General features: G+C 65.7%; 428 protein-coding genes, 3 tRNA genes, 1 other RNA gene, 8 pseudogenes, 1 riboswitch and 1 other annotated feature (2 of these 442 only partly in view). Of the genes and pseudogenes, 239 read left to right on the forward strand and 201 right to left on the reverse strand.

Annotation, left to right across the window (positions count from 1 at the left end):
- The 3 genes in view from IGS74_RS06770 to IGS74_RS06780 are tightly spaced (at most 10 nt apart) and all read left to right on the forward strand, a layout consistent with a single transcriptional unit that may run on beyond the window.
- A protein-coding gene (locus IGS74_RS06770) for a pitrilysin family protein (RefSeq protein WP_192391485.1) crosses the window boundary here: on the forward strand, positions 1-669 show its end. Its footprint begins 786 nt before the window's first position; 669 of the gene's 1,455 nt are visible here — the last part of the coding sequence; its start codon lies beyond the left edge, outside the window; the stop codon is at positions 667-669.
- Positions 670-674: 5 nt separating this feature from the next.
- Positions 675-2,012 carry a pitrilysin family protein gene (locus IGS74_RS06775; RefSeq protein ID WP_039188749.1) on the forward strand — a complete coding sequence of 446 codons (1,338 nt, stop codon included), beginning with the start codon at positions 675-677 and terminating at the stop codon, positions 2,010-2,012.
- Positions 2,013-2,022: 10 nt separating this feature from the next.
- On the forward strand, positions 2,023-2,913 hold the full coding sequence (locus tag IGS74_RS06780; protein WP_039188751.1) for a patatin-like phospholipase family protein: 891 nt from the start codon (positions 2,023-2,025) through the stop codon (positions 2,911-2,913).
- Here IGS74_RS06780 and IGS74_RS06785 read toward each other — a convergent pair.
- Positions 2,895-3,938, reverse strand: a complete 1,044-nt coding sequence (locus tag IGS74_RS06785; protein ID WP_192390359.1) for a DNA topoisomerase IB — start codon at positions 3,936-3,938, stop codon at positions 2,895-2,897. The genes IGS74_RS06780 and IGS74_RS06785 overlap by 19 nt on opposite strands.
- Before the next feature lie 129 nt (positions 3,939-4,067).
- Between IGS74_RS06785 and IGS74_RS06790 the strand changes: the two genes are divergently transcribed.
- The 8 genes from IGS74_RS06790 (at position 4,068) to IGS74_RS06825 (ending at position 11,083) form a co-directional block, all read left to right on the forward strand.
- Positions 4,068-4,277 carry a DUF2945 domain-containing protein gene (locus tag IGS74_RS06790; protein WP_039188753.1) on the forward strand — a complete coding sequence of 70 codons (210 nt, stop codon included), beginning with the start codon at positions 4,068-4,070 and terminating at the stop codon, positions 4,275-4,277.
- 71 nt (positions 4,278-4,348) lie between these two features.
- Positions 4,349-5,686: a TldD/PmbA family protein gene (locus tag IGS74_RS06795; protein WP_192390360.1), complete on the forward strand. Its 1,338-nt coding sequence runs from the start codon at positions 4,349-4,351 to the stop codon at positions 5,684-5,686.
- A 2-nt stretch (positions 5,687-5,688) separates the two neighbouring features.
- Positions 5,689-6,474, forward strand: a complete 786-nt coding sequence (locus IGS74_RS06800) for a 3'(2'),5'-bisphosphate nucleotidase CysQ (RefSeq protein WP_039188756.1) — start codon at positions 5,689-5,691, stop codon at positions 6,472-6,474.
- A 55-nt stretch (positions 6,475-6,529) separates the two neighbouring features.
- Entirely contained in the window at positions 6,530-6,769 is a 240-nt protein-coding gene (locus tag IGS74_RS06805; protein WP_039188757.1) for a DUF4170 domain-containing protein, read from the forward strand.
- Positions 6,770-6,800: 31 nt separating this feature from the next.
- The gene (locus IGS74_RS06810; RefSeq protein WP_246723014.1) at positions 6,801-7,592 is read left to right on the forward strand and encodes a lysophospholipid acyltransferase family protein; all 792 of its coding nucleotides are present in this window, start codon (positions 6,801-6,803) and stop codon (positions 7,590-7,592) included.
- A complete protein-coding gene (waaA, locus tag IGS74_RS06815; RefSeq protein ID WP_192390362.1) occupies positions 7,585-8,919 on the forward strand; it encodes a lipid IV(A) 3-deoxy-D-manno-octulosonic acid transferase in 1,335 nt (444 codons plus the stop codon). Before IGS74_RS06810 ends, waaA begins: the two co-directional genes overlap by 8 nt.
- Positions 8,916-9,944: a tetraacyldisaccharide 4'-kinase gene (lpxK, locus tag IGS74_RS06820; protein WP_348641888.1), complete on the forward strand. Its 1,029-nt coding sequence runs from the start codon at positions 8,916-8,918 to the stop codon at positions 9,942-9,944. The genes waaA and lpxK overlap by 4 nt, the downstream gene beginning before the upstream one ends.
- Positions 9,945-10,015: 71 nt before the next feature.
- The gene (locus IGS74_RS06825) at positions 10,016-11,083 is read left to right on the forward strand and encodes an NAD(P)-dependent alcohol dehydrogenase (RefSeq protein WP_192390363.1); all 1,068 of its coding nucleotides are present in this window, start codon (positions 10,016-10,018) and stop codon (positions 11,081-11,083) included.
- Here the strand turns inward: IGS74_RS06825 and IGS74_RS06830 are convergent.
- On the reverse strand, positions 11,029-11,214 hold the full coding sequence (locus tag IGS74_RS06830) for a hypothetical protein (protein WP_192390364.1): 186 nt from the start codon (positions 11,212-11,214) through the stop codon (positions 11,029-11,031). The genes IGS74_RS06825 and IGS74_RS06830 overlap by 55 nt on opposite strands.
- 16 nt (positions 11,215-11,230) lie before the next feature.
- Positions 11,231-11,671 carry an Lrp/AsnC family transcriptional regulator gene (locus tag IGS74_RS06835; RefSeq protein WP_192390365.1) on the reverse strand — a complete coding sequence of 147 codons (441 nt, stop codon included), beginning with the start codon at positions 11,669-11,671 and terminating at the stop codon, positions 11,231-11,233.
- A gap of 126 nt (positions 11,672-11,797) precedes the next feature.
- Here IGS74_RS06835 and IGS74_RS06840 point away from each other — a divergent pair, with 126 nt between their 5' ends.
- Positions 11,798-12,919: a saccharopine dehydrogenase NADP-binding domain-containing protein gene (locus tag IGS74_RS06840; RefSeq protein ID WP_192390366.1), complete on the forward strand. Its 1,122-nt coding sequence runs from the start codon at positions 11,798-11,800 to the stop codon at positions 12,917-12,919.
- 7 nt (positions 12,920-12,926) lie between these two features.
- Here the strand turns inward: IGS74_RS06840 and IGS74_RS06845 are convergent, their stop codons facing one another.
- The 13 genes from IGS74_RS06845 to IGS74_RS06905 all read right to left on the reverse strand — a co-directional run bounded on the left by IGS74_RS06845 (position 12,927) and on the right by IGS74_RS06905 (position 35,679).
- Positions 12,927-14,402 (reverse strand): CHAD domain-containing protein, encoded by a 1,476-nt coding sequence (locus IGS74_RS06845; RefSeq protein WP_192390367.1) that lies wholly within the window; start codon positions 14,400-14,402, stop codon positions 12,927-12,929.
- A gap of 9 nt (positions 14,403-14,411) precedes the next feature.
- On the reverse strand, positions 14,412-14,642 hold the full coding sequence (locus tag IGS74_RS06850) for a DUF2093 domain-containing protein (RefSeq protein WP_192390368.1): 231 nt from the start codon (positions 14,640-14,642) through the stop codon (positions 14,412-14,414).
- A 65-nt stretch (positions 14,643-14,707) separates the two neighbouring features.
- Complete coding sequence (gene mutL / locus IGS74_RS06855) at positions 14,708-16,531, reverse strand: DNA mismatch repair endonuclease MutL (protein WP_192391490.1); 1,824 nt, start codon at positions 16,529-16,531, stop codon at positions 14,708-14,710.
- A gap of 44 nt (positions 16,532-16,575) precedes the next feature.
- Positions 16,576-18,621 carry a glycogen debranching protein GlgX gene (gene glgX, locus IGS74_RS06860; protein WP_246723016.1) on the reverse strand — a complete coding sequence of 682 codons (2,046 nt, stop codon included), beginning with the start codon at positions 18,619-18,621 and terminating at the stop codon, positions 16,576-16,578.
- On the reverse strand, positions 18,618-19,190 hold the full coding sequence (locus IGS74_RS06865; protein WP_192390370.1) for a DUF2585 domain-containing protein: 573 nt from the start codon (positions 19,188-19,190) through the stop codon (positions 18,618-18,620). Before IGS74_RS06865 ends, glgX (IGS74_RS06860) begins: the two co-directional genes overlap by 4 nt.
- 11 nt (positions 19,191-19,201) lie before the next feature.
- Entirely contained in the window at positions 19,202-20,833 is a 1,632-nt protein-coding gene (locus IGS74_RS06870) for an alpha-D-glucose phosphate-specific phosphoglucomutase (RefSeq protein ID WP_192390371.1), read from the reverse strand.
- Entirely contained in the window at positions 20,830-22,275 is a 1,446-nt protein-coding gene (glgA, locus tag IGS74_RS06875; RefSeq protein WP_192391493.1) for a glycogen synthase GlgA, read from the reverse strand. The genes IGS74_RS06870 and glgA overlap by 4 nt, the downstream gene beginning before the upstream one ends.
- A gap of 1 nt (position 22,276) precedes the next feature.
- A complete protein-coding gene (glgC, locus tag IGS74_RS06880) occupies positions 22,277-23,548 on the reverse strand; it encodes a glucose-1-phosphate adenylyltransferase (protein ID WP_192390372.1) in 1,272 nt (423 codons plus the stop codon).
- Positions 23,549-23,676: 128 nt separating this feature from the next.
- Positions 23,677-26,145, reverse strand: coding sequence for a glycogen/starch/alpha-glucan phosphorylase (locus IGS74_RS06885; protein WP_192391496.1), 2,469 nt, complete (start codon positions 26,143-26,145; stop codon positions 23,677-23,679).
- Between the two features lie 49 nt (positions 26,146-26,194).
- Positions 26,195-27,838, reverse strand: a complete 1,644-nt coding sequence (gene pgi / locus IGS74_RS06890) for a glucose-6-phosphate isomerase (protein ID WP_039190703.1) — start codon at positions 27,836-27,838, stop codon at positions 26,195-26,197.
- Between the two features lie 151 nt (positions 27,839-27,989).
- The gene (locus IGS74_RS06895; protein ID WP_060603764.1) at positions 27,990-28,226 is read right to left on the reverse strand and encodes a hypothetical protein; all 237 of its coding nucleotides are present in this window, start codon (positions 28,224-28,226) and stop codon (positions 27,990-27,992) included.
- Positions 28,227-28,366: 140 nt separating this feature from the next.
- Positions 28,367-33,730, reverse strand: a complete 5,364-nt coding sequence (locus tag IGS74_RS06900) for a translocation/assembly module TamB domain-containing protein (protein WP_192390373.1) — start codon at positions 33,728-33,730, stop codon at positions 28,367-28,369.
- A complete protein-coding gene (locus IGS74_RS06905) occupies positions 33,730-35,679 on the reverse strand; it encodes an autotransporter assembly complex family protein (protein WP_246723018.1) in 1,950 nt (649 codons plus the stop codon). Before IGS74_RS06905 ends, IGS74_RS06900 begins: the two co-directional genes overlap by 1 nt.
- 306 nt (positions 35,680-35,985) lie before the next feature.
- Between IGS74_RS06905 and IGS74_RS06910 the strand changes: the two genes are divergently transcribed.
- Positions 35,986-37,221, forward strand: coding sequence for a putative DNA modification/repair radical SAM protein (locus IGS74_RS06910; RefSeq protein WP_192390374.1), 1,236 nt, complete (start codon positions 35,986-35,988; stop codon positions 37,219-37,221).
- A 1-nt stretch (position 37,222) separates the two neighbouring features.
- Complete coding sequence (locus tag IGS74_RS06915) at positions 37,223-38,695, forward strand: UdgX family uracil-DNA binding protein (protein WP_192390375.1); 1,473 nt, start codon at positions 37,223-37,225, stop codon at positions 38,693-38,695.
- Positions 38,696-38,740: 45 nt separating this feature from the next.
- Here IGS74_RS06915 and IGS74_RS06920 read toward each other — a convergent pair whose 3' ends face one another.
- Genes IGS74_RS06920 through IGS74_RS06930 form a run of 3 tightly spaced genes read right to left on the reverse strand, consistent with a single transcriptional unit; the run spans position 38,741 to position 41,302 of the window.
- Entirely contained in the window at positions 38,741-38,845 is a 105-nt protein-coding gene (locus IGS74_RS06920; RefSeq protein WP_192390376.1) for a DUF2474 family protein, read from the reverse strand.
- Positions 38,846-38,851: 6 nt separating this feature from the next.
- On the reverse strand, positions 38,852-39,865 hold the full coding sequence (cydB, locus tag IGS74_RS06925) for a cytochrome d ubiquinol oxidase subunit II (RefSeq protein WP_192390377.1): 1,014 nt from the start codon (positions 39,863-39,865) through the stop codon (positions 38,852-38,854).
- A gap of 12 nt (positions 39,866-39,877) precedes the next feature.
- The gene (locus tag IGS74_RS06930; protein ID WP_192390378.1) at positions 39,878-41,302 is read right to left on the reverse strand and encodes a cytochrome ubiquinol oxidase subunit I; all 1,425 of its coding nucleotides are present in this window, start codon (positions 41,300-41,302) and stop codon (positions 39,878-39,880) included.
- A gap of 236 nt (positions 41,303-41,538) precedes the next feature.
- Here IGS74_RS06930 and IGS74_RS06935 point away from each other — a divergent pair, with 236 nt between their 5' ends.
- From IGS74_RS06935 to IGS74_RS06955, 5 genes are all read left to right on the forward strand, one after another.
- Positions 41,539-43,050: an ATP-binding protein gene (locus IGS74_RS06935; protein ID WP_192390379.1), complete on the forward strand. Its 1,512-nt coding sequence runs from the start codon at positions 41,539-41,541 to the stop codon at positions 43,048-43,050.
- Between the two features lie 79 nt (positions 43,051-43,129).
- On the forward strand, positions 43,130-44,380 hold the full coding sequence (locus tag IGS74_RS06940; RefSeq protein WP_192390380.1) for a glycosyltransferase: 1,251 nt from the start codon (positions 43,130-43,132) through the stop codon (positions 44,378-44,380).
- Between the two features lie 20 nt (positions 44,381-44,400).
- Entirely contained in the window at positions 44,401-45,537 is a 1,137-nt protein-coding gene (gene crtY / locus IGS74_RS06945) for a lycopene beta-cyclase CrtY (RefSeq protein ID WP_246723028.1), read from the forward strand.
- Positions 45,534-47,030: a phytoene desaturase gene (locus IGS74_RS06950; RefSeq protein ID WP_192390382.1), complete on the forward strand. Its 1,497-nt coding sequence runs from the start codon at positions 45,534-45,536 to the stop codon at positions 47,028-47,030. The genes crtY and IGS74_RS06950 overlap by 4 nt, the downstream gene beginning before the upstream one ends.
- Positions 47,027-47,962 carry a phytoene/squalene synthase family protein gene (locus IGS74_RS06955; protein WP_192390383.1) on the forward strand — a complete coding sequence of 312 codons (936 nt, stop codon included), beginning with the start codon at positions 47,027-47,029 and terminating at the stop codon, positions 47,960-47,962. Before IGS74_RS06950 ends, IGS74_RS06955 begins: the two co-directional genes overlap by 4 nt.
- Here IGS74_RS06955 and IGS74_RS06960 read toward each other — a convergent pair.
- Together IGS74_RS06960 and IGS74_RS06965 are read right to left on the reverse strand one after the other, a co-directional pair.
- A complete protein-coding gene (locus IGS74_RS06960) occupies positions 47,877-48,401 on the reverse strand; it encodes a sterol desaturase family protein (protein WP_039188796.1) in 525 nt (174 codons plus the stop codon). The two genes, IGS74_RS06955 and IGS74_RS06960, sit on opposite strands and share 86 nt — an antisense overlap.
- Positions 48,398-49,324, reverse strand: coding sequence for a polyprenyl synthetase family protein (locus IGS74_RS06965; protein ID WP_192390384.1), 927 nt, complete (start codon positions 49,322-49,324; stop codon positions 48,398-48,400). Before IGS74_RS06965 ends, IGS74_RS06960 begins: the two co-directional genes overlap by 4 nt.
- A gap of 134 nt (positions 49,325-49,458) precedes the next feature.
- Between IGS74_RS06965 and fni the strand changes: the two genes are divergently transcribed.
- The 18 genes from fni (at position 49,459) to IGS74_RS07050 (ending at position 73,491) form a co-directional block, all read left to right on the forward strand.
- On the forward strand, positions 49,459-50,499 hold the full coding sequence (gene fni / locus IGS74_RS06970; RefSeq protein ID WP_192390385.1) for a type 2 isopentenyl-diphosphate Delta-isomerase: 1,041 nt from the start codon (positions 49,459-49,461) through the stop codon (positions 50,497-50,499).
- A gap of 73 nt (positions 50,500-50,572) precedes the next feature.
- A complete protein-coding gene (locus IGS74_RS06975; protein ID WP_246723030.1) occupies positions 50,573-51,592 on the forward strand; it encodes a class 1 fructose-bisphosphatase in 1,020 nt (339 codons plus the stop codon).
- Between the two features lie 48 nt (positions 51,593-51,640).
- Positions 51,641-53,650 carry a transketolase gene (gene tkt, locus IGS74_RS06980; protein ID WP_192390387.1) on the forward strand — a complete coding sequence of 670 codons (2,010 nt, stop codon included), beginning with the start codon at positions 51,641-51,643 and terminating at the stop codon, positions 53,648-53,650.
- A gap of 147 nt (positions 53,651-53,797) precedes the next feature.
- Entirely contained in the window at positions 53,798-54,826 is a 1,029-nt protein-coding gene (locus IGS74_RS06985) for a TerC family protein (RefSeq protein ID WP_246723032.1), read from the forward strand.
- Between the two features lie 207 nt (positions 54,827-55,033).
- Complete coding sequence (locus tag IGS74_RS06990; protein WP_039188803.1) at positions 55,034-56,134, forward strand: ABC transporter substrate-binding protein; 1,101 nt, start codon at positions 55,034-55,036, stop codon at positions 56,132-56,134.
- Between the two features lie 69 nt (positions 56,135-56,203).
- Positions 56,204-57,109 (forward strand): ABC transporter permease subunit, encoded by a 906-nt coding sequence (locus IGS74_RS06995; RefSeq protein ID WP_192391509.1) that lies wholly within the window; start codon positions 56,204-56,206, stop codon positions 57,107-57,109.
- Positions 57,106-57,927, forward strand: coding sequence for an ABC transporter permease (locus tag IGS74_RS07000; RefSeq protein WP_192390388.1), 822 nt, complete (start codon positions 57,106-57,108; stop codon positions 57,925-57,927). Before IGS74_RS06995 ends, IGS74_RS07000 begins: the two co-directional genes overlap by 4 nt.
- Before the next feature lie 3 nt (positions 57,928-57,930).
- Entirely contained in the window at positions 57,931-58,977 is a 1,047-nt protein-coding gene (locus IGS74_RS07005) for an ABC transporter ATP-binding protein (RefSeq protein ID WP_192390389.1), read from the forward strand.
- A 66-nt stretch (positions 58,978-59,043) separates the two neighbouring features.
- The gene (locus IGS74_RS07010) at positions 59,044-60,468 is read left to right on the forward strand and encodes an alkaline phosphatase D family protein (RefSeq protein ID WP_192390390.1); all 1,425 of its coding nucleotides are present in this window, start codon (positions 59,044-59,046) and stop codon (positions 60,466-60,468) included.
- Positions 60,469-60,654: 186 nt separating this feature from the next.
- On the forward strand, positions 60,655-61,671 hold the full coding sequence (locus IGS74_RS07015) for a sulfate ABC transporter substrate-binding protein (protein WP_192390391.1): 1,017 nt from the start codon (positions 60,655-60,657) through the stop codon (positions 61,669-61,671).
- A gap of 157 nt (positions 61,672-61,828) precedes the next feature.
- A complete protein-coding gene (gene cysT / locus IGS74_RS07020) occupies positions 61,829-62,704 on the forward strand; it encodes a sulfate ABC transporter permease subunit CysT (protein WP_192390392.1) in 876 nt (291 codons plus the stop codon).
- A complete protein-coding gene (gene cysW / locus IGS74_RS07025; RefSeq protein WP_039188815.1) occupies positions 62,694-63,560 on the forward strand; it encodes a sulfate ABC transporter permease subunit CysW in 867 nt (288 codons plus the stop codon). The genes cysT and cysW overlap by 11 nt, the downstream gene beginning before the upstream one ends.
- 12 nt (positions 63,561-63,572) lie before the next feature.
- Positions 63,573-64,604: a sulfate ABC transporter ATP-binding protein gene (locus IGS74_RS07030; RefSeq protein WP_192390393.1), complete on the forward strand. Its 1,032-nt coding sequence runs from the start codon at positions 63,573-63,575 to the stop codon at positions 64,602-64,604.
- Positions 64,605-64,732: 128 nt separating this feature from the next.
- A complete protein-coding gene (locus IGS74_RS20410) occupies positions 64,733-66,082 on the forward strand; it encodes an ABC transporter transmembrane domain-containing protein (RefSeq protein ID WP_281413055.1) in 1,350 nt (449 codons plus the stop codon).
- Complete coding sequence (locus IGS74_RS20415; RefSeq protein ID WP_281413056.1) at positions 66,028-66,873, forward strand: ATP-binding cassette domain-containing protein; 846 nt, start codon at positions 66,028-66,030, stop codon at positions 66,871-66,873. Before IGS74_RS20410 ends, IGS74_RS20415 begins: the two co-directional genes overlap by 55 nt.
- Before the next feature lie 4 nt (positions 66,874-66,877).
- Complete coding sequence (locus IGS74_RS07040) at positions 66,878-68,284, forward strand: HlyD family type I secretion periplasmic adaptor subunit (protein WP_192390394.1); 1,407 nt, start codon at positions 66,878-66,880, stop codon at positions 68,282-68,284.
- Between the two features lie 251 nt (positions 68,285-68,535).
- Positions 68,536-69,117, forward strand: a complete 582-nt coding sequence (locus IGS74_RS07045; protein WP_192390395.1) for a toxin-activating lysine-acyltransferase — start codon at positions 68,536-68,538, stop codon at positions 69,115-69,117.
- Positions 69,118-69,219: 102 nt separating this feature from the next.
- The gene (locus IGS74_RS07050) at positions 69,220-73,491 is read left to right on the forward strand and encodes a hypothetical protein (protein WP_192390396.1); all 4,272 of its coding nucleotides are present in this window, start codon (positions 69,220-69,222) and stop codon (positions 73,489-73,491) included.
- Positions 73,492-73,530: 39 nt separating this feature from the next.
- Here IGS74_RS07050 and IGS74_RS07055 read toward each other — a convergent pair whose 3' ends face one another.
- Both IGS74_RS07055 and IGS74_RS07060 read right to left on the reverse strand, forming a co-directional pair.
- Positions 73,531-73,875 (reverse strand): RidA family protein, encoded by a 345-nt coding sequence (locus tag IGS74_RS07055; protein ID WP_060603674.1) that lies wholly within the window; start codon positions 73,873-73,875, stop codon positions 73,531-73,533.
- A gap of 3 nt (positions 73,876-73,878) precedes the next feature.
- Positions 73,879-74,517: an alpha/beta hydrolase gene (locus tag IGS74_RS07060; RefSeq protein ID WP_192390397.1), complete on the reverse strand. Its 639-nt coding sequence runs from the start codon at positions 74,515-74,517 to the stop codon at positions 73,879-73,881.
- Positions 74,518-74,727: 210 nt separating this feature from the next.
- Here IGS74_RS07060 and glgX (IGS74_RS07065) point away from each other — a divergent pair, with 210 nt between their 5' ends.
- The 7 genes from glgX (IGS74_RS07065) to IGS74_RS07095 all read left to right on the forward strand — a co-directional run bounded on the left by glgX (IGS74_RS07065) (position 74,728) and on the right by IGS74_RS07095 (position 80,763).
- Complete coding sequence (glgX, locus tag IGS74_RS07065; protein ID WP_246723125.1) at positions 74,728-76,992, forward strand: glycogen debranching protein GlgX; 2,265 nt, start codon at positions 74,728-74,730, stop codon at positions 76,990-76,992.
- 112 nt (positions 76,993-77,104) lie between these two features.
- Positions 77,105-77,266 (forward strand): hypothetical protein, encoded by a 162-nt coding sequence (locus IGS74_RS07070; protein ID WP_192390399.1) that lies wholly within the window; start codon positions 77,105-77,107, stop codon positions 77,264-77,266.
- 143 nt (positions 77,267-77,409) lie between these two features.
- Positions 77,410-77,709 carry an alkylphosphonate utilization protein gene (locus IGS74_RS07075; RefSeq protein WP_039190735.1) on the forward strand — a complete coding sequence of 100 codons (300 nt, stop codon included), beginning with the start codon at positions 77,410-77,412 and terminating at the stop codon, positions 77,707-77,709.
- Between the two features lie 3 nt (positions 77,710-77,712).
- The gene (locus IGS74_RS07080; RefSeq protein WP_192390400.1) at positions 77,713-78,333 is read left to right on the forward strand and encodes a LysE family translocator; all 621 of its coding nucleotides are present in this window, start codon (positions 77,713-77,715) and stop codon (positions 78,331-78,333) included.
- A gap of 40 nt (positions 78,334-78,373) precedes the next feature.
- Positions 78,374-78,793 carry a hypothetical protein gene (locus IGS74_RS07085; RefSeq protein WP_192390401.1) on the forward strand — a complete coding sequence of 140 codons (420 nt, stop codon included), beginning with the start codon at positions 78,374-78,376 and terminating at the stop codon, positions 78,791-78,793.
- A 62-nt stretch (positions 78,794-78,855) separates the two neighbouring features.
- Entirely contained in the window at positions 78,856-79,341 is a 486-nt protein-coding gene (locus tag IGS74_RS07090) for a copper chaperone PCu(A)C (RefSeq protein WP_039188824.1), read from the forward strand.
- Between the two features lie 24 nt (positions 79,342-79,365).
- Positions 79,366-80,763, forward strand: a complete 1,398-nt coding sequence (locus IGS74_RS07095; RefSeq protein ID WP_192390402.1) for a PepSY domain-containing protein — start codon at positions 79,366-79,368, stop codon at positions 80,761-80,763.
- On the opposite strand, the gene glsA is transcribed toward IGS74_RS07095, so the two are convergent.
- The gene (gene glsA / locus IGS74_RS07100; RefSeq protein WP_246723041.1) at positions 80,717-81,694 is read right to left on the reverse strand and encodes a glutaminase A; all 978 of its coding nucleotides are present in this window, start codon (positions 81,692-81,694) and stop codon (positions 80,717-80,719) included. The genes IGS74_RS07095 and glsA overlap by 47 nt on opposite strands.
- Positions 81,695-81,790: 96 nt before the next feature.
- Between glsA and IGS74_RS07105 the strand changes: the two genes are divergently transcribed.
- Complete coding sequence (locus IGS74_RS07105; protein WP_192390404.1) at positions 81,791-82,366, forward strand: TIGR00730 family Rossman fold protein; 576 nt, start codon at positions 81,791-81,793, stop codon at positions 82,364-82,366.
- 44 nt (positions 82,367-82,410) lie between these two features.
- Positions 82,411-83,400, forward strand: coding sequence for an aldo/keto reductase (locus IGS74_RS07110; protein WP_192390405.1), 990 nt, complete (start codon positions 82,411-82,413; stop codon positions 83,398-83,400).
- 22 nt (positions 83,401-83,422) lie between these two features.
- Here IGS74_RS07110 and IGS74_RS07115 read toward each other — a convergent pair whose 3' ends face one another.
- From IGS74_RS07115 to IGS74_RS07135, 5 genes are all read right to left on the reverse strand, one after another.
- Entirely contained in the window at positions 83,423-84,940 is a 1,518-nt protein-coding gene (locus IGS74_RS07115; protein ID WP_039188828.1) for a tripartite tricarboxylate transporter permease, read from the reverse strand.
- Between the two features lie 20 nt (positions 84,941-84,960).
- Entirely contained in the window at positions 84,961-85,449 is a 489-nt protein-coding gene (locus IGS74_RS07120) for a tripartite tricarboxylate transporter TctB family protein (protein ID WP_039188830.1), read from the reverse strand.
- Positions 85,450-86,400 carry a tripartite tricarboxylate transporter substrate binding protein gene (locus IGS74_RS07125; protein ID WP_192390406.1) on the reverse strand — a complete coding sequence of 317 codons (951 nt, stop codon included), beginning with the start codon at positions 86,398-86,400 and terminating at the stop codon, positions 85,450-85,452.
- Between the two features lie 125 nt (positions 86,401-86,525).
- Complete coding sequence (locus tag IGS74_RS07130) at positions 86,526-88,958, reverse strand: extracellular solute-binding protein (protein WP_192390407.1); 2,433 nt, start codon at positions 88,956-88,958, stop codon at positions 86,526-86,528.
- Positions 88,948-89,622, reverse strand: coding sequence for a response regulator transcription factor (locus tag IGS74_RS07135; protein ID WP_192390408.1), 675 nt, complete (start codon positions 89,620-89,622; stop codon positions 88,948-88,950). Before IGS74_RS07135 ends, IGS74_RS07130 begins: the two co-directional genes overlap by 11 nt.
- A 199-nt stretch (positions 89,623-89,821) precedes the next feature.
- Here IGS74_RS07135 and IGS74_RS07140 point away from each other — a divergent pair, with 199 nt between their 5' ends.
- Genes IGS74_RS07140 through IGS74_RS07155 form a run of 4 tightly spaced genes read left to right on the forward strand, consistent with a single transcriptional unit; the run spans position 89,822 to position 93,395 of the window.
- A complete protein-coding gene (locus IGS74_RS07140; protein WP_246723048.1) occupies positions 89,822-90,784 on the forward strand; it encodes a zinc ABC transporter substrate-binding protein in 963 nt (320 codons plus the stop codon).
- A 19-nt stretch (positions 90,785-90,803) separates the two neighbouring features.
- A complete protein-coding gene (locus IGS74_RS07145; RefSeq protein WP_246723049.1) occupies positions 90,804-91,553 on the forward strand; it encodes a metal ABC transporter ATP-binding protein in 750 nt (249 codons plus the stop codon).
- Positions 91,554-91,557: 4 nt separating this feature from the next.
- A complete protein-coding gene (locus IGS74_RS07150; RefSeq protein ID WP_192390411.1) occupies positions 91,558-92,478 on the forward strand; it encodes a metal ABC transporter permease in 921 nt (306 codons plus the stop codon).
- Positions 92,475-93,395 (forward strand): metal ABC transporter permease, encoded by a 921-nt coding sequence (locus tag IGS74_RS07155; RefSeq protein ID WP_192390412.1) that lies wholly within the window; start codon positions 92,475-92,477, stop codon positions 93,393-93,395. Before IGS74_RS07150 ends, IGS74_RS07155 begins: the two co-directional genes overlap by 4 nt.
- 3 nt (positions 93,396-93,398) lie before the next feature.
- Here IGS74_RS07155 and IGS74_RS07160 read toward each other — a convergent pair whose 3' ends face one another.
- On the reverse strand, positions 93,399-98,501 hold the full coding sequence (locus tag IGS74_RS07160) for an Ig-like domain-containing protein (RefSeq protein WP_192390413.1): 5,103 nt from the start codon (positions 98,499-98,501) through the stop codon (positions 93,399-93,401).
- Between the two features lie 146 nt (positions 98,502-98,647).
- Between IGS74_RS07160 and metH the strand changes: the two genes are divergently transcribed.
- From metH to IGS74_RS07190, 6 genes are all read left to right on the forward strand, one after another.
- A complete protein-coding gene (gene metH / locus IGS74_RS07165; RefSeq protein ID WP_192390414.1) occupies positions 98,648-102,409 on the forward strand; it encodes a methionine synthase in 3,762 nt (1,253 codons plus the stop codon).
- Between the two features lie 66 nt (positions 102,410-102,475).
- A complete protein-coding gene (locus IGS74_RS07170) occupies positions 102,476-103,387 on the forward strand; it encodes a sugar kinase (RefSeq protein ID WP_192390415.1) in 912 nt (303 codons plus the stop codon).
- Positions 103,388-103,495: 108 nt separating this feature from the next.
- On the forward strand, positions 103,496-104,776 hold the full coding sequence (locus IGS74_RS07175; protein WP_192390416.1) for an L-fuconate dehydratase: 1,281 nt from the start codon (positions 103,496-103,498) through the stop codon (positions 104,774-104,776).
- A 68-nt stretch (positions 104,777-104,844) separates the two neighbouring features.
- The gene (locus IGS74_RS07180) at positions 104,845-106,263 is read left to right on the forward strand and encodes an FAD-binding oxidoreductase (protein WP_192390417.1); all 1,419 of its coding nucleotides are present in this window, start codon (positions 104,845-104,847) and stop codon (positions 106,261-106,263) included.
- A 26-nt stretch (positions 106,264-106,289) separates the two neighbouring features.
- On the forward strand, positions 106,290-107,315 hold the full coding sequence (locus tag IGS74_RS07185) for an Ldh family oxidoreductase (RefSeq protein ID WP_192391512.1): 1,026 nt from the start codon (positions 106,290-106,292) through the stop codon (positions 107,313-107,315).
- Positions 107,316-107,336: 21 nt separating this feature from the next.
- Positions 107,337-108,005 carry an HAD-IA family hydrolase gene (locus tag IGS74_RS07190; RefSeq protein WP_192390418.1) on the forward strand — a complete coding sequence of 223 codons (669 nt, stop codon included), beginning with the start codon at positions 107,337-107,339 and terminating at the stop codon, positions 108,003-108,005.
- A 4-nt stretch (positions 108,006-108,009) separates the two neighbouring features.
- Here IGS74_RS07190 and rpe read toward each other — a convergent pair whose 3' ends face one another.
- The 7 genes from rpe to IGS74_RS07225 are packed head-to-tail and all read right to left on the reverse strand — an operon-like array spanning position 108,010 to position 114,591.
- Positions 108,010-108,687, reverse strand: a complete 678-nt coding sequence (gene rpe, locus IGS74_RS07195) for a ribulose-phosphate 3-epimerase (RefSeq protein WP_192390419.1) — start codon at positions 108,685-108,687, stop codon at positions 108,010-108,012.
- Entirely contained in the window at positions 108,684-109,616 is a 933-nt protein-coding gene (gene cbbX / locus IGS74_RS07200; RefSeq protein ID WP_192390420.1) for a CbbX protein, read from the reverse strand. The genes rpe and cbbX overlap by 4 nt, the downstream gene beginning before the upstream one ends.
- Complete coding sequence (locus IGS74_RS07205) at positions 109,613-110,032, reverse strand: ribulose bisphosphate carboxylase small subunit (protein ID WP_192390421.1); 420 nt, start codon at positions 110,030-110,032, stop codon at positions 109,613-109,615. Before IGS74_RS07205 ends, cbbX begins: the two co-directional genes overlap by 4 nt.
- A gap of 42 nt (positions 110,033-110,074) precedes the next feature.
- The gene (locus tag IGS74_RS07210; RefSeq protein ID WP_192390422.1) at positions 110,075-111,535 is read right to left on the reverse strand and encodes a form I ribulose bisphosphate carboxylase large subunit; all 1,461 of its coding nucleotides are present in this window, start codon (positions 111,533-111,535) and stop codon (positions 110,075-110,077) included.
- A 37-nt stretch (positions 111,536-111,572) separates the two neighbouring features.
- Positions 111,573-112,652, reverse strand: coding sequence for a class II fructose-bisphosphate aldolase (fba, locus tag IGS74_RS07215; RefSeq protein ID WP_192390423.1), 1,080 nt, complete (start codon positions 112,650-112,652; stop codon positions 111,573-111,575).
- Between the two features lie 23 nt (positions 112,653-112,675).
- Positions 112,676-113,551: a phosphoribulokinase gene (locus tag IGS74_RS07220; RefSeq protein ID WP_039188845.1), complete on the reverse strand. Its 876-nt coding sequence runs from the start codon at positions 113,549-113,551 to the stop codon at positions 112,676-112,678.
- 14 nt (positions 113,552-113,565) lie between these two features.
- Complete coding sequence (locus IGS74_RS07225) at positions 113,566-114,591, reverse strand: class 1 fructose-bisphosphatase (RefSeq protein WP_192391517.1); 1,026 nt, start codon at positions 114,589-114,591, stop codon at positions 113,566-113,568.
- 113 nt (positions 114,592-114,704) lie between these two features.
- Between IGS74_RS07225 and IGS74_RS07230 the strand changes: the two genes are divergently transcribed.
- The 3 genes from IGS74_RS07230 (at position 114,705) to IGS74_RS07240 (ending at position 117,855) form a co-directional block, all read left to right on the forward strand.
- Positions 114,705-115,643, forward strand: a complete 939-nt coding sequence (locus IGS74_RS07230) for a LysR family transcriptional regulator (RefSeq protein WP_039190751.1) — start codon at positions 114,705-114,707, stop codon at positions 115,641-115,643.
- Positions 115,644-115,810: 167 nt separating this feature from the next.
- Positions 115,811-117,115 (forward strand): Ppx/GppA phosphatase family protein, encoded by a 1,305-nt coding sequence (locus IGS74_RS07235; RefSeq protein ID WP_192391520.1) that lies wholly within the window; start codon positions 115,811-115,813, stop codon positions 117,113-117,115.
- Entirely contained in the window at positions 117,112-117,855 is a 744-nt protein-coding gene (locus IGS74_RS07240) for an RlmE family RNA methyltransferase (RefSeq protein ID WP_192390424.1), read from the forward strand. Before IGS74_RS07235 ends, IGS74_RS07240 begins: the two co-directional genes overlap by 4 nt.
- On the opposite strand, the gene IGS74_RS07245 is transcribed toward IGS74_RS07240, so the two are convergent.
- Positions 117,841-119,217: an MFS transporter gene (locus IGS74_RS07245; protein ID WP_192390425.1), complete on the reverse strand. Its 1,377-nt coding sequence runs from the start codon at positions 119,215-119,217 to the stop codon at positions 117,841-117,843. The genes IGS74_RS07240 and IGS74_RS07245 overlap by 15 nt on opposite strands.
- 161 nt (positions 119,218-119,378) lie before the next feature.
- Between IGS74_RS07245 and IGS74_RS07250 the strand changes: the two genes are divergently transcribed.
- From IGS74_RS07250 to guaB, 3 genes are all read left to right on the forward strand, one after another.
- Complete coding sequence (locus IGS74_RS07250; RefSeq protein WP_192390426.1) at positions 119,379-120,431, forward strand: MBL fold metallo-hydrolase; 1,053 nt, start codon at positions 119,379-119,381, stop codon at positions 120,429-120,431.
- Positions 120,432-120,499: 68 nt separating this feature from the next.
- Complete coding sequence (locus tag IGS74_RS07255; protein WP_192390427.1) at positions 120,500-121,480, forward strand: bile acid:sodium symporter family protein; 981 nt, start codon at positions 120,500-120,502, stop codon at positions 121,478-121,480.
- Between the two features lie 151 nt (positions 121,481-121,631).
- On the forward strand, positions 121,632-123,134 hold the full coding sequence (gene guaB / locus IGS74_RS07260) for an IMP dehydrogenase (RefSeq protein WP_192390428.1): 1,503 nt from the start codon (positions 121,632-121,634) through the stop codon (positions 123,132-123,134).
- A gap of 10 nt (positions 123,135-123,144) precedes the next feature.
- Here guaB and prpB read toward each other — a convergent pair whose 3' ends face one another.
- Genes prpB through IGS74_RS07280 form a run of 4 tightly spaced genes read right to left on the reverse strand, consistent with a single transcriptional unit; the run spans position 123,145 to position 127,047 of the window.
- Positions 123,145-124,059 carry a methylisocitrate lyase gene (gene prpB / locus IGS74_RS07265; protein ID WP_192390429.1) on the reverse strand — a complete coding sequence of 305 codons (915 nt, stop codon included), beginning with the start codon at positions 124,057-124,059 and terminating at the stop codon, positions 123,145-123,147.
- A 34-nt stretch (positions 124,060-124,093) separates the two neighbouring features.
- Positions 124,094-125,605, reverse strand: a complete 1,512-nt coding sequence (locus IGS74_RS07270; RefSeq protein ID WP_192390430.1) for a tripartite tricarboxylate transporter permease — start codon at positions 125,603-125,605, stop codon at positions 124,094-124,096.
- Between the two features lies 1 nt (position 125,606).
- Complete coding sequence (locus IGS74_RS07275) at positions 125,607-126,053, reverse strand: tripartite tricarboxylate transporter TctB family protein (protein WP_192390431.1); 447 nt, start codon at positions 126,051-126,053, stop codon at positions 125,607-125,609.
- Between the two features lie 10 nt (positions 126,054-126,063).
- The gene (locus IGS74_RS07280; RefSeq protein ID WP_192390432.1) at positions 126,064-127,047 is read right to left on the reverse strand and encodes a tripartite tricarboxylate transporter substrate binding protein; all 984 of its coding nucleotides are present in this window, start codon (positions 127,045-127,047) and stop codon (positions 126,064-126,066) included.
- Between the two features lie 125 nt (positions 127,048-127,172).
- Here IGS74_RS07280 and IGS74_RS07285 point away from each other — a divergent pair, with 125 nt between their 5' ends.
- Complete coding sequence (locus IGS74_RS07285) at positions 127,173-127,823, forward strand: GntR family transcriptional regulator (RefSeq protein WP_192390433.1); 651 nt, start codon at positions 127,173-127,175, stop codon at positions 127,821-127,823.
- 21 nt (positions 127,824-127,844) lie between these two features.
- On the opposite strand, the gene IGS74_RS07290 is transcribed toward IGS74_RS07285, so the two are convergent.
- Complete coding sequence (locus IGS74_RS07290; protein ID WP_192391522.1) at positions 127,845-128,384, reverse strand: N-acetyltransferase; 540 nt, start codon at positions 128,382-128,384, stop codon at positions 127,845-127,847.
- A gap of 105 nt (positions 128,385-128,489) precedes the next feature.
- Positions 128,490-129,623, reverse strand: a complete 1,134-nt coding sequence (odc2, locus tag IGS74_RS07295; RefSeq protein WP_192390434.1) for an ornithine/lysine decarboxylase — start codon at positions 129,621-129,623, stop codon at positions 128,490-128,492.
- Between the two features lie 542 nt (positions 129,624-130,165).
- Between odc2 and IGS74_RS07300 the strand changes: the two genes are divergently transcribed.
- The 4 genes from IGS74_RS07300 to IGS74_RS07315 all read left to right on the forward strand — a co-directional run bounded on the left by IGS74_RS07300 (position 130,166) and on the right by IGS74_RS07315 (position 133,406).
- Positions 130,166-131,086, forward strand: coding sequence for a LysR family transcriptional regulator (locus IGS74_RS07300; protein ID WP_246723050.1), 921 nt, complete (start codon positions 130,166-130,168; stop codon positions 131,084-131,086).
- Between the two features lie 39 nt (positions 131,087-131,125).
- On the forward strand, positions 131,126-131,641 hold the full coding sequence (locus IGS74_RS07305; protein WP_192390435.1) for a L,D-transpeptidase: 516 nt from the start codon (positions 131,126-131,128) through the stop codon (positions 131,639-131,641).
- A 77-nt stretch (positions 131,642-131,718) separates the two neighbouring features.
- Positions 131,719-132,384 carry a DUF1007 family protein gene (locus tag IGS74_RS07310; protein ID WP_192390436.1) on the forward strand — a complete coding sequence of 222 codons (666 nt, stop codon included), beginning with the start codon at positions 131,719-131,721 and terminating at the stop codon, positions 132,382-132,384.
- A complete protein-coding gene (locus IGS74_RS07315; RefSeq protein WP_192390437.1) occupies positions 132,372-133,406 on the forward strand; it encodes a nickel/cobalt transporter in 1,035 nt (344 codons plus the stop codon). Before IGS74_RS07310 ends, IGS74_RS07315 begins: the two co-directional genes overlap by 13 nt.
- Here IGS74_RS07315 and IGS74_RS07320 read toward each other — a convergent pair.
- Complete coding sequence (locus IGS74_RS07320) at positions 133,380-134,156, reverse strand: gamma-glutamyl-gamma-aminobutyrate hydrolase family protein (RefSeq protein ID WP_192390438.1); 777 nt, start codon at positions 134,154-134,156, stop codon at positions 133,380-133,382. The genes IGS74_RS07315 and IGS74_RS07320 overlap by 27 nt on opposite strands.
- Before the next feature lie 91 nt (positions 134,157-134,247).
- Here IGS74_RS07320 and IGS74_RS07325 point away from each other — a divergent pair, with 91 nt between their 5' ends.
- The 6 genes from IGS74_RS07325 to IGS74_RS07350 all read left to right on the forward strand — a co-directional run bounded on the left by IGS74_RS07325 (position 134,248) and on the right by IGS74_RS07350 (position 138,864).
- Entirely contained in the window at positions 134,248-134,781 is a 534-nt protein-coding gene (locus tag IGS74_RS07325; RefSeq protein ID WP_192390439.1) for a regulatory protein RecX, read from the forward strand.
- 78 nt (positions 134,782-134,859) lie between these two features.
- Positions 134,860-135,423, forward strand: coding sequence for a type 1 glutamine amidotransferase domain-containing protein (locus tag IGS74_RS07330; RefSeq protein WP_192390440.1), 564 nt, complete (start codon positions 134,860-134,862; stop codon positions 135,421-135,423).
- Between the two features lie 149 nt (positions 135,424-135,572).
- Positions 135,573-135,797 (forward strand): aa3-type cytochrome c oxidase subunit IV, encoded by a 225-nt coding sequence (locus tag IGS74_RS07335; RefSeq protein ID WP_039188860.1) that lies wholly within the window; start codon positions 135,573-135,575, stop codon positions 135,795-135,797.
- Between the two features lie 84 nt (positions 135,798-135,881).
- On the forward strand, positions 135,882-137,036 hold the full coding sequence (locus IGS74_RS07340; protein ID WP_192390441.1) for a Re/Si-specific NAD(P)(+) transhydrogenase subunit alpha: 1,155 nt from the start codon (positions 135,882-135,884) through the stop codon (positions 137,034-137,036).
- A gap of 1 nt (position 137,037) precedes the next feature.
- Positions 137,038-137,457 (forward strand): proton-translocating transhydrogenase family protein, encoded by a 420-nt coding sequence (locus IGS74_RS07345; protein WP_039188862.1) that lies wholly within the window; start codon positions 137,038-137,040, stop codon positions 137,455-137,457.
- Positions 137,458-137,463: 6 nt separating this feature from the next.
- On the forward strand, positions 137,464-138,864 hold the full coding sequence (locus tag IGS74_RS07350; protein WP_039188863.1) for an NAD(P)(+) transhydrogenase (Re/Si-specific) subunit beta: 1,401 nt from the start codon (positions 137,464-137,466) through the stop codon (positions 138,862-138,864).
- Between the two features lie 51 nt (positions 138,865-138,915).
- Here IGS74_RS07350 and IGS74_RS20250 read toward each other — a convergent pair.
- The 5 genes and pseudogenes from IGS74_RS20250 to IGS74_RS07375 form a co-directional block, all read right to left on the reverse strand.
- Positions 138,916-140,165 (reverse strand): annotated as a pseudogene (locus IGS74_RS20250) (AGE family epimerase/isomerase).
- A gap of 83 nt (positions 140,166-140,248) precedes the next feature.
- Positions 140,249-141,097, reverse strand: coding sequence for a tetratricopeptide repeat protein (locus tag IGS74_RS07360; RefSeq protein WP_039188865.1), 849 nt, complete (start codon positions 141,095-141,097; stop codon positions 140,249-140,251).
- Positions 141,098-141,313: 216 nt separating this feature from the next.
- Positions 141,314-141,544, reverse strand: a complete 231-nt coding sequence (gene rpsU / locus IGS74_RS07365) for a 30S ribosomal protein S21 (protein WP_039188866.1) — start codon at positions 141,542-141,544, stop codon at positions 141,314-141,316.
- Between the two features lie 138 nt (positions 141,545-141,682).
- A complete protein-coding gene (locus IGS74_RS07370; RefSeq protein WP_192390442.1) occupies positions 141,683-142,195 on the reverse strand; it encodes a DUF2380 domain-containing protein in 513 nt (170 codons plus the stop codon).
- Positions 142,196-142,278: 83 nt separating this feature from the next.
- Positions 142,279-144,252, reverse strand: a complete 1,974-nt coding sequence (locus IGS74_RS07375) for an FUSC family protein (protein ID WP_192390443.1) — start codon at positions 144,250-144,252, stop codon at positions 142,279-142,281.
- 62 nt (positions 144,253-144,314) lie between these two features.
- Between IGS74_RS07375 and IGS74_RS07380 the strand changes: the two genes are divergently transcribed.
- From IGS74_RS07380 to IGS74_RS07395, 4 genes are all read left to right on the forward strand, one after another.
- A complete protein-coding gene (locus tag IGS74_RS07380; protein ID WP_039188869.1) occupies positions 144,315-144,776 on the forward strand; it encodes an Lrp/AsnC ligand binding domain-containing protein in 462 nt (153 codons plus the stop codon).
- Positions 144,777-144,916: 140 nt separating this feature from the next.
- Entirely contained in the window at positions 144,917-145,828 is a 912-nt protein-coding gene (locus IGS74_RS07385) for a class I fructose-bisphosphate aldolase (RefSeq protein WP_039188870.1), read from the forward strand.
- Between the two features lie 90 nt (positions 145,829-145,918).
- On the forward strand, positions 145,919-146,326 hold the full coding sequence (locus IGS74_RS07390; protein ID WP_192390444.1) for a Fur family transcriptional regulator: 408 nt from the start codon (positions 145,919-145,921) through the stop codon (positions 146,324-146,326).
- Positions 146,327-146,455: 129 nt separating this feature from the next.
- Positions 146,456-146,734: a hypothetical protein gene (locus IGS74_RS07395; RefSeq protein WP_039188872.1), complete on the forward strand. Its 279-nt coding sequence runs from the start codon at positions 146,456-146,458 to the stop codon at positions 146,732-146,734.
- A gap of 56 nt (positions 146,735-146,790) precedes the next feature.
- Here IGS74_RS07395 and IGS74_RS07400 read toward each other — a convergent pair whose 3' ends face one another.
- From IGS74_RS07400 to IGS74_RS07415, 4 genes are all read right to left on the reverse strand, one after another.
- Positions 146,791-147,153 carry a response regulator gene (locus IGS74_RS07400; RefSeq protein ID WP_192391528.1) on the reverse strand — a complete coding sequence of 121 codons (363 nt, stop codon included), beginning with the start codon at positions 147,151-147,153 and terminating at the stop codon, positions 146,791-146,793.
- A gap of 26 nt (positions 147,154-147,179) precedes the next feature.
- On the reverse strand, positions 147,180-148,310 hold the full coding sequence (locus tag IGS74_RS07405; protein ID WP_246723052.1) for an HWE histidine kinase domain-containing protein: 1,131 nt from the start codon (positions 148,308-148,310) through the stop codon (positions 147,180-147,182).
- Between the two features lie 136 nt (positions 148,311-148,446).
- Entirely contained in the window at positions 148,447-148,872 is a 426-nt protein-coding gene (locus IGS74_RS07410) for a helix-turn-helix domain-containing protein (protein WP_039188873.1), read from the reverse strand.
- A 100-nt stretch (positions 148,873-148,972) separates the two neighbouring features.
- On the reverse strand, positions 148,973-149,413 hold the full coding sequence (locus tag IGS74_RS07415) for a cytochrome c family protein (RefSeq protein WP_192390445.1): 441 nt from the start codon (positions 149,411-149,413) through the stop codon (positions 148,973-148,975).
- Between the two features lie 197 nt (positions 149,414-149,610).
- Here IGS74_RS07415 and IGS74_RS07420 point away from each other — a divergent pair, with 197 nt between their 5' ends.
- Positions 149,611-150,372, forward strand: coding sequence for an outer membrane beta-barrel protein (locus IGS74_RS07420; protein WP_192390446.1), 762 nt, complete (start codon positions 149,611-149,613; stop codon positions 150,370-150,372).
- 62 nt (positions 150,373-150,434) lie between these two features.
- Here the strand turns inward: IGS74_RS07420 and IGS74_RS07425 are convergent, their stop codons facing one another.
- Positions 150,435-151,388 (reverse strand): carbohydrate kinase, encoded by a 954-nt coding sequence (locus IGS74_RS07425; RefSeq protein ID WP_192390447.1) that lies wholly within the window; start codon positions 151,386-151,388, stop codon positions 150,435-150,437.
- Positions 151,389-151,516: 128 nt separating this feature from the next.
- On the opposite strand from IGS74_RS07425, the gene IGS74_RS07430 reads away from it, so the two are divergent.
- The 5 genes from IGS74_RS07430 (at position 151,517) to pqqE (ending at position 155,849) form a co-directional block, all read left to right on the forward strand.
- A complete protein-coding gene (locus IGS74_RS07430; protein WP_192390448.1) occupies positions 151,517-152,527 on the forward strand; it encodes an asparaginase in 1,011 nt (336 codons plus the stop codon).
- A gap of 244 nt (positions 152,528-152,771) precedes the next feature.
- Positions 152,772-153,686: a pyrroloquinoline quinone biosynthesis protein PqqB gene (pqqB, locus tag IGS74_RS07440; protein ID WP_192391533.1), complete on the forward strand. Its 915-nt coding sequence runs from the start codon at positions 152,772-152,774 to the stop codon at positions 153,684-153,686.
- Positions 153,683-154,441 (forward strand): pyrroloquinoline-quinone synthase PqqC, encoded by a 759-nt coding sequence (gene pqqC, locus IGS74_RS07445; protein WP_192390449.1) that lies wholly within the window; start codon positions 153,683-153,685, stop codon positions 154,439-154,441. The genes pqqB and pqqC overlap by 4 nt, the downstream gene beginning before the upstream one ends.
- Positions 154,438-154,716 carry a pyrroloquinoline quinone biosynthesis peptide chaperone PqqD gene (pqqD, locus tag IGS74_RS07450; protein ID WP_039188879.1) on the forward strand — a complete coding sequence of 93 codons (279 nt, stop codon included), beginning with the start codon at positions 154,438-154,440 and terminating at the stop codon, positions 154,714-154,716. Before pqqC ends, pqqD begins: the two co-directional genes overlap by 4 nt.
- 5 nt (positions 154,717-154,721) lie before the next feature.
- On the forward strand, positions 154,722-155,849 hold the full coding sequence (gene pqqE, locus IGS74_RS07455; protein WP_246723126.1) for a pyrroloquinoline quinone biosynthesis protein PqqE: 1,128 nt from the start codon (positions 154,722-154,724) through the stop codon (positions 155,847-155,849).
- Here the strand turns inward: pqqE and IGS74_RS07460 are convergent.
- Positions 155,844-156,935, reverse strand: coding sequence for a magnesium transporter CorA family protein (locus IGS74_RS07460; protein WP_192390451.1), 1,092 nt, complete (start codon positions 156,933-156,935; stop codon positions 155,844-155,846). The two genes, pqqE and IGS74_RS07460, sit on opposite strands and share 6 nt — an antisense overlap.
- Positions 156,936-156,947: 12 nt before the next feature.
- Entirely contained in the window at positions 156,948-157,298 is a 351-nt protein-coding gene (locus IGS74_RS07465; RefSeq protein ID WP_192390452.1) for a DUF2267 domain-containing protein, read from the reverse strand.
- Between the two features lie 95 nt (positions 157,299-157,393).
- Here IGS74_RS07465 and IGS74_RS07470 point away from each other — a divergent pair, with 95 nt between their 5' ends.
- Positions 157,394-158,920, forward strand: coding sequence for a helicase HerA-like domain-containing protein (locus IGS74_RS07470; RefSeq protein ID WP_192390453.1), 1,527 nt, complete (start codon positions 157,394-157,396; stop codon positions 158,918-158,920).
- Between the two features lie 15 nt (positions 158,921-158,935).
- Here IGS74_RS07470 and IGS74_RS07475 read toward each other — a convergent pair whose 3' ends face one another.
- Positions 158,936-159,643 (reverse strand): L,D-transpeptidase, encoded by a 708-nt coding sequence (locus IGS74_RS07475; RefSeq protein WP_192390454.1) that lies wholly within the window; start codon positions 159,641-159,643, stop codon positions 158,936-158,938.
- Positions 159,644-159,797: 154 nt separating this feature from the next.
- Here IGS74_RS07475 and IGS74_RS07480 point away from each other — a divergent pair, with 154 nt between their 5' ends.
- Positions 159,798-160,700, forward strand: coding sequence for a branched-chain amino acid aminotransferase (locus IGS74_RS07480; protein WP_192390455.1), 903 nt, complete (start codon positions 159,798-159,800; stop codon positions 160,698-160,700).
- Positions 160,701-160,782: 82 nt separating this feature from the next.
- Positions 160,783-161,385: a superoxide dismutase gene (locus IGS74_RS07485; protein ID WP_039188884.1), complete on the forward strand. Its 603-nt coding sequence runs from the start codon at positions 160,783-160,785 to the stop codon at positions 161,383-161,385.
- 75 nt (positions 161,386-161,460) lie between these two features.
- On the opposite strand, the gene IGS74_RS07490 is transcribed toward IGS74_RS07485, so the two are convergent.
- Both IGS74_RS07490 and msrB read right to left on the reverse strand, forming a co-directional pair.
- On the reverse strand, positions 161,461-163,557 hold the full coding sequence (locus IGS74_RS07490) for a S9 family peptidase (protein WP_192390456.1): 2,097 nt from the start codon (positions 163,555-163,557) through the stop codon (positions 161,461-161,463).
- Positions 163,558-163,624: 67 nt separating this feature from the next.
- The gene (msrB, locus tag IGS74_RS07495) at positions 163,625-164,047 is read right to left on the reverse strand and encodes a peptide-methionine (R)-S-oxide reductase MsrB (protein ID WP_039188886.1); all 423 of its coding nucleotides are present in this window, start codon (positions 164,045-164,047) and stop codon (positions 163,625-163,627) included.
- A gap of 252 nt (positions 164,048-164,299) precedes the next feature.
- Here msrB and IGS74_RS07500 point away from each other — a divergent pair, with 252 nt between their 5' ends.
- Genes IGS74_RS07500 through mnhG form a run of 7 tightly spaced genes read left to right on the forward strand, consistent with a single transcriptional unit; the run spans position 164,300 to position 170,395 of the window.
- Positions 164,300-166,678, forward strand: a complete 2,379-nt coding sequence (locus tag IGS74_RS07500) for a putative monovalent cation/H+ antiporter subunit A (protein WP_192390457.1) — start codon at positions 164,300-164,302, stop codon at positions 166,676-166,678.
- Positions 166,675-167,091 carry a Na(+)/H(+) antiporter subunit B gene (locus IGS74_RS07505; protein ID WP_039188888.1) on the forward strand — a complete coding sequence of 139 codons (417 nt, stop codon included), beginning with the start codon at positions 166,675-166,677 and terminating at the stop codon, positions 167,089-167,091. The genes IGS74_RS07500 and IGS74_RS07505 overlap by 4 nt, the downstream gene beginning before the upstream one ends.
- Entirely contained in the window at positions 167,091-167,468 is a 378-nt protein-coding gene (locus tag IGS74_RS07510) for a Na+/H+ antiporter subunit C (RefSeq protein ID WP_039188889.1), read from the forward strand. The genes IGS74_RS07505 and IGS74_RS07510 overlap by 1 nt, the downstream gene beginning before the upstream one ends.
- Positions 167,469-167,491: 23 nt before the next feature.
- A complete protein-coding gene (locus IGS74_RS07515; protein WP_246723127.1) occupies positions 167,492-169,174 on the forward strand; it encodes a proton-conducting transporter membrane subunit in 1,683 nt (560 codons plus the stop codon).
- Positions 169,171-169,644, forward strand: coding sequence for a Na+/H+ antiporter subunit E (locus IGS74_RS07520; protein ID WP_192390459.1), 474 nt, complete (start codon positions 169,171-169,173; stop codon positions 169,642-169,644). Before IGS74_RS07515 ends, IGS74_RS07520 begins: the two co-directional genes overlap by 4 nt.
- Positions 169,641-170,030, forward strand: coding sequence for a cation:proton antiporter (locus IGS74_RS07525; protein ID WP_192390460.1), 390 nt, complete (start codon positions 169,641-169,643; stop codon positions 170,028-170,030). Before IGS74_RS07520 ends, IGS74_RS07525 begins: the two co-directional genes overlap by 4 nt.
- On the forward strand, positions 170,027-170,395 hold the full coding sequence (gene mnhG / locus IGS74_RS07530) for a monovalent cation/H(+) antiporter subunit G (RefSeq protein WP_192390461.1): 369 nt from the start codon (positions 170,027-170,029) through the stop codon (positions 170,393-170,395). Before IGS74_RS07525 ends, mnhG begins: the two co-directional genes overlap by 4 nt.
- Here mnhG and cysQ read toward each other — a convergent pair.
- The gene (cysQ, locus tag IGS74_RS07535) at positions 170,387-171,190 is read right to left on the reverse strand and encodes a 3'(2'),5'-bisphosphate nucleotidase CysQ (RefSeq protein ID WP_246723058.1); all 804 of its coding nucleotides are present in this window, start codon (positions 171,188-171,190) and stop codon (positions 170,387-170,389) included. The two genes, mnhG and cysQ, sit on opposite strands and share 9 nt — an antisense overlap.
- 57 nt (positions 171,191-171,247) lie before the next feature.
- Here cysQ and IGS74_RS07540 point away from each other — a divergent pair, with 57 nt between their 5' ends.
- Positions 171,248-171,634, forward strand: coding sequence for a DUF423 domain-containing protein (locus tag IGS74_RS07540; protein WP_192390462.1), 387 nt, complete (start codon positions 171,248-171,250; stop codon positions 171,632-171,634).
- On the opposite strand, the gene IGS74_RS20460 is transcribed toward IGS74_RS07540, so the two are convergent.
- The 4 genes and pseudogenes from IGS74_RS20460 to IGS74_RS07550 all read right to left on the reverse strand — a co-directional run bounded on the left by IGS74_RS20460 (position 171,606) and on the right by IGS74_RS07550 (position 173,623).
- Complete coding sequence (locus IGS74_RS20460) at positions 171,606-172,043, reverse strand: hypothetical protein (protein ID WP_348641895.1); 438 nt, start codon at positions 172,041-172,043, stop codon at positions 171,606-171,608. The two genes, IGS74_RS07540 and IGS74_RS20460, sit on opposite strands and share 29 nt — an antisense overlap.
- A gap of 96 nt (positions 172,044-172,139) precedes the next feature.
- Positions 172,140-172,487 (reverse strand): annotated as a pseudogene (locus IGS74_RS20465) (hypothetical protein); the annotation flags it as partial.
- Positions 172,457-172,774 (reverse strand): annotated as a pseudogene (locus IGS74_RS20470) (Fic/DOC family N-terminal domain-containing protein); the annotation flags it as partial. The pseudogenes IGS74_RS20465 and IGS74_RS20470, both read right to left, overlap by 31 nt.
- A 48-nt stretch (positions 172,775-172,822) precedes the next feature.
- Positions 172,823-173,623 carry an ion channel gene (locus IGS74_RS07550; protein WP_246723060.1) on the reverse strand — a complete coding sequence of 267 codons (801 nt, stop codon included), beginning with the start codon at positions 173,621-173,623 and terminating at the stop codon, positions 172,823-172,825.
- A gap of 206 nt (positions 173,624-173,829) precedes the next feature.
- Between IGS74_RS07550 and IGS74_RS07555 the strand changes: the two genes are divergently transcribed.
- Entirely contained in the window at positions 173,830-175,188 is a 1,359-nt protein-coding gene (locus IGS74_RS07555; RefSeq protein WP_192390464.1) for an NAD(P)-dependent oxidoreductase, read from the forward strand.
- Between the two features lie 13 nt (positions 175,189-175,201).
- Entirely contained in the window at positions 175,202-176,545 is a 1,344-nt protein-coding gene (preA, locus tag IGS74_RS07560) for an NAD-dependent dihydropyrimidine dehydrogenase subunit PreA (protein ID WP_192390465.1), read from the forward strand.
- Between the two features lie 8 nt (positions 176,546-176,553).
- Here the strand turns inward: preA and IGS74_RS07565 are convergent, their stop codons facing one another.
- Positions 176,554-177,189: a TetR family transcriptional regulator C-terminal domain-containing protein gene (locus IGS74_RS07565; RefSeq protein WP_246723128.1), complete on the reverse strand. Its 636-nt coding sequence runs from the start codon at positions 177,187-177,189 to the stop codon at positions 176,554-176,556.
- 173 nt (positions 177,190-177,362) lie between these two features.
- Between IGS74_RS07565 and IGS74_RS07570 the strand changes: the two genes are divergently transcribed.
- The 8 genes from IGS74_RS07570 (at position 177,363) to IGS74_RS07605 (ending at position 185,183) form a co-directional block, all read left to right on the forward strand.
- On the forward strand, positions 177,363-178,631 hold the full coding sequence (locus IGS74_RS07570; RefSeq protein ID WP_192390467.1) for a Zn-dependent hydrolase: 1,269 nt from the start codon (positions 177,363-177,365) through the stop codon (positions 178,629-178,631).
- Positions 178,628-180,076, forward strand: a complete 1,449-nt coding sequence (gene hydA, locus IGS74_RS07575; RefSeq protein WP_192390468.1) for a dihydropyrimidinase — start codon at positions 178,628-178,630, stop codon at positions 180,074-180,076. Before IGS74_RS07570 ends, hydA begins: the two co-directional genes overlap by 4 nt.
- Positions 180,077-180,106: 30 nt before the next feature.
- The gene (locus tag IGS74_RS07580) at positions 180,107-180,886 is read left to right on the forward strand and encodes an ABC transporter ATP-binding protein (RefSeq protein WP_192390469.1); all 780 of its coding nucleotides are present in this window, start codon (positions 180,107-180,109) and stop codon (positions 180,884-180,886) included.
- Positions 180,879-181,766 (forward strand): ABC transporter permease, encoded by an 888-nt coding sequence (locus IGS74_RS07585; protein ID WP_192390470.1) that lies wholly within the window; start codon positions 180,879-180,881, stop codon positions 181,764-181,766. Before IGS74_RS07580 ends, IGS74_RS07585 begins: the two co-directional genes overlap by 8 nt.
- A complete protein-coding gene (locus IGS74_RS07590; RefSeq protein ID WP_192390471.1) occupies positions 181,763-182,614 on the forward strand; it encodes an ABC transporter permease in 852 nt (283 codons plus the stop codon). The genes IGS74_RS07585 and IGS74_RS07590 overlap by 4 nt, the downstream gene beginning before the upstream one ends.
- 48 nt (positions 182,615-182,662) lie before the next feature.
- On the forward strand, positions 182,663-183,661 hold the full coding sequence (locus IGS74_RS07595) for an ABC transporter substrate-binding protein (RefSeq protein ID WP_192390472.1): 999 nt from the start codon (positions 182,663-182,665) through the stop codon (positions 183,659-183,661).
- Between the two features lie 192 nt (positions 183,662-183,853).
- Positions 183,854-184,288, forward strand: a complete 435-nt coding sequence (locus IGS74_RS07600) for a hypothetical protein (protein ID WP_192390473.1) — start codon at positions 183,854-183,856, stop codon at positions 184,286-184,288.
- Between the two features lie 226 nt (positions 184,289-184,514).
- Positions 184,515-185,183: a response regulator transcription factor gene (locus IGS74_RS07605; RefSeq protein ID WP_039188912.1), complete on the forward strand. Its 669-nt coding sequence runs from the start codon at positions 184,515-184,517 to the stop codon at positions 185,181-185,183.
- A 17-nt stretch (positions 185,184-185,200) separates the two neighbouring features.
- Here IGS74_RS07605 and IGS74_RS07610 read toward each other — a convergent pair whose 3' ends face one another.
- The 7 genes from IGS74_RS07610 to IGS74_RS07640 all read right to left on the reverse strand — a co-directional run bounded on the left by IGS74_RS07610 (position 185,201) and on the right by IGS74_RS07640 (position 195,419).
- Positions 185,201-185,515: a polyhydroxyalkanoic acid system family protein gene (locus IGS74_RS07610; protein ID WP_039188914.1), complete on the reverse strand. Its 315-nt coding sequence runs from the start codon at positions 185,513-185,515 to the stop codon at positions 185,201-185,203.
- Between the two features lie 122 nt (positions 185,516-185,637).
- Entirely contained in the window at positions 185,638-187,017 is a 1,380-nt protein-coding gene (locus IGS74_RS07615) for a DEAD/DEAH box helicase (protein ID WP_246723062.1), read from the reverse strand.
- Positions 187,018-187,233: 216 nt separating this feature from the next.
- On the reverse strand, positions 187,234-189,042 hold the full coding sequence (locus IGS74_RS07620; protein WP_192390474.1) for an ATP-binding cassette domain-containing protein: 1,809 nt from the start codon (positions 189,040-189,042) through the stop codon (positions 187,234-187,236).
- A 48-nt stretch (positions 189,043-189,090) separates the two neighbouring features.
- Entirely contained in the window at positions 189,091-192,216 is a 3,126-nt protein-coding gene (locus tag IGS74_RS07625) for an efflux RND transporter permease subunit (RefSeq protein ID WP_192390475.1), read from the reverse strand.
- Positions 192,213-193,487 (reverse strand): efflux RND transporter periplasmic adaptor subunit, encoded by a 1,275-nt coding sequence (locus IGS74_RS07630; protein WP_192390476.1) that lies wholly within the window; start codon positions 193,485-193,487, stop codon positions 192,213-192,215. The genes IGS74_RS07625 and IGS74_RS07630 overlap by 4 nt, the downstream gene beginning before the upstream one ends.
- A 145-nt stretch (positions 193,488-193,632) precedes the next feature.
- On the reverse strand, positions 193,633-195,156 hold the full coding sequence (locus tag IGS74_RS07635; RefSeq protein ID WP_192390477.1) for a PRC-barrel domain-containing protein: 1,524 nt from the start codon (positions 195,154-195,156) through the stop codon (positions 193,633-193,635).
- 98 nt (positions 195,157-195,254) lie between these two features.
- On the reverse strand, positions 195,255-195,419 hold the full coding sequence (locus tag IGS74_RS07640; protein WP_039190789.1) for a DUF1328 family protein: 165 nt from the start codon (positions 195,417-195,419) through the stop codon (positions 195,255-195,257).
- Between the two features lie 106 nt (positions 195,420-195,525).
- Here IGS74_RS07640 and IGS74_RS07645 point away from each other — a divergent pair, with 106 nt between their 5' ends.
- Positions 195,526-196,437, forward strand: coding sequence for a diacylglycerol kinase family protein (locus IGS74_RS07645; protein WP_192390478.1), 912 nt, complete (start codon positions 195,526-195,528; stop codon positions 196,435-196,437).
- A gap of 60 nt (positions 196,438-196,497) precedes the next feature.
- Here IGS74_RS07645 and IGS74_RS07650 read toward each other — a convergent pair whose 3' ends face one another.
- The 6 genes from IGS74_RS07650 to IGS74_RS07675 all read right to left on the reverse strand — a co-directional run bounded on the left by IGS74_RS07650 (position 196,498) and on the right by IGS74_RS07675 (position 198,931).
- Complete coding sequence (locus tag IGS74_RS07650; protein WP_192390479.1) at positions 196,498-196,866, reverse strand: hypothetical protein; 369 nt, start codon at positions 196,864-196,866, stop codon at positions 196,498-196,500.
- A gap of 19 nt (positions 196,867-196,885) precedes the next feature.
- Complete coding sequence (locus IGS74_RS07655) at positions 196,886-197,143, reverse strand: hypothetical protein (protein WP_192390480.1); 258 nt, start codon at positions 197,141-197,143, stop codon at positions 196,886-196,888.
- Between the two features lie 159 nt (positions 197,144-197,302).
- A complete protein-coding gene (locus IGS74_RS07660) occupies positions 197,303-197,743 on the reverse strand; it encodes a hypothetical protein (protein WP_039188930.1) in 441 nt (146 codons plus the stop codon).
- A gap of 3 nt (positions 197,744-197,746) precedes the next feature.
- Complete coding sequence (locus IGS74_RS07665; RefSeq protein WP_039188933.1) at positions 197,747-198,076, reverse strand: DUF883 family protein; 330 nt, start codon at positions 198,074-198,076, stop codon at positions 197,747-197,749.
- An 87-nt stretch (positions 198,077-198,163) separates the two neighbouring features.
- Entirely contained in the window at positions 198,164-198,715 is a 552-nt protein-coding gene (locus tag IGS74_RS07670) for a sigma-70 family RNA polymerase sigma factor (protein WP_039188935.1), read from the reverse strand.
- 6 nt (positions 198,716-198,721) lie between these two features.
- The gene (locus tag IGS74_RS07675; RefSeq protein ID WP_039188938.1) at positions 198,722-198,931 is read right to left on the reverse strand and encodes a NepR family anti-sigma factor; all 210 of its coding nucleotides are present in this window, start codon (positions 198,929-198,931) and stop codon (positions 198,722-198,724) included.
- A gap of 279 nt (positions 198,932-199,210) precedes the next feature.
- Here IGS74_RS07675 and IGS74_RS07680 point away from each other — a divergent pair, with 279 nt between their 5' ends.
- The 3 genes from IGS74_RS07680 to IGS74_RS07690 all read left to right on the forward strand — a co-directional run bounded on the left by IGS74_RS07680 (position 199,211) and on the right by IGS74_RS07690 (position 201,422).
- The gene (locus tag IGS74_RS07680; RefSeq protein WP_039188940.1) at positions 199,211-200,005 is read left to right on the forward strand and encodes a response regulator; all 795 of its coding nucleotides are present in this window, start codon (positions 199,211-199,213) and stop codon (positions 200,003-200,005) included.
- A gap of 74 nt (positions 200,006-200,079) precedes the next feature.
- Positions 200,080-201,057 (forward strand): PAS domain-containing sensor histidine kinase, encoded by a 978-nt coding sequence (locus IGS74_RS07685; RefSeq protein ID WP_192390481.1) that lies wholly within the window; start codon positions 200,080-200,082, stop codon positions 201,055-201,057.
- Between the two features lie 80 nt (positions 201,058-201,137).
- Positions 201,138-201,422, forward strand: a complete 285-nt coding sequence (locus IGS74_RS07690) for a glycine zipper domain-containing protein (protein ID WP_039190791.1) — start codon at positions 201,138-201,140, stop codon at positions 201,420-201,422.
- 25 nt (positions 201,423-201,447) lie between these two features.
- On the opposite strand, the gene IGS74_RS07695 is transcribed toward IGS74_RS07690, so the two are convergent.
- Positions 201,448-202,215, reverse strand: coding sequence for a DUF2470 domain-containing protein (locus IGS74_RS07695; protein WP_192390482.1), 768 nt, complete (start codon positions 202,213-202,215; stop codon positions 201,448-201,450).
- Positions 202,216-202,389: 174 nt separating this feature from the next.
- On the opposite strand from IGS74_RS07695, the gene IGS74_RS07700 reads away from it, so the two are divergent.
- Positions 202,390-203,529: an Mrp/NBP35 family ATP-binding protein gene (locus tag IGS74_RS07700; RefSeq protein WP_192391543.1), complete on the forward strand. Its 1,140-nt coding sequence runs from the start codon at positions 202,390-202,392 to the stop codon at positions 203,527-203,529.
- A 9-nt stretch (positions 203,530-203,538) separates the two neighbouring features.
- Here IGS74_RS07700 and IGS74_RS07705 read toward each other — a convergent pair whose 3' ends face one another.
- From IGS74_RS07705 to IGS74_RS07745, 9 genes and pseudogenes are all read right to left on the reverse strand, one after another.
- Positions 203,539-204,291: a hypothetical protein gene (locus tag IGS74_RS07705; protein ID WP_246723064.1), complete on the reverse strand. Its 753-nt coding sequence runs from the start codon at positions 204,289-204,291 to the stop codon at positions 203,539-203,541.
- An 87-nt stretch (positions 204,292-204,378) separates the two neighbouring features.
- On the reverse strand, positions 204,379-205,320 hold the full coding sequence (locus IGS74_RS07710) for a glyoxylate/hydroxypyruvate reductase A (protein ID WP_192390483.1): 942 nt from the start codon (positions 205,318-205,320) through the stop codon (positions 204,379-204,381).
- A gap of 23 nt (positions 205,321-205,343) precedes the next feature.
- Entirely contained in the window at positions 205,344-205,997 is a 654-nt protein-coding gene (locus IGS74_RS07715) for an NUDIX domain-containing protein (protein ID WP_192390484.1), read from the reverse strand.
- Positions 205,994-207,622 (reverse strand): ABC transporter ATP-binding protein, encoded by a 1,629-nt coding sequence (locus tag IGS74_RS07720; RefSeq protein ID WP_192390485.1) that lies wholly within the window; start codon positions 207,620-207,622, stop codon positions 205,994-205,996. Before IGS74_RS07720 ends, IGS74_RS07715 begins: the two co-directional genes overlap by 4 nt.
- A gap of 14 nt (positions 207,623-207,636) precedes the next feature.
- A complete protein-coding gene (locus IGS74_RS07725; RefSeq protein WP_192390486.1) occupies positions 207,637-208,824 on the reverse strand; it encodes an ABC transporter permease in 1,188 nt (395 codons plus the stop codon).
- Entirely contained in the window at positions 208,821-209,903 is a 1,083-nt protein-coding gene (locus IGS74_RS07730; RefSeq protein WP_192390487.1) for a microcin C ABC transporter permease YejB, read from the reverse strand. The genes IGS74_RS07725 and IGS74_RS07730 overlap by 4 nt, the downstream gene beginning before the upstream one ends.
- Before the next feature lie 63 nt (positions 209,904-209,966).
- Positions 209,967-211,844, reverse strand: coding sequence for an extracellular solute-binding protein (locus IGS74_RS07735; protein ID WP_192390488.1), 1,878 nt, complete (start codon positions 211,842-211,844; stop codon positions 209,967-209,969).
- Entirely contained in the window at positions 211,841-213,733 is a 1,893-nt protein-coding gene (locus tag IGS74_RS07740; protein WP_192390489.1) for an extracellular solute-binding protein, read from the reverse strand. Before IGS74_RS07740 ends, IGS74_RS07735 begins: the two co-directional genes overlap by 4 nt.
- Positions 213,734-214,147: 414 nt before the next feature.
- A pseudogene (locus IGS74_RS07745) lies at positions 214,148-214,873 on the reverse strand (c-type cytochrome); the annotation flags it as partial.
- Between the two features lie 269 nt (positions 214,874-215,142).
- On the opposite strand from IGS74_RS07745, the pseudogene IGS74_RS20255 reads away from it, so the two are divergent.
- Both IGS74_RS20255 and IGS74_RS20260 read left to right on the forward strand, forming a co-directional pair.
- Positions 215,143-215,850, forward strand: a pseudogene (locus IGS74_RS20255) (3-deoxy-manno-octulosonate cytidylyltransferase); the annotation flags it as partial.
- Between the two features lie 12 nt (positions 215,851-215,862).
- Positions 215,863-216,747: a prephenate dehydratase gene (locus IGS74_RS20260; RefSeq protein ID WP_246723129.1), complete on the forward strand. Its 885-nt coding sequence runs from the start codon at positions 215,863-215,865 to the stop codon at positions 216,745-216,747.
- Here IGS74_RS20260 and nudC read toward each other — a convergent pair whose 3' ends face one another.
- Both nudC and IGS74_RS07760 read right to left on the reverse strand, forming a co-directional pair.
- Positions 216,748-217,668, reverse strand: coding sequence for an NAD(+) diphosphatase (nudC, locus tag IGS74_RS07755; RefSeq protein WP_246723070.1), 921 nt, complete (start codon positions 217,666-217,668; stop codon positions 216,748-216,750). It abuts the gene before it with no gap.
- Positions 217,665-218,084, reverse strand: coding sequence for an HIT family protein (locus tag IGS74_RS07760; RefSeq protein WP_039188957.1), 420 nt, complete (start codon positions 218,082-218,084; stop codon positions 217,665-217,667). Before IGS74_RS07760 ends, nudC begins: the two co-directional genes overlap by 4 nt.
- A 75-nt stretch (positions 218,085-218,159) precedes the next feature.
- Here IGS74_RS07760 and ffs point away from each other — a divergent pair.
- From ffs to recR, 4 genes are all read left to right on the forward strand, one after another.
- Positions 218,160-218,257: signal recognition particle sRNA small type (gene ffs / locus IGS74_RS07765), an RNA gene on the forward strand.
- 113 nt (positions 218,258-218,370) lie between these two features.
- On the forward strand, positions 218,371-220,365 hold the full coding sequence (locus IGS74_RS07770) for a DNA polymerase III subunit gamma/tau (RefSeq protein ID WP_192391551.1): 1,995 nt from the start codon (positions 218,371-218,373) through the stop codon (positions 220,363-220,365).
- Between the two features lie 4 nt (positions 220,366-220,369).
- On the forward strand, positions 220,370-220,693 hold the full coding sequence (locus IGS74_RS07775; RefSeq protein WP_192390492.1) for a YbaB/EbfC family nucleoid-associated protein: 324 nt from the start codon (positions 220,370-220,372) through the stop codon (positions 220,691-220,693).
- Positions 220,694-220,715: 22 nt separating this feature from the next.
- A complete protein-coding gene (gene recR / locus IGS74_RS07780) occupies positions 220,716-221,321 on the forward strand; it encodes a recombination mediator RecR (RefSeq protein WP_192390493.1) in 606 nt (201 codons plus the stop codon).
- A 28-nt stretch (positions 221,322-221,349) separates the two neighbouring features.
- Here recR and IGS74_RS07785 read toward each other — a convergent pair whose 3' ends face one another.
- The gene (locus IGS74_RS07785; RefSeq protein ID WP_192390494.1) at positions 221,350-222,360 is read right to left on the reverse strand and encodes a transglycosylase SLT domain-containing protein; all 1,011 of its coding nucleotides are present in this window, start codon (positions 222,358-222,360) and stop codon (positions 221,350-221,352) included.
- Positions 222,361-222,577: 217 nt separating this feature from the next.
- Between IGS74_RS07785 and dapE the strand changes: the two genes are divergently transcribed.
- Together dapE and IGS74_RS07795 are read left to right on the forward strand one after the other, a co-directional pair.
- Positions 222,578-223,777, forward strand: coding sequence for a succinyl-diaminopimelate desuccinylase (gene dapE / locus IGS74_RS07790; RefSeq protein WP_192390495.1), 1,200 nt, complete (start codon positions 222,578-222,580; stop codon positions 223,775-223,777).
- Positions 223,778-223,799: 22 nt separating this feature from the next.
- Entirely contained in the window at positions 223,800-224,369 is a 570-nt protein-coding gene (locus IGS74_RS07795; RefSeq protein ID WP_246723071.1) for a hypothetical protein, read from the forward strand.
- On the opposite strand, the gene truA is transcribed toward IGS74_RS07795, so the two are convergent.
- From truA to def, 3 genes are read right to left on the reverse strand one after another with little or no spacing between them, the layout of a single operon-like run.
- Entirely contained in the window at positions 224,370-225,113 is a 744-nt protein-coding gene (gene truA, locus IGS74_RS07800; RefSeq protein ID WP_192390521.1) for a tRNA pseudouridine(38-40) synthase TruA, read from the reverse strand.
- Positions 225,113-226,057: a methionyl-tRNA formyltransferase gene (gene fmt, locus IGS74_RS07805; protein WP_192390524.1), complete on the reverse strand. Its 945-nt coding sequence runs from the start codon at positions 226,055-226,057 to the stop codon at positions 225,113-225,115. The genes truA and fmt overlap by 1 nt, the downstream gene beginning before the upstream one ends.
- Positions 226,058-226,061: 4 nt before the next feature.
- The gene (def, locus tag IGS74_RS07810; RefSeq protein WP_192390527.1) at positions 226,062-226,577 is read right to left on the reverse strand and encodes a peptide deformylase; all 516 of its coding nucleotides are present in this window, start codon (positions 226,575-226,577) and stop codon (positions 226,062-226,064) included.
- A 174-nt stretch (positions 226,578-226,751) separates the two neighbouring features.
- Here def and IGS74_RS07815 point away from each other — a divergent pair, with 174 nt between their 5' ends.
- A complete protein-coding gene (locus IGS74_RS07815) occupies positions 226,752-228,257 on the forward strand; it encodes a serine protease (protein ID WP_192390534.1) in 1,506 nt (501 codons plus the stop codon).
- A gap of 248 nt (positions 228,258-228,505) precedes the next feature.
- Here the strand turns inward: IGS74_RS07815 and IGS74_RS07820 are convergent, their stop codons facing one another.
- The 4 genes from IGS74_RS07820 to dapD form a co-directional block, all read right to left on the reverse strand.
- Entirely contained in the window at positions 228,506-229,990 is a 1,485-nt protein-coding gene (locus IGS74_RS07820) for a SulP family inorganic anion transporter (protein ID WP_192390543.1), read from the reverse strand.
- Positions 229,991-230,068: 78 nt separating this feature from the next.
- Positions 230,069-230,124 (reverse strand) — a sequence feature (sul1 is cis-regulatory element that is thought to sense ions involved in sulfur or methionine metabolism; They are found in Alphaproteobacteria).
- Between the two features lie 62 nt (positions 230,125-230,186).
- Positions 230,187-231,098, reverse strand: coding sequence for a cation transporter (locus tag IGS74_RS07825; RefSeq protein ID WP_206688228.1), 912 nt, complete (start codon positions 231,096-231,098; stop codon positions 230,187-230,189).
- A 5-nt stretch (positions 231,099-231,103) separates the two neighbouring features.
- Positions 231,104-232,333, reverse strand: a complete 1,230-nt coding sequence (locus IGS74_RS07830; protein ID WP_039188984.1) for a lytic murein transglycosylase — start codon at positions 232,331-232,333, stop codon at positions 231,104-231,106.
- 18 nt (positions 232,334-232,351) lie between these two features.
- The gene (gene dapD / locus IGS74_RS07835) at positions 232,352-233,197 is read right to left on the reverse strand and encodes a 2,3,4,5-tetrahydropyridine-2,6-dicarboxylate N-succinyltransferase (RefSeq protein WP_192390551.1); all 846 of its coding nucleotides are present in this window, start codon (positions 233,195-233,197) and stop codon (positions 232,352-232,354) included.
- Positions 233,198-233,293: 96 nt separating this feature from the next.
- Here dapD and IGS74_RS07840 point away from each other — a divergent pair, with 96 nt between their 5' ends.
- Positions 233,294-234,151, forward strand: coding sequence for an LOG family protein (locus IGS74_RS07840; RefSeq protein WP_192390558.1), 858 nt, complete (start codon positions 233,294-233,296; stop codon positions 234,149-234,151).
- Positions 234,152-234,260: 109 nt separating this feature from the next.
- A complete protein-coding gene (locus IGS74_RS07845) occupies positions 234,261-234,542 on the forward strand; it encodes a hypothetical protein (RefSeq protein ID WP_039188995.1) in 282 nt (93 codons plus the stop codon).
- On the opposite strand, the gene IGS74_RS07850 is transcribed toward IGS74_RS07845, so the two are convergent.
- The 4 genes from IGS74_RS07850 to IGS74_RS07865 form a co-directional block, all read right to left on the reverse strand.
- The gene (locus IGS74_RS07850) at positions 234,525-235,265 is read right to left on the reverse strand and encodes a pyrimidine 5'-nucleotidase (protein ID WP_192390563.1); all 741 of its coding nucleotides are present in this window, start codon (positions 235,263-235,265) and stop codon (positions 234,525-234,527) included. The two genes, IGS74_RS07845 and IGS74_RS07850, sit on opposite strands and share 18 nt — an antisense overlap.
- A gap of 65 nt (positions 235,266-235,330) precedes the next feature.
- On the reverse strand, positions 235,331-236,635 hold the full coding sequence (locus IGS74_RS07855; protein ID WP_039189002.1) for an MFS transporter: 1,305 nt from the start codon (positions 236,633-236,635) through the stop codon (positions 235,331-235,333).
- Between the two features lie 79 nt (positions 236,636-236,714).
- A complete protein-coding gene (gene argB / locus IGS74_RS07860) occupies positions 236,715-237,602 on the reverse strand; it encodes an acetylglutamate kinase (RefSeq protein WP_192391560.1) in 888 nt (295 codons plus the stop codon).
- A gap of 76 nt (positions 237,603-237,678) precedes the next feature.
- Positions 237,679-238,947 carry a glycerate kinase gene (locus IGS74_RS07865; protein WP_192390565.1) on the reverse strand — a complete coding sequence of 423 codons (1,269 nt, stop codon included), beginning with the start codon at positions 238,945-238,947 and terminating at the stop codon, positions 237,679-237,681.
- Between the two features lie 170 nt (positions 238,948-239,117).
- On the opposite strand from IGS74_RS07865, the gene ltnD reads away from it, so the two are divergent.
- Genes ltnD through otnC form a run of 5 tightly spaced genes read left to right on the forward strand, consistent with a single transcriptional unit; the run spans position 239,118 to position 243,492 of the window.
- Positions 239,118-240,026, forward strand: coding sequence for an L-threonate dehydrogenase (ltnD, locus tag IGS74_RS07870; protein WP_192390573.1), 909 nt, complete (start codon positions 239,118-239,120; stop codon positions 240,024-240,026).
- Complete coding sequence (gene otnK, locus IGS74_RS07875; protein ID WP_192390576.1) at positions 240,026-241,309, forward strand: 3-oxo-tetronate kinase; 1,284 nt, start codon at positions 240,026-240,028, stop codon at positions 241,307-241,309. The genes ltnD and otnK overlap by 1 nt, the downstream gene beginning before the upstream one ends.
- 2 nt (positions 241,310-241,311) lie before the next feature.
- Positions 241,312-242,091 carry a 2-oxo-tetronate isomerase gene (gene otnI, locus IGS74_RS07880; protein ID WP_192390578.1) on the forward strand — a complete coding sequence of 260 codons (780 nt, stop codon included), beginning with the start codon at positions 241,312-241,314 and terminating at the stop codon, positions 242,089-242,091.
- A 1-nt stretch (position 242,092) separates the two neighbouring features.
- The gene (locus IGS74_RS07885) at positions 242,093-242,875 is read left to right on the forward strand and encodes a DeoR/GlpR family DNA-binding transcription regulator (protein WP_192390579.1); all 783 of its coding nucleotides are present in this window, start codon (positions 242,093-242,095) and stop codon (positions 242,873-242,875) included.
- The gene (gene otnC / locus IGS74_RS07890; protein WP_192390581.1) at positions 242,872-243,492 is read left to right on the forward strand and encodes a 3-oxo-tetronate 4-phosphate decarboxylase; all 621 of its coding nucleotides are present in this window, start codon (positions 242,872-242,874) and stop codon (positions 243,490-243,492) included. Before IGS74_RS07885 ends, otnC begins: the two co-directional genes overlap by 4 nt.
- 45 nt (positions 243,493-243,537) lie before the next feature.
- Here the strand turns inward: otnC and IGS74_RS07895 are convergent, their stop codons facing one another.
- The 4 genes from IGS74_RS07895 to IGS74_RS07910 all read right to left on the reverse strand — a co-directional run bounded on the left by IGS74_RS07895 (position 243,538) and on the right by IGS74_RS07910 (position 248,596).
- On the reverse strand, positions 243,538-244,332 hold the full coding sequence (locus tag IGS74_RS07895) for an ABC transporter ATP-binding protein (protein ID WP_039189022.1): 795 nt from the start codon (positions 244,330-244,332) through the stop codon (positions 243,538-243,540).
- The gene (locus tag IGS74_RS07900; protein ID WP_039189025.1) at positions 244,329-245,210 is read right to left on the reverse strand and encodes an ABC transporter permease; all 882 of its coding nucleotides are present in this window, start codon (positions 245,208-245,210) and stop codon (positions 244,329-244,331) included. Before IGS74_RS07900 ends, IGS74_RS07895 begins: the two co-directional genes overlap by 4 nt.
- Positions 245,207-246,175, reverse strand: a complete 969-nt coding sequence (locus IGS74_RS07905; RefSeq protein WP_192390583.1) for an ABC transporter substrate-binding protein — start codon at positions 246,173-246,175, stop codon at positions 245,207-245,209. The genes IGS74_RS07900 and IGS74_RS07905 overlap by 4 nt, the downstream gene beginning before the upstream one ends.
- Before the next feature lie 102 nt (positions 246,176-246,277).
- A complete protein-coding gene (locus IGS74_RS07910) occupies positions 246,278-248,596 on the reverse strand; it encodes a mechanosensitive ion channel domain-containing protein (protein WP_192390591.1) in 2,319 nt (772 codons plus the stop codon).
- A gap of 371 nt (positions 248,597-248,967) precedes the next feature.
- Here IGS74_RS07910 and galU point away from each other — a divergent pair, with 371 nt between their 5' ends.
- On the forward strand, positions 248,968-249,873 hold the full coding sequence (gene galU / locus IGS74_RS07915; protein ID WP_039189032.1) for a UTP--glucose-1-phosphate uridylyltransferase GalU: 906 nt from the start codon (positions 248,968-248,970) through the stop codon (positions 249,871-249,873).
- A gap of 7 nt (positions 249,874-249,880) precedes the next feature.
- Here galU and IGS74_RS07920 read toward each other — a convergent pair whose 3' ends face one another.
- From IGS74_RS07920 to IGS74_RS07935, 4 genes are all read right to left on the reverse strand, one after another.
- Positions 249,881-250,324, reverse strand: a complete 444-nt coding sequence (locus IGS74_RS07920; RefSeq protein ID WP_246723078.1) for an NfeD family protein — start codon at positions 250,322-250,324, stop codon at positions 249,881-249,883.
- A gap of 2 nt (positions 250,325-250,326) precedes the next feature.
- Entirely contained in the window at positions 250,327-251,268 is a 942-nt protein-coding gene (locus IGS74_RS07925) for an SPFH domain-containing protein (RefSeq protein WP_192390596.1), read from the reverse strand.
- Positions 251,269-251,293: 25 nt separating this feature from the next.
- Positions 251,294-251,662 carry a hypothetical protein gene (locus tag IGS74_RS07930; RefSeq protein ID WP_156122213.1) on the reverse strand — a complete coding sequence of 123 codons (369 nt, stop codon included), beginning with the start codon at positions 251,660-251,662 and terminating at the stop codon, positions 251,294-251,296.
- 119 nt (positions 251,663-251,781) lie between these two features.
- On the reverse strand, positions 251,782-253,227 hold the full coding sequence (locus IGS74_RS07935; RefSeq protein ID WP_039189042.1) for a homospermidine synthase: 1,446 nt from the start codon (positions 253,225-253,227) through the stop codon (positions 251,782-251,784).
- Between the two features lie 124 nt (positions 253,228-253,351).
- On the opposite strand from IGS74_RS07935, the gene IGS74_RS07940 reads away from it, so the two are divergent.
- Entirely contained in the window at positions 253,352-254,326 is a 975-nt protein-coding gene (locus IGS74_RS07940) for a small ribosomal subunit Rsm22 family protein (RefSeq protein WP_192390604.1), read from the forward strand.
- On the opposite strand, the gene IGS74_RS07945 is transcribed toward IGS74_RS07940, so the two are convergent.
- Complete coding sequence (locus IGS74_RS07945; protein ID WP_192390610.1) at positions 254,327-256,153, reverse strand: M3 family oligoendopeptidase; 1,827 nt, start codon at positions 256,151-256,153, stop codon at positions 254,327-254,329.
- Between the two features lie 198 nt (positions 256,154-256,351).
- On the opposite strand from IGS74_RS07945, the gene IGS74_RS20030 reads away from it, so the two are divergent.
- The 4 genes from IGS74_RS20030 (at position 256,352) to IGS74_RS07965 (ending at position 263,100) form a co-directional block, all read left to right on the forward strand.
- A complete protein-coding gene (locus tag IGS74_RS20030) occupies positions 256,352-258,241 on the forward strand; it encodes a DUF882 domain-containing protein (RefSeq protein ID WP_246723079.1) in 1,890 nt (629 codons plus the stop codon).
- A 392-nt stretch (positions 258,242-258,633) separates the two neighbouring features.
- Positions 258,634-259,062 (forward strand): MucR family transcriptional regulator, encoded by a 429-nt coding sequence (locus IGS74_RS07955; protein WP_039189050.1) that lies wholly within the window; start codon positions 258,634-258,636, stop codon positions 259,060-259,062.
- Positions 259,063-259,204: 142 nt separating this feature from the next.
- Positions 259,205-261,769 carry a bifunctional lysylphosphatidylglycerol flippase/synthetase MprF gene (gene mprF / locus IGS74_RS07960; protein ID WP_192390617.1) on the forward strand — a complete coding sequence of 855 codons (2,565 nt, stop codon included), beginning with the start codon at positions 259,205-259,207 and terminating at the stop codon, positions 261,767-261,769.
- Positions 261,766-263,100, forward strand: a complete 1,335-nt coding sequence (locus IGS74_RS07965; protein WP_192390622.1) for a virulence factor family protein — start codon at positions 261,766-261,768, stop codon at positions 263,098-263,100. Before mprF ends, IGS74_RS07965 begins: the two co-directional genes overlap by 4 nt.
- Positions 263,101-263,170: 70 nt before the next feature.
- Here IGS74_RS07965 and IGS74_RS07970 read toward each other — a convergent pair whose 3' ends face one another.
- Together IGS74_RS07970 and IGS74_RS07975 are read right to left on the reverse strand one after the other, a co-directional pair.
- Positions 263,171-263,956: an outer membrane protein gene (locus IGS74_RS07970; RefSeq protein WP_246723080.1), complete on the reverse strand. Its 786-nt coding sequence runs from the start codon at positions 263,954-263,956 to the stop codon at positions 263,171-263,173.
- Between the two features lie 147 nt (positions 263,957-264,103).
- Positions 264,104-264,178: transfer RNA gene (locus IGS74_RS07975), tRNA-Glu, on the reverse strand.
- 114 nt (positions 264,179-264,292) lie between these two features.
- On the opposite strand from IGS74_RS07975, the gene IGS74_RS07980 reads away from it, so the two are divergent.
- The gene (locus tag IGS74_RS07980; RefSeq protein WP_192390630.1) at positions 264,293-265,093 is read left to right on the forward strand and encodes an RNA methyltransferase; all 801 of its coding nucleotides are present in this window, start codon (positions 264,293-264,295) and stop codon (positions 265,091-265,093) included.
- Here IGS74_RS07980 and IGS74_RS07985 read toward each other — a convergent pair.
- Both IGS74_RS07985 and IGS74_RS07990 read right to left on the reverse strand, forming a co-directional pair.
- Positions 265,071-265,877, reverse strand: coding sequence for a hypothetical protein (locus tag IGS74_RS07985; RefSeq protein WP_192390638.1), 807 nt, complete (start codon positions 265,875-265,877; stop codon positions 265,071-265,073). The two genes, IGS74_RS07980 and IGS74_RS07985, sit on opposite strands and share 23 nt — an antisense overlap.
- Before the next feature lie 22 nt (positions 265,878-265,899).
- Entirely contained in the window at positions 265,900-266,478 is a 579-nt protein-coding gene (locus tag IGS74_RS07990) for a DUF1134 domain-containing protein (protein ID WP_245282940.1), read from the reverse strand.
- A 203-nt stretch (positions 266,479-266,681) separates the two neighbouring features.
- Between IGS74_RS07990 and IGS74_RS07995 the strand changes: the two genes are divergently transcribed.
- The gene (locus IGS74_RS07995; RefSeq protein ID WP_192390643.1) at positions 266,682-267,338 is read left to right on the forward strand and encodes a histidine phosphotransferase family protein; all 657 of its coding nucleotides are present in this window, start codon (positions 266,682-266,684) and stop codon (positions 267,336-267,338) included.
- A 98-nt stretch (positions 267,339-267,436) separates the two neighbouring features.
- Here IGS74_RS07995 and ctrA read toward each other — a convergent pair whose 3' ends face one another.
- Positions 267,437-268,132, reverse strand: a complete 696-nt coding sequence (gene ctrA, locus IGS74_RS08000) for a cell cycle two-component system response regulator CtrA (protein ID WP_039189067.1) — start codon at positions 268,130-268,132, stop codon at positions 267,437-267,439.
- A 294-nt stretch (positions 268,133-268,426) separates the two neighbouring features.
- Between ctrA and IGS74_RS08005 the strand changes: the two genes are divergently transcribed.
- A complete protein-coding gene (locus IGS74_RS08005; protein WP_039189071.1) occupies positions 268,427-268,786 on the forward strand; it encodes a flagellar export protein FliJ in 360 nt (119 codons plus the stop codon).
- 33 nt (positions 268,787-268,819) lie between these two features.
- Positions 268,820-269,527: a ribonuclease activity regulator RraA gene (locus tag IGS74_RS08010; RefSeq protein ID WP_192390650.1), complete on the forward strand. Its 708-nt coding sequence runs from the start codon at positions 268,820-268,822 to the stop codon at positions 269,525-269,527.
- 3 nt (positions 269,528-269,530) lie between these two features.
- On the opposite strand, the gene lhgO is transcribed toward IGS74_RS08010, so the two are convergent.
- The 3 genes from lhgO to IGS74_RS08025 all read right to left on the reverse strand — a co-directional run bounded on the left by lhgO (position 269,531) and on the right by IGS74_RS08025 (position 271,460).
- Positions 269,531-270,730, reverse strand: a complete 1,200-nt coding sequence (gene lhgO, locus IGS74_RS08015) for an L-2-hydroxyglutarate oxidase (protein ID WP_192390655.1) — start codon at positions 270,728-270,730, stop codon at positions 269,531-269,533.
- A 34-nt stretch (positions 270,731-270,764) separates the two neighbouring features.
- Positions 270,765-271,016, reverse strand: a complete 252-nt coding sequence (locus IGS74_RS08020) for a DUF2312 domain-containing protein (protein WP_143190195.1) — start codon at positions 271,014-271,016, stop codon at positions 270,765-270,767.
- Positions 271,017-271,157: 141 nt separating this feature from the next.
- Positions 271,158-271,460: a DUF1244 domain-containing protein gene (locus tag IGS74_RS08025; protein WP_192390661.1), complete on the reverse strand. Its 303-nt coding sequence runs from the start codon at positions 271,458-271,460 to the stop codon at positions 271,158-271,160.
- Between the two features lie 165 nt (positions 271,461-271,625).
- Here IGS74_RS08025 and IGS74_RS08030 point away from each other — a divergent pair, with 165 nt between their 5' ends.
- A complete protein-coding gene (locus IGS74_RS08030; RefSeq protein WP_245282985.1) occupies positions 271,626-272,048 on the forward strand; it encodes a DUF1036 domain-containing protein in 423 nt (140 codons plus the stop codon).
- A complete protein-coding gene (gene pyk, locus IGS74_RS08035; protein WP_192390667.1) occupies positions 272,045-273,481 on the forward strand; it encodes a pyruvate kinase in 1,437 nt (478 codons plus the stop codon). The genes IGS74_RS08030 and pyk overlap by 4 nt, the downstream gene beginning before the upstream one ends.
- A 7-nt stretch (positions 273,482-273,488) precedes the next feature.
- Here the strand turns inward: pyk and IGS74_RS08040 are convergent, their stop codons facing one another.
- From IGS74_RS08040 to IGS74_RS08060, 5 genes are all read right to left on the reverse strand, one after another.
- Positions 273,489-274,136 (reverse strand): tetratricopeptide repeat protein, encoded by a 648-nt coding sequence (locus tag IGS74_RS08040; RefSeq protein ID WP_192390671.1) that lies wholly within the window; start codon positions 274,134-274,136, stop codon positions 273,489-273,491.
- Between the two features lie 101 nt (positions 274,137-274,237).
- Positions 274,238-274,363, reverse strand: coding sequence for a type B 50S ribosomal protein L36 (gene ykgO, locus IGS74_RS08045; RefSeq protein WP_039189096.1), 126 nt, complete (start codon positions 274,361-274,363; stop codon positions 274,238-274,240).
- Positions 274,364-274,490: 127 nt separating this feature from the next.
- Positions 274,491-275,576, reverse strand: coding sequence for a 5-(carboxyamino)imidazole ribonucleotide synthase (locus IGS74_RS08050; protein ID WP_281413057.1), 1,086 nt, complete (start codon positions 275,574-275,576; stop codon positions 274,491-274,493).
- Positions 275,573-276,070: a 5-(carboxyamino)imidazole ribonucleotide mutase gene (gene purE / locus IGS74_RS08055; RefSeq protein ID WP_192390675.1), complete on the reverse strand. Its 498-nt coding sequence runs from the start codon at positions 276,068-276,070 to the stop codon at positions 275,573-275,575. Before purE ends, IGS74_RS08050 begins: the two co-directional genes overlap by 4 nt.
- Positions 276,067-276,270, reverse strand: coding sequence for a YdcH family protein (locus tag IGS74_RS08060; RefSeq protein WP_039189103.1), 204 nt, complete (start codon positions 276,268-276,270; stop codon positions 276,067-276,069). The genes purE and IGS74_RS08060 overlap by 4 nt, the downstream gene beginning before the upstream one ends.
- Before the next feature lie 210 nt (positions 276,271-276,480).
- On the opposite strand from IGS74_RS08060, the gene IGS74_RS08065 reads away from it, so the two are divergent.
- The 7 genes from IGS74_RS08065 (at position 276,481) to IGS74_RS08095 (ending at position 282,109) form a co-directional block, all read left to right on the forward strand.
- Entirely contained in the window at positions 276,481-276,657 is a 177-nt protein-coding gene (locus tag IGS74_RS08065) for a DUF465 domain-containing protein (RefSeq protein WP_039189106.1), read from the forward strand.
- Positions 276,658-276,732: 75 nt separating this feature from the next.
- Positions 276,733-277,386: a thiamine phosphate synthase gene (locus IGS74_RS08070; RefSeq protein ID WP_192390686.1), complete on the forward strand. Its 654-nt coding sequence runs from the start codon at positions 276,733-276,735 to the stop codon at positions 277,384-277,386.
- A complete protein-coding gene (locus IGS74_RS08075; RefSeq protein WP_192390696.1) occupies positions 277,383-278,330 on the forward strand; it encodes a tetratricopeptide repeat protein in 948 nt (315 codons plus the stop codon). The genes IGS74_RS08070 and IGS74_RS08075 overlap by 4 nt, the downstream gene beginning before the upstream one ends.
- A 92-nt stretch (positions 278,331-278,422) precedes the next feature.
- A complete protein-coding gene (gene efp / locus IGS74_RS08080) occupies positions 278,423-278,986 on the forward strand; it encodes an elongation factor P (protein WP_039189112.1) in 564 nt (187 codons plus the stop codon).
- An 87-nt stretch (positions 278,987-279,073) separates the two neighbouring features.
- Entirely contained in the window at positions 279,074-279,898 is an 825-nt protein-coding gene (locus IGS74_RS08085; protein ID WP_192390704.1) for an inositol monophosphatase family protein, read from the forward strand.
- Between the two features lie 125 nt (positions 279,899-280,023).
- On the forward strand, positions 280,024-281,076 hold the full coding sequence (locus IGS74_RS08090; RefSeq protein ID WP_192390710.1) for a flagellar motor protein MotA: 1,053 nt from the start codon (positions 280,024-280,026) through the stop codon (positions 281,074-281,076).
- Positions 281,077-281,080: 4 nt separating this feature from the next.
- Entirely contained in the window at positions 281,081-282,109 is a 1,029-nt protein-coding gene (locus IGS74_RS08095; RefSeq protein WP_192390715.1) for a peptidoglycan -binding protein, read from the forward strand.
- Positions 282,110-282,128: 19 nt separating this feature from the next.
- Here IGS74_RS08095 and IGS74_RS08100 read toward each other — a convergent pair whose 3' ends face one another.
- The 3 genes from IGS74_RS08100 to IGS74_RS08110 form a co-directional block, all read right to left on the reverse strand.
- The gene (locus tag IGS74_RS08100; protein WP_206688229.1) at positions 282,129-286,403 is read right to left on the reverse strand and encodes a hypothetical protein; all 4,275 of its coding nucleotides are present in this window, start codon (positions 286,401-286,403) and stop codon (positions 282,129-282,131) included.
- Positions 286,369-286,662 carry a hypothetical protein gene (locus IGS74_RS08105; protein WP_192390726.1) on the reverse strand — a complete coding sequence of 98 codons (294 nt, stop codon included), beginning with the start codon at positions 286,660-286,662 and terminating at the stop codon, positions 286,369-286,371. Before IGS74_RS08105 ends, IGS74_RS08100 begins: the two co-directional genes overlap by 35 nt.
- Positions 286,663-286,737: 75 nt before the next feature.
- Positions 286,738-287,373 (reverse strand): GcrA family cell cycle regulator, encoded by a 636-nt coding sequence (locus IGS74_RS08110; protein ID WP_192390731.1) that lies wholly within the window; start codon positions 287,371-287,373, stop codon positions 286,738-286,740.
- A gap of 392 nt (positions 287,374-287,765) precedes the next feature.
- On the opposite strand from IGS74_RS08110, the gene IGS74_RS08115 reads away from it, so the two are divergent.
- From IGS74_RS08115 to IGS74_RS08125, 3 genes are read left to right on the forward strand one after another with little or no spacing between them, the layout of a single operon-like run.
- Positions 287,766-288,977 carry an aspartate aminotransferase family protein gene (locus tag IGS74_RS08115; protein WP_192390736.1) on the forward strand — a complete coding sequence of 404 codons (1,212 nt, stop codon included), beginning with the start codon at positions 287,766-287,768 and terminating at the stop codon, positions 288,975-288,977.
- Entirely contained in the window at positions 288,974-289,906 is a 933-nt protein-coding gene (gene argF / locus IGS74_RS08120; protein WP_192390742.1) for an ornithine carbamoyltransferase, read from the forward strand. Before IGS74_RS08115 ends, argF begins: the two co-directional genes overlap by 4 nt.
- Positions 289,899-290,897, forward strand: coding sequence for an Hsp33 family molecular chaperone (locus IGS74_RS08125; RefSeq protein ID WP_246723081.1), 999 nt, complete (start codon positions 289,899-289,901; stop codon positions 290,895-290,897). The genes argF and IGS74_RS08125 overlap by 8 nt, the downstream gene beginning before the upstream one ends.
- Positions 290,898-290,915: 18 nt before the next feature.
- Here the strand turns inward: IGS74_RS08125 and apaG are convergent, their stop codons facing one another.
- Entirely contained in the window at positions 290,916-291,308 is a 393-nt protein-coding gene (gene apaG / locus IGS74_RS08130; RefSeq protein ID WP_192390755.1) for a Co2+/Mg2+ efflux protein ApaG, read from the reverse strand.
- Positions 291,309-291,326: 18 nt separating this feature from the next.
- Entirely contained in the window at positions 291,327-292,517 is a 1,191-nt protein-coding gene (locus IGS74_RS08135; protein ID WP_192391572.1) for an O-succinylhomoserine sulfhydrylase, read from the reverse strand.
- A gap of 47 nt (positions 292,518-292,564) precedes the next feature.
- Positions 292,565-292,642: riboswitch (SAM riboswitch) on the reverse strand.
- An 89-nt stretch (positions 292,643-292,731) separates the two neighbouring features.
- On the opposite strand from IGS74_RS08135, the gene IGS74_RS08140 reads away from it, so the two are divergent.
- Together IGS74_RS08140 and IGS74_RS08145 are read left to right on the forward strand one after the other, a co-directional pair.
- Positions 292,732-293,814: a 2'-deoxycytidine 5'-triphosphate deaminase gene (locus tag IGS74_RS08140; protein ID WP_192390762.1), complete on the forward strand. Its 1,083-nt coding sequence runs from the start codon at positions 292,732-292,734 to the stop codon at positions 293,812-293,814.
- Positions 293,815-293,880: 66 nt separating this feature from the next.
- Positions 293,881-293,955 (forward strand) — tRNA-Gly (locus IGS74_RS08145).
- Positions 293,956-293,973: 18 nt separating this feature from the next.
- Here the strand turns inward: IGS74_RS08145 and IGS74_RS08150 are convergent.
- The 4 genes from IGS74_RS08150 to IGS74_RS08160 are packed head-to-tail and all read right to left on the reverse strand — an operon-like array spanning position 293,974 to position 296,670.
- On the reverse strand, positions 293,974-294,834 hold the full coding sequence (locus IGS74_RS08150) for an ABC transporter permease (RefSeq protein ID WP_039189137.1): 861 nt from the start codon (positions 294,832-294,834) through the stop codon (positions 293,974-293,976).
- Positions 294,831-295,181, reverse strand: coding sequence for a hypothetical protein (locus tag IGS74_RS20265; protein ID WP_246723082.1), 351 nt, complete (start codon positions 295,179-295,181; stop codon positions 294,831-294,833). The genes IGS74_RS08150 and IGS74_RS20265 overlap by 4 nt, the downstream gene beginning before the upstream one ends.
- A complete protein-coding gene (locus tag IGS74_RS20270) occupies positions 295,145-295,651 on the reverse strand; it encodes an ATP-binding cassette domain-containing protein (RefSeq protein ID WP_246723083.1) in 507 nt (168 codons plus the stop codon). Before IGS74_RS20270 ends, IGS74_RS20265 begins: the two co-directional genes overlap by 37 nt.
- A complete protein-coding gene (locus IGS74_RS08160; RefSeq protein WP_052194698.1) occupies positions 295,648-296,670 on the reverse strand; it encodes an ABC transporter substrate-binding protein in 1,023 nt (340 codons plus the stop codon). Before IGS74_RS08160 ends, IGS74_RS20270 begins: the two co-directional genes overlap by 4 nt.
- Before the next feature lie 153 nt (positions 296,671-296,823).
- Between IGS74_RS08160 and IGS74_RS08165 the strand changes: the two genes are divergently transcribed.
- The 9 genes from IGS74_RS08165 (at position 296,824) to IGS74_RS08205 (ending at position 303,887) form a co-directional block, all read left to right on the forward strand.
- A complete protein-coding gene (locus tag IGS74_RS08165; RefSeq protein ID WP_192390763.1) occupies positions 296,824-297,558 on the forward strand; it encodes an SDR family NAD(P)-dependent oxidoreductase in 735 nt (244 codons plus the stop codon).
- A 135-nt stretch (positions 297,559-297,693) separates the two neighbouring features.
- Positions 297,694-298,413: a tetratricopeptide repeat protein gene (locus IGS74_RS08170; RefSeq protein ID WP_192390767.1), complete on the forward strand. Its 720-nt coding sequence runs from the start codon at positions 297,694-297,696 to the stop codon at positions 298,411-298,413.
- Positions 298,414-298,433: 20 nt separating this feature from the next.
- The gene (gene der / locus IGS74_RS08175) at positions 298,434-299,840 is read left to right on the forward strand and encodes a ribosome biogenesis GTPase Der (RefSeq protein ID WP_192390772.1); all 1,407 of its coding nucleotides are present in this window, start codon (positions 298,434-298,436) and stop codon (positions 299,838-299,840) included.
- Between the two features lie 74 nt (positions 299,841-299,914).
- Positions 299,915-301,006, forward strand: coding sequence for a cell wall hydrolase (locus tag IGS74_RS08180; RefSeq protein ID WP_246723084.1), 1,092 nt, complete (start codon positions 299,915-299,917; stop codon positions 301,004-301,006).
- 15 nt (positions 301,007-301,021) lie between these two features.
- Complete coding sequence (locus IGS74_RS08185) at positions 301,022-301,393, forward strand: AtpZ/AtpI family protein (protein ID WP_192390785.1); 372 nt, start codon at positions 301,022-301,024, stop codon at positions 301,391-301,393.
- Positions 301,394-301,564: 171 nt separating this feature from the next.
- A complete protein-coding gene (locus tag IGS74_RS08190; RefSeq protein ID WP_039189148.1) occupies positions 301,565-302,314 on the forward strand; it encodes a F0F1 ATP synthase subunit A in 750 nt (249 codons plus the stop codon).
- A 161-nt stretch (positions 302,315-302,475) separates the two neighbouring features.
- Positions 302,476-302,700 carry a F0F1 ATP synthase subunit C gene (locus IGS74_RS08195; RefSeq protein ID WP_039189151.1) on the forward strand — a complete coding sequence of 75 codons (225 nt, stop codon included), beginning with the start codon at positions 302,476-302,478 and terminating at the stop codon, positions 302,698-302,700.
- 79 nt (positions 302,701-302,779) lie between these two features.
- The gene (locus tag IGS74_RS08200) at positions 302,780-303,391 is read left to right on the forward strand and encodes a F0F1 ATP synthase subunit B (protein WP_039189155.1); all 612 of its coding nucleotides are present in this window, start codon (positions 302,780-302,782) and stop codon (positions 303,389-303,391) included.
- A gap of 13 nt (positions 303,392-303,404) precedes the next feature.
- A complete protein-coding gene (locus IGS74_RS08205; protein ID WP_039189158.1) occupies positions 303,405-303,887 on the forward strand; it encodes an ATP F0F1 synthase subunit B in 483 nt (160 codons plus the stop codon).
- A gap of 90 nt (positions 303,888-303,977) precedes the next feature.
- On the opposite strand, the gene IGS74_RS08210 is transcribed toward IGS74_RS08205, so the two are convergent.
- Both IGS74_RS08210 and IGS74_RS08215 read right to left on the reverse strand, forming a co-directional pair.
- Positions 303,978-304,643, reverse strand: a complete 666-nt coding sequence (locus IGS74_RS08210; RefSeq protein WP_192390791.1) for a ribonuclease HII — start codon at positions 304,641-304,643, stop codon at positions 303,978-303,980.
- Between the two features lie 68 nt (positions 304,644-304,711).
- Positions 304,712-305,866: a PA0069 family radical SAM protein gene (locus IGS74_RS08215; RefSeq protein WP_192390792.1), complete on the reverse strand. Its 1,155-nt coding sequence runs from the start codon at positions 305,864-305,866 to the stop codon at positions 304,712-304,714.
- Positions 305,867-306,012: 146 nt separating this feature from the next.
- On the opposite strand from IGS74_RS08215, the gene IGS74_RS08220 reads away from it, so the two are divergent.
- A complete protein-coding gene (locus tag IGS74_RS08220; RefSeq protein WP_192390795.1) occupies positions 306,013-306,546 on the forward strand; it encodes a hypothetical protein in 534 nt (177 codons plus the stop codon).
- Between the two features lie 9 nt (positions 306,547-306,555).
- Here the strand turns inward: IGS74_RS08220 and moaB are convergent, their stop codons facing one another.
- The 4 genes from moaB to IGS74_RS08240 all read right to left on the reverse strand — a co-directional run bounded on the left by moaB (position 306,556) and on the right by IGS74_RS08240 (position 310,883).
- On the reverse strand, positions 306,556-307,104 hold the full coding sequence (gene moaB, locus IGS74_RS08225; RefSeq protein ID WP_192390798.1) for a molybdenum cofactor biosynthesis protein B: 549 nt from the start codon (positions 307,102-307,104) through the stop codon (positions 306,556-306,558).
- Complete coding sequence (locus IGS74_RS08230; RefSeq protein ID WP_192390801.1) at positions 307,101-308,000, reverse strand: 4-(cytidine 5'-diphospho)-2-C-methyl-D-erythritol kinase; 900 nt, start codon at positions 307,998-308,000, stop codon at positions 307,101-307,103. Before IGS74_RS08230 ends, moaB begins: the two co-directional genes overlap by 4 nt.
- A gap of 4 nt (positions 308,001-308,004) precedes the next feature.
- Positions 308,005-309,858 carry a tetratricopeptide repeat protein gene (locus IGS74_RS08235; RefSeq protein ID WP_246723085.1) on the reverse strand — a complete coding sequence of 618 codons (1,854 nt, stop codon included), beginning with the start codon at positions 309,856-309,858 and terminating at the stop codon, positions 308,005-308,007.
- Positions 309,859-309,947: 89 nt separating this feature from the next.
- The gene (locus tag IGS74_RS08240; protein WP_192391579.1) at positions 309,948-310,883 is read right to left on the reverse strand and encodes a polyprenyl synthetase family protein; all 936 of its coding nucleotides are present in this window, start codon (positions 310,881-310,883) and stop codon (positions 309,948-309,950) included.
- 229 nt (positions 310,884-311,112) lie between these two features.
- On the opposite strand from IGS74_RS08240, the gene IGS74_RS08245 reads away from it, so the two are divergent.
- The 16 genes from IGS74_RS08245 (at position 311,113) to IGS74_RS08320 (ending at position 328,324) form a co-directional block, all read left to right on the forward strand.
- Positions 311,113-311,331, forward strand: coding sequence for a DUF2007 domain-containing protein (locus IGS74_RS08245; protein ID WP_039190853.1), 219 nt, complete (start codon positions 311,113-311,115; stop codon positions 311,329-311,331).
- Positions 311,332-311,338: 7 nt separating this feature from the next.
- Positions 311,339-312,094 (forward strand): methyltransferase, encoded by a 756-nt coding sequence (locus tag IGS74_RS08250; RefSeq protein WP_192390806.1) that lies wholly within the window; start codon positions 311,339-311,341, stop codon positions 312,092-312,094.
- Positions 312,095-312,166: 72 nt separating this feature from the next.
- Positions 312,167-313,018: a S49 family peptidase gene (locus IGS74_RS08255; RefSeq protein WP_192390809.1), complete on the forward strand. Its 852-nt coding sequence runs from the start codon at positions 312,167-312,169 to the stop codon at positions 313,016-313,018.
- 87 nt (positions 313,019-313,105) lie between these two features.
- The gene (locus tag IGS74_RS08260) at positions 313,106-313,288 is read left to right on the forward strand and encodes a hypothetical protein (protein WP_039190855.1); all 183 of its coding nucleotides are present in this window, start codon (positions 313,106-313,108) and stop codon (positions 313,286-313,288) included.
- 79 nt (positions 313,289-313,367) lie between these two features.
- The gene (locus IGS74_RS08265) at positions 313,368-314,309 is read left to right on the forward strand and encodes a glycine--tRNA ligase subunit alpha (RefSeq protein WP_192390840.1); all 942 of its coding nucleotides are present in this window, start codon (positions 313,368-313,370) and stop codon (positions 314,307-314,309) included.
- Positions 314,310-314,384: 75 nt separating this feature from the next.
- Positions 314,385-315,272: a neutral zinc metallopeptidase gene (locus tag IGS74_RS08270; RefSeq protein ID WP_192390843.1), complete on the forward strand. Its 888-nt coding sequence runs from the start codon at positions 314,385-314,387 to the stop codon at positions 315,270-315,272.
- Positions 315,273-315,338: 66 nt separating this feature from the next.
- Positions 315,339-317,468 carry a glycine--tRNA ligase subunit beta gene (gene glyS, locus IGS74_RS08275; RefSeq protein ID WP_192390849.1) on the forward strand — a complete coding sequence of 710 codons (2,130 nt, stop codon included), beginning with the start codon at positions 315,339-315,341 and terminating at the stop codon, positions 317,466-317,468.
- Positions 317,469-317,672: 204 nt separating this feature from the next.
- Complete coding sequence (locus IGS74_RS20475) at positions 317,673-319,115, forward strand: glycoside hydrolase family 25 protein (protein WP_348641889.1); 1,443 nt, start codon at positions 317,673-317,675, stop codon at positions 319,113-319,115.
- A gap of 69 nt (positions 319,116-319,184) precedes the next feature.
- On the forward strand, positions 319,185-320,144 hold the full coding sequence (locus IGS74_RS08285) for an L-threonylcarbamoyladenylate synthase (RefSeq protein ID WP_192390858.1): 960 nt from the start codon (positions 319,185-319,187) through the stop codon (positions 320,142-320,144).
- Between the two features lie 39 nt (positions 320,145-320,183).
- On the forward strand, positions 320,184-321,590 hold the full coding sequence (locus tag IGS74_RS08290) for an FAD-binding oxidoreductase (protein ID WP_192391584.1): 1,407 nt from the start codon (positions 320,184-320,186) through the stop codon (positions 321,588-321,590).
- A gap of 95 nt (positions 321,591-321,685) precedes the next feature.
- On the forward strand, positions 321,686-322,627 hold the full coding sequence (locus tag IGS74_RS08295) for a metallophosphoesterase (protein ID WP_246723086.1): 942 nt from the start codon (positions 321,686-321,688) through the stop codon (positions 322,625-322,627).
- 55 nt (positions 322,628-322,682) lie between these two features.
- Positions 322,683-323,651, forward strand: coding sequence for an ABC transporter substrate-binding protein (locus IGS74_RS08300; protein WP_192390865.1), 969 nt, complete (start codon positions 322,683-322,685; stop codon positions 323,649-323,651).
- 7 nt (positions 323,652-323,658) lie between these two features.
- Entirely contained in the window at positions 323,659-325,350 is a 1,692-nt protein-coding gene (locus tag IGS74_RS08305; protein ID WP_192390871.1) for an iron ABC transporter permease, read from the forward strand.
- The gene (locus tag IGS74_RS08310; RefSeq protein ID WP_192390875.1) at positions 325,338-326,366 is read left to right on the forward strand and encodes an ABC transporter ATP-binding protein; all 1,029 of its coding nucleotides are present in this window, start codon (positions 325,338-325,340) and stop codon (positions 326,364-326,366) included. Before IGS74_RS08305 ends, IGS74_RS08310 begins: the two co-directional genes overlap by 13 nt.
- A gap of 237 nt (positions 326,367-326,603) precedes the next feature.
- Entirely contained in the window at positions 326,604-327,179 is a 576-nt protein-coding gene (locus IGS74_RS08315) for a DUF6101 family protein (RefSeq protein WP_192390879.1), read from the forward strand.
- Positions 327,180-327,247: 68 nt separating this feature from the next.
- Positions 327,248-328,324, forward strand: a complete 1,077-nt coding sequence (locus IGS74_RS08320; RefSeq protein ID WP_039189217.1) for an NAD(P)-dependent alcohol dehydrogenase — start codon at positions 327,248-327,250, stop codon at positions 328,322-328,324.
- Between the two features lie 3 nt (positions 328,325-328,327).
- Here IGS74_RS08320 and ubiA read toward each other — a convergent pair whose 3' ends face one another.
- On the reverse strand, positions 328,328-329,302 hold the full coding sequence (gene ubiA / locus IGS74_RS08325) for a 4-hydroxybenzoate octaprenyltransferase (protein WP_246723087.1): 975 nt from the start codon (positions 329,300-329,302) through the stop codon (positions 328,328-328,330).
- 171 nt (positions 329,303-329,473) lie between these two features.
- Here ubiA and purD point away from each other — a divergent pair, with 171 nt between their 5' ends.
- From purD to IGS74_RS08345, 4 genes are all read left to right on the forward strand, one after another.
- Complete coding sequence (purD, locus tag IGS74_RS08330; protein WP_192391596.1) at positions 329,474-330,721, forward strand: phosphoribosylamine--glycine ligase; 1,248 nt, start codon at positions 329,474-329,476, stop codon at positions 330,719-330,721.
- A gap of 109 nt (positions 330,722-330,830) precedes the next feature.
- Positions 330,831-333,092, forward strand: coding sequence for an acyl-CoA dehydrogenase (locus IGS74_RS08335; protein ID WP_192390883.1), 2,262 nt, complete (start codon positions 330,831-330,833; stop codon positions 333,090-333,092).
- Positions 333,089-334,372, forward strand: coding sequence for an acetyl-CoA C-acetyltransferase (locus tag IGS74_RS08340; protein ID WP_039189226.1), 1,284 nt, complete (start codon positions 333,089-333,091; stop codon positions 334,370-334,372). The genes IGS74_RS08335 and IGS74_RS08340 overlap by 4 nt, the downstream gene beginning before the upstream one ends.
- A 20-nt stretch (positions 334,373-334,392) precedes the next feature.
- A complete protein-coding gene (locus IGS74_RS08345) occupies positions 334,393-336,486 on the forward strand; it encodes a 3-hydroxyacyl-CoA dehydrogenase NAD-binding domain-containing protein (protein WP_192391599.1) in 2,094 nt (697 codons plus the stop codon).
- 29 nt (positions 336,487-336,515) lie between these two features.
- On the opposite strand, the gene IGS74_RS08350 is transcribed toward IGS74_RS08345, so the two are convergent.
- On the reverse strand, positions 336,516-337,391 hold the full coding sequence (locus IGS74_RS08350) for a LysR family transcriptional regulator (protein ID WP_192390888.1): 876 nt from the start codon (positions 337,389-337,391) through the stop codon (positions 336,516-336,518).
- Positions 337,392-337,487: 96 nt separating this feature from the next.
- Between IGS74_RS08350 and IGS74_RS08355 the strand changes: the two genes are divergently transcribed.
- From IGS74_RS08355 to IGS74_RS08400, 10 genes are all read left to right on the forward strand, one after another.
- Positions 337,488-338,504 (forward strand): hydroxyacid dehydrogenase, encoded by a 1,017-nt coding sequence (locus IGS74_RS08355; protein ID WP_192390891.1) that lies wholly within the window; start codon positions 337,488-337,490, stop codon positions 338,502-338,504.
- A 60-nt stretch (positions 338,505-338,564) separates the two neighbouring features.
- Positions 338,565-339,566, forward strand: a complete 1,002-nt coding sequence (locus IGS74_RS08360) for an ABC transporter substrate-binding protein (protein ID WP_192390897.1) — start codon at positions 338,565-338,567, stop codon at positions 339,564-339,566.
- A gap of 32 nt (positions 339,567-339,598) precedes the next feature.
- Positions 339,599-340,426, forward strand: coding sequence for an ABC transporter ATP-binding protein (locus IGS74_RS08365; protein WP_246723088.1), 828 nt, complete (start codon positions 339,599-339,601; stop codon positions 340,424-340,426).
- Positions 340,423-341,316 (forward strand): ABC transporter permease, encoded by an 894-nt coding sequence (locus IGS74_RS08370; protein WP_039189243.1) that lies wholly within the window; start codon positions 340,423-340,425, stop codon positions 341,314-341,316. Before IGS74_RS08365 ends, IGS74_RS08370 begins: the two co-directional genes overlap by 4 nt.
- Positions 341,317-341,360: 44 nt before the next feature.
- The gene (locus IGS74_RS08375) at positions 341,361-342,242 is read left to right on the forward strand and encodes a hypothetical protein (protein WP_192390904.1); all 882 of its coding nucleotides are present in this window, start codon (positions 341,361-341,363) and stop codon (positions 342,240-342,242) included.
- Positions 342,242-342,742, forward strand: coding sequence for a PPC domain-containing DNA-binding protein (locus IGS74_RS08380; protein ID WP_039189250.1), 501 nt, complete (start codon positions 342,242-342,244; stop codon positions 342,740-342,742). Before IGS74_RS08375 ends, IGS74_RS08380 begins: the two co-directional genes overlap by 1 nt.
- Positions 342,739-343,716 carry a D-glycerate dehydrogenase gene (locus tag IGS74_RS08385; protein WP_192390909.1) on the forward strand — a complete coding sequence of 326 codons (978 nt, stop codon included), beginning with the start codon at positions 342,739-342,741 and terminating at the stop codon, positions 343,714-343,716. Before IGS74_RS08380 ends, IGS74_RS08385 begins: the two co-directional genes overlap by 4 nt.
- A 19-nt stretch (positions 343,717-343,735) precedes the next feature.
- Positions 343,736-344,443, forward strand: coding sequence for an RraA family protein (locus IGS74_RS08390; protein ID WP_246723089.1), 708 nt, complete (start codon positions 343,736-343,738; stop codon positions 344,441-344,443).
- A 68-nt stretch (positions 344,444-344,511) separates the two neighbouring features.
- The gene (locus IGS74_RS08395; RefSeq protein WP_192390914.1) at positions 344,512-346,272 is read left to right on the forward strand and encodes an acyl-CoA dehydrogenase; all 1,761 of its coding nucleotides are present in this window, start codon (positions 344,512-344,514) and stop codon (positions 346,270-346,272) included.
- A 12-nt stretch (positions 346,273-346,284) separates the two neighbouring features.
- Positions 346,285-347,043 (forward strand): crotonase/enoyl-CoA hydratase family protein, encoded by a 759-nt coding sequence (locus IGS74_RS08400; protein WP_192390918.1) that lies wholly within the window; start codon positions 346,285-346,287, stop codon positions 347,041-347,043.
- On the opposite strand, the gene IGS74_RS08405 is transcribed toward IGS74_RS08400, so the two are convergent.
- The 7 genes from IGS74_RS08405 to aroC all read right to left on the reverse strand — a co-directional run bounded on the left by IGS74_RS08405 (position 347,015) and on the right by aroC (position 353,970).
- Complete coding sequence (locus IGS74_RS08405) at positions 347,015-347,611, reverse strand: DedA family protein (protein ID WP_192390924.1); 597 nt, start codon at positions 347,609-347,611, stop codon at positions 347,015-347,017. The two genes, IGS74_RS08400 and IGS74_RS08405, sit on opposite strands and share 29 nt — an antisense overlap.
- 15 nt (positions 347,612-347,626) lie before the next feature.
- Positions 347,627-348,856: a class I SAM-dependent RNA methyltransferase gene (locus IGS74_RS08410; RefSeq protein WP_192390930.1), complete on the reverse strand. Its 1,230-nt coding sequence runs from the start codon at positions 348,854-348,856 to the stop codon at positions 347,627-347,629.
- Complete coding sequence (locus IGS74_RS08415) at positions 348,853-349,605, reverse strand: TlyA family RNA methyltransferase (RefSeq protein WP_192391609.1); 753 nt, start codon at positions 349,603-349,605, stop codon at positions 348,853-348,855. The genes IGS74_RS08410 and IGS74_RS08415 overlap by 4 nt, the downstream gene beginning before the upstream one ends.
- Positions 349,593-351,500 (reverse strand): 1-deoxy-D-xylulose-5-phosphate synthase, encoded by a 1,908-nt coding sequence (gene dxs, locus IGS74_RS08420; RefSeq protein WP_192391606.1) that lies wholly within the window; start codon positions 351,498-351,500, stop codon positions 349,593-349,595. Before dxs ends, IGS74_RS08415 begins: the two co-directional genes overlap by 13 nt.
- Positions 351,501-351,685: 185 nt before the next feature.
- Complete coding sequence (locus IGS74_RS08425) at positions 351,686-351,946, reverse strand: exodeoxyribonuclease VII small subunit (RefSeq protein WP_039189271.1); 261 nt, start codon at positions 351,944-351,946, stop codon at positions 351,686-351,688.
- 9 nt (positions 351,947-351,955) lie between these two features.
- Positions 351,956-352,882: a histone deacetylase family protein gene (locus IGS74_RS08430; protein ID WP_192390936.1), complete on the reverse strand. Its 927-nt coding sequence runs from the start codon at positions 352,880-352,882 to the stop codon at positions 351,956-351,958.
- Positions 352,879-353,970 (reverse strand): chorismate synthase, encoded by a 1,092-nt coding sequence (gene aroC, locus IGS74_RS08435; protein ID WP_192390948.1) that lies wholly within the window; start codon positions 353,968-353,970, stop codon positions 352,879-352,881. Before aroC ends, IGS74_RS08430 begins: the two co-directional genes overlap by 4 nt.
- A gap of 163 nt (positions 353,971-354,133) precedes the next feature.
- Between aroC and IGS74_RS08440 the strand changes: the two genes are divergently transcribed.
- The gene (locus IGS74_RS08440) at positions 354,134-354,352 is read left to right on the forward strand and encodes a DUF1344 domain-containing protein (RefSeq protein ID WP_039189278.1); all 219 of its coding nucleotides are present in this window, start codon (positions 354,134-354,136) and stop codon (positions 354,350-354,352) included.
- A 10-nt stretch (positions 354,353-354,362) separates the two neighbouring features.
- Here the strand turns inward: IGS74_RS08440 and IGS74_RS08445 are convergent, their stop codons facing one another.
- The 4 genes from IGS74_RS08445 to IGS74_RS08460 all read right to left on the reverse strand — a co-directional run bounded on the left by IGS74_RS08445 (position 354,363) and on the right by IGS74_RS08460 (position 357,450).
- Complete coding sequence (locus tag IGS74_RS08445; RefSeq protein ID WP_192390954.1) at positions 354,363-354,962, reverse strand: histidine phosphatase family protein; 600 nt, start codon at positions 354,960-354,962, stop codon at positions 354,363-354,365.
- 9 nt (positions 354,963-354,971) lie between these two features.
- A complete protein-coding gene (gene fabI / locus IGS74_RS08450) occupies positions 354,972-355,790 on the reverse strand; it encodes an enoyl-ACP reductase FabI (protein WP_039189285.1) in 819 nt (272 codons plus the stop codon).
- A gap of 126 nt (positions 355,791-355,916) precedes the next feature.
- On the reverse strand, positions 355,917-356,858 hold the full coding sequence (locus IGS74_RS08455; protein ID WP_192390959.1) for a DnaJ C-terminal domain-containing protein: 942 nt from the start codon (positions 356,856-356,858) through the stop codon (positions 355,917-355,919).
- Between the two features lie 118 nt (positions 356,859-356,976).
- Complete coding sequence (locus IGS74_RS08460) at positions 356,977-357,450, reverse strand: RT0821/Lpp0805 family surface protein (protein ID WP_192390964.1); 474 nt, start codon at positions 357,448-357,450, stop codon at positions 356,977-356,979.
- Positions 357,451-357,490: 40 nt separating this feature from the next.
- Between IGS74_RS08460 and pdxH the strand changes: the two genes are divergently transcribed.
- Complete coding sequence (gene pdxH / locus IGS74_RS08465) at positions 357,491-358,111, forward strand: pyridoxamine 5'-phosphate oxidase (RefSeq protein ID WP_192390969.1); 621 nt, start codon at positions 357,491-357,493, stop codon at positions 358,109-358,111.
- Between the two features lie 5 nt (positions 358,112-358,116).
- On the opposite strand, the gene tldD is transcribed toward pdxH, so the two are convergent.
- Positions 358,117-359,535 (reverse strand): metalloprotease TldD, encoded by a 1,419-nt coding sequence (tldD, locus tag IGS74_RS08470; RefSeq protein WP_192390975.1) that lies wholly within the window; start codon positions 359,533-359,535, stop codon positions 358,117-358,119.
- 78 nt (positions 359,536-359,613) lie between these two features.
- Positions 359,614-360,204 (reverse strand): invasion associated locus B family protein, encoded by a 591-nt coding sequence (locus IGS74_RS08475; RefSeq protein WP_039189297.1) that lies wholly within the window; start codon positions 360,202-360,204, stop codon positions 359,614-359,616.
- A gap of 347 nt (positions 360,205-360,551) precedes the next feature.
- Between IGS74_RS08475 and coxB the strand changes: the two genes are divergently transcribed.
- The 11 genes from coxB (at position 360,552) to rnhA (ending at position 369,664) form a co-directional block, all read left to right on the forward strand.
- Entirely contained in the window at positions 360,552-361,466 is a 915-nt protein-coding gene (gene coxB, locus IGS74_RS08480) for a cytochrome c oxidase subunit II (protein ID WP_039189300.1), read from the forward strand.
- 32 nt (positions 361,467-361,498) lie between these two features.
- On the forward strand, positions 361,499-363,100 hold the full coding sequence (gene ctaD, locus IGS74_RS08485) for a cytochrome c oxidase subunit I (protein ID WP_039189304.1): 1,602 nt from the start codon (positions 361,499-361,501) through the stop codon (positions 363,098-363,100).
- 124 nt (positions 363,101-363,224) lie between these two features.
- Positions 363,225-364,145, forward strand: coding sequence for a heme o synthase (locus IGS74_RS08490; protein WP_192391611.1), 921 nt, complete (start codon positions 363,225-363,227; stop codon positions 364,143-364,145).
- Positions 364,146-364,147: 2 nt separating this feature from the next.
- Positions 364,148-364,288, forward strand: coding sequence for a protoheme IX farnesyltransferase (locus IGS74_RS08495; RefSeq protein ID WP_156122217.1), 141 nt, complete (start codon positions 364,148-364,150; stop codon positions 364,286-364,288).
- Positions 364,285-364,893, forward strand: a complete 609-nt coding sequence (locus IGS74_RS08500) for a cytochrome c oxidase assembly protein (protein ID WP_192390986.1) — start codon at positions 364,285-364,287, stop codon at positions 364,891-364,893. The genes IGS74_RS08495 and IGS74_RS08500 overlap by 4 nt, the downstream gene beginning before the upstream one ends.
- 108 nt (positions 364,894-365,001) lie before the next feature.
- Positions 365,002-365,880, forward strand: coding sequence for a cytochrome c oxidase subunit 3 (locus tag IGS74_RS08505; RefSeq protein ID WP_039190866.1), 879 nt, complete (start codon positions 365,002-365,004; stop codon positions 365,878-365,880).
- Between the two features lie 68 nt (positions 365,881-365,948).
- Positions 365,949-366,338: a DUF983 domain-containing protein gene (locus IGS74_RS08510; protein ID WP_192390991.1), complete on the forward strand. Its 390-nt coding sequence runs from the start codon at positions 365,949-365,951 to the stop codon at positions 366,336-366,338.
- Positions 366,328-367,128, forward strand: coding sequence for an SURF1 family protein (locus tag IGS74_RS08515; protein WP_192390998.1), 801 nt, complete (start codon positions 366,328-366,330; stop codon positions 367,126-367,128). Before IGS74_RS08510 ends, IGS74_RS08515 begins: the two co-directional genes overlap by 11 nt.
- A gap of 68 nt (positions 367,129-367,196) precedes the next feature.
- Entirely contained in the window at positions 367,197-368,222 is a 1,026-nt protein-coding gene (gene ispH, locus IGS74_RS08520) for a 4-hydroxy-3-methylbut-2-enyl diphosphate reductase (protein WP_039189315.1), read from the forward strand.
- Complete coding sequence (locus tag IGS74_RS08525; RefSeq protein WP_192391002.1) at positions 368,223-369,203, forward strand: homoserine kinase; 981 nt, start codon at positions 368,223-368,225, stop codon at positions 369,201-369,203.
- A complete protein-coding gene (gene rnhA / locus IGS74_RS08530; RefSeq protein WP_039189321.1) occupies positions 369,200-369,664 on the forward strand; it encodes a ribonuclease HI in 465 nt (154 codons plus the stop codon). The genes IGS74_RS08525 and rnhA overlap by 4 nt, the downstream gene beginning before the upstream one ends.
- Before the next feature lie 4 nt (positions 369,665-369,668).
- On the opposite strand, the gene IGS74_RS08535 is transcribed toward rnhA, so the two are convergent.
- Complete coding sequence (locus IGS74_RS08535; RefSeq protein ID WP_192391007.1) at positions 369,669-370,154, reverse strand: peroxiredoxin; 486 nt, start codon at positions 370,152-370,154, stop codon at positions 369,669-369,671.
- An 80-nt stretch (positions 370,155-370,234) separates the two neighbouring features.
- Positions 370,235-371,053: a protein-disulfide reductase DsbD domain-containing protein gene (locus IGS74_RS08540; RefSeq protein ID WP_192391012.1), complete on the reverse strand. Its 819-nt coding sequence runs from the start codon at positions 371,051-371,053 to the stop codon at positions 370,235-370,237.
- 24 nt (positions 371,054-371,077) lie between these two features.
- Between IGS74_RS08540 and IGS74_RS08545 the strand changes: the two genes are divergently transcribed.
- Positions 371,078-371,686 carry a YqgE/AlgH family protein gene (locus IGS74_RS08545; RefSeq protein WP_192391614.1) on the forward strand — a complete coding sequence of 203 codons (609 nt, stop codon included), beginning with the start codon at positions 371,078-371,080 and terminating at the stop codon, positions 371,684-371,686.
- A 31-nt stretch (positions 371,687-371,717) separates the two neighbouring features.
- Here the strand turns inward: IGS74_RS08545 and IGS74_RS08550 are convergent, their stop codons facing one another.
- From IGS74_RS08550 to thrC, 4 genes are all read right to left on the reverse strand, one after another.
- A complete protein-coding gene (locus IGS74_RS08550; protein WP_348641890.1) occupies positions 371,718-374,633 on the reverse strand; it encodes a sensor domain-containing phosphodiesterase in 2,916 nt (971 codons plus the stop codon).
- Positions 374,634-374,718: 85 nt separating this feature from the next.
- On the reverse strand, positions 374,719-375,336 hold the full coding sequence (locus IGS74_RS08555) for a GNAT family protein (protein ID WP_192391015.1): 618 nt from the start codon (positions 375,334-375,336) through the stop codon (positions 374,719-374,721).
- Between the two features lie 67 nt (positions 375,337-375,403).
- Positions 375,404-376,717, reverse strand: a complete 1,314-nt coding sequence (locus IGS74_RS08560) for a pitrilysin family protein (protein ID WP_039189331.1) — start codon at positions 376,715-376,717, stop codon at positions 375,404-375,406.
- Positions 376,714-378,123, reverse strand: coding sequence for a threonine synthase (gene thrC, locus IGS74_RS08565; RefSeq protein ID WP_192391019.1), 1,410 nt, complete (start codon positions 378,121-378,123; stop codon positions 376,714-376,716). Before thrC ends, IGS74_RS08560 begins: the two co-directional genes overlap by 4 nt.
- Positions 378,124-378,322: 199 nt before the next feature.
- Between thrC and IGS74_RS08570 the strand changes: the two genes are divergently transcribed.
- The gene (locus tag IGS74_RS08570; protein ID WP_192391024.1) at positions 378,323-378,811 is read left to right on the forward strand and encodes a hypothetical protein; all 489 of its coding nucleotides are present in this window, start codon (positions 378,323-378,325) and stop codon (positions 378,809-378,811) included.
- Between the two features lie 18 nt (positions 378,812-378,829).
- On the opposite strand, the gene IGS74_RS08575 is transcribed toward IGS74_RS08570, so the two are convergent.
- Complete coding sequence (locus IGS74_RS08575) at positions 378,830-379,510, reverse strand: HAD-IA family hydrolase (RefSeq protein ID WP_039189339.1); 681 nt, start codon at positions 379,508-379,510, stop codon at positions 378,830-378,832.
- 147 nt (positions 379,511-379,657) lie between these two features.
- Between IGS74_RS08575 and IGS74_RS08580 the strand changes: the two genes are divergently transcribed.
- Together IGS74_RS08580 and IGS74_RS08585 are read left to right on the forward strand one after the other, a co-directional pair.
- Positions 379,658-380,785 carry a site-specific DNA-methyltransferase gene (locus tag IGS74_RS08580; RefSeq protein ID WP_281413058.1) on the forward strand — a complete coding sequence of 376 codons (1,128 nt, stop codon included), beginning with the start codon at positions 379,658-379,660 and terminating at the stop codon, positions 380,783-380,785.
- Between the two features lie 99 nt (positions 380,786-380,884).
- The gene (locus tag IGS74_RS08585; protein WP_192391029.1) at positions 380,885-381,184 is read left to right on the forward strand and encodes a hypothetical protein; all 300 of its coding nucleotides are present in this window, start codon (positions 380,885-380,887) and stop codon (positions 381,182-381,184) included.
- A gap of 27 nt (positions 381,185-381,211) precedes the next feature.
- Here IGS74_RS08585 and IGS74_RS08590 read toward each other — a convergent pair whose 3' ends face one another.
- A complete protein-coding gene (locus IGS74_RS08590; protein WP_246723090.1) occupies positions 381,212-382,291 on the reverse strand; it encodes an A/G-specific adenine glycosylase in 1,080 nt (359 codons plus the stop codon).
- Between the two features lie 152 nt (positions 382,292-382,443).
- Between IGS74_RS08590 and IGS74_RS08595 the strand changes: the two genes are divergently transcribed.
- The 6 genes from IGS74_RS08595 to IGS74_RS08620 all read left to right on the forward strand — a co-directional run bounded on the left by IGS74_RS08595 (position 382,444) and on the right by IGS74_RS08620 (position 389,274).
- Entirely contained in the window at positions 382,444-383,190 is a 747-nt protein-coding gene (locus IGS74_RS08595) for a glycosyltransferase family 25 protein (RefSeq protein ID WP_192391033.1), read from the forward strand.
- 2 nt (positions 383,191-383,192) lie between these two features.
- Positions 383,193-384,422: an O-antigen ligase family protein gene (locus tag IGS74_RS08600; RefSeq protein WP_206688231.1), complete on the forward strand. Its 1,230-nt coding sequence runs from the start codon at positions 383,193-383,195 to the stop codon at positions 384,420-384,422.
- A gap of 1 nt (position 384,423) precedes the next feature.
- Positions 384,424-384,939, forward strand: coding sequence for a DciA family protein (locus IGS74_RS08605; protein WP_192391043.1), 516 nt, complete (start codon positions 384,424-384,426; stop codon positions 384,937-384,939).
- A gap of 99 nt (positions 384,940-385,038) precedes the next feature.
- Positions 385,039-385,716: a DsbA family protein gene (locus tag IGS74_RS08610; RefSeq protein ID WP_192391050.1), complete on the forward strand. Its 678-nt coding sequence runs from the start codon at positions 385,039-385,041 to the stop codon at positions 385,714-385,716.
- Between the two features lie 30 nt (positions 385,717-385,746).
- Positions 385,747-388,434, forward strand: a complete 2,688-nt coding sequence (gene ppdK / locus IGS74_RS08615) for a pyruvate, phosphate dikinase (RefSeq protein WP_192391055.1) — start codon at positions 385,747-385,749, stop codon at positions 388,432-388,434.
- A gap of 6 nt (positions 388,435-388,440) precedes the next feature.
- Positions 388,441-389,274, forward strand: coding sequence for a DUF1499 domain-containing protein (locus IGS74_RS08620; RefSeq protein ID WP_192391056.1), 834 nt, complete (start codon positions 388,441-388,443; stop codon positions 389,272-389,274).
- Here IGS74_RS08620 and IGS74_RS08625 read toward each other — a convergent pair.
- Positions 389,204-390,181 carry an MBL fold metallo-hydrolase gene (locus IGS74_RS08625; protein ID WP_192391060.1) on the reverse strand — a complete coding sequence of 326 codons (978 nt, stop codon included), beginning with the start codon at positions 390,179-390,181 and terminating at the stop codon, positions 389,204-389,206. The two genes, IGS74_RS08620 and IGS74_RS08625, sit on opposite strands and share 71 nt — an antisense overlap.
- Before the next feature lie 66 nt (positions 390,182-390,247).
- Here IGS74_RS08625 and IGS74_RS08630 point away from each other — a divergent pair, with 66 nt between their 5' ends.
- Both IGS74_RS08630 and IGS74_RS08635 read left to right on the forward strand, forming a co-directional pair.
- Positions 390,248-391,129 carry a rhodanese-related sulfurtransferase gene (locus IGS74_RS08630; protein ID WP_192391061.1) on the forward strand — a complete coding sequence of 294 codons (882 nt, stop codon included), beginning with the start codon at positions 390,248-390,250 and terminating at the stop codon, positions 391,127-391,129.
- Between the two features lie 62 nt (positions 391,130-391,191).
- On the forward strand, positions 391,192-392,520 hold the full coding sequence (locus IGS74_RS08635; protein WP_192391065.1) for an MFS transporter: 1,329 nt from the start codon (positions 391,192-391,194) through the stop codon (positions 392,518-392,520).
- A gap of 16 nt (positions 392,521-392,536) precedes the next feature.
- Here the strand turns inward: IGS74_RS08635 and ribB are convergent, their stop codons facing one another.
- Together ribB and IGS74_RS08645 are read right to left on the reverse strand one after the other, a co-directional pair.
- On the reverse strand, positions 392,537-393,658 hold the full coding sequence (ribB, locus tag IGS74_RS08640) for a 3,4-dihydroxy-2-butanone-4-phosphate synthase (protein ID WP_039189366.1): 1,122 nt from the start codon (positions 393,656-393,658) through the stop codon (positions 392,537-392,539).
- A gap of 32 nt (positions 393,659-393,690) precedes the next feature.
- Positions 393,691-394,326, reverse strand: coding sequence for a TerC family protein (locus tag IGS74_RS08645; protein WP_052194585.1), 636 nt, complete (start codon positions 394,324-394,326; stop codon positions 393,691-393,693).
- A 133-nt stretch (positions 394,327-394,459) separates the two neighbouring features.
- Here IGS74_RS08645 and fdhD point away from each other — a divergent pair, with 133 nt between their 5' ends.
- On the forward strand, positions 394,460-395,260 hold the full coding sequence (gene fdhD / locus IGS74_RS08650; protein ID WP_192391066.1) for a formate dehydrogenase accessory sulfurtransferase FdhD: 801 nt from the start codon (positions 394,460-394,462) through the stop codon (positions 395,258-395,260).
- 574 nt (positions 395,261-395,834) lie between these two features.
- On the opposite strand, the gene IGS74_RS08655 is transcribed toward fdhD, so the two are convergent.
- The 3 genes from IGS74_RS08655 to IGS74_RS08665 all read right to left on the reverse strand — a co-directional run bounded on the left by IGS74_RS08655 (position 395,835) and on the right by IGS74_RS08665 (position 400,642).
- On the reverse strand, positions 395,835-397,001 hold the full coding sequence (locus tag IGS74_RS08655; protein WP_192391067.1) for an osmoprotectant NAGGN system M42 family peptidase: 1,167 nt from the start codon (positions 396,999-397,001) through the stop codon (positions 395,835-395,837).
- Positions 397,002-397,070: 69 nt separating this feature from the next.
- Entirely contained in the window at positions 397,071-398,804 is a 1,734-nt protein-coding gene (gene ngg, locus IGS74_RS08660) for an N-acetylglutaminylglutamine synthetase (RefSeq protein ID WP_246723132.1), read from the reverse strand.
- 62 nt (positions 398,805-398,866) lie between these two features.
- On the reverse strand, positions 398,867-400,642 hold the full coding sequence (locus tag IGS74_RS08665) for an N-acetylglutaminylglutamine amidotransferase (RefSeq protein ID WP_039189376.1): 1,776 nt from the start codon (positions 400,640-400,642) through the stop codon (positions 398,867-398,869).
- A 147-nt stretch (positions 400,643-400,789) separates the two neighbouring features.
- Between IGS74_RS08665 and IGS74_RS08670 the strand changes: the two genes are divergently transcribed.
- Genes IGS74_RS08670 through IGS74_RS08680 form a run of 3 tightly spaced genes read left to right on the forward strand, consistent with a single transcriptional unit; the run spans position 400,790 to position 403,402 of the window.
- Entirely contained in the window at positions 400,790-401,284 is a 495-nt protein-coding gene (locus IGS74_RS08670; RefSeq protein WP_052194587.1) for a MaoC family dehydratase, read from the forward strand.
- 10 nt (positions 401,285-401,294) lie between these two features.
- Positions 401,295-401,981, forward strand: coding sequence for a phosphoglycolate phosphatase (gene gph, locus IGS74_RS08675; protein WP_192391080.1), 687 nt, complete (start codon positions 401,295-401,297; stop codon positions 401,979-401,981).
- 53 nt (positions 401,982-402,034) lie between these two features.
- The gene (locus IGS74_RS08680) at positions 402,035-403,402 is read left to right on the forward strand and encodes an amino acid permease (RefSeq protein ID WP_192391081.1); all 1,368 of its coding nucleotides are present in this window, start codon (positions 402,035-402,037) and stop codon (positions 403,400-403,402) included.
- A gap of 45 nt (positions 403,403-403,447) precedes the next feature.
- Here the strand turns inward: IGS74_RS08680 and IGS74_RS08685 are convergent, their stop codons facing one another.
- From IGS74_RS08685 to IGS74_RS08695, 3 genes are all read right to left on the reverse strand, one after another.
- On the reverse strand, positions 403,448-404,047 hold the full coding sequence (locus IGS74_RS08685; RefSeq protein WP_246723091.1) for a DUF2076 domain-containing protein: 600 nt from the start codon (positions 404,045-404,047) through the stop codon (positions 403,448-403,450).
- 94 nt (positions 404,048-404,141) lie between these two features.
- A complete protein-coding gene (locus IGS74_RS08690) occupies positions 404,142-405,578 on the reverse strand; it encodes an aminotransferase class V-fold PLP-dependent enzyme (protein ID WP_348641891.1) in 1,437 nt (478 codons plus the stop codon).
- A gap of 143 nt (positions 405,579-405,721) precedes the next feature.
- Positions 405,722-406,186 carry an Lrp/AsnC family transcriptional regulator gene (locus IGS74_RS08695; protein ID WP_039189386.1) on the reverse strand — a complete coding sequence of 155 codons (465 nt, stop codon included), beginning with the start codon at positions 406,184-406,186 and terminating at the stop codon, positions 405,722-405,724.
- Positions 406,187-406,312: 126 nt separating this feature from the next.
- On the opposite strand from IGS74_RS08695, the gene IGS74_RS08700 reads away from it, so the two are divergent.
- A complete protein-coding gene (locus IGS74_RS08700; RefSeq protein ID WP_192391083.1) occupies positions 406,313-407,188 on the forward strand; it encodes an MBL fold metallo-hydrolase in 876 nt (291 codons plus the stop codon).
- Positions 407,189-407,202: 14 nt separating this feature from the next.
- Here the strand turns inward: IGS74_RS08700 and IGS74_RS08705 are convergent, their stop codons facing one another.
- Positions 407,203-407,772, reverse strand: a complete 570-nt coding sequence (locus IGS74_RS08705; RefSeq protein ID WP_192391084.1) for an SH3 domain-containing protein — start codon at positions 407,770-407,772, stop codon at positions 407,203-407,205.
- 180 nt (positions 407,773-407,952) lie between these two features.
- Here IGS74_RS08705 and IGS74_RS08710 point away from each other — a divergent pair, with 180 nt between their 5' ends.
- The 3 genes from IGS74_RS08710 to IGS74_RS08720 all read left to right on the forward strand — a co-directional run bounded on the left by IGS74_RS08710 (position 407,953) and on the right by IGS74_RS08720 (position 410,881).
- A complete protein-coding gene (locus IGS74_RS08710) occupies positions 407,953-408,525 on the forward strand; it encodes a biotin transporter BioY (RefSeq protein ID WP_192391085.1) in 573 nt (190 codons plus the stop codon).
- Positions 408,522-408,974: a DUF1284 domain-containing protein gene (locus IGS74_RS08715; RefSeq protein WP_192391086.1), complete on the forward strand. Its 453-nt coding sequence runs from the start codon at positions 408,522-408,524 to the stop codon at positions 408,972-408,974. Before IGS74_RS08710 ends, IGS74_RS08715 begins: the two co-directional genes overlap by 4 nt.
- A 203-nt stretch (positions 408,975-409,177) precedes the next feature.
- Complete coding sequence (locus IGS74_RS08720) at positions 409,178-410,881, forward strand: IlvD/Edd family dehydratase (RefSeq protein ID WP_192391087.1); 1,704 nt, start codon at positions 409,178-409,180, stop codon at positions 410,879-410,881.
- A gap of 1,125 nt (positions 410,882-412,006) precedes the next feature.
- Here IGS74_RS08720 and IGS74_RS08725 read toward each other — a convergent pair.
- The gene (locus IGS74_RS08725) at positions 412,007-412,933 is read right to left on the reverse strand and encodes a dihydrodipicolinate synthase family protein (RefSeq protein WP_192391088.1); all 927 of its coding nucleotides are present in this window, start codon (positions 412,931-412,933) and stop codon (positions 412,007-412,009) included.
- A gap of 54 nt (positions 412,934-412,987) precedes the next feature.
- Positions 412,988-413,773 (reverse strand): SDR family oxidoreductase, encoded by a 786-nt coding sequence (locus IGS74_RS08730; RefSeq protein WP_192391089.1) that lies wholly within the window; start codon positions 413,771-413,773, stop codon positions 412,988-412,990.
- Positions 413,774-413,857: 84 nt separating this feature from the next.
- Between IGS74_RS08730 and IGS74_RS08735 the strand changes: the two genes are divergently transcribed.
- The 3 genes and pseudogenes from IGS74_RS08735 to IGS74_RS08745 all read left to right on the forward strand — a co-directional run bounded on the left by IGS74_RS08735 (position 413,858) and on the right by IGS74_RS08745 (position 415,818).
- Positions 413,858-414,745, forward strand: coding sequence for a LysR family transcriptional regulator (locus tag IGS74_RS08735; RefSeq protein ID WP_246723092.1), 888 nt, complete (start codon positions 413,858-413,860; stop codon positions 414,743-414,745).
- Positions 414,746-414,887: 142 nt separating this feature from the next.
- Positions 414,888-415,103, forward strand: a complete 216-nt coding sequence (locus tag IGS74_RS08740; protein ID WP_192391090.1) for a hypothetical protein — start codon at positions 414,888-414,890, stop codon at positions 415,101-415,103.
- Positions 415,100-415,818: pseudogene (locus IGS74_RS08745) on the forward strand (GntR family transcriptional regulator). Before IGS74_RS08740 ends, IGS74_RS08745 begins: the two are co-directional and overlap by 4 nt.
- A gap of 132 nt (positions 415,819-415,950) precedes the next feature.
- On the opposite strand, the gene IGS74_RS20420 reads toward IGS74_RS08745, so the two are convergent.
- A complete protein-coding gene (locus IGS74_RS20420; RefSeq protein WP_281413059.1) occupies positions 415,951-416,226 on the reverse strand; it encodes a hypothetical protein in 276 nt (91 codons plus the stop codon).
- Between IGS74_RS20420 and IGS74_RS20425 the strand changes: the two genes are divergently transcribed.
- Both IGS74_RS20425 and IGS74_RS20285 read left to right on the forward strand, forming a co-directional pair.
- Positions 416,225-416,779, forward strand: a complete 555-nt coding sequence (locus IGS74_RS20425; RefSeq protein ID WP_281413060.1) for an amidohydrolase family protein — start codon at positions 416,225-416,227, stop codon at positions 416,777-416,779. The genes IGS74_RS20420 and IGS74_RS20425 overlap by 2 nt on opposite strands.
- A 46-nt stretch (positions 416,780-416,825) precedes the next feature.
- Positions 416,826-417,346: pseudogene (locus IGS74_RS20285) on the forward strand (enolase C-terminal domain-like protein).
- A gap of 113 nt (positions 417,347-417,459) precedes the next feature.
- On the opposite strand, the gene IGS74_RS08770 reads toward IGS74_RS20285, so the two are convergent.
- Positions 417,460-417,535, reverse strand: a tRNA-Thr gene (locus IGS74_RS08770).
- 342 nt (positions 417,536-417,877) lie between these two features.
- The gene (locus tag IGS74_RS08775) at positions 417,878-418,840 is read right to left on the reverse strand and encodes a nitronate monooxygenase family protein (protein WP_192391094.1); all 963 of its coding nucleotides are present in this window, start codon (positions 418,838-418,840) and stop codon (positions 417,878-417,880) included.
- A gap of 155 nt (positions 418,841-418,995) precedes the next feature.
- On the opposite strand from IGS74_RS08775, the gene IGS74_RS08780 reads away from it, so the two are divergent.
- The 5 genes from IGS74_RS08780 (at position 418,996) to IGS74_RS08800 (ending at position 423,739) form a co-directional block, all read left to right on the forward strand.
- Positions 418,996-420,015: a hypothetical protein gene (locus IGS74_RS08780; RefSeq protein ID WP_192391095.1), complete on the forward strand. Its 1,020-nt coding sequence runs from the start codon at positions 418,996-418,998 to the stop codon at positions 420,013-420,015.
- Between the two features lie 43 nt (positions 420,016-420,058).
- Positions 420,059-420,886, forward strand: a complete 828-nt coding sequence (locus IGS74_RS08785) for an exonuclease domain-containing protein (RefSeq protein ID WP_192391096.1) — start codon at positions 420,059-420,061, stop codon at positions 420,884-420,886.
- Positions 420,887-420,899: 13 nt separating this feature from the next.
- On the forward strand, positions 420,900-422,540 hold the full coding sequence (locus IGS74_RS08790; protein ID WP_192391097.1) for a cisplatin damage response ATP-dependent DNA ligase: 1,641 nt from the start codon (positions 420,900-420,902) through the stop codon (positions 422,538-422,540).
- Between the two features lie 84 nt (positions 422,541-422,624).
- Positions 422,625-422,897, forward strand: a complete 273-nt coding sequence (locus IGS74_RS08795; protein WP_039189422.1) for a DUF6460 domain-containing protein — start codon at positions 422,625-422,627, stop codon at positions 422,895-422,897.
- Positions 422,894-423,739: a DMT family transporter gene (locus tag IGS74_RS08800; RefSeq protein ID WP_039189425.1), complete on the forward strand. Its 846-nt coding sequence runs from the start codon at positions 422,894-422,896 to the stop codon at positions 423,737-423,739. Before IGS74_RS08795 ends, IGS74_RS08800 begins: the two co-directional genes overlap by 4 nt.
- Positions 423,740-423,741: 2 nt before the next feature.
- On the opposite strand, the gene IGS74_RS08805 is transcribed toward IGS74_RS08800, so the two are convergent.
- The 4 genes from IGS74_RS08805 to IGS74_RS08820 are packed head-to-tail and all read right to left on the reverse strand — an operon-like array spanning position 423,742 to position 427,136.
- A complete protein-coding gene (locus IGS74_RS08805) occupies positions 423,742-424,644 on the reverse strand; it encodes a histone deacetylase (protein WP_206688252.1) in 903 nt (300 codons plus the stop codon).
- Positions 424,641-425,756 carry a quinone-dependent dihydroorotate dehydrogenase gene (locus tag IGS74_RS08810; protein ID WP_192391099.1) on the reverse strand — a complete coding sequence of 372 codons (1,116 nt, stop codon included), beginning with the start codon at positions 425,754-425,756 and terminating at the stop codon, positions 424,641-424,643. Before IGS74_RS08810 ends, IGS74_RS08805 begins: the two co-directional genes overlap by 4 nt.
- Positions 425,753-426,106, reverse strand: coding sequence for a DUF952 domain-containing protein (locus tag IGS74_RS08815; RefSeq protein ID WP_192391100.1), 354 nt, complete (start codon positions 426,104-426,106; stop codon positions 425,753-425,755). The genes IGS74_RS08810 and IGS74_RS08815 overlap by 4 nt, the downstream gene beginning before the upstream one ends.
- A gap of 25 nt (positions 426,107-426,131) precedes the next feature.
- Positions 426,132-427,136, reverse strand: a complete 1,005-nt coding sequence (locus tag IGS74_RS08820) for an alpha/beta hydrolase (protein WP_192391101.1) — start codon at positions 427,134-427,136, stop codon at positions 426,132-426,134.
- Between the two features lie 273 nt (positions 427,137-427,409).
- Here IGS74_RS08820 and mscL point away from each other — a divergent pair, with 273 nt between their 5' ends.
- The 3 genes from mscL to IGS74_RS08835 all read left to right on the forward strand — a co-directional run bounded on the left by mscL (position 427,410) and on the right by IGS74_RS08835 (position 430,375).
- A complete protein-coding gene (gene mscL, locus IGS74_RS08825) occupies positions 427,410-427,886 on the forward strand; it encodes a large conductance mechanosensitive channel protein MscL (protein ID WP_039189432.1) in 477 nt (158 codons plus the stop codon).
- Positions 427,887-428,087: 201 nt separating this feature from the next.
- Complete coding sequence (locus tag IGS74_RS08830; protein WP_192391102.1) at positions 428,088-429,257, forward strand: pyridoxal phosphate-dependent aminotransferase; 1,170 nt, start codon at positions 428,088-428,090, stop codon at positions 429,255-429,257.
- On the forward strand, positions 429,254-430,375 hold the full coding sequence (locus tag IGS74_RS08835) for an AbrB family transcriptional regulator (RefSeq protein ID WP_246723093.1): 1,122 nt from the start codon (positions 429,254-429,256) through the stop codon (positions 430,373-430,375). Before IGS74_RS08830 ends, IGS74_RS08835 begins: the two co-directional genes overlap by 4 nt.
- Positions 430,376-430,390: 15 nt before the next feature.
- Here IGS74_RS08835 and IGS74_RS08840 read toward each other — a convergent pair whose 3' ends face one another.
- The 4 genes from IGS74_RS08840 to IGS74_RS08855 all read right to left on the reverse strand — a co-directional run bounded on the left by IGS74_RS08840 (position 430,391) and on the right by IGS74_RS08855 (position 434,582).
- Positions 430,391-432,034: a Na+/H+ antiporter gene (locus IGS74_RS08840; protein WP_192391103.1), complete on the reverse strand. Its 1,644-nt coding sequence runs from the start codon at positions 432,032-432,034 to the stop codon at positions 430,391-430,393.
- 41 nt (positions 432,035-432,075) lie between these two features.
- Positions 432,076-433,353 (reverse strand): 5-aminolevulinate synthase, encoded by a 1,278-nt coding sequence (gene hemA, locus IGS74_RS08845; RefSeq protein WP_039190916.1) that lies wholly within the window; start codon positions 433,351-433,353, stop codon positions 432,076-432,078.
- A 93-nt stretch (positions 433,354-433,446) separates the two neighbouring features.
- Positions 433,447-433,629 (reverse strand): hypothetical protein, encoded by a 183-nt coding sequence (locus IGS74_RS08850; RefSeq protein ID WP_192391104.1) that lies wholly within the window; start codon positions 433,627-433,629, stop codon positions 433,447-433,449.
- Entirely contained in the window at positions 433,626-434,582 is a 957-nt protein-coding gene (locus tag IGS74_RS08855) for an NAD-dependent epimerase/dehydratase family protein (RefSeq protein WP_192391105.1), read from the reverse strand. The genes IGS74_RS08850 and IGS74_RS08855 overlap by 4 nt, the downstream gene beginning before the upstream one ends.
- Positions 434,583-434,665: 83 nt before the next feature.
- Here IGS74_RS08855 and IGS74_RS08860 point away from each other — a divergent pair, with 83 nt between their 5' ends.
- Both IGS74_RS08860 and IGS74_RS08865 read left to right on the forward strand, forming a co-directional pair.
- Positions 434,666-435,217 (forward strand): sugar transferase, encoded by a 552-nt coding sequence (locus IGS74_RS08860; protein WP_192391106.1) that lies wholly within the window; start codon positions 434,666-434,668, stop codon positions 435,215-435,217.
- 72 nt (positions 435,218-435,289) lie between these two features.
- Positions 435,290-436,612, forward strand: coding sequence for an SAF domain-containing protein (locus IGS74_RS08865; RefSeq protein ID WP_192391107.1), 1,323 nt, complete (start codon positions 435,290-435,292; stop codon positions 436,610-436,612).
- Between the two features lie 4 nt (positions 436,613-436,616).
- Here IGS74_RS08865 and IGS74_RS08870 read toward each other — a convergent pair whose 3' ends face one another.
- From IGS74_RS08870 to IGS74_RS08885, 4 genes are read right to left on the reverse strand one after another with little or no spacing between them, the layout of a single operon-like run.
- Positions 436,617-437,861 (reverse strand): DUF2254 domain-containing protein, encoded by a 1,245-nt coding sequence (locus tag IGS74_RS08870; protein ID WP_192391108.1) that lies wholly within the window; start codon positions 437,859-437,861, stop codon positions 436,617-436,619.
- 32 nt (positions 437,862-437,893) lie between these two features.
- Positions 437,894-438,703, reverse strand: a complete 810-nt coding sequence (locus IGS74_RS08875; RefSeq protein ID WP_192391109.1) for an ABC transporter permease — start codon at positions 438,701-438,703, stop codon at positions 437,894-437,896.
- Positions 438,700-439,638, reverse strand: coding sequence for an ABC transporter permease (locus IGS74_RS08880; RefSeq protein ID WP_039189452.1), 939 nt, complete (start codon positions 439,636-439,638; stop codon positions 438,700-438,702). The genes IGS74_RS08875 and IGS74_RS08880 overlap by 4 nt, the downstream gene beginning before the upstream one ends.
- 5 nt (positions 439,639-439,643) lie before the next feature.
- Entirely contained in the window at positions 439,644-441,137 is a 1,494-nt protein-coding gene (locus tag IGS74_RS08885; RefSeq protein WP_192391110.1) for an ABC transporter substrate-binding protein, read from the reverse strand.
- 120 nt (positions 441,138-441,257) lie between these two features.
- Here IGS74_RS08885 and IGS74_RS08890 point away from each other — a divergent pair, with 120 nt between their 5' ends.
- Complete coding sequence (locus IGS74_RS08890; protein ID WP_192391111.1) at positions 441,258-442,325, forward strand: siderophore-interacting protein; 1,068 nt, start codon at positions 441,258-441,260, stop codon at positions 442,323-442,325.
- 6 nt (positions 442,326-442,331) lie between these two features.
- On the opposite strand, the pseudogene IGS74_RS08895 reads toward IGS74_RS08890, so the two are convergent.
- From IGS74_RS08895 to cyoA, 11 genes and pseudogenes are all read right to left on the reverse strand, one after another.
- Positions 442,332-442,490, reverse strand: a pseudogene (locus IGS74_RS08895) (DUF779 domain-containing protein); the annotation flags it as partial.
- Positions 442,491-442,585: 95 nt separating this feature from the next.
- Positions 442,586-442,921: a DUF779 domain-containing protein gene (locus IGS74_RS08900; RefSeq protein WP_039189459.1), complete on the reverse strand. Its 336-nt coding sequence runs from the start codon at positions 442,919-442,921 to the stop codon at positions 442,586-442,588.
- Between the two features lie 58 nt (positions 442,922-442,979).
- A complete protein-coding gene (gene adh / locus IGS74_RS08905; protein WP_192391112.1) occupies positions 442,980-444,497 on the reverse strand; it encodes an aldehyde dehydrogenase in 1,518 nt (505 codons plus the stop codon).
- A 143-nt stretch (positions 444,498-444,640) separates the two neighbouring features.
- Positions 444,641-445,597 carry a GAF domain-containing protein gene (locus IGS74_RS08910; protein WP_192391113.1) on the reverse strand — a complete coding sequence of 319 codons (957 nt, stop codon included), beginning with the start codon at positions 445,595-445,597 and terminating at the stop codon, positions 444,641-444,643.
- Between the two features lie 90 nt (positions 445,598-445,687).
- Positions 445,688-445,960 carry a helix-turn-helix transcriptional regulator gene (locus IGS74_RS08915; protein ID WP_192391114.1) on the reverse strand — a complete coding sequence of 91 codons (273 nt, stop codon included), beginning with the start codon at positions 445,958-445,960 and terminating at the stop codon, positions 445,688-445,690.
- Positions 445,961-446,049: 89 nt separating this feature from the next.
- Positions 446,050-446,667, reverse strand: a complete 618-nt coding sequence (locus IGS74_RS08920; RefSeq protein ID WP_192391115.1) for an SCO family protein — start codon at positions 446,665-446,667, stop codon at positions 446,050-446,052.
- Positions 446,664-447,485 carry an SURF1 family protein gene (locus IGS74_RS08925; protein WP_246723094.1) on the reverse strand — a complete coding sequence of 274 codons (822 nt, stop codon included), beginning with the start codon at positions 447,483-447,485 and terminating at the stop codon, positions 446,664-446,666. The genes IGS74_RS08920 and IGS74_RS08925 overlap by 4 nt, the downstream gene beginning before the upstream one ends.
- Positions 447,482-447,862, reverse strand: coding sequence for a cytochrome o ubiquinol oxidase subunit IV (cyoD, locus tag IGS74_RS08930; RefSeq protein WP_192391117.1), 381 nt, complete (start codon positions 447,860-447,862; stop codon positions 447,482-447,484). The genes IGS74_RS08925 and cyoD overlap by 4 nt, the downstream gene beginning before the upstream one ends.
- A complete protein-coding gene (gene cyoC / locus IGS74_RS08935; RefSeq protein ID WP_039189471.1) occupies positions 447,859-448,494 on the reverse strand; it encodes a cytochrome o ubiquinol oxidase subunit III in 636 nt (211 codons plus the stop codon). The genes cyoD and cyoC overlap by 4 nt, the downstream gene beginning before the upstream one ends.
- Before the next feature lie 4 nt (positions 448,495-448,498).
- Positions 448,499-450,502: a cytochrome o ubiquinol oxidase subunit I gene (gene cyoB / locus IGS74_RS08940; RefSeq protein WP_192391118.1), complete on the reverse strand. Its 2,004-nt coding sequence runs from the start codon at positions 450,500-450,502 to the stop codon at positions 448,499-448,501.
- Between the two features lie 55 nt (positions 450,503-450,557).
- Positions 450,558-451,724, reverse strand: coding sequence for a ubiquinol oxidase subunit II (cyoA, locus tag IGS74_RS08945; RefSeq protein WP_192391119.1), 1,167 nt, complete (start codon positions 451,722-451,724; stop codon positions 450,558-450,560).
- Positions 451,725-451,929: 205 nt separating this feature from the next.
- Here cyoA and IGS74_RS08950 point away from each other — a divergent pair, with 205 nt between their 5' ends.
- On the forward strand, positions 451,930-453,145 hold the 5' portion of the coding sequence (locus IGS74_RS08950; protein WP_192391120.1) for an MFS transporter. 152 nt of this gene lie beyond the right edge of the window; 1,216 of the gene's 1,368 nt are visible here — the first part of the coding sequence; the start codon lies at positions 451,930-451,932; the stop codon falls past the right edge of the window.

Consider the following 453,145-nt stretch of genomic DNA (forward strand, 5'->3'; position numbering starts at 1 on the left):
CAGGAACCGAAAGCCCTGACGGAGCGCACCGTGACGCTGCGTGATGCCCGCGTTTCGCAGCCGAGCGTACAGATGGCCTACGTGGTCCCTTCGGAGCGCACGGCCGAGGGGCGGCAGTCCGAGGCGCTCGACATTCTGGCCGATGTGCTCGGCGGCGGCTCGACCAGCCGGCTCTACCGCGCGCTCGTGATCGACAATCCCATCGCGGCAGGGGCGGGCGCCTATTATCAGGGCGACAGCCTGATGGAAGGCCAGTTCATGACGTACGGCACGCCGCGCGGCGACGCCGATGTCGAGACGCTGAAGGCCGCCATCGACGCGGAGCTGGGGAAGATCGTCACCGACGGCATCACGGATGAGGAACTGGCCGCGGCCAAGAACCGCGTGCGCAATGCCCTGATCTACCAGCGCGACAGCCAGACGTCGCTGGCCCGCCGGTACGGCGTGGCCCTGTCGACGGGGCGGACTGTGGAGGATGTCGAAAGCTGGCCGGAGCGGATCGAGGCGGTGACGGTAGACGACGTCCAGGCGGTTGCGCGGGAATACCTGTCCGGGGTCGGCGCGGTGACCGGATATCTCCTGCCGGCCGCCGACGCGCGCCAGCCGTCCGATGCACCGGCAGCGGCGACGCCGCCCGCCGGGCCTGCCGCAACCGATATCGAGGGCTGATCTCCATGTTCCGTTTTTCGAAGTTCCAGCCCTCCATGGCCGTGCGCGGCGGTTTCGTCTTTCTGCTGGCGGCAGCGGGCCTTGCGGCAACGCCGGCCTCGGCCATCGAGATCCAGGAGGTGACCAGCCCCGGCGGCATCCATGCGCTGCTGGTGGAAGACTACACGAACCCGCTGATCGCCATGCGTTTCGCCTTCAAGGGCGCCGGCACGACGGAAGATCCGGCCGGCCGGGAGGGCATGGCAAATCTTCTGTCCGGTCTGTTGGACGAGGGGGCCGGCGACATCGAAAGCCAGGACTTCCAGTCGCAGCTCGACAAGTTCGGGGTCAGCCTTTCCTTCAATGCGACCTACGATAATTTCGCAGGCAATTTCCGCACCATCGTCGAGCACGAGGACGTCGCCTTCGACCTGCTTCGGCTGGCGGTGAACGAGCCGCGGCTCGACGAAGAGCCGGTGGACCGTATTCGCGGACAGATCGCGACCGGCATCATCGCCAGCCGCAACGATCCCGGCACGCTGGCCGGTGACGCTTTTCGGCGCACGGTATTCCCCGGCCACCCGTATTCCCGCCCCACGGAAGGCACCGTCGAAAGCCTCAACGCCGTGACGGTGGACGATTTGCGGCACTTCCGCGACACGGCCTTCGCCAGGGACAATCTCGTCGTCGGCGTCGTCGGCGCCATCGATGCCGAGCGCCTCGGCAAAAGGCTGGACGAGGTGTTCGGCCCGCTGCGCGATACGGCCGAGCTGACGCAGGTGCCGGATATCGAGCCGGCGATGGGTGCGCGCGAGCATATCGAGCTGGCGGTTCCGCAGACGACCATCCAGTTCGCGCTGCCCGGCATCGCGCGGGACGACCCGAAGTTCTTCGATGCCTATCTGATGAACCATATTCTCGGCGGCGGAACCTTCTCATCCCGCCTCTACACCGAAGTCCGCGAAAAGCGGGGGCTTGCCTATGGCGTCGGCTCCTATCTCGTCGACTACGACCACGCGTCGTTCCTGGCGGCTTCGACGGCGACGCGGGCGGACCGGGCCGGCGAGAGCATCGACATCATCCGGCAGGAAATGGCGCGCCTGGCCGAAGACGGGCCGGGCGACGAGGAACTGGCGAAGGCGAAAGCCTATGTGAAGGGCGCCTACGCGGTGCAGAACCTGTCGTCGTCCCTGTCCATCGCCTCGACGCTCGTCGGCATCCAGCTCGACGGGCTGGGCATCGACTATATCGACAAGCGCGAGGGCCTGATCGATGCGGTCGACGCCGAAGGGGTGAAGGCGATGGCGAAGGAGCTTCTGACGCCGGACCCGACCATCATCACGGTCGGGCAGGACAACGGCTGAGACCGCCGGTATGGACGAGGCCGTCGCACCCGTCACGGGCGACCAGCCCCCGCAACGCGGAAAGCCTCGTATCGGGCTTGCCCTCGGCGGCGGCGGCGCGCGTGGCATAGCCCACATCCATGCGCTCCATGCCTTCGACGATCTCGGCATAAAGCCGCACCGGATCGCCGGCACGTCCATCGGCGCCCTGATAGGCGCGGCCTATGCGGCCGGAATGCCGGCCGGCGTGATCGAGGAGTTCGTCGTTGACACGCTCGGCAATAAGCGTCTGGTTGCGGGCCGGCTGTGGCGGACGCGGCCGGCCAGCTTCGCGCAGTTCATGGCCGATGGCGGCGTGCGCCTCGGCCAGTTGAATGCCGAGCGCGTGGTGGGCGCGTTTCTTCCGCTGGAACTGCCGTCCCGGTTCGAGGATCTGGCGATCCCGCTTTGCGTGACCGCCACGGACTTTTATTCCGGCGCTGTGATGTCGCTCGAGAGCGGCGATCTGGTCAGCGCCATCGCCGCGTCGGCGGCGTTGCCTGCCATCTTCCGGCCGGTGCGTCGGGAAGGCATCGTGCTGATCGACGGCGGCATCTGCGATCCGTTGCCATTCGATCTTCTTGCCGGGCGGGTCGATCTCAATATCGCCGTCGACGTGACCGGCGGACCCCTGGAATCGGCCGGCGGCCTGCCGACGCCGACCGAGGCGATGTTCGGTGCCTCGCAATTGATGATGCACGCGATCATCCAGGCAAAGCTTGCATCATCCCCGCCGGACCTGGTCGTCACGCCGCCGGTGAGCCGCTACCGCGTGCTGGATTTTCTGCGGGTGCGCACGATCCTGCAGGAGACGTCCGGCCTGCGCGAGGAGCTGAAACGCAAGATCGCCGCTCTCTGCGAGCTTCACGACCTGCAACTCTGAGCGCTTTCTTCCAGAAACCGCATCAGGCCGGTTTCTGCCTTGCTCAGGCCCTGCCGGGCGCGCCCCTTCATCAGGTCGAAATCCAGTTCCTGGGCCTCGAAGGCCGATACGATGCCGGGGTGCACATAGGAAGAGCGCGCCACGGACGGCGTGTTGCGCAGGACATCGCTGACGGCGCGCATGGCCGCCGCTACGGCGCGCCGACGCTTCGGCTCGGTATCGGCCGATGGACCGACCTCCTCGATGAGATAGCGCAGCGCTTCCGCCGACCCGCGAAAGGTTCGGAAGTCCTTGGCCGAGATGCGCGCATGGCCGGCGACATGAAGATAGTCGTTCAGCCGGTTGGCCGTCAGCACATGATCCTGCCTGTCCTGTCCCTGGAACTTGAACAGGCGCTTGCCGCGGCCTTTGCGCATCCTGGCAAGGCCGTTGACCAGCCGCCGGTCGCGAATTTCCACCGTCTGCCGCTTGCGGGATTTGCCGACGAAATCCAGGACCGCGCCATTGCCGCGCATGCGTAGATTGGTTTTCTCGAGCGATGCGACGCCCCGGCCGCCGTCGATCGCGTATTTCTCGTGGCCGGGCCGCATGGACGACAGGTCGATCAGTCGGACGGCAGTGGCGGCGGCCAGTTTCTCGTCCGGCTGCCGGCGGCGCATGTCGCGGTCGATATGGCGGCGGAGCTGTGGCAATGCGCGCCCGAAGCGCAGCAGGCGCTCTGTCTTCACGGCATTGCGCACATTCACCCAGACATCATGATAGCGATACTGCAGGCGCCCCTTCTCGTCCCGGCCGGTTGCCTGGATATGGCCGTTCTCTTCGACGCAGATCTTGACGTCGCGCCAGGCCGGCGGCAGCACAAGCGCCTTGACCCGGGCCTTCAGGCACTTGTCGGTGATCGCATCGCCATTGGCAAAGCAGATCCGGTGCCCCTTGCCATGCGGCCTTCTCTCCACGTGGAAATCCGCCGGATCGACGATGGTCAATCCGTTTGCGGTGGCGTGGAACTCAAGTGTCTTCGTCATGGGCAGCATCATCCGCTCGGGTCATTTGAAACGGGCGGTGCGAATGGCGGTTCCTGCGGCGACGTGTCCCGGGAACGGGTACACCCCGATGCGATTGCCTTTCGATGGATACGGGAAAGGAAGAACGCGATGTATCGCAAGGGAAGCAAGGTGACGTGGACCTGGGGAAACGGCACCGCCGAGGGCCGGGTCGAGGAAAAGTTCACCGAAAAGGTCACGCGGAAGATCGCCGGAAAGTCGATCACCCGGAACGCCGACAAGGACAATCCCGCATACATGGTCGTGCAGGACGACGGCGCGAAGGCGCTCAAGTCCGAATCGGAGCTCTCGAAGGCCTGAACATTATCCTCCGGGTTGATGGATGGCGGCCAACTGATACATGTGGACTGGAAGAATTCCGGGCCGAATCCATGCATGACAAGACAGAACGCCTTCTGAACGCCGGACAGGACATAATCCGCGCCGCTCTCCGCCACGGGGCGGACGCTGCCGACGCGGCCATATCGCAGTCCCGGTCGCGGGCGGTTCAGGTGCGTCTCGGCAAGCTCGAGGAAGCGGAATCGTCCGAGTCCGACAGCCTGTCGCTGCGGGTTTTCGTCGACCGGCGCGTGGCCACCGTCAGCGCGGATCTTGCCAGCGATCTCGACAAGGCGGCCGAGCGCGCCGTCGCCATGGCGCGCGTTTCCCCTGCCGACCCGTATGCCGGCCTTGCCGAGCCCGACAGGCTTGCCACGGTATTTCCGGATCTCGACCTTTACGACGATACCGATATCCCCACCGCCGACCTGATCGAAGAGGCGCAGGCACTGGAAGCGGCGGCCCTGTCCGTAGCGGGCGTGACCAATTCGGGCGGGGCCAGCGCCACATGCGGCTTCGGCGGGTTCGTCCTGGTTACCTCGGACGGTTTTTCCGGAACGCGCGCGCGCTCGGCCTATTCCCGGTCGGTCAATGTGATCGCCGGAGAAGGCACCGCGATGCAGCGGGACCATGACTTCGACTCCCGCATCCATTATTGCGACCTCGATGCCGCGCAGGCGATCGGCCGCAATGCCGGCGAGCGGACCGTACGCCGCATGAGCCCCGAAAAAGTCCGGACGGGCCGCTATCCCATCGTTTTCGACCCGCGCACGGCGCGGGCGCTGGTCGGCCATCTGGTCGGGGCCATCAACGGCGCGGCCATAGCCCGGGGCACGAGCTTCCTGCGCAAGCGGATGGGCACGCGCATCCTGCCGGAGACGATTTCCGTGATCGACGATCCGCTTCTGGCGCGTGGCTGGGGTTCACGCTCGTTCGATGGCGAGGGCGCGGCGGCTGCGGCGCTGCCGCTGGTGGCCGACGGCATTCTCGTCGACTGGCTGCTGGATGGTGCGACTGCCCGCGAACTGGGCCTGAAGCCGAATGGGCGGGCCTCGCGCAGCGGTGGCGGCGTCTCGCCCTCGGCGTCCAACGTCATTCTTTCGGGCGGCCAGCGGCCCGTAGCGGAGCTGCTGGCGGACGCGGAAGGGGGAATCTATGTCACCGAGCTCATCGGCCATGGCGCCGATCTCGTGACCGGCGACTATTCGCGCGGGGCATCCGGCTTTCGCATCCGGGGTGGTCAGCTTGCCGAGCCCGTTGCCGAATTCACCATCGCGGGCAATCTTGCGGACATGCTCCTGGCCATGTCCCCCGGCGATGACGTCGACAGGCGCTTCCCGATCATCTGCCCCACCATTGCGGTCGGCGAGATGACCGTGGCCGGGGTTTAGACGTGCGATCCGTCGACGATCTCGTCCTGCTCCAGCGAGCGGCCGGCGAGGCCGCCCGGATCGCGCTCGGCTATTTCAGGCAGGATCCGGAAGTCTTCTGGAAAGAGGGAAACTCTCCCGTCAGCCAGGCCGACCTTGCCGTCGACGGTTTCCTCAGGGATTTCCTGCTGTCGGCGCGGCCGCGTTATGGATGGGTTTCGGAAGAGACGGCGGCCGAGCCGCCCAGCGGGTCCGAGGAACGCTTCTTTGTCGTCGATCCGATCGACGGGACCCGGTCTTTCCTGCGCGGCGAAACCACCTGGTGCGTGGCACTGGCCGTCATCGAGGGCGGACGCCCGACGCATGGCGTGATCCATGCGCCCGTCACCGGTGAGATTTTCGACGCCATCGCCGACGGACCGGCACGCGTCAACGGCCGGCAGCTTGCGGAAATGCCGCAGGTCGCCGGGGAGCGCATGAGGCTGTCCCTTCCCGAAGGGGTGCGGCGGCGGTTGGACACGGCGGATGCGGCGCGCATCGATTTCGCAGCGCCCATACCGTCCCTTGCCTACCGTCTGGCGCAGGTGGCGCACGGCCGGCTTGATGGAACCATCGTCCAGCCCAGGGCGAATGACTGGGACATCGCCGCGGCCGACCTGATCATCGACAGGGCGGGCGGTGCGCTGCTGAACGTCGCCGGCCAGCGCCATAACTACAACTTGACGCCGCGACGCCACGGCCTGCTGATCGCCGGCGGCAAGGGCGTGCTGCCGCGCCTCAATGAGATCGCTGCTTCCTTGCACGACTAGCCGGTTTCATGGCAAGCATCCCCGCACGGCAGCAATGCGACAAGGACGACAGGCGATGATTGAAGAGAGCATCCCCAAGCAGAGGTTGCATCTGGTTTTCGGTGGCGAGCTCGAAAGCCTCGACGGTCTCTCCTTCCGCAATTTCGACGACCTCGACATCGTCGGCATCTTCCCCGACTACGCGTCCGCGCTGGCTGCATGGCGCGGCAAGGCGCAGGCCACGGTAGACAACGCCGCCATGCGCTACTTCATCGTGCATATGCACCGTTTGCTGGAGCCGGAAGCAGGCGCATGACGCGCGGCTCCCACGGGCAATGAGAGACGGCGTGCCATCGGACGACCAGCAGGGCAAGACCGGCAGACAGCGCGGCGACAGGCGACGCCTGTTGCGACGCCAGTTGCGCGCGCTGGGGCGCTCCGGTGCGGCGGTGCGCGTGGGTGGCGCCGCAATCTACGGCGTCCTGCAGGCGATCCGCGCCACGCAGCGCATTGCCGATGGCTCGTCCGACTGGCGGGGCATATTGACCAAGGAGCATCCCGCCATCGTCGCGCTCTGGCATGGGCAGCATCTTCTGGCACCCTTCTTCAGGCCGCGTGAACTGCCCTATGTCGCGCTCCTGTCGCGCAATGTCGACGCGGCCATCAATGCCGACGTCGTCGAGCGGTTCGGCATCGGCACCGTGCGCGGATCGGGCGGGCGGGTCCGGCATGCAGCTTCGGAAAAGGGGGGCGTCAAGGCGCTGATCCAGCTTCGACGCTTCCTCAAGGAAGGATACGGCGTCTGCATGATCGCCGACGTTCCCAAGGGCACCCCGCGGGAGGCCGGCCTGGGCGTGGTGACGCTGGCACGCCTGTCCGGCCGGCCGATCATCCCGGCCGCCGCCGTGACGAGCCGCAGGCACGTTGTGCAGCGCAGCTGGGACAAGACCACGATTCCGCTTCCGCTGGGTCGTATGGCGGTATGGATGGGAGACCCCATCCATGTTCCGGCCGATGCCGACGATGCGACGATGGAAGAAATCCGCCGGCAGGTTACGCTGGCCATAGAAACGGCCAATCGCCGCGCCATCGCATTGGCCGACGGCGTTCAGGCAGAGGCAGGTAGCACGCATGAGTGACGGCTGGGCGCGTGGCGTTCTGACCACGTACAGGCTGGTCGGGTCCCTCGCATATCCGATGCTTGGAGCCTATGTCGGCTGGCGGGCCGCACGCGGCAAGGAAGACCCCCGGCGGCGGCGCGAGCGATATGGCTTCACCGATGCGGTACGCCCGGAAGGCGGGCCGCTGGTCTGGATCCATGCCGCTTCCATCGGCGAAAGCGCTGCGGTTGCGCCCCTGGTGCGCGAGATCGCCAACGAAGGCTTCACCATCGTCATGACGACGGGCACGGTCACCTCCGCCGCCATCGTGCGAGAACGCCTATCGGATGCCGTTATCCACCAATATGTGCCGCTCGATCTGAAGCAGTCCGTCGCGCGCTTCCTCGACCATTGGCGGCCCGATCTCGCAATCGTCGCGGAAAGCGAGATCTGGCCGATGACATTGATGGAACTGACCAGGCGCCGCATACCGCAGGTGCTGGTCAATGCCCGGCTGTCGGACCGCTCCTTCCGCCGCTGGCGCGCCGTGCCGGCGCTTGCCGAGGCTCTCCTGGAAAACATCTCGCAGATCGTGGCGCAATCGGATGTCGACGGCGAGCGTTTCCACATGCTGGGTGCGCGCAGCGTGACGGTGGCAGGCAATCTCAAGGCCGATACGGCGCCGCCGCCCCTGCCGGACCGGGAGGCCGCCCTGGCATTGGCGCAGGCCATCGCCCGGCGTCCCACCTTCGCCGCCGTATCCACCCATGCCGGCGAAGAGGCGATCATCGCCGACGTCCATCGCAAGGTTTCCGAGCGGCTGCCGCGCCTGATGACGATCATCGTGCCGCGCCACGTGGAACGGGCGCCGGAAATCGTCAAGGAACTGGCGGCCAAGGGGCTTCGCGTCGCACGCCGCTCGCTGGGGGAAATGCCCGATCCGACCACCGATATCTATCTGGGCGACACGGTGGGAGAGATGGGACTTTATCTGCGGCTGACGGAAGTCGCCTTCGTGGGTCGCTCGCTGGCCGGCGAAGGCGGCCAGAACCCGCTCGAGGCCGCGATGCTGGGTACGGCCGTCCTGTCGGGGCGCTATGTCCAGAACTTCCGGGACATCTACCAGCGCCTGATCAAGAATGGCGGCGCGCGCATCGTCAAGGACGGCGAGCAACTTGCCGAAGAGGTCGAGCTTCTGCTGACCGACGCGGAGGCGCGAGCTGCGATGAGCGCCGCCGGCAAGGCCAGCGTGCATGAGATGCGCGGTGCCCTGTCCCGCACGATGCAGGCGCTGGAGCCGTTCCTTCATCCCCTGCGCCTGACCCTCAACTTCGAGCGTCGGCAGCGCGGCGATCCGCATCGATGATGGGTGGCGAAACCCCTGCCTTCTGGTGGGGAGGGCCGCAATGGGCGGCGCTGGCGTTGCGGCCCGCGTCGGCGGTCTATGGGGCGGTCGCGCGACGGCGCATGGACAAGGGCCGCCGCGAGGCCGTGGACGTGCCCGTCCTGTGCATCGGGAACTTTACGGTCGGCGGCGGCGGTAAGACGCCGACCGCGCTGGCCATGGCCGGCGCGGCGGAGGCCTGTGGCCTGCGCCCCGGCTTCCTGTCGCGCGGCTATGGCGGATCGACGGGCGGTCCGCTGCTCGTGGACCCCTCGGCGCATGCGGCACGGCTGGTCGGCGACGAGCCGCTGCTTCTGGCGGCGCGGGCACCAACCGTGGTGGCGAAGGACAGGGGCGCAGGGGCGCGCTATCTGGTGGACACCGTCGGTGTCGATTTCATCATCATGGACGATGGCTTCCAGAGCGCCCGCCTGTGCATCGACTTCGCGCTTCTTGCCATCGATGCCGGGCGGGGGCTCGGCAATGGGCAGGTGGTGCCGTCCGGCCCCTTGCGCGCCCCGCTCAAGGACCAGATCCGCCATGCGGACGCCCTGCTGGTGATCGGGGAGGGAGCCGCCGGCGCGCAGGCCATCCGGCTGACGGCACGCGGCGGCAAGCCCGTCTTCGAGGCGCGCCTGGAGCCGCGCGCCCACGCACTTGCCGGACGGCGGGTGCTGGCGTTCGCCGGCATCGCCGATCCGGAGAAATTCTATCGCTCGCTGCGCGCCGTCGGAGCGGACATCGTGCGGACGCGCGATTTTCCGGATCACCACCCGTTTCAACCGGCGGAAATTTCGGAACTGATAGCCGATGCCGCGCGCGATGGGCTGCACCTCGTCACCACGCGCAAGGACGCGGCACGCATGGCGGGCGACGGGCATGCCGCCCGGCGGCTTCTTGCCGAGGCGAGCGTGCTGGACATCGATCTCGTGTTCGAGCCATCGACGCTCGGTACCCGCTTCGTGACGGAGACGCGCGAAGCCTTTCGCCACCGAAAGTTCGGCTGACGGCGCTTCCCATCCGGCCGGCGGGCCTTATTCTTCAGGTTCTTACTCCGTCCGACCCTAGGGGATTCACGATGATCCAGAGCTACGGCTTTGCCTGCACAGCCGCCAATGAGCCGATGAAGCCTTGGAGCTTCGAGCGGCGCGACCTGCGCGACGACGATGTTCGCATCGAGATCACCCATTGCGGCGTCTGCCACTCCGATATCCACCAGGCCCGCAACGACTGGGGCATTGCCACCTATCCGCTGGTTCCCGGACACGAGATCGTCGGACGGGTGACCGAGGTCGGCCCCGCCGTCACGGCGTTCAAGCGGGGCGACAGCGTCGGCGTCGGCTGCATGGTCGATTCCTGCCAGGATTGCCCGTCCTGCGCCGATGGGCTGGAGCAGTACTGCGAAAAGGGAATGACGCAGACCTATGCCGACACGGACAAGCAGGACGGCTTGCCCACCTATGGCGGCTACTCCGACCAGATCATCGTGCGTGAGAAGTTCGTGTTGCGCATGCCCGAGGGGCTGGACCTGGCCGCCGCGGCGCCCCTCCTGTGCGCCGGTATCACGACCTATTCGCCGCTGCGCCACTGGAAGGTGGGCAAGGGACACAAGCTCGGCGTCGTCGGCCTCGGCGGGCTGGGGCATATGGCGATCAAGTTCGGTGTGGCGCTCGGCGCGGAGGTGACGCTGTTCACCCGCTCGAAGTCGAAGGAGGCGGAGGCCCGCGCGCTCGGGGTACACCATGTGGTGCTGTCGACCGATGAGGAGCAGATGAATGCGGTGGCCGGAACGCTGGATTTCGTATTGAACACCGTGCCCGTGCCGCACGACCTGAACCCGTATTCCAACGCCCTCAAGCGTGACGGCACGCAGATCATCGTGGGCGTGCTGGAGCCCATCGAGCCGCCGGTCGCCGGCTTCCCGCTGATCTTCCGGCGCCGGTCGCTGGCGGGATCGCTGATCGGTGGTATCGCCGAGACGCAGGAAATGCTAGATTTCTGCGCCGAGCACGGCATCGTCTGCGATATCGAGATGATCCGCATAAAGGATATCAACGAAGCTTTCGAGCGGACCGTCAAGGGCGACGTGCACTACCGCTTCGTCATCGACATGGCGTCGCTGGACGAGACGCGCGCGGCCGCCTGAGCGCGGACGTCCTGGAACGCCGCAGCGATGAGACTGCGCGTATAATCGGCCTTGGGGCGGATGAAGATGTCGTCCGTCCCGCCTTCCTCCATCAGCCTGCCGTCCTTCATGACCATGATATGGTCCGACATGGCGCGCACGACGTGGTTAGGCCGACGACCGGTCGACCTTCGTTGCCAGGATCACGGATGTCTGCGTGCGTTCGACGCCGTCGAGCTCTCCGATCCTGTCCAGCACGGCGTCGAGGGCGGCGACGGACCCGGCCGCGACGATGGCGATCAGGTCGACCTCGCCGCTGACGGAATGGAGCATGCGCACCTCGGCCATGTCGGTCAGTTCCGCGATGGTGCGGGCCGCCTGCTTGGGGCGCACCGTAATCAGCACATGGGCCTTCACCAGATGCCGCTCGACCTGCTCCCCAAGCCGTACGGTGTAGCCGGAGATGATGTTTGCACGCTCGAGCCGCTCGATACGCGCCTGCACCGTCGTCCGCGAGAGGCTAAGGCGCCGCGCAAGGTCGGCCACCGGAGTCCGGGCGTTGTCGGCCAGAAGCGCAAGTAACGCTTCGTCCCTCGGGGAAATCTGCATAGTGACGAAACCAATCGGCGATCTGTCTGAATTTATCGTCGAAATATAGAATTTGACGGTTTGATCTGTAAAGCCTGGCATGGCCCATTGAGGGGACGATCGGTCGCATCAGTCGGAGGTGTGTTCATGCGCGATATCGTCGTCATCGGAGCTGGAAAGATTGGCTCGGCCATCGCCGCGATGCTGGCCGAGACAGGAGACTATCGCGTCACGGTAGCGGATCGCGACGTGGCGGCCGCCGCGGCGGGCGCCCGCCATCCGAATGTCGAACCGGCCAGCGTCGATATCCGCAACGAGGCCGGGCTGCGCGCGCTTCTGAAAGGGCGCCATGCCGTCCTCAGCGCCGCCCCCTTCCACCTGACGATCGCTATCGCGGAGGCCGCCGCGGCCAGCGGCGTGCATTACCTGGACCTGACGGAAGACGTCGCATCCACACGCCGTGTGACGGAACTGGCCAAAGGCAGCGCTGCCGCCTTCATCCCGCAATGCGGGCTTGCACCAGGCTTCATATCGATTGCGGCCAACGCCCTGGCGGGCAGGTTCGATACGCTGGATACGATGCGTTTGCGGGTGGGTGCGCTGCCGGAGTTTCCGTCGAACGCGCTCGGCTACAACCTGACGTGGAGCACGGATGGCGTCATCAACGAATATATCGAGCCTTGCGAGGCCATCGTCGATGGCCGCAAGATCCTCGTGCCGGCCATGGAAGAGCTGGAGATGCTGTCCATTGACGGTACGCAATACGAGGCCTTCAACACGTCGGGCGGCCTGGGCTCGCTCTGCGAAACCTATGCCGGCAAGGTCCGTTCGCTGAACTACCGCACCATACGCTATCCCGGCCACGCCGCGATCATGAAGACGCTGCTCAACGATCTTGGCCTCAGGCATCGCCGCGCGGTGTTGAAGGACATCCTGGAGCACGCGCTTCCCGCCACCCGCCAGGACGTGGTGGTCACATTCGCCACCGTCACCGGAATGCGGAACGGGCGCCTGATGCAGGAGACCGATGCACGCCGTATCCATAGCGGGCTCATCGCCGGGGAACTGCATAGCGCCATCCAGATCACCACGGCAGCCGGCATCTGCGCGGTGCTGGATCTTCTGTCGGCGGGCATCCTGCCGCAAAGGGGCTTCGTGCGGCAGGAGGACGTGCCGTTCGATGTCTTCCTGGCCAACCGGTTCGGCCGCCGCTATGCCGCGAAGGGCGTGGTGGACGGCACGTCCGAGCGGCTGCGCGACGCGGCGTAACGGCGGATCATGTCCAGAAGGGCTTGGCCGCCCGGATCGCTTCATGGGCGCGGGCGGCCTCGGCCAGAAGATCGTCCCGCTGGTCCCCGCCGACATGCCGGGCGATCTGCGAAGCGGCGTCCGCGCCGAGATCGAGCCGCGTGATCGTCTGCGAGGCGCCCGCCATGTCGTTCAGCGCGCCAAGCGCTTCCTGAAGGGTTTCCAGAGCGTCGAGAAGGCGCTTCCGGCGCTTGCGGCTTCGCTTGTCGTCGAATAGCGGCGCATAGAATTCCGTGGCATAGCGCAGGCGCTTCGCCATCTTACGCAAGTCATGCCGCGCCTCGTCATCCAGCGCGGCGAGGTGGCGTCCTGCCTTTCGAACCCGCTTGAACTGGCGGGAGAGTATCTGCGAGGAGGACTCCCGGGCCGGTGCCTGCCGAAGCTCCTGCGTGTCGGCAGAGGTGGTCCAGTCGCCAAAGGACAGCCATTCCGAAATGTCGAGCAGAAGCGCCCGGGTCCGTTGCGACTTCAGCGTCTTTGCCGCGCGCTCGTAGGCGCTCCGGCGTGCCTGCTCCACCGGTGCCAGATAGGCCGAACCTTCCATGCGGGCGGCCAGCACATCGAGGTCGCGCGCCTCGCCCAGCGTGGAGCCGAGATCGCGAAAGGCCGAACGGATTGCCGAAAGCCGCTCTCCGGCCAGCATCTCCTTATGTATGGAAAGGGCCGAACGCAGCCGGCGGATCGCCACACGGGCCTGGTGCAGCGCCGCGGGATAGGTCGGGTCCACCTGCATCTCGTTCACGCGAAACTGGCGCAGGCAGGCCGAGGCGATCCGCTGAAAGGCAAGCTGGCTGCTCATGCCTTCCGAAAGCGTCGCGGCCTGCGACCGGACAGCGTGGCGGACCGGCCCGAGAAGCCGGTGGCCGCGCTCTGCCTTGGTCATCACGCCGGGCCACACGGGAACCACCCCGTCGATCCGTCGGGCCAGCGCGAACAGGTCCGCGGCTTCGCCGGCCTTCAACTCGATCTCGATCTCGCAGACCGGCGCCTGGCGGTCGCCCGCCCGCACGTGGCCCCTGTCCAGCACGACCTCGCACACGGAATCGCCCTGCGAAAGGGTCCAGCTGCGGCGCTCCACATCGACTTCGAACAGCGGCGCTACCATCTGCAGGCGATCGCCCAGGCCTTGCCAGATGGGGCGTTCGTCATCGAGCATCGGCTCGGGGCCGGGCAACTCGCGCTCCCATTCCGGGCGCGCCATCAACCCGGCCGCTTCGTTGCCGAAGGCCTTCACCGTCTGGATGAACGTTCCGCCGCTTTCCCGCACGCGCATCGAAAAGCCGGCCTTGGCAAGGTCGAGTGCCGGCGTATCGAAATAGACGCTATGCATGGTCCGGACTTGATCCGGACTACCGAACAGGTCGGACTCCACGAGCCTGTCCGCCCCCGCCGGGTCGATCAGGAGCTTGAGCTCGATCTCATGGCCATTGGAGGGGAAGGACATGCGCGTGCCCTAGCCGGTGGCGCGGCCGAGAGACGGGTTGATCTCCAGCTCGCGTTTCAGGCTGGCGGCCGCGTCGACATAGGCTTCCTGCCGAGCGACGCTCCAGTAGCGCAGGAGGTCGAGGGGGATCGGTTGCCCCGTCACGGCGCAAAGCACGTAGGCGCCGGGGCGCACGACCTCGAAATCCCCGTCCAGATAGTTGATCCTGGCTTCCCCGCCGCCGTCCATGCGGTTCATCATCACCGTGGCTTTCCCGTTCGCATTCGATGTCGCGGCTATGGTTCAATCAGGTCGGCGGTGCATCGTCAACGCCGACCGAACAGGCGCTCGATATCGACTTTCCTGAGCTCGATATAGGTGGGCCGTCCGTGATTGCATTGCCCGGAGCCTGGGGTGCGCTCCATTTCGCGCAGAAGGGCGTTCATTTCGTCGGCCCGCAGGGCGCGGCCCGACCGGACCGATCCATGGCACGCCATGGTGGCGGCTACGTGATCGATGCGGGCCTTCAGCCCGTCCGTCGTATCGGACCCGGCCAACTCGTCGGCCAGATCGCGGACCAGTTGCGTGGCGTCGACCTGCCCAAGCATGGCGGGCACTTCGCGCACGGCGATCGCGCCCGGGCCGAAGCGCTCCAGGCACAGGCCGAAACGCTGGAGCGTCTCTGCCGCATCCATCAGCCGGTCCACGTCGGCCTCGGGCAGGTCCACGATCTCCGGGATCAGCAGCATCTGGGCCGGCAGCGGCCTGTCGTGCAAGGCCGTCTTCAGGGCCTCGTAGACCAGGCGCTCATGGGCTGCATGCTGGTCCACGATCACCAGGCTGTCGGACGTTTCCGCCACGATGAACGCCTTGTCGATTTGCGCGCGTGCCGCTCCCAGCGGAAAGGTTTCGTCGGTCGTCTCCGCCGCCTGCTCGCCGACGCGGGCCGAGGGTGCGAGGGGCGGCATCCCGCCCATGGGGCCGGGGCTCGACAGACCATGAGCCGTGTTGCCGAGCGGGCGGAAGGGTGAGGTGGCCGGCGTATAGCCGGTGGGTCTCGGCTCCGGCCTGTCGTGCGGGGCATTCGACCCGAAATCGAGCTTCTGCGTCGTCGTGGCGGGGCGGAAGGCCGCCAGCATCGCTTCCGCGCCACTGGTGGTGGATCGCAGTCCGCCATCGGCCAGCCGTGCGCGGATGGCGCCCACGACCAGCCCGCGCACCAGTCCCGGATCGCGGAAGCGGACATCCGCCTTGGCTGGATGCACGTTGACGTCGACGTCGCGCGGATCGATGGTCAGGAACAGCGCGGCCACGGCGTGCCTGTCCCTGGCCATGGCGTCCATGTAGGCGCCCCGCATGGCCGACAGCAGCATCTTGTCGCGCACCGGACGGCCGTTGACGTAGAAGAACTGGTAAAGCGCGTTGCCGCGATTGAAATTGGGCAGCCCCGCAAAGCCCGTCAGGCCCACCCCCTCGCGCAGGGCGTCGAGCTCGAGCGCGTTGTCGGCGAAATCCTGTCCGATCACGTCGGCAATGCGCGCCAGGGGGTCGGACGCCGCCTCGTAGACCGTAGGGGTACGGTCCTCTCCCGTCAGCTCGAAGCGGACAGCCGGAAAGGCCAAGGCGATCCGGCGCACGACATCGGTGATGGCGCCGCTTTCCGCCCGTTCGCCCTTCAGGAATTTCAGCCGCGCCGGGATGGAGTAGAAGAGGTCGCGCACCTCCACCACCGTACCCTGCGACAGGGCGGCCGGGCGCGGCCCCTGCAGGACGCCGTTCTCCACGCGGATCTCGGCGGCGTCCGCCGCGTTTGCCGGCCGCGAACGGATCGACAGCCGCGCCACCGAGCCGATGGAGGGCAGCGCCTCGCCCCGGAAGCCGAGCGTCGCGATATCGTGCAGGCTGTCGGCAAGCTTGGACGTGCAATGCCGCCGCACCGCCAGCGGCAGTTCCTCCGCCGGAATGCCGCAGCCATCGTCGCTCACGCGCAGCAGGCTTTTGCCGCCGCCCGCCGTGACGATGGAAATGCGCCTTGCCCCTGCGTCGAGCGCGTTTTCCACCAGTTCCTTGACGACGCTGGCCGGCCGCTCGACCACTTCGCCGGCAGCGATCTGGTCGATCATATGTTCGGATAGCTGGCGGATGGTCATCGCGTCGTCGGGCCGGGTCACTCGGATTCCGCCAACCTAAGAGGTCAGGCAGCCGATTGCGATGGGTCGCCCGCTTCTTCCACCAGAATCGTCACCGAGCGGGGCCCGACCCGCAGCATGTCCGATACCGTGGCTTCCCCCGCTTCCGGCGTGTCGGAACGCAGCTTCACCACCAGCCTTCGGCCCGGCCGGGCCGGCGGCAGGGCCATCAGCGCTTCGCCCATGCCGGCGTTGAAGACGACGAGCACCCCGTCGTCGGCGCGCCGCAGAAACAGGCCGAGAAGACGGCGGTCCGCCTGCTGCCATCCGTCGATGGTCAGGATGCCGTCTTCTCCGTACCAGGTAGCGTCGGGCAGGTCGCACCCCTCGGTCGGCTCGCCGCTCAGCCAGGCGTCCGCCGACAAGGCCGCGTGGCGGGCCCGCAACGCGGCGAGACGGGCGGTGAAGTCGGCCTGCGCCCGATCGGCGGCTGCCCAGTCCAGCCAGGACAGGTCGTTGTCCTGTGCATAGGCGTTGTTGTTGCCGCCTTGCGTTCGGCCGAATTCGTCGCCGGCCGTCAGCATCGGGGTTCCGCGCGCCACGAACAGCGTTGCCAGAAGGGCGCGGATATCGCGCCTGCGCGCCTCGATCACCGCCGCGTCCCGGGTGAAGCCCTCGACGCCCCAGTTCCACGAATGGTTCTCATTGTGCCCGTCGCGGTTTTCCTCGCCGTTCGCCTCGTTGTGCTTGCGCTCGTAGGCGACGATATCGGCAAGCGAGAACCCGTCATGCGCGGCGATGAAGTTGACGCCGGCGGAGGGAAGGCGTCCATTGCGCTGGAACAGGTCGGCCGAGCCGGCAAGACGTGTCGCCACGGCGCCAACCATCGCGTCCTCGCCCTTCCAGAAGCGGCGGATATCGTCCCGGAAGCGATCCTGCCATTCGTGGTAGGGCGGCTTGAAATTGCCGAGCTGGTAGCCGCCGGGGCCGATATCCCAGGGCTCCATCACATGGATGCGGTCGCAAAGGATCGGGTCTTCGGCGATCTGCCGCAGCAAAGGTGCGTCGGGTTCGAAATAACCGGTTTCGGTGCGTCCGAGCACCGTGCCGAGATCGTAGCGGAAACCGTCGACGCCGGCCGCCTGCACCATCAGCCGCAGGGCGTCGAGCGCCATGCGGCCGACCGGCCCGCGCTCCAGCGCCAGCGTATTGCCACAGCCCGTATCGTTGACGAGCAGGCCGGGGTCGTCCGGATGGGTGCGGTAATAGAGGCGGTTGTCCAGTCCGCGATAGGAGAGGGTGGGGCCGAACTCGTCGCTCTCGCCCGAATGGTTCAGGACGACATCGACCAGCACGCGGATGCCGCGCGCATGGAACGCGTCCACGACGCGGCGCAACTCGCCATAGCCACCGGGGGCAAGGCGCGGGTCGAGCGCCATGTGGGTCACGGGATTATAACCCCAGGCATTGCGCAGGCCGAGCGCGTGGAGATGCCGCTCGTCGATCCAGCCGCACAAGGGCATCAGCTCTACCGTCTGGACGCCGAGCCCGGCGACATGGTCCATCAGCGCCGGCTCCGCCAGCGCGGCGAGTGTGCCGCGCAGACTGGGGGCGATGCCGTCATGACGCATGGAAAAGCCGCGCACCGGCAATTCATAGGTGAAGCCCGGGATGCTCGGCGGCATCGGCGCGGCATCGAGCGGAAGGTCCGTCACGATGGCCCTTGGGACGAGCGAAGCCGTATCGACCGCGGCATCGGGCGGCGCGGACAGGCGTGGATCGTAGGCATATGGCCTGTCCAGCGCAATCGCATACGGATCGACCAGCAGCTTTGCCGGGTCGAAGCGGTGGCCGCTGGCCGGCTGCCAGGGGCCGTAAGCGCGATAGCCGTAGAGGGCGCCGGCCTTCAGGCCGGGTACGAAGCCGAAGAAGACGTCGCCCTGGCGCCCCGGCAGCGCCAGGCGCCGGTTTTCGCGCGTCATGCCCCCCTCGAACAGGCAGAGCTCCATCCTGTCCGCATGGCGCGATACGATGGAGACGTGGGCACCGTCGCCATCCACGACCGCGCCCAGGCGTGGCGGCAGGCCCCGTTCGGCGGTGATGCCGGTCAAGCGCCGCCCTGCCACGCCCGGATCCAGTCCTGCGGCCATACCAGCATGATGACGTTGAGCGTCAGGTTGTCGCGGATCATGTATCCGGTGAACAGCTCGAAGAAGATCGCGATGGCGACTGTCACCCAGACCGGCAGGCGGCCCGCCAGAAGGAATCCGGCGATCATGAAGCCGATGTCGGATACGGAGTTGAGCACGCTGTCGCCGAAATAGTCGAGCGCGATTGTGGAGTCCCGATAGCGCGCGATGACCGCGTCGGTATTTTCGACGATCTCCCAGCCGGCCTCGATGATGGTGGCGATGAACAGGCGCCAGCCCATGCTCTTGTTGCGGCTGATGAGCCAAAGGAACCAATAGAAGATGAAGCCGTGGATGAGGTGCGAGGGCGAGTACCAGTCCGACAGGTGCTGCGAGTTTTCGGAACTGGCGACCGCGCCATGCCAAAGCCTGACCGATCCGCATTCGCAGATGGGGACGCGGCCCATGAAAAGAAGGATGGCGGCGGCGGCGACGACGACGCCGAGCGTCGCCAGCCACCACCGCCCATCTATGCGACGGGTGCCCTCCATGGCCGTCCCCGTCAGGTGCGGACGTCGGGTTCGCTGCGGCCGGTGCGCTTGCGGATTTCCCCGATGGCGTCGGCCGTTTCGATCAATTCCTTCAACGCTTCCTCCACGGGCAGGTCGTGCTTGTCGGGGTTAGCCTCGAACCGCTCGAGATAGACGCGCAAGGTGGCGCCCTTGGTGCCCGTGCCCGACAGGCGGAAGACGATGCGCGAGCCGCCCGAGAAGATGATGCGGACGCCTTGCCCCGTGGCGACGGAGCCGTCGACCGGATCCTTGTAGGAAAAGTCGTCGGCCTCGGAGACGACCAGCGTGCCGAACCGCTGCCCTGCCATGGAGGCGAGGCGGCCGCGTAGCGAATCCATCAGGTCTTCGGCAGCCTTCTTGTCGACTTCCTCGTAATCGTGCCGCTGGTAATAGTTGCGGCCATAGGTCTTCCAGTGTTCGTGGACGATGTTGGCAACGCCCATGCCCCGCACCGCGAGGATGTTCAGCCACAGAAGGACGGCCCAGAGCCCGTCCTTCTCGCGCACATGGTCCGAGCCGGTGCCCGAGCTTTCCTCGCCGCAGATCGTCACCTTGCCGGCATCGAGCAGATTGCCGAAGAACTTCCAGCCGGTCGGCGTTTCGAACATGCCGATCTTCATTTTCGCGGCCACCCGGTCCGCCGCCTGGCTGGTCGGCATGGAGCGGGCTATCCCGGAAATGCCGCCGGCATAGCCCTTGGCCAGGTGCGCGTTGGCCGCCAGGATGGCGAGCGAGTCCGACGGCGTCACCACGATGCCCTTGCCGAGGATCATGTTGCGGTCACCGTCGCCATCGGAAGCGGCGCCGAACGCCGGCGCATTGGCGCTCATCAAATGGTCCACCAGCGGGGCGGCCCAGACCACGTTGGGGTCCGGGTGCCCGCCGCCGAAATCCTCCAGCGGCACGGCGTTGACGACGCTGCCCGCCGGCGCCCCAAGGCGGCGCTCCAGGATCTCCGTCGCATACGGGCCGGTGATCGCGTGCATGGCGTCGAAGCGCAGCGTCAGGCCGCCGGCAATGGCGGCGCGGATGGCGTCGAAGTCGAAGAGCGTTTCCATCAGGGCCGCGTAGTCGGCCACCGGATCGACGATCTCGACGTCCATGGCCTCGATCCGCGTCGTGCCCGGCTGCGACAGATCGGGCGCCTGCGCATCGGAGATCCGGTACTGGGACAGATCCCGGGTGCGGGCATAGATGCGTTCGGTGACGCCTTCCGGGGCGGGGCCGCCATTGGCGACATTGTACTTGATGCCGAAGTCTCCGTCCGGCCCGCCGGGATTGTGGCTCGCCGACAGGATGATGCCGCCCGCCGCCTTGCGCTGGCGGATCAGGTTGGAGGCCGCCGGCGTGGACAAAAGCCCGTCGCGGCCGACCACGACCCGGCCGAAGCCGTTTGCCGCTGCCATGCGGATCACCGTGCCGACGACTTCCCGGTTGAAATATCGCCCGTCACCGCCCACCACGAGCGTCCCGCCTTCGGGGACGTCCGCCGCATCGAAGATCGCCTGGATGAAGTTTTCGGCGTAGTTCGGCTGCTGGAAGTGCGGCACCTTCTTGCGCAGGCCCGACGTGCCCGGCTTCTGGTCGTCGAAGGGTCTGGTCTCAACGGTTAAGATGCTCATCGATCCTGATCTTTCAGCAAGTCGCGATAAAGCCCGGCATAGCGCTGGGCACTGAGTTCCCATGAAACATTGCTGCGCATGGCCTGCAACTGGATGTCCCGCCACAAAGCGGGGTCCTCGTACAGGCGGCGCAGCCTTACCAGGCCCTTCACCAGCGCATCGCGGGTGACGGGCTCGAAAATGACACCCGTGGCCACCCCCGCCGTTACGGCGGCCACGTTGGCATCGATGACGGTGTCGGCGAGGCCGCCGACGCGCGAGACGACCGGCAGGCAGCCATAGCGCAGCGCATAAAGCTGCGTCAGCCCGCACGGCTCGAAGCGCGATGGCACGATGAGCGCGTCGGCGCCCGCCTGAACGCGATGCGACAGGGGCTCGTCATAGCCGATGCGCACGCCGATGCGCCCGGCATGGCGCGCCGAGGCGGCCAGAAACTCGCCTTCCAGGAGCCGGTCGCCAGAGCCGACGATGAGCAGCCGGAAGCCGCCTGCCACGATGGGCTCGATCGCCTCCACGAGGATATCCAGGCCCTTCTGCCACGTCAGGCGCGACACCACCGCCAGGATCGGTCCGTCGTCTTCGAGAAAGCCGAACTCGGCTTCCAGCGCCCGCTTGTTGATCTGGCGCTTGAAGATGTCGTTGATGGTAAAATTGGCGGCGATCTCGGGGTCTGTCGCCGGGTTCCATGTCTCGACGTCAACGCCGTTGACGATGCCGACCAGGCGGTCGGCGCGGCCGCGCAGCAGACCGTCGAGGCCCATGCCCCCATGGGGGGTCAGGATTTCCGCCGCATAGGTAGGGCTGACCGTGGTGATGAGGTCGGCGGCGTGCAGGCCACCCTTGAGGAAGCCGACCGAGCCATAATATTCGACGCCCTCGATCGACCAGGCGGTGTCCGGCAGGCCGAGCGCCGGAAGGATCGTGTGCGGAAACGCGCCCTGGAAGGCAAGGTTGTGAATGGTGATGACGGTGCGTGGACGCGGCCCCGGCTCAAAGGCGAGGTACACCGGCGCCAGCGCCGCCTGCCAGTCATGCGCATGGACGATATCGGGGCGCCAGCCGTCGATGGCGCCAAGGCCGATCTCGGCCGCTGCCTTGCCGAGTGCGGCAAAGCGCGCCCAATTGTCCGGGTGGTCGTAGCCGTTGAGGCCGATATACGGCCCCCCGGGCCGGTCGTAGAGATGGGGGGCATCCAGCAGCAGCAGCTGCAGCCCGTGCGCCTGCGCCGCCAGTACCGTGGCGGCGCCGCCGAAGAGGTTGGCGAAATGCGCCTTCGGCGCCAGGGGGCCGACGCGGTCCAGGATACTGGGATAGGCCGGCATCAGCGTGTGGACATCGTTGCCCAGGCGCTCCAGCGCCAGGGGCAGGGCGCCCGCAACGTCGGCAAGGCCCCCGGTCTTGATCAGGGGGAAGACTTCCGAGGCGACCGAAAGAACGCGAATGTCACCCAAAGTGCGTCAGCCTGTCGATCATCGGCTGCGTCACGAGGCAGATGCCGCTGGCGGTGCGCCGGAAGCGCTGGGCGTCCAGCTCCGGATCCTCGCCGATGACCAGTCCTTCGGGAATTTCGACGCCGCGGTCGATGACGGCGTGGCTGACGCGTGCATGTCGGCCGATGACGACGCCAGGCAGCACCACCGCATGATCGAGCCGCGAATAGGAGCGCATGCGCACGCCGGTAAACAGCAGCGAGCGTTTCAGCGACCCGCCCGAGATGATGCAATCGCCCGATACCAGGGAGGATACGGCATAACCGCGCCGCCCATCCTCGTCATGCACGAACTTGGCCGGCGGCGTCACGTCGGCATAGGTCCAGATGGGCCAGTCGCGGTCGTAGATGTCGAGCTGGGGGACGACATCGGTCAGGTCGATATTGGCCTGCCAGTAGGCGTCGACGGTGCCCACATCGCGCCAGTAGGCGTCAGCCTCGTTGGACGAGCGCACGACCGAGCGGTTGAAGGAATGCGCGTAGGCCGCGCCATGGCGAACGACATAGGGGATGATATCCTTGCCGAAATCGCGCGCGGACTTGAGGTCGGCTGCGTCGCGCCGCAACTGATCGGCCAGGAAGGCGGTGGAGAAGACGTAGATGCCCATGGACGCGAGCGCGGTGTCCGGCCGGCCCGGTATCGCCGGCGGATCCTCGGGCTTTTCGATGAAGTCGGTGACGCGGCCCTTTTCGTCCACATGCATCACGCCGAAGCCGCGCGCCTCCATGCGGGGCACTTCCAGGCAACCGATGGTGACGTCGGCCCCGGTGTCCACATGCTGCTGCAGCATGATCTCGTAGTCCATCTTGTAGACGTGGTCGCCCGCAAGGATGATGATGTATTTCGGGTCATAGGCCTCGATGATGTCGAGGTTCTGGAAGACGGCGTCGGCGGTGCCCGCATACCACTGGTCTTCCGATACGCGCTGCGAGGCGGGCAACACGTCGAAGCTCTCGTTGCGGCCCGGCCGCAGGAAGTTCCAGCCGCGGTGCAGATGCCGGATCAGGCTGTGCGCCTTGTACTGGGTCGCCACGCCGATGCGGCGGATGCCCGAATTGACCGCGTTGGACAGGGCGAAATCGATGATCCTCGACTTGCCACCGAAATAAACCGCCGGCTTGGCCCGGCTGTCCGTCAGTTCCATCAGACGGCTGCCGCGCCCTCCTGCAAGCACGTAGGCCATCGTATCGCGCGAAATCGGAGCCACATGGCGCTCATTCGGCATTCAGTCCCTCCCGGCCCGCGCGTGGGCGGGCACTGAACATTTCGCCGGCCCTTCGGCCGATCTGTACTCGAAGATAGCGCCCCCCGGCGCGGACGCCATATGCCGCCGTGGCTAAAATGGCTGCAGGCTCACCCCTTCTTTTCGAATGCTCCCGCATGCCAGATATCGCGCGCATATTCGGCGATCGACCGGTCGGAGGAGAACCAGCCCATGCGCGCCGTATTGTGGACGGCGATGCAGTTCCAGTCCGCCTTGTCGTGCCAGAGCGTGTCCAGCCGGCGCTGCGTCTGCCAGTAGGAGTCGAAGTCGGCGGCGATCATCCACCAGTCCCTGTCGCGCAGGGAGCCGACAAGGCTGCGATAGCGCGCCGGCTCGCCCTCCGAGAACACGCCCCCCTCGATGGAATCCAGCGCGGCGCGCAGCAGCGGCTGCTGGTCGATGAGCGGTTGGCCGCGATGGTCGTCGGCGCGCCTGCGGGCCACTTCGTCTGCCTTGAGGCCGAAGATGAACATGTTGTCCGCGCCCACATGTTCCTGCATCTCCACGTTGGCTCCGTCCAGCGTACCGATGGTGAGGGCGCCGTTGAGCGCGAACTTCATGTTGCCGGTGCCCGAAGCCTCCAGCCCCGCCGTGGAAATCTGCTCGGAAATGTCGGCGGCCGGCATGATGATTTCGGCCAGGCTGACATTGTAGTTCGGGATGAAGACGACCTTGAGCAGGTTGCGCACGGCCGGATCGGCGTTGATCACGCTGGCCACGTCGTTGATGAGGTGGATGATTTCCTTGGCTTCGTGATAGCTGGGGGCCGCCTTTCCGGCGAAGACCTTGACGCGCGGCGTCCATTCCAGGTGCGGCGAGGAGCGGATCTGGTCGTAGAGCGCCACCGTTTCGATGATATTCAGGAACTGGCGCTTGTATTCGTGGATGCGCTTGACCTGGATGTCGAAGATGGCCCTCGGATCGACATAGGTGGCTAGGCGCTCCTCGATCACCTTGGCAAGGCGTTGCTTGTTGGCCAGCTTCACCGCCGCGAACCGGTCGCGGAAGCTGGCGTCATCGGCATAAGGGTCGAGGTCGATCAGCCTTTCGAGGTCGTCGCGGTAGGCGGTGCCGATAGTCTCGTCGAGCAGGCTGCACAGGCCGGGATTGCATTCGAACAGCCAGCGGCGTGGCGTCACGCCGTTGGTCTTGTTTTCGATCCGGTCCGGGAACAGCCGGTGCAGGTCGTGGAAGACGGTTTCCTTCATCAGGTCCGTATGCAGCGCGGAAACGCCGTTCACCGCGTGGGAGCCGACGAACGCCAGCTGCCCCATACGCACGCGGCGACCGTTGTTTTCGTCGATGAGCGAGATCGCAGAGACTTCGCCGTCGCCAAGGCCCTTGTCCTGCCGGGCATGACGGATGATGTCGGCGTTGATGGCGTAGATGATCTGCATCTGGCGGGGCAACAGCCGCTCGAACAGATGGATCGGCCAGGTTTCCAGGGCTTCGGGCAGCAGCGTGTGGTTGGTGTAGGAGAAGGTCGCCTGGGTGACGGTCCAGGCCTCGTCCCACTCCATGCCGTGCACGTCGACCAGGATGCGCATCAATTCCGCCACCGAGACGGCCGGGTGCGTATCGTTGAGCTGGATCGACACCTTGTCCGCAAGGTTTGCCAGCGTGTCGTAGGTCTGCAGATGGCGGCGGACGATGTCCTGCAGCGAGGCGGACGAGAAGAAGAATTCCTGCCGAAGCCGCAGTTCCTGTCCGGCCTGATGCGAATCGGCCGGGTAGAGGACGCGGGTAATGGCTTCGGCGCGGTTCGATTCCAGCAGGGCGCCGATGTGGTCGCCGGAATTGAAGGCATCGAGCAGGATGGGGTCCAGCGCCTGTGCGCTCCACAGCCGCAGCGTGTTGACGTGCTTGCCGCGCCACCCGACGATGGGCGTATCGAAGGCGACGGCCAGGACGCGCTCGGCCGGACGCCAGACGCAGCGGGGCGGACGCCCCGGCTCTTCCACCATGGTCACCTTGCCGCCGAAGCCGATTTCGTAAGCCGTCTCACGGCGCTCGAACTCCCAGGGGTTGCCATGGGCCAGCCAGTCTTCCGGCAGTTCCACCTGGGCGCCGTCGGCAATCTCCTGGCGGAAGAAGCCATGGACATAACGGATGCCGTACCCGAAGGCCGGCACCTCGGTAGAGGCCATGCTTTCCATGAAACAGGCCGCGAGCCGGCCGAGGCCGCCATTGCCCAGTGCCGCATCCGGCTCCAGCAGCTCGACCAGGTCGAGCTCGACACCGTAGCGGGCGAGAGCCTGCTTCACCGGCTCGGCAAGGCCGAGATTGTTGATCGCGTCGCGCAAAAGCCGACCGATCAGGAATTCCATCGACAGGTAGCAGACGCGCTTGGACTGGTCCTTGTTGACCTTCTGGGTCGAGGAAATCCAATGGTCGATGATGCGGTCGCGCACGGCCAGGCACGTCGCGTCCATCCAGTCGTACATGCGGGCGACGCCTGTGGTCTTGCCCAGCGAATAGGTGAGCTTCTCGACGATCTCGAGCGCCAGCGTATCGGCGTCGTTGCCGCGGGGCAGCGGGTTGTGCGTGGCCCGGCGCATGGGGTTGGCGGCCTCGGCCGTCGGCAACGTGGCGTCGTTCGGCATGGTGTCACCCTTTCAGTGTCGAGATCGCGTTCACCAGCCCGACGGTCGATGCGTCGCGACCCTCGGCAGATGCTTCCCCGCGGACGACGGGGAGGAGGCCCGTCGCCAGTTCCTTGCCCAGTTCGACGCCCCATTGGTCGAAGGCGTTGATCCCGAACAACTGGGCTTCCACGAAGACCCGATGTTCGTAGAGCGCGATGATGCGGCCCAGCGTGTACGGGTCCAGCGTGCGATACAGGATGGTGAGGGAAGGGCGGTTTCCGGAAAATTCGCGGTGCGGCGCGATGCGCTCCGCTTCGTCGGCGGAACGGCCCGCGGCCAGGAGTTGCTGGCGCGCTTCTTCCAGCGTGCGGCCCTTCATCAGCGCCTCGCTCTGCGCAAGGCAATTGGCGATCAGAAGGTCCTGATGATCCTGCAGATCGGGCTCGTGCGAGTTCGCGCCCAGCAGGAACTCCACCGGCACGACGTCGGTGCCCTGATGCAGGAGCTGGAAAAAGGCATGCTGCCCATTGGTGCCGGGCTCGCCCCATACGACGGGCCCGGTCGGCGTCTTCACGCGCTCGCCGTCGAGGCCGACATGCTTCCCGTTGGATTCCATGTCGAGCTGCTGCAGGTAGGCCGGCAGGCGCGCCAAACGCTGATCGTAGGGAATGACGGCGCGCGAGGGGCAACCCTGCGCGACGCGATGCCACCAGCCGACCAGACCCAGAAGAATGGGCAGGTTTTCGGCCATCGGAGCCGTCTTGAAATGGCGATCCATCGCCCGGGCGCCCGCCAGGAACTCGCGGAACCGGTCGGGACCGATCGCAATCATGAGCGGCAGCCCGATGGCCGACCAGAGCGAATAGCGGCCGCCGACCCAATCCCAGAAGCCGAAGGCGCGCGTCTCGTCAATGCCGAATGCGGCAACCTTGTCCAGCGCCGTCGACACCGCGCAGAAATGCGCCCCGACAGCATCCTCGCCAAGCGCCTCGGCGATGAAGCGCCGCGCCGTCGCGGCGTTCGTCATCGTCTCGATGGTGGTGAAGGTTTTCGATGCGATGATGAACAGCGTCGTCGCCGGGTCGAGCCCACGCAGGATATCGGCGATATGGGCGCTGTCGACATTCGACACGAAGTGCAGGCGCGGCCCGTCATGATAGGGCGCAAGGGCCAGCGTGGCCATCACCGGCCCGAGATCGGAGCCGCCGATACCGATATTGACGACATCGGTGAACCGGCCGCCCTGTGCCGGCGCGATCTCGCCGCTGCGGATGCCGTCCGAAAAGCGGGACATGGCGACAAGGACGTCCTCGACGTCGTCGCCGACATACACGCCGGCCGCCTCGTAGCCATCGTCCGGCCGGCCGCGCAACGCGACATGCAGCACCGAACGCCCCTCCGTCGCGTTGATGCGGGCGCCCGCAAACATGGCGTCGCGCCGCTCTTCCAGGCCGCATGCGCGCGCAAAGGCAAACATGGCCTCGCGGTCTTCCGCGCCGAACGCCGTCTTGGAATAATCGAGGGTCAGATCCTCCAGCGCGGCGCTGAACGCATCGAAACGCCCGGGTGCACTTTCGAAGAGCGCCTTGATGCCGCGCTCGCGTGCCGCTTCTCCACGCTCCGCAAGAGTGCGGACCGTTGCGCCATATCCATGAGTATCAGCCACGTTTACTGCCTGCCCTGCTGTTGTGCTGCGCCGCACCATAAGGGTGCTGCGGCGCGTTGTCCCGGTCACTATCTAACGCCTTTCCACATTCGGAAAGGGGCAGATCGCGGGGAGGGCAGAAATAAGCTGCGCTGTGGCGCTGCAGAAGGCGTCAGTGGCGGGTGGCGTCCAGCCTGTCCAGCGCCTTGTCGAGGGACGCATGACGCCGGCGGACGACGTCGCTGGTGCCGGCCCGCGCGACGCGCGCGTCCAGGCGAAACCGCCAATCCTCAAGCAGGGCCTGCTTTTCGCCGTGCGACAGGTTTCTGTCGTCGACCACTTCGGCCGGGTCGGAAAAGTGGCTGCCGACGCGATAATCGATTTCGGACGGTTCGCGTGCTTCGCTCATGGTTCACACTCCATGGTCATAGGTGAATTTGACATGACAGGATTGGATACGCCCCATCGGCCTGAAATGAGGCATAGAGACAATCGTTCCATCTATGACGAAATTTTAATGTGCGCCGGACGGCGAGGGCGGGGCCGCCCTCAGTATTCTTTCTCATAGAATACGCCGACCTCGCCGCCGCCCCCGGCCGTGACGGCCGCGCGCGCCTTGATGTCGCGCCCGAGCTCGAGGTCGATGGAGACCCGTCCCGTGGTATCGACGCCGATATAGGTGTTCTCGTTCAGATACTGGCCGACACCCACCGCCGCCTGCCCATCCGCCGTGGTGCGGATGTCGATGTCGTCGACGCCGAGCTGCGAGCGGAGATTGTCGAGAAGCCCCGTCGAGCCGCCGACGCCCGCCAGCGACGCGGCCGCCGAAGCGAGCTGCGCGATCTGCAGGGGCGACAGGTCGCTGGTGGCCTGTCCGAAGATCAGCCGGGCCAGCACCTCGTCCTGCGGCAGCGCCGGGCTGGAACTGAAGGTGAATGCCGGGTTTTCGGCCGGGCCGGTGACCGCGACGTAGACGGTAGCCTCGCCCGTATCCGACTGCGCCAAAAAGTCCAGCGTCGGGATGAGGTTGCCGGTGAAGGACAGGGAGGCGCGCTCGAAGTCCAGCCGCCGGCTGAGGATCTGCAAACGGCCGCGCTGCAGGTCGAAGCCGCCGACGATGCCGACATTGGACGCCGGTCCGGTGATGCGGATGGTGCCGCCCAGCTCCAGGTCGAGGCCACGGCCGCGCACGAAGACGCGGTTTGGTGCATTCAGCGTCAGATCCAGGGTGATGCCGCCGCCGCTGGCGCCGCTGGCGCCGGAGTCCGGATTGATCTCCCGTTGCTGGCGGTACACGGCAGCCGGCGCATTGACGTGCCGCACGTCGAGATCGGCAAGCGAACTGGGCAGCGTGTCCGGCACGACGATGGCGATTTCCTGCGCGTTCACCGTTCCGCCAAGCACGGCAGCACCGGTAATCGGGCCCGTCAGGGTCAGGTCTGCGTTGAGCCGGGTGGAAAACAGTTCGCCATCGGCATAGCGGCCATCGCGGATGGTGACGGCGATGTCGGCGGGGAAGCCCGCGCCGAGGCCGACGCCACCTGCGACGTTGATCGAGCCGCCACTGCCGAGATTGGCCGAGAAGGCGTTGATCGACGCGCGGTCGCCGGACAAGGCAATCGTCGTGTTGATGTTCTCGACCGCGAGGTTGATGCCGGTATCGACGAAGCGGGCGCCGCTGGTGGACACGGTGCCACTGACATTGGGGTTGGCCGCCGTGCCGGACACGCGTGCATTGACGCTGACATCGCCCTGGATGGAGCGGCCGCCCTCGGCCAGGATGCGGTTGGCCAGCGACAGCGGCGCGTTGCCGTTCAGCGCCAGGTCGAAGGCCGGCGTGCCCGCCAGGTTGACGGACCCGTCGGCGTTGAAGGCGATGCCCGAGCCGGAGAGGTTGCCGTCCAGGGTAACCCTGTTCTGCGCATAGGTGCCCCGTGCCGCGACATCCAGTGGGCCGACACCCGCCTCCCGCGTTTGGGCCAGGGAAAGGCCGCCGACGCGCATGTCGTAGGTGACATCCGGATTGGCGATGGTGCCGCGCGCCTGGATGTTGCCGCCGATCGTGCCCTGCGGCGCTACGTCCGGCGCGGCCGCCGCCGCGATGGAGGCGGGAACGTCGGACAGGGTCACATCGAGGTTGAGCCGCCGTCCTGCGCTGCCTGTGGCCACGATGCTGCCGCCGCCGGACAGGTCGATGCGCGCGGTGCGCAGGGCAACCGTTTCGTCGCGGAAATCGCCCGCCGCGACAAGGCTTGCCGAAGGGGCGCCCGCGGCGCGCGAGGCCGCAACCGAGATGTTGGCACCATTGATATCGAAGGTGGCGGCGGGCGCCGCAAGCGAGCCTGTGGCGCGCGCCGTTCCGGACAGCGTGCCTTGCGCTCCGAGGGTAGGGGAGGCCGCATTGGCCAGCGCCAGCGGAAGCTGCTGCATGGCCAGTTGCAGATCCAGGGTATCGCCGACCGTTCCGGACACGTTCAACGTGCCGCCACCGGCGCGGATGTCGCCCCGCTCGAGCGTCAGCGCGTCGTTGCGGTAGGCGCCCGCAATGTCGAGCGCCACCGTGTCCACGCCCGACTGGCGCAACGGCGCGGCGGCAAGATTGCCGCCCGCAAGCTGGAACGTCGCCTGCGGACGCGCCAGGGTGCCGGTGGCCCTTGCCGTGCCCGAAACGTCGCCCGTGGCGTCGAGTCCCGGCACGAAGGCATTGGCCAGCGCGACAGGCAGGCGGTCGATGTCGAGATCAAGGTCGAGATCCCGCCCGACGCTGCCGGTGGCGCGGACGGATCCGGACCCGATGTCGGCGACGGCCTGCGACAGGCGGACGGTATAGTTGGCCAGCCGGCCGGACAGGTCGATCGTCATGGACCCGGTGCCGGCGGCGGCCACTCTTTCAGCCGAAATGTCGCGCCCGTCGAGGTCGAAGACGACGATGGGGTTGTCGAGGTCCCCCGTCGCCTCGGCCCGCCCGCTGAGCATGCCGGATGCGCCGAGATCGGACACGAAACCATTGGCGATGGATACCGGAATGTCGGTGAGGGTCAGGACGGCATCCAGCGTCTGGCCGACGTCTCCCGACACGGTCACCGTACCGCCGCCGATTTCCAGACGGGCCGTATCCAGGCTTGCGATGCCGCCGCGATACCGTCCCGCAAGGGCGCCGTCCACGGCCGGCAGCTCGGCCTGGCGCGTCTGGGCGCTCTGCAGCCCGGCCAGCGCCACATTGAAATCGGCGCGGATATTGTCGGCCGGACCGGCAGTGGACACGTCGCCCGACAGCGTGCCCGCCGCATCTAGACCGGCGACGAAGGGGTTGGCGACGGCGAGGGGGAAGGCATCCAGCGCCAGGTCGAGCTGGACTTCGTCGGAAATTGCGCCGGTCAGCTCCAGCCCGCCCTGGCCGACGGCCAGAAGGATGCGTCCAAGGTTGACCCCGCTCTGCCCGATGGTGACGCGGGTCGGCTCCCGCAGCGCCACGGCGGCGCCATCGATGTCGGCCGTCAGGCGGCGCAGGTCTATGGCCGTCTCGCCCTGTATCGAGGAGACGCTGCCGTTCAATGCGGTGGCGATAGTGTTGATGGTGGTGCTGCCATCGATGACTGTCGCATCGTTGAGGCGCGACAGGTCGATGTCGAGGGCTGCAACCGTCAGCGAGGTCAGGGCCAGCGACGCGGCCTGTATCGCGCCTTCGGCCTGCGGCCTGTCGATGTAATCGAACAGGGTCACATCCACCGTGGCATTGGCCAGGTCCGTTTCGCCGAAGGACAACGAGGTGGACCGGATGTCGATGGCGGCCTGCGGCGCGCCGCCCGGCGTGGTGAAGGCGAGCGTACCCGCCACGTCGCCGCTGGCCTCGACGCCGACAAGGCCCGCGAGCGTGGATAGATCGGGTGCGGCAATATCGAGATCGCCGGACGGTACGTTGGCGGCGGTGAGCGCCACTGCACCGGTGACGCGGTTGTCGCCCTGCACGATGGCAAGGTTGCGCAAGTTTCGGACGTCGCCTGCGGTATCGAAATCGGCCGTCACTTCCAGCGGCTGGTCGTTGAACCGCCCGTTGACCGCGACCGTACCGTTGGGCGCCTCCGGTGCGAAGGTGCCATCGATACGAGCGGTGATTTCCTGCAGCGTCCGCCCCGCTATGTCGAGGTTCGCGCCGTTCAACGTCAGGTCGACCTGCGGTGCACCGAGCGTGCCGGCGGCATTCAGGGTGAAGTCGGCGGTGCCGGTCAAGCCGGAGTCCGGTATCTGTGCCTGGTCGAGCGTGCCCGACGCATTGGCCGAAATGGTTTCGCCGGACAGGCTGCCGGATGCCTCGACCGAAAGACCCGTGCCTTCGATGGTGAGGTCGCGTCCTTCGTAGCCCTCGGCCGTGCGCGAAACCGAACCGCTGAGGGCGATGCGCTCGCCGGCATACTGCGTCAGTTGCTGCGCCAACGCGGCGCTTTCCACGTCGGAGCGCAGGGCGAAGTCGAATGTCGAGAAATCGCGCGCCGCCCGCCCGGTGACGGCGGCGCTGGCCGCGCCTGTCGTCAGGCTGTTGGAGTCTATGACGATCTCGCCCTCCGTCAGCTGACCATCGACGGCGAGGGCGATGGGGCCGGTCAAGACGTTCGCCGCGACGCCTTCCGGCGCGCTGGCGCTGGCGGCGTCCAGCGCAAGCTGGAACGGGCCCGAGATCGCATTCAGGTCGAAGCCCGGGCTCGTCGCGCGCAGCGTGACATCCCGCGCAAGATAATCCTCGTAGCCTGCGGTGCGCGCCGCCGCCTCGACGGTCAGCGCGGCCGATGCCAGGGCGCCGGAAAGGGTGGCGTCCAGCGACGACACTTCCAGCACGCTGCGTGCGCCGAGCTGGCCGAACGAGAGCGGTACGGGGTTGCCCTCGTCCGTCGCCAGCGTGACGCGCAGATCGTTGGTAGAGCCGGCCGGGTCGTAGGTGCCGGACGCATCGAGCTGCAGTGCGCCCGACACGAGCTGGCCGCGGTTGACTGTAACGATGCCGCCTTCGGTGCGCAGCAGGATATCCGCGGCGACCGTGGCCGTCTCGCCCACCATGTCGGCGTACTGCGCCGGCACGAAGGGGCCGGTGATCGTGGAGATATTGGCGGTCAGGCGCCGGCCCTCGGCGCCGTCCTGCACGGCCGCCTCGATGGTGATGGCGCGTTCGGACGCGATGTCGAGCGCGCCATTGGCGGTGAAATCGCTGAGGGGACCATTGCCCGTGACGTTGACGGTGACAGGCGGTGCGCCGGGCAGCTTCAGGAGGCCGGCGATGATGCCGCCTTCCGGCTCGTTCGCATCGACGTTCAGGACCAGGCGGTTCGCGTCCGGGGCAAAGCCAATCGTCGCGTTGACCGTACCCGGCCTGTCCAGCCGCTCCACGGCGAGGCGCACATCGAGCGCGGCCGGGTCACGCGTGAGGTTCAGCCCACCATTGGCCGACAGTTCCGCCGCGACGCCGGCAACGGCCTCGCCGAGCGTAAAGCGGCCGATGGAGATCTCGCCGACATTGGCGGTGATGTTGGGCAGCGAGAATCCGCCGCCGCCGCTGTCATCCTCGGCCGTAGCGGCGGTGCCCTGCGGCAGCCGCGTGAAGTCGATAGAGCCCGCGGTCAGGCGCTGGATTTCCACCGTGCGCCGGATCAGCGCCGTCGGCGACCAGTCCAGCGCCAGATCGCGCGCCGTCAGGTAGACGCCGTCCGGATCCGATACGGTCAGGCTTTCGATGCGGATATTGCCGGACAGCGCGCCCGACAGGCCCTCGATCTCCACCTGCGCGTTCTCGGTCGAGATCAGGTTTTCGATCTGGTTGGCGATGAACCCTTGCGCATGGGCTGCGGGCGCGGGCAACAGGAACGCCCCGCCAAGGGCGGCGAGGGCGGCGATGCGGGTGCGGACGGTGCGGAACTGCAGCATCAGAACGACTGCCCTATGCCTGCGTAAATCTGGAAATCGCCGTCGCGCGGACCGGGATCGAGCGGAATGCCGACGTCGACGCGGATCGGGCCGAAGCTCGTCAGGTAGCGGGCGCCGACGCCCGCGCCGATCTTGAACTCGCCGAAATCGGGGAAAAGGTCGTCGGAAACCGTTCCGCCGTCCACGAAGGGTACGATCTGTATGGTTTCCGTGATGCCGATGCGCAGCTCCAGGGAGGCTTCGAACAGCGACAGGCCGCCCGTCGGCGTATCGACGAAGTCCGGGTTTGTCCCGGGCAGGGCGAAGCTCGGGAAATAAGGGCCGATCGACTGGTAGACATAGCCGCGGACCGAGCCGCCGCCGCCGGCAAAGAACCGCCGGTCGTTCGGCACGTCCTCGAGGTCGGCGCCGAGGATGGTGCCGTATGCCACCCGCCCGGCCGCCACGAACCTGCCGTCCTCGTCGAAGGACAGGTAGGCCGAGGCGTCGCCACGGGCCTTGAAGAAGGGCACGGAGTTCAACGCGTCGTAGGAGGGCTCCGCCGTCGCCTTCAGCATGTAGCCGCCGGTTGGGTTCAGCTCGTTGTCGCGGGCGTCGTAAGTATAGCTGAGCGGGACCGACCCGATCAGGAAGTCTTCCGTGCCGAGATAATCCTTTATCTCCTCATACTCGATGAGGATGCCGGCCGTGACGGACTGCTGCTTGTCGATGCGATACTCGACGCCGCTGTAGCCCGCCACCGATGCGCGGTCGTAGGCAAGTGGCTGTTCCCGCAGGGCGGTCAGCGAACCGATATAGACCGAATCCGGGCCGAGCACGCCCGGCTTGCGGAAGACGGCGGAGCCGCGATAGTCGAACCCGTCGGTCTCGCGGCCGGCATTGGAAATTTCGTTCGCGCCGATGCGGGTCACCGCGCCTTCGATGCGCAGGCTCTCCGCCCCGCCGAACAGATTGCGGTGCTGCCAATAGGCGTTCACGCCGGCGCCGTCGGTATTGGAGAAGGTCGCGCCCGCACCGAAGAGGCGGAAGGGACGTTCCGCCACCTCCACCATCACCGGCAGCGTCCCATCGGCGACCTGGCCATCGGCGGGGCGCACATTGACGCTGGAGAAGACGTTCAACTTGGACAGTCGCTCGCGCGCGTCGGCCAGCTCCTGCCGGGAATAGACCGTGCCGGGGCGAATGCCGGCCATGTAGGCGACGAAGCCGGGCCGCACGGCCTGGGTTCCCTTGACGCTCGTCACGCCGAAGGGAACGCGCTGCCCGGGCGACAGCGACAATTCGTAGTCCAGTTCGCCACGTGCCGAGTCGGCTATGACGTCCCGGTGCGTGACGGCCGCGAAGGGGCGCCCCGTATCCTCGATATCGCGATATATGCGGTTCTGCGCCGACAGGATCCGCGTCGAGTCCGCCGAGGAACCGCGGGTCAACTCGTAATCCGCCGGGTCCACCACGGGGGGGCCGTCCGTGGTGATGGCAACCCGGCCGACCTTGTAGAGCTGGCCGGGTTCCACGGTGATGGTTACGGGCACCGTACCCGCCGTATTGAACGCCGTGTCCGGCGGCAGGGTCGCGATGTCCTGCCCCTCGATGCGGATGGTAACGATGCCGTCATAGCGGGAATTTTCGTACAGGGCGGCAACCAGCCGCTTGCGGTCGTTGCGCGCCTTGGCCAGCAGGCCGAGCGAGCCGGATACCGGCTCGTCTTCGTCGGCGATCAGCGTGGATGCGGCTTCCATCGCATCTTCCAGCCCGTCGACAGGCTGCGTGAGCGTCAGCGTGACCGAGTAGTTGACCGGATCGAGCACCGGTTCGGAATCATCCTCGCCTTCGAAGAACTTGAAGCCGAACAGCTCGAAGGCATGCGCCGATGGCGTTCCGGCCAGAAGGGCGGAGCACATCGTGGAAGCCATCAAGGTCAGGACGATGCCCGTTCTACGCAGAGGCACGTTCGCAATCACTTTCCGCCGTTCGGAATGCTTGAGACATTCCCCCTTAAACCGCACGCTCCCCCGAGCGCATCCGGTAAAATGCCGGGGATGCGGTAAATGACAACCTACGATGCGGCCACCCGGGGGCATTCCTTGCGGCTTTTGTGGGACTTACGCCACAGTGCGCGCATCTGCGCACCCATTGCGAAAGCCGCCTCCACAAGGGCTGCGTGCGGCTTTAACCGCCCGTTAACCGCCTTGACCGGTGTTGCGCGACAATCGGTCACTGGATAGAACAAAGAGCGAACGGTATATGCTTTGAGCATGGCCCGAACGACGCTTCTCGACAAACTCGCCATTTTGAGCGACGCCGCGAAATACGATGCCTCCTGTGCGTCGAGCGGGTCGGTCAAGCGCAATTCGCTGAAAAGCGGAGGCATCGGCTCCACCGAGGGGTCGGGCATCTGCCACGCCTATGCACCGGACGGACGATGCATTTCGCTATTGAAGATCCTGCTGACGAATTTCTGCATCTACGACTGCGTCTATTGCGTGAACCGCCATTCGTCGAATGTGCCGCGGGCCCGGTTTTCGGTGGAGGAAGTCGTCGATCTGACGCTCAACTTCTATCGTCGGAATTATATCGAGGGCCTGTTCCTGTCCTCCGGAATCATCCGCAACTCCGATTATACGATGGAAGAGATGGTGCGCGTGGCGAAGTCCCTGCGGCTCGACCATAATTTTGCGGGCTATATCCATTTGAAAGCCATTCCGGAGGCCTCACCCCAGTTGATGGAAGAGGCCGGGCTTTATGCCGACCGCCTGTCCGTCAACATCGAGTTGCCGACGGATATCGCCCTGTCTCAGTTCGCACCCGAAAAGAAGCCGCGCGATATCCGCCGCTCCATGGGGCATCTGCGCCTGAAGATCGAGGAGAGCGAGCCGGAAAAGAAAGCGAAGACCAGGCCGAGGCGCTTTGCTCCGGCGGGGCAGTCGACGCAGATGATCGTCGGGGCCGACGGGGCGGACGACGACGCCATACTGGCGCGTTCGGAAAATCTCTACGGCTCGTTTCGGCTGAAGCGCGTGTACTACTCGGCCTTCTCGCCCATTCCGGATTCGTCCAGCCGGCTGCCGCTGGCGAGGCCCCCCTTGATGCGCGAGCACCGGCTGTACCAGGCCGACTGGTTGTTGCGCTTCTATGGGTTCGAGCGTTCGGAAATCGTCGCCGGCGGAACGGATGGCATGCTCGATCTTGCCATCGACCCAAAGCTTGCCTGGGCGTTGAAGAACAGGGAGCGGTTCCCGGTCGACGTCAACCGGGCCGACCGCGAAATGCTTCTGCGGGTTCCCGGCTTCGGTACGAAATCCGTCACTCGCATCCTGTCCACGCGCCGCCATAAGACCTTGCGGCTGGACGATATCGCGCGGCTTTGCCAGTCCGTGGCGAAGGTACGCCCATTCATATCCGCGCTGGACTGGACGCCCGGCGGGCTGACCGACAGCGCGCGCCTGCGCGACGCGCTGGTGCCGCCGGCACAACAACTGAGCCTGTTTTGAGATGTTTGCCGCCACCCTGTCTCATCCCGCCGATTTCGATGGCTGGCGCGAAGCGGCCCGGATTGCGCTGTCGCATGGGCTGACGCCGGAGGCGATGAATTTCGTGGTGGAGGGCGAGGGCGCCCTGTTCGGCGAGCCATTGCCCCGGCAGGCGGGCGGCGCGCCGCCCCCCAAGGTGCCGCGCGGTTTTATCGATCTCGCCCGCAACGCCGCCTGCAACCGTGATCCCCAGCGCTTTCTGCTGCTGTATAGCCTGCTCTGGCGTCTGCAGGCGGATCGCCGACTGCTGGAGGTGGCGTCCGACCCGGAAGTGCGGCGCGCGCAGGAGATGCAGAAATCAGTGCTGCGTGACAGCCATAAGATGAAAGCCTTCGTGCGCTTCCGCGAGGTGCCGGGCGACAATGGTACGCCGCATTACATTGCCTGGTTCGAGCCGTTCCATCACACGGTGGAACTGACGGCGCCCTTTTTCACAAGGCGTTTCACCGGCATGGAGTGGACGCTTCTGACGCCGCTTCGCTCCGCCCACTGGAATGGAACGGAACTTCAGTTCGGCCCGCCGGCGCTGGCCAGCGACAAGCCGGATGAGGACGCCGTGGAGGCGCTGTGGCTGACCTATTATGCCTCGATCTTCAATCCGGCCCGTTTGAAGGTGAAGGCGATGCAATCGGAGATGCCGCGCAAATACTGGCATAATCTGCCCGAGGCCCAGTTGATCCGCCCGCTCGTGCAGGGCGCGGAAGCGGCCGCGCGCCGCATGCTTGAAACCGCGCCGTCGATGCCGGGACTGCGCCATGAACGACATGCGGAGAAAGCGGCCATGGTGAAGGCTGGACAGCCTGCGGAGGAAGCGTTTGCCGGTTTCAACCGAAGGCCGGAGGATATCGGGGAAGCGCGCGACCAGGCATCGCGATGCCGCGCCTGCCCCTTGTGGGAACCGGCGACACAGACGGTCTTCGGGCGCGGCCCCGCCGATGCGCCGGTGATCTTCGTCGGCGAGCAGCCGGGCGACCAGGAGGATCTTGCCGGAGAGCCATTCGTCGGCCCGGCCGGCAAGGTATTCGACCGGGCGCTGGCGGAAGCGGGGGTGGACCGGTCGCAGGTCTACGTCACCAATGCGGTCAAGCATTTCAAGTTCACGCCGCGCGGCAAGCGACGCATCCACCAGAAGCCCAATGCGGGCGAGGTGAAGATGTGCCGCTGGTGGCTGGATATCGAGCGCGAGCTGATCCGACCGAAACTGATCGTGGCGCTGGGCGCAACGGCGGCGACGGCGGTGCTGGGCAAGGCCGTGACGATCCGCGACACGCGTTCGCGGCTGATCGAGCTGGATGCCGATACGCGGCTTCTGGTGACGGTGCACCCCGCCTACATCCTGCGGCTGCCGGACCGGGCTGCGCAGGAAGCCGAGCAGCGGGCCTTCCACGCCGACATGGCGCTGGTGCGCGAGACGGTTCCCGCCATCGCCGCCTGAAAGCGGATCCGGCCGGGGTGCGCACATGCGCGCACGAGGCTGCGGCTACAGGATCATCGCCCTTATACCGTAGGCGACGACGCTGAGGGCGACGATACTAGCCGTCCACAGCCCGACGAACCACAGGACTTGCGACAGGCGGCGGTTCATCGGCGGTCAATGCCCATGCTGGTGATAGCCTTCGCCTTCCCGCACCTTGCCCCGGAAGGTCCAGTAGGAATAAGCGGTATAGGCAAGGATCATCGGCACCAGCACCGCCGCGCCCACCAGCACGAAGGCCAGGCTTTCGTCCGGGGCGGCGGCCTGCCAGATCGTCAGCTCGGGCGGCAGCATGTTGGGATAGAAGCTGATGCCGATGCCGATATAGGACAGGACGAAAAGGCCCAGCGCCGACAGGAACGGCCGGTAGGCGGAAATCGGGTCGCGCAGGCTCCTGAACAGGCTGAGGGCGCAAACCAGCAGCAGAATGGGAATGGGCGCGACGAACAGGATCTGCGGAAAGGTGAACCAGCGTGAATAGAAGGCTTGCTGCAGAAACGGCATCCACAGGCTGACGGCGCCGATCGACACCAGGGTCCCGATGCCCGTCAACTCGGCGTAACGGGCTGCGAGCCGGTTCAGAGGGCCTTCCGTCTTCACCACCAGCCAGGTCGAGCCGAGGAGCGCATAGCCGACCACGACGGCGACGCCCGTCATGATGGAAAAGGGCGTCAGCCAGTCGTACCAGCCGCCGGCATAGGCGCGGTTTTCAATCTCGATGCCTTGCACGATGGTGCCCAGCGCGATGCCCTGCGAGAAGGCGGCGATGAGCGAGCCCAGAAAGAAGGCCATGTCCCAGACGCCCCGCCAGCGCACGGTCTTGAACCGGAATTCGAAAGAGACCCCCCGGAAGATCAGCGCCAGCAGCATGACGATGATGGGCGCATAGAGTGCCGGCATGACGATGGCGTAGGCCAGCGGGAAGACGGCGAACAGGCCGCCGCCGCCCATGACCAGCCAGGTCTCGTTGCCATCCCAGAAGGGCGCGACGGTGTTGATTGCCGTATCCCGGTTCTCGTGCCGTTTCAGGAACGGGAACAGGATGCCGATGCCCAGATCGAACCCGTCGAGCACGACATAGGCCAGAACGGCGAAGGCGATGATGAAGGCCCAGATGAGGGGAAGGTCCATGGCTCTGTCTCCTCAGCGCGACGGCGCGGTCGTGCCGCCGCTTTCCTGCATCTGCTGGCCGGGCGTGATGCCGGCCGTGCGGATCGGCTCCCTGGGGTCGGGGCCCTGTTCGAAGACGGACGGTGCCTTGACCATCGACCGCAGGATGTAGAACGTGCCCGTACCGAACACGATGAAGTAGACGATGATGAAGGCGATGAGGCTGGCGCCGACCGCCGCTGCGGCGATGGGCGAATGGCTCTCCGCCGTCCGCAGCAGCCCGTAGACCGTGTAGGGCTGTCGGCCGACTTCCGTCGTGATCCAGCCGGCCAATACGGCGACGAAGCCCATCGGCCCCATCATGACGCTCGCGCGCTGCAGCCACCTGTCGGTGGCGATGGAGCCCCGGAAGCGCCTGTAGAGCGCCCACAGCCCTAGGCCCAGGATAGCGAAGCCGATGGCCACCATGATGCGGAACGAGAAGAAGACGATGGGGACATAGGGCCAGTCTTCCCGCGGGAAGGCGTCGAGGCCCTGCACCTCGCCGTCCAGGGAATGCGTCAGGATGACCGAGCCGAGATTGGGAATTTCCACCGCATAGCGCGTCTCGCCCGCTTCCATGTCGGGAAGGCCGAACAGGGTGAGGGGCATGCCGCCATCCCGGTTGGTGGTGAAATGGCCTTCCATCGCCGCTACCTTGGCGGGTTGGTGCTCCAGCGTATTCAGCCCGTGCTGATCGCCGGCGAAGATCTGGATTGGCGCGACGATGGTCGCCATCCAGAGTGCCATGGAAAACATGGTGCGCGCCGCCGCGTTGCCCCTGTCGCGCAGAAGGTGGAAGGCGCCCACGGCGCCGACCACCAGAGCCGTGGTCAGGTAGGCGGCCAGCACCATGTGGACCAGGCGGTAGGGGAAGGACGGGTTGAAGACGATCGCCCACCAGTCCACCGGTACGAACTGGCCATTCTCGGCGATGGCGAAGCCGGCCGGCGTCTGCATCCAGGAATTGACCGACAGGATCCAGAAGGCCGAGCCGAGCGTGCCGATGGCCACCATCAGCGTGGCAAAGAAGTGCAGGCCCTTGCCGACGCGGTTGAGGCCGAACAGCATCACCCCGAGAAAGCCGGCTTCCAGGAAGAATGCCGACAGCACCTCATAGGCCATCATCGGCCCCAGGATCGGCCCGGTCCTGTCGGAGAAGACGGACCAGTTGGTGCCGAACTGGTAGGACAGGACGATGCCGGACACGACGCCCATGGCGAAGGAGACGGCGAAGATCTTCAGCCAGTACTGGAAGATCGTCAGGTAGACCTGCTTGCCCGTGCCCAGCCAAAGCCCGTGCAGCACCGCCAGATAGGAGGCCAGCCCGATGGTGAAGGAGGGGAAGACGATGTGGAACGCAACGGTGAAGGCGAACTGGAACCGCGCCAGCAAAACAGGGTCGAACGTGTCGAACATGCCGTATCCCCTATTCGACGTCCGGCGCCGGCCGGCATCCGCGTGTTTGGAATCCATCTAGACGCGATGGATGGTCGAGAAAGACGTTAAAGCGAAAAATCGAAACCGGAGATTGGACAGATTGTCTGTGGATCAAACGCACCGTGGGCTTCAAAGCCGCCGGTCCGGTGGTTAAGAAGGCTCTCTGTCCTTAGAAGAGGTGTACGCGTTTCCGCCATGGCCGGATGTCTTCATCCATGAAGGTTGCCGTCGATCTCGGCTCTACCGCGACGGGTGACCCGGCGGAAATGGACCTGGAAGAGCTCCTGTCCACGCGATTGCTGGTGCAGGGCAATTCAGGGTCGGGCAAGTCGCATCTGTTCCGCCGCATTCTGGAGCAGAGCGCCGATGTGGTGCAGCAGGCGATCATCGACCCGGAAGGAGACTTTGTCTCCTTTTCGGAGCGGTTCGGTCATATCGTCGTGGACGCCAACCGCACGCCCAGCGAGCTGGCCCGCATCGCGAATCGCATTCGCCAGCATCGCGCGTCCGTGGTGCTGAACCTGGAAGGGTTGGACGCCGAGGTGCAGATGAGTTGCGCCAGTGCCTTCCTGAACGGGCTTTTCGACGCCGACCGGCACTATTGGTATCCGATGCTCATCGCGGTCGACGAGGCGCAGATCTTCGCGCCGGCCGTCGCCGGGGAGGTGGGCGACGAGGCCCGGCGCGTGTCGCTGGGCGCGATGACCAACCTGATGTGTCGCGGCCGCAAGCGCGGGCTGGCCGGCATGATCGCCACGCAGCGGCTGGCCAAGCTGGCCAAGAACGTCGCCGCCGAGGCGTCCAATTTCCTGATGGGGCGCACCTTCCTCGACATCGACATGGCGCGCGCGGCCGACCTTCTGGGCATGGACAGGCGGCAGGCGGAGCGGTTCCGCGATCTCGAGCCCGGCCAGTTCGTCGCGCTTGGGCCTGCGCTGTCGCGGCGCCCGATCCCGGTGCGCATCGGGCCCGTGGAGACGGCGGGCCGGTCGGGCCGCCCGACATTGATGGCCCTTCCCGAAACCCCGCGCGAGGCGATGGCCGACCTGATCTTCACCGCCGGTGCCGACGAGCCGGACGACCTTCCCGAGCCGATGCCGCGCGAGCCGCAGGTGGCGACGCGCGAGCTGCTGGAGCGCGTCAGCACCGCGCGCCCGTCCATTTCCGCGCCTCTGCCGGAAGACGAGCCGACGGCCGAAGAACTGGCCGACAGGCAGGAGACGCTGGACGCCATCTTCGCCGCCCTTCTGGACGATCCTGACGCGGCCTTCCGGCCGGCGGCGGTTCTGTACCAGGATTTCCTGATGCACTGCCGCCTCAAGCGTATCGGCGGCGCCGACACCGACATGTCCAGCTTCCGCCGGCGGCTGGCGCTGGCGCGCGCCGGCGTCAGCGAGGAAACCGAGGATGACGAGTGGCGGCAGGTCATCGACCGGTCGGAGCAACTGCCCGAAGACATGCAGGGCGTCTACATGATGCTGGCGCGCGCCGCGCGCGAGAACGAGCCTTGCCCCAGCGATGAAGCACTGGCCCGTGCCTATGGCAGCCATTCGCCCTCGCGCGGGCGCTTTCTGCTGACCTATATGGCGGACCGCTCCTTCATCCGCTGCGAAACGGACTTCCGTGGCCAACGCGTGGTGACGATCGCCGGCAGCGGCTGGCGTACGTCGGCGGGCGCTGCCAAGCCGGGCGCGCCGGTTGTGCCGCGCCGCGCCCGCCGCGCCTGACGCTTTTTTCAGCCATGGCCCTTTAAAGCGGTTCCAGGGGGAGCAACTATCCGGCAACCCTGCACCGATAATGGCCTCCATGCGTTTCGCTCTCGTCTGCCCGCCCTATGCCAGCCACATCGCCGCCTTCGAGGCAATCGGCGAGGCGTTGCTGGCGCGCGGCCACGATGTGGCGATCCTGGCGCATGGCGGTGTCGGACCGGAACTGACGCTGGAGGGCGCCAGTTTCCTGGCGCTGCCCGGTGACGCGGCCGACCTCGAAACGCTCCGGAACGATGCGGGTGGCCGGAACGGCGTAGTCCGATTGTGGAAGATCCTGCAAGGCGGTGCGCGCGCGACCGCCGATATCGCACGCCATGCGCCCGCGCTGCTGCGCCAGGCGGGTATCGAGGCGCTGCTGGTCGACGAGATGGAGCCGGGTGGCGGCCTTGTGGCCCGCAGCCTCGGCCTGCCTTACCTGTCCGTTGCCTGCTCGCTGCCGGTCGAAGTCGATCCTGCCTTGCCTCCGCCCTATATCGGCTGGCCATACGACCCCTCGCCACAAGGCTTGAAGCGCAATCGCGGCGGCAGGCGGGTCGCCGACATGATCCTCAGGCCGCAGCGTCAGGCGATCAAGCGGGCCGCAGCGCTGCTGGGCGTCGATGGCGTCGAGCGGATCGAGGATTGTCTGTCGTCGCTGGCCACACTGTCGCAGACCGTCGCCGAGTTCGATTTCCCTCGCGCTGACGATACGCATGTCCGCCCGCTGGGCCCATTCCGCCGCTTCCGGCCGGTATCCCTTTTCGCGCCGAAGGAACGTCGCCCGCTTGTCTACGCGTCCTTCGGCACGATGCAGGGGCATAGGCTGGACCTGTTCAAGGCTGTCGCCGCCGCCTGCAGGACGCTGGGATTGCGGCTTGTCGTCGCGCATTGCGGCGGGCTCGACGCGGACGGGGCCGCCGGCATCGACGCCGAACTCGTCACCGATTTCGTCGATCAGCGCGCCATGCTGCGGCAGGCGACGATCTGCGTAACCCATGGCGGGCTGAATACGGCACTCGATGCCGTCGAGGCCGGCGTGCCGATGCTGGTTCTGCCCATGGCCTTCGACCAGCCCGGCGTCGCCGCCCGCGTCGCGCATCACGGGATCGGCCTGGCCCTGACGCCGCGCAAGGTGGATCGCCACAGCGTCGAGGCTGCGCTGTTGCGGCTGATGGCAGAGCCCGGATTTGCGCGCAATGCCGAACGTATCGGCCGCAGCATCGCGGCGACCGGCGGTGCGGCGGAGGCGGCCCGCCTGGCGGAGGTGCTGTGCGGCGGCCAACCGTTGCGGATGGACCGTGCCGGGTGAGGGCGGTCGGATGCATCATCGTGGGGGGTGGACTGGCCGGCGGCCTTGCCGCCTACCGACTGGCCACCCTGCGGCCCGAGATCGAGATCATGCTGATCGAAAGCGCGGCGACCGCAGGTGGCAACCATACATGGTCGTTCCACGCGGGCGACCTGTCTGCCGCGCAGCATCGCTGGCTCGACCCGTTCGTGGATCATCGCTGGCCGCGCTACGCGGTCGCATTCCCACGGCGGTCCCGCGTGATCGAAACGGGCTATGCGTCGATCTCCTCGGCCCGCTTTGGCGCGGTATTGCGTGAGGCGCTGGGCGACCGCCTCGTCTGCGGCGTCCCTGTCCGCGCCCTGCGCGCCGACGGCGTCGATCTTGCGGACGGACGGTCGATCGCCGCCAGCGCGGTGGTGGACGCGCGCGGATATCGGCCGGATGCGGCGCTGGACGTCCGCTTCCAGAAATTCGTCGGGCTGGAACTCGCCATCCGGGCGCCGGGGCCGGAGATGCCGATCGTGATGGACGCGACCGTCCCGCAGAAGGACGGCTACCGCTTCGTCTACACGCTGCCCTTCGCAGAGGACCGCATCCTGGTGGAGGACACCTATTATTCGGATGGCCCCGAAACGCCGGAGCAGGCGCTTGCGGACGGCATCCGCGCCTATGCGCAGACCAGGGGCTGGGGCCCGGCGGAAATCCTGCGGCGCGAGGCCGGCGTCCTGCCGATCGCCCTCGGCGGCGACCTCAAGGCCTATCTGGCACAGGCCGGCGGCGTCGTGCCGCTGGGCCTGCGGGCGGGGCTCTTCCATCCGACGACGGGATACAGCCTGCCCGACGCCGTCCGTACGGCAGACCTGATCGCGACGCAGCCGGACATGGCGACCGCCCCGCTGGCCGCTGCGGTCACGCGACATTCATTGGCCGAGTGGCGGGCGCGTCGGATATTCCGGCTGCTCAACCGGCTGCTGTTCCTGGGGGCGGGAGATGGCGAGCGGCGCGACATATTGGAGCATTTTCACCGTTTGCCGGATACGACGATCGCACGCTTCTACGCGGCGCGGCTGTCGCCTGCGGACATCATACGCATCTTCGCCGGCAAACCGCCGATGCCGGTGCGACGTGCCCTGTCGATCCTGATGGATGGACGGCCGGCCAGGGAGGCCTCATGACTTCGCACAAGGCGCGACGCGCCATCGTGATCGGCTCCGGGTTCGGCGGCATCGCGGCTGCCATCCGCCTTCAGGCGGGCGGCATCGAAACGACCGTGCTGGAGCGCCGCGACGCGCCCGGCGGGCGGGCCTATGTCTATCGCGACAGCGGATTTACCTTCGATGGCGGGCCCACCGTCATAACCGACCCGACCGCGCTGGAAGAGGTGTTCGAGGTGGCCGGGGCGACGCTGTCGGACTACGTCACCATGCTGCCGGTGTCGCCGTTCTACCGGCTGATGTGGGAAGACGGCAGCATCTTCGACTACGCCAACGACCAATGCCAGATCGACCGGCAGATACAGGCGATGAACCCGTCGGACGTCGCGGGATACCGGCGCTTTCTCGACTATTCGCGCGCCGTCTTTGCCGAGGGGTATCTGAAGCTCGGCGCGGTTCCCTTCCTGCATTTCCGCGACATGGTGCGGGCCGGGCCGCAACTGGCCCGCCTGCAGGCATGGCGAAGCGTCTATGCCAAGGTTGCGAGCTTCATCGAGGACGAGCGCCTGCGCCAGGCATTCTCCTTCCATTCGCTGCTCGTCGGCGGCAATCCCTTCGCCACCTCGTCGATCTATGCGCTGATCCATGCGCTCGAGCGGGAATGGGGTGTCTGGTTTCCCAAGGGCGGCACCGGCGCCCTGATCGACGGCATGGTGCGCCTGTTCACCGATATCGGCGGCGGGCTGGAGCTGAATGCCGATGTCGCCGAGATCACCATGGCGGACGGGCGCGCAACCGGTGTCCGGCTGGCGGACGGGCGCACGCTGCAGGCCGACATCGTGGTGTCCAATGCCGATGTCGTGCACACGTACGGTGCGCTCCTCGGCGGTCACGAACGGGGCCGGCGCGCCGCCCGGAAGCTGGAGTCGCGGCGGCACTCCATGTCGCTGTTCGTCATTTATTTCGGGCTGGACAGGCTGCACGACCATCTGGCGCATCATACGGTGCTGTTCGGCCCGCGCTATCGCGCGCTGATCCGGGAGATATTCAACGGGCCGGACGTGGCGGACGATTTCTCGCTGTACCTGCACAGCCCCTGCATCACCGATCCCTCGCTGGCGCCGCCGGGGATGGGCAGCTACTACGTGCTGTCGCCCGTGCCGCATCTCGGCAACGCCGACGTCGACTGGCAGATAGCCGGGCCCGCCTACCGTGACCGCATCCTCGACTATCTCGAGGCGCGGCACATGCCGGGCCTCAGGCAACAACTCGTCACCTGCCGGATTTTCACGCCGGACGATTTTCGCGATACGCTGAACGCCCATCTGGGAAGCGCCTTCTCGCTGGAGCCGATCCTGACGCAGTCGGCGTATTTCCGCGTCCACAACCGCGACCGTGAGATACCGAACCTCTATTTCGTGGGAGCCGGCACCCACCCTGGAGCCGGCGTGCCCGGCGTGGTCGCGTCGGCCAAGGCGACGGCCGGCCTGGTTCTGGAGGATGCGTCGCGATGAGCCCCGGGGAGATCGAAGCCCATGCGCTGGGAGCGATCGACAAGGGCTCGGCCAGCTTCGCCGCCGCCGCGCGCATGTTCGACAGGCGGACGCGCACCAGCGTCGTGCTTCTGTACGCCTGGTGCCGGCACTGCGACGATGTCATCGACGGGCAAAGCCTCGGCAGCCGGTCATGGCAGGCGGATGGCGGCGGGCTGGAGCGGCTGGCCGGGCTGATGCGGGAGACGACGGCGGCCCTGGACGGGGTGCCCGGCGGACCGGCATTCGCCGGGCTGGCGCTGGTGGCGCACCGGCATGGGCTTGCGCGGGAGGACCTCTACGAACATCTGGAGGGCTTCGGCATGGACGTGCGGGGAGAGCGTTACGATACGCTCGCCCAACTCCTCGTCTATTGCCACCGCGTCGCCGGTGTCGTCGGCCTGATGATGGCGCGCATCATGGACGTCACCGATACGCCCACCCTGGCGCGAGCCGCGGATCTGGGGCTGGCATTCCAGTTGACGAACATCGCGCGCGACATCGTCGACGATGCGCGGGCCGGCCGGGTCTATGTCCCGCAGGACTGGATGGTGGAGGAGGGGCTGGTGCCCGAGGATCTGGGCGATCCCGCCCATGCCGAGGCGATTGCCCGGCTGCGCAGGCGCCTGGTACTCGCCGCTGAGCCTTATTACGCGTCGGCGCGCGCCGGCATAGACAGGCTGCCGCGCCGCTCGGCCCTGGCCATCGCCGCCGCGCACGGCATTTATCGCCGCATCGGACTGAAACTCGTGGCAAATGCTTCGATGCCTTACAATCATCGCGTTTCAACCACGCGCGCGGAAAAGCTGGTCGAGTTCGGCCGTGCCGCTACGATCGCGGCCTTGCGCCGCCCGCGGCGCGGCGAGCCGCCTGTTCCGCCTTCACCGTTCCGGCAGCGCGCAGTTCTTCGCTGAGCTTGTCGACGGGCGGGGCGTAGAGGAAACCGAAGGAAACGCAGCCCTCGCGCCCTTCCACGGCGTGGTGCATGCGGTGCGCCTGCACGAGACGCTTCACATAGCCTTTGTGTGGAATGTGCCGGAACGGCCAGCGCTGGTGGACGAGCCCGTCATGGACGACGAAATAGAAGAACCCATAGAGCGTCATGCCGGCGGCGATGGCGCCGGCAACCGGGTAGCCGGTGCTGCCGAGGATGAACAGGCCGATGGCGAGTATCGAAAATACGACCGCATACAGGTCGTTCTTCTCGAAAAGACCCTCGTGCGGCTCGTGATGGCTTTTGTGCCAGCCCCAACCGAAGCCGTGCATGATGTATTTATGCGCCGCCCAGGCGACCAGCTCCATCGCCGCGAAGACCAGGATGGCGATGACAACGAGGCCTGTCCAACTCGTCATGACAGCGATACTCCCTGCGTGCGGGCTGTTCGGACGATCAGCGCCGCCTGACCCTGAAACACGCCATCGAGCGCGCTGGACATGCGGCAGTCCCGGCCGAATACGCTTTCCAGCGTGGCATGTGCCGCATCCAGGTGCTGGTTGAGGCGAACCTGCGTTCCCGCTGTTCCCTCCTGCTGCAGCAGCGTGGCCTTGGCGCTGTCCTTGCCGATATCCTTGCCGATGGCGAGGGGGTCTCCGGAGGTGTCGAGCAGGTCGTCGTAAAGTTGGAAAGCATGGCCGAGATGCTCCGCGAAATCGGCCAGAGCGCGTTTGCGCATCGTGTCGGCCCGGGCAATCGCGGCGCCCATGGCCACCGAGGCGCCGATGAGCGCGCCCGTCTTGAGGGCGTTGACGGCTTCCGGGTCGGCGCCCTTGTCGCCGGCAGCGTTGCGCAGGTCGCGGAACTGGCCCGCGACGAGGCCGCGCGTGCCTACCGCCCCGGACAGGATCTTCGTCAACTCGTTGCGCGTCACGGCATCGGTGCCGCGCAGGGTCGCCACGGTGGAGAATGCACCCGACAGAAGCGCGATCGCCGCAAGGATGGCGACATCCTCGCCGAAGGCGCGATGCGTCGCCGGCTGGCCGCGCCGCATCCGGGCATCGTCCATGCAGGGGAGGTCGTCCAGAATCAGCGATGCCGTGTGCACCATCTCGGCGGCGCATCCCGCGTCGATCGCGGGTGCGAGCGGCCCGCCGAGATCCTCGCAAACCAACGCCGTCAGCAAGGGGCGCAGGCGTTTGCCGCCGGCGGTCAGCGCCGAGGATATGGCGTCGCTCAGCCCCGGGTCGCGGCCGGCAACCTCCACTGCAAGCTCCGACAGGCGCTTGTTCACCCTGCGGCGAAGCTCTTCCAGGTGGTCGGCATGCGAAGGCGTTGGCAAGGCTTCTATGCTCCCGGACAATGGGGCGGTTGCGCCCGCATCCCAGCGGTCTATCTAGTGCGCGAGACACGATTGTAAGCACCTTTCCGCGCGGATCGAAAGCGGGGGGCGAAGGGCAGGGAAACGATGGCGTGATGAACAGACACCGGGGCGACATCGGTGACCGCAAGAACGACCATATCGACCTTGTCCTGTCGGGGGCGGGGACGGTGACGGAGCGCGCCGGCGGCTTGTCGTCCATCAGGTTCGAGCATGTGGCCCTGCCGGAGATCGACATGGATTCGATCGATCTCACCACGCGCTTCCTTGGGCGGCGCCTGGCAGCCCCCCTGCTCATCAGCTCCATGACCGGCGGTCCGGAGCGGGCCGGCTTCATCAATGAGCGGCTGGCCGAGGCGGCGCAGCAGTTGAAGATCGCCCTGGCGGTCGGCTCGCAGCGAATCGCGCTGGAGGGCCGCGCCTGCGGGGGGCTGACGGCGGACCTCAGGCGGCGTGCGCCGGACATACCGCTGCTGGCGAATATCGGCGCGGTGCAACTGGTGGCGGGCCTTGGCGCGGACGGCGCGCGCCGCGCCGTCGACATGCTGGAGGCCGACGCGCTTATTCTGCATCTCAACCCGCTGCAGGAGGCGATCCAGCCGGGTGGCAACCATGATTTTCGTGGCATCCTCGCGGCGATCGAGGCTTTGACGCCGACCCTCGGCGTGCCCGTCATCGCCAAGGAGGTGGGGGCGGGGTTGTCCGCGCCGGTCGCCCGCAGGCTGGTCGATGCGGGTGTCGCCGCGATCGACGTCGCGGGCACGGGCGGTACGTCCTTCGCCGCGATCGAGGCGCAACGCCACGGCGATCCGGCGATGCGGGCGGCTGCGGCGGCCTTCGCGGACTGGGGGGTGCCGACGGCCCAGGCGATTGCCGACGTGCGGGCGGCCTGCCCTGGAACGACCGTCATCGGTTCGGGTGGGGTGCGCACGGGTGTCAACATCGCCCGCGTGCTGCGCCTCGGCGCGGACATGGCCGGGCAGGCGGCCGCCGGCCTCGGCGCGGCGGACCACTCAACCGACGCGGTGATTTCACATTTCTCGGCCATCATCTGGCAGTTGCGGGTCGCCTGCTTCTGCACCGGGTCGGCGGATATCGCCGCCCTTGCGCAGGCGCGGCTGCTGCCGCCTCTGTAAAATGCCTTCCATCCGGGGCCTTTCGGCTCTACGAAACGTCCACACACGAATCTGAATGGCCGAAGGACGCGACATGGCGAGAACGCTGACCACCTATCTGGAAACCGGCAGCCGGGATGTCGCGGAACTGGTCCGGCAACTGGCCGACGCCGCGCTCGAGCTGGCGGGGCTGATCGCCGCCGGCGCGGTCGGCGGAGAGGCGGTGGGCGACGCGCACAATGGCGGCGGCGATGTGCAGAAGGCCCTGGACGTTGCGGCGGACCGCCTGTTCGTGGCGGCGGCGCGCCGCGCCCCGGTGGCGTTCTACGGTTCGGAAGAGCAGGACGACGCTCAGCCCATTGCAGCGGACGGTACGCTGGCGCTGGCCATCGATCCGCTCGACGGCTCGTCCAACATCGAGACCAATGTTTCCATCGGCACGATCTTCTCCGTCCTGCCCGTCACCGATGCGCACCGGGCCGACCCGGCCACCGTATTCCGGCAGAAGGGCCGCGATCAGCTTGCGGCCGGCTTCTTCGTCTACGGGCCGCAATTGATGCTCGTCGTATCGCTGGGCAAGGGCACGCAGGTTTTCCTGCACGCGCCCGGCGCCGCCGATTTCGTCGAAGTCAACGCCGGAATGGTTATCCCAGAAAAGGCTAAAGAATTTTCCATCAACGCCTCGAACCGGCGCTATTGGGATACCCCGATCCGCCACTACATCGATGACTGCCTTGCCGGCGCCGACGGCCCCCGGGCGCGCAATTTCAACATGCGCTGGGTGGCTTCTGCCGTAGCGGATGCCTATCGCATCTTCCTGCGAGGGGGCATCTACCTTTATCCTGGCGATACGCGCGAGGGTTACGCGGACGGGCGCATCCGGCTGGTTTACGAAGCCAACCCGATCGCCTTCCTGGCGGAGCAGGCGGGCGGCGCCGGCACGGACGGCCTCCGGCCCCTGCTGGACATCGTGCCCGAGAAACTGCACCAGCGCGTGCCGATCGTTTTCGGATCGCGCGACGAGGTCATGACCGTGGCGCGCTATGTCAGCGACCCGGAATCCATCGGCCGGGCCTCACCGGTCTTCGGAGATCGCGGCGCGATCAATCTTTGAGAGTTTGCGGCCTGGTGGTCGCCGGCAATACGAAAAGGAAAGAGTGACATGAGCGCAGAACCGACGCCCGCAGTTGCCTCGAGCGGCACCGATCACCACCCTCGCGACATGGCGAATGCAATCCGCGCGCTGGCGATGGATGCCGTGCAGAAGGCCAATTCCGGTCATCCGGGCATGCCGATGGGCATGGCCGACGTGGCGACCGTGCTGTTCCAGGACTTCCTGCACGTCGACCCGTCCGATCCGCACTGGCCCGACCGTGACCGCTTCGTGCTGTCGAACGGCCACGGATCGATGCTTCTTTATGCATTGCACTACCTGCTCGGCTACGAGGACATGACCCTCGACGAGCTCAAGAACTTCCGCCAGATCGGCGCGCGCACGGCGGGGCACCCGGAATACGGCCACGCTTTGGGCATCGAGACGACCACCGGTCCCCTCGGCCAGGGAATCACCAACGCGGTCGGCTTCGCGCTGGCCGAACGCATGATGAACGCGCGCTTCGGCGACGATCTGGTCGATCACTACACCTACGTCATCTGCGGCGACGGCTGCCTGATGGAAGGCATCAGCCACGAGGCCATCGACCTTGCCGGACACCTCAAGCTGAACAAGCTGATCGTCCTGTTCGACGATAACGGCATCTCCATCGACGGCAAGACCGAGCTGTCCACCTCGACCGACCAGGTCGCGCGGTTCAAGGCGGCCGGCTGGGATTCCTGGCATGTCGACGGCCATGACGTGGACGCGGTACGCGCCGCCATCGAGAGGGCGAAGACGTCCGACAAGCCCGTCATGATCGCCTGCAAGACGGTGATCGGCTACGGCTCGCCCAAGCTGGCCGGCTCCGAGAAGAGCCATGGCGCACCGCTTGGCGACGAAGAGATCGCCGCGACGCGCAAGGCGCTTCTCTGGGAGAGCGAGTCCTTCGTCATTCCCGATGCCGTCCTGAAGGGATGGCGCGCCATTGCCGAAAAGAACAAGGAGCGCCGCGCCGAGTGGGAAAAGCGGCACGCCGCGCACGCCCGCAAGGCCGAGTTCGATGCGGCGGTCGCCTGCGAGTTGCCGGCCGACTTCGCCGAGGCCATGGCCGCCTATCGCCGGAAGCTGTCGGACGAGGCCCCCAAGCTCGCCACGCGCAAATCCTCCGAGGCGACGCTGGAGGTCATCAACGCGATGACGCCGCTGACCATTGGCGGCTCCGCCGACCTGACCCATTCGGTCTTTACGCAGACCAAGGGCCTGGCTTCGGTTCAGGCCGGCGATTACGGCGGCCGTTATATCCACTACGGCATCCGCGAGCACGCCATGGCCGCGGTGATGAACGGGCTGGCACTGCATGGCGGGTTCATCCCCTATGGCGGCACCTTCCTCGTCTTCGCCGACTACATGCGCGGGGCGATGCGCCTGTCTGCACTGATGGGCCAACGCGTCGTCTACGTGCTGACGCATGATTCCATCGGCCTTGGCGAAGATGGCCCGACCCACCAGCCGATCGAGCATCTGGCGATGCTGCGTGCGACGCCGAACATGAACGTCTTCCGCCCGGCGGACGCCATCGAGACGGCGGAAGCCTGGGAAATCGCGTTGACGACCACCGACCGCCCGACGGTTCTGTCGCTGTCCCGCCAGAACCTGCCCACCGTTCGTGCCGGCGACGTTGCGGAAAACCGCTCGAAGCGCGGTGCCTACGTGCTGCGCGAGGCCGAAGGCGGCGCCCGGCAGGTGACGCTGATCGCCACCGGCTCGGAAATCGAGATCGCACTGGCCGCAGCCGAGACGCTGAAGGGCGAGGGGATCGCCGCCGCCGTCGTGTCGGCGCCCTGCCTCGACCTGTTCGCCGAACAGGATGCCGGCTACCGGGCCGAAGTGCTCGGCACCGCGCCGCGTGTGGCCATCGAGGCCGCAAGCGGCTTTGGCTGGGACCGCTGGATCGGCGAGAACGGCCGTTTCATCGGCATGCATGGCTTTGGCGCATCGGGCCCGGCGCCGAAGCTCTATGAGAAGTTCGGCATCACCGCCGACGCCGTGGCAAAGGCCGCACGAGAGCTTATCTAAAGCCCTGCGACAGGCTGGCCCGGCATTGCCGCCGGGCCGGCCGCTGCTTTGCAAGCCGGCCGATCACAACTGCGCTATATCCGTTTGAACGCCGGTGACGAAAAATTCCTGACAGTGTATTGCGGCGCGTCCTGAACGGAGATTCCCTTGGAACAGACGGCGATTGACGGGCTCGCGCCCGATGTGGTGCCAACCTGGGTCTGGCTTGCCACCATAGGCGGCATCGCGGCTCTATTCGTGTTCGATTTCTTTACCCATGTGCGCAAGCCGCACGAACCCACATTCCGCGAATCCGCGATCTGGTCGACCTTCTATGTCGCGCTGGCGCTGCTGTTCGGCTGGGGCATCCTGCATTTCTGGGACCGGCAGCACGGCGTGGAGTATTTCGCCGGTTTCATCACCGAAAAGAGCCTGTCGGTCGACAATTTGTTCGTCTTCGTGATCATCATGAAGAGCTTCCGCGTTCCGGCCGCCTACCAGCAGAAGGCGCTGTTGATCGGCATCGTCATCGCGCTGATCATGCGCGGCATCTTCATCGCGCTCGGCGCCGCCGCCATCGAGCGCTATTCCTGGGTATTCTACCTGTTCGGGGCGTTCCTGCTGTGGACGGCGTACAAGCTGGCGGTGGAAAGCTTCTCGCATGGAGCCAAGAGCACCGACGAGGAATACGAGCCGAACGCCCTGGTGAAGTGGTTCCAGAGGCATCTGCGCACCACCGACGATTATCGCGGCAGCGCGCTGACCGTCATCGAGAACGGCCAGCGCTACTTCACTCCGATGTTCATCGTGATCCTGGCGCTGGGCATGACGGACCTTCTGTTCGCGCTGGACTCCATCCCCGCCATCTACGGCCTGACGAACGCGCCCTATATCGTGTTCACCGCCAACGCCTTCGCGCTGCTCGGCCTCCTGCAGCTCTACTTCCTTCTGGGCGGACTGCTGGACCGGCTCGTCTATCTGGGCTTCGGCCTGGCGCTCATCCTCGGCTTCATCGGCGTCAAGCTGATCATCCACGCCATGGAAGCCAACACGCTGCCGTTCCTCAACGACGGCCAGCCGATCGAGGGCCTGCCGCATATCGAGACCAGCTTCTCGCTGTCGGTCATCATCGGTATCCTGGTCGTCACCACCGTCGCCAGCCTTCTCAAGAGCCGGTCGACGGCCCGAAAGGAGTAGCACCGTCAAGGCGCGTCGCTGCCTGTCATTTTTGCTTGCACAAGTTTTAGGAAGACGCTTCTCTTGTGCATCGGCAGCGCCGCGTTGATCGGGTGTTCAATCGTCACCCGCCTGTCATCCGGGCCGCATATGAGGCGATGCGTTTACACCGGGTGGGGCAGGAAAGTGATCCTGCTTCCCGCCGCTTGAGGGAAGCAGGGGATAAAGATGTTCAAACGTTCGATCTCGCTCGTCGCGCTGGTGGCCATGTCCACGAGCGCGGCGTTCGCGCAGGAAGCATCCATGGATGCCCTGGTGGCCGCCGCCAAGGAAGAGGGCCAGCTCACCACGATCGCGCTGCCGCACGACTGGTGCAACTACGGAGAGGTCATCTCCGGCTTCAAGGCCAAGTACGGCCTGACCGTCAACGAACTGAACCCGGATGCCGGCTCGGCCGACGAGATCGAGGCCGTCAAGGCCAACAAGGGCAATACCGGCCCGCAGGCGCCCGACGTGCTGGATGTCGGCCTGTCCTTCGGACCGGCGGCGCAGGCCGAAGGGCTGGTGCAGCCCTACAAGGTCGCCACCTGGGACGAGATTCCGGACGATGCCAAGGATGCCGATGGCCACTGGTACGGCGATTACTACGGCGTGCTCTCCTTCGAGATCAACAAGGACATCGTCGAGACCGTACCGACCGACTGGGAAGACCTTCTGAAGCCGGACTACGCAAACTCCGTTGCCCTGGCCGGCGATCCGCGTGCTTCGGCCCAGGCAATCCAGGCCGTCTATGCGGCCGGCCTGTCGCGCAAGCCGGACGGCTCGCCGACCGAGATCGCCGAGGCCGGGCTGCAGTTCTTCAAGGAATTGAACGCCGCGGGCAATTTCGTGCCGGTCATCGGCAAGCCGGCCTCGCTGGCGCAGGGCACCACGCCCATCATGATCCGCTGGGACTATAACGCCCTTTCGGGCCGGGACACGCTGGCCGGCAACCCGGAAGTCGAGGTCGTGGTGCCGAAGACGGGGGTGCTCGCCGGTGTCTACGTCCAGGCGATCAGCGCCTTCGCGCCGCATCCCAATGCCGCCAAGCTGTGGATGGAGTATCTCTATTCCGACGAGGGCCAGCTTGCCTGGCTGAAGGGCTACTGCCACCCGATCCGCTTCAACGCCATGGCCGAAGCCGGCAAGATCCCGCAGGAGATGCTGGACCGCCTGCCGCCCGCCGAGGCCTATAACGCGGCCAAGTTCCCCAGCGTGGCCGAACAGGATGAGGCCAAAGCCGTCATCACCGCCAAGTGGGACGAAGTCGTGGGCGCCAACGTCCAGTAAGGCCAGGGGGCGCGCGGCATGACGCGCGCCCCTGTCCATTTTTCGGCAATTTCCGACAAGCGGGGTTTCATGGCCACAGTGGCACAGGCCGGCATGCCGGCAGGGACGTCCGCCGGGCCTCCGGCGGCGCGCAGGTTGTCTTTTGCCTGGCTTGGGGTCGTCCCGTTCTTCCTGTTCGCCATTCTGTTCCTGGTGGCGCCGACGCTGTACCTCGTCATCGGCGCATTCCAGGACCCGGCAGGCAACTTCACCTTCGCCAACATGATCGGCCTGTTTCAGCCACAGATCATGGCCGCCTACTGGATATCCATCCGCGTCAGCCTGGCCTCCGCCGCCCTCGGCGCGCTGATCGGCTTCTTCCTGGCCTATGCCATCGTGCACGGAAATCTGCCGCGCTGGGTGCGGCCCACCGTCTCGACCTTTTCGGGCGTCGCCTCCAATTTCGCCGGCATTCCGCTCGCCTTCGCCTTCCTGGCGACGCTCGGCCGGCTGGGGCTGGTGACGGTGTTCCTGAACGAGGCGTTCGGCGTCAACATCTATCGCCTGGGCTTCAACCTCTTGTCGTTCTGGGGCCTGACGATCACCTATCTGTACTTCCAGATCCCGTTGATGGTGCTGATCATCGCGCCGGCGCTCGACGGATTGAAGAAGGAGTGGCGCGAGGCCGCCTCCATCCTCGGCGCATCGCGCTGGCAGTACTGGCGCATGGTCGCCCTGCCGGTATTGTTTCCCAGCCTTCTGGGCTGCTTCCTGCTGCTCTTCGCCAACGCGTTCGGTGCGGTCGCGACGGCCTATGCGCTGACCGGCTCATCGCTCAACATCGTGCCCATCCTGCTATATGCCCAGATCCGTGGCGATGTGCTCTACAATCCGCATCTCGGCTATGCGCTGGCCGTCGGCATGATCCTGATCACCGGCTGTTCCAACGTGCTCTACATCTGGCTGCGCAGCCGCGCCGAACGGTGGCTCAAATGAACGCGCGCCGAATCGGCCCCTGGATCGCGGTCTTCATCGGGGCGCTCTACTTCCTGCTGCCGCTGGTGGCGACGTTCCAGTTCTCGTTGTCGATGTTGCGCGGGCAATGGAGCTTCGAGGCCTATCGCGTCGTCTTCGCCGATCCCCGTTTCCACCAGACGTTCCTGTTCTCGGTGGTGGCGGCGCTCGCAACCATCGCCATCGGGGCGCTTCTGGTGGTGCCCACGGCCTACTGGGTCCGCCTGCGCCTGCCGCGCCTGCGGCCCTGGGTGGAGTTCGTCACGCTGCTGCCGCTGGTGATCCCGCCCATCGTGATCGTGTTCGGATACCTGCGCCTGTACAATTCGTCGTCCTGGCTGCCGTTCACGGGTACGGTCGCCGGCACCAACGTGCTCCTGGTGTTCGGCTATGTCGTCCTGTCGCTGCCCTACATGTACCGCGCCGTGGATACAGGCCTGACGGCCATCGACATCCGGACGTTGACGGAGGCCGCCGAAAGCCTCGGCGCCAGGCGGCGCACCGTGCTGTGGCGCGTCATCCTGCCGAATGTGCGGGCGGCCGTCCTGTCGGGCGCCTTCCTGACCTTCGCCATCGTGATCGGCGAATTCGTCATCGCCAGTCTTCTCAATCGTCCGGCCTTCGGACCGTACCTGCAACTGATCGGCGCCAACCGCGCCTATGAGCCGGCCGCGCTGGCCATGATCGCCTTCGCGGTGACATGGGGCTGCATGGTCATGCTGCAATTCGTCGGCGGTGCATCGCCGGGGCAGGCCAAGGCGCCGCCGCGTCGCTGGTTCCGCCGCCGCCAGGAAGGGTAAGACATGGGGTTTCTGGAACTTTCCGGATTGCGCAAGACCTACCAGCACCATGCCGTGGTGGAGAACTTCAATCTTTCGGTGCAGCGCGGCGAGTTCATCTCGTTTCTTGGGCCTTCCGGCTGCGGCAAGACGACGACATTGCGCATGGTCGCCGGGTTCGAAACGCCGACGGCGGGCACGATCCATATCGACGGTCAGGATGTCGGCCCCCTGGCGCCCAACCAACGGCGGATCGGGATGGTGTTCCAGTCCTATGCGCTGTTTCCAAACCTTTCCATCGCCGACAATGTGGCCTTCGGCCTCAAGGTGGCCGGCCGGCCGCGCGCCGAGATCGACGCGCGGGTGAAGGAAATGCTGGCGATGATCAAGCTGCCGCATGTCGCCGGGCGCTATCCCTACCAGTTGTCCGGCGGCCAGCAGCAGCGGGTGGCGCTGGCGCGGGCCATCGCGGTGCGGCCGCGCGTGCTGCTGCTCGACGAGCCGCTTTCGGCGCTCGACGCCAAGATCCGGGTCTCCCTGCGCGAGGAGATCCGCGCCCTGCAGCAGGAACTGGGCATCACCACGATCTACGTGACGCATGATCAGGAAGAGGCCTTGTCCATGTCCGACCGGATCGTCGTGATGAGCGAGGGGCGGATCGAGCAGGTCGGGACACCCTTCGAAATCTATAACCGGCCGGCCAGCCGCTTCGTCGCATCCTTCGTCGGCAATCTCAGTCTTCTGGAAGGGCGGTCCGCACCCGGCGGTCGGATATTGCTGGGCGAGGAGGCCGTCGCCATCGACGGCGAACAGGGCGCGGATGGCGAAGCCGTCACCCTGGCTTTGCGGCCGGAGGCCCTGTCGCTGGACGCCAGCGAGCGGCGCAGCAACGGCATATCGGGCACGGTGCAGCAGGTCGCCTTCCTGGGCTCCGTCGTCCGTTTGCGCGTGGCCACCGCCGGCGGCTCGGCGCTTGTCGATACGTTCAACGATCCCACGCGTCCGCCGCCCGGGCAGGGCCAGCCGGTGCGCATATTCTTCGCGCCGGAGGATGGACAGGTAATCCGCTGACGCCCTTGATATTTGCGCACCGCAACCGACATGCCCGTCACCGAAACATGGAATGAAGGTAGTCGGATGATCGTTGCCGGGCCCGTCCTCTATGCCAGGGGCGCCGACAGGACCGCCGCGCACGTCACCGTGCTTGTCGTGACGCGGGAGGGCGAAGCCGCCCCCCGTGTTGCGGCCGCCGGGCAGGAAGACGCGATGGCCGTGGCGGCACAGCTGGAGGGGCACGTCGTGTGGATGCGCGACATCGCGCTTCCGGCCGGGGATGCGGCGGATTACGCCGTCAACGGGACGTCCTATCGCGTTCGCACCGATCTCGGCGGTAGCTTGCGCATCGGCTTCGTGTCCTGCAACGGGCAGGAGAACGGCGACGAGGACAGGGAGCACGAGCATCGCGACGTGATGTGGCGGCGGCTCCTGACCGAGCATCGGGAGCGGCCGTTCGCCCTTCTCCTGCACGGCGGAGACCAGTTGTACGCCGACGAGGCGGTGGAAAGCCATCCCGCCATTTCGGCATGGGCGAAGGACGAGCCTGCCCGGCGGGCACAGGAGCCCTTCACGCTCGAAATGGAAGCTGCGCTGCGCGGCTATTTCTTCCGGCGATACCTCGACACGCTCACACAGGCCGCCGCCGCGCCGCTTTACGCAACCGTGCCGTCCCTGATGATCTGGGACGATCACGATATCTTCGACGGGTGGGGCAGCCACCCGGATGCCCTGCAGCAGAGCCCGATCGCCCAGGGCATCTTCAGGGTGGCGAGGGAGATGTTCATCCTCTTCCAGGTCGGTGGGGTGGAGGGCAGCCTGCCGCGCACCTGCCTAGATCCTTCCGGCGCCACGATGACGCAATCGGCACACTTTCCCGGTTTTTCCGTATGCCTGCCGGACCTGCGCAGCGAGCGGTCCCCCGATCGGGTCATGGGGCCGGCCGGCTGGGCCGCCTTCGAGCGCGCGCTGGCCGACTGTCCGCATGGCGACGCGATCCTGCTGGTCTCGAGCGTGCCGGCGCTCGGTCCGCGTCTCAGCCTGGTGGAGTCCATACTGGATCGCATGCCGCGCGCCCAGAAATACGAGGACGACCTGCGCGACCAGTGGCAAAGCCGCAGCCACCGCGCCGAATGGCGCCGTTTCCTGACGCTGCTGGAGGCGAAGGCCGTGCAGGGCAGCCGGCCGCTGACGGTTATCTCCGGCGAGATCCATTTGGCGACGCGGGCCGAAATGCGGTTGGAGGATGGCTCGACCATGCACCAGCTCGTGGCGTCGGGCATCACGCATCCGAAGCCCCCGGCAGCCTTTCCGCTGGCGCTCAGCCTGCTGTCGCGGCTGGGCGAATCGCCGCTTCGTGGACGCCCGATCAAGGTTTTCCCGCTGCCGGGTCGACGCATGCCCTACATCGCGGATCGGAACTATCTGGTGGTCACGCGGCGTGACGGGCGCTGGAGCGCCGAATGGGAGCTGGAAGAAACCGGGCGCACCCCCGCGCTGCCCCTGTAGCGACATTTGCAGCACCGCAATTTTTGGTCGTGTTTTTCAATAAGGAGGCTTGCCGGTGAAAGGGCGTTCCATGCGCTCGCCTTCACCCGACGCGAATATTGCATTCTACTTGTGCAACATTGACAGGCGGGCAGAAGCGCGGGAGCTTGAACTATAAGATTGGTAGACGTTTCCACGGGAGATTTCATGATCCGCCTTCTGCCCCGACTGCTCGCTCTCGGACTTGTCCTGTCGGTCGCCGCCCCGGCCATAGCGCAGACGGTCCTTTTGAACGTCTCCTATGATCCGACGCGCGAGCTGTATCGCGACTTCAACGATGCGTTCCTCAAGCACTGGACCGGGGAAGGGAATGCACCGGTTGCGATCCGGCAATCGCATGGCGGGTCCGGGGCGCAGGCGCGCACGGTGATCGATGGGCTCGACGCGGACGTGGTCACGCTGGCGCTGGAAGCCGATATCGACGCGATTGCGGCTGCCACTCAGAAGATTCCAGCCGATTGGCGCGGGCGGTTGCCGCACAACTCGGCTCCCTATACCTCGACGATCGTCTTCCTGGTCCGCAAGGGCAACCCGAAGGGCATCGCCGACTGGGGCGACCTCCTGAAGGAGGGCGTGCAGGTCATCACCCCCAACCCGAAGACGTCGGGTGGCGCGCGCTGGAACTACCTCGCGGCCTGGGCCTATGCCAACAAGGCGTTCGGCAACGATCCGGAGAAGACGAAGCAGTTCGTCGGCGACCTTTACCGCCATGTGCCGGTGCTGGACACCGGGGCGCGGGGCTCCACCACGACATTCGTGCAGCGCGGCATCGGCGACGTGTTGCTGGCCTGGGAAAACGAAGCCTTCCTGGCCATCGAGGAACTGGGGCCCGACCAGTTCGACATCGTGGTCCCGTCCATCTCCATCCTGGCAGAGCCGCCGGTGACGCTGGTGGACGGCAATGTCGATGCCAAGGGAACGCGTGAGGTTGCGACCGCCTATCTCGAATACCTCTATTCGGCCGAAGGGCAGACCATCGCGGCCCGGCACTTCTACCGGCCGGCAGAACCGGACAAGGTGACGGAAAAGGGCGAGCTGGAACGCTTCCCCGACGTGGAGCTGGTGTCCATCGACGACGCGCAGTTCGGCGGATGGGCCAAGGCGCAGCCCGAACATTTCGGCGATGGCGGCATCTTCGACCAGATCTACCGGCCCGGCAACTGAACGGCTTCACGGCTGATGCATGCTCCCGGGGTGGTGCTTTCGCACCGCCCCCTTTTCCATCGCCAGAACTTGGGCCACACTTTTGACAGCACTCAATTCGCAATCCGGCCACCCCAAGCATCAGGCGGCCGGTGACCGCACCGGAACAAGGTCGTTCATGGCAGGGCGTTTCACCGTCAAGCAACCGAGCGTCATACCCGGCTTCGGAATCTCCATGGGGCTCACGCTCGCCTATCTGGGCCTGATCGTCATCGTTCCGTTGGCCGCGCTGGTGTTCCGCAGCGCCAGTATCGGCTGGTCGGAGTTCTGGGCGCTGGCGCTCGATGCGCGCGTCATCGGCGCCATGCGCCTGTCGTTCGGCGCGTCGCTGGCCGCTGCCTGCATCAACGCCGTCTTCGGCCTGCTCGTCGCCTGGGTGCTGGTGCGCTATCGCTTTCCGGGTCGTCGCTTCGTGGATGCGATCATCGACCTACCCTTCGCCCTGCCGACGGCGGTCGCGGGCATCGCACTGACGTCCCTCTATGCTCCGAACGGATGGGTCGGCCAGTTCTTCGCGCCCGGCTCGGTCATCGGCTCGCTGTTCGGCGAGGGGGGATTGCGGATCGCCTACACGCCAATCGGCATCGTGGTGGCGCTGACCTTTGTTTCGCTGCCCTTCGTCGTGCGTACCGTGCAGCCTGTCCTGGAAGAGTTCGACGCCGAGCTGGAGCAGGCCGCCGCCACGCTGGGGGCCGGCCGCTGGCAGATCGTGCGCCGCGTCATCCTGCCGTCGATCCTGCCGGCGCTGCTGACCGGATTCGCGCTGGCGCTCGCCCGGTCCGTCGGGGAATACGGCTCCGTCATCTTCATCGCGGGCAACATCCCCTACGTATCGGAAATCGCTCCGCTTCTGATCGTCATCCGGCTGGAAGAGTTCAATTATGGCGGCGCAACCGTCGTGGCGGCGCTGATGCTGATGGTGTCCTTCGCCATGCTGCTGCTTATCAATCTCATTCAGGCCTGGAGCCGCCGGAGGTACGGTCATGCCGTCTGAGCTCGTCCATCAGCGGGGTGTCACCACCGAAAGCCGGCCCATCAAGTGGCTTCTGGTCGGCATTGCGCTCGCCTTTCTGGGCTTCTTCCTGTTCCTGCCGCTGGTCGCCGTCTTCGTGGAGGCGCTGCGCAACGGCCTTGCCATGTACTGGTCGGCGATAACGGAACCGGATGCGGTGGCGGCGATGAAGCTGACCTTGACGGTGGCCGCCATCGCCGTGCCGCTCAACCTCGTGTTCGGCGTTGCCGCGGCCTGGGCGATCGCCAAGTTCGAGTTTCGCGGCAAGAGCCTGCTCATCACCTTCATCGACCTGCCGTTCTCGGTGTCGCCGGTGATCGCCGGTTTCGTCTTCATCCTGTTGTTCGGCGCGCAAGGCTATTTCCTGCCGGTGACGCAGTCGCTCGGCCTGCAGATCGTCTTCGCCCTGCCGGGCATCGTGCTGGCCACCATCTTCGTGACGCTGCCCTTCGTGGCACGGGAGTTGATCCCGCTGATGCAGGAGCAGGGAACGGGAGACGAGGAGGCGGCGATCTCGCTTGGCGCCGGCGGCTGGAAGACGTTCCTGCTGGTCACCCTGCCCAATGTGCGCTGGGCGCTCCTGTACGGCGTTTTGTTGTGCAACGCGCGCGCCATGGGCGAATTCGGCGCCGTTTCCGTCATCTCCGGGCGCATCCGTGGCTACACCAACACGATGCCGCTGCATGTCGAGATCCTGTACAACGAATATGCCTTTTCGGCCGCCTTCGCCGTGGCAACGCTGCTGGCGCTGCTGGCGCTCGTCACGCTCGGCGTGAAGACAATCCTGGAATGGCGCTATGCGGGCGATCTCGCCGCCGCCTCACGCAACGGTCACTGAGGATCGCGCAACATGGACATCCATCTGAAGAACATCACGAAGGAATTCGACGGCTTTCGCGCGCTGCGCGACGTGTCGCTGGATATCCGTTCCGGAGAGCTGATTGCGCTGCTCGGCCCCTCGGGAAGCGGCAAGACGACGCTTCTGCGCTTGATCGCCGGTCTTGAAATGCCGTCGTCCGGCAGGGTCTTCTTCGGCGACGAGGACGCCTCGCACAAGAGCGTCCAGGAGCGCAATGTCGGCTTCGTCTTCCAGCATTACGCCCTGTTCCGCCATATGACGGTCGCCGACAATATCGGCTTCGGACTGCGCGTGCGGAAGGGTCCGTCACGGCCCTCCGCCGCCGATATCCGCTGCCGTGCGCTGGAGCTCCTGGACCTCGTCCAGCTTTCGGGCCTGGAGAATCGGTATCCGCAGCAGCTATCCGGCGGCCAGCGCCAGCGCGTGGCGCTGGCCCGGGCACTGGCGATCGAGCCGCGCATGCTGCTTCTGGACGAGCCCTTCGGGGCCCTGGATGCCCGCGTGCGCAAGGATCTGCGGCGCTGGCTGCGCGAGTTGCACGACAAGATCGGCCATACCACCGTGTTCGTCACGCACGACCAGGAAGAGGCCGTGGAACTTGCGGACCGCGTGGTGGTGATGAGCCAGGGGCACATCGAGCAGGTCGGGTCGGGCGATGACATATACGACCGGCCGGCAACGCCGTTCGTCTACTCCTTCATCGGCCAGTCCAACATGCTGCCGGTCGAGGTCGAGAACGGCGTCATCTCGTGGCAGGGGCGCAGCCTGGGGCAGACGCCGCAGGAAAACGGCCGATGGCAGATGTTCATGCGGCCGCACGATCTGCAGGTGGTGGACGAAGAGACGGCCTTGTCCGGCCGCGTCGCCATATCGCGCCGCGCAGGGCGCTCGCGCTTTGCCGAGTTCGATATTGAGACAACCGGCCAACGCATCGAAGTCGAGCTTTCGCCCGAGCTGGAGGCCCGTCCGGGAGACGTCATCCATGTACAGCCGAAGCGCTGGATGCTGTATCCGGCCACCTGAACCGGACGCCGAAAGCAATTGGCGTTTGCGGAAATAAATACTTGGCGAAACCGAGGGTTCATTGCGCAGAGCCTGAAAGCCGATACCGTAACTAGATAGTTTTAAGTCTAGTTCGGGCTTTTACCCTCATGTCCCCCGACGTCGCCATTTCGTCCAATGGTGCGCTGGAATGCCTCGTCATTCTTGCCGCGCTTCATAGTATTCCGGTTTCGGCCGAAAACCTGGCGCATCGCTTTCGCGCCGCCGACGGCGCTTTCGGTGAAACGGAATTGCTGCTGGCGGCGCGCGCAGCCGGCCTGCGGGCGCGGGGCACGACGTCGACGCCGGATCGGCTGGCGCAGCTTCCCCTGCCGGCGATCGCCATCGACACGGACGGCCGGTTCTTCGTCCTGGCCCGTGTAGATGCGGCTCGCGGCCGCGTCCTGATCCAGGATCCGGCCATCGGCCACCCGGCCTGGGTGCCGGTCGACGCGCTTTCTGCACGCTGGTCCGGCCGCGTCGTGCTGGCGCAGGCGATGCTGGGCCGTGGCGGCGAGATGACCAAGTTCGACTTCACCTGGTTCATCCCCGCCATGGTCAAGTATCGGCGGCTTCTGGGAGAGGTGTTCGCCGCTTCCTTTTCAATGCAGATCGTTGCGCTGCTGACGCCGATCTTCTTCCAGGTCGTCATGGACAAGGTGATCATCCATGGCAGCCTCACCACGCTGGATACGCTGGCGATCGGGCTCCTGTGCATCGGCATCTTCGAGACGTTCCTCAGCTTCATCCGCGGTTACGTCTTCACCCATACGACGTCGCGCATCGACGTCGAGCTCAGCGCCCGGCTCTTCCGGCACCTGATCGCGCTGCCCATGGCCTATTTCCAGAGCCGGCGCGTGGGAGATTCCGTGGCCCGCGTCCGCGAACTGGAGAACATCCGCGCCTTCCTGACGGGCAATGTCATCACCGTCATGCTGGATTGCATGTTCTCTGTCGTATTCGTGGCCGTGATGCTGTTCTACAGCAAGGTCCTGACCCTGATCGTCGTCCTGTCGCTTCCTGTCTACGCGCTGATCTCCCTCGTCGTGACGCCGCCGCTCAGAAGCCGGCTGGACGAAACCTTCCGGCGCGGCGCCGAGAACCAGTCCTTCCTGGTCGAATCGGTGACGGGCATCGAAACGGTCAAGGCGATGGCGGTGGAGCCGCATGTCGCCAGGCGCTGGGAAGAGCAGACGGCCGGATACGTCCACGCCAACTTCCGCACGCAGCAGCTATCCATTGCGGCCAACGAATCCGTCGGGCTCGTCGGCAAGGTGGTCAACGTCCTGACCCTGTGGTTCGGCGCCCGTTACGTGATTTCCGGCGATCTGTCGGTCGGGCAGCTGATCGCCTTCAACATGCTTGCGGGGCGCGTCGCGCAGCCGATCCTGCGGCTTGCGCAATTGTGGATCAACTTCCAGCAGACGGGCATCTCCATGCAGCGGCTGGCGACGTTCTGAACGCGCCGGCCGAGACGGCCGGCGTATCGCGGTCGGTCATGCCGCGCCTGCGCGGGGACATCGTCTTCGAGCGGGTGTCGTTTCGCTACCGCCTCGACGGGCCCGAAGTGCTGCGCGACATCAACCTGTCGATCCGGGCGGGGCAGGTGGTGGGCATCGTCGGGCGATCCGGCTCGGGTAAAAGCACGACCGCCCATCTGATTCAGCGCATGCATGTTCCCGAACGCGGGCGCATCCTGGTGGATGGCCACGACATCGCCCTGGCGGAAGCGGCTTCGCTCCGACGGCAGATCGGCGTCGTCCAGCAGGAAAACCTTCTGTTTCACCGCTCGCTGCGCGACAACATCGCCCTGACCGAGCCCGGCGCGCCGATGGAACGGGTGATCGCGGCGGCGCGCGCGGCGGGCGCTCACGATTTCATCCTGGAACTGCCCGAAGGCTACGACACCATCGTCGGCGAGCGCGGCGCTTCCCTGTCCGGGGGGCAGAGGCAGCGGGTGGCCATCGCCAGGGCGCTCATCGGCGATCCGCGCATTCTCATCTTCGACGAGGCGACGAGCGCCCTCGACTATGAATCCGAGCATATCATCCGTCAGAACATGGCGGCGATCTGCCGGGGGCGTACCGTCGTCATCATTGCGCATCGTCTGTCGGCGGTGCGCCACGCCGACGCGATCATCGTGATGGATCGAGGCGAGGTTCGCGAGACGGGAAGCCACGAGGAACTCGTGGCGCGGCCCGGCGGCATATACGCTCACCTGCATGCGCTGCAGGCAGCCGGAAGGGAGTGAAGCGATGATCCTTCATGCGTTGCGCTCCCTTTTATCGCGGTACCGCGAGGCTTTCGCCGAGGCATGGGCGGCGCGTCGCGGCCTGGAGGCGGAGCGCCGCACCGCAGAGGAGCTCGAGTTCCTGCCGGCGGCGTTGTCGTTGCGCGATACGCCGGTCCATCCCTTGCCGAGGAGGCTTTTGTGGGGCCTCCTGATCATGCTCGTGCTGGCGCTCGGCTGGTCCACCATCGGCCGCATCGACGTGGTCGCCGTCGGTCGCGGCAAGGTCGTTCCGGGAAGCGGCAGCAAGACCATCCAGGCCGCCGAACTGGCGGTCGTGAAGACGATCCACGTGACGGACGGACAGGCGGTGAGCAAAGGCGACCCGCTGATCGATTTCGACAGCAGCCTCACGGAGGCCGACGTGGCGCGGATCTCCGGCGATATCGAGGCCCGGCGCATCGACGAGGCCATCGCCGCCGCCATGCTGGACTGCATGCAGCGCAACGTGCGGCCCGAGCCGCTGGACTCGACGCTGGCGGACCTCCCGGCCGAAACCATAGAGGCGGCCAATGTCCGCCTGATGGGCAGCTACCGGTCTATGCGCAGCGAGATCGACGAGAAGAACAGCGAGATGAGTCAGCTCGATACGCAGCTTGCCGCCGCGAAGGCATCGGTGCGGGCGCTCGAGAAGATGGTGCCGCTGTCGCGGGAAATCTCGGCAAACCTGCGTTCCCTGTCGTCCAGGGAGTTCGTGGCGCGCAGCCAGTATCTCGACAAGGAGCAGTTTCGCCTCTCTCAGGAACGGGACCTGGTCGCCCAGCAGTTCGATGCGCGCAAGGCTTCCGCTTCGCGGGAGTTGTTGTTGCGGCAGAAGGGCACTGTCCTTGCCCGATGGCGCCTGTCGACGCTGGATACGCTGCATCGCGCCAGGGAGGAGCGGCGCTCTCTCGAAAAGGACCTCGAAAAGGCGGTGCGGCGCGATCAGATGATGCATCTGGCAGCGCCGGTGGACGGCACCGTCCAGCAGGTCGTCGTCAAGACGGAAGGCGGCGTCGTGCAGGAGGCGCAGACACTGATGATCGTGGTTCCGAAATCGGATCCGATCGAGGTGGAGGCCATGCTTCTTAACAAGGATGTCGGCTTTGTCCGCCCCGGAATGGAGGTCGAGATCAAGGTCGATGCGTTCGAGTTCACGCGATATGGCCTGGTAAAGGGAACGATCCGCACCCTGTCGACGGACTCCATCGATACGGAAAACAGCGGGCCCGTCTATGCCATGCGCATCGTCGTCGATGAAACGCCGCCCGCGATCACCCTGTCGCCGGGCATGAGCGTTGCGGCCGAGGTCAAGATCGGCAGCCGGCGCATTATCGAATACTTTCTGTCTCCGTTGAACGTCTATCTCCACGATAGCTTGAGGGAGCGTTGAGGGGAATATCCGATAAAATTAAACTACAGATTGCGGAACTAGATTATTTTCAATCTAAGAAAGCATTGAAATGAAGAGTAAGCAGTAATAGCGTGCCTGTATTGGTTGAAGTTTTTATTTTTCAAAGAGTGTAAAAATGTCGTTTCTTCAATTATGGACGGCGTTCTGCCGTATTGCATCGCCGCATTTTTCCGGCACACCGCTGCCGTTACCCTGCGGGCACTTCGCCCCCAAATTCGGGAGGGGCGACCATGAGCCCGTCCGCCGGTGAGAGTCAGTGCAGGGTCCGTGCTCCGGGTAAGGATATCTCAGAAGCGGAAGCCGCTTCGATATTCGGATACGTCACGTGGCTCTGGCTGCGTTGTCCACTTCACTGCAGATGGCCGGTCTGGCTCCTGAACGAGCACGTGCTGCCCGGGATCAGGGCCGGTTCCTTTGCCTTGTTCGAGGACGATCGAAGGCCCCTCGGCTTCCTGTCCTGGGCGAGCCTGAGCCCGGAGGCCGAGCGCCGCTACCTGAAGAACCCGAACTCCCTGTCGCAAGAGGACTGGAGTTCCGGGGACAGGGTCTGGATCGTCGACTGCGTCGCACCATTCGGTCATTTCCCGACGATGTACCGGTACATCCGGAGCCATTTCAGGCAGACGCATGTCGTGGTGCGCGCGCTTCGCCTTCATGCCGGGGAGGAGACGGCGAAGGTGGTGGAATACTTCAATCCGGATGCTCCTGAAGTTCTTCGCAGCAGTAACAGAAAGGATTTCCTGCAGAACTACGAGGCCGCCTTTGGTCCTCGGGAACACCTCGTTGAATCAGGAATGCTTCGTTTCTCATAAAAAAATTTTAAATATGGGAGTAGGGCTATGCCAGCAAAAGCAAGCGTACAGGCGTCGACTGTCCAGAAGACCGCTTACGAGGTCTTGGAAAAACAACTTTGCTTGCACTCGGATCTACAGCGGATCGCTGCCGGCAAGAGTTACCTTGCGCGCGTATCGTCGGCCATCGACGGGCTTGCCCAGGAACTGGGGCTTGGCAGTGGCGACGGTTCGACGCAATCGCAGACGCAAATGCCGGGCGTGGGCGATCTCCTCGAGGAGGCGGCCGGGGAAGCTGCGCGGATGGCGGCCCTGGAGAAGCTCTGGCAGACCCAGCAATTCGAAACCACCGGGAAGTTCGGCGACTTCAAGGCGTTCTGGAGCAGCCTGACACCCGAACAGCGGGCCTATCCGGACGACTACCTGGATAGCTGGAACCTCACGGTCTGGCAGACCGGGCGTATGCTGCGCCTTGCCGGCATCGCCGATCAGGCGCTCGACTACGTAGTTCTCCGAGAGGCGCTCAACAGCGGCTCCGATGCTGCGATCGCGCGGCTTTCGAATTCGTCCAAGTATTTCAGCTACACGTCCACCGCCACGGGCACAGTCATCACTCCGATCGCCGTTAAGCCGACGGCGTTCGAATCCAGGCAGGCACTCGTCCTGCAGGCCTCTACCGTTCCCGTGGCCCTGCTGGGCGCGCTCGCGACCACGTTCAGTCTCGACCCGAACGACCCTGAGAAGGGCGGCCAGAACATTGCGACCCTGATCGTCATGTGGACGCAGCTCGCCGCGGAACTGGGGTTCGCAGTGTCGATGGGGATGAACGCGTCAGCCGCCAACAGCTCCGCCAGCGGCGCCCAGGCGAGCGAGAGTACCGGCATTACGGCTGCCGGATGGGTCGGCCTTGCCGGACATGCGACCCTTGCCGCCCTCTACATCGCGGCCATCGTGGCCCGTGCGCTGGACAACACCGAGAAGACGGGTCTCGCAAAAGACATCAACGCCCTAAAATACGCAGCCAGCGCCATAAACCTGTCGCGCCCGGCTTTCGGCGCGGCGGGCATCATCGATCCGGTGTTGGGGGCCACCCCGCTGTTCAAGGGGTCGGCGACCTTCCTGGCAGGCGCCGCACAGGTGCTCAATACCACCGCGTCGATCATGACCCTGGTGAACATGAAGTTCAATGACGCGGACAACCGGCTGATCGCCGCCGCGAGCGTGGATATCGCGTTCCAGACGGGCATGACGGTCGCCATCATGGCCATGGCGGCGTCCGGCGTCGGCGTGCTGCCGGCCGCGTTGCTGGCGACCGCGAACTTTTCGTCGTTCGCGGTTGCCGACATGTACTACGACATGGCCGATGCGGCGGATGCGCGGTACAAGAAGACGGGCTGGCTTGGCGATCGGGCGATAACGACCTACTACAGGCAGCGGGGAACGGAGGCGGTCTTCAACGGCCTGCCGGTCATAAACATCGTCACCGGCCTGATGACGATGGCCGGGCAGGGCCTGACGGACATGTCCTTCATGCAGGGCGAGATCCTGGCCTCCTACCGCACCAAGCTGGACACCGACCCGGCCTATCGCAACAACCCGCGCTATGCTTACAGCAATGCCGACGAAAAGAACGTGGCCGCCGTGCTGGCGTTCTGGGATGACGGTTTTGAAAGCCGCTTTTCCGAATCCGAGCGCCAGGCCTACCGGGCGCAGGCCGCCCAGTTGAAGGACGAGGCCAAGGTCGACCGGGTGACCGTCTACGTTACGCGGCAGCTCGATGCCGACGCGGAGATGATGGGATGGGAGATTGGCGGCGACGTCCGCAACGGCATGCGGAGCGGGCGGAGCTACCAGTTCTCGAAAGGCGACAACGCCGGTGACGGCTGGGATCCGTTTGCCGTCGGCACCAAGGATTACAATGTCGGCAAGGCCGACGACACCGTAGATGTGACGCAATACGTAACCTTCGCCACGCCCTTTACCGGCGTCGAGCAGGAAGTGCGCGAGAATGTCGGCAGCGGCAAGAAAAGCTCCAACCGCCCGATTTTGCCAACGCAATTGAAGTTCAGCGACGGAGCGGCCAGCACGACCTTCGACGCAAGGATGCTGACGCCGGCCGTGGCGCAAATTTCCCGCACCAAGAGCGAATTCGTCGGCAACAAGCTCGTTATGTCGACCTATTCGATCGACAACGTCGACGACGTCGTCGGGGAGGAAGGCGGCATCGTGCTGTCCATGGGCGCCGGCAGCGACCGCGTGATCGCGGCGGCGCGGGCGATGAGCGTGGACGGTGGCCAGGATACCGGCGCCGCCGCAAGCAAGAAGACCGGTTATGTCGAGCAGGACATCGTCGACTACTCGGGCTACTACAAGTCGAACGGCCGCATCAGCGTCACGCCCGGCAAGAAAGGCGGCCTGGAAGTCGTCAAGAAGGGCGTCGTCGAGATCGGCTACCGGTATGTCAAGGAAGAGGCGCAGGGCAAGAACAAGCCCATAAAGTATACGGCCGTCACCGAGCTGCGGACCTATGACCTGAAGGGGAACACCGACATCCTGAAAAACGTCGAAGGGGTTGTCGGAACGGCGAATGCCGACGAGTTCCACGGCGGCATCGGCAGCATCTTCGTGGGCCTCGGAGGGGCGGACCGGTTCGCCTGGATCTTCAACGATACGGTGATGGCCGGGGATGGCAATGACACGGTCGCCGGGGGGCAGGCCGGAAGCCTCAGCGCCGCCATCCTCGCCAAGGGCAGCTACGTCGACGGCGGCGACGGCAACGACCGCATCGACATGCGGTCCGGCAACGACTCGATCATAGGCGGCCTCGGCCTCGACACGATCTTCGGGGGTCTCGGCGACGACATCATCATCGGCGACCTTGCCGACGAAAAGCTCATCCCGGCCGGCTATGTCGCCTCCCAGTACGCCGATAGCCTCTCCGGCGAGGCGGGTGCCGACACCATCATGGGCGGGGTGGGCGCAGATACGATTTCCGGCGGCGACGGAGGCGACCTTCTTCTCGGCGGCCTCGACGACGATCTGATCTATGGCGATGCCGGCGACGATCGCATTTCCGGCGATGCCGGCAACGACCGCCTCTATGGCGGTGACGGAGCCGATACGGTCTGGGGTGCCGACGGAAACGACCTGATCGACCTGGGCGCGGGCGCCGATTGTGCGTATGCGGGCACTGGAAACGACACCGTCCTGGGCGGCGCTGGCCCCGGCAAGCTTTACGGCGAAGAGGGCAACGACTCCCTTATCGGCGGCTCCGACAACGATGTCATCAATGGCGGCGATGGCGACGATGTCATCTATGGCGGCGGCGGAAACGATACGCTGATCGGAAGTTCCGGCAACGATGCTCTCTACGGCGAAGACGGCGATGACTGCCTCTTCGACGATACTGGAAAGTCGCTTCTCTACGGTGGCGCCGGAGATGACGTGATCGTTCTGGGGAGCGGCTCCCTGGCGTCGAGCACCGTCGCCCGCGGCAGCGTGGTGGATGGTGGCGCCGGCGGAGACATCGTCAGCGCCCGGCTGGCCTCTACCGTCGGTGCGAACCAGATGCTGCTGGGCGTGGTCGCCTCCCTAAGCGCAGGCACGGATATGTTCGGCAACGCATTCACCACGTCCAGCATGCGGTTCGCTTCGGGCGCCGCGCGAAGCGCCGTCGACGCGGCGCGGGGCGTCAGCCTGATCGGCATCGAGAATCTCGAGGGCTCGGCGGGCGATGACGCGCTGACGGGTGACGGCGGCTCCAACGTGCTCATCGGCCGCGAGGGCAGCGACTCGATCGCCGGGCTGGGCGGTGACGACATCCTCTATGGTGGCCGAGGAATGGACGTGGTGTTCGGCGGCGAAGGCCACGACATCCTGTTCGGCGACGGCGGCAACGATGTGCTGGTCGGCGGCGCGGGCGGCGACACCTTCGTATTCGAAGGCGCGTTCGGCAACGACAATCTGGACATCGGCGCAGGCGGCAGGCAGTCCGACCAGAACGGCGACATCCTGTTGTTCATGGATGTCGATTATCGCGATCTTCTGCTGCGGCCGATGACCGGCAACGCACTTGAGATCAAGCGCGTCATGACGCTGTCCGATACGGCCTACGGCTCGGAGTTCTTTACCGGCAGCCGCGACGATTCGGTGCTGGTCTCGTCCTTTGGAAACGAGGTCGACGGTTACGCCGACATCTCGCTCGTTGCACGGGCTGGTAGCGGGTGGGCGGTGCTGACGGGTGCTGCGCTGCAGGTGCTGATCGGCGAGATGAACACCTTCCTCGGGGCGGAAGGTAATCTGGCCCTCGACTGGAACAACAGCATCGACCCAGCGTGGCGGCAAAATGTGCGGCCGACCCAGGAAGCCCTCTGGTCGATCCAGTCGGCAGCGTAAGGTGGGGGCAGCGCCCGGGCGCTGCCCCCAAAAAAGCCTTCAGGCGGCGGCCGTCACGATGATCTCGACCTTGTATTCCGGCGCGGCAAGACGGGCTTCGCCCGTGGCGCGGGCCGGCGGGTTGGCCGGGTCCACCCATGCGTCCCAGACTGCGTTCATCGCGGCGAAGTCGCCCATGTCGGCCAACCAGATCTGCACGTAGAGCAGCTTGGACTTATCGGTCCCGGCCTCGGCCAGAAGCCGATCGATCTCCGCCAGGATGGTCCGTGTCTGGGCGCTCACATCCTCACCTGGCTCGCCGACCTGGCCGGCAAGGTACACGGTGCCGCCATGTACGACGCCCATGCTCATGCGCTTGCCGGGCTCGATCCTGCGAATGCTCATCTTTCAGACTCCTTGTGCCTGTCGGCGCGCGGGAAACTGGGCGCCGTACGGGACCGTCTGATACGGGAATGGGCGGCCGATGGGAATGGCTTCGCGCCCCGGATCGCCCGCGCGTCCGGCCAGGGAAGCCGCCAGCACGTGGGCTTCGGGCCAGTGTCCATGGCCGCTGTCGATATTGATGTGCCCTGCCTTGCCCGCGTCGACCAGCGCCGCGCCCCATCCGGCCGCGAAGGATCGCGAGGCCGCGAAGCTCATATAAGGATCGTCGCGCGAGGCGACGAGGATCGAGGGGAAGGGCAGGCGGGCCGTCGGCATCTCGGCAAAGCTGGAGAACGCCGCATCGGCGCGCGCCATGCGCGCGCCATCGGCCGGCGCCACCATCAGCGCGCCCACGACATGCGCCGCGGCGGGCCGGTCAGCCAGATGCGCGACCAGCAGTGCGCCAAGGCTGTGCCCCACCAGTACGTTACGTGGGTGCTCCATGAGGGCCGCTTCCAGCCGATGCAGCCAGTCGGACAAGACCGGACGGTCCCAATCGTCCTGCTCCACCAGCAGCGCGCCGGCCTCACGGCGCACGAAATGGTCTTGCCAGTGGCCCGGGCCGGAACCACGGTAGCCAGGTATGACGAGCGTTCTGACCATGCGATCCATCTCCGGTCATCCTTTTCCTGGATTGGAAAGTAGAGACCGGTCAGGCGGAACGGAAAGCCAAATATACTAAATCGATGGATGAACGCGAAAGCGTTGCCCTCTCTTCGCGGATGCGGGAACAAATCCGCGCCTCATCGCTTACTGGCCCGTCCTCCTCGAACAGAAGCGAGCGTGTCCGTGAACGTTCAAACCCCGCCCAAGATTGCATTACAGCAGAAGCCGGCCAAGCCCGCCGTCAACCGCACCCGGATACAATCCGGGCGACCCTATCCCCTGGGGGCCACATGGGATGGCCTCGGCGTCAACTTCGCCATCTTCTCGTCTGCTGCCACCAAAGTGGAACTTTGCATCTTCGATCCGCAGGGTGAACGGGAGATAGAGCGCATCGAGCTTCCGGAATATACGAACGAGATCTTCCACGGCTATCTGCCGGACGCACGTCCGGGCTGGGTCTACGGCTTCCGCGTCCACGGACCCTACGAGCCCGATGTCGGCCACCGCTTCAACCCGAACAAGCTGTTGCTGGACCCGTACGCGAAGGCGCATGTCGGCGACCTCGTATGGGACCACGCGATCTTCGGCTATACGATCGGGTCCGACGATGCGGACCTGTCGTATGACGAACGGGACAGTGCGTCCTTCGTGCCCAAGGCCCAGGTCGTGGATCCGGCCTTCACATGGGGTGACGAGCGGCGACCGCGCATTCCGTGGGAATCCACGATTTTCTACGAAGCCCATGTGAAGGGCTTCACGCAGCGGCACCCATCCGTCAGCGACCACGACCGCGGCAAGTTCGCCGCGCTGATGAATGCCGACGTCATTCGGTACATTCGGAGCCTTGGCGTCACCTCGGTCGAATTGATGCCGATCCATGCCTTCGTCGACGACAGCTATCTGGTCGAAAAGGGTCTGCGCAATTACTGGGGCTACAACACGCTCGGCTTCTTCGCGCCGGCGCCGCGCTATCTGACGAGCCCATTCATCAACGAGTTCAAGGAATTCGTCTCGACCTTCCACCATGCCGGCCTCGAGGTGATCCTCGACGTCGTCTACAATCATACGGCCGAAGGCAACGAGCTTGGACCGACGCTTTCCTTCAAGGGTATCGACAACGCCAGCTACTACCGGCTCATGCCGGACGAGAAGCGCTACTACATCAACGACACGGGCACCGGGAACACGGTGAACACGAGCCATCCACGCGTCATGCAGATGGTGATGGACAGTCTGCGCTACTGGGCCGGGGAAATGCGGGTGGATGGGTTCCGCTTCGACCTTGCCACCATCCTCGCGCGCGAGCCGACCGGGTTTTCCGAGGAGTCCTCCTTCCTGCATGCCTGCATGCAGGATCCGCTTCTCAGCCAGGTCAAGTTGATCGCCGAGCCTTGGGATTGCGGCCCCGGCGGTTACCAGGTGGGACGCTTTCCTCCAGGCTGGGCCGAGTGGAACGACGGCTACCGCGATACGATCCGCGCCTACTGGAAGGGCGACGAAGGCATGGTGCCGAAGGTGGCGAACAAGATCAGCGCCTCCGCCGACCTGTTCGATAATCGGGGGCGCAAGCCGTGGGCATCGGTGAACTTCATAACGGCGCACGACGGTTTCACGCTACACGACCTCGTCTGCTATAACGACAAGCACAATGACGCGAATGGCGAAGACAATCGTGACGGTCATTCGCACAATCTCTCGTACAATTACGGGCATGAGGGGCCCAGCGACGACAAAGAGTTGACGAGCCTGCGCTTCCGCCAGTTGCGCAACCTCTTCGCAACGCTTCTGTTCTCTCGCGGAACGCCGATGATCCTTGCCGGCGACGAGTTCGCCCGCACGCAGGGCGGCAACAACAACGCCTATGCGCAGGACAATGAGATCGGCTGGATCGACTGGGACGTGACGGACGAGGGACGCGATCTCGCACAGTTCGTCCAGAAGCTCATCCGCGTGCGCCAGGCCTTGCCGATGCTGCGCCGGGGCCGGTTCCTGCATGGCGAGTATGACGAGGAACTGGGCGTCAAGGACGTCACCTGGCTGACGCCGGCCGGCGTGGAATTCGAGGACGCAAACTGGGCCGACGACAGCACGCGCTGCTTCGGTGTTCTCGTCGACGGCCGCGCGCAATCGGAAGGCATCCGGCGCATCGGCACCGATGCCACCATGCTCATCGTCATGAACTCCTATGAGGATGTCGTGAACTTCAAACTGCCGGAAGCGGCGGGCGGGGTGTGCTGGCACGCGGTCATCGACACCAACCAACCGGAGATGGACGACCTTCCGGCCTTCGAGTTCGGGTCGGAGTACATGGTCACGGGCCGCTCCTTCATGGTGTTCCTGCTCGAGCCGGAGGAGGGCGGGGAGGTGACCCGGGATTGGGAGAAATCCTTCACCTATGTCTCCGAAGCCTTCATCCGCGCCGCGGCCGAACGGGTAAGCTTCGCGCTGGTGGACAAGCGACAGCAACAATAGACGGTAAATTCGGCAGCCATGCAGACCATGCATGGCTGCCTCGTGTTCATGCCTCTTCTTGTTGCACCCCGCAGGGTCCATATTCCTCATCAAGAGACGAAGGAGATGGATCATGAACGGACGTAGCTTCACCAACCGCTTGCGCAGCCTGACTGATTTCGTTGGTGGCGTCGCTGCTTGCGCCGCTGCAGCCGAAGCCGGTCGTCGCCCCAGCCGCGCTGCGCTCAAGGCTGCCGGTATCGATGCCGACCAGTATTACGGCATCAGCCGCTAAGCCCATACGGCATAGCTTGGATGCATTCGAGAGGCCGCGCCCGGCAACGGGCGGCGGCCTTTTTTGCGCCTGTAACGCAGGGTCGATTGTTCGCGGCCTGACGCCGACGTAAGGTTCGCCGATTCTTCGACAGGATGGCCGGCATGAGCAGCGACGACGACTATATCTACGACGAGGAAACCGGCGAGTGGCTCCCGGCTTCCGACATCGCCGCACGCGCAGCCGATGCCGCGACGGTGCGCGATTCAGCCGGCAACGTGTTGGCCGATGGGGACCAGGTCGTTCTGATCAAGGATCTGGAAGTGAAGGGCGCGGGCCAGACGTTGAAGCGCGGTACGCTGATCCGCTCCATCCGGCTGACGGGTGACGCACAAGAGATCGACTGCAAGTTCGACGGCATCAAGGGCCTCGTCCTGCGCGCCGAATTCGTCCGCAAAAGGTAGGCGATGCTCAGCGTCACGCAGCTTCTGCCCTTCTGCATCGCGCTCGCCATAGCCGCCGCTGTCCCCGGCCCCGGTGTCGTCGCGCTTATCGCGCGTGCCCTCGGGTCCGGCTTCGGCCACGGCCTGGCCTTCGCCGGCGGCCTGATCCTCGGCGATCTCACCTATCTGGCGGCGGCCTGCTTCGGCCTCGCGATGATCGCGGAGGCCTTCGGCGAGTTCTTCGTGGTGGTGCGGATCGCGGCCTCGCTCTATCTCGCATGGCTCGCCTTCAAGCTCTGGCGCAGCGCCGCACGGCCGCAGACCGTCGAGGGCGCGGCCGGCGGCAGCCTGCGTGGAAGCCTTGCGGCCGGCTACCTCATCACGCTCAGCAATCCCAAGACGATCGTCTTCTACCTTGCCTTGCTTCCGACGCTCATGGACCTGTCGCATGTATCGCTGCCCAGCTTCCTCATGCTCGCCTGTGCCACCGTTCTGGTGCTGACGCTCGTCATGACGCCCTATGCAGCCTTGGCCGCCCGGGCGCGCGGCTTCATGGCCCGGCCCGGGCGGCTCGAGCGGCTGAACCGCAGCGCCGCCGCCATTCTGGCCGCGACGGCCCTGTGGACGCTCGTGCGTCGCGTCTGAACGCGTGACTTTGCGGCCGTGATGCGGCATTAGTCGTGCCATGAGGTGGGTTCGGCAACTTATCGGGGATCGGCTGTCCGGCGGCATGCTTGCCGCCCTGACGGGCTATCTGCTGGTCTTGCAGGTGCTGATGACGGGCTTTGCCTGCGGCAGCACCGTCCCGCTGCAGGTCGACGGGGGCGTCCGGTTCGTCATCTGCCACCCGTCCGACGTCGTCGGAGCATCCGCCGACGAACGGGCGACGCAGGACGACCAGGGGCATCCCTGCCCATGCGCCGTCTGTCACCTGGCCGACCCGACGCTTCTGGCGGCACTTCCACAGGGAAGCGATCTCGGACCTGCGTTCGCGCGTGCCGATACGGCCGTGCCGTCGCCCCACCGCGTCGCGGACCCGCTGCCCACGCCGCATTTGCTAGGTCTGGCACGCGATACGCGCGGACCACCCCAAGTCTCCGCCTGACCGTCGGCCGTCCGCGAACGTGCGGCGCGGCCTCATCGATTTCGGTTTCGGAGAGACATCCCATGTTTAGACACGCCTTCGCCGCGCTGACGCTCGCGGCTTCGATCCTGGCGCTCGCCCCTGCATCGGCCCACGACTATACCGCCGGTTCCCTGCATATCGACCATCCCTGGTCGCGCGCCACCCCGCCGACCGCCAATGTCGGCGCGGGCTACATGACCATCCAGAACAAGGGTTCGGAGGCCGACCGTCTGGTCGGCGCTTCCACGCCCGCCGCGCAGACCGTCGAAATCCATTTCATGGAGATGGCCAACGGCGTGATGAAGATGCGCGCCGTACCCGAAGGGCTGGAAATTCCGGCGGGCGGAGAGGCGGCCCTGGCGCCGGGCGGCTACCACCTCATGCTGATCGGCCTGGAAAAGCCGTTCGCCGAAGGCGAAAAGGTGCCGCTGGAGCTTCAGTTCGAGAAGGCCGGGACGGTGTCGGTGGACCTGGCGGTCGGCCCCATCGGGGGCGGCAGCGGCCCATCGGGCCATGGCGGCCACTGACGCCTGAACGCAGGATAAGCACTCATGTCGACTTCATCCCGTTCAGGGGTGGGCGGGGCCGTGCGCGGCCGTCCGTCCGCCGACCTGTACCGCGCCGTGTGGCGCTGGCATTTCTTTGCCGGACTGTTCGTCCTGCCGTTCCTGATCACCCTGTCGATCACGGGCGCGCTGTACCTGTTCCGGAACGAGCTGGATGCCCTGATCCATTCGGATCTGAAGCGCATCGAAATCCAGGAGGGCGCCTCTGCGGCGGCGCCCTCCGCCATGATCTGGTCGGCGCTTTCGGTGCAACCCGGCACGGCTGTCAAGTTTACCCAGCCGGCCGCCGCCGACGCCTCGGCGGAAGTGACGATCGTGACGCCGCTCGGAGACCGTGTCGCGGTCTATGTGAATCCGTATGACGGAACGGTGCTCGGTTCGCTCGCCGACCGGGGGACCGTCATGTGGACGGTGCGCTATCTGCACAGCCTGCGCTATTTCGGGCCGGTGGCGCGCGGCGTCATCGAGATCGCCGGTGGATTGTCGATCCTTCTCGTGCTGACGGGAATCTACCTATGGTGGCCGCGCGGCCGGGCGGGAGGGGTCGTGACCGTGCGCGGAGCGCCATCAAAGCGTGTCTTCTGGCGCGATATGCATGCCGTTCTGGGCGTCGTTCTCGGCGGCTTCATCGCGTTCCTGGCCATCACCGGCATGCCCTGGTCCGGCGTATGGGGCGCGCAGGTGAATGCGTGGGCCAACGGCACGAACTTCGGCTATCCGTCCGGTGTTCGCGTCGATGTACCCATGTCGCAGGTGAAACTGTCCGAAGAGGGGACGACGAGCTGGTCTCTCGAGCAGGCCCAGGCGCCACTGTCTGCGCCACCCGCCACCGCGTCACCGGTGCCGATCGGCATCGACGATGCGGTCGCCGAATTCGACAGGCTCGGGCTGCATGCCGGCTATGCCGTCAACATTCCGTCGGGCCCGACCGGCGTCTATACCAGTTCGGTCTATCCGGACGATCTTTCGCAACAGCGCGTCGTGCACCTGGACCAATATAGCGGCGCGCCACTGCTGGACATGTCCTATGCGGATTACGGGCCGCTGGGGCGCTGGCTGGAGTTCGGCATCAATGTCCACATGGGGCAGCAGTTCGGCCTTTTGAACCAGTTGCTGCTTCTGGCGGTCTGTATCGGCAATGTGGTTCTTGCGGTATCGGCCGGCATCATGTGGTGGAAGCGCCGGCCGGCGGGCTCCATGGGGGTCCCTCCGCTACCGGCGGAGCGGAATGCCTTTGCCGGCATCCTCGTCATCCTGGCCATCGGCGGCATCGTTTTCCCGCTGGCCGGGGCAGCACTCCTGACCATTCTGGCGATGGATATCTTCGTCGTGCGTCTTACACGCGCGATGCACCGAAGACGGACCAGTCCGTCAGCGACGTAAGGGTTTCGAGCCCGAGCGTCCCCAGCCAGCTATTGCCCATCGGGTCCAGCGCGGGGGAGTACACCGCGATCGAGGCCCGGTGTGGCGCGATGGCGAGGATGCCGCCGCCGACGCCGGATTTGGCCGGCAGGCCGACGCGATAGGCGAAGTCGCCCGAGCCGTCATACTGGCCGCACAGCATCATGATGGACAGGATGCGCCGAGCCCGCCGCGCGGCGGCGCGGGTGCGCTCGTCCTCGGCATGCGGGTCGTCCTGCATCAGAAAGCGGCCGGCGCGCGCCAGCCCGCGGCAGTTCATGGAGATGGCGCACTGGCGCACATAGGCATCCATGACCCTTTCCACCGGGTGGGTCAGATTGCCGAAATGGCTGGCCATGAACATCAGGGACCGGTTCAGGTCGCCGCCCGTCCGGTCGCTTTCCGCCACGGCCTCGTCAATCTCGACCGTCTCGTCGCCGACCAGGCGTCGCACGAAGCTGTCCACGTGCCGGTTGGGGCCCGCGCGGCCCGGCAGGCCCACCAGCATGTCGCAAACCACCAGAGCGCCCGCATTGATGAACGGGTTGCGCGGAATGCCCTTGTCGCGCTCCAGATCGATGATGGAGTTGAAGGGATCGCCGGACGGTTCGCGGCCCAGCCGCTTCCAGACATCGCCGTTCAGGGCCTCCAGCGCGACTTCGAGGGCAAAGACCTTGGAGATCGACTGGATGGGAAAGGAAACGCCCGCATTGCCGGCGGCGATGGTTTCGCCCTCGCGTGTGAAGACGGCAATGCCAAAGGCTTCGAAATCGCCCTTGCGCGGCTTCGGCTTTCCCTTCGCCTGCGCTGCCGCGATGGCGTCCTCGTAGACCGACGGCGTGGCCTTGCGTACGCGATCGACCACCTCGTCCACGATGGATCGAAGCTTCGTTTCGTTACCTGCGATGTCCAAGAGGGTCTTTCCTTTCATGCACGGCAATGCTGGAAAGGGTCATAGGGCGCCGAGGCGCGCCTTCCATGTCAGACGTCGCGATCCGAAAGTCAGCCCATGCCGCATATCGCATCCATCGCCGTGTTCTGTGGCTCCAATTTCGGCGCCGACGACGCCTATGCGCAAGGGGCGCGACAACTGGGGCGCAGCCTTGCGGCCAATGGCATCCGCCTTGTCTACGGCGGCACGACCAAGGGTCTGATGGGGCAGGTGGCCGATGCGGCGCTGGCGGATGGAGGCCGCGTCCATGGCGTCATCACCCGGCGGCTGCACGAAAAGGGACACAGCCATTCGGGGTTGAGCGAGGCCGAGATCATGCCCACCCTGCGGGCCCGCAAGGAGCGGATGGCGGAACTGGCGGATGCCTTCATCGCCCTGCCGGGCGGTATCGGCACCCTGGAGGAGTTCATGGAAGTGTGGACGATGAACCAGCTGGCCGAGATCGACAAGCCGGCCGGCCTTCTGGACACGAAGGCGTTCTTTGCGCGGTTCCTGAGCTTCATCGACCACATGGTGACGGAACGGTTTCTGCCAGCCGCACACCGCCATTCGATTGCCGTGGATGCCGATGCCGACGCACTGGTGCGCAAGCTGAAGGAGTTTCAGCAGGTCGACGTGCCAAAGTGGATGTGAGGCGCTATGTGATCACTGGCGGATCAATCGACAGGAGGCTGCCCATGAAGACGCGTCGACTGGGTACCCGGGGGCCCGAGGTTTCGGCTCTCGGCTATGGGTGCATGGGGCTGGATTCGGGCTATTCCGGAACGATCGGCCGGCAGGACGGCGTGACGTTGATCCGCCAGGCGGTCGATAGAGGCGTGACCTTCTTCGATACCGCCGAGGTGTACGGCCCCTTCACCAACGAGGAACTGGTCGGCGAGGCGCTGCGCCCCGTCCGCGACAAGGTGGTGATCGCCACCAAGTTCGGCTTCGGCATCGGCGATGGCAAGCGCGGCGGCTTCGACAGCCGGCCGGAGCATATAAGGGAGGTCGCGGATGCATCGCTGAAGCGGCTCGGCACTGACCGGATCGACCTGTTCTATCAGCACCGGGTGGATCCGGATGTGCCCATAGAGGACGTCGCCGGTGCGGTGTCGGAGCTGATCGCAGCCGGCAAGGTCAAGCATTTCGGCCTGTCCGAACCCGGCGCGCACACGGTTCGCCGCGCCCATGCCGTGCAGCCGGTGACCGCCATCCAGAACGAATATTCGCTGTGGACGCGGGGTGTCGAAAGCAACGGGATTCTGGAGGTCTGCGAAGAGCTCGGCATCGGACTGGTGCCGTTCAGCCCGCTCGGACGTGGCTTCCTGACGGGGGCATTGACGCCGGAAACGACCTTTGGCGAGGGCGATCTGCGCAACTCGCTTCCGCGCTTTTCGCCCGAGGCGATGCAACGCAACCAGGCGATGGTGGACCTCTTGCGGCGCATGGCCGCCGACAGGAATGCGACGGCCGCCCAGATCGCACTGGCGTGGCTGCTGGCGAAGAAGCCGTGGATCGTGCCCATCCCCGGTACGACGAAGCTGCACCGCCTCGAGGAAAATCTCGGTGCAGCGGATGTCGCCCTGACGCAGGACGATCTGGCCGACATCGAGAGGGCGGCCGCCGCGATCGAGATCACGGGCGAGCGCTACCCCGACCATCTCCTGCAGGCAACCGGCCGCTGACGCGGCCGGCCCCGTCATCGTGTCAATCTTCGTCGGATGCCATTTGCGACAGAACGGCACCACGGCCCCGTGCGCGCATGATCATCGGCACCACCAGGGCCAGCACGGCAAGGCCGAGCAGGATGATCGCCAGCGGCGAGTGGATCAGCACCGTCGGGTCGCCCTGGCTGATCGCCAGCGCGCGGCGCAGTTGCTGCTCGGCCATCGGGCCCAGGATGAGGCCGACGACGACGGGCGCGATCGGATAGCCGAAGCGGCGCAGCATGTAGCCCCCCAGGCCGAACAGCAGCAGCATACCGAGCTCGGTGGACGAGTTGTTGGCGCCGATGCAGCCGAGCGTCGCGAAGACGAGGATGCCGGCATACAGCCACGGCCGCGGGATGGTCAGAAGCTTCACCCAGAGGCCGACGAGCGGCAGGTTCAGCACCACCAGCATCAGGTTGGCGATGAGCAGGCTGGCGATGAGGCCCCAGACCAGTTGCGGCGACGTCATGAACAGGAGCGGGCCGGGTTGCAGGCCGAACTGCTGGAAGGCCGCCAGCATGATCGCCGCCGTCGCCGATGTCGGCAGGCCAAGCGTTAGCAGCGGCACCAAAGTACCGGCGGCGGAGGCATTGTTGGCGGCCTCCGGCCCTGCGACGCCTTCGATGGCGCCATGCCCGAACTCTTCCTTGTGCCTGGAAAGGCTCTTTTCCGTCGTGTAGGACAGGAAGGTGCCGATCTCGGCGCCGCCCGCCGGCATGGCGCCGATGGGAAAGCCGATGGCCGTGCCACGCAACCACGGCTTCCAGGACCGTTTCCAGTCTTCGCGGTTCATCCAGACGGAACCCTTGACCGCCACGACCTGCCCGTCGTCCCGCGAGGAGCCGCCCGCCACCACCAGCGCTTCGCCGATGGCAAACAGCGCGACCGCCAGCGTCGTGACTTCGATGCCGTCGAGAAGCTCCGGCACGCCGAAGGCAAGCCGCGCCTGCCCGGTCTGCAGGTCGATGCCGACCAAGCCGAGCGTCAGGCCGAGCACCAGGGCGGTCAGCCCGCGCAGGGCCGAGTCGCCGAAGGCGGCGGAGACGGTAACGAAGGCCAGGATCATCAGCGCGAAATATTCGGCCGGTCCGAAGGACAGGGCGAAGCGCACGATGTAGGGGGCGATGAACGCCAGGCCAAGCGTGGCGATGAGGCCGGCGACGAACGATCCGATGGCCGCGGTGGCGAGCGCCGGTCCGCCGCGCCCCTTGCGGGCCATCTTGTTGCCTTCGAGCGCGGTGATGATCGAGGCGCTTTCTCCCGGCGTATTGAGCAGGATCGAGGTGGTCGAGCCCCCATACATGCCGCCGTAATAGATGCCGGCGAACATGATGAGCGAGCCTGTGGCGTCGAGCTGATAGGTCACCGGCAGGAGGAGGGCGACGGTCAGCGCCGGGCCGATGCCCGGCAGCACGCCCACGGCGGTACCGAGGGTGACGCCGATCAGCGCGTACAGAAGGTAGATCGGTTGGGCGGCGGTAAGGAGGCCCTGACCGAGAAGCGCGAGCGTGTCCATGATTTACGAGCCCGACATGGTCAGATGAAAAGGGATTCGAGTGGCCCTGCCGGAAGGCGAAGCCGCAGCAGGCCGAAGAAGACGCCCCAGACGGCCAGCGACAGCAGGATGCCAATGGGAATGGTTTTCCACAATTGGCGCTTGCCGAAGGCGCGCGCCGTCGCCGCAAAGAGAAGGCCGGTTGCGATGGAAAAGCCGGCCGGATGCAGCAGAAGCGCCTGGGTGGCGAGCCCGCCGACGATCCAGGCGATAGGCCCGATCCTGTCTTCCTCGCGCTCGGGGAACTCGCCGCGCCATGCCTCGACGAAGGTCCATCCCGACAGGACGATCAGGGCCGCTGCGATGGCGTAGGGAAAGGCCGTCGGGCCGATCTGTGCATAAGAGCCGCCGGTGAGGCGGCTGGCGTCGTAACCGACGAGAAGGCCCAGAAGGCCGAGCGCCGCGCCGATGGCGAGCGCCGCCCGGTCGGGGCGGCGCTGCCCGGCAACATCGTGCCGTAGATCGGTCATCTACTTGACCAGACCGATCTTGGTGAGGATCTCGCGGGTGTTCTCGGTGTCCGCCGCAAGTTGCTGCTTGAAGGCGTCGCCGGCCAGGAACGTGTCCTGCCAGTTGTTACGCTCCAGCGTCTCCTTCCATTCCGGGCTCTGCACCATTTTCTCGATGTCGGCGGTGATTGCTGCGGCCTGCTCCGGCGTGATGCCTGGCGCAGCCGATACCATGCGCCAGTTTTCCAGCACAACGTCGTAGCCGGCCTCCTTCAGCGTCGGCGCGTCGACGCCCTCGATCCGGTTTTCCGTCGATACCGCCAGGAGACGCAGCGTGCCGGCCGCGATCTGCGATTCGAATTCGCCGTAACCGGAAATGCCGGCGGCAACCTGCGCGCCCAGGATGGCCGCCAGCGCCTCGCCGCCACCCGAGAAGGCGATGTAGTTGATCTTGGTCGGATCGACGCCGGCCGCTTCGGCGAAGAGCCCGGCCGCGATATGGTCGGTACCGCCGGCGGAGCCGCCCGCGATGGCGACGGCACCCGGGTTCTCCTTCATGGCGGCGGCCAGGTCATCGATCGTCTGGAAGGGAGAGGACGCCGGCACCACGATGGCTTCCGCCTCGCCGGTCAGGCGGGCGATTGGGGTGACCTGATCGAGCGTGACGGGCGAATTGTTGGTCAGGATGGCGCCCACCATGACATAGCCGCCGACGATCAGCGCACTCGGGTCGCCTTCCTTGCCGCGGACGAACTGCGCCAGGCCGATCGTCCCGCCGGCACCCGGCACGTTGACCACCTGCACGTCGCTGGCGATGCCGCTGTCCTGCAGAACGGTCTGCATGGCGCGGGCGGTCTGGTCCCATCCGCCGCCGGGCGAGGCGGGCGCCATGATTTCGTAGGATGCACCCTGTGCCAGCGCGCTCGTGGAAAGGCCGGCCACCAGGATGGCGGCGGCGAAGAACTGCTTCATGATTTCCTCCCGGATGCGCCCTCGAAGGCGCATGAAACACGTGAACCACGCATGCGGCGCTCCCCGCGCCAGACATGGAACGCTTCAAGGTTAGGCGCGCCGACCTGTCGTAATCCTGTCATGCGTCACGGACCGACGATTTCGAGCCATGTTTCCAGGAATCGGGCGCGCCGCTGGCGGTCCAGCGCCACGAGCAGGCCGGGGCCGAGCGCGATCGGCTGCACGGCGCCGCGGCCAAGCGCCGCAATGTGCTCGGCCGTGAACGCGCCGGACGAGCCCGGTATGACTGCGCCGAGCGCGGTCGGCCCGGCCAGGATGGACTGCCCCTCGGGCGACAAGGCGAAGTCGATGAAGGCGCGGGCAAGATCGGCGCGGGGTGCCCCTTCGGGGATCAGCAATGTGCGCGTCAGCACGAGGACGTAGTCGTCCGGCACCACCACGCCGATCCGATGGCCGGCGGCCTGGCGTGCCAGCGCGTAGGAGCCGAGCACGTTGTAGCCGAGGGCGAGTTCGCCGCCCTCCACCCTGTCGAGTATGTCCGGGCTGCTGCCGGACAGTTGCGCGTCGGCATGACCGAAGGCGCTGGCAAGGCGCCAGAAATAGGACGAGATCGTCTGGTCCTGCGCGGCGAGGAGATAGCCGACGCCGCTGGTCGCGATGTCGTATGTGGCGACCTTTCCGGCAAAACGTTCGGGAAAGCGCTCCAGCAGCTCGGCCAGCGCGATGCGCGTGCGGGGCACTTCGTCCTCGGTGACGAGGTCGGGGTTGTACACGATGACGGCCGGCTCGAAGGTGAAGCCGAAGACTTCGCGCCGCCACTGGGCCCAGCGCGGCAGGGCGGCAAGGTTGGGCGGCTCGTGCGCCTGCGCGAAGCCGTCATTGGCCAGCTTGACCTGCAGATCCGTCGCCGAGCTCATGACGAGATCGGGTTTCGGGTCGGCGCGCGCCTCGGCGACCTCCAGATAGATCGGCAGCGTCTCGCCTTCCTCGTAGGCCACGGTCACGTGCGGCCAGAGGCGTTGGAAGCCCTCCACCAACGGGCGGAACAACGGCGTATCCGTCGTTCCGAGGATCGTCAGCACCTCGCCCGTCCGGCCGGATGGCGCGGAGTAGGTTTCCAGCGCCCGTGCGGGGCCGGGCGCCGCCGCCAGGAGGCCGGCAGCCAGGAAAAGCGCGGCAAGCGCCGCCGTGGCGCGGCGTGCCGGCAGGCGCACGCGTGCGGTCAGCCCGCCGCCGGGCGTGTTGTCCAGCAGGAAGCGTCCTCCGGCGGCTGCCGCCACGCGGGCGACGATGGCAAGGCCGAGGCCCGACCCGCTGGTGCCCTCCGAGGCACTGCCGCGCCGGAACCGCTCCGTAACGGCTTGCCTTTCCCCAGGGGCGATGCCGGGCCCGTGGTCGATCACCGACAGGATCGCCGCGCCATCGTCGGCCTCGGCCTCCACCAGAACCGGGCCGGGGGCATAGATGAGCGCGTTGTCGATCAGATTGCGCAGCATCTCGCGCAGCACCACGCGGTCCATGTCGATCACCAGCTCCCGCGCGGCGCGCGGCATATCGACGTCCAGCCGCTCTGCGAGGTCCGGGGACAGGCGGCCGACCACCTCGCCCACGATATCGCCAAGCTGCACCGGGTCGATGCGGCGCGCTTCCAGCCGGTGGGCCACCGTCGCGTCCATGAGCAGCTGGTTGACCAGATGGCTGGCCTGTACCGCCCCCTGGTGGATGCGCTGGACGCGCCCGCGCAGCATGGCCGGGTCGCTCTCCGACAAAGCCACTTCCGCCTGCGCGCGCAACGAGGCGAGGGGGGTGCGCACCTCGTGCGCCGCTTCCGCCACGAGGGCGCCGAGCCGCTCGGTCGTCTGGCGCAGGCGCGCGATGAACTCGTTGAGGGCGTCTACGAGGCGGCGCACTTCCACCGGGACGATTTCTGCCACGGGTGACAAGTCGTCCGGCGTGCGACGGTTGAGGTTGCGCTCCAGAAGGGTGAGCGGGCGGAAGGCGCGGCCGATGGCAAACCAGACGAGGGCAATGGCCAGGAGCGTCATGGCGACGATGGGCAAGAGCGCATTGCCGAGGATTTCGCGCGCCAGGACCGCGCGCTCGCCTTTGGTCTCGGCGACGCGGATGGTAACCCAGCCCGTGCCCGATGCCGTCGACACGAGCCGTCCGACCGTGGCCACGCGCACGAGTTCGCCGCGAAAATCGATGTCGGCGTAGCCGGGTTCCGAATCCGTCGCCGGCGGGAGATTGTCGCCGAGTTCGGGATAGCCGGTCACGAAGCCGCCGTCCGGCCCGGCGACCGAGTAGAAGACGCGGTCGTCGTCCGAGAACATGGCGAAGGAAGCGAGCGGCAGTTCGACCGTTACCCGCCCGGCTTCCGCCTGCACCGCGCCGGCAATGGTGAAGGCCGATGCCGACAGCAGCCTGTCATAGGCGGTGTCGGACGAGCGCCGGGCATAATCCAGCACGAAGACGACCAGCGCCAGCGCCGCGCCGAGCAGCAGCGCGATGGCCAGCCATAGAATGCGCCGGCGGATGGAGAAGCCGTCAGCCGCCATTGGTGATACGGGCCACATAGCCGACGCCGCGAACGGTGGCGATCTCGAGCGCTGCGCCTTCCAGCTTGCGGCGCAGGCGCGAGACGTAGAGCTCCAGCGCGTTGACGGAGACCGCCTCGTCGAAGCTGAACAATTGCGACATCAGGCGCTCCTTCGGCACGACGGCGCCGACGCGCGCCAGAAGGATTTCCAGAAGACGGAACTCGCGGCGCGACAGTTCCACTGCCTGTCCTGACACGCTGACGCTGTGGCCGGCGAGGTCCACGACCGTATCGCCGAATTCCATCAGGCTGGTGGTGCGGCCGGCCGGACGCCGCAGCACGGCGCGCAGGCGCGCATCCAGCTCTCGCAGGTCGAAGGGCTTGACGAGATAGTCGTCGGCGCCACGGTCGAGAAGGCTCACCTTGTCGTCGATCTCTGCCCGGGCGGTGACGACCAGGATGGGTATCGCGTTCCGCGCGCGCCGAAGCTCCTCGATGATGGACAGGCCGTCGCGTCCGGGAAGCATCAGGTCGAGGATGAGCGCGTCGTAAGGCTCCGCTGCGACGGCATCCAACGCGGCTTCGCCCTGCCGGACCCATTCCACCGAATGGCCGGCATTGCGCAGATGGCGGAAGACGGCGTCTCCCAGATCGTCGTTGTCCTCAACTAGCAGCAGCCGCATGGCCCGTCCGTGATCCCCTGTCGGGGGAAAGCATAGACCGGCGACGCCCGTAACGTCTCGACCCATATCCGCCGACACGCGGACCGGCACAAAAAACTGCAACTCATGCACTTGCAAATCATTTGCAAAAACGTAGATTGTTGCAATGCAATGGCAGCAGGGGCGTCGAGGTCGCATGAAGCAGGGTTTGAGAAGTTGGTTGAGCAGGCGCGTGGCGCCCGTCCTTGGCCTTGTCGCGATGCTGGTGGCTGCCGGCGGCCCCGCGCGGGCTGCCGAGCCGCTGCACATCGTCGCCACGACGGGCATGATCGCTGATGCCGTTGCGCAGGTCGGGGGCGACAGGGTCGAGGTGGTCTCCCTGATGGGCCCCGGGGTCGATCCGCATCTCTATCGGCCCACCGCGTCGGACATCGCGCGCATGGCGCGTGCCGATGCCGTCTTCTATCACGGCCTCAATCTGGAGGCGCAGCTGCGTGAATTCCTCGAGCGGCTGGGGTCGCGGGTGCCGGTCGTCGCCCTGGCCGATGGCCTGCCTCATGAACGGCTCCGCGAGAATCCCGACTATGCCAACCAGTTCGATCCGCATGTCTGGATGGACCCCCGGCTGTGGCGCGGCGTGGTCATCGAGGCCGCCGATGCGCTGAGCCGGATGGATCCGTCCGGCGCCCCGACCTATGCCGCCAATGCGGATGCCTATCTGGCGAAGGTGGATGCGCTGGCCGATTATGCCGACCGGGTTCTGTCGAGCGTGCCCGAAGGCGCGCGCGTGCTGGTGAGTGCGCATGACGCCTTCGGCTATTTCGGCGCCGCCCACGGTTTTGAGGTTCTCGGCATCCAGGGCATCTCCACCAACAGCGAGGCTGGCGTGCGGCAGATCGAAAGCCTGGTCGATACGCTGGTCAGCCGCAATATCGGTGCGATCTTCGTCGAAAGCTCCGTCTCCGACCGCAATGTCCGCGCTCTGGTCGAGGGAGCGGCCGCGCGCGGCCATGCGGTGAAGATCGGCGGCGAGCTCTATTCCGATGCGATGGGCACGCCGGGCACCTATGAGGGCACCTATATCGGCATGATCGACCATAACGTCACGGTTATCACGGATGCGCTTGGCGGCGATGTCCCGGACGGCGGCATGAATGGCCGCCTCGCCGTTGCGGGGCTGTGAGGGTTGGACGATGGATACGATGACCATGACACAAACCAACCCGCCGCTGGCCGTGCAGGGGCTTTCCGTAGCCTATAATGGCAAGATCGTCCTGTCCGACGTCGATACGGTCGTGCCGGAAGGGGCGATGCTGGCCATCGTCGGGCCGAACGGTGCCGGCAAGTCGACTTTCCTCAAGGCGACGCTGGGCCTGGTGCCGAGCCTGTCCGGGCGCGTCCGCTTCTTCGGGAAGAGCTTTGGCGATGTGCGACGCCGCATCGCCTATGTACCGCAACGCGCCAGCGTGGACTGGGATTTCCCGACATCGGCCTTCGGCGTGGTCATGATGGGCTTCTACGGACGCCTGGGCCTGCTGAGGCCGGCCGGACGGCGCGAAAAGGCGCGGGCCATGGAATGCCTGGAGCGTGTCGGCCTCGGCGACGTCGCCGCGCGGCAGATCGGCCAATTGTCGGGCGGGCAGCAGCAACGCGTCTTCCTGGCGCGGGCGCTTGCGCAGGACGCCGAGCTGATCATCATGGACGAACCCTTCGCCGGCGTCGACGCCGCCACGGAAAGCGCCATCGTGGAGGTGCTCAAGGGGCTGCGCGCAGGCGGCCGCACTGTCGTCTGCGTCCATCACGACCTGTCGACGGTGCCTGCCTACTTCACCCATGTCCTGTTGCTGAACGGCTCGAAGGTCGCCGACGGACCGGTGGACGAGGCCTTCACATCCCGGAACCTGAATATCGCCTATGGCGGCCGGCTGGCCACGCCGGCAGGGGTGTACTGACGTCATGGATTTCCCGGTCTTCCTGTCCGCGCTCGTTTTCGATGCCGGCTACAACACCGCGCTCGTCGGCGCCGGATCGGCGCTGCTCGGCGCGTCCGCCGGTGGCATCGGTGCCTATGTGATGCTGCGCAAGCGCAGCCTGATGAGCGATGCGATCAGCCACGCCACCCTTCCGGGCCTCGTCATGGCCTTCATCCTGATGGCCGCGACTACCGGCAATGGCCGCTTTCTGCCGGGGCTGATGATCGGCGCCGCTGCCAGCGCCTTTGCCGGATTGTGGATCGTGGAATGGCTGGGCCGGCGCACGCGCCTGCCGGAAGACGCCGCCATAGGTGCGGTGCTTTCCGTCTTCTTCGGCTTCGGAATCGTACTCCTGACAGTGGTTCAGACCATGCAGACCGGCGGGCAGGCGGGGCTGGAGGGCTTTCTGCTCGGCTCGACTGCCTCGATGCTGCGCAGCGAGGCGGAAACGATCGCGATCGCAGCGGCGGTCACCGGGCTTGCCGCCTTCTGCCTGCGACGCTCCTTCACGGTGGTTGCCTTCGATCCGGTCTACGCGGCGACAACGGGCGTATCGGTGCGCCGGGTCGATCTCATGCTGCTGCTGCTTCTCCTGACCGTCACCGTGATCGGCTTGCGTGTCGCCGGCCTGGTTCTGATCGTCGCGCTGACCATCATTCCCGCCGCGACGGCACGGTTCTGGACCGATCGTGCCGGGCGCCTCGCGGCGCTCGCGGCCGTGTTCGGGGCAGTCAGCGCCCATGTGGGGGCGGCACTGTCGGCCTCCGGCCCTTCGCTGCCGACGGGCGCCGTGATCGTGTTGACCGCCTTCGCGCTGTTCGTCGCCTCGCTCGTCCTTTCGCCGCGCAGGGGGCTTGCTGCAGGCGTCATGTCAAGCTTCCGGGCCCGCCGGAGGCTCGCATGATGGCCGATTTCTTCTTTCTGACGTTCGTGCCGCTTCTCGTGGCGGTCCTGTCGGCTTCGTGCTGCGCGCTGGTCGGCAATTTTCTCGTGCTGCGGCGTCAGGCCCTGGTGGGCGATGCGATCAGCCATGTCGTGCTGCCGGGCATCGTCGTCGGGTTCCTCGTGTCGGGCACCATGAATGCCTGGCCGATGCTGCTGGGTGCGGCCGCGGCGGCGCTGCTGTCGGTCATGCTGATCGAGTTCGTGCGCCGGGCCGGTGCGGTGGAGCCGGGCGCCGCCATGGGCACCGTCTTTACGGCCATGTTCGCGGCCGGGGTTCTTCTAATCGAACAATCGGACACCAGCGGCGTGCATCTGGATGTGGAGCACGCACTCTATGGAAGCCTGGAAAGCCTGATCTGGTTTTCCGGCACCGGGCCGGGGGCGCTTCTGGATCTCGCGGCACTCGCGGATATGCCGCCGCAATTGCCGCGTCTCGTTGCGATGCTGGCGATGACGGTGCTGTTCATTTTCGTCTTCTGGCGCAGTCTCGTCGTGTCCACCTTCGATCCCGCCTATGCGAGGGTCGTCGGCGCGTGGCCCCGGCTGACGGCCGTCCTGCTTGTGGCGGTGACGGCCGCCGTCGCCGTGACGGCCTTCGACGCCGTGGGCTCCATCATCGTGATCGCCATGTTCATCTGCCCGCCGGCGGCAGCGCGGCTGATAACCGATACGATGGCCGGCCAGATGGTCTGGAGCATCGTCCTTGCCGTGCTGGCGGCCGTTTGCGGCTACCTGCTGGCCGCCGAAGCGCCGCTTGCACTCGGTTGGGGTGCCAGCGTTTCCGCTGCCGGCATGATCGCGACTGTGGGCGGCCTGTTCCTGATGGCCGCGGCCCTTTGGGGGCCGCGGCGCAGAAGAGACCAATCGCCGGCGTGACGCTTATAGAACTATGATACCCACCGCCTGCTGGACGAATAGGTCCACGGCATCCGTTCTGACGGTCATATATGTCTCGCCCTCGTACTCGATCGAACCGTCGATCATGAAGCCGGGCCGATCCGACAGGAATTGTACATTCACCGTATCGGCCAGACCGCCCTTGACGAGTAGGTGCACCCGACCGTCATCCACGAAAGCACTCGCGCTGGACATCGCGATGATGCTTTCCTCGGTAACCCACAGCGAATTCTGACCTTCTGCGGCAAGAAGGTCCACGATCTCGATGCTTTCCATCCGGCCGTCGCCGTCCACGGTGGCACTGCCCGACGTCAGGTCCCGCAGATCGATCGTGACGTTGCCGGAAAAGAGAGCGATCTTCAGCGTATCGATGCCGGAACCTCCGTCGATGCGGCTTGAGCGCGGCGCATTCGGGTCAGGACTGGCAAGCGAACCGAGGAAGCTCGGATGCACGATGAACGTGTCGTCGCCCGCTCCGCCATATCCTACCGAGTCCGGGCCGGTCATATACAAGACGTCGTTCCCACCACGTCCCATCATCGTGGTGCCGACCCCGTCGCTGTTGAAGGTGTCGGGGTCGCTGGTGCCCTCGTACTCCACACTCGTCGTCGCGGCGAACGGACCATCCGAAGATCCGAACAGGACATAGGCGCCGGCCTGGCCGCCTGCGCCGGGCGAGCCGATGACAAGATCGTCGTAGCCGTCTCCATTGACGTCACCAGCAGCGGCGACGCTGTATCCAAATTGCGCGCCGGCAGACGCGCCGCCGATGATGATTTTTCCTCCGTCCTGGGCGATCGTCGATGACTCGCGGATCGAATTGCCGAGGAGGATGACCGCCGAGCCGGAAAGAGTTTGGGAGCCAGACGACGGGGCTCCGATGATGAAGTCGTCGATTCCGTCGCCGTCGAAGTCGCCGATACCGGCGACCGCGGCCCCGAATTGCGCGTCGGCGAAAGTGGGGCTGGTTGTCAGGAGATACCCGCGTGATTCGGCAACCATGGTGCCCACCGAAAATCCACTGGCCTGGACGTTGAAGGCAAGGTCCGTGGCCTCCAACCCGGCATAGGCATTTCCGGCAGGGTCGAGAATGGCGCCGGAACTGATCGTTACGACGTACATCGAACTTTCAGTTAAAGGTGTGGTGAGGTTTACCACGACGGACGATCCGTTGAACGTCACCTGGGGATCGTCGATCGAGATGGTGAGGGGGCCGGACCCTGAACTGTTCAGTGTGATCGTGCCCGTTCCGGGTGTCACCTCTTCGGAAAAGGTGAAGACGAGTTCGCTATGGCGTCCGACCGTCGCGCCGCGCGCAGGTGTCGAGCTGACGAGCGTGGGCGCCGTCGTATCCACCCGGTAATTGATGTCGTTGTCCGTCGACTGATAATCGCCGATCACGCGGTTGCCGGCCGCGTCCCGGATGATCGCGCCGAAAGCCGACATTCCGCCGTAGCCGTCGAGTCCCATCCCGTCCGAATCGTCATCACCGGTCTGGATAACGTATTGGAAAGTCAGCGTCCGGGCATCGACCTGGGACAGGTAGGGCGCGGAACGTGTCCCGCTGCCCATAAAGAGTGTCAGGTACGGGGATCCACCGGTGGTATCGACCAGTATGTCCTCGTCGAACGTCATCGTGATCGTGACGGAATCGCCGGCATTCAGCACTGCATGGGATGTGTCTGATTTGGCGGTGAACTGCACCGACGTGATCGCTGGCCGGTGGGCATCGAAAGTGAACGATTGCGAGGCGGAGGCGCCGGCATTGCCGGCAAGGTCGTGGTAGCCGGACAAGGTTACCATGCCGGCCACCTCCAACGTGGCGGCCGTCGGTGTGTAGATGACCGAATAGGTGTTGGCGTACGGCGTCATCATCAGGTTGGACAGCGTCCCACCTGTTGCCGAGAGCCTGGCGTCCTCCATGTCGATGATGAAATCGTCGAAGGCCAGGGTCAGCATCGCGCTTTCACCGGCTAGAAGGTACTGCTTGTCGCTGGTGATGGTAACGCCCGGCGTGTCCGTATCGACGGTCAACGCCGGCATGGTGGCCTCTAGGCTGATATTCCCGCCGCTGATGACGCGGGCGCGCACCGCATAGGCTTCGTAGACGCCCTCGGGCACGGTGAAGACGCCGGAGACGGCGTCGAGCCAGTGCAGGCCGCCATCCAGGCTGTACTGTACCAGCCCGTCCTGTTCGCCGGTCTCGACATGGATTTCCCCATTGGAGGTGACGTTGTCGGTGGGGTCGGCGCCGGTATCTGCGGCCAGCGTCATGATGGGAGCCGCGGGAATGACCGTGTCGATGGCGATTGGCTGGCTTTGCGCCGCAGCGCCTCCCGCGCCCGATCCGCTCTGCCAGCTACCGGCGGGAATCTCGGCCGTTGTCGTACCCTCGTACCCGGCGTCCGGCGTGAAGACCGCGGTATAGACGCGTGCATTGTCGGTCTGCTCGAAACTGCTGATGGAGCCATGCGTCGCGACGATATCGGATTGGGAGAAGCCGATGGGAACGGTCGAGAAGGTGAAGGTCAGCACGGCCGACTGCTCGCCGGACAGCGAAGTACGGTCGCTGGTGATGGTGACAGAGGGAGGCGTATCGAGGATTTCGGTCGTGGGAAGGAATGTCGGTGTGCTGGAGTTTCCGTTCTGATCGACCTGGCGTACGCGAACCGCCTCGTCTTCATAGAGGCCGGGCGCCAGGGTAAAGCTCGTTCCCTGGCCCTGCGTCCACGAGGTGCCCCCGTCGATCGAATAGAACCAGGTTGTTCCGTTATCGAGACCGGAGACGTTGACGGTGCCGTTGGTCGGCTCCAGCGTCATGGTGGGAGACGCAGGTATGAGCGTATCGATGGCGATAGGCTGGCTATGCGCCTCGGTGCCGCCAGTGCCCGATCCGCTCTGCCAGCTATCGGCGAGGATTGCGACGGTCGTGGCACCCTCGTACCCGGCCTCCGGCGTCAGGATCGCGGTATAGACCTTGGGATCGCTTGTCTGGGTGAAGCTGCCGATCGTGGCATGCTGCACCACGATATCGGACTGGGAGAAGCCGACGGGAACGGTCGAGAAGGTGAAGGTCAGCACGGCGGACTGTCCGTCGATCAACGCATGGCTGTCGCTGGCGATGGTGACGGAAGGAGGGGTATCGAGGATTTCGGCGGCGGCGAGCGACGGTGCTGTGCTGGCGTTTCCGTTCTGGTCTGTCTGGCGTGCGCGGATCGCGCCGTTGGCATAGGAGCCGGGCGCCAGGGTGAAGCTCGTGCCGGTCCCTTCCGTCCAGGAGGTGCCGCCGTCGAGCGAGTAGGACCAGGTCGTTCCGGTCTGGAGATTGGAGACGGTGACGATGCTGCCGTCCCGCGCAAGGGTGGGCGCCGGGGGCGCCAGCGTATCGATGGACAGGCTTGCGCTGGCCGTCCGGGCATTGGCCATGCCGGTGATCTCGGCTGTAATGGTGAGCTGTCCCTCGACAGGGGCGGAGAGGAATTGGGTATTGAGCAGAATGTCGGCGTAGCCGTTGACGACATCCATGAGGCCGACCGTCCACTCGCCAATGACGGTGTCGCCGGCCTTGACGGCGATGGTGGCTCCCTCGATGGCGTTTTCCGGCAGGGTTATGTGGGCGAGGAACTCAGGTCCGACGGCGGTACCTGTCGCGAGGGTGAAGACGCCCGCGTGCAGCAGTTCGGTGATGTCCCGTCCCCCGACGGTCATGAGAAGAAGGGGGTCGCTGGGCAGTTCGACGAGCGGTTCATCCTGCGGGATGAGGATGGCCTCGCCTTTGTTGGGGCCGGATTCGAATATCGCAGCGCCCTGCTGGAGAAGGGCGGCGCCGCCCGGCGCGAGCATGGCCACGCTGCCCTGGAGCGTGAGGTTGGCTGCAAGCGTGTCGAGCGTTGCGCCGATGCCGCCCGTCTTCATGTCGAGGCCGGACAGCTTGGCCAGGAAGATGCCATAGGCCTCGGCGGGGCTGATGCCGTCGGCCTCATTGAAGGCGGGGTCGAGTACGGTGACGACGCCCTGCGACATGTCGACGCCGAGGGCCTGGGATATCGCCTGGGTTCCCTCTGTTATGGTGGCCGCGTCGGGCAGGGTGGCGCCGGCCTGGTGTTCGAGGAGCTTGCGGGCGATGAGTTCGGTGAGGGGCGTCACGCTGACGGAGAGGTCGCCCCCGGACTTGATGGCGAGTGCGCGCAGGTCGGTGGCCAGGGAGAGCGCGCTGCCGCTGGCCTCGTCGCTGTAGTCTGCCGCCGTACCGTTGGCGTCCATGATGCGGATGAGGATGGGGCCCGTGTAGTCTGCGCTGACGAGGACGTCGGCCTTGCCCTCGGCGTTGGTGGTGCCGGACGCGAGGATGGTGCCGTCGGCGCCGATGACCTGATAGGACAGGGCGGCACTGATGGGGCCCGCGGCGGCGGAGATGTGGATGACGCTGTCGGCCGTGGGGGTAGGCACCGGCGTGGGCTCGGGCGTGGGCACCGGTGTGGGCGTGGGCTCGGGCGTGGGCGACGCCTGATGGGCCGAGCCGCCGCCGCCGGCGCCGGCGGCCAGCGCGACACCGCCCACCGCCGCCAGTCCGGCGACGGCGACAAGGGGATTGATCCCGCCGAGCGGGGATGACGCGGCCGCCGCTTCCGGCACTGCATGCGGCTGCTGCGAGAGGACGTCGTAGTAATGGGCGAAGCTGTCGGTCAGGCCGGACAGCGTGGCCTGGTCGCCCACCATGTGGAGCAGCAGCGAGCCGTCGCCACCCGTTGCGATGGCATGGGATGCGCCGTCGATCACGACGACCCCGCCCTTGCCGTCCGGCAGCTCGATGTCGCAAGTGCCCTTGCGGCACAGCTTCATGAAGTCGTCCAGGACGACGCGCGTCCTGCCGTCGAGCAGAAGCACGAGGTCTCCGCCGTCCTTCGGCGAGGCAATGGCCACCACGTCTTCCACGGGAATGGCCTTGCCGCCCTTGCCGACCCGCGCGATCTTCAGGCGCCCAGCCGAGGGCTTGGTGCGAATCGTCTCGCCCGGGGCGACGGGAAGGCGACCATTGGCGTCCACAATGACGAAACCCGACTTCATCCCAGCAGCAGTAACCATGGAAACAAACTCCAGATAAACGTTATACTTTGCAGATTATTGTTTTCCGGCCTGTTGTAAACAGGGATTATCGCTGTTCGACGACGGCGACTTCAAATCATATAAGGATCGGTTTATATGATGCTCCAAACGACGAGGAGCCGGACATGAGCGCCACGACCGACACGATCTTCGGCGCGGGAAAGACCCGCAGCCGGGCCGAGCGCATCGCCGCGCTGTACGACGCCGCGAAGCAGCGGATCCTTATCCTCGACGGGGCGATGGGCACGCAGATCCAGGGCCTGGGTCTTGGCGAGGAGCATTTCCGCGGAAACCGGTTCGTCGGGTGCGAATGCCATCTGGCGGGCAACAACGATCTTTTGATCCTGACGCAGCCGAAGGCCATCGAGGATATTCATTTCGCCTACGCGATGGCGGGGGCGGACATCCTCGAAACCAACACCTTCTCGGCCACCACCATCGCCCAGGCCGACTACGGCATGGAATCGGTTGCATACGAGTTGAATGTCGAAGGCGCAGCCGTTGCGCGACGGGCCGCCGACAGGGCCGAGGCGGCCGACGGGCGGCCGCGTTTCGTGGCCGGCGCCGTCGGGCCCACCAACCGCACGGCCTCGATTTCGCCGGACGTAAACAATCCGGGCTTCCGGGCGATCTCCTTCGATGGGCTGCGCACCGCCTATTCGGAGCAGATCCGGGGGCTCGTCGACGGCGGCGCGGACATCATCCTGATCGAGACGATCTTCGATACGCTCAACGCCAAGGCCGCCATCTTCGCCGCCGAAGAGGTGTTCGCCGAGACCGGCGAGCGGCTGCCGGTGATGATCTCCGGCACGATCACTGATTTGTCCGGGCGCACGCTTTCCGGCCAGACGCCGACCGCCTTCTGGTACTCGGTGCGCCATGCGCGGCCCTTCACCATCGGGCTCAACTGCGCGCTCGGGGCAGATGCGATGCGTCCGCATCTGGCGGAGCTGTCCGGCGTTGCCGACACCTTCGTCTGCGCCTATCCCAATGCCGGCCTGCCGAACGAGTTCGGCCAGTACGACGAAACCCCGGAGATGATGGCGGCGCAGGTGCGGGGCTTTGCCGAGGAAGGGCTGGTCAATGTCGTGGGCGGCTGCTGCGGCTCGACGCCGGAGCATATCCGCGCCATCGCCGATGCCGTCGCCGGCCTTGCGCCGCGCGGCTTCGAGCCGGCGGAGCCGCTGCTGCGGCTGTCGGGGCTGGAGCCATTCACGCTGACCGGCGACATCCCCTTCGTGAACATCGGCGAGCGCACCAACGTCACCGGCTCGGCGCGCTTTCGCAAGCTCATCACCGCGGGCGATTTCGCCGCGGCGCTGGACGTCGCGCGCGACCAGGTGGCCAACGGTGCCCAGGTCATCGACATCAACATGGACGAGGGCCTGATCGATTCCGAGCGGGCGATGGTGGAATACCTCAACCTCATCGCGTCGGAGCCCGATATCGCCCGCGTGCCGGTGATGATCGATTCGTCCAAGTTCTCGATCATCGAGGCCGGGCTGAAATGCGTGCAGGGCAAGCCGCTGGTCAACTCCATCTCCATGAAGGAGGGGGAGGCGGCGTTCCTGGAGCAGGCCCGCAAGGTGCGTGCCTACGGCGCCGCCGTGGTGGTGATGGCCTTCGACGAACAGGGGCAGGCCGACACCTATGAGCGCAAGGTCGAGATATGTTCCCGCGCCTACAGGCTGCTGACGGAGGAGGCGGGCTTCCCGCCCGAGGACATCGTCTTCGATCCCAACGTGTTCGCGGTCGCCACCGGCATCGAGGAACATGACGGCTACGGTGTCGCCTTCATCGAGGCGACACGCTCGATCCGCCAGCAACTGCCATACGCCCATATATCGGGCGGTGTCTCCAACCTGTCCTTCTCGTTCCGCGGCAACGAGCCGGTACGCGAGGCGATGCACGCCGTTTTCCTGTACCATGCCATCGCGGCAGGCATGGACATGGGGATCGTCAATGCCGGGCAGCTGGCCGTCTACGAGAGCATCGACCCCGAACTGCGCGAGGCGTGCGAGGACGTGATCATGAACCGCCGCGCGGACTCGACCGAGCGGTTGCTCGAGGTCGCGGAACGGTTCAAGGGCGGGCCGGGGCGAGAGGCCAAGGCGCGCGATATGTCCTGGCGCGAGCAGCCGGTGGAAGCACGGCTGTCGCATGCGCTCGTCAATGGCATCACCGAGTTCATCGAGGCCGATACCGAGGAGGCACGGTTGAAGGCCGAGCGTCCGCTGCACGTGATCGAGGGGCCGCTGATGGCCGGCATGAACGTCGTGGGCGACCTGTTCGGCGCCGGCAAGATGTTCCTGCCGCAGGTGGTGAAATCGGCCCGCGTCATGAAGCAGGCCGTGGCCTATCTGCTGCCCTTCATGGAAGAGGAGAAGGCCGGCGAGGGCGGTGGCCGGCAGTCGGCCGGCCGCATCCTGATGGCGACGGTGAAGGGCGATGTCCACGACATCGGCAAGAACATCGTCGGCGTGGTCCTGGCCTGCAACAATTACGAGGTCATCGACCTCGGCGTGATGGTGCCCAGCAACAAGATCCTGGAAACGGCCCGCGCCGAGAAGGTGGATATCATCGGGCTGTCGGGACTGATCACCCCGTCGCTGGACGAGATGGTCCATGTGGCGGCGGAAATGGAGCGCGAGGGCTTCGACATTCCGCTGCTGATCGGCGGCGCGACGACGAGCCGCGTGCACACGGCGGTGAAGATCGACCCGCGCTATGCGCGCGGCCAGACGGTCTACGTCACGGATGCCAGCCGTGCCGTGGGGGTGGTGTCCAACCTTCTGTCGCCCTCGGCGCGCACGCAGTATATGGATACCGTGCGGGCGGAGTATCGCAAGGTCGCCGAGGCGCACGCCCGCTCGGAAGCCGAGAAGCGGCGCCTGCCGCTGGCGGCGGCGCGTGCCAATGCCCACAAGGCGGACTGGTCGGCCTGGCGCCCCGTGACGCCGTCCTTTCTTGGCACACGGATCTTCGACGATTGGGATCTGGCCGATCTGGCCTCGGCGATCGACTGGACGCCCTTCTTCCAGACCTGGGAGTTGAAAGGCCGTTTCCCGAAACTCCTGGACGATCCGAAGCAGGGGGAGGTCGCGCGCTCGCTCTATGCCGACGCGCAGGCCATGCTGGAGCGCATCGTCGCCGAAAAATGGTTCCGTCCCCGCGCCGTCGTCGGCTTCTGGCCGGCCAACGCGGTGGGGGACGACATCCGGCTCTTCACCGACGAAACGCGCTCGGAAGAGCTCGCAACCTTCTTTACCCTGCGCCAGCAATTGTCCAAGCGGGACGGACGGCCCAACGTCGCCCTGTCGGATTTCGTCGCGCCGCTGGATACGGGCGTCGGAGATTTCGTCGGCGGCTTCGTGGTCACGGCCGGTGCCGAAGAGGAGGAGATATCCGCCCGCTTCGCCGCCAACCATGACGATTACCAGTCCATCATGGTCAAGGCGCTGGCGGACCGGTTTGCGGAGGCTTTCGCAGAGCGGCTGCACCAGCATGTGCGGCGCGAGCTCTGGGGATACGCGCCGGACGAGAGCTTCAGCAACGACCAGTTGATCGACGAAGCCTATGCCGGAATCCGGCCGGCCCCTGGCTATCCCGCCCAGCCCGACCACACCGAAAAGGAAACGCTGTTCCGCCTTCTGGATGCGGAAGCGGCAACCGGCGTGCGCCTGACGGAGAGCTTCGCGATGTGGCCGGGTTCGTCCGTGTCGGGCCTGTATATCGGGCATCCCGAAAGCTACTATTTCGGCGTTGCCAAGGTGGAGCGCGACCAGGTGGAGGATTACGCCAGCCGCAAGGGAATGCCTGTGCCGGAGGTCGAGCGCTGGCTGGCGCCGATCCTGAACTATGTGCCGGTGCGGGAGGAGGCCGCCTGACCGACGCTCTGGTCAGGCCAAAGCCTCTGGTCTAGAAGCGTTGCCAACAAGGCATGCGGAGGCGAGATGTCGCAGAAGGTTGAGACCGTTCTTTCCATCGGCGAATGCATGATCGAGCTGTCGCCGACGGGGCAGGGAACATACCGGCAGGGCTTTGCCGGCGATACGTTCAACACCGCGTGGTATCTGCGCCGGCTTCTGCCGCAGGAGCGCGAGGTGGCCTATTTCACCAATGTCGGCGACGATCCGCTCAGCCATGCCATGATGGCCTTCATCGAAGCGTCCCGCGTGTCGGCGCGCCATATCAGGGCGATGCCGGGCCGCGTCGCGGGCCTGTACCTGATAACCCTGGACGGGCACGAGCGGAGCTTCTCCTACTGGCGCGACACGGCCGCCGCCAAGGCCCTCGCCGATGACGAGGCGCGGCTGACGGCAGCGGTGGACGAGGCGGCGATGGTCTACTTTTCCGGCATCACGCTGGCGATCCTGCCGCCCGAACGGCGCGCGGCCTTCCTGACCATCCTGAAGTCGGCCCGCAACGGCGGCAAGCGCATTGCCTTCGATCCCAATATCCGGGACCGCCTGTGGGCCGGCCGCGCCGCCTGCGCGGAAGGCATCGAGGCGGGGGCCGAGGTGGCGTCGATCTGCCTGCCCAGCTTCGACGACGAAGCCCGCATCTTCGGCGATTCCAATGCCGCGGCCACGGCCGCACGATACCGCGAGATCGGCTGCGAGGAAGTGGTGGTGAAGGATGGCGCCGGCGACGCGCTGCTGCTCGTCGCCGGCATGCAGGAGCCCTTGGTCGTTCCGTCCAACGCGGTGGAAAAGCCGGTCGATACCACCGGAGCAGGCGATTCCTTCGGCGCGGGCTACCTTGCCGCGCGTCTTCAAGGCCAGTCTCCGCAGGATGCGGTGCATAGTGCGCATGCTACCGCCGCGCGGGTGATCCAGGGCTATGGCGGCCTCGTCGAACTTTGACGATTGCAGAATTGGCCTGACCAATATATCGGATAATGCCATGAGGTGAGGGGCGGTGCGGCCGCGATGCCTGTCGCCGCAAGGACATGCGCTAAGGAGGTCAGGCCAATGTCGCTGAAAATTACAGGCTACCGCACATTCGACATCCGCTTCCCGACATCGCAGGGGTTGGATGGATCGGATGCGATGAACCCCGATCCGGATTACTCCGCCGCCTATGTGGTGCTCGAAACCGACCGCGCCGGCGTCGAGGGCCACGGGCTGACCTTCACCATCGGGCGCGGCAACGACATCGTGAAGCAGGCCGTCGAAGCGGTTGCAGGCCGGCTGGTCGGCAAGACGCTGGACGAGATGACCGCCGACATGGGCGCCTTCTGGCGGTATGTCACCGGCGACAGCCAGTTGCGCTGGCTGGGGCCCGACAAGGGCGTCATGCACCTCGCCACGGGTGCCGTCGTCAATGCGGTGTGGGATTTGTGGGGCAAGGTCGAGGGCAAGCCCGTCTGGCAGCTCGTGGCCGACATGAGCGTCGAGGAGATCCTGTCGCTTCTGGATTTCCGCTATCTGACCAACGCCCTGACGCGCGAGGAGGCCGGAAACATCCTCGAGGCCGCGCGGGCCGGCGCGGCGGGCCGGCGCGAAACGCTGGCCGCGAAAGGCTATCCCACCTACACGACCTCGGCCGGCTGGCTCGGCTATAGCGACGACAAGATGCGTCGCCTGTGCCGGGAGGGCATGGCAGTCGGCTGGACGCATTTCAAGCTGAAGGTCGGGCGCGACCTCGAGGACGATATCCGCCGCTGCCGCATCGTGCGCGAGGAGATCGGCCCGGACCGCACGCTGATGATCGACGCCAACCAGGTCTGGGAGGTCGGCCAGGCGATCGAGTGGGTCAATGCGCTGGCCGAGTTCAAGCCATGGTTCATCGAGGAGCCGACATCGCCCGACGACATCCTCGGCCACGGGCAGATCCGCGCGGGGGTTGCGCCGATCAAGGTGGCGACCGGCGAGATGTGTCAGAACCGCATCCTGTTCAAGCAGTTCCTGCAGGCTGACGCGATCGACGTGGTGCAGATCGACGCGGCGCGCGTCGGCGGCCTGAACGAGAACATCGCGATCATGCTGATGGCCGCGAAGTTCGGCAAGCCGGTGTGCCCGCATGCCGGCGGCGTCGGCCTGTGCGAATACGTGCAGCATCTGTCGATGATCGACTACCTGGTCATTTCCGGCACGATGGAAGGGCGCGTCGCCGAGTATGTCGACCATCTGCACGAGCATTTCGTGTATCCGTGCGACGTGCGCGACGGGCGTTACATGCCGCCGCGGGCGCCGGGCTTCTCGATCGAGATGAAGCCGGCGTCCATCGAGGCGCATCTCTACCATGGATAGGCAATGCGGCCTTTCGCTCGCGGTCCCGCTGTTCTAAGCAGGAGCACGATTCAAGCAAGGGGGACTTCATGGAGGACGCGGTGAACCTTGCCCGGCTCCTGTCCGAACGCCTGGGTGCCGGCGCGGTCCTGACGGACCCTGCCGACATGGTGCGCTACTGTCGCGACTGGCACGGCGACGTGACCACGGGGGCTGTCGCCGTGCTGCGGCCGGCCTCGACCGACGAGGTGTCCGCCGCCGTGCGTCTTTGCGCCGAACTGGGCTTGTCCATCGTGCCGCAGGGCGGCAACACCGGGCTGGCGCTGGGCGGCATCCCGGACAGGCCGCAGGCGGAAGTCGTCCTCTCGCTCGAGCGGATGAACCGGATCCGCTCCATCGCTCCGGACGACTTTTCCGCAATCGTCGACGCCGGCTGCGTGCTGGAGTCGATCAAGGTCGCGGTGGACGCGGCGGGTTGCTATTTTCCGCTGGCGCTCGGCGCGCAGGGATCGTGCCAGATCGGCGGCAACGTTTCCACCAATGCCGGCGGCATCAATGTGCTGCGCTACGGCATGACGCGCGAGCTGATCCTGGGACTGGAAGTGGTGCTGGCCGATGGCACGGTGTGGAACGGCCTGTCGCGCTTGCGCAAGGACAATCGCGGCATCGACCTGAAGCAGCTCTTCATCGGGGCGGAAGGCACGCTGGGTGTCGTCACCGGGGTGGCGATCAAGCTTCTGCCCAAGCCGGAACATGTGGAAACCGCGCTCCTGGCGCTACCCAGCGTGGAGGCGGCGATGGCCCTTTATCGCCGGGCCCGTCGCGATTGCTGCGACCTGATCAGCGCCTTCGAGCTGATGCGGCCGGAAGCCTTCAGCTTTGCGCGCGATGCGCATCCGGACTTGCCGCAATCCCTGCCTACCGATTATCCGGCCTATGTGTTGACGGAACTGACGGCCACCGGCCCGATCGATCTGCGCGCCATGCTGGAGGCGTTCCTGGAGAAGGAGATGGAGGCCGGCGAGATTCTCGACGGCGTCATCGCGGCCTCGCGCCAGCAGGCGCTGAACCTCTGGAAGGTGCGTGAAGGCATGAACGAGGGGCAGGCCATGCGCGGCCCGCATCTGCGTACCGACCTCTCTGTCCCGCTGTCCCGGGTCGCCGACTATATCGAAGAGGCCAGCGCCGCCATCGCCGAAAGCATGCCCCAGTGTGACGTCGCGGCCTATGGCCATGTCGGCGACGGCAATATCCACTTCAACGTCATACCGCCCCGCGGTGCGTCGCGGGAGGAGACGGAGGCCGTCATCAGCCGAGCCAAATCGATCCTCTACGACATACTGGACCGGTATGATGGCAGCCTCAGTGCCGAGCACGGCATCGGCCGTCTCAAGAAGTCCGATTTCGTGCAGCGCATGCCCGAGGCCCAGGATCGCCTGCTGCGGGCCCTGAAAACCGCGCTGGACCCGGAGTGGCGGATGAACCCCGGTTGCCAGATCGACCGATAAGCGAGCGAACCGAAGAAAGACACATGATGGCCGATGTAGTGCTGACACCTGCTGAGCTTCTGGAAACGCGCGTCCATGCGGCGCTGGTCGAAGCGGGGGCGGACGAGCCCTCGGCGACCGCCGCGACGCGTGCGATGATGCATGCCTCCAGGCTCGGGGTGGACAGCCATGGCGTGCGGCTGACACCGCATTACAGCCGCGTCTTGAAGGGCGGGCGGGTCAATGGCCGTCCCGACATGGCGGTGAAGGAAAATTCACCGGTCTCCTTCGCGCTGGATGCCGACCACGGCCTCGGCCATCCGGCCATGTACAAGGCGGTGGATGTCGCCACCGATGCCGCCGCGCGCATGGGCATCGCCGCGGTGGGCGTTCATCGCTCGTCCCATTTCGGGGCGGCCGGGGCCTATGCCATGGCCGGCCAGGAGCGGGGCTGCATCACCATCTGCGTCGCCAACAGCGATTCCATAGTGGCGTTGTTCAATGGCGCGGAGCGGTTCCACGGGACAAACCCGCTGGCCATCGGCATCCCCGTGCCGGGCGAAAAGCCCTGGCTGCTGGACATGGCCACCTCGTCGGTGCCGATGAACCGCGTGCTGCTGTATAGGGTGCTCGGCATCCAGTTGCCGGAAGGCGTGGCTGCCGATCTGGCCGGCACGCCGACGCGCGACGCCAGGGAAGCCGAAATGCTGATGCCGCTGGGCGGCGCCGATTTCGGCTTCAAGGGGGCGGCGCTGGCCGGCTTCATCTCGATCATGTCGTCCGTGGTCGCCGGCGCGACGCCCGATCCGTTCGTCATCGACATGGTGGGCGAGGATGTTTCCACACCGCGCAATATCGGCCACTTCCTCATCGCCATCCACCCGTCCTTCTTCGGCGGCGGCTCCAGTTACGGCGAGCAGATCAAGGCCTATCTCGGCGCGCTGCGCGGCAGCCGCGCGCGGGAGGGCGGCGTGATGGCGCCGGGCGAGCGTGAATGGAAGGTCGAGATCGAGCGCGCCGCCAACGGCATCCCGGTCGATCCCGAGACGGCCGCGTTCCTGGGCCTTGCCTGATGCAATAGAGGCGGAGGCCGCATGCCCGCGCTGATCTTCGATGTCGATGGAACCTTGGCCGAGACGGAGGAACTGCATCGGCAGGCGTTCAACCGGGCCTTCGCCGATCATGGCATCGGCTGGCAATGGGACGAGACCCTGTACCGCGACCTCCTGAGGGTCACCGGCGGCAAGGAACGCATTATTGCGTATGCGCAAGGGCAGGGCGGGATGGCCGTGCCCGACGCGGCCCGGCTGCATGCCGCAAAGACGGGCCATTACGTCGATGCGGTGGATGGCGGCCGGCTGGCCCTGCGACCCGGCATCGCCGCGCTGATCGCCGAGGCGCGGGCGCGCGGCGTTGGCCTGGCCATCGCCACGACCACCAGCCGTGACAATGTCGACAGCCTGCTCGCCCATACGCTCGGGCCGGATCATGGCTTCGATGTCATCGCCTGCGGCGACATGGTGCCGGCCAAGAAGCCCGCACCCGACATCTACCAGCTTGCGCTCCGGATGCTGGGCATGCCGCCCGCCGAATGCCTCGCCATCGAGGATTCCGCCAACGGACTCCGGGCGGCGAAGGCGGCCGGCCTGCGCTGCGTGGTGACGCCGGCCCTCTATACGGCGGCGGACGATTTCACCGGTGCGGAGATCATCGTCGAAGGGCCCCTCGATCCGCGCCAGATCCTGACGATGCTTGGCCTTTGATGGGTCAGGCCGCCTTGCGGGCAGCCTCGACGCTATCCCGGATCGCCTGCATGTTGCGGGCGTAATGCTCGGGCGTGCCGCCCTTGAAGATGGCGGAGCCGGCAACCAGCACGTTCGCCCCCGCTTCGACGACGAGGGGCGCGGTATCGGGCGCGACGCCGCCGTCAATCTCGATGTGGATCGGCCTGTCGCCGATCATCCGCTTCACGCGGCGGACCTTGTCCACCACGGCCGGAATGAAGGCCTGGCCGCCGAAGCCGGGATTGACGGTCATCAGGAGGATCAGGTCCACCCTGTCCAGCACGTATTCGATTGCCTGTTCCGGGGTGCCCGGGTTCAGCGATACGCCGGCCTTCTTGCCGAGATCGCGGATCGCCTGAAGAGAACGGTCCAGATGCTTGGTTGCCTCGGCATGGACGGTGATGTAGTCCGCGCCGGCCTTGGCGAAGGCTTCCAGATACGGGTCGCAGGGCTCGATCATCAGGTGGCAGTCGAAGATCTTGTCCGTCGTGTGCCGCACCGCCTTCACGACCGGCGGCCCGAAGGTGATGTTGGGTACGAAGTGCCCGTCCATGACATCGAGATGGATCCAGTCGGCGCCGGCCTTGTCCACGGCGATGATCTCTTCGCCGAGGCGCGAGAAATCCGCGGAAAGGATCGAGGGTGCGATGATGAGCGTCATTCCGTGTCCTTCCGTATTTGCGGCGCTGCGCCGGCCAGTACGCGGCTGGCGGCGATGTCGCAAGCTTCGATCCGCGATAGATCGTCCGCTGTCAACGCCCCGTCGCCGCTTTCGAACAGGCGGTTGGCCTGCCGCAGGCGCGCCCGGTCCAGCGCGTTGCGGATGGAGCGTGCATTGGCGAAATGCGGCTGTCGCCGGCGCATGTCGATATAGCGCGCCATCACCGCCTGCGCCTCCGGCGCAAAGCGATAGCCCTGCCGTTCCAGCATGCCCAGCGCAATGGACAGCAGCTCATCGCCCCCATAGTCGGGAAAGTCGATATGATGTGCGATACGGGAGCGAAAGCCCGGATTGCTTTCGAAGAAGCGCTCCATGCGGTCTCCATATCCGGCCAGGATCACGACGAGGTCGTCGCGCTGGTTCTCCATCACCTGCAACAGGATCTCGATCGCCTCCTGGCCGTAGTCGCGCTCGTTTTCCGGCCGGTACAGATAGTAGGCCTCGTCGATGAAGAGGACTCCGCCCATCGCCTTCTTCAGGATCTCCTTCGTCTTGGGCGCGGTGTGGCCGATATACTGGCCGACGAGATCGTCCCGTGTGACGGAGACGAGGTGCCCCTTGCGCACGTATCCCAACCGGTGGAGCAGGTCCGCCATGCGGAGGGCGACGGTGGTCTTGCCCGTGCCGGGATTGCCGGTGAAGCTCATGTGAAGGGTCGGCGTCTCGAAGGCCAGCCCCAGGCGCCGGCGGGCCCGCTCCACCAGAAGCAGGGCGGCCGTCTCCCGGATACGCTGCTTGACCGGGGCCAGCCCAATGAGCGATCGGTCGAGAGCGTCCAGCACCTCCGCGACGCCGGATTCGACGAAGTCGCGCCGCAGATTCACGGCCTCCGCCGTAGCCGGGTCGCGTTCCATGGCGGCGGCCGTCATGCGTAACGCTCGCCTTCAGGCCGGTCGCCCGAGTAGGGCTCGGTCGTGTAGCGGATGTTACGGCCCTCCGCCTCCTGCCGCCGCAGGCGGAAGCCCGGCTCCGCTGCGGGGCGGTTGACGATGAAGGACAGCTTCACCGACTCCCAGCCATGGCTCGAATCGAAGGCCGACAGGCGGATGTAGAGATGGCCGTTCACCTTGCGGCATGCGTTCAGTTCCATCATCACACCGGCGGCGTCGGCGATATCGAACATCGGATGGCCCCACATGTCCCAATAGGTGTTGCGGGGATGCGGGTCGTCGGTGAACTCGATGTTCACCGCCCATCCGTTGTCGAGGCAGTATTGCACCTGCGCGGCGATCTGCGCGTCCGTCAGGTCGGGCAGGAACGAGAATGTCCCCTGGGTCACCTTCATGATCGTATCTCCTTCTGGTCGGGTTGGGATCGTCCGTGGCCGTCAGGCGGCCACGGAGACGCTGGTCTGGTAGTCGGGGGCATCGGTGGACGCGTAGTTGAAGGTGACGTTCTTCCACGTATCGAGTGCCTGTTTCAGCGGCGTGCAGTCGCGCGCGGCGGCCTCCAGGATGTCCGGCCCCTCGTTGACGATGTCGCGGCCCTCGTTGCGCGCCAGGATCATCGCCTCCAGCGCCACGCGATTGGCCGTGGCCCCCGCCGCGATGCCCATAGGATGGCCGATCGTGCCGCCGCCGAACTGCAGCACGACATCCTCGCCCAGGAGATCCAGAAGCTGGTGCATCTGGCCTGCGTGAATGCCGCCCGAGGCGACGGGCATCATCTTGTTCAACGATGCCCAGGGCTGGTCGAAGAAGACGCCGTTGGCAAGGTTGTGCGGCGTGAACTCGTCGCGGCAGATATCGTAGTATCCGCGCGTCGTTGCCGGATCGCCCTCGAGCTTGCCGACCACGGTGCCGGCATGGATATGGTCCACCCCCGCCAGCCGCGCCCATTTGGCAATGACGCGGAAGGACACGCCGTGCGCCTTCTGCCGCGTGTAGGTGGAGTGCCCCGCGCGGTGCAGGTGCAGGATCATGTTGTTGCGGCGGGCCCATTTGGCCATCGACTGGATGGCCGTCCAGCCGATGACGAGGTCGATCATGATGATGGCCGAGCCGAGGTCGCGTGCGAATTCGGCCCGCTCGTACATGTCTTCCATCGTCGCGGCGGTGACGTTGAGATAGGTGCCCTTGATCTCGCCCGTCGCGGCCTGCGCCTTGTTGACCGCCTCCATGCAGTAGAGGAAGCGTTCCCGCCAGTGCATGAAGGGCTGGGAGTTGATGTTCTCGTCGTCCTTGGTGAAATCGAGCCCGCCCTTCAGCGCCTCGTAGACGACGCGCCCGTAATTGCGGCCCGACAGGCCGAGCTTGGGCTTGACGGTTGCCCCCAGCAGGGGCCGGCCGAACTTGTCCAGCCGCTCGCGCTCCACCACGATGCCCGTGGCGGGCCCCTGGAAGGTCTTCACGTAGGCCGTCGGCAGGCGCATGTCTTCCAGCCGCAGCGCCTTCAGCGGCTTGAAGCCGAAGACGTTGCCGATGATCGACGCTGTCAGGTTGGCGATGGACCCGGACTCGAACAGGTCGAGGTCGTAGGCGATGTAGGCGAAGTAGCTGCCTTCCGCATTCGGCACCGGATCGACCCTGTAGGCCTTTGCGCGGTATTTTTCGGCCGCCGTCAGGCGGTCCGTCCAGACGACGGTCCATGTCGCGGTGGAGGATTCGCCGGCCACGGCGGCAGCGGCCTCGATCGGATCGACGCCATCCTGCGGGGTGATGCGGAAGCAGGCGACGAGGTCCGTATCCTTCGGCTCGTAATGCGGCTCCCAGTAGCCCATGCGCTTGTATTCCATGACGCCGGACTTGTAGCGCTCCTTGCCCGTGACGGTCTGCGATTGATCTGTCATGACTTTCTCTCCCTCGTTGGAACTCGTATGCGGGGGGTCAGGCCGCATCCCTGTATCGGTTGGCCTGTCGCAACTCTCCGCCGGCATATCGGCGCGCCATCTCGGCCATCGATCTCGGGCGTATGCGTGCGGCGTTGCCGGCAGTGCCGAAGGCCTCGAACCGCTCGCGGCATAGCTGCCGCAACTGATCCATCGCCGGCTGCAGGAACTTGCGCGGATCGAATTCCTCCGGCTTCTGGCTGGCGATGCGGCGGAACTCGGCCGTCATCGCCAGCCGGCAGTCGGTGTCGATGTTCACCTTGCGCACGCCGTGGCGGATGCCCCGTACGATCTCGTCCACCGGCACGCCCCATGTCGGGCGCATCTGGCCGCCGAAGCGGTTGAACATCTCCTGCAGGGGCTCCGGTACCGAGGAAGAGCCATGCATGACGAGGTGCACGCCGGGCAGGCGACTGTGAATTTCCTCGATCACATGCATGGCGAGGATGTCGCCGTCGGGCCGGCGGCTGAACTTGTAGGCGCCGTGGGAGGTGCCCATGGCGATGGCCAGGGCATCGACATCGGTCCGCGCGACGAACTCCTGCGCCTGGGCAGGATCGGTCAAGAGCTGGTCCGTCGCCAGCTGCCCCTCGAAGCCGTGGCCATCCTCGGCCGCGCCTTCGCCGCTTTCGAGCGAGCCGAGGACGCCGAGTTCGCCTTCGATCGACGCGCCCACGGCATGCGCCGCCTCGGCGACCTTCGCGGTGATCGCGACGTTATAATCGAAGCTTGCCGGCGTCCTGGCGTCGGCTTCCAGCGAGCCGTCCATCATGACGGAGGTGAAGCCGTGCTGCAGCGCGGTCAGGCAGGTGGCTTCGTTGTTGCCGTGGTCCTGGTGCAGGCAGATGGGGATGGCCGGAAACATCTCCACCAGCGCATCCACCATGTGCGCCAGCATGATGTCTCCCGCATAGGACCGCGCCCCGCGCGACACCTGAAGGATCACCGGAGCATCCGCCCCGGCGGCGGCCTCGAGAATGGCGAGGCCCTGCTCCATATTGTTGATGTTGAAGGCGGGGACGCCGTATCCGTGTTCCGCGGCGTCGTCCAGAAGCTGCCTCAGGGTGATCTTGGCCATCTCTTCACGTTCCTTTCGTTGCGTCAGAGCACACGCCGCCGGCGCTCGATGAGCTGCAGGATCAGCGGCGTGAGGATGAGTTGCATGGCGAGGTCCAGCTTGTTGCCCGGCACGACGATGGAGTTGGGCCGGGACATGAAGCTGTCGTGGATCATCGACAGGAGGTACGGAAAGTCGATGCCGCGCGGGTTGGCGAAGCGGATGACGAGCATCGATTCGTCCGGCGTCGGTATCCACCGCGCGATGAAGGGGTTGGACGTGTCGACGATCGGCACCCGCTGGAAATTGATGTTGGTCAGCGTGAACTGCGGGCAGATGGTGCGCACATAATCCGGCATGCGCCGCAGGATCACGTCCATCACGGCCTCGGTGGAGTAGCCGCGCGAGGCCTTGTCCCGATGGATCTTCTGGATCCATTCGAGGTTGATGACGGGGACGACGCCGATCTTCAGGTCGACATGCGAGGCGAGGTCCAGCGTGTCGGTGCGCACGCAGCCGTGCAGTCCCTCGTAGAACAGAAGGTCGCTGTCGCCCGAGAAATCCTGCCAGTCGCTGAACGTGCCCTGCGGCGCTCCGTAGGCGGCAGCCTCGGCGTCGTCGTGCACGTAGTGCCGCGTGCGGCCCGTTCCCTTTCGCCCATACTCGGCGAAGATCTCCTGCAGCGTTTCCAGGATGTTCGCTTCCGGACTGAAATGGGAGAACTGGTGATTGCCGGCTGCCTCCTCCTCGGCCATCCGGGCCTTCATCGCCGACCGGTCGTAGCGGTGGAAGGCATCGCCTTCGATGAAGTCCGCCTTCACTTCCTCGCGTCGGAAAATCTGCTCGAAGATGCGCTTGACCGACGTGGTGCCGGCGCCGGAAGAGCCCGTTATGGCAATTATGGGGTGTCTTGCGGTCATTGGTCGGTCTTCCCTTACGCGCGGAACAGGCTGCGGCGGCCGAAGAGCGGCGAGCGCTCACCGATGGCCGACGGATCGGTGAGATATCGGGCGATGCGCTGGACTTCGTGTGCCGAGCCGAAGACGAAGGGCGTGCGTTGGTGCAGGGTCGCCGGGGCCGTATCCAGAATGTGACGGATGCCGTCCGTTGCCGCGCCACCGGCCTGCTCGACGATGAAGGCAACGGGGTTTGCCTCGTAAAGCTGGCGCAGGCGGCCGTCGCGGTAGGGACGGCGGGCGTCGGCCGGATACAGGAAGACGCCGCCACGCGCCAGGATGCGCGATAGCTCGGCCACCAGCGAAGCCGTCCACCGCATGTTGAACTCCCGGCCCCGGGGGCCTTCGGCCCCGGCCAGGCAGTCGTCGACGTAAAGGCGGACCTCTTCGTCCCAGTGTCGGTAGTTGGATGCGTTGATGGCGAACTCGGACGTCTTCTCCGGGATCGGAGCGGAGCGGGCCTCCTCCACGAAGCCGCCGAACGACGGTGTGTAGGTGAAAGTGAGCGTGCCCCGCCCGAGCGTCAGGATCATCTGGCAGCGCGGCCCGTAGACGATGGTTCCGGCAGCAAGCTGGTTGCGGCCCGGCTGGGAAAACGGCGCTTCGCCGTCGGTCGGCAGCAGCGAGAAAATCGAGCCGATGGACGCGTTGGTCTCGATGTTCGACGAACCGTCAAGCGGGTCTATCGCCAGCGCCAGCGTTCCGCCCGCATGCATGGGCAGGGGCTCGGGGCGCTCCTCCGACACCATGACGGCGATGTTGGCCTGCCACGCGGCGGCGGTGAATATGCGGTCCGCCTCGATATCCAGCCAGGTCTGCAGGTCGCCCGCGGCATTCGTGGGGGCCGGTGTCGGTGCACGCGCTCCGGCAGGCTTTTCCATGATGACGCCGCGCAGCTTGATGGCCGCGACGGCAAGTTGGCGTACCGCCTCGGCAATGTCGTTGCGTAGCGGATCTTCCCCCGCGAAGGCACGCAGATGAGCTTCGAGCGACGAACGCATGATCAACACCCTCCCGATGTCCAAAACGACTATTCATCAGGCAGTGGACTAAGTAAAATTTATTTGCTTAAGTTACCTAGTCAGAAAAAATTATGCAGAAGGAGGAGCAGATGTCCATGCAGGCCATAACCTTGCGACAGCTTCGCTCCGTCCAGGCGGTCAACCGCCTCGGAACGATCGCGGCGGCAGCGCGTGTCCTGGGGCTGACGGCCCCGGCCATCACGCTCCAGATCAAGCAGATGGAAGAAGAGTTCGGCCTGCCGCTCTTCGACCGCACAAGCGATGGAATGCGCATCAAGGAGGCCGGGGCCTGTGTGCTGGCCGCCGCCAACGCCATCGAGCATGCGCTGCGCGACATGCGGGACGAGATCGATGCGTTGAAGGGGCTGCAGCGGGGGCGGGTCCGGCTTGGGGTCGTGTCCACCGCAAAATATTTCGCGCCGTCCATTCTGGCCGCCTTCGGGGCGGAGCACCCGGGCATCGACATCGAACTGGAGGTCGGTAACAAAAGCCGTATCGCAGAGGATCTGCGGACCATGGCGCTGGACATCGCGTTGATGGGCACGCCGCCGCGCGACCTGCCGGTACAGGCGCGCGTGTTCGGCGATCATCCGCTGGTGGTGGTGGCGGCGCCGGGGCACCCGCTGGCCGCGCGCCATAGCCTGACGTTGCAGGATCTGGCCGGCCACCGCATGCTGGTGCGCGAGCGCGGATCGGGTACGCGCCGCTCGCTGGAGCTGTTCGTGCGCGACATGCCGGAGCTTCTCGATGACCGGTTGCTTGAGCTGGATTCCAACGAAACCATCAAGCAATCCGTCATGGCGGGCCTGGGTATCGCGTTCCTGTCGGCCCATACGGTTGCCCTGGAGGTGGAGCTCGGCCGACTGGTCATCCTGAATGTTGCCGGCACCCCGATCCGGCGCCAATGGTTTGCCGTGACGCGGGCCGACAGGGTGCCGACGCCGGCCGAGTCCGCCTTCTGGGATTTCCTGATGCGCCGGGCCGCGCGGTTCCTGCCCGTGCTGCCCAATCTCTACGATGAGGCGAATGTATGATGTGGGCCGGCGACGGCCGCGCTTGTGAAAGCGCAGCGGGCTGATACACTTAAGGCAACGAAAGATTCTGATTGGTCCAGGAGCGCTTCCGCGTGAGGCCTGCTCCGGAGTTGGTATTTGTGGTTCAGGATACAGAGCGGGAGCGGCGTGCCGCCTCCCACCACCCGATGACGGAGACGGCCCAGCCCGGCGATAAGGCCGGCCGGCTGTCCAAGCGCCAGCGCCGACGGCGTCGCAAGCCAGCGACGGTGGCGGCGAAAGGCGTTGCCAATGGCGACCTTCCGCCCGCGCTCGGTGAAAAGCTCGCCAAGGCGGAAAGCGCGGTGGCGCGCCAGAGCCCGGACCTGCGCAAGAAGAGCCGGCGCCGGCGCAGGCGGCGCGGGGCTGCCGCCACGGAGGCGCCGGACGCGTCCGTCAAGGTGCAGCGTCCGCCGCTGCGCACCCTGGACAAGGGGCGTCCGCCGCTGTACGCCGCACTGGATCTCGGCACCAATAATTGCCGGTTGCTGATCGCCGTTCCGGGGCGTCCCGGCCAGTTTCGCGTCATCGACGCATTCAGCCGCATCGTCCGCCTGGGAGAAGGTCTCGGCCGCACGGGCAGCCTTGCCTCCGGCGCGATGGACCGGGCACTGGCGGCGCTGGAGATCTGCAGCCAGAAACTGGCGGCGCGCGACATCCGCTCGCTGCGGCTGATCGCTACCGAGGCTTGCCGCTCGGCCGCCAACGGGCCGGAATTCCTGGAGCGCGTCAAACGAGAGACGACGCTGGACCTGGAGATCGTCAGCCGCGAGACGGAGGCGCGCCTGGCGGTGTCGGGCTGCGGGTCGCTGGTGGATCGTTCGGCGCGCGGGGCCGTCCTGTTCGATATCGGTGGTGGCAGTTCGGAGATCGCGCTGCTGGACCTCGGGCAGGGGCCGAGCCGGCGGCTCTCCAACCACATCGTCGCCTGGACGTCCCTGCCGGTGGGTGTCGTCACCCTGGCCGAGCGCTATGGTGGCCGCACGGTGACGCCCGAACTGTTCCAGCAGATGGTGGACGAGGTGTCCGGGCATATCGAGCGGTTCAAGGGGCGGAACCGCCTTGCACCTTATGTGGGCAAGGCCGGCTTTCACCTTTTGGGCACGTCGGGCACGGTCACCACGCTGGCCGGAGTGCATCTGGGGCTCGAGCGTTACGACCGGCGGCAGGTGGATGGCCTGTGGCTGCGCGATGCCGAGGTTTCCGAACTCGTCGCCCGCATCGCCGGCTGGAGCTTCGAGGAGCGCATGGCCAATCCCTGCATCGGCAGCGAGCGCGCCGATCTCGTGCTGGCGGGCTGCGCCATCCTGGAAGCGATACGCAAGGTCTGGCCGGCACCGGCGCTTCGGGTTGCCGACAGGGGCCTTCGGGAAGGATTGTTGATCGAGATGATGGTGGCGGACGGCGTCTGGCGGCGCGACACGCAGGGCAACCGGACGAGGCAGGGCGCGTGACGGGCGGCAAGAGTGGAGATCGCGGGCTTTCGGTGCGCGTCAAGAAGAAGCGCGGCATCAAGGCGTCGTCGCGCCGGTGGCTGGAGCGCCAGCTGAACGACCCCTATGTCCGCCGCTCCAAGGCCGAGGGCTATCGTTCTCGCGCGGCCTACAAGCTGATCGAGATCGACGATCGCCACAAGCTTCTGAAGCCCGGGATGCGGGTGGTGGATCTTGGCTGCGCACCGGGCGGCTGGTGCCAAGTGGCGGTGCAGCGCACCGCCGACACGCCGGACAAGGCGCAGGTCGTCGGTATCGACTACCTGCCGGTGGACCCGATCCCGGGCGCGACCATCTTCGAGATGGACTTCCTGGACGACGCCGCACCCGCCCGTCTCCTGGACGCACTGGGCGAAGCGCCGGACATCGTCCTGTCGGACATGGCCGCGCCGACCACGGGCCACCGCCGGACCGATCATCTGCGCACCATGCACCTTGTCGAGGTGGCGGCGGATTTCGCCATCCGGACGCTGCGGCCGGGCGGCCATTTCCTGACCAAGACCTTCCAGGGCGGCACCGAGGCCGAGCTTCTGACCATGCTGAAGAAGAACTTCACCAGCGTGCACCACGTGAAGCCGCCCGCCTCGCGCGATGGATCGGTGGAGCTGTTCCTTCTGGCCAAGGGCTTTCGCGGACAGGGCCGCCGCGACGACCCGGAACCGGCAGCCGACGATAGCTCAGCGCCGCTACCGGCGGCCTGATATTTCCGATCCGGCAGAGGCCGGCAGCGAGCGGAAGCAGAAGAACGCGGCGATGGTGACGCATCCGGCCGCGATGAAGGCGACGGTAAAATCGGCTGGAACGGGCAGCACACCGCCGCGCATGACGACGCCCGCTTCCAGTATGCCCCCGGCAAGGGCAACGCCGGTGGCTATGGCGACCTGCTGGAAGGCGGCCAGCATGGCGGTGGCATCGCCGGCGCGCGCCGGCGGCACGTCGGCGAAGGCCAGGGCGTTCGTACTGGTGAAGAACAGCGAGCGGAAGAAGCCGCCGACCAGCAGCAGGACGAGCAACAGGACCAGCGGCATGTCCGGCCGATAGAAGCCGATGACGGCCACCGATGCGCCACCCAGGACGGCGGTCGACATCAGGGCCGTACGGAAGCCGAAGCGCCGCAGCAGCGGGCGTGCCATAAGCTTCATGGCCATCGCCCCGCCCACCGTGGCGGCGCTGACGAGGCCGGATTCGAAGGGCGTGTAGCCGAAGCCGAGTTGCAGCATCAGCGGCAGCAGGAAAGGCAGGGCGCCCGTGCCTATGCGGAACAGGCCGCCCCCGGTGATGGAGGCGCGCAGCGTATCGATCTTCAGGAGAGACAGGTGCAGGAGCGGATCCGGGCTGCGCCGCGCGTGGCGGATGTAGAGCAGCGCGAACGCAACGCCGCCGGCCGCCAGCGTGAAGCCGAAGAAGGGGGGCAGGGCCGGCAGCGAGATGATCGACATGCCGAAGACGAGGCCCGAGCAGGCAAGCGCCGAGATCGCAAAGCCCGGCCAGTCGAAGCGGATGGTGGCGACGGGCTCCACATAGGGCAGCACCTTCTGCGACATCACGATGCCGATCAGTCCGATGGGCAGGTTGATGAGGAAGATCCAGCGCCAGTCGGCGTAGGTGGAGATGGCGCCGCCGATCGGCGGGCCGATCAGCGGTCCCACCATCGCCGGAATGGAAAACCATGCCATTGCGGTGACGAGGTCGGACTTATCGGCCGCCCGCACAAGCAGCAGACGGCCGACCGGCGTCATCATCGCGCCGCCTACGCCCTGCAGGAAGCGCGCCGCCACGAAGGCCTCCAGAGAGCTCGATATGGCGCAGGCCAGGGAGCCCAGCATGAAGACGGCGATGGCGCATTGGAAGACGAATCGCGCGCCGAACCGATCGGCGATGCGGCCCGAAATCGGGATGAAGGTGGCCAGCGACACATAGTAGCTCGTCAGCGCAAGCTTCAGCGCGATCGGGTTGGTGCCGATATCCTCGGCAATGGTTGCCAGCGATGTCGCGATGACGGTCGAGTCCATGTTCTCCATGAACAGGGCGACGGCGAGGACGACGGGAACGATGCGCTTCACGGCGGGGTGGCTTTCCGGAAAGATCGGTAAGGCGGTCTTACCGCCGTCCGACCATTCGTACAAATTTGTCGTGAGGCCTCACGGCCTGCCCAAACTTGCCCATATTGAAGCCTATCGGGTCTGGGCAAGACAACATGCGTGAAACGGCTAGGAGCAGGCTAATGAATCGGCACAAGATGGGTCTCGATCGTCGCGGGGCGTTGAAGCTGGCTCTCGGCACCGCCGCCGCCGGCGCCATGGTGACGGCCGCGCGGGCCCAGCAGCCCGCCGCCGAGCCGGCGGCGCCTGCCGCCGCACCCGCGCCGCAGTCGGGCGGGGAGGCCGCATTGGCGCCGGGCTGGCAGCGCTTCAAGCTGGGCGATGCCCGCATTACCGTCGTTCTGGATGGCGTTCGCCCCGGCGACGGGCCTCACCCCACCTTCGGCGAGGACCAGACCGCCGAGGCCGTCGCCGAACTGATGGAGGCGAACCTTCTGCCAGCCGGCCGCTTCGTCACCTTCTTCAACCCGGTCGTCATCGAGACGGGTGGGGAAACGGTCCTCATCGATACGGGGTTCGGCTCCGGCGGGCGCGACGGCGGCCTCGGCCAGTTGCGCCAGCGCATGGAAGCGGCCGGCATTCCGGCCGACAGGGTCACCATGGTGGTGATGACGCACCTGCATGGCGACCACATCGGCGGCCTGATGGAGGGCGATGCACCGGCCTTCCCGAGGGCGCACCTGATCGTCGGCCGGCAGGAATACGAATTCTGGACATCCGACGCGGCAAAGAGCGGCGGCACTGCCGGCAATGCGGAGGCGGTGGCTGCCAAGGTCTCGCCGCTGGAAAGCTCCATGACCCTTGCCGAGGACGGTGACGAAGTGGCCCCCGGCCTCTTCGCGCGGGCCGCTTACGGTCATACGCCTGGCCATTTCGTCTACGAACTGACCTCCGGCGGCAAGCGGCTGTTCCTGATGGGCGATACGTTCAGCCAGTCCGTCGTGACGCTGCAGAAGCCGGAATGGCATGTTCGCTTCGACATGGACAAGGCGGCCGCCGCGGCGACCCGGCAGCGCTTCGCCGCCATGCTGGCCGACGAGAAGCTGCCCTTCACCGGCTATCACCTGCCGTTCCCGGCGGTCGGCTACGTGCAGCGCGACGGCGAGGCCTTCCGCTACGTGCCGGAAACCTACGCGCTGATGATCGAGGACGCTGCGCCGGCCCGTGACGATTGATCGCCGCCGCCATCTTGCGTAATGCCGTAACGAGGGGTACTGCCAGCGCATAACCGTTGGAGCACGTCGTGAAAGCCATTGCATCGGTGTCTGCATTCGTTGGCCGGACATTTGCCGTCTGGGTCATTCTGTTCGCCGTGGCCGGGTACACCATGCCCGGGACGTTCAGCCCGATCGCGCCCTATATTGTCACCTTGCTTGGCATCATCATGTTTGGCATGGGGCTGACACTGTCGCTGGACGATTTCCGCGAAGTGGCGCGCCGCCCCTTCGACGTGACCGTAGGCGTACTCTGCCAGTTCCTGATCATGCCTGCGATCGCCGTGATTTTGACGATGACGATACCGATGTCACCCGAAGTCGCCGCGGGCGTAATCCTTGTTGGCTGCTGCCCGGGCGGAACGTCCAGCAATGTCATGACCTACCTGTCCAAAGGAGACGTCGCGCTGAGCGTGGCCTGTACCAGCGTCACGACATTGATGGCACCCATCGTGACGCCGTTTCTGGTCTGGCTCTTCGCAAGCCAGTACCTTCCGGTCGACGCGATGAGCATGTTCATAAGCATCGTCAAGGTCATTCTCGTGCCGTTGGCGCTGGGCTTTGCGCTGCAAAAATCGTTGCCAGCTGTCGTCAAGGTTGCGGTGCCGGCTCTGCCGCTGGTCAGCGTGACAGGCATCGTGCTGATCGTCGCGGCCGTCGTTGCCGTCAATCAGGCGGCGATCTCGACCTCCGGCCTGCTGATCTTCGCGGTCGTCATTCTACACAACGGCATCGGATACCTGCTTGGCTTCTTCGCGGCGCGGGCCTCCGGCCTGTCGCTGGCCAGGCGCAAGGCCATCGCCATCGAAGTCGGCATGCAGAACAGCGGCCTCGGGGCGGCACTGGCCAGCGCACACTTCTCGCCGGTGGCTGCGGTGCCCAGCGCCATCTTCAGCGTCTGGCACAATATATCCGGCGCGCTGCTGGCAGGTTATTTCTCGCGTCTCTCCGACACGCAGGCTGTGTCGGACGGATATGACGGCTTCAGCCGGGGGAGCGAAACCCGCTGAGGAACTGTCTGCGGAGCACCGTTTGTGTATCTCGACGTCATGGGACAGAACGGGGCTTCCCTAAAGCCCCGCCCCATGCTAGCAGCCCTTGCCATCCCTCATTCGGGCGCGGCCCTTGTCTGGCCCCCGATCCGCTACCGGAAGGACTGGCATGGCCCAGATTATCGAGACAGCAACCGGCGCCCTCGCGCTGACGTTCGACGACGTCCTGTTGCAGCCGGCGCACTCTCAGGTCATGCCCGGGCAGGTGGATGTACGCACGCGCATCACGCGCACCCTTCACGTCAACCTGCCGATCCTGTCGGCCGCCATGGACACGGTGACGGAAGCCCGGCTTGCCATCGCCATGGCCCAGGCGGGCGGCATCGGCGTCATCCACCGCAACCTGACCCCGGCCGAGCAGGCCGAGGAGGTAAGACAGGTCAAGAAATTCGAGAGCGGCATGGTGGTCAACCCGGTCACCATCGGGCCGGATGCCACGCTGGGCGATGCCCGCGCACTCATGGCATCCCACCGCATCTCCGGCATTCCGGTGGTCGAGAATGGCGGGCGGGGCGGCCAGACACGTGGCAAGCTGGTGGGTATCCTCACCAACCGCGACGTCCGCTTCGCCTCCGACGACCGCCAGAAGATCCACGAGCTGATGACGAAGGACAACCTCGTCACCGTCCGCGACACCGTTGACCAGCAGGAGGCCAAGCGTCTCCTGCATGCACACCGGATCGAGAAGCTGCTCGTGGTGGACGGCGAGGGCCATTGCGTCGGCCTGATCACCGTCAAGGATATCGAGAAGTCGCAGTTGAACCCCAATGCGGCGAAGGACGGGCAGGGCCGCCTCCTGGCTGCGGCGGCGACCAGCGTGGGCGAGGATGGCTTCGAGCGCGCCGAACGCCTGATCGACGCCGGCATCGACCTGATCGTCGTGGATACGGCCCATGGCCATTCCCAGCGGGTGCTGGATGCGGTGGCGCGCGTGAAGCGCATGTCGAACGCGGTGCAGGTGATCGCCGGCAATGTCGCGACGCCGAGCGGCACGCAGGCGCTGATCGACGCGGGCGCCGACGGCATCAAGGTGGGCATCGGCCCCGGCTCCATCTGCACCACGCGTATCGTGGCGGGTGTGGGCGTACCCCAGCTTTCCGCCATCATGGATGCCGTCGCGGTGGCCGACAAGGCCGGTGTGCCGGTGATTGCCGACGGCGGCATCAAGTTCTCGGGCGATCTTGCCAAGGCGCTCGCCGCGGGTGCGTCGGCGGCCATGGTGGGCTCGCTTCTGGCGGGCACCGACGAAAGCCCGGGCGAGATCTATCTGCACCAGGGCCGCTCTTTCAAAGCCTATCGTGGAATGGGGTCGGTCGGCGCGATGGCCAGGGGATCGGCGGATCGCTACTTCCAGGCCGAGGTGCGCGACACGCTGAAGCTGGTGCCGGAAGGCATCGAGGGTCAGGTGGCCTACAAGGGGCCGGTCAGCGCCGTGCTGCACCAGCTTTCCGGCGGCCTGCGCGCGGCGATGGGCTACACCGGTGCCGCGACCCTGGACGATTTCCGCACCAACGCGACCTTCGTTCGGATTTCTCCGGCCGGCCTGCGCGAAAGCCACGCGCATGACGTGACCATCACGCGCGAAAGCCCCAACTACCCCGGCGGCCTGTGAATGCGCAGGGTCAGCGGACCTCGTCCGGCAACACCGTCTTGATGATGGACCGGTCGAGCGCCTCGTATTCGGCAAGGCGGATCGTGTCGTAAAGCTCGGCCCGGGTCTGCATCGCCGCAAGCATTGCCGCGGGGGTGCCGTCGCGGCGGATCGTCTCGTAAAGGGCGGCCTGCGCCTTTGCCGCGACGCGCAGCGAGGAGACGGGCCAGATCACCATGGCGTAGCCGAGCGCCTGGAACTCGTCGGCGGTCAGCGCCGGCGTGCGTCCGAACTCCGTCATGTTGGCCAGAAGCGGCACGCCGGGCAGCGCCTCGGCGACGGCCTTGAACATGTCCACCGATGTCAGCGCCTCCGGGAAGATGGCGTCGGCCCCGGCCTCCAGATAGAGCTTCGCGCGGCAGACGGCCCCCTCGATGCCTTCGCTGGCGGCGGCATCGGTGCGCGCGATGATGACGAGATCGCGTCGCGCGCGTCGCGCCGCCGAAACCTTGGCCGCCATGTCGTGCGCGCCGGCAAGGCGCTTGTCGTTGAGGTGGCCGCACTTCTTGGGCAGAAGCTGATCTTCGATCTGCACCGCGCCGGCACCGGCATCCTCGAAGGTGCGGACCATGTTCATCACGTTAAGCGCCTCGCCGAAGCCGGTATCGCCGTCGACGAGCACCGGCAGCGCCGACGCGCGCGACAATTGCCGCAGATGAAAGGTGACGTCCTCCAGCGTCAGGATGCCGAGGTCAGGAAGGCCCATGGAGGCGCTGACCGCGCCGCCGGAGAGATAGAGCGCCTCAAAGCCCGCGTCGCGGGCCTGTATGGCCGACAGGCCGTTATGCGCGCCCGGGATGCGCATGATGGCCGGCGCATCCATCAATGCCCGGAAACGCTGGCCGGCCGGAACGCGTGGGCGGTCTTCATCGACGAGATAGGTCACTTCGATTTTCCTTTGACGTATGGCGAGGGCGGGCTCAGCCGCCTTCGCTTTCGGAGGCTTCCCGCACGCGGGAGCGCAGCCGCGGAGCCACCAGCGGCAGAAGGACGATCAGCGCCGTGAGGACCCAGAACAGGATGGCCGTGACAGAGCCGAACAGGATCGTCGGATCGCCGTCGGACAGGGACAGCGCACGGCGCAGATTGTCCTCGAACAGGCGCGCCAGGACGAAGGCGATCAGCAGCGGAATGAGCGGAATGCCGACCTTGCGCATGACGTAGGCGACGATGCCGATCAGCGTGGTCAGCACGAGCTCGAACGCCGAGTTGGTGGCCGCGTAGACGCCGGCGAAGGACAGTCCGAGTACCCCCGGAAACAGGATCCAGTAAGGCACCAGCAGCAGGCGGGCGAAGAGGCCGACGAGCGGCAGGTTCAATGCCAGGAGCATCAGGTTGCCGACATACATGGAGGCGATCAGCCCCCAGGCGATCTCAGGGCGCTGCGTGAACAGGAGCGGGCCGGGCGTCACCGAATACATCAGCAACGCACCGAGAAGCACCGCCGTCGTACCCGAGCCGGGAATGCCCAGAACGAGCATCGGCACCATCGAGGCGGTCTGCGCGGCGTTGTCGGCGGTTTCCGGCGCGGCAAGGCCACGCATGTCGCCCTTGCCGAAGGTGCCCTTGTCGGAAACCTTCTTTTCGGCCGTGTAGGCAAGGACCGACGAGACTGCCGCTCCGGTACCTGGCAGGATACCGAGGAAGAAGCCGATGCCGGTGGAGCGCAGCATCGCCGGCAGGCAGCGCAGCGTCTCGCCGACCGTCAACCGCTTGCCTCCACCGAGTTCGGTGATGACGCCTGAGCGCAGACCTTCGGCGACGACAAGGATTTCGCTGACGGCGAAAAGGCCGATCGTCAGCACCGTGAAATCGATCCCGCCGAGGAACTCGAGCGAACCGAAGGTGAATCGCTCGACGCCGGAGCCCCCGTCGATGCCGACGCACGCAAGCAGGAAGCCGAGCGCGATGGCCGCCCATGTCTTGGCTGTGCGGGCCATGCCCATCGCCGTCAGAAGCGCGAATGCAAGCGCCATCAGGGCTACGTAATCCGCCGGGCCGAAGGACACTGCAAGCCGTGCCAGCGGCACCGCAAGGAAGCTCAAGAGGATCACCGTGAGCGTTCCGCCGACGAAGCTGGCGATACCGCTGAGGGCCAGCGCCGCGGCGCCGCGTCCCTGCTGCGCCAGCGGATAGCCGTCCAGCGTGGTCATCACCAGCCCGGGGTCGCCGGGGATGTTGAGGAGGATGGACGATATGCGCCCGCCGTAACCGCTGCCGTAATAGATGCCGGCCAGCAGGATGAGCGCGCTTTCCGGCGGCAGTTGCAGCGAGAAGCACAGCGGCAGCAACAGGACGATGGCGTTGATGGGCCCGATGCCGGGCAATGCCCCGATGGCGGTGCCGAGAGCGGCGCCGATGAACGCCAACGACAGGTTGAACGGCGTCAGCGCGACGCTGAATCCATAGGCGAGCGATGCGAGCGCTTCCATGTCAGATCCCCAGCGGGCCGCGCGGCAGCGGCAGTCCGAGTCCGGTATCGATGATCAGCAGGAAGGCGGCCGCCAGCAGGATCGATGCGATGATGGAGCCCAGCCACGGGCCGCGAAAGGCGCGCGCGGTGACGAGGCCGAGCAAAGCCGTTGCCGGGACGAATCCCAGCGGCAGCAGCAGGAACGGGTAGACGAGCGAGGCGATGGCGACGCTGGCGACGCGCATCCTGTGCCCGGCCTCCACGTCGATCGCCTCGGGGCGAAGCATGATGCTGGCGCCTGCCAGGGCCAGTACGGCCCCGGCGATGGTCGGGAAGGCTTTCGGCCCGATCGGGTCCGAGGCGAATGGCACGGAGAGCGACTGGGCATGCCAGATGGCCCCGATGCCGAGCAGGAGCAGCAATGCGCCGCTGGCCCGGTCCACTGTCTTGGCGGCAAGCGGCGTCATGGCTTGCGCCTCAGTTGCCGGAGGTCGGCAGGCCGACTTCGGAAGCGAGTTCGCGGAAGGCAGCCGTGCGCTCCTTGGCGAAGGCGTCGAAATCCGCGCCCACGAGATCGTATTCGAACAGGCCCTGCTCGCCGCGCACCTTCTGCCATTCCGGGTTTGCGTTGAGTTTTGTCAGCGCGTCGACCCAGTAGGCATACTCCTCGTCGGAGATGCGGGGCGGTGCATAGAAGCCGCGCACGATGGGCCACTCGACATCGTAGCCCGTTTCCTTGGCGGTCGGAACATCGGCGAAGGCCCCGGGAAGCCGTTCTGCCGAAAACGTCGCAAGCACCCGCACTTCGCCGGCTTCCAACTGGCCGAGGATCTCGGATGCATCGCCGGGCAGAACCTCGATTGTTCCGCCCAGAAGGGCCGCCAGCGCCTCGCCGCCGCCTTCATAGGACAAATAGCGCATCTGGCGCGGGTCCACCCCCGCTGCCCGCGCCACGAGGGCCGGCTTCATCCAGTCCTGGCTGCCCACCGTGCCGCCGGCGCCGATGGGCACCGAGCCCGCGTCTTCCTTCAGCGCCGCGACGAAATCCTCCAGCGTCTGGAAGCGGCTGTCCTTGCGGACGGCCAGCACGCCGTAGTCGGCGCCGACGGCGCCGAGCCAGCGCACGTCGTTCTCCGTGAAACGGCCGAACTTGCCCTGTGCGAGATTGACCCACGAGCCCGTTGAAACGGCGATGATGACGTTCGGGTCGTCAGCGCGATTCGCCTGGATGGTGTTGTAGGCCACGGCGCCGATGCCGCCGGGCATGTTGGTTGTGCGGATGGTGGGCTCGACGATGCCGAGCTGGTTCAACTGCTGGCTGGTGATCCGGCAGGTCAGGTCGAAGCCGCCGCCGGGCGCTGCCGGGGCGATGCATTCCGGATTGCGCGGCTCGAAGGCCGATGCGGGGATTGCGGGGGCAAGGGCCAGCAGGGTTGCAGCCAGAAGCGTGCTTCGGATCATCGTCGGTTTCCTCCCAGAACCATAAAGTGTCGACAGTTTATGCAACAAACTCCCTGTGACAAGCCTACATTGTGGAAATGTGAGATTAGATGGTATCGTGTGTCGACAATTTTTTGGAGCCCACGATGAGCCGGCCCGTACCCTCGCGAACGGTTTACGACACCTTGAACGCCGCGATCCTGAAGGGAGCGTTGAAGGCGGGCGACAAGCTCAGCGAACCGGCCATCGCCGCCGAACTCGGCGTCAGCCGCGCTCCGGTACGGGAGGCCATCCGCCGCCTTCAGGAGCGCGGGCTGGTAACCCATGTTGCAAACCAGGGCGTGCGCGTCATCGCGCCCACGCTGCCGCAGTTTCTGCATCTTCTGGCCGTGCGGGAGGCGCTCGAGGGCATGGCTGCGCGGTTGGCGGCAAGCGAGATGACCGAGCAGGAACTGGCCGAGTTGACCGACCTCGTCGACAAGCATGGGGTGGCGCTGCGCGCGGCCCCACAGGGGCCGTACAGTCAGCACGACAGTGACGACGACTTTCATGTCCGCATTGCGCGCGCCAGCCGCAACCCGGTGCTTGCCGAGCTGCTGTGCGACCAGTTCTACCCGCGCCTCTTTCTATGCCGCCAGAAACACGGGGCGGTCAAAGGGCGCGGGCTGGAGGCATGGAAGGAGCATGTGCGCATCCTCAACGCGCTGCAGGAGCGCGACGGCGAGGTGGCAGAGTTGCAGATGCGGCGTCATGTGCGGTCGGCCCGGGCGGCGCTGATCGCCGCCAATGCCGGCTAGCCGCCAGGCCGCCTAGGCCGCCTAGGCGGCCCGGCGATCTGCGACAAGGCGCCGGCCCGAGCCACGGATGACACCGTCCGCACCCTCCAGCGCGCCGGGCGCCAGTTCCAGCGCCAGCAGGCGATGCCGTTCGTAGGGGCCTGGCATGGCGAGCCGGCCCGTTGCCTGCGCACTGAAGCCGAAGCGTTCGTAATAGGCAGCGTCGCCAACCAGCAGGATGGCTGCGTGGCCGCGAAAGCTCGCTTCGGCGATGGCGCGCCGCATCAGCATGGAGCCGATACCCCGGCCGTCGAGACCCGGCTGGACGGCCAGCGGCCCAAGCAGCAGGGCGCGCCGGCCACCCGCATCGACGTGCCACAGGCGGACCGTGCCGACGACGCGGCCGGCCTCGTCTTCGGCGATCAGCGAAAGGCCATCCGCCGGCATCCGGCCACGGCGGATCGCTTCCGAGGATTTGCGCCTGCGCGCCTTGCCCATCGCGGCGTCCAGAACCGCTTCGCGCGCCGGCACGTCCGCGCCGCGCTCGACGCGCAGCCGGATGTCGGGCCCGATTTCGGGCATCGAAAAAGAAGGCGCTGGCAGCATGGCGCGGCACTCCCCCGCGAAGGGCGGATAAAACGGTGGCGGCGATGACGGGCGGCACGGGCCGCCCGGCGGATGTTCCCGTCAGATGACGTAGGCGCGCAACGGCTCGAAACCGTTGAAGGCCACCGAGGCATAGGTCGTCGTATAGGCGCCCGTGCCTTCGATCAGGACCTCATCGCCCACCGTCAGCGTGATCGGGAGCGGATAGGGTACCTTTTCGTACATGACGTCGGCGCTGTCGCAAGTCGGGCCGGCCAGAACGCAGGGCTCCTTGCGGTCGGCGTCGCGCGCAGTGACGATGGGATAGCGGATCGCCTCGTCCATCGTTTCGGCGAGGCCGCCGAACTTGCCGATGTCGAGATAGACCCAGCGGTTCTCGTCGGTCGCGGACTTGCGCGACACCAGAACCACTTCCGCCTTGATGACGCCGGCATCACCCACCATGCCGCGGCCGGGCTCGATGATCGTTTCGGGCAGGCGGTTGCCGAAATGGCGGCTCAGCGCTGCGAAGATCGACTGGCCATAGGCCTCGGCGGTGGGCACGTCCTTCAGATAACGCGTCGGGAAGCCGCCGCCCATGTTGACGAGCGTCAGCACGATGCCGCGCTCGGCCAGCGTGTTGAACACGTTGGCGGCATCGGCGAGGGCACCGTCCCAGGCTTCGGTGTCGGTCTGCTGCGAGCCGACATGGAAGGAGACGCCGGTCGCCTGGAGGCCCAGGCGATGCGCGGTTTCCAGAACGTCGATGGCCATGGCCGGGACGCAGCCGAACTTGCGCGACAGCGGCCATTCGGCACCGGCTCCGTCCGTCAGGACACGGCAGAAAACGCGTGCCCCCGGCGCCGCGCGCGCCACCTTCTCGACCTCTTCGACGCAATCGACCGCGAACAGCGATACGCCGAGTGCATGTGCGCTCGCGATATCACGCTCTTTCTTGATCGTGTTGCCATAGGAGATGCGGTCGGCGGTCGCACCGGCATTCATCGCCATTTCGACTTCTGCCACGGAGGCGCAATCGAAGCTGGAGCCGAGAGAGGCCAGCAGGCGCAGGATTTCAGGCGCCGGATTGGCTTTTACGGCATAGTAGATGGCAGAGCCGGGGAGGGCGCGGCGGAAGCCGATGAAATTTTCGCGCACGACCTCGAGGTCGACGACGAGGCAAGGTCCGCTCGGACGTCGGGTGGCCAGGAAATCGGTGATACGTTGCGTTGCCATGGTTGAGCTCTCCCACGAACCGGAAGGTTGAATAGGAGCGCACGCACGACGGCGAAGAACAGCCTGTGGAGACCCTGTTCTACCGCTGTCCGCGCGAGACGCGACATGCGTCGACGCGATTTCGCCCGCCATGAAAACATGGTTGAGGACGATCTACGCCGAATTGTCTGCCATGGCTTGGAGGGGAAGAACCCGCCGCACTTCAGGCAATGATGGTGTGCCTCTTCAGTAATCCCGGTGGTGGAGACCGGGAGAGACCAGAAAGGCCCGGACCGTCGTTGCTTCAAGGCGTCCATGATTTCGCGAGCAGCAAAACCAACTGGAGGATCACTCCAGGTACCGTCCCGGCAACCCTCGCATATGAGGACCGGGGGACGCCCACAGGCACGTGCGACATGGGGCAAGGCGGATATATGAAAGGGGTGCGTCATACACAACAGGAAATTTACGCTGGACGCGGTTTTTTCTTGCGCCAAGCTTGCAGGTGCGATTCTTGAGTGCTGCCGAATGCGCGGGACGGCCGGCGACGAGGGGAGATGGCATTGGACACACTCACGCGCATGCGCGCCTTCATCGCCGTGATCGAGAATGGCGGCTTCTCGGCCGCGGCCCGTAAGACGGGCCGCTCCAAGGCGCTGTTGTCGAAATATGTACGCGAGCTGGAAGACGAACTCGGCGTCCTGCTGATCAACAGGACGACCCGGCAGGTGGCGCTGACGGCGGCCGGAGAGGTGTATCTTGCGCGGGCCAGCGGGCTTCTGGCCGACCTCGACTCACTCAACGAGGAAGCGCGCGCTGCCACCGGCGAGGCCAGGGGCACCCTGCGTATCAGCGCGGCCCGCACCTTCGGCGATGCCGAATTCGGCCTGTCGTTGATCGAGTTCGCCAAGGCGCATCCGGAGATACGCCTGGATGTCCATCTGGACGACAATTTCATCAACCTCGTCGAGGAGGGATTCGACGTGGCCATCCGCATGACGCGGCTGGACGATTCGTCTTTGATCGCCCGCCGGCTCACATCCCTCGACTTCGTGATCTGCGCGACGCCGGAACTGGTACGCCGCCACGGCCTTCCGGCCCACCCGCAGGACCTCACCGACTGGCCGGTCGTGATCGATTCCAACGCGCGCACGCTGTACAACTGGACCTTCCGCGACCCGGACACCGGCGCGGCCATTCCGGTCAACGTATCGGGCCAGTTCACCGCCAATTCGCCCGTCACGGTGCGCGCAGCCGTCCTTGCCGGGCTTGGCGCGGCCCTGGAACCGGAATTCATCGTGCGGGAAGACATCGCCGCGGGCCGGCTGGTGCGCATGCTCGACGCCTACATGCCAAGCGAGGCCGGCATCTACGCCGTCTTTCCACACCGGCGGCATCTTCCGGCGCGGACACGCCTTTTCGTTGACTTTCTGGCAACCTGGTTCCGTCAGAATTGCGCGGAAAAGCTCGGCGCGGCCGCCTGACATCGGCCGGGCCCGCTGAACTCGCCACGGGCTGCCTCCATGAAACGCTTTGCCTTGTCTCTCGCCCTTTTCGCCTGCCTTCTGGCCGTGCCCGCGATGGCCGCGACGGAGCCGGCCCCGCGCAATCCGGTCGTGTTCGATGCTGCCGGATACGAAGCCGGGACGATCGTCGTCCTGACGGCCCAGCGCAAGCTGTATCTCGTGACCGGGCCGAGGGAGGCCCTCGTCTACGACATCGCCGTCGGCAAGCCGAGCGAGCAATGGTTCGGCAAGAGCTGGGTTTCCCGCAAGCGCCTCAACCCGACCTGGATTCCCACGCCGGACATGCGGTCCAAAAACCCGGCGCTGCCGCAATCGGTCGGGCCGGGCCCGAAAAATCCGCTGGGCGTGCGCGCGATCAATCTCGGCTGGGGCTACTATCGCATTCACGGCACGAATGCACCCAACTCCATCGGCGGCGCCGCCTCGGCGGGTTGCTTCCGAATGCGCAACGCCGATGTCGCCGACCTTTTCGAGCGGGTCCATGTCGGCGCCGAGGTCGTCGTGCTGAAATAGCCGCATGCGGGCCGCGCGATCGTAAAATCGCCATGCTATGCAGCGATGAGCGACAGGCTACCGGCATGGGGAACGACATGGCCATCCGAAGATCCGCACCGTTTGCGGCCGCCCTTATGGCGTGCGGCGCGGCAACGCCGGCGCTGGCCCACCCCCATGTCTTCGTCGAAGGCCGCATGGAAATCGTCGGCGGCACCGGCACGAACCTCCAGGCGATCCGCAACATCTGGCGGATGGACGAGCTGTTCTCCTCCAGCGTCCTGTTCGACTTCGACAAGAATGCCAACGGGACGCTCGACGCCGATGAGCTGACGGCCATCGGCGAGACGGTGCGCCAGTCCATCGCCGAATGGGATTATTACACGCTCATCACCATCGCCGGCCGGCCGGTGCGCATGGCGCCGCCGGAGCGGATCCGGGCGCTGTACGAGCACGACCAGCTTCTACTTTTCTTCGAGATGACGCCGGCCGAGCCGATCGACCTCGCGAAGCAGGCGGTGACGTTCTCCAACTTCGACGACAGCTTCTTCGTGGCCTTCGACTTCGCCGGCGAGGAGGCGTTCCAGCTTCTCGACCTGCCGTCAAGCTGCACCAAGGCCTTCACCGTGCCCGACCCGGACGAGGCCGCGGCAAACTGGATGGCGGAGATTTCCATGTTGCGGCCGGACCAGAAGGTGCCCGACGACGGGATCGACTATTCCAAGGCCCTCGCAACCCATGTGGACGTCACATGCCCCGGTTGAGCGTTATCCTGGTCGCCGTGGCGGCCCTCTTCTGTCTGGTGGAGCCGACGCTGGCCCAATCGTCACTCGGCATCGGCAATGCCGAGGTGGCCATGCAGCCGGGCACCGGCCCGCTTTCGGGGCTGTTCCTGTGGATCGGCAGCGTCCAGCGCGAGTTCTTCACCGGCCTGCGCCAGGGGCTGGTGGCGCTGCGCTCGGGCGAAGGCGGCATCGCGCCCCTGATCGGGCTGTCTTTCGTCTACGGTATCTTCCATGCGGCCGGGCCGGGCCACGGCAAGGCCGTCATCTCATCCTACATGCTGGCGAACGAGGTGCAGTTGCGCCGGGGTGTCGCGCTGTCGTTCCTGTCGGCGGGGTTCCAGGCCCTGTCCGCGCTGATCCTGGTCGGCGTCGGATGGTATGTCCTGCGCGGAACCGGCCTGTCCATGACGTCGGTCGGCTGGGGCATGGAAGTCGCCTCCTATGCGATGATCGCCGTCTTCGGCGTCTGGTTGCTGGCGCGCAAGCTGAGCCGCATGTGGGCCAGCCGCAGGGTCGGGTCCACGGCGGCCGGCGGCCTGGTCTTCGCCGACGCCGGAAGCCATTCGGCCGGTGCGAGCGCATCCGGATTCAGCGCGACGGGCTACGATCCGGATGTCTGCCAGGCGCAGGCGTCGGAATGCGATTGCGGCCGCGCCCATATGCTGGACCCGGCACGCCTGGCCACCGGCCGCTTCACCATCGGGTCGGGCGTCTCTGCCGCGTTCGCCGTGGGCCTTCGGCCCTGCGCCGGGGCCATCGTCGTTCTCACCTTCGCACTGGTCAACGGCCTGTGGGTTGGCGGCGTCCTGTCCGTTCTGGCCATGGCCATCGGAACGGCAATCACCGTTTCCGCGCTGGCGGCGCTGGCCGTCTATGCCAAGGGCACGGCCCTGCGCTTCGGCAGCCGGTCGACGGCCTGGCGCGATAGCCTGGAGATCGCCGGAGCGCTGCTTCTGGTGCTGTTCGGCATCCTGCTACTCGGCGGCGCTCTGCAGATGTGACGCGCGCCGCGCGGAAAAGCGCCGGCAGGCAGCGCCGAATCCCTCCAGGATCCTGCGCGAGGGCGCATCCGTCTCGGCCCAGTATTCCGGGTGCCACTGGAAACCGAAGGCATAGTCCGGGGCGGACGCCACCGACACGGCCTCGACCGTTCCGTCCGGGGCTGTCGCCTCCACCACGAGGCCGTCGGCCAGCCGGTCCACGGCCTGCCGGTGCAGCGAGTTCACCTCGATCGTGTCCGCGCCGATCAGCGCGCGCAGGCGCCCGCCCGGTTCGAGCGCCACGGGGTGGCGCAGCGCAAAACGTGCGGCCTGGTCAGGGTTGGACGGCGCCCGATGATCCATTCGGCCCGGCTTATCCTGGATTTCCGTCGCCAGGCTGCCGCCAAGCGCGACGTTGAGCTCCTGATGGCCACGGCAGATGGCAAGAAGCGGCATATCGCGGGACAGCGCCCCCTGGATCATCGCACAGGACAGGGTATCGCGGTTCGTATCGAAGGGTTCGTATGAGGTCGTTGCGTCGACGCCATATCGACCGGGATGAACATTGGTGGCCGACCCCGTCGTCATCACGCCGTCGACGCGGTCGAGGATGTCGGCGAGGTCGAAACCCTCGGACAGTGCGGGCACGATGAGCGGTATGACGCCGGCAACGCGCAGTGCCGCCTTGAGATAGGTGTCGGGAGTCGCGTGCCAGGTATAATTCTCGAAGGTGCGTATATCGGCCGGCACGGCGATTATCGGGCGCTGCATCGTCTTCGCTTTCTAGATCCGCATATCGTGGATACAGGAGGTACTTCATCCGCCTATGGGCATGAAGCACCCCCAGGTATTATATCGGGGCATGCATCGCGACACTCAACCTCCGGCGGAAGCGGCGTCCGACATCGAGCGCTGGCTGATGCGCGCGGCGCTTTCCTACATCAACCGCTACCCGACCTCGCAGGCCAATCTTTCCCGCGTGCTCGTGCGCAAGCTGCAGCGCCGGCTGGACGATCCGGACGAGGCTGCTGCCCTGGTGGCGCGTGTCGTGGACCGGCTCGTCGAGGCGCGCCTCGTCGACGACTCTCTCTTTGCCGGGGCGCGCGTGGCGGCGTTGAAGCGGCGGGGCATTTCCGCGGCGGTGACGCGGGCGAAGCTGCGCGAGAAAGGCGTGGACGAGGCAACGGCATCGACCGCCCTTCTGGAGGAGGGGCACGATGAGCGCGAGGCCGCCCATGCCTATGCGCGGCGCCGTGGATTGGGCCCTTTTCGCGTTCGGGACAGGACAGGGCGGCGGGACCGGGATGTCGCGGCCATGGCGCGCGCCGGCTTTCCGGTGGATATCGCGATCGATATCGTCGATGGCGACCGGGATTGGAACGATCCCCAACGGTAGCGGTGCGGCAACCTGTCCGGAACGGGGGCGGCTGAAAGCGCATTGTTCATGCATATCCGAACAAGAGGAGCATGACAGATGCCCAACATCAGGCAGGCCCGCATCGCGATTCTGGCGACCGATGGTTTCGAGCAGTCCGAGCTCGTACAGCCGCTGACCAAGCTGCGCGAAGCCGGCGCGACGGTGGACGTCGTGTCGCTGAAGCCGGGCGAGATCAAGGGATGGGACGAGACGGACTGGGGGGACAGCGTGCCCGTCGACAAGATCCTGTCGCAGGTGTCGGTCGACGATTACGACGCGCTCGTGCTTCCCGGCGGCCAGATCAACCCGGATGTCCTGCGCTCCGAGCCGGAAGCGGTCAAGTTCGTGCATGATTTCTACAACACGAAAAAGACGCTGGCAGCGATCTGCCATGCGCCCTGGCTGCTCGTCGAGGCCGGCGTGATCCGCGATCGCGACGTCACTTCCTATCAGTCCATCAAGACCGACGTCGTCAATGCCGGCGGACGGTGGCACGACGAGGAAGTCGTGACGGATCAGGCCCTGATCACCTCCCGCAACCCTGGCGATCTGCCGGCTTTCATCGCCAAGATCATCGAGGAGGTCGAGGAAGGACGGCACGAGAAGCGCGAAGCAGCCTGACAAAGGCGCATCCCACCGGAAAGGGCCGCCCGCGTGGCGGCCTTTTTCATGTCCGGCGGCTGCCACGAAAAAGCCGCCTTCGAGATTGCTCCGCGAGCCGGCATGCGTATAAGTGAGCCACTGCATTGTTGCCGAACGAGGACTTGCCGATGGCGGACCATCATCACACCGGGCCCATCACATCCGCACCGATGGACTATCCGGAGCACGAGCGCACCTACCAGGGCTTCCTGTGGCTGGTGAAGTACGGCAGCATCGCCGTCGTCGCCATCCTGCTCGGCATGATGGTCAGCCTGGTCGGAAGCTGGGGCGTCATCGGCGGCCTCTTCATGTTCGTCCTTTCGGGCGCCGTCCTGAGCTACATCCTGCGCTGACCGCTCGGGCGCGGTCCGGCGCCCATCTTTCCCGCACAGTTGCATGGCGCGCCGGCAGATGGCCCGCGCGATGGAGGAGCATCCATGAAACTCTTCGTTCCCAAAGAGCGGGAAGCGGGTGAGCCGCGTGTCGCGGCCTCTCCCGACAGCATCAAGAAACTGAAGGCGCTGGGCTTCGACGTGGTGGTCGAAAGCGGCGCCGGGGCGCTGTCGCGCATTCCGGACGACGCCTTCACCGCCGCGGGCGCTTCCATCGGCAGCGCGGCCGACGCCGCCGACGCGGACCTGGTCCTCAAGGTGCGCAGGCCCGGTGCGGACGAGCTTGCCTCCTATCGCAAAGGCGCAGTCGTCGTCGCGATGATGGATCCCTATGGGAACGAGACTGCGCTGTCTGCCATGGCCAATGCCGGTGTGACGGCCTTCGCGATGGAGCTGATGCCGCGCATCACCCGCGCACAGGTGATGGACGTCCTGTCCAGCCAGGCCAACCTTGCCGGCTATCAGGCCGTCATCGATGCCGCCGAAGTCTACGACCGCGCCTTCCCGATGATGATGACGGCGGCCGGCACGGTGCCGGCGGCGCGCGTCTTCGTGATGGGGGCAGGCGTGGCCGGCCTGCAGGCCATCGCGACGGCGCGCCGCCTGGGAGCCGTCGTCACCGCGACCGACGTGCGTCCCGCCGCCAAGGAGCAGGTCGAATCGCTCGGCGCCAAGTTCATCGCCGTCGAGGACGAGGAGTTCAAGGCGGCCGAGACGGCGGGCGGCTATGCCAAGCAGATGTCGGCCGAATATCAGAAGAAGCAGGCCGAGCTGACGGCAAGCCATATCGCCAAGCAGGACATCGTCATCACCACCGCGCTCATACCGGGCCGGCCCGCGCCGCGCCTGGTCAGCCGGGCGATGATCGACACGATGAAGCCCGGCTCCGTACTGGTGGACCTTGCGGTGGAGCGCGGCGGCAATGTGGAAGGCGCCGTCGCCGACACGATCGCCGATGTCGGTCCGGCCAGGGTGATCGGCTATCTCAATGTGCCCGGCCGTATCGCCGCAACGGCGTCGCTGCTTTATGCGCGCAATCTTTCGGCCTTCGTGGAAACGATGGTCGACAAGGAAACCAAGGCGCTGCGCATCGACCTCGGCGACGAGTTGCAGAAGGCGACGGCACTGACGCACGAGGGTGCCGTGGTGCACCCGCAGTTCAAACCGGCGGAAGCCGCAGTTTCGGGGGAGGTTGCCTGAGATGGCAAGCGAAACGCTGAACACGACGCACCAGGCGCTCGATGCCGCGCAGGGCGCCATCGAAGCGGCCCGCGCGGGCGTCGACAGACTTGCAAGCGAGCCGGGCATCGCCGGCGCGGTGCAGGCTGCGACGGGGGTGGACCCTTTCCTGTTCCATCTCGCGATCTTCGTCCTGGCGATCTTCGTCGGCTATTACGTGGTCTGGTCGGTGACGCCGGCGCTCCACACGCCGCTGATGAGCGTCACCAACGCGATCTCCTCCGTCATCATCGTCGGCGCGCTTCTGGCGGTCGGCATCTCGGCCTCGGGCCTTGCGACGACGTTCGGGTTCATCGCCCTCGTCCTCGCCTCGGTCAACATCTTCGGTGGCTTTCTCGTCACCCAGAGGATGCTGGCCATGTACAAGAAGAAGGACAAGTAAGCCGCCATGTCCGAAAATTTCGCGGCCTTCCTGTACCTGGTCTCCGGGGTTCTCTTCATCCTTGCCTTGCGTGGCCTGTCGCATCCGACGACGTCGCGCCAGGGCAACATGTTCGGCATGGTGGGCATGGGCGTTGCCATCGTCACCACGCTGCTGCTGGCGCGGCCCAGCTTCGGCGGCCTGCTGATCATCGTGATCGGCATCGCCATCGGCGGCGGAGCCGGCGCCTACACTGCCCGCAAGATCGCCATGACGGCCATGCCGCAGCTTGTCGCGGCCTTCCATAGCCTTGTCGGCCTGGCGGCCGTGGCCGTTGCGGCGGCCGCGCTCTACGCTCCCGAATCCATCGGTATCGGCACGGTCGGCCATATCCACGCGCAGGCCCTGGTGGAAATGTCCATCGGCGTCGCCATCGGGGCCATCACCTTCACCGGATCGATCATCGCCTTCCTGAAGCTCGATGGACGCATGAGCGGCAAGCCGATCTTGCTTCCGTCGCGGCACATCATCAACATTGCGCTGGGCGTCGCGCTGCTGCTGCTGGTCATCGGCTTCGCCACGACGCAAAGCCATCTGATGTTCTGGCTCATCGTGCTGGTCGCGCTGGCGCTGGGCGTACTGCTGATCGTCCCGATCGGCGGCGCCGACATGCCGGTCGTCGTCTCGATGCTCAACTCCTATTCGGGCTGGGCGGCCGCGGGTATCGGCTTCACGCTGCAGAACCTTGCCCTGATCATCACGGGCGCTCTCGTCGGCTCGTCGGGCGCGATCCTGTCCTACATCATGTGCAAGGGCATGAATCGCTCCTTCATCTCGGTCATCCTGGGCGGCTTCGGCGGCGATGCCGGGCCGGCCGGCGGCGCCGACCTCGGGGACCGCACGGTCAAGCAGGGCTCGGCGGACGACGCCGCCTATCTGATGAAGAATGCCGCGCGCGTCATTATCGTGCCGGGCTATGGCATGGCGGTGGCGCAGGCGCAGCATGCCCTGCGCGAAATGGCCGACGTGCTCAAGAAGGAGGGCGTCGAGGTCAAATACGCGATCCATCCCGTGGCAGGGCGCATGCCGGGCCACATGAACGTGCTTCTGGCCGAGGCGAACGTGCCGTATGACGAAGTGTTCGAACTGGAGGATATCAACTCCGAGTTCGCACAGACGGACGTCGCCTTCGTGATCGGCGCCAACGACGTCACCAATCCGGCCGCGCGCGACGATCCGTCCTCGCCCATCTACGGCATGCCCATCCTGAACGTGGATCAGGCGCGCACTTGCCTGTTCATCAAGCGCTCGCTGGGATCCGGCTATGCCGGCATCGACAACACCTTGTTCTACAAGGACAATACGATGATGCTGTTTGGCGACGCCAAGAAGATGGTGGAAGACATCGTCAAGGCGATGGCCCACTGACGGGCCCCTTCCCGGCGGGGGCCAGCGCCCGCCGGGTTTCGGGATGGTCGGCTAGCCGGCCAGCTTCCGCAGTCCGTCGCGCTGTCGCGACACTCCGTCGGCCAGCGGATACAGCGCCGCCTGGAGGGAATGATACAGATCCGGCTTCCCGGTGAAGGTGCCGTCGGTCGGCTTGCCTTCGTCGTCCAGCTCCGGAAACCAGCCGCCATAGGCATGGTCGATCAGCGTATCCTCGGAGAAGCCCCACAGGCGCCGATACCACATCTCGTCCGTCTGCGTAGGCGCCAGCTTGATCAGGCTTGCCAGGGCACCAATGCCTTCGGTTACCGGCCACCAGAGGCGCTTGCCGATGGCCACCCGGCCCTGCGTGTCCATCGTATAGGCAAGGCCGCCCTTTTCTTCGTTCCAGGCATCCGATAGCGCGCGGTCGACGAGGTTGCGCGCGGCGTCCGGCAGGCGCGCGTCTTCGCGCCCCACAGGTCCCAGTACTGCAGGAGCAGCCGTGCGAATTCCAGCGAATGGCCGGGCGTCGTTCCGGGCGGCCGGAACATCGGATCTCCGGCATAAGTTGGATCGGGCGTCCAGTCCTGGTGATAGTGCTCCGGAATGCGCCAGCCGTTCTCCGACGCCATCCCGAGGGTGAAGAAGCCGAGGATGCTGCCGGCCTTGTGCAGGTAGCGCCGGTCTCCGGTGGCTTCGAAGGCCGCCATCAGCGCTTCCGAAAGATGCATGTTGGCGTTCATGCCGCGATAGGTGGAGAAGGGGGTGAAGTCCCGGTTCAACTCGTCGCGCGAGCGCTCCAGCCCCGGCTCCCAGAAATGCTTCTCGATGATGGACAGGACGTCCGCCATCAGGCCGGCGGCATCCGGATGCCCGGCCTGCATGGCGCTGGCCGAGGCGAGAAGAACGAAGGCATGGCCATAGGCCAGCTTCTCCGCCCGCACCGGACCATCGTCGTCGACGCTCCAGAAATAACCGCCGTCGACGGCGTCGCGGTGCGCCGACAGGATGAAGTTCATCCCGTGGTCGATCATCTCCTCGGCGCCCTTGAAGCCGATGGTCATGCCAAGACTGTAGGCGTGCACAAGGCGTGTCGCCGTATGCAACTCCTGTTCGGTATCGGGCAGGGGAGTGCCGTCGCGCCCGAGGGCGAAGAATCCGCCCTGCGGCCTCAGGCTGCCGGCGAAGAAGCGAAGCTGTCTGTCCGCATCGCGCAGGAGTGCCTCCCGATGCGCGGTCGAAAAAATCAGCGGTTGTCCCAGGGGCGCGGCGTCATCGGTGCCGATGATGGAAAGCGTCATGGAGTCCTCCCGGCCGCGGAAGGATCGCGGCGCACCAAGCGGTTGTGTCCCGGTTGGCGCGCCGAAGCAAGGTCATCGCGGCATCAGGCCTGCGTATTGCCCGCAGCGCCACCTTGCGTGCGCGACATGCCGTCGCGCGCGGGCTGGTATTTCGGGTCGAGCTGCGCCCCGCGCGAGAAGGCTCGATACGCCTTGCCGGACTCGCCGGCAGCCTCCAGTACGAGACCCTGCGTTACCCAGAACTCTGCGCGATTGCCGTCGAGTTGCAGGGCGCGGTTGATGTCGTCGCGCGCGTCGTCGACATTCTGAAGGGCCAGATAGGAGATCGCGCGGGCCGAATAAGGCTCCGGCGAGTTCGCCTCCATCGAAATGGCTGTCGAGAAATCCTCGATGGCCAGCCGGTGCTGGCCGTCGATCTGATAGAGCAGGCCGCGATTGTGGTAGGCGCGCGGGTCCGTCGTGCTGAGATCGATGGCGCGCTGGAAGTCGGCGAGCGCCTCGCGGTTGCGGCCGGCCACCCGGTAGATGTTGCCGCGCCCGATATAGGCGCTGTCATAGCTGGGGTTGATCTGCACCGCGCGGCTGTAATCCTGCACGGCCTCCGACAGCTTGCCCTGCTGGCGATAGACGAGCGCGCGGTTGGCATAGGCCTGATAGTAATTCGGGTCGATCTGGATGGCCTGGGTGAAGTCGCCGATCGCGCGGCCATACTCGCCCGCCTGCCCATAGGCCGTGCCCCGGACATTATAGGTTTCCGGGTTCTGCGGGTTGGCGTTGATTGCCGCCGTCAGCGAAGAGATGTTCTCCGACGAGCCCTGCGCCTGGTTGAGGTTGATCGCCTGGATCGGATTGGCGCTCTGGCAGGCCGACAGCAGAAGGGCTGCGGTGAAGGCCGCGAGTATGCGGTAGGACTGGCGCGTCGTAAGGACCATGAATCTTCCCCCGGTCGTGATGGCCGCAATTCGTTGTATCGACGCCCGGAGCCTCCAGGCTGCCGCCTCCACGGCCCGCCCACCCGATTTACGCGCGGGAATTGAACTGGAATGGAAGCGACGAGGCGAAAATACGGCGAAGCCATACAAAAAGGGCGGCAAGGTCAAAAACCTCGCCGCCCGTTGCAAACATGTACTGGCCAGTCGACGGCTGGATCAGCGGGCCGCCGTGCGGCCACCGGCAACCAGACCCTCGCGCTGGGCGCGCTTGCGCGCCAGCTTGCGGGCGCGACGAACGGCCTCGGCCTTTTCACGCGCACGCTTTTCCGACGGCTTCTCGTAGAAGTTGCGCATCTTCATTTCACGGAAGATGCCTTCACGCTGCATCTTCTTCTTGAGAGCGCGGAGAGCCTGATCGACATTGTTATCGCGAACGAGTACCTGCACGAGTGTTCCGTTTCATTGTTCGTTGAGCGGAGAGGGCCTCATGCAAACGCAGAAACCCTCGCGGAAGAGAACCCCTTCCGCAGAATTTGGCATCAGATATCAGAACGACGCCGGCTTGTCGAGATGGGCGGGGCCGCTTTATTTGGCCGCGCCGGACCCCGCGACAGCCGGAAGGTTGCGCACGATGTCGTCAGCCGCAAACCCTGCGGCACGGCGGAAAGCCTCGTCATTGTCGCCCCGGAACGACAGCTTGCGCGCCAGCGCAACTTGCCCGCTGCCGACATCGATCACGTTGACCCAGCCCGAGGAAATCAGCGTGCTCATCTTCTGGACGGCGCCGAGAACGATGAAGTCCGCCGAGACGCTGCGCGCCGAGTCGAGCAGGTCGAGCGGGCGGGAATTCGCGGGGGTGCAGCCGTCCCGGGTGCACGGCAGCTCCACCGCCTCGACCTTGCCCTCGGCGCCGAGCGCGCCTTGCAGTGTTTCTCGGAACAGGCCCATGCGCCGTGCATGGTCGGCGCTCTGGTCGACCGGCTCGCCCGACGTGTCGACGTAATCGAACGGCATCACCGCCAGACGCGGTTCGGCGGTCGCCTCGGTGCCGAAGAGCGCAGCAAGAATGAGGGGCAGGGCAAGAAGACGGAGTGACATGGGCGCACCTTCGACGGCGTCCGGTACGGACGGTTGAAACGGCGCCCTTGCCAGAGCATTAGCCACCAGGACGCCGACCGACGTCAAGTGCGGCCGCGCGCCTGCCTTTCCGGGTCGGCCTGTGCCAGGACATGGGAAATCAACCGGAGCGCCATCTCCACGCTTTCGCTGGAGGCGCTCCCGTCCCCGTCCTGCGCCTCCGGCATCTCGGCCACTTCGCTGCGTCCGAAGAAGTTGCACCCGTGCTCCGCCAGCGCCGCGATCCGGGCGCGCATGGCTAAGAGACGCTCCCGCTCGCCGTCGGTCGGAGGCGTCGCGGCAAAACGGCGCACCAGCACATGGGACGCGTGGACGATGGCGTTCAGCCGCATCAGGGCGCGCCGGACCCCGGCCTGCCCGGCACCGAACGTCCAGGCGCTTTGCAGGGGGCCGACGGCGTCGCGGATGTCGGCATGGGCCCTGTCCAACTGGCGGGCGCGCACCAGCAGCCGTGCCTCGTTGTCGCCCGGCTGCAGGGCGGCGGCCGTTTCGAGCAGTTGGTCCAGCGTCTGCATGAATCGGTCCACCGCCTGCCGTGTCTGGCTGGAGGTGCTGCGCGGCAGGACGAAGAAGGAGACGAAGATGCCGGCCGCGGCGCCGATGACCGTCTCTTCCAGCCGCAGCACCAGAAGCTCGGGCGTGAAGGTGCCGATCAGCCCGTAGACGAGCGAGATCGCCACCGTCATGAAGAAGGTCAACGCGCTGTAGGACAGCGTCAGGAGGTAGAATGCCAGGAACAGGCTGATCGCCACGATGAGGATGGTGGGCCACAGCGCGCCGGATACCAGCACCGCCAGCCCCATCCCGACCGCGATGCCGAGGGCCGTGCCGGCAGCGCGCTCCAGCCCGCGGATCGCGGTCTCGCCCCGGGACTGGGTGTTGGTGAACACCAGAAACGCCGTCAGCACCGCCCAGAACCAGCGATCGGGAGACAGGAAGATGCCGCCGGTCATGGCGATGGCCGATGCCAGCGTCACCTGCAGCGCCTGCCGCAGGAACGGGTCGTCCAGAGGCCGTTTTCTGCCGGCGCCGCCTTTGGCCACGCGGCCTTGCGCCGCCGTGCCGCCGCCGGCCGCGAAGGCGGCCGCCGGTGTTGCCGCGGCGCTGCGGCGAACCTCGCGCCGGGCCTTGGCCAGAATGTCGAGCCGCCCGGCAACCCCCTCGGGCAGCTTGCCGGACCCGGGCGCGGGCATGGCAAGCGCGCTTCCGAGCGCGCTTTCCAGTGCAAGGTGAAGATCGAACAGGTCGTTGGCCAGGGTCGCCGCCCGCCTGCTCGATGGGTCGTCGGCCTCTGCCTGCACCGGCAGGTAGCCCTCGCAGATCAGGATGGCATCCTTGGCACGGCGTTCCATGTCGAGCGCCTCCCGCCGGCTGGCCGGCGACCACCCGTTGCGGGCAGCCCGCCGTATCCGGCCTGCCAAGCGCCCGACGATCTCGTCCACGGCCTCCAGCCCCCGCTGGAAGTCTTCCGCCGGCCGGTCGGGCAACAGAAAGTTGCGGATCAGATGCGCGATGACCGACGACAGCACCAGGGACACCGCGATACCGGGAAGGTCGGTCGGTTGCGGATGCAGATAGGCGGCGATGACGAAGCACATGAAGGTGAACATGCCGACGGCCTGCCAGCGCAGGCCGAAGCGCCGTGCGTAGACCGAGACGAAGATGACGGCGAGGAACAGCGCGCTGACGGCGATGGTCCGGCCGTTCAGGAGCGTGATGGCCACGACCGTTGCATAGGCCGCCGCGACCGCATAGGCCCGCGTGACGGCCCTGGCCGACGGCGTCGCATCCTTGATGGCGACGGCGCCCTGTATGGCGGTCACCATCGCCATGCCGTAGGCCGACGGCGGAAAGGCGATCCACGGGTGGGCGAGGGCGAGGATACCGGCAACCAACGCAACGGTCAGAAGGACGCGGCTGCCCAGCCGCAGTCGGACAAGGCCCGGATCGGATGCCAGAAACCGTTGCCGAAGGCCGGCCGTATCGCGCTCGCTCGAAAGGGTGCTCTTTATGCTCATGGGCCGTATGTGTAGACCGGTCGGGGCATTATGTGTGAGCGGCAGTGCGGGCGGCAACCTCGATGAACGAACTCGACAGAACGGACAGGCGCATCCTGCGTGCCCTGCAGGCCGATGGCCGCATCACCAATGCGGAGCTTGCCAGCCGCATCGGTCTGGCGCCGTCCTCCCTGGGGGAAAGGCTCAAGCGGCTCCAGAAGGAAGGCTACATCACCGGGTTCTCGGCCCGGCTCGATCCGCAGAAGCTGGGCTTCGGCCTGCTGGTCTTCGTGGAAGTCATCCTGGATACGACGACGCCGGACGTCTTCGACCGCTTCGCCAAGGCGGCGCGGCGCACGCCGGAAATCCTGGAATGCCACATGGTGGCCGGCGGCTTCGACTATCTCATCAAGACGCGTTTGCCGGACATGGCGGCATACAGGCGGTTCCTTGGAGAAATCGTCCTGGCGCTTCCGGGTGTCCGGGAAACACGCACCTATGCGGTGATGGAAGAAGTCAAGAATGACGGCCCACTCCCACTTTGAGAGGGCAAGACGATTTTCAAACGATTTTAATTTGGATTGGCCGCGCGGGCGTCTTTACGCCGGCTATTTTGCGCCGCAGAAGATCATCCCGAATGTAAGCAGCAACCATACAGTCGGGTTGCGCAGACCCCGGAGGCACCATGCTGAGAACCGACACCGTTCGCAAGATCCTGTCCTGGTATGAAGGAGAGACGCCCGGTCTCAAGAGCAATCTGTCGCGGCTCCTGATGCATGGCCGGCTGGCCGGCACCGGCCGCGTCGTCATCCTTCCGGTGGATCAGGGGTTCGAGCACGGTCCGGCCCGCAGCTTCGCGCCCAATCCGGCGGCTTACGACCCGCACTATCTGTATGAACTGGCGATCGAGTCGGGTGTTTCGGGCTATGCCGCGCCGCTCGGCCTTCTGGAGCAGGGCGCCGATACCTTCGCCGGCGAGGTGCCGCTGATCCTCAAGCTCAACAGCGGCAACTCGCTCGTCAATACGCAGGACCAGGCGCTGACGGGCACGGTCGAGGATGCCCTTCGCCTCGGCTGCGTGGGCGTCGGCTTTACCATCTATCCGGGCGCGGACGCGTCCTACGACATGATGGAAGAGTTGCGCGAGATCACGCTGAAGGCCAAGTCGCGCGGCCTGATGACGGTTGTCTGGTCATATCCGCGCGGCGGCAAGGTATCCAAGGACGGCGAAACCGCCCTCGACATCATCGCCTATGCTGCGCACATGGCGGCGTTGATGGGCGCCACCATCATCAAGGTCAAGCTGCCGACCGACTTCATCGACCTGAAGGATGCGAAGCCGACCTACGAGAAGAACGACATTCCGCGCGCCACGGGCGCCGACCGCGTCCGCCATATCATGCAGTCGTCCTTCGCGGGCAAGCGCATCGTCGTCTTTTCCGGTGGCGCCGCCAAGAACGAGGACGAGCTCCTGGGCGAGGTCCAGGCCATCCGCGACGGCGGCGGCAATGGCTCCATCATCGGGCGCAATTCCTTCCAGCGTCCGAAGGCCGAAGCGTTGGCGTTGCTGAACAAGGTCATGGACATTTACGCCTGACATTGCGCTGCGGCGCAGGGGCTACTAGGTATTGGGGGCCGGCCACAAGGCCGGCCTTTCGTCTTCCCGCCTTCAGCAGATCGACAGGGCATGTCCAAAGCCGCAAAGTTGACCCGCAACGAAAAGCTGGTGCTCGATGCGCTGCGGGGCGACCATGCGCCGATGACGGCCTACCAGCTTCTCGACAGGCTGCGGCCGGACGGGCTCAAGGCGCCACTGCAGATCTATCGCGCCCTGCGGGCGCTCGGCGACCGGCATCTCGTGCACAAGCTGGACAGCCAGAATGCCTTCATGGCGTGTACTCATCATGGCCATGGAAGCCACGATCATGCCGTCGTCTTTCTCGTCTGCACCGAGTGTCAGAAGGTGATCGAGGCAGCGGACGAGGCGATCGATACGGAGACGGCGCGCATTGCCCGAACGCACGCCTTCGTGGCGCAGGGCGTATCGGTGGAAATTCGCGGACGCTGCGCGGACTGTGCTGCGAAGTCCTGCTGACACTTGCCAAAGACGCCACACGCTCTAGTTAAATCGTTGAATTCTCGTTGCTTGTCGCCACCGGGCGGCCGGCGCCTCCGGAGGCCGGGCTTGGCCCGGCTTTTGTTTTTGATTGGAAGGATACGGACGATGGCCGATGTGATCACAGAGCAGGTTGCCTTCAAACCGAAGCTTTCCAAATCCGAATCCAAGTACGACACGACGACGAGTGCCGCGCGCGCGATCATCGACGCGGAATCCAAGCGTCGGCTGGAAAAGACCGCTCGGCTTCGCGAGGCCCGCATGGCCGTCGAGGCGCAGACCGTTGCAGCCGTGCCGGCAAAGAAGCGCCGTGCCCCGGCGAAAGCGGTGAAAGCTGTGAAGACGGTGAAAGCGGCCAGGCCCGCGAAAGCTGCCAAAACCGCCTGAACGGCCGGTCGGCCCTTAGCCGTCTCTGGCCCCCAGGAAGCGCCGCGCGAATGCGGTCAGCCGGCCATCCGGTGCAGAACCTCGACCACTTTTTCCGCGACATAGGGCTTCTGGAAAAAGACACTGCGCTCCGGCAGGCTGTCGGTGTCCGGGGTGGCGTAGCCCGATGTCAGGATGATCTCGATCGGTGGCCAGCGGTCCCTGATTGCGGCCGCCAGACGCATGCCGTCCATGCCCCGCGGCATGTCGATATCGGTGAACACGATGCGGATGTCGAGGCGGCTTTGCAGAATCTCGATCGCCTGCGTCGCGTCCGCGGCTTCGAGCGCCTCGAAACCGGCATCCTCGACCATGTCGACCGCCATCATGCGCAGCACCGGCTCGTCCTCGACGACAAGAACGACCGGTCGCTTCTCCATATCGATGCGCGTCACAAGCCCGGTCCTTATGCTTCCATAACTTGGGAAACCGGTGCACGAAAGGTCGCCGAGAATCCCTCAGCCGGGTAACGAACTTCACTACCACCTGTTCCCGCAAGGCCCATGGCAATCAGTCGCGACCCGAAACCCCTACCTGGCGGGCCGCTCGGCGCAGGACCCCCGCTTTCGCGCCATTCCAGAACCAGTTCGCTTCCGCCGCCGGCCGGTTCGATGCGCCAATCGATCGCAGTGCGGCCCGCCTGGGACGACAGGGATCCGTACTTCAACGCGTTGGTTGCGAGTTCATGGAGGAGCAGCGACAGAGACAGGGTCGCCCGCGCGCTCAGATCGACCGGCGGGCCGGATACGTCGAACCGCTCCTCCATGTCGAACGTGCCGATCATCGTCTCGACCACCGCCTGCAAGGACGCGCCGGACCAGCTGCGCTGCAGAAGCACCTGATGTGCCGAGGCGATGGCGTGAAGCCGTTTGTTGAACGCCTCGACCGCCTCCCGCTCGGTGACGCCACGCAATGTCTGGCTGGCGATGGCCTGCACCGTCGCCATCGTGTTCTTCATGCGGTGCGCCAGCTCTTCGTTCAGGAAGCGGCGGCGCTCTTCGGCGGCATCGCGCTCGAGTATCGCCCTGCGCAGCGCGAATTGCGTCATCACCTGCCGGGCCAGCCGCTCGAGGCTGGCTGCCTGGCGGTCCGTCAGGCCACCGGGGCGGGGTTTGTCGTCCAGGACGCAAAGCGTACCTATGGCGATCCCCTCCGGGGTTTCCAACCGCGCCCCTGCATAAAACCGCACATGCGGCGGCCCGGTGACGAGCGTGTTGTCCATGGTGCGGGGATCGGCCGTCAGGTCGGGGATGACGAACAGGCCCGGCCACTGCAACGCATGAACGCAGATCGACTGGCCGATAGGGGTCTCGGAGGCATCGAAGCCGACGCGCGCCTTGAACCATTGCCGTTCCTCGACGACCAGGCTGACCAGCGCCGTAGCCGATTCGCAGATGTCGGCGGCCAGGAAGGCGATATCGTCGAACTCGACTTGGGCCGGTGTATCCAGGATCGCGTACAGGTCGAGGGCATCCAGCCGGGCCTGCGTATCGCTTTCCGCCATCGGCGAAGGATCGGGAACTGAGCGGGAAGCCATGGGTATCGAGCGTGGCCTGACTGATGGTGACGGAGATTCGATACCGCGGAAACGGTGTCGAACTTCAACCTTAAGATGAAGGCTTTTCCAAGTCGCTTTTCACGCCGTCCCGGTATCGACTGTATTGCGGATTCGATCAGTGATCGTGCGCCATGCACTTTTCGTGATCGGCAAGCACCTCGATTACCCGGCACTCGCCGATGCTTCCATGATCGCAGGCCACCATGCGGGCGATCTCGGACCGAAGCGCGGTCAGCCTGGCGATCTTGCTGTCGATCTCGGACAGATGCGACAACGCGATCCTGTCCGCGCTCTCGCAGGGGCGGTCTGGCTCCTGGGCGAGGCTCAGCAGCTCGCGGATCGGCTCGATCTCGAAGCCCAGTTCCCGGGCGTGCCGGATGAAACGCAACCGGCGCAGGTCGGCCCCGTCATAAAGGCGACGGTTGCCTTCCGTGCGAGGCGGTGCGGGCAGAAGCCCTATCGATTCGTAGTAGCGGATCGTCGGCACCTTGATACCGCTGTCCCGCGATGCCTGCCCTATCGTAACTCCACCGATATGCATGATGCCTGACCTCCAGTGACTGGAGGTTGCAATTTGACCGTCGGCAAGGCTGCGATCAAGGGGCACGGCCGGACTGAACCGGCCGTGGCCGCCTCGCGCCTCAGTTGGCCTCTGCCGCCTTCAACGCCTCCGCCGGATCGCGCGGCGCACCGCTTTCGTCGAACCCGGCAATATAGGCCGTGATGTCCTTCAGCTCCTGCTCCTTCTTGATGCCGGGAAAGATCATCTTGGTCTTCGGGACGACAGCCTTTGGGTTTTGCAGCCACTGAGCCATCAGCTCCGCATTCCAGACCTTGCCCTCGCCCCAGGTGACGAGATCGGGCGAAAACCGGAAACCCTCCACGTCGCCGGGCTTCTCGCCGATGATGCCGTTGAGCTCGGGCCCGACCTTGTTGGCGGCGCCCGCCCCGATGGCATGGCAAGCCATGCAACGCTTGAAGACCTTCTCGCCGGCGACGGGATCGCCGATCTCCTGAGCCGCCAGGGGCGAAGAGAGCGCAAGAACAACCCAGGCCCCTGCGACGAATGTCGCTTTCCGCATGCTTCCTCCCAAAAACTGCGGCGCCCAGCCACGTTTAGAATAAGGACAAGCATTGCGGCTTGGCAATCTCGGAGTGACGACATGGCGGTTAACCATGCTTCTTAGCGGGCGGTTAGGCTTTATTCCCGTAAAGGAACGCTGTCGTGCCACATAAGCCTTTCGGTGGTGGGCGACGGGTTTCTGGAGCATCCACACACATGAAGCGCATCGCCCTTCTCCTGGCCGTTTCGGCCCTTGCCACCCCGGCTCTTGCCGCGGACATCATCTACAACGATCCGATCGCTGCGCCGATGGCCTACGATACCGGCTTCACCTGGACCGGCTTCTATGTCGGCGGCCAGGCCGGCGTGGCGCTCAGCCGCGATTCGGGCCTGTTCTCGTCGGCCGGCTCGTCCTTCGCGGGCGGCAGCAAGGACGGCGAGGCGGGCGTGGTGCTGGGCCTCCATGCCGGCTACGACCACCAGATCGACAATTTCATCGTCGGCGCCATTGCCGACATCAATTATGTCGACGCGAATTCCTATGCCAACTTCTCCCAGTTCGGGCAGGAGTTCGGCTCCAAGCAGGACATCGACTTCCTGGGTACGCTGCGCGCCAAGGCGGGCCTGACGTCGGATCGCTTCGCCGTGTTCGCGACGGGCGGCCTGGCCTTCGCCAAGGTGTCCAACGACCTGATCGGCAACAGCAGCGTTTCTTCCGGCGGCACGACATACAATGTCTCGCTGGAAGAGGACACCAAGGATTTCGGCTATGCGCTGGGCGCCGGCCTCGACTACCTGGTTGCGCAGAACGTGTCCGTCGGTGTCGAATATCTCTACACGGACCTCGGCAAGTCCGACACCAAGGTGAAGTACACGCCGGCCGGGTCGAGCATCGCGACGGAGTCGCTGACGGCGACGTCCGGCAACAGCCTGGACTTCCATACCGTATGGGCGAAGGCTTCCTACCGCTTCAACTGAGCGGACAGCCCATCCTGAATGCGCCGCCGGGCCCGTCGGGCCCGGCGGCCTGCCTGTGCCGGTCAGGCCAGAGGCTGTAGGCCGAGGTCGGCCCGGCGCGGAAGATCGGCTCCGCGCCGTCCGCAGGTGATTGCGGCGGCACGGATGGCGAAGCCGACGAGCTCTTCCAGATCGGCGGGCGACATGGCCATGACGCCGTCACGGTCGAGGCGGCCATGCTCGCTGAGATAGGCCAGCGCCGCCGCCTGGAACGTATCGCCCGCACCCACCGTATCGACCACCGTCACGGCGACCCCCGGCAGTTGCACTTCGTGTCCGCCGGCCGTGGCCGCGATGGCTCCATTTTCCCCGCGCGTCACCAGTGCAATGGCCGGCCCCGCCGACATCCAGTCCGACAGGATGGAATCCAGCGAGCGCCCGGGATGGATCTGCTGCAGATCCTCCTCGCTGGCCTTGACCAGCGTGGCCTTGGGCAGGATGCGCGACATGCGCTCGCGCCACAGGTCGAGATCCGGCTCGATCGTGGCGCGGATGTTGGGATCGTAGGAAATGAAGCGCCGGCCGGATTCCTGCCCGATCAGATGCAGCAGCGCCGAGGCGGTCGGCTCCGTCACCGTGGAGTAGGACGCGACATGGATGGCCGAGAGATCGTCCGGGAAATGCTCCGGCACGTCGGCCACCTCGATCGAGCGGTCCGCCGTGCCCTCGATATGGAAATCGTAATGCGGGGTGCCTTCCGGCGTCAGCGAAACGACTGCCAGCGTGGTGCCGCGCGTGGTGGGCACCAGAAACCGCTGGTCGATGCCCTCGTCCTGCATGAAGGCCCGGATGCGGCGACCGAACAGGTCGCCCGATACTTTGGTAAAGAATGCGCTGGGATGGCCGAGCCGGGCTAGACCGAGGGCGACGTTGAGCGGAGAACCGCCGACGCGGCCTTCCAGCGATACCGATGCCGGCCCGCGGCCATCCTGGACCTCGAACAGGTCGAACAGTGCGTCGCCGCAACACAGGAACATGCAACCCCTCCCATCTGAACGTCGCTTGCGATAGCAAAAAACAATGCGGGCGAATACCGCCCGTTACTGGCGCGGGCTTGGCGCGGCTGTTACAGCGACGGCACATCCGGCAGGCGAGGTAAGGTGAGATGGCCGATCCGATGATCATCGAGGTCACGCGCGGTGCGCTGGTGGAAAGCCGCCACCGCGTGCATGTCAGCGTCGTGGACGCGGCTGGGCGCACGGTGGCGGCGCTGGGCGACGTGGACCGCGCCGTCTTCCCGCGTTCGGCGGTCAAGGTCCTGCAGGCGCTGCCGCTGATCGAGACGGGGGCCGCCGATGCCTCCGGTTTCACCGACGAGGAGCTGGCGATGGCCTGCGCCTCCCATTCGGGCGAAGACGCCCACGTGATGACGGCACGCGAAATGCTGGCCAAGGGCGGCCTGGACCCGGCGCAACTCGAATGCGGCTGCCACTGGCCCTTCGATCTGCCGGTCGCGCTGGAGCTTGCCCGCACCGGCGGCACGCCGACGCCCCTGCATAACAACTGTTCCGGGAAGCATGCCGGCTTCCTTTGCACCGCCGTCCATATGGGCGAGGAGACGGCAGGCTACGTCCTGGCCTCCCATCCGGTGCAGTGGCGCGCCCGCGCGGCCATTGCGGAGACGACCGGCATGCAACTGAGCGAGGACGCCAGCGGCACCGACGGCTGTTCCATCCCCACCTACGCCGCGCCCCTGTCCGGTTTCGCCATGGCCTTCGCGCGGATCGTGGCAGGGCAGGGCATCGATGCCGGCAGGGCCGAGGCCGGACAAAGGCTGATCCGTGCGTGCATCGCCCATCCCTTCGAAATGTCGGGTACGGGCCGCAAATGCAAGGCGTTGATCGAAGCGGGGCAGGGGCGCGTTTTCGTGAAGACGGGGGCGGAGGGCGTATTCTGCGGCGCGGTGCCGGAGCTGGGTCTCGGTATCGCATTGAAGGCCGAGGACGGAACGACGCGCGCCGCCGAAAGCGCCGTCGCCGCCGTATTGGCCGGCCTCTTCCGAAAAGTGGACCGCGACCTTGCGGAAACATTCGACGGACAGGCCCGCACGACGCTGCGCAACTGGGAAAAGCAGAGCGTCGGCGAGGTGCGGCCGGACCGCCCCTGGAACTTCTGACCGGGTCCGGGAAGAATTCTCGCCTTTACGTGATCGTACAGGTCTTTAATATTGCCATTCAGTGGGCACCTATTACGAGACGTAACGCGGGCATTCTGCGCGCGTCCGAGTATGGGAGACTATGATGGCCTGGAACAAACCCGCTATCGTGGAAGTATGCGTGGCGATGGAAATCAACGGCTACATGCCGATTGAATTCTAATTGCCCGAGCAAGTAGTCGATCGCCGGCGGTCGGAAGGCCGCCTGCGGTTGACCGTGCTGGGTTCCGCTGCCGGGGGCGGCTACCCGCAGTGGAACTGCAATTGCGACGTCTGCGCCCTTGCCTGGCGCGGCGACCCGAGAGTGCAGGCGCGGACCCAATCCTCAATAGCTGCGACAGCCGATGGCGAGCGATGGCTTCTCGTCAATGCGTCTCCGGACCTGCGCCAGCAGATTCTGTCGACGCCGTCGATGGCTGCCAGTGCCGCCGCGGCGCACGGACAGCGGCGCGCCTCGGCGATTGCCGCGGCCCTGGTGACGAATGGCGATGTCGACCACGTGGCCGGTCTTCTGACCCTGCGCGAACGCCAGCCCTTGTCGCTCTACGGAACCGCCGGAGTCATGGATGTGATCTCTGCGAACCCGATCTTCGAGGTCCTGTCCGCCGATTGTGTCGAGCGGATCCGCGTGCCGCTGGACACGCCGTTCGAGCCGGTACCGGGATTGACGGTCGAGATGTTCGCGGTGCCCGGCAAGGTGCCGCTCTATCTCGAAACGGGCGACGTATCCGTGGGCGAGGTCGGTGAAATGACGGTGGGCCTTCGCCTTTCGGTCGGGGGCCGTTCCATTTTCTATATACCGGGATGCGCCGAGGTCACGGATGACGTGCGACGGCGCCTGACCGGTGCGGACGCCGTCCTGTTCGACGGCACCGTCTTCACCGACGGTGAGATGGAGGCGGCCGGCGTCGGCGCCAAGACCGGTCGGCGCATGGGCCATGTCCCCATTTCCGGGCCGGGCGGAAGCCTCGAGGCTTTCGACGGGCTCGGCATCGGCGAAAAGATCTATATCCACATCAACAATACGAATCCGATCCTCGTCGAGGGATCGGAAGAACGCGACCGCGTGGAGGCGCGCGGCTGGCGTGTCGCCTATGACGGGATGGAGCTTGTTGCATGAAGCCGCTTCTGAACGCGGATGAATTCGAGGCGGCGTTGCGGCAGATCGGCGCCGAACGGTACCACAACCTGCATCCGTTCCATCGCCTGCTGCACACCGGCAAGCTGTCCAAAAGCCAGGTGCAGGCCTGGGCGCTCAATCGCTACTACTACCAGTCGATGATTCCGGTGAAGGACTCCATCATACTCAGCCGCCTGGCGACGCCGGAGCTGCGCCGGGAATGGCGCCGCCGCATCATCGATCATGACGGAGACGGCAAAGAGCCCGGCGGCATCGAGAAGTGGATCGCACTCGGACGGGGCGTCGGGCTGGACGAAGCCTATGTCGTGGCCGGGAAGGGCATCCTGCCGGCCACCCGGTTTGCCGTGGATGCCTATGTGCATTTCGTACGGGACAGGACGCTTCTGGAGGCCGTGGCCTCGTCGCTGACCGAGCTGTTCTCACCCACAGTCATCGGCGAGCGGGTGCGCGGCATGCTGGAGCATTATCCGTTCATAACGCGGGAAACCCTTGCCTATTTCGACAAGCGGCCCGTGCAGGCGAAACAGGATTCCGACTTCGCCCTGCATTATTGCATCCACAACGCCCGCCGGCCGGAAGAGCAGGAAGCGGTGATGAACGCCCTCCGCTTCAAGTGCGACGTGCTTTGGGCGCAGCTCGACGCGCTTTATTTTTCCTATGTCGAACCTGCCATGATCCCGCCCGGGGCATGGCGGCCCGGTAGCGGCCTTGCCTGCGGGGAGACCGGGCAATGACCGGCCTTGCAGACGATCTCGTGCCGCGCTTTCCGCACGGCGTGCGGTTTCGCGAGGACAAGACGCGCGGGCGCCACATTCTGGTGGGGCCGGAGCGCATCTTCGAGGCGGACGGCGTTGCGACGGAAATTTTGAAACGGGTGGATGGCAGGCGTACACTGGATGAAATCGTCGCCGATCTTGCCGCGAATTTCGCTGCCGATGTCTCGGTGATCCGGCCGGATGTGGAGGGGTTCCTGTCCGAACTGGAAGAGAAGCAATTGGTGGTCCTATGAACGAGATGCCGAATCCACGGGCCATGCCCGAGCCGCGCCCGGCGCCGCCCGCGCCGATCGGCGTCCTGGCAGAGTTGACCCATCGCTGCCCCTTGCGCTGCACCTACTGCTCCAACCCGCTCGAGCTTGAAACGCGCTCCTCGGAATTGTCGACCGACGACTGGAAACGCGTCTTCGATCAGGCGGCCGAGATGGGAGTGATCCACGTTCATCTGTCCGGCGGGGAGCCGACGGCCCGGAAGGACATCGTGGAGCTGACGGCCCACGCGGCGGCTGCCGGCCTGTACACCAATCTCATCACGTCCGGCATCGCGGTGGGAGAGGACATGCTGGACCGTCTCCTGGACGCCGGGCTCGACCACATCCAGTTGTCGATGCAGGGCGCCGACCCGGAGATCACCGAACGCGTAGGCGGGATGAAAGGGGCATACGAGCGCAAGGAAGCCTTTGCCCATGCCGTCGTCGCGCGGGGGTTTCCGCTGACGTTGAACGCCGTCATCCATCGCCAGAACATTCATCAGGTGCCCTTGATGATCGACAAGGCGCTGGCGCTGGGCGCCAAGCGGCTGGAGGTGGCGCATACGCAATATTACGGCTGGGCGCTGAAGAACCGGGCGCAATTGATGCCGCGCCGAGAGGATGTGGACCTGACCATCGAAGAGATCACCGCCGCGCGCGACGCATTGAAGGGGCGGCTGGCCATCGATGCCGTCTTTCCCGATTATTACGCGCGCTTTCCGAAGCTGTGCAATGGCGGCTGGGGCCTGCGGACCTTCAGCGTGACGCCGTCCGGCATGGTGCTGCCATGCCATGCCGCGCAGACGATCAAGCATCTGGAGTTCTGGTCGGTACGGGACCGATCGCTGCAGGAGATCTGGTCGGCGTCTCCGGCTTTCGAAGCCTATCGCGGCACGGGCTGGATGAAGGAGCCCTGCGCCAGTTGCGAACGCAAGATGATCGATCTGGGCGGATGCCGCTGCCAGGCCCTCGCACTGACGGGCGATGCCGCCAATGCCGACCCGGCCTGCATCAAGTCGGCCTTCCACGAGCGGGTCAAGGACATGGCCGTGACCGAGGCCGCGTCCCGCGACCCAAGCCCGGCCACCTACCGGCAGTATGGGCGGGCCCTATAGCCAGCGCTTGTAGCGGAAATAGGCGAGCGGCAGGATCGCCGAGACGAACATGCCGCCGATGGCCAGGGGATACCCGAAATTCCACGACAGCTCCGGCATGTCGTGGAAGTTCATTCCGTAGATCGAGGCGATCAGCGTCGGCGGCATGAAGCCGACGGCCGCCACCGAGAAGATCTTGATGATCGCGTTCTGCTCGATCGAAATCATGCCGACCGCCGTATCCAGCAGGAAATTGGTCTTGTTGTTCAGGAAGGCCGCAAAATCGTTGAGCGACTGTATATCGCGCGACATCGCCTTGATGCGTGTCTTGAGTTCCTTGGGCGCCTTGCGCCGGTCGAAGGCAAGCTGCGCGAAAGGCAGCATCCTGTCGAAGGTGGCCAGCGCCTCGCGCGTGCGGGAGGCCAGGTCGGCGCAACGGCCGATCTGCCGCAGCATCTCCTTGTAACGGGCATTGGCGATCGGGGCGCGCTGCTCCGATGACTGGAAAATGTCCTTGGCCGTGTGGTCGAGGTCGATCGCGGTGACTTCCAGAAGGTCGGCGACACGATCCACCACCGTCTCCAGGAGGCCAAGCAGGATGACTTCCGGGCGCGGCGCGCGCGCCGGCTTGCGGGCGGGCCTTGCCGTTGCCGACTTCGGAGCCGCGCCGTCTTCGGGCGGACCGGCGGCCTCGTCCTCCTCGGGCATCGGCGGCAAGGTCAGGTCCAGCGATACCGGCTCGCGGCACAGCTTGGCCGCATACAACTCGAAGCTGCGCGGTTCGCTGTAGCGCAGCGTGACGAGCGAGGTGCGCGCCAGGATGAAGGTGACGGGCGCAAACTGCGCCACGCCGGTCGCCTGGCGGCCATGCGGCAAAACTAGTGTCATGAAGTCGGCGTCGTCCTCGGTGTAGAGGCGGCTCGAGACTTCGATTTCACGCATCTCCTCCGGCGTCGGAACGTCGATGGCAAGATGCTTCTCGATGGAGGCGACCTCTTCCGGCGTTGGATCGAAAAGATCGAGCCAGATGGCGTCGGGCGGAAAATCCGGGCCCGCCGTGGCGACGGGGCGCATCCGCCCATCGGAGAATACGTAGGCGAGGATCATCGCGAAAGCCGCTCAGATGAACTGGGCGAGCGCGGGCACCGAGGCGATGGCCTTGTCCACCGTTTCGTCACCGGCATGATCGCGCGCGACGGCGACGAAGCTTTCCGCCACGTCGCGGATCTGCTCCATGTCGAGGCCCATCCCCATCAGGCGGGCCCCCAGGCCCATGATGCCGCCGCTGCCGTCATAGCCATCGGCCGCTGCCATAGCCTCCGTTGCCCCGGGCGTGGCCGAAACCATACCGCGCAGCGAATCGTCTTCGCTTTCCGCGTGCATGTAGGCGAGGATGTATCCAACGGCCTGACGGGCATCGCTTTCCGAAATCTCGGCCGCAGCTGATATACGGGAGAAGAGATCGTCCATTTCTGGTAGTCCTGACTTTGGCGATCGTCCGGCGACCCGCCGGGCACGGCGGGACCATGGCAAAGGCTGGCACGAACGGCAAGCGGAGGGTGAACATGCAAGAAGACGGTCAGCTGTTTCTTGGGGCGAGTGTGTCCGATGGGGTGCCGGTGCCCGAGGAACTCGTCCTGAGATACGCAAACCGCCACGGCCTCGTCACGGGCGCGACGGGTACCGGCAAGACGGTGACGCTCCAGGTGCTGGCGGAAGGGTTCTCCGCAGCGGGCGTTCCGGTATTCTGCGCCGACGTGAAGGGCGACCTGTCCGGTCTGGCGGTGCGCGGCGAGCAGAAGGATTTCCTCGTCAAGCGGGCCGGCGAGGTAGGTTTGAACCCCTATGTGAACGACTATTCCCCGGCGATTTTCTGGGATCTCTTCGGGGAGAAGGGCCATCCGGTTCGCACGACCGTATCGGAGATGGGGCCGCTTCTCCTGTCGCGGCTCATGGACCTGTCCGAACCACAGGAGGGCGTGCTCAACATCGCCTTCCGCATCGCGGACGAGCAGGGGCTTCTGCTGCTGGACCTGAAGGATCTTCAGGCGATGCTGACCCACGTCGCCGAGCAGGCCGACGAAATCTCGCGCCGGTATGGCAACGTGGCCAAGGCAAGCGTCGGTGCGATCCAGCGCCAGTTGCTGGTTCTCGAAAACCAGGGCGCCCGCAATTTCTTCGGCGAGCCGGCCATGGCGATCGACGACCTTATGCGCGTCGATCGCGAGGGACGTGGCTATGTGAGCGTGCTGGCGGCCGACAGGCTGATGTCGAGCCCGCGCCTCTATGCGACCTTCCTTCTGTGGCTCCTGTCGGAACTGTTCGAGGAAATGCCCGAGGTGGGCGACCCCGACAAACCCAGGCTCGTTTTCTTCTTCGACGAGGCGCATCTGCTGTTCGACGATGCGCCCAAGGCATTGGTCGACCGCATCGAGCAGGTGGTCAAGCTGATCCGGTCCAAGGGAGTCGGCGTGTATTTCGTGACGCAGAACCCGATGGACGTTCCCGAAAGCGTGCTCGCCCAGCTCGGCAACCGTGTGCAGCATGCGCTGCGCGCCTATACCCCGCGCGAGGAGAAGGCCGTGCGCACGGCGGCCTCGACATTCCGACCCAATCCGCATTTCGACACGTTCAAGGCCATCACCGAGCTTGGCGTCGGCGAGGCGCTGGTATCGACACTCGGCAAGGGTGGCGTGCCGAGCGTCGTGCAGCGCTGCCTGATCCGCCCGCCGGTCGGGCGCGTGGGGCCTCTGGACGATGCCGAACGCCGCGCCGTCATGAGCGACAGCCCGGTGCGTGGCCGGTACGATACGGCGGTCGACCGGGAGTCCGCCTACGAAATCCTCAATCGGCGGGCCGACGAGAAGCTGGCAGAGAAGACGGCCGCGCAGGGGCAGGAACGCCGCCTGCCGATACCCGATTTCGGTGACGCACCGCAGACGCCGCAGCCGGCGCCGCGACGGCGCGCCTCCGGCTATCAGCGGCAGACGGTGACGGAGGCAATCATGAAATCGGTAGGCCGCACCGTGGCCACCACGGTCACCAATGCGGTGCTGCGCGGCATCCTCGGGGGCTTCCGGCGCGGGCGTTGAACCCGCGCCGGCTGCTTAGACCGTTATCGCACCGCTCTGCTGGTTGACGATCACCGTCGCCCCATCGGCTGCGCGATCGTAAAGATCGATGATGTCGTGGTTCATGAAGCGCACGCAGCCGGACGACACCGCCTTGCCGATCGTCCACCATTCCGGCGTTCCGTGCAGCCGGTACAGCGTATCCTTGCCGTTCTGGAACAGGTACAGGGCCCGGGCGCCCAACGGGTTCATAAGGCCCGGTTCCATGCCCTGGCGGTACTGTTCCAGCTCAGGCTGGCGCGCGATCATCTCGGACGGCGGCGTCCAGCGCGGCCAGCGCCGCTTGAACTGCACACGGGCGCGGCCGTCCCACGCAAAGCCGTCACGGCCGATGCCGACGCCGTAGCGCATGGCCGTTCCACCGGGCTGGATCAGGTAGGCGAAGCGCGTTGGCGTATCGATGATGATCGTGCCCGGCGCCTCCGGCCCGTTATAGGCCACCTCGCGGCGCAGGAACTGCGGGTCCATGCGCTTGAGGTCGATCGCGGGAATCGTGAAGCCGCCGTCCTCGATCGGGCCATAGGCCGCCAGATACTCGGGCGGCAGGTTGCCCCGGCTAGGAGTATCGGCAATGGATGCCCGGTTCGCGGTCGTGCAGCCCGCGAGCGCGAGCGCGGCACTTGCCCCCAACCCCACCAGCAGATGACGCCGGGTGAGGCCGTTGAAATCGATGATGTCCGTCATGTCCCGCCTTGATCGTCGAACGCTGTAGAACTCGAATTCCCTCGAACGGTAACCGCCAAAGGTTGCAAATGTTCCACCAACCGATGCCGCAGCGTTGGCACGCCTGTGCAAAGGGCCTATCACTCGCCTCGAACGACGATACAAGGAGACCGCAATGGCCATCGAATTCTCGCGGACCGTCACCTTTTTCCAGGGCGAATGGCTGGAGGGAAATCCAGCCCTGGTGGGACCGCGCAGCCATGTCTTCTGGCTGGGTTCCTCGGTGTTCGACGGGGCGCGCTGGTTCGACGGACTTGCCCCGGATCTCGACCTGCATGCCGCACGCGTCAATCGCTCGGCGCTGGCACTGGGCCTTCAGCCCACGGTCGAGGCGGCGGAGATCGTGCGTCTTGTGCATGAGGGCCTGGCCAGATTTGACGGGAAGACCGCCGTCTACATCCGCCCGATGTACTGGGCGGAGGATGGCGGCTACATGGGCGTGCCGGCCGATCCGGCGACGACGCGCTTCTGCCTCTGCCTCTATGAGTCGCCCATGATCGCCTCGTCCGGGTTTACCCTCGGCATATCCAGCTTCCGCCGCCCGACGCCCGAGACGATGCCGACCGCCGCCAAGGCCGGATGCCTCTATCCCAACAACGCACGCGCCATCATGGAAGCGAAGGCAAGGGGATTCGATAACGCGCTGGTGCGCGATGTGGTTGGAAATATTGCCGAAACGGGCACGTCCAACATCTTCATGGCGAAGGACGGTGTCGTCTATACGCCGGTGCCGAACGGCTGCTTCCTCAACGGGATCACCCGCCAGCGCGTGATCGGCCTGTTACGGGACGACGGCGTGGAGGTGATCGAAAAGAGCCTTTCCGTGGAAGACTTCATGCAGGCGGATGAGATATTTTCCACGGGCAACCACTCCAAGGTCGTTCCGGTGACCGGCATCGAAGGGCGCTCGCTGACCGTCGGAGCCTTTGCCGAGCGGGCACGCGAACTCTATTTCGCCTTTGCGCGCCAGGGCAAAAATTCCGCTGCCGGGCTGCAATTGGAAAAGGCGGGCGGCTGACAAATGGGGCATCCGCGCCTAATTAGAACACTCATCGGACTTCGTCCGAGCGGAAGATCACGATCTGAAGGGAATTGACGAAATGGCTTTCACCCTGCCTGAACTGCCCTACGCCTACGATGCGCTGGGGCCGTACATGTCCAAGGAAACGCTCGAATTCCACCACGACAAGCACCACAATGCCTATGTGGAAATGGGGAACAAGCTGGCGGCGGAAGCCGGCCTCGGCGATGCCTCCGTGGAAGAGGTGGTCAAGCAGTCTTTCGGCAAGAACCAGCCGCTCTTCAACAATGCCGCGCAGCATTACAACCACATCCATTTCTGGAAATGGATGAAGCCGAACGGTGGTGGAAAATCGTTGCCGGGCAAGCTGCAGACGGCCTTCGATTCCGATCTCGGCGGCTACGACAAGTTCCGCACCGATTTCATCGAGGCAGGCAAGGGCCAGTTCGGTTCGGGCTGGGCGTGGGTGTCCGTCAAGGACGGCAAGCTGGAAATCTCCAAGACCCCGAACGGCGAGAATCCGCTGGTTCATGGCGGCACGCCCATCCTCGGTGTCGACGTCTGGGAGCATTCCTACTACATCGACTACCGCAACCTGCGGCCGAAGTACCTGGAGGCTTTCGTCGATAATCTCATCAACTGGGATTACGTGCTGGAGCGCTACGAGGCCGCTGCGCGCTAAGCGCTGTACGGACCTTCTGCAAAATGCCAAGGGCCCTCCCGGCGCCGTCGCCGGGAGGGCCCTTTGCGTTTTTCCCTAGGTATCCCGGCCCGTGACGGCCAGCGCGAAGGCGTAGACGAGGGCCGTTTCTTCCAGCCGGGCAAACCGGCCCGAGGCGCCGGCGTGGCCGGCATCCATGTTGGTCTTCAACAGCACGGGCCTGTCGCCCGTCTTGAGCTTGCGCAGCCGGGCAACCCACTTGGCCGGCTCCCAATAGGTTACGCGCGGGTCGGTCAGGCCGGCCAGCGCAAGGATGGGTGGGTAATCCTTCGCGGCGACATTGTCATAGGGGCTGTAGGCCGCGATGCGCACGTAGTCGGCTTGCGACGCGATCGGGTTGCCCCATTCCGGCCATTCCGGAGGGGTGAGGGGCAGAGTGTCGTCGAGCATCGTATTGAGCACGTCGACGAAAGGAACCGCGGCGACGATTCCGCCGAACGCCTCGGGAGCGATATTGGCGACGGCGCCCATCAGCATTCCGCCCGCCGAGCCGCCATGCGCGACGATGCGCTCATGCGCGGTGTACCCTTCGGCAACCAGATGGCGCGCTGCTGCGATGAAGTCCGTGAACGTGTTTTCCTTGTATTCGCGCCGGCCCTGTTCGTACCAGGCGAAGCCCTTGTCCTTGCCACCCCTGATATGCGCGATGGCCCACACGAACCCGCGATCGACGAGCGACAGGGCGTTCGAGTTGAAGCTGGCGGGGATGGTTATGCCATAGGCGCCATATCCGTACAGGAGGCAGGGGGCGCTGCCGTCGAGCGGCGTATCGCGGCGATACAGCAGGGAAACCGGCACGAGCTCGCCATCGGGCGCCGGCGCCATGACGCGCCGCGTGACGTATTCGGCGGGGTTGTGGCCGGACGGAACCTCCTGTGTCTTGAGAAGCCGCCTTTGGCGACTTTCCACATCGTACTCGAAGGTTTGCGTCGGCGTCGTCAGCGAGGAGTAGGTGAAGCGGATGATCGTCGTATCGAACTCGTAGGTGCCGGACAGGCCGAGCGCGTAGGCTTCCTCGTCGAAGGCGACGGAGTGCTGCTCGCCGTCCGCCAGCCGGTGCACCACGATGCGGGGCAGGCCATCGCGCCGCTCCAGCCAGACAAGGTGACGCCTGAGCACGAAATGCGACAGGATCAGTCGTCCGGGCTCATGCGGGATGAGATCCGTCCAGGCGTCGCGCCCCGGCGTATCGGCCGGCGCGGTGACGATCTTGAAGTCCTTGGCCCCGCCGGCATTGGTCAGGATGTAGAGGATGCCGCCGCCCTCGTCGACGCTGTACTCCACCCCTGTTTCACGCGGCGCCACGAGGCGGGGTGCGGCTTGCGGATCGCCGGCCGGAACAAGCCAGACCTCCGATGTTTCGTGATCGTGCAGGTCGATCGTCACGAAGGCGCGTGACTGGGTTTCACCCGCATTCATGAAAAAGCCTGCATCCGTCTCTTCGAAGACCAGCCGGTCGGCCTCGGCGGGCGTGCCGAGCCGGTGGTAGAACAGCTTGTCCGGTCGGTGGCTGGCATTCATCCGCGTGTAGAAGAAGCCGTCCGAATCGGCGCTCCACGTCGCATCGCCGCCCGTTTCGCCGATGCGCACGTCATCGTCCGAGCCGGTGGCAAGGTCGCGGACCGCGATCGTGTAGAATTCCGAGCCCTTGTCGTCGTAGCTCCAGGCCAGCCGCGCATGGTCGGGGGCGTGCGTCGCGGTGCCGAGCGAGAAGTAGATGCGCGCACCGGCTTCATGCGGCACGTCCAGCAGCACTTCCTCCGCTCCTCCGTCGCGCGGGGTCCGGATGAAGCGGGGATATTCCGCGCCGGTTTGATAGGAGATGCCGTAGGCGAAGGGCCCGTCCGCCGCCGGAACCGAGGAATCGTCTTCCTTGATGCGCCCGCGCATCTCCGCGATCAAACGCTCGCGCAGGGGCGCGGTCGGGCGAAGCACCTGCTCCTGGTATGCGTTTTCGGCCTCCAGGTAATCGCGGATCGCCGGATCCAGCAGGCTTGTGTCGTGGAACATCTCCTGCCAGTTCCCTGCCCGCAACCAGGCATAGGGGTCGATACGTTCGATGCCGTGGATCGTATGGCTTTCCGGGCGCTCGGGCGCCACGGGCGCGACGGCGCCGGCGGGGATTTTCAGCATGGGACTCTCGTGTGGGGGGCAGGGAAAAGGGTAAACGGGCCGGACGATCCGGCCCGACGATCGGGGTTCACTCGCCTTCCGGCATGAACTCCATGGCATAGCCGTTCATGCAATAGCGCAGGCCGGTCGGCCGGGGGCCATCCTCGAACACATGGCCAAGATGCGCATCGCAATCGCTGCAGCGCACTTCCGTGCGCACCATCCCGTGGGAGCGGTCCACCACTTCCACGACGGCCCCATCCTCGATCGGCTCATAGAAGCTGGGCCAGCCGGTGCCCGACTCGAACTTCGTCTCCGCGTCGAACAACGGCCGGTGGCAGCATACGCAAGCGTAGGTGCCATCTGCCTTCTGGTCCCAGTTCGGGCCGGTGAAGGGCCGTTCGGTGCCATGTCCGCGCGCGACGGCATATTGTTCGGGTGTCAGGATCGCGCGCCATTCCGCGTCCGTCTTGTCGACTTTCAGCTGGCGATGCGTTGCGTTTTCCATCATCTTTCTCCGTGAAAGGCGTCGTCACCGGTCAAGTAGTCCCGCAAGGGCATCCTCACAAGCACGACGCCGCGCGGCCCAGTGGCAATCGCTACCGGGGGCGCCTGCGCGTCTGCATGAAGCCTTCGTGAAAATGACTTGAACGGGTTGAAGAATCGCCGCCGAAATCTAACATGGTGCAAGAACTCGGTGGTCGAGTGAACGCCTCGATCGGGCTGGTTCGCCGCCGGGAAATCCAGACAGGGGAATGGGTGCATGGAAGGACAGACGGGGCAGCTTTTTTACTTGGCTGTCGCTCTTCCTTTTGTTGCAGCTATCATTGCACCGTCAGTTCATAAAATGTTTGGGCGTTTTTCTGCTTATGCCCTGGCTCTTTTCCCTGCTCTTGCATTTGGGCTGATATTTGCCGTCTCGGAGCAGATCCAGGGGCGGGAGATTTTCCTGTTCGGTTTCGATTGGGTGCCGACTTTCGATGTGCGATTTTCCTTCCGCCTCGACGGCTTATCCTATGCCTTTGCGCTGCTGATCCTGGGCATAGGCGCGCTTGTCGTGCTCTATTCAGGCGGCTATCTTTCGAAAAGCGACAAGCTCGGTAGATTTTACTCCTATATATTTCTGTTCATGGGCGCGATGCTGGGTCTCGTGCTTGCCGACGACCTGATGACGCTGTTCATCTTCTGGGAGTTGACGTCGATCACGTCCTTCCTGCTGATCGGTTTCCAACATGAGCGCGAGGCCGCGCGGCGCGGCGCGATCCAGGCTCTGGTGGTTACCGGGACCGGCGCGCTCGCGCTTCTGGCCGGATTCGTCCTGATCCGCGCGACCACCGGCCTGACCTCGATCAGCGAGCTGATCGAGCAGCCGCAAGCGATCTACGAAAGCGGCGCCTACGGGCCGATCCTCATTCTTCTCCTGGCCGGCGCATTTACCAAGTCGGCGCAGATGCCGTTCCATGTCTGGCTGCCGAACGCGATGGAAGCGCCGACGCCGGTGTCGGCCTACCTGCATTCCGCGACCATGGTAAAGGCGGGCATCTACCTTCTGATGCGCTTTTTCCCCGTGATGGGCGAGACGCTGATGTGGGAGGTGGCTCTGGTGAGCGCAGGCAGCATCACCATGGTCATCGGGGCGATCCTGGCGCTGCGGCAGGCCGACGTGAAGCTGATGCTGGCCTACACGACCGTTGCGTCGCTGGGCCTGCTGGTGCTGCTGATCGGCATCGGCTCGGAACTGGCCCTCGAGGCCGCCGTCCTTTACGTGATCGCGCATTCGCTGGCCAAGGCCTGCCTGTTCATGGTGGCCGGCTCTGTCGACCATGGCGCCGGAACGCGCGATATCCGCGCGCTCGGCGGCCTGGCGCGCACCATGCCCTATACATTCGCCGCCGCCCTTCTGGGCGCCGCTGCCATGGGCGGCCTGCCGCCGCTCTTCGGCTTCCTGGCCAAGGAAGAGGTATATGCCGCCGCCTTCCAGGCCGGGCCGCTTCCCTATGCCGGCGCAATGACGCTCGTCACGCTGGTCGGCAACTGCTTCATGTTCGCCACCGTCCTCGTCGTCGCGTGGAAGCCTTTCGTCGGCCCGCTGCCGAGCGGCCTGCGCCGCGCCCACGAAACGTCATTCCTCGTCTGGGCGCCGCCGCTTCTGCTCGGCGTCGTCGGCCTGCTGGCGGGCTTGTTCTCGCAGGTGACGCACCAGTTCATATCCAACCCGATGGCCCCGCCCTCGCTGGACGAGGCGGTCGCCATCACCATCGCGGTCGGCTTCCACTTCGGCGCGCCGCTCGTCCTGTCGGTGGTGACCATCGCCGTCGGCATCCTGATCTACATGAAGTCCAAGGAGGCCCGCGCGCGCATCGCCTCGGTGCTGACCGCCATCGGCTGGGGGCCGGACCGTGGCTTCGACCAGTTTATCCGTGGTCTGATCGTGGCGTCTGCCGCCATCACCAATTTCCTGCAGCCGGGCCGGCTCGACTACTATATGCGGATGACCTTCATCGTCATCATCGGGCTGCTCTGGGTCACCATGATCTCCACCGGCGGCCTGCCCAGCATGCCCGAATGGCCGATGCTGTATTTCTACGAGTGGATGCTGCTCGGCATCCTCGTTCTCGGTGTGGTCGTCGTGGCCGTGGCGCCCAACCGCCTTGCGGCCATGCTGTCGCTTGGCATCCAGGGCCTTGCCGTGGCGCTGCTGTTCCTGCTGCTCGGCGCGCCCGACCTGTCGTTCACGCAGTTCATGGTCGAAATCCTGTCGGTTGCCATCCTCGCCCTCGTCATGACACGGCTGCGCCTGCAGCCGGCCGACCGGCGGCCCTGGCGCGAGGTCGCGCCCGAGCTGCTGCTGGCGGCGCTCGGCGGGGCAGGGCTTGCGCTGTTCCTTATTTCCGTCACCCAGACGACCATGGATACGACGCTGTCGGACTTCTACACCCGCTATTCCTACGTCATCGCGCACGGCCGCAATATCGTGAACGTCATCCTGGTGGACTTCCGCGCCGTGGATACGTTCGGCGAGATCGCCGTAGTGCTGACGACGGGCGCCGCCATCCTGGCGCTGGTGCGGATCCGCGTATCGAAAAAGGACAGGCAGGGCATCAAGAAGAAGAAGCGTCCGGCGGCGGAGGTGCAGCCATGAGAACCGTCATCTTCCGGGTCATGGCGCCCTACCTGACCAGTCTCATGTTCCTGTTCTCGTTGTTCGTGCTGCTGCGCGGCCATAACGAGCCGGGCGGCGGCTTCATCGGCGGCCTCATCGCGGCCTCCGCCATCGCCGTCTACGGTATGGCGGTGGGGGTGGAATCGGTGCGTCGCGCTTTGCATTTCCACCCGATAGCCTATGCCGGCTTCGGCCTGATCATGGCGACACTGGCGGGCTTCGCCTCGATCTTCCTCGGCTATCCGTTCATGACCGGGCTCTGGTGGTTCCCCCAGTTCCTCGGCGAGCCGCCCATCTCGACGGCGCTGTTCTTCGACATCGGGGTCTATCTCGTCATCGTCGGATCGATCTCGTCGATCGCCCTCTCGCTCGAAGAGAGGTATGTCGACTGATGGAAATCGCGCTCGCCGTGGTGATCGGCATCATGTTCACCTTCACGATCTACCTGCTCCTGTCGCGCTACATCATCCGGATGCTGCTGGGCGTTGTGCTTCTGGGCAACAGCGTGAACCTGTCCATCTTCGTGTCGGGCCGCATCGGCCCGATCGCCCCGCCGCTGATACCGGGCGGGCTGGACATGCCTCCGATGGCCATTGCCAACGCCGTGCCGCAGGCGCTGGTGCTGACGGCTATCGTCATTTCCTTTTCATTCTTCGTCTTCCTGCTGGTCCTGACCTACCGCGCCTACCAGGACCTGGAAACCGACGACACGCAGGATATGCGCGTCGCGGAGCCCGAGGACGAAGGGCTGCCTCCGCTTGGATACTGACTGAGATGACCGCAACGCAGAGCATGGAAGAGATGATCCGCCAGGCCATGGTCCTGGACCAGTCCAGCCTGGCCGGCTGGCTGCTCATCATGCCGATCCTGATCTGCTTCCTGTTCGGGGCGGGCCTATTGATGCTGCGCCGGCAGATGCACTGGCATCCGCCCGTCGCCGTAACCGGCCTCGTGCTGCTGCTGGTCGCCGATGTCGCGCTGTTCGTCGAGGTCTATCGCGAGGGAACCCTCGCCATGGCCATGGGCGGATGGCGGCCCCCCTACGGCATCTCCTTCGTCGCCGACATGACCAGTGTCCTGTTTCTGACGGTGGCCGGTTTCGTGGGACTTGCCTGCGGCATCTACGCCATCGCCTCCATCGACGAGGAAGAGCGCCGATACGGCTTCTATCCGTTCCTGTTCATGGTGATGGCCGGTGTCTCGGGCGCGTTCCTGACGGGCGACATATTCAACCTCTATGTCTGGTTCGAGGTGATGCTGATCGGGTCCTTCGGCCTGCTCATCCTCGGCTCGGAGCGCGAGCAACTCGACGGCGCGACCAAATATTGCTTCCTGAACCTCATCGGGGCCACCGTCTTCCTCTTGACGACCGGCTATCTCTACGGTGTGTTCGGCACACTCAACATGGCCGAGATCGCCGTGAAGGCCGCCGCCTTCGAGGGCAATGGCACGCTGCTGACCATAGGCGCGCTCTACCTCGTCGCCTTTTCCATGAAGGCGGCCGCCTTCCCGTTGAACTTCTGGCTGCCGGCGTCCTACCATACACCCCGCTTCGTCGTGTCGGCGCTGTTCGCGGGCCTTCTGACCAAGGTCGGCATCTATGCGCTGATGCGGGTGCAATTGATGCTCTTCCCGCCGGAGCGTGTCGGCCTCGGCATCCTGATCGCCTGGGTGGCGGGACTGACGATGATGGCGGGCGCGCTCGGCGCATTGGCGCAGAGCGACCTCCGGCGCATGTTGAACTACGTAGTGATCGCCGGCATCGGCACCATCATGGCCGGCATGGCGATCCCGCCTTTTCTGGAAAGCACCACGACGACGGTTACCACCGGCGCGGCCAGCGTGCTGCGCGACGGCAGCCTGAACGATAGCGGCGAGGTTCTGTCGACGCTTGTCACGGGCGTTTCGGGCGCGATCTACTATGCCATCCACTCCATCGTGGTGATGACGGCCCTGTACCTTGCCGCCGGCGTCGCGGCCTTCCGCAACGGGTCGTCGTCGCTGCACGAGATGGGCGGGCTGTGGCGCCGCAACCCGATCTTCTCGGTCATGTTCCTGGTTCTCTTCCTGGCCGTCGCCGGGCTTCCGCCCTTCTCGGGCTTCTGGCCGAAGATGCTGCTGGTCCGCGCCACCATTGCCGCCGACATGCCATGGCTGACCGCTGCCATCCTGGTGTCGGGGCTCCTGATTACCATTGCCTGCATGCGCGCCTTTGCCCTGGCCTTCTGGCGTCCGCTGCCGGCCATGGCCGCTGCCCAGGACGTGGGCGAGGCGAAGCAGATCGCCGAGGAAACCTTCCGCGCCCCGCCGCCGGGCACGCCGCTGGCGCTGGTGCCGCTTGTGGCGCTGTGCATCTTCGTCGTCGTCGCCGGCGTCTGGCCCGAGTGGCTGGCGGAGTTCAGCTTCCAGGCGGCTGCCGATCTTCTGGAGCCGCAGGGCTATCTGTCGTCCGTTCTGGGTGAGGTGACGCCATGACGCTCTTCGTCGTCAATATCGTTCTTGCCCTCGTCTGGGTCATCGTAACCGCCACGTTCAGCCTGGCCAACCTGTTGTTCGGCTTTTTCCTGTCGGCCTTCACGCTTGGCCTGATCCGCGAGCAGATCGGTACGGGCGGCTATCTGCGCCGAGGGCAACGGGTGGCTTCGCTGTTCCTGTACCTCGTGTCGGAGATATTCCTGTCGGCTTGGCGGGTTGCCGTGTCGGCACTGAAGCCCAAGCTCGATCTCAAGCCCGGTGTCTTCGTGTACCGAATGATGGTGGACCGCGACTACGAGATTGCGATGCTGGCGGGCCTGGTGGGGCTGACGCCGGGATCGCTGGTGCTGGACGTATCGGAAGATCATTCGACGCTTTACGTCCATGCGCTCGACTGCACCGATCCGGATGCCGAGCGACGCAGGATCGCCCGCGGCTTCGAACGCAAGCTCCTGGAGGCGCTGCGATGACCTTTCTGGAATTCTCGGAAATCGTCCTCGACGGGGCCTTGTCCATGGCCCTCCTGTTCATCGGCGTGGCCTTCGCGCTGACCATCTTCCGCATCTTCAAGGGGCCGACCCTGCCGGATCGCGTTCTGGGGCTCGATGTCCTGACGGCGGGTTCCATCGGCTTCATTGCCATCATCGGCATCGACACGGGCTTTACCCTGTACGTGGATGTGGCGATCGCTCTCGGCCTCGTCGGCTTCCTTGCGACCATCTCGTTCGCCCGCTTCATCATGGTGCGCGGCGACACGGAGCGCTCGCCGGTGCAGCAGGACAAGACGGACGAGGAAGACGAAGCCGACCACAAGCATGTCCGACAGCCCATCGGGCGGACGGAGGTTCTGCGATGAGCGGGCTCGGCAACATCATCGCGGCCTTGTTCGTGGTCGCGGGCGCGGGCTTCACCATGGTCGCCGCCATCGGGATCGTCCGATTTCCGGATTTCTACACGCGCATCCACGCGGCGGCAAAGGCCGGCACCGTGGGATCGGTGCTGATGCTTGTGGCGCTGGCGATCGTATCCAACGAGACGGCAGAGGTGCTGCGGGCCATCGCCGCCATCATCTTCTTCCTGATGACGGCCCCGATCTCGGCCCATCTTCTGGGCAAGGCGGCGCAGTCGGCAGGCTATCGCATGGGAACGGAATCGATCCGCGACGAGCGGAACCAGCTGCAGCCACGCGAGATAGACGAGGCCGACACCCTGTCAGGCTGAGGGGCTGGCGCCATAGGCGACGAAGGGTGGATTGGCAAAGCCGCGACGCCCGATTTCCGCGTGCTTGCCATAGCGCAGAGGCCTGCCTTCGAGCGTCTCGACGTGCCCGCCCGCGCCCACCAGCACGGCTTCGGCGGCGGCCGTGTCCCATTCCATAGTGGTGCCGAGGCAGGGATATAGGTCCGCGGCGCCCTCCGCGATCCGGCAGAATTTGAGCGAAGACCCCATGGGTACGATCTCGGCAGGCTTGCGCCCTTCAAGATAGGTGTCCGTCTGCGGCGTGCGATGCGAACGGCTGACAAGCGCCGTCATGCCACCCTCGGGTGGCCGCCGCGCGGCGATTGCCTTAGGCGAATGGGCGCCGGCGCGCCATCGAAGGGCTGTGCCGGGCAGGCCGCCGAAGCTTTCGCCCGTGGCGGGAACGTGGACCATGCCCACGACCGGCCGTCCGTCGACGACGTAGGCTATGTTGACGGTGAACTCGTCGCGCCCCGCGACGAATTCGCGTGTGCCGTCGAGGGGGTCGATCAGAAAGAAGCCGTCATGCGTGGCGCAACCGGAAAGGCCCTCGCTGCAGGCTTCCTCGGCGATGTAGGGAATTGCAGGAAAAGCGGCAGCCAGGCTTTCGACGATGATGCGCTCGGCCTCGCGGTCGGCGGCGGTGACGGGCGAGGCGTCCGGCTTGGTTTCGGTGACGCAACCCGCCTCGCGGATATGCAGTATGGCCTGCCCGGCCGCCTCGGCCGCCGCCTTGAAGATCTCCATCATGTGGAAAGCGTCTGCCTGCCCGCTCATGCTGTACACCCACGCTGTCCTTGGATACTTCCTGCGGGACTTGGTAGGACGAAGTCAATGAAACAGTCTCATCCCGACGCCGCAAGCGCGACACTTCTGGTCTTCGCCGGCCTGTTCGGGGCGGCGGGTACCGCCGGCGCCGCCTATGCCGCCCATGCCACGGCATCGCCGCTCGCCGCGGTTGCAGCGGCGATCGCCTTCGTGCATGGACCGGCCTTGCTGGCGCTGGCCCTGGCACCGCCATCCATGATCGCGGCGCGCGCCGTACCCGGCGCCATGATGATCGCCGGCGTGCTGCTGTTTTCCGGGGACCTCGCAACACGCATCGTCACGGGGGGCCGGCTCTTTGCCAATGCCGCGCCAAGCGGCGGCATGATGCTGATGGCCGGCTGGCTGGCCCTTGCCGTCTGCGCCGTCATCGCATTCCTGCGTCGGCCTCGGTGAAGCGGCGGTCCGACAGCAACGAAAGCAGGCGCGGATTTATGTAAAGACGTTCGCGCCCGGCAATGCGCTCTTCCAGAATGCCGGCTTCCGACAGGGCCTTGAGATAGGTGGAGGCCGTCTGTCGCCGGGCGATACCGGCCTCCACGACGTCTGCTATCCGGCAATAGGGGTTGACGAAGATCAGCTCGGCAAAGTCGCGAGAGTAGATTTTCGGCGTGTCGGCCCGCATTCGGACGGCCGTGTCTTCCAGCAGTTGGCGGATCTCCATAATCTTGCGCGTCGACCAGCGAGCAGTTGTCTCGACCGCTTCGATTATGAAAAGGACTAACCCCTGCCAATCGCCCTTGGTCGTCACGTCGAGAAGGAGGTCGTAGTAATGGCGCTTGTTTTGGATGATATGGCCGCTCAAGTAGAGCACGGGGATGTCCAGCAGGCCTCTTTCCACGAGATACAAAAGGTTGAGAATCCGGCCGGTACGCCCGTTTCCGTCGATGAACGGATGGATCGCCTCGAACTGGTAGTGCATGACGGCCATGCGAATGAGCGGGTCGAGCGTTCCTTCCGCGTGCAGGAAGCGCTCCCAGTCGGCCAGCTTGTCGCGGATGATGGCAGCGCCCTCAGCGGCGTGTAGATGACCCGTCCGGTATTGTCGTTTACCAGCCGGGTGCCCGGCGTCGCGCGAAGGTCGATATCGCTGGCCTTGATGATACGACAGATTTCTACTGCGGTGCGTGTCGCCAGGGGGCGATCGGCAAGGGAGCGATAGCCCATTGAAAGTGCAGAACGATACCGTAGCGTTTCCTTTGTCGCCGCATCGGTGTCGCTTCCGTCGCCTTTTGCGAAGCGGAACAATTTGTCGGTGGTGGTGACGATGTTCTCGATCTCCGAACTTGCCTGCGCTTCCAGCAGGGGGATCGAGTTGATGAGAACCGTTTGGTTTGGGATGAGCAGTCCGGCCATGCGCAGTTCCGCCAATGCCGCCCGGGCCCCTATGCAGGCTCGGAGAACGGCCGGCGTCTCCAGGTCCATTTCCGGCGGAAGGCCAGGAAGTTCGTTGTAGGGCCGGTTCGGATCGAAGCTCATGTCGAAAGAATCCTGATTTTTCGACATATCCGTCGAATATGTCGATTGCATCGACATATCGCAAAAACGTGTCGATGAAATCGCATTTCATCGACATGAGGATACCTAGTCCTGCCCCTCGTCGGGAATTTTCAAAAGATGGCCGCAGGCCTTGCAATGGACGGCATCGGGATCGTGTCGTGACAGGCCGCATTGCGGGCAGGGAAACGTTACCTTGTGCGGGCGGAACAACGCCTGCGCCAGGCGTACGAACAGCGAGATGCCGATCAGCATCGTCACGATGGACGTCAGCTTGCCGGCGGGACCGGGCAGGATGATGTCGCCGTATCCGGTGGTCGTGACGCTGGTAACCGTGAAGTACAGCGCATCGATGTAGCCCGTCAGGCCCGATCCGTCGCGGAAGAAGAAGGTATAGATGAAGCTTGTGGCGACGAAGAGAAAGGTGGTCAGGTTCACTACCGCGCGTCCGGCATCCTCCCACTCTTCCAGTCCATGCCGGTGGAGGGGGCGCCACAGGGCGCCGCTGCGCGAGACGGTCCACAGCCGCAGGATGCGCAGGAAGCCGAGATTGACGAAGATATGGGGGAAGAGCAGCGTCACGAGGATGAATATGTCGACGATCACCGTTGGCTGGCGGATCCACCGGCCGATATCCGTCGAGGCAAGGGCCCGCGCCGTCAGGTCGGCCAGAAGAATCGCCGCGACAGCATAGTCGAGCCACAGGAAGAGCTCCTGATCCCGCAGGACGGGCGCGGCTATGAAGAAGGCGATGATGACGAAATCGACGATGATCATCGTCGTCTGGAACCGCTGCGCGTTGCGCGACCGCCCATGATACAGGCGCCTCAACCAGTCTCGAAGGCCCTCGAGACCGTCTCTCCGCTCCCCGACCGACTGCTCACCCACGGTTTCGTCTCCATTCCGAATCCGGCGGCACCATAGGATGGTGGACGCCTGCCGTCGAAACATTCGTGCAATGGCAATAAATTAGGCATATCTTGCTGCAGTGCGATAATTCGTCATTCTTTGATCGCTTGGTCAAAATCATTGTTGACGCGATCCCGAATCTGGACCCATTCTAGGTTGGAACGGTTCAAGGGAGATCGACCCGCATGAACGAGCTTCCCCCCTATCGCCCCGATATCGCGGCCGGCCGCCTCGCGCCGGACGCGCTGGCGTCGAACTTTTCGGACATCCATCCGCCGCTGGAGCGTCATGAGGCGGCGGTGGAATCCGACCGATGCTACTTCTGCTACGATGCGCCCTGCATGCAGGCCTGCCCCACCGGCATCGACATTCCGCTCTTCATCCGGCAGATCCAGTCCGGCAACCCGCTGGGCGCGGCCCGCACCATCCTGTCCGAGAACATTCTGGGCGGCATGTGTGCCCGCGTCTGTCCCACCGAAACCCTCTGCGAGGAAGCCTGTGTGCGCGAAGCCGCCGAGGGCAAGCCGGTGAAGATCGGCCTGCTGCAGCGCTACGCCACCGATGCGATGATGGATACCGGCCGGCAGCCGTTTCAGCGCGCGGAGCCGACCGGGCGGCGCGTGGCCGTCGTGGGAGCGGGTCCGGCCGGCCTGTCCTGTGCGCACCGCCTCGCCATGCTTGGCCATGACGTAACCCTTTTCGATGCGCGCCCGAAGCCGGGAGGGCTCAACGAATATGGCATCGCCGCCTATAAGGCGACCGAGGATTTCGCCGCCATCGAGGCCGACTTCGTCCTGTCGATCGGCGGCATTACCTTGAAAACAGGCATGGCGCTGGGCAGGGATATCCACCTGGACGAGTTGCGGCGCAGCCATGATGCGGTGTTCCTGGGGCTCGGTCTTTCGGGCGTGCGGGCGCTGGAGGCCGAGGGAGCCGGCGCCAGTGGCGACGCCGATGCCGTCTCCTGGATCGCCGAGCTGCGCCAGACGGCGAATTTGGGCGATATCCCGGTCGGGCGGCGCGTCGTGGTCATCGGCGGCGGCATGACCGCCATCGATGTCGCCGTACAGGCGAAAGCGCTGGGTGCTGAGGAGGTGACCCTGGCCTATCGCAGGGGCCGCGATGCCATGAATGCCAGCCGATACGAACAGGAGATCGCGGCCAACCGCGGCGTCCGCATCCTGTGCGACGTGATGCCGAAGCGCCTTCTGGTGCAGGGTGACGTGGTGTGTGGCATCGAGCTGGAACGCACCCATACCGTGGAGGGCGTATTCGGCGGCACCGGCGAGACGCTGGCGCTGCAGGCGGACCAAATCTTCAAGGCCATCGGCCAGACCTTCGTGCTGGAAGGCGTGGCCGTGGAGTCCCTGCCGCCCATGCGGGGCGGACGCATCGCCGTGGACGAGGAAAGACGCACGGGCCTCGACGGCGTCTGGGCCGGCGGCGACTGCATCTTCGGGGGACAGGACCTTACCGTGGCCGCCGTGGAAGACGGCAAGCTGGCCGCCCTGTCCATTCATCGCGCCCTTCTGGCGCAGGCTTGAGGGAGACCGGACCATGGCCGATCTTGCTACGGAATTTCTGGGTATCCGCTCTCCCAACCCCTTCTGGCTGGCATCCGCGCCGCCCACCGACAAGGAATACAACGTCCAGCGCGCCTTCGAGGCCGGATGGGGCGGCGTCGTGTGGAAGACGCTGGGGGAAGGGCGGCCCGTCGTCAACGTGAACGGGCCCCGCTATGGCGCGGTCCACGGACCCGACCGCCGATTGCTCGGCCTCAACAATATCGAGCTGATCACCGACCGCGAACTCGATCTCAATCTGGAGGAGATCGCCCGGGTCAAGCGCAACTGGCCGGATCGCGCCTTGATCGTTTCGCTGATGGTGCCCTGCGAGGAGGAGAGCTGGAAGGCCATCCTGGCGCGCGTGGCCGATACGGGCTGTGACGGGGTGGAACTGAACTTCGGCTGCCCCCATGGCATGAGCGAGCGCGGCATGGGCTCGGCCGTGGGGCAGGTGCCCGAATATATCGAGATGGTCGCGCGGTGGTGCAAGCAGCACTCGAAGCTGCCCGTCATCGTCAAGCTGACGCCTAATATCACCGACATCCGCTACCCGGCACGCGCTGCGCGGCGTGGAGGGGCCGATGCCGTCTCCCTGATCAACACGATCTCGTCCATCGTCAGCGTCGATCTGGACAATTTCGCACCGACGCCCACCATCGACGGCAAGGGCAGCCATGGCGGCTATTGCGGCCCGGCGGTAAAGCCCATTGCCCTCAACATGGTGGCCGAGATCGCACGCGACCGCGAGACCTGGGGCATGCCGATCTCCGGTATCGGCGGCGTCACGACCTGGCGGGACGCCGCGGAGTTCATCGCGCTCGGCTGCGGCACGGTCCAGGTCTGCACGGCTGCGATGACCTACGGCTTCAAGGTCGTACAGGAAATGGCGACCGGCCTTTCGGAGTGGATGGACGAGAAGGGCTATCGCAACATCGAGGATTTCCGCGGGCGGGCGGTCGGCAACGTCGTCGACTGGCAGTATCTCAACCTCAATTACGTCACGAAGGCGCGGATCGACCAGGCGCTCTGCATCAAATGCGGGCGCTGCCACATCGCCTGCGAGGACACGTCCCACCAGGCCATCACATCGATGGTGGACGGCGCACGCCATTTCGAGGTGATCGATGCGGAATGCGTCGGCTGCAATCTCTGCGTCAATGTCTGCCCGGTCGAGAATTGCATCACCATGGAACGCGCCCACGGGGTCGACCCGCGAACGGGCAAGCCTATTCCCGATGCCTATTCCAACTGGACGGTGCATCCGAACAATCCGATGGCGCGGGAGGCCATGCAGTTCGCACCCGAACCCGTCGTCCTGCCGGATGCCGCCGAGTGACCGGCGCCTCAGCCGGAGCGGGGCCGCAGCCCGTTCATGACCAAAGCGAGCACGTTGCGCGTGGTGCTTTCGCGGAAGGCGGGGTGTTCGGCGCTCTCGCCGACGATGGCCCGTACCTGGACGGCGAAGTCGGCATAATGCTGCGTGATCGCCCAGATCATGAACACCAGATGCACCGGGTCCATCCGCGCCAGTCGCCCTTCATCCATCCACCGTTCGATGATGGCGGCCTTGTCGCCCACCAGCCGGCGCAGCCGCCCGGAAAGGAAGTCGCCGATCACCGGCGCACCATGCAGGATTTCGTTGGCGAACAGGCGGGAAGCCTCGGGCGCGTCAGCCGACATCTGCAGTTTCACCGCGATGTAGCGGGAAAGCTCCGCCTCCGGATCGCCGTCGGCATCCAGGCGCTCCAGCGGATCGAGCCAGATTTCCAGCGTGCGCTCCAGAACGGCCGAGTAGATGTCTTCCTTGCGGCGGAAGTAATAGAGAAGATTCGGCTTCGACATCCCGGCCGCCGTGGCAATGGCGTCCACGGTCGCTGCCTTGAACCCATGGGCCGAAAATACCGGCAGGGCCGCGGCCACGATCATCTCGCGGTTCGCCTGCTGGATGCGCGTCCGTTGCTGCTTTCGCACGCCTTCCATCGCCTCGGCCTTGCCTCCCAGTGCCTTAAGATTTTGCATCGAAATTTGCTGCCGCATAAGTCGGCAGTCGCGCTTGACCGGCCATAAGCGACCTTTTAGCCTCGCTTTTGACCGGGCAGTCAAGAAACGCCGTCCCGACCGGGCCGGACAGGACAATGCAAGGAACGGGTCGCATGAGCCACGCATCCAACCTGCAGGTCGATGGGGATCGCCTGTGGAACGCCCTGATGGACATGGCCGAGATCGGGCCGGGCGTCGCGGGCGGCAATAACCGCCAGACCTTGACGGACGAGGATGCAAGCGGCCGCCGCCTGTTCCAGCGCTGGTGCGAAGAGGCGGGGATGCGCGTCGCGGTGGACTCGATGGGCAACATGTTCGCCGAGCGGCCGGGAGAGGATGCCGATGCGGCGCCCGTCTATCTCGGCAGCCATCTCGACACCCAGCCGACGGGCGGTCGCTACGACGGCGTCCTCGGCGTTCTCGGCGCGCTGGAAGTGGTCCGCAGCCTGAACGACATGAATATCCGGACGCGCCGCCCCATCGTCGTGACGAACTGGACCAACGAGGAGGGCACGCGCTTTGCGCCGGCCATGCTGGCGTCCGGTGTGTTTGCCGGCGTTCACGAGGAGGAATGGGCCAAGGACAGGGTGGACGCCGCCGGAAAGCGCTTCGGCGACGAGTTGCGGCGCATCGGTTTCGAGGGCGAGGAGAGGGTGGGCGCACGCCAGATCGGCGCCTTCTTCGAACTGCATATCGAACAGGGCCCGATCCTCGAGGATGAGGGGGTCGACATCGGCGTCGTGACGCACGGACAGGGCTTGTACTGGCTGCAGGTGACCTTGACCGGCAGGGAGGCGCACACAGGCTCCACGCCCATGCCCAAGCGGCGCAACGCGGGACTGGGCATGGCCCGCGTGACGGAGATGGTGCACGAGGTGGCGATGGATCACCAGCCGGATGCGGTGGGCGCGATCGGCCATGTGGAGATCTATCCCAACTCCCGCAACATCATCGTGGGCAGGGCGGTCTTCACCATCGACATCCGCTCTCCCGACAGGGATACGCTGGAGGCCATGCGCGCCCGCATCGAGGACGGCATCCACCAGATCGCCGAGGCGATGGATATCGGCGCCGAGACCGAGATCGTCGGACATTTCGACCCGGTGACCTTCGATGCCGGCTGCGTTGCGGCCATCCGCAACGCGGCCGACAAGCTCGGCCTCAGCCATCGCGATATCGTGTCGGGTGCGGGGCACGACGCCTGCTGGATCAACCGCGTGGCGCCGACCGCCATGGTCATGTGTCCTTGTGTCGACGGCCTTTCGCACAACGAGGCCGAGGAAATTACCCGGGATTGGGCGCGCAACGGCGCCAACGTGCTGCTCAACGCCGTCGTCGATACGGCCGGCATCGCCGAGGCGGCGGAGGGAGAAGGCCGATGACCATCGCGATCAAGGGTGGCACCGTGGTAACCGCCGACCGCACATTCCGGGCGGACGTGCTGATCGACGGCGAGCGGATCGCCGCCGTGGGCGAAGGGCTGGACGGCGACGAGGTGGTGGACGCCTCCGGCGCTTACGTGATGCCCGGCGGCATCGATCCGCATACGCATATGGAAATGCCCTTCATGGGCACCCATTCGAGCGACGATTTCGATACGGGAACGGCGGCGGGCCTTGCTGGCGGCACCACGATGACTGTGGATTTCTGCCTGCCCGCACCCGGCCAGAGCCTGATCGACGCCCTGCAGGAGTGGCGCCAGAAGGCAGGCAAGGCGCGCGCCGACTACTCCTTCCACATGGCCATCACATGGTGGGACCGGCAGGTCTTCGAGGAAATGCCGCGCGTCGTGGACGAGGGTATCAACACGTTCAAGCATTTCATGGCGTACAAGGGCGCCCTGATGGTGAACGACGATGAAATGTTCGCCTCGTTCCAGCGCTGCGCCGAGCTGGGCGCGCTGCCGCTCGTCCACGCCGAGAACGGCGACGTCGTCGCCTCGCTGCAGCAGAAGCTTCTGGCCGCCGGCAATAACGGGCCGGAGGCACATGCCTATTCGCGGCCGCCGGAGGTGGAGGGCGAGGCGACCAACCGCGCCATCATGATCGCCGACCAGGCCGGCGTGCCGCTTTATGTCGTGCACGTCTCCTGCGAGGAGAGCCACGAGGCGATCCGCCGGGCGCGGCAGAAGGGCATGCGCGTCTTCGGCGAGCCGCTGATCCAGCACCTCGTGCTCGACGAAAGCGAGTACCAGAACGCCGACTGGGATTACGCGGCGCGGCGTGTGATGTCGCCGCCCTTCCGCGACCGGCGCAACCAGGATTCCCTCTGGGCGGGGCTCTCCAGCGGCTCGCTGCAGGTGGTGGCGACAGACCACTGTGCCTTCACCACCGAGCAGAAGCGGTTCGGTGTCGGCGATTTCACCCGCATCCCCAATGGTACGGGGGGACTGGAAGACCGGCTGCCCGTCCTGTGGACGCGCGGCGTCAACACCGGGCGGCTGACGATGAACGAGTTCGTTGCCGCCACCTCCACCAACATCGCGAAAATCCTGAACATCTACCCGCGCAAGGGCGCGATCCTGCCCGGTGCCGATGCGGACCTGATCGTCTGGGACCCGGAGGCGACCAAGGTGATCTCGGCCGATACGCAGAAATCCGCCATCGATTACAATGTCTTCGAGGGCATCGCGGTGAAGGGCCTGCCGGCGGTCGTCTTTTCCCGAGGCAAGGTCGCCTGCAGGCAAGGGGAGGTGCTGGCCGATACCGGCGACGGGCAGTTCGTGAAACGGCCGGCCAATGCGCCGGTGAACCGGGCCCTTTCCGCGTGGAAAGAGCTGGTCGCGCCGCGCAAGGTCGAGCGCGCCGGCATTCCGGCCGGGGTCTGATCGTCGATGGATGGGGGCTCGGGGCGTGACATGATGGACAGCGTCGTCGGGGCCCGGGACCTCTCCCTGACATTTCAGACGAATGACGGGCCGGTCCACGCGCTGTCCGGTATCGACCTCACCATCCATGAGGGCGAGTTCGTCTCGCTGATCGGTCCGTCCGGCTGCGGCAAGACGACCTTGCTGCGCGTCATCGCCGATCTGGAGCAACCGACGGCCGGTTCCATTACCGTGAACGGCATGTCCCCGGGCGAGGCGCGGCTGGCGCGCGCCTACGGCTATGTCTTTCAGGCCGCCGCGCTGTATCCGTGGCGGACCATAGAGCGCAATGTCGCCCTGCCGCTGGAGGTGATGGGCGTGCCGAAGGCCGAGCGTGTCGAGCGTATCTACCGGAACCTGTCGCTTGTCGGGCTCGACGGCTTCGCCCGCAAGTTCCCCTGGCAGCTGTCCGGCGGCATGCAGCAGCGTGCCTCCATTGCGCGGGCGCTCTCCTTCGACCCGGCGCTGCTCTTGATGGACGAGCCCTTCGGCGCGCTCGACGAGATCGTCCGCGACCGCCTGAACGCGGAATTGCTGCGCCTGTGGGCCAGGACGCGCAAGACGGTCGTCTTCGTCACCCATTCCATTCCGGAAGCGGTGTTCCTGTCGACACGCATCGTGGTGATGAGCCCGCGCCCGGGGCGCATACAGGATATCGTGGATTGCGACCTGGGGGCCGACAGGCCGCTGGATATCCGCGAGACGCCGGAATTCCTGGCCATCGCCCATCGCGTCCGCGAGGGGTTGCGCGCCGGGCACTCCTATGACTAGCGGCGCCTCCTCCCTGCGCGCCGGCGCGGCGCCGATCCTGAGCGTGCTGGTCGTCCTCCTGGCGATCTGGACCCTGGCCGCCATCGCTTTGAACTGGCAGACGACATCGGACCGGCTTGCGCGCGAAAACCCCGCCTATGACACGGCGGCGCTGGTGGCGGCCACCCTGTCGTCCGACCGGCCCATCCTGCCCGCGCCGCACCAGATCGTAGCCGAGATGGCCGGTACGATCTTCGGCGTCCGCCCGTCATCGCCGCGCTCGCTGTTGTTCCACGCCGGGGTCACGCTATCCTCGACATTGGCGGGCTTTATCATGGGGACGCTGCTGGGCATCGCCCTGGCGCTCGGCATCCTCAACTCGCGGACGCTCGACAAGAGCCTGATGCCCTGGATCATCGCCAGCCAGACCATACCGATCCTGGCCATCGCCCCGATGCTGATCGTGGTGCTGAACTCGGTGGGTGTCACCGGGCTGGTGCCAAAGGCGCTCATCTCTACCTATCTTTCGTTTTTCCCCGTCACCGTCGGCATGGTGAAGGGGCTGCGCTCGCCCGACCGCATGCATCTGGACCTCATGCGCACCTATGCGGCCAACACGACGCAACTCCTGTACAAGCTGCGGCTGCCCGCCTCGCTTCCCTTTCTCTTCGCGTCGATGAAGGTGGCCGTCGCCGCCGCGCTGGTGGGCGCCATCGTCGGCGAATTGCCGACAGGGGCGCGCGCAGGGCTCGGCGCGCGCCTGCTTGCCGGCTCCTATTACGGGCAGACCATCCAGATATGGTCCGCTCTGGTCATGGCAGCTTTGATGGCGGGTTGCCTGGTGGCGGCGATCTCCCTTGCCGAGCGGATCGTCCTGTCACGCACGGGACAAGTGCGATGAGCGGCGTTCTGGCGCTTGCCGCCGTCATCGCCGTCGGCGCGGTTTTCCTGTTGCGCTGGCTGTCCGGCATTGCAGCCGGCGCAGGCAGCCGGTTGCTGGATCTGGCCATCCCGCTGATCTTCGGCGCGACACTGCTTCTTTTGTGGGAACTCCTGACGCGCGGCCTCGGCGTACCCGCCGTGCTGCTGCCGCCGCCCAGCCAGATCGGGGCGCGCATCGTCGCTTCCTCCGGCCTGCTCTGGGCCGATTTCGTCCAGACCTTCCTGAAGGCGGTGCTGGTGGGCTACGCCGTCGGTTGCGGCCTGGGCTTCCTGACGGCGCTGGCGGTCGATCGATATCCGTTCCTGAAGCGCGGCCTGCTGCCGCTCGGCAATTTTGCCTCGGCCCTGCCCATCATCGGCGTCGCGCCCATCATGGTGATGTGGTTCGGCTTCGACTGGCCCTCCAAGGCCGCGGTCGTCGTTCTGATGACGTTCTTTCCCATGCTGGTGAACACCGTTGCCGGCCTTGCGGCGGCCGGCCCGATGGAGCGCGACCTGATGCGCACCTATGCCGGCGGCTATTGGCAGACGCTGTGGCGGCTGCGGCTGCCGGCGGCCATGCCCTTCATCTTCAATGCACTCAAGATCAACTCGACGCTCGCGCTGATCGGAGCCATCGTGGCCGAGTTTTTCGGCACGCCCATCGTCGGCATGGGCTTTCGCATCTCGGCCGAGATCGGCAGGCTCAACACCGACATGGTGTGGGCCGAAATCGCCGTGGCAGCGGTGGCCGGCTCGGCATCCTACGCACTTCTGGCCCTGGCCGAACGCCGGGTCACCTTCTGGCATCCCTCGCAACGCATCTGACCCGAGTGTCGCCGGCAGGCGGCGGCCCATCCGAAAAGGAGAAATGGCATGAAGGCAATATTGTCGGGCGGTGTCGCCCTTGCGGTTCTTTTCTCCACGACAGCCGGGTCGCAGGCCGCGGACTCGCTGACGCTGCAGCTCAAATGGGTGACGCAGGGCCAGTTCGCCGGCTACTACGTCGCTCACGACAAGGGTTTCTACGACGAGGCCGGCCTCGACGTCGATATCCTGCCGGGCGGGCCGGACGTCGCGCCGACGCAGGTCATCGCCGGCGGCGGCGCGGATGTTATCGTGGAATGGATGCCTGCGGCCCTCGCCGCGCGCGAACGCGGCGTTCCGCTTGTCAACATCGCCCAGCCTTTCAAGGCATCGGGCATGGAACTGACCTGCCGAAAGGACACCGACATCGCGTCGCCCGCGGACTTCAAGGGCAAGACACTGGGCGTCTGGTTCTCCGGCAACGAGTATCCGTTCCTGTCGTGGATGTCGAAGCTCGGCCTGTCCACCGATGGCGGGGCAGAGGGCGTCACGGTGATCCGGCAGGGCTTCAACGTCGATCCGCTGATCCAGAAGCAGGCGGACTGCATTTCCACGATGAGCTACAACGAATACTGGCAGGTGCTGGATGCCGGCATCCCGGCCGATGAGCTGACGGTCTTCAAGTATCAGGATCAGGGCGTCGCCACGCTGGAGGACGGCCTTTATGCGACCGAGGAGACGCTCGCCGATCCGGAGATGGTCGACGCGCTGGCGCGCTTCGTCAAGGCGACGATGCGCGGCTGGGCCTATGCCGCCGAAAACCCCGACGAAGCCGCGCAGATCGTGCTCGACAACGATATGACGGGCGCACAGACCGAAGAGCACCAGAAGCGCATGGTCGGCGAGGTGATCAAGCTGGTTGGCGACAGCGATGGAACGCTGGATGTCGCCGCTGCGGAAAACACCGTCGCGGTGCTGATGGGCGGCGGCTCGGACCCGGTCATCACCAGGGCGCCCGAAGGCGCCTGGACCTCGACCGTGACCGACAAGATGAAGACCATGCCCTGAAGCACATCAGGCTTCGGGCAATTCCAGCGTAGCGCAAGGCTCGGCCCATGTGGCCGGACCTGCTCAAGCCCGTGGCAAGGTAGATGCCGCATCCTGATCGGCGATTGGTAGAGGGCGGGGTGCCTGTCACCTCGCTCTTTTCATATCTGCGGCCGTCGCCGGACGGCCGCAAGACAGGGGATGCATCCTTCGATGGGTTATCACGCCATGCCGGACCTGAGCGAGAGCAACCCGAACCACGATCGGGAACGCCTGCTGGCCGTTGCGCTTCGCCCGGTCGTCGCCGAGCTGCGCCTCGTCGAGCCGGCCGACTACATCGCCTTCCTGCGCATGGACGTTCCGGGCAACATCCAGGATATCGTCGAATCGTCGAGCCAGCTGCACATGAAGGCCGGCGCCTTGAGCTTTACCTCGTCCGGCGAAGCGCGTCTGACCTGGTCGACACCGCCGGCCATCGATCTCGACCTCCTGTTCCGCGAGGCCGAGACATCGGTGCATTTCAGGCTGACGTTGAAAAGCGGCGGCTCGGTCATCCAGATCGACCATTTCCCGCTTGTGTCGGAAGACGAGACGCAAAGCGCGCAAACCGGACGCCTCAAGCGCGCGCTGGATGCGGCGCGCCTGTAGCCTGTTGCGGAAAAGACTCAATTTCCTTGTCCGGCCCGAAAAAGTGAAGATCGGCCAAAAATTTTCGAAAGCGCGTTAACCGGCCGCTAACCCTTTTCCAGCAATGGTTTGGCTTAGATTACGGAATCGATGTCTGAGTCGCCTAGTGAAATTTGGGGATAGGCGAGATTCCACCTCACCGCGTATCAATAGATCAGGTTCAAGCAAGCTGATTCGGTGAGGTCACATGATCGTTGTCGTAGACAATCGTGAGTTAGTCACGAGCGGTTACAAGTCTCTCCTGAGTGGAGAGGGCGTATCTTCTGCCGGTTTCCATGTATCCGAATTCCAGGACTGGGTCGAAAGCGCATCGGATACTGATGTATCCGCCGTCGAAGCTTTCCTTCTGGGAGATTTTCCGGATCGCGGCGCCGTTACGCGTCTGGTCCGCGCGCGGACCAACGCGCCGCTGATCGCACTGGCGGAGACAAAGGCGCTCAATTCGACTCTGGATCTGTTCGCGGCCGGCATCGACGACGTCGTCGCCAAGCCGGTGCATATCAAGGAGATCCTTGCGCGTGTCGGCGCGATCCGCCGCCGTGACGTGATCGACCGCAACCGGCTCGAGGCGGAAGAAATCTGCGTCTTCAACGATGGCCGGGACGCTGAAGTGGCGGGCGAGCCGCTGGTGCTGCCCCGCCGGGAGCGCCGCATTCTCGAATATCTCGTCGCCAACAAGGGCCGTCGCGTCTCCAAGCAGCAGCTTTTCTCGGCGATCTACGGCATCTTCGACGAGAACGTCGAGGAGAACGTCATCGAAAGCCACATCTCCAAGCTGCGCAAGAAGCTGAAGATGCGTCTTGGCTACGACCCGGTGTCGTCCAAGCGATACCTGGGATACGGCGTGGGCGTGTAAGCCCGTTCCGCAAGCCTTCAGGGCTTGTGTTCCAGAAGGATGGTGCCTTCCTTCCTGATCTTTCCGGTAAGCTTTTCGGCAAGCGCGGCCAGAAACCCCGGAAGATCGATCTCGATATGGACGTGATCGTCCATCACGTCGAGCCGCCCGACGACGGACTGGCCCATGGCGCGGGCCCTGAAATCCAGGCGGTCTTCGGTCCACACATCCTCGAACTTCACCATGCCGCCCGTTGCATCGGAGCGGATGCGGTCGAAGCCGCTGGCGATCCGCTGGCGCGCCTGCTCCCGCGTCAGCTTGTGCGGGATATCCACCCGTACGGTTTCAGCCATGGTTCGGTCTCCGGTCGGGTCACTCAAAGTCTGTTATGGTCTGTCGGTCGCGCGGTGTTTTCAAGCCCTGCATGGCCATGACGAAAACGGCCGGGGCGTTGCCCCGGCCGGTTCGATGGTAGTCAGGCCATGGCCGCCTGAGGGCGTCCGCGCTGGCCATTGCCGCGCCGCCGCTTGGCCCTGTTGGCACCGTCGCGCTTGGCCTCTCCGGCAGAATTGGCAGCGCGCCGATCGCCGCCCTGCTTCTGCTGGCCGCCGGCGTTATGGCGCTCGCCCGACTGGCCGGAGCGAGCCGGACGGCCCTGCCGGTTGCCGGGGCTTTTTCCACGCCGGGGTGCTTCCTCGCTGGCGGAGGCGGCAAGCGCCTCATCGGTGGCGAATTCGCTCTTCTGAATGTCGAACCGAAGGCCCGTCAGCTTCTCGACGCCGCGCAGCTTGGCGCGCTCGGACGGATCGCACAGCGTGATCGCGATGCCGGACTTGCCGGCGCGCGCCGTACGTCCGATGCGGTGCACATAGCTTTCGGCCTCTTCGGGCAGGTCGAAATTGATGACATGGCTGACATCGTCGACATGGATGCCGCGCGCCACGATATCGGTGGCGATCAGAACCTTGAGACGGCCGGCGTGGAACTCGCCCAGCGCGCGCTGGCGCGCCGACTGGCTCTTGTTGCCATGAATGGCCAGCGCCTCGATGCCGGCCTTTTCAAGGTCGGTCGTCAGGCGGTTGGCGCCATGCTTGGTGCGGGTGAAGACGACCGTCTTGTCGAAGCGCTCCAGGTTCTGGATCAGCCAGTTCTTCTTGGCCTTCTGCGGCACAAGGAAGACGCTCTGGTCGATTTTTTCCACGGTGACGACTTCGGGTGTCACCTCGACGCGGACGGGATCCGACAGGATGCGCCCGGAAAGCTGCTCGACCGAGGCCGGCATGGTTGCGGAGAAGAGAAGCGACTGGCGTTCCGTCGGCAGCATCTTCACGATGCGCATGACATCGCGCACGAAGCCCATGTCCAGCATGCGGTCGGCCTCGTCCAGCACGACGTGGCGTACGTCGGACAGGGTCAGCGCCTTCTGGTCGATCATGTCCAGCAGGCGGCCAGGCGTCGCGATGACGATATCGACGCCGCGGTTGGCGGTTTCGATCTGCGGGCGTATGGAAACGCCGCCGAAGATCGTCATGTGGCGGACCGGCGTGCCGGCCGAATATGCCTTCACGTTCTCGGCGATCTGCACCGCGAGTTCACGTGTGGGCGCAAGGAACAACGCCTTGCAGCTGCGCGGCTGGGGGCGGCCGCCCTTGCGCAGGATGGCATCGATGACGGGAAGGGCGAAGGCGGCGGTCTTGCCGGTGCCGGTCTGGGCGATGCCGAGGACATCGCGGCCCTTGAGCACGGCGGGCATGGCCTTTGCCTGAATCGGGGTAGGGGTAACAAGGCCCATCTTGGTGATGGCGCTAAGCAACGCTTCGGACAAGCCGAGCGTGTCGAACTGGGATTGGGTCAAGGAGTACCTGTGACTGGTGCAGGCATACCGCCTGCGAGATGGCCGAACGTCTTCGCGCGGAAGCGACAGAACGGCACGGAACCGTGGCCAGCCCCTTGTGGTAAGCGGCTGGCGGGCGCACGATCGCCAAAGATTGGGGCGTGCGCAGCGCGATCACGGCGTGACAAGCGGCATATCGCCCTTTTTGACCCAAAGGTCAAGATGCCGCGGACGGGTTCAGCCTTCCAGCTCTGCCTTCAGCATTTCCAGCTCCAGCCATTGGTCTTCGGCGGAAGCCAGCGCGGCGCGCTTTTCGTCGATGATCGCGGCAAGCTGGTTGAAGCGATCGGGTGCGCGGTTGAAAAGGTTCGGATCGGCCATTTCGGCCTCCGCCGCGGCAATGGCCGCCTCCAGCGCGGCCATTTCCTTGGGCAGGCTCTCGAGCGCGTACTTCTGCTTGAACGATAGTTTGGCCGGGCCGGTGCTGGCCTTCGCCTCAGGCCTTGCGTCCCGCTGCTCGCGCGCTTTCGCCGGCCTGGCGGCTTCCTTGGCCGCTCCGCGTTTCTGCGCCAGCATGTCGGAGTAGCCGCCCGCATATTCCAGCCAGCGTCCGTCCGCCTCGGGCGAGATCACGCTGGTCACGGTCCTGTCGAGGAAATCGCGATCGTGGCTGACCAGCAGCACGGTGCCCGGATAGTTGGCGATCAACTCCTGCAGGAGATCCAGCGTTTCCATGTCGAGATCGTTGGTCGGCTCGTCCAGCACCAGGAAATTGGCGGGAGTGGCCAGCACCTTGGCCAGCAGGAGCCTGGCCCGTTCGCCGCCGGACAGATTGCCGACGGGCGTGCGGATCTGCTCGGGCTGGAACAGGAAGTCCTTGAGATAGCCGGCGACATGCCGGGCCTCTCCGTTGACGACGACCTGGTCGCCGCGCCCGTCGGTGAGGGCGTCCACCACGGCCACGTCGTCGCGCAGGCGTGTGCGCTTCTGGTCGAGAAAGGCGATGTCGAGGCGCGTACCCTGACGCACCTCGCCCGAATCGGGCTGCGTCTCGCCGATCAGCATCTTGAGAAGGGTGGTCTTGCCCGCGCCGTTCGGCCCCACCAGGCCCAGCCTGTCGCCGCGCTGGATGCGGGCCGAGAAATCGCGCACCAGGACCCGGTCGCCATAGGCCTTGCTGATGTTGCGTGCCTCGATGACGAGCTTGCCGCTTTCCCGCGTTTCGCCGGCACTCATTTCCACGGTGCCGATGGCGCGCCGCGCATCGCGCCGGTCGGCGCGCATCTGGTGCAAGGCGGCAAGCCGGCGCTCGTTGCGGGTGCGGCGCGCCGTGACGCCGTAGCGCAGCCAATGCTCTTCCCGCTCGATCTTGCGATCCATCTTCTGCAGCTGGATTTCTTCTTCTTCCAGCGCCTTGTCGCGCCAGGCCTCGAAGGCGGCGAAGCCTTCGTTCAGCCGACGCGCCGTGCCGCGATCGATCCAGACGGTGGCGTTGGTGGTGCGTTCCAGGAAACGCCGGTCGTGGCTGATGATGACGACGGCGCTGCGCAGGCCGCGCACCTCTTCTTCAAGCCACTCGATGGTCGGCAGGTCGAGATGGTTCGTCGGCTCGTCCAGAAGGATGATGTCGGGCTCGGGCGCCAGCACGCGAGCCAGCGCGGCGCGGCGCGCCTCGCCGCCCGACAGGTCCTGGGGGCGGGCATCGGCCTTGAGCCCCAGGCCGTCCATCAACCGCGTCACCCGCCACCGGTCGTCGGCGGGCCCGAGGCCCGCGGCAATGTAGGATTCGACGCTTTGGGCATCGCCGAAATCGGGTTCCTGCGCCAGATAGCGCACCGTCGCGCCCGGCTGGCGGAAGACCTCGCCCTTGTCCGCCTCGACCAGTCCGGCGGCGATCTTCAAAAGCGTGGACTTGCCCGACCCGTTGCGTCCGACAAGCGCGATGCGGTCCTGCGGCAGAACGTTGAGCTCCACGCCGGCAAGAAGCGGCGTGCCGCCGAAGGTGAGTCGGATGCCATCGAGGCGGAGGAGCGGAGGAGGGGCCATGGCGGCGTCATATCGCAAGGGCAGGCGGCTGTGAAGCTTGCCCGCCGCTCAGGCGATTCCCTTCGCTTCTCCCTCGTCGAGGTCGCGCTCCAGCGCCGCCTCGGTTTCTCCGGCGGGTCGCGAGAAGCGCGCAAGCGCAAGATAGGCGATGGGCGTCAGGAACAGCGTCGCCAGCGTCGACAGGCCCAGACCGCCGACGATGACGTAGCCGAGCGACATTCTGGCTTCGGCGCCCGCTCCCGAAGAGACGATCAGCGGCACGCCGCCGACGATGGTTGCGATCATCGTCATCATCACCGGCCGTAGCCGGATCAGGGCGGCCTCCTCGACGGCCTCGCGCACGCTGCGCCCCTGTTCGCGGAGCTGGTTTGCGAACTCGACCACAAGGATGCCGTTCTTGGCCATGATGCCGACCAGGAGGACAAGGCCGATCTGGCTGTAGAGGTTCAGGCTCTCGCCGAAGAGAAGCAGCGCGTAGACCGCGCAGGCAAGCCCGAAGGGCACGGTAACGAGGATGATGAGCGCCGAGACGAAACTTTCGAACTGGGCGGCCAGGACCAGGAACACGACGACGATGGCGAAGGCGAAGACGAGCGCGAGGCCGCTGGACGTCTGCTGCAGCGTCGCCGCTTCGGCCAGCGGAACGATCTGCACCCCGGCCGGCAGCAGCGGCCGGGCAAATTCGACGACATCCTGCCAGCCGTCGCCGATGGCATAGCCGGGCGTCAGGTCGGCCGACAGGCCGACGGCGCGGCTCTGGCTTTCCCGCGAGAGATTGGGTGCGATCGCCTCTTCCGTGACGGTGGCGATGGTCGACAGCGGCACGAAGCGGCCGTCACCGGTGCGCAGATGGACGTTGCCGAGATCGGCAGGGTCGTTAACCGGCACGGCGGAAGAGACCAGGCGGATGGGAACGGAGCGGTCGTCCACGAAGGTCGTGCCGATCTCCCGCCCGTCCAGCAGCGCCTGGACCGCCGTCGCCAGCCCGTCGATGTCGATGCCGAGATCCGAGGCGCGCTCGCGGTCGATGGCCACGGAGAGCTGCGGCTGCGTCGTATCGTAGGCGAGTTGGACACGGCCCCAGCGCCCGTCCTCGGCCATGGCGTCGCGCAGGCGCTCGGCCGTGTCGGACAGGACATCGTAGCTGATGCCCGTCAGCGCGAATTGCAGGCCGCGCCCGCCACCCCGGATGCCGAGGGAATTGGGCTGGATCACCCGCGCCTGGACGCCCGGGATCTCGGCGAACGCCGCATTCAGCTCATCCGCGATCTGCTGCTGACTGCGCTCTCGATGGTTCCAGCCCGTCAGGGGCATCACCATGAAGGCCGAGTTGCCGGTGAAGATGCCGATCCGGGCGTAGACGCTGGTCGCCTCGCCATGCTCGACATAGGGCATGACGACGGCCTCGACCCGCCGCATCTGCGCGTCGAGATAATCGAGGCTGGCGCTTTGCGGCGCCGAGATCATCATCAGGACCGTTCCGCGATCTTCGGCGGGCGTCAGCTGCTGGGGGATGTTGCGATAGGCGAGCGCGGCGATCCCCGCGAAGACGACCGAGACGGCGACCACGATGAGTGGAAAGCGCAGCGACAGGCGAAGCAACCGCGCATAAAGGCCCGCAAGGCGATTGCCGATCGCCATCGTGCCGCGCTTGAAGCGGCCGGGGGCGGTTTCCTCTTTGCGTGTCCCGATGATGCGGGACGCCAGCATGGGGCACAGGGTCAGGGCGATGAAGCTGGACAAGGTGACCGCCAGGGCCAGCACGAAGCCGAATTCCCGGAACAGGCCGCCCGCGACGCCGGGCAGGAAGGAGATCGGAACGAAGACGGCGGCCAGCGTCGCTGTCGTGGAAATGACGGCGAAGAAGACTTCGCGCGTGCCGACGACGGCGGCGGCCTGCGGGGTCAGGCCCATGTCGCGGCGGCGCACGATGTTTTCCAGGACGATGATGGCGTCGTCCACCACCAGGCCGGTGGCCAGAACCAACGCCAACAGAGTGATGATATTGATGGAGAAGCCGGCGAGATAGATGCACGCGACGACGCCGATCAGTGCGATCGGAATCGTCACGGTGGGGATCAATGTCGCCCGCATCGACAGCAGGAACAGATAGATCACGGCGACGACGATCAGCACCGCCAGCGCCAGCGTCAGCTCCACCTCATGGATCGAGCCGTTGATGAAGACGGCCTCGTCGCTGATGACGACGACGCGGGTGCCGTCGCTGAAGCCGGCGTTCAACTCTTCGGCGGCGGCGCGAACGCCTTCGGATATGGCGATCGTGGACGCACCGGCCTGCCGCACGATGTCGAGGCCGATGCCGGTCTGTCCGTTGACGCGCAGCTTCGAGGATGCCTCGTCCGGACCGAAGCGGATATTGGCAACGTCGGACAGGCGCGTCTTCCTGTCCAGCATGACGTTGGCGAAGGACGCCGGATCGGCAAGGCTGGCGTCGGCGCGGACGACGAGCTTCTGGGTTGCCGATTCCAGTGCACCCGCCGGCACGTCCATCGAAGCGTTGGCCAGCGCATTCGACAGATCGCCGAGTGTCAGGCCCCGCGTTGCCAGTTCGTCCGGGCGAATGTCGATATAGACCTGCCGCTCGCGCTCACCTGTCAACGTCACTTCCGCTACACCCTCGACGGCGGCGATGCGATTGGCGATCTGGTCGTCGACGAGATCGGTCATGTCCTCGATGCGCATGTGGGGGGACAGGACAGCAAGGCGCATCATGGCGTCGGCATCGGCATCCGCCTTGACGATGCGGGGCTCGTCGGCATCGTCGGGCAGGCGGTTGGCGATGGCGGCAACGGCATTGGTGACGTCGCTCGCGGCGACGTTGAGGTCCGTCGAGCTGGAAAACTCGATCACGACACGGCTGTTGCCGAGCCGCGAGGTGGACGAAATGGAGACGATGCCCGGCACGCGCGCGACAGCGCTTTCCACCTCGCTCGTCACCTGCCTGTCGACCGCCTCGGGGGAGGCGCTTTCGAACGTCGTGGACACGGTGATGACCGGCCGGTCGACGTTCGGCAGTTCGCGGATTTCGACGGACTGGAGGGCCGCAAGTCCGGCGACGACGATGAGAAGATTGAGAACCAGCGTCAGGACCGGGCGACGGATGAACAGCGAGGTGAACTTGGTGACCCCGTCGCGGACGCGCCCGCCGCTCATCGTGTCGCGGCCCGGCTGTCGGCAAGGCGGCCGGCCGGGGCCAGCCCGGCACGATTTCGCTCGAGGCTGCCATCGCGGTCTACGGTGGGCGTGCCTTCCGGCGCCTGGGGCACGTCCGGCAACGCCTCGGGATCGTTGACGCGCACGGGCGATCCCTCACGCAATTGCTGGACCCCCTCGATCACGACCGGCTGGCCGGCCACAAGGCTTTGCGAGGCAACCAGGACGCGGTCCACATTGCGCTCGATAATCTCGATCCGCGCCTTGCGCGCCTGGCCGTCGTCGACGGTCCAGACGAAGGGGCCGGCGCGCTCCCACTGGATCGCAAGCGCGTCGACGGACAGGTAGTCCTGGCCGTTGAAGGCGATATCGACCGTGAAGGACATGCCCGGACGCAGGATATCGGAACTGTTGTCGACCGTCGCTTCGGCGCGCAACGTGCGGCTGGTCTCGTCGATGCGATTATCCAGAGCGGTGATCTCGCCATCGTAGGTGCGGCCGGTCCGCGTAGTCGGCGTCGCGGTGACGGCGTGGCCGATGGCGATTTCCGGAACGAAAGCCTCCGGCACCGAGATCATCACCTTGAGTTTTGCGCGATCGTCCACGGTGGCGACAAGCGTGTCGCTGGACACGTAGCTGCCGGGTTCGATGGTGACGAGGCCGACGATGCCGCCGATCGGAGCCACGATGCGCCTGTCGTCCAGGGCGATCTCGGCGGCTCGCAGGTCCAGCGCGGCGGCTTCCGCCGCGCGCCGAACCTCGTCGAACTGCACTGAGGTGATGGAGTTGGAATTGAGGAGCGCGCGATAGCGCCGCACCTGATCCTGCGCGGCCTCCAGCGCGATCCGGGCCCGCTCGACGGCGACTGTCTCCGCGTCACTCTGCAGGACGGCCAGGACCTGGCCCTGCTGTACGCGGTCGCCGGAGCGGAAGCGGACCTCGGTGATGAGGCCCGACGCGTCGGGATGGATTGCAACGGTGGACACGGCCTGGCCGGTGCCGATGACCCGCAGCCTGTCGCGTGTGCGGTCGGGCGTTGCCGCGTCGGTGACGACCAGCGTGCGCGACAGGGCGTCGCCGGCGGTCACGGATGTCGGACCAACCTTGTCCCCGGCGCGCGAAACGGCCTCCACCACACGGATAAGCGGGCCGGGCAGCACCTCGCGATGCGACAGGAGGAACCGACCGGGGGCCTCGAACGCCCAAAGGGCAACGATGGCGATAACGGCCAGAACGGCGATGCTCGCCAAGGTTTGACGAAGAAGTGCCATCGGCGCCTTTCGTGCTGGTGTGTCGGGCTTTGCCGACGTTCTGAACCTACATTACCGCCGAATCTGGGTGCAAACGTTACGATTTGTTGCCGCAACGCGAAAAAGCCCGGCGCGTTGCCGGGCTCTCTCGTGTTTGTGACTGCCGTTACTGCGCTGTGGAGCCGCTTTGGATCCGCATCGTGTCGCGGCTGTCGGCGTAGGTGTCGCGGTTGTATTCCGGCGCCGCTTCCAACTCGTCCTGCGTGAAGTCGGTCGTCAGGTACATGGACCCGCCGGAGTCGCGCATGAACTGAAGGTTGTCCATGGCGACGGCGACCGGCTTGGCGCCGATGCCGAGGAAGCCGCCGACATCGACGATAACGGCATCGACCTGGCCCTCAGGCGTCAGGGCGATATCGCCGATGCTGCCGATGGAGCTGTCATCCGGGCCGTAGACCGTGGTGCCGATCAGATTGTCGGCCGTCAGCTCGGCACCGGCAACGGGCGTCAGGTCGGCCGGACGGCTCGTCCCGCCGGTCGAGGCCGTAGTGGTCGTGTCCGTCTCGGCCGGGGTTGCCGCCGTGCCGGTACCCGCGGCCGTGCCGGCGGCCATCCCGGTTCCGGCCGCCATCGTGCCACCCGTAGTGCCGGCCGGGCTCGTTTCCGTGGCTGCCGGTGCGGCCGCCATGTCTTCGGAAGCGTCGTTGTCGAAGGCCGGAGCGGCGTCGAGATCCTCACGGGTCACGACCAGGCTTGCATGCTGCTCGCCTTCTTCGTTGTTGGTCAGGGCGACGGCATCGAACGGGACGCCGACATTCTTTTCGCCGATGCCGAGGAAGCCTCCGACGCCGACGATCAGGCCGGCAATGGTGCCGTCTTCGTTGATGACGAGGTTGTTGATGTTGCCGATATTGTCGGAATCGTTCGTCGGGCCGGTGTAGACACTGTCGCCGACAAGGTCGTCGGCCAGATACTGGTCGGCGGCGAGTGTCGCCAGGTATTCGCCGCCCATGCCGGTCTGCGCCGTCGTGGTTGCCGGCGTCTCCGTGGTGCTTCCCGGCGCCGGTGTCGCGGCCATTTCGCCAGCCGGCGCCGGTGTCGCGGCCATTTCGCCAGCCGGGGCCGGTGTCGCAGCCATTTCGCCGGCAGGGGCCGGGGTTGTCGCGGTGCCACCCGCCGGGGCCATGGTGCCGGTCGTGGCGGCGGCGGTGTCATCGTCGCTGGTGAAAGTCGGCGCAGCCGCAATCTCGTCGACCGTCGCAGTCAGCGTGGCCGTCGGCTCGTTGTTTTCATTCATCGACCACTCGAACTTGTCGAACGGTACGGCGACATCGCGGGACTCGTCACCGAGTGCATCGCCGGTCCGCAGTACGGCCGCCAGGACCGTTCCATCCGCGCCCACCACCAGGTTCTGGATCTCGCCGGCCTGCTGGTCGGTGGCACCCTGCATCATGACTTCGGCGCCGACCATGTCATCGGACAGGTGCTGACCTGCGGAAAGGGCGGTAAGGTAGTCGAAGGACGCAGCGGAATGCCCTGCCGGCGCGGTTGCCGGTTCAGTGGCCATGGAGCCGGTTTCGGTTGCGGCGGGGGCAGCTTCGGTGGCTGCCGGCGTATTGGCTTCCTGCGCGATGGCGCCGGTCGCGAGCAGCGTTGCCATGGCGGAAGTAGCAAGAAGTTTACGTAGCATAATTAGTCTCCCGTATCCGTTGATGCGGATGTGCGCATCCTGCGGTTTCGAGGCTAGAACCATGATCGCGGGGGAACGGTTCCGCCATCACGCGGAAGTCAGGCGAACACGATCACCCCGAAGAGAAGCAGCAGAAGAATACCGGCCAGGACGATGAAAATCAGGATCCTGGCCAGGCCGGCCGATGCACCCGCAACCCCGCGAAAACCGAGAAGGCTTGCGATGGCGGCAACGATGAGAAGTATGACGATCCACTCGAGCATGGCATGTCCCTTTCCTGTCGCGCGGTTCCCGTCCATGAAACGAAAGGGCCTCGCGCGCGTTCCGCCGCAGGCCGTTGGCCTGCCATTGAAACGGGGTGCCTGACGCATGGACATACATGTCATTCTGAACCGCACGGGTGGAACGCTGAGAACGACAGACCTCGATCTTCTGACGGCGCTCATCCGCGACGAGTTCACACTGCATGGCCACCGGGTCGAGATCGAGGTCGTGGATGGTCATGATATTGCGCAGGCGCTCAGGCAGGCGGCGGCGCGCACCGACATCGACGTCATGATGGTAGGGGGCGGGGATGGCACGGTAAGCGGCGCGGCGGGCGCAGTTGCCGGCACCGACATCGCGCTGGCCGTCCTGCCGGCCGGCACGATGAACCTTTACGCACGTACCCTGCAGATCCCGCTGGAACTGTCGGCCGCGGTGAACGCACTGGCGTCGGGTATCATTGTCGATGTCGATATCGCCATGGTGAACGACAAGCCATTCGTCCACCAGTTCGCCGTCGGGGTTCACGCACGGATGGTGCGCATGCGGGAGAAATTCGATTATGGCTCGCGCGTCGGCAAGATGTGGGCATCGACCAAGGCGGTCATGATGACGCTGCAGAGCCTGCCGCTCGTGCGCCTCGATGTCGAGATCGACGGAAAGCTCGAAAAAATCGAGACCCCCGCCGTCGCCGTGTCGAACAATATTTACGGGGACGGCCATCTGCCCTTCGCCGACAACCCGAGGGGAGGCACGCTCGGCGTCTATATCTGCCGCACCAAGGACAGGGCCGAAGTGGCGAGGCTGGCATTGGATGTCTGGCGTGGACGCTGGAAGGAGAACCCGTCGCTGACGGTGCTGCAGGCCCAGCAGGTGGAGTTGTATTATCCGGGCATATCGCGCGACAAGCGGGCTGTGCGCGACGGCGAGCTGGAATCGCTGGAGCCGAAATCGATCGTCAGCATCCGACGGGGTGGCCTCAGGGTTCTGGTGCCCGACGAGGCGTCCTACCTGTAATGTCCGATATGACAACGGGCGCACATCGCGCCCGTTGTCATCAACAGTCGGGTCGGAAGATCAGAGCGGCCTGTCGTCCGGGTCGTCCGGCGCGCGGGCATCCGACCTGTATTCCGGGTCGAGGCCGACAGACTCGGGCGTTCCGTAGGTGTGGCCCCCGTCTGCAAGCAGGCCAAGCGCTTCGTTGATCTGCTCGATCAACGGGTCGAACTCGCCGCCACGATCCATCTCCTCGCGGGTGCCCAACGTCTCCGCCATGCCATGAAGGCGCTCAACGCGCTCTTCGATCGGCATCGTGGTGTCGTTGACCAGATCTTCGATTTCGGCCTGCGTGAACGGCTGGCTGATTCCCGGCGTGTCGGCATCGTCTCCGACCGCCGTATCGAGGGGCAGCACCGGACTATCGCCGCTTGCGGTTATTCTGGACATGGTATCTGGCCCTTCCTGGTTACTGTGCCGGCGGGGTCGACGTCTGGTTCGGACTTACGACACCACCCTGGGACTCACCGGCTGCGGGAGGCGGAGCCGAGGTCTCGACACCGCTGGACTGCGGACCGTCGATGTTCTGATCCGGCAGGATCTTGCCGTAGATGCCAAGCCCCGCGAAAACGACAAGGCACAGTGCGAGGGCGACCAGAAGTATCGTAAGAGTGCGGTTGCCCTTCACTCCCTGCTTGGCTTCGGTCGAGCGGATTTCTTCGGCCATGATCTTTTTCCTCTTCTCCGGTCGGGAAGCGACCGGATGATCCTGTGAAAACGAATTTCGCGGCCTTTCGATCCGTCACGAAGTCTTCAAGAGGCAAAAAGAAAGCCGGCTGCTTATGGCGGCCGGCTTTCGAAGGTCGAGGATGGGCCCCGACAATGCTCAATCGAGATTACGTCTCGATGAGAATGCCCGAAGGCCGGCCCAGACCGCGGCCCCGACGATCGGTATGACCAGCAGGCCTTTGCGACGCTTCACGGAATGCAGGATCAGCGGAAGATTGCTGACCGCCGCAACGCTGGCGAAGGAGGCGACATCGCGCTGCAGGCGATCACTGGCACGCTCCTTGGGTGTGCGGCCGACAATCAGCAGTACCACGTACAGAACGGCCAGCAGCACCGCCAGTCCGGCGCAGAAGTAAAGCGCGGCCGGCAATGCGCCAACGCTCTGCGCCAGCCAGAGGAAAGCCGCGATCAACAGGAAAAGCACAAGGAACAGAGCCACGATGGCCATCAGAACATAAATGACGGCCATCTGCCTGAGGCGGGCAAAGAAAATGCCGGCCTCACCTGTGACGACTTTTGCCAGGAACTGCCCGATCATCGATCAGTTTTTGAAGATGCGAGCGTAGAAATATCCGATCGCGGCGGCGATCAGGACGGATTTCAGCGGCTCGGAGCGAACCCGCTCGCTGAGCTGCTCTTCCAGCTCGCCGACCGTCTCCTGCGCCTGCCGGAAATATTGCTCCCCGGTTTCCTTGATGTCGTTCTTCAGGGCGAAAGCCTGATCGCGCGCGTTGCTGGCGCGGTTTCCGGCAAGGCCCTTCAGCGTTTCGGCGACCTCCGCGAGATCTTCGCGCAACCGCTTCACCTGCGCTTCCAGATCGCCCTCGGCCGGGTCAGTTTTCGTGGATTCGCTGGGGTTGATGCTCGACATGAAATAGATTCCCTTCCGAATGAGCGGTCGTTATGCAGAGTGCACTTCCCCCCGGATAATGCGGAGTGCCCGGTTCCGTTCCGGGGATCAGGCAGCCGGGGCGACGCCGATGATCTGCGACGAGATCGAGTCGGGACCGTATTCCCCGTCTCCCTCGATGCCAAGCGTCTCGGCAAGCCGCGTGCGGGCACGCGAAACACGGCTTTTGATGGTGCCGACAGCGCATTTGCAGATTTCCGCCGCCTCCTCGTAGGAGAAGCCGGACGCGCCGATCAGTACGAGCGCCTCGCGCTGGTCGTCGGGCAACAGGTCCAGCGCCTTGCGGAAATCCTGCAGGTCCAGATGGCCCTGCTGCTCCGGATGGCCGGCAAGCTGCATTGCATGAATGCCGTCGACATCCTGTACTTCCCGGCCCTTCTTGCGCATCTGCGTGTAGAATTCGTTGCGCAGGATGGTGAACAGCCACGCCTTCAGGTTGGTGCCGGGCTGGAAGGTATGCTGCTTGTCCCAGGCCTTCACCAGCGTTTCCTGAACCAGGTCGTCGGCCCGGTCGAAGTTTCCCGCCAGCGACGCCGCGAAGGCGCGCAGGCTCGGGATTATCGAAATGAGTTCTTTTCTGAAGTCCGGGTTTTCGCTCATGGGCAGTCAGTCTCCCATACCGGATTTCGAACCGCCCTTTTCCGCGGCATCCAGGGCGTCGAGGAGCGACAGGAACCGATCCGGCACCGGCTCGCTGGCGACATCTTCGTAATAGGCCTTCAGCCGCCGCCCGATGGCGTTGCTGGCACCTAGGGCGGTCTCGTCCTTGCGCTCGCCGCCTTTGGGCGCTTCCGCCGGCTTTCTCTGGTCTTCCATCAAACCTCGCATGGGCTGCCTCCTTCTCCGCTACCGCAGGGTTGCGTTGCGGTGCGAAGCCAAGCTGCCGATAAGATGTGCCCCTAGCCCCGATCCGCAAGACCGTCCGGGCCAGATTTGTTTCGTCATTCGTGATGGTGCGCGGGTGCTCATTCACGATTTCAAAAAACTAGACTGGAAATCATGTAGGAACCGTTGGCATTTTTTTCGACAGCCCCATATCCGCGGCTGCAATCATGTCCTATTCCGGTCTGGTTGATCGGCACGAGGGGAGTTTCCATGTCGATGTCGTCGCGCATTGCGCCGCACATTCCTTACCTGCGCAGGTACGCCCGCGCGCTCACCGGTTCTCAGGCCAGCGGCGATGCCTATGTGGCTGCCGTTCTGGAAGCCTTGATCGCAGAGCCGAGCCTGTTCGACACGCAGGAAAGCCCGCGCATTTCGCTTTACCGCCTGTTCTCGTCGCTCTGGCAGTCGCTGGACGTCAACATCCGCGAGGATGCACCCGTATCCGCCTGGGAAGAGAAGGCCTCGCGGAACCTGCGCGCCATCTCGCCCCTGCCGCGGCAGGCCTTTCTGCTCGTCGCCGTCGAAGGTTTCACCACCGGCGAGGCCGCGCTGATTCTCAATACCTCCGAAGCTGAGTTCTCCCGCCTGATCGACCAGGCGAGCGCGGACATCGGCCGGCAGGTGTCCACGAACATCATGATCATCGAGGACGAACCTCTGATCGCGATGGATATCGAGCAGATGGTGGAAAGCCTCGGCCATGGCGTGACGGGCATCGCCCGGACGCACCAGGAGGCGATCAAGCTGTTCGAGGAGCAGAAGCCCGGCATGGTGCTGGCCGATATCCAACTGGCGGACGGCAGCTCGGGGATCGATGCGGTCAACGATATCCTGTCGCGGGTTTCCGTCCCGGTGATCTTCATCACCGCCTTCCCGGAGCGGCTCCTGACCGGCGAGCGCCCCGAGCCGACCTTCCTGGTTACCAAGCCCTTCAACCCGGACATGGTGAAGGCGCTGATCAGCCAGGCATTGTTCTTCGAGACCGACAAGAAGGCGGCTGCGTGAGGTGGGACATTCCCGAAACTGTGCCGGCGTCGCTTTACGTTCGGTGACCCGTCGCAGTTTCGAACGGGGCTAGGATGGTCGCTTACAAGGCCCTTCGCGCGTTGAAGAATACCGAGATGGCGCTGTTCGCGCAGGATCTCGACATGCGCTATCTGTGGCTCTTCAACGCCGACGGTTCCTGGCTGGCGTCCGCGGCAAACGGGCTGCGCGATTCCGATTTCCTGCCGGCGTCCGCCGCCGAACGTTGCGATGCCATCAAACGTACGGTCCTGGAAACCGGCCAGCCGGCACGGTTCGAGTTGCAGATCGCCGATGCGGAGCAGCATCGCTGGTTCGACGTGCGGGTGGACGTGGACCGGGACGATACGGGAGCGATGATCGGCCTTGTCGGGACGTCGCTCGAAATCACCGAGCAGAAGCGGCGTGAAGATACGCTGAAAACCCTTCTTCGCGAGCTTTCACACCGGTCCAAGAACCTTCTGGCCATCATCCAGAGCCTGGCCAGCCAGACGGCGCGCCACTCGATCACCGTGCCGGAATTCCTGGTGCGGTTTCGCGGTCGCATCCAGTCATTGTCGGCCTCGCAGGATATCGTGACCGACGCGGATTGGCGCGGCGCCGGCCTGTCGATGCTGGTGGCCACCCAGGTCGAGCGGTATGCACCGGAGGGTATGCGCCAGGTCCACCTGGCCGGCCCGGAAATCTATCTGTCGCCAACGGCCGCGCTGCATGTCGGGCTTGCCCTGCACGAGCTTGCCGTGAATGCGGCCTCCTACGGGTCCCTGTCCGTCCATGGCGGGATCGTGGAGATAAGGGTGGACGTCGCACAGGATCAGGATGCGCGCCATATGGTCCTGCATTGGCAGGAAATGAACGGGCCGCATGTGGGCGAGCGAAGCGACACGCGGTTCGGCACCTCGACGCTGGAGCGAATCGTCCCCAATTCCGTCGGAGGGGAAGCCGAGCTGAGCTACCAGCCGGAAGGGCTTCGATACCACCTGCGCATTCCCGATGCGCATTTCGATGTGATCGAGCAGCGCAAAGCTGTGTGAACGGGCTTGCCGGCACCTTCATCCTGCCACGGAATCGTGACAGAAGTGCCCCGGGGACGAAGCTCAAGAGGCAATTCACCATGAAGAAATTCGTTGTACTCGGCGTTTCCGCCGCACTGCTGGCATTGGCGGGCTGCCAGACGCCGAACCAGGATATCGTCGCGCCTGCCGCAGTTGGCGGTCTCGGTGGAGCTGCCATCGGCGCCGCCGTCGGCGGCGACGTGCAGGGCGCGTTGATCGGCGGTGCGCTCGGCGCGGCGGGGGGCGCCCTCGTCGGCGCGGCCACCAGCCGCCCCGGTGAATGCGTCTACCGCGATGGACGCGGCCAGCGCTACGTGGCCAGCTGCCCGGCCGGCTACCGCTGATCCGGCTGCCTGTTTCCCGACATGGTCATGCGGCGCCTTCGGGCGCCGCATTGCTTTTGGCCCGGCGCGCAAGCTCCACGAAGGCCATGTGGTAGTCTTTGCCGGAGGCGATCTGCCGGTCGAATTCGATGCGGCAGACATCGTCGGCGCGGACACAATCGAAGCCGTGGCGGTCGATGGTGCCGATAAGCCAGCCCGTGCCGACGCCGCCGGCCCCGTGCACCATACGTTCCGTCGCGTCGGCATGATCCTCGTTCATGTGCCCGCTGACGCGCGGTTCCGCATCGGCGATCCCGGCATCGACCTCTTCCGTCAGATCGTCGCGTGACAACTCATACGCACGGCCGAAACCGGCATTGAGGGAAGCGCTCGACAGACCGATTCGCCAGAAGGCGAAATCCGGAAAATCCACATAGAGCTTCGCCTTGGGCTGCCGCGCCAGAAACCGGCGGCGGATACGCGCGTAGTCTGCATGGCCTGCATCGATCTTCTCGGCGCGGCCGCGTGCCGACAGGCGCGCATGCGCCAACGGATCGCCCTTTCCCGGCGTACCGAACAAGAGGCAGGCGCGCGGGTCGGCGGCAAGCGCCGCCGCATGGGCCGCCAGCGTCGAGACGAGGATGACCGGATCTCCTGTGATGTCGGGCGCAACCAGGACCCGGCTTGCCAGCGGCCAGCCATCGCCGGCATCCAGACTGGCCATCGTGGCATGACGCGCCGTCCTGACAAGGCATCGCGCCTGGCGGCGCGTTTCGTCGGTCACCGGTTGCAACACGCCCTCAGACTCGGCCATCGCGATCTCCCATACTTGATTGCAAAGGTCATATATCATTTTCTGGAGAAGTCCCCCCTGAACTTCTCTTTTGCCGATCATAAGTTGGAAAACGCGCGCCAAAGGCTCTACAGCCTTGGATCTGCGTTTCGAGACATATTGGAGAGCCGCCTCGTGAATGCCGCCTTGAATGACATGATCCTGGATATGCTCCGTAGACTGCCGGCACCCGACGGTGGCGCCGACATCGTTTCGCGCGGGATGGTGTCCGATATCTTCGTGGCGGACGGCAAGGCGTTCTTTTCGCTGACCGTGCCAGCCAATGAAGCCGAGCGATTCGAGCCGATGCGCCAGGAGATCGAGCGGCGGGTGACCGCGCTTGAGGGTGTCTCCTCGGCGATGGTGGCCTTGACGGCGGAGCGCAGCGGCGGCGGCTCGCAGCCCGCCCCGGCGCGTCCTTCGGCGCAGCCGCCAGCCCATGGTCACGGCCACGGCCACGGTCATGGCGGCGCGCCCCGTGGCGGCGGCGGTAAACCGGGTGTTCCGGGCATCGGGCAGATCATCGCCGTCGCATCCGGCAAAGGCGGCGTCGGCAAATCCACCACCGCGGTCAATCTGGCCCTCGGGCTGGCGGCCGCCGGGAAGCGGGTGGGCCTGCTGGACGCCGATATCTACGGCCCATCGGTGCCGCGCCTGATGGGATTGAAGGGCAAGCCGCAGACAGTCGGCGGCCGGGCATTGCTTCCGATGGAAGCCTATGGGCTCAAGACCATGTCCATGGGCTATCTGGTGGAAGAAGACACCCCGATGATCTGGCGCGGGCCGATGGTCATGTCGGCCCTGACCCAGCTGCTGCGGGAGGTGGAATGGGCGCCGCTGGACATTCTGGTCGTCGACATGCCGCCCGGCACCGGCGATGCCCAGTTGACGATGGCCCAGCAGGTTCCGCTGGCCGGGGCGGTCATCGTGTCGACGCCTCAGGACCTTGCCTTGATCGACGCGCGCAAGGGCCTTGCGATGTTCCGCAAGGTGGAGGTGCCGCTGCTCGGCATCGTCGAGAACATGAGCTACTTCATCGCCCCCGATACGGGCCGTCGCTACGACATCTTCGGCCATGGCGGGGCCAGGGAGGAGGCCGCGCGGCTTGGCGTTCCCTTCCTTGGCGAAGTGCCGCTGGAAATGGGAATCCGGGAAAGTTCCGATGCCGGCCGACCCGTCGTGGCCACGGAGCCGGACTCGGTGTCGGCCGCCACCTACCGCGACATCGCATCCAAGGTGCTTGCCCAGTTGGAAGGCCATGCAGCGCCGGCCGCCCCGACCATCCTGTTCGAGTAGCGGCCGAGGTTAGAAGCGGTAGGTCACGCCGAGGGCCGGGCCTTGCAGCGTCGTGTCGAAGACGTGGCCGTCCGCCGCGTAGTCGACGTCCAGCACCTTGTACCCTGCCGATACGGACACATGCTCCGTGAGCTCGTAGTTGAGCGTGCCGAGCGCCTGCCACGTCTTTTCGGCGCCGGCGCCGAAGCCCCCGACATCGGCCTGGATCTGGAATGACAGCCGATCCGCCAGCTGGACGAAGGCGCGGGCGCCGACGATCGGGTCTACCCAGGAAAAGCTTTCCTCATAGGAGGCCGCGCCAATGGGTGTGACCACGCGCACGGCATTGGAGATATCCCAGGCCCGAATGCCCGCCAGAAGCGCAAAGTTGACGTCCGGCGTGGCATAGAGCTGATAGCCGCCCATCAAGGTGCCGGAGAACTGGCGAGAGCCGACGGAGACGTCGATTGTCGGAACCTGCCCGATCACCGGCAGACTGCCGACCTGCCGCGCGTCGGTGGTATCGACATAGAGCAGGTCGCCGACCGCGACGAAGCGGTCGTAGCGCCCGTAGACATTCAGGAAGGCCGCGACGTTCAGGTCTTCCAGCACGTCGGAAAAGGATTTCTCGATGCCGATGGTCGGTGCCCGGCGAAAGGGCGAGATATCGCCCTTCAGGCCAGCCGCCCAGATATAGGGCGTCACCTGCAGCGCCCAGTCGGGCTGCGGATCTTCGGCGCGAGCCGCGCCCGTGCCGGCAGCAGGCACAACCAGCGCCAGCATGGGCGATCCATCTCATCTGCCGCATTGCCTTCAACACCCCATCGCTGCCCCGCCGCCGGCAACCCTAGCCGAAAACCATGCCGGCGGTCAGTAGCCGGCCGAGCGGTCGACGACGCCGACGAGAGATTCCCCGGCCTTGTGACGCAGGATCTGTCGGGCGATGAGCGCCGACAGCGCCGTCGGGTCTGACGATGCGGCGATGTGCGGCGTCACGAAGACGCGGGGGTGCGCCCACAGGGCGCTGCTGGCGGGCAGGGGCTCTTGCTCGAACACGTCGAGCGAGGCTTCCATCAGGCGTCCGTCGTTCAATGCACGCAGGATCGCATCGTCGCTTTGCAGCCCGCCGCGCCCGGCATTGATCAACACCGGGCCGCCGAGGGGCGTCCGCTGTTTTAGCGCCGACAGAAAGCTGTCGTCGATCAGGCCACGCGTCTCGCCGGTCAGCGGCAGCAGCACGACGACGATGTCACAGGCCCCAAGGCATGCCATGAGGCCGTCGCGGCCGCTATGGGTTTCGATGCCATCGAGGGTGCGCTGCGTGCGGCTCCAGCCCAGCACCTTGAAGCCGAGCGCCCCCAGCTTGCGGCCGGCGTCGCGCCCGAGTTCGCCGAGGCCCAGTATGCCGACCGATACGGAAGCGGCGGCGGGCTGCGACCGGTCGCGCCACAGCGCGGCCGCCTGCTGCTCGCGATAGAGCCGGCCCTGCCGCATATGATCGAGTACACGCCAGACGACATACTCGCTCATGCGGTTGGTCAGATCCTCGGCGACGATCCGAACCACGGGCACATCCGGCAGGGTCGGGTCGGACAGGACGTGATCCACACCCGCGCCCAGCGAGAAGATCGCCTTCAGCGCGGGCAGGCGGGACAGCACACCCCGGGGCTGTTGCCAGACGACGGCGTAGTCGATGCGCGACGCCTCGTCCTCGTCCGGCGACAGGACGATTGTTTCGTCCGGCAGGCGGGTGGCCAGGGCGTCGCGCCAGAGCTCCGGCGATTCTCCGGTGGATGAGATCAGGATGGTCATGGCATGTCCCCTGGAACTACGCGTCAGGCCGGTGTTTCGATGCTGTCGGACAGCATGCGGGCAACGGGCCGGCCCTTCCTGTCGAACCAGTTGAGGGCGGTAACGAGCAGGTTGTTGGCGATGAAGCCTTCGTCCATGGCAGCGATCAGCGCCTCCGCCGGCGCGGCGATGGGGATGATGTCCTCATGCTCGTCGGCAAGGCCCGCCATCGGCGGCAGCAACCGCGTGTCGACAATGCACATGAAGTAGTGGGCAATCTCGTCGCAGAGGCCGGGCGAGGTGAGAAGCGAGAACAGCCTGGCCGTCGCCAGCGCTTCGAGCCCGGTTTCCTCGCGCAGTTCCCGCACTGCCGCGACGGTTGGCTTTTCGTCGCCGTCGAGAAGCCCGGCGGGCAGCTCCAGGGCTGCTGCGTTGGGGGTCTTCAGCGCCGCACCGATGCGGAACTGACGGATGACGACGATTTCGTCGGTGTTGGGATCGTAGGGAAGAACGATCGCCGCTTCCCGCGCGCGCAGGACTTCGCGCCGCACGCCTTCGAAGCGCCGCGTCCCGTCCAGGCTGGCATGCGAGACGAAGAGGCGGTCCAGCGGGCGGAAGCCGTCCACCAGCCGTTCCTCGGCCGTTACGGTAAAATCCAACGGCTGGTCCGCCAGACGACGGCGCTCGGATGCGCTCATTGCGATACTCCACCGGCCGCTATGGCCTTGACGTCGAAGGCCGCCGCCATCAGCGCTTTCGTATAATCGGTGCGGGGCCGTTCGAACACGTCTTCCGCCGGGCCGGACTCGACCACCTTGCCGTTACGCATGACGATGATGTGGTTGGCCAGCGCGCGCACGACCTTGAGGTCGTGGCTGATGAACAGATAGGCAAGGTCGTGCTTCTTCTGCAGATCGCGCAACAGGTCTACCACCTGGGCCTGCACGCTCATGTCGAGGGCCGATGTCGGCTCGTCGAGCATGACGAACCGGGGGTTCAGAACCATGGCACGCGCGATGGCGATGCGCTGGCGTTGCCCGCCGGAGAATTCGTGCGGGTAGCGAAAGCGCGTTTCCGGGTCCAGCCCAACCTCGCGCAGGGCCGAGACCACACGCGCCTCCCGCGCCTCCGCCGAAAGCTCCGATGCGTGGATGGACAAGCCTTCCGCCACGATCTCGGCCACCGGCATGCGCGGCGAGAGCGATCCATAGGGATCCTGGAAGACGATCTGGATCCGTTTGCGCAGGGACCGCATTTCGGCGAAGGAGCGCTGGTCGATGCGCTCGCCCTCGAACAGGATTTCGCCTTTGGACGCAATCATCCGCGTCAGGGCGAGGCCCAGCGTCGTCTTGCCGGAGCCCGACTCCCCGACGATGCCCACCGTCTGCCCGGCGCGCACCGCCACGTCGACGCCGTCCACCGCCTTCACATGGTCGCTGACCCGGCGCATCAGGCCGGTGCGGACGGGAAACCAGACCCGTACGTCGCGCCCTTCCATCACCAGCGAGGCGTTCTCGTTGGCGGCGGGCGGGCGGCCCTTGGGCTCCGCGGCCAGGAGATGCTTGGTATAGGAATGACGCGGATGGGCGAAGATCTCTTCGGTCCGGCCTTCCTCGACCAGCTTGCCCTTGAACATCACGCAGACCCGGTCGGCGATGCGGCGCACGATGCCGAGGTCATGAGTGATGAACAGCATGGCCATGCCGCGTTCCGCCTGCAGCGTCTTCAAAAGCTCCAGGATCTGCGCCTGCACCGTCACGTCGAGCGCGGTGGTCGGCTCGTCCGCGATGAGGAGGTCGGGCTCGTTGGCGAGCGCCATCGCAATCATGACGCGCTGGCGCTGCCCGCCCGACAATTGATGCGGATAGGCGTTCAGCCGCTTCTCCGGGTCGCGGATGCCGACCTGGTGCAGAAGCTCGAGCGTGCGTTCGCGCGCCTGACGGTCGGTCAGTCCGCGATGCACCTTCATGATCTCGCTTACCTGCTTCTCGATCGTGTGGAGCGGGTTGAGCGAGCTCATCGGCTCCTGGAAGATCATCGAGATGCGGTTGCCGCGAATGCCGCGCAACACCTTGTCGTCGGCCCGCAGCAGATCCTGCCCGTCATACAGGACAACACCGCCGGGATGGCTGGCGGACGGATAGGGAAGGAGCTTCAGGACCGACAGCGCCGAAACCGATTTGCCGGAGCCCGACTCGCCCACCAGCGCCAGGGTCTCGCCCGGCGCGATGGAAAAGGACACATCGTCGACGGCAAGCGTGCGGCCGAAGGCGACCGATAGGTTGCGCACGTCCAGCAGCGGCCGGTCTGCGGTCTCTGTCATGGGCTCGGCGCCTTTCATTGGAAGCTCTTGCGCGGATCGAAGGCATCGCGCACGGCCTCGCCCACGAAAACAAGGAGCGACAGCATCAGCGACAGGACGACGAAGCCGGAAATGCCGAGCCACGGTGCCTGGAGGTTGTTGCGTCCCTGTGCCAGCAACTCACCCAGCGACGGGGAGCCGGGCGGCAGGCCGAAGCCGAGGAAGTCGAGCGACGTCAGCGTGGTGATGGAGCCGTTGAGGATGAAGGGAAGGAAGGTCAGCGTCGCCACCATGGCGTTGGGCAGAAGGTGGCGCATGATGATCGTGCCATCCTTGACGCCCAGCGCCCGCGCGGCGTTCACATATTCGAAGTTGCGGGCACGCAGAAATTCGGCGCGCACCACACCCACGAAGGCTACCCATGAAAACAACAGCATGATGCCGAGCAATATCCAGAAGCCCGGAGGCAGGATCGCGGCCACGATGAGCAGAAGATATAGCACCGGGATGGAGGACCAGATTTCGATGAAGCGCTGGAAGATCAGGTCCACCCAGCCGCCGAAATAGCCCTGCACCGCGCCGGCCGAAACGCCGATCACGGCGGAGGCGACGGTCAGCACCAGCCCGAACAGCACCGAGATCCGGAATCCGTAGATCAGCCGCGCCAGCACGTCGCGCGCCTGGTCGTCGGTGCCGAGCCAGTTCATGTTGCCGAAATTGCAGTTGATGTCGGCCGCGCCCTCCGGATAGCGCTGGCAGCGCTCCTCGACGGACATCGTCCAGGATGGCGCGGAGGGCGCGGGTGTCGGCACCTCGTTGTTGACGGTGCGGTAGGAATAGCGGATCGGCGGCCAGATCGCCCACCCGTTCTGGGTGATCTCGTCCTGGATGAAGGGGTCACGGTAATTGGTGACCGGCAGGAAGCCGCCGAAGACCTCCTCCGGATAGTCGACGAAGATCGGCGCATAATACTCGCCCCGATACTGGATGAGGATCGGCTTGTCGTTGGCCACGAACTCGGCGAACAGCGTGACGACGAACAGCACGAGGAAAATCCAGAGGGACCATGTGCCGCGCCGGTTGGCCTTGAAGTTCTGCCAGCGGCGGCGGTTGAGCGGCGACAGCCGTAGACGGCGCGCCGCGGCGGGCGGGGCGACCTGCGCGATCCCGGCCGCGTCGGCGCCGGCGCGGGTGGCCGCGGGTTCCAGGGAATCCACGCTCATACGTCGCGCCTTTCGAAGTCGATCCTCGGGTCGATCCATGTGTAGCAAAGGTCGGACACCAGCGTCGCGACGAGGCCGATCAGCGAGAAGATATAGAGCGTCGCGAAGACCACCGGATAATCGCGCCGATAGATGCTTTCGAAGCCGAGCAGGCCCAGCCCGTCGAGCGAGAAGATCGTCTCGATCAGCAGCGAACCGGTGAAGAAGGCCGAGATGAAGGCACCGGGAAATCCGGCGACGATGATCAGCATCGCGTTCCGGAAGACATGGCCATACAGCACCTTGCGGTCGGTGAGCCCCTTGGCCCGCGCCGTCGTCACATATTGCTTGCGGATTTCGTCCAGGAAGGAATTCTTGGTCAGCAGCGTCGTGGTGGCGAAGGCTGAAAGGGACAGCGCGATCAACGGCAGGGTCAGGTGCCAGAAATAGTCGACGATCCGCTCCGGCCAGGACAGTTGCTCCCAGTTGTCGGAGACGAGGCCCCGCAGCGGGAACCAGTCCAGGAACGATCCGCCGGCAAAAAGCACGATCAGAAGCACGGCGAACAGGAATCCCGGTATGGCATAGGCCACGATGACGATGGCCGACGTCCAGACGTCGAAGCTCGTGCCGTCCTTCAGGGCCTTGCGAATGCCCAGCGGAATGGAGATGCCATAGGAGATCAGGGTGATCCACAGCCCGAGCGAAATGGAAACGGGCATCTTTTCCTTGATGAGGTCGATGACGCTGACCGACCGGAAATAGCTCTCACCGAAATCGAAGCGGACGAAATTCCAGATCATCAGGCCGAAGCGTTCCAGCGGCGGCTTGTCGAAACCGAATTGCTGCTCGAGCTTGGCGATGAAGGCCGGGTCCAGCCCCTGCGCGCCGCGATAGCCGGAACTGTCCGTGCTGGGCTGGTACTGTGTTTCGCCCGCGCCACCACCCGACAGGCGGTCGCCTGCCTGGCCCTGCAAGGTCGCGATGACCTGCTCTACCGGTCCGCCTGGCGCGAACTGGATGACGATGAAGGAAATGGCCATGATGCCGAACAAGGTCGGGATCATCAGCAACAAGCGGCGTAGGATATAGGCGCCCATATCGGCTGCTTCTCAACTCCGGTTCGGGTGGGCGGCGACGACGGCCGGGCCGGTCATGGCGGGTCAGGCCCGGCCGATGGCGCGGGCTTTGTCCTCTTCGTACCACCAGAGGGATTCCACCGGGAAGCCGTAATCGGGCTTTTCGTCCTTCATTCCGAACATATCCCAATAGGCCATGTGGTTGACGTCGGACGTGATGTTGGGGACCCAGTCCAGCCGGGCCCGCAGCACGCGGTCGATGCAGCGCATGATGGTGACGAGCTCGTCCCGGCTTTTGGGCGTGCCCGTGCGCTCGATCAGCGCATCCACCGCCGGGCTGGCCATGCCGGGGAAGTTGTAGCCACCTTGCGCGTCCTTCATGCCGCTGCCGAAGAAGATGCGCAGGCTCTCCGGCGTCGGCGTCGCGCCCAGCGAGAAGGCCGACAGCATCATGTCGAACTCGAAGCGGTTCTGCCGTGCCTGATACTGGGCGGCGTCCACCAGCCGGAAATCGGCGCGGATGCCGACGCGGCGCATGTTCTCGATCATCTTGCCGTAGACGCGGGTCTGTTCCGGATCGTTGATCATGTATTCCACGGCCAGCACGACGCCTTCCGCGTTGACGAGCCTGTCACCGTCGCGCCGGAAGCCGGCATCGGCAATCAGCTTGCTGGCTTCGCGCAGCATGGTGCGGTCGAAGCCGCTGCCGTCCGATACGGGCTGCACCCAGACCTCGCCGAACACCTCCGGCGGCAGGTCGGCGCGCAGCGGCTCCAGGAACGCCAGCTCATCGGGGCCGGGTACGCCGGTAGCCACGAACTCCGACCCCTGGAAACAGGAATTGGAATGGGTGCGCAGGCCGAACATCAGATTGGCGTTCGTCCATTCGAAGTCGAAGCACAGATTGATGGCCCGGCGCACGCGCGGATCGGCAAACTGGGCGCGGCGCTGGTTGAAGGCCCAGCACTGGAATTTCGGCCGCTTGTCGGTGGGAAACTCGCGCTTCACGATCCGCCCGTCGGCCACGGCGGGAATGTCGTATTCCGTGGCCCAGGCTTTGGTGGTGAACTCCTGCCGGCAGGTGATATCGCCCTTCTTGAAGGCCTGCAGCGCCGCCTGCCTGTCGCGGAAGAACTCGATGCGCAGCGTCTGGAAGTTGTCCAGCCCCTTGGCGAAGGGTTGCTCCCAGCCCCAGTAATCGTCGCGCCGCTCATACTCGATGAAGCGCCCGGGCTCGAAGCGGCCGACGCGATAATTGCCGCTGCCGGGGATCTCCTGCATTCCCGTCCGGGTGAAATCCTTTCCTTCCAGGAAGGCGGCGCTGAGAATCGGGATGCCCGACATGGCGCCCAGCGCTGCCGGCACGGTCTGCCGACCCGAAAAACGTATCGTAACGGTTTGCGCGTCACCGGCTTCCACGCTGTCGACTTCCGAAAGCAGGATCATCAGGCTGGGATGGCCCTCCCGCTTCATCAGGTCGTAGGTGAAGGCGACATCCCGCGCGGTGACCGGCTCTCCCGTCGAAAAGCGTGCCTCCGGCCGAAGACGGAAGGTGAAGCTGTTGCCGTCGGCGGACATGGTGACCGATTCCGCCAGGGCGCAGTAGATCGAGTCCGGCTCGTCCAGGGCGGAGACCATCAGCGTATCGTACAGCTTTTCCATGCGGGGCGGGGCGTTGCCCTGCAGCACGAAGGTATTGAGGGTATCGAACGTATCGGGCGCCTGGTTGAACAGCCAGGATGGCACACTGAGCACCATGCGTCCGCCCACCGGCGCATCCGCGTTGGCATAGTCGAAGCTTGCGAAACCCTGGGCATATTTCAGGTCGCCGAAGGCCGAGAGGCCGTGCAACGGCTTGTCGACGGGGTTGTCCCCAAGGGACAGGCGCGGAAAGGCGGCGGCGCCCGCGGCACCGGCCAGGATCTGGCCGAAGCGGCGGCGACTGAGCCAGACGCCCGTCATTGCGGCTGCCCCTCGGATGGCGCCGGCTGCGGGGTGGTTGCGCCGGCACGCACCCACCAGGAGAACGGGTCCAGGCCGATATAGGATGGCTGCGTCTCCGGCATTTGGAGCTTGTCCCAATAGGCGAGCCAGATATCGGGATTATGCCATTGCGGGACCACGTAGTAGTTCCACAGCAGCACGCGGTCGAGCGCCCGGCTGGCGGCCACCAGACTGTCGCGATCCGGCGCGAAGACGATCTTGTCGATGATCGCATCCACCGCTTCGTTGCGGATGCCGGCCAGGTTGCGGCTGCCGTGCTGCGACGCGGCGGCGCTGCTCCAGAAATCGCGCTGCTCGTTGCCGGGCGATAGGGATTGCTGGAACTGCCCGGTCACGACGTCGAAATTGAACTCGTCCACCAGTGCCTGATACTGCGAGGCATCGACGATCCGCACCGTGGCACGGATGCCCAGTCGGCGCAGCTGATTGGCATACGGCTCGAGGATGCGGCTGTCATTGGGATCGTCTCCCAGAAACTCGATGCTCAGCACTTCCCCTGTAGCGGCATTGACAAGGTCGCTCCCACGCCGCTCGTACCCTGCGTCGCGCAGCAGGTCGAAGGCTTCGCGCAGATAGGTGCGCTCCGCGTTCGGCGCGGAATAATCGGGCAATGCGTATCCTTTAGTGAAGACCTCCGGCGGCAGCTTGTCGCGCAGGGGCTCCAGCACGGCCAGTTCGTCTTCGCCGGGCAGCCCGGTGGCGGCCAGCTCCGTATTCTGGAAGAAGCTGACGGTCCGCTTGTACTGGCCATGGAAGAGGGTGCGGTTCATCTCCTCGAAGTTGAAGGCCAGCAGAAGCGCGTGGCGCACGCGCGGATCGGAAAACTTTTCGCGGCGCGTGTTCAGCACATAAGCTTGCATCGGCTGCGCACTCTCCGTGGGGAGAGCGATCTTCTTGACCTGGCCGGATTTGAAGGCAGGGAAATCATAGCCCGTCGCCCACCGGCCGGCGCTGTTTTCGGCGCGATAATCGGCGAAGCCGCCGCGCTTGAACGCCTCCCATGCCGCGTTGAGATCGCGGAAATAGGTGTAGTGGATGCGGTCGTAATTGTAGCGGCCAAGGCGCGTCGGATGATCCTTGGCCCAGTAGTCCGGCACTCTTTCCCAGGTGATGGTGTTTCCGGTGTCGAAGCTGGCGACGCGGTAGGGGCCCGAGCCGAGCGGCGGCTCCAGCGTCGGCTCTTCGATATTGCGCTTGTTGCCCCGCGCATCGGTGCCTTCCCAGTAGTGCTGGGGCAGCACGACGAGGTCGCCCATGATATTGGGTAACTCGCGGTTGCCGGTCTGGTCGAAGCGGAATGTGACTTCGCGCTCGCCCGTTTCCTCGACCGAGGTGACGTTGTGATAGTAGTTGGCATAGAGCGGGTACAGGCGGGTAACCGTCTGGAAACTCCAGATCACGTCGTCGACGGTGATCGGCTGGCCATCGTGCCAGCGGGCATCCGGGTCCAGCCGGAAGCTGACGGAGGAATAGTCGGCCGGATAGCGCATCGCCTCGGCGATCAGCCCATGGCTGACGCCTGGCTCGTCCAGCGCCTGGTCCATCAGCGTATCGTAGGCAAGGCCGCCGCCGAAGGCCGCGAAGCCGGCCGCCGCCGTACCCCGCAGCACGAACGGGTTGAAGCTGTCGAAGCTTCCCGAGCCGGCAAGATTCAGGGTGCCGCCCTTGGGCGCGTCCGGGTTGACGTAATCGTAGCGGGTGAAGTCGTCGCCGTATTTGGACGGCTCGATGATGCTGGACCATTCGCGCCACGCGTCGGCGGCGGGCTCCTGCGCCCGGACAGGCGCGGCGAGGGAGAAGGCGGCGACCACCAAAGCGAGGGTCGGGGCAACGGCGCGTCCGGTCAAATCTGTCTCCGCATCTCGTTTACAGGCTCACGCCCAAGCTGCTGCCAGCTTTGTGGCGCGGTTTGGACAGACCCTCATCATGACGAAAGTTTAATCGCCGGTGCCGGAGGCGCAAGAATAGGCCCAATAAAAAAGGCCGGCGGTTGGCCGGCCTTTCGCGAATCGTGCCCTTGCCGGCGCTTACTGCGAGCCGGTGCCGGCGGGGGCACCCTGGGTCGGCGCGGGAGACGCATCCTGCTCGCCCGTGGAAGGGTCGGTCGTGCCCGGAGCCTGCTGCGGGGTGCCGTCCGGCGTGGTCGTGGTGGTGGGTTCCGTCACATCCGGCGCCGCTTCGCCTTCGGCCGGAGCGGCAGCATCGCCACCTTCGGCCGGCGCGGCAGCATCGCCACCTTCGGCCGGCGCTGCAGCATCGCCACCTTCGGCCGGCGCGGCAGCATCGCCACCTTCGGCCGGCGCGGCAGCGTCGCCACCTTCGGCCGGCGCGGCAGCATCGCCACCTTCGGCCGGAGCGGCAGCGTTGCCACCTTCGGCGGGCGCAGCGGCATCGCCACCCTCGGCCGGTGCAGAAGCATCGCCACCTTCGGCCGGTGCGGCTTCCGCTTCAGGCAATGGGGCGGGGTTGTCCGACAGCGTCCGCAGATAGGCAATCAGATCGGCGCGGTCGCCATCATTGTTGATGCCCGCGAAGCTCATCGCCGTGCCGCTGACATACTGGCGCGGATTATGCAGGAAGCCGTTCAGGTGCTCGTAGTCCCAATGGACGGAATGATCCTCGCTGAAGGCGGTCATGGCGGCCGAGTAGGAGAAGCCTTCATGCACCGCGATCGGCCGGTTGACGATGTCCCACAGGTCGGGGCCGACGAGGTTCGGGCCGCCCTTCTCGCCGCTGTGGCAGGCCTGGCAGCGCTTGAAGACGGCGGCGCCGGCCTCTGCATCGGCATCCTGCATCAGGACGGCGATGGGCACCGCAGCGGGTGCTTCGGCGGCGGCGCCGGTATCTTCCGGCACCTCGATCGCAAAGCCCGGACGCTCCGGCGCCTCTGAGTGGAAGATGACTTCGGCAAGAAGGCTGCCGCCAAACAGAACGAACACAGTACCGAGCACGGCACCGAAGATCTTGTTGGCCTCAAAAGAATTCATGGACAGGGCGGCTCCCTCATCAGCCGGCGGCGGCACCGACGAACGGTTCTAAAATTCGCGCGGAAGCTATGTCTTTTGCCCTTTCAAGGCAACACCTGTAGACCGCTCCCTGGGCTTGCGAATCGCCGGTCTCAGCGCGTTTGCGCGAAACCGCCGGGCCGCAAGCTTGGAAGTCTTCTTACATTGCCCGCCGCGCCGATCAAGCAATTGCTGCGGCGATGCGGATGCAAAAACAACCGGATTGTCGTCGTCCACAGGGTCTTGAAGCGATGCGCCCAGTCATTCTGATACCTGCCCGTCTTGCCTCGACGCGCCTACCGGGCAAACCGCTTGCCGATATCGCGGGCAAGCCGATGATCGTCCGGGTGGCCGAGCGTGCCGCCGCGGCCAATGTCGGCCCCGTGGTGATCGCGACCGATTCCGACGATATCGCGCTTGCCGTGAAGGCGGCCGGATTTCAGGCGGTGATGACAGGGGCCGCGCATCAATCGGGCTCGGACCGCATCTTCGAGGCGCTGACCCTGTTCGATCCGGAAGGCGGTTTCGATACGATCGTGAACCTCCAGGGCGACCTGCCCACGATCGAGCCGGAAACGATTCGCGCCGTCCTGTCGCCGCTGCTGGAGCCGGCCTGCGATATCGCCACGGTGGCGGTGCCTTTCGAGGGGGGCGCGGACGCGCAGGACCCGAGCGTCGTCAAGCTTGTCGGCAGCGCCGTCGCACAGGACAGGTTGCGCGCCCTCTACTTTACCCGGGCGACCGCCCCGACGGGGCAGGGGCCGTTGTTCCACCATGTCGGCATCTACGCCTATCGCCGCGCCGCGCTCGAGCGTTTCGTGGCCCTGGGCCCGTCTGCCCTGGAGCGGCGCGAGAGCCTGGAGCAGTTGCGCGCGCTCGAGGCGGGCCTGAGAATCGACGCCGCGCTCGTCGACGCCGTGCCCCTTGGGGTGGATACGGCGGCGCAACTGGAGGATGCGCGCGCCTTCTACCTGCCAGGCACCAAGACCAACCGGATCTCCTTCCAGGGGGAGCCGGGCGCCAATTCCGACACGGCATGCCGCAACATGTACCCCGGCATGGAGCCCTTGCCCTGCGACACCTTCGAGGAAGCGTTCGCCGCGGTTACGCGGGGCGAGGCCGACCTTGCGATGATCCCCATCGAGAACACCATTGCCGGGCGTGTCGCCGATATCCATCATCTGCTGCCGGTCTCGGGCCTGCGGATCGTAGGCGAGTACTTCCTGCCCATCCGCTTCCAGCTTATGGCCAAGCCGGGGACGCGGGTGGAGGATATCCGCGAGGTGTACAGCCACATCCACGCGCTGGGGCAATGCCGCGGCATCCTGCGGCGCAACGGCTGGCGCGGCATCGTCGCCGCCGATACCGCGGGCGCGGCCCGCATGGTGTCGCAGATGAAGGAAACGCATGTCGCGGCGCTGGCGCCGAAGCTTGCGGCCGAACTCTACGGCCTTCAGATCCTGGCCGAGAACGTCGAGGACGCCGAGCACAACACGACGCGATTTGTGGTTTTGTCACGCAAGGGCCACAGCGAACGTGCGCTGTGGGCGCCACGGCGCGACCGGATCGTGACCACCTTCCTGTTCGAGGTGCGTAACCTGCCCGCCGCCCTCTACAAGGCGCTCGGCGGCTTTGCGACCAATGGCGTCAACATGACCAAGCTGGAGAGCTACCAGATCGGCGGGGCCTTCACGGCCACGCAGTTCTATGCCGACATCGAGGGGCATCCGGACGAGCGGGGCGTCGCCCATGCGCTCGAGGAGCTTGCCTTCTTTACCAAGCGGCTGACGATCCTGGGTGTCTATCCCGCCTCGGACGACAGGCCGGCAACCCCGCCGACCGCGCCGGGAGAGTGATCAGCCGGGCACGCTGCCCTCGGCAAAGGCCCGGATGAGAATACTGGCGATGGCAAAAGGCTTCGGGGCGCCGAGGCCGCCGGGGTGCGTGCCGGCCAGCATGGCGCGGACTTCGGTCCGGTCGAACCAGCGGCAATCCTCCAGTTCGTCGGCATCGTAGCGCACCGCATCCCCAAGGGCGCGGCCGAAGCAGCCGATCATCAGCGAGCCGGGAAACGGCCATGGCTGCGAGGCATGATAGGCCACCGCGCCGACGTTCAGCCCGGACTCTTCCAGCACTTCGCGCCGGACGGCGTCTTCCAGCGTCTCGCCCGGTTCCACGAAGCCGGCGAGGGCAGAGTACATGCCGGGCGCGAACTGCTTCTGACGGCCGAGCAGGCAGCGGTCCGCGCCATCGTGGACCAGCATGATGACGACGGGGTCGGTGCGCGGAAAGAACATCTCGCCGCACGCCGTGCAGCGGCGGCGCAGGCCTCCGGCCTCCGACAGGGTCTTGCCGCCGCAGACCCCGCAATGCCGCGTCCGCCTGTTCCAGTAGAGAAGATGCTGCGCCTGCCCGAGCGTGCCCTCTTCATCGCTTTTGAGGACGCCCGCCATGGCTAGCCCGCGCAGGTCCATGGCGCGGACGCCGGACGCGCCCTCGGGCGGGGTCGGGGCCGTGGCCGCTACGACGGGGACGCCGTCATCCGGGTGGTGGCCAAGCAGCACCGCTTCCGTCATGTCGGCGCCCAGCGCCTGCGCCCCCGCGAGGTCGAAGAAGGCGTCCGGCGCATCGTCCGGACCGGTCACCAGGAAAGATCGCTCCGCCAGCAGGCAGATGCGCAGGCGCGGGTCTGCAAGGGCGTCCGGCATGCTGGCAGGGCCGCGCTTTTCGCTGTCGCGGAACAGCCGGTTGCCCGTAAAGCCAAGGGGACGCGTCACCAGGCAAGCTCCGCCGCCGCCAGCCGTGCGATCATGGCATCGGCCTGTTCCGGCTCGTAAGGCTCGCGCCCGGGATGGCCGAAGGGCGCGCCCGGCCAGGCCGGATCGCGGCCATTGCGGGCGATGACGTGCATGTGGAACTGCTCGACGATATTGCCGAGGCTGCCGAAATTGATCTTCTGCGGGGCGAACTCCCGCGCCAGCATCCGGGCCGTCGCATTGGTTTCCGCCATGAGAGTCGCGCGGTCCTCATCGGAAAGATCGAATATCTCGACGATCCCGGGCCGTTCCGGAACCAGCAGCAGCCAGGGCCAGCGCCGGTCGTTGAGCAGCAGCATCCGGCAAAGGGCGAGGCGGCGCACGAAGAAGGCATCGGCATCGAGCCGGCGGTCGAGAAGGAAGGTCGGATGGGTCAAACGTGATCCTCGGATTTCTGTCCAACGCTGTCTTTGCAGTTGCATTTACACCAAGAGCGGACGATATACACGGCGGGAGGTTGGTGGTGGACGAGCCACTCGCCAACCGGGTCAGGTCCGGAAGGAAGCAGCCCCAACGAGTTCCGGCACGGGTCACCGTGCCAGCCTCCCACCTTCGGCATTGCATCCGCGTACTGGCGCGGTATCACTGCTCTTGAACGGACCGGTTTTCGTTCCGGCAGGAATCGCCACCCGGAGAATCGCTCTTTTGGCCAGTGCTGAAGATATGGCGGATCGTGGCGGCCAGCGGGCCTACCGCGTTCTGGCACGCAAATACCGCCCCCAGAGTTTCGACGACCTCATCGGCCAGGAGCCGATGGTGCGGACGCTGACCAACGCTTTCGAGGCGGGGCGGATCGCACAGGCCTGGATGCTGACGGGCGTGCGCGGCGTCGGCAAGACGACGACGGCGCGCATCCTGGCGCGGGCGTTGAACTATGAGACGGAAACGGTGCACCGGCCGTCCATCCGCATGGACCAGCCCGGCGTGCACGATCAGGCCATCATGGAAGGCCGGCATGTCGATGTGGTCGAGATGGACGCCGCCTCCCACACCGGCATCGACGACATCCGCGAGATCATCGAGCAGGTGCGCTACCGACCCGTTTCTGCCCGCTACAAGGTCTACATCATCGACGAGGTCCACATGCTGTCCACGCAGGCTTTCAACGGCCTGCTGAAGACGCTCGAGGAACCGCCGGAACACGTCAAGTTCGTCTTCGCCACCACCGAGATCCGCAAGGTTCCCATTACCGTTCTGTCGCGGTGCCAGCGTTTCGACCTGCGGCGCGTCGAGGCCGCCCGCATGATGGAGCATCTTGGCAAGGTGCTCGGCGCGGAAGGTGTCGCCGTCGACGAGGAGGCGCTGCGGCTGATCGCCCGGGCTTCCGAGGGCTCGGTGCGCGATGCGCTGTCGCTTGCCGACCAGGCAATCGCGCATGGGGCCGGGCATGTCGGCGCCGATGCCGTGCGCGACATGCTGGGCCTTGCCGACCGCGCCCGCGTGATCGACCTGTTCGAGATGCTGATGGTGGGCGATGCCAGCGCCGCCATAACGGAGCTGCGGGCGCAGTACGCCGCCGGGGCGGACCCGCTGGTCGTTCTCGGCGATCTGGCCGATTTTACCCATCTCGTCACGTCGCTGCGCTTCGTACCGGAATCGGCGGCGGACGCCTCGCTGGCACCGGTGGAAGCCGAGCGCGGAGCGGCATTGGCGCAAAGCCTTTCGGTGCGCACATTGTCGCAAGTGTGGCAGATGCTGCTGAAGGCCATCGAGGAGGCGCGGCTGGCCGCGTCGCCCCGGCAGGCGACGGAAATGGCGCTGATCCGGATCGCCTATGCGTCGACCCTTCCGGGGCCGGAGGAGCTGTTGAGGCTGGTGGAATCCGGGGCCTCGGTGCCGGCGGCTGCCGCCACCCCGGCGCCGCCCGCTCCGGCGTCACCGCATTCGCCGGGGTCGGGTGGCCCGACCGGCGGGCAAACAAGTGGCATGGCAAGCGGCATGGCAAGCGGCCCGCCAAGCGGACAAACCGGCGGCGACGGGGCTGGCGTCGCCACTCGGGTGGCGGCGCCCGTTGCCGACCGTGGCGGCGTCAAGGCGCTGGCCGGACGCGGGGCGCTCAGCCTGCATTCCTTTGCGCCCGAGCCGCAGGCGCAGCCGGTGCCGGCCGCCGAGGCGGAGCCCACGATTTCCATCGCCTCGCTCGAGGATATCGATGCGCTGGCGCTCGAAAAACGCGATTCGCTCGCACGGTTGCGGATCCGCCGCTATCTGCGACCGGTGCGGATAGAGGCCGGCCGGCTTGAGGTCGGCCTTGCCGACGACGCTCCGGCAACCTTCCCCGGCGAATTGATGCGCAAGCTGCACGACTGGACCGGCCGGCGATGGATCGTGACGGTCGCGACCGGCCCGGTCGAGGCGCCGACGCTGGAAGAGATCGCCCGCGAGAAGCGGGAGAAGCTCCTGCGCGACGTGGCGCAGGATCCGGACGTGGCTGCCCTGCTGTCGGCCTTTCCCGGCGCGCGCATCGCCGATGTGCGCCTGCGGGCCGAGGCGGTGGCGGCGGGGGACACGGGCGAGGCGCTGGAGGCCGTCGAACCGCCGGATGATTCCGCCGGGTTTGACGGAGCCGCCCTGCTGGACGATATCGACCCCGAGGGCGAATTGCCCGATGAGGCCTTCGCGGCCGCCGACGACGAAGACGACGAGAGCGAGGATTGATTCCGTGAAAGACCTGATGGGCATGATGAAGCAGGCGAAAGCCATGCAGGAGAAGATGCAGGACCTCCAGCAGGAGCTGGCCGAGGTCGAGGCCACCGGGCAGTCCGGCGGCGGCCTCGTGTCAGTGACGCTGAAGGGCCAGGGAGAGCTGACGGCGCTTGCCATCGACGGCTCGCTCGTCAATCCCGACGAGAAGGACATGCTGGAAGATCTGATCGTGGCAGCCCATGCGGACGCCCGGCGCAAGCTGGACCAGCAGATCCAGGAAAAGACGCAAAGCCTGACGGCGGGGCTGCAGCTGCCCGCCGGGCTGAAGCTGCCTTTCTAGGACGGACGGCGCACAAGCACCCATGTCCAGAAGCATCGCCGGGCCCGAGATCGAGCGGCTGATCCAATTGCTGGCCAAGCTGCCGGGCCTCGGCCCACGCTCTGCCCGCCGCGCCGCCTTGCATCTGGTCAAGCGGCGCGAGCAACTCCTGTCGCCGCTTGCCGGCGCCATGGCGGAGGCGGCCGACAGGGTCGTCTCCTGCTCGTGCTGCGGCAATATCGATACGCAGGATCCCTGCACCATCTGCCGCGATGCCGCGCGGGACGGCTCCATCATCGTTGTGGTGGAAGACGTTTCCGACCTTTGGGCGCTGGAACGCGCCAAGGCCTTGAATGCCGCCTACCACGTGCTGGGTGGGGTGCTTTCCCCATTGGAAGGCATCGGGCCGGAGGAATTGACCATCGGCAGGCTCGTGGAGCGCGTGGGCGAGGGCGGTATCAAGGAAGTCATCATCGCCGTCAACGCGACCGTGGAAGGGCAGACGACCGCCCATTACATCATGGACCAGCTTGAGGGGATGGACGTGCGCGTTACCCGGCTTGCCCATGGCGTGCCGGTCGGCGGCGAGCTCGATTATCTGGACGAGGGCACCCTCTCGGCCGCCATGCGCTCTCGCACGGCGTTCTGACCGGCAAGCTTACTGGCCGCGCCCTGGGTTACTGGCCGAAACGGGCCGGATCCGGCTCTGCTTCGAAGCCGAAGGACGTGGCGTGCTGCGGCACGGGAATGGATCCGAAGCTCTGGCTGCGTGCCGCCAGCTTGGGGGCATCGGCTGCGGGACGCGGCGCATGGCCGGGCACCGGAACCTTCATCGCCGTCTCGACAGCCATCGCTGCCGGCGTCGCCGCCGCTGCCTTTGCCGGCGCCATCGCGCTAGCGGCCGGGGTGACAGCGGCTTTGCGCACTGCGGGGACCGGGGTGTTGGATGCCACCTGTATCGGGGCGGAAGCCGCCGGTGCCGACGGTGCGGCCGGCTTTGCCGGGGCGGGGGCCTTGGACGCGACCTGTGTGGTCGCCTGCGTCGGTGCGGGTTTGGCGGACGGTTGCAGACGCGCCATGTCCGAGGTGCCCATGGGATGGCCGGAGATGGATGCCATATGCTGCTTGACGCTGGAGCAGTAGTCGCGCGCGGACTTCGTCATGGTGGTTGCGCGATGGCCGCCCTTGTACTTCATCGACGTGGCGCAGACATCCCGGTCGCCCTTGTGCCAGGCGCCCGATAGATACTTCATGCCGTATTTGAGGTTGGTTTCCGGATCCAGAAGATCCTGGGCGGAACCGCTGAAACCGAGGCTGCGCGCCGTGGCGGGCTTGATCTGCGACAGGCCGTAGACGCCGCCAGGGCCGACCGCCTTCGGATTGTAGCGGCTTTCCACACGCACCACCGCATAGGCAAGCTCACGCGGGACATCGTTGGCGTCGGCGGCCTTGGCGATCATCTCGTCCAGTTCGCGGCTGCCGGAGATGGTGCCATTCCGGGCGGGACCGGATGCGACCCGCTGCCCCTTGGCGCTCGCCTCGGCGGGCTTTGCCGCCTCTGCCGTCTCGGTTGCGGGCTTGTCCGCGCCGATCTCGGCGACCCCGAGCAGGCCTCCCTCGTTCGAGACGCAGCCACCAAGCACGAGGGGAGATATCAGTGCGGTGAAGACCATGGCGTTGGCGCACATGCGAATTAGCCCGCGACGAGCTTCCCCCGGCTTAAGCTCCATCCAACCAGTCCCCACGCTGTTTCCCTCGGAATTCGCTTTTGGGTCAGAACCCGGCCAAAAGATGGCAGGGACCCGGCATAGGGCGAAATGACGCCCGAACGGCTTCCGTGGCACCATCCTTAACGGCTTTCACCATGGATTGTCAGCCCCCATGACGGGGGGTAAGGAACGGGGCATGACCCATTCCGCGACAGACCCTTCCGAAAACCTCGCCGCGCTGATCCGCTGCCCATCCGTCACGCCGGAAGAGGGCGGGGCGCTGGCACTGCTGGAGGCGCTTCTGCGGCCGCTGGATTTCACCGTGGAGCGCCCGGTCTTTTCGCACGCGGGAACGCCGGATGTGGAGAACCTCCTGGCGACGCGGGGCCGGGGCGGCCGGCACCTCGTCTTTGCCGGGCATACCGATGTCGTGCCGCCGGGACGCCTGGCTGACTGGCGCCACCCGCCGTTCGAGGCTGTCGTCGAGAACGGGCAGATGTACGGGCGCGGCGCCGTGGACATGAAGGGCGGCATCGCCTGTTTCCTGGCGGCGGTGGCACGGCTGGCCGAACGCGGCGCAGTGCCGGAAGGGCAGATCTCGTTTCTGATCACCGGGGACGAAGAGGGCCCGGCCGTCAACGGCACGGACAAGCTTCTTGCGCATGCCCGGCAGCGCGGCCTGAGTTTCGACGCCTGCGTCGTCGGCGAGCCGACCAATCCGGAGCGGATGGGAGACATGATCAAGATCGGCCGGCGCGGCTCGGTGTCCGGCTGGATCACCCTGACGGGCCGGCAGGGGCATGTCGCCTACCCGCATCTGGCCGACAACCCCATGCGCGCGTTGCCCTCCGTGCTGGACGCCCTGATGGGCGCGCCGCTGGACGAAGGCACCGAGAATTTCCAGCCGAGCAACCTGGAAGTCACCGGCGTCGATACGGAGAATCCGTCCACCAACGTCATACCTGCGCGCACGCGGATCGCCTTCAACGTGCGGCACAACGATCTCTGGTCACCCGAGAGCCTCCATGCAGAGGTGATCGCGCGCGTCCGGTCGGGCCTCGCGGACGCGGCGCTTCGCCCGGACCGCGACTGCCCGGTGGCCTTCGACGTCGAATGGCGGGAAAATCCGGCAGAAGTCTTCCTGACGCGCGACGAACGCTTGACGCAGGCGCTTTGTGCGGCTGTCGTGGACGTTACGGGGCGGGCGCCCAGCCTGTCGACCTCCGGCGGCACTTCGGACGCCCGTTTCATAAAGAACTATTGCCCGGTGGTTGAATTCGGACTTGTCGGACAAACAATGCATATGAGCGACGAGTGTGTCGCGCTATCAGACCTCGAAACGTTGACGGCCATCTATGAAACCTTCATTTCCCGCTGGTTCTCCGCCGACACCTGATTTCGTACCGAGCCTCGCCGAGTTGCTGCGCTATTTTTCGGGCATCCTGCGCCTGATGCAGGGCAAGCGTGACGGCCTGCAGCGCCTGAACCTGTCGGCCGACGGCTTCTGGGCGTCGTTCGGCGCCATCATCGTATCCCTGCCGCCAATGGCCTTGTCCTGGGTGGAGTTCGAGACCGTGGAGCGCCAGTGGCCCTTCATCGGCAGCGGCGTCGGCGCCTATGCCGCACACGCCCTGGCGGATGTGACGGCCTGGATTCTGCCGCTCCTGATCCTCATCATGGCAGCGCGGCATATCGGGCTCAGGCGCAAGATCGGGCCGATCGTCATTGCGCTAAACTGGTCGGGAGCGTTGCTGGCCTGGGCGCTTGTACCCTTGTGGCTGCTGATGCTGCTGACGGGCGGCAACATGGCGGTGGCCTTCCTGCTGCTTCTGGCCGGGGTCGCCACGCTGGTGCTGACGACGCGGGTGGTGGTGTTTGCCGGCGACTGCGATTACCTCGTCGCCGGCGCCATCACCGCGCTTCTGGTCGTCTGCTCGATCCTTACCTACGCGGCGGTGATGGATGTGACCGGCATCAAGTTGATGTAGTCAGTAATCGACCCTGGACAGATACAGCCCATCCGGCGGCGCGACCGGGCCGCACCGCTTTCGGTCGCGGGCTTCCAGCGCATCGACCAGGTCGGCCTCGGTCCAGCGCTGCTCTCCGACCAGCTTGAGCGAGCCGGCGAACGAGCGGATCTGATTGTGCAGGAAGGACTGCGCGGAGGCATGTATGTGCACTTCCTCGCCGGGGCCGCGCACGACATCCAGCCGCTCCATCGTGCGGACCGGGTTCTTGGCCTGGCAGTGCGCGGAGCGGAAGGTGTTGAAATCGTGCGTGCCCAGAAGCCGTTTCGCGGCCCGGTCCATCGCATTGATATCGAGCGGCTTCCACACCCACCAGACCTGCCCCTTCAGGACGGTGGGGGGCGGGCGCCGGTTCAGGATGCGATAGAGATAATGGCGCTTGCGCGCCGAAAACCGCGCGTCGAACGTATCGGGCACCTGCTCCGCCGCAAGGATCGCGACGCCGCCTTCCTCTCGCAGATAGGCGTTCAGCGCATCCCGGACCGTATCCGGCTTCCAGTCGCGCCTCAGATCCACATGCGCCACTTGTCCGGTGGCGTGGACGCCGGCGTCGGTGCGCCCGGCGCCGAACAGGGTGACATCCTCGCCGCAGAATGTGCGCAGCGCCACCTCGACGGCCTCCTGTACGGAAAACCCGTTCTTCTGGCGCTGCCATCCGACATAGGGGCGCCCATTATACTCGATCGTCAGCCGAAAGCGCGGCATCAGGCAAACCGCGCGCCGGCCGGCAGCCGTTGGCCGCGCAGGAAGTCGGCGGCCTTCATAGGCTTGCCGCCCTGCTTCTGCAATTCCAGGATTTGCACCGCGCCATCGCCGCACGCGACGCGCAGCGCATCGTCCAGAAGCGTTCCCGGCGCGCCATCGCCTTCGGCCACCGTGGCGCGCAACAGCTTGAAGCGTTCCGCGCCATCGTCCAGTTGTGCCCAGGCGCCGGGAAAGGGCGAGAAAGCGTTGATCTTGCGCGCGACGTCGCGCGCCGGCAGCGCAAAGTCGAGCCGCGCTTCCGCCTTGGCGATCTTGCGCGCATAGACCGGCGTGCGCCCCGTCGCGGCGGCGATCGCCTCCTGATCCTCGAAGGTCAGCGTCCCATTCTCCAGCCGCTCCAACGCCTCCACCATCAGGCGGGCCGATGCGTCTGCCAGCCTGTCGTGCAGCTCCGTGGCGGTTTCCGTGTCGCCGATGGGAAGGGACTGCGCCAGGGCGACGGGGCCCGTATCCAGCCCGGCTTCCATGCGCATCACCATCATGCCCGTTTCGCGGTCGCCGGCCTCGATGGCGCGCTGGATCGGCGCCGCGCCGCGCCAACGCGGCAGAAGCGAGGCATGACCATTGAGCGCGCCGTATCGCGGTGCATCCAGTATGGGCTGCGGCAGCAACAGCCCATAGGCGACGACGACGGTGACATCGGCGCCAAGGCCGGCAAAGGCCGCCTGTTCCTCCGGCGCCTTCAGGCTGGTCGGGCAGCGAACGGGGATGTCGAGGCCGAGCGCGGCGCGGTGGACCGCAGAGGGCCTTTCTTCCATGCCCCGGCCGGCGGGGCGCGGCGGCTGCGTGTAGACCGCAGCCACACGGTGGCCCGCCGCATGGATGGCCGTGAGTGTCGGCACGCTGAATTCGGGCGTGCCCATGAAGACGATCGTCAGCGCCATGGGGTCAGGCGACGGCCCGCTTGGCAGCCTTGGTGAACTTTCGAATGACCATGTCGCGCTTCAGCTTGGAGATGTGGTCGATGAACAAGACACCGTTCAGATGGTCGATCTCGTGCTGCAGGCAGGTCGCCAGCAGGCCGTCGGCTGCGAGCTCCTGGGTCTTCCCCTCGAGATCCTGGTATCGGACGGTCAGCGACGCGGGGCGCTCCACCTCGGCATAATATTCGGGGATCGACAGGCAGCCCTCTTCGTAGAGGGACGGCTCGTCGGACGTGGACAGGATCTGCGGGTTGATGAACACCAGCGGGGTCTTCGGCTCATCTTCTTTGGCCAGGTCGATCACCAGCATGCGGCGTGGTACGCCGACCTGGATCGCGGCCAGCCCGATACCGGGGGCGTCGTACATGGTTTCAAGCATGTCGTCGGCAAAGGCGCGCACGGCGTCGTCTATGCGCTCGACAGGCTCCGAGACCTGGCGCAGGATCGGGTCGGGCAGGATGATGAGTGGCTTGATCGTCATGCGCCTCACCTAGTCAAGCTTGCCAATTCGGTCAATGCAGCAACACCGGCGGTCGAGCCGTGGTTAAGAAGCGTCTTCCGCAATAGCTAAAATTGGATGGATCGAATCCCGTAACCCTGCGTTTCCCTGTCGAACGGTTTTTGTCAAGGCCAATATTTGAGAGGGGGCAGAGGGATGCGGCGCACGCTTCGAGCAGTTTTTGCCGGTCTTCTCCTATTTTCATCGCCTGCCGCGTTGCAGGCTGCCCCCACGCAGGGGGACGTCAGCGCGGCCTACGAGCAGAATACCGACCAGGATTTCCGCGTTGGAATGCAGATGCGCCTGGCGTGGACGGGCGATTATGTCGGCCCCTTCGACGGACGCATCGGTCCCCGAAGCATCGCCGCCATCAAATCCTTCCAGGGCCGCATGGGGCAGTCCGCGACCGGGGTGATGGACGCGGCGTTTCTGGACGCTCTGATCGGCCAGAGCGACAATGCCCTGCGGAGCGTCGGCTTTGGCTGGCAGGACGACAGCCAGACGGGCGTGCGCCTGGGGCTGCCGTTCGAACTGGTGCAGGAAGTGGGCGCGACCGAAGTCGGCACCATGTGGCGCTCGCCCGACGAGGCGCTGGAAATCGAGACGGTACGGTTCGTCAAGGAAGGGTATTCCCTTCAGGACGTCTTCGATATCCTCAGCACGCCGACCGACGGCAAGGTCGTCGAGGCGTCCGAATTGAAGGGCGATCGTTTCCGGATTTCCGGGCGCGAGGGCGACAGGGATTACGTCATCAGCTTCCAGGCACGGGGCGGAGACCTGCGCGGCTTCTCCGTCGCCTACCCGAAGGCGATGGAAACAAGCCTGAAGCCATACCTTGTCGTGGCGGAAGGCGGTTTCGATCCGTTCGCCGGCGAGCCGGCGTCACAGGCTCCCGATACCGGGCCGATGGCCGAACTGTCGCGCGATCCCCGGTATGCGCTGGCTTTCACCAATAACGGGATCATGCGCGAAAGCGCCACCGGTGGCGAGCGGGCCAGCGACGCTCCCTCGGGTCTTGGCGGCTACGATGTCGGCGGAGAACTCGACGCATCGGGAAGCGGCTTCGTGGTGTCGAATGGCTGGGTGCTGACCAACGCCCATGTCGCCCGAACCTGCCGCAGCGTGGCCGTGGGCAGCTTCGGCACGGCATCCAAGGTGGTGGTGGACGACGAAAACGACCTGGCCCTTCTGAAGGTCGATGCGGATCTGGGGCGTCCCCTGCCTCTGGTCACCGGCAAGCCGCGGCTTGGAGAAGACGTCCTGGCGCTCGGCTATCCCCTGCGCTCCATCCTGGCCGACAGCCTCAACGTGACGCGCGGCAACATCTCGTCCCTGCTGGGGCTGATGAACGACCCCAACTACCTGCAGATCTCGGCGGCCGTGCAGCCCGGTAACTCCGGCGGGCCGGTCATCGATCTGGCAGGGCGGGTCGTGGGTATCGTGACGGCCAAGCTGAATGCGGTTGCCGTCGCCGACATCACGGGCGACATTCCGCAATCAATCAATTTCGCGATCCGCCCGGATGTCGCCGCCCGCTTCCTCGATGAGAACGGCATTGCCTTTGTTGCGGCCGATATGGATGCCGCGCTGGAAACCGTTCCGGACGCGACCGAGAAGACGGCGGACAGCGTCGTGCCGGTTCTCTGCCTTGGCACCAAGTAGAACCGGGCCCCACGATGGGGGGCCCGTTGCTCAATGGGCCGTGAGCTTATCGGGCAATCAATTTCGCGATCCGCCCGGATGTCGCCGCCCGCTTCCTCGATGAGAACGGCATTGCCTTCGTTGCGGCCGATATGGATGCCGCGCTGGAAACCGTTCCGGACGCGACCGAGAAGACGGCGGACAGCGTCGTGCCGGTGCTCTGCCTTGGCACCAAGTAGAACCGGGCCCCACGATGTGGGGCCCGTTGTTCAATGGGCCGTGAGCTTATCGGGTGCGCCCGGCTTGTCGTGAAGCGCCAGCCGGTCGACGATGGTTTCGCTTGCCGCGTTCAGCCCCACCACGTCCACCGCTGCGCCCGCCTGCCGGAACTTCAGCACGGCCATATCCAGAGCCGCGACGCTGGATATATCCCAGATATGCGCGCGTGAGACGTCGATGGTGACGCGGGCGAGCTTTTCGCGGAAGTCGAACGCCTTCAGGAAATCCTCGACCGAGGCGAAGAACAATTGTCCTTCGACAGCATAGGTCCGGTGTGTTCCATCTGCGCTGGTGAAGGAGGAAACACCGAAAAGTTGCGAGATCTTCCAGGCAAAGAAGATGCCGGACAGAAGAACGCCCAAAAGGACGCCGATTGCGAGGTTGTGGGTGTAGAGCACGCCCGCCACCGTGGCCAGCATGACGATGGACGACGAGCGCGGGTGCCGGCGTAGATTGGCGATCGAGGCCCAGTTGAAGGTGCCGATCGACACCATGATCATCACGGCAACCAGCGCTGGCATTGGAATGCGGCTTACCAGATCCCCGAGAACGAGGATCATGAACAGCAGCAGGACGCCCGCGGCGAAGGTGGACAGGCGCCCCCGTCCGCCGGAGCGGACGTTGATGACGGACTGGCCGATCATGGCGCAGCCCGCCATGCCGCCGATGAAGCCGGTGGCCGTGTTGGCGATGCCCTGGCCGATGCACTCCTGGTTGCGGTTGGAGGAGGTGTCCGTCATGTCGTCCACGATCTGGGCGGTCATGAGGGATTCGAGAAGCCCCACGATGGCGACGGCGGCGGAGTAGGGAAGGATGATCCAGAGCGTCTCCATCGTCAGCGGTATGGCGGGGATCAGGAAGACGGGCAGGGTGGACGGCAGTTCGCCCATGTCGCCGACCGTCCGTACGTCCAGCCCGAGGGCGATCGAGATCGCCGTCAGGGTTACGATGCAGACGAGCGGCGAGGGGACCGCACGTGTGAGATAGGGAAACAGGTAGATGATGCCCAGCCCGGCCGCGACGAGCAGGTAGGTGATCGGCGTCACGCCGACCAGTTCCGGTAGCTGCGCCATGAAGATCAGGATGGCCAGCGCATTGACGAAGCCGGTGATGACCGACCGCGACACGAAGCGCATGACGTAGCCGAGCTTCATCAAGCCGCAGGCGATCTGGATCAGGCCCGCCAGCACGGTGGCCGCCAGCAGGTATTGCAGCCCGTGGTCGCGCACCAGCGTAACCATGAGCACCGCCGTCGCTGCCGTCGCGGCGGAGATCATGCCCGGTCGCCCGCCGGTGAAGGCGATGAGGACCGCTATGGAGAAGGAGGCATAGAGGCCCACCTTCGGGTCCACCCCCGCGATGATGGAAAAGGCGATGGCTTCGGGAATGAGGGCCAGCGCGACGACCAGGCCGGAAAGCAGGTCGCCGCGCACATTGGAGAACCATTGCGCGCGATAGGCGGACAGGGACGTCATGGGAATCTCGGATCGTTGACAGGTCAAGCCGGGGCCGGACGCGATGGCCGGCCGCCTGGAAGGATATGGCTTTTGAACTGTTGTCCGGCGGATCGGCGGCCGGAAGAGCCACCCGGAGTTTCACCGGGTCCTGATGAATGCCTTTCCCTATAGGGCATGGGATGCTGCGACGCAATATCGCGCAGTGCGTGCCGGATCAATCGGCCCAGCGCGCGTCGCCGGTGACGGTAACCGTCAGCCAGCGGTTTCGGTCGGGACCGCCGAGCGCCGCGCTGATCGCCTCTCTTATGAGGTCCAGATCGCCGGCCGTGCCGAGCGGCATATCGGGCGGCGCAATGAAGTGGATTTCCACCATCCGCGAACGTCCGGCCCGGGCGACATAGGTCCGGCTGTCCAGAAAGCCCTTTTCGGCCACGATGCGATCGGTGACGGTGCGGACTTCCGTGTCCAGGTCGCGCGGGGCGACCAGGAAGATATCGGACACCGCCTTCAGGAATACGCGCAGCGGCACAGGCAGGATGAAGACAGCCAGCACCGCGAGAACCAGCGGATCGACGTAGGGCGTCCAGTGCTCGTAGGCGGAACCCTGCAGCAGCCAGCCGCCGGCAAAGGCGATGAACAGGGCCGAGGTGATGAGCCCGGACATGAGCCATCCCTTGACGTCGAGCGCGATGAAGTCGGAGCCGATATCGGTGTTGGCCCGTCGCTCCCAGACATACATCCCGAAACAGATGGCCATGACGACGGTGGCGTAGAGCACCGCCCAGTCGAAGGCGAGGACACGGCCTCCGGCCAGGATGACCGTGACGGCGTTGACGAAGGCATAGGCCGTCAGCACCATGATGAGCCCGGAATTCAACGCCAGCACCATGGGCTCGATGTGCCAGAACCCCATCTGGAACCGCTCGCTGGTCTGACGCGCGATCAGCCGCGCCACGAACAGCGCCAGAAGCGTCATCGATGCATCGACGCCCGAGAACAGGCCGTCGAAAATGATGGATTGCGAGCCGGACAGGATGCCGAAGCCGATACCCGTCGCGCCGACGGCCAGGGTCGCGAGCATGGAGACGACGAGAATGCGCTGCTCTGCCTTGTCGCGGCCCATCATCGCTCTCAGTTCAGGCGCTTTTTCAACTCGGCCGTCGGCCAGCAGTCGACGCGCAGCCCGTTCTCGGCTTCGAAGGCGCCGATGCTGCGGCGTGTCTTGAAGCCCGGCAGGCCATCGGCACCGCCGACATCGCGCCCCATCGCTTCCAGCCGCTGCTGCATGCGCGCAACGTCGCCCCGCGATACGCCCTCCACCTTCACCCAGTCGCCACGAAAGGCGCTGCCGCCCTGCATCCTGTCGGCGACATGGCCGATGAACAGCGCGTAGAGATCGGAGTTGTTGTACTGCTTGATGACGTAGAAGTTCGGCGTTGCGATGAAGGCCGGGCCCATGCGTCCGGCCGGCATCATCAGGTAGCCGGTGGCGGACGCTTCGTGCGGGGGGAAGGGGCGGCCGGAAACGCGCGTCACGCCGGCCGAGATGAAATCGCGGATCGGGCGCCCCTGGTCGGGCCCTTCCAGCGTGCAGGAAACGGCGTCGGGGACATTCGCCTCAAAACCCCAGTCGCGGCCGGCGACCCAGCCGGATTGCTGCAGGTAATGGGCGATCGAGGCGAGGGTGTCGGGTACGGAATTCCAGATATCGCGCCGTCCGTCGCCATCGAAATCCACCGCCAGCTCGCGGAATTTGGTCGGCATGAATTGCGGTTGTCCAAGGGCGCCGGCCCAGGACGACTTCATGTCCCGGACCGAAAGGTCGCCATCCTGCACGATCTGCAGGGCGGCGATCAGCTCGGCACGGAACATGTCCTTGCGACGGGCCAGATAGGCCTTCGTCGCCAGGACCTCGAAGGCGTCATGCGGGATACTGGCCGAGCCGAAGCCGGACTCGCGGCCCCACACCGCCACCACGATGGGCCCCGGCACGCCATAGCGCTGCTCGATGCGTTTCAGCGTCGCGGCATGCTGCTGCAGCAGGCTGCGGCCGCGCGCGGCGACGGAAGCGACGTTGCTTTCCTTGAAGTAGGCCGCCGGGCTCTGGAACTCGGCCTGATGCTGTTTCTCGGCAATTTCGGCCGACTGGCCGGGCAGGACGAGGTCCGGCAGCTTCAGATTGGGCTTCACGCCGCCGAGGGCGGCGTCGAACGTGCCGCGCGATACGCCCTTGGCCCGCGCCTGCGGCCAGATCTGCTGCTCCAGGAAGGTGCGGAAGCCGGCCTCCGTCGTTTGTGCGGCGGCCGGCGATGCCAGGATGGCGAACAGCGTGACGAGCAGGATCGCGATGCGTTGAATCATGGTCGTCCGCCTTTTGGGTCAGCTTCGCAGAAGCTCGTTGATGGATGTCTTGGAGCGGGTCTTCTCGTCCACCCGCTTGACGATCACGGCGCAGTAGAGGCTGGGCCCCGGCTCGTTGCCGATGGGCTTGCCCGGCATGGTGCCGGCGACCACCACGGAATAGGGCGGCACCTCTCCGTAGAAGACTTCGCCCGTGGCCCGGTCGACGATCTTGGTGGATTGGCCGATATAGACGCCCATGCCGAGGACGGCGCCTTCGCGCACGATGCAGCCCTCGACCACCTCGGACCGCGCGCCAATGAAGCAGTTATCCTCGATGATGGTGGGGCCGGCCTGCAGCGGCTCCAGCACGCCGCCGATGCCGACGCCGCCCGAAAGGTGGACATGCGCGCCGATCTGCGCGCAGGAGCCGACGGTCGCCCAGGTGTCCACCATGGTGCCTTCGCCGACATAGGCGCCCAGATTGACGAAGGACGGCATCAGCACGACGTTTTTCGCCACATGGGCCGAGCGGCGCACGATGGCTCCGGGCACGGCGCGGAAGCCGGCGGCGCGGAACTCTTCCGCACCCCAGCCATCGAATTTGGAGGGCACCTTGTCCCACCAGTTCGCCTGCCCCGGGCCACCGGGGATGACCGACATGTCGTTGAGGCGGAAGGAGAGCAGAACCGCCTTCTTCAACCACTGGTTGACTGTCCATCCACCGTCGGAGCCACGCTCCGCCACGCGCCGCTCGCCGCTGTCCAGGAGGGCCAGCGCCGCGTCGACCGCATCGCGGACCTGTCCCTGCGTCGTGGCGTCGATACCGTCGCGTGCCTCGAAAGCGGCATCGATGGTCTTTTCCAGTGCGGCGTGATCCGTCATCGCTTTGCGGCATCCCCTGTTTGAAAGCTCATCGACCTCCTAGTAGAAGGCCCTCCTATGGTCAATCGAGTGCATGGACGCGAGGAAGGCTCAGGCATGACGGAACGGCGCAATGAGGATGGCAAGACCTGGGACCCGTTTCCGGCCTCGGCAGCGGACGACAGCGAGGCCGTCGAACGGACGCCCGATACGCCGCAGACCCGGTCGCCGACCTACCGGCTCGCCTATGCGGACAACGATTTCCTCACCTCCGAGCCGCTGCGCAGCGTGCGCCTGCAGTTGGAAATGCTGAAGCCGGAAATGGCCCTGCTGGAGGCCGGCATCCTGTCGACGGTGGTCCTGTTCGGCGGGGCGCGCATACCGGAGCCGGGCACGGAAGCATGGGCCGCGCGTAATCCGGGCCAGAAGGAGCGATTGGAGGCCAACTCCCGCTATTACGAAGTCGCGCGCCGTTTCGCCGCGCTGGCGTCGACGCATTCCGCCAATTCATCCGGCGGCAAGGAGTTCGTCATCGTCACGGGGGGCGGCCCCGGCGTCATGGAGGCCGGCAATCGTGGCGCGGCCGATGTCGGCGCGGTATCGATCGCGCTCAATATCACGCTTCCGCACGAGCAGGCGCCGAACCTGTTCGTGACGCCCGAGCTGTGCTTCAACTTTCACTATTTCGCGATCCGCAAGATGCATTTCCTGTTGCGCGCGCGGGCGATGGCGATCTTCCCTGGCGGGTTCGGAACGCTGGACGAGCTGATGGAGGCGCTGACGCTGATCCAGACGGGGCGCATGGAGCGGATGCCCGTCATCCTCTTCGGAAAGGAGTTCTGGGACAGGCTGATCGATTTCGGGTTCCTGGCGCAGGAGGGTACGATCGCGCCCGAAGACCTCGGCCTTATCTCCTATGCCGAGACGGCGGAAGAGGGCTGGGATATCATCCGTGCCTTCTACGACCTGCCATGAAGCGGGAACCCCGGGCTCCGGCCCGCCGTTACACCGGTAGGCGGCATTTGGAATGCCGCCCCGAAACACACGGAACAGTCACGGCGTTACGCCGTGCGGAGCTGGAGCGATGGGCGAGTTCGATACCGACAACGACATGATGGCCGATCAACAGGCACGCGATACGGACGGCCATTCCCGGCAACCGAATAACGTTGCGCGGGATATCGACGCACGAAGCGAACAGGATCGCCGGGCCGCCCATAAGGCCGCCATGCGGGAAGGCCGCCCCGACGACGCCGTGCTGGAAGACAATCGCGCGCATCTGGGATCGTCGGACACGACGCAGAAGCGCCGATCCGGGGTCATCCCGCCATTGGCGGGACGCGGTCGCTCACTTCTGGGCGACTGACGCCGCGTCGATCCGGCGCAGGAATGTCTTGAGGTCGTCGGTCACGAAATCGATATGAGCGCCGTCACGGCCCTCATGCTCCCAGATGTCGCCGAGGGTCGCCTCGAAATTGCGCGGCACGACCAGCACCGTCTTCATGCCGAGCGCCTTGGGCACTTCAAGATTGCGCGCCAAATCCTCGAACATGACCGCGTTCGCCGTGTCGATGCGGTGCAGCCCCATGAACTTGTCGTAGGTCTCGGCGGCCGGCTTGGGCACGAGGTCGGCCGCGACGATGTCGAAGATATCCTCGAATGCATCCAGTATGCCGAGTTGCCGTGCGGTACGCTCCGCGTGACCCCTGTCGCCATTGGTGAAGATGAATTTCCGCCCGGGAAGCGCGCGGATGAAACCGCCGAGCTCCGGATCGGGATCCAGCCACGAATAGTCGATGTCGTGAACGTAGTTCAGGAAGGCGTCCGCCTCGATGCCATGCTCGGTCATCAGGCCGCGAAGGGTGGTGCCGTGGCTTCGGTAGAAGTCCTTCTGCAACACGCGCGCCTCGTCCCGTGGCAGTTGCAGCAGATCGGCGACGAAGGACGTCATCCGCTGGTCGATCTGTGAGAACAGGTCGATGTGCCGGGGATAGAGCGTGTTGTCGAGGTCGAACACCCAGTCGCGCACGCCCGTGAAATCTTCCGGGCAGGCGTCCCGCGTGCGGGCGACAGTATCGTTTCCGGGCATATCGCGCCTCGCGCCTTCAGGGAATGAAGCCGCACCCTAAGGCAAGGGTGCGGCGGTCCTTGGTCTCAGCCGGATGCGATCATGGCCTTTGGCTTGGCCGGGATCGCGAACAGCGCCAGCGCCGTCAGAAGCCCGGCGATGGACAGGTAGTAGCCTACCGACGCAATGCCGTAGGACGTCGCCAGGGTCGTTGCGATATAGGGTGCGAGCGACGCGCCGACGATGCCGCCGAGATTGAACGTCATCGACGAGCCGGTGTAACGCACCGCCGTCGGGAACAATTCGGCAAGCGCCGTGCCCAGCGGACCGTAGGTCATGCCCATCAGCGCGAAGCCGATCACCGAGAAGGCAATGACGCCCGCCAGTGACCCGCCGCCGAACAGCACCGGCATGAAGAAGCCGAAGGCGCAGATGGCCAGGGCCGTGCCCAGCAGCACGTTGCGCCGCCCGAAACGGTCGGCAAGCACGGCGGAGACCGGGATGAGCAGGCCGAAGAAAACGACGCCCAGCATCTGGATGGGCAGGAATTCCCCGCGCGTATAGCCAAGGCCGATCTGCGATGTGCCCCACGACAGCGAAAACACCGTCATGATGTAGAACAGGGTGAAGGTGGCGAGCGCGGCGATGGTGCCGAGCACCAGCTCCGTCTTGTAGCTCTGGAAGATCGACACCAGCGGAACAGACACGCGCTCCTGCTTGTCGAGCGTCCTCTGGAAGGCCGGCGTCTCGTGGATCTTCAGGCGCACCCACAGGCCGATGAACACCAGAAGCGCGCTGGCCAGGAAGGGCACGCGCCAGCCCCATGAAAAGAATTGCTCTTCCGTCAGGAAATCGCTGAGCAACAGGAAGCTGCCCGTGGCGCAGATGAAGCCGATGGGGGCGCCGAGCTGTGGAAACATGCCGTACCAGGCTTCCTTGCCCTTGGGCGCGTTCTCCGTCGCCAGCAATACGGCACCGCCCCATTCTCCGCCGAGGCCGAGGCCCTGGCCGAGGCGGCAGAGCGCCAGCAACAGCGGCGCCACCACGCCGACCTGCGCATAGGTCGGCAGGGCGCCGATGATGACGGTGGACAGGCCCATGGTCATGAGCGCCGCCACCAGGGTCGCCTTGCGCCCGATGCGGTCGCCGTAATGGCCGAAGATCGCCGCGCCGACGGGACGCGCGAAGAATGCGATGGCGAAGGTGGCAAGCGATTGCAGCGTGGCCGACGTCGGGTCTGCGGACGGGAAGAAGAGATGCGGAAATACGATGACCGCAGCCGTCGCGTAGATGTAGAAATCGAAGAATTCGATGGTTGTGCCGATAAGGCTGGCGAACAGGACCCGGCCCCTGGAGTTGACCGGCTTCGCGTCTGGGATTGCGGCTTGCACGACTTGCGCCTTCGATGATGCTGAATTTTGTGCACCGCAGTAACGCAAGTTACGCCGGGCCGCAACCCAGAGGGGGCGATCAGCCCGGCACGATGAGCGTGCCGGCGCCGTGTTCGGTCAGAAGCTCCAGCAGCACGGCATGGAGCACCTTTCCATTCAGGATGACGACGCCTTCGACGCCCCTGTCGATGGCCTCGATGCAGGTTTCCACCTTCGGGATCATGCCGCCGCTGATGGTGCCGTCGGCGATCAGCTCACGCGCCTGCGAGACGGACAACTCCTTGATGAGGGTCTTGTCCTTGTCGAGCACACCCGGCACGTCGGTCAGGAACAACAGGCGCGAGGCGCGCACGGCCCCGGCGATGGCGCCGGCGAATGTATCGGCATTGATGTTGTAGGTATGGCCGTCGCGGCCGGGCGCGACCGGCGCGATGACCGGGATCATCTCCGACCGGGCAAGGAGGTCCAGCAGCGTGCGATCCACCTCGACGGGCTCGCCGACGAAACCGAGGTCCAGAACGCGTTCGATGTTGGAATCGGGGTCGCGCATGGTCTTGCGCGCCTTTTCGGCGAAGACCATGTTGCCGTCCTTGCCGCACAGGCCGATGGCCCATTCGCCCTCGGCGTTGATGAGGGCGACGATTTCCTTGTTGATGGAGCCGGCCAGAACCATCTCGACGATCTCGACGGTGCGCTGGTCGGTGACGCGCAAGCCGCCCTCGAACCGGCTTTCGATGCCCATCTTGTCGAGCATCCGGCCGATCTGCGGCCCGCCGCCATGCACGACGATGGGGTTGATGCCGGACTGCTTCAACAGGGCGATGTCACGCGCGAAGGCGCGGCCGAGATCGACATTGCCCATGGCATGGCCACCATATTTCACCACGACCGTCTTGTTCTCGTAGGCCTGCATGAAGGGCAGGGCTTCTGCCAGCAGGCTGGCTTGCTTCTCGCGGTCGTCGGTCATCTGGCTCACGCGCTGTCTCCTCGAAGTCGCGCGGGGTTGTAGAGCGTTTCAATGACGGTTTGAAGCGCCAATTCCTTCATCCGTCGATGAGGATCGCGCGCAGGTCGTTCACGTTGGTCAGCGTCGGGCCTGTGACGACGAGGTCGCCGATGGCTGCAAACAGGCTGTAGCTGTCATGGCCGGCGAGGGTGGATGCGGGGTCGAAGCCGGCAGCCGCCGCGCGCGCCAGCGTGTCCGGCGTGATCACGGCTCCCGCCGCGTCCTCGGTGCCGTCGATGCCGTCGGTATCGCCCGAAACCGCGAAGATGCCGGACTCGCCCTTCAGCGCCAGCGCCAGGGCAAGGAGGCATTCCGTATTGCGGCCACCCCGTCCGGGCGCCGCCGACCCGATCGTGACCGTCGTCTCGCCCCCCGAAAGAAGAACCGCCGGCGCTTTCACCGGGTGGCCGTGGCGGCGTGCGGACAAGGCGATGCCTGCCAGGACGCGCCCAAGCTCGCGGGACTCGCCTTCCAGCGCGTCGCCCAGGATCAGGGGCTGCAAGCCAAGCGCGCGGGCCTTGTCGGCCGCCGCCTCCAGCGCCATGGCCGGCGTTGCGATCAGCCGGAAATCCGGCGCGCCTTCGGGCGCGGCGGGCCTGTCCGCCTTCAGCAGGCGGACGACGCGCTCGGGCAGCTTGTCTTCGAGCCGCGACACCAGGGCCGCCAGTGCGGCGTCATCGCCCACATCCGGTACGGTCGGGCCGGAGGCGATGGCGCGCGGGTCGTCGCCCGGCACGTCGGAAATGGCCAGCGTCACCAGGCGCGCCGGATGGGCGGCAGCCGCAAGCCGCCCGCCCTTGACCGCCGAAAGCCGCCGCCGAACCATGTTCATTTCATTGATGCCGGCGCCGCTATCCAGAAGCAGCCGGTTGACGGCCTTCTTGTCTTCCAGCGTCAGCCCCTCGGCGGGCACCGTCATCAGCGCCGAGCCGCCACCGGAGATGAGAGCCAGCACGAGGTCGTCCGCGGTCAGGCCGGAAACCGCCGCCAGGATCCTGCGTCCGGCCGCTTCGCTGGCCTCGTCGGGCACCGGATGGGCCGCCTCGAGAACCTCGATTCTCTCGGTCGGCACGGCATGGCCGTACCGTGTGACGACGACGCCGGTCAGCGGCACGTCGGGCCAGGCAATCTCCACCGCGCGGGCCATCGTGGCGGCCGATTTGCCGGCGCCCACGACGACGACGCGGCCGTTTTCGGGCGGCTTCGGCAGATGCGAGGCCAGGACCGTCAACGGGTCGGCGCTGGCAACGCCCGCCATGAAGATTTCCCGCAACGCCGTCAGCGCCCGCTCAGCTTGCATGGACATCGCCTGAACCCCTCCCGGTCGAATCGATCTTGCCGCATAGTCATAACCGTGGATATCCAGCGGCGCACTTTCACAAATATTCACACGATTATGGGGCAATTTGTTAATCGGCTCTGGACGGATCGGGATCGGGCGGCTTAACTGTCGACGATGGGGGAGGATTATCGATCATGAGCGAACACAAGCCGGCCGTCTGCGTGATCGGCCTGGGCTCCATGGGCATGGGCGCCGCGCGCTCGTGTATCGCGGCGGGCCTGCCGACATACGGCGTCGATATCAGCGAGGCAGCCTGCGCGGCCCTGCGCGAGGCCGGCGCGGCGGATGCCGGGCCCGACGGGCGTGTCTTCGCCAGCCGGCTGGACGCCGTGCTGGTGCTGGTCGTGAATGCCGCGCAGGTGGAGGCGGTTCTCTTCGGCGAAACGGGGCTGGCGCCGGCGCTCAGGCCCGGGACGGCGGTCATGGTATCGGCCACCATAGCGCCGCAGGATGCCCGCCGCTTCGACGCGATGCTGGCCGAGCGCGGGCTCGTCATGCTGGATGCGCCGGTATCGGGCGGCGCGGCCAAGGCCGCAATCGGGGCCATGACGGTCATGGCGGCGGGCTCTGCCGAAGCATTCGCGGCCTTGCGCCCGGTCTTGTCCGCCGTCGCCGAGAAGGTCTACGAGATCGGCCCGGAGATCGGGCAGGGGGCGACCGTCAAGGTCGTGCATCAACTGCTGGCCGGCGTGCACATCGCCGCCGGGGCTGAAGCCATGGCCCTGGCCGCCCGCGCGGGCATACCGCTTGACCTGATGTACGATGTCGTCACCCACGCCGCCGGCAATAGCTGGATGTTCGAGGACAGGATGAAAGCCGTGGTGTCGGGCGATTACACACCGACATCGGCCGTCGACATCTTCGTCAAGGATATGGGCATCGTCACGGAAACGGGACGCGCGCTGAAGTTTCCGCTGCCGCTCGCCTCCACGGCGTTCGCGATGTACCAGAACGCCAGCAATGCCGGTTACGGGGCCGAGGCGGACAGCGCCGTCATCAAGACCTTCGCAGGCATAGACCTGCCAGGAAAGGCGGGCTCCTGATGCGCCTCGGAATCATTGCGGACGATTTCACCGGCGCAACGGACATCGCCGGTTTCCTCGTCGCCAACGGCCTCGGAACGATCCAGCTCAACGGCGTGCCGGATGCGGCCCGGACGGTGACGGCCGATGCCGTCGTCATCAGCCTCAAGTCACGGTCCGCGCCGGTCGCGCAGGCGGTGGCGGAAAGCCTTGCGGCCCTTGAGTGGCTGATGGCGCGCGACTGCGAACAGGTCTTCTTCAAGTACTGCTCGACATTCGACTCGACCCCGCAGGGCAATATCGGCCCGGTCACGGATGCGCTGATGGCGGCCATGGGCGAGACGTTAACCGTGATCTGCCCGGCGCTTCCGGTCAACGGACGCACGATCTATCAGGGCTATCTCTTCGTCGGCGACGTGCCGATGGACGAATCGGGCATGCGGCACCACCCGGTGAACCCGATGACGGACGCCAACCTGATGCGGCTGATGCAGGCGCAGTCGGAGGGCAAGGCCGGCAACGTGCCCTACGCCGTCGTGGAGCGGGGGGCCGACGCCGTGCGCGCGGCGCTGGAAGAGTTGAAGGCCGCGGGGGTGCGCTACGCGGTGCTGGACGCCTTGAACGCCGACCATCTGAAGACGCTGGGGGCGGCCGTCTCGGGCATGCGCCTGGTGACGGGCGGAGCGGGCCTTGCCGACGGCATCTGCATGGCCGACACGGCCGGTTTCGGGGATCCGGCAGATGCGGAGGCAGCCGGCCGACCCGGCACGGGGCGTACGATCCTCCTGTCCGGCTCGTGCTCGCAGATGACGAACCGGCAGGTGGCGGCCTATGCCGCCTTGGCGCCGGTCGTCCGCGTGTCCGTGGACGAGGCCATCGCCGACAGCGACGGCTATGCAGGCCGGCTTCTGGACGCGGTGAAGGCGGTGGAGGGCGGCGCCTATGCGCCTCTCGTCAGTGCCACGGTCGGGCCGGAGGCGCTGGCCGATATTCAGTCGCGGCTGGGCGCTCAGGCAGCCAGCGCGGCCGTGGAGCATCTGTTCCATGCACTTGCGCGCCGTCTGGAAGCCGAGGGCTTCCAGACGTTCATCGTGGCCGGCGGCGAGACGTCGGGCACCGTTACCCAGGCGCTGGAGATCGGCGGCTTCCACATCGGGCCGCGGATCGCACCGGGCGTGCCCTTCGTGCGCGCTGTCGACAAGCCGATATCGCTGGCGCTGAAAAGCGGCAATTTCGGTCAGGAGCGCTTCTTCTTCGAGGCGCAGGACCTTGCGCGCGCCGCGCCATCGCGGAAGGGAGTGTGACCATGCCGCGTCTGGCAGCCAATCTGACGATGATGTTTACCGAGGTGCCCTTCCTCGACAGGTTCGAGGCGGCGGCGGACAACGGCTTCAAAGCCGTCGAATTCCTGTTTCCCTACGAGCACCGGCCGGAGGAGATCGCCGAGCGCATCCAGCGCCTGCGGCTGGAGGTCGCCCTGTTCAACATGCCACCGGGCGACTGGGCCGCCGGAGAACGTGGGATGGCAGCCATCCCGGGCCGCGAGGCCGAATTTGCCCGCAATGCCGGCATTGCGCTGGCCTATGCCCGCGCCCTCGGCGTGAAGCGCGTCCATGCCATGTCCGGCATCACCCGGGGCCTCGATGCGGATGAATGCCGCAACACCTTCATCGCCAATATGCGGACGGCCTGCGACATGTTCGCCCCGGACGGCATCACCATTCTGGTCGAGGCGCTGAACACGCGGGACGTGCCCGGCTATTTCGTCGCCCGCCAGGAAGAGGCGGCCAATCTCTGCGCGGCCGTGGAGCGCCCCAACATCGCGGTGCAGTTCGACCTTTATCACGCCCAGATCATGGATGGAGACCTGACCCGGCTGGCCGAGCGGCTCAACGGGCGCTTCGCCCATGTGCAGATCGCTTCGGTGCCGGAGCGGCACGAGCCCGACACGGGCGAGGTGGATTACGGGCACATGCTGGGCGTTCTGGACCGTCTCGGATATGAGGGTTTCGTCGGCTGCGAATACAATCCGCGCAATGGAACCGTCGCCGGCCTCGGCTGGACGCGGCCCTGGCTCGGGGGTTGAGATGGCCCTTATTCCGGCAGAGCGGCAAAGCCGGATCGTGGACCTCGTCAGCCAGCGGCCGGCGGTGGGCATCGCCGAACTGACGCGGCTTCTGAAAGTGTCCCACATGACGGTGCGGCGGGACATCCGCAGCCTGGAAGAGGCGGGGCGCGTCATCGCGATTGCCGGAGGCGTGCGCCTGGCCGACCCGACCGTCTCGCGTGAGGCGCCGCACGCGGCGAAAGCGGCGCTGAACCGTGCGGCAAAGGCGGCGATCGGCGCGGCGGCGGCGTACCTTGTCCCGCAAGGAGCGGCCATCTATCTTGATGCGGGCACGACCATCCTTGCTCTGGCGGCGCAGCTTGCGCGGCGGGACGACCTGACCATCGTCACCAACGATTTCGCCGTCATGGAGCTTCTGTCGAGCCAGGGCGGCTCGGTGCTGCACCATACGGGCGGGCTGGTCGATCGCGAGAACCGTTCGGCCATCGGCGACAATGCGGCGCGCGCCATACGGGCCTTCCAGTTCGACATGGCCTTCATCTCGACCTCATCCTTCTCGAAGGCCGGCCTTTCGGTGACGGATCCGGGAAAGGGCGTGGTGAAGGAAGCGGCGGTGGCCAGCGCGGCATCGTCCATTCTTCTGGCCGACAGCTCGAAGTTCGGCCGCCGCGCGCCTTACGCTTCGCTGCCGATGCAGGCATTCGACATTCTGGTGACCGACGCCGGCCTTGCGCCGGAATGCGTGGCGGCGATCGAGGACCTTGGGCTCAACGTCATACGTGGCGGGGGAGAAACGGCATGAACGAGGCGAAGGCGCGCGACTGCCTGTGCCGCATGGGCGAGCGCCTCTATCATCGTGGCCTGGTCCACGGCACGGCGGGCAATCTCAGCGTGCGCATCGACGATGGCTGGCTCATGACGCCCACCAATACCAGCCTTGGCGATCTCGACCCGGAGCGCCTGTCGAAGCTGGATGCGCAGGGCCGCCTCGTCTGTGGCGACAAGCCTTCCAAGGAGGCGTTCCTGCACACCTCCGTCTACGCGGTGCGGAGCGAGGCGGAGGCCATCATCCACACCCATTCCACCCATTCGGTGGCGGTATCCTGCCTGGACCATCCCGAGGGTTGCCCGGTGCTGCCGCCGCTGACCGCCTACTATGTCATGCGGGTGGGGGAGCTTGCGCTTGTGCCCTACTATCGGCCGGGCGACACCAGCCTGGCGGAGGCGGTGCGCGAAGCGGCCGTGAAGCACGCCTGCGTGCTTCTGGCCAATCATGGCCCCGTCATTGCCGGAAAGGGTTTGAACGAAGCCCTCTACGCACTCGAAGAGCTGGAGGAGACGGCCAAGCTGCATCTTCTGCTGCAGGGCCTGAAGACCAAACCCCTGACCGAGGACGAGGTTCGGGAACTGATGGGCTGAGCAGCGGTCTTGCGCGATGGACGAGCCCGCCGGATTCCCCGGACATCAACTCGTCAGAAGCTTGTCGTCGTCCAGCTCGCCGCCGCGTACCTTGCGGAACATCTCGATCAGGTCTTCCACCGTCAGGTCATGACGGCTGTCCCCGGCGACGTCCAGCACAACGCGGCCGCCATGCAGCATCACCGTACGCGTGCCGAAATCCAGCGCCTGCCGCATCGAGTGGGTGACCATGAGTGTCGTCAGCCTGTGCTCGGTCACCAGCCGCTGGGTGAGCTCCATCACGAATTCGGCCATGCCGGGGTCCAGCGCGGCGGTATGCTCGTCCAGAAGCAGGACCTCGCTGCCTGAAAGCGTCGCCATCACCAGCGACAGGGCCTGGCGCTGCCCACCGGACAGAAGATCCATGCGATCTCCCATCCGGTCTTCCAGGCCGAGGCGCAGGGCCGAGACCCGCTCGCGGAACATGTCGCGACGGCGGGACGACAGAGCGGAGCCGAGACCGCGCCGCTTGCCGCGCGCAGCGGCCAGCGCGAGGTTTTCCTCGATCGTCAATGCGCCGCAACTGCCGGTCAGCGGGTCCTGGAACACGCGGGCAACCAGCCGGGCACGGTCGGCGGTATCGCGGCGGGTTACGTCCTTTCCGCCGATGGTGACGCGCCCCTCGGTGGGCAGCACGTCGCCGGCCAGAACGCCGAGCATGGTGGACTTGCCCGCACCGTTGGAGCCGATGACCGTGACGAAGGCCCCGTTGTCGATGGTGAGGTCGAGGCCGGCGAGCGCCTTCTTTTCCAGCGGTGTACCCCGCCCGAAGGTGACGCCGATCTGGCTGAGTTCGATCATGTGGATGCTCCTCCGCGGCGCAGGCGCGGCAGGATGAGGGCGATGGCCACGAGGGCGGCGGTCACGAGGTTCAAATCCGATGCCTTGAGCCCGAGCGCGTCGGTGGACAGCGCCGTCTGGATGGCGATGCGATACAGGATGGAACCGGCCACGCAGCCGATCAGCGCGATGGCCAGAAGGCGGGAGCGGAACAGGGTTTCGCCGACGATCACGGCGGCAAGGCCCACGACGATGGTTCCGACGCCCGAGGTGACGTCGGCAAAGCCGTTGGTCTGCGCGAACAGCGAGCCGCCCAATGCGACGAGCGCGTTGGAGATGGCCATGCCCAGATAGATGAGCCGGTTTGTCTTGACGCCCTGCGCCCGCGCCATGCGTGGGTTGGCGCCGGTGGCGCGCATGGCAAGGCCGATATCGCTTTCGAGGAAGCGCCAGAGCGCGATCAGTACGACGACCACGAGCACGAAGATGAACAGCGGACGCACGTAGAAGTCGGGAAGGCCGAGCCCGTAGAAGGGCGTCAGCATCGTATCCTGGTTGATCAGCGCGATGTTGGGGCGGCCCATGACGCGCAGGTTGATGGAGAACAGCGCGATCATCGTCAGGATCGACGCCAGGAGGTTCAGGATACGGAACTGCACGTTCAACGCCGCGGTCACCAGGCCGGCGACGGCTCCGGCCAACATGGCGACGCCCGTCGCGGCCCAGGGATTCCACCCGGCGAGGATCAGCACGGCCGCGACGGCTGCGCCGAGCGGAAACGAGCCGTCGACCGTCAGGTCGGGGAAGTCGAGTATGCGAAAGGCGAGGTAAACGCCCATTGCCACGAAGGCGAAGACAAGGCCGAGTTCGACTGCCCCGAGGAAAGCGAATTGGCTCATTCGACGACCTGGTTGGCGCGCTCGAGGACGGCCGCCGGAAGGGTCACGCCCATCTTCTCGGCAGCGGCCTTGTTGACGACGAGGTTGGAGCCGGACGCCACCGCGACGGGAATATCGCCGGCCGCCTCGCCGTTCAGGATGCGCACGACCACGGCGCCGGTTTCCTTGCCGACCTCGTGATAGTTGAAGCCCAGGGCGGCAAGAGCGCCGCGGCTGACCGAATCGGTATCGGCGGTCACCAGCGGCACATCGCTTTCCTCGGCGACGCCGACGGCCGATTCCAGGGCGGAGACGATGGTGTTGTCGGTCGGCACGTACATCACGTCGGCCCGGCCGACGAGGGCGCGCGCCGCGTTCTGGACTTCGGACGACCGGGAGGCCGTGGATTCCACAACGGAAAGCCCGGCCGCCTCCGCCGCCGTCTTCAATGCCGCGAGCGAGGAGACCGAATTGGTTTCGCCCGGGTTGTAGAGAAAGCCGATCGTCTTCGCCTGCGGCAGGATTTCCTGGATCAGCGCGACATGCTCGGCCACCGGCGACATGTCGGAGATGCCGGTGACGTTGCCGCCCGGTGCTTCCATCGACTGGACGAGCTGCGCGCCGACAGGGTCGGTGACGGCGGTGAAGACCACCGGAATGTCACGCGTGGCCGACACGACGGCCTGCGCCGAAGGCGTCGAGACGGCGACGATGACGTCCGGCCCCTCGCCGATGAACTGGCGGGCGATCTGCGCCGCCGTTCCGGGATTGCCCTGGGCGGACTCGTAGCTGAATGTCAGGTTTTCGCCATCCTTGAAGCCGGCCTCCTCGAGCGCTTCCTTGACGCCGTCGCGCACGGCATCGAGCGCGGGGTGCTCCACGATGGCAGTCACCGCCACGCTGGCGTCGGCGGCGAAGGCCGCCGTCGCGAGAGCCGATGCGGACAGGGAGAGGGCGGTGACGAAAGCGAGGGCCGTCTTGCGCATGTCGGGAATCCGTCAATTGAGCTTCATCTTCGACGGCAGAAGACAGCCGCGCGCCCTAAAGTCAACGGCCAAAGCGCGGCCGTCCCGCCATTGGCCTATCCGTCACGCACGCGTGGATTCCGCCGGTTCCAGCTCCAGTACCTCTGTCGGCGATTCCGATTCGCGCGTCAGGACCGTCGTGGTGATGGTGCTGGGCGCGTAGGATACCCCGGCCTCGTCCATCCGCTTCTTGAGCCTGCGGTTGAACTCGCGGCCGACGCCCCACTGCATCAGCGGCTTGGTGCGGATCGCGCCCTTGATGATGATGCCGTCCGGCGCGAACTGGTCGACGCCCCACAGCTCGAACGGGATGATGATGTTGCGTTGGAACTGAGGATCCACCGCGATCTCCGCGCCCACCTCGCGCATGATGGCGATGACCTGGTCGAGGTCGGAATGATAGGCGACCTTGAATTCGACGATGTAGACGCCGTACCCGCGCGACGAGTTCTTGATCGCCTTCACGCTGGAGAAGGGGATCGAGTGCAGCGCGCCCTGTCCGTCGCGCAGGCGCAGCGTGCGGATGGTCAGCTGTTCCACCGTGCCGGCGCGGTCGCCCGTATCCACCCAGTCACCGATGGCGATCGTATCCTCGAACAGGATGAACATGCCGGTGATGACGTCCTGCACCAATTGCTGCGAGCCGAAACCGACGGCGAGGCCGATGACGCCGGCACCGGCAAGCAGCGGGGCCACGTTGACGCCGATATTGGCCAGCACCGCGATGACCGTGATGATCGAAAGCGCGATGAACAGGAAGTTGCGCACCAGCGGCAGCAGGGTCTTGGTGCGGCTCGACTGGTGCTTGGCGCGCCCCTTCTTGTCGGTCGGCGCAAGCGCGCCGGCGATCCATCCGTCGAGCGTGATCCAGAGGAACCAGCTGAACAGAAGCGCAAAGGCGATGGACAGGATGGGCCGGGTGATCGTCCATCCCGCGTCCGTCAGCAACCAGCCCTTGAGATCGAGATGCCAGACATCCAGGCAGGCGAAGGCCACGGCCGCCAGGATGACGACCTGGATGATGATGCGCAGAAGCTCGATGTATCGGCTCACGATGACGTCGCGTGAGCCGGACCGTCCGGAGCGGCTTGCGGCGATTCGGGCCAGCGCGTTGTCGAGCCAGGTGGCCAGCAGGAGGCCGCCCGCCACGATCAGAAGCGCGATGGAGGCGTCCATCAGGAAGCTGCCGCCGCCACCCGCCAGCCGCGCCACCACGTTGATGACGATGAAGACGATCGCGAGCAGGTGCCAGAACCGGCCGAAGGCGTTGATCGCGCCGTCCATGATGTTCGTGGCGCGGCTGTCGTCATGGGCGACGCGCCCCTTGAGGATCAGTCGTTGCACGGTGATGCGATGGCGAATGACGAAGACGAGGGCGGTGACCGCCAGGAGGATATCGACGACGAGGCGGGCGACATCCGTCGCGTCCCAGCCGGCGACGATGCGGAGCGGCGGGTCGGCCAGAAGGGTGGAGATGCTGCCCAGCGCCGCCACGGCGGCCAGCCATTTGAGGATCCGCCGCTGGCTGTAGCTGACGAGGTGCCATCCGCGCGACAGGCCGAGCAGCATCAGGAGGCAATAGCCGATCTGCCAGACGGCGACGGCGACGAAGACGGGGATCGTCAGGCCGGCCAGGATCTGGCGCTGACGGGCCGGCATGTCGATGAAGTTGGAATAGAGTACGAGCACGCAGAAGCCGGCGACGAGCGGCAGAAGGCCGAGAAAGAGGCGCTTGCCGGCCATGATCAGCAGTTGCCGCCGCTGCGTTGGCCGGTGATCCATCCGCCGGCCGCGCCGCAGCGGCGGCAGATAGAAGAGCGCCAGGATGGTGGTGGCGACGAGCCCCCAGCCGATCAGGGCCCGTGTGAAGAACGCGATGAGGCTGCCGTCGCCATAACCGGCAAGCAGACGGTCGCGGACCTGGGTGCCGGCATTGGTCAGCTTTTCGTCGAGCGGCCCGCCAAGGGCGGAGGTCGGCAGGTTCTGCCCGATTTCGGCGAGACTGCCGGTCACGGCCGACAGGAGCCCGTCTTCCGACAGGATCGGCGCCGTCGCCGGGTCCTGGGGGGCTTCCGTCTCGGCCGCCGGCGCCGCTGCCGGCTCGGCGGGCGCACCCGCCGCCGGCGTCGTCGCGTCGGCCGCCGGCTGCGCGGGTTCGCCGCCGGCCATCGTGGCGCGCAGGGCCGTCAGGTTCTGCAGCAGCGCATCGCGGCTGGATGGATCGTTCAGGAGGCCGATGACACGGTCCAGCGCCTGCAGGTCGGACTGTGTCGTCGCTGCGGGCTGCCCACTCGCCGCCGCCGGGGGCGCCTCTGTCTGGGCGAGGGCCGGGGCGGCCGTGGCGATGGTGATGGCTGCCAGGAACTTTAAGAAAAACTTCACGATCTGGACCGGTCTCGTCGCTGAAGGTCGGGCATGGTGGGGGGCGTTGAAGCCACGAAAATACGGAGATTGGAAGGCAATGCGCCATACCGGGGCCGCGTGCAAGCCTTTGCGCGCGGCATGTTCGGCATACCGGCGCGGTGCGGATGTCACCGTCCTGTCTTCGTTTTGCCTTTTCTTGTCGTCAGAAGACCGACGCCGCATCCATAGCGGCGATTCAGGGCCAGGCGGACGAGCGCCAAGTATGGACGAAAGTCATTCGCGGCATATCTGTCCACTACCGGTACGAAAACGTTTGCCGACAACAACGCCCGGTATCATAGTCGAATCCGTCACCTCCCATCCGAAATATAGTCCGGAGCAATCTCCCGATGCATAAAGTCCGCAAGGCAGTCTTCCCCGTCGCCGGCCTTGGAACGCGGTTCCTGCCGGCCACGAAAGCGATCCCAAAGGAAATGCTCACTGTGGTGGACCGCCCCGTCATCCAATATGTCGTGGATGAGGCGCGGCAGGCCGGCATCGAGCACCTGATTTTCGTGACCGGACGCAACAAAGGCGTCATCGAAGATTATTTCGACATCCAGGTCGAACTGGTGAACACCTTGACCGAACGCGGCAAGAAGACGGAGCTCTCGCTGCTCGACGAGCTTCAGCCGAAGCCGGGCACCGCCAGCTTCACCCGCCAGCAGGCGCCGCTTGGCCTTGGCCATGCCGTCTGGTGCGCGCGCGATCTCGTGGGACCGGAGCCCTTTGCGCTTCTGCTGCCTGACATGATCATGCAGTCCGAGCGTGGTTGCCTGGCGAGCATGGTGGAACTGTATGAAAAGACCGGCGGCAATGTCCTGTCGGTCGAGCAGTGCGACCCGCAGGAAACCAACAAATACGGCATCGTCGGACAGGGCGAGGCCATCGGCTCGGGCTTCCGCATCGACGGCATGGTCGAGAAGCCCAAGCCCGAAGAGGCGCCGTCCAATTACTTCATCACCGGCCGCTACATCCTTCAGCCGGAGATCTTCGATATCCTGGCCACGCAGGAGAAGGGCGCCGGCAACGAGATCCAGTTGACGGACGGCATGTTGAAGCTGGCCGAGAAGCAGGATTTCTATGCCTATCCCTTTGCCGGCCGCACCTTCGACTGCGGCTCGAAGGAAGGGTTCATCCGCGCCAACGTGGCCTTTGCGCTGTGGCGCAACGACATTCGCCACAAGGTCTATGACGAAATCCAGGAACTGATGGAAAAGGTCGAGCCGTCCGGCAGCCGCAAGGCGGCCGAGTAAGCGGCGATCAGGCGTCACGCTCCGCTTCGACACGGAGCAGCGCGCCCTCTGCGGACAGGATGATGACGGGGGCTCCGGCAGGCATGTCGGGGCCCTCGACGCTCCACCAGCCGTCATCGAGCTGAACACGTCCACGCCCGTTGACGATCGCCTCGGACAGCACGGCGCGGCGGCCCACCAGCCGGTCGGTACGGGTGTTGAGGGGGCTTGCATCGGTGCCGGGCCGGCTTCCGTACCAGCGGTAGCCGATCAGCGTGGCGGCCGCCGAAACGACGGCAAAGCCGATCAGTTGGCTGACGATGGACAGGCCGGGAATGAACAGGAGGTTCACGCCGATGGCGACGGCCCCGATTCCCAGGAACAGCAGATATACCCCCGGCAGGAACATCTCCGCTGCCAGAAGGACGAAGCCGGTGACGAGCCATCCGGTAGCGCCGAACAGGGCGGGCACGATCAGCCGCCCGGCCTGATGGACGGCGGCTTCGGCTTGTCGAACGCTTCCCGGGCGATTTCCGATATGCCGCCGAGCGCGCCGATCAGCGAAGCACTTTCGAGCGGCATGAGGATGACGCGCTGATTATCCGCAGCCGCCAGCTTGGCGATCGCCTCGGTGTATTTCTGGGCGACGAAGTAGTTTATCGCCCTGACATCGCCGCCGGCAATGGCCTCCGAGACGAGCTGGGTGGCCCGCGCCTCGGCCTCGGCCAGACGCTCACGGGCTTCCGCCTCGCGGAACGCGGCTTCGCGCTTGCCTTCGGCCTCCAGGATCAGCGCCTGTTTCTCGCCCTCGGCCCGCAGGATCTTGGCGTTCCGCTGGCCTTCCGCCTCCAGGATCTCGGCGCGCTTTTCGCGCTCGGCCATCATTTGACGGCCCATGGATTCGACCAGGTTGGCGGGCGGCGCGATGTCCTTGAGCTCGATCCGGGTAATCTTGACGCCCCAATTGTGGGCGGCCTGGTCGACCACGCGCAGGATGCGTTCGGAAATCGCATCGCGATTGGACAAAAGGTCGTCGAGGTCCATCGACCCCATGACCGAGCGCAGGTTGGTCATGACGAGGTTCAGGACCGCGTTGCGAAGCCCGGCGACCTCGTAGGCGGCCGCTGCGGCATCCAGGATCTGGAAAAAGGCGACGCCGTCGGCCGCGACGGATGCATTGTCGCGGGTAATGACTTCCTGGGTCGGAACGTCGAGAACCTGCTCCATCATGTTTATCTTGTGCCCGACGCGCTCGACGAAGGGCATGATGATGTTGAGGCCCGGCTTCAGCGTCCGCGTATAGCGACCGAAGCTCTCCACCGTGTAGTGATAGCCCTGGGGCACGATCTTGATGGTCGCGAACAGCAGCAGCACGACCAGTACGACGCCGACGGCGACGATCACCAACGGTTCCATGCATATCCTCCCTGAGGCGATTGCGTCAGGCTTGCCGGGTCAGGTCGAAGCGGGTGCCGGACGAGTTGACGCAGGATAGCTGGCTTGCCGAGACCTGATCGCAATTGACGGCGATGCGATCGCCGTTCGACAGGCGCGTATATTCGATGGCGATGCGGGTCGGCGAAAGGTTGCGGTAGGTGCCGCGCGCCAGGACCGAGCCGGTGTCGTTTGCGGTGGAGGTAAAGGTGCCGCCCTGCAGGGTGGAAACGGCAACGCCCGACGTATCGCCCCACCGACCGTCGAAGCCCATGCGGGCAGGGCCCGAAGATGGGGCGCCGCCGGGGCCCGTCATGCAGCCGGACAAAGCGAGGCTCAACGTGGCAAGACCGGCAAACAAAGCTTTTCGGCGCATCGTGGCGACTCCCGTGAACAAGATCTCAGTCAGCTTATTATGGGATTCCGCATGCGGCAGGAAAGGGTGGGCCGGCCCTTTTGGGGCGCGACCCACCTCAATCCGGGGTTGGCGTCGTATCAGTGGACGAGGATGTTGCGGAACTGCCAGGGGTCCTTCTCGTCGAGGTCTTCCGGGAACAGGCCCGGCCTGTCCTTCAGCGGCGTCCAGTCGGTATAGTAGCCCTTCACCGGGCCGAGATACTGGCGCTGGACGTCGAGGCAGCGCCGATAATCCATCTCGTCGGCTTCCACGATGCCGGCTTTCGGGTTTTCCAGCGCCCAGACCATGCCCGCCAGGACGGCAGAGGTGACCTGCAGGCCGGTGGCATTCTGGTAGGGGGCGATGCGGCGCGTTTCTTCCAGCGAAAGCTGGGATCCGTACCAGTAGGCGTTCTTCTCATGGCCGAACAACAGGACGCCCAGCTCGTCGATGCCGTCGACGAGTTCATCCTCGTCCAGCACGTGGTGTACCGGCTGGATATGGCCCGCCGCGCCGAACAGCTCGTGCATCGAGAGGACGGCGTCGTTGCAGGGATGGTAGGCGTAGTGGACGGTCGGCCGGTAGCTGACCTCGTCATGCTTGTCGACCACGGTAAAATAGTCGGCGATGGAAATCGACTCGTTATGCGTAACGAGGAAGCCGTACTGCGCACCCGGCGTCGGGCACCATGTGCGCACGCGGGTGTTACCGCCCGGCTGCTCCAGGTAGATCGCGCATTTCGGACCCTTCTTGTGGTCCTTGGCGTTCTTGGGGCGCCACTTCTCGTGGGTGCCCCATCCAAGTTCCGACGGCTGCATGCCCTCGGAGATGAAGCCCTCTACCGACCATGTGTTCCAGAAGACGTTCATGGGCTTGGGATCACGCGTGCGCTGCGTATCGCGCTCGGCGATGTGGATGCCCTTGACGCCCACCTTCTTCATGAGCTTGGCCCAGCCCTCACGGTCGTCGGCCGCGGGCTCCTCGTATTTCAGGCCGGTATCGTTGGCGATATCCACCAGGGCCTGCTTGACGAACCAGGAGACCATGCCCGGATTGGCTCCGCAGCAGGAGACGGCCGTGGTGCCGCCCGGGTTCTTGCGCTTTTCCTTGCGCACCGTCTCGCGCAGGGCATAGTTGGTGCGGTCCGCATTGGTGAGGCTGTCGTCGAAGTAAAAGCCGAGCCAGGGCTCCACCACCGTGTCGATATACAGGACGCCCAGCTCGCGGCACATGCGGATGAGGTCCAGCGAGCCGGTGTCGACCGACAGGTTGACGCAGAATCCCGTGCCTTCGCCCTCGGTGAGAAGCGGGGTCAGCAGGCTTTCATAGTTCTTGCGGGTGACGGCTTCCTGGATGAAGCGGAAACCACGCTCCTCCACGATGGCGCGGTTGGCGTCGCTCGGGTCGATGACCACCACGCGCGACCTGTCGAATTTGAAGTGCCGCTCGATCAGGGGAAGCGTTCCGCGGCCGATCGACCCGAAGCCGATCATCACGATGGGGCCGGTAATCTCACCATAAACCTGATACTGGTCGTTTGCCATTCTGGCAGGTCCTTTCGCACTGTCGCATCGCAGGATATGTCGCCTTCGGCTAACCGAGATTGCTGTCAAATAAAAGAGGGCGCTCGCGACCTTCGATGGCAACCGCGAAATCAGGGAACACGAAATGGAACTCCCCGCGTCCCTCCGTGCGGCTCTGGAAACCGTGCTGGAGGGCCATGCCGTCGCCGGCATCGCAGCGGCAGGCAGCCGCCTTTCGGCACGCTACCGCGCCGAAGTGCTGGACGGGCGGCTGCATCTCGATACGGACGAGGCGGCCCGCGCCTATGTCGCGACCCGGTTGCCGGCAACCTACGCCGCGATACGGCGCGCCATGGACCTTTTCCAGGAAACCCTGGATCCGCAGACGCCCGCCCCCGAAACGCTCCTCGATGTCGGGGCCGGGCCGGGAACGGCGCTGTGGGCGGCCGCCGATGCATGGCCGGGGCTTGGCGCCGCGACCATGGTGGAGGCCAGCGGTCCGATCCGCCGGATGGGCGAAAGGCTGGCGGAGGCGAGCGGCGTCGCGCAGCGGCGCTGGCTGGACGGCCGGGCAGGGGACCTCGTGGAAAAGACCGAGCCGGCCGACCTCGTTACGCTGGCCTATGTCCTGGACGAACTGCGGGAGGCCGAACGCGACCAACTGGTCGATGCCCTGTGGCGCAAGGCGCGCCGGATGCTGCTGATCGTGGAGCCTGGCACACCGGCCGGCTGGCGTCGCATCCTTGCCGCGCGCAGCCGCCTGCTTGCCCTGGGGGCGAACCTCGTCGCACCGTGCCCCCATTCGAAAACCTGTCCGCTGCTGGGGCAGGATTGGTGCCATTTCGCCGTCCGCCTCGCGCGCAGCCGCGTCCACCGGCTGGCCAAGGGCGCGGATGCCCCCTTCGAAGACGAGAAGTTCATCTTCCTGGCCGCGGCGCGCGAGCCCGCCCACATCTCGGCCGCGCGGATACTGGCGCCGCCGCAGCCGGGAAGCGGCAAGCTCCGGCTGAAACTGTGCCGGCCCGACGGGCGGGCCGACGACGTCCTGATGACCCGGCGCGACGGCGACGCCTTCAAGGCGGCGCGCCGTGCCATGTGGGGCGATGCCCTGTACGTCTGATCAGGCTTCGAGGGCTTCCAGCTCGTCGATGAGGCCGGATATGACCGAAAGCCCCCGGTGCCAGAAGCCGGGGTCCGTCGCGTCGAGGCCGAAGGGGGCCAGAAGCTCCGAATGGTGCTTGGTGCCGCCCGCCTCGAGCATGGTGAGATAGCGTTCGGCAAAGCCTTCATCGGACTGCAGGTAGACGGCGTAGAGCGAGTTGACCAGGCAGTCGCCGAAGGCATAGGCGTAGACATAGAAGGGCGAATGGATGAAGTGCGGAATATAGGCCCAGAAGGTCTCGTATCCCGGCTGCAGCCGAACCGACGGCCCCAGGCTCTCGCCCTGCGTCTCCACCCAGATCTGCCCGATGCGCTCGGAGGTCAGCTCGCCTTGGCGGCGCTCCGTGTGGAGCGCCCGTTCGAAATTGTAGAAGGCGATCTGCCGGATCACCGTGTTGATCATGTCCTCGACCTTGGACGCGATCAGGAACCGGCGCTGCCGTGGATCGGGGGTCTTTTCGAGAAGCGAGCGGAAGGTCAGCATTTCGCCGAAGACGGATGCCGTCTCGGCCAGCGTCAGTGGCGTCGGCGCCATCAGCGGGCCCTGCCGCGCCGCAAGCACCTGGTGCACGCCGTGCCCCAGTTCATGCGCCAGCGTCATGACGTCGCGCGGTTTGCCGAGATAGTTGATGAGCACGTAAGGGTGCGCCGAAGGGACCGTCGGATGGGCGAAGGCACCAGGCGACTTGCCGGGGCGCACGCCGGCATCGATCCAGTTTCGCTCGAAGAAATGCCCCGCGATCTCCGCCATGCGCGGCGAGAACCCGGCATAGGCCGACATGACCGTCTCGCGGGCCTCGTCCCAGCCGATGGGGCGGCGCTCCATGCCGGGCAGGGGCGCATTCCTGTCCCAATGGTCCAGGGCGTCCTGCCCGAGCCAGCCCGCCTTCAGCCGGTAATATCGGTGCGAGATGGAGGGGTAGGCTTCGCGGACGGCTGCCGCCAGGGCGTCGACGACCTCGCGCTCCACCCGGTTGGCCAGATGCCGGCTGTCGGCGATGTCGGTGAAGCCGCGCCAGCGGTCGGAGATTTCCTTGTCCTTCGCCAGCGTATTGGTGATCAGGCTGAACAGCCGCAGATTGGCGGAAAAGACCGAAGCGAGCGCCTTCGCCGCCTCCTGCCGCAGCGCCTTGTCGTCCTCCTGCAGGAGGTTCAGCGTTTCCTCGATGGACAGCTCCTCGCCCCGCACGGCGAAGCGGAGCCCGGTCATCGTCTCGTCGAACAGGCGGTTCCAGCTTGCCGGCCCGGTGACCGCCTTTTCGAGGAAGAGTTCCTCGATCCGTTCCTCCAGCTGGAAGGGGCGTTCCAGCCGCAGGTCCGCAAGCCAGGGGCGGTAGCGGGCAAGCTGCGGATTGGCTCCGAGGGCCGCCTCCATGACGGTGTCCTCGATCCGGTTCAATTCGAGCCCGAAGAACAGGACGCGCGCCGAAATATCGGTGACGCGCGCCTGGATATCGCCGTAGAACTTGGCATTCGCCGGGTTCGACGTATCGCCGGCATAGATGAGGCCGGCATAGGAGATCAACCGGCCGAGCCGATCCTCGAGCGCCTCGAAGGCCTTGATCGCGTCCAAGAGGCCGCCCCCGCCGGGCAGCGCGGCCTCTTCGGCCAGCCGGCCGCGCCAGCGCTTCTGGAAGGTCGTTGCTGCGTCGTCGGCCGTCTCCAGGTCGCGCTTCAGGGCCGGACTGTCCATGGCGGGATAAAGATCGCCGAGATTCCATGCGGGAAGCAGGCCGAGATTGGGCTTGGTGGATGCATCGACTGCTGCGGCGGACTGATTGGTCATGGAGAGGGGCGTTCCTTCGCGAATCTCATTCATTGCGCCTTAACCATTTTCTTTTGTAATAAGGAAAGAAATAGGCGCATGTCATTTTCATGCCGCAGTTCGGTCAGACGTTTTTGACACGACTGTGACTTGAGGAAGTTCGGGGTTGGTGCCGGGGACATGGTGGCACCGCCCTCGCCAGCGAGGGGAAGAGACCGAATGCCCGCAGATAACGCTAGCGCCGCGCGCCGCATGGCGCGTGCCGTCACGATCCTTGCGACGGGCCTTCTGCTGCTGGCCGGTACGGGCCTTGCGGCCAAAGCCGAGACCCGGACGCTCAAGCTGTACCACATCCATCTTCGCGAAAAGAGCGAAATCACCTACAAGCGCAATGGCCGTTTCCTGCCCGAGGGCCTCAAGAAGGCCAACTGGGCCCTGCGCGACTGGCGCGAAAACAAGCCCACCAACATGGATCCGGCACTCCTGGACATCCTGTGGGAGGCGCAGCGCCAATCCGGCACGAACGGCTATATCCAGGTGCTGGGCGGCTTCCGCTCACCCAAGACCAACAACATGCTGCGCTCCCGGTCTTCGGGCGTCGCCGGCGGCAGCCTGCATATGTCGGGCAAGGCGATCGACTTCTACATGGAAGACGTACCGTTGCGGAAAGTGCGCGAGATCGGGCTGCGCATGCAGGTCGGCGGCGTCGGCTACTATCCGCGGTCGGGCTCGCCCTTCGTCCACTTCGACAGCGGCAAGGGCCGTTACTGGCCGCGCATGAGCCGCTCGGAACTGGCGCGCATCTTCCCGCGCGGCAATACGATCTACCTGCCGGCCGACGGTAAGCCGTTGCCGGGATACGAGCAGGCGGTCGCCTCCTACAATCAGCGCAAGGGTGCGTCGGGCAACATCCAGATGGCCAGCGCATCGGAAACGCGCCGGGGCGGCAAGTCGTTGATCGCGCGCTTGTTCGGCGGTGGCGCCGACGAGGCCGAGGACAACGCCGAGATGGAGGCCGCTCCTGCACCGGCCCGCCGCGCGCCGGAAGCGCCGCGCCGGGCTCCGGCGCCGGTGGCGCCGGCCGCTCCCGCGGAAGACACGCTCATAGCCTCGGTGCAGCCGACACCGGCGCCGCGCCGCGCAGCGCCCGCCGCGCCCGCGCTTTCGGCCGGCGTCGCCATGCCCGACAGGCCGCAATTCGACGCGAGTTCCAATGCGCCGCGGCCCGCAGCCGGTGTACCGGGTGCGGCGTCTGCCAGCACGCCCGCTCCGGCCGAAACGCCAAATCGCGCCGATCCGCCCAGCATCGCCGTCGCCAGCATTCCGACGCCGCGGGCCGCGCCGGCGCGTGCTGCCGCCGAAGCTTCGACCGTGGCGCCGACCGTCGTGGCCGCGGCCCCGGGTGAGCCGGCACCTGCGGCGGGCGAACTGGCCTACGCCGTTCCGACGCCGAGCCGCAGGCCCTTCGAGGCGGTGTTGCAGGCGGCGGCTGCGACCGACGCCCAGGCGCGGATCGCTTCCGCCGAGGCGCCGGCACGTTCGGATGCCATCGCCGACACCATTCTCAAATCCGTGTCCCAAGGGGCGTCCGACGGCGATGAGGCCCTGTCCGTGGCTGTGGCCTTCCCCACGCATCGGCCGGATGCCGGGCCCGTGCTCGAGGCCGCCGCCGAAGCCGCCGTGGCAGAGGCGGGCGACGAGGCAACCGACCTTGCCGGAACCGACATGGCCGAGGCCGATGCCCCGGTGGGTGATGCCATCGCCGACATTCTGAACGGCGACGAGCCGGTGCCGTCCACCGTGATGGCCTCTCTGGAAACCGACGTCACGCCCTCGCGCAGCTTCGAGGAGATCATGGCAAGGCCGGCGCCTCTGCAGGCCGAGGTCGAGACCGGTGGCAAAGGCGGCCGCGTCGGCTCCGGCGCGATGCCGCGGGTTGCCGACCAGAGCGTCATCGCATCCCGCATCGCCGGCGCAGCCGAGGTCACACGGCCGCTGCAGCTTGCCGAGGCCGATCCGGATGCCGCCGCCCGCACGGAGCGCCTTTCCAGATCCTCGCTCGTCGTCAACGTGCCGGTGCGCGCGGCGCCGGAACGCTTCGGCAACTGACGCCACCTTGGAGACAGGTGCCACCCACCGCTTCTACTTCACTGCACCTCCAGAAGGCCGCCCCCGGGCGGCCTTTTCAGTTTCGAGCGCGATGCCGGAACGGGCCGATGCCTTTTTCATCGGGTCGCGGGTCCATGAATACGTGCGCTTCGGGCGGCACGATGCTGTAGCACTCCCAGTTTCAATGTAAAAAAGTTAGCGGACAACATCGACAAAATTGCTGAAAGTTCATTCTTCGCGAAGTGACTTGACAATGAATAGCATACAATAAATACACGTTCACTAATCGGCGTCGCGGCGACCGGTCATCGTTGAAATGGCCGGTTGTTCGCAGCATCACCGAAATTGTTCAATTTTAATGCACGCGAACGGCGTGGGTATTGAGGTAAAAGATGGAACGGAGCGAAAGCGTAGAAAACAACGAGATGCTGATGGAGTTGACGGCCGAAGTGGTCGCTGCTTACGTCAGCAACAATTCCCTGCCGGTTTCCGATCTTCCTGCTTTGATTTCCGATGTCTATGGCGCGCTTGGCCGTACGACGGCCGCCCCGGCCGCTGTCCCGGCCGAAAAGCCCAAGCCGGCTGTGCCCGTCAAGAAGTCGGTGACGGACGATTACATCGTATGTCTCGAAGACGGCAAGAAGTTCAAGTCGCTCAAGCGCCATCTGATGACGCATTACAACCTGACGCCGGAAGAGTACCGCGAAAAGTGGGACCTGCCGACCGACTATCCGATGGTCGCCCCCAACTATGCCGCAGCCCGTTCCCGGCTGGCCAAGCAGATGGGGCTTGGGCACAAGCGTCGTCGCGGCCGTGGATAAGCCGGATGGCGCAATAGCCGTTCCATGAATGCAGAGCGCCGGCTTTCGAGCCGGCGTTTGCATTTTGGCATCTTGCCTTGCAACCGCCGCAATGCGCGCGCCATGCCGCACCGATCACAGCTTTGTCAATCGGTTGGGTCCTATGTCATCTGTCTCCGTACGACCTGCCATCCGCAACGCCATTGCGCTCGTCGTCGGCCTCGGCATAACGGCGCTTGCCTTTTACGCCCTGTCGCGGTTCCTTGCGGAAACACCGCTCGACGCGGTCGCGGCCGCCATCAAGGCGATGCCATGGTCTACGCTGGCCGCTGCCCTGGCCTTCACCGTCCTCAGCTTCATGGCGATGGCAGCCTATGACGTCATCGCCGTCGAAAACACCGCTCCGGGCCGCATTTCCCCGGCCATCTCGGCTCTGGTAGGGGCCGGCGGCTATGCGATCTCCAATGCGCTCGGCTTCCCGTTCCTGACCGGAGGCGCGATCCGCTATCGCGTGTATCGCCGCTTCGGGTTCGAGCCCGTGGATGTCGCCCGGATCGTCGGGATCTCGTGGTTTGCCCTCTGGTTCGCGCTGGCGCTCATGGTCGGCGTGGCGCTGGTGGCCGATCCTGGCGACGTACCGCTGCTGAACGATCTTCCATTTGCCGTGGATATCGCGCTGGGCGTCGTCCTGATCGCCTGCGTCGGCATATTGGTGACATGGCTGGCCACAGGGCGGCGGCAGGTCAGGATCAGATCCTGGACGCTTCTCCTGCCCAATGGCTGGGCCGCGTTGGCGCAGGTTGCCGCCGGCGTCGTGGACGTCGCGGCCGCCGCCGCTGTTCTCTACGTGCTCATGCCGGACGACGCGGTCGGCAGCTTCACGCTGTTCGCCGTCGTATTCGCCATGGCGACCGTGGCCGGTGTCGTTTCCAACGCGCCTGCCGGCCTTGGCGCATTCGAGGCGACGATCATCGGCACGCTCGGCCTCGGCTCCAACCCGGACGCGCTCGCGGCCGTCGTCGTCTACCGTATCGTCTACACGGTGCTGCCCCTGATCGTAACGATGGTCGGCCTTGCCTTGTCCGAAATCGCGTTGCAGCGCCATGCGGTTAAAGGACAACTGACCAACGCGGCGAGGCTGGTGGAGCCGATGGCCCCGCCATTGACCGCCAGCCTATCCTTTCTGGGTGGAATCGTCCTTCTGGTTTCGGGTGCGACGCCTGGGTTGGAGGGCCGGATCGGCATACTGGCGGATATCGTGCCGCTGCCCTTTATCGAGCTTTCGCATCTGGCCGCCAGTCTCGTCGGCGTCGGGCTGCTGATCATCGCGCGCGGGCTCGCCCGCCGTCTGTGGCGCGCCTATGTGCTGGCGCTCGTGCTGATGCTGGCGGGCGCCGCGCTTTCGATTGCCAAGGGCCTCGATTGGGAGGAAGCGTCGGCGCTTCTTTCTTTCGCGGCTTTCCTGGTCGTGTTCCGCCACGCATTCTACCGCCGTGCCGACGATGCGCCATTGTCCCTCAACTGGCGTTGGCTCGCCACCGTTGCGGCGGCGTTGATCGGTTGCGGGTGGCTCGGCATGTTCGCCTATTCGCATGTCGAGTATGCCAACGCCATGTGGTGGGATTTCGCGCTGGACGGCGATGCGCCGCGCTTCCTGCGCGCCAGCCTGGTCGTCTTCCTGGTCATTGCCGCGACCGGGCTGGAATTATGGATCCATCAACGGCACAGGCCGAGGAGCGGGCAGCCGATCCCCGACGCCGTGCGCGCTATCGTGGCCGCCTCGCCCTGCACGTCCGCCAACCTTGCGCTGCTGGGCGACAAGCAGTTTCTCATGGCCGACGACGGGTCCGGCTTTGTCATGTACGGCCAGTCGGGCGGCAGCCTCATCGCCCTCGGCGAGCCGCTGGCCCCCGCCGGCAAAGTCGACGACCTGGCATGGGCCTTCCGGGATCTGGCGGACCGAAAGGCGCTGCGGCCCGTGTTCTATGAGGTCGGTGCCGAGCGGCTGCCGCTGTTCCTGGACATGGGCCTGACGGCGCTGAAACTGGGTGAGGTCGCCCGCGTCGACCTGACGAGCTTTACGCTCGGCGGGCCGAAGCGGCAGGACATGCGCACCGCCATGCGCAAGGCCGAGCGCGAGGGACTCGAGTTTGCGATTCTTCCCGCCTCGGAGGTGCCCGCCGCGATGGACGAGCTCAGGCTGGTGTCCGATGCATGGCTTGAGATGAAGTCCGGCGCGGAGAAAAGCTTCTCGCTCGGCTATTTCGACGAAGCGTACCTGTCGCATTTCGACCATGCCGTCATGCGCAAGGATGGCCGTATCGTGGCCTTTGCCAATCTGTGGCGCAGTGGCGGCCAGAATGAAATATCCATCGACCTGATGCGCCATCTGCCCGACGTCGCGCGCGGGGTCATGGACGCGCTGTTCGGCCATATGCTGATGGTCGGCAAGGACGAGGGATATCATTGGTTCGACCTTGGCGCGGCGCCGCTTTCGGGTCTGGTGGACCGGCGGGGGGCCTCGCGCTGGAACCGGTTCGGCTCGCTGGTCTACCGCCGGGGAGGAGAGCTCTACAGTTTCGACGGCCTGCGCGCCTTCAAGCAGAAATTCCAGCCGGTCTGGAGTCCCCATTACCTGATCTGCCCGCGCGGTCTCGACACCGCCAGGGCGTTGATCGACGTTACGGCGCTGATTTCGCGCAGGCCGGTTGAAAGGAACAGGGTATGAGACGCTGGATTGCAGGTGTAGCCGCCGTCGGTCTGGTGGCGGCGGCAGGCGCCTGGTGGACGGGGTGGCTCCGCGTTCCGGGCCTTGGAGGCTCGATGACGGTTTCCTACGAGAATATCGCCGATGTGCATATGCGCGTTCCCGAAGGCGATCCATCGGGCGTCGCGATCGTGGTTTCCGATATCGGCAAGGCGCCCGATGCAGCGCTGGCTGACGCGATGGTGCAACGGGGGTTGGTCGTCCTGCCGGTGAAACTGGACGACTGGCTGAAGCGGCTCCAGACCGACGCGGAAGATTGCCTCTACCCCGGCTCGGATATCGAGGGCATCGCCAAGGAAGCCCAGCGGAGCCTGCAATTACAGGATTATTTCCACCCGGTGGTCGTGGGTGAGGGGGCCGGAGGCTTGCTCGCCTATGCCGCGGTCGCCGATTCTCCGGATGCCACGATGGCCGGCGGAATTGCGATCACGCCCGCCGCGACCCTGGCGACGACCTTGCCCATCTGCGACGGGGCCAAGTCCACGAAGACGGATAGCGGCTATTCCTACGACCTGTCGGCCGAACTGCCGGAACCGTTCCGCATCGTTGCCGCCGACAGGCCCGCGGGAATGAGCGACGCGCATCACCGCGCGCATTTCATTCAGGCAGGGGGCCCGCCCGCGCAGATCGCGGCGGCTGTCGATGCAAGTGCCGACCTTGCCGACAGGGACGCCACCGCCATGCCCGTCATCGTGGCGAAGGCGCAAGGCACGCCGAAGGCCGTCGCCATCTTCTTCTCGGGCGATGGCGGTTGGCGCGATCTCGACAAGTCCATCGGCGACTGGCTGTCGCAGAACGGCGTAGAAGTTCTGGGTGTCGATTCGCTGCGATACTTCTGGTCGGAGAAGTCGCCGCAGCAGATGGGCGACGATATCGGCGCCATACTCGACAACGCCATGGTGCCCGACGGTATTCCCGTCGCCATGATGGGTTATTCCTTCGGCGCGGACACGCTGCCCTTTGCCTGGAACAGCATTCCGGCCGGTTGGCGCGACCGCACAAGCATCATTGCCCTTCTGGCGCCGAGCCTGGAGACAGGGTTCGAGATTTCCATCGGTGGCTGGTTCGGCATGTCGACGGGCGAAAAGCCGGTCGTGCCGCAGATCGCCACTCTGCCGGCGGACAAGGTCTTGTGTGTGTTCGGAGAGGAAGAGGGGGCGGATTCGGCCTGTACCCAGCCCGAGCTTGCCAGGTTGCGCAAGATACAGACGACCGGGGGCCATCACTTCGATGGCGATTACGATGCGCTTGCGGCGCGCCTGCTGGCTGCGATGACGGGCGCAGGCACCTGATCGGAAACGATGACCGGAATGCGATTGCAAAAAAGAGGAGGCGGCTGGCGCCGCCCCCTCGATAGGCTGATCAGAAGCGGAAGTTCACGCCGGCCTTGAACGTGTGAAAGGCCAGGTCTTCGTCGATCTGGACCGCCGCAGTCGTGCCGGCTGCCGACACATTGCCGTCGAAGACATTTTCCTTGCCGAGATCGACATAGCCGTACTCTGCACCAATAGAGACGTTCTGTGTCAGTGCGTATTCGGCGCCGACACCTGCGGTCCAGCCGGTATGGTTGGCGTCATCGAGGTTCACGCCCGCCAATTCAGCCATCGACGACTTCTGTTTCGTCTGTCCGAAGGCGAGGCCGCCATGAACGTAAGGCAGGAACTTCTCGACCGAGATACCGGCGCGGGCACCGACTGTCCCGAGATACGTCAGCTTTGACGTGAAGTCCGCGTCGTCAACCATGTCGCTCTCGATGTTGGTGGCCGCGATCGATGCGCGGGCGCCAAGCACGGCATTTCCAAACTGGTGATCGTAGCCGATCTGAACGCCGCCGAGGAGCCCGTCCGCATCCATCTCGCTGCCGTCAGATTCGCTTTCCCCGGCAGACGACGCGGTCCCAAAAAACTTCGCATCGCCGGTACCTCCGCCGGCGAACACGCCGACCGAGAAGCCGGTCCAGTCGTGGGTGACCGGCGCCATGGCCGCGACAGGGGCTGCCGGCTCTTCGAAGACGACGTCGGCGGCCAGCGCGGGAGCAGTCAGGGCGAAGGTGAGGGCGGCCGAAGCCAGGATACGATGATTGAGGCGCATGGCACTCTCCTGTTGGATGTAATGCCTTGCATTTGCACCGCAGCCGTTAAGATACAATATATATCATGTATACGACAAATGGAAAACGGCCCGGTATTCACGCCTTGGTTGTGTTGCTGGCGCGACCGGTCATACGCGTTGCGGCAATGCAACACAGGCCGCAGGCAGCGGCCTTGTTTCTATCGAAGGATATGAAAGGAGAAATGGTACGCCCAGGGGGAATCGAACCCCCGTTTGCGCCGTGAGAGGGCGCCGTCCTGACCGCTAGACGATGGGCGCCCTTCGGTGTGGGGCTGGATATAGTTGGATCGATTGCGAATGGCAAGCCGTTTTCGGTGCCTTCCACGTCCTGCCGCGCTTGAAAATGTCGTCATCGCCGTGCAATCAGCGCGCATGAGGGTAGAGCCGATCGACGATGCGGACGATCCACGGATCGCCGCCTTCCGTGACATCCGCGAGCGCGATCTGGTCCGCTCGGGCGACTTCATCGCCGAGGGTGCGGTCGTGCTGGACCATCTCATGACGGCAAGCCTGTTCGAGCCCGTGTCCATCCTGGTTTCCGAACACCGGATCGGCGGGCTGCTGCCGAGACTGCGATTGCTCGGCGTGCAGGTGCCCGTCCTTGTGTGTCCGCAGGTGGTCATGGACAGCATCGCCGGTTTCTCGGTGCATCGCGGTATTCTGGCCCATGGGCGGCGCCGGCCTGGGCGGGCGCCCGACGATTGGCTGGGTGAAAGGACAGGGCCCGTGCTGGCGGCCTTCGACATATCCAATCATGACAATATGGGGTCTCTGTTCCGCAATGCCGCGGCCTTCGGCTGCGCCGGCATCGTGCTCGACGAGAAGAGTTGCGACCCGCTGTATCGCAAGGCCATAAGGGTGTCTGTCGGAACCGTCCTGAAGGTGCCCTTCACACGGTTCGACACCGCCGCAGCCGCTTTGGATCGCCTTGAATCCGCCGGCTACGCGCCCGTGGCGCTGACCCCTTCGGCCGCGTTCGATCTTGCCCATTGGACACCGCCGGACAGGCTCGCCCTGGTGGTCGGCGCCGAGGGAAGCGGATTGCCGCCGGCGGTGATTGCCCGTTGCCGGGGGCTGCGGATCGAGATGGCACCGGGGCTCGACAGCCTGAATGTGGCGACTTCGGCTGCCATCGCCTTGCATGCGGCCTTTACGCGCCGCGGGGGTCGCTGACGAGGCGGCGGGCGAGGGTGCCGGAGATCGTGCCCGGATCGGAGCGCGCATCGTCCGCCAGCCGGGACAGGTTGGAGCCTTCCGGCGCGGCGGCCAGGCTGATGGCCGCGACAGTTGCGGCGATCTCATCCAGTTTTTCGCGAATCGCCGCGCGGCGGCGCGCTGGGTCTGCCTCTTCGGCACGCGCGAGAATGTCCGCGCGCAGGCCGCCGCCGATGCCGTCGCGGCGCAGGATCTCGGCCTTCGACGGGTCCGCAGCGACCGGTTTTTCGTCTGCCGGGCCTTTCCGGCGCGCGGCCAGAAGATCCAGCTCCAGCTGCTCGATACGCATCAGGGCAGCGGCAAGGACCATGCGGCTTTCGCCGGAGTCTTCGTCCATTTCCTGCAGGCGTGCATTCAACGCCTCCAACTCGCCTGACGCGGCAGGGGCCGTCTGGCGCAGTGCCTCCAGCGTGTCTTCCGCGCTGCGCGGCATCTGGGTTTCTGTGGTGGCGACGTCCGACAGGACCGTCCTTGCCGTCAGCCGGCCGGCCTCGGCGCGCGCCCTTGCCGCCTGTTCCCGCGCGTCCGCCGCCTGCAGTTCGGCGCGGCGTACGGCCATGGCGGCCTCGGCGCGCACCTTGTCGGTTTCCGCCCGAATTTCAGAAAGGCTCATCGGCATCGTGGCTTCCGCCTCGCGCCACGCAAGCGATTGCGCCTTGCGCCAGACCAGGGGGACCAGCAGCAAGGCGCCCAGTACGGCCACGAGAGCGCCGAGCAGGAAGAATAATGCGGCAGCAAGCATGGACCGGTTTCCGTATGCCGTATCAGAACGGGTTCCAGGTCGGCGTCGGCGTGATCTTCAGGTAGCCGACATTGACGCCGAGACGGGCGCCGACGCCGGTCTTGACCGGAACGATCACGACCTGCTCACGCTGCAGTACCGTCATGCCGAGGCCGCCGACCAGATAGGCGCTGCCCGTCACCCCGCCGAACCGGCCGTAGATGCTCTGCACCGCAGGCAGGTTGTAGACCAGCATCATCATGCGCGCGCCGTCGCCGCCGGCGTCGAAGCCGATGGAGGGGCCCTGCCAGTACAGGTGATGCTCACCGGCATTCTTGGTGAAGAGGGTGCCCTCACCGTAGCGTACGCCGCCGATGAAGGCTCCGCCGGCTTCCTCGCCGAGGATGTAGCCATTGGGCACGCCATACTGCTGGAATGCGTGTTCGATGACGGAGGCGAGGCCGCCTGCCGTCGTGCCGAAGAAGTTGTGACCTTGCGAGATCACTTCCTCGAATGAATAACCGCTGCTCTGCTGCGCGGAAGCGGGAGCCGCGAACGCCAGCATGACAGTCGTGACAAGCATCGCGCCGAACAGGCGGACCTGCCTCGAAAACGAGACCATCGGGCGCATCCTTTCCCATCGTTCAAGCTGAGGAAATTTGAACATGATAGAGTTTTCAATTTGCTAACGGCCGCTCATCCATTTGAGGTATTCCGCGTGGCCGCCGCAGCTTCCGGTCCCCCGCCGCACGCTGTAGGCTCCCGTCAGGGCGATTCGCCCACCCAGGCAAACCGCATGAACACAGCCAAGGGCTTCTCCCACCCATGACAGAACTTCCTTCCATCTCCGCGCCGGATCTCGCCGCCTTGCTCGCCAGCCGCCTGTGCCACGACGTTATCTCCCCCGTGGGCGCCATCCAGAGCGGGCTGGAACTGCTCGACGAGATGCCCGACGACGCGGAGTCGATGGAGCTGGTGCGCAAATCCACCCGCAGCGCGGTGGCCAAGCTGCAGTTCGCCCGCATCGCCTACGGCGCGTCCGGGTCCACGGCGGCCGAAATCGACCTCGGCGACGCCGAATCCGTGGCCAAGGGGCTCATGGAATTCGAGCGCGCCAACCTGACATGGAACGGCGCACGGGCGTATGTGCCCAAAAACCTCGCCAAGCTGGTGCTGAACGTTCTGGTGGTCGCCAACGCATCCATCCCGCGCGGCCATACGGTGACGGTAGACCTCAGCAGCGTCGCCCCGGAGGTCGACATCGTCATCCGGGCCGAGGGGACGCCACTGCGCGTGCCCGCCCGTTTCGTCGCGCTGATCAACGGCCAGAACGGTGAAGAGCCGATCGACGCCCATGGCGTCCAACCCTATTACGCGCTGCTTCTGGCCCGGGAAACCGGCCTCGACCTGACGATGACGCAGGAGGCGGACGCCGTCACCTTCACCATCGCCGGCACGCTTCGCCCGCTATCGGCCGCGTAAGCGGGGCATCGCGGACCATCCAATGAAAAAGCGGCGGCATTGGGCCAACCCGATGCCGCCGCTTCTCATGCGGGCACTTTGGATAAGCGGCAGACGCCTCAGGCGGCCTGCGTTTCACCTTCTTCGTCGCGCAGCACGTAGCCGCGGCCCCATACCGTCTCGATGTAATTCTTGCCCTCGGTGGCCGTCGCCAGCTTCTTGCGCAGCTTGCAGATGAAGACGTCGATAATCTTCAATTCCGGCTCGTCCATGCCGCCATAAAGGTGGTTGAGGAACATCTCCTTCGTCAGCGTGGTGCCCTTGCGGAGCGACAAAAGCTCCAGCATGGCGTATTCCTTGCCGGTCAGGTGGACGCGCTGCCCGTTGACCTCGACGGTCTTGGCGTCGAGGTTGACCGTCAGCTCGCCCGTCACGATCACCGACTGGGCATGGCCCTTGGAGCGGCGCACGATGGCATGGATGCGGGCCACCAGCTCGTCCTTGTGAAACGGCTTGGTCATGTAGTCGTCGGCGCCGAAGCCGAGGCCGCGAACCTTGTCCTCGATGCCGGCCATGCCGGACAGGATCAGGATGGGCGTCTTCACCTTGGCCAGCCGCAACGTGCGCAGCACCTCGTAGCCCGACATGTCCGGGAGGTTCAGGTCCAGGAGGATAATGTCGTAATCGTAGAGCTTGCCGAGATCGACGCCCTCTTCACCGAGGTCGGTGGTGTACACGTTGAAACTCTCGGACTTCAACATCAGTTCGATGCTCTGCGCGATGGCGCTGTCATCCTCGATCAAAAGAACGCGCATCCAGTTCCCCTCTCCGTCAACTCGGCGGGAGGCCCCTGCCGAATTAATGTCTGATTCACCCACTTTTCCAAACCGTGACACCGATTGGTTAACAATCGGCTTAAATTCGCAGTCGGGACGGCGAACATGCGGTTTACCCGGCCTTAAAGACTTGAGGCCATGATTAACGGTGCGCGTAAACAGACCGTCTGAGTGTCTCATTCCTACGGGCCGAGGCTTGTCCGAGGCAGGTGGCGCAAACGGAAAATGTCATGCGGCGTCGCATTGCGCCGCCTCGGAACCGGGACGATTCGAATGGCCAAGCGTGAAAATCTTGTGCGGCTCGCACGCTTCAAGGTCGGGGAGAAGCGGCGTCAGGTCGAGCAACTCGACATGATGATGGCCGAGTTCGAGCGGATGGCGGCCGAGCTGGACGCCCAGATCGCCAGCGAAGAGCGCCGTTCCGGCCTGACCGATACCAACCATTTCGCCTACCCGACCTTCGCGAAGGCGGCGCGGGTGCGTCGGGACAATCTGATGAACTCGGTGCGGGACCTGAAGTCCCAGCTTGCCGCGGCGCGGCTGGCGCTGGAAGAGGCCGAGGCCGAATACGTCAACGCCGAAAAGCTGGAGCTGCGCGATCTCGGCCAGGAAGATCGCCGCGCGACGGCCTGAAGCCAGCCCGTACGACTTGCAAGGGGATTTGCCATGCCGATCGATGGAACCACCATCGAAATCCTGAAGGGCGTGTCGACTGCGACACTGACGACGGTGCTTCTGAAAAAGGGGCTACGCAATGTCTGGATGCGCGGAACCAAGCCGCTGAAGCCGGGGCAGCCGCGCGTTGTCGGGCCGGCTTTCACGCTGCGATTCGTTCCTGCCCGCGAAGATCTGGCCACGCCCGCAAGCTGGGCCTCGCCGATTTCCACCCGGGCAGCCATCGAAGCCATGCCGCAGGGCGTCGTCGCGGTTGCAGACGCCATGGGCGTCCTGGATGCCGGCATCTTCGGGGATATCCTCTGCTCCCGGATGGCCAAGCGCGGCGTTGCCGCCCTGGTGACGGATGGCGTCCTGCGGGACGCCGAGGGCGTCCTGCAATCGGGCCTCGACGTCTGGTGCGATGGCATTGCCGCTCCGCCCTCCGTCGCCGGACTGACCTTCGTCGGCTGGCAGGAGCCCATCGCCTGCGGCGGCGTCGCGGTCTTTCCGGACGACATCGTCGTCGTGGACCAGGATGGCGCGGTGCTGATACCCGCAGCCTATCTGGACCAGGTGATCGCCGAGGCGCCCGAACAGGAGCGTATGGAGGGCTGGATCATGGATGAGGTGGGCCGTGGCGTGCCTCTGCCGGGCCTGTACCCGATGAACGAGGAGACACGCCGGCGTTACGACGCCTGGAAGGCGTCGAACGGCTGACCTTCAGCCGCCGAGCCTGTCGACGATCATGCGGCCGATCGGCATGGCCGAGGTTGCGGCAGGCGAGGGTGCGTTGCAGACATGCAGCATCCGCGCGCTCTGAAGAAACAGGAAATCCTGCACCAGCGTCCCGTCTGCCAGGATGGCCTGCGCGCGGATGCCGGCGCCGGGCGCCCCAAGATCCTCCAGGGTCAGCGACGGGCAGTATTTCCGGCACTGTTCCAGATAACGGGCACGCGACAGGGAATTGAGAAATTCCGTGGAGCCCGACCGCCAGTTCCGGCGCGCCATCGACCAGAAACCCTTGAAGCCGAGCATCGAGGCGATGTCGAAGGGCTTAATGCTGCCCTTGGCATATCCCTCCCGCGCAAAGCCCAGGACTGCGTTCGGGCCGACGGTGACGCGCCCGTCGATCATTCGCGTCAGGTGTATGCCCAGAAAGGGCAGGTCCGGATCGGGGATCGGGTAGATGAGGTGCGAGACGATGTCGGATTTCGATTGGGGCAGCGTGTAATACTCGCCCCTGAACGGGACGATCCGATGGGTCGCGTCCATCCCTGCCAGCCGCGCGATCCTGTCGGATTGCAGGCCGGCACAGGCGATCAGCCGGTCCGCCCGCAGCCGTGTGCCGTCGTCCATGCCGACGACAACGCCGGTTTCCTCTTCCGCGATCGCCGTCGCTCTCGTCGACAGGCGCAGCTCGACCCCGCTGTCGGCGAGTTCGGAGGCCATCGCAAGGCAGATGCGGCGATAGTCGACAATGCCGGTCGCCTTGATCTTCAAGGCGCCGAGCCCGGCAATGCTGGGCTCGATCTCGCGCAGCCTTGCGCCGGATATCGGCTCGTAGTCGATGTCGTTATCGCGCGCGCGCTCTTCCAGCGCCGCCATCCGCTCCATCTCGATATCGTCGGTCGCGACGAGGAGCTTTCCGCAGGTCTCGAACGGTATCGACCTGCGGGCGCAGAACTCCTTGGTGGCCTCTGCGCCCTCGCGACACAGGCGCGCCTTCAGCGAGCCCGGCTTGTAATAGATACCGGCATGGATGACGCCGCTGTTATGGCCTGTCTGGTGCTGGCCGAACTGCGCTTCCTTTTCCAGAAGCACGATCTGCGCCGTCGCGTTGCGCTGCCTGAGCGACAAAGCCGTGGCGAGGCCGACGATGCCGCCTCCGATGATGCAGTAATCAAAACTCGGCCCGGGCATCAGACCCCTTTCCGGCAACGCGCGGCCAGCGCGATCAGCTCATGCCCAACGCCTGGAGATAGAGATCCAGTATGGCTTCCTGCTCCTGCCGCTCGTTGGCGTCCTGCTTGCGCAGCGAAACGATCTTGCGCAGGACCTTGACGTCGTAGCCGCGGCCCTTGGCCTCGCCGTAGACATCCTTGATGTCGTCGGAGATCGTCTTCTTTTCCTCTTCGAGCCGCTCGATGCGCTCGACGAAGGAGCGCAGCTCCTCGCCGGCGACATTGGTATCTGCGGGAGAATCCATCATGAAGTCCTCATTCAGCCGTGTAGGGTTGGCGCGATCGTTCCGCGCGAAATTCGGTCAGGCCGGCGATAGCAGAAAACCCGCGCCGGGAGAACGCCGTCGATGACGGCGAATGGTTACGAATTTCCTTACGCCCGGATGTCAGACCTTCGGGTGCGCGGCGGCGAAGCCGCTGACCGCCTCCGGCGTCGCCTCGGTCTGGTGCCGTCTGCGCCACTCGTCGTATGACATTCCGTAAAACTCTTCGCGAGCATCCTCTTTCGTCATTGGAACGCCCGATTCTTCCGCTGCCTGCCGGTACCAGTCGGACAGGCAGTTCCGGCAGAATCCGGCAAGGTTCATGAGATCGATGTTCTGTACGTCGCTGCGCTCTCGCAAATGGTCCCGCAGCCTGCGGAAGGCGGCGGCCTCCCATTCGATCCGCGATTTCGTGCTTTCGTCCATGTCGCTCTTTCCTTTCCCGGCTCGTGCCGATATCTGCATTTTTCGACGCCGGTTCAACACGCGGCGGGGGGCTTTCGGCTCCTGTCCGTCCGGTACCGATACCGTGGGGGTTTATCCATGTCTTTCCGGGTGACAGAAGCATGGCGGCGCATCATGCGCACCGGCATGCCGCTTATCGGGGTCGCATTCCTGTCGACGATGGCGCTGCCCGGCGAGGCCCGGGCCGATTTCCGCGTCTGCAACGGTACGCAGGCGCTTCTGGGGGTGGCCATCGGATATCGCGATGCCGACGGCTGGGTCAGCGAGGGTTGGTGGCGCATTCCGGCCACCACGTGCCGGTCCGTCGTCGAAGGCGATCTCAAATCACGCTTCTATTACCTCTATGCCGAGGACGAGCAGGGACGCAGCCGCTGGGCCGGCGACATCCAGATGTGCATCGCCGAAAACGAATTCCGGGTAGTGGGCGTGAAAGATTGTTTCGCCCGCGGGTTTCAGGAAATGGGATTCCGGGAGTATGACACCGGGCAACAGGGCAGCTGGATGGTTCAGCTGACCGAAACCCCGAGCGGGAGCAACGACGAGCAATGAAGCGCAACCGCCGTGTAAAGATTCTGGCGACACTTGGTCCGGCTTCCTCCGAGGAGCCCGTGATCCGCAAGCTTTTCGAAGCCGGGGCGGACGTCTTCCGCATCAATATGAGCCACACCAGCCACGACATGATGCGCGAGCTGGTCGTTCGGTTGCGCAACGTCGAGAAGGCGGTGGGCCGCCCCATCGGCATTCTCGCGGACCTGCAAGGCCCCAAGCTGCGCGTCGGCACCTTCGTGGGCGACAAGGCGGAACTGGTCGTCGGCCAGACCTTTACCCTCGATGACGATCCGACACCGGGCGACACCACCCGCGTCTATCTTCCGCACCCGGAAATCCTGGAAGCGGTGCAGGTGGGCCACCGGCTGCTGATCGATGACGGGCGCCTCCAGCTGCGCGCCGTCAAGACCGATGGCCGGCATATCGAATGCGTCGTCGTCGCGGGCAACCGGATATCCAACCGCAAGGGTGTCAGCCTGCCGGACACCATCCTGGCCACCGGCGCACTGACCGACAAGGACAGGGCCGATCTCGACGCCGTGCTGGCCGAAGGCGTGGACTGGGTTGCGCTGTCCTTCATCCAGCGCCCTGAAGACCTGGCCGAGGCGCGCAAGGTGGCGCGTGGCCGTGCAAGCCTTCTGTCGAAGATCGAGAAGCCGCAGGCGGTCGAGCGTCTCGACGAGATCATCGAGCTGTCCGACGCCATCATGGTGGCGCGCGGCGATCTTGGCGTCGAACTGCCGCTCGAGGCCGTGCCCGGCATCCAGAAGCGCATCACCCGCGCCGCGCGCAAGGCCGGCAAGCCGGTGGTCGTCGCGACGCAGATGCTGGAATCGATGATTTCCGCGCCGGTGCCGACCCGTGCCGAAGTGTCGGACGTGTCCATCGCCGTCTATGAAGGCGCCGATGCCGTGATGCTGTCGGCCGAATCGGCCGCCGGCGACTATCCGGTCGAGGCGGTCGAAACGATGGACAGGATCGCCGTGCAGGTGGAGCGGGACCCGCTCTACGCCAGCATCATATCGGCCCAGCGCTCCACGCCGGAGGCGACGGGCGCCGACGCCGTTTCTCTGGCGGCGCGCCAGATGGCGGAGACGCTCAGCGTCGCGGCGATCGTCACCTATACGTCGACGGGCAATACGGGCCTGCGTACCGCCCGCGAGCGCCCGCTGCTGCCGATCATCGCCCTGTCCCCCAAGGTGGCGACGGCACGCCGACTCAGCATCGCCTGGGGCCTGCATTGCGTGGTCACGGAAGATGCGACGGATCTCGAAGGCATGGTCGACAAAGCCTGCCGCGTCGCTGTGGAGCAGGAACTGGCCCGGCCCGGCGAGCGGGTCATCGTGACGGCCGGCGTGCCGCTGGGCACACCCGGCGCCACCAACATGCTGCGCATCGCCTATATCGGCTCCGACGGCCTGTCGGCCGTCTGACGTCGCGTCAGGCGCGCTGGCCGGCCATCAGGTCGGCCAGCCGCGCCACGGCATCCTGCGCATCCTTGAGCGTGGGATAGACGTCGAGCGCGCGCTGATAGGCCTCCATCGCCTGTTCGTTGCGCCCGCTCTCTTCCAGCATCGCACCCAGGCCCATCAGCGCCGGATAGTGCCTCGGCTCCCGCGCCAGAACCTGCGTGACATCGACGATGGCGCGCCCGAAGTCGCCGCTGCGATAATTCAGCATCGCACGCCGGTTCCATATTTCCGGGTTGTCGGGCTGCAGCTCGGCGCCCTGTTCGACGAGGTCGAAGGCGACGGGCAGCTTGTTGTCCGAGATGGCCTTCTCGGACCATGTCAGAAGCAGGTCGACCGTGGCGCTGCCGCTGTCGTTCCAGATGGATTGGATCTGCCGGGCGATACGCTCGCCGCGAGCACGATTGCCCTCCCGCCGCAGATCGTGGAAGAGCGCGTTCAGCCGTTCGTCGCGGCTGAGAGTGCGCTGGTCCGTCCGGCTGACGCCCGGCACGGAATCAGGTGGCGGCAGCAACGCATCCGGCGCGATCGCCTCGATCTCGGGCGAGGGGGCGAGCGGCTGTGCCAAGGCCGGCGGGGCCACGAGCACGACAGGGAGAAGGGCAAAGAAAAAGCGCATCGGCGGAGTTTAAACCGCCAATGCGCTTCGTCAAATCAAATGCTATGCCTGTAAGGGCAATCCGGCTGGACCGGGCGCCATGGCGCCCTCGCCGGCAAGCCTCAGCCCTGGCGCGCCTTGAAGCGCGGAGCCTGCTTGTTGATGATGTAGATGCGCCCCTTGCGGCGAACCATGCGGTTGGCCCGGTGGCGGCCCTTGAGCGACTTCAAGGAATTCTTGATCTTCATGACACTCGACCGTCGGTATGTTGGACAGGCGACGATCCAAAATCATGCCGTCGCGTTAAAATGGCGCCCCCATTGCTAGAGCGCCCTTCGATGGGCACGGCATAGACGCCGCCGTGGTCGATGTCAATCACACGACACGGCTAACGCGCGTAAAATGACCCATTTTCCGGCCGGGGCGGGCTTCCGCCTTGCCGTAGAGCGTCAACAGGAGCGACGGTTCGGCCAGCAGCGCCGGCGCCTTCTCGATATCGTCGCCGATCAGGTTTTCCATGACGCAGTCGGCGTGCCGCACCGGGTCTCCGAGAGGCATGCCGCAGACCGCGCGTATATGCTGCTCGAACTGCGAGATCAGGCAGGCGGCTTCCGTCCAGTGGCCGGAATTGTGCACCCGGGGCGCGATCTCGTTGACCAGCAGCGCACCGTCGGCCGCGACGAAGAATTCCACGCCGATCACGCCGACATAGGACAGGCGGTCCAGGATCAGCCCGGCGATGCGCATCGCCTCTTCCGCCTGCTGCGGTGAGATGCGGGCCGGCAGGGTGCTCGTGCGCAGGATGCCCGTCCTGTGGACGTTCTCGGCTGGGTCGTAGGCGCGCAGCGCGCCGTCGGCGCCGCGTGCCGCAATCACCGAAATCTCGCGCTCGAAGGGGACTTTCTTTTCCAGGATGGCGGGGACGCCGCCGAGGTCGGCGAAGGCGTCGCCGGGCGCGGCGTCCTGCGTCAGCACGGCCTGGCCCTTGCCGTCATAGCCGAATCGCCGCGTCTTCAGGATGCAGTCGCCGCCCAGCTCGACCAGCGCGTGCTCCAGCTCTTCCGCATCGTCCACCGCCCGCCATGGCGCCGTCGCGATGCCGACCCCGTTGAGGAAGGCTTTTTCCGTTACGCGGTCCTGCGACACTTCCAGCGCCTCGACGGGCGGATGCACCGGGCGGATGGCCGCCAGCCGCCGCAGCGGCGCCACGGGCACGTTCTCGAATTCATAGGTGATGACGTCGCTGATGCGAGCCAGCTCCGCCAGTGCGGCCGGGTCGTCGTAGGCCCCCCGCACCATGACGTTCGCCACCTGTGCGGCCGGGCACTCCGGGTCCGGGTCCACGACCGCCGTGCGCAGCCCCAGCCGCGCGGCGGCAGAGGCGAGCATGCGCCCGAGCTGACCGCCGCCGATGATGCCGACGGTCGATCCCGGGGGCAGCGGGGGCGTGCTGGCGGTCAACTTGCGGCCTCCCCGTCGGAGGGGTGGACGGCCACGGCCGCCGTCTGCCGCGCGCGCCAGGCATCCAGCCTGTCGGCGATTGCCGCGTCGGAGAGCGCCAGCACCGACGCCGCCATCAGCGCCGCGTTCACGGCGCCGGCGCGGCCGATGGCCAGGGTGCCCACCGGAATGCCGGCCGGCATCTGCACGATGGACAGGAGGCTGTCCTGCCCGGACAGGGCCTTGCTTTCGACAGGGACGCCGAACACCGGAAGGGGCGTCATGGCCGCGGCCATGCCAGGCAGGTGCGCGGCGCCGCCGGCGCCCGCGATGACCACCTTGAAGCCTTTGTCACGGGCGGACGAGGCGAATTCGTAAAGGCGCGCCGGTGTGCGGTGGGCCGAGACGATAAGCGATTCGTGGGCGATGCCCAGGGCATCCAGCGTCACGCTGGCGTGGCGCATGGTGGCCCAGTCGGACTGGCTGCCCATTATGATGGCGACGGGAACGCTCATGCGATGATATCCGGCAGGATCTGGTCTTCAAGATCCTGGAGGCGGTCCTTGATGGACAGTTTCTTCTTTTTCATGCGCTGGATGCGCAGCCGGTCGCAGCCGGTTGCCTCCATCGCCTCGATCGCCGCGTCGAAATCGGCGTGGTCTTGCCTGAGCCTTGCGACCTGCAGCCGCAACGCCGCCTGTTCCTGATCCGACATCTGCCCCCCGGGGTCTGACGAATGCGTACCGCATACCCGCCGGGTACGCGTTCTTCCGGCTGCAAATACCAGCCGTCACAAAATTCTCAAAGAATGATCTTGCACCCCTTCCGTAATGACCCAAGCTTATGGGAAGCTTCCCGGTAGCGCCTACGGCTTTCGTCGGAAGGCGGGGCCGGAAGCTCGAGGAAACAAACAGAGGAGTCTGGAATGTCCCTTGACACGCATCTCGAGACGCTGGAACAGCGTCACAGCGCCCTGGACAGCGAGATTGCATCGCTTCGCACCAAGCCGGCCACGCCGGATGGGGAGATCGCGGAGCTGAAACGCAAGAAACTCCTTCTGAAGGACGAGATCGAGAGATTGAGGACGAACCGGCCGAATTGATAACGATCCGACAAGATGCAAAAATGCGGCGCCGAAAGGCGCCGTATCCATTTCAAGACGACAGATGTGAACCCGATGACAGCTGATTTCGTGCGCCCCCGCCTGATGCTGGCGACAACCCTACTGGCCGACGGCGCCCCGGGCCGCGAGGCGTTGTCGCGGGCCCTTGCCGGCGGCGACGTCGCCAGCGTGATCCTGGACCCGGCCGGGCGTAGCGACACCGCCTACCAGGCTTTTGCCGAAGGGCTGGTGCCGCTGATCCAGGAGGCGGGCGCAGCCGCCATCGTCGTCGACGACACCCGTTGCGCCGGCCGCGTGCGTGCCGATGGAATTCATGTCACCGGGGGAGATATCGAGGCATTGGGAGAGGCGATCGCGCGCTTTTCGCCAAAGGCCATCGTCGGAACCTCCGGTTTCCATACGCGGCACGAGGCACTGGAGGCAGGCGAGCGCATGCCCGACTATCTCCTGTTCGGCCCCATCGGCGGCGAGGACGATGCCGCGCGCCCCGCCGACATCGATCTGGCATCGTGGTGGGCCGCCATCGTGGAGGTGCCGGCCGTCCTGTCCGGCGGCGGCGCGCTCGAGGCGCTGCCGGCAGCCGCCGCGAGCGGGGCCGAGTTCATCCTCCTGTCGCGCGCCGTATTCGGCGGCGAAGGCCGGGAAGGCGAGGCCGTGGCCGAGGCGAACGCCCTCTTCGACGCGCTCGAGCGGAGTGCCGCCGCATGAAACGCCTTGCGCTCCTGGCGTTGGCGGCGCTGCTGGCCGCCGGCACCGCCGAGGCCCAGGAAAACCAGGAAAAACTGTTGCCGGACCCCACCACCGGGGAGGCGCCGGCCGGCGGCGACATGGCCGCCGCATTCAGCGCCTATCAGCGCGGCTTCTACCTGACGGCGTTCCGGATCGCCGAGCCGCTGGCCCACATGGGCGACGCAGCCGCGCAGTCCCTGGTGGCCGAACTGCTTTTGCGGGGGCAGGGCGTCCAGCTCGACGTGCCGGGCGCTGTGCGCTGGTATCGCCTCAGCGCCGAGGCCGGGCGGCCGGAAGCGGAGTTCCGCTATGCCTTGATGCTGCTGGAAGGCGAGAGCGTCGAGCGCGACCCGGCCCGCGCGCGTGAGTTGATGCGAGCGGCGGCCGATGCCGGGCAGCCGCTGGCGGCTTTCAACTACGGCCAGATGCTGATCCAGTCTTCGCCGACCGGAGGGTTCGAGCAGGCGCTGCGCTATTTCGAGCTTGCCGGCAATGCCGGGGTATCGGATGCGCAATATGCGATGGCCCAGCTCTACGCCAACGGGCGTGGCGTTTCGGCCCGCGACGACGTCACCGCCCGCTGGTGGTTGCGGCAGGCGGCGCTTCAGGGGCACGACACGGCGCAGATCGAATTGGGGATATGGCTCATCAACGGGCGCGGCGGGCCCGCCGAGGCGCATGAGGGATTCCGCTGGCTGAAGGGCGCCGCCGAGCGCGGCAACCCGATCGCCGTCAACCGTGTCGCCCATCTCTACAAGGATGGCATCGGCATCGCGCGCGATACGGCCGAGGCCGCCAAATGGACGGTTCTGGCGCGCCGCGTGCGCAACGCCGATCCGGCTCTGGATACCTTCTTCCGCGGCCTCTCGCCGGAAGAGCAGAAGGCCGCCCTGGACGCCGCCAATCGCTTCCGCTCGAGCTGAACGTCTTGTAACAAACCGGATTTTGTGGTCTTGAGCGGGAAAAAGGGGCGCGCCGGCGCCGCCTTCGTTCTTTCAAATGTCGAGCGACCCTTATGAAGATCAATGGAAACGAAATCCGTCCGGGCAATGTGATCGAGCACGATGGCGGCCTGTGGGCTGCGGTCAAGACGGCCCATGTGAAGCCCGGCAAGGGCGGTGCCTTCAATCAGGTCGAGCTCAAGAACCTCATCGACGGCACCAAGCTGAACGAGCGTTTCCGCGCCTCCGAAACGGTCGAGCGCGTCCGGCTGGAGCAGAAGGACTACCAGTTCCTCTACGCCGAAGGCGAGATGCTGGTTTTCATGGATAACGAGACCTACGAGCAGCTCGAGCTGCAGAAGGATTTTGTCGGCGACCGTGCCGCCTTCCTGCAGGACGGCATGACCGTGACGGTCGAAAGCCACGAGGAGCGCCCCATCGGCATTTCACTTCCCGACCAGGTCGTGCTGACCATCGTGGAAGCCGATCCTGTCGTGAAGGGCCAGACGGCGGCGTCGTCCTACAAGCCCGCCAAGATGGAGAACGGCATTCGCGTCATGGTGCCCCCCTTCATCGAAAGCGGCGAGCGAATCCTCGTCGATACCAACGAGATCACCTACATCCGCCGCGCCGACTAAACACCGTTGCCGCGCCGGGCACGAAATCGCGCCGCCGGACCCGGCAAGCGGGTTCCGGCGGCCTCATTATTCAAGGACTGCTAAGACATGGCCCGTTCAGCCCTGCTCAACGTGATGACCCAGGCCGCGATGAAGGCGGGGCGCTCGCTCATCCGCGATTTCGGCGAGGTGCAGAACCTGCAGGTGTCCATGAAGGGGCCGGCGGATTTCGTTTCCAACGCCGATCGCAAGGCAGAGGAGATCGTCTTCCAGGAACTGTCGCGCGCCCGGCCCGACTGGGGCTTCCTGATGGAGGAACGCGGCGAGCTGGAGGGCAAGGACACCCAGCATCGCTGGATCGTCGACCCGCTGGACGGCACCACGAACTTCCTGCACGGCATTCCCATCTTTGCCGTATCGATTGCCCTGGAGCGCGATGGCCAGATCGTCGCGGGTGTGGTCTTCAATCCGATCCAGGACGAGCTGTATACCGCAGAGCGGGGCGGCGGCGCCTTCCTCAACGACAGGCGCATCCGCGTTGCCAACCGCCAGCGCATGCCGGAGGCGCTGTTTGCAACCGGCATTCCCTTCCTGGGCAAGGCCGGCCATGGCCGCTTCCTCTACGAGATGCGCCAGATCATGGGTGAAAGCTCGGGCGTGCGCCGGCTTGGCGCCGCGTCCCTGGACCTGTGCTACGTCGCCGCGGGGCGCTTCGACGGCTTCTGGGAGCGCGGCGTTCTGCCCTGGGATATCGCGGCCGGCGCGATCGTCGTGCGCGAGGCCGGCGGCTTCGTCAGCAGCGTCGATGGAGACAGGTTCGACCACCTGCAGGGCGAAATCGCCTGCGGTAACGAACTCATCCTGAAGGCGATGACGGCGGAGCTGAAAAAGGCGAACGACTCCTACCGTGCGGCCAGCCAGCGTTCGGCCTGATCCCGGCCTGGAACCGAAAAGCGTGGATAGAGCTTGGTGACGGGGGTTGGAGCTTGCTGCCAAGGCCGGTTACAAGGAAGATGAGATAAGCCACGCACCGTGGCGCAACACCGGATGACGTGCCGATGCAGGTGATGAGTACGCCGCGTGAGGACAAGCGACCGGCCCATATCATGCCGGAGCGCCTCTCCAGCCCTATGGTCTACTTCTGGACCATGGCCGTCTTTCTGGCGCTCTCCGGTTTCGTCGCCCTGATACTCGGGCGGCAGATCGTGGCCGCGTTCCAGTCCAATCCCGGTCTCAACGGGCTGATCGGCGCCGTCCTTGCCATCGGTATCATTCTGGCGCTGGCGCAGATCCTGCGACTCAACAGCGAGGTCCGGTGGATCAACCTGTATCGCGACGGCTCGGAAGAGGCGGACGACGTCCGCGCGCCGGTGCTGCTTGCACCCATGCAATCCCTGCTTGCCGGGCGGCGCATCGGCCAGCCGCTGCCGACGCAGCTCGTCCGGTCCATCCTCGATTCACTGGCCACGCGGCTCGACGAAACGCGCGATATCTCCCGCTACCTCGTCGGTCTCCTCGTCTTCCTCGGCCTGCTCGGCACGTTCTGGGGCCTGTTGACGACGATCGGCTCGATCTCGTCCACCATCCAGTCGCTCGATCCGACGGCGACCGACGCCGCGACCGTCCTGAACTCCGTTCAGCAGGGCCTGTCCGCTCCGCTCGCCGGCATGGGGACGGCGTTTTCGTCCTCGCTCTTCGGCTTGTCCGGCTCTCTCATCCTTGGCTTTCTCGACCTGCAGATCGGCCGCGCGCAGAACCGCTTCTACACCGAGGTGGAGAACTGGCTGGCGACGGTGACCGACGCGGGCGGCGAGGCCATCGCGATGTCGGGGCCCATGCCAATGGCGCCCGCGGCGGCCTCGTCCGGCGCGGACCTCGAGGTTTTGGCGGACCGGATAACCCGTCTCATGCAGGATCAGGGCGCCGCCCCGCGCTCCGGCGCGGCGATGGCCAGCCTTGCCGAAAGCATCCAGGGGCTGGTGCAGCACATGCGCTCGGAGCAGCAGATGATGCGCGACTTCGTCGAGACGCAGGCACGCGAACAGCAGGAGTTGCGGCGCACGCTGGACCGTCTGGCCGGACATCTCGGCCACCGGCAGGACAGGTACTGACGCGATGGGGCTGTCGCGCAGAAGCGGGTCGCGCCGGCCGGTGGATTACTGGCCCGGCTTCGTCGACGCTCTGTCGACGCTGCTTCTTGCCATCATGTTCCTGCTGTCGGTGTTCGTGATCGCGCAGTTTCTGCTGAGCCGCGAGTTGTCCGGCCAGGACACCGTCTTGCAGCAATTGAACTCCCAGATCGCGGAACTCAACCAGCTTCTGGCACTGGAGCGCTCGAGCAGTTCCGACTTCCAGGACGAGATCGCCGCCTTGCAGGCTTCCCTCCAATCGGCCGAGAACGAGCGTTCGCGGCTTCAGTCGGCGCTCGATTCCGGCGCCGGCGGCGCCGCCGCTGCCGATGCCCGCATCGGCGATCTCCAGGGACGGCTGGAAAGCGAGCAGCAGATTTCGGAAGCGGCGCGCAGCCAGGTCGCCCTTCTGAACCAGCAGCTCTCGGCGCTTCGCCAGCAGATCGCGGCGCTGGAGGAGGCGCTCGACGCCTCGGAGGCGCGTGACCGGGAGAGCCAGACGCAGATTGCCGATCTCGGCCGCCGGCTCAATGTCGCGCTGGCGCAGAGGGTGCAGGAGTTGAACCGCTATCGATCCGACTTCTTCGGTCGCCTGCGTGAAATCCTGTCCGACCGCGACAATATCCGTATCGTCGGCGATCGCTTCGTCTTCCAGTCGGAGGTTCTGTTTCCGTCCGGCTCGGATGTCCTCCAGCCCATCGGCGAGGAAGAGCTTGCCAAGCTGGCTCAAGCCATTGTGGAGTTGAACGGGGAAATTCCCTCGGACATCGACTGGATCATTCGGGTTGACGGTCATACCGACAATGTGCCGATTTCCGGCGGGCGTTTCAGCGACAACTGGCAGCTTTCCACGGAGCGCGCGGGTGCGGTGGTGAAATATCTCATCACGCAGGGCGTGCCAGCCGATCGGCTGGCTGCCACGGGGTTCGGCGAGTACCAGCCCCTGGAGGCGGGCGACAGCCCGGAGGCGCGCGCCCGCAACCGGCGTATCGAATTCAAGCTCACCGAACGCTGAGGCGATCGCCTCAAGCATCTCAGCTTGCGGCGGCATGCACCGTCCACAGGGCCTCCTGCGCGGGCCTGACCCGTTCGGTCCACATGTTGCCGTCCGCCACGTTCAGGGCGCCCAGCATGCCATCATCCCGATCGAAGAAGAGATTCATCTCAAATATCAGGGCCTGCAGGGAGGCGCCCGTCAGCACGGCCCAGCCGTCCCCGCATCTGGCCACCAGCGACAGGTCGGCATAGCCGTCCTTGCCGTTTCCGAAATCGTCGATCAGAACGCTGGCCTCTCCTTCGACATCCGCCAGCGGGTCGGCAACGCCCGGCGTCAGGATACGCCCGATCTCCATGCCGCCGCCGGCGACGGTCCTTAGATAGAGGTTGCGATAATCGGCGTCCGTGAACAGCAGTATATCGCCGTTCTGCTGGCTTCGATCGCGCCCGGGTTCGACATAGAGCGCATCGGCACCGAACATTCCTTCGAAGACGAAGGTGTCGCCGCCGTCACCGCCGTACAGCATGTCCTTACCAGGCCCGCCCAGGAGAATGTCGTGTCCCTGGTCACCCAGAAGCATGTCCGTGCCGCGGCCACCGTAAAGAAGGTCGTCACCCGCCATTCCGGCAAGCGTGTCGTCGCCTTCGCGGCCGATCAGGATGTTGGCGCCGGCGTCGCCGGTCAGTATGTCCCTCCCGGCCGAGCCCTCCAGGTTCTCGACCCCCGCGAGACGAACTCCGATGAGGGCGTCCATCGCCGAAGGCGCGCCTTGGGAAAGCCGGCGCGCACTCGGCGTCGAGAAGGCGTTGCCGGCGGCGTCCCTGCCGATGCTCAGCGAGGCCGCCACGCCGCGCGGGGCCGTCTGGTTTCCGTCGCCGGCCGTGGCGGCCAGCCGAAAGCTGACAAGGTCGTCTCCGCCTTCTCCATCGGCGATGGTGCCCTGGTTCAGCGAGACGCCGGTGATCGATTCTGCGCCGAGCACGATGATGTCGTCCCCGTCGCCGCCCATGAGGATCGAGCGCCCGGACTGGTCGTACAGGCAATCGTCGCCGGCTTCGCCGTACAGGGCATCGTTGCCGGTTCCGCCGATCAGCGTGTCGCCGTCGGCGCCGCCGTAGAGGGTGTCGTCGCCCTCGTCGCCGCTGAGGACATCGTTCCCGGTTCCACCGTCCAGTCGGTCGTTGCCCGATTGGCCGTAGAGACGGTCGGCACCGGCTCCGCCGGCGAGAGTGTCGGCACCCGACCCGCCATACGCGGTATCATCGCCGTCATCGAGTGTCACGAGATCGTCACCGTCTCCGCCCCAGGCGACATCGTTGCCCGCGCCGCCGGCGATCGTATCCTGCCCGCCGTCTCCCGACAGGCGGTCGTCACCCGCGCCGCCATCCAGACTGTCGCCGTCGTCATTGCCCATCAGCAGATCGAAGCCAGCGCCGCCACTCAGCGTATCCGCGCCGAACCCGCCCGACAGGGTGTCGTTGCCGTCGCCGCCATCGATCCTGTCGGCGCAACTGATTGCCGGGGCCGCCGCCGCTGCATCGGAGACGTCGCCGAAGATGATGTCGTCGCCCCTGCCGCCGGACAGCGTGTCCTGGCCGGCTCCGCCGATGATGGAATCATTGCCCCATGCAAGAGCGATCCTGTCGTTGCCGTCGCCACCATCCGCATAGGAGCCAAGCGGGACCGGTGCTCCGGCCTTCAGCGTCGACGCGGCCTCGATGGTGTCGCTTCCGTCGCCGGCCATGATGGTATCGTTGGCAATGCCCCTGAAGGTGTCGTCTCCCTGCTGACCCAGCAGGATGCTTCCCATTCCGCCGGTGAAGATATCGGCGTTTGCGGTACCGGCGACGCCTTCGATGTTGACGAGACTGTCGGTGTTTCCATTCAGGTCGTACTTCCGCAGTTCCGTCACGGCGGTATAGCGCTTCGGCTTGTTCTTGCCTTGCGACTCTTCCTTGACGTAGCGGTAATTGATCTCGACGACCCCTGTCTTGATAACGTCGAAACCTCCGCGGGCCGTCGCCACGACGGCGACCTTCGCGCCGGAAAGCGCATATCCCGAATAATCGACCATATCCGTTTCGGATGCCGAGACGCCCGATCCCCCATCGACGAGCATGGCGCGGGCTGCGGCGATGACCCTGTCGCTGCCCCCGCCCATGAACAGTTCGATCCCGCCTTCGGCGCCGTACACCCGATCGACGTTCTCGATTGTGTAACGCTCGATCGTCGGCCGTCCGTCCACGTTCACGGTCCGGGTTCTGGTGACCTCACGAACCGCGGGTGTCAGGTTGCGGGCGTCAAATGTCGTGCTGGCGGCACCGTCGCTGAACTTCAGCGATTTCGGCAGGACCGGCCTGTTGGACGCCTTCTTGCCTGAGCCGATATCCTCCCGGACTTCCTGTTCGACGCCGGTGAAGGGGGTGGCGAAGGTAACGTATTGCGTCGTATCGGACGTGTCGCCCGCCTTGCCGAGTTGGTAGTCGGTGGTCCCGGGACCGAAGGGGTCCCATGCCGCCGATGCACCCCCGGCGTCAGCCGAAAACAGGAATGTCCGGCCGCTCTTCATGTTCTGCCGTATGGTCCCTTCGGACGCCCAACCCATCATCTCCGCGTCGGCATCCAGTTGCCGGGTGACGTAGACGCAGACGCGTTCGGCGCCTGTTGATTTTTTCAGTTCGGCGGTGCTGCTGGCATATTGCTGGCGCTCGGCCGCAGAGAAGCGGCTGTTGAAACCGTCGTCCCAGAACGCCGTCGCGGCTGCCGCCAGCTTTTCCTCGCGCGTATCGTAGGCATAGCGCGGATTGGCCCGGTAGGCTGGATCGGTGTCGATACGGTTGCCGTAATCCGTCAGGATCATGCGCGATGTCTCGGACATGTCGATGCCATCGTCGCCCGTCGCCATCTGCATGATGCTGGACAGGATGTTGAGCACCGGCATGCCGTTGACGACGGCGGCTCCGCCGCACTGTCTGTAATAGATGCCGATCGCCTTGTCGCCCATCCAGCCGCTTCGGCCATATCGGGCCTCGGCCTCGTCCGCCATGTCGAAATACATGTCCGCGACAGCGAACTGGGAGAAATTGGCCGTCGCAAGGAGCGCCAGGCCGACGACCCCTACGCCTGACGCGGCCAGGGCCGTAATCGCATAGGCCATGGCGACCTGGAACGCCAGATCCACGCTGGCGGCGGCGATGATCCTTGAGTCCGTGCCGCGCTGCGCCATGTCGGCGAGCGTCATGGCGGACGCGGCGGTCGACAGGATCTGGGCCGTTCCGGCGACGAGGGTGCCCGTGCCCTTGAACACGGCGCTGGTGGCCAGCGCCGGGTCGACGATGGGTCCGATCGTAAAGAGCGAGCGCGCGATCTTGAGCGAGTCCGACGCATAGCCGATATTGGCGATGTGGTTCTGCAGCGCGTTCTTGGGGCTGTCGTCCATGGATCGCCCGATGATGGAGGCGATATACATGCCGGCCGAAAGCAGGCTGCCGACGACGGCACCGGCACCGTCGGGGGTTGCGTCGGCATAGGTTTCGTCTGCTTCGAAAGTCCGGTCGAACCTGGCGCTCGCTGCGGCGAAATTGGCGGATTCGGACAGGAAGCGCAGCCAGTATCTGGCCTGCACCACCCGGTCCTGGGCCGTGGGGGTCGCAGACAGCGTCTTGTTCAAGGCTTCGAGCAGAACGATACCGACGGTGGTGCCGCGCAGCGCGAGTTGACCCTCGTTCATTTTGGTGAAGTTTCTGTCGTCGACCAGACGGATCTTTGTGCCATCGTACTTGTAATACTGGTTCGCCTGCGGGAAGGGCGCTGCGGCACGCGCATCCTTGTCGCTCATCAGGGCGCGATACTGCGCGACCGCGTCCTTCATCGAGAGGTAGGCTTCGGTCTGCGTCCCGACGGTCAGGATGGTGGGCAGCCTCAGCATTCTGCCGGCATCCCAGACCGTCAGGTACCAACTCTTGAACCAGTTGTCGGGCGCCGCCTGCTGCGCCGGCGTGAGCGTCTTCCAGAAGGCCTCGAAATCGCCGAAGGCGCCCGTCTCCTGATACGTCTGCAACTGCCAGAGCGTCTCGATCCGCGACAGGCGACGACTTTGCGTTTCGACGATCTCGCGTGCATCGCCGCCGATCGTGTCGTCGGCTTCCGGGTTGGCGCCCGACTGAAGTTCTTTCTCGAGGTTGCCGAAGGATTGCTCGATGCGCGCCGAATAAGTGTTGAAAATGCTGATGCGTTTCAGGGATTCGGACACAGCCAGTTGAACGCGTAAGACCTCTTCAGCCGAGTTGATGGCTTTGCTCTTTGAGGGCACGATATAGTCCGTCTTTCATGTGCGGTTTGCGATTGCACGGACGGATACAGTTGCCAGGATTCAGTTTTATGATATAACTATAAGTATAGTTTTTATACGGCGTTCCCGGCAGCCCGGTGCCGGCCAGGGTTGCCGTCAGGCGGGTTTCTCCCTTCCGCGCGACCAGCCCCTCCGCCAGCCGGCGCAGCGCCGGCAGAGCCGAAACGATCTCGGGTTTCAGGACCAGACAGGTATCGATGGGCGCGCTCCGGTCGCTCATGGCTTGCTGACCATGAAAAAAGCCCGCCCTGGCGGGCGGGCTGGGTTCAGCCTCTGGATCGGGCGCCTCAGGGCGTCAGCGGATGCGGCGACGCTCCGACGCGGGCTGGAACGCGATGCGCGCATGATACTGGCAGTATGGGCTGCCCTCGCCGGAGTGATTGCCGCAGAAGCGGAAATCCGGCGACAGCGGATCGCCGATCGGCCACTTGCATGTCCGCTCCGACAACTGCACCAAGGTCAGGTTGCGAGAGATGGGCACCACCTCGGCGCTGACGCGCTGCTGCGGCATCGGCTCCAGTTCGGGCTCCATCTTGAGAGCGGTTGCGCCCATGGTCCGTGCCATCGGCTGTTGTGCCGACGCGATGGACGCGGTGGGCTGCAGCACGCGCGGCGCCGAGGCTGCGGCGGCTTCGCGCTGGGGCGCGGCCGCAACCGGCGCCGGCGCACTGCGGATGGATGCCGGCGCGGGCTGGCTGGCCTGGGCGACGATTGCGGGGGCCGTCGATGCAGGTGCGACGGCCGCGGGTGCGGCGGCGGCGGCGGCCGGCGCGGAGGGCGCCTTGATACGGCTTTCCAGCTTCAAGCGGTGAACCTTGCCAATGACGGCATTGCGGCTGACGCCACCGAGCTCACCCGCGATCTGGCTGGCACTGTGCCCTTCCGACCAAAGCCGCTTGAGAGTTTCGATCCGTTCATCCGTCCAGCTCATCGCGGGTCCTTTCAATCCTGTCGGCGGCGGAATCCATAGGTGACCGGCGGCGGTTCAAGCCGGGTCATACCACATCTATTGAGCTGATGGGCTGGCCGCACGAAATCTGGTGTTGTCGGGGAAACTAGCAAAACGGCCGACGCCCTGACAAGACACACAGGGTTGTGGGCGAATCGAAAGTTGAGATATCCCCAGTCTTTGCGTGCGCCTGCACGCATGCGCGCGGAATGTCCTTGCGCGCACCTCATGTCGTTCATTCGTTGACAATGCGCAACCCCCGCATGGTATAGCGACACCGTTCTTTGCAGCGGAAAGATCAAAAAACGTCGCCAAATGGCAACGGGCCCGTTGTCTTTCAGCACCAACCCCAACTTTTCCGGAACCTTGTCGCCATGACACCCGAGACCGACACGCACTCCCCGTTGTACGCGACCTATGCGCGCGCGGACATCCGCGTGGAGCGAGGCGAGGGCGTGTGGCTGCGCACGGACGACGGGCGCAGCTTCCTGGACTTTTCCGGCGGCATCGCCGTCAACGTGCTCGGGCATGCCCACCCGCATTTGGTCTCGGCGCTGACGGAGCAGGCCCACAAGCTGTGGCACGTTTCCAACCTGTTCCAGATCCCCGGCCAGGAAAGGCTTGCCCGGCGGCTGACGGAAGCCAGCTTCGCCGACCGCGCCTTCTTCACCAATTCCGGAGCCGAGGCCCTGGAGTGCGCAATCAAGACGGCCCGGCGCTACCATTACGTGAACGGCCGGCCGGAGCGGTTCCGCATCGTGACCTTCGAGGGCGCGTTCCACGGCCGCACCCTGGCCACCATCGCCGCCGGCGGCCAGAAGAAGTACCTTGAGGGCTTCGGCCCCAAGGTCGAAGGCTTCGACCAGGTTCCCTTCGACGACATCGCAGCCCTGAAGGCGGCGATCACCGAGGAGACGGCGGCCCTGCTGATCGAGCCTATCCAGGGCGAGGGCGGCATCCGCCGCGCGTCCGGCGAATTCCTGCGGGCCTTGCGGCAGCTGGCCGATGCGCACGGCCTTCTGCTGATCTACGACGAGGTTCAGACGGGCGTCGGCCGCACCGGCGCCTTCTACGCCTACGAGCATAGCGGCGTGGCACCCGATATTCTGGCATCCGCCAAGGGCATCGGCGGCGGGTTCCCCCTGGGCGTCTGCCTGGCCACCGAGGCCGCGTCCGCCGGCATGACGGCCGGTACCCATGGCACCACCTATGGCGGCAACCCGCTGGCCATGGCGGTCGGCAACGCGGTGCTGGATGTCGTCCTCGAAGAGGGTTTCCTGACGCAGGTGCGCGACAGGGCCCTGCAGTTCAAGCAGGGGCTCGCCGGTGTCACGGACCGGTTTCCGGACCTGTTCGAGGAGGTGCGTGGCGAAGGGCTTCTGCTCGGCCTGAAGATGCGCGTGCCGAACGTCGACTTCATCGCGGCGCTGCGCGATCGGCTGATGCTTGCCGTTCCGGCCGGCGACAACGTCGTCCGCATCCTGCCGCCCCTGAACGTGACCTCGGACGAGGTGCGCGAAGGGCTGGAACGTATAGAGGCTGCGGCGCAGGCACTGTCCGCAACCCGTAAGGAGAGTGCAGCATGACACGCGGAACGGCCGGACGGCACTTCTTGGACATTTCGGCGATGCGGTCGGACGAGCTTCGCGCCATCCTGGACGACGCCGCACGCCGCAAGGCGGAGGGGCGCGCCTCTCCGCGCCCGCTCGACGGGCGCGTGCTGGCCATGATCTTCGAGAAGCCATCTACCCGTACACGCGTTTCCTTCGACGTCGCCATGCGGCAGCTCGGCGGCGAGACGCTGTTCCTGTCCGGCACGGAAATGCAGCTTGGCCGGGCCGAGACGATCGCCGACACAGCCCGTGTCCTGTCGCGTTACGTGGACGCCATCATGATCCGCACCACGGGGCACGAGCGCCTTCTCGAAATGGCGGAAGCTGCGACCGTTCCCGTCATCAACGCTTTGACCGACGATACGCATCCCTGCCAGATCATGGCCGATCTCCTGACCTTCGAGGAGAAGCGAGGCCCTGTCAGGGGCCGCACCTTCGCCTGGAGCGGTGACGGCAACAACGTGCTGAACTCCTTCATCGAGGCATCGGCCCGCTTCGGTTTCGCCCTGCGGATCGCGACGCCCGAGGGATCGGAGGCCGATGCCGGTTTCCTTCAGCGCGCACGGGCCGAAGGCGCCGATATCCTGACCACCCTCGATCCGGTCGAAGCCGTGACGGGCGCCGACTGCGTCGTGACGGACACCTGGGTGTCGATGGGCCGCGAAGACGTGGCGCGGGGGCATAACGTCTTCCTGCCCTATCAGGTCAACGAGGCCTTGATGGCCCATGCCCGGCCCGACGCGCTCTTCATGCACTGCCTGCCGGCCCATCGCGGCGAGGAAGTGAGCGACAGCGTGATAGACGGCCCGCAATCCGTCGTCTTCGACGAGGCGGAAAACCGCCTGCATGCGCAGAAGTCGGTGCTGGCCTGGTGCTTCGGGGAAGTCGACGTCCGTGGTTGAGGAGATCCGCCAGCCCGGCGAGTTCGGCTTCGCCGGCGACGACGCCGTCGTCCCGTTCGAGGTCGAGACGCTGGATGCGCGCGGCCGCGCCGTGCAACTGGGCGACATGATCGACAGCCTGCTCGGGCGCCACGATTATCCGGAGCCCGTATCGCGCCTGCTGGCGGAAATGATCGTGCTGACGGTCCTTCTGGGCACTTCGCTCAAGTTCGACGGCAAGTTTACCGCCCAGACGCAGACGGATGGACCCGTGGACCTGCTGGTGGTGGATTTTTCCACCCCATCCAGCGTCCGCGCCTATGCGCGCTTCGATGCCGAACGCCTGAGCGAGGCCGAAGCCGCCGGCATGACGAGCCCGGAAGACCTTCTTGGACGCGGCATCATGGCCCTGACGGTCGATCAGGGTGCGCTGATGCAGCGCTATCAAGGCATCGTCGAGCTGGCCGGCGCTTCCCTGGAAGATGTCGCGGAGGGGTATTTCCGTCAGTCGGAACAGATCCCCACCACGGTTCGCCTTGCCGTCGCAAGAATTGCACGGCGGCAGGATGGCGGCGGCTTCAAGGAAAGCTGGCGCGCCGGCGGCCTGGTAGCCCAGTTTCTTCCGCAGGCGCCGGAGCGCATGCGCATGCCCGACCTGCCCGGCGGGGATGCGCCCGAGGGTGCGGATGAGATCGAGTTCGAGGCGGATGACGCCTGGACGGAGGTGCGGGCGCTTGTCGACACAATCGACGATGCCGAGCTTGCCGATCCCGAAGTTGGCGTCGAGCGGTTGCTATTCCGCCTGTTCCACGAGCGCGGCGTCCGGGTGTTCCCGCCGACGGCCGTGCGGGATGACTGCTCCTGCTCGCGTGAGCGGATCCGCGAGGTTCTTGCCAACTTCACGCCCGAGGAACTGGCTGAAAGCGTCGAGGATGACGGCAAGATCCGCGTGACCTGCGAATTCTGCGGCGAGGCCTACGAGTTCAAGGCAGAGGAAGTCACCGGGCAATAGGCCCGGTTCTTCGCAACGTCAGTTCAACGTGCGCAGTCCATCCGGCGCGTCGAGGGAGAAGGGTGGAATGCTCACCTGGAACATCGAGCCGTCCACCCTTTCGAACACATAGTGGCCGCGCATGAACCCCGACGGTGTCGGCAGCGGGCATCCGGAGGTGTAGGTGAAGCTGTCGCCGGGCGATAGCAGCGGCTCTTCCCCGACCACGCCCGGCCCGCGCACTTCCTGCACGCGGCCCATGGCGTCGGTTATATGCCAATAGCGCGAGCGAAGCTGCACGGCCGCGCCCGAACCGTTCAGGATTTCGACCCGATAGGCGAACGCCCACCGGCCGGCCTCCGGGTCCGACTGGCCTTCGAGGTAGCTGGGCGTCACCGTAACGGTGATCTCGTGGGTGGTGCAGGTGAACATGGCTTGCGTGCGCTTCCATCAGGCGGCGTCGAGCGCCGCCTGGAAATCCTCGATCAGGTCGTCGACATCCTCGATGCCGGCCGAAAAGCGCAGCAGGCCGGGGCCGATGCCGGCCGCTACCTGCGCTTCGGGCGACAGGCTCTTGTGCGTGGTTGTGGCCGGATGGGTGATGAGGCTCTTGGAGTCGCCGAGATTGTTGGAAATGCTCACGATGCGCAGGGCGTTGCACAGCCGGAACGCCGCATCCTTGCCGCCCTTCATGTCGAAGCCGACGAGGGTGGAGCCGCCCTTCATCTGACGCTTGATGATCTCGGCGTCGGGATGGTCGGCCCGGCCCGGATAGATCACCCGCGCGACCTTGCTGCTGCCAGCCAGGAATTCGGCGATCCGGGCGGCGTTGTCCATTTGCTGGCGGACTCGCAAGGGCAGCGTTTCCAGCCCCTTCAGCAGAACCCAGGCGTTGAACGGCGAGAGTGACGGGCCGGTGTGCCGGAAGTAATCGTGCAGGTTCTCCTTGATCCATTCCGCCGAGGACAGGATCACGCCGCCGAGGCATCGTCCCTGTCCGTCGATATGCTTGGTGGCGGAATAGACGACGACATCGGCACCCAGTTCCAGTGGCTTTTGCAGCAGCGGCGTCGCGAAGACGTTGTCGACAACCAGGATGGCGCCGGCCGCGTGAGCGATATCGGCGACGGCGGCGATGTCGATGACTTCCAGCGTCGGGTTGGTCGGGCTTTCCAGGAAGAAGAGCCTGGTTTCCGGCCGTACCGCCGCGCGCCATTCTTCCAGGTTGCGGCCATCGACGAAGGTGGATTCGACGCCGGCGCGGCCGAGCACGGTCTGGATGATGTAGGTGCAGGAGCCGAACAACGCACGGGCGGCGACGACATGGTCGCCGGCCTTGAGCGAGCATTGCAGCGCGGCGGCCACGGCGGCCATGCCGGAGGCCGTCGCGCGGGCGTCGCCGGCGCCTTCCAGTTCCATCATCCGCTCTTCGAACATGCGGGTGGTGGGGTTGGCATAGCGCGAGTAGATGAAGCCGGGGTCCTCGCCGTTGAAGCGCGCTTCCGCCGCTTCGGCGGACGGATAGACGAAGCCCTGCGTCAGGAAGATCGCCTCGGATGTTTCGCCGAAGCCGGAGCGCACCGTTCCGGCGTGTATCATGGCGGTTGCAGGACGGAACGGCTTTTTCGCGCTGTCGGACATGGAAACCTCGGGGCGGCCGACTTCGGGCGACGCGTCCATGACCGGTCCTTGCGAGGAGATCGGCCCTTTAGCGACTTGTTTAACGTGGCTGCAAGCCGGCCGGCAAAATCACCACGGCACGTTCCTTAAGCCCCCGCGCGGTGCGGCGTCAACTGGCCAAACGGCACGCCTTCGTTTATGCGCGATACGCAACGTATCGCACAGGGTTGACGCAATGACTGAAGGCATCCTGCCGGACCGGGAAATCCAGGCCCTCCACGAGGCGGGGCGGATCGTTTCCGTCCGTCCGCTGGATGACGACCAGGTGCAGCCGGCCAGCCTCGACCTGCGGCTCGGCGCACGGGCGCACCGGGTGCGCGCCAGTTTCCTGCCTGGCCGCCAGCGCAGCGTGGAAGAGGCGCTGAACCGCTTTTCGCTGCATGTCGTGGACCTGTCGGAAGGCGCGGTGCTGGAAACGGGCTGCGTCTACATCGTGCCGCTGATGGAGCGTTTGTCGCTGCCGCCGGAAGTGCGTGCCGCCGCCAACCCGAAATCCTCCACCGGGCGTCTCGACATCTTCACCCGCGTCATCACCGATCGCGCCCAGGAATTCGACAAGGTGCCGGCAGGCTATGACGGCCAGCTCTACCTGGAGATTTCGCCGCGCACCTTTCCGGTGCTCGTACGGCAGGGATCGCGCCTCAGCCAGATCCGCTTCCGGCGCGGCCGCGCCACGCTGACCAGCGACGAGATCTCGAGCCTGCACGAGGGGGAGGGGCTCACCAGCGCGCTGGATGCCAATATCTCCGGTGGCGGGATCGCCCTGTCGGTGGACCTGACGGGCGACGACGACGGCATGATCGGCTATCGCGGCAAGCGGCATACCGGCGTCGTCGATGTCGACAAGCGGGACGCCCATCGCATACTCGATTTCTGGGAGCCGCTGCACCGCAGCGAGGGCGGCGTTCTGGTGCTGGACCCGAACGAGTTCTACATCCTCGTCTCGGAAGAGGCGGTGCACGTTCCGCCGGACTTCGCCGCCGAGATGACTCCCTTCGACCCGCTGGTGGGAGAGTTCCGGGTGCATTATGCCGGCTTCTTCGACCCGGGCTTCGGCCATTCGGGGGCGGGGGGCACCGGCAGCCGGGCCGTGCTGGAGGTGCGCAGCCATGAAGTGCCGTTTATCCTGGAGCATGGGCAGATCGTCGGCCGTCTGATCTTCGAGCGCATGGCCGCCCGCCCGGGGCGGCTCTACGGAGCGGATCTGAAATCGAACTATCAGGCACAGCGGCTCAAGCTGTCCAAGCACTTCTCCTGATGGCGGATGGCGGCAACTTCCTCTTGCGTGCCACCCGCCATTCCTATAGTGCATTCACCTACGGATGCGGGTGTAGTTCAGTGGTAGAACGCAAGCTTCCCAAGCTTGATGTCGTGGGTTCAATCCCCATCGCCCGCTCCATTTTCATTCCCTCTCCTGTCAGGCGTTGAGGCCACCGGCCTCCGCCCGTCGACGCCAGAAGACGATCCGCCGCTCGACGAACGAGACCAGCCAGAACAACGCCAGGCCGACGAGGCTGAGAAACAGGATGAGCGAGAAGATGCGCGGCGTATTCAGTTGCGCCGCCGCCACGCGGATCAACTCGCCGAAGCCCTTGCCGCCACCCAGGAATTCGCCGGTGATGGCGCCGGCCATGACGCCCACGGAGGCGATCTTGAGCCCGGTGAAGATATGCGGCAGCCCGAGCGGCAGCTTCATGCGCCACAGGGTTTGCCAGCGGGTGGCGCCCATGGTCTTGAAGAGCATGCGGGCGTTCTCGTCGGACGCATGAAGCCCGGCGGCCGTCGCCACGACGATGGGGAAGGTGGCGATGAAGGCTGCCAGCGCCACCTTGGACGAGATGCCGAAGCCGAACCACGCGAGGAACAGCGGCGCGAAGGCCACCTTGGGCATCGTGTCGATGGCGACCAGATAGGGCAGGACCACCCGCTCGCCGAAGCTGCTTTCGCCGACGATGACGCCGAGCGTGAAACCGACCGCGATGGCAATGACGAATCCCAGGGCGACTTCCTGAAGGGTGATCCACAGCGCCGCCAGCATGTAGCCGCCCGTGGCGAGATTGGTTCCCACCAGCAGGATGTCGCGGAACACCGCGGCCGGTGGCGGCAGGATGATCGGCGAAAACAGGCCGATGGCATGGACGCCCTGCCACAGGGCGATAAAGGCGACGGCCAGCAGCGCCATGCCGACCGGGCGTGGTATCCGGTCGATCAGCGGCACCTCTTCCTGCCACAGCGTTTCGGGCGGCGCCTCGCTTCTTTCCAGCTGAACGTGGGTCAATGCAGGCCTCCCTCGTCCAGAAGAGCGCGGATATGACGGACATAATCGCCGAGCTCGGGCGAGGTGAGCATGTCCAGGGTGCGTGGACGATCGAGCTCGATATGGATCGTCTCGACAAAGCGGCCTGGCCGCTTCGACATGACGTAGACGATATCCGACAGGATGACGGCCTCTGGAATGGAATGGGTAATCAGGAAGGCCGTCGCCTGCTTTTCCAGGCAGATGCGCTGGAGCTCCATGTTCATGAAATCGCGCGACAACTCGTCCAATGCGCTGAAAGGCTCGTCCAGCAAAAGGACGGACGGCTCGGTTACCAGCATCCGGCAGATCGCCGCACGCTGCGCCATGCCGCCCGAGAGCTTGTCGGGATAGACTTCTGCAATCCCTTGAGACCCACAAGATCGAGCAGCGCGCGGGCGGCAGGCTCCTTTGCCTTAGCAGCCGACGTCCCATCGCGGATCGCGATGGGAAGCAGGATGTTTTCGATGGTCGTGCGCCACGGGAACAGCGTCGCCTGCTGGAACATCATGCCGATATCGCGGCGCGGCCCCGTCACCGGTCGCCCCTCCAGCATGACGCTGCCGGACGAGGGTGGCGTCAGCCCCGCCATGATTTTCAGGAGCGTGGACTTGCCGCAGCCGGATGGCCCGATGATGGAGCTGAAGGTGCCCCGCTCCAGCGTCAGGTCCACATGGTCGAGGGCGCGGATGGCGCCCCGGCCGAAGGCCTTGGAGACGTTGCGCAGCGCGTAGACGGCATCGCCGTCCCGGGGCCGTGCGGCCGGATGCGTGGGCACCGCCTGTCGCAGCGCCGTCATTGCGCGTTCCAGCGTTCGACGAAGTCGTTGGTGTAGGCGGCGGACAGGTCCGGCAGCGGCGCCGAAAGAGCCTGCGTCGCCACCTGGGCATCCTGCCAGAGCTTCCAGTGCTCCGGCGGCTGATAGCCGAAAGCGTTGCCGGTATCGATCGGGGTGACGCGGTCCCTCATCGTTTCCAGCATGGCGGCGGCAAGGCCCGCATCCTCGCCTTCCTGCGGGTTGGCCGCGGCGGTATGCGCCAGGACGGCTTCGGTATTGGCGGGGTCCAGCCCGAAGCGCGTGCCCTTTACCATGGCGCGCCCGAACCCTTCGATCACGTCCGGATTGGCGTCGATATAGCTGCGGGTCGCCGCCCAGCCATTACCGAAATAGGCCAGGAACTCGTCGGGCGTGATCTCGGTCAAGGGAATGCCGCGCGCCTCGATGATGGCTGCGTCGGCCACGGCGGCCGCATAGGCGTCGATCTCGTCGCTCATGAAGGCGGCGACCGCGGTGCCCCCGTCGCCGACGGTCAGGAATTCATAGTCCCGCCCTTCCTCGAACCCTTCCTTCGCAAGGATCGCCCGCGTGAATCCGACTTCCGCGCCATCGGCCGTGCCGACGCCGATGGTCTTGCCCTTCAGGTCGGAGGGCGCGGCGACCTCGGAGCCCTCCTTGACGACGAGCCCGAACACCGATTTCGGCCAGTAATTGTACAGGAAGACGATGTCTTCTCCGCGTTCGCGGGCTGCCAGAAGAGGACCGGGGCCCGGCTGCCCGATCTGTGCCTGGCCCGCCGCCAGCGTCTGCAGCACCGTGGCCGATCCGTTGACGACCTCCACCGTCACGTCCAGCCCTTCCGCTGCGAAATAGCCCTCCGCATCGGCGACGTGCAACGGAAAGATATTGAGCGCGGACGGGTTGGGGACGACAACCGTCAGTGGCTTCAGATCCTGCGCTTGCGCGGCACCCTGCAGGGCCATGGCCGCAAGAAGGCATGCACCGGCCAGCGGCCGGATGCCGATAGAGAACGATTTCATGATCTTGACCTCCCTGGCCCGTATCTTCGGGCTCTCAGGAAAACCTACCACAGATAATATGCATGAAAACCCGCATTCGCCTCAGAATCGCACATTTTTCTTGCGTGCCGGCCCGGCCGGTCCCTTATTGTGGGTGCGCAGGGGGAGGACGTCATGAAAGTTGCGATCGTATCGGGTGCATCGGCTGGGCTTGGGCTTGCCCTGGCACGGAAGCTGGTGGAAGCGGGCTACGAAGTTTTGGGCATTGCCCGCTCACCCAGGCCCGAGGGCCTGCGGGCCGAGTGGCGCCAGGTCGATCTGCGCGATGTCCGCGATGCGGCGGCCGCGCTGGACCCGCTTGACGATATGGATGGCGCGAACGTGACCGAGGCGCTGCTTGTGCTGAATGCCGGCACGGAAGAGCCGATCGGGCCCGTCGGCAAGCTAGCGGTCGAGGACATAGCCGCGCATGTCGCCCTCAATCTGACCGCGCCTATGGCGATGACCGCGACCTTCCTGTCGAAGACGGAAGGGTGGCCCGCGGACCGGCGCATCCTTGCCGTTTCGTCCGGCGCATCGCGCCGCGCCACTGCGTACTGGAGTGCCTATACCGCCAGCAAAAGCGGCCTCGACGGCTTTGTGCGCGCGGTGAACGCCGAATATTCCGAGGGTGCCGGCGCGGCGGGCGCGCCCCGCACCGCCGCCGTGGCGCTGGCGCCGGGGGTCATCGACACCGCCATGCAGCAAAGGGTTCGCGAAGCCGATTTCCCGACCGTGTCCCGCTATCGCGGTCTGAAGGACAAGGGCGAGCTTGCGAGCGCCGATGAGGCGGCGGCCCGCGTGATGGCCTATCTGGCGCGGCCCGGTTTCGGCTCGGTGGAACTGGACGACGTGCGCAATTACGAGTGAGCCCGCAACGCAGATTCACGCGGCAGACCGGGCGGGCGCCCTTCCGTTCGCCATAAAAATCGTTAGAAAGCCGGAAACGCCGCAATTCTGCGATGGTCGCCGTGCGGCCTCGCACCGCTATGGACGACGCGCCCCATGAGCAACGACACTTTCATTCGCGAAGTGAACGAGGAAATCCGCCAGGAGCGGGCCCGCGCGATCTGGAAGCGTTACGGCATCGTCATCATCGCCCTGGTGTCACTGATCATCCTCGGCACGATCGGCTATGTCGTCTGGGAGCGTATGGCCGCCGGGCGTGCCGCAGCCGACGGGGACAGGCTGATCGCCGCACAGGAGCTGGTGTCCAACGGAGATTTCGCCGGAGCCGAAGCGGCCCTTTCCGCCCTGGCCGAGGACGGCACCGCGCACTATCCGGTCATCGCCCGCATGCATCTTGCCGGCGCGCAGTTGCAGGCGGGCGATCCGACGGCCGCCGTGGCCACCTACGACGCCGTCGCCTCCGATAGCTCGACCTCGCGCCCCTTGCGCGACATCGCCTCGATCCGCGCGGCCTATATCCTGGTCGATCACGGAACCGCCGACGATGTACGCCAGCGCGCCGAGGCCCTGACCGGCGAGGGAGAGCCCCTTCGCCATCCGGCGCTGGAGGCCATCGGCCTGGCCCTCTGGAAGGCCGGCGACCATGCCGGCGCCGCGCCTGTCTTCGGCCAGCTGGTGGACGATTTCTCGACGCCGGCCGGCATGGCCGAGCGAGCCCGCATGATGCAGGAGTTGATCTCGGCCGAAACCGGGCCCGCCCCCGCCGGGGAGGCGCCCTCGGCGCCTGACGCGGCCGGCGAGCCTGATCCGTCCTGAGCGGCCGGAAAGGCGCGACCATGGTTTCCATCGCCATTATCGGACGGCCGAATGTCGGCAAGTCCACCTTGTTCAACCGCCTTGTCGGCAAGCGTCTGGCGCTCGTCGACGACAGGCCGGGCGTGACGCGCGACCGGCGCGAGGGCGAGGCCCGGCTGCTCGACATCGAGTTCCAGGTTCTCGATACCGCGGGCCTGGAGGAAGCGGGCGGCGACACCCTGGAAGGTCGCATGCGTGCCCAGACGGAGGCCGCCATCGCGGCGGCGGACCTGTCGCTCTTCGTGGTGGACGCCAAGTCGGGCATGACCCCGCAGGATTCCCATTTCGGAGAGCTGTTGCGCCGCTCTGGCCGACCGGTCGTGCTGGTGGCCAACAAGGCCGAGGCGCGGGGCTCGGATGTGGGCTTCTATGACGCGTTCTCGCTCGGCCTTGGCGAGCCTGTCGCCATTTCGGCCGAGCATGGCGAGGGCATGGGAGACCTTCGCGACGCAATCGTGGCTGCCCTGGGAGAGGAAGCGTTCTTCGTCGATGTGCCGGAAGCCGAGGCCGACGTGCCTGTCGAGCTGGACGAGAATGGTGAGCCGGTCGAGACTTACGACGCCACCAAACCGCTGAATATTGCCATCGTGGGCCGGCCGAATGCCGGCAAATCCACGCTGGTCAACCGGTTCCTGGGCGAGGACCGGCTTTTGACCGGCCCGGAGGCGGGCATCACGCGCGATTCCATATCCGTGTCATGGTCCTGGCGCGGCCGTCAGATCAAGATGTTCGATACGGCCGGCCTGCGTCGCAAGGCAAAGGTGCAGGAGAAGCTGGAAAAACTGTCCGTCGCCGACGCCATCCGCGCCATCAAGTTTGCCGAGGTGGTCGTCGTCGTGCTGGACGCCACCGTGCCCTTCGAGAGGCAGGATCTGCAGATTGCCGACCTGATCGAGCGCGAGGGCAGGGCCCCCGTCATCGCCTTCAACAAATGGGACATGATCGAGGACCGGCAGGAGGCGCTGGACGATCTTCTCGAAAAGACGGAACGGCTCTTGCCGCAGATGCGCGGCGTCAAGGCCATCCCGATTTCGGGCGAGACCGGCGAGGGGCTCGACCGCCTCATGCGGGCGATCGTCGAGACGCACGAGACATGGAACCGGAGGATCTCCACCTCCAAGCTCAATCAATGGTTGGAGCGCGTGGTCACGCATCATCCGCCGCCCGCCGTGGCCGGCCGCCGCATCAACGTGAAGTACATGACGCAGATCAAGACGCGTCCGCCGACCTTCATCGTGTCGACGTCGCGGCCGGAATCGCTTGGCGCTTCCTATACCCGCTATCTCGTCAACGGGCTGCGCGAGGCGTTCGGCCTGCGCGGAGTGCCGATACGGCTGCACCTGCGCAAGCCCAACAACCCCTATGCATCCCGCCGCAAGCGCTACTAGGAGCGCTGCGTTAACCAAGCGCTAAGGTTAATGAAACATGATCGGCATCCATCGAAATGATTTGGATACCGAATATGAGCGTCACCAGAAGAGCTGCGCGACAGCCCGTTCCCGGACGCTCCGGCGGTCTTGCCCGGCGTACCCGCAGCCTTGTCGCATCGCTGATCCTGGCAACGGGGGCCGTACTCGGCCACCAGTCCGCCACCGCCGTCGCGGAGCGCCCCGAACTCGAGCTTGAGATCGCCGCCGGCCTCATGCAGGGCGCACTCGAACTGGAGCGGGAAGAGCTCGCCTCGCTGCGACCCGTGTCCGAGTTGGCCGAGCGCGGCGGCCGGGTGGTCAGCCAGTACACCATGCTCAAGCGTTTCTCCACCGGGCGAATCGCCCGCAACGGCCCCCGTCTGGCCGCCGAGATCGCTGGCGGGGACGCCATCATGCTGACGGCACTATCGGGGCTTCCCGCCCGTTTCGAGGCCAGCCCCGACCGCCTCGCGCGCTTCGAGCGCGCCAACCCCTTCAAGGATACGGTCGAGGACACCATGGCCATCGCCGATGCGGAGGCGTCGCAAAAGCCGCTGCTGCGCGAGGCGAAAGCCGACACCGGCACGATGGAACTGGGTTACGCCCCCGCCTCGGGGCCGGCGGCATCCGGCCGGTTCGATACGATCCTGAGCGGCGAGGGGCCATCCTTCGTGCCGCCGATCGGCGAGAAGGACCATGCCTGGGCGGCGACGCCCCTGCCTGCGGATGCCTTCGGCACGGCCGAGCAGACCTGCCTGGCGACGGGCATCTATTTCGAGGCGCGCGGGGAATCGGAGCGGGGCCAGGCGGCCGTCGCACAGGTGATCCTGAACAGGGTGCGCAACCCCGCCTACCCCGACACGATCTGCGGGGTGGTGTACCAGAACCGAAACTGGCGCAATCGCTGCCAGTTTTCCTTCGCCTGCGATGGGCGCGCCGACCGCATCACGAACAAGCGCGCCTACGAACGGGCCGAACGGATCGCCATGGACGTGACCACCGGCCGGGAGTGGCTGGCGGATGTCGGGTCCGCCACGCATTATCATGCGACCTATGTTCGCCCGCGCTGGGCGCGGACGATGGAAAAGGTGGACAAGATCGGCCTCCATGTCTTCTATCGCACCTATAATGGCGGGTGGAACTGACGGAAGGCCGAGGACATGGCTGTGAACGAACAGGAGTCGGAAGGCCCCGCGCAGGATCTGGAATTCGTCGCGCGGCGCGCGCGCCTGAACGAGCGGCTCGACGCCGCCCGTGCGCGCCAGGCGCCGCAGCCCTCGGCACTGCAGCCCAAGGGCGGCCTGTCCGGAATGGCGGCCGGACTGAAGATCGCATCGGAGTTCATCGCGGGCGTCGTCGTCGGGGCGCTGATCGGCTACGGAATCGATCTTGCCTTCGGTACGCGGCCCATCGGATTGATCGTGTTTCTGCTGTTCGGCTTCGTCGCCGGCGTGACGAATGTCGTCCGATCGGTCTCGAAGGACAGAAAGTCGCCCGATTCCGGCCAACAAGACCCTCTTGATCGCCCTTAGGGAGTTGCGAAGCGGTCCTTGTGACGCTATGGCAGTGTCGCCCGCACGGAGCTTCATGCCAATGACGACGAAGACTTCCTGTCTTCGTATCGTCGGATCCGTGTTCATATCGAAGGACTGGGGTCCACCGGCAGAGATTGCCTGCGACCCACGCGACAGAGGACCAGACGCTTGGCGAACGATCCGCTTCATCAATTCGTGATCTCTCGGCTCGTGCCGATCGAGATCGGCGGCCTCGACCTTTCCTTCACCAATTCGTCGTTGTTCATGGCGGTCACGGTGGTTGCCGCCTCCGGCTTCCTGTGGGTGGCCACCAGCGGCCGGGGCCAGATCCCGACCCGCACCCAGTCCGTGGCCGAGATGGCCTACGAGTTCATCGCAAACATGTTGCGGGATTCGGCCGGTGCCAAGGGCATGGTCTTCTTCCCGCTGGTGTTCTCGCTCTTCATGTTCGTGCTGGTGGCCAACCTGCTCGGCATGTTCCCCTATTTCTTCACCGTTACCAGCCACCTCATCGTAACCTTCGGGCTGGCGATGCTGGTTATCGGCACGGTGGTCGTCTACGGCATAGCCAAGCACGGCCTGTCCTGGTTCAAGGTCTTCGTTCCGTCCGGCGTGCCTGCGGCGGTCGTGCCCTTCGTGGTGGTGATCGAGGTCATCTCCTTCCTGTCGCGGCCGATCTCGCTGTCGATTCGTCTGTTCGCGAACCTGCTTTCGGGCCACATCGCGCTCAAGGTCTTCGCGGGCTTCGTGGTCTCGCTCGGCTCGCTCGGCGCCATCGGCATTGCCGGCGCCATCCTGCCGCTGCTGATGACGATGGGCCTGACGGCCTTTGAATTCCTGGTCGCCTTCCTGCAGGCCTATGTGTTCGCGGTGCTGACCTGCATGTATCTCAACGATGCGGTGCATCCGCATCACTGAGGTTGATCGTCTTCACATGATCGCGATGATCAGGTTGAGGAAACTTTGAGAATAAGGATCATCCGGCTGTTCACCTGGAGCCTCGGATGGTCTAGAACCCCTTCGACTTTCGCGGCCTTGGTCGCGGATTCTTCCCGCACGATCCAAAACAGGAGTTTCACATGGACGCGGAAGCCGCTCGCTACATCGGTGCTGGTCTCGCTTGCTTCGGCATGGCCGGAACGGCGCTTGCTCTCGGCAACATCTTCTCGAGCTTCCTTTCGGGCGCTCTTCGCAACCCGTCGGCTGCCGACGGCCAGTTCGGCCGCCTCGTGTTCGGCTTCGCCGTGACGGAAGCGCTGGGCATCTTCTCGCTCCTCGTCGCTCTTCTCCTCCTCTTCGTCTAAGTTCAGTCTGAACGAGGATTGTGCTTCCGGCCGCCTTGGACAATCGGGGCGGCCGGCCTTGTATAGACCGGGGTGAGAGATGTTTATCAGCCAAGCCCACGCGCAGGTCCAGGACCATTCGACGGGCAACGCTCCGCTAGAGCCCGGAGTCGTTCCGCCAACGCCGGAAGCCGAGTTCCTGGAAGGCCATGAGGTGCATGAAAGCGCCGGCTTCCCGCCGCTCGAGACGGAGTTCTTCGCCTCGCAGATCCTGTGGCTGGCGATCTCCTTCGGCATTCTTTATCTCATTCTGTCGCGCACCATCGTGCCGCGCCTCGCAGGCATCATCGAGGGCCGCCGCGACCGGATCGCCGCCGACCTCGAGGCCGCGGAGCGCATGCGCACCGATGCCGACGAGGCGCAGGCCGCCTACGAGCAGGAATTGGCGGAAGCGCGCGAGCGTGCCCACGCCATCGGCCATACGGCCCGTGACGAAGCGCGCCAGAGCGCCGAGGCCGAGCGCCGCCGCAACGAGTCGGAACTTGAGGCGAAGCTGGAGGCCGCGCAGGCCCGGATCGCCGACATCAAGGCCAAGGCGCTCGCCGATGTGGGCGCCATCGCCGAGGACGCCGCCGAGGCTATACTGACCGAACTGACCGGCAAGGACGTCTCGCGCGAGGATGTCGCGAACGCCGTGCGCGAATCGCGCTAAGGAGGGCTGACCAATGGCATTCGACGCAAGTTTCTTCGCACTCGTCGCCCTCATCCTGTTCTTCGTGCTGCTCTGGTACGTGAACACGCATCGCACCATCGCCAAGTCGCTGGACGATCGCGCGGCCCGTATCCAGGCCGAGATCGACGAGGCGCGCGAACTCAAGGAAGAGGCCAAGCAGCAGCTGGCCGAATATCAGCGCCGCCGCCGCGAGGCGGAAGCCGAAGCCAAGGACATCGTCGCCGCCGCAAAGCGGGAAGCCGATGCCATCGTGGCCGAAGCGCGTACCAAGACGGAAGAATACGTCGCGCGCCGTACCGCGGCCGCAGAGCTGAAGATTTCGCAGGCCGAGGCGGATGCCATCGCCGAAGTTCGCGCATCGGCCGTCAACATTGCCGTTGCAGCGGCAGAGCGGATCATCCGGGACAAGGACTTGGGTTCCGATACCCGCCTGACGGAAAGCTCGATCGAGGAAGTGCGCCGCCGTCTCAACTGAGGGCGAACACTTTACGGCGTCGGCGGACCGGGTTCATCCGCAAATGCGAACTGTCCAGGGCGGGGCTTCGGCTCCGCCCTTTTTTGCGCCCTACAGCAAGACAGGGTCGTCTTGCCGTATCGGCCGGAAGCTCATGCGGTGGTAGGGGCATGGGCCGTTATCCCGCAGGGCGCCGAGGTGGGTTGGCGTCGCGTAGCCCATGTGCTGGCTGAAACCGTATGCTGGAAATGTCGCGCAGAGCCGCGTCATCATCCTGTCTCGCGTGACCTTGGCGACGATGGAGGCCGCTGCGATGGACAATGAGCGTGCATCGCCGCCCACCACGGCCGTGCCGCGCAGCGCGAAACTGGGTGGCACGTCGCGTCCGTCGACCAGCACGTGGCAGGCCGGCCTGGACAGGCCGTCGAAGGCGCGGCGCATGGCAAGCAGTGTCGCCTGGCGGATGTTGATACGGTCGATCTCGGCGGCGCTGGACGATGCGACGCAGACGGTGGCGAAGCGCATGATCTCGGCGAAGAGGCGCTCGCGCTCGGCCATGTCGAGCTGCTTGGAATCGTTCAGGCCATCGGGGATATTGGCTGCGTCCAGAATGACGGCCGCCGCGACCACCGGCCCCGCAAGCGGGCCTCGGCCGGCTTCGTCCACGCCGGCGACGCAGCGCGCCCCGCGCGCCATGCGCTCTTCCTCGAGTGCGAAGTCCGGTCGTGCGGGAGCGACCTTGGATTGGAGCGGAGAATCGGTCTTGCGATAGGCCATCGGGGTAGCAATCCCGCAAAAGCCGATCCTCCGCAAGCCTCCCTCGGGGGTGGGGGAGGCAACCGTGATCAGAGGAGTGACAATTGTACTCCATTGCCGCGCGGCGGCACGAAGAGGTCGGTGCGCAGCGCGGTGCGGCTTTCGTTCAGGCCGAGGCGACGGGCGGCAAGCTCGAAGCGGCGGCGGATCTGCATGGCATAGGGGCCGGTGCCCCGCATGCGCTTTCCCCATTCGGCGTCGTAGTCCTTGCCATCGCGCATGGAGCGCATCAGCGACAGGACATGCCGATAGCGATCCGGATAATGGCGAAGCAGCCAGTCCTTGAAGAGGGGCGATACTTCCAGCGGCAACCGCAGCAACACGTAGCCGGCCTCGCGCGCGCCGGCCGCGTGTGCCGCGTCCAACAGGCGCTCGATCTCGGAATCGGTCAGGCCCGGCACGATGGGCGCCGTCATGACCATCGTTGGAATGCCGGCCTCGCTGAGTTGCCGGACGGCATCCAGCCGCCGTGCCGGAGTGGCGGCGCGAGGCTCCATCGTGCGGGCCAGGGTCTTGTCCAGCGTGGTGACCGACAAGGCCACCTTGGCAAGGCCCTTGGCCGCCATGCGCGACAGGATGTCGATATCGCGCGTTACCAGGGCCGACTTGGTGACGATGCCGACCGGATGGTTGGCGGCCTCCAGCACCTCCATGATCTCTCGCATGATGCCCATCTTCTTCTCGATGGGCTGGTACGGGTCGGTGTTCGTTCCGATGGCGATGGACCGCACCTCGTAGCCGGGCTTCGACAGCTCGGCCTCAAGCAGGGCGGCGGCGTTGGGCTTGGCGAACAGGCGCGACTCGAAATCGAGGCCGGGCGACATGCCCATATAGGCGTGCGTCGGCCGCGCGAAGCAATAGATGCAGCCGTGCTCGCAGCCCCGATAGGGGTTGATGGAGCGGTCGAATGAAATGTCGGGAGACGAGTTGCGCGTTATGATCGTCTTCGGTCGCTCGACCTGAACTTCCGTCTTGAAGGGGGGCAGTTCTTCCAGCGAGTTCCAGCCATCGTCGAAACTCGCCCGGGAGAAGGGCTCGTAGCGGCCCGAAGGATTGACGCCCGCGCCCCGGCCGCGCCGACGCTCGAAACCGACACGCACGCCGGACTGCTGGACGAGATGCTCCGCCATGTCCACGCCGCCGGGGCCGAAAGCTGCCTTGTCTGCCGTCGAGATCTGCTGCATGGCCGTTCTCCGTTGCCGTGTTCCAGAGATAGGCCCGCGAAGAGAACAAATCAAGAACAAGATGTCGGTGGAATGACGGCAGGAGGCCGCACCCCCTGCGATTTCCCTTCCGCGCCGGAATGTTCTATCGGTGTGACATGTTGTCCGTGCTGATTGCAGCTCGTGAAGAGCCCGTCCTGATCGCATCCACGCTTGCCTCCCTCGTGCCCGGTGCGGTCGAAGGGCTGATCGGTGACGTGGTCCTGGTGGACGAGGGCATGGGCCCGGAAGCGCACCGTGTGGCAGACCATGCCGGCTGTCGGGTCCGGCAGGATCCGCTCCCGGCCTGTATCGCCGCCGCCAAGGGAGACTGGATCCTGTTCCTGGAAGCTGGGGCGCGTCCGGCGCCCGGCTGGGTGGACGAGGTATCGAGCTTTCTCGCCGACGCCGCCGAAGGCCGCGCACGCTCCAGGGCGGCGCGTTTCCGCGTGGCGCGGCAGGACAGGCCGCTTCTGTGGGCGGGGCTGACGTTTCGACGGTCCCCGATGGCAGGGGGGCTCATCGCGCGCAAGGCCGATGCGGTGGCCGCCATCACATCGGATCGCGGAATGGCCGGGCTGGTCCGTTCTCTGAGGCCGATGGTGCTTTCCGCCGATATGCGGCCGAGGCCGCCGGATGGCGAGCCGCAACGCCGCCGGTAATTGGGGGCGTCAGGCCGAGCGGCCGCCCCGTCGCAGGTGCTCGTCCAGCCGGGGCATGATCTCTACGAAATTGCACGGCCTGTGCCGGTAATCGAGCTGCGCCGCCAGGATACCGTCCCATGCGTCCCGGCAGGCACCGGGAGAGCCGGGAAGCGCGAATATGAAGGTGGTTCCGGCCAGCCCCGCGACAGCGCGCGACTGGATGGTGGATACGCCGATCTTCTGCATCGAGATCTGGTGGAAGACGACGGAGAACCCGTCCATCCGTTTGTCGAAAAGCGGCTCGACCGCCTCGGGCGTGACGTCGCGCCCGGTGAACCCCGTTCCGCCCGTGGTGATCACGACGTCGATGCCGGGGTCGCGGACTGCGTCCAGCACGCGGTCGCGGATGGCCTCGATGTCATCGGTGACGACGCCGCGCACCGCAAGGCGATGACCGGCGGCTTCCAGCCGCTGCTGCAGCGTATCGCCCGAACGGTCGTCAGCGAGCGTGCGCGTGTCCGAAATCGTCAGCACGGCGATCGACAATGGAATGAACGGGCGCTCCTGAGCTGTCATGCGGCCCTCCTGTGGTGCGTCGGGCGGGCGGTTGTGGCGCGGACCCACCAGCCGGGATTGGCAGCCGTGATGGCGGCTGCGGCGCGTTGCGCCTGCGACGCGTCATCGAACAAGCCGTAGCACGTGGCGCCGGAGCCGGACATGGCGGCGCGCGCCGCGCCCGCTGCCTGCAACGCGTGGAGGCAGGCGGCGATGACCGGCTCCATGCTCATGGCCGGCGCCGCGAGGTCGTTGCGGCACCGGGCCAGATAGGAGACGAGACTGTCGAGGCTGTCGAAGCCCTGCGCCGGACCGTCGGGCAGGGGGTCGTTGCAGGCCGTCGGCAACGCCTTGAAGATGGCAGGCGTGGAAACCGCCACGCCGGGATTGGCCAGCACCATCGGCAAAGCGGGGAACTGCGGCAAGGGTGACAGCGCCTCGCCGATGCCGCGTGCAACCAGCGCCCGCCCATCGAGGCACATGGGCACATCGGCGCCGAGGCCGAGCGCGGCGCCCATCAGCGCATCCCGCGCCGCGCGTGGCATGCCCGGCAACAGCGCCCGCAGAACCGCCGCCGCATCGGCGGAGCCGCCACCGATGCCGGAGGCGACAGGCAGGTTCTTTTCGAGCTCGATGGAGATGGGGCCGATCGCGTGGCCGTGCGCCTCGCCCACCCGCCGCGCCAGCGCCAGCGCGCGTGCGACGATATTGTCGTGCCCCTCCAGCCCGGGGCCGAACGGCCCCGACAGATACAGGGCATCCGTGTCGGCCCGTGTCAGGGTGAGGCGGTCGCCCACATCGGCAAAGGCGACGAGGCTGTCCAGGAGGTGATAGCCGTCGGCACGTTTGCCGACGACATGAAGCGCGAGGTTTACCTTGGCATGGGCTGTCGCCCTTATGGCTGCATCCGCCGCCATGGCGTCAGTTGGGCTTGGTGTTGTCGTCGGGTTCCGATACGCCGGGTGCGTCGGCCGAAGCGCGGTCGCCGGGGGCGGCCTTCGGCGTATGGTTCAATTCCGGGTCGTCCGCGACGCTGGGAAGGCCGCTGTCGAGTTTCTTCTCGATCTTGGCCACGAGCTCGTCTTCCGGGGCCGGATTTCCGTCCAGCGCGCGCTGCCACTGGAAACGGGCCTCGCGCTCGCGGCCGACGCGCCAGTAGGCATCGCCGAGATGGTCGTTGATGGTCGGGTCGGACGGCGTGATGAGAACCGCGCGTTCGAGCTGCTCGACCGCGTCGTCGAACCGCTCGAGCCGATAGTAGGCCCAGCCGAGCGAATCGATGATGTAGCCATCGTTCGGGCGCAGTTCGACGGCTTTGCGGATGAGATCCAGCCCTTCGTCGAGATTGCGGTTCATGTCGACCCAGGAGTAGCCCAGGTAATTCAGCACCTGGGGCTGGTCGGGCGAAAGCTCCAGCGCCTTGCGAAAGTTGGGCTCGGCCTTGTCCCATTCCTTTAGGCGCTCATAGGCGATGCCGCGCTGGTAGTAGATGTTCCAGTTCTGCGGGCCGTCTTCCGGAGCCAGTTCGACCGCCTTTTCCAGAACCTCGGCCGCACGGCTGTAGTTTTTACCGGCGGTCAGCACGTCGGCGAAGGCCAGGTGCGCCTGCAGGTCGTCGGGATAGGTCTGGATGGCGGTTTCCAGGACGGTGGTCGCCTCGTCCTTCCGGTCGGCGAACCACAGGTCCAGCCCCTTCTGCAACGTGGCGGTGCGCCGATAGGGAGAATCTTCCGGGATGCGGTCGTAATAGGCGATCGCCTGGTCCACGCGTTCGCCCTGTTCGGCAACGCCGGCCAGCGCCGTGACAAGCTTGTCCGAGGTGGTTTCGCTGACGGCGTCCGCCAGCTGGAAATACAGTAGGGCGACATCGCGCCCGTCACCCCGGTTGATCGCCTGTCCGAGCGTGTAGAGCACTTCCGATGCACCCTGCTGGGGCGTCTGGACCGTAGGCGTAGCGGCTTCTCCCGCATCGAGCTGGCGCTCGAGAAACAGGATCGGATCGTAGGTCGGCGCGACCTGGAGCCCGTAGGCGAGGGCCTCCTCGGCGGCATCCTTGTTGCCGGCCTGCATTTCCAGCCGCGCCAGCGCCTCGACCGCCGCCAGATAGGCGTCGGGTGAGGTTTGGACGGAGGCCCTGTCGTCCAGGAGGACCTTCAGCACGCGGCGCGCCTCGTCGGGCTGGCCGGCCTGCATGAAGATCAGGCCTTTCTGGTACAGGTTGAAGATGGCGAACCAGGGTGGCCCGGAAATCTCGTCCAGCCGCCTGATGGCGGCGCCCGCATCGCCCTTGCCGGCATCCGCCCAGGCCGAAAGCTGGCCGAGCAGCAATGTGTCCAGTTCGCTGGAATCGGGCAGGTCCAGATTCTGCAGCGCCGCGTCGTAGGCACCGGTGCGCAACGCATCCATGCCCAGGGCAATGCGCGCCACCTTGCCGGCATCGTCATCGTCGCGCAGCTTGGCGGCCAGCTCGACGCCGCGATCGAAGCGACCGTCGGCAAGGAAGGTGAACATGGCTTCGCGCTGAAGGGGCAGCGACGACGGATCGATGGTCAGTGCCTTCTCGTAGTAGTCGCTGGCGACACCGAGCGCGCCGGCGGCCTGCGCGGACTTCGCCGCGAGATAGGCGCCCGAAAGCGACTGGACGTTGACTTCGGGAAGGCTGCGCACCAGCCGCATGTCGTCCTGCGTCGAGGCGGCCAAGGCCGGAGGGAGAAACAGGGCGAAGCTCGCAAGTGCCGTGGCGAGTGCGAATTTCCGGGTACCGTATTTCTGCACGTGTCACGCCCCCTGGAGCATCGATCCGAAAGAAAGAGAATTTGTCCGGCGCAATGTCCGGAACCAGCATGACGTTTTTGGGGCCGAGATCAATTGATCCTGTCGACGCAGAAATCGACCACGTCGGCCAGGGCGGCGCGCACCGGCGACGCCGGCAGGCCGGACAAGGCATCCAGCGCCTCGGCGCCATAGCGCCGGGCTCGCTCCTTTGTTTCCTCGAGCGCGCCGTGTTTGCGCATCAGCTCCATGGCCTGCGCCAGTGCCGCGTCGTCGTTGCGGCCGTCTTCCATGGCAGCGCGCCAGAAGGCGCGCTCCGCTTCGTCGCCGCGCGCATAAGCGAAGATGACGGGCAGGGTGATCTTGCCCTCGCGGAAATCGTCCCCGACATTCTTGCCGAGGGCATCGGCCGAACCGCCGTAGTCGAGCACGTCGTCGACGAGCTGGAAGGCGAGGCCGAGCGCCATGCCGTAGCGGCGCATGGCGGCGATGTCGGCCTCGGAGGCTTGCGCGATGACGGGGCCGACCTCCGCCGCGGAGGCAAACAGCGCCGCCGTCTTGGCCTCGATCACGGCAAGGTAGTCGGCCTCGCCGGTGGACATCTTCTTGGCAGCCGACAATTGCCAGACTTCGCCCTCGGCGATCACGGCGGAGGCATTCGACAGGATGGCAAGAGCGCGCATCGAGCCCACCTCGACCATCATCTTGAACGCCTGGCCCAGCAGGAAATCTCCCACCAGCACGCTGGCCTGGTTGCCCCAGATCGTCCGTGCGGTGCGCCGGCCGCGCCGCATGTCGCTTTCGTCCACCACGTCGTCGTGCAGCAGCGTCGCCGTGTGAAGAAACTCGACGCTGGCCGCAAGCCTGACATGCCCGTCGCCGCGATAGCCGAAGGCCTGTGCCGCAGCCAGCGTCAGCATGGGGCGCAGGCGCTTGCCGCCCGACGAGATCAGGTGGTCGGCGATCTCGGGGATCAGCTCGACGTTGGAACCGGCCATCGAAAGGATCAGCGCGTTCACGCGGTCCATGTCGGACCGGGTCAGGTCCAGTATCGCCTCGATGGACGGCCGCGGCGAAAGCGCGCTGACGGAATTTGCAAGGCTCACGATGTCACTCCGTTCGACACGCCGGGAATAAACTTCGGCGCGGCCAGCGGCAAGGTGTTAGATGGCGCTCGCGCGGCCAAATGAAAGCGATTTGCCCGATTGCGATGCCACCGCCTTGCGACAGGCGCCCGATTCGTGCCGAGATGACATTATGCTGGAACTCATCCGATCCAACGACGCCGTCCTCATATCCTTCGTGGAATCCCTCCTCAAGGAGGCCGGCATCGGCCATTTCATCGCGGATTCGCACATGAGCATCCTCGACGGCTCCATCGGCGCGCTGCCGCGCCGCCTGATGGTGGATGCCGACGAGTTGGACTCCGCCCGCGCGCTGATGCGGGAGGCCGGGCTCGGCCATGAGCTGTCCTGAGCCATCCTTGACGCAGGACGCGTTCTGGCGCGGTGCGTTTCACCTCGTGCAGCCGCGAAAGGGCGCCTACCGCTCCGGGTTGGATGCGCTGCTGGTCGCATCCGGTGTGGCAAGCGAGGCGTCGGGCTATGCGCTCGACATGGGGGCAGGGGCGGGGGCCATCGGCTTCGCCGCCGCCAGCCGGGCGCCCGCCTTGCGCGTCATGCTGGCCGAAAAGACGGCCGAGATGGCGGCCTGTGCAAGGGCGGGCCTGGCGCTCGGCGACAATTCCGCCCTGGCGGGGCGGGTCTCCATCGTCGAGGCGGATCTTCTGGCGCCGCGCGCCGCCCGCGAGGCTGCGGGGCTTGGCGATGGCAGCTTCGACCATGTGCTGAGCAACCCGCCCTTCTATCCGCATGGGCATCGCGCCTCGCCCGCGCCGCTGCGCCGCGAGGCATTGTCCATGCCGGACGACGCGTTCCTGGCGCGGTGGCTGCATGTGGCATCGGCGCTGTCGCGCCATGGCGCCTGCTTTCTCTGCATTGTCGCGCCTGCCTGCCTGCCGGCCCTGTTGTCGGCGATGGACGGGCGCTTCGGCGCTGTCGGCCTCCTGCCGGTGCATGCGCGGGCGGGCCGGCCGGCGACGCGGCTGCTGGTCGGCGCGCGCCGTGGCTCTCGTGCGCCGCTGCGCGTGCTGCCCTCGCTCACCCTTGCCGACGCCGACGGCGGGCCGACGGCGCAAGCGGAATCGCTTGCGGGCGGAACGCTTCACCTTGATTTGTAGACCCTTGGCGGACCGGGGTGCGGGTGCCTATCTGTGTGCGCGATACGATCCTGAAAAGAAGAGTGATTCCGGGTGGCCAAGGGCTTGCAGCGTTTTCTTCCCAAGCGTTTCCGCAAACAGCGCACCGTCGTGCCGGTTGTCCGCCTGACGGGCATGATCGCCGCCGACAGCGGCGGCATCGGGCGCAAAGCCCTGTCCATGGCCACCATCGAGCCACTTCTGGACAAGGCATTCGAGATCAAGGATGCGCCGGTCGTCGCCATCGAGATCAATTCGCCCGGCGGCTCGCCCGTCCAGTCGCGGCTGATCTTCCGCCGCATCCGCGAACTGGCCGCAAAACACGATCGCAAGGTTTTGGTGTTCTGCGAGGATGTCGCGGCCTCGGGCGGTTACATGATCGCCTGTGCCGGCGACGAGATCATTGCCGATCCTTCCAGCATCGTCGGCTCGATCGGCGTGGTCTCGGGCGGCTTCGGCTTCGTCGACCTCATCCGGCGCATCGGCGTGGAGCGGCGCCTGTATACGGCCGGGCGCAACAAGGCGACGCTGGACCCGTTCTCGCCGGAAAAGCCGGAAGATGTGGAACACCTGAAATCGCTGCAGCTCGACGTGCACGAGACGTTCATCGAACTCGTCCGGGAGCGGCGCGCAGGCCGCCTCAAAGAAGACGAGCCGGACCTGTTCTCCGGCCAGTTCTGGTCGGCCCGCAGGGGCATCGAACTCGGCCTTGTCGACCGTCTCGGCACCTTGCACGAGGTTCTGGCGGAGCGCTTCGGCCGTGATGTCGAACTGGAGCGCATCCGGCCCCGGCGCGGCCTTCTGGGAGGGCGCATCGGCTTCGGCGCAGACGCTGCCGCGGCGGCGGCCGAGCGGCTGGCCAGCGTGGCGGAAGAGCGCGCGCTCTGGTCGCGCTATGGCCTTTAGGGGGTAATTCGCCGCGCTGCCTTGCTTTCGCTCCGGTTGCGCGCAAAATACCTCGCGAAAGGGCCCTTGAAGGATATGGAAAGCCTTATGCCGCCGCTCATACTACTCGGTCTTCTCGGCGCAGCCGCCTATCTGGGCGTGCAGCAGATGAAGAAAGAGGCGACGCGTGTCAGCGCGCGCAACCGCCGCGCCGAGATGGAGGCGCGCAACAAGGCCCAGGGCACCCTGGTGCGCGGCGACGACGGGGTCTACCGCCTGGAGCGGGATTGACCGGGCACGCTTGCGCATGGCAACTGACGCAGCCGTGGCGGGACCTGCCCGCCGGTCGTGTCCGAGAGCCTGTAGCACCATGTCCGAACTTGCCCCGCATATGCGCCCCGAGCGGTCCTTCCAGGGCCTGATCCTCGCGCTTCATCGCTATTGGGCCGATTACGGCTGCGTCGTGCTGCAGCCCTACGACATGGAAGTCGGCGCCGGAACATTCCACCCGGCCACGACGCTGCGGGCGCTGGGGCCAAAAAGCTGGAACGCCGCCTATGTCCAGCCGTCGCGCCGCCCGAAGGACGGGCGCTACGGCGAAAACCCCAATCGCCTCCAGCATTATTACCAGTATCAGGTGCTGCTGAAGCCGAACCCGTCCAACCTGCAGGAGCTGTATCTCGGGTCGCTGCGGGCCATCGGCCTCGATCCGTTGACGCACGACATCCGCTTCGTGGAGGACGACTGGGAAAGCCCGACGCTGGGCGCCTGGGGCCTTGGCTGGGAATGCTGGTGCGACGGCATGGAAGTATCGCAGTTCACCTATTTCCAGCAGGTCTGCGGCATCGAATGCGCGCCGGTGGCCGGTGAGCTGACCTACGGTCTGGAACGGCTGGCCATGTATGTGCAGAACGTGGACAATGTCTACGACCTGAACTTCAATGGCCGCGAAGGCGCGGAAAAGGTGACGTATGGCGATGTCTTCCTGCAGGCCGAGCAGGAGTATTCCCGCTACAATTTCGAGTTTGCCGACACCCAGATGCTTCTGAAGCATTTCGAGGATGCCGAGGCCGAATGCGCGGCGCTGCTGGCGGCCGGCGCCCCCGATGCGCCCGGCATGTTGCACCGCTGCGTGCTGCCCGCCTACGACCAGGCGATCAAGGCCAGCCACGTCTTCAACCTTCTGGACGCGCGCGGCGTCATTTCGGTCACCGAGCGGCAGAGTTACATCCTGCGCGTCCGCACGCTGGCCAAGGCCTGCGGCGAAGCCTTCCTGCTGACCGATGCCGGCGGGGCAGTCAGGGCCGCCTGATACGGCGAATAAACAACTGGTGATTATTCGGTGATCTGCCCTATCCTCCTCGGCATGTAGCAGTGGAGGGTTCCCATGCAGTGGAAGGGTCGCAGGCAGAGCACCAACGTGTCCGACCAGCGCGGGTCGGGCGGCGGCTTCGGCGGCGGCGGCCCCATGCGCATTCCGGTGCGCGCGGGCGGCGGCGGCGGAATCGGCCTCCTCATCATCCTCGCCATCCTCTGGTTGGGCTTCGGCATCAACCCCCTTGCGCTGCTGGGCATGGACCAGGGCGGTGGAAGCGGGCAGGGCCAGGTGGCGCGCGGGCCCGGTCCGCAGGGCACGTCCGATGAGACGGACGATTTCGTCGCCACGGTACTCGCCGATACCGAAGACGTCTGGAACCGCCGCTTCGCCGATGCCGGCGAAACCTATCCGGAACCGACGCTCGTCATGTTTTCGGGCAGCGTCTCCTCGGCCTGCGGCCAGGCCGCCGCGGCAATGGGCCCATTCTACTGCCCGCTCGACCAGAAGGTCTACATCGACCTGTCCTTCTTCCGGCAGCTCGCCGGCCAGCTCAATTCTCCCGGCGATTTCGCCCAGGCTTACGTGATAGCGCACGAGGTGGGGCATCACGTCCAGAACGTGACCGGCATCCTGCCCCGCACCACGCAGATGCGGCGGCAGATGTCGCAGGCCGACGCCAATGCGGTTTCGGTGCTCGTGGAACTGCAGGCCGACTGCTACGCCGGCATCTGGGCGCACGATACGTACGAAGCGGGGTATCTGGAGCCGGGTGACATCGACGAGGCGCTCAATGCCGCTTCGCAGATCGGCGACGATACGCTGCAACGCCGCAGCCAGGGCACGGTCGTACCGGACAGCTTCACCCACGGCACGTCGGAGCAGCGGCAGCAATGGTTCAAGCGCGGCTATGAAAGCGGCGACATGGCGGCGTGCGATACCTTCGAGGGACGGCTGTAGCGGCCTTGACAGGCCGGGCATGGTGTCGGAAGGAGCCGGGCGAAGTCCCAACGCCGGAACGTGACCATGCCAGACCTGCTTCTTGAACTCCGTTCGGAGGAGATCCCCGCCCGCATGCAGCGCAAGGCGGCGGGCGACCTGAAGAAGCTCGTCACCGACGCGCTCGTGGCAGCCGGCCTGACCTATGAGGGAGCCCGCGAATACTGGACCCCGCGCCGCCTGACGCTGGACATCAGGGGCGTGGATGCCCGCTCCCGCGACGTGCGGGAGGAGCGCAAGGGACCGCGGACCGACGCGCCGGAAAAGGCGATCGAAGGTTTCCTGCGCGGGGCGGGGCTATCGTCCATCGACGAAGCCGAGGTGCGCTCCGACGGCAAGAAGGGCGAATTCTACGTTGCCGTGATCCAGAAGCCGGGCCGCCCGGCGGAAGAGATCGTGGCCGAAGTGATGCCCGGCATCATCCGCGATTTCCCGTGGCCGAAGTCCATGCGCTGGGGCCCGGCCTCGCGGGAGGCTGGCAGCCTGCGCTGGGTGCGGCCGCTGCAATCCATCATCTGCCTGTTCGGACCGGAGCAGGGCGAGACGGTGGTGGTGCCCTTCGAGGTGTCGGGCATCCGGTCGGGCAACCAGACGGTCGGCCATCGCTTCCATGCACCGGAGCCGTTCACCGTCCGCCGTTTCGAGGATTATGCCCGCAAGCTCGAGAAGGCGCATGTGGTGCTGGACGCTGAACGGCGGAAGGACATTATCCGCAGCGACGCCGAAACGCTCGCCTTTGCGCAGGGGCTGGAAGTCGTGGCCGACGATGGCCTGCTCGAGGAAGTCAGCGGCCTCGTGGAATGGCCCGTCGTGCTGATGGGCGAGTTCGAGGAAGCATTCCTTGCCATTCCGGCCGAGATGATCCAACTCACCATCCGGACCAACCAGAAATGCTTCGTCACCCGCCGCCGCGGGCAGGATGGGCTGGCGAACCGCTTTCTGCTGGTGGCCAATATCGAGGCCGCCGACGGTGGGCGCGAGATCATGCGCGGCAATGGCAAGGTGGTGCGCGCGCGCCTGTCCGACGCGCTCTACTTCTGGCGTACCGACCAGGGCGACCTGCCCGACGTGGCGTCCTATGCCGACATTGCCGCCAGTTTCGGGCTGGATCTCACCCGTCCGCTGGACCAGCGCATGGCCAAGCTGGAAGCGCTCGGCGTGACCTTCCATGCAAAGCTGGGCACGCAGGGCCAGCGCGTGCGCCGCATCGCCGATCTTGCGCAGGTACTGGCGCCGATCGTCGGCGCCGACCCGGTCGAGGCGCGCCGCGCCGCCATCCTTGCCAAGGCGGACCTGACCACGGAAGCCGTCGGCGAGTTTCCCGAGCTGCAGGGCCTGATGGGCCGCAAATATGCAGGCCTGCAGGGCGAAACCCCGGCAGTGCAGGCTGCCCTGGAAGATCATTACAAGCCCCTTGGCCCGACGGACCGTGTTCCGGCCGACCCGGTGGCGATAGCCGTCGCCCTGGCCGATAAGCTGGACACGCTGGCCGGCTTCTGGTCCATCGACGAAAAGCCGACCGGTTCGAAAGACCCGTATGCGCTGCGCCGTGCGGCGCTGGGTGTGATCCGCATCCTCATCGACAATGCCATCCGGTTGCCCCTCGGCCAGTTCGTGCCGGCGGGCGACCTGGTCTCCTTCTTCCACGACAGGCTCAAGGTGCAATTGCGCGACAGCGGGGCGCGGCACGACCTGGTCGACGCCGTGCTGTCGGGCGAGGGTGAAGGCGCGCGTGCCGACGATGTCGTGGATATCGCGGCGCGCGTCGCGGCGCTCGGCCAGCTTCTGGAGACGGAAGACGGCCGCAACCTTTTGGCGGCCTATCGCCGCGCCGCCAATATCCTTGCGGCGGAAGAGAAAAAGGGAACGCAGGTGGCCGCGGCAGTCGACCCTGCCCGGTTCGAACAGGCAGAGGAGCAGGCGCTGCTGATGGCGATCGGCGATGCCGAGCGTACGCTCTCCGAGGCGCTCGGAGCGGAGGATTATGGCGCCGCGGCGGCGGCGCTGGCCACGCTTCGTGTCCCGGCCGACGCCTTCTTCGACAAAGTGCTGGTGAATGCGGATGATGCCGCCATACGCGCCAATCGCCTGGCGCTGCTGGCCCGCATTCGGCAGGCCACCACGCGCGTTGCCGACTTCTCGCGCATCGCGGGATGACGCATCCGTTACAATGCGGCCTTCCACTGCAATGATTCATTAAGGAAAAAAATACGTTTGTGCCCGTATCCTGCCGCCAACTTGCCTGATTGCACTGGCACAAGGGCTTGAAATAGCGGCAGAAAGCGCCGCGAAAAGCAAAGTGCGGATATCGATGCGGTCGCCTGGCTGCGCGCCACTGCGACGATTGAGGGGGCATACCGAATGCGAAAGCGGGCTGCGGCGCTCAAGGCCGCGATGCACTGGACTGCCGCCATTGCGGCGAGCCTTGTGGTCATTGCCACGACGCCGGCTTCCGCCGCCTGGAACCAGCCCTGGAAGAACGAGGATCGCGCCCTCGTCATCGACGCCTATGAATTCAACCCCATCGACTGGGTCGAACTGACCTCCGACGAGCGGATCGCCGGTTTCATCAACAAGGCGTCGGACGGGCTGCCGCCGTCATGGTCGTGCCGGGGCCTGTCGGGCGACGACGAAAAGCTGTGCAAGAACCGCTGGTGGAAGTATTCCGTCACGCGCGAGCTGTACCAGACCCGTCGCGCCATGGCCAAGCAGCTTGGCCTCAAATGGGGCGCCTACCATCTGGCCCGGCCGGGCAACCCGCGCGAGCAGGCCGACCATTTCCTCGATTTCGCCGAGCCGGCGGAAGACGATCTGATCGCCCTGGATATCGAGGATATCTCGCCGGAATGGATGTCGCTTGCCGACGCGGAGATCTTCGCCGACCAGATCAAGCTGCGCACCGGCCGCTATCCCGTTCTGTATACGAACGGCAATACCGCCGCCTATATCGACAAGAACCAGAAAGCCTATCCGCTGCTGTCGCGGCTGCCGCTGTGGTATGCGCGCTACCGCGACGACATCACCGGCCTGTTCCCCGAAAACAGCTGGCCGGAGTACGCGCTGTGGCAGTTCTCGTCGATGCATAATTGCTCGGAACGCTCCTGCCCCTATCGCGTGCAGGGCGCGCAGACGGATATCGACGTCAACGTTTCGCCGCTGTCGGTTGCCGAACTCAAGAAAGCCTGGCCCTTCCCCGATCTCGTCCGCGATCTGCCGGCCGACGAGGGAACCCTGGTGGCGGAGGCGGCAAGCCCGTCGCCGATGCTCAACGCCTTCGGCCCATCGGACGACCTTGCGCGGCCCGATCCGCTGGCACTCCTGACGGAGGTCGCGCGCCGCGAACATGCCGGGCAGGACCGCCAGCCGATCCTGTCATCCCTGACCGGTTCGCCCCGAACCGACCCGGATATGCCGGGCGACAGGCATGGCGGCCCGGTCGAGGCCATGGCCAAAACCTTCCAGAAGCTTGGAACCAAGATGCAACGGGTGTGGGCCGTCCTGGCCGACGGCGACACGGCGGCCGTGCCGATGCGCGGGCAGTACCGGCATCCCGTTGCGTCACCTGCCGGGGACGCTGCCCCGCGCATCCCTGCCGAAGCCCGCTCCTTCATCATAGAGCAGATGCGCAAGGTGCAGGACGCACCGGAACAGAAGGCCGGCAATGCTCACGGCGCCTCGGCCGTGGCGGCGCTCGTCGACGCCCATACCGAGCGCGGCGGCCGCCTGACCGGTGCCGCTGTGGCGGTCCAGGCCCTGGCAGAGACCGGCGGGCGTGTGGCCGAGGCCTTCGACCTGACGCGCTGAACGCGCGCTGCATCTTTCCTTTGCCTGTCGCTTCACGATAGATGCTCGCGGTGAAACGCGCAGGGGCACATGGCAGGCCGCATCCTCGACAGTTCTGAAGACAGCATGGTTAAGGCGGTTGCCTGCCTGGCGGAGGGCGGGCTCGTGGGCCTTCCGACCGAAACCGTGTATGGCCTTGCGGCCGACGCGACGTCGGGCCGGGCCGTTGCCCGCATCTACGAGGCCAAGGGCCGCCCGTCCTTCAACCCCCTGATCGCGCATGTATCGAGCATGGAGATGGCGCAACGCTTCGCGCGGTTCGAGCCGCTTGCGCTGGCGCTTGCCGAGCGCTTCTGGCCGGGTCCGCTGACCCTGGTGCTGCCGCTCGCCGAGGGATCGCCCGTACATCCTCTGGTGACGGCGGGGCTCGCAACGCTTGCGTTACGCATGCCGCGCGGCCCCATGGCCGAGATCGTGGACAGGCTGGGACGCCCTCTGGCAGCGCCCAGCGCCAACCGCTCGGGCAAGGTTTCACCCACCACCGCCGCTCATGTCGCGCGCAGCCTCGGCAACCGCGTCGACCTGATCCTCGATGCCGGTCCGGCCAAGGTGGGGCTGGAATCGACCATCCTCAAACCCCAGGGCGAGACGCTGTATCTGCTGCGGCCCGGCGGCTTGACCGTCGAGGCGATCAGCGAAGCGGTCGGCCTGCCGGTCATGCCGGGGCAAGGCGAGGGCATCGAGGCGCCGGGCCAGATGCAATCGCATTATGCGCCCGCCGGTTCGGTTCGTCTGAACGCTACGCATGTCGAGCCCGATGAGCACCTGATCGCCTTCGGCAGTACAGACATTGCGGGGGCGGCCGGAGCCGCGAGCGTGTTCAATCTCAGCCCCGGCGGCGATCTCGCCGAGGCCGCCGGCAATCTCTTCGCCGCGTTGACGGCGCTCGACCGTGCGGACATCACGCGGATCGCCGTGGCGCCGATACCGGAGCGCGGACTTGGCATCGCCATCAACGACAGGCTTCGCCGCGCGGCCGCCCCGCGATAAGGAGGAACAGACATGGATACGACCATCACCGCCAAGGCCCTGACGGATGCGCTGATCGAACGCTTCTCCGCCATCGTCGGCAAGGCCAACGCGCTGACGGAGGCCGACCGGATCGCCCCTTATATCCGGGAGGAGCGCGACCTCTTCGCCGGCAGCACGCGGCTGGTGCTGCGCCCCGGCACGGTGGATGAGGTTTCGGCCATCATGGCGCTGGCGCAGGAAACCGGCACGCCCATCGTGCCGCAGGGCGGCAATACCGGACTGGTCGGCGCACAGTCGCCGCGCTCCGAGGCCGAGATACTCTTGTCCCTGTCGCGGCTGGATTGCATCCGCGACGTCGACCCCGCCGGGCGCACCATGGTCGTGGAGGCCGGCGTCGTGCTGCAGAAGGCGCAGGAGGCGGCCGCCGAGGCCGGGCTTCTGTTCCCGCTGTCGCTGGGGTCTGAAGGCTCGTGCGAGATCGGCGGCAATCTCGCCTCGAATGCCGGCGGCACCAACGTCCTGGCCTATGGCAACGCCCGGGAATTGTGCCTCGGGATCGAGGCGGTCCTGCCCGGCGGCGAGATCTTCCATGGTTTGCGCCGTCTCAAGAAGGATAACCGGGGATACGATCTGAAAGACCTTCTGATCGGCTCTGAGGGTACGCTCGCCGTCATCACCGCGGCCGTGCTGAAGCTGTTCCCCCGGCCGGCCGGCCGCGAGGTCGCCTATGTCGGCCTGCCGTCGCCCGAGGCGGCGCTGTCGCTTCTGAAGATGGCGGAAAGCCGTGCTGGCGGGCAATTGACGGCATTCGAGCTGATGCCGCGCATCGGCATGGAGTTCACCATCCGCCACACCCAGGGCGCGCGCGATCCTCTGGCCGGGCCGCACGCCTGGTACGTGCTGATGGAGATATCGTCGGGCCGTTCCGCCGAGGATGCCCGCGAGACGATGGAGCATATCCTGGAAGCGGCTTTCGAAGACGGCACCGTGGAAGACGCGGCCATCGCGCAATCGCTGTCGGATGCCGCCGACTTCTGGCGCATGCGCGAGGAGATGAGCTGGGCGCAGAAGCCGGAAGGCGGCTCCATCAAGCACGATGTTTCGGTGCCGGTGGCCCTGGTGCCGCAATTCCTGGCCGAGGCCGGAGCAGCGGTGGAGGCAGCGATGCCGGGTGCGCGGATCGTCTCGTTCGGCCACATGGGCGACGGCAATATCCACTACAACATCTCGCAGCCCGTCGGTGCCGACAAGGAGGCTTTCCTGGCCCGTTGGGGGGAGATGAACACCATCGTCCACGGTATCGTGGCCGGTCTCGGCGGCAGCTTCTCGGCCGAGCATGGTATCGGCCAGCTCAAGCGCGCCGAACTGGCCCGCACCAAAGCTGGGCTGGAAATGCACCTGATGCACGGGATCAAGCAGGTGTTCGACCCCAAGGGCATCATGAACCCGGGCAAGCTTCTCTAGGGGCTGCCTGCCCGTCGCCGGCAGGGCGTCACCTGCCTGTCACCCGGTTTCGATAACAGGACCGCAGATCGAGGATCAGTCGAGGGCATGGATCGATGGTGACGAGGCGTGACCTGATGGTCGGCGGCACGCTTCTGGCGGCGAGCCCCGCGCTGGCGGCATCGGACGGCTCTTCCCACCGGAGCCCATCCGGGGGAGAGCCCTTGCGTTTCGGTATCGTCGCCGATCCGCAGTACGCGCCGGTTGCGCCGAATGTACGCTCCGGCCGATACTATGCCCACTCGCTCCGGAAGCTGCGGCAGGCCATCGGGGCCTTTAATGCGGAAGACCTGTCGTTCGTGGCGACACTGGGCGATATCATCGACCGGCACTGGGACAGCTTCGGCGACATCATGCCGGTCTATGACGGGCTGCGGCACGAAGCACGCTTCGTCCTCGGCAATCACGATTTCGATGTTGCCGCACAATATCTCCCATCGGTCGTCGCAGCGGCGCGTATGGATGCTCCCTGGTACGATTTCCTCAAAGGCGACACACGCTTCATCGTGCTGGACGGCAACGATATCAGCCTTTTTTCGACACCCGACGGCAGCGAACGCCGGGCACTGGCCGAGGAGCGGCTGGCGCGATTGCGGGAAACCGGCGCCTCGAACGCGCAGGGCTGGAACGGTTCGGTGGGAGAGGCGCAGATGCGCTGGCTGGACGAGCGCCTCGGCGCCGCCGATGCCGCCGGCGAGCGCGCCATTGTGCTGTGTCACTATCCGGTCTTTCCGCAGAACGACCATAACCTCTGGAACTCGGGCGAGATCGTCGACCTCGTCCTGTCGCATCGAAGCTTCGCCGTCTGGATGAATGGCCACAACCATGCCGGAAATTACGGCGAACTGGACAAGCGGCATTTCGTCAATTTCCGCGGCATGGTCGATACGCCGGACACGAGCGCCTACGCCATCGTGACCCTGCAAGCCGACCGGATGGAGATTGCCGGTTTTGGCCGCGAGGAAAACCGGACTTTGAAGCTGACCGCTGTTACATGACTGTCATCGATCTGTGGTTGTTGCCAGCCACGCGAAACCGCACTGGAAGTCCAAGATGACCCGCATTCTCGCCACCCTGGCGCTCTGCCTCCTGAGTGGGGCGGCCTCCGCCGCCGACCTCGTCCTGTATACGAGCCAGCCCAATGAAGACGCGCAGGCCACGGCCGACGGCTTCAAGCAGGCCACCGGGCTCGAAGTCGAGTGGGTGCGCGACGGTACGCCGAAGGTGATGGCGCGGCTGATGGCCGAGATCGAGGCCGGAAACCCGGCGCCGGACGTGCTCCTGATCGCCGATAGCGTGACTCTGGAGCGCATGAAGCAGGCGGGCCAGCTTCTTGCCTATCGTTCGCCTCAGGCCGAGGGCTACGCGGAGGGCCTGCACGACCCGGATGGCGCCTACTACTCCACCAAGCTGATCACGACAGGCATCGTCTACAACACGGCCGCCGGGATGACACCGCAAAGCTGGGCCGATCTGGCCAAGCCGGAAGCGAAGGGGTTGCTGGCGATGCCGAGCCCGGCCACGTCCGGTGCGGCCCTGATCCACGCGCAGACGCTGACCGGCGTTCCCTCGCTCGGGTGGGACTATTATCGCAGCCTGAAGGACAACGGTGCGGTGGCGGCCGGCGGCAACGGCGCGGTGCTGAAATCCGTCGCCTCCGGCGAAAAGGCCTACGGGATGGTGGTCGACTATCTGCCGATCCGCGAGGCCGCCAAGGGCGCGCCCATCGCTTTCGTCTTCCCGCAGGAGGGCGTCTCCGCCGTGACCGAGCCGGTGGCGATCTTGTCGACGGCACGCAATGTGGACGCCGCCAAAAAGTTCGTCGATTATCTCCTCTCGGAGGAGGGGCAGGCGCTGCAGGCGAAGCTTGGCTACATTCCGGCGCGCGACGGTATCGCGCTGCCGGAGGGCTTCCCGGCGCGTGAGGAGATCAAGCTCCTGCCGTTCGATCCGGCGGCCGCACTGGCTGCATCCGACCAGGACCTGAAGGAATTCAACGCCATATTCGGCGCAACCCAGTAAGGCGCTCATGCCCGCATTACCTGCCAACCGGCTTGAGCCGCGTTGGCTGACAGGCTTCGTCACCGGGGCCATCCTGTTCCTGTGCGCCCTGCCGCTGCTGCGGCTGGGCGCAACTGGTATACGCTCCGCCGGTAGTGGTGGACTGGCCGCGCTGGCAGCGGACCCGGCGCTCTGGCCCGCCTTCCGCAATACGCTGACGACATCCGCAGGCGGCATGGCGATCTCCGTGCTTCTGGGTGGGCTCTTTGCCCTGGCGCTGACCCTGTGCGACCTCCGTTTCAAGCGCACCCTGGGCATTCTCTTCATGCTGCCGATGATGATTCCGCCGCAGGTGACGGCCTTGGCCTGGATCGGCATGAGCGGGCCATCCAGCGCGCTGCTGAAGGCCATCGGCATGGCCCCGCCGCTCGGGAGTCCGCAGCCGCTCTACTCGGTCGGCGGTATCGCGCTGCTGTACGGGGTGCAGCATGCGCCCCTGGTCTATCTGACCTTGCGCGCCAGCCTGCTGGCTCTGCCGCGCGACGCCATCGAGGCGGCGCGCCTGTCCGGCGCCTCGAAAGGCCGCGTCCTCAGGGACATCGTCCTGCCGCTGGCAACGCCCGGCCTTGTCGCCGGCGCGGCCATCGCCTTCGTCTCGGGCATCGGCAATTTCGGCATCCCGGCCATTCTGGGCCTGCCCGCCGGAATCGCCACGTTGCCGACCCTCATCTACAGCCGGCTGACGGCCTTCGGCGCCGGCACCTTCGGCGATATCGCGATGATCGCGGCCTTGATCGCCGTGATCGCCTTTGCCGGCCTGTGGGTGCAGGAACGGGCGCTTGCCGGGCGCGACTACCGCACCATCGGGCATTCCGGCGCAAGCGCCACATTCCGGCTCGGCGGCTGGGGGTTTGCGCTGCAGATACTCCTGTGGCTTCTGGTCGCCCTGATGCTGTTTGCGCCCTTCGCCTCGCTCGTGGCCGGCTCGCTGGCGCCGGCCTACGGGGTCCGGCTGACGCCGGACACGGCGACGCTCGACGCCTATCGCGAAGTCCTCTTTCGCCAGTCGGCGACGCGGCGGGCCTTTGCCAACTCCTTCCTTCTGGCGGCCGGCGCGGCATGCGCGCTGGGCATCGTCGCGCTGTTGACCGCCTACCTTCTGACGCGGCGGCGCGGGCCGCTGGCGCGCATTCTGGCCATGCTGACCGAGGTTCCCTATGCGTTGCCCGGCATCGTCATATCCGTCGCCTTCGTGCTGCTGTTCGCGGCGCCCGTGCCGTTTCTCGGTGTATCGCTGTACGGCACCCTGTGGATCATACTTCTCGCCTACCTGTCCTCATTCCTGGCCGTGGCGCTGAAACCCGTGGACAGCGCCTTCCGCCAGATGGACCCGGTGCTGGAGGAGGCCGCCCGCATTTCGGGCGCCGGCTTCGGCCGACGGATGCGGGACATCCTCCTGCCGCTCGTTGCGCCTTCGGCGGCGGCGGGCGCGGTGCTGGTATTCCTGTTCGCCTGCAACGAGCTGACCGTCTCGGCCCTGCTCTGGTCGGCGGGTACGCAGACGATCGGCGTCGTCATCTACAATCTCGATGACAGCGGCAGCTTCAACCTCGCCGCGGCGCTGTCTGTCCTCGTCGTCCTCGTCGTGACCGCGCTGATGCTGCTGCTCGACCTTTGCGGCCGCTGGCTGCCCCGCGGAACCGTTCCATGGCAAAACTGATCCTCAACGCCGTCACCAAGCGGTATTCACCCGAGGCGCCCCCGGCCGTCGACAGCGTGTCGCTGGAGCTCAAGCCCGGCGCGTTCCTGGCGCTGCTCGGTCCGTCGGGATGCGGCAAGACGACTGTCCTGCGCATGATCGCCGGTTTCGAGCAACCGACCGGCGGGGAGATCCTGCTTGGAGAGCGGCGGCTGGCCGATGCGGGCGGCATGGTGCCGCCGGAGCGGCGGGGCATGGCGATGGTGTTCCAGTCTTATGCGCTGTGGCCGCATATGAGCGTCGCCGACAATGCCGGATACCCGCTGAAAGTGCGTGGTATCGGGCGTGCCGAATACGACCGGAAGGTGGGCGAGGCGCTGGCGGCGGTGCGGCTGGACAAGCTGGCGGACCGCCGCCCGGCCGACCTCTCGGGCGGCCAGCGCCAGCGCGTGGCACTGGCGCGCTGCCTGGTCACGGACCCGGCCGTGGTGCTTCTGGACGAGCCGCTGGCCAATCTGGACAGGCATCTGCGCCACGAGATGGAAGAAAACTTCCGCGTCTTCCACGAGCGGTCGGGCGCCGCCATGATCTATGTGACGCACGATCAGGCCGAAGCGATGGCGCTGGCCTCCGACGTGGCCGTGATGTCGGAGGGGCGGCTTCTGCAGGTAGCGGCACCCGCCACACTCTATGCGCGGCCCGAAGGGCGCATCGTCGGCAACCTCGTGGGACGCGGCGCCATCCTCGATCTTCCCACCCCGCCGGGCGGGCCGCGCCAGCCTGGCTGGCCGCAACTGGCCGCGATGCTGTCGAGCACCGACACCGGCCCGAAGGCGGCCTTCCTGGTGCGGCCGGAACATGTCCATGAGGATGCCGCCGGCATCGCCGCCCGTGTCGAAATGGCCGTCTTCCAGGGCGAGCGCTACTGCCTGACGCTGCGTCTGCCGGACGGACAGGCCCTTTTGGCCTATAGCCCGACGCGCCGGGATGCCGGCCAGCCGATGGCCGTGTCCATTTCCAGCGCCTGGCGACTGTAGAAGACGACGATCCCGGGCGTCTGCCGCGCGGGCGGGGCTGGTCCGCCGATAACCGAAACCTGACCGCCGAACCGCTAAAATGCAGGGCTTTGGCCACCATTCGATAACCCTGATTTCGGCTACCAACGCTTAACCCCGTTTCTTCAGAGGCTCGCAACGCGGCGCCCCTAAAAGTCGATGCAACAAGGGGCCGGATCAAAGCCGGTCCGCGCGACGACTGAAGAAGGTGACATCAGGATGAGCATCGTTTCCGGCAAGGTTCCCGTGCATCCCGCCTGGACGCGGACGCCGATCCGCCTCGACCCCGCCGTGGCCGACCGCCGCGTCAGCTTCGACGTGAAGGACGGCGAGGAGACCGTCTCCTACCGCGTCGATCGACGGGGCGCCGTCGTGCGCCGCTGCTACGAGGGCAGCATGGTGCCCGTTTCCATCCCGCTGGCGCCGGCCGCCTTCCGGGGGGTCGCCGCCCGGGCGATGGAGGAGCCGGGCGGGCGGGTTACCGTGACGCTGGAGCTGATGCACGACGATCCGCGCCTCAGCGTGCCGCTGCTGGTGGCCTCCGACCTCTTCGACGTGGCGGCGGACTGGCGCAGCTGGTCCAACATGTTCGGCATTCCCATGCTGATGGTCGAGGCCGACGGCACCGTGACGGCGCTGGAAGAAACGCTGGGCAAGCTCAAGGCGGCGTCGCCGGCAGACCGGCGTCGCAACTACCACAAGGGCCGTCGCCCGCGCTTTCTGGTCCGCCGCAAGCCCGGCGGCATCGGGATGCGGATGGTCATCTCGGGCAGTGAGATCATCGCGCGCCGATAAGTAGGCTTGCCCATCCTGTTTTGGCGACCCATGATTGCGGGCGTCGAATCCGGTTGGGAGCATGGACCATGGCAGGCAGGATGAAGGCGGCGATCTTCGTCGAGAACGGGCGGATCGTCCTGGACGAGAAACCGATACCGGATGTCGGGCCGCTCGATGCGTTGATGCGCATAACCACAACCACCATCTGCGGCACGGACGTTCATATCCTGAAGGGCGAGTATCCCGTCGCCAAGGGACTGACCGTCGGTCACGAGCCTGTCGGCGTCATCGAAAAACTCGGCAGTGAAGTGAAAGGCTATCGCGAGGGCCAGAGGGTCATTGCCGGGGCCATCACGCCATCCGGCCACTCCTATGCGTGCCTTTGCGGCTGCGGTTCGCAGGACGGCCCGGGCGAGCGCCATGGCTTCAAGGTGGCCGGCGGCTGGAAGTTCGGCAACACCATCGACGGCTGCCAGGCCGAGTATGTGCTGGTGAAGGACGCGCTGGCCAATCTGAGCCCCATTCCCGACCATCTGTCCGACGACGAAGTGCTGATGTGCCCGGATATCATGTCGACGGGCTTCTCGGGCGCCGAGCGCGGCAATGTCCGCATCGGCGACACGGTCGCCGTCTTCGCGCTGGGCCCCATCGGCCTGTGCGCCGTCGCCGGCGCTAAGCTGATGGGCGCCACCACGATCATCGGCGTCGATACGGTGCCGGCGCGGATGGACGTCGCACGCCGCCTGGGCGCCGACCATGTGGTTGACTTCAAGGCCGGCGACCCGGTCGAACAGATCATGGCCCTGACCGACGGGCGCGGCGTCGATGTCGCCATCGAGGCGCTGGGGACGCAATCCACATTCGGGTCGGCACTCAAGGTTCTGCGCCCCGGCGGCACGCTATCGAGCCTCGGCGTCTATTCCGGCGACCTGTCGATTCCCTTGTCGGCCTTCGGCGCCGGCCTTGGCGATTACTCCATCGTCTCCACCCTGTGCCCCGGCGGAAAGGAAAGGATGCGCCGCCTGATGGCGGTATGCGGCTCCGGCCGCATCGACCTCAAGCCGCTGGTGACGCACCGCTACAAGCTGGACGATATCGAGGCGGCCTACGACCTGTTCGCCAACCAGCGGGACGGCGTGCTCAAGGTGGCCATCACGCCCTAGCCGTCAGTCGACGAAGGGGAAGGACAGCGTCCAGAGTGCGGATGCCAGAAGGCCCAGGAAAAGGATCCAGCCGAAGACGTTGTTGGAGCGGAAAAGCCGCAGGCATTCGTCTGCGTTGTCGATGTCGAGCCGCAGGATCTGCCACAGCATCTGTGCGGCGCCGATGGCCAGCGCCGCGTAGGCCGGCCAACTGGGCCCGGTCGTGACCGTGCCCGTCATGACGAAGGCGGCGAGGAACAGCGCCATCGCGCCGCCATACAGGACGACCAGAGCCAGCCGGGTCCTGGTGCCGAAAAGCCGCGCGGTGGACCGTACGCCCACCAGCGCGTCATCCTCCCGGTCCTGATGCGCGTAGATCGTGTCGTAGCCGATCGTCCATAGCACGGAGCCGGCATACAGCAGCACGGGCGCCAGCGCGAGCGTCCCCCAATATCCCGCCCAGCCCATCAACGCGCCCCAGGAGAAGGCGAGGCCGAGCCCCAGTTGCGGCCAATCCGTCACACGCTTGAGGAAGGGGTAGATCGCCACGACGGCAAGCGAGGCGATGCCGAGAAGAATGGAAAAGCTGTTGAACTGGATGAGCACCAGGAAACCGGCCAGAAGCTGCGCCGCCAGGAACAGCTTGGCCTGTCGGCGGGACACTCGCCCCGACGGCAGCGGGCGCGAGCGTGTGCGCGCCACCTGATTGTCGATCTCGTGGTCGACGAGGTCGTTATAGGTGCAACCCGCACCCCGCATCGCGACGGCGCCGACCAGAAACAGCAGGAGATGAAGGAAACTCGGCAAGCCGGTATGCACGGCCGACGGCGCGGCCCATTGCGGGGCAAGCGTCGCGCTCCACAGGCAGGGCCACAGCAGGAGCTGCCACCCGATGGGGCGGTCCCAGCGGGCGAGCTGCGCATAGGGCCAGAGCGCGGCCGGCAGCATCCGGTAGACGAAGTTTTCCGACGGGGCGTCGGCGACGCGGCCCTGAACCATCCCCGTATCTTTCCTGTCGTTCTGCATCGGCGGGAGGAAGGCCCTGAATACATGCCGCGTCAAGCGCTTTTGGATTAATATGAACCGTTTCGGCCTTGACCCCTTCCATACGGCCACCCTAGACGATGGCCCATAGCCCGGATTCTTGCGGAAGACCTGTCCCTGATGAGCATCGACATCCTCCTGATCGGTTCCGGTGGCCGCGAACATGCGCTGGCCGCCAAGATCGCGACATCGCCGCGTGTCGGACGGCTCTACGCCGCGCCGGGCAACCCCGGCATCGCCACGGTCGCGGCCTGCGTGGATCTGGACCCGGCCGACCATGCGGCCGTCATCGCCTTTGTCCGGGAAAAGGCCATCGGGCTTGTCGTCGTGGGGCCTGAGGTGCCTTTGGTCGACGGTATCGCCGACGCGCTGGAAGCCCATGGGATCGCCGTTTTCGGGCCCGGCCGCGCCGCCGCGCAGCTTGAGGGCTCCAAGGGGTTCACCAAGGATCTGTGCGCCCGGATGGGCATCCCGACGGCGCGTTTCAGGCGGTTCGATGCCGCCGGGCCGGCGCGCGCCTATATCGAGGCGGAAGGCGCGCCGATCGTCGTCAAGGCCGATGGGCTGGCGGCCGGCAAGGGCGTGACGGTCGCCGCAACCGTATCCGAGGCGCTTGAGGCCGTGGACGCCTGCTTTGCGACGCCGGGCGCGAGCGTGGTCGTCGAGGAATGCATGACCGGCCCGGAGGCCAGCTTCTTCTGCCTGTGCGACGGCACCCGGGCAGTGCCCTTCGGGACCGCGGAAGACCACAAGCGCGCCTATGACGGAGACAAGGGGCCGAATACCGGCGGCATGGGGGCGTATTCGCCGTCGCTGCTGATGACGCCGGACCTTGTCCACCGGACCATGCGCGACATCGTGGAGCCGACGATGAAAGGCATGGCCGATGCGGGTACGCCCTTCAAGGGCGTGCTCTATGCCGGCCTGATGCTGACGCCGGAAGGCCCCAAGCTCATCGAGTACAATGTCCGCTTCGGCGACCCCGAGGCGCAGGTGCTGATGATGCGTCTGGAAAGCGATATCGTTCCGTTGCTCGAAGCGGCAGCGCACGGCGACCTGTCCGCCGCCGAGCCGAAATGGAGCGCCAGCGCCGCCGTGACCGTGGTCATGGCCAGCAAGGGCTACCCGGGCGCCTACGACAAGGGAACGCCGATCCTTCATCTGCCGCAGACGGAACGGGGAGAGGCGATCTTCCATGCCGGCACGACGGAAGAGGACGGCGAGCTCACGGCCACGGGCGGGCGGGTGCTGACCGTGACGGCAACCGGCGCCGATGTCGGCGAGGCGGCCGACAGGGCTTACCGGCTGGTCGGGCAAGTCGACTGGCCCAACGGCTTCTACCGCACCGATATCGCCCACCGGGCGCGCGGCTGACGGGGAGTTTACAGAAAATATCGTCTTGCCGGGTGGCAGGGCTTCTGCCGCATCTTACGTTAGCGTAAAAGCATTCCTTGCTTGAGCTTTGCTAACGGGAGGCCGCGACATGGCAAAAGGTTCATTTCGGCGCGAGAAGCTGACACGCCCGATCTTCCGCTGGGCACAAAAGGCGATGCCCTCGATCTCCGAAACGGAATCCAAGGCCATCGACGCCGGCACCGTCTGGTGGGACGGCGAACTCTTCGGCGGATCGCCCGACTGGGAAAAACTCGTCGCCATGCCGCCGGCCGAGCTGTCGGCCGAAGAGCGGGCGTTCATGGATGGGCCCGTCGAGCAGCTTTGCGCCATGGTCGACGACTGGAAGATCACCTCCGTCGATCATGACCTGCCGCCCGAGGTATGGGACTTCCTGCGCCGCGAAAAGTTTTTCGGCATGATCATTCCGAAGGAATATGGCGGCCTCGGTTTCTCCAATACCGCCCATTCCGAAGTGGTGCGCAAGGTATCGTCGGTCAGCGTCGTCGCCGGTGTGACCGTGATGGTGCCCAATTCCCTCGGCCCCGGCGAGTTGATGCTGCATTTCGGCACCGAGGAGCAGAAGAACCATTGGCTGCCGCGCCTTGCCGACGGTCGCGAAATCCCCTGCTTCGGCCTGACCTCTCCGGATGCGGGCTCCGACGCCGCCTCCATGCGCGATACGGGCGTCGTGGAATATGGCGAGCACGAGGGGCGCGAGGTGCTCGGCATCCGGCTGAATTTCGACAAACGCTATATAACATTGGGCCCGGTGGCCACCGTCATGGGCCTCGCCTTCAAGATGCAGGACCCGCAGAACCATCTTGGACGCGGCGAGAACCTCGGCATCACGGTGGCGCTGCTACCGACGGCGACCAGGGGCGTCACCTTCGGTGAGCGGCATGTGCCGCTGGCGACGCATTTCCAGAACGGCCCGCTGCACGGGCGCGACGTGTTCATTCCGATGGACTGGATCCTCGGCGGGCAGGCGCAGATCGGCGAAGGCTGGACCATGCTGATGACGGCGCTGGCCGCCGGGCGCAGCATCTCTTTGCCATCGCAGTCCGCCGCCGCCTGCGCCATGTCGGCGCGTGCGTCCGGCGCCTACGCGCGGGTGCGGCACCAGTTCGGCCTGCCTATCGGCAAGTTCGAGGGCATCCAGGAGCCGTTGGCCGAAATCGCCGCCAACGCCTATCAGGTGGACGCGGCGCGCCGATTGACGCTGGCCGCGCTGGACCAGGGGCATCGCCCGTCGGTGATCTCGGCCATCATGAAGGCCAACGCGACCGAAAGGATGCGCCAGTCCGTCAACCTCGCGATGGATATCCATGGCGGCAAGGGCATCGTCGAGGGCCCGCGCAACTACATGGCCCCGCAGTACCGGTCGATCCCCATCGGCATCACGGTGGAGGGCGCCAATATCCTGACGCGCAGCCTGATGATCTTCGGGCAGGGCGCGATTCGCGCGCACCCATACATGCTGAAAGAGATGAAGGCGCTGTCCGATCCGGACAAGGAAGCCGGGCTGGATGCCTTCGACAGGCATTTCTGGGGACATGTGGGCCATGCCTTCCGCAATGCCGGGCGCGCCTTCCTGCGCGGCTGGACGGGCGGCATCGCCGCGCCCGCGCCCGATAACGCGGAATTGACCGGCCATTGGCGGCAACTGTCCCGCCTGTCTTCGGCATTCGCGCTGACGGCGGACATGGCGCTGCTGAGCCTCGGCGGCGCGCTCAAGCGCAAGGAGATGCTGTCGGGCCGGCTTGGCGACATCCTGAGCGAATTGTACCTCCTGGCCGCGTGCCTGAAGCGCTTCGAGACGGAAGGGCGGCCGGAGGCCGACAAACCCCTCATCGAGTATGTCATGCGCCGCGGCATCAACCGAATCGGCGAAGCCTTCGACGGCATCATCGCCAATCTTCCGTCACGTTCGGCGGCCTTTGTGATCCGCGCCATCGCCTTTCCGGCGGGGGCGCCCCGCGCAGCCATGCGCGACGACCTGGTAAGCGAGGTGGCCGAATTGCTGATGCGCCCCACATCCCAGCGGGACAGGCTGACGGCCGACCTCTACCTCGGCGCCGGGCGCGAATCCTACGCCATCGCCGAACTGGAGGAAGCTCTCGACCTTGTCACGAAGGCGGAGCCCGCCATGCGCAAGATGAAGGAGGCCAGGATGAAGGATGCCGACGCGGCGCTGGAGCAGGCGCTCATCACCACGCAGGAGCATGAACTTCTGATACAGGCGCGCGCGGCGACCGAACGGGTCGTGGCGGTGGATGCCTATCCGGCCGAAGAGGTGTCGCACCTTGCCAGGCGGGGCGCCGACGCGGCCCGTGCCGAGGCAGCCGAATGAGCCGTCCCGTCTATCTGGTGGATGGGGCGCGCACGCCCTTCCTGAAGGCGCGCGGCAAGCCGGGTCCGTTTACGCCCGTCGATCTCGCGGTCCAGTGCGGGCGCCCGCTGCTGTTGCGGCAGGATTTCGACAAGGCGCTGATCGACCTCGTCATCCTCGGCTGCGTCAACGTCGTTGCCGACGAGATGAACCCCGCGCGTGTGGCGGGGCTGCGGCTCGGCCTGCCGGAATCGACCCCCGCCTTCACCGTGCAGATCAATTGCGGTTCCGGGATGCAATCCATGGATACCGCATTCCGCACCATCGAGGGCGGCCATGCCGATATCGTGCTGGCCGGGGGAGCCGAGTCGCTCAGCCATTCGCCGCTGGTGCTGCGACGCGAGGCGGTGGACTGGTTCGCGCGGCTCAACGGCGCGCGCAGCACGGGCGACAGGCTCAAGGTGCTGGCCGGGCTCAAGCCGGGATTCCTCAAGCCCGAGATCGGGCTGGAGCGCGGCCTGACCGATCCCATCACCGATCTCGGCATGGGACAGACGGCGGAAAAGATCGGCCACATATTCGGCGTCACGCGCCGCGACGCCGATGCCTACGCCGCAGAAAGCCACCGAAGGCTGGCCGCGGCCCAGGCCGAAGGGCGGCTTGCCGGTGAACTGCTGCCCGCCGTCGCACGCGACGGGCAGGTGTTCGACCACGACGATGGCGTGCGGCCCGACAGCTCGGTGAAGAGCCTTTCGACGCTGAAACCCGTCTTCGAGAAACCCTATGGCAACGTGACGGCCGGCAATTCGTCGCAGATCACGGACGGGGCGGCCTGGACGATTCTGGCCAGCGAGGATGCCGTGCGGAAGCACGGGTTGAAGCCACTGGCGCGGATCGTCGATTCTCACTGGGGCGCGCTCGATCCGTCCATCATGGGCCTCGGGCCCGTCATGGCGACGGCGCCCATCCTCAAGCGGCGCAATCTTTCGATCGGCGATATCGACCTGTGGGAGTTGAACGAGGCCTTTGCGGCCCAGGTGCTGGCGTGCCTTGCGGCGTTCGAGGACGCTCAGGTGTGCCGCGACGTGCTGGGCTTCGACGGCGCAGCCGGGACCATCGACCGTGAGCGCCTGAACGTCGACGGCGGGGCGATCTCGCTCGGCCACCCGGTGGGCACCAGCGGCACGCGTATCGCACTTCATCTCGCCAATGCCATGCGCCAGCGTGGCCTGAAGCAGGGCATCGCGACGGAATGCATCGGCGGTGGGCAAGGCGGCGCCATGCTGCTGGAAGCGGCATGACGAGAGGTATGACGGGTCACATGGACAAGATGCTCGAAACGCTGACGCCCCGGATCATCGAGCTGGGCGCGGCGCGCGATGCCCAGCCGCACGGCAACTGGCGCTATGCGATGGACGCGGACAGGGTGTTCTGGCTGGTGCTGGACAGGCCGGGCAAGTCGGTCAACGTGGTGGATCGCGAGGTGCTCGAGGAGCTCAACTCCGCCATCGACCGGATCGAGGAAGAGCGGCCGACCGCTGTCGTCCTGCGGTCGGCCAAGCCGGCCGGCTTTGCAGCCGGCGCCGATATCAACCAGTTCGTCGGCGCCTCCACGCAGGATATCCGGTCCATGCTGGGGCAGGGCCACATCGTGCTGGACCGCCTGGCGGCCCTGTCGATGCCCACCATCGCCGTCATCCATGGCCATTGCCTGGGCGCGGGGCTCGAGATCGCACTCGCCTGCCGCTACCGCCTTGCGGTCCATGGGGCTTCGCTGGGCTTTCCCGAGGTCATGCTGGGATTGCATCCGGGGCTTGGCGGTACGTTCCGCTCGCTGGAGGTGGCGGATCCGGTCGAGGCGATGACGATGATGCTGACCGGCAAGCCGGTCGACGCCCAGCGCGCACGCAGCATCGGCCTTGCCGATGCCGCGCTGGAAGAACGCCACGTCGCCAATGCGGTGGCGGCCATCCGCTCGGGCGAGATGCGGAAAGGCGATGCCGGTTTGCGGCGGCGGGCGTTTTCGCTGCGCCCGGCGCGAAGCCTGCTCGCCAAGCAGATGCGCCGGAAAGCGGCGGAAACCGCGCCCAGGTCGCATTACCCCGCGCCCTACAAGCTCATCGACATCTGGGAAGCCAATGGCGGCAGCGCCGACGCCATGCGCAAGGCCGAGCTGGACAGTTTCGCCGAACTGATAGAGACGCCGACGGCGCAAAACCTTGTCCGCGTCTTCTTCCTGCGAGAGAAGATGCGCGGCCTGAGGTCCGGCAGGTCGGCCATCTCGCATGTCCATGTGATCGGCGCAGGCGCGATGGGCGGCGATATCGCCGCCTGGGCGGCGCGGCAGGGGTTCACCGTGACCTTGCAGGACATCGACCTGAAGCCGATCGGACGCGCCATCAAGGCCGGTGCCGGGATGATGGCCGCGACGCTGAAGAACGACCTGAAGACGCGCGATGCGCTGGACAGGCTGATCCCCGATCCGGACGGCATCGGCGTCGCCCATGCCGACCTCGTCATCGAGGCGGCGCCCGAACGCATCGAAGTGAAGCGTGCGATTTACGAGACCGTGGAGCCGCGCCTGAAGGACGGGGCAATTCTGGCAACCAATACCTCGGCTCTGCCGCTGGAGCAGCTTTCGGACGGCCTTGCCGACCCGAGCCGGTTCGTTGGCCTGCACTTCTTCAACCCGGTCTCGCGCATGCAACTCGTGGAGATCGTCTCGCATCCGGGCGCCGGTGCGGAGACGCTGCGCCGCGCCACCGCCTTTGCGGTGGAACTGTCGCGCCTGCCGGCACCGGTCCGCTCCGCGCCGGGATTCCTGGTCAACCGGGCATTGACGCCATACATGGCCGAGGCGCTGCTGATGGTGGGCGAGGGCCTGCCGAAGGAACGCATCGACGCGCGCGCCGAGGCTTTCGGCATGCCGATGGGGCCGGTCGAACTGGCGGATCGGGTCGGGCTGGATATCGCACTCGAGGTTTCGGCCTCGCTTCGCAAGGGCCTTGAGGGCGACTTCCCGGAAACGCCGGCCTGGCTGGTCCAGATGGTCAAGGAAGGGCGGCTCGGCGCAAAGACGAATGGCGGCCTCTACGATTACGAGGACGGCAAGCCGAAAAAGATCCATGTCGACGCGATACCCGACGGTGCGAAGGACGATGCGGACCTGGAGGATCGCCTGATCCTGCCCATGCTCAATGCCGTGGTCGCGGCACTGCGCGAGGGGGTGGTGTCCGATCCGGACCTTGCGGATGGGGCGATGGTGTTCGGAACCGGCTTTGCGCCCTTCCGTGGCGGTCCCATGAAATACGCGCGCGATCGCGGCATCGACGCCATCGTGCGCCGCATGGAAGAACTGGCGGAAAAGCACGGTCCCCGCTTCCGGCCGGATGCAGGCTGGAGCAGCCTTGCCTGAAGTCGCGCGGGCTGCCGCGCCGACAGGCCTCAGCCCTTCGTGACGCTGCGCAGAAACGCCGCCACCGTATCGACGGCTGGCGAGCGGAAGGCATCGCGCCGGTACAGCAGTCCGAAACTGCGGTCATGGGTCGTTTCGGGACAGGCAATTTCGACCAGGCCCGTGCCATCGAGCTTCTGGCTCGACGCGAAACTGATCAGGTCGGTGTCGCCGATCAACCGAGGCATCAACACAAGGGAGTTGACCTCGACCTGGACACGCGGGTGCGACAGGCCGGCGCGTTCGAAGGAGTGGTCGAGCCATCGCCGCAGGGCGACGGTCGACGGCGGCAGAATCCATTCGTAATGCAGCATGTCCGCCATGGTCGACGGCGTGGAACAGAGCGGGTGGCCGCGCCTTGCCACGACGACGACCCTGTCGGAGATAAGAGGCTCGCTCTCGAATTCGTCGCCGCCCTCGGCCGTCGGACTGATCAGCAGGTCGAGACGGTTTTCGCGCAGGGCCTCGCGCAGGACGTCGTTCATGCCGGTCGCCAGTTCGATCGTTATGCCCGGTGTTTCCCGCATGACCCGCTTGAGGGCGCCCGGCAGAAGCGCTTCCGTCATGGTTGCGGCCGCGCCCAGGCGGACGTGCCCGCTGTGGCCCGTCGCATGGTTGGACAATTCCTGCATCGCATCCTCCATCCGAAGCAGAATTGCCTTCGCCCGGCGGTGGAACAGGATGCCGGCCGGTGTGAGCTCCACATAGCGTCCCTTGCGGGACAGCAGAGGCGTGCGCAGCACGTCCTCGAGACGGTCGACGCATTTGGTGACCGCCGGTTGCGTCACGCCCAACCGTTGCGCGGCCGCGCCGATCCCGCGACAGTCCACGATGGCCACGAAGTACCGGAGGTCGCGCTCGTTCATACTATTCCCAAAAATTATGAATTGCTGAATTTTATATATTAGACAGAATGAGTCAAGAATGGTTCGATGCCTGTGTTCCGGGGAGGGTACAGTCATATGCAACGAATCGTCCTGATAACGGCGCCATCTCTTGCGCCTGCCGGGCAGGCTATCCTGGCCGAGGCGGAATGCACCCTCCGCTACGTAACCGGCTTCTCCGACACCGAAGGGCTTCGGCATATTCTGAGGACCGAGCCGGTAGACGGGATCATATCGAGGACGATGCACCTGTCGGCGGATCTGATCGGGGCGTGCCGATCTCTCAAGGTCATTTCCAAGCACGGCACCGGAACCAGCAATATCGACATCGCCGCTGCGAGCCGGCAGGGCATCGGCGTCTTTTCGACGCCGGGGGCGAATGCCAGGGCGGTGGCCGAGTTTACCGTCGGCCTCATGCTGGCGGCAGCCCGCCGCATCGTCCGATTCGACCGCAGCGTCCGGATGGGAGAGTGGAGCCGGGCGGGCGACGGCGCCCAGCTTTCCGGCAAGACGCTGGGCCTTGTCGGCTATGGCCGGATTGCGCGGCAGGTGGGCACCATCGCTCACGCCATGGGGATGAGGGTCGTGGCCTTCGACCCGGCCCTGCCTGGCGTCAAGGATGCCGAAACCGTCTTCTGCGGCGATCTGCACGACCTTCTGGCGCGCAGCGATGTCGTAAGCCTGCACTGCCCGGCTATCCGGGGTGCGCCGCCGCTGATCGACGGACCCTCACTGGCCGTCATGAGGCGGGGGGCGATCCTGGTGAATACCGCACGTGGCGAACTGGTCGACGAAGCCGCGCTCGTGGCCATGCTCGACAATGGGCACATCAGCGCCGCGGCTCTGGATACCTTTGCGCATGAGCCCCTGCAGGATGGTCCCTTGCGGCGCCACCCGAACGTCATCCTGACGCCGCATGTCGGCGGCTCGACACCCGAGGCCCTGGACGAGATGGCGGCCCAGGCGGCGCGTAACGTGGTCGCCTACCTCGATGCCACGGCATCGGGGAATGCTCTGCCGGGGGAAATCGCACAGCTTTGCCTGAACCCGGATGTGCTGAAGACAGAACGGGGGCGATGCGACGCCGTCGCATGAGAATGCTGCAGCGCGCCGGGGAGGGTGCGCCGAAAAAATGACGATCTGGGAGGACTGATCATGAAACATCTGAAACTTTCCGCATCCGCGATCGCCCTGGCCATCGGCCTTGTCGGGCATCAGGCATCGGCCCTGGCCGACGATATACGGATCGCGGCCGGGACGGGCATCCTGTTTGCCCCTTTCCACGTGATGAAGCAGGCAGGTCTGATCGAGAAGCATGCCGAAGCCGCCGGTATCACGGTTACGCCCCAGTACCTGAATTTCCCGTCAGGGTCCGCCGTGACCGATGCCCTCATCTCCGGGAATGTGGACGTGATCGGCGTGGGTCTGTCCAACGCCCTGCTGCTCTGGTCCAGGACGCGCGGGGACATCAAGGCGGTGGCAGCCGTCAGCGGTACGGAAAGCATTCTGGTGACCAAGGATCCGGCCGTCCAGACCCTCGCCGACTTCAAGCCCGATAACCGCATATCCGTGACGTCGCTTCGCGTGTCCAACCAGGCGATCTATCTTCAGATGGCCCTCGACAAGGAGTTCGGCGATCCCAACCGCTTCGATCCGATGATGGTTCAACTTGGATTCACCGACGCCGTGCAGGCGATGGTGACGCCGAATGGCGCCATCGACACGATGTTCGCCGGCCCTCCCTATTACCAGCAACTGCTGGAGATGGAAGGAATGCACCCCGTGCTCAGTACGCTCGACGTGGCAGGCCCGACGACGAACCTCCTGGCCGTATCGCGGACCGCATGGCACGACGATCATGCCGAGGACGTCGCGGTCTTCCTTGGCGCGCTCGAGGAAGCCCAGCAGATCATCAACGACGATCCGGAGCGGGCCGCCGAACTCTATCTCTCATCGACGGGCGAGCGGTTCGAGAAAGACGAGTTCGCCGCGATGCTTGCGGATGACGGTAACGTTTTCCAGTCGCTGCCGATGGGAACGTTCCAGACGGCGGAGTTCATGGCCAGGATCGGCCTGATCCGAGACGCGCCGCAGGACTGGAAGGATTACTTCTTCGACAATCTGAAGGGGCGGCCGGAAGCCGCCAACGCCGACTGACGGCGAGGGGAGCCCGGAACGAGGAGGAACCCATGAACATGATCACCAAGCCGGCACAGCTACACAGCGCCGTCATCCCGGACGAACCCGTCCTCCGCATCGATGGAGTGACCTTGCAGTACGTTGCCGGCGGGCATTCCGTCATGGCCACCTACAAGGTCAGCGCCGATGTCTGCAAGGGCGATCGCTTCGTGCTGCTCGGCCCGTCCGGCTGCGGCAAGTCCACGCTCCTGAAGGCGATAGGGGGCTTCCACCGGCCAGCCGACGGGCAGATAACGCTGAACGGCAGGGTGGTCACCGAACCGGGTCCGGACAGGATGATGGTGTTTCAGGAGTTCGACCAGCTCCTGCCGTGGAAGACCGTGCTGCAGAACGTCATGTTTCCGCTTCTGGCGACCGGCCGGTGCAAGGACTGGAAGGAGGCGTCCGACCGGGCCAGCCGCTACCTGGACAAGGTGAACCTCAGCGGCTTTGCGGACAAGTATCCGCACATGCTGTCCGGCGGGATGAAGCAGCGGGTGGCCATTGCGCGCGGGATGGCGATGGAGCCGGAAATCCTCCTGATGGACGAGCCCTTCGCCGCGCTGGATGCGCTGACGAGAGCCAAGATGCAGGACGAGCTGCTCGAGCTCTGGGATGACACCCAGTTCACCGTGCTGTTCGTGACGCACTCCATTGCCGAGGCCATCAAGATCGGCAATCGCATCCTTCTCCTGTCCCCGCATCCCGGTCAGGTCAAGGCCGAGCTGAACGGGCTGGATCGGACCGATCAGTCTCCGGAAAAGGCCGCGAAACTGGAAGCCGAAATCCATGATCTGCTGTTTGCGCAGCCCGTCGAAGCAACCGGAGCCGCACGATGAGCGATCTTTCCGTCCGTCCGGGCTTTACCGGTAATGCCGTGCGCCCCGAAATCCGCCGCGAGCCGCGGCCCGCAACCGAATTCGGGCTGGTCGAGCGCCAGCTCACGCCGTGGGAAAGGGCCTGGGGTTCGTCCGCCGTCCGCAAGGCGCTCATTCTCGTGGCGCTGGCCCTGATCTGGCAGGCCTACGGCCTCTATGTGGGCAACGATCTTCTGTTTCCCACCTTCGGCCAGACCGTCGACGCCGTCATTGCCGGCTTTGCAACCGGGGAACTGCCATTGCGCATCTGGGGTTCGCTGAAAGTGCTTCTGGTCGGATACGGCATCGGCATCGCGCTTGCCGGGCTGTTGACCGTGTTGGCGATCGGAACGCGGATCGGCGAGGATCTGATGGTTCTGCTGTCGTCCATGTTCAGCCCCCTGCCGGCAATCGCATTGTTGCCGCTGGCCCTGATCTGGTTCGGGCTCGGTAACGCCAGCCTCGTTTTCGTCCTGGTCCATTCCGTCCTGTGGGCGGTCGCGCTGAACACGTTTTCCGGCTTCCGCTCGACCTCGACCACGCTGCGGATGGTCGGCCGAAACTACGGGCTGAAGGGATGGGGCTTCGTCTCGCAAATCCTTGTGCCGGCCGCTTTGCCGTCCATCGTCACCGGCCTCAAGATCGGGTGGGCTTTCGCATGGCGCACCCTGATCGCAGCCGAGATGGTGTTCGGCGTCTCGTCCGGTTCGGGCGGGCTTGGATGGTTCATCTTCCAGTCCAAGAACATGCTCGACATTCCAGCCGTCTTCGCAGGCCTGCTCGCGGTGATCGTCATCGGCCTGTTCGTCGAAGGCGTCCTGTTCAAGGCGCTCGAGGACAGAACCATACGCCGCTGGGCCATGGCGTCCTGACCGCCCATCGGCATCCATAGCTAATCCAAGAGGAACGAGTTCCAATGAACGTCGCCACCAAACCCACCGCCGCCCGGGCCGCCCCGGACGTGGTCGAAACCGTCGCCGCCTATTTCCGCTCCGCGCACTGGAACGAGGTGATGGAGGCGCTGCAGATCGACAGCGAGCCGGTCTACCATCTGCACGCCTATATCGAGACCCAGATCCACCCGATGAGCCTGGAAGAGATCGTCAAGGGCTACTTCGCCCGGATCGGGCGCCCCGTCCACCGCAAGATCGAGATATTCACGTCCGGGCAAGTGGCGGATTCCGGCTCGATCCACGGCATCGAGCCGCAGGGGCTGCCGCATTTCGACCTTCTCTGGAAGTATTCGCCCGATGCCCTGATCAAGCCGGCCGCGCGCGCCGACAACGTGGAATGGTGGGGCGCGTCCTACATGAAGGAATTCTATGCGCGGTACCCATTCGTCACCGAGATGACGCCGGACGCGCAGAAACAGGTGGACGCCTATTTCGCCGGCCCGGCCTGGGCCCGCTACTGCGATCTCAACGAGCATCGCGACGTGGTCCACATCCATGCCAATGTCGAAACCAGCCTCCACCCGGACCTGATCCTGAAACCGGCCCTGGCTGCAATGAAGAAGCGCGGATGGGATATCCACGAGGTGGTTCCCGTGGCCTTCCAGATGCGCGGCCAGATGCATGGGAAGCTGGTCTTCATCGCCGACAAGCCGGAAAAGATCTTCGATATCGCGTGGTGCTTCAACCCGACGGTCGCCTTGATCCCGTCCACTCGATACTGGCTGACGACGGAGGATCCGACCTACGACGCACGCACCATGGCGGAACTGCCGCTGCTGCTGAAGCGCGATCCCTATCGCCTGCTGTCGCTGGCCGAGGTCGAAGCCGTGGTGGAGGCGATCTGATGCTCGACCAGGCGACACGATACTTCGACAGCGCGGCGGGAACGGCGGGCAGGGTCGTCGCGGCGCGCATCCATCCGGATCGCGACCTTCTCGAAAGCGTGGAGGAGGTCTGCCGCGCCCACGACATCTCGTGCGGCGTCATCACCACCACCATCGGCAGCTTCCGCCGCCTGGCCATGCACTACGTGGACAGGGTCGAGCCGACGAAGGAGGAAGGGTACACGCGCCAATTGGTCATGGAAGGGCCCTTCAGCCTGATCGCGGGACAAGGCATCGTCGCGCCGAGCCTGCAGCCGGGGCGCCTCGATATCCACTATCACTGCGTGGCCAGCGGCAAGGACAACCGCTTCTACGGCGGCCATGTCGAGCCCGGCACCATCACCCTGACGACACTGGACCTGGTGATCCAGGAAATTCACGGCATCGACATCGTCCGGGGGCGGGACCCGCAGACAGGCGTGATCGTGACGACGATCAAAGAGAAGGAAAGCGCGCGATGAAAGTCTTCATAACGCAGCCGCTGGAAGAGGAGGCCGTCGATCTCCTGCGCGGCGCCGGTATCGAGGTGGCATGCTCGAACGTGAACCGTCCTTTGACGCGTGGCGAGTTCCTGGACGGAATACGCGATGCCGACGGCGCGATCTTCGTATGGCACACCGAGCATCTCGACGCGGAGGCCATGACGATGGCCCCGAAGCTGAGGATCGCTGCACGGCGCGGCGTCGGCTACGAGAATTTCGACCTGGAAGAAGCGAAACGCCGCGGCATTCACGTGACGGTCACGCCGGTTCATACGCATACGATCGCCGATCTGACCTTCGGCTTGATGATCAACGCCGCGCGCAAGCTGCATCTTGCCGACCACTATGTCCGTAGCGGGCAGTGGACCGAGGCCGGCACCGCCGTGGCCCGCCGGTTCATGGGATACGACGTGTCCCACAAGACGCTCGGCATCATCGGCTTCGGCAAGATCGGCAAGAACATGGCGCGACGCGGGCGCGGCTTCGAGATGGAGGTGCTGTACAACGACCCCGTCCGGCAGCCCGAGGCCGAGGCCGAGTTGAACGCCACCTGGGTTCCGCTCGACGAGCTGTACGCCCGGTCGGACTTCATTTCCGTCAATTGCGCGTTGACGGAGTCGTCCCGTCGGATGATCGGGCGGGAGGCGATCGACAAGATGAAGGATACGGCCGTGATCGTCGTTTCGGCGCGCGGCGGCATCGTGGACGAGGAGGCGCTTTACGAAGCCCTGACGACGGGGCGCCTTGGTGCCGCCGGCCTCGACGTCTTCGAGGAGGAGCCCGTCAGCAGGAATTCTCCGCTTCTGACGCTGGAGAATGTGGCCTTGTCGCCGCATCTCGGTACCAGCGTCCAGGAAACCCGGGTGAAGATGGCGGTCACCGCGGCCGAGGAGGTCATTCGCGTCCTGCGTGACGAGCAGCCGGCCTACCCGCTCTTCAGTCTCAGCGCATGATGGGTCGGAGGTCTTGACCATGAACGAGATGACGCAAGCAACAGCGGCCGAATGGCCGACCGGATTCCGGGTCAACCCGCGTTGCCCGGGCCCCATGCCCAAAATCGTCGAGGCTTATCGGGCCGTACCCACCTGCCACGCGGGCGATGTCATGGGACGCCATACGGGATCGGTCGGCCTCAAGGCCTATCACGCGGACCTGTCTCTGGTGACCTGCGGGCCGGCGGTCACCGTGCGCATCCGCCCGGGCGACAATCTCATGATCCATCTGGCGATGATGATGGCGAAGCCCGGCGACGTCATCGTGATCGACGGAGGCGGCGACGTGTCGACGGCGGTCATCGGCGGATTGATGCGGACAACCGCCGTGGCGCGGGATATCGCCGGTTTCGTCCTGGACGGAGCGTTGCGCGACGTGGCGGAGTGGGCGCAACCCGGCATTGCCGCTTACGCCCGGGGCCATACCCTTCGTGGGCCGTCCAAGGACGGGCCGGGCGAGGTGAACGTGCCGATCGCCTGCGGTGGGCTGGCCGTCAATCCGGGGGATCTGATCCTGGGCGATGCCGATGGCGTCATCTGCATTCCCGCCGCGGATGTCGAGCGTCTGCTTCCCTTGTGCCTGGCGCACGCCGAAAAAGAGAAGGGTATAGCGGCTCGCAACGCCACCGGACAACTCGATCGTCAACGCTTCGACGCGTTGCTGCGTGCGAAAGGATGCCCCGTCTGATTGACGTAAACGTAAACCCGCGCTAGCTGAATGCCTCTGCATCGAACTGCCGGGGAGGGGCATTCAGCATGTACAAGGCACCCGTTTCGGAAATCGGCTTTACCCTCAGGCAGGTCATCGGCCTGGACGATGCGATGGGGCGGGGCAAACTGGGCGATCTCACGCCCGACCTCCTCGACGCCATCCTGGAAGAGGCCGGGCGTTACGCCGGCGATGCCGTTGCTCCTCTTTACGAAAGCGGCGACAGGATCGGCGCGCATTTCGACAAGGGTGTCGTCACCATGCCGCCCGGATGGGGCAAGCTCTATACCGATTGGTGCGCGGCCGGCTGGAACGCCCTGACCGGCCCGGTGGAAGCCGGCGGGCAGGGGCTGCCCACGGCGCTGTCGGCGGCGGTGACGGAAATGTGGAACGGTGCGTCCATGGCCTTCGGCATCGGCCCGACGCTGACCATCGCCGCCGTCGAGGCGCTGCACAAGCATGGCAGCGAGGCGCTGAAGGCGATCTACCTGGAAAAGCTGACCTCCGGCGAATGGACCGGGACGATGCAGTTGACGGAGCCGCAGTCCGGCTCCGACCTTTCGGGCCTGCGGACCCGCGCCGAGCGGCGCGACGACGGCACCTACCGCCTGTTCGGCCAGAAGATATTCATTACCTTCGGCGAGCACGACATGACCGACAATATCGTCCACATCATCCTCGCGCGGCTGTCGGATGCGCCGGCGGGGGTGAAGGGCATTTCGATGTTCCTGGTGCCGAAGTTCATTCCCGATGCGGATGGCCGGCCCGGCCTGCGCAACGACGCCTTCTGCGTCGGCATGGAGCACAAGCTTGGCATCCATGCCTCGCCCACCTGCACCATGGTCTACGGTGACAATGCCGGCGAAACCGGCGAGGCCGGCGCGGTCGCCTGGCTCGTCGGCGAGGAAAACAAGGGCCTTGCCTGCATGTTCACCATGATGAACTCGGCGCGGCTCTATGTCGGCGTGCAGGGACTTGGCGTCGCGGAGGCGGCGACGCAGAAGGCGCTGGCCTATGCAAAGGACCGCCGGCAGGGGCGCGCCCGCGATGGCGGCGAGGGCATGGTGCCCATCATCCAGCATCCGGACGTCCGCCGCATGCTGATGACGATGAAGGCCCTGACGGCGGCGGCCCGCGCCATCTGCTATTCCTGCGCCTTCGCGATCGACATGTCGCACGCCGAGGACGGCGCGGAAGCCGCGCGCTGGGCCGACCGCGCCAGCGTGTTGACGCCGATGGCCAAGAGCTTCGCCACCGATATCGGCGTCGAGGTGGCGTCGATGGGAATCCAGGTCCATGGCGGCATGGGCTTCATCGAGGAAACGGGTGCGGCGCGGCTGCTGCGCGATGCCCGGATCGCCCCGATCTACGAAGGCACCAACGGTATCCAGGCGATGGATCTCGTCATGCGCAAGCTGCCGCTCGGCGGCGGTGCGGCCCTCGACGCACTGTTGGCCGAGATCGAGGCGGATATCGACGCCGTCGAGACCGCCAATCGCCCGGGCATCGCGCAGATGGCCGAGGGGCTGCGCGAGGCGCTGGACGATCTGCGCGACGCTACCTTTTTCCTGCGGCAGGCCGGCGTGGACGATGCGCTTGCGGGAGCGACGGCGTATCAGCGCCTGTTCTCGCTCGTGCTCGGCGGAGCGCTGATGGCACGCGCCGCGCTGCGCGCCGACGAGGGCACCGGCCACGGCGCGCTGGCGCGCTTCATGGTCGCGGACATCCTGCCGGAAACGCGCGGGCTGAATCGCAAGGTCAAGGCAACGGGCCGTGCGCTCGAATCCATCGAAGCGGCACTGGCCTGAGGGGCGAACCGAATGAGCGAGCTGGTCATCATTGAGTTGGCGGATGGCGTCATGACGCTGACGCTGAACCGACCCGACAAGAAGAACGCGCTCAACCAGCCGATGTATGCCGCATTGGCCGACGCGCTGGATCGCGCAGGGGCGGATGACGCCGTACGCGTGGTCGTGGTGCAGGGAGCGGAAGGCGCATTCTGCGCCGGCAACGACATCGGCGATTTCATGCGCTTTGCCAATGAGGGCGTGGGCCTGGAAGAGACATGGCGCTTCCTGGAAGCGCTCGGGCGGCTCGAAAAGCCATTGATCGCGGCTGTCGACGGGCTGGCGATCGGCATCGGCACGACGCTGATGTTCCATTGCGACATGGCCTTCGCGACCGCGCGTTCGCTGTTCCGCACGCCGTTTCTGGATCTCGGCGTCGTGCCGGAAGCCGCATCCAGCCTTCTGGCGCCGCGCGTGATGGGCCCGCAGAAAGCCTTTTCGCTGCTTGTCATGGGCGATCCGTTGGATGGCCGTCAGGCTGCGGATGCAGGGCTTGTCACCCTTGTCGAGGATGGCCTGCCGGTCGCGGACGCGGCGCGTCAGGCGGCACGGCGACTGGCCCGCAAGCCGCAGGGTGCGCTGGACGTCGCGCGCCGTCTGATGCGCGGCGACCGGGAAGAGGTGCGCCAGCGTATCCGCGAGGAGGTGGCGGCCTTCGACGAAAGGCTCCGCTCTCCGGAAGCGCGGGCGGCCTTCGACGCCTTCATGGCGCGTTCTTCTTCCGCCGCATGACGTACAGGCCGTAGGCAACGGCGGCGACGCCCAGCCCGATGCCCACGACATAGAAGGCCTGACGGCCATAGTGCAGATAGTGCTCCAGCTCCGTGCCGAAGGCATAGGCCGCGAAAGCCCAGAGGCCGGTCCAGAGGGCCGCGCCGGCGGCGTTCGCTACGATGAAATGCAGCCAATGCATGCCGGTGATGCCGGCGACGAGCCCGTTGAGCTGTCGAAGAACCACGAAGAACCGCGCGAACAGAACGACAAGCGCGCCATGCTTCAGGAATTGTCGCTCCACGGCGGCAAAGCGCGGTTCTGTCAGACCTACCTTGGAGCCATAGCGTACGATAACCGGTCGGCCGACCGTGCGGCCGATAACGTAACCCAGATTGTCGCCCAGCACGCCGCCGGCCCAGGCAGCCAGGAACACCGTCCAGATATCCAGCTCGCCGCGCCCGGCCAGAAGGCCGGAAGCGATCAGCAGGCTTTCGCCGGGCAGCGGCAGGCCGGTGGATTCCAGAAAGATGATGACGAAGATGGCGATGGCGCCATAGGCATGGAGAAAGCCCAGTACCTGATCCATCGGCGAACCCTTCGCTCAGACGCGCTCGAAAAGCGCCACCGCCTCGACGTGATGCGACCAGAGAAACTGGTCTATGGGCGTCACCTCGGTCAGGCGGTAGCCGCCATCGACGAGGATGCGGGCATCGCGCGCCAGCGTCAAAGGATTGCATGAAACGGCAACCACGCGCCGCACCGACGAGTCCGCCAGTTGACGGGCCTGTGCCTCGGCGCCGGCCCTTGGCGGATCGAACAGCACGCCATCGAAGCGTTTCAGCTCCCTGGTGGTTACGGGCCTGCGGAAGAGGTCGCGGCGTTCGCTTGTCAATGGCTTGAGGCCGGAAGCGGCGCGCTGCGCTCGGTCCAGCGCCGCCAGCGATGCAGCGTCGTTCTCGACCGCGTGGGTCGCCTGGTGCCGTGCGAGGCGGAATGCAAACGTACCGACGCCGCAGAAGAGGTCGGCGACCTGTCGGCAATCGTGAAGATGCGCCAGCGCCAGCCGCGCCATCTCGGCCTCGGCCCCGGCCACCGCCTGCAGGAACGCGCCGGCGGGAAGAAGCACCGGAACATCGCCCGCCAGCACCACCGGCGGGCGCGGCTCGATCACGATCTCTCCATTGACGCTGAGCCGTGCGAATTCCGATGACAGGGCAATCTGCATGGCGCGGGCGCGCAAGGGTTCGCTGAGCGTCTGTCCGGTTTCGACGGCGACATCCAGCCCGGTGCCGGCCAGGGTTACCGTCAGCCGGGTTTCTCCCTTCCGCGCGACCAGCCCTTCCGCCAGCCGGCGCAGCGCCGGCAGGGCCGAAACGATCTCGGGTTTCAGGACCAGACAGGTATCGATGGGCGCGATCCGGTCGCTCATGGCTTCGTGGAAACCGAACAGGATACGGGTGCCGGCGCGCGTGGCCGAAAAGACGGCGCGGCGGCGGGTGCCCGGTGCGGTCGGGACCATCGATCGTACGGGCGCTTCCAACCCGGCGCGTCGCAACGCTTCCACCACCAGATCGCGCTTGAACCCGGCATACAGCGCGGGGCTGGCATGCTGCATGTCGCAGCCACCGCAACGCGTGTAGTGCGGGCAGGGGGCAACCTGCCGCTCGGGCGAAGGCTCCAATATGGCCGTGGCGCGGGCGCGCTGGCCGTGCCGTTCGGCCTCGATGCTTTCTCCCGGCAGGGTGAAGGGAACGTAGGCCGGACCACCGGGGCCAATCCCGATGCCGTCGGCTTTGACGCCCAGTCGCTCTATGCGGATCGTTTCACTCACGCCCTGCGTCCCACCAGAAGATATTCCCTGTTGCCGTCGCCGCCCGCTATCGGAGACGCCGTCGTCCCCACCGGGCGCCAGCCATCCTGCGCCCCGAGCCAGCCGGACATGTCCCGTGCGATGGCTTCGCCTTGCGAGCGATCCTTCAAAAGGCCGCCCTTGCCGATGGCATCGCGGCCGGCCTCGAATTGCGGCTTTACCAGAAAAATGCCCAGCGCGCCCGGTTCAGCCAGCGATAATGCCGGCGGCAGGGCCAGCTTCAACGATATGAAGCTGACATCCGATACAATGAGGTCCACGGGGTGGCCGCCCAGATCCGGCCGGGTCAGTGCCCGCGCGTTGAGCCCGTCGATCCGGGTAACGCGCGGATCGGCCGCGATACTGGGGTGCATCTGGCCGTGGCCGACATCGATGGCCACGACGTGGCGCGCGCCGGACAGCAGGGCGACCTGGGTGAAGCCGCCCGTGGATGCGCCGATATCCAGCGCCACGCGGCCGGCGATATCGAGGCTGAAATGGTCCAGCGCCGCCACCAGCTTGAGTGCGGCGCGGGACACGTAGGCCGAAGCGGGATCGTCCATGTCCACGCTCACGGTATCGGACACGAGTTGTCCGGGCTTGGAGGCCGCCACGCCATCGACGCGGACGTGACCGCGCAGGATCGCATCCCTTGCGCGCACCCGCGTCTCGCTCAAACCCCGATCCACCAAAAACTGGTCGAGCCGCGTGCGTTCGCTCACGCCTGCAATACGCGGTGGGACGTATCTCCGAGAGTGCGGAAAACGGCATCCACGATGCCCGCTTTATCCAGGCCGGCACGCTGGATCATCTTTTCCGGCGCGGCATGGTCGACGAAGCTGTCCGGCATGGTCAGCGGACGTACCTTCAACCCGTGTTCCAGGAGGCCGTTGCGCGCCATATGCTCCAGCACTTGCGCGGCGAAGCCACCGCCCGCGCCTTCTTCCAGCAGGATCAGCACTTCGTGGTTCTGCGCAAGGCGCCGGATGAGATCGGTATCCAGCGGCTTGGCGAAGCGCGCATCGGCGACCGTGGTCGACAGGCCGAAGGTCTCCAGTTCTTCGGCTGCCGCAAGAGCATCCGCGAGCCGGGTGCCGAAGGACAGGATGGCGATCTTGGAGCCTTCCCTGACGATGCGCCCCTTGCCGATTTCCAGGATCTCGCCACGCGCCGGCATATCCACGCCGACGCCGTTGCCTCGCGGATAGCGAAACGAGATCGGGCCTTCGTCATAGGCCGCGGCCGTGCGCACCATGTGGCGCAGCTCCGCCTCGTCGGCCGCTGCCATCACCACCATTCCCGGCAGCGGCGCAAGGAAACCGGTATCGAAGGATCCCGCATGCGTCGGCCCGTCGGCACCCACGAAGCCGGCCCGGTCTATGGCGAAGCGCACCGGCAGATGCTGGATCGCAACATCGTGGACGATCTGGTCGTAGGCACGCTGCAGGAAGGTGGAATAGATGGCGCAGAACGGCTTGAAGCCCTCGCTGGCAAGGCCCGCCGCAAAGGTGACGGCGTGCTGCTCGGCGATGCCGACATCGAAGGTGCGCGTGGGGAACGCCTCGCCGAACAGGTCGAGGCCGGTTCCGTTGGGCATGGCGGCGTTTATCGCGACGATCCTGTCGTCCTCGCGCGCTTCCTGGACGAGGCTTTCGGCGAAGACACGCGTATAGCTTGGGGCATTGGCCTTGGCCTTGGCCTGCTCGCCGGTCACCACGTCGAACTTGGATACGCCGTGATACTTGTCGGCGGAGGATTCCGCCGGGCCATAGCCCTTGCCCTTCTGCGTCACGACATGGACGAGGATGGGCCCGTCCTGCGCGTCGCGCACATTCTTCAGAACCGGGAGCAGATGGTCGAGATCGTGCCCGTCGATGGGGCCCACGTAATAGAAGCCGAGCTCTTCGAAGAGCGTGCCGCCGGTGAAGAAGCCGCGTGTGAACTCTTCGGTGCGGCGGGCGCCCTCGCGGACGAACTCCGGCAGCTTGTCGGTGATCTGCTTGGCGCGATTGCGCAGGGTGCGGTAGGCCTTGCCGGAAACCAGCCGCGCCAGATAGGCGCTCATCGCGCCCGTGGGCGGGGCGATGGACATGTCGTTGTCGTTCAGGATGACGATCAGCCGCGCGTCCAGGGCACCGGCATTGTTCATGGCCTCATAAGCCATGCCGGCCGACATCGCGCCGTCGCCGATCACCGCGATGACGTTGTTGCGCCCGCCGGAAAGGTCGCGCGCCACCGCCATTCCGAGGCCCGCCGAGATCGATGTGGAAGAATGCCCGGCGCCGAACGGGTCGTAGACGCTTTCCGAGCGCTTGGCGAAACCCGACAGGCCGTCTTCCTGGCGGATGGTGCGCATTCCCTCGCGCCGGCCGGTGAGGATCTTGTGAGGATAGGCCTGGTGGCCGACATCCCAGATCAGCCGGTCTTCCGGCGTGTTGAATACGTAGTGGAGGGCGACCGTCAGCTCCACGACGCCGAGGCCGGCGCCGAGATGGCCACCGGTGCGCGACACCGCGTCCACGAGATCGCGCCGAACCTCATCGGCAACCTGCGTCAGTGCCGATTCCGGCAGGGCGCGCAGATCGGCCGGAGAGGCGATCTCGTCGAGGAGGGGCGTTCTCAGCATATCCGACACGGTGCAGCTTCACCTTTCGATAATCGCGCCGCCTTCGGTGGCGGCACGGCCCATCACGGAAGGTGCCCTTTCGTGGAGCCGTTTCAAGCTTCGCTCTATAAGATGGCTCGTCGCGGGGCGAAAGTTATGACTTCCCGGTAAAGCTTTACACCGCGATGAAATCTTGCGTGTTCGCCTCAGGCCGGGTCCAGCGGCTCGGTGCCGGTGGCCCGGCCGCGCGTCGACTTGATCTTCTCGACCTTGTCCTCCGCGGCCGCCAGCAGCTTGTCGCAATGGGCCTTCAGCTTTTCGCCGCGCTCATAGGTGCGGATCGCCGCCTCCAGCGGAACGTCGCCGCGCTCGAGATCCGAGACGATACGCTCCAGTGCCGCGAGGGCCTGCTCGAAGCTGAGCGCGGAGATGTCGTCTTCGGTTTCGGGACGTTGCTGCTCTGGCATGATGTCTCCTCAGCCGGTCATCAGGCGTTGGACATGGACGGCGACCGATTGGGACAGCCCGGTCAGGTCGTAGCCGCCTTCGAGAATGGATACGAGGCGACCGTTACAGAAGCGGTCGGCCAATGTCATCACCTGGCCGGTGGCCCAGTCGAAATCCGCCTCGCGAAGCTGCATGTCGGCCAGCGGATCACGGGCGTGCATGTCGAAGCCGGCCGACAGGATGATAAGATCCGGCTGGAAGGATTCGACCGCCGGTACGACACGCGTCAGGAAGGCTTCGCGGAAGGCGTCGCCGCCATCGCCGGCGCGCAGCGGTGCGTTGACGATATTGCCGGCGCCCGTTTCGCTCAAGGCGCCGGTGCCGGGATAGAGCGGCATCTGGTGCAGCGAGGCGTAGAGCACCGTCGGGTCGCTCCAGAAGATGTCCTGCGTGCCATTGCCGTGATGGACATCCCAGTCGATGATCGCGATATGCGAGAGGCCCAACGCCTCCTGTGCGTGGCGGGCGGCGATGGCCGCCTGGTTGAACAGGCAGAAGCCCATGGCGGTGGCGCGCTCGGCATGGTGTCCGGGCGGGCGGGCGGCGACGAAGGCGTTGGACACCTGGCCGGACACGACATCGTCGACTGCAAGGCATGCGGCACCCACGCCGTGCAGGGCCGCGACGAAGCTGCGCGGGCTCACCACCGTATCGCCATCGATCCGCGCCAGCCCTTCGGCCGGCGTCGCCTGTGCGACGCGGCGTACATAAGCCTCCGGGTGGCACAGATAGACGTCCTGCAACCGGCCCTCCGGCGCCTCGGCCCGCTGCAGCAACTGGAAGCTTTCCGCTTCGAGGGCCGCCTCGACAGCGGCGATCCGCTCCGGACGCTCGGGATGGCCGGGCCCGGTCAGGTGCTCGGCAAAGATGGGATGGTGGTAGAGCCGCGTCCTCATCCGCGACCCGTCTGGCCGCGATGGCGCAGATAATGATCGGCGATCGCACAGGCCATCATTGCTTCGCCGATGGGCACGGCGCGGATGCCGACGCATGGATCGTGCCGGCCCTTGGTCATCACGTCCACCTCCTGGCCCAAGGCATCGATGGACCGCCGGGGAGTCAGGATGGAGGATGTCGGCTTGACGGCAAAGCGCGCCACAATGGGCTGGCCGGTGGAGATGCCGCCGAGGATGCCCCCGGCATGGTTGGACAGGAACTCGGCCTCACCGTCGGCGCCCATGCGCATCTCGTCGGCGTTTTCCTCGCCGGTCAGGCGGGCGGCGTTGAAGCCTTCGCCGATCTCTACGCCCTTCACGGCGTTGATCGACATCAAATTGGCTGCGATATCCTGGTCGAGCTTGCCATAAAGCGGCGCGCCGAGGCCGACGGGAACCCCCTCGGCCACCACTTCGACCACCGCCCCGATGGATGAGCCGGCCTTGCGGATCTTGTCGAGATCCTCGGCCCACAGTGCCGCGGTGCCGGCATCCGGGCAGAAAAAGGGGTTCGACCGGACATCGTCCCAGTTCCAGCTCTGGCGGTTCACGGCGCGGTCGCCGATCTGCACCAGCGCGCCGCGTATCCGCACCCCGGGCACCACCAGACGGGCTATGGCGCCGGCGGCCACGCGCGTCGCCGTCTCCCGCGCGGATGAGCGTCCACCGCCGCGGAAGTCGCGGACCCCGTATTTCCGGTCGTAGGCAAAGTCGGCATGGCCGGGGCGATAGCGCTGGGCGATGTCCGAATAATCCTTCGAACGCTGGTCCACGTTGCGGATTTCCATGGCGATGGGCGTGCCGGTGGTGACGAGCGTTCCGTCCGCCTGTTCGATGACGCCGGACAGGATCTCGACCGTGTCCGGCTCCTGGCGCTGGGTGGTGTAGCGCGATTGTCCGGGACGCCGCCTGTCCAATTCGGCCTGGATATCTGCGCGCGTGAAGGTTAGCCCGGGCGGCGTGCCGTCGACGATGCAGCCGATGGCCACGCCATGGCTTTCACCGAAAGTGGTGACGCGGAAGAGGTGGCCAAAACTGTTATGCGACATAACTCTCCCCGGCATCCGGAATTGCTGCGGAAAGCTCTAGGCCACGCCCGGCAGCAGGGTCAAATTTTAATCTTTGCCGCATTAGGACGGGCGCGAAAAAAACACAAAGGCGGTTGAGTTTTCCTGACGCCGACATTTCGTTCCCAGCGATCGTAGCAAGTTCATGGACCGCAGAGCCATCGCCCTATTCGCCAGCACCGTCCTGGTCATCTCCGCCACGATACCGCCCCGCGCGCGGGAGGCGGAGGGCATCGTCGCCTCCATCGACCGCATGGGCGCGATGCTGACGCTGGACGACGGCACCCGCTACGTCCTGCCGGACACGCACGACTATGCGCCGCTTCAGCCGGGCATGCAGGTGCATCTTCTCTATCTGGCCTGAGGGCCGGCGGTCATACCCAGTCGATCCGGCCGTTTTCGGCCTTCAGCACCCTGTCCTGCAGGATCAGCGCGTAGGCCGCGTCCTGCGGTGGCACGCCGCCATACATTTCGAGGAAGACGCGCGTGATGCCGCCATGCGCGACGACGATGCTGCGTCCGGCCAGGCCCTCGAAGAAGGGCCGAGCCCTTTCGGCCAGCATCTGGTAGGATTCCGCCGTCGGCCCATGCGGCCTGAAGGCCCACTTGTCGGCATCGCGGCGGGCGATTTCCTGCGGCTCGTCGCGGCCGATCTCCTCCAGCGTCCGGTTTTGCCAGTCGCCGAAATCAAGCTCCAGCAGCCGCTCGTCCGTCGCGAAATCGTCGGGCTCGAGCCCGCATTCGCGGCGGATGATGCGCATCGTTTCCCGCGTGCGGGAAAGGGGACTGGCCACGAAGTGGAAGTCGTTCACCGCGCTGCCCAGCGCCAGGCGCAGATACCGCCCGTTGCGCTTGGCCTGCACCCGGCCGAGCGCGTTCAACGGCGTATCGACCTGGCCCTGTATGCGGCCCTCCGCATTCCAGTCGGTCTGGCCGTGGCGGCATAGATAGATCAGCGGAAGCGCATGCGACACGGATTTCGCTCAGTCCTTGATGACGGAAATGTCCGGAGCGTCCACAGCCTTCATGCCGACCGTGTGATAGCCCGAATCGACGTGATGCACCTCGCCGGTGACGGCCGTCGACATGTCGGACAGGAGATACAGGGCGGACTGCCCGACCTCGTCGATGGAAACGGTCCGCTTCAAGGGCGAGTTGTACTCGTTCCACTTCAGGATGTAGCGGAAGTCGCCGATGCCGGACGCCGCCAGGGTCTTGATGGGACCGGCCGAAATGGCGTTGACACGGATGGCCTTGCTGCCGAGGTCAACGGCAAGGTAACGCACAGACGCCTCGAGGGCGGCCTTGGCGACACCCATGACGTTGTAATGCGGCATCACCTTTTCCGCGCCGTAATAGGTAAGCGTCAGGATCGAGCCGCCATCGCTCATCAGGGCCTCGGCACGCTTGGCGACGGCCGTGAGCGAATAAACCGAGATGAGCATGGTCTTGGTGAAGTTGCCTTCGCTCGTGTCGACATAGCGGCCCGTGAGCTCGTCCTTGTCCGAGAAGCCGATGGCATGCACCACGAAGTCGAGCTTGCCCCATTTGTCGGCCAGCGCTTCGAAGACGGCGTCGATGGTGGCGGCGTCGCCGACGTCGCAATGGCCGGCCAGGAATGCACCCAGCTCCGCGGCCAGCGGCTCGACGCGCTTCTTGAGCGCGTCGCCCTGCCAGGTCAGCGCGATCTCGGCACCCTGATCGGCCAGCGCCTTCGCGATGCCCCAGGCGATGGATCGGTTGTTGGCCACGCCCATGATAAGCCCGCGCTTGCCTGCCATCAGGCCGCCTTTTTCCGCCATGGACGCGCTCCTTGACCTCTTAGGTCGAATTGTTTCCGGTGCGCGGCGGTATGGCACAGGCTTTCCCGCACGACAAGTTCACGCTTGAACGCGTCGTGACATGCTTCGCGAGCGGGACGGTCGGTCCTATTCGGCGGCTTTCGCCTTCTGGCGTTCCCGCAGGAAGGCGGCCAGCTCCTCGTCCGGGGTTTCCGGCAGGGCCACCTGCAGCGTCACCAGGAGGTCTCCGCGTCCGCCGCCCTTCTGGGTCAGGCCCTTGCCGCGCAGCCTGATGGTGCGGCCGGAATTGGTCCACGGCGCGATCTTGGCCGCGACGCGCCCATCCAGTGTATCGACGGTCAGCCGTCCGCCCAGGATGGCCGTTTCCAGGGGAAGATCCTCGCGCAGTTGCAGATCGCGTCCGCGCACCGTGAAGCGCGGGTGCTCTGCGAAGGCGATGGTTATCAGCGCGTCGCCATCCTTGCCGCCCGGCGTGGGCGACGGCTGCCCCTGGCCGCGCAGGCGAATCGTCTGTCCGTCCTCGACACCGTCCGGCAACTTGATCGCCAGGCGTTTGCCGGTGGGGAAGATCGCCTCGACCTTGTCGCCGGAAACGACATCTTCCAAATGCACCCTCAGCGTGGCAAGCATATCCTCGCCCTTCAGGGGCGCCTGCGGACGGCGCGCACCGCCGAAGCCGCGTGCGCCACCGGCGGCGCGCCCACCGAAAGCCTGCTCGAAGAAGTCTGCGAACCCCCCGGCGTCGCCACTGCGGAACTCGAAATTCCCGCCGCCCCCGAAAGGATCGCCGCCATGGCCCTGGCCACCCCCGAACGGGTTGCCGCCGCCGAAGCCCTGGAACTTCTGCTTGCCCTCGGCATCGATCTCGCCCCGGTCGTACTGGCTTCTCTTGTCCTTGTCGCCCAGGATCTCATAGGCCTGGTTGACCTCGTTGAAGAGGCCGCTGGCCTTCGGATCGTCCTGGTTGGCATCGGGGTGGTATTTCTTGGCAAGCTTGCGGAAGGCGGATTTGATCTCGCTTTCGCTCGCCGATTTGCCGACGCCGAGAACGGCGTATGGATCCCGCATGTGTCCTCAAGTTCCTTTTTGTCGCAGGGCGCGTTGGATGAATGGCGTATCCTATATGGCAATGCCGTGGCACGGCATAAAGACCCCTCCGCGACGATGGAACCGAATTATCGGGCGTTCAACCCGCTTCGCCGAAGCGGGTCAGCACCCATTCGCCCGATCCTGCGCTGCACGCCTCGCCATCGTAGAGCGCGATCCCGTCGAAGCGCTGGCGCGACGTCGTGAAGCGGCGGCAGATGGCCGAGCCCTCGCGCATCTCCTCGATGGCCGTGATCGTGCCCGATGCACCCGTTTCGGCGTTGGCCCATGCGACGGTAAGGGGGCCTTGCGATAGTTTGGCCGCCGATACGGCGTTGCGCACCGTGCGCCCATCGGACAATCGATCGGTATCGACGGACGGCGCGGTCCCAGCCGTGCCGGGCGCGATCGACCCGGTGGTGATCGACCTGTCGACCATGTCTTCCAGGCCGCCGCCCGACAGGGTGCACCCGCCGAGAAGAAGCGCCGCCAGAAGGCCCGCAGCGGACGTGCGGCTGCACCGTCGCCGCAGAAGGGCCTGGCCGAAGTCTTTGCCTGGATCGAAGAACCCCATTAGGTAGACCCGGATTGGAAACTGGAGACTGGCGAAGACAATGAGTCGTCCGACATTAACATTGGATGAAGTGGGCACGGACCCGTTCGCCGCCTTCTCGACATGGTTAAAGGCCGCGGCGGAAACGGAGCCGAACGACCCCAACGCGATGGCGCTGGCAACCGTGGACGGCGCCGGCATGCCCGATGTGCGCATGGTGCTGCTGAAGGGGCTGGATGCAGCCGGGTTCGTCTTCTACACCAATTTCGAAAGCACCAAGGGGCAGGAGCTCCTGGGCCAGCCGCGCGCCGGCCTCTGCTTCCACTGGAAGTCGCAGCGACGGCAGGTGCGCGTGCGCGGACCGGTGGAGATCGTTTCGCAGGCCGAGGCGGATGCCTATTACGCCAGCCGACCGCGCGGCAGCCGCATCGGAGCATGGGCGTCGGATCAGTCGCGCCCGCTGAAGGACCGGTCCGTGCTCGAGGCGCGCATCGCCGAAATGGAGGACCGTTTCGGGCCGGATGGCGATATAGCCCGTCCGGAGCGCTGGTCCGGCTTCCGGGTGCGCCCGCTGGAGATCGAGTTCTGGCAGGACGGCGCCTACCGCCTGCACGATCGCTTCCGCTTTACGCGGGGGAACATCGACGCGGCCGCATGGGAGATCGCGCGCCTCTACCCGTGATGCCGTCAGGCGGATTCGGTTCCCCCGACCGTCATCCTGTCCATGCGCAGGTGCGGCTGGCCGACGCCCACGGGTACGCCCTGGCCGGCCTTGCCGCACATGCCGATGCCGGTATCGAGCGCCAGATCGTTGCCGACCATCGACACCCGGTGCATGGCGTCCGGGCCGTTGCCGATCAGCATCGCGCCCTTGATGGGCTCGGCCACCTTGCCGCCCCGGATGCGATAAGCTTCCGTACAGGCGAAAACGAACTTGCCGGAGGTGATGTCCACCTGCCCGCCGCCGAACGACACCGCGTAGATTCCGTCCTTCACGGATTCGATGATCTCCGCCGGCTCATGCGGGCCGGCCAGCATCATCGTATTCGTCATGCGGGGCATCGGCGCATAGGCATAGGATTGGCGGCGTCCGTTGCCGGTGGCCTGCATGCCCATCAGGCGGGCATTCTGCCTGTCCTGCATGTAGCCGACCAGCCTTCCGTCCTCGATCAGGACGTTGCGGGCACTCGGGGTGCCCTCGTCGTCGATCGTCAGTGAACCGCGCTTGTCGGCGATCGTGCCGTCATCGACGACGGTCACGCCGCGCGCCGCCACCTGCTGCCCCATCAGGCCGGAAAAGGCGGATGTCTTCTTGCGGTTGAAGTCGCCCTCCAGGCCGTGGCCGACGGCCTCGTGCAGCATGACGCCGGGCCAGCCGGCCGCCAGCACGATGTCGAATGTGCCGGCGGGCGCCGGGGCCGCCTCCAGGTTCACCAGCGCCTGTGCCAGCGCCTTGTCGGCGACATCGCGCCAGTTGTCGGGCGCCACCACCCCGTCCAGCCCGACGCGGCCGCCGCCGCCGAAGGTGCCGCTTTCCTGCCGGCCTTCGCGCTCTGCCACGACGCTGACATTGAGGCGGACCAGCGGGCGAATGTCCCGCACCAGCGAACCGTCGGTCCGGAGAATCTCCACATGCTGCCACTGCGCGCCAAGCGTCACCGACACCTGGCGCACCGTCGGGTCCTTGCTGCGCAGATAGGCGTCGATCTCCCCCAGGAGCCGCACTTTCTCCTCGAAGCTCGGCGCGGGGATCGGGTTTTGGTCGCCGTAGAGGCGCCGGTTGGTGCCGGCAGGCGCTTCGGCCATCTGCCCGGCATGCCCGTCCCTGGCGGCGGACACGGCCTCGGCGGCACGCCTGAGGGCGCCCCCGGTGAATTCGCCCGAATGGGCGAACCCGACGACCTCGCCCGACACGGCGCGCATGCCGAAGCCCTGATCGGTCGAGAAATTGCCCGCCTTCAGCCGGCCATTGTCGAACACGAGCGATTCCTGCTCGCGATACTCCAGGTACAGCTCGCCGTCGTCGGCACCGCGCAGCGCATCGCCGAGAAGAGTTTCGACCCGCTCGCGCGACATGTCGAAGCGGTCGATCAGGGATGTGGACATGGCCGGTTCCGGGCTTCTCATCAAAGGTCAGATAGGACGCGAAAACGATTCTGGAATCGGTCCACCATGAATCTCGGGTCAGGGGAGGGCGTCGAATCCTTCGCCGAAGCCCTCCAGCTCGACCGGAATGCCGATCCCCTGCTCGGGCGTCTGGAACACGATGAAAGTTGCCGACGTGCCCTCGGACAACGTCTTGCGCAGGTTCGGGTCCAGGATCACCTCGGCGTAGCAGCCATCCTCGAAACAGCGCATGAACTGTGCCTTGCCGATATCCTGGCCGTCGACATACAGGCCGAGCCCATTCGGCAAAAGCACGCCCAGGGGCGCCAGAACACGCAGGATCTCGGTATTTCCATCGGCGGTTTTCAACGCGATGACCGTCAGGCCGACCTCGGGCCTGTCGTCGGCAACGACGTTCTGCAGCAGGGCACATTGTTCGCTGGGGGCGCCGGGAGCGCTCTCGCATACGATCGACCACGAACCATGGGTAGAGCGGACCGTGCCGCTGGCCGCCGACTGGCCGCCGACGGCGGGCGCCGCAGGTTCTGCCGGCGCGGCGGCGGGTGCGCTCTCCTCCGGCGCCGCGGCCGGCGCTTCCTGTGCCGAAGCCATGCCGGACAGCGCGGCCGAGACGAGGAGGGCGGTGAAGGAGCGGCGGAGAAAAGTCATCTATCTCTTTCCGAATCAATCGAATCTGAACTGTCGGACGTCACGTCATTATCCGATTGCGAAGCGCCGCTGCAAACGGTGCGTCGAATCGAATCACTCGCCCTTGCCGCACCGCGCGTCTAGAATGACTCCGACAAAAAGCCGATACTGGCGGATGGCGGCGGCCTTGCGCCGGATCATGTTGCGAAGTGGGCGGTTTCGTGGTTTTAAGCGGGCCGGCCAATTGCACATTGGCGGCATTCGAAATTTGCGATCCGGTCACGGGTCCGCAAAGCCGTAGGGCGGGGCCATTGGGTAAGATCCTCGCGGGGAGAGCATTCGTGAAGAAGACACTTACTGCAGCAGCGATGCTGGCCGCCGTGCCGACACTGGCAGCGGCGCAGGAGGGGGCGTATCTCCCCGGCCAGCCGCATCCCTGGCAGCTTGGGCTGCAAGAGGCGCTCTCGCCCATCGAGGAGCAGATCCACTGGTTCAGCGCCTATACGCTGTGGTTCCTGATCCCGATCACCATCTTCGTCGCGCTGCTGCTCGCCTGGTGCATCTTCCGATACAGCAAGCATCGCAATCCGACGCCGTCGCGCACCAGCCACAACACGACCATCGAGGTCATCTGGACGCTGGCGCCTGTGCTGATCCTGCTGTGTCTGGCGATTCCCTCGTTCCAGTTGCTGACCGCGCAGTACAACCCGCCGCGCGAGCCTGAGTTGACGGTGAAGGCGACTGGCTACCAGTGGTACTGGGGCTACGAATACCAGCCCGCGGCAACCGATCCGGCCGCGGCCGGCGCCGCCGCGCAAGAGGCGGGCGCCGCCGAGGCGGCCGAGCCGGTCTCCTATCTGTCCTATCTTCTGCGGGAAGACGACCGCGCCGGGCAGGGCAAGGAGGACGTGGCCGTCTATCCGCGCCTGCTGGCCGTCGACAACGAGATGGTCGTGCCCGTCAACACCGTTGTCCGCCTGCTCACCACCTCGGCCGACGTCATCCATTCCTTCGCGGTGCCTTCGCTGGGCGTGAAGGTGGATTCCGTTCCCGGCCGCATCAATGAGTACTGGTTCGAGGCCACGCGCGAAGGCATCCTCTACGGACAGTGCTCCGAGCTTTGCGGTCGCGACCACGCCTTCATGCCCATCGCCGTACGCGTCGTCAGCCAGGAGCAGTTCGACAACTGGCTGGCCGCCGCGGCCGACGACCTTCCTGCAGCAAACCAACAGTTGAACGCCGAGATCGAGGCCGCCGCCGGCCAGGATGTCGCGGCTCGCTAACCTTCAACGACAAGCGTTCAACGGAGACCGACATGGCTGACGCCTCCTCCCACGAAGCCCACGAGCACAAGATACCGACAGGTTGGGTGCGCTGGGTCAATTCGACCAACCACAAGGACATCGGCCTTCTCTACCTGATCTTCTCGATCATGGCGGGGCTGATCGGCGGTAGCCTGTCCATCGCCATCCGCGCCGAGCTGCAGCAGCCCGGCCTGCAGATCTTCGGCGATCCTGCAGTGTTCAACGTGTTCACCACGGCCCACGGGCTGATCATGGTGTTCTTCGTCGTGATGCCGGCGCTGATCGGTGGTTTCGGCAACTATTTCGTACCCATCATGATCGGGGCGCCGGATACGGCCTTCCCGCGCGTCAACAACATCGCCTTCTGGCTTCTGGTGCCGTCCTTCCTGCTGCTGCTGCTGTCGCTCTTCGTCGAGGGTGCGCCCGGCTCGCTCGGGGCTGGAACCGGCTGGACGCTGTATCCGCCCTTGTCCACGACGGGCCATCCGGGGCCGGCGGTCGATCTTGCCATCTTCGCGCTGCACCTGTCCGGCGCATCGTCGATCCTCGGCGCGATCAACATGATCACGACCATCCTCAATATGCGCGCCCCCGGCATGACGCTGCACAAGATGCCGCTCTTCGCCTGGTCGCAGCTCGTCACGGCCTTCCTGCTGCTGCTGTCGCTGCCGGTGCTGGCCGGCGCCATCACCATGGTGCTCACCGACCGCAACTTCGGCACGACCTTCTTCACGCCGGAAGGCGGCGGCGACCCGATCCTGTATCAGCATCTGTTCTGGTTCTTCGGTCACCCCGAAGTGTACATCATGATCCTGCCGGCCTTCGGCATCATCAGCCACATCATCTCGACCTTCTCGCGCAAGCCGGTCTTCGGCTACCTCGGCATGGCCTACGCCATGGTCGCCATCGGCGTCGTCGGCTTCGTCGTGTGGGCGCACCATATGTACACCACGGGCATCTCGCTCAACACGCAGCGCTACTTCGTCTTCGCCACGATGGTCATCGCGGTTCCGACGGGCATCAAGATCTTCTCGTGGATCGCCACGATGTGGGGTGGCTCGATGACGTTCCGCACGCCCATGTACTGGGCCATCGGCTTCATCTTCCTGTTCACCGTGGGTGGCGTCACCGGCGTCAAGCTGGCCAATGCCGGCATGGACCGCGTGCTGCACGACACCTACTACGTCGTCGCGCACTTCCACTACGTGCTGTCGCTGGGCGCGGTGTTCGGCATCTTCGCGGCCTGGTATTACTGGTTCCCGAAGATGAGCGGCTACATGTACAACGAGTTCATCGGCAAGCTGCACTTCTGGGTCATGTTCATCGGCGTCAACCTGGTGTTCTTCCCGCAGCACTTCCTGGGCGCCGCCGGCATGCCGCGTCGCTATGCGGATTACCCGGATGCCTTTGCCGGCTGGAATTTCGTCTCCTCCATCGGTTCCTACATCTCGGGCGTCTCGGTGCTGATCTTCCTCTATGGTGTCTTCGAAGCCTTCCGCGCCAAGCGGCTGGCCGGCGACAATCCATGGGGCCAGGGCGCCACGACGCTGGAATGGCAGCTCTCTTCGCCGCCGCCCTTCCACCAGTGGGAAGAGCTTCCCCGCATCCGCTGAGGCGGGCGCCGGCCAGGGCGGGATACCCCGCCATCTTCGACAAACCATGGCCCGCCCATTCGTGAGCGGGCCATGACGACAGAACAAGGGTGATCACTTGAGCGCAACCGAACTCAGCCCGGATATGGCGGCACGGCCCGGAATAAGCCTTGCCGAGCCCGGCGATTTCGTCAGCCTTCTGAAGCCGCGGGTGATGTCGCTCGTCATGTTGACGGCCGTCACCGGCTTCGTGCTCGCCCCCGGCTCGATCCACCCTTTTCTCGGCCTGGTTTCCATTCTTGCGATCGCCGTGGGAGCGGGCGCGTCCGGCGCCCTCAACATGTGGTACGACGCCGATATCGACCGGCTGATGGCGCGCACCGCCAAGCGGCCGGTGCCGCGCGGCCGTATCCAGCCGGAAGGAGCGCTGGCCTTCGGCCTGTCTTTGTCCGTTCTGTCCGTGCTGACGCTCGGCCTCGTCGCCAACTGGTTCGCTGCGGCCTTCCTGGCTTTCACCATCTTCTTCTATGCCGTCGTCTATACGATGTGGCTGAAACGCCGGACGGCGCAGAACATCGTCATCGGCGGCGCTGCCGGCGCATTCCCGCCGATGGTGGGCTGGGCGGTCGTGACGGGGGGCGTTTCGGTGGAGAGCTTCGTGCTCTTCCTCATCATCTTCCTCTGGACGCCTCCGCATTTCTGGGCGCTGGCGCTGTTCAAGGTCAAGGAATACGGCGCCGCCGGCATTCCGATGCTGCCCAATGTGGCGGGACGCGCGTCCACGCGCCGGCAGATATTCCTGTATAGTCTCGTGCTCGTGCCCTGCGGCGTCGCTCCGTGGCTTCTCGGGTTCTCCGGGCCCGTCTACGGGGTCGTATCCGTGCTTCTGGGCGCCAACTTCCTTCGGCATGCTTATGCGGTTCTGCGCATGAGCGACGACGATACCGCGATGCTGCCCGCAAAGAAGCTGTTCCGCTTCTCGATCGTGTATCTCTTCGCTTTGTTCGCCCTGCTGCTGGCCGAGGGCGTCTACCAGTCGTTCCTGCCGGGCTCGGGGGGGCTTTGAGCATGGCGGACGAGCATATCAAGCTGACGGACCAGGAGCGCCGGGCCCAGCGCCGGCGGTCCATCGCCATCGGCGTGTTTCTGGCCGTTCTGGTGGTCATCTTCTACGTTGTGGCCCTCATCAAGATGGGGAGCCAGCTATGAGCGATCCGAAGGCAGACCGGCTGGCGTTGGCGCGGCGGCGCGGCAAGCGCATCGCGATCGGATGTTTTGCCTTCTCGATGGGGATGCTTGGTGCGGCCTATGCATCGGTGCCGCTGTACGAGCTGTTCTGCCAGGTCACGGGCTATGGCGGTACGACGCAACGCGCCGAGGCCGGCCCCGCGGCCGTCTCCGACCGCTCCATCAACGTACGCTTCGACTCCAATGCATCACCTGGCGTGCCGTGGCGGTTCCAGCCGAACGAACGCCAGGTGACCGTCAAGCTGGGCGAGGTCCGGCAGACGTCGTATCACGTGCGGAACGAGGCGGATTATCCGGTGACGGCGGTCGCGACGTTCAACGTGACGCCACTGTCGGCGGGCGTCTATTTCAACAAGCTCTACTGCTTCTGCTTCAACGAGCAGACGCTGCAGCCCGGAGAAGCCGTCGACATGCCCGTCGTCTTCTTCGTCGATCCGGCGATGCTGGAGAAGGAAGAGTTGAAGGACGCTCCGACCATCACGCTGTCCTATACGTTCTTCCCCGTCTCGAAAGGGGAGGCTCCGGTTGCCGCAGCGCGGCAGGGCGGGGCGGAGGACCAGTTGTAATTTCGTCCGCGCCGGCCCTGTCGGCGTGGCGCAATGATATGTAGTTTGGGGGGCCGATTCCGTGTGGGGGGCGGCGCCTACGGCAATACCGGGAAAGCGGGACGCGAAATGGCAGATACGCACCAGAAGCATCACGATTATCATGTCATCGAACCCAGCCCGTGGCCCTTCGTGGCTTCGGTGGGAGCGTTCTTCCTGCTGTTCGGAGCCGTCGCATGGTTCCGGTCGCTGAACGGATTGCCCTTTGCCTTCGGCGGAGTGGACCTGGCGACGCCCTGGATCTTCTTCATCGGCCTCGTGATCGTGCTCTACACCATGTACGCGTGGTGGTCGGACTGCATCCGCGAGGGCCAGGAAGGGTTCCACACGCCCGTCGTGTCGCTGCACCTGCGCTACGGCGTCATCATGTTCATCGCCTCGGAGGTCATGTTCTTCGTGGCCTGGTTCTGGGCGTTCTTCGACGCCAGCCTGTTCCCCGGCGAGATCCATCAGGTTGCGCGCACGCAGGCTCTGGGCGGCCAGTGGCCGCCGGCCGGCATCGAAGTGCTCGACCCGCTGCACCTGCCGCTGTTCAACACGATCACGCTGCTCCTCTCGGGCACCACGGCAACCTGGGCGCACCACGCCATGCTCGAGGATGACCGCAAGGGCCTGATAACCGGCCTCGCGCTGACCGTGGCCCTCGGCGTCATCTTCTCGTTCGTGCAGTACATCGAGTATGCGCATGCCCCGTTCGAGTTTGCCGGGTCGATCTACGGTGCCACCTTCTTCATGGCCACCGGGTTCCATGGCTTCCACGTCATCGTCGGTATCATCTTCCTGGCCGTCTGCCTGCTGCGCGCGATCCGCGGCCACTTCACGCCGCACAAGCACTTCGGCTTCGAGGCGGCGGCCTGGTACTGGCATTTCGTCGACGTGGTCTGGCTTTTCCTCTTCTTCGCCATCTATGTGTGGGGAAGCTGGGGTGCGCCGATCCACGGCGGCTGAGGTTTCGAGACCTGCCTTGAAGGGGTGGCCTCGCGGCCACCCCTTTTTTAATTCCGGAAAGCGATCGCATGGCACATATGGGGAAAGAGGGGCCGGTGGATCCGGTCAAGGCCGCGCTGGCGGGCAGATGTCCACGCTGCGGCACGGGCCGCCTCTACGCCGGCGCGCTTCGGCTGGACAAGAAATGCGAGGATTGCGGGCTCGACTTCACCCCGCTCGACCAGGCGGACGGCCCGGCCTTCTTCGTGATGCTCGTCATCGGCCTTCTCGTCACCGGCCTCGCCCTCTATGTCGAAGTCGCGTATGCGCCGCCGTTCTGGGTGCACTTCCTGCTTTGGATTCCGTTGATCGCCATCATCACGCTGCCGCTGTTGCGCCTGGCCAAGAGCCTGATGGTCGGCATGCAGTATCGCCACAAGGCTGCCGAGGGCAGGATCGATCGCGCCGATGACGCATGAGCCTGCCACGCAGTTGCCGGCGGCCCCTCCCGGGCTGTCGCCCCGGCGCTTCTGGTCGGCGCTCCTGCTCGGCCTGATCGCCCTCGCCGTCCTGATCGGGCTGGGCACCTGGCAGGTCGAGCGCCTGTTCTGGAAAGAAGCTCTGATCGACACGATCGAGCGGCGTATCCATGGCCCGGCCGAAGACCTCGGCGTCATCGTCGCGGCGGAGCAATCGTCCGGCGACATCGATTATCGGCCCGTCCGGGTCACGGGCATCTTCGATCATTCGGGCGAGCGATATTTCCTGTCGACGCACGAGGGGGAAGCCGGCTGGAACGTCTATACGCCGCTGCTCGTCGCGGGGCAGGACCTGGCCGTCTTCGTCAACCGGGGCTTCGTTCCCTATGCCCTGAAAGAGCCGTCGGCGCGGCCCGAAGGGCAGATCGCGGGGTTGGTGACGGTGGAAGGGCTGGCCAGGAACCGGGTGACCGACAATCCCGGGGGCGCCCTGATGCCCGACAACGACATCGCGCAGCACATCTTCTTCTGGCGGGACGTGCCGGCCATGACCGAGGGGCTGGACCTGCCCGACGGTGTGCGCATGCTGCCCTTCACCATCGATGCGGGCGAGGGCGCCGCGCCCGAGGGATATCCCATCGGCGGACAAACCGTGGTGACCATGCCCAACAACCACCTTGAATATGCGCTGACCTGGTACGGCATCGGGCTTGGCCTCGCCGTACTCCTGACCATCATGGTGGTTGCCCAGCTTCGTGCAAAGCGTTGGCGAGATCGTTCATCGCCTTGACAGGGGCGGTGGCTTTTCGTTGTACCCTGGGGTACGACCTTCCGCGTGAGTGCGAGGACATATCAAGAGTGGAACCGGCCCTGAAGCCTGCCCTGACCATCCGCCTGTGCGAGCCGCGCGGCTTCTGCGCCGGGGTGGACCGTGCCATCCAGATCGTGGTGCTTGCGTTGAAGAAGTACGGCGCGCCGGTCTATGTGCGGCACGAGATCGTGCACAACAAGTACGTGGTCGAGGGGCTGCGCGGCATGGGAGCCGTCTTCGTCAAGGAACTGGACGCCATTCCCGATGACGGGCAGCCTGTCGTCTTCTCGGCCCATGGCGTGCCGAAATCCATTCCGGCCGAAGCCGAGCGCCGCGAGATGCTGTACCTGGATGCCACATGCCCGCTGGTCTCCAAGGTTCACAAGCAGGCGATGCGGCACATGCGACTGGGCCGGCAGGTGCTGCTGATCGGCCATCGCGGCCACCCCGAGGTGGTCGGTACGATGGGCCAGTTGCCCGAGGGCGCCGTGCGGCTGATCGAGACGGAAGAGGATGTCGAGGCTTTCCAGCCGGCAGACCCCGAGGCTCTGGGCTACGTCACGCAGACCACCCTTTCGGTGGACGACACGGCGGGGATCGTCGCGGCGCTGGAGCGCAAGTTCCCTTCCATGCAGGCACCGTCTTCGGAATCCATCTGCTATGCCACCACCAACCGGCAGGATGCGGTGAAGGCCGCGGCGCCCGGCACCGACCTGTTCCTGATCGTCGGCGCGCCGAACTCGTCCAATTCGCGGCGGCTGGTAGAGGTGGCGGAACGCGCGGGCTCTGCGCGCGGGCTGCTGGTACAGGGCATGCAGGACGTTCCGGTCGATGAGTTGCAAGGCGGCATGGTGCTGGGCATGTCGGCCGGCGCCTCCGCGCCGGAGGTTCTGACCGACGGCATACTCGACGCGCTGCGTGCGCAATTCGAGGTCAGGCTGGAACTCGTCCAGACGGCGATAGAGAACGAGAACTTCCCCGTCATGCGCAGCATCCGCGATGTGCCGCTGACTGCCGAGGACATGGCATTCGTCAATGGCGCGCCCCGGCGGGACGACGGGCGAGCGGCCTGAATGGCGGTCTATACCGAAGTCGCGGAAACGGAGCTTGCCGCCTTCCTGCAGCGGTACGATCTTGGCCGTCTCCTGTCCTACAAGGGGATCGCCGAAGGCGTGGAGAACTCCAACTTCCTGCTGCGCGCCGAGGGCGGCACCTTCATCCTGACGCTGTACGAGAAGCGCGTCGACCGCAACGACCTGCCGTTCTTCATCGGCCTTATGGAGCATCTGGCCGCCAATGGCCTGTCCTGCCCGCTGCCGGTCCTGCCGCGCGAAGGCGAGGCCCTGGGTGAACTGGCCGGCCGCCCGGCGGCCCTGTTCACCTTTCTGGAAGGCATGTGGACACGCCGGCCCACGGTCGGCCATGCCAGGCAGGTGGGGGCGGCCCTTGCGGGCATGCACAAGGCCGGCGAGGGGTTTTCGCTTGCGCGCCGCAACGCGCTGTCCGTCGATGCGTGGCGGCCTCTCTTCGATGGGTGCGGCGCGCGCGTGGAGGCGGTCCAGGCGGGCCTGTCCACCGAAATCGAAGCCGAACTGGCATTCCTGGAGGCCAACTGGCCGCGGGATCTCCCGTCCGGCATCATCCATGCCGACCTGTTCAACGACAATGTCTTCTTTCTGGACGGGCAGCTTTCCGGGCTGATCGACTTCTACTTCGCCTGCAACGACCTGTTGGCCTACGACATCGCCATCTGCCTCGGCGCCTGGTGCTTCGAGGCCGATGGCGCCTACAACGTCACCAAGGGGCAGGCGCTCCTGGAAGGCTATGACGGCGTGCGCCGGCTGGCTGACGCCGAGATCGACGCGCTGCCGGTGCTGACGCGTGGAGCGGCGATGCGCTTCCTGCTGACGCGCCTCTACGACTGGATACACATTCCCGATACGTCCTTCGTGACAAAGAAGGATCCGAAGGAATATCTGCGCAAGAACAGGTTCTACCGGCAGGTGAAGCGCCCGGCCGAACTGGGCCTGACGAGGGATGCGACGCTGTCATGACCAAGCGGGTCGAGATTTATACCGACGGAGCCTGTTCCGGTAATCCGGGCCCCGGCGGCTGGGGTGCGATCCTGCTTTACGGCGACGCGCGCAAGGAGTTGAAAGGCGGCGAGACGCCGACGACCAACAACCGCATGGAGCTGATGGCCGCGATCAAGGCGCTGGAAGCGCTGACCCGTCCCTCAGTCGTCGATCTGCATTCCGACTCGCAGTATCTGCGCGATGGAATTTCCAAATGGATCCATGGGTGGAAGCGCAACGGCTGGAAAACCGCCGACAAGAAGCCCGTCAAGAATGCCGAGCTCTGGCAGGAACTCGATGCCCAGCGCCTACGCCATGACGTGACCTTCCATTGGGTAAAGGGACATGCCGGCCATGAGCTGAACGAGCGCGCCGACGAGCTTGCGCGGGAAGGCATGGCCCCATTCAAGGGCCGCGCCGTCCCCGCACAGAGCGTCTAGGAGACTACAGCTGGGCGAGAATCGCGCCGGCGGCGGAGGCTTCGGCCTGGCCCGGCGCTTCCTCGATATGCAGCGTCTTCACCACGCCATCCTCGACGATCATCGAGTAGCGCCTGGAGCGCAGGCCGAGGCCCGCCCCCGAAAGATCGACATCCAGTCCGGCGGCCCTGGCAAATTCGGCGCTGCCATCCGCCAGGAAGAGAATGCGATCGCCCGCATCCGTGGCCTTCTGCCACGCGCTCATCACGAAGGGGTCGTTGACGGCGACGACGGCGATCGTATCGACGCCCTTGGCCCTGATCTCGTCGTTCAGTTCGAGGTAGCCGGGCAGATGATTCATGGAGCATGTCGGTGTGAACGCGCCCGGCACGCCAAACAGCACGACCTTTTTACCCTTGAAGACGTCGTCCACGGTGACGGGTTTCGGCCCGTCCTCGGTCTTTACGCGAAACGTCGCCTGCGGAAGATGGTCGCCGACCTTGATCGTCATGATGTGTATTCCTGTTGGGCCGGACGATGCCGGCGGGTAGGCTAGGGAACTTATCCGTCTTTGCCGCGATGTCGATACGCTTAACGCAGCGCAGCATGCGGTGCGATGGCAACGGGGTTGGCGTGCCGAAACCGGGCATACTCTCCGGCGGCCAGCAGCAGATCCACCGCGATCCCGCCTCTGGCATCCTTCGGGGCCCGCAGCACAGGCGCCACCACCGTGTAGACCCCATCCGCAGGGGAAGGCGCGCCGGCCGGGCCGAACTCCCAGCCGGGGGGACCGGCGGCAAACAGGGCAACCGGGCCCCGAGGGATTTCGGGCGGCAGGGTAACGACGAGCGACGTGCCTTCTATCCGCGCCTCCAGACGGTCGTCGGCGATGTCCGGCAGCGCAGCTTCGGCTGCGTGAACCTGCGCCGTCTCTCCGAGGGTGGCCTTTTCCGCCAGATCGCGCTGGAGCCGAGCCTGAACGGGTACGCAGATGTCGTCGCAAAGGCCGATCGTCAACGCGAGATCGAGCCGAGGGGCATCGCCGCTCGCCCGCGCCGTGAAGGCGATGGCCATGGGCTCGGAATAAACGTTCGAGGAGGAGAAGCCGTCGTCGGTGACATGCGGCACCGGAAACAAAAGGGCAGGTGCGCCCTCGAGCCCCTCGCTGGCCGAAAAATCGACAACGGGGGCAAGGCCGGCCTGTCCGGGCGCGATCCAGTAGGTTTTCCAGCCAGGCTCCAGATCCACTGCCACCGCACCGCGAACGACCCCGTTCCGGTCGGGGCCGATGGCCAGCAGGCGCAGCGTCGCGCCATCAGCCTGGATCGCGCTTCCTTCAGCCGCCGCAACCTCTGGGTGCGAAATCGCGATCAGCGTAAAAAGCAGCGCGGTGGGCAGGTGAAATTTCATGCCATCTTCATTATCTTCCCTGGCATGGAAAGCAAGCGAACCCCAGGCCCGACACCCGAGACCACTTCACTGGAAGGGTTCTTCCTGATCGCCATGCCCGGCATGCAGGACGAGCGCTTCGCGAAAAGCGTTGTCTATGTCTGTGCACATTCGGCCAATGGGGCCATGGGCTTCGTTATCAACAAGCCCCAACCCATGAGTTTCCCGGCCCTGATGGCGCAACTGGACATCGTATCCAGCCCGGATGAGATCCGCCTGCCCGAGCAGGGGCGCGACATCATGGTGGGGGTTGGCGGTCCGGTGGAAAGCGGCCGGGGTTTCGTGCTGCATTCCAACGATTACGATTCCGAGTCCACCGTGCCGGTGGATGGCGGCATCTGCCTGACGCCGACCATGGATATACTGAAAGCCATCTCCAGCGGCATCGGCCCACGTTCGGCCATGATGGTGCTGGGCTATGCGGGCTGGTCCGCCGGCCAGCTCGAAAGCGAAATCGCCGCCAATGGCTGGCTGACATGCCCGGCCGATTTCGAGATCGTCTTCGGCACCCGGCCCGAGAGCCGTTATGCGAAGGCACTTGGCAACATGGGCATAGACCCGGCATTCCTGGCCAGCGAAGCCGGCCACGCCTGAGCGGCGGCCGATATCGCCGCCTCCGGGGCCGTCAGGCGGTGCGCCGTATCTTCGCTATCACCTTCTTCTGCCCGTTCCGGTCCTGCAGGCGGCGGCGCGCCTCTTCCGCCGATACGGCGGGAGAGTGCATGCGGCTCTGGATGAAGTCGCACTTGAACTGGCGGATCTTCTCGGCGTCGGCGGTATTCTCGACGCCTTCGGCAATCACCGTCAGGCCGAGGTCGTGCGCCATGGCGATGATGGAATGGTAGATCATCAGGCGTTCCTCGCGCCGATCGCCGCGCAGGAAACTGCGATCGATCTTCACCGCGTCGAACTGGAAGCGCATGAGGTCGGACAAGGACGAACGGCCCGAGCCGAACTCGTCCAGCGTCAGCCCGACATCCATCTTGCGCAGGCGCTCCAGCACACGCGCCGTCCGCTCCGGATTGGCCATGACGCTGGCCTCCGTCATTTCCAGGCGCAACGTCTCCGGGGCGATCTTATAGCGCTTCAATACCAGGTTCACGTCGTTGACGAGGTCCTGGCGCAACAGATGGCCGCTGAGAATGTCGACGCAGACGAACAGGTTGGAATAGCCGGCGATGCGCTGCCAGTCGCTCAGGCGGCGCACCGCCTCGTCCAGGACGAGTTGGCATAGCGCATCCAACTGGCCGCTGGCCTCGGCCACGGGCACCAGCTCCCCGAGGGGCACGAGGCCCCTTTTGGGGTGCTCCCACCGCAACAAGGCCTCGAAACCGGCCGTCGTGCCGTCCTTCACGCGGATGACGGGCTGGAAGTACACATGCAGCTCATGCCGGGCGAAGGCGCGGCGCAGATCGGCCTCCAGTTCGAAGCGGCCCGAGCCGACCGTCTTGAAGGACGGCCTGAACGGCTCGATCCGGTCGCCGCCGAGACGCTTGGCCTCGTACATGGCCAACTCGGCTTCCTTCAACAGTTCTTCGGCGCCGGCACCTTCGGTCCAGCCCGTCAGTCCGATCGATCCCGTCAGCCCGATCTCCGTATCGGTGAAACCGATCGGCGCGCGGATGACGCCGCGCAGGAACTCGGCGAAGGCCGCTACCTCGGCGATATCGGTGCGCGAGTTGAGGATGATGGCGAACCGGTCTGCGTCGAGCCGCGCAAGGGAGTCCTGCGGTTTCAGGACACGCCGCAGCCGCCGTGCGACCGTCAAAAGCACGGTGTCGCCGGTTACGACGCCATAGGCTTCGTTGATGCGGCCGAAATCGTCGAGGTCGATGACGAAGACGGTGGGGCGCATGTCGATCTGGCTGCCGATCAGCGCGGCCAGGGCATCCAGCCGGTCCAGCAGCAATTCGCGGTTGGGCAGCCCGGTCAACTGGTCGTGCAGCGCGTCATGCAGCAGCCGTTCCTCCGACTTGCGGCGGCCTGTGACGTCCTTCAGGGTACCGACGCAACGCACGACCTCGCCGTCGCTGCCGAGCACCGGGCGCGAATGCAGGTTCATCCAGTGGTAATGGCCGTCATCGCCACGGACACGGAAATCCTGCGAGATGCGCCCGCGCCGATGCTCGATGACGGCGTCCAGCGTGGCCTTGAACCTGTCCCTGTCGTCGGGATGCAGAATGGGCAGCCAGTCGCGCGCGGGCCCGTTCATGGTGCGGATGGGAAGGCCCGCCGATTCTTCGGCCTCCGCGCCGACATAGATGCGGTCACGCGTGACGTCCCAATCCCAGATGGCGTCGCCGGTGCCCGACAGCGCCAGCGAACGTCGCTCCATGTCCGATATGGGCCCAGCGGAAACGGTCCCGCCGGCGAATGCGTGCTGCATGACGGTAAAGCCGAACAGCAGCACAATCAGCACCAGCCCGCCGCCGAGGGCCGACTGCACGATATCGTTGTCGATACGCCCCTGTACGGTCATGGCGGCGGCGACGAGCCACCCGCAGACGAGCGCCCAGGTTGGAATCAGCATCACGGCCCTGTCGTAACCCTTGATCGCCAGCGCTAGGATAAGAACCGCACCGATGGCGGCGATGGCCACCATGGACATGCGGGCGACGCCCGATGCGACGGCCGGCTCGAATGCCGCCAGCACGCCGAGGCCACCGAGGCCGCACAGCCATATCACCGTGAATGCGGAGAGCGCGCGATGCCATCGGTTGAGGTTCAGATAGGCGTAGAGGAAAACAACCAGCGTGAAGGCGATCGCCACCTCCGTACCGGCACGCCATAATCGCTCCTGTCCCGGCTGGATGGGCACCAGCTTCTGCCAGAAGTCGAAGTCGATGCAGATATAGGCCAACACCGCCCAGGCCAGGGCCGCCGTGGCCGGGAAGACGGCAGAGCCCTTCACCACGAAGAGGATGGTCAGGAAAACGGCGAGCAGGCCTGCGATGCCCAACACGATGCCGCGATAGAGGGTGAACGCGTTGACGGTATCCTTGTAGGCGTTCGGCTCCCACAGGCGGATTTCCGGCAACCTGTCGGACGACAGTTCGGCAACGAAGGTGATGACCGATCCGGGGTCCAGCGTCACCAGGAACAGGTCCGCCTCCGAGCTTTCCTGCCGATCGAGCGCGAAGCCCTCCGACGGCGTGATGGCGGCGATGCGGCGGGAGCCGAGATCGGGCCATACGACGCCCGAACCGGCCAGCTTGAAATGCGGCGCCACCACCAGCCTGTCGATCTGCGTGTCGGCATTGTTGGCGAGCGAAAAGACGGCCCAGTTGCCGGACGGGTTCGCCGAAACGGATTCCACCTCGATGCGGCGGACGATGCCGTCGGCGCCCGGCACGGTGGAAACCTGGAAATTGTTGCCGCCGACGCGATGCAACTCCACCGCCGGCATCAGGTCCACGGCAACGGTGTCGCGGCCGATGCTGACCGGCTCGAGCGCCCGGGCGACGCCCATGACGGCCAGAAGCGCAAGCACGGTGGCAAAGAGCCGCAGAGCAACGGATTGAAAGAAGCGACCGGTGATCACAACGAAGGCTCTCGGTGGCTCACTTGCGTCATCTCCAATCCCTGTGCGGCGGCTTGCTGCCGCACGGCCGAACGGCACACGGCACTCAACGGCGGTCGGCATCGCGACCCATGCGCCGCGAACGCGACCAATCTTCGGCAAGGAGGGAGTAAAGATTATGGTCTTCCCATTCGCCAGCAATCTTCAGGTATTTTCTCAAATAGCCCTCTTGCCGAAAACCTGCCCTTTCGAGCAGCCGGCTCGATCTTTCGTTCGATGGCAGGCACGCGGCTTCCAGCCGATGCAGGCCCTCGACATCGAATGCGTAAATGCTCACCAGACGCACGGCGGCGGACATATGGCCGCGCCCGGCGTAGCGCTCCCCCATCCAGTATCCGAGCGTGCCCGACTGGGCAACGCCTCGCCGGATGAGGCCGAGGGAAAGTCCACCGTAGAGCGTGGCGCCACCATCCCCGAAGACGAAGAAATTATAGGCCGTGCGCTCCCGCGCCTCGCCTCGATAGCGAGACAGCCGCTCGCGATAGGCATTGCGGCTCAGCTCATCGTCGCTCCAGGCCGGTTCCCAGGGCGCCAGAAAGCCCTGGCTTTCCTCTCTCAGCTCTGCCCAGGCCGCATAGTCGCGGATTTCGGGAAGGCGCAGCACGAGGCCGTCACCCTCCAGCCGAGGGGCCGTGACACGGGAAAGCCAGTCGAGAAACGCCATAACCGACCCGCTTCAGCTCCTTGCGCTCGATGCCCTGCCTGGTTCAGGTGCCGGTAGCGGCGCGCCGTCAGCGCGCCGAAACCCGCCGGGGCACTTCGCCCCCGGGGGTGCCCAGCCGCTCGCTCAGCGCCTCTATCGTCGGCAGGTGCCCGACCGGCCCGATTGCCGCCAGCGTGGGCCGGGATCCAAGGAAGGTGCGCCCCGCCAGGTCGGCCAGGCGCTCCGCGGAGATGGCCGCCAGCCTGTCGAGAAGCTCGGTATTGTCGATTGGCGCGCCCTTGAACATGAGCTGCCGTGCGATCTGGGCCGCCCGCGAGGCAGGGCTTTCCTGGCTCATGAGAAGGCTGGACCGCATCTGCGCGCGAGCCCGGTTCACTTCCTTTTCGGTGATGCCGGAAGCGGCGCGCATCAGCTCGTCGATAATGACGGGCGCCAGCTCGGCCAGTTCCTCCTCGCCGGTCGCGGCGTGGACGCCGAAGATGCCGCTATCGGAAAAGCTCCAATGGAAGGCCGATACGGCATAGCACAGGCCGCGGCTTTCGCGGATCTCCTGGAACAGCCGCGAGGACATGCCGCCACCGAGGATGATCGACAGCACCTGCGAGGCATAGAAGTCGCGGGCGTAATAGGGGCGGCCCTCGAAGCCCAGCACGATCTGGGCGTCGGCAAGATCGCGCGCTTCGCGGAAATCGCCTCCGGTATAGGTTGCCGGGGCGCCGGCCGCGGTGTCCGGCGTTCCGGCGGGCAGCGCGCCGAAGGCGGCGGATATCCGGTCGACCATGTCCTGGTGCGAGACGGCTCCCGCGGCCGAGACGACGATCCGGTCGGGCGTGTAGTTGCGGCGCAGATAGGCGCGAAGGTCGTTCCGGGAGAAGCCGGTGACGCTGGCGCGCGTGCCGAGGATGGGGCGGCCCACGATCTGCCCGGCAAAGGCGGCGGACTGGAAGTGGTCGAAGACGATGTCGTCCGGCGTGTCCTCCGCCGCTCCCAGCTCCTGGAGGATGACGTGTTTCTCACGAGAGAGTTCGTCTTCGTCGAAGCGGGAATCGAGCAGGATGTCGCACAGTATATCGACTGCCAGAGGCACGTCCTCGCGCATGACGCGCGCATAATAGGCGGTCGTCTCGACGCTGGTGGAAGCGTTGATTTCGCCGCCGACGTCTTCGATCTCCTCAGCGATCTGGCGTGCGCTGCGCCGCCCCGTGCCTTTGAAGGCCATGTGCTCGAGCAGATGGGCGATGCCATGCTCGTTCTCGCGTTCGTCGCGCGCGCCGGCCTTGACCCAAATGCCCAGCGCCGCGCTTTCCAGCTTGGGCATGTGGTCTGTCGCGATGGTCAGCCCGTTCGACAGGCGGGTGATTTCCACGGTCGGGCGGCTCATGCTGCGGCCCCGGTCATGGCGGCGCGGCTGTGCCCGGCGATGAATGCCTTGATGGCGGCTGCGTCGTTGCCGAGAACCGTGAACACTTCGGACCTCTCCATCAGGTCTGCATGGGTTGGCGGCAGGGCCGGGCGGATGCCGCAGGCGGCTTCCACCGCATCGGGGAATTTGGCGGGATGTGCGGTGCCCAGGACAATCATGACGCCGTCATGCGGGGCGGACGCGGCGACGCAGACGGCAACCGCCGTATGCGGGTCGAGAAGATAGGCGCGCGTGTCGTTGATGGTGCGGATCGTTTCCGCCGTCGCCGCCTCGTCGGCGCGTCCGGCGTCGAATTCGGCGCGGATCGCCGCAAGAACGTCGTCCGGCAGGGTGAAGCGCCCGGATTGCGACAGGCTCTGCATCAGCCGTGTGACGAGGGCCGCGTCGCGGCCGCTGGCCTCGAACAGCAGCCTTTCGAAGTTGGAGGACACCTGGATGTCCATCGACGGCGACGTCGTCGGGTGGACGCCCTGCGTCTCGTAGACGCCATCGGCCAGCGTGCGTGCGAGGATGTCGTTGGCATTGGTGGCGATGACCAGCCGGTCGATGGGCAGGCCCATGCGCTTTGCGGCGTATCCGGCGAAGATGTCGCCGAAATTGCCCGTCGGCACGGTGAAGGAGATCTTGCGGCCGGGGGCGCCGAGGCTGGCCGCTGCCGTGAAGTAGTAGACGATCTGGGCCATGATGCGTGCCCAGTTGATGGAATTGACGCCCGACAAGGCCGTATCGCGGCGGAATGCGGCATCGTTGAACATCGCCTTCACCAGGGCCTGACAGTCGTCGAAGGTGCCCTCGATGGCCAGGGCATGCACATTGGCCGCGCCATGCCCCGTCATCTGCCGCTGCTGCACGGGGGAAACGCGCCCCTTGGGAAACAGGATGAAGATGTCGGTCCGGGCCGACTGTGCGAAGGCGGCGATGGCCGCCCCGCCGGTATCGCCTGAGGTGGCGCCCACGATGGTTGCGCGCTGGCCGCGCTCGGCCAGGACATGGTCCATCAGGCGGGCCAGGAGCTGCATCGCCACGTCCTTGAACGCGAGCGTCGGCCCGTGGAACAGCTCCAGCACGTAGGTGTCGGCGTCGGTCTGGACGAGAGGCGCAACCGCCGGATGGCGGAACGTGGCATAGGCCTCGTCGACCATGCGGCGCAGATCCGCATCGGCGATCTCGCCGCCGACATAGGGCTTCAGCACCGCGAAGGCGACGTCGGCATAGGGTTTTCCGGCGAAGCCCTCGACGGTGGCGGCGGAAACGGTGGGCCAGGTTTCAGGCACGTACAGGCCGCCGTCGCTGGCCAACCCGGCCAGGAGGACATCTGCGAAACCGAGGCGAGGGGCCTGCCCCCGCGAACTGACGTATCTCACGATAACTCCCATCCTGCATTCCGGCGCCGGCGGGCCGACGCCGCACGCATTCGCGCGAAGAGAACTCCTCTAACACGAATGAGAGGGCCTGTTCCAACCCCGCTCACTTGAATTGCGGGCCGGTGACGTGGAATCGATGCTGTCTATGACGGCGCGGAAGCGAATCGCGACGCGGCGCGGAAAAGCGTGGAGAAACGGCATGTCGGCATTTACCGGAAAAATCGCGCTGGCGGCTGTCGGCCTTGCGGCCGTGCTGGCCGGCTGCACGACGCAGGGGCAGGGCAGCGGACCGCAGAGCGCGCCGATGGCCGCCGCCGATCCGCGCGACTGTCCGCGCATCGAGGTGCCGGAAGCGCGGGCGGTCATGCGAAAGGGCACCGCGCCGGCCTACGAGTATGTCGTCTCGGTATCGGAGGTGACGCGCTCCTGCCGCATCGAGGGCGGGCAGGTTTATATGGATGTCGGGGTGGCCGGGCGCATCGTGCCGGGGGCCGCGGCCCGTGCCGGCCAGATCACGGTGCCGATGCGGGTCACGGTCGGCAACGCCAGCGGCGAGATCTATTCCAAGACCGGCCGTGTCGCCGCCAGCGTGGTGCCCGGCGGCCCGACGCAATTCACCTATGTCGACCGCGGCATCGTCGTGCCCGAAGGCGGCCGGCTGCTGGTGCAGGCCGGCCTGGACCAGTAGTCACCCACGCGGGAGCGCTCAGACGCGCTCCCAGTCGGCGAAGGCCTCGACGATGGCGGGGAAGTCGGACAGGCGGCTGATGACCGTCTCCGCCCCCGCCTCGGTGAGGGAGTCCGCATGGCCGCGATGCGAATGCTTGCCGCCGGTGAAACCGACGACGCGGCATCCGGCCGCGACGGCGGCCGCCACCCCGTGGACCGAGTCCTCCAGCACGATGGCCTCTTCCGGGGCGACGCCGAACTCTTTGCAGGCATACAGGAAGACGTCCGGTGCGGGCTTGCCCCGCTTGGTTCCGACCTCGCGCGAGGGGAAGACATAGGGGCGGAAGCGGTCCCACAGGCCGGCCGGCTTCAGCATGAGTTGCAGCCGGTTCATCATCGAGTTGGAACAGATGCAGCGGGGCAGGTCGAGCTTGTCGAGCATGTCGTGGACGCCCTGTATCGTGGCGACCTTCGCAAGCCGGACGTCGCTTTCACGTTCGACATCCGCCACGAAGCGATCCGGGAAGTGTACCCCCGTCTCTTCCGTCAGGATCTCGGTGATACGCGTCAGGGTCAGGCCGGCAAATCGCTCGGAAATCTCCTCCGGTGAAAACTCCAGGCCAAGCTCGGCCAGCTTCTCGGATTCGATCTGTGCGGCGACGATCTCTGAATCGACGAGGACGCCGTCGCAGTCGAAGATGATGAGCGAAAGTGCCATCCCGTTGAAAACTCCTGTCAATGAGCATGCGATCGAACGCGTCGCAGACGCATTCATAAAGATTCGAGCGGGCACTTCATGGATTGTTTACCCCGTTCGATAACCATGACCCCGGTTTTGTTTTGCGTTGAACCCGTGGGTGTCCCGATGTCGAATGCGCGTCCTGCGTCGAAAGTGCAACCTGTTTCCACACATCTGGAATGGCGCGACACCATCATCAAGGGCGACTGCATCTCGCGCCTCGAGGCGCTGCCCGAGAAATCGGTGGACGCCATCTTTGCCGATCCGCCCTACAACCTGCAGCTGGGCGGAGACCTGACCCGGCCCGACCAGTCCAAGGTGGACGCGGTCGACGATGCGTGGGACCAGTTCGAAAGCTTCTCGGCTTACGATTCCTTCACGCGCGCATGGCTTCTGGCCGCGCGCCGGGTGTTGAAGCCCAATGGCACGATCTGGGTGATCGGCTCGTACCACAACATCTTCCGGGTCGGCGCGATCATGCAGGACCTGGGGTTCTGGATGCTCAACGACATCGTATGGCGCAAGGCCAACCCGATGCCGAACTTTCGCGGACGCCGCTTCCAGAACGCGCACGAGACGATGATCTGGGCGTCACGCGACCGGGAGGCCAAGGGCTACACATTCAACTACGAAGCGATGAAGGCCGCCAATGACGATCTTCAGATGCGCTCGGACTGGCATTTTCCGATCTGCTCCGGTTCGGAGCGCCTGAAGGGAGAGGACGGCCGCAAGGTGCATCCGACGCAGAAGCCCGAGGCGCTGCTGGCGCGCGTGATCCTGTCGTCGACGCGGCCGGGAGATACGATCCTGGATCCGTTCTTCGGCACCGGCACCACCGGCGCCGTGGCCAAGCGCCTCGGCCGCCACTTCGTGGGCATCGAGCGCGAGGACAGCTACATCGAGGCGGCGCGCGCGCGCATCGACGCGGTGGAACCGCTGGACAGCCTGTCCATCCGCATCACCGCCGGCAAGCGCGCCGAGCCGCGCATTCCCTTCACGACGCTGATCGAGGCCGGGCTCCTGGCACCCGGAACGGAGCTGACGGACGCGCGCGGGCGCTACAGCGCGCTGGTGCGTGCCGATGGCACGATCGCCAGCGGCACCCATGCCGCGTCCATCCATCGAATGGGCGCCCATGTACAGGGCGTCGAGGCCTGCAATGGCTGGACCTTCTGGCATGTGCGGGAAGGCGGCGAGTTGCGGCCGATCGACGAACTGCGCAAGGAAGTGCGCGCCCGCATGGGCACTATCTGAGGCGCACGGCAACCATCCTCGGTTTCTTGCGTCCCGGTTCTCCCGTGGCAGAACTCCGCCCCATCGAGGCTTCTCGATGGCGTGGGAGGACGCAACAACATGGACAGCATCGCTTGCCACTGGGACGAAGCGCGGGCCGAAAGGCTGATGGGCGCAACCGTTCTCGTCGGGATCACGCATGACGAGGCGGCGAAGCGCCGGGTGGAGCATTTCGTCGGCACGGTCGTCGGCGTCAGCCGCACGGATGGGATCATCCTGGCGCTTCACGGCAGCCGCGAGGGCGAAACCTGCCGCCTTCCGGCGGATCTGGATGCGTTTCGCGCCGTAGCGAAAGGCGATACGCCGGACGCCGACTACGTGACCGACTGGATCCGAACCACCCGGCGTACCGGCGCCTGAAGCGCAGGTGGGGCCGGGCTCATCGCTTCATGGCCGTCGCTCCGGGTCGAGCGCACATGCGATGCATTTGCGCATGAGGGTCGGCAGTGCACGATCCTCCAGGCCGACGACCGGCTGCCACCACATTCCTTCCGGCGCCGCGGCGCCTGTTTCCGCGTGCCAGACGGAAAGCTTCAGCCGGAAATGGGTGAAGGTATGTTCGACCGTTCCGGCCAGGGTCCAGGCGGCGGCCAACGGCGCGGCCGAGATATCGGTGACGCCGTCGAGGCGCGCCGTCCAACCCGTCATCGGCGGCTCTTCCATGCCGGCGAGAAGGCCGGTCGAAGGGCGTGTCCGCAGAAGCACGGCTCCGAGGCGGGGGTGTTCCGCCACGAAGGCGGCGCCCGCCCGCAGGGGCTTCTCGGCCTTCGGTGCCTTGACGGGCAGGGTCTCCTGGATGCCGTCTGCACGTGCGGCGCACGGCTCGACCACCGGGCAGATGGTGCAGGCGGGCCGGCGCGGGGTGCAGATCGTGGCGCCCAGATCCATCATGGCCTGCGCGAAGTCGCCCGGCCGGTCCGGTGGCGTCATGGCCTGCATCGCCGTCCGGATAGCCGGCTTGGCCGCCGGAAGCGGTGTCCGGATGCGCTCCAGCCGGCTGACGACGCGCTCCACATTGCCATCCACGACAGCCACCTGTTCGTCATAGGCGATGGCGGCGATGGCGGCGGCGGTATAATCGCCGATGCCCGGCAGGTCCCGCAGGCCGGCGGCGCTACCCGGAAATGCCCCGCCGCGCGCCGAGACGGCCCGCGCGCATGCAAGCAGGTTTCTGGCCCGGGCGTAATAGCCGAGGCCGGCCCACGCCGCCATCACCTCTTCGTCCCGCGCCGCGGCCAGCGCATCGACGGTGGGCCAGCGCGACAGGAAGTCCGCATAGTAGGATTTGACGGCGGCGACCGTGGTCTGCTGCAGCATGATCTCGGACAGCCAGACGCGATACGGATCGGGACGGATGCCAGCGCGCCTGTCGCCGGGGCCGATCCGCCACGGCAGCCGCCGCGCATGCGCGTCGTACCAATCCAGAAGGCGGGGGATGACCGTGCCCGCCATGTCGTGTCGCTGCATCCGACCGCCTCTCGTTCAAGCGAGGGCCTAGGGCAAAACAACCGGCCCCGCAATCACCCGGCACGATGCCTGCGAAAGGGCCGTCGTCTTGACAGGGCACACTCAAGCGTTCATCCGAACGGCTGACTCATCAGCCAAAGTTGCCCGGTTTCGTGCGGATCATTCATTACGTCATCAATCTCGACCGGTCGCAGGACAGGCTTTCTGCGGTTATGGCGGATGCCGCCTCCGCCGGCATCGAACTGGTCCGCGTGCCGGCGGTGGATGGCCGCGCCGCGTCGCAGGAGGAGCGGCTCCGCCTGCTCGACGTGCCGGGTTTCCTGCGGAACCACGGTAAGCGACCGCAACCTGGGGAGTACGGCTGCTACGCCAGCCATCTGCGCGCCTTCGAAGCCTTCCTGGCCAGCGATGCGGATATCGCCGTGATTTTCGAGGACGACGCGGCCCCCGATGCCGGGTTCCAAAAGGTGGTGCAGGATATCGCCTCGGTCGACGACTGGGATCTCGTCAAGCTCGTCAACTACCGCATGCCCCGCCTGAAGGTGGATCGCACCCTGTCCGGCGGTATCCGCATGGGACGGGCGATGTTCGGGCCGACCGGCGGGTCGGCGGCCTACATGCTCAACCGCAGGGCCGCCGAACGCTTGCTGCAAGGCCTGCGCCCCATGACGCTGCCCTACGACGTGGCGATGGAGCGCGGCTGGGCGCACGATATCCGCGTCCGGCATGTCGAGCCGAATGCCGTGGGCCTCAACCCACTGACCAACGAGGGGACCACGATGGAAGGGCAAAGCTACTCGGCCTTTCGGCTGAAGCCATGGCAGAGGCTTCCCACGCTTCGGTTCCGGGCGGGTGATTTCGTGTCGCGTATCCGCGCGGCATTGGCGGGCGGACGGTGAGGGTGCAGAGGTTCCTGCTGCTGCGGCGGCGCACCGACCCGTTGCTTCTGACCGCCGCCATGGCGCTGATCGGCGTCCTGGTTTCCATCGGCAAGGGGCTCTTCGCCCTGCTGGCCGTGGTGGGCGTCGTGCATGCCATCATCCGACCCTCCAGCTGGCGTCTTGCACCGCCGGCATTCACGATCGTCCTGGCGGCCTACGTCGTCTGGTCCATCGGGCTCAGTTTGCTGCGCGGCGAGGGTGTCGACGGCAACAGGCTGCTGTCCTATGCGGCCATCGAGCTGGCCTGCGTGTTCCTGCCGCTTGGCCTGTTTTTCGTGAGGCGTCCTCTGGACGCCATGATCCTCGGCGCCCGTATCGGCGTGGTCGCGCTGCTCATCGCGACGCCGGCCGAGTTCTGGGTGACCGGCACTCGTGTCGGCCTTGGCCGGAACGAGGCGATACTCGGCTTCATCGCCGCGGCTTTCGGCCTGATCGCGCGCCTGCCGATGGAACGCCCGCCGCGAATCCTGCCCAACGGCCGCTGGTGGCTGTACCTGTCCTTCGTGCCGGCGCTGCTGTCGCAGACGCGCGCCACCTGGGGCATCTACCCGATTTTCGGGATCATCGACCTTATCCATGTGTGGCGGCGCGTCGTCGGCGTCGGCGATAAGCGCTCCATGGTGGCGCTGGCGGTGGGGGCCTGCGTTGCCGTGGCGGCGCTGTTGCCGATGTCCGATATCGTGATGCAGCGGGCGGACCAGGCGCTCGTCGAGATCGACCGTTACGAGCAGACCGGCGTCGCGTCGGGCTCGGTCGATGTCCGCATGGCCATGTGGTCCTCCGCGTTCGAGATATGGCGCGAGCATCCGCTGATCGGCATCGGCCATGTCGGCAAGATGGAAACGGTGGCGGATCGAGCCGGGGTGAACGAGGCGCAGGTGGGCCAGTATACGCACCTGCACAACCTCGTGGTGGACGAGGCGCTGAACAGCGGGCTCATCGGCACGATATTGCTTGTCGGCGTCTTCGTCGTATTCATCGCCACGGTGTTCCTGCGATCCCGCAGTACGATGCTGCGCGAAACATCGGTCGTTTTCGTGCTGCTCGTCTTCAGTTATGGTTCCTTCCACGGCGTGCTTCTGAACGAATGGATGGTGACCGTGATCTTCGGCTACATGAGCGTCACCCTGACCGATCTTCGCCGCAAGCAACTCGGCGCCCGTCTTCGGCTGAAGACCGGGCAGGCGTGACATGGCCGCCGGGCCGACGCGTCGGACATGGGCCAGGCAGGTGGGCGAACTGACCGCCGCACTGGTGGAGCCCGTTCTGGCGCGCAAGGCCGGCATGAGCCTCGGGCTGCTGTCGGCATGGCCCGAGATCGTCGGACCGCGGCTGGCCGGGGTGACGCGGCCGGAGCGCCTGCAATGGCCGCCGCAGCGATACGAGGACGAACCCTTTCGGCCGGCCACCCTGATCGTCGCGTGCGAAGGGGCAGACGTACTGCGCCTCCAGCACGAGAGCGGCGAACTCGTGCAGCGGCTGAACGCCTTCTTCGGATATCATGCGGTCGGATCGCTGCGCATCGTCCAGCGCGCGGTCGCGGTGACGCCTCCCGACAGGAAGCCCGCCTGGCGTGCGCCAGACAGCGTCCAGCAGAAGCGGATCGAGGAGGCGGTGTCGCGGATCGAAAGCGACCGTCTTCGCAAGGCGCTGGAGCGCTACGGCGCATGCGTCATGGGCCGCAACAATGGCCGCCAGGACCCCTGACCCGGGTCCATCGCCGCTAATGCGCCGCAACGCCCTATTCGTGGCGCAGTTTATCGGATAGCTGGAATGCGAAGGGTGACGACGTCAAAGGAAGAGATCATGTCGTTTTCGAACAAGTCCAGGCAGAGGCTTTCCGCCATGCTTCTGGCCGGCGCGGTGTTGATGGCGGGCGCACCCGCCTATACCGGCGCTGCGATCGCGCAGGAAACGGCGGCGCCGCAGCCCCAGGGCACGGTGGATGCGGAAGCCCTGATGCGGCCGGGCGAGCTGCCGGACATCGTGATCGGCAATCCGGACGCGCCCGTCACCATCGTCGAATACGCCTCCCTGACCTGCAGCCATTGCGCCGACTTCCACGCCAACGCCTATCCGACCATCAAGACGGAGTATCTCGATACGGGCGTCGCCAAACTGATCGTGCGGGAATTTCCGTTCGATCCGCGCGCCCTGGCCGGCTTCATGCTGGCGCGCTGCGTGCCGGAAGATCGGCGCACCGCGATGATCGACGTGCTCTTCGACCAGCAGCGGCAATGGGCAGGCGCCGAGAACGCATCGGTCGAGCTTCTGGCCATCGCACGCCAGGCCGGCATGTCGCAGGAGCAGTTCACCGCCTGCCTGCAGGATTCCGACCTTCAAAAGAAGGTCATGGCCGTGCAGCAGCGTGGACAAAGCGAGTTCGGGGTCAACGCCACGCCCACCTTCTTCATCAATGGCAACCGTTATGCCGGCGCGATGAGCGCGGAAGAAATGGGCGCCGTCATCGAGCAGAACCGCTAGGAGGCTGGAAGGAGCCGGCAGCCGCGCGCCATGGTCAGGAAATGCTTCACCTTCAATCGTGGCGCTGCCGACCGCACGGCAGATCCGGCCGAATCGCTGGGGCACAAGGGCGCCAACCTTGCGCTGCTGGCGTTGCTGGATCTGCCGGTTCCTCCCGGTTTCACGATTTCGTCCGTCGCGTGGCGCGAGACGGCATCCGCCCATGGCGAGTTGCCGGCCGCCCTGCGCGCTGAAATCCTTGCCACCGTCGAATGGCTCGAAGGCATAACCGGCCGCACCTTCGACGGTGAGATGCGCCCCTTGCTCATGGCGGTGCGGCCGAGCGCGCGCGCGGCCATGCCCGGCCTTGCCGATACCGTGCTCGATATCGGGCTGAACGACCGTACGGTCGAAACGCTGGCACTCGAGCTCGAAGACCTGCCCTTCGCCTTCCGTGCCTACCGGCGGTTCATCGAAAGCTTTTCCGGGCTCGTCTTCGGGGCGGACCCCGGCGAGTTCGAAGAGGTTTTCGACGCCGAGCGGGAGCGGGCAGGCTGGGGCGGCGGCGCAGAGCCGTCCAGCCCCGCCGAATGGCGGACGCTGATCGCACGGTATCACGCCTTCCTCGATGCCGAGTTGGGGCAGGCGCTTCCGCAGACGCCGTTCGAACAATTGCTGCGCGTCGTGGAAGCCAGTTTCCAGAGTTGGCGCAACCCCGTGGCACGCACCTTCCGCGCCGCCCACGGCATTTCCGAGAATGCCGGCATCGCCGTGACGGTGCATGCCATGATCTTCAACGAGCGCGGCGAGAAGTCGGGCACCGGCCATGCCCTATCCCGGGACATGGCCACCGGCAAGAGCAGGCTGACCGGCGAATTCCGGATCGGCGGGCGCGAGGATGCGGGCGAGATCGGGGGCGAAGGTGCCGAGACCGTGCAACTCGATACGGAGCGGGCCCGTGAGACGTTCCCCGCCGATATGGAGGCGCTCGCCGATTTTGTCCGCCGCATCGAGCGCCATATGGCCGATGCCTGCGAAGTCGACTTCATGGTGGGCGACGGAGATCTGTATCTTCTTCAGTCGCGTCCGGCCCGCCGAACCATCGCCGAGGGCGTCCGTATCGCGGTGGAGATGGTGCGCGACGACCTGATCGACGAGCCCGAGGCGATCCTGCGGATCGACCCGATGGCCCTGGACGAACTGCTGCACCCGACGATCGAGCATGGCGATGCGGTGGAGGTTGTGGGCCGTGGCATGCCGGCTTCTCCCGGCGCCGCGACCGGTATCGTCGTCCTGAATTCCGAGGAGGCCGTGCGCCTGACGGGCGAGGGGCGCAACGTCATCCTGGTGCGCAACGAAACCCTGCCGGAAGATGTGCACGGCATGCATGTGGCCGAAGGCGTGCTGACCATCCGGGGCGGAACGACCAGCCATGCCGCCGTCGTGGCGCGCGGCATTGGCAAGCCTTGCGTCACGGGTGCCGGCGCACTCCGGATCGACCTGGCAGCCCAGACGCTCACGGCGGGCAACGTGGTGATCCGGGCAGGGGAGGCGATCACGATCGACGGTGCGACCGGCGATGTCATACGCGGTGCCGCACGGTTGCGACGGCCGACGCTGACCGGCGATTTCGCTACCCTGATGGAGTTTACCGACCGCGCCCGGCGCCTCGGCGTGCGGACCAATGCCGAAACCCCGATCGAGGCGCGCGCCGCCAGGGCCTTCGGAGCGGAGGGGATCGGTTTGTGCCGCACCGAACACATGTTCTTCGAAGGTGAGCGCGTCGACGTCATGCGCGACATGATCCTTGCCGGCGACGAGGCGGGACGTCGAAGCGCGCTGGAAAAGCTCCTGCCGATGCAGCGGTCCGACTTCGTCGAGCTATTCGAGATCATGGCGGGCCTGCCCGTCACCATCCGCCTTCTCGACCCGCCTCTGCACGAATTCCTGCCGAAGGGCGAAGCCGAGATCACCGAACTGGCGGAAAGTCTCGGCCTGGAGGCCGCTGCCCTGCGCCAGCGCATCGAGCAGCTGCAGGAGTTCAACCCCATGCTTGGCCATCGCGGCTGCCGGCTGGCGATTTCCTATCCGGAGATCGCCGAGATGCAGACGCGCGCCATAATAGAGGCGGCCATCGAGGCCGGGGGGCGCAAGGGCAAGGATGTGGTGCCCGAAATCATGGTGCCGCTGGTGGGGCTGCGGCGCGAGTTCGATTTCGTCAAGCAGCGGATCGACAAGGTGGCGGACGAGGTCGCCGCCGAGAAGGGTCGGCGCGTTTCCTACCATGTCGGGGCGATGATCGAGCTGCCACGCGCCGTCATGCGGGCCGACACCATCGCCGAAGTGTCGGATTTCTTCTCCTTCGGCACCAACGACCTGACACAGACTGTCTATGGAATCTCGCGCGACGACGCGGCCAACTTCATGAGCACGTACCAGCGCGCCGGCATCATCGAGCGCGATCCCTTCCAGTCGATCGACGCGGAGGGGGTCGGCGAGTTCATCGCGATGGGCGTGGAGAAGGCGCGCCGCACCCGGCCGGACATAACCCTCGGTGTCTGCGGCGAACAGGGCGGCGACCCGGCTTCCATCAGCTTCTTCGAGCAGGTCGGGCTGGATTACGTGTCCTGCTCTCCGTTCCGCGTGCCCATCGCGCGGCTTGCCGCCGCCCAGGCGGCTATCCGGCTGGAGAGGGCCCTGCGTACGGCAGCGCCTCCCAAGGCGCGCGGACGGAGTTGAGCCGAGGTGACGGGGCATTACATCCGCAAACGGGTCTGGACCGCAGACTGGGCGTTCGGCCTTGCCGGATTTGCCGGCGCCCTTCTGTTCATGGGTTTCCTGCTGTTTCGCATGGGCCTCACGCGGCTGGACGATTTCGGCAGCGTCATCGCGCTGGCTGCGGGCCTTCTAACGCTTGCCCTCGTTCTGGCGGTCCACGCCATCTCGATGGTCTGGATTGCCGGCCGCCCGGGTGGAGGGCGCGCGCTCGCCGCCTTGTTTCTCGGTCTCTTCGTCAGCATTCCGTTCGCCATCGGTGCGATGCTGGCGCTCGACAATCCGGATGGAAATTCAGCCTACACGGCAGGCATGATGGCCGACGGGGCAACCGCACCCGCCGGCAGCACCCTGATGCTCGGGCGGGAGTTTCCGGCAACCGGGCGGGAAGTGTATCGTACCGCCCGGCAGGTTGCCGACGATCTGGGATGGCAGGTCGATACCGTGGAATCATCGGCCTTGCCGCAGCCGGCGGCGGGCGATCTCGGCGTCGAGGGCACGGTGCGCATTGCCCGCCCGACATTGCGCTCGACCGTCGATTCCGCTGCCACGTACGACCGTTTCGCGGAAGTCGATGCCCAGGACTATACGATCAACGCCGTCGCATCCGCGCCGCTGGTCGGTCTGCCGAGCGACGTCACCATCCGCATCCAGGAGGACGGCGGTTCGACCTTCGTGGATGCGCGGTCCGTGTCGCGTGACGTGCCACGCGATCTTGGGCAGAACCGTCGCTTTATCGCGGCTTTCCTGGACCGGCTGGAGAGTGCGATGACGCTGGCGCAGAGCGGGGCGGTGGAGGAGTAGCCGCCCTCCAGAGAGCGTCCGGCCCGACCTCTCCGCTGGAACGGGCAAGCCCCTTCTGCTGAAGAAATTCCAGATGCGACAGGACATTCAGCGTGGCCGCGCCGATCAGCCGCGGATCGATGGTGCGGTAGATGGAGCGGACGATCGACGCGATGCTGGTATCCCCGTCCGCCAACCTCTCGAGGATGGCGCGCTCGCGCATGAGGCGGTGCGCGCGCAAGCCACGCAGGAAAGGCTGCGGATCCAGTATCCGGTCGCCATGGCCGGGCAGATAGAGCGCCTCGTCGCGGCGCATCAGTTTTTCCAGCGAGGCGAGATAGGGGCCCATGGCGCCATCTGGAGGCGCCACCAGCGACGTCGCCCACCCCATCACATGATCGCCTGACAGAAGCGCGCCCAGGTCGGGCAGGGCGAAGGCCAGGTGGTTGGCCGCATGGCCGGGCGTTGCCACCGCCTCGATGCGCATCGCGTCGACCGGCAGCGTTTCGCCGTCGGCTATCGTGCGGGCAATGGGAAGTGTCCTGTCGGAAGCTGCATCCAGGCGGTTCTCTTCGCCCGCGGCCAGCGTCCGCTCGTGTCGATGGGGCCCTTCCGCCCAGATGGGCGCGCCCGTCCTTTCGGCCAGCCGGGGCGCAAGGGCCGTGTGGTCGAGGTGGGTATGGGTGATCAAAATCGCCTCGACGGGGCGTTGGCCGATGGCGCGCAGCAGCGCATCGAGATGCGCGCCATCGTCCGGCCCGGGATCCACCACGACGACGCTGACGCGTCCCAGCACGTAGCTGTTGGTGCCGCGAAAGGTCATCGCGCCGGCATTGGGCGCCACGATGCGGAGAATGTCGGGGGCCACTTCTTCGGCCGCGCCGACGACGGGCCTGAAGTCCGTCCGGAAATCGAGTTCGTCTGCCATTGCGAAAAGGGGTCGCGCTTTTTGGAAATGCTTGTCAAGCCGCCGCGATTTTGCCAGTTGGCGGGAATGAGCTATCGCATCGCAGCCCTCTATCGTTTCGTGACGATCGACGACCTTCCGGCATTGCGCCGGGAACTCCTGGACATGTGCCTCGGCGAGGCTGTGTGCGGTACGCTGCTGATCGCCTCCGAAGGCATCAACGGCACCATCGCCGCCGCTCCGGATGCGATCGTGCGCGTGGTGGACCTTCTGGATGCACGGCTTGGCGTGCGCCAGGGCGAGGTGAAGTTTTCCGACAGCGCGGAAAAGCCGTTCCGCCGGATGAAGGTTCGTATCCGTCCCGAAATCATCACCATGCGGGCTCCCCAGGCAAACCCGGCCGTGCGGGCCGGCACCTATGTCGCCCCGAGCGACTGGAACGCCGTCATTTCGGATCCGGACGTCGTCGTCGTGGATACGCGCAACACCTACGAAACGCGCATCGGAACGTTTCGCGGCGCCATCGACCCGAAGATCGAATGCTTTACGCAGTTCAAACGCTTCGTCGCCGAGGAACTCGATCCGGCCCGGCATCGCAAGGTGGCCATGTTCTGCACCGGCGGCATCCGCTGCGAAAAGGCGTCGGCCTACATGCTGGCCGAGGGTTTCCAGGAGGTTTTCCATCTCAAGGGCGGGATCCTGCAGTACCTGGAGGATGTAGCGTCCGAAGACAGCCTGTGGGACGGCGACTGCTATGTCTTCGACGGACGGGTCGCCGTCGGCCAGGGTCTGGCCGAGGCGCAGTACACGCAGTGTTTCGGATGCGGGGCGGCGCTGACGCCCGAGGAAACACGAGCGCCGAGCTTCGAGGCGGGGGTCTCGTGCCCGCATTGCCGCGACCGCCTGACACCGGAGCGCGCCGAGGGGCTGCGCCTTCGCCACGCCGAGAGAATCCGCTTGCCCGGGTAATCCATCTTTTCAGCGCACGGTGTCGGCGTCATAAGTATGGGCGGCGAGAGCGGGGGCGAATCATGGCAGTGACGGTGGCCGGGCATGGCTATGCAGTCGAGGAGGTCCTGGAGCGCGCCGGAACGGGCCGCTTCCAACGGCGCCTCCTCGGGATTTTCGGCCTCGTCTGGGCGGCCGACGCCATGCAGGTCATCGCCGTCGGGTTTACCGCGCCGTCGATCGCCGCAAGCTTCGGCCTGTCCCTGCCACAGGCCCTGCAGACCGGGACCGCCTTCTTCTTCGGCATGCTGATCGGCGCCTACGTCTTCGGCCGATTGGCCGACAGATACGGCCGCCGGCGGATCCTCCTGTTCACCGTGGCCATCGACGCGGTCTTCAGCCTGGCGTCCGTGTTCGCGCCGGACTTTGCCGTGCTGCTGGTCCTGCGCTTCATCGTCGGGCTGGCCGTCGGCGGCACGCTGCCGGTGGATTATGCGATGATGGCCGAGTTTCTGCCGGCGCGCAGCCGTGGCCGGTGGCTGGTGATGCTGGAAGGTTTCTGGGCCGTCGGCACCGTCGCCGTGGCCGTCGTCGCCTGGGCCGCCCACGCATACGGCGTGGCGGAGGCATGGCGCGTCATATTCCTGGCGACAGCCATCCCCGCCATCCTCGGTATCGGGCTCCGCCTCTGGATACCGGAATCTCCCCGCTACCTCCTGTCCAATGGCCGCGCGGAGGAGGCGCGGGACGTCTTCGACAAGGTGCTCGAGGTCAATCGCCGCCCGAGGCTGGACAGACCGGTGCTGCCCGATCCGCAACCCGCCGGCCACGTCGGTATCTTCGCGGCTCCCTACCTGCGCCGTACCGCCTGCATCCTCGCCATCTGGCTGCTGGTATCGACGGCCTATTACGGCGTGTTCACCTGGCTGCCGGGCCGGCTCGCGGGCGAGGGGCTCGGCTTCCTGCGCGGCTATGGCTTCCTGATCGTCGTCGCCTTGGCCCAGATACCGGGCTATGCGCTGGCAGCCTACGGCGTGGAGCGATGGGGCCGGCGTGAGACCCTGATCGGATTTCTGCTTCTGTCATGCATCGGCTGCTTCGTCTTCGCGATCAGCCTGGAGCCGGCCATCGTGACGGGTGCGATCCTCTTGATGAGCTTCTCGCTGCTGGGCACCTGGGGGGCGCTCTATGCCTGGACGCCCGAGCTTTATCCAACCAGCATCCGTGCCACGGGCATGGGCACCGCGGGTGCGATGGCGCGGCTCGGCGGCCTTTTGGCGCCGACGGCCATTGCGCCGCTGGTGGCCATCGGCTTTCCGGTCGCCGTCGGTTTCTTTGCTGCGCTGCTGTTCATCGCCCTTCTGGCCGCTGCCGCCGTCGATCTCGAAACGCGGCAGAAGCCTATCGGCTGACGATCGGTCCGGAGCCTCAGTCGTCCAGCAGGATCGTGCCGCCGACGTCGATGCCGAAGCCGGTTAGGCCGACATAGGACCGCTCATGCGTTGCCAGGATGCGGATCGAGCGCACGCCGAGATCGCGCAGGATCTGCGCGCCGATGCCGATTTCGCGCCAGCGCGCCATCCGGGCACGCGCGCTGCCATGCTTCTCACCGTCCTCGAGGGCAGGGCTGGCGTGCTCCTCAGGCGTGTAATCATCGGCTTCCGAGGTGCGCAGCAGCATCAGGATGCCGTTCTGATGCTTCTGCAGGGCATCGACGGCCGACTCCACCCAGGTGCGGCTGCCACGGACCCGCCCGAACAGGTCCTTGACCGGCTGTTCGCGGTGGATGCGCGTCGGCACATTGGCCGCGTATCTGACCTCGCCGAACAGGGCGACGACATGCTGCATGTCGTCGAACGGCGTTTCGTAGATGCGCACGCGCCCCTTCATGCCGCCGATCATCATCTCCTGTTCCTTGACGCAGGTGACGAAGCTTTCGCGGCGTATGCGATAGGCGATCAGGTCTTCGATGGAAACGATCTTCAGCCCGTGTTCCCGCGCGAAGGGAATGAGCTCGGGCAGCCGCTTGACGGTGCCGTCGTCGTTGACGATTTCCGCCAGGACGCCGGCCGGCTCCAGGCCGGCCAGCTTGGCCAGATCCGTTCCCGCTTCCGTGTGGCCAGAACGAGTCAGCACGCCGCCCTCGCGGGAGATCAGCGGAAACATATGGCCGGGGCGCAGGAAGTCGTTTGCCGAGACATTGTCGTTGGCAAGGGCCCGGGCCGTGTTGGCGCGTTCCTCCGATGAGATGCCCGTCGTCATGCCGACTTTATAGTCGACGGAAACGGTGAAGGCGGTGCGCATCGGGTCGAGATTGTTGGCCACCATCGGCGGGAGGTTGAGGCGCTGGGCCCGGTCCGCTGTCATGGGAACGCAAAGGATGCCGCTGGTGTGGCGGATCATGAAGGCGATCTTCTCGGGCGTCGCTTTCGACGCCGCCATGATCAGATCACCTTCGTTCTCGCGGTCGGTATCGTCGACCACCACCACAAGCTCGCCCGCGGCGATCGCGGCCACCGCATCTTCGACGCAATCCAGTTCGCTCGTCATACCTGTCCTCGCCAGTTCCGGATGCCGGACGGTCAATGCTCCAGGCACAGGGCCGGGAGGATGCCCGCGCAGGCAACCTGCTCGGTGCCCTCGTAGATCATCTTGAGCGCCACGAACAGGATGATCAGCAGGCCGATCCAGGCGATGAAACGATATTTGTTGAGAAGGCGGGCGATCAGCGTGGCCATGGCGCCCATCAGCACGACGGATACCAGCAGGCCGACGACGAGGACCTCGATATGGTCCCGCGCGGCGCCGGCGACCGCCAGAACATTGTCGAGCGACATGGAGATATCCGCGACGATAATCTGCAGCAACGCCTGGCCGAAGCTCTTCTTCGGCATGCTGGCGGCGGTCTCGTCGTCGATTTCCGCGTGCCCGCCTTCCCGGATCTCGCGATACATCTTCCAGCAGACCCAGAGCAGCAGGATGCCGCCGGCAAGCGTCAGGCCCACGATCGCCAGAAGTTCGACGGCGATGATCGCCAGCAGGATGCGCATGACGACGGCGCCGGCGATGCCCCAGAAGATCACCCTGCTGCGGATCGATTTGTCGACGCCCGCCGCCGCCATACCCACGACGACGGCGTTGTCGCCCGCCAGCACGATATCGATGAAGAGAACTTGAAGAAGAGCGGCAAACTCTGCCGCGAGGAAGGATTCGCTCAACGCCTCACCTGTCGCTATGTAAACGAAGACTCGCGCGATGGTTGCGCACTTATGGTCATAGTGCGCTTCGGCGCGTTTGAACACGCCCGCGTGATAACTTTGTGATTAAAGCGGGCTGAAGCGAGGTGCCGCAATGAGTGTGGACGTCAAGGCGGCGACCCTGGCCTGGCGCGACGGACGCTTTGCCGCCAGCGAAAGGCCGGTGCCGGAAGAGGCGGCTGTTGCCGTGTCGATCAACGGCACGACCCACGCCGTGATGATGGCGTCTCCCTCCGACCTGGAGGATATGGCGCTCGGCCTTGCGCTGAACGAGCGTATCGTCCGCACGGTCGATGAAGTCGAGCGCCTGGAGATGGAGCCGGTCGATGGCGGTTACGACTGCCGTCTCTGGCTCGTGCCGCAGCGGGCGGCCACCTATGTGGCGCGCCGCCGGCAGATGACGGGCCCGGTCGGCTGCGGCCTGTGCGGCGTGGAATCGCTGGAATACGCCACCATCTCCCTGCCGACGGCCGGGGACGCGCTGACGGTCGAGCCGGCGCAGATCGTCCGGGCGATGGAGGAGATGGCGGAGGGCCAGGTTCTGGGACGCCGCACCCGCGCGGTGCATGCGGCGGCGTTCCACCGGCCGGAAACGGGCTGCATCGTTATCCGCGAGGATGTCGGCCGGCACAATGCTCTGGACAAGGTCACGGGCCATCTGGCGGCCACGGGCACGGAACCATCACTCGGCTTTCTGACGATCACCAGCCGACTTTCCGTCGAGCTGGTTCAGAAGGCCGCCATGATGGGTTGCGGCCTGGTTGCCGCCATATCCGTGCCGAGCGCGCTTGCGCTACGGGAGGCGGAGACGGCCGGCATCACCGTAATTGCCGTGGCGCGGGGAGATGCCTTCGAAATCTTCACCCATCGGCAACGGATCGTCGGGGCGGCCTAACGACGTTCTTGAACGTCGATGCCGATGTGATAATATTCGTGCCAAGGGGGTGATGTTGCCCGGCTTCGGTTGGGACCGGCATTCACGCCGGCCCCTTTTCGGGTTACTTCCAGACCAGAATTAGGCTGCAACCAAACAACCTGATCCGAAGTACCACTTTCCGAAGTTTCACAAACATCACCCCCTTTCGGCTGCGCACGACAGCGCGTCGCGCGCGAGAGTCCTCTATACTATCGGGTTTGTATGTGTCGGCAGTGGATTGCGGTCAGGGCGGTCGTTGGCGTCGACGCAGCCTGAAAGCGTTCTTGAACGTCGACGCCGATGTGATAATATTCGTGCCAAGGGGGTGATGTTGCCCGGCTTCGGTCGGGACCGGCATTCGCGCCGGCCCCTGTTGGTTACTTCCAGATCAGTGTCAGGCTCCACCCAAACACCCTGATCCGAAGTACCACTTTCCGAAGTTTCACAAACATCACCCCCTTTCGGCTGCGCACGACAGCGCGTCGCGCGCATGAATCCTCTATCCTATCCAGTTTTAATTCGTCACCAGCCGCTGGCTACCAGCCGCCTGTTGTCAGTCGCGGTCTTCGCTGCCCGGGTCGGAATCTTCCGCCAGTTCCTGTGCGGCTTCTGCTGCCGGCTGACGGGTGAACCCTTCAAGCCCCGCATGCAGGTTGCGATCCCGCTCGATCTCCACCGGCGAGGTGGCATAGGCGGTGATGAGCTCCGTCAGCGAGCGCAGGGCGTGGATGTGAATGCGCTCCCACCCATGCGAGGCGTCCACGCCGAATGTGACGAGCGCGGTCCGAACGTCGTGCCCGGCCTCAACAGCCGAAGCCGAATCCGAACGATAGTAGCGGAACACGTCCTTCTGGTAACGAATGTCCTCGTCCTGGCAGAGCCGCACGAGCTTCTTGGTGAGATGATAGTCGAAGGGCCCGGTCTGGTCGGCCATGGCGATGGTGACGCCGAACTCCGAAGAGTTCTGCCCCGGCGCGGTCGTGCCGTTGTCCACCGCGACCATCGAGGCGACGTCCGGAGTGAGGATGGACGATGCGCCGACCCCGACCTCCTCGGCGATGGTGAACAGCCAGTGGATGTCCACCGGCGTCACGGTTTTCTCCCGCTCCAGCGCCTCGATGGCGGCCAGCATGATGGCAACGCCCGCTTTGTTGTCGAGATGACGCGAGACGATGAAGCCATTGTCGAGAAATTCTGGCTGCGGATCGATGGCGACGATGTCTCCCACCTCGATGCCCAGCCGCGCCAGCTCGCGGCCGTCGCGTGACAGCGCGTCGACCCGAAGCTCCACATGCGGCCAGCCGACGGGATGGCTGTCCACGGCGTCGTTGAACGTGTGCCCGGACGCTTTCAACGGCAGGATCGTGCCGCGATAGGAGCCCGTGTCGGCGAAGATCGTGGCTCTTGCGCCCTCGGCGAAGCGGGCAGACCAATGCCCGATCGGCACCACTTCCAGGCGGCCGTTGGACTTCAGCGCCTTGACCTGCGCACCCAGAGTGTCGACATGGCTGACGATTGCGCGGGCCGAAGCGCGGCGGCTTCCCTGCCGCAATGCTCGGATGGCCCCGCGCCGTGTCAGCTCGACCCGCAGGCCGAGGCGCTGCAGTTCATGCGTCACGTGCCGCACGATCGTATCCGTATAGCCGGTCGGGCTGGGTATACGGAGAAGGGCCTTGAGCTGGTCGGTCAGGTAATGGCTGTCGATCGAAAGCCGGGGCACGATGAACTCCTGCGCCGCTACGTTGTATGCGGCCTATAGCTGATTTTACGAGGTGCTTGCGAGGCTGATCTAGACTCTTTTGCGTTTGCGCTGCTGCGCCTTGCGGACGGAAGCGGGGATGGACAGCGGGAAAAGCAGGTCCACGAAACGCTCTGCCGTGGGTTGCGGCTCGTGATTGGCAAGGCCGGGGCGCTCGTTGGCCTCGATGAACACATAGTCGGGCAGGCGCGGATCCCTGACCATCAGGTCGACGCCGCAGACGGGTATGTCGATCGCGCGGGTGGCAGCAACCGCAGCCTCCACCAGTTGCGGATGCACCATGCCGGTCACGTCGTGGATCGTGCCGCCCGTGTGCAGGTTCGCGGTGCCGCGAACCTTGACTTCCTGTCCCTCGGGCAGGACGTCGTCGAGGCCGAAGCCCGCCTTGCGTACCGAACGCTCGGTCTCGTCGTCCTGCGGTATCCGGCTTTCACCCCCGGTTGCGGCGCCTCTGCGGCGCGACAGGCGTTCGATGAGGTCCCGGATGGTATGACGCCCATCGCCGACAACGACAGGCGGGCGCCGGATCGCCGCCGCCACGACACGGAAATCGATGACGACGAGCCGCAGATCGTCGCCCTGGAAACAGGATTCCAGCAGAACCCGCTCGCATTGCTCCCGCGCATCGCGGATGGCGGCCCTGGCGTGGTCCAGCGTTTCCACGCCGACCGCGATCCCGCGCCCCTGTTCGCCCCGGGCAGGCTTCACGACGATGGAGCCGTGCGCCTCGATGAACGATGCCAGTTCCTCATCGCTGTCCGGCGCGGTTATCTGCGCCGGCACGGTGACACCGGCTCCTTCGACCAGGCGGCGGGTGGTGCTCTTGTCGTCGCAGATGGACATGGCGACGGCGGATGTCAGCTCCGACAGGCTCTCGCGGCAGCGAACGCTTCTGCCCCCATAGGTAAGACGGAAAAAACCGCCGGATGCGTCGATCACATCCACCGATATGCCGCGCCGGCGCGCTTCGTCGACGATGATGCGAGCGTAGGGATTGAGGTCGTCGAAGGCGTCTCCCGCCCCCGTGAAGAGCTGTTCGTTGATCTGGTTGCGGCGCTTCACCGCAAAGAAGGGGACCCGATAGAACCCCAGCCGCTCATACAGTCCGATCGCGGGCTGGTTGTCGTGCATGACCGACAGGTCCATGTAGGCGCAGCCGCGCGCCTGGAAGTGCTCGGCGAGCTGGCGCACCAGCGCCTCGCCGATGGCCGGATGCTGGGCCTGCGGATCGACGGCCAGGCACCAGAGGGACGAGCCGTTCTCCGGATCGTCGAAGGTGCGCGCGTGGTCGACACCCGTTACCGTACCGACGATCTGGCGTGTTGCCTCGTCTTCGGCCACCAGCCACGTCAGCGCGCGGCTGTCCCGGTTCTGCCAGAAGAAATCCGGATCCACCGTCACCATGCGGCGGCTTTGGTAGATACGGTTGATCTCGGCCGCATCGGCCACCGACGCCAACCGGCGGATGCGGAAGCCTGCCGGGCGGCGGCGGCTGGGCCGATAGGTGCTGAGGTCCAGCCGGTAGGTATGCGACGGATCGAGAAACAGTTCCTGCGGCGCATAGGAGATCAGCACATGCGGATCGCGCACATAGAAGGCAATGTCGCGCCGGTCAGGGCCTTCGTCGTTGAGCCGTTTCACCAGAGCCGACGGATCGTCGAAGGTTTGCCCGAAGAAGAGACGGCCCCAGCCGCAATCGATGGAGGCATCGGGCTGCGCGGTGCCGTCCGACGCCGCATGCGGCTCCCTTGCGAATGTGCGCATGCGCTTGAGACGCCTTTCGTAACCGGCTGCGGCCTTGCCATGGTCGTCGCCTGTCATCGGTCTCAAATCTCCTGGCTCTGGAGCCACAGCTCGAGCAGCGCGACCTGCCAGAGCTCCGATCCACGCAGGGGCGTGATCCGGTCGGTGGGGTTGGCGAACAGATCGTCCAGATAATCCTTGCGGAACAGCTGGCGTTGCCGCGCCTTGTCGCTGGTCAGCGTATCGCGGACCATATCGAGATACGGGCCCTGGATGTATTTCAGCTGCGGGACGGGGAAGTAGCCCTTCTTGCGGTCGATCACCTCGGAGGGGATCACCTGTCGGGCGGCCTCCTTGAGCACGCCCTTGCCGCCCTGCCGCAGGTTTTCCGCCGATGGGATGCGCGCGGCGAGCTCCGCCAGCTCGTGGTCGAGGAACGGCACGCGCGCCTCCAGCCCCCAGGCCATCGTCATGTTGTCGACGCGCTTGACGGGATCGTCCACCAGCATGATGCGGCTATCGAGGCGCAGTGCCTTGTCGACCGGATCGTCGGCACCGGGCTGCCCGAAATGGGCGCGAACGAAATCCAGGCTCACATCGCTGCCGGCATGCCATTCGGGCGACAGATGGCGACGAAGCGTTTCGTCGTTGCGGTCGAAGAAGGCCGTCGAGTAGGAGGCGAGCGGATCGTTGGCGCCGGCCAGGGGTGGATACCAGTGGTAGCCACCGAAGACTTCGTCGGCGCCCTGACCCGACTGCACGACCTTGATGTGCTTCGAGACCTCCCGCGAGAGAAGGTAGAAGCCGATATTGTCGTAGGAGACCATGGGTTCCGACATAGCGGCGATGGCGCCCGGCAGGTTCTCCATCAGTTCCGAACCCGGCACGAAGATCTTGTGATGCCTGGTATCGTAGTGCCGGGCGATCAGGTCGGAATACTCGAACTCGTTGCCGACCTCTCCGTTCGCATCCTCGAAGCCGATGGAGAATGTACTGAGGCCCGTCTGCCCGGCTTCGGCCAGAAGGCCGACGATCAGCGAGGAATCCACCCCGCCGGACAGAAGCACACCAACCGGCACGTCGGCGACCATGCGCCGCTCGACCGCGGTGCGAAGCGATTCCAGCACGGCGTCCCGCCAGTCGTCTGCGGTCATGGCTTCATCGCCCGGCTGCGGCCCGTAGGAGGGGTTCCAGTAGACCGTGTCCTCGAAGGTGCCGTCCGGCTCGATCAGGCGCACGGTGGCCGGCGGAAGCTTGCGCACGCCCTCGATGATGGTCAGCGGTGCCGGCACGACCGCATGGAACGTCATGTAATGGTGCAGGGCCTCGCGGTCGATGGACGTATCGACGTCGCCCGTCTTCAGGATCGACTGCAGGGACGAAGCGAAGTACAGCCGCTCCGGCGTCTGCGACAGGTAAAGCGGCTTGATGCCGAAGCGGTCGCGCGCCAGCATGACACGGCCGGTATCCCGCTCGTGGATGGCGAATGCGAACATTCCCTTGAACCGCTCCACGCAGGATGGCCCCCAGGCATGATAGGCCTTGGCGATCACCTCCGTATCGCCGTGCGAGAAGAACCGGTACCCCATGTCCAGGAGTTCTGCCCGCAGCGCTGGATAGTTGTAGATGCAGCCATTGAAAGCGAGGGTCAGGCCGAGATCGGCATCGACCATCGGCTGCTGCGCCTTTTCCGACAGGTCGATGATCTTCAGGCGACGGTGGCCGAAGCCGACATTGCCACGCACCACCTGGCCCGAACCATCGGGACCGCGCCGCGCAAGGCAGTTGCCCATGCGTTCGATCCGCTCCGGGGAGGCCATCCTTCCATCGAAGCGAACTTCACCGCAAATTCCGCACATGAATCGTCCCTGCCTTTCCGTGGATTTCCGTCTTGTGCCTGCACATATGGGCCACGATGCTGCGCTGCCCACCCCCGATGCTTTGCAACGGCGGCCCGGAAAGGGCATAGGAAGACGCGAACGGAACGACAGGCGGAAGGTTGCCGAATGAGCGAAGTGTCGGAGGCCGAACTCAGGCAGAGGCTTGTGCCGCTGGAAACCTATCGCGGCTACATCGATGGCGAGCCGTTCGTGTCCGACTGGTTGACGGTAGACCAGGCAATGATCGACCAGTTCGCGGATGCGACGCACGATCATCAGTTCATCCATGTCGATCCTCAACGCGCGAAGGCCGAGGGGCCTTTCGGCGGAACGGTGGCGCACGGCTTCCTGTCGCTGTCGCTGCTGTCGACGCTGGCCTATCGCGCCATGCCCTTTGTCGAAGGGGCCACCATCGGCGTCAATTACGGGTTCGAGCGCGTCCGCTTCGTCTCGCCGGTGCGCAGCGGCGCGCGGGTTCGGGGTCGTTTCCGCCTGAAGGGCCTGAACGAGAGGGCGGTGACAATCCAGTCAACCTGGGAAACGGCCGTCGAAGTCGAGGGGGCGGCAAAGCCGGCATTGACCGCAGAGTGGATCACCGTCTCAATGATCCAGCCTGCATAAGGGGGAGTGCATGAGCGATAGCCCGACCTGGCCGAAGGCCATCCTGTTCGATCTCGACGGAACGCTGGTGGATTCCGTCCCCGATATCCATGCGGCGCTGAACGATACGCTGGCCAGCTACGGCGAGCCGCCCTTTACCCTGGAGGCCGTGACCGGCTTTGTCGGGCAGGGCGTGCCGAAGCTGATCGAGCGTGCCTACGCGGCGCTCGACAAGCCCATCGACCCGGCCAGCCGCGACAAGGTGGTAGAGCGGTTCCTGTCCATCTACGGGCCGCGCGCCACAGAACTGACGACCCTCAATGCCGGCGCAAGCTCCATCGTCCGGCAACTCGGCGATGCGGGCTACGGCCTTGGCGTCGTCACCAACAAGCCCGGCTCCGAAACGGCAACGATCCTTTCGCATTTCGGCCTGTCCGATGCGATGGATATCGTGATCGGCGGCGACGCCGGACCGGCGAAGAAGCCCGCACCGGATCTTCTGCTGCTGGCATGCGAACGGCTTGGTGTGGTGCCTGCCGATACGATGTTCGTCGGCGACAGCGAAAACGACGTCGCCGCGGCGCAGGCGGCCGGCATGGCGGTCGCGGTCCTGCGTGGTGGCTACACATCCATACCGGCCGAGGCGCTGGGGGCCGATTATGTGCTGGAGCGACTTGACCAATTGCCGCAGGCCATCATGTCGATAAAGGCGGCGTGAGCAAGATTTGAAGGCTTCCGCCGCGTGTCCATGGCACAGGGGAGGGAAGCCGTATGGCGGTTCAGGAAGCGCAAGGCGAGCCGAAGCTCAAACGCGCAGCAGGTCTGACGCAGATCACTCTTTTCGGCCTCGGCAGCATGCTCGGGGCGGGCATTTACGGACTGATCGGCAAGGCGGCGGCCGAACTCGGCAGCGCCGTCTGGGTCGCCTTTCTGGTTTCAATGGTGGCGGCGCTTCTGACGGGGCTGTCCTACGCCTCCATCGCCTCCCGCTATCCACGCGCGGGCGGTGCGGCCTACGTGACGCAGATGGCCTATCGCCGCCCCATGGTCAGCTATGTCGTCGGACTTGCCGTTGTCTGCTCCGGCCTGACCTCTATCGCCACGCAATCCAACGTCGTCGCGGCCAATATCGCCGAGACCTTCGGCATCGGCGCGCCGCACTGGCTATTGGCCATCGGCTTCCTGGTGCTGCTATCCGGCGTCCTGTTTCGCGGCATTTCGGAATCGCTGTGGCTCAACGCCGTCTGCACGCTGGTCGAGGCCTTCGGTCTGATCCTCGTCATCTCCGTGGGCGTCAGCTATTGGGGCAACGCCAATCTGCTGGAGTTTCCGGCATCCGAAGGTGGCGGGGGGATGGAAGGCCCGGTCGCGCTGCTGGTCATGCAGGGCGCCGTCCTGACCTTCTTTTCCTTCATCGGCTTCGAGGACATGCTGAACGTGTCGGAAGAGGTGAAGAACCCGGAGCGCACCATGCCGCTCGCCTTCATCCTGGCGATCCTTGCCGCCACGGTGATCTATATCGCGGTCTCGATCACGGCGGTATCGGTGGTGCCCTGGCAGGAACTGGCCGAAGCTGCCGGGCCCCTGACGCTGGTTGTCGAGCGGGCCGCGCCGTGGTTTCCCGTGGGGGTTTTCGCCGCCATCACCATCTTCGCCGTCGCCAATACGGCACTGGTGAACTACGTGATGGCTTCCCGGCTGCTGTACGGCATGTCACGGCAGGGCCTTTTGCCGGCCCCGCTCGGCCGCGTCCACAAGGCGCGTCACACACCTTATGTCGCGATCTTCGTGCTTCTGGCCATCGTGCTCCTCCTCTCGTTGCTGGGGGATATCGCGGCTCTGGCTTCCTCGACCGTCCTACTGTTGCTGATGGTCTTCACCATCGTCAACGTCGCGTTGATCGTCCTGAAGCGGCGGCCGGACGACAAGCCGGGCAAGTTCGAGGTCCCGGTCATCGTCCCGGCGCTCGGCGCGCTATCCTGTGCCGCCCTGCTGATCGTGCGGATTGCGGAGGGAGATTGGACCGCACCGCTGATCGCCGGTGGCCTCGTGGTCGCGATCGTCATTCTCTATTTCGTAACGGGCGCAGGTGACGAAGGGCGCATCGAGAAATTTCTGGCGAGCGAGCGCGATTCCTGATCCGAAAAATTTGAGCCCGGTTTTCACAGGGCCCGATCCTTCGCATCAGATGTCGTCGAAACCGTCGAAGCCGCCGCCATCGTCGAAGCCGTCCATCCCGACATCCTCGGCCAGCCCGTCGGCCGCGTCGCCGACTTCACCGGCGATGGCGTCTCCCGCCCCACCGAACATCGAACCCAGCATGGAGCCAAGCATCATGCCGCCGGCGACACCGACGGCCGTTTGCGCGGCGCCGGCCAGGAAGCCGCCACCCTGCCGTGCGGCCGGCTGAGCCTGTGCGCCGGATGCGCCGCCGCCCCATGGCGTGCCCGCCGGCATCGCGCCGCCGACGCGCCCCTGCTGCGGCGCGGGCTCGGCTGCCCGCTGGCCGCGCTGGCCACCGCCAAATAGACCGCCGAGCAGCCCGCCGCCGGTCTGTTGCGGTTGGGATTCGAGTTGGCGGATACGCTCCTGCGCCGCTTCCAGCGCTTGCTCCTGCACGATGATGGTTTGCGCCATGTAATAAGGCGCCGCCGGCTGGTCGGAGAGCCTCTTCTGGATGAAGGCCTCCGCTTCGCCGTCACGCGGGGCAGCCTCTCGCTCGACCGTTCCAAGCCGGGTAAACAGCCCCTCGATCAGGCGCTTCTCTTCAGCGTTCATGCTCATTCCAGAAACTCCCGAAGTTGCAGTGCCAGTCCAGATAGGAAGTCGCGGCGGCAGCATGAAGGCCATGGAGTTTTCGTGATTGCGCCGTGATGCCTCAGGCCGCGGGCCGGAAGCGCGCCGTCCGTGGGTCCGCCACGTAGCGGCTGGCAAGCCGGGCAGCCGTGCCGGCCAACTCGGCGACGGCATCGAGGATGCGCTCGGCCTCGGCATCGGAATGAAGGTAGCTGAAATTCAGGCGCACCCAGCCGGGCTTCTCGAGTTCGTGCCCGGCGCCGAGCCGCAGGAACAGCGCCTGCGAGGCCGCGTCGTCCAACCCCAGAAGGCGATGGGCATAAGGCCCGGCACAGGCACAGCCGCCGCGCACCTGTATGCCCCACATGTCGCTCAGCATCCGCGTGAACATCTGGTGATGAACGAGGGCGCCCTGCGGATCGACGACCTGGAAGGAAAAGATGGGCAATGCCGTCATGCCGGGCTTCTGGCCCAGGAGACGGATGCCGGGCACCTGCGTCCAGCGCTCGACGGCGCGCTGCCGCAGCGTCTCCTCCCGCGCCAGGATGACAGGCGCGCCGACGGCATCCTTGACCAGCATGACGAGTGCGGCACGGATATCGCCGACGACGTTCGGCGTACCCGCTTCTTCCCGGGCCTCGACGCGGGCGCTGTAGGTATGGCCCCAGGGGGAGACGAAGGAGACCGATCCGCCGCCGGGCAATGTCGGCGTGGTGCGCCGCACGATGCTGTTGCGCACCACCATGACGCCCGATGCGCCGGGACCGCCGGGAAACTTGTGCGGCGACAGGACGATTGCATCCTTTGCTTCGGCGCCGTCGCCCATGACCATCGGGAGGTAGGGCGCGCCGGCCGCATAGTCCCAGATCGCGACGGCCCCGGCCGCCTTGAGCTTGCGCGTCACCGCGTCGGTATCGGTAACGATGCCCGTGACGTTGGACGCGGCAGAGAAACTGCCGATGATCAGGTCCGCGCCGGATGCTTGCGCGATCGCTTCATCCAGGCTGGTGAGATCGACACCGCCACAGTCCGCCTCGGCGATCTCGACGACATGTGCGCCGCTTTCGCGCCATGGCAGGATATTGGAGTGATGCTCGTAAGGGCCCGACAGAACCACGACACGGTCGCCCTTTGCGACGCGCGTTTCCACTTCCAGAAGCCGAACGATCCGATTGATGCCGCTCGTCGCCCCGGAACCGGTGAAAACGACATGGCAATCGGGCCCGGCGCCTACGAGTTCGGCGATCGCACCCCGCGCTTCTTCGCGTAGCCGTGTCATGGCGCCGCCGCAGTAGGACGCTTCGGTATGGCTGTTGGCATACCAGGGCAGGACGTTTTCGGTGACGAAGTCCTCCACCTGCCGAAGGGCGCGGCCCGACGCGACGTAATCCGCGTACAGCAGCGTTTGCGGGCCGCAGCCGGCGTCGAAGCGCGCGCCGTTGCCGATCAGGCCGTCGCGCAGGCGCGCTATGGTGTCACCGGATGCAAGATCGTTCCTGAAGTCTGCAAGAATGCCCATCGCCATACCCGCCCAGATGAGGATGGAGGAATGGTAATGGACTTAACCGGTAATTTTTCCCCAATTTGACCCGGTCGTTTTGGAATGTTTGCGATGTATGATCGATTATAGCGGCAAAATGCGGTGTTAATGACAACATAATGTCAACGGATCGGAATTGGACGATTCTCCAGGATCGCCTCCATCGTGAAGTAGGAGGTGACGTTTTCCAGATCGAGCTTCTCTATGAGACGCTGGTAAACCTCGTCATAGCTTTTCATGTCCCGCGTGACGATCTTCAACATGTAGTCGTAGTCGCCGCCGATCCGGTAGAAATCGGTGATATCGGCAATTGATGTCACATGAGAGCGAAACTTCTTAAGCCATTCGGCGGAATGGTTTCGCGTGCGGATCATGGCGAAGACGACGAGCCCGCGCCCGAGCAGCTCGCGGTCGATCCGCGCTGTCTGACCCTTCAGGACGCCATCTTCCTGCAACTGCTTGATCCGCCGCCAGCAGGCATTCTGCGACAGGCCGATCTTGTCGGCGAGGTCGCGCTGCGACTGGCCGGCGTCCTCCTGCAATTCCATGATGATCCGGGCATCGATATGATCGATCTTTAGGGCCATTTTTCGTTCATCTCCTGATTGATCGTCCGATTTTGGGCAGAAAGTTGTGACGGATTCTCAGTTTTCGCATGATATCACCATTCCTGGAATTCGAGCGAGCCGGGGATCGGTTCAGGAGGGCGCGCCATGTGTGACTTGAACGGTCGGCCGGATGTCACCGGCTTTTTCGACCCGCAGACGCATACGATCGCCTATGTCGTGGCAGATCCGGAGATGGGCGTCTGCGCCATCGTCGATGCAGTCATGGACATCGACTATGCAGCCGGGCGCATCGCATTCGACCATGCCGACCGCATGATCGACCATGTGCGTACGCATGGCTTGACCGTCGAATGGGTCATCGAGACCCATGTGCATGCCGACCACCTGTCGGGCGCGCCGTACATCCAGGAAAAGCTTGGCGGGCGATTGGCCATCGGCGCGGATATCGTGGTGGTGCAGGAAACATTCGGCAAGATTTTCAACGAGGGGACCGAGTTCCAGCGCGACGGCAGCCAGTTCGATGTCCTGTTCTCCGATGGCGATCGCTACGCCATAGGCCGGATCGAGGCCGTGGCCATGCATACGCCTGGGCATACACCGGCCTGCATGACGCATCGTGTCGGCGACGCAGCCTTTGTCGGCGATACGCTCTTCATGCCGGATGGCGGTTCCGCACGCGCCGACTTTCCCGGCGGCGACGCCGGGCAGCTTTACGATTCCATCCAGCGCATTCTTGCCCTGCCGGACGAGACGCGGCTGTTCATGTGCCATGATTACGGTCCGAACGGGCGGGACATACGGTGGGAAACAACCGTGGGCGAGGAGCGGGCCACCAACATCCATGTCGGTGGCGGTCGCTCGCGCGAGGAATTCATCGCCTTCCGCACGGGGCGGGACGCAACGCTGCCGATGCCGAAGCTCATCCTGCCATCATTGCAGGTCAACATGCGGGCAGGCCGTCTGCCCGAGCCCGACTCCGCCGGCCGGCGCCATCTCAAGGTGCCGCTGAACGGACTTTGAGCGCTTGAGTGCTTCTACCTGAACCTCTCGCCGGGATAGACGCCCCAAAGGGCAGACTGGCGGACATGCCCGTCCAGCCCACTCGGCGGAATCGATACACGGCACCAGCCTCCGCCGCAGTCCATCACTTCCAGCAGCACGCGCGGCTCCAGGGTCGCGATCGCCGAGGCACCGATGGCAGCCCGGCGGCGCAGGGCGACGCCATCATTGTTCCATGGCGCGACGATGGCGGTGCGACGACCCGAAAGCAGCGGCGCATACATCCATCCGGTTGCCGCATCCGCATCCCTGATCCTGCGCCAGTTGCCCCATTCCTCGATGATCTCGACCGGCGTCCCGCGATGCTGGTAGACCCAGCGGATCGGATAGTCGGTGCCGGGGCCGACACGCATCCGTGCCGGCGCCCCGCCGATTGACGCATATCGCGGCAATGGCAAGCCGGTGATGCGCCCCGATGCGCCTGCCCGGATGTCGTCGCCGGCTCCGTCCCTCGTCGTGGCCCATGCGCCGGGCTGAACGATGGCCAGACTGCAGATCGCCAGTGCCACGATGCGGCGCGACCCCGGACGCCTCAACCATTCCAACCCCATCCGCATCCGGCCCGCCCTGTGGCGTATACAATCAGTGCGGAAAGTCGCGCCGAATGGTTGCCAAATCGTCATCCAGATAATCTACAAAATTATGCGTATGTTGCGTAAGCAGCCGCCAAACAGTAAAAATTGGACGATAAGAATCAAAACTTATCTACAAAAAGGGAGATCGACATGAGCATGCTTTCAGCGCCGGCATCTTCAACCACTCGTGCGCGCCAGCTTTCGTGGCAAGTCGGCGCAGTCGTCGCCGGCAGCATCGTCCTGGCGCTGTCGTCCTATATCGAGGTGCCGATGGTACCCGTTCCCATAACGATGCAGACCCTGGCCGTTACGCTGGCCGGGGGGATTCTGGGGCGGCGCCTGGGAGCATTGACAGTCATGGCGTGGCTTGCCCAGGGGATGGCCGGACTGCCCGTGCTGGCCGGCGGTGCCGGAGGCATCCACCACTTTGCCGGACCGACAGCGGGCTATCTCGCGGCGTTTCCGATCATGGCCTGGATGACGGGATGGCTTGCGGAAAATGGATGGAATGGCCTCAGGCCGTGGCGGGCCTTCGCCGGCATGCTGGGCGCGCACCTTCTGTGTCTTGCCCTCGGCGGCGCATGGCTGGCAGGTATCGTAGGGCCGACGCAGGCGGTTGCCCTCGGGGTTACGCCGTTTCTCGTCGGAGCGGTGCTGAAGTCGGCCCTGGGCGCCGCGCTGCTTGCGCTCCTCGCCCGTCGCCGCCCGCGCAAGGTGGCATGACGATCCGCCTTCGGCCCCATCATCTCCTGTGCCTCCTCACCTATGTAGGGAAGGGGTACGGGGAGGGCTTTACCCGTAACTACGACGGGATCGCGCAGCGCCTGTCCGCAGGCGAGCCGATCCTGGTCGTCGAAGGGCCCGACGAGATCTGCGCGCCACTCCTGGCCGACCCGGACACGCACTGCCGCCGGCCCGGCGTAACCGGGCGCGATGCGGATGCCTTGCGCGACCTGGCCGGCCTTCTCGGAATCGAGGTCGGAGACACGCTTTCGCTCGACCGGGCGATGCTGCTGGCCATGCGTAGCGCCTTCGTTGCCGGGCGCACTCGGCACGCCTGCCGCGGATGCGAATGGGAGGCCCTCTGCAGCGCAGTTGCGCGAGATGGCTTTGCCGATGCGCATGTGCAACCTGCGGCAGGCGGCGCCGCGACCATGTGTTACGGTTCCTGATCCCTTGCCGGGCGCGGCGCTTTGCCGGTCCGGCGACGATCGCACGGCCCTTGCAATCCACGAACGTCTTGAAGAATTATCAATATTATAGAAAATTTTTGCTCGATAATTGGGAATATTACTAGGTTTTCAGCATATATTATTGATAATACGTCGAGCGTTGGCCAGTTTGGGTGCTCGATGGTCAAAGGAGTGCGCCGGGGATGACGCGGGGATTACGAAAAGGTCTGACCTCCTACGGCGACGACGGGTTTGCCCTGTTCCTGAGGAAGGCCTTCATCAAGGCGGCAGGGTACTCCGACGATGCACTCGACCGTCCCATCGTCGGCATCACCAATACGTATAGCGACTACAACCCCTGCCACGGCAATGCGAAAACGTTGCTCGAGGCGGTCAAGCGCGGCGTGATGCTGGCGGGCGCGCTGCCGATGGAGTTTCCGACCATCTCCATCCATGAAAGTTTCGCCCATCCGACATCGATGTTCCTGCGCAACCTGATGGCGATGGATACCGAGGAGATGATGCGCGCCCAGCCGATGGACGCGGTGGTCGTCATCGGCGGGTGCGACAAGACCTTGCCGGCCCAGATCATGGCGGCAGCCAGCGTCGACCTGCCGACCGTGGTCGTGCCGGTGGGTCCGATGGTGGTGGGGCATCACCGGGGCGAGGTGCTCGGTGCATGCACGGATTGCCGGCGCCTGTGGGGTGCCCATCGCGCCGGCGAGATCGACGAGACGGAGATCGACACCGTCAACGGTCGCCTTGCCCCGTCGGTCGGTACCTGCATGGTCATGGGAACCGCCAGTACGATGGCCTGCATAACCGAAACGCTGGGTCTTTCGCTGCCGATGGGCGCCACGATACCGGCTCCCCATGCAGAGCGCGTGCGACTTGCCGAGGACAGCGGCAAAGTCGCCGCGCGGATGGCCGTCGAAGGCGGCCCCCTTCCGAGCCGGCTTCTGACGCCGCAATCCTTCCGGAACGCCGTGATCGTCATGCAGGCGATCGGCGGTTCGACCAACGGCATCATCCACCTGGCTGCCATCGCTGGCCGGACCGAGCATACCTTGTCCCTCGACGAACTGGACGAGATCGGTCGCACCGTGCCCGTTCTCGTGGATCTCAAGCCCTCCGGTCAGCATTACATGGAGCACTTCCATCACGCCGGCGGCGTGCCGAAACTGCTGAAACAGCTTGGCGACCTGGTCGAGCTCGACACGCCGACGATATCGGGAGCAACGCTTCGCGACGTCGTGGCGGCCGCCGAGGATGACCCCGGCCAGACGGTGATCCGCTCGACGTCCGATCCCATCAAGGCGCAGGGCTCGATGATCGTGCTCCGCGGCAATCTCGCACCGGGCGGGGCCATCCTGAAGCAGGCGGCGGCGAGTTCGCATCTTCTGCACCATACCGGTCGGGCGGTGGTGTTCGACTCGGTCGCCGACATGGCCGAGCGGATCGACGATCCGCAACTCGATGTAAATGCCGATGACGTGCTGGTGCTCCGAAACGCGGGTCCGAAGGGCGCTCCCGGCATGCCGGAGGCCGGCTATCTTCCCATCCCGAAGAAGCTCGCGCGGCAGGGCATCAAGGACATGGTGCGCATTTCGGACGCAAGGATGAGCGGAACGGCGTTCGGTACGATCGTGCTGCACATCACCCCGGAGGCGGCTATCGGCGGCCCGCTGGCCCTCGTGCGGACGGGGGACCTCATCCGGCTGGATGCCGAAGGGCGTCGTCTCGAACTGCTCGTCGAGGAGGACCAGCTCGAACGCCGCCGGTCGGAGCATGTCCGCGCCCCCGATGCCAAGGGTTCCGAACGCGGCTACGCCCGCCTGTTCGTGGAGAATGTCCTGCAGGCCGATGAGGGTTGCGATTTCGGCTTCCTGCGCCGCAGGCCGGATTGAGGGCTATCGAGATCTTCGCCTCGATAGCCCCTATTACGTCGTGCGGCGGCGGCGTCCGCGGCCGGGCAGCCTAAAGGGCGGCGCGCGCATCCTTGCGAGCCAGCCGCGTCAGCAGGTAGGCGATTTCCTCCTGGGCCGCCGCGCTGATCCGCGCCCCCGACGCCAAGGGTTCCGAACGCGGCTACGCCCGCCTGTTCGTGGAGAATGTCCTGCAGGCCGATGAGGGCTGCGATTTCGGCTTCCTGCGCCGCAGGCCGGATTGAGGGCTATCGAGATCTTCGCTTCGATAGCCCCTATTACGTTGTGCGGCGGCGGCGTCCGCGGCCGGGCAGCCTAAAGGGCGGCGCGCGCATCTTGCGAGCCAGCCGCGTCACCAGGTAGGCGAGTTCCTCCTCGGCCGCCGCACTGATCCGCGCCCCCAATGCCAAGGGTTCCGAACGCGGCTACGCCCGCCTGTTCGTGGAGAATGTCCTGCAGGTCGATGAGGGTTGCGATTTCGGCTTCCTGCGCCGCAGGCCGGATCGAGGGCTATCGAGATCTTCGCCTCGATAGCCCTTATTACGTCGTGCGGCGGCGGCGTCGTTCGCGGCCGGGCAGCCTAAAGGGCGGCGCGCGCATCTTGCGAGCCAACCGCGTCAGCAGGTAGGCGATCTCCTCCTGGGCCGCCGCACTGATCCGCGCTCCCGATGCCAAGGGTTCCGAACGCGGCTACGCCCGCCTGTTCGTGGAGAATGTCCTGCAGGCCGATAAGGGTTGCGATTTCGGCTTCCTGCGCCGCAGGCCGGATCGAGGGCTATCGAGATCTTCGCCTCGATAGCCCTTATTACGTCGTGCGGCGGCGGCGTCGTTCGCGGCCGGGCAGCCTAAAGGGCGGCGCGCGCATCTTGCGAGCCAACCGCGTCAGCAGGTAGGCGATCTCCTCCTGGGCCGCCGCACTGATCCGCGCTCCCGATGCCAAGGGTTCCGAACGCGGCTACGCCCGCCTGTTCGTGGAGAATGTCCTGCAGGCCGATAAGGGCTGCGATTTCGGCTTCCTGCGCCGCAGGCCGGATTGAGGGCTATCGAGATCTTCGCCTCGATAGCCCTTATTACGTCGTGCGGCGGCGGCGTTCGCGGCCGGGCAGCCTAAAGGGCGGCGCGCGCATCCTTGCGAGCCAGCCGCGTCAGCAGGTAGGCGATTTCCTCCTGGGCCGCCGCACTGACCTTCGGGCCCGGCCGGCGCAGCCCGTCATGCGCGATGAGGCCGCGCCGCCTGAGGACGTGTTTGCGGACCGCAAGACCCACTCCCGGCTGCTGCTCGTAGCGGATCAAAGGCAGGTGTGCGTCGAACAGGTCGTGTGCGGCATCCTTTTCTCCGTTTTCATGCAGTCGATGCAGTTCCACGAGCATGTCGGGAAACGCGTAGCCTGTCATCGCCCCGTCGCTGCCGCGCCCCGCTTCGAAATCGAGGAACAGCCCTCCATTCGCCGTCAGGATGGAAAAGCGACGCAATTTTTCGTCGTCGATCATCTTCCGCAATGCGCTGATCTTTTCGAGGCCGGGCCAATCCTCTTCCTTCAGCATGACGCAGGACGGATGCCGACGCATGATCTCGGCGATCACCGGGACGGACATCTGCACGGTCAGTGTCAGCGGGTAGTCCTGGAGTGCCCACGGCGTGTCGGCGCCGATGCTGTCGACGGCCTGCTCGAAATAGGCAAGGATCTGCTCGTCGGTACGCAGATGGGGGGCGGGGGCCACCATGACCCCGGCTGCACCGAACTCCATCGCATCCCTGGCCAGCGTTCGCATGGCGGCGAAGCCGGGCGCCGAAACGCCGACAACCACCGGGATCCCGGCCCGGTCGATGACGCGGCGCGCAATCGTGCGCGCCTCCTCCGCCTCCAGTTTGGCGGCCTCGCCCATGATCCCGAGGATCGTTACGCCGGTGGAGCCGCATTCGCGGTAGAAATCGATCAGCCTGTCGAGCGAATCGTAGTCGACGCTCCCGTCGGGAAGAAACGGCGTCGGCGCGATCGGGTAGACGCCCGTCGTCTGGGTATTGAAAGACATGTCTGTTCTCCGGAAACGATGCACGGTCTGCGACGTGCGGGGCGGGGCGGGGCGCTATATGCTGGCGATCAGGCCGCCATCCACGCGCATGACGGTGCCGGTGATGTACGAGGCCTGCTGCGACGCCAGGAAAGCGACGGCGTCCGCGTATTCTTCCGGCCTGCCGTAGCGGCCGACCGGTATCGCGTCGGCGCTTTCCTTGCTGACGCTCTCGACGCTGCGGCCTTCGCGCCTGGCCTTCTGCTCGTCCAGATACGTGATCCGGGCCGTGGCTATGCGGCCGGGCAGGATGATGTTGGTGGTGATGCCGTCATGGCCGACTTCCCGCGCCATCGTCTTCGACCAGCCGACGAGTGCCAGCCTCAGCGCGTTCGAGATCCCGAGGTTCGGGATGGGCGAGACGACGCCGGACGAGGTGGAGGTGATTATCCGTCCCCAGCCCTGCCGGCGCATGCCGGGCAGCACCGCATCCGTGACCGCGATCACCGAGCGGACCATGCTGTCGAAATGCTTCGTCCAGAGTTCAGGCGCCTGGCCGGCCGCCGGCGTTGGGGGAGGGCCGCCGGTGATATTCACGAGTATCGAGACGGAGCCGAATTTCGCCTCGATCTCTGAAATCCTGGACGCAATGACGCTGAGGTCCGCGATGTCCCACTCGAGGGCCATGGCCTCGGCATCCTCGCCGGACAGCCGCGATGTCGCCCGGCGGGCGGCGTCCCCGTCGATGTCCGCCAATACGACGCGCGCGCCTTCACTGGACAGGCTGTGAGCGATCGCTCCGCCCAACCCTCCACCGGCGCCAAACACCAGCGCAACCTTGCCCCGCAGTCCCAAATCCATCTGGGTTCTCCCTTCCGGATCGTTGATACCGAACTGCGAAAGTTAATAATACTGTTGGATTGGTTGGTTCAGAAGATAGAGAAAATGATGGATTCTCGATTGCCGCAAACCTTCCTCGCCGTCCTGGAGCACGGCTCGCTCGCCGCTGCGGCGCGGCATCTGGACCTCACGCCGGCGGCCGTCGCCCAACGCATGGATGTTCTTGAACGGGAGATCGGCGTTCCCCTGCTGACGCGGGCCGGACGCCGCGTGGTGCCGACCCAGGCCGGGCTTGCCATCGTCGAGAGCAGCGAGAGGATGATCGTCGAGGTCAGGCGGATGCGCAGCCTGGCGCGCAGCGACGAACTGGTGGGCGAACTCCGGTTGGGAGCGATCGCGACGGCGATGACCGGCGTGCTCCCCGATGCGTTGGCGCGGATCCGAAGCGAAGTGCCCAAGCTCGAGGTGTTCCTCATGCCTGGCAGTTCCCGCGATCTCTACAAAAGCGTCGTCGAGGGAAAGCTCGACGCTGCTATCGTCGTCAGGCCGCCGTTCGAGATTGGAAAAGCCCTCGAATGGCGACGCCTGCGATCGGAGCCGCTTCATCTCTTCTGCCCATGCGATACCGCGGAGGACGACGTATTGGCGATCCTCCGGAGCCGGCCCTTCATACGCTACGACCGGAGCAACTGGGGCGGAAAGCAGGTCGACGACTGGCTCCACGAAAACGAACTGGCGCCGCAGGACTGGCTGGAACTGGACTCGCTGGATGCAATCGCCATCATGGTGGGCAGGGGCCTCGGCGTCTCGATCCTACCGAACTGGGCGCGCCCCTGGCCCGAAAAGCTCAATGTACGGCTGCTACCCCTGCCGGGCTCCCGCCCGCGCGAGGTCGGGGCCCTTTGGCACCGTGGCTCGCCGGTGACGCGCCTCGTCGAGGCGCTGCTCCAGGCGATCGACAGCGGGGACGAAAATCCAGGCGGGCGGTCCTGACGCTCCCGCCCCAAAACTCCAGGACACTCGTCGTCCATAATTATCAATAATACCGCGAATAAGTGGCGTAATTGGCCTAGTAAGCAAGATTTTACTGCTGCTGCTCGGCGAGCGCGGCACCATCCGGCTGGACGGTTCTGTATTGACCCTGTCCGGGGCCGAGGAGGATACCGTCACCTTCGATCCGCAGGCCACCTATTCCGATTCCTGCGCGGCGGCGATCGGGCATTTCGTCGACTGCCTCAGATCCCGCGCGCCCTTCGAGACATCCTCGAACGACAATCTGGAAACGTTGCAACTGGTGGAGGACTGCTATCGTAGGTCGGGGTTCCAACAGCAAAGGCAAAGCGCGGCATGAACGAAGCCACCGTCTCCTCCTCGCGCGAGGTCGAATTGCTGGAACTCGAGCGACGCATGGAGGAGGATATCATCTTCGGCCGGCTGGCTCCCGGCACCCGCCTTGTCAAAGACACGTTGATGGCGCGCTACGGCGCGTCACGGCACTATGTGCGTCAGGCGCTGGCGCAACTGGAGCGGGCGGGTATCGTGCTGCGCGAGCGAAATGTCGGCGCGACCGTGCGTTCGTACTCGCCCGAAGAGGTCGCGCAGATCTACGAGGTGCGCGAGATGCTGACGCGGCAGGCGGCGCTGAAGATCGTGCTGCCGGCTCCCCCGGATTCGTGGAACGCCTGCGGGCCATCCAGGCCGAGTATCGCCGGTATGCGAGCGAACTCGACCTGCACGGCATGCATGAGACGAACGATGCCTTCCATCTCGCCCTGTTCTCGGCCTGCGGCAACCCGTATCTGGTCCAGACACTACAGGACTACATGGGGCTGACGCTGCCCATGCGGGCCAAGAATCTTGCCGATCACGAAGGCCTGAGCCTCTCCCTGCGCCAGCACGACACCATGATCGAGTTGCTGCAGGGAACCGATAGCTGGGCGCTGGCGCAACTTTGCGTCGACCACATGCACTTCAGCAAGGCCGACTACCTCAAGCGGGCGGCCGGAGATGCCCGCGTCCTGACGCCGCTTGGGCAGGCGGGTGGCGGCAAGAGGCAATCGGCGTGACGCCGGCAGCACAGGTTCCCACCGTCCGACGCGACCGGTGGCGCGGAGGGAGCCCGCCTGACGCATGACGATCGTACCGGGCCGCGCCTCTGCCTTGCGCCCCGAACATACTCCAGGGGGCCGGCCTTTTGGTTACCGGAGGGCACCTGCGACACGCATGCGCACGTCTTCGGCTCGAAATACCCTCTTGCCGATGGACATGGCTACAAGCCGCACGATCTCGGAGCGGGGGATTATCTTCGCCTTCTCTCCAACATGGGCATCGCGCGCGGCGTGCTCGTTCAGCCCAGCGTCTACGGCACGGACAACAGCGCGCTGCTCGACGCGCTGCACCAGGCGCCCGACATCCTCCGCGGCGTTGCCGTGCTTCATCCCGACATCGACGCCGGAGCGGTGCGGGAGCTTCATGAGGCGGGGGTGCGCGGCATTCGCGTCAACCGGCGCGATCCGGGCGGTCTCTCCCTCGACGCCATTCCGACTCTCGGTCGCATCGTTGCGCCCTTCGGCTGGCACATCCAGCTACAGGTACAACTGGCCCACGCCCGATCTTGCCTGGATCGTCGGCGGCTGTCCGGTGCCCGTCGTGATCGACCATTTCGGCTTTCCGGAAATGTCACCGACGTGGCCAGGGTGCGATTTCACCAGTCTTCTGACACTCGTCGAACAGGGCAGGGTGTGGGTCAAGATGTCGGCGCCGTACCGGGTGAGCCGAGCGGGCTTCCCGTACGCCGACACCGCGCCGATGGTGGAGGCGCTTGCTGCCTGCCGTCCGGCCCCCCTGCTCTGGGGAATCGATTGGCCGCATACGGAACTGTGGGCCGATATGCCCGACGACGCGGACCTGATCGACGCCACGCCGATCCGGTCGCTGACGCCGGATGTGCAGTGGGCGATCTTTGTGGAGAACCCGGCCGCCCTCTATGGATTCCATACCGGTGTGTCGGGCGACGCCCCTGGCTAACCGGCGGATTGACGCGCGCGAGGCCGTCGGCCCCGACGTGCGCCTCATGGTCGATGCGAACGACGCCTACCAGCATTACCAGGCGACCGAATTCGCCCGCGAGGCCGAACGGTACGACCTCTTCTGGTTCGAGGAGCCGGTCGAGCCGGACGACTACGAGGGGCAACGCGAGGTCACGCGCTCGACGACGATCCCGGTGGCGGCGGGCGAGAACGAATATACGAGATACGGCTTTCGCGACCTGATCGACCGGCGATGCATCGATATCCTGCAGCCGGACGCGCTCGTGATGGGCGGCATCACCGATTCATGAAAGTGGCGGCGTTGGCGCAGGCGAACGACCTGCATATCGCGCCGCACGGCAACCAGCGCGTCCATGTGCATCTCGTCTGCGCCATTCCGAACGGGTTGATCCTCGAATATTACAAGGACAATGTGGATCCCATCCTCGGCGATGCCTTCGCCCATCGGCTCGAGGCGTGGGACGGCCGGATCATTGCGCCCGACCGGCCCGGGCTTGGGCTCGAGCGCAACCGCGACCTTCTAGACCGATATCGCGTACCATAGGGCCATGGCCGCAGGCCGGCTCAAGGAAGGGTTGCACGCGCGCAACCCGCCTCCGGCGGCATCGTGCATGCCGCGGGGATGTTCGCTACGGAGCGATCGGCCATGGGGATAGCTGGTGCCGCTTGCGTGACTCGAACACGCGACCCCATCATTACGAATGATGTGCTCTACCAACTGAGCTAAAGCGGCTGGTTCCTGTAGGAACGGCGCCCTGATACATCCCATCCGGGCGCCGTTCAAGCCTTATTTTATGAAACGAGGCTTAGAGCGTTTCCCGCACATATGGAATCACTCTGCCGGAGGCGCTTCGGGCCGCAATCGAGGTGGGTGTCGAAGGCCATACTGGTGTATGGCCAAGATGCACGCCGAAGACGGCGGCTCGAATGGTCCCGGCCCTTCGGGTTTCCCGGGGGCGGACGTCCGCGGCGTCAGCCGGACTTGCCCGTACCGCCGGTACGGCCTGCGCCGCCTTCCTGGCGGGCCATCCGGCCCTCGGAGAAACAGAGTGGTTCCATATGAACGGGAAGCGCTCTAAAGCGCCAGCCGTCGGCGCGCCGCTTCGTATTCGCCGGCCAGCCTGTCCACCAATCCGGCCGCGGGCACCACGGCATCGACCGCGCCGACGCCCTGGCCCGCGCCCCAGATATCCTTCCAGGCCTTTGCCTTGTCGCCGCCGACGGCAGCGCCGAAATCCATCTTGCTCTTGTCCGCCTCCGGCAGGTTGTCCGGATCCATTCCGGCCGCCTCGATGGACGCCCGAAGATAGTTGCCCGATACGCCGGTGAAGTAACTGGAATAGACGATGTCGCCCGCATGCGCGTCGACGACCGCCTGCCGGTAGGCGTCGGAGGCATTGGCCTCGTGCGTCGCGATGAAGGCGGACCCGATATAGGCGCCGTCCGCGCCCATGGCCTGCGCCGCCAGCACCGCGCCGCCGGTGGCGATTGCGCCCGACAGGAACAAGGGCCCGTCGAACCAGCGACGGATCTCCTGCACCAGCGCAAAGGGCGAAAGCTGCCCCGCATGGCCACCGGCGCCCGCCGCCACCGCGATCAGGCCGTCAGCGCCCTTTTCAACCGCCTTGTGCGCGAAGCGGTCGTTGATCACGTCGTGCAGCACGATGCCGCCATAGGCATGTACCGCCTGGTTGACCTCTTCCACGGCACCGAGCGACGTGATGACGATCGGCACGCGGTGCTTGACGCAAAGGGCCAGATCGCGATCCAGCCGCGTATTGGAGCGGTGGACGATCTGGTTGACGGCGAAGGGGGCCGCGCGCCGACCGGGATTGGCCGCATCGTGGGAGGCGATCCCCTCGGCAATCTCGACCAGCCAGTCGTCCAGCAACGATTCCGGCCGGGCATTCAACGCCGGAAACGCCCCGACGATGCCGGATGTCACCTGCGCAAGAACCAGCCGCGGGTTGGACACTATGAACAGAGGCGCGCCGATGATGGGCAGCCTGAGTTCCTGCATGATCGCCGGCAGTGACATTCTTCCTCCCGATTGACGTAAACGTAAATGGTGCGGTCACCAAAGCTGGCGGAGATGGAAAGGTCAAGACTTTGCCCATCTCGCATGGTCAACACTGGAACCGGCGATCCCGGCCAGGGTTTCTGTCGGGCAGGTGACGAGAGGGGACAGGTTTCATGAATTTCAGGTTCAATGGGCGCAGCCACCGCACCGCAGTCTGGGCCGGCGCGTTGGCCGGGGCAGTGCTGAGCGCCGGTGCAGCGATGGCGGCGAGCGAGGAAGCATGGGACGGCTTCCGTGCCGACGTCCGCAAGGCGTGCCTGACGAAGGGCGAGGAACTGGTTGAAACGCCGGCCATCGTCGTCGACCCATTCGGCTCCGAAAGTTACGGCTATGCATTGATGACGGGCATGGAGAAGGGTTCTGCCAACGTCCGCTCGGTGGTCTGTGTCTTCGAAAAGCAATCCAAAACGGCAGAAGTCAGCGCGCCGCTGGACCTGGCCACAAGCGAAGCTCCCGGCCTTGCCGAGGAAACCGGCAAGTCTGCGCGCGTCGACCGGGGAACGGGGGCGGGCGTCGTCGCGCCGTTCGGCGGGCAATGCACGGAGGAATGCGAAGCAACCCTGTCGCTGCTGGATGCCGACGATCAGCGCAAGGTTACGCGGCTTCCGCAGGTGATCGCCCAGACGATTCTGGAGCATCCGCAGGGGACGGGCATCGCTGCCGTGGATGGCGTGCGCGATGTCGCGCTGTCCTTCAGCGAACTGGTGGCCGGAACCCCGTCAGACACCCTGGCCGCGCCGCGCTCGGCGATGCCCGGCAAGGTCCCGTGCTCGGTCTACTATTATGGCTTCCTGAACGAGCCGGCCAAGCTGGTTGGCAATCACACCTGCACCGTTTCGGCGCTGGAAGGGGGCGGCCTCCTTCTGGAGAAGACCACGGGCGAACGTCTGCGTGCCGAACTGCGACCCCTGACCGACGGATTCTCCGCCGTCATCGGCCGGAACTTTTTGGCCGAGCAGGAAGAGCGGCAATATGATTCGGCCAATCCGACCAATGCCGGCAACGACAATTTCGGCAATGTTGTCGGCCTTGCGACAGCGGGCAACGGCCGTCTCTACGTTTTCTCCAGCGAGCAGCGCGGCTTCGAGCAGGAAGATCCGACATTCTTCTGGGCCCTGACCGTAGGGGGCTGAATTCACTTGCCTTCGCGCCGGCATCTCCCCATTTTGTGAGGCGATGGAAGAGTTGTTCCCCGCCTCGCAAAAGACGCTGTCGCTGTTCGCCGAACCGGGCAACCCCGTGGTCCGGGTGATCGATACGGAGACGGCCGGTCAGGCGCGCGTGGCCGAGGATGCGGTCATTGAAATCGGCTCCGTCGATCTCGACCTCGTCACCGGCCGCATCTTCAACCCCATGCAGACATTGGCGGACCCGGGCGGCGTCATCATCACCGAACACGCAAGGCGGGTGCACCGCATCAGCGATGAGATGCTCGTCGGCGCGCCACCGTTTGCCGAAGCCGCCGCACCCTTTACGCAAGGGGTCGAAACCTATGCCGCGCAGCGCGCCAGCTTCGACCGCGACAGGCTGCGTTTCACCGGCCGCTGGTTCTGCACCTACAAGCTCGCCCTGCGTGCGTTTCCGGATGTGCGTTCGCACGGGCTGCAGTCTCTGGTTAAGTACCTGCCGCTCGATCTTTCCGAAGTGCAGGGCCAACTCGAGGGGCTTCATCCGCACCGCGCTTTGTACGACGCTCTCTGCACGGCCATCCTGATGCGGCGGATCGCGGAGCAACTCCTGCCCTTCTGCCAGGGCCTCGACGATTTCATCGAGCGCGCGGAGCGCGTGACGCTGGAGCCGGCGCTGCTGGCGCGTTTCCGCTTCGGAAAGCATAAGGGGATCGCGCTCGGAAACGTACCGACCGACTATCTGGAATGGGTGGTGATGCAGCCCAACATGGAGGCCGACGCCGCCTTCACCGCCCGCCACCATCTGAAGCGCCGGCAGGCCGAGCAGTTGCAACGCATCGCGCGCGGCCCCGTCATCGCTGCGATCGCATCCTGAAGGCCACGACGGGATGGAGCGTTTCGCCGAGCTTCTCGACCGATTGCTTCTGACACCGCAGCGTAACGGTAAGCTGCGCCTCCTCGTCGATTACTTTCGCCATGTGCCGGACCCGGAGCGCGGCTATGCGCTGGCTGCGATCACCGGCGGGCTGGATATACGAAGCGTCAAGCCCGCCATGCTGCGGGCGCTGATGGCCGAGCGGATGGACGAGGTGCTGTTCGGCTATTCCTACGATTATGTCGGCGACCTTGCGGAAACCATCGCACTGGCATGGCCCGAGCGGGAGCGGGCCGGCAGACAGGCCGCGCCCGCGCCGCCCGATCTGGCGGAAGTGATCCACGCGCTGGACGGAGCCACGCGGGCGGAAGGCCCGCGTCTGGTGGAGGCGTGGCTGGACGTTCTGGAATCGCCGGGGCGATATGCCCTGCTGAAGCTTGTGACCGGATCGCTGCGCATCGGCGTTTCGTCGCGCCTCGCCAAGCAGGCCCTGGCTGATTTCGGCACAGGCGACGTCGCCGAGATCGAGGAATTGTGGCACGGGCTGAAGCCGCCCTACGAGGAGCTGTTCGCATGGCTGGAGGGGCGGGCGGACAAGCCGGCATCGGCAGCCCGCGCACCGTTCCGCCCGGTCATGCTGTCACAGCCGCTGGAAGACGGCGACCAGGCCCGCATCAAGCCCGAGGATTATGCCGCCGAATGGAAATGGGACGGCATCCGCGTACAGGCGACGGTGGATGGTGGGGTAAGGCGGCTCTATTCGCGCACCGGCGACGATATCTCCGGCTCGTTTCCCGATCTCGTCGACTACATGACCTATGATGGCACACTCGACGGCGAGCTTCTCGTCGCTCGGCCGGCCTCGCCGGATGAGCCGGCCGTCGACGGCGGCGGCATCGTTGCCGCAAGTTTCTCGGATCTTCAGCAAAGGCTGAACCGCAAGGCCGTATCCGCCGCCGTCATGCGCAAATATCCGGTGTTCCTGCGGGCCTACGACCTCTTGCAGGACGGCGCGGAGGATATACGGGCGCTGCCCTATACGGAGCGGCGGCGTCGGCTCGAGGCATTCCTCGTCCATCTGGAGCCGACGCGCTTCGACCTGTCGCGCCAGGTGTCCTATCGGGGCCTCGAAGAGTTGGCGGCAATGCGGGCCCAGCCTCCCCACAGCGTGATCGAGGGTTTGATGCTCAAGCAGCTCAACTCGCCCTACGTTCCGGGGCGTCCGAAGGGGCCATGGTTCAAGTGGAAGCGCAATCCGCACCTGATCGACGCCGTGCTGATGTATGCGCAACGCGGCCACGGCAAGCGCTCCAGCTACTATTCCGACTACACGTTCGGTGTCTGGACGGGGCCGGAGGATGCGCCCGAACTGGTGCCCGTCGGCAAGGCCTATTTCGGCTTTACCGACGAGGAGTTGCGCCGGCTCGACAAATACATCCGCGATAATACGATAGAACGCTTCGGCCCGGTCCGATCCGTCCGGGCAGAGCCCGACCATGGTCTCGTCATCGAAGTCGCCTTCGAAGGGCTGCAGAAGTCGTCTCGCCATCGCTCCGGCGTCGCCATGCGATTTCCGCGCGTGTCGCGCCTGCGCTGGGACAAGCCCGCCTTCGAGGCCGACCGGCTGGATACGCTGCAGGCGATGCTGCAATGATGACGAGAGGTTTTGAACGGTCGATCGCCTTGCCTCTGCCGCAAGGCACGCATAAGTGAGGCCGAACAGCAGACGAGGGTGTCCATGCCGGGTTCAGTTTCCAATTTTCTGGGTGGATCGCCCCTGTCGGTCATCGTGCGGCTGGCGATCCTGTCGCTGCTTGTCGGCATCCTGATGAGCTGGTTCGATATCCGGCCGGTCGAGGTCGTCGACTGGGTGGTCGATTTCGGGCGCTATCTCTGGAATTCGGTCTTCGGCTCGCTCAACCGTGCCATCGACTATTTCCTGCTCGGCGCGGTGATCGTGGTGCCGATCTTCCTTATTTCGCGGCTTGCCAAGATGGGCAAGCGCTCATGACGCCACTCGTCTTTACGGCGGTCATTCTGGCGGCGTTGCTCCATGCGCTCTGGAATGCCCTCCTGAAGACGCAAAGCGACAAGTATGCCGGCGCGCTCGGCGTCTCCATCGGTGGTGTGCCGCTGGCGCTGGCCTGCCTTCTGGCCGCGGGGCTTCCGTCGGCGGAGAGCTGGCCCTATGTCGCCTCGTCCGCGCTGATCCACACCTTCTATTTCGTCTGCCTGCTGAACGCCTACCGCGCGGCGGACTTCACGCAGGTCTATCCCATCGCCCGGGGCGCCGCGCCCGTCATCACGGCCCTTGCCGGCACCATTCTGGTCGGCGAGGTGCTGACGCCCCTGCAGACGGCCTCGGTCATGGTCATCGCCTGCGGCGTCATGAGCCTCGTCTTCGCCGGCCGGGGCGGCCGTCGGCTGACCCGGGCCGGCCTGTTCTGGGCCCTCGCCACCAGCGTCATCATCGCCACCTACTCCCTGAACGACGGCGTCGGCGCGCGCCTTTCCGGCAACAGTTTTGCTTTTTACGGCGCGTCCGCCACGCTGAACGCGGTGTTGCTGACGGCCTATATCGGCTGGCGGCATCCGCCCGCCATCCGCAACAGCTTCACCACGGGCCGGCGCGCGCTGTTGATAGGGGGCCCGGTGTCCTTCATCGCTTATGCGCTGGTGACGTGGGCTTTCTCTCAGGCTCCCATCGCGATGGTGTCCGCCCTGCGCGAGATCTCCATCGTATTCGCGATCCTGATCGGCACCTTCATTCTGCGCGAGCGAATGGACTGGCGACGCATAACCTCGTCCTTCGTGACGCTGATGGGCGTTCTTCTGCTGCGAGCCGCCAAGTAGCCTCAGGAGAACTCGCGCGCTACGCGGTGCAGGATGGTGTGTCGGCGCGCCAGGGTGTCGATGTCGCGGCTGTAGCCGCCGCCGATGACGCCGACCACCGGAATGTCACGCTGCCGGAAAAACCCGATGACGCGCCTGTCGCGTTCGGCAAGGCCACGGTCGCTGAGGGCGAGGCGGCCAAGCCTGTCTTCGGCATGCGGGTCCACCCCGGCATTGTAGAAGACGATGTCGGGCCGGGCGCGGCGCAGCGCTTCGTCCAGGAGGGCCGGCAGCATCGCTAGGTAGGCGACGTCCACCATGCCATCCGGCAGGGGCACGTCGAGATCCGAGACCGCCTTCTCATAAGGATAGTTGCGCGCCGCATGCATGGACAGGGTGAAGACGGCGTCGTCGTCCGCGAAGATGCGGGCGGTGCCGTCACCCTGGTGGACATCGCAATCGAAGACGAGGATGCGGGCGACGTCGCCGTCGGCCAAAAGGGTTGCCGCGGCAACGGCCACATCGTTGAAGACCGAGAAACCTGCTCCGCCGGTGCGGGAGGCGTGGTGGCTGCCGCCCGCCGTATTGCAGGCAAGGCCGGTATCGAGCGCAAGCTGGGCCGCGATAACGGTGCCGCCGGTGGCATGCAGCGAGCGCCTGGCGACCCGTTCGTCCACCGCGAATCCGATGGCCTTGTCCTCCTGCGGGGTGGTGGTGCAGGTGAGGATGCGTTGCACATAGGCCGGGTCGTGCGCGCGCTCCAGCCAGCTTTCAAGAGCCGGCGCCGCCGCATGGAAGCCCTCGGGCCCCACGATCCCGTCCTCGATCAGGATTTGCGCGATCCTGGAAAATTTCGACATCGGGAAGCGATGCGCCGTATCGAAAAGGGCATCATAGGCGGGATGGTGGATGAATGGCGGCGTCAGCTGCCGACCTGTTCGGCGGGCGGGGGCCCGCGCTCCAGGATCTCGTCGACGCGCGTATCGCGGATGCGGCCCAGGTTCGGCGCGCGCGATTTGTCGAGATAGTGCACGAGGCCGTTGAGAATGCGCAGGGGCAGGCGCGGGCCGGCATAGACGAGGGCGGTGTAGAACTGTACCAGGTCCGCCCCGGCCTCCATCTTGGCGAGGCACGTGCGCGCGCTTTCCACTCCACCGGCGCCGATCAGTGGAAAATCCGGCCCAAGCGCCTTGCGGAAGGCCGCCAGCGCAAAGCTGGAACGGCTGATCAACGGCCGCCCCGAGAGACCGCCGGCTTCCTCCCCATGTTCCCGCCCTTCCACGCCGTAACGCGACAAGGTCGTGTTGGAGACGATCAGGCCGTCCAGCCTGTATTTGCGCACCGTGTCGGCGATGGCGCCGATTTCGGGCAGGGACAGGTCCGGCGCCACCTTCAGGAAGATCGGGCAGGGGGGCACGGCGGCCAGCGCGGCCGCGCCGTCGCGTGCCGCGGCCACTGCGTGCAACAGCTCGACCAGCTCGTCGCCCTTCTGCAGCGAGCGCAGGCCCGGCGTGTTGGGAGACGAGATGTTGACCGTCAGATAGCTGGCCAGGGGCGCGAAGCAGTGAACGCCCGCGACATAGTCGGCGATGCGATTGCCGCTGTCCTTGTTGGCGCCGATGTTGACGCCGACGATCCCCGCCTTGCGCACGCGTTTCTTCAGGCGCGCGGCGACTTCCGCGTGGCCGTCATTGTTGAAGCCGAGCCGGTTGATGATGGCGCCGGCCTCGGGCAGGCGGAAGATGCGTGGCTTCGGGTTGCCGTCCTGCGGCTGCGGCGTGACGGTGCCGACCTCGATGAAGCCGAACCCCAGCTTCAACATGGCGTCGGGCACTTCCCCGTTCTTGTCGTAGCCCGCGGCAAGCCCGAGCGGGTTCGGGAAGGACAGCCCGGCCAGTTCTACCTTGAGTCGCGGGTCTGTCGGCACTTCGATGCGCGGCATCAACCCGGTCTTCAGGGCGCGGATGGACAGGGTATGGGCCTGCTCCGGATCCATCCGGAACAGCAATGGTTTGGCCAGGCGATAGGCGACGCTCATCGGATCGACTCCGGAAATGCGTGGCGACCATCCGGCGACACCGCGACCTCTGTCGCAAAGATCACGCTGTCCATAGCAAGGTTGCCGTAGAGATGAGGGAAAAGCGCACCGCCGCGCGATGGTTCCCAGCGCAGCTCCGCGCCAAGCCGGCGCGGGTCGACAGCCACCAGAAGCAGGTCCGTCTGACCCTTGAAGTGCTTTTCCGCCGTCTCGCGCAGTTGGGAGCCGGTCGAGAAGTGGATGAAGCCGTCCTGCAGGTCGACGGGCAATCCTTCGAAGCGGCCGGAGTCTTCGGCCTCTGACCAGAGTTTGGCCGGGACGAGCTTGTAGATGGGTTCGTTGCGGTTCATCGGTTGTCCGAAATGCGAGGGGACGTCATCGGGCAGCGGCCGCACCGGCCAGCGCGACATCGGCGATCCCGCCGATGAATTTCGACATTTCACTCATGGATGTTTCGCCGGCCTTGCGGCCGAACGCCTGGAACACATGGCAGCCGCCCGTCCAGACAGAGAGCTCCGAGCCGTTGCCGGCAGCCATCCAGCGGGCCGCCATGAACACCGAATCGTCCAAAAGAAGGTCCCGCGTGCCGACGGTGAAAAGCGCCGGCGGCAGCCCGGACAGGTCCGCGTAGAGGGGTGATATCGCAGGATCGCGCAGGCTGAACGCTTCGGGCACGAAGCGCATGACGAATTCCTTGATGTCATCGGTGTTGAGGACAAGCCGCTCTTCGCCTGCATTGCGCACGCTGGGCGTCAGCGAAAGATCGTAGCAGCCGGCATTCAGGTTGGCTGCGGCAAACGGTACGAGGCGATGCCCGTCCCGCAGCCGCAGAAGCGTCAGCACGCTGAGATGCGCCCCGGCGGATTCACCCCCGATCGCCAGGAAATCCGTCGGCGCCCCCTCGATCTCCCCGCGCACCAGGGCAAGGGCGGCATCCTCGCAATCGTCGGGAGCGGCGGGAAAGGGATGTTCGGGCGCCAGCCGATAATCCACCGAAACCGTCGCAAGGCCGGTCGCGTCCGCCAGCCGCCGCAGGGCGGCGTCGTTTTCGATGGCTTCGCCGAACACCCAGCCGCCGCCATGGATATGCAGGTATGTGCCGCGCGGCTTACCGCCTGCAGGCATCAGGATGCGAACCGGGATCTCAACGCCGCCGCGGCCGCGAACGCTGCGCGTGATCGCGTCCGGGTCGGGAGCGACCGGCGGGAACACGCCTTTCCCCTCGCGGCGCGCCGCGCGGACGACCTCCTCGGGGAAATCCCATGGGCTGGGACGCGTTTTCTGGAATGCGACGATAGAGGTGTTCAGTTCCGCCAACTCGTCGGAAACAAGCCCCTTATCGAACATTGCCCGGTTGATGACGATCGATTGGCCCGTCATTTGTCCTCGTGCGCCATACGCCAAGTCTGCACGTTCTAAAGCCTTTCCTGCCACAGGGGAAGCGCCCGGTCCGTTGCGGCGCGGGCGATCCGCCTGACGCGAAAGCGGCTGCGTTTAACCATTGCCGTCCGCCCTGGCAAGCCGGCGCCCATCTGCGTCGCCGAAGGCGGCGCAATTTCGAGTTGCATCCATCGGCATCGCGGAACATTGTCTCCTCATCAAAGGCCGATCACATCGGCGTGTCGCGTAGTGCAGGGCTCAAGAGGGGTACGCATGCTGAAGGAGTTTCGGGAGTTCGCCCTGAAGGGCAACATGGTCGACCTGGCCATCGGTATCATCATCGGTGCGGCCTTCTCGGGCCTCGTCAACTCCATCGTCGCCGATATCATCATGCCGCTCGTGGGTTTGCTGACCGGCGGCGGCGTGGACTTTTCCAACCTGTTCATTCCGCTGTCCAGCAACGTCACGGCGGCGGGCCTTGCGCAGGCGCGCGAACAGGGGCCCGTGCTGGCCTATGGCGCATTCCTGACCCTGCTCATCAATTTCATGATCGTCGCCTTCGTACTGTTCATGGTCGTCAAGGGCATGAACAGGCTGAAGCGCAAGGAAGAGGCAAAGCCGCCGGAGGCCGCCGAAGTTCCGCGCGATGAAAAGCTTCTCGAAGAGATCCGCGACATCCTCGCCGCCGGCAACCCCAACCGGCCGGGCACCACACCGGGCTCGGGCCGCATTCCGGGAACGGACTTCTGATCCACGACCGCCCGGGGAGCCGAACGGCTCCCCTGCCATTCGGGCTCGGTCTCTTCAGGCCGGCACCGCGTACTTCACGCCCTGGCTGATTGCCCGGGCGCAATTCCTCCAAATCCCTTGACGGATACCCCTCGTTTGGCGCACTGCCCATGGCAAACCATCGGCCGCTTCCGCGGTATCCTGCGCCCCGGGACATCGAAAATGACACTTCTTCACAAGCTGAGCACGAGCGCCCTGGCAGCGCCGGAGAGCGGTATCGTATCGCTGGTCAATTATGCGCGCGGCCGTGAAGGGCTCATTCCGCTCTGGGTCGGCGAGGGGGACCTTGCCACGCCATCCTTCATCACGGATGCCGCCAGGCGCAGCCTCGATGCCGGCGAGACCTTCTACACCTGGCAGCGCGGCCTGCCCGAGCTTCGGCAGGCGCTGGCCGATTACGTCGGTGGCCTCTACGCGCTCGACCTGACCGCCGACCGCTTCTTCGTCACGGGCTCCGGCATGCACGCCATCCAGATCGCCGTGGACCTCGTGGCCGGTGCCGGCGACGAACTTGCCTATATCGGCCCGCTCTGGCCCAACTTCGCGGCCGCCGCCGATCTTTCAGGGGCAAGGGCGGTTGAGGTGCTCCTGGACGAACGGGATGGAACGTGGTCGCTGGACCTCGACCGCCTCAGGGCCGCGATCGGGCCGCGGACAAAGGCGATCTTCGTCAACAGCCCCAACAATCCGACAGGCTGGACAGCCGATATCGACACGCTGCGCGCTATCCTGGAGATGGCGCGGGCGGCCGGCATCTTCATCATCGCAGACGAAATCTACGGGCGCTTCTTCTATGAAGGAGGGCGGGCGCCGTCCTTCCACGACGTGATGCAGCCGGACGACGCGATCCTCTTCGTCAACTCGTTCTCCAAGAACTGGGCGATGACGGGCTGGCGCGTGGGCTGGATCGAGGCGCCGACCGAGTTCGGCGACGTCATCGAGAACCTTGTCCAATACTCCAATTCCGGCGTGGCGCCCTTCATGCAGCGGGCCGCCATAGCGGCCCTGCGGGAAGGGGAAGAGTTCGTGGAAGGGCAGATCGCCCGTGCCAGGACGGCGCGCGACATCTTCTGCGAGACGCTGCGCGCTACCAACCGCATCGCGCTGACCACGCCGGCCGGCGCCTTCTATGCCTTCTTTGCCATCGACGGCATCGTCGATGCCAGGGCCGCGGCCATCCGCATCGTGGACGAGGCCGGTGTCGGGCTGGCGCCGGGCGCCGCCTTCGGCAACAGCGCGGCGCCCTACATGCGCGCCTGCTTCAACAGACGGCTGGACGAAGTGGAGGAGGCAGCCGCGCGCATCGCCCGTTGGGTGCGGCAGGCCGCGTGACGTCCAGGATGCCGGAAGCGGCACGGCTGCCCTTGACCCTGCTGTTCGGCGCGGCGGGAGGGGCAGTCGCGCATCTGGCCGGGATGCCGGCGGCGTGGTTGCTGGGCTCCATGCTGGCGACGTTGGCCAGCGTGCTGTGCGGCTTCAAGCCCTCGCTGCCGAACTGGCTGCGCGACATCACCTTCTTCATCCTCGGCGTCCAGGCCGGATCCGGCGTCACCCCCGCCGTGATCGAGCAACTGGCCCTGTGGCCGCTATCCTTTGCCATCCAGATGGCAGGCGTGGTCGTCGTGGCGCTGGTCACCATGCTGTTCCTGGAACGCGCCTTCGGTTGGGACAGGGAAACGGCGCTCTTCTCGTCCTTGCCGGGGGCGCTGTCCTTCGTACTGGCCGCCGCGTCCGAGACGCGCGCGGACATGACGCGGATCACGGTGCTGCAGACGGTGCGGCTTTTCTTCCTGATCGCGGTGCTGGTGCCGCTGCTCGGATGGCTGGAAGGCGAGGAGCCGGACGTGTCGGCCATCGCCGCCCATGGCGATGCGTGGTGGCAATATCCGCTTCTGGTCGTCGTCTGCGCGGTCGTCGCATGGGCCGGCGTGCGCAGCCGCGTGCCGGGCGGCCTCATACTCGGCGCGCTCGTCGGCAGCGCCGTCCTGCACGGCGTGGACGTGGTGACGGTGGGCGTTCCGCCGTTCATCGCAACGCCCGGCCTTGTCGCCATAGGGGCGTTGATCGGTTCCCGGCTGCAGCGCGAGGACAGAGGTGCGCTTCCACAGCTTCTGCCGGCCTCGGTGGGCGCCTTCGTCATCGGGCTGTCGATCATGACGCTGGCGGGTCTTGTCGCGATCCAGGCACTGGGGCTCGACATCGGCCGCGTGTCGCTGGCCTATGCGCCCGGCGCGCTCGAGGCGCTGACGGTGCTGGCCTACCAGTTCGACATTGACCCCGCCTATGTCGCTGCCCACCATGTCGTGCGCTTCGTCGGGATCGCGCTGCTGGTGCCTGTCCTGGCGCGCCGGCTGCCACGCCGAGCCCCGACGCTGGCCGATGCGGCGCGGTCGGAGGCGACCTTGCCGACAGCCGCCCACGATACCGAGGCCACGGGCCGCGACCGCTGAGCCGCGCAAGGCGCTTCAGCCGCCGCGCAGGCGGGTTTCCAGAAGGTCGAGTTCGCGCACCAGCTTGCGCATGATGTCCTCCGGCAGGCGATGCGTGCGCGACAGATGGTAGAAGGTGTCCCGCTCGGCCTCGATGCCGGCCAGACGCAAATCCCGTTCGATTGCCTCGATCCGGCGCATCGCCTCCGCGTCTTCCCCCGTGGACGAGCCGCGCTGCAGGCGCTGGCGATACACGTCCATGATATGCGCTGCGGCATCCGCATAGACGTCGGCCTCGTCCGCGCTCCTGCCGCTGAGCCGGTGTTGCGCCGTCTCCACCGCCTTCATGCCGGCCTGCGCGGCAGCCAGCCGGGCTCGATCTTCCTCTTTTCTGTGGGTCGGTTCCGGCGGCAGATGAAGCCCGAACAGCACCGTCGGCAGGCCGATGCTGGCAATGACCAGCGACAGGATGATGACGCCGGCCGCAAGGAAGATGGCGAGATCGCGCGCGGGGAACGGCGAGCCGTCCGGCAGCAGCAGGGGCAGGCTCATGACGCCGGCAAGCGTGATGGAGCCGCGCACGCCGGCCAGCGCCGTGGCAACGATTAGGCGCCAGTTTGGCGCCGTCACGCTATGGCCGCGCCGCCCCGCACGAAACATCGTGAAGCGAAGCGCCGTCCAGGTCCAGACGAAGCGAAGCAGGACCAGGCCCAGCGTCATCGCGAGGATGTAGATGGCCAGCCATGCCGGCTGGTGGTGGCCCGTTTCGCGGACGACGCGGGCGGCGCCCTCGACGATGCGCGGAAGCTGCTCTCCGAGGATCACGAAGGTCATGCCGTTGGCGGCAAACTGGACCGTATCCCAGAAGGAGGCGCGGCGAACGCGCGTTATGGCAAGCGCCTGGCCCCATTGCTCGACATAGCTCATGCTGATGCCGGCGCCCACGGCCGCAAGAATGCCGGAACATCCGAGATGCTCCGCCAGGAGATAGGCGCCGAAGGGCGTCAGCAGGCTTATCAGGATCTGCGATCCCGTTTCTTCCCCGTAGCGCAGAGAGGTGAAACGCTTTGCCTGGGTGATCGCGTAGGTCAGCACGATGCCGACCGCCAGGCCGCCGACCGATATCCAGACGAGGCTGCCGAATGCACCGGCCAGCGAAAAGGTGCCCGTTGCGGCGGCGGCGACCGCGAACCGCATGCAGACGAGCCCGGACGCGTCGTTCAACAGCGACTCGCCTTCCAGAATGTGCATGAGCCGCATGGGAATGGGTGTCCGCGACGCGATGGCCGATACGGCTACCGGGTCGGTCGGAGAGACGACGGCAGCCAGCGCGAAGGCTACGGCGAGCGGCATCGAGGGGATGAGCCAGGTGAGGAAGAAGCCAAGGCCGACCACGGTGAAGACGACCAGGCCGAAAGCCAGCGCCAGAATGGTCCTGGCGTCGTGGAACAGGCCGTCCTTGGGAATTCTCCAGCCGTCGAGGAACAGAAGCGGCGGCAGGAACAGCAGCATGAAGATCTCGGGCTGCAGGATAATGCCGAAATCGAAGCTTGCCGAGATCGTGGCGCCAAGGGCGATCTGGACCAGGGGTAGGGGTATGGGCAGCGGCAACGCCCGCGTGACCGTGCCGCTGATCGCGACGGCGACGAGCAGGACGAGTACGGGCAGGACCGATTCCATTCAGCTTTCCAGACAGGCGATGCCGCAGTTGCGGCGGCAGCTTATCCGCCGGCCTTGGATACGACCAGTGACGTGGCAGGCATGTCGGCCTGCCCCTGGGCGGGCCGGTCGCCGGCGAAGGGAATGCCGACCGAGATCCAGGTTTCCACCAGTGCATCGCGCAGCGTATCGATCAGCGCGTCGCCGTGAAGCGGCGTGGGTGTGATGCGCAACCGTTCGGTGCCACGCGGCACTGTCGGATAATTGATCGGCTGGATATAGATGCCATGCCGCGTCAAGAGATGATCGCTGGCCTGCTTGCAGAGATCGGGATCGCCCACCAGCACCGGCACGATATGCGTATCCGACGGCATCACCGGCAGGTTCGCGGCGGCGAAGACGGCCTTTGCGCGCGATGCCTGCCGCTGCTGCCCGTCACGCTCGGCCTGCGATTGTTTCAGATGGCGGATCGACGCCGTCGCCGCCGCCGCGAGAGCGGGGGGCAGGGCGGTGGTGAAGATGAATCCCGGCGCATAGGAGCGCACCGCGTCGATCAGATGCTGCGAGCCGGTGATGTAGCCGCCCAGGACGCCGAAGGCCTTGGCCAGCGTGCCCTCGATCACGTCCAGGCGTGCCGCCACCCCGTCGCGCTCGGAGATGCCGCCGCCGCGAGCGCCGTACATGCCCACGGCATGCACTTCGTCGATATAGGTCATCGCGTTGTAGCGATCGGCAAGGTCGCAGATTTGCGCGATGGGCGCGATGTCGCCATCCATCGAGTAGACGCTTTCGAACACGATCAGCTTGGGGCGGCCGGGCTCGGCCGCCTTCAACAGCTCTTCCAGATGCGCCACGTCGTTGTGGCGGAATATCTGTTTCTTGCCGCCGGCCTTGCGCACGCCCTCGATCATCGAGGCATGGTTGAGCTCGTCCGACAGGATGAGGCAATCCGGCAGCAGGCGGGCGATGGTGGAGATGGAAGCCTCGTTGGAAACGAAGCCGGAGGTGAAGACGAGCGCAGCCTCCTTGCCATGAAGGTCGGCAAGCTCCTGCTCCAGCTCGACGAGCGGATGGTTGGTGCCGGAGATATTGCGCGTGCCGCCCGCGCCGGTGCCCATGACGCCGGCCGTCTCGCGCATGGCGGCGACGACCTTGTCGTGCTGACCCATGCCGAGATAGTCGTTGGAGCACCAGACGGTGATTTCCTCCGCCTTGCCGTCATGCCGCCAGATCGCCTGGGGGAAACGGCCCGCGATCCGCTCGAGGTCGGCGAAGACGCGGTAACGCTTCTCGGCGTGCAGCGCCTCGATGGCGGATCTGAAGTGGCTCTGATAGTCGATCATCCGGAACTCCTTCGTAAGAAGGGTTCTAAGGTCCCGGAAGCGCCAAGTCCATGCCTGGAACGGTGCCTTGGACATTCTGTCCAGTGCGGCTCAATCCTCTTCCGGGCGGCTCTCCCCGGGGCGGGCCTTGTCTTCCGCGTCATCCGGCTCGTCCATCAGGGAGCGGCGTGCCTTGGCCTGGGCCTTGCGCTTCTTCAGATTGTCGCGGAGCTGCTCCTCCAGCCGCTTCTGCCGCTGCACCTTGCCGGGTTCGATCGGTCTATGGGAACTCATGCGCGATTCCCCCTGTCGTCCGCACGGTTGTAGAGCGTCAGCGCCTCATGCGTGGACAGGCGTGGCCGCCAGCCCGTGCGCAGGCGGATCTTGGCCGTGTCCACGACGAACTCGGCAAACAGCCTGTCGGTGATCTCGGATTTGCCGGCAAGCCGCGCGATCAGGCGCAGCAGCCCCACCGGCATCGCGAATAGCCCGGGCGACCGGCCGCGTGCGCCGCGCATGGCCGCGACCAGCTCGGACAGCGTCGCCGGTGCCTCGTCGGCGACGAGGAAGGTGCGGCCTGCGGCTGCCGGATGCGCGATCATTTCGATGATGGCCTCGACCGCATTGTCGACGGCCAGGATGCTGCGCCGGTTGCGGGCAGAGCGGAAGGGCAGGGGCAGGCGGGTTGTGGCCAGCCTTTCCAGCTTGGCGATGGCGCCCTTGCCGCCGGGGCCGTAGACGGCAGGCAGGCGCATGATCGTATATTCGGTGGCGCTGTCTTCCAGTTCGGCGCGCAGGCGCCGCTCGGCTTCCAGCTTGGAAGCGGCGTAATTGTCGACCGGGCGCGGCCGGTCGTCCTCGATGATGGGCTTGTCGCCCTGCATGGAATGGATATTGGCGGTGCTGGCGAAAACGAATCGGCGCACGCCGGTTTCCGATGCCACCCGCGCCAGCGCGGCAGTGCCACCGGCATTGGCCTGCCCCAGCGCCACGGCATCGTCCATGGCGGGGTCGCCGCGCTCCGGGTTGAGGGCGGCAAGGTGCACGATGGCGTCGAGGCCGAGGGGCCAGCCTTCATGCCGGCGTATGCGTGACAGGTCGCGCGGGGAATCCAGCGTCTCGGCCCGCTCGTCCGGGCTTGTGGCGTCCTCGCGCACGAGCACCGTCACCGCGTGCCCTTCGTCGAGCAGGCGCGAAACGAGGCGGCGACCGATGAACCCTGTTGAGCCTGTGACGAGGATGCGCATGAGACTGCTTGAAACGACTCCAATTCCTGACCGGTCGTTTCTTCCTTGCCCAATTCGTGGCTTTGCGGCAATTCGCTTGTCCCATGAAACGTGTTTTTGACATAGCAGCGAGCTTTTTGGGTCTCATATGCTTCGGCTGGCTCATCCTGCTGCTTGCGGCGTTGATCCGCCGCGATACGCCGGGACCGGGCATTTTCCGGCAGATTCGCGTCGGGCTGAACGAGAGAACCTTTACCTGCTACAAGCTGCGCACCATGGCCTCCGGCACCGCCTCGGCGGCCTCGCACGAGACGCCGCGCGCGGCGGTGACGAGGCTCGGCGCGCGTCTTCGTGCGTGGAAGCTGGACGAGCTTCCGCAGCTTTGGAACGTGTTGAAGGGCGACATGAGTTTCGTCGGCCCGCGCCCCTGCCTGCCCGTCCAGACCGTGCTGATAGAGGCACGGCGGCGGGAGGGAGCCTTCCGCGTGCGGCCAGGCATCACCGGGCCGGCCCAGGTGCGCGGCATCGACATGTCGGAGCCGGAGCGGCTGGCGCGCATCGACGGCGCCTATGCGCGTTCCTCCGGCTTCTGGAGCGATCTCGGCCTGATCCTCCAGACGGTCACGGGCAAGGGCCGGGGCGACAGGGTGCGGTGATTTCACAAGCGCCGCCAATTGCCCTATAGACCCCGAACTCCCGGCCGCCGGGACCAGATCGAAAGGCGTTGCATGAACCTGATCGACCCAATCGGCTTCGCCGCGGAGCTTGCGGCCCATGCGGAGCGGCACGGCCCTGTCACGATCGGCCTTGCCGGAGCGGGCCAGATGGGCACCGACATCGTCGTGCAGGCGGCGTTGATGCGGGGCATCCGCATCGGCGCCATCGCCGCCAGCCGCCCGACCCGGCCGATGGAGGCCATCGCAATGGCCGGCTACAGCGAGGGCCATGGAATCGTGGCCGATACGGATGCCGCCATGGACGCCGCCATCGAGGCCGGGCGGATCGCCGTGACGGGGGACCTGACGGCCCTGACCCGCGCCGGGCGCATCGACGTCGTGGTGGATGCAACGGGAAGCCCGGAAATCGGCACGCTGCTGGCGCTGGAATCCATCCGCAACGGCAAGCATATCGTGATGCTGAACGTGGAAGCCGACATAACGGTCGGCCGCTATCTGGCAGAGGAAGCCCGCAAGGCCGGCGTGGTCTATACGGGGTCCGCGGGGGACGAGCCCGCCGCGACGCTGGACCTGATCGCATTCGCGCAGGCGCTGGGCATGGACGTCATCGCCGCGGGCAAGGGCAAGAACAACGCGCTGGATTTCAACGCCGTGCCGTCCGACTTCGAGGAAGAGGCGCGCGCCCGCAACATGAACCCCCGTATCCTGGTGGAGTTCGTCGACGGCTCGAAGACCATGGTCGAGATGACGGCCATCGCCAATTGCACCGGCTTGCTGCCCGACGTGCCGGGAATGCACGGTCCTGCGGCCACGCTGGACAATCTGGCGCAAATCCTGTGCACCGAGGAGGATGGCGGCATCCTGTCCCGGGCCGGCTGTGTCGACTATACGATCGGCAAGGGCGTGGCGCCCGGCGTTTTCTGCGTGGTCAAGCCGAGGCACGAGCGCGCCATCGAGCGCATGGCGGACCTGAAGGTCGGTCCAGGGCCGTGCTTCACGCTGACGCGGCCCTTCCACCTGACCAGCCTGGAAACGCCGCTGTCGGCCGCCAGGGCCGTGATGTACGGGAAGCCCGACATGGTGCCGCTGGCGCGTCCCGTGGCCGAATGCGGCGCCGTCGCCAAGCGTGACCTTGCGCCCGGCCAGACGCTGCAGCGCATCGGCATGGAAGATTATCGCGGCTTTGCCATGACATGGGCGGACGGCCGTGCAGCCCGGGCGTTGCCGCTCGGGCTTGCCGAAGGCTCTCGCGTCACCCGGGCCGTCAAGGCCGGCGAGCTTCTGACACATGACAACTGCGCGGCGGACGACAGCCTGAACGTGACGCGCATCCGTAAGCAGATCGACGAGGCCGATACAGGATATCTCGCGTGACGCGTCAGGCGAACCGGCTGTCGTAAACCTGCCTGAGCGCACGTTTTTCGCTGTCCATCTGCAGTGTCGAATTGCTGCGCTCCAGCAGTTCTAGCGCATGGCGGCGCGATGCCGCGCGAAAGTCCGGCCCACCGAGGTCGTGCAGGCTGGCAAGCGCCTTCATCAACCGGACCATCACCTCGATTTCGCCAGCGCCATCGCGCCCGAGCGAGGTGAACATGTCGTCGAAGAGGTCGTCGGCCTGTATCCGTGCCGCATAGACCCTGTCATGGCGGATTTCGGAAGCTTCGGCCGGCTGCGCGGCGGCGGCCATGACACGCAGCGACCGCCCGATGATGTCGATGGCCGTTCCGATATCGTTGATCGCGGCCGACAGCGCCCGCGCGCCGATCTCGGCAAGGACAGCAACGGCAAAGCGCGGGTCCTGGTCGAAGGAGCGCTGGTCTCCGATCGTCAGCGCCTGCAGGAAGGCCGCATCCTCCGGTAATTCGCCGTCGCCGGCGATCTCCAGCACAGGGCGCGAGGGATCGCAGAAGGTGCCGACATCGGACAGAAGTGCGATCCGGCAATCGTGGCGCTCCGCAAGGCCCTGCAGGCCCGCAAAGTCGACGTGCTGGATATAGCCGATGGTGCGGCAACGCAGCTTGCGCCGGTTGCCCCCGGCGGGGAAGTCGAGCCTGTTCCGACAGCCCCGGAACGGGTCACGAGCATAAGTTTCGACGACATCGAGAGCCACCTTCTCCACGCGCTGCGCCGTATCGCCCACGCGGCCGATGCGCGACAGATAATCGATCCAGCGCAGCAGCGTGAATACGATGACCACGATGACGGCGATGGTTGCACCGAACAGGATGACGCGGCCCTGCTCGCCATAGGTGCCGGTGGACAGGGCGATGATCCCGACGATGGAGTAGAGGAAAACGCCGACGAAGGTGGACAGTACGTTCTGGCTGGTCGGATCGGCCATCAGCAGGCGCGTCGCGCGCGGGGTGGCGTTGGTGGTCGCCGAGGAATAGGCGCCCACCATGATGTTGAGCGAGAAGGTCGTGACCGCCAGCATGCTCGATGCCAGGATGCCAAGGATATTGTCCACCGCGTCGGCGCCGATACGGCCGCCGAGTTCCGATGGAATGAGGGGGCTGAGCCACGCCGCCATGAGGGCAGCAATGACGCCGATGGCGGAAAAGATCAGGGAGCGGAACCAGAGCCCGCTGGTCAATTGCCTTACGATAAACCGCCAGCGCGACATTTCTTTTTTCTTCAGCCCTTTGCGAACGGTCCTTATCTTGGCGCCTTGCCGCGCGGGTCCAGCCTTTTGGCAAGTCCATCGCCCAGAATATTCGCACCCAGCACCGTCACGGCGATGGCCGCGCCCGGCGCCAGTGCCAGCCATGGGGCGACGCCAAGGTAACTTTGCGAATCCGCCAGCATGCGGCCCCATGACGGCGAGGGCGGTTGCGTCCCGAGACCCAGATAGCCGAGCCCGGCTTCCGTCAGGATGGCGAGCCCGAACTGAAGCGACGCCTGAACCGCCAGCAGGCCGCCGATATTGGGCAGCACGTGTTTTGCCGCAATACGCCGGTCGCCGGCGCCAAGCGCCCGCGCCGCCCGTACGAAATCGCTGCGCAGCACCTGCGCGGCCCCGGCATGGGCAACCCTTGCAAAGACCGGCGTGACGAAGAGGGCGATGGCGGCAACCGCGCCTTGCGGCCCGGCACCGAGCGTGAAAGCCAGGAGCAGCGCCGACAGCACGGGCGGAAAAGCAAACAGCATATCCATGACGCGCATGGTCAGGCCGGCGACGGCGCCACCGCGAAGCGCGGCGAACAGGCCGGTGGCGCTGCCGGCAAGGCCACCGAGAGCGACGGCCGCCAGCGCGATGGACAGGGAACTCGCCGCCCCCATCATGACCATGGAGGCCGTGTCGCGCCCGAGTTGATCCGTGCCGAGAAGGGCCGTCGCGCCGGGCGGCGTCAGCCGGGCGGGAATGTCCAGCCGCAGCGGCGTCGGGTCCGGCGTCCAGGCGAACGACAGACAAGCCGTCGCCGCCACGAGGACCAGCAAAGCGAGCCCGATGGCGATACGCCTCATGCCCGCGCCCTGGGGTCGGTGGCCGCGATGACGGTCTCGATGGCGAAGTTGACCAGCACGACGATGCCGACGAAGAGCAGGACACAGCCCTGCAGCACCGGTATATCCCGTTGGGCCAGCGCCTGTATGGCAAGGCGGCCGAGCCCCGGCAGGACGAAGACGTTTTCCACCAGTACCGCGCCGGCCACGAGGTACGACACTTGCAGGCCCGCAAGCGTCAGGATCGCGGGAAGGGCCATGCCGAAGACATGGCGGCGCAGGATCGCGCCGTCGGACAGGCCTTTCGCACGTGCGGTCCGGACATGATCCTGTGACAGGGCTTCCTTCAACGCGCCACGCGCCACGCGGGCAAGCACGGCGGCCTGCGGTACGGCAAGGGCGATTGCCGGCAGAAGAAGATAGGGCAGCGCCGCAAGGCCCTGCTGCCATCCGGGAAAGCCGCCCGTCGGCAGCGGCCCGCCCTGAAAAGCGAGGATGAGCAGGATGCCGATGAAGAAGCCGGGCAGGGCGATGCCGCCCTGCGCCAGAAGGGCGACAGCGACTTCGGCGGCCGGCCGACGGCGCGCCGCGGCCATGGCGAGCGGCAGCGCCAGCAGGGTGGCCGCCAGCATTGCCAGGCCGGCAAGCGGCAGCGTGACGGCCAGCCGCTCGACCAGGAGGCGCGATACGGGAACGCCGTAGGTTGCCGAAAGCCCGAAATCGCCGCGCGCCGCGTCCGCCATCCAATGCAGGTACCGAAGCCATAATGGCCGGTCGAGGCCGAGTTCGGTGCGGAGCGCCGCAAGGGTTTCGGGTGACGCCGAGGTGCCGAGCATGATGGCGGCCTGGTCGCCCGGCAGGATCGATGTCATCAGAAAGATCAGGCTGGCGACCGCCAGCAACGACAGGACAAGGGTCGCGGCACCCCGCGCGAGGGCGCTTGCCGGGCGCCCCATGGGCCTCACTCGCCGCTCCAGCGAACGTCCGTCAGATCGTTGGAGGGAATGGGCTCGTCGTGCCAGAAGCCGGACAGGCCGGTTCGCCAGACGCCGAGTTTCGGCATCACGAACAGGAACAGCGCCGGCACATCGTCGGCCAGTATGTCCTGCGCCTCACCGTACAGGCTGTCCCTGACGGCCCTGTCGCTGGCCGCTTCCGCCCTTGCAATGATGTCGTTGAAGGCGGGGTTGGCGTAGCCGAAATAATAGTCGGCCCGCGCGAAGATATCGATATCCATCGGTTCGGCATGCGCGACGATCGTCATGTCGAAATCATGGTTCTGCAGCACGTCCGATACCCATGCCGCCGGAAATTCGGTCGGCACGATCTCAAGGCTCACACCGATCTCGGCCAGGAATGCCTGAAGAATCTCAGCCGAGCGCACGGCATAAGGCATCTGCGGAACCTTGATGCGGATACTGAGCCCGTTTCCGTAACCTGCTTCCTGTAAAAGATTTTTTGCAGCGACAGGGTTATAGGCGAGATGGCCCCTCAAATCCTTGAAGCCCGGATCGTTCGGCGTGTAGTGGCTGCCGATCGGCGTGCCGTAGCCGGACCAGGCCCCATCCACCAGGGCCTGCCTGTCGACAGCCATCATGAGCGCGCGGCGCACGCGGACGTCATCGAGGGGCGGACGGCGGAGGTTCATTCCTGCGACCACCTTCAACTCCGTATTTCCGACGACCGTTTCGAAGGCCGGGTCGGCCTCCAGCGCCGCATATAATTCGGGCGCCGCGAACTCCGGAAACGCGTCGACCTGCCCGGAGTTGAGTGCGGCTGCCTGCGCCTGCGGATCGTTGATGAACCGGAACGTCGCGCCCGAAAGTTGCGGCCTACGGGCCGTATCCCAGTAATCGTCGCTCCGCGCCAGCCTTACGCTGTCGCCCGGCTTCCATTCGGCCACGGTGAACGGGCCCGTGCCCACCGGCGCCGTCCGGTTCGCGTCGGCGCTGGACGCCTCCACCATGATGCTGGCCGGCCATCCGAGCCAATAGGGGAGATTGCCCGACGGGCGCGACAGGCGGACGATCAGCCGGGTCGGCTCTGGCGCCTCTACGCTGTCGATGGCCGCGAAAAACCGCTTCTGCGGATTGGCGGACTGCGGCCCGCGCGCGCGGTCCAGGGCAAACTTCGCCACGCCGGAATCGAAGGGCACCCCGTTATGGAAGCGCACGCCCTCCTGCAACTCGAACTCGTAGGTCAGCCCATCGTCGGACACCGTCCACCGACGCGCCAGCTGAGGCTGGACCGACCCGTCCTCGGCGATACGCGTGAGGCCCTGGAACACGTTCTGCCAGACGATCTGGCCGATGGAGACGGGGGCGGAGATCGTCGGGTCGAGTCCTGCCGGCTCTATCGACATCCCGATCACGACATCGGTGCGCGGTGCCGAAAACGCACCGCCGCCAAGGGCCAGGGCCAGGCCAGCCGCCAGCATCAATCCGGAAAATCGCATGAGGCTACCGCACCCGCATCAAGAACTGTTCCGAGTTCATCCATCACATGCACGACGCGTTGTCGAGCCCGCGCGCGGCATGTGCTTGACGCTCCCGCGGCGGCAAAATAGTGGAGTATCATGGACAAGTTCAACGAAGCAGGGGCCCTGCGCTCCAAGGCCGTCACGCGCCTTGCGGACGGCGCGGGATTCTTTCGTCACATGGGGCGTCAGTATCCGGACGCCTTCGATGCGCGCGCCGGACGGTTTTCGATGGGGCTCGCCGTCGCCGTGCTGCGCCAGGAGGCCGAGACGCTGACCATCGAGGCCGTGTCAGACGATGGCGGTGACCTGGGCGTCATCAAGGGGATCGTCGCCTACCATATCCAGAACTGGCCGGGTTCCGACGGGTCATCCGTGGTCTGGACGGGCGATGGTGCGGGCTCGACCGTTCTGCCGCACTTCCGGGCCATGCGTCTGAGCGGGCGCCTCTGGCTGACGCCGCGCCTGTGCCGGCTGACGCTCGAAGGGCCTGACCTGCACCGCTTTGCACGCGGCGGCTGGCATGTCCGGCTGCTCTTGCCCGCCGACAACAGCAACCCGGTCTGGCCCTATGCTGGCCCCGGCGCGCTGCCCATCTGGCCGCAGGGAGCGGACCGGCTGACCCTGCGCACCTACACGCTGCGCCATGTCCGGCCGGATCGGGACGAAGTCGATATCGACGTGGTGATGCACGAGCCGGCCGGCCGCATGACCGAGTGGGTGCTGCATGCGGCGCCAGGCGACCCGATCGGCATGATGGGTCCGGGCGGCGGCGAAGTGCCCGAGGTGGACCAGGTCTGCCTTGCCGGCGACGAAACGGCCCTGCCGGCCATCGCCCGGGCGCTGGAGCGGCTGCCGGCCGGCGCCCGCGGCCATGCCTTCATCGAGGTCGGCGGGCGGGACGACGAGATGTCGTTGCGCAAGCCGGCGGGCGTGGATGTGCAATGGGTTCATCGAAAGAGGCCCGCGGGCCTTTGCGATGCCCTGCAGCGCGCGGTCGCCGGGTTGAGCTGGCCCGATGGGCCGGGCACGCTCTATGCCTTTTCCGGCACCGAGTTCGTCGCCTACAAGGCACTCCGGCACGAGTTCCGCAAGCGGCGCGCGCTCAAGCGCAACCAGCATCTGGCGATGGCCTACTGGCGGCGCGGCATTGCGGAAAGCGCCTGAGCGGCATCAGCCGTCGACGGCACAAAGCGTAGAGCGGGTCAGGAAACGCCGTTCCCGGCCATTGTCCAGCGAGAACATCCCGCCGCGACCGGGCACGACATCGATCACCAGGTCGGTATGCTTCCACGCCTCGTATTGCGAGGCGCTGATATAGAAAGGCGCTCCGGCACGAGTTCCGCAAGCGGCGCGCGCTCAAGCGCAACCAGCATCTGGCGATGGCCTACTGGCGGCGCGGCATTGCGGAAAGCGCCTGAGCGGCATCAGCCGTCGACGGCACAAAGCGTAGAGCGGGTCAGGAAACGCCGTTCCCGGCCATTGTCCAGCGAGAACATCCCGCCGCGTCCGGGCACGACATCGATCACCAGGTCGGTATGCTTCCATGCCTCGTATTGCGAGGCGCTGATATAGAAGGGCGCTCCGCCGATCTCGCCAAGCTTCACGTCCCGGTCGCCGATGATGAAATCGCCCTGCGGATAGCACATGGGCGAGGAGCCGTCGCAGCATCCGCCGGATTGGTGGAACAGGACCGGGCCATGATCCGCGACGATTTCCTCCAGAAGCCGCAGGGCTTCCGGCGTTGCAGTGACCTTGTCCATCGTGGCTCCTCCGGCAGGGGGATCGAGCGCCCGTCGAGGGGACGGGCGCTCGAAGATGTCAAAAGAAGCCGAGCTTCTTCGGGCTGTAGGATACCAGAAGATTCTTCGTCTGCTGGTAGTGATCGAGCATCATCTTGTGCGTTTCCCGCCCGATGCCCGACTGCTTGTAGCCGCCGAAGGCCGCATGGGCCGGGTAGGCGTGGTAGCAGTTGGTCCAGACGCGGCCGGCCTGGATGGCACGCCCGAAGCGGTAGGCCCGGGTTCCGTCGCGGGTCCAGATACCGGCACCGAGGCCGTAGAGCGTATCGTTGGCGATCGACAGCGCCTCGTCATCGTCCTTGAAGGTGGTGACGGAGACGACCGGCCCGAAGATCTCCTCCTGGAAGACGCGCATCTTGTTGTGGCCCTTGAAGACGGTCGGCTTGACATAGTAGCCGCCGGCCAGATCGCCCGGCAGTTCGTTGCGCGCCCCGCCCGTCAACACCTCGGCGCCTTCCTGGCGGCCGATGTCGAGGTAGGACAGGATCTTTTCGAGCTGCTCGCTTGAGGCCTGCGCCCCGATCATTGTGGACGGATCGAGCGGATCGCCCTGCGTGATGGCCTCCACGCGCTTCAGCGCCCGTTCCATGAAGCGGTCGTAGATGGATTCGTGGATGAGCGCGCGGCTGGGGCAGGTACACACTTCGCCCTGGTTGAGCGCGAACATGACGAAGCCTTCGATGGCCTTGTCGAAGAAGTCGTCGTCCTCCGCCGTCACATCCTGGAAGAAGATGTTGGGCGATTTGCCGCCCAGCTCCAGCGTGACCGGAATGAGGTTCTGGCTGGCATATTGCATGATGAGCCGGCCGGTGGTGGTTTCCCCGGTGAAGGCGATCTTGGCGATCCGCGGCGAGGAGGCCAGCGGCTTGCCGGCTTCCAACCCGAAGCCGTTGACGATGTTGAGAACGCCTTCCGGCAGGATGTCGGCGATCAGGTCCGCCCACAGCAGGATGGAGGCCGGCGTCTGCTCGGCCGGCTTCAGCACGACGCAATTGCCTGCGGCAAGTGCGGGCGCGAGTTTCCAGCAGGCCATCAGGATGGGGAAGTTCCACGGAATGATCTGCCCGACGACGCCGAGCGGCTCGTGGAAATGGTAGGCGACGGTGTCGTGGTCGATTTCGGAGAGTGCGCCCTCCTGCGCGCGCACGGCGCTGGCGAAGTAGCGGAAATGGTCGATCGCCAGCGGAATGTCGGCTGCCGTCGTCTCGCGGATGGGCTTGCCATTGTCCCAGGTCTCGGCCAGCGCCAGGAGATCCAGGTTCTCTTCCATGCGGTCGGCGATGCGGTTGAGCAGCAATGCGCGCTCGGCCGGGCTGGTGCGGCCCCATGCCTCCTTGGCGGCATGGGCGGCATCCAGCGCCGCTTCCACGTCCTCGGCGTTGGAGCGCGCCACGCGGCACAGCACCTGGCCGTTGACCGGCGAGGTGTCGTCGAAATACTGGCCGGAGCGGGGCTCGACGAACTTGCCGCCGATGAAGTTGCCGTAGGACTCTGCGTAGGGCGATTTCTGCGTGCGGTAGAATTCCACCTTGTTCATCTTTTTCCTCCCGAAAAAGGCGATGCCGCGCCTGCGGCGGCGAGACGCCCATCTGAACCGACCCATCGCCGCCTGTCAGGCGGGTGGGCGGGTGCCGCGTCCGGCACCTGTCGCAGCTTTGCGACAGGCCCGGCGTCAAACCGTCAGTGGTGACGGTCGATATTCAGCCTGTTCAATTTCCGGTGCAGGGTCGCGCGGCTGATGCCGAGGCTGCGCGCGGCCGCAGAAACCTGGTTGCCGTTTCTCGCAAGGGCGCGCAGCAGCGTCGCCCGCTCGGCGGAGTCCAGGTCGTCTTCCGCTTCGCCGAAGATGTTGTCGGCCGGCAACGGCCGCCCTTCGACAAGCGCCGACATGTCCTGGGACAACCGCGCGCCACGTGTCGCACCGACGACCAGGTCGTGCCGGTCCACCGCCACGAGGCCGCCGGGGCCGCGTTCGGTGGCCGGTGACAACAGGATACGCTCCCCGGCGAAGACGCTGCGGAAATTGTCGTTCTCTATCCGGCGCGCGGCCTCGTTGACCGACAGCGCGATCAGTTGCGCGAACTCGATTGTCAGATCCTTCCGGCAGGACGAAACGTCGAGCGCCGCCACCAGCCGCCCCTCGTGATCGAACACGGGCGCGGTGGTGCAGCTGAGCAGCGTGTTGCGCGAGAAGAAATGCTGGTCGCGATGGATGGTCACGCCGCGCTCTTCCACGAGGCAGGTGCCGATGCCGTTGGTGCCTTCGGACTCCTCGCTCCAGACGGTGCCCGTCCACAGGCCCCAGTCGCGGAAGGTGGCGTCGTCGGCCGGGGCTCCGCGCCGCTCGATGGGTATCCCGCTTGCATCGGCCAGAAGGACGCAGCAGCCGATCCCGCCGACGGCGGCATAGAGGCGGTCCAGCGTATCGCCTGCAACGGACATCAGGCGTTGCAGCGGTTCGCGGATGCGGACGAGCTCGGGCTCGGTCAGTTGCTTCGGCGGCGTATGCTGTTCCGGATGCAGGCGATGAAGCGTCACGGAACGCTGCCAGGAGGCCACGAGCGCGGAACGCGCGGCCCCGCCACTGGCCAGTGCCGTTTCGACCAAGGCGACATGCTGGCTGCGGCTGGCTTGCAAGCATTCCTCCCATGACGCACGTATGAGACCGGGCGGCTCGCGTCTCCCATCGCGTGCAGTCACCGCCCGGCCTATACGCCACACCAAACGTTAGACCCTGCGCGCCTCCGCGTCCACGAAAGCTTGTGCTGCAACGCGGCGAACGGTGCTGCCCTGCGTTTCATCCCATGCGGACAACCCATGCGCGAGGGCGTTGCAGGCCAGCGCCACGGTGTGCGGAATGCGTACGGGCTTGCCGCTTTCCCGTCGGATCCCGAGTTCGTAATTGTAGATGGAAGGTAACGAGAGCCCCAGCGCCTGCGCGGCCCGTCGCCGCGAAAGGCCGCATCGCTCTCGCCATATCTTGAAGTCAGCGGGTGTCATGCAGATCCAGTCTCCAATACCACGCAAGGCGTCTGATGGACGGAAGACGGGAAAAGTACGTCTAATTGATTGCAAAATCAACTATATCATCATGCGGGTGACCGCGCTGCACGGCCGGATGCGCCATCGCTCAAAAGCAGGTCGCGAATGCGGGCGACGGCATCGTCCATCGTCACCGCATAGGGAAGCATACCCTTCAGCCGTCCGTCCGCTCCGACCAGGAACACCGACATCGAATGGCTCATGCTGTAGTCTTCGCCCGACCTGTTCTCGCTCGCCGTGACCAGCCAGGCGTCCAGAACCTTCCTGGTTTCGGCCTCGTCACCGGTAATGCCTGTGATGCGGTCCGAAAACGCCCCGACATAGGGCCCGAGAACCTCCGGTGTGTCGCGCTCCGGGTCGATGGTGAAGAAGAGCGCCTGCAGCGGGGCGCCCTCCGCGCCCAGTTGCTGCAGCCATCCGGACATCTCGTAGAGCGTCGTCGGGCACACTTCCGGGCAGTGCGTGTAGCCGAAGTAGACCAGCGACGGGCGTCCCTTGAAGATCGACTGGTTTACGGTTTCGCCGCGCGTGCTGGTGAGCTGGAAGGGGGCGTCGGGCCTGCCGCTCGGCCGGGCAATGGCGGTGTAGGCCAGAACGCCGATCAGAAACGCCATGAGGGTCGCCAGTCCGCCGATCGTCAGAAGGCGGTTGGATCGCGTGGTCATGGGTGGCTCCCGTTGGATGAGGGAAGGGGCGTTGCTCCTGCAGGGCTGCCGGCGGCGGAGCGCCGTCGCCGCGCATCGTCCCGCAGGACGTAGGCGGTCGCGCCGGCGACGATGGCGGCAAGGCCGAACCATGTCAGCGCATAGACGAGATGCGAGTTGCGGAACGTGACGACGGTCAGTCCGCCGACCGGCAGCCCGCCGGGGTTGAGTGTCGCATCGGCATCGATGAAATAGGGCTGCGCATCGGCCAGTCCGCGCGCCGCGGCGATTGCCGCCACATCGCGGGAAAACCATCTGTCGGCCGCCGGGTCGTTGCTGCGCAGGAAGCCGCCATCCGGCTCGCTCAGGCGAACGAGGCCGGTGATTTCGACCGTGCCTTCGATCTGGCCCGGGGCGCGGCTTTCCGCAGCGCGCCGGTTGCCGGGCACGAAGCCGCGATTGACCAGAACCGTTCCGCCCGATGCCAGCGACAGCGGTGTCACCACCCAGAAGCCAGGCCCCTCTTCGGTCACGGCCTGCACCAGTGTCTCTTGCCCGTGGCGGAAGGCGCCGCGCAGCCGGACATGCCGGTATTCGTCGCGGGTCTCGTCGAAGGGCGCTTGCCCGTCGATGCCCGGCGCCGCTGCGGGGGCGGCGTGGACGCGCGCGTCGACACGCTCGATGAGGTCGAGTTTCCAGTACAGCCGTTCGACCTGCCAGACACCGAGCGAAACGAAGCCAAGCGTCAGAAGCGCGCCGCAGGCGGCCACCACGGCGCTCCGACGCCGGGAGGCAACGGGCGCGGATGAGGGTCCGGCCTGTGGCGCACGATGGGTCACGGCGTGTTGCTGACCTCGCCCATCGGCATCATGTTGGTGTTGAGATGGTACATGACCCATAGCGAGCCGGCCAGCATGATCACCGTGATGACCACGGTGAATATGAGGGCGAGCATGTTCCAGCCGCCTTCGGAATGCGTGTTCATATGCAGGAAGTAGACCATGTGGACCACGATCTGCACGACGGCGAACCCCATGATGACGAAGGCCGTCATCTGCGGCGAAATGCCGAAATCGCGCATGGCCAGCAGGAACGGGATCGCAGTCAGGACGACCGAGAGCCCGAAGCCGATCATGTAGCCGCGGATTGTGCCATGTGCCGCGGCGTCGTGGTGATGGCCGTCGGCGGCGTGGGCGGAATGATTGCGATCGCTCATGACAGGGAGCCTATCAGGTAGACGAAGGAGAAGACGCCGATCCAGACGACGTCGAGGAAGTGCCAGAACATGGACAGGCACATCAGGCGGCGGCGGTTGGCGGCGATAAGGCCGCGCTGGCCGACCTGCACCAGGAGGACGGTGAGCCAGATGCAGCCGAACAGGACGTGCAGCCCGTGCGTGCCGACCAGGGTAAAGAAGGCTGACAGGAAAGCGCTGCGTTGCGGGCCGGCGCCGATCTCGATCAGGTGGTGGAACTCGTAGAGTTCCAGCCCCAGGAAGATCAGGCCGAGAACCAGCGTGATGCCGAGCCATGCCGTCATCGCCTTCTGGCGCGCGTTCTGCATGGCGATCATGGCCATGCCGAAGGTGAGGGACGACAGAAGCAGCATCGTCGTGGCGATGGCGACGAGGTTGAGGTCGAACAGGTCGGCCCCGGATGGGCCGGCCGCGTAGGACCGGCCATAGACTCCGAAACAGGCGAACAGGACCGCGAAGATGAGGCAATCGCTCATCAGGTAGATCCAGAAGCCCAGCATCGTGCCGCCGTCGGACTCGCCGTGATGCTCGTCCTCAAGGACGTAGAAGTCGACGACCTCGTCGGCGGTGGTGGCGGTTTGTGCGTTCACCATCGTATCAGGCTCCGGCTGCGAGGGCTTTGGTGCGGCGGTTTTCTTCCTCGGCCACCGTGTCGACGGGGATGTAATAATCCCAGTCGTAGTTGAAGGTGTGCGCGATGGCGACAATCAGGATTGCGGCGAAGCTGACGGCGGCAAGCCACCAGATGTACCAGACCATCGCGAAGCCGAAGACCAGCGCCAGACCCGACAGGATGATGCCCGTACCGGTGTTGCGCGGCATGTGGATGGGCATGAAACCCTTGGCGGGGCGCTGATGGCCGCGCCGCTTCATGTCCCACCAGGCGTCCTGATCGTAGACGACGGGCGCGAAGGCGAAGTTGTAGGCCGGCGGCGGCGATGCCGTTGCCCACTCCAGCGTACGGCCGCCCCACGGGTCGCCCGTCACGTCCTTCAGCTTTTCGCGGTCGCGGATGCTGACATAGATCTGCACCAGGAACGCGGCGATGCCGATGGCGATCAGCACCGCGCCGAAGGCGGCGATGACGAACCATATCTGCAACGACGGATCGTCGAAGTGGTTGACGCGGCGGGTGACGCCCATCAGCCCCAGCACGTAGAGCGGCGTGAAGGCGAACCAGTAGCCTGCCAGCCAGAACCAGAAGCTCACCTTGCCCCAGAACGGATCCAGGCGGAAACCGAACGCCTTGGGGAACCAGTAGTTGATCCCGGCGAAAAGGCCGAAGACGACGCCGCCGATGATGACGTTGTGGAAGTGCGCCACCAGGAACAGCGAGTTGTGCAGCACGAAGTCCGCCGGCGGAACGGCCAGCAGCACGCCCGTCATGCCGCCCACGGTGAAGGTGACCATGAAGCCGACGGTCCACAGCATCGGCACGTCGAAGCGGATGCGGCCCCGGTACATGGTGAACAGCCAGTTGAATATCTTGGCCCCTGTCGGGATCGAGATGATCATCGTGGTGATGCCGAAGAACGAGTTGACCGTTGCGCCGGCGCCCATGGTGAAGAAGTGGTGCAGCCACACCAGGTAGGACAGGATGGTGATGACGACCGTGGCGTAGACCATCGACACGTAGCCGAAGAGACGCTTGCCGGAATAGGTCGACACGACTTCCGAGAAGATGCCGAACACCGGCAGGACGAGGATGTAGACCTCCGGGTGACCCCATATCCACACCAGGTTCACGTACATCATCGGATTGCCGCCGAGATCGTTCGTGAAGAAGTTCGTGCCGACATAGCGGTCGAGCGTCAAAAGCGTGATGACGACGGTGAGCACCGGGAAGGACGCGACGATGAGGACGTTGGTGCACAGCGACGTCCAGGTGAAGATGGGCATCTGCATCATGCCCATGCCCTTGGCGCGCATCTTGACGATGGTCACGATGAGGTTGATGCCCGACAGGGTCGTTCCGATGCCCGCGATCTGTAGCGCCCAGAGGTAATAATCCACGCCGACGCCGGGACTGTAGGCCGCCCCGGACAAGGGCGGGTAGGCCAGCCAGCCGGTGCGGGCGAACTCGCCGACGAACAGCGACACCATCACCAGCGCGGCGCCGGCGGCCGTCAGCCAGAAGGACAGATTGTTCAGGAAGGGAAAGGCGACGTCGCGGGCGCCGATCTGCAGCGGCATGACGTAGTTCATGAGGCCCGTCACCAGCGGCATGGCGACGAAGAAGATCATGATGACGCCGTGTGCGGTGAAGATCTGGTCGTAATGGTGCGGCGGCAGGAAGCCTTCGTTGGCCCCGAAGGCCATGGCCTGCTGGGCACGCATCAGCAGCGCGTCCGAGAAGCCCCGAAGCAGCATCACGATGGCCAGGATCACGTACATGATGCCGATCTTCTTGTGATCGACCGATGTGAACCACTCCGTCCACAGATAGCCCCAGAGGCGATACTTCGTCAGGGCGTACAGCAGCGCCAGCCCGAGAACGGCGACGCCCGCGAAGGTCGTCACCAGGATTGGGTCGTAATAGGGGATCGCTCCGAGGCTGAGACGCCCGAAGATCAGTTCCGTAAGGCCCGTATTGGATTCCATGGCTCGGTTCGTTCCTTGCGCGTTCGGGGTGCGGGCCGCCGGCCCGGCAGTCTTTTTAGTTGAGCTGGTCCGGTGCGGCCGTACCCGCGTCCGGGGTGTCGCCGCGCGGGCCTTCATGCGGTGCGGTATCGCCGCTTTCCGTTTCGTCCGAGCGCGGCAGGCGGTCGGTGGCGGGGAAGGTGGCGCCGGGCGCCTCGGCACCGTCGCCCGCGCCCGCCCCGGCATAGCCGGATGCGCCGTGGCCGTGCTGCGTGCCGTGGACGCGGTTGGCATCGTACATCAGCCGGTCCATGTTGCTGAGGCTGTCGATGCCGCCGCCGCCCTGCATGTCGATGTGCATCATCTCGTCGGCGCACATGCGGCCGGGCTCGACGCACATGTTCAGGACCGCCTGGAACAGGCCGGGGTCCACTTCCGAGAAGTAATGGACCGGCTCGAGCTCGCTGGGTTGCTCGATCTCAAGATAGCGCTCTCGCGTCAGCGGCTGGCCTTCGGCGCGCACCCGCTCGACCCAGGCGTCGAAATCGCCGTCCGACAGGCCCAGGAACTGGAAATGCATGTTGGAGAAGCCGGGGCCGGAATAGTTGGAGGCGATGCCCTGGTAGGTCCCCTCCTGGTTGATGACGGCGTGAAGCTGCGTCTGCATGCCCGGCATGGCGTAGATCATGCCCGACATCGCCGGGATGTAGAAGGAGTTCATGATGGACGAGGAGGTCAGCCGGAAGTTGATCGGCGTATCCACCGGCGCCGCGAGCTCATTGACGGTCGCTATGCCGAGCTCGGGGTAGATGAACATCCATTTCCAGTCCAGCGCGACCACCTGGACGGTGATCGTCGGGGTCTCTTCCGTCACCGGGCGATCCGGCCCGATGCGGCTGAGCGGACGGTAGGGATCGAGCAGATGGGTAAACAGCCAGGTCATCGCGCCGAGTGCGATGATGATGAGCAGGGGTGCCGTCCAGATGATGACTTCGAGCTTGGTGGAGTGGTTCCATTCCGGGTCGTAGTCGTCGCGCTTCGCGGCAGCGCGATAGCGCCACGCGAAGAACAAAGTGAAGCAGATCACCGGCACGATGATCAGGAGCATCAGGCCAGTCGACCAGAGGATCAGGCTTGCCTGGCGCGAGGCGACGTCACCGGCCGGGTTCATGACGATCATGTTGCAGCCGCCGAGGAACAGCAGCGGCAACAGGAGAAGAAGGCGGAACGGTTTCGAAGGCAAATCTTGAGTCCCCGGCCTGAGCGTCTGGTAGCCTGCCTGTAAGTCTTTGGCGGCTGGCGAGGGATTGGACGTTTTGTCCACCCCACACCCCTTTGACCTCGATGCGCGCGTGCGACTATTGGGCAGTGATGGAAAGCATTATAGGCTGTATGCGGAACCGATACAGCCCAGCGTCTATTCCGACATATCTGAAGGAGGCTCGTGCATGAGCTCGACTACCGCGCAGACGGGTTCATCGACGCAGACGGAACGTCATGCGCGGCAGGCTTCCGGGGGCAAGGACCACGGGTCGCGCGTCTCACCCGGCGAAATGGCGCTCGCCGTCATCATCGGCCGCTCGTCCGAGGCGTTCGACTTCTTCGTCTTCGGCATCGCCTGCGTGCTCGTGTTTCCGGCCATCGTGTTCCCCTTCGCCGATCCGGTGGTGGGCACGGTCTACTCCTTCGCCGTGTTCAGCCTTGCCTTCATCGCCCGTCCGATCGGCTCCATTCTGTTCATGGCGATCGACCGCGAGCATGGGCGCAGCACCAAGCTGACCATCGCGCTGTTCCTTCTCGGCGGCTCCACCGCCGCCATCGCGTTCCTGCCGGGCTACGAGACGATCGGCGAATACGCGATCGCCGCGCTGATCCTGTTCCGGCTGGGGCAGGGCTTTGCGCTCGGCGGCGCCTATGACGGGCTTGCGTCCCTTCTCGCGCTCAACGCACCGGAGCGCCATCGCGCCTGGTACGCGATGATGCCGCAGCTCGGCGCGCCCATCGGCTTCATCGTCGCCAGCGGCCTGTTCGCCTTTTTCTATCTCAACCTGTCGGAGGGCGATTTCCTGGGGTGGGGATGGCGCTATCCGTTCTTCGTCGCCTTCACCATCAATGTGGTGGCGCTGTTCGCCAAGCTGCGCCTGATCGCGACGCCCGAATACGAGGAACTCTACGAGAGCACGCACCTTGCGCCCACGCGCGTATCCAAGCTGGTGGAGAGCCGGGGAACGGAAGTCATCGTCGGCGCCTTCGTGCCATTGGCCAGCTTCGCGCTTTTCCACCTCGTGACGATCTTCCCGATCTCCTACATCGAGCTCTATTCCAACCGATCCATCGGTGAGTTCCTCCTGACGCAGCTTGCCGGCGCGGCCATCGCCCTCGTCTGTGTGATGGCGTCCGGATCGATCGCCGACCGCGTCGGCCGCCGCAAGCATCTCGGCTATTGCGCCGCGGCCATCGCGGTCTTCAGCGTGGCAACGCCATTCCTGTTCGCAGCCGGCTATCCCGGCCAGACGGCCTTTATCCTGATCGGCTTCGCCTTGCAGGGCCTGTCGCACGGGCAGGCTGCCGGTGCGGTCGCATCCAACTTCAACAACTACGACCGCTACACGGGTTCGGCCATCACATCCGACCTGTCATGGCTGATCGGCGCCGGTTTTGCGC

The sequence above is a fragment of the Aureimonas sp. OT7 genome, assembly GCF_014844055.1.
In the GTDB taxonomy this organism is placed as follows: Bacteria; Pseudomonadota; Alphaproteobacteria; order Rhizobiales; family Rhizobiaceae; genus Aureimonas; species Aureimonas altamirensis_A.

Coding starts and splice junctions, on each gene's coding strand:
- IGS74_RS08425 (WP_039189271.1), bottom strand. CDS start 351,946: ATGCCAGAGCAGCAACGTCCCGAAACCGAAGACGACATCTCCGCGCTC.
- IGS74_RS08340 (WP_039189226.1), top strand. CDS start 333,089: ATGAGCCGTCCCGTCTATCTGGTGGATGGGGCGCGCACGCCCTTCCTG.
- IGS74_RS06825 (WP_192390363.1), top strand. CDS start 10,016: ATGATCCAGAGCTACGGCTTTGCCTGCACAGCCGCCAATGAGCCGATG.
- IGS74_RS07320 (WP_192390438.1), bottom strand. CDS start 134,156: ATGCAGCGCCCGATAATCGCCGTGCCGGCCGATATACGCACCTTCGAG.
- IGS74_RS08195 (WP_039189151.1), top strand. CDS start 302,476: ATGGACGCGGAAGCCGCTCGCTACATCGGTGCTGGTCTCGCTTGCTTC.
- IGS74_RS07655 (WP_192390480.1), bottom strand. CDS start 197,143: ATGGCCGAAGAAATCCGCTCGACCGAAGCCAAGCAGGGAGTGAAGGGC.
- IGS74_RS06950 (WP_192390382.1), top strand. CDS start 45,534: ATGACTTCGCACAAGGCGCGACGCGCCATCGTGATCGGCTCCGGGTTC.
- IGS74_RS06775 (WP_039188749.1), top strand. CDS start 675: ATGTTCCGTTTTTCGAAGTTCCAGCCCTCCATGGCCGTGCGCGGCGGT.
- IGS74_RS07735 (WP_192390488.1), bottom strand. CDS start 211,844: ATGACGGGCGTCTGGCTCAGTCGCCGCCGCTTCGGCCAGATCCTGGCC.
- IGS74_RS06930 (WP_192390378.1), bottom strand. CDS start 41,302: ATGTTCGACACGTTCGACCCTGTTTTGCTGGCGCGGTTCCAGTTCGCC.
- ykgO (WP_039189096.1), bottom strand. CDS start 274,363: ATGAAGATCAAGAATTCCTTGAAGTCGCTCAAGGGCCGCCACCGGGCC.
- IGS74_RS06845 (WP_192390367.1), bottom strand. CDS start 14,402: ATGTCCTTCCCCTCCAATGGCCATGAGATCGAGCTCAAGCTCCTGATC.
- IGS74_RS07155 (WP_192390412.1), top strand. CDS start 92,475: ATGATGGCCGATTTCTTCTTTCTGACGTTCGTGCCGCTTCTCGTGGCG.
- IGS74_RS08605 (WP_192391043.1), top strand. CDS start 384,424: ATGGCCGCCGGGCCGACGCGTCGGACATGGGCCAGGCAGGTGGGCGAA.
- otnI (WP_192390578.1), top strand. CDS start 241,312: ATGCCGCGTCTGGCAGCCAATCTGACGATGATGTTTACCGAGGTGCCC.
- IGS74_RS07900 (WP_039189025.1), bottom strand. CDS start 245,210: ATGAGCCAATTCGCTTTCCTCGGGGCAGTCGAACTCGGCCTTGTCTTC.
- IGS74_RS07595 (WP_192390472.1), top strand. CDS start 182,663: ATGAAGGCAATATTGTCGGGCGGTGTCGCCCTTGCGGTTCTTTTCTCC.
- IGS74_RS08850 (WP_192391104.1), bottom strand. CDS start 433,629: ATGAGTTCCCATAGACCGATCGAACCCGGCAAGGTGCAGCGGCAGAAG.
- IGS74_RS08320 (WP_039189217.1), top strand. CDS start 327,248: ATGGCAGGCAGGATGAAGGCGGCGATCTTCGTCGAGAACGGGCGGATC.
- IGS74_RS20030 (WP_246723079.1), top strand. CDS start 256,352: ATGCCCGCAGATAACGCTAGCGCCGCGCGCCGCATGGCGCGTGCCGTC.
- IGS74_RS07395 (WP_039188872.1), top strand. CDS start 146,456: ATGGCCGATGTGATCACAGAGCAGGTTGCCTTCAAACCGAAGCTTTCC.
- IGS74_RS07430 (WP_192390448.1), top strand. CDS start 151,517: ATGGCCGATCCGATGATCATCGAGGTCACGCGCGGTGCGCTGGTGGAA.
- IGS74_RS07130 (WP_192390407.1), bottom strand. CDS start 88,958: ATGGCGGCTGACGGCTTCTCCATCCGCCGGCGCATTCTATGGCTGGCC.
- moaB (WP_192390798.1), bottom strand. CDS start 307,104: ATGACAGCTCAGGAGCGCCCGTTCATTCCATTGTCGATCGCCGTGCTG.
- IGS74_RS07995 (WP_192390643.1), top strand. CDS start 266,682: ATGACAGAACTTCCTTCCATCTCCGCGCCGGATCTCGCCGCCTTGCTC.
- IGS74_RS08710 (WP_192391085.1), top strand. CDS start 407,953: ATGAGCATGCTTTCAGCGCCGGCATCTTCAACCACTCGTGCGCGCCAG.
- IGS74_RS07965 (WP_192390622.1), top strand. CDS start 261,766: ATGAGACGCTGGATTGCAGGTGTAGCCGCCGTCGGTCTGGTGGCGGCG.
- IGS74_RS08870 (WP_192391108.1), bottom strand. CDS start 437,861: ATGTCGCGCTGGCGGTTTATCGTAAGGCAATTGACCAGCGGGCTCTGG.
- IGS74_RS07930 (WP_156122213.1), bottom strand. CDS start 251,662: ATGCGCCGAAAAGCTTTGTTTGCCGGTCTTGCCACGTTGAGCCTCGCT.
- IGS74_RS08230 (WP_192390801.1), bottom strand. CDS start 308,000: ATGGCGGCGGATGCAGCCATAAGGGCGACAGCCCATGCCAAGGTAAAC.
- IGS74_RS08715 (WP_192391086.1), top strand. CDS start 408,522: ATGACGATCCGCCTTCGGCCCCATCATCTCCTGTGCCTCCTCACCTAT.
- IGS74_RS06865 (WP_192390370.1), bottom strand. CDS start 19,190: ATGGAGGGCACCCGTCGCATAGATGGGCGGTGGTGGCTGGCGACGCTC.
- IGS74_RS08295 (WP_246723086.1), top strand. CDS start 321,686: ATGGTGACGAGGCGTGACCTGATGGTCGGCGGCACGCTTCTGGCGGCG.
- IGS74_RS08580 (WP_281413058.1), top strand. CDS start 379,658: ATGTCGAATGCGCGTCCTGCGTCGAAAGTGCAACCTGTTTCCACACAT.
- IGS74_RS07230 (WP_039190751.1), top strand. CDS start 114,705: ATGCAGGCCATAACCTTGCGACAGCTTCGCTCCGTCCAGGCGGTCAAC.
- IGS74_RS08920 (WP_192391115.1), bottom strand. CDS start 446,667: ATGACCACGCGATCCAACCGCCTTCTGACGATCGGCGGACTGGCGACC.
- IGS74_RS08020 (WP_143190195.1), bottom strand. CDS start 271,016: ATGGATTCTCCCGCAGATACCAATGTCGCCGGCGAGGAGCTGCGCTCC.
- IGS74_RS08430 (WP_192390936.1), bottom strand. CDS start 352,882: ATGAGGACGCGGCTCTACCACCATCCCATCTTTGCCGAGCACCTGACC.
- rpe (WP_192390419.1), bottom strand. CDS start 108,687: ATGACGCTCATCATCGCACCCTCGATCCTTTCCGCGGATTTCTCGCGC.
- IGS74_RS07040 (WP_192390394.1), top strand. CDS start 66,878: ATGATCCTTCATGCGTTGCGCTCCCTTTTATCGCGGTACCGCGAGGCT.
- IGS74_RS20265 (WP_246723082.1), bottom strand. CDS start 295,181: ATGGCGCAGCGTGCGGCGATCTGCCGGATGCTGGTAACCGAGCCGTCC.
- coxB (WP_039189300.1), top strand. CDS start 360,552: ATGCTGGCCGCCGTGCCGACACTGGCAGCGGCGCAGGAGGGGGCGTAT.
- IGS74_RS06910 (WP_192390374.1), top strand. CDS start 35,986: ATGGCCCGAACGACGCTTCTCGACAAACTCGCCATTTTGAGCGACGCC.
- IGS74_RS07380 (WP_039188869.1), top strand. CDS start 144,315: ATGAACGAACTCGACAGAACGGACAGGCGCATCCTGCGTGCCCTGCAG.
- IGS74_RS07660 (WP_039188930.1), bottom strand. CDS start 197,743: ATGATCGGGCAGTTCCTGGCAAAAGTCGTCACAGGTGAGGCCGGCATT.
- IGS74_RS07095 (WP_192390402.1), top strand. CDS start 79,366: ATGTCGACTTCATCCCGTTCAGGGGTGGGCGGGGCCGTGCGCGGCCGT.
- cyoD (WP_192391117.1), bottom strand. CDS start 447,862: ATGAGCGATCGCAATCATTCCGCCCACGCCGCCGACGGCCATCACCAC.
- IGS74_RS08365 (WP_246723088.1), top strand. CDS start 339,599: ATGAACATGATCACCAAGCCGGCACAGCTACACAGCGCCGTCATCCCG.
- IGS74_RS07120 (WP_039188830.1), bottom strand. CDS start 85,449: ATGACCGATCTACGGCACGATGTTGCCGGGCAGCGCCGCCCCGACCGG.
- IGS74_RS07730 (WP_192390487.1), bottom strand. CDS start 209,903: ATGGGCGCCTATATCCTACGCCGCTTGTTGCTGATGATCCCGACCTTG.
- IGS74_RS06955 (WP_192390383.1), top strand. CDS start 47,027: ATGAGCCCCGGGGAGATCGAAGCCCATGCGCTGGGAGCGATCGACAAG.
- IGS74_RS06830 (WP_192390364.1), bottom strand. CDS start 11,214: ATGTCGGACCATATCATGGTCATGAAGGACGGCAGGCTGATGGAGGAA.
- IGS74_RS07520 (WP_192390459.1), top strand. CDS start 169,171: ATGACGCTCTTCGTCGTCAATATCGTTCTTGCCCTCGTCTGGGTCATC.
- pqqC (WP_192390449.1), top strand. CDS start 153,683: ATGAAGCCGCTTCTGAACGCGGATGAATTCGAGGCGGCGTTGCGGCAG.
- IGS74_RS07925 (WP_192390596.1), bottom strand. CDS start 251,268: ATGGAACCGTTGGTGATCGTCGCCGTCGGCGTCGTACTGGTCGTGCTG.
- IGS74_RS07490 (WP_192390456.1), bottom strand. CDS start 163,557: ATGCTGAAAATCCCCGCCGGCGCCGTCGCGCCCGTGGCGCCCGAGCGC.
- IGS74_RS07690 (WP_039190791.1), top strand. CDS start 201,138: ATGAAGAAATTCGTTGTACTCGGCGTTTCCGCCGCACTGCTGGCATTG.
- IGS74_RS07250 (WP_192390426.1), top strand. CDS start 119,379: ATGAATCGGCACAAGATGGGTCTCGATCGTCGCGGGGCGTTGAAGCTG.
- IGS74_RS07235 (WP_192391520.1), top strand. CDS start 115,811: ATGACGGAGACGGCCCAGCCCGGCGATAAGGCCGGCCGGCTGTCCAAG.
- IGS74_RS20425 (WP_281413060.1), top strand. CDS start 416,225: ATGAGGCGGGGGTGCGCGGCATTCGCGTCAACCGGCGCGATCCGGGCG.
- IGS74_RS07500 (WP_192390457.1), top strand. CDS start 164,300: ATGGAAGGACAGACGGGGCAGCTTTTTTACTTGGCTGTCGCTCTTCCT.
- IGS74_RS08110 (WP_192390731.1), bottom strand. CDS start 287,373: ATGAGCTGGACGGATGAACGGATCGAAACTCTCAAGCGGCTTTGGTCG.
- IGS74_RS06935 (WP_192390379.1), top strand. CDS start 41,539: ATGAAGGTTGCCGTCGATCTCGGCTCTACCGCGACGGGTGACCCGGCG.
- IGS74_RS20270 (WP_246723083.1), bottom strand. CDS start 295,651: ATGACGGCGCTGCGACAGGCGGTGCCCACGCATCCGGCCGCACGGCCC.
- IGS74_RS07940 (WP_192390604.1), top strand. CDS start 253,352: ATGGAACTCCCCGCGTCCCTCCGTGCGGCTCTGGAAACCGTGCTGGAG.
- rnhA (WP_039189321.1), top strand. CDS start 369,200: ATGACCAAGCGGGTCGAGATTTATACCGACGGAGCCTGTTCCGGTAAT.
- IGS74_RS08005 (WP_039189071.1), top strand. CDS start 268,427: ATGGCCAAGCGTGAAAATCTTGTGCGGCTCGCACGCTTCAAGGTCGGG.
- IGS74_RS07205 (WP_192390421.1), bottom strand. CDS start 110,032: ATGAAGGTGACCCAGGGGACATTCTCGTTCCTGCCCGACCTGACGGAC.
- IGS74_RS07170 (WP_192390415.1), top strand. CDS start 102,476: ATGTCGCAGAAGGTTGAGACCGTTCTTTCCATCGGCGAATGCATGATC.
- cysT (WP_192390392.1), top strand. CDS start 61,829: ATGGCAGGGCGTTTCACCGTCAAGCAACCGAGCGTCATACCCGGCTTC.
- fni (WP_192390385.1), top strand. CDS start 49,459: ATGAACAGACACCGGGGCGACATCGGTGACCGCAAGAACGACCATATC.
- IGS74_RS08180 (WP_246723084.1), top strand. CDS start 299,915: ATGAGCGTCACCAGAAGAGCTGCGCGACAGCCCGTTCCCGGACGCTCC.
- IGS74_RS07895 (WP_039189022.1), bottom strand. CDS start 244,332: ATGATCGAACTCAGCCAGATCGGCGTCACCTTCGGGCGGGGTACACCG.
- IGS74_RS06895 (WP_060603764.1), bottom strand. CDS start 28,226: ATGAGCGAAGCACGCGAACCGTCCGAAATCGATTATCGCGTCGGCAGC.
- IGS74_RS07150 (WP_192390411.1), top strand. CDS start 91,558: ATGGATTTCCCGGTCTTCCTGTCCGCGCTCGTTTTCGATGCCGGCTAC.
- IGS74_RS06940 (WP_192390380.1), top strand. CDS start 43,130: ATGCGTTTCGCTCTCGTCTGCCCGCCCTATGCCAGCCACATCGCCGCC.
- IGS74_RS08380 (WP_039189250.1), top strand. CDS start 342,242: ATGCTCGACCAGGCGACACGATACTTCGACAGCGCGGCGGGAACGGCG.
- IGS74_RS20410 (WP_281413055.1), top strand. CDS start 64,733: ATGTCCCCCGACGTCGCCATTTCGTCCAATGGTGCGCTGGAATGCCTC.
- IGS74_RS07680 (WP_039188940.1), top strand. CDS start 199,211: ATGTCGATGTCGTCGCGCATTGCGCCGCACATTCCTTACCTGCGCAGG.
- IGS74_RS08270 (WP_192390843.1), top strand. CDS start 314,385: ATGCAGTGGAAGGGTCGCAGGCAGAGCACCAACGTGTCCGACCAGCGC.
- metH (WP_192390414.1), top strand. CDS start 98,648: ATGAGCGCCACGACCGACACGATCTTCGGCGCGGGAAAGACCCGCAGC.
- IGS74_RS06990 (WP_039188803.1), top strand. CDS start 55,034: ATGTTCAAACGTTCGATCTCGCTCGTCGCGCTGGTGGCCATGTCCACG.
- IGS74_RS07180 (WP_192390417.1), top strand. CDS start 104,845: ATGGAGGACGCGGTGAACCTTGCCCGGCTCCTGTCCGAACGCCTGGGT.
- IGS74_RS08440 (WP_039189278.1), top strand. CDS start 354,134: ATGGACCGCAGAGCCATCGCCCTATTCGCCAGCACCGTCCTGGTCATC.
- IGS74_RS08405 (WP_192390924.1), bottom strand. CDS start 347,611: ATGGATCAGGTACTGGGCTTTCTCCATGCCTATGGCGCCATCGCCATC.
- IGS74_RS07420 (WP_192390446.1), top strand. CDS start 149,611: ATGAAGCGCATCGCCCTTCTCCTGGCCGTTTCGGCCCTTGCCACCCCG.
- IGS74_RS08240 (WP_192391579.1), bottom strand. CDS start 310,883: ATGGACCGCGTGAACGCGCTGATCCTTTCGATGGCCGGTTCCAACGTC.
- IGS74_RS07955 (WP_039189050.1), top strand. CDS start 258,634: ATGGAACGGAGCGAAAGCGTAGAAAACAACGAGATGCTGATGGAGTTG.
- IGS74_RS07470 (WP_192390453.1), top strand. CDS start 157,394: ATGCAAGAAGACGGTCAGCTGTTTCTTGGGGCGAGTGTGTCCGATGGG.
- IGS74_RS07840 (WP_192390558.1), top strand. CDS start 233,294: ATGACGGAACGGCGCAATGAGGATGGCAAGACCTGGGACCCGTTTCCG.
- cyoB (WP_192391118.1), bottom strand. CDS start 450,502: ATGGAATCCAATACGGGCCTTACGGAACTGATCTTCGGGCGTCTCAGC.
- IGS74_RS08205 (WP_039189158.1), top strand. CDS start 303,405: ATGGCATTCGACGCAAGTTTCTTCGCACTCGTCGCCCTCATCCTGTTC.
- IGS74_RS07360 (WP_039188865.1), bottom strand. CDS start 141,097: ATGGTCCTTACGACGCGCCAGTCCTACCGCATACTCGCGGCCTTCACC.
- IGS74_RS08560 (WP_039189331.1), bottom strand. CDS start 376,717: ATGAGCCGCCCGACCGTGGAAATCACCCGCCTGTCGAACGGGCTGACC.
- IGS74_RS08820 (WP_192391101.1), bottom strand. CDS start 427,136: ATGACGGGCCAATCGATCGTCATCAACCGGGCAATGTTCGATAAGGGG.
- otnK (WP_192390576.1), top strand. CDS start 240,026: ATGCGCCTCGGAATCATTGCGGACGATTTCACCGGCGCAACGGACATC.
- IGS74_RS07080 (WP_192390400.1), top strand. CDS start 77,713: ATGCTCAGCGTCACGCAGCTTCTGCCCTTCTGCATCGCGCTCGCCATA.
- IGS74_RS07605 (WP_039188912.1), top strand. CDS start 184,515: ATGATCGTTGTCGTAGACAATCGTGAGTTAGTCACGAGCGGTTACAAG.
- IGS74_RS08585 (WP_192391029.1), top strand. CDS start 380,885: ATGGACAGCATCGCTTGCCACTGGGACGAAGCGCGGGCCGAAAGGCTG.
- IGS74_RS08025 (WP_192390661.1), bottom strand. CDS start 271,460: ATGGACGAAAGCACGAAATCGCGGATCGAATGGGAGGCCGCCGCCTTC.
- IGS74_RS06840 (WP_192390366.1), top strand. CDS start 11,798: ATGCGCGATATCGTCGTCATCGGAGCTGGAAAGATTGGCTCGGCCATC.
- IGS74_RS07640 (WP_039190789.1), bottom strand. CDS start 195,419: ATGCTCGAGTGGATCGTCATACTTCTCATCGTTGCCGCCATCGCAAGC.
- IGS74_RS07000 (WP_192390388.1), top strand. CDS start 57,106: ATGAACGCGCGCCGAATCGGCCCCTGGATCGCGGTCTTCATCGGGGCG.
- IGS74_RS08720 (WP_192391087.1), top strand. CDS start 409,178: ATGACGCGGGGATTACGAAAAGGTCTGACCTCCTACGGCGACGACGGG.
- IGS74_RS07350 (WP_039188863.1), top strand. CDS start 137,464: ATGTCCGAAAATTTCGCGGCCTTCCTGTACCTGGTCTCCGGGGTTCTC.
- IGS74_RS08535 (WP_192391007.1), bottom strand. CDS start 370,154: ATGACGATCAAGGTCGGCGACCATCTTCCGCAGGCGACGTTTCGCGTA.
- IGS74_RS07275 (WP_192390431.1), bottom strand. CDS start 126,053: ATGACGCCGCTTGCCGCCAAGACAGTGGACCGGGCCAGCGGCGCATTG.
- ltnD (WP_192390573.1), top strand. CDS start 239,118: ATGAGCGAACACAAGCCGGCCGTCTGCGTGATCGGCCTGGGCTCCATG.
- IGS74_RS08040 (WP_192390671.1), bottom strand. CDS start 274,136: ATGCGCTTTTTCTTTGCCCTTCTCCCTGTCGTGCTCGTGGCCCCGCCG.
- IGS74_RS08840 (WP_192391103.1), bottom strand. CDS start 432,034: ATGGAATCGGTCCTGCCCGTACTCGTCCTGCTCGTCGCCGTCGCGATC.
- adh (WP_192391112.1), bottom strand. CDS start 444,497: ATGAACAAGGTGGAATTCTACCGCACGCAGAAATCGCCCTACGCAGAG.
- IGS74_RS08575 (WP_039189339.1), bottom strand. CDS start 379,510: ATGGCACTTTCGCTCATCATCTTCGACTGCGACGGCGTCCTCGTCGAT.
- IGS74_RS08665 (WP_039189376.1), bottom strand. CDS start 400,642: ATGTGCGGAATTTGCGGTGAAGTTCGCTTCGATGGAAGGATGGCCTCC.
- IGS74_RS08260 (WP_039190855.1), top strand. CDS start 313,106: ATGCCGCCGCTCATACTACTCGGTCTTCTCGGCGCAGCCGCCTATCTG.
- IGS74_RS08165 (WP_192390763.1), top strand. CDS start 296,824: ATGAAAGTTGCGATCGTATCGGGTGCATCGGCTGGGCTTGGGCTTGCC.
- IGS74_RS07115 (WP_039188828.1), bottom strand. CDS start 84,940: ATGGACACGCTCGCGCTTCTCGGTCAGGGCCTCCTTACCGCCGCCCAA.
- IGS74_RS08115 (WP_192390736.1), top strand. CDS start 287,766: ATGACACCCGAGACCGACACGCACTCCCCGTTGTACGCGACCTATGCG.
- IGS74_RS07710 (WP_192390483.1), bottom strand. CDS start 205,320: ATGACCATCCTGATCTCATCCACCGGAGAATCGCCGGAGCTCTGGCGC.
- IGS74_RS07270 (WP_192390430.1), bottom strand. CDS start 125,605: ATGGAAGCGCTCGCATCGCTCGCCTATGGATTCAGCGTCGCGCTGACG.
- IGS74_RS08525 (WP_192391002.1), top strand. CDS start 368,223: ATGGCGGTCTATACCGAAGTCGCGGAAACGGAGCTTGCCGCCTTCCTG.
- IGS74_RS07540 (WP_192390462.1), top strand. CDS start 171,248: ATGAAACAGTCTCATCCCGACGCCGCAAGCGCGACACTTCTGGTCTTC.
- IGS74_RS06785 (WP_192390359.1), bottom strand. CDS start 3,938: ATGACGAAGACACTTGAGTTCCACGCCACCGCAAACGGATTGACCATC.
- IGS74_RS07280 (WP_192390432.1), bottom strand. CDS start 127,047: ATGATCCGAAGCACGCTTCTGGCTGCAACCCTGCTGGCCCTTGCCCCC.
- IGS74_RS08285 (WP_192390858.1), top strand. CDS start 319,185: ATGGCAGGCCGCATCCTCGACAGTTCTGAAGACAGCATGGTTAAGGCG.
- IGS74_RS07110 (WP_192390405.1), top strand. CDS start 82,411: ATGAAGACGCGTCGACTGGGTACCCGGGGGCCCGAGGTTTCGGCTCTC.
- tkt (WP_192390387.1), top strand. CDS start 51,641: ATGAGCGCAGAACCGACGCCCGCAGTTGCCTCGAGCGGCACCGATCAC.
- IGS74_RS06835 (WP_192390365.1), bottom strand. CDS start 11,671: ATGCAGATTTCCCCGAGGGACGAAGCGTTACTTGCGCTTCTGGCCGAC.
- IGS74_RS08105 (WP_192390726.1), bottom strand. CDS start 286,662: ATGAGCGACCGGAGCGCGCCCATCGATACCTGTCTGGTCCTGAAACCC.
- IGS74_RS07945 (WP_192390610.1), bottom strand. CDS start 256,153: ATGACCAATCAGTCCGCCGCAGCAGTCGATGCATCCACCAAGCCCAAT.
- mnhG (WP_192390461.1), top strand. CDS start 170,027: ATGAGCGGGCTCGGCAACATCATCGCGGCCTTGTTCGTGGTCGCGGGC.
- IGS74_RS08790 (WP_192391097.1), top strand. CDS start 420,900: ATGGAGCGTTTCGCCGAGCTTCTCGACCGATTGCTTCTGACACCGCAG.
- IGS74_RS06915 (WP_192390375.1), top strand. CDS start 37,223: ATGTTTGCCGCCACCCTGTCTCATCCCGCCGATTTCGATGGCTGGCGC.
- fdhD (WP_192391066.1), top strand. CDS start 394,460: ATGAGTGTGGACGTCAAGGCGGCGACCCTGGCCTGGCGCGACGGACGC.
- IGS74_RS08680 (WP_192391081.1), top strand. CDS start 402,035: ATGGCGGTTCAGGAAGCGCAAGGCGAGCCGAAGCTCAAACGCGCAGCA.
- IGS74_RS08890 (WP_192391111.1), top strand. CDS start 441,258: ATGGACAAGTTCAACGAAGCAGGGGCCCTGCGCTCCAAGGCCGTCACG.
- IGS74_RS07370 (WP_192390442.1), bottom strand. CDS start 142,195: ATGTCACTCCGTCTTCTTGCCCTGCCCCTCATTCTTGCTGCGCTCTTC.
- IGS74_RS07510 (WP_039188889.1), top strand. CDS start 167,091: ATGGAAATCGCGCTCGCCGTGGTGATCGGCATCATGTTCACCTTCACG.
- IGS74_RS08780 (WP_192391095.1), top strand. CDS start 418,996: ATGAATTTCAGGTTCAATGGGCGCAGCCACCGCACCGCAGTCTGGGCC.
- IGS74_RS07905 (WP_192390583.1), bottom strand. CDS start 246,175: ATGCGCAAGACGGCCCTCGCTTTCGTCACCGCCCTCTCCCTGTCCGCA.
- IGS74_RS08510 (WP_192390991.1), top strand. CDS start 365,949: ATGGCACATATGGGGAAAGAGGGGCCGGTGGATCCGGTCAAGGCCGCG.
- IGS74_RS08160 (WP_052194698.1), bottom strand. CDS start 296,670: ATGAAATCGTTCTCTATCGGCATCCGGCCGCTGGCCGGTGCATGCCTT.
- IGS74_RS06780 (WP_039188751.1), top strand. CDS start 2,023: ATGGACGAGGCCGTCGCACCCGTCACGGGCGACCAGCCCCCGCAACGC.
- pqqD (WP_039188879.1), top strand. CDS start 154,438: ATGACCGGCCTTGCAGACGATCTCGTGCCGCGCTTTCCGCACGGCGTG.
- IGS74_RS08730 (WP_192391089.1), bottom strand. CDS start 413,773: ATGGATTTGGGACTGCGGGGCAAGGTTGCGCTGGTGTTTGGCGCCGGT.
- mscL (WP_039189432.1), top strand. CDS start 427,410: ATGCTGAAGGAGTTTCGGGAGTTCGCCCTGAAGGGCAACATGGTCGAC.
- IGS74_RS08370 (WP_039189243.1), top strand. CDS start 340,423: ATGAGCGATCTTTCCGTCCGTCCGGGCTTTACCGGTAATGCCGTGCGC.
- IGS74_RS08215 (WP_192390792.1), bottom strand. CDS start 305,866: ATGCAGCAGATCTCGACGGCAGACAAGGCAGCTTTCGGCCCCGGCGGC.
- IGS74_RS08345 (WP_192391599.1), top strand. CDS start 334,393: ATGGACAAGATGCTCGAAACGCTGACGCCCCGGATCATCGAGCTGGGC.
- IGS74_RS07190 (WP_192390418.1), top strand. CDS start 107,337: ATGCCCGCGCTGATCTTCGATGTCGATGGAACCTTGGCCGAGACGGAG.
- IGS74_RS07185 (WP_192391512.1), top strand. CDS start 106,290: ATGGCCGATGTAGTGCTGACACCTGCTGAGCTTCTGGAAACGCGCGTC.
- truA (WP_192390521.1), bottom strand. CDS start 225,113: ATGCCGCGCTTTCGGCTGACGATCGAGTATAATGGGCGCCCCTATGTC.
- IGS74_RS07060 (WP_192390397.1), bottom strand. CDS start 74,517: ATGGTCAGAACGCTCGTCATACCTGGCTACCGTGGTTCCGGCCCGGGC.
- IGS74_RS07650 (WP_192390479.1), bottom strand. CDS start 196,866: ATGTCCAGAATAACCGCAAGCGGCGATAGTCCGGTGCTGCCCCTCGAT.
- IGS74_RS07055 (WP_060603674.1), bottom strand. CDS start 73,875: ATGAGCATTCGCAGGATCGAGCCCGGCAAGCGCATGAGCATGGGCGTC.
- IGS74_RS07175 (WP_192390416.1), top strand. CDS start 103,496: ATGTCGCTGAAAATTACAGGCTACCGCACATTCGACATCCGCTTCCCG.
- purE (WP_192390675.1), bottom strand. CDS start 276,070: ATGAGCGTTCCCGTCGCCATCATAATGGGCAGCCAGTCCGACTGGGCC.
- glgC (WP_192390372.1), bottom strand. CDS start 23,548: ATGCCGAATGAGCGCCATGTGGCTCCGATTTCGCGCGATACGATGGCC.
- IGS74_RS07785 (WP_192390494.1), bottom strand. CDS start 222,360: ATGTGCGCCAACGCCATGGTCTTCACCGCACTGATATCTCCCCTCGTG.
- IGS74_RS08725 (WP_192391088.1), bottom strand. CDS start 412,933: ATGTCTTTCAATACCCAGACGACGGGCGTCTACCCGATCGCGCCGACG.
- IGS74_RS08785 (WP_192391096.1), top strand. CDS start 420,059: ATGGAAGAGTTGTTCCCCGCCTCGCAAAAGACGCTGTCGCTGTTCGCC.
- glyS (WP_192390849.1), top strand. CDS start 315,339: ATGCCAGACCTGCTTCTTGAACTCCGTTCGGAGGAGATCCCCGCCCGC.
- IGS74_RS07345 (WP_039188862.1), top strand. CDS start 137,038: ATGGCAAGCGAAACGCTGAACACGACGCACCAGGCGCTCGATGCCGCG.
- tldD (WP_192390975.1), bottom strand. CDS start 359,535: ATGTCCACATCCCTGATCGACCGCTTCGACATGTCGCGCGAGCGGGTC.
- IGS74_RS08265 (WP_192390840.1), top strand. CDS start 313,368: ATGTCCGAACTTGCCCCGCATATGCGCCCCGAGCGGTCCTTCCAGGGC.
- IGS74_RS08505 (WP_039190866.1), top strand. CDS start 365,002: ATGGCAGATACGCACCAGAAGCATCACGATTATCATGTCATCGAACCC.
- IGS74_RS07635 (WP_192390477.1), bottom strand. CDS start 195,156: ATGCTACGTAAACTTCTTGCTACTTCCGCCATGGCAACGCTGCTCGCG.
- IGS74_RS08875 (WP_192391109.1), bottom strand. CDS start 438,703: ATGAGGCGTATCGCCATCGGGCTCGCTTTGCTGGTCCTCGTGGCGGCG.
- IGS74_RS08135 (WP_192391572.1), bottom strand. CDS start 292,517: ATGTCCGACAGCGCGAAAAAGCCGTTCCGTCCTGCAACCGCCATGATA.
- IGS74_RS20475 (WP_348641889.1), top strand. CDS start 317,673: ATGCGAAAGCGGGCTGCGGCGCTCAAGGCCGCGATGCACTGGACTGCC.
- IGS74_RS07565 (WP_246723128.1), bottom strand. CDS start 177,189: ATGGAAGGCGTGCGAAAGCAGCAACGGACGCGCATCCAGCAGGCGAAC.
- argB (WP_192391560.1), bottom strand. CDS start 237,602: ATGACCGACGACCGCGAGAAGCAAGCCAGCCTGCTGGCAGAAGCCCTG.
- pqqE (WP_246723126.1), top strand. CDS start 154,722: ATGCCGAATCCACGGGCCATGCCCGAGCCGCGCCCGGCGCCGCCCGCG.
- IGS74_RS07830 (WP_039188984.1), bottom strand. CDS start 232,333: ATGATTCAACGCATCGCGATCCTGCTCGTCACGCTGTTCGCCATCCTG.
- IGS74_RS07990 (WP_245282940.1), bottom strand. CDS start 266,478: ATGGTCTCGTTTTCGAGGCAGGTCCGCCTGTTCGGCGCGATGCTTGTC.
- IGS74_RS08590 (WP_246723090.1), bottom strand. CDS start 382,291: ATGCAGCGACACGACATGGCGGGCACGGTCATCCCCCGCCTTCTGGAT.
- recR (WP_192390493.1), top strand. CDS start 220,716: ATGTCCAGAAGCATCGCCGGGCCCGAGATCGAGCGGCTGATCCAATTG.
- guaB (WP_192390428.1), top strand. CDS start 121,632: ATGGCCCAGATTATCGAGACAGCAACCGGCGCCCTCGCGCTGACGTTC.
- ppdK (WP_192391055.1), top strand. CDS start 385,747: ATGGTCAGGAAATGCTTCACCTTCAATCGTGGCGCTGCCGACCGCACG.
- IGS74_RS08810 (WP_192391099.1), bottom strand. CDS start 425,756: ATGAGCGTCGCCTATCGCCTGGCCAAACCATTGCTGTTCCGGATGGAT.
- IGS74_RS08170 (WP_192390767.1), top strand. CDS start 297,694: ATGAGCAACGACACTTTCATTCGCGAAGTGAACGAGGAAATCCGCCAG.
- IGS74_RS07515 (WP_246723127.1), top strand. CDS start 167,492: ATGGAAGAGATGATCCGCCAGGCCATGGTCCTGGACCAGTCCAGCCTG.
- IGS74_RS08075 (WP_192390696.1), top strand. CDS start 277,383: ATGAAACGCCTTGCGCTCCTGGCGTTGGCGGCGCTGCTGGCCGCCGGC.
- fmt (WP_192390524.1), bottom strand. CDS start 226,057: ATGGCGCTGACGATCGTCTTCATGGGCACGCCCGAATTCAGCGTGCCG.
- IGS74_RS08085 (WP_192390704.1), top strand. CDS start 279,074: ATGGCCCGTTCAGCCCTGCTCAACGTGATGACCCAGGCCGCGATGAAG.
- IGS74_RS06960 (WP_039188796.1), bottom strand. CDS start 48,401: ATGACGAGTTGGACAGGCCTCGTTGTCATCGCCATCCTGGTCTTCGCG.
- IGS74_RS07315 (WP_192390437.1), top strand. CDS start 132,372: ATGCCCCGGTTGAGCGTTATCCTGGTCGCCGTGGCGGCCCTCTTCTGT.
- IGS74_RS08860 (WP_192391106.1), top strand. CDS start 434,666: ATGAAACGTGTTTTTGACATAGCAGCGAGCTTTTTGGGTCTCATATGC.
- IGS74_RS06900 (WP_192390373.1), bottom strand. CDS start 33,730: ATGCTGCAGTTCCGCACCGTCCGCACCCGCATCGCCGCCCTCGCCGCC.
- IGS74_RS07070 (WP_192390399.1), top strand. CDS start 77,105: ATGAACGGACGTAGCTTCACCAACCGCTTGCGCAGCCTGACTGATTTC.
- IGS74_RS06920 (WP_192390376.1), bottom strand. CDS start 38,845: ATGAACCGCCGCCTGTCGCAAGTCCTGTGGTTCGTCGGGCTGTGGACG.
- IGS74_RS07400 (WP_192391528.1), bottom strand. CDS start 147,153: ATGGAGAAGCGACCGGTCGTTCTTGTCGTCGAGGACGAGCCGGTGCTG.
- IGS74_RS07570 (WP_192390467.1), top strand. CDS start 177,363: ATGAGCCACGCATCCAACCTGCAGGTCGATGGGGATCGCCTGTGGAAC.
- IGS74_RS08545 (WP_192391614.1), top strand. CDS start 371,078: ATGGAAAGCAAGCGAACCCCAGGCCCGACACCCGAGACCACTTCACTG.
- IGS74_RS08800 (WP_039189425.1), top strand. CDS start 422,894: ATGACGCCACTCGTCTTTACGGCGGTCATTCTGGCGGCGTTGCTCCAT.
- IGS74_RS08375 (WP_192390904.1), top strand. CDS start 341,361: ATGAACGTCGCCACCAAACCCACCGCCGCCCGGGCCGCCCCGGACGTG.
- IGS74_RS08305 (WP_192390871.1), top strand. CDS start 323,659: ATGCCCGCATTACCTGCCAACCGGCTTGAGCCGCGTTGGCTGACAGGC.
- IGS74_RS07645 (WP_192390478.1), top strand. CDS start 195,526: ATGGACATACATGTCATTCTGAACCGCACGGGTGGAACGCTGAGAACG.
- IGS74_RS07685 (WP_192390481.1), top strand. CDS start 200,080: ATGGTCGCTTACAAGGCCCTTCGCGCGTTGAAGAATACCGAGATGGCG.
- cysW (WP_039188815.1), top strand. CDS start 62,694: ATGCCGTCTGAGCTCGTCCATCAGCGGGGTGTCACCACCGAAAGCCGG.
- IGS74_RS07325 (WP_192390439.1), top strand. CDS start 134,248: ATGCATCGCGACACTCAACCTCCGGCGGAAGCGGCGTCCGACATCGAG.
- IGS74_RS07290 (WP_192391522.1), bottom strand. CDS start 128,384: ATGCCCGAAATCGGGCCCGACATCCGGCTGCGCGTCGAGCGCGGCGCG.
- IGS74_RS08475 (WP_039189297.1), bottom strand. CDS start 360,204: ATGACTTTTCTCCGCCGCTCCTTCACCGCCCTCCTCGTCTCGGCCGCG.
- fabI (WP_039189285.1), bottom strand. CDS start 355,790: ATGGCGGAAAAAGGCGGCCTGATGGCAGGCAAGCGCGGGCTTATCATG.
- IGS74_RS07630 (WP_192390476.1), bottom strand. CDS start 193,487: ATGGCACTTCTTCGTCAAACCTTGGCGAGCATCGCCGTTCTGGCCGTT.
- IGS74_RS07715 (WP_192390484.1), bottom strand. CDS start 205,997: ATGAGCGCATCCGAGCGCCGTCGTCTGGCGGACCAGCCGTTGGATTTT.
- IGS74_RS06870 (WP_192390371.1), bottom strand. CDS start 20,833: ATGAGCATCTTAACCGTTGAGACCAGACCCTTCGACGACCAGAAGCCG.
- ctaD (WP_039189304.1), top strand. CDS start 361,499: ATGGCTGACGCCTCCTCCCACGAAGCCCACGAGCACAAGATACCGACA.
- IGS74_RS07620 (WP_192390474.1), bottom strand. CDS start 189,042: ATGGCCCCTCCTCCGCTCCTCCGCCTCGATGGCATCCGACTCACCTTC.
- pyk (WP_192390667.1), top strand. CDS start 272,045: ATGAAGCGCAACCGCCGTGTAAAGATTCTGGCGACACTTGGTCCGGCT.
- IGS74_RS07610 (WP_039188914.1), bottom strand. CDS start 185,515: ATGGCTGAAACCGTACGGGTGGATATCCCGCACAAGCTGACGCGGGAG.
- IGS74_RS07825 (WP_206688228.1), bottom strand. CDS start 231,098: ATGATGGGCCGCGACAAGGCAGAGCAGCGCATTCTCGTCGTCTCCATG.
- otnC (WP_192390581.1), top strand. CDS start 242,872: ATGAACGAGGCGAAGGCGCGCGACTGCCTGTGCCGCATGGGCGAGCGC.
- IGS74_RS08060 (WP_039189103.1), bottom strand. CDS start 276,270: ATGTCGGATCAGGAACAGGCGGCGTTGCGGCTGCAGGTCGCAAGGCTC.
- IGS74_RS07935 (WP_039189042.1), bottom strand. CDS start 253,227: ATGGCAAACGACCAGTATCAGGTTTATGGTGAGATTACCGGCCCCATC.
- IGS74_RS07075 (WP_039190735.1), top strand. CDS start 77,410: ATGAGCAGCGACGACGACTATATCTACGACGAGGAAACCGGCGAGTGG.
- ngg (WP_246723132.1), bottom strand. CDS start 398,804: ATGCGCACATTCGCAAGGGAGCCGCATGCGGCGTCGGACGGCACCGCG.
- mprF (WP_192390617.1), top strand. CDS start 259,205: ATGTCATCTGTCTCCGTACGACCTGCCATCCGCAACGCCATTGCGCTC.
- IGS74_RS07085 (WP_192390401.1), top strand. CDS start 78,374: ATGAGGTGGGTTCGGCAACTTATCGGGGATCGGCTGTCCGGCGGCATG.
- IGS74_RS08400 (WP_192390918.1), top strand. CDS start 346,285: ATGAGCGAGCTGGTCATCATTGAGTTGGCGGATGGCGTCATGACGCTG.
- IGS74_RS07045 (WP_192390395.1), top strand. CDS start 68,536: ATGAGCCCGTCCGCCGGTGAGAGTCAGTGCAGGGTCCGTGCTCCGGGT.
- IGS74_RS07555 (WP_192390464.1), top strand. CDS start 173,830: ATGAACGAGCTTCCCCCCTATCGCCCCGATATCGCGGCCGGCCGCCTC.
- IGS74_RS08390 (WP_246723089.1), top strand. CDS start 343,736: ATGAACGAGATGACGCAAGCAACAGCGGCCGAATGGCCGACCGGATTC.
- IGS74_RS08635 (WP_192391065.1), top strand. CDS start 391,192: ATGGCAGTGACGGTGGCCGGGCATGGCTATGCAGTCGAGGAGGTCCTG.
- IGS74_RS08360 (WP_192390897.1), top strand. CDS start 338,565: ATGAAACATCTGAAACTTTCCGCATCCGCGATCGCCCTGGCCATCGGC.
- IGS74_RS07015 (WP_192390391.1), top strand. CDS start 60,655: ATGATCCGCCTTCTGCCCCGACTGCTCGCTCTCGGACTTGTCCTGTCG.
- IGS74_RS08735 (WP_246723092.1), top strand. CDS start 413,858: ATGATGGATTCTCGATTGCCGCAAACCTTCCTCGCCGTCCTGGAGCAC.
- ctrA (WP_039189067.1), bottom strand. CDS start 268,132: ATGCGCGTTCTTTTGATCGAGGATGACAGCGCCATCGCGCAGAGCATC.
- IGS74_RS07480 (WP_192390455.1), top strand. CDS start 159,798: ATGGCCATCGAATTCTCGCGGACCGTCACCTTTTTCCAGGGCGAATGG.
- lpxK (WP_348641888.1), top strand. CDS start 8,916: ATGATGGGTGGCGAAACCCCTGCCTTCTGGTGGGGAGGGCCGCAATGG.
- IGS74_RS07330 (WP_192390440.1), top strand. CDS start 134,860: ATGCCCAACATCAGGCAGGCCCGCATCGCGATTCTGGCGACCGATGGT.
- IGS74_RS08460 (WP_192390964.1), bottom strand. CDS start 357,450: ATGGGGTTCTTCGATCCAGGCAAAGACTTCGGCCAGGCCCTTCTGCGG.
- IGS74_RS07460 (WP_192390451.1), bottom strand. CDS start 156,935: ATGATCCTCGCCTACGTATTCTCCGATGGGCGGATGCGCCCCGTCGCC.
- IGS74_RS07820 (WP_192390543.1), bottom strand. CDS start 229,990: ATGACGTCCCTGTCCGCCTATCGCGCGCAATGGTTCTCCAATGTGCGC.
- IGS74_RS08500 (WP_192390986.1), top strand. CDS start 364,285: ATGAGCGATCCGAAGGCAGACCGGCTGGCGTTGGCGCGGCGGCGCGGC.
- def (WP_192390527.1), bottom strand. CDS start 226,577: ATGACGATCAAGCCACTCATCATCCTGCCCGACCCGATCCTGCGCCAG.
- IGS74_RS07985 (WP_192390638.1), bottom strand. CDS start 265,877: ATGCTTGCTGCCGCATTATTCTTCCTGCTCGGCGCTCTCGTGGCCGTA.
- hydA (WP_192390468.1), top strand. CDS start 178,628: ATGACCATCGCGATCAAGGGTGGCACCGTGGTAACCGCCGACCGCACA.
- IGS74_RS06790 (WP_039188753.1), top strand. CDS start 4,068: ATGTATCGCAAGGGAAGCAAGGTGACGTGGACCTGGGGAAACGGCACC.
- IGS74_RS07385 (WP_039188870.1), top strand. CDS start 144,917: ATGCTGAGAACCGACACCGTTCGCAAGATCCTGTCCTGGTATGAAGGA.
- IGS74_RS07125 (WP_192390406.1), bottom strand. CDS start 86,400: ATGAAGCAGTTCTTCGCCGCCGCCATCCTGGTGGCCGGCCTTTCCACG.
- IGS74_RS07220 (WP_039188845.1), bottom strand. CDS start 113,551: ATGACCGCAAGACACCCCATAATTGCCATAACGGGCTCTTCCGGCGCC.
- IGS74_RS06885 (WP_192391496.1), bottom strand. CDS start 26,145: ATGCGCCGGGCCACGCACAACCCGCTGCCCCGCGGCAACGACGCCGAT.
- IGS74_RS08495 (WP_156122217.1), top strand. CDS start 364,148: ATGGCGGACGAGCATATCAAGCTGACGGACCAGGAGCGCCGGGCCCAG.
- IGS74_RS07410 (WP_039188873.1), bottom strand. CDS start 148,872: ATGCATATCGGTGGAGTTACGATAGGGCAGGCATCGCGGGACAGCGGT.
- fba (WP_192390423.1), bottom strand. CDS start 112,652: ATGGCCAAGATCACCCTGAGGCAGCTTCTGGACGACGCCGCGGAACAC.
- IGS74_RS06975 (WP_246723030.1), top strand. CDS start 50,573: ATGGCGAGAACGCTGACCACCTATCTGGAAACCGGCAGCCGGGATGTC.
- IGS74_RS08915 (WP_192391114.1), bottom strand. CDS start 445,960: ATGACACCCGCTGACTTCAAGATATGGCGAGAGCGATGCGGCCTTTCG.
- IGS74_RS08685 (WP_246723091.1), bottom strand. CDS start 404,047: ATGAGCATGAACGCTGAAGAGAAGCGCCTGATCGAGGGGCTGTTTACC.
- IGS74_RS08095 (WP_192390715.1), top strand. CDS start 281,081: ATGGGGCTGTCGCGCAGAAGCGGGTCGCGCCGGCCGGTGGATTACTGG.
- IGS74_RS07145 (WP_246723049.1), top strand. CDS start 90,804: ATGACCATGACACAAACCAACCCGCCGCTGGCCGTGCAGGGGCTTTCC.
- IGS74_RS06795 (WP_192390360.1), top strand. CDS start 4,349: ATGCATGACAAGACAGAACGCCTTCTGAACGCCGGACAGGACATAATC.
- IGS74_RS07160 (WP_192390413.1), bottom strand. CDS start 98,501: ATGGTTACTGCTGCTGGGATGAAGTCGGGTTTCGTCATTGTGGACGCC.
- IGS74_RS08515 (WP_192390998.1), top strand. CDS start 366,328: ATGACGCATGAGCCTGCCACGCAGTTGCCGGCGGCCCCTCCCGGGCTG.
- IGS74_RS07010 (WP_192390390.1), top strand. CDS start 59,044: ATGATCGTTGCCGGGCCCGTCCTCTATGCCAGGGGCGCCGACAGGACC.
- IGS74_RS08695 (WP_039189386.1), bottom strand. CDS start 406,186: ATGGCCCTAAAGATCGATCATATCGATGCCCGGATCATCATGGAATTG.
- IGS74_RS08335 (WP_192390883.1), top strand. CDS start 330,831: ATGGCAAAAGGTTCATTTCGGCGCGAGAAGCTGACACGCCCGATCTTC.
- IGS74_RS07585 (WP_192390470.1), top strand. CDS start 180,879: ATGACTAGCGGCGCCTCCTCCCTGCGCGCCGGCGCGGCGCCGATCCTG.
- msrB (WP_039188886.1), bottom strand. CDS start 164,047: ATGATGGAAAACGCAACGCATCGCCAGCTGAAAGTCGACAAGACGGAC.
- odc2 (WP_192390434.1), bottom strand. CDS start 129,623: ATGGCAACGCAACGTATCACCGATTTCCTGGCCACCCGACGTCCGAGC.
- lhgO (WP_192390655.1), bottom strand. CDS start 270,730: ATGCCCGGGCCGAGTTTTGATTACTGCATCATCGGAGGCGGCATCGTC.
- IGS74_RS08775 (WP_192391094.1), bottom strand. CDS start 418,840: ATGTCACTGCCGGCGATCATGCAGGAACTCAGGCTGCCCATCATCGGC.
- IGS74_RS07210 (WP_192390422.1), bottom strand. CDS start 111,535: ATGACAGATCAATCGCAGACCGTCACGGGCAAGGAGCGCTACAAGTCC.
- efp (WP_039189112.1), top strand. CDS start 278,423: ATGAAGATCAATGGAAACGAAATCCGTCCGGGCAATGTGATCGAGCAC.
- IGS74_RS07625 (WP_192390475.1), bottom strand. CDS start 192,216: ATGAGCGGCGGGCGCGTCCGCGACGGGGTCACCAAGTTCACCTCGCTG.
- IGS74_RS07670 (WP_039188935.1), bottom strand. CDS start 198,715: ATGAGCGAAAACCCGGACTTCAGAAAAGAACTCATTTCGATAATCCCG.
- waaA (WP_192390362.1), top strand. CDS start 7,585: ATGAGTGACGGCTGGGCGCGTGGCGTTCTGACCACGTACAGGCTGGTC.
- IGS74_RS07590 (WP_192390471.1), top strand. CDS start 181,763: ATGAGCGGCGTTCTGGCGCTTGCCGCCGTCATCGCCGTCGGCGCGGTT.
- IGS74_RS08310 (WP_192390875.1), top strand. CDS start 325,338: ATGGCAAAACTGATCCTCAACGCCGTCACCAAGCGGTATTCACCCGAG.
- dxs (WP_192391606.1), bottom strand. CDS start 351,500: ATGCTGAGAACGCCCCTCCTCGACGAGATCGCCTCTCCGGCCGATCTG.
- IGS74_RS06850 (WP_192390368.1), bottom strand. CDS start 14,642: ATGATGAACCGCATGGACGGCGGCGGGGAAGCCAGGATCAACTATCTG.
- IGS74_RS07425 (WP_192390447.1), bottom strand. CDS start 151,388: ATGTTCCTGTGTTGCGGCGACGCACTGTTCGACCTGTTCGAGGTCCAG.
- galU (WP_039189032.1), top strand. CDS start 248,968: ATGCATAAAGTCCGCAAGGCAGTCTTCCCCGTCGCCGGCCTTGGAACG.
- IGS74_RS08555 (WP_192391015.1), bottom strand. CDS start 375,336: ATGGCGTTTCTCGACTGGCTTTCCCGTGTCACGGCCCCTCGGCTGGAG.
- dapD (WP_192390551.1), bottom strand. CDS start 233,197: ATGACGGATCACGCCGCACTGGAAAAGACCATCGATGCCGCTTTCGAG.
- IGS74_RS08570 (WP_192391024.1), top strand. CDS start 378,323: ATGTCGGCATTTACCGGAAAAATCGCGCTGGCGGCTGTCGGCCTTGCG.
- IGS74_RS08880 (WP_039189452.1), bottom strand. CDS start 439,638: ATGGGGCGCCCGGCAAGCGCCCTCGCGCGGGGTGCCGCGACCCTTGTC.
- IGS74_RS07580 (WP_192390469.1), top strand. CDS start 180,107: ATGATGGACAGCGTCGTCGGGGCCCGGGACCTCTCCCTGACATTTCAG.
- IGS74_RS07105 (WP_192390404.1), top strand. CDS start 81,791: ATGCCGCATATCGCATCCATCGCCGTGTTCTGTGGCTCCAATTTCGGC.
- IGS74_RS07815 (WP_192390534.1), top strand. CDS start 226,752: ATGCGGCGCACGCTTCGAGCAGTTTTTGCCGGTCTTCTCCTATTTTCA.
- IGS74_RS07720 (WP_192390485.1), bottom strand. CDS start 207,622: ATGACAGAGACCGCAGACCGGCCGCTGCTGGACGTGCGCAACCTATCG.
- IGS74_RS08625 (WP_192391060.1), bottom strand. CDS start 390,181: ATGGCAGACGAACTCGATTTCCGGACGGACTTCAGGCCCGTCGTCGGC.
- IGS74_RS08490 (WP_192391611.1), top strand. CDS start 363,225: ATGGCGGCACGGCCCGGAATAAGCCTTGCCGAGCCCGGCGATTTCGTC.
- cbbX (WP_192390420.1), bottom strand. CDS start 109,616: ATGACGGCCGCCGCCATGGAACGCGACCCGGCTACGGCGGAGGCCGTG.
- IGS74_RS07030 (WP_192390393.1), top strand. CDS start 63,573: ATGGACATCCATCTGAAGAACATCACGAAGGAATTCGACGGCTTTCGC.
- IGS74_RS07475 (WP_192390454.1), bottom strand. CDS start 159,643: ATGACGGACATCATCGATTTCAACGGCCTCACCCGGCGTCATCTGCTG.
- IGS74_RS08395 (WP_192390914.1), top strand. CDS start 344,512: ATGTACAAGGCACCCGTTTCGGAAATCGGCTTTACCCTCAGGCAGGTC.
- dapE (WP_192390495.1), top strand. CDS start 222,578: ATGACCCATTCCGCGACAGACCCTTCCGAAAACCTCGCCGCGCTGATC.
- IGS74_RS08385 (WP_192390909.1), top strand. CDS start 342,739: ATGAAAGTCTTCATAACGCAGCCGCTGGAAGAGGAGGCCGTCGATCTC.
- IGS74_RS07725 (WP_192390486.1), bottom strand. CDS start 208,824: ATGAGCGTGGATTCCCTGGAACCCGCGGCCACCCGCGCCGGCGCCGAC.
- IGS74_RS07135 (WP_192390408.1), bottom strand. CDS start 89,622: ATGCGGCTGCTGCTAGTTGAGGACAACGACGATCTGGGAGACGCCGTC.
- IGS74_RS06805 (WP_039188757.1), top strand. CDS start 6,530: ATGATTGAAGAGAGCATCCCCAAGCAGAGGTTGCATCTGGTTTTCGGT.
- IGS74_RS08315 (WP_192390879.1), top strand. CDS start 326,604: ATGAGCATCGTTTCCGGCAAGGTTCCCGTGCATCCCGCCTGGACGCGG.
- IGS74_RS07090 (WP_039188824.1), top strand. CDS start 78,856: ATGTTTAGACACGCCTTCGCCGCGCTGACGCTCGCGGCTTCGATCCTG.
- IGS74_RS07485 (WP_039188884.1), top strand. CDS start 160,783: ATGGCTTTCACCCTGCCTGAACTGCCCTACGCCTACGATGCGCTGGGG.
- preA (WP_192390465.1), top strand. CDS start 175,202: ATGGCCGATCTTGCTACGGAATTTCTGGGTATCCGCTCTCCCAACCCC.
- IGS74_RS08185 (WP_192390785.1), top strand. CDS start 301,022: ATGGCTGTGAACGAACAGGAGTCGGAAGGCCCCGCGCAGGATCTGGAA.
- IGS74_RS08355 (WP_192390891.1), top strand. CDS start 337,488: ATGCAACGAATCGTCCTGATAACGGCGCCATCTCTTGCGCCTGCCGGG.
- IGS74_RS07675 (WP_039188938.1), bottom strand. CDS start 198,931: ATGGAAGACCAGAGAAAGCCGGCGGAAGCGCCCAAAGGCGGCGAGCGC.
- IGS74_RS08090 (WP_192390710.1), top strand. CDS start 280,024: ATGCAGGTGATGAGTACGCCGCGTGAGGACAAGCGACCGGCCCATATC.
- IGS74_RS08830 (WP_192391102.1), top strand. CDS start 428,088: ATGACACTTCTTCACAAGCTGAGCACGAGCGCCCTGGCAGCGCCGGAG.
- IGS74_RS07375 (WP_192390443.1), bottom strand. CDS start 144,252: ATGAGCATAAAGAGCACCCTTTCGAGCGAGCGCGATACGGCCGGCCTT.
- IGS74_RS07310 (WP_192390436.1), top strand. CDS start 131,719: ATGGCCATCCGAAGATCCGCACCGTTTGCGGCCGCCCTTATGGCGTGC.
- IGS74_RS07465 (WP_192390452.1), bottom strand. CDS start 157,298: ATGGACGATCTCTTCTCCCGTATATCAGCTGCGGCCGAGATTTCGGAA.
- IGS74_RS08700 (WP_192391083.1), top strand. CDS start 406,313: ATGTGTGACTTGAACGGTCGGCCGGATGTCACCGGCTTTTTCGACCCG.
- argF (WP_192390742.1), top strand. CDS start 288,974: ATGACACGCGGAACGGCCGGACGGCACTTCTTGGACATTTCGGCGATG.
- cyoC (WP_039189471.1), bottom strand. CDS start 448,494: ATGGTGAACGCACAAACCGCCACCACCGCCGACGAGGTCGTCGACTTC.
- IGS74_RS08030 (WP_245282985.1), top strand. CDS start 271,626: ATGCCGCTTATCGGGGTCGCATTCCTGTCGACGATGGCGCTGCCCGGC.
- IGS74_RS07695 (WP_192390482.1), bottom strand. CDS start 202,215: ATGGCCGAGTCTGAGGGCGTGTTGCAACCGGTGACCGACGAAACGCGC.
- apaG (WP_192390755.1), bottom strand. CDS start 291,308: ATGTTCACCTGCACCACCCACGAGATCACCGTTACGGTGACGCCCAGC.
- IGS74_RS07850 (WP_192390563.1), bottom strand. CDS start 235,265: ATGCCCGGAAACGATACTGTCGCCCGCACGCGGGACGCCTGCCCGGAA.
- ribB (WP_039189366.1), bottom strand. CDS start 393,658: ATGACGAGCGAACTGGATTGCGTCGAAGATGCGGTGGCCGCGATCGCC.
- cysQ (WP_246723058.1), bottom strand. CDS start 171,190: ATGAGCGGGCAGGCAGACGCTTTCCACATGATGGAGATCTTCAAGGCG.
- der (WP_192390772.1), top strand. CDS start 298,434: ATGGTTTCCATCGCCATTATCGGACGGCCGAATGTCGGCAAGTCCACC.
- IGS74_RS08690 (WP_348641891.1), bottom strand. CDS start 405,578: ATGGGCATTCTTGCAGACTTCAGGAACGATCTTGCATCCGGTGACACC.
- IGS74_RS07525 (WP_192390460.1), top strand. CDS start 169,641: ATGACCTTTCTGGAATTCTCGGAAATCGTCCTCGACGGGGCCTTGTCC.
- IGS74_RS08245 (WP_039190853.1), top strand. CDS start 311,113: ATGCTGGAACTCATCCGATCCAACGACGCCGTCCTCATATCCTTCGTG.
- IGS74_RS06995 (WP_192391509.1), top strand. CDS start 56,204: ATGGCCACAGTGGCACAGGCCGGCATGCCGGCAGGGACGTCCGCCGGG.
- IGS74_RS07285 (WP_192390433.1), top strand. CDS start 127,173: ATGAGCCGGCCCGTACCCTCGCGAACGGTTTACGACACCTTGAACGCC.
- IGS74_RS08540 (WP_192391012.1), bottom strand. CDS start 371,053: ATGAAATTTCACCTGCCCACCGCGCTGCTTTTTACGCTGATCGCGATT.
- IGS74_RS07600 (WP_192390473.1), top strand. CDS start 183,854: ATGGGTTATCACGCCATGCCGGACCTGAGCGAGAGCAACCCGAACCAC.
- IGS74_RS07770 (WP_192391551.1), top strand. CDS start 218,371: ATGGCGGATCGTGGCGGCCAGCGGGCCTACCGCGTTCTGGCACGCAAA.
- IGS74_RS08350 (WP_192390888.1), bottom strand. CDS start 337,391: ATGAACGAGCGCGACCTCCGGTACTTCGTGGCCATCGTGGACTGTCGC.
- IGS74_RS08140 (WP_192390762.1), top strand. CDS start 292,732: ATGACTGAAGGCATCCTGCCGGACCGGGAAATCCAGGCCCTCCACGAG.
- cydB (WP_192390377.1), bottom strand. CDS start 39,865: ATGGACCTTCCCCTCATCTGGGCCTTCATCATCGCCTTCGCCGTTCTG.
- IGS74_RS08070 (WP_192390686.1), top strand. CDS start 276,733: ATGACAGCTGATTTCGTGCGCCCCCGCCTGATGCTGGCGACAACCCTA.
- gph (WP_192391080.1), top strand. CDS start 401,295: ATGAGCGATAGCCCGACCTGGCCGAAGGCCATCCTGTTCGATCTCGAC.
- IGS74_RS07705 (WP_246723064.1), bottom strand. CDS start 204,291: ATGCTGGCGCTGGTTGTGCCTGCTGCCGGCACGGGCGCGGCTCGCGCC.
- IGS74_RS08885 (WP_192391110.1), bottom strand. CDS start 441,137: ATGCGATTTTCCGGATTGATGCTGGCGGCTGGCCTGGCCCTGGCCCTT.
- pdxH (WP_192390969.1), top strand. CDS start 357,491: ATGAGTCGTCCGACATTAACATTGGATGAAGTGGGCACGGACCCGTTC.
- IGS74_RS07665 (WP_039188933.1), bottom strand. CDS start 198,076: ATGTCGAGCATCAACCCCAGCGAATCCACGAAAACTGACCCGGCCGAG.
- IGS74_RS07335 (WP_039188860.1), top strand. CDS start 135,573: ATGGCGGACCATCATCACACCGGGCCCATCACATCCGCACCGATGGAC.
- IGS74_RS08010 (WP_192390650.1), top strand. CDS start 268,820: ATGCCGATCGATGGAACCACCATCGAAATCCTGAAGGGCGTGTCGACT.
- IGS74_RS07305 (WP_192390435.1), top strand. CDS start 131,126: ATGAAACGCTTTGCCTTGTCTCTCGCCCTTTTCGCCTGCCTTCTGGCC.
- IGS74_RS08300 (WP_192390865.1), top strand. CDS start 322,683: ATGACCCGCATTCTCGCCACCCTGGCGCTCTGCCTCCTGAGTGGGGCG.
- IGS74_RS07340 (WP_192390441.1), top strand. CDS start 135,882: ATGAAACTCTTCGTTCCCAAAGAGCGGGAAGCGGGTGAGCCGCGTGTC.
- IGS74_RS08855 (WP_192391105.1), bottom strand. CDS start 434,582: ATGCGCATCCTCGTCACAGGCTCAACAGGGTTCATCGGTCGCCGCCTC.
- IGS74_RS08670 (WP_052194587.1), top strand. CDS start 400,790: ATGAGCGAAGTGTCGGAGGCCGAACTCAGGCAGAGGCTTGTGCCGCTG.
- IGS74_RS08900 (WP_039189459.1), bottom strand. CDS start 442,921: ATGGACAAGGTCACTGCAACGCCGGAAGCCCTGCGGCTTCTGGAGGAA.
- IGS74_RS08815 (WP_192391100.1), bottom strand. CDS start 426,106: ATGAACCGCAACGAACCCATCTACAAGCTCGTCCCGGCCAAACTCTGG.
- IGS74_RS08630 (WP_192391061.1), top strand. CDS start 390,248: ATGAGCTATCGCATCGCAGCCCTCTATCGTTTCGTGACGATCGACGAC.
- aroC (WP_192390948.1), bottom strand. CDS start 353,970: ATGTCGCATAACAGTTTTGGCCACCTCTTCCGCGTCACCACTTTCGGT.
- IGS74_RS20420 (WP_281413059.1), bottom strand. CDS start 416,226: ATGAAGCTCCCGCACCGCTCCGGCGTCGATGTCGGGATGAAGCACGGC.
- IGS74_RS08210 (WP_192390791.1), bottom strand. CDS start 304,643: ATGGCCTATCGCAAGACCGATTCTCCGCTCCAATCCAAGGTCGCTCCC.
- IGS74_RS08610 (WP_192391050.1), top strand. CDS start 385,039: ATGTCGTTTTCGAACAAGTCCAGGCAGAGGCTTTCCGCCATGCTTCTG.
- IGS74_RS07390 (WP_192390444.1), top strand. CDS start 145,919: ATGTCCAAAGCCGCAAAGTTGACCCGCAACGAAAAGCTGGTGCTCGAT.
- IGS74_RS08200 (WP_039189155.1), top strand. CDS start 302,780: ATGTTTATCAGCCAAGCCCACGCGCAGGTCCAGGACCATTCGACGGGC.
- IGS74_RS08865 (WP_192391107.1), top strand. CDS start 435,290: ATGAACCTGATCGACCCAATCGGCTTCGCCGCGGAGCTTGCGGCCCAT.
- IGS74_RS07505 (WP_039188888.1), top strand. CDS start 166,675: ATGAGAACCGTCATCTTCCGGGTCATGGCGCCCTACCTGACCAGTCTC.
- IGS74_RS07005 (WP_192390389.1), top strand. CDS start 57,931: ATGGGGTTTCTGGAACTTTCCGGATTGCGCAAGACCTACCAGCACCAT.
- mutL (WP_192391490.1), bottom strand. CDS start 16,531: ATGACCATCCGCCAGCTATCCGAACATATGATCGACCAGATCGCTGCC.
- ubiA (WP_246723087.1), bottom strand. CDS start 329,302: ATGGTTCAGGGCCGCGTCGCCGACGCCCCGTCGGAAAACTTCGTCTAC.
- IGS74_RS07885 (WP_192390579.1), top strand. CDS start 242,093: ATGGCCCTTATTCCGGCAGAGCGGCAAAGCCGGATCGTGGACCTCGTC.
- IGS74_RS08455 (WP_192390959.1), bottom strand. CDS start 356,858: ATGCGGGATCCATACGCCGTTCTCGGCGTCGGCAAATCGGCGAGCGAA.
- IGS74_RS07845 (WP_039188995.1), top strand. CDS start 234,261: ATGGGCGAGTTCGATACCGACAACGACATGATGGCCGATCAACAGGCA.
- IGS74_RS07980 (WP_192390630.1), top strand. CDS start 264,293: ATGAGGGTAGAGCCGATCGACGATGCGGACGATCCACGGATCGCCGCC.
- IGS74_RS08795 (WP_039189422.1), top strand. CDS start 422,625: ATGCCGGGTTCAGTTTCCAATTTTCTGGGTGGATCGCCCCTGTCGGTC.
- IGS74_RS07865 (WP_192390565.1), bottom strand. CDS start 238,947: ATGTCCATGCAAGCTGAGCGGGCGCTGACGGCGTTGCGGGAAATCTTC.
- IGS74_RS08065 (WP_039189106.1), top strand. CDS start 276,481: ATGTCCCTTGACACGCATCTCGAGACGCTGGAACAGCGTCACAGCGCC.
- IGS74_RS07415 (WP_192390445.1), bottom strand. CDS start 149,413: ATGCGGAAAGCGACATTCGTCGCAGGGGCCTGGGTTGTTCTTGCGCTC.
- IGS74_RS07700 (WP_192391543.1), top strand. CDS start 202,390: ATGATCCTGGATATGCTCCGTAGACTGCCGGCACCCGACGGTGGCGCC.
- IGS74_RS07405 (WP_246723052.1), bottom strand. CDS start 148,310: ATGGCTTCCCGCTCAGTTCCCGATCCTTCGCCGATGGCGGAAAGCGAT.